General features: G+C 63.4%; 305 protein-coding genes, 1 tRNA gene and 10 pseudogenes (1 of these 316 cut by a window edge). 166 read left to right on the top strand and 150 right to left on the bottom strand.

The window, feature by feature from the left end; genetic code table 11:
- The 5 genes and pseudogenes from AB4Y34_RS07350 to AB4Y34_RS07330 all read left to right on the top strand — a co-directional run.
- Positions 1-214 (top strand): annotated as a pseudogene (locus AB4Y34_RS07350) (hypothetical protein); the annotation flags it as partial.
- Positions 215-296: 82 nt separating this feature from the next.
- A complete protein-coding gene (locus AB4Y34_RS07345; RefSeq protein ID WP_176382926.1) occupies positions 297-884 on the top strand; it encodes a helix-turn-helix domain-containing protein in 588 nt (195 codons plus the stop codon).
- The gene (locus tag AB4Y34_RS07340; protein WP_368715652.1) at positions 881-1,408 is read left to right on the top strand and encodes an N-acetyltransferase family protein; all 528 of its coding nucleotides are present in this window, start codon (positions 881-883) and stop codon (positions 1,406-1,408) included. Before AB4Y34_RS07345 ends, AB4Y34_RS07340 begins: the two co-directional genes overlap by 4 nt.
- Before the next feature lie 97 nt (positions 1,409-1,505).
- Positions 1,506-1,961 carry a MarR family winged helix-turn-helix transcriptional regulator gene (locus AB4Y34_RS07335; RefSeq protein ID WP_176382928.1) on the top strand — a complete coding sequence of 152 codons (456 nt, stop codon included), beginning with the start codon at positions 1,506-1,508 and terminating at the stop codon, positions 1,959-1,961.
- 57 nt (positions 1,962-2,018) lie between these two features.
- Positions 2,019-2,663 carry a trimeric intracellular cation channel family protein gene (locus AB4Y34_RS07330; protein ID WP_176382930.1) on the top strand — a complete coding sequence of 215 codons (645 nt, stop codon included), beginning with the start codon at positions 2,019-2,021 and terminating at the stop codon, positions 2,661-2,663.
- 10 nt (positions 2,664-2,673) lie between these two features.
- Here AB4Y34_RS07330 and AB4Y34_RS07325 read toward each other — a convergent pair whose 3' ends face one another.
- From AB4Y34_RS07325 to AB4Y34_RS07275, 11 genes are all read right to left on the bottom strand, one after another.
- Entirely contained in the window at positions 2,674-3,642 is a 969-nt protein-coding gene (locus tag AB4Y34_RS07325; protein WP_176382932.1) for a type II secretion system F family protein, read from the bottom strand.
- A 28-nt stretch (positions 3,643-3,670) separates the two neighbouring features.
- Entirely contained in the window at positions 3,671-4,648 is a 978-nt protein-coding gene (locus AB4Y34_RS07320) for a type II secretion system F family protein (protein ID WP_368715651.1), read from the bottom strand.
- Between the two features lie 52 nt (positions 4,649-4,700).
- Positions 4,701-6,062 (bottom strand): CpaF family protein, encoded by a 1,362-nt coding sequence (locus AB4Y34_RS07315; protein WP_368715650.1) that lies wholly within the window; start codon positions 6,060-6,062, stop codon positions 4,701-4,703.
- A gap of 39 nt (positions 6,063-6,101) precedes the next feature.
- Positions 6,102-7,313 carry a CpaE family protein gene (locus tag AB4Y34_RS07310; protein ID WP_368715649.1) on the bottom strand — a complete coding sequence of 404 codons (1,212 nt, stop codon included), beginning with the start codon at positions 7,311-7,313 and terminating at the stop codon, positions 6,102-6,104.
- Between the two features lie 21 nt (positions 7,314-7,334).
- Positions 7,335-7,649 carry a hypothetical protein gene (locus AB4Y34_RS07305; RefSeq protein ID WP_368715648.1) on the bottom strand — a complete coding sequence of 105 codons (315 nt, stop codon included), beginning with the start codon at positions 7,647-7,649 and terminating at the stop codon, positions 7,335-7,337.
- A 21-nt stretch (positions 7,650-7,670) separates the two neighbouring features.
- A complete protein-coding gene (locus AB4Y34_RS07300; protein ID WP_368715647.1) occupies positions 7,671-9,587 on the bottom strand; it encodes a type II and III secretion system protein family protein in 1,917 nt (638 codons plus the stop codon).
- Between the two features lie 100 nt (positions 9,588-9,687).
- Positions 9,688-10,518: a Flp pilus assembly protein CpaB gene (gene cpaB, locus AB4Y34_RS07295; RefSeq protein ID WP_368715646.1), complete on the bottom strand. Its 831-nt coding sequence runs from the start codon at positions 10,516-10,518 to the stop codon at positions 9,688-9,690.
- A 36-nt stretch (positions 10,519-10,554) separates the two neighbouring features.
- Positions 10,555-11,097, bottom strand: coding sequence for a prepilin peptidase (locus AB4Y34_RS07290; RefSeq protein ID WP_176382946.1), 543 nt, complete (start codon positions 11,095-11,097; stop codon positions 10,555-10,557).
- Between the two features lie 30 nt (positions 11,098-11,127).
- Entirely contained in the window at positions 11,128-11,298 is a 171-nt protein-coding gene (locus AB4Y34_RS07285) for a Flp family type IVb pilin (protein WP_176382948.1), read from the bottom strand.
- Between the two features lie 67 nt (positions 11,299-11,365).
- Positions 11,366-11,536 carry a Flp family type IVb pilin gene (locus AB4Y34_RS07280; RefSeq protein ID WP_013092552.1) on the bottom strand — a complete coding sequence of 57 codons (171 nt, stop codon included), beginning with the start codon at positions 11,534-11,536 and terminating at the stop codon, positions 11,366-11,368.
- Positions 11,537-11,636: 100 nt separating this feature from the next.
- Positions 11,637-11,849, bottom strand: a complete 213-nt coding sequence (locus AB4Y34_RS07275) for a hypothetical protein (protein ID WP_368715645.1) — start codon at positions 11,847-11,849, stop codon at positions 11,637-11,639.
- Between the two features lie 672 nt (positions 11,850-12,521).
- Here AB4Y34_RS07275 and AB4Y34_RS07270 point away from each other — a divergent pair.
- Genes AB4Y34_RS07270 through AB4Y34_RS07255 form a run of 4 tightly spaced genes read left to right on the top strand, consistent with a single transcriptional unit; the run spans position 12,522 to position 16,021 of the window.
- Positions 12,522-13,808, top strand: coding sequence for a glycosyltransferase family 87 protein (locus AB4Y34_RS07270; RefSeq protein WP_368715644.1), 1,287 nt, complete (start codon positions 12,522-12,524; stop codon positions 13,806-13,808).
- Positions 13,809-13,821: 13 nt separating this feature from the next.
- Positions 13,822-14,883: a glycosyltransferase family 2 protein gene (locus AB4Y34_RS07265; protein ID WP_368715643.1), complete on the top strand. Its 1,062-nt coding sequence runs from the start codon at positions 13,822-13,824 to the stop codon at positions 14,881-14,883.
- A gap of 17 nt (positions 14,884-14,900) precedes the next feature.
- Entirely contained in the window at positions 14,901-15,650 is a 750-nt protein-coding gene (locus tag AB4Y34_RS07260) for a class I SAM-dependent methyltransferase (RefSeq protein WP_368715642.1), read from the top strand.
- Positions 15,647-16,021 (top strand): GtrA family protein, encoded by a 375-nt coding sequence (locus AB4Y34_RS07255; RefSeq protein ID WP_368715641.1) that lies wholly within the window; start codon positions 15,647-15,649, stop codon positions 16,019-16,021. Before AB4Y34_RS07260 ends, AB4Y34_RS07255 begins: the two co-directional genes overlap by 4 nt.
- A gap of 22 nt (positions 16,022-16,043) precedes the next feature.
- On the opposite strand, the gene AB4Y34_RS07250 is transcribed toward AB4Y34_RS07255, so the two are convergent.
- From AB4Y34_RS07250 to AB4Y34_RS07235, 4 genes are all read right to left on the bottom strand, one after another.
- A complete protein-coding gene (locus AB4Y34_RS07250) occupies positions 16,044-17,279 on the bottom strand; it encodes a YbfB/YjiJ family MFS transporter (protein ID WP_368715640.1) in 1,236 nt (411 codons plus the stop codon).
- Positions 17,280-17,703: 424 nt separating this feature from the next.
- Complete coding sequence (locus tag AB4Y34_RS07245) at positions 17,704-18,567, bottom strand: MurR/RpiR family transcriptional regulator (protein WP_176106831.1); 864 nt, start codon at positions 18,565-18,567, stop codon at positions 17,704-17,706.
- 71 nt (positions 18,568-18,638) lie between these two features.
- Positions 18,639-19,721 (bottom strand): ABC transporter ATP-binding protein, encoded by a 1,083-nt coding sequence (locus tag AB4Y34_RS07240; protein WP_176106832.1) that lies wholly within the window; start codon positions 19,719-19,721, stop codon positions 18,639-18,641.
- Positions 19,722-19,785: 64 nt separating this feature from the next.
- A complete protein-coding gene (locus tag AB4Y34_RS07235; protein WP_176382959.1) occupies positions 19,786-20,559 on the bottom strand; it encodes an SDR family oxidoreductase in 774 nt (257 codons plus the stop codon).
- A 319-nt stretch (positions 20,560-20,878) separates the two neighbouring features.
- Between AB4Y34_RS07235 and AB4Y34_RS07230 the strand changes: the two genes are divergently transcribed.
- From AB4Y34_RS07230 to AB4Y34_RS07220, 3 genes are all read left to right on the top strand, one after another.
- Complete coding sequence (locus tag AB4Y34_RS07230) at positions 20,879-22,111, top strand: ABC transporter substrate-binding protein (protein ID WP_176382961.1); 1,233 nt, start codon at positions 20,879-20,881, stop codon at positions 22,109-22,111.
- A 171-nt stretch (positions 22,112-22,282) separates the two neighbouring features.
- The gene (locus AB4Y34_RS07225) at positions 22,283-23,173 is read left to right on the top strand and encodes a carbohydrate ABC transporter permease (protein WP_176106835.1); all 891 of its coding nucleotides are present in this window, start codon (positions 22,283-22,285) and stop codon (positions 23,171-23,173) included.
- On the top strand, positions 23,170-24,021 hold the full coding sequence (locus AB4Y34_RS07220) for a carbohydrate ABC transporter permease (protein WP_176106836.1): 852 nt from the start codon (positions 23,170-23,172) through the stop codon (positions 24,019-24,021). The genes AB4Y34_RS07225 and AB4Y34_RS07220 overlap by 4 nt, the downstream gene beginning before the upstream one ends.
- A gap of 45 nt (positions 24,022-24,066) precedes the next feature.
- Here AB4Y34_RS07220 and AB4Y34_RS07215 read toward each other — a convergent pair whose 3' ends face one another.
- On the bottom strand, positions 24,067-24,360 hold the full coding sequence (locus tag AB4Y34_RS07215; protein ID WP_176106837.1) for a DUF1330 domain-containing protein: 294 nt from the start codon (positions 24,358-24,360) through the stop codon (positions 24,067-24,069).
- 263 nt (positions 24,361-24,623) lie between these two features.
- On the opposite strand from AB4Y34_RS07215, the gene AB4Y34_RS07210 reads away from it, so the two are divergent.
- Entirely contained in the window at positions 24,624-25,775 is a 1,152-nt protein-coding gene (locus tag AB4Y34_RS07210; RefSeq protein WP_368715639.1) for a peptidyl-alpha-hydroxyglycine alpha-amidating lyase family protein, read from the top strand.
- A 66-nt stretch (positions 25,776-25,841) separates the two neighbouring features.
- On the opposite strand, the gene AB4Y34_RS07205 is transcribed toward AB4Y34_RS07210, so the two are convergent.
- The 10 genes from AB4Y34_RS07205 to AB4Y34_RS07160 all read right to left on the bottom strand — a co-directional run bounded on the left by AB4Y34_RS07205 (position 25,842) and on the right by AB4Y34_RS07160 (position 35,967).
- Positions 25,842-26,282: a hypothetical protein gene (locus AB4Y34_RS07205; RefSeq protein ID WP_368715638.1), complete on the bottom strand. Its 441-nt coding sequence runs from the start codon at positions 26,280-26,282 to the stop codon at positions 25,842-25,844.
- A 200-nt stretch (positions 26,283-26,482) separates the two neighbouring features.
- Entirely contained in the window at positions 26,483-28,189 is a 1,707-nt protein-coding gene (locus AB4Y34_RS07200; protein WP_368715637.1) for a purple acid phosphatase family protein, read from the bottom strand.
- Positions 28,149-28,394 (bottom strand): hypothetical protein, encoded by a 246-nt coding sequence (locus AB4Y34_RS07195; protein ID WP_176382969.1) that lies wholly within the window; start codon positions 28,392-28,394, stop codon positions 28,149-28,151. The genes AB4Y34_RS07200 and AB4Y34_RS07195 overlap by 41 nt, the downstream gene beginning before the upstream one ends.
- A gap of 27 nt (positions 28,395-28,421) precedes the next feature.
- Positions 28,422-28,646, bottom strand: a complete 225-nt coding sequence (locus AB4Y34_RS07190) for a hypothetical protein (protein ID WP_176121057.1) — start codon at positions 28,644-28,646, stop codon at positions 28,422-28,424.
- A gap of 115 nt (positions 28,647-28,761) precedes the next feature.
- On the bottom strand, positions 28,762-29,184 hold the full coding sequence (locus tag AB4Y34_RS07185) for a hypothetical protein (RefSeq protein ID WP_368715636.1): 423 nt from the start codon (positions 29,182-29,184) through the stop codon (positions 28,762-28,764).
- Between the two features lie 29 nt (positions 29,185-29,213).
- Positions 29,214-31,163 carry a putative bifunctional diguanylate cyclase/phosphodiesterase gene (locus AB4Y34_RS07180; protein WP_368715635.1) on the bottom strand — a complete coding sequence of 650 codons (1,950 nt, stop codon included), beginning with the start codon at positions 31,161-31,163 and terminating at the stop codon, positions 29,214-29,216.
- A 331-nt stretch (positions 31,164-31,494) separates the two neighbouring features.
- Positions 31,495-32,436 carry an ABC transporter substrate-binding protein gene (locus tag AB4Y34_RS07175; protein WP_176382976.1) on the bottom strand — a complete coding sequence of 314 codons (942 nt, stop codon included), beginning with the start codon at positions 32,434-32,436 and terminating at the stop codon, positions 31,495-31,497.
- A 119-nt stretch (positions 32,437-32,555) separates the two neighbouring features.
- Complete coding sequence (locus tag AB4Y34_RS07170) at positions 32,556-33,584, bottom strand: ABC transporter permease (protein WP_013092574.1); 1,029 nt, start codon at positions 33,582-33,584, stop codon at positions 32,556-32,558.
- A gap of 13 nt (positions 33,585-33,597) precedes the next feature.
- Positions 33,598-35,115, bottom strand: a complete 1,518-nt coding sequence (locus AB4Y34_RS07165) for a sugar ABC transporter ATP-binding protein (protein WP_368715634.1) — start codon at positions 35,113-35,115, stop codon at positions 33,598-33,600.
- Between the two features lie 90 nt (positions 35,116-35,205).
- Positions 35,206-35,967 carry a GntR family transcriptional regulator gene (locus AB4Y34_RS07160; protein ID WP_176382980.1) on the bottom strand — a complete coding sequence of 254 codons (762 nt, stop codon included), beginning with the start codon at positions 35,965-35,967 and terminating at the stop codon, positions 35,206-35,208.
- A gap of 193 nt (positions 35,968-36,160) precedes the next feature.
- On the opposite strand from AB4Y34_RS07160, the gene AB4Y34_RS07155 reads away from it, so the two are divergent.
- From AB4Y34_RS07155 to AB4Y34_RS07135, 5 genes are all read left to right on the top strand, one after another.
- Positions 36,161-37,456 (top strand): L-fuconate dehydratase, encoded by a 1,296-nt coding sequence (locus tag AB4Y34_RS07155; RefSeq protein ID WP_368715633.1) that lies wholly within the window; start codon positions 36,161-36,163, stop codon positions 37,454-37,456.
- Between the two features lie 80 nt (positions 37,457-37,536).
- Positions 37,537-38,448 (top strand): transcriptional regulator GcvA, encoded by a 912-nt coding sequence (gcvA, locus tag AB4Y34_RS07150; protein ID WP_176382985.1) that lies wholly within the window; start codon positions 37,537-37,539, stop codon positions 38,446-38,448.
- A gap of 104 nt (positions 38,449-38,552) precedes the next feature.
- Positions 38,553-39,026, top strand: coding sequence for a RidA family protein (locus AB4Y34_RS07145; RefSeq protein ID WP_176121049.1), 474 nt, complete (start codon positions 38,553-38,555; stop codon positions 39,024-39,026).
- A 27-nt stretch (positions 39,027-39,053) separates the two neighbouring features.
- The gene (locus AB4Y34_RS07140; protein ID WP_368715632.1) at positions 39,054-40,250 is read left to right on the top strand and encodes an aminotransferase class V-fold PLP-dependent enzyme; all 1,197 of its coding nucleotides are present in this window, start codon (positions 39,054-39,056) and stop codon (positions 40,248-40,250) included.
- Positions 40,251-40,323: 73 nt separating this feature from the next.
- Positions 40,324-41,343 (top strand): D-cysteine desulfhydrase family protein, encoded by a 1,020-nt coding sequence (locus AB4Y34_RS07135; protein WP_368715631.1) that lies wholly within the window; start codon positions 40,324-40,326, stop codon positions 41,341-41,343.
- A 121-nt stretch (positions 41,344-41,464) separates the two neighbouring features.
- Here AB4Y34_RS07135 and AB4Y34_RS07130 read toward each other — a convergent pair.
- Positions 41,465-41,549, bottom strand: a tRNA-Leu gene (locus AB4Y34_RS07130).
- A 534-nt stretch (positions 41,550-42,083) separates the two neighbouring features.
- Here AB4Y34_RS07130 and yfcF point away from each other — a divergent pair.
- Positions 42,084-42,716: a glutathione transferase gene (yfcF, locus tag AB4Y34_RS07125; protein WP_176378655.1), complete on the top strand. Its 633-nt coding sequence runs from the start codon at positions 42,084-42,086 to the stop codon at positions 42,714-42,716.
- A gap of 108 nt (positions 42,717-42,824) precedes the next feature.
- Here the strand turns inward: yfcF and AB4Y34_RS07120 are convergent, their stop codons facing one another.
- On the bottom strand, positions 42,825-42,983 hold the full coding sequence (locus AB4Y34_RS07120; RefSeq protein ID WP_176106876.1) for a hypothetical protein: 159 nt from the start codon (positions 42,981-42,983) through the stop codon (positions 42,825-42,827).
- 325 nt (positions 42,984-43,308) lie between these two features.
- On the opposite strand from AB4Y34_RS07120, the gene AB4Y34_RS07115 reads away from it, so the two are divergent.
- Both AB4Y34_RS07115 and AB4Y34_RS07110 read left to right on the top strand, forming a co-directional pair.
- A complete protein-coding gene (locus AB4Y34_RS07115) occupies positions 43,309-44,034 on the top strand; it encodes a cytochrome c oxidase assembly protein (RefSeq protein WP_255208713.1) in 726 nt (241 codons plus the stop codon).
- Positions 44,031-44,543: a CopD family protein gene (locus tag AB4Y34_RS07110; protein WP_368715630.1), complete on the top strand. Its 513-nt coding sequence runs from the start codon at positions 44,031-44,033 to the stop codon at positions 44,541-44,543. The genes AB4Y34_RS07115 and AB4Y34_RS07110 overlap by 4 nt, the downstream gene beginning before the upstream one ends.
- On the opposite strand, the gene AB4Y34_RS07105 is transcribed toward AB4Y34_RS07110, so the two are convergent.
- On the bottom strand, positions 44,507-45,019 hold the full coding sequence (locus AB4Y34_RS07105) for a DUF2231 domain-containing protein (RefSeq protein WP_368622869.1): 513 nt from the start codon (positions 45,017-45,019) through the stop codon (positions 44,507-44,509). The two genes, AB4Y34_RS07110 and AB4Y34_RS07105, sit on opposite strands and share 37 nt — an antisense overlap.
- 51 nt (positions 45,020-45,070) lie before the next feature.
- On the opposite strand from AB4Y34_RS07105, the gene coxB reads away from it, so the two are divergent.
- The 7 genes from coxB (at position 45,071) to AB4Y34_RS07070 (ending at position 51,741) form a co-directional block, all read left to right on the top strand.
- Positions 45,071-45,757, top strand: a complete 687-nt coding sequence (coxB, locus tag AB4Y34_RS07100; protein ID WP_368715629.1) for a cytochrome c oxidase subunit II — start codon at positions 45,071-45,073, stop codon at positions 45,755-45,757.
- Positions 45,754-48,291 (top strand): cytochrome c oxidase subunit I, encoded by a 2,538-nt coding sequence (ctaD, locus tag AB4Y34_RS07095; protein ID WP_368715628.1) that lies wholly within the window; start codon positions 45,754-45,756, stop codon positions 48,289-48,291. Before coxB ends, ctaD begins: the two co-directional genes overlap by 4 nt.
- A complete protein-coding gene (locus AB4Y34_RS07090) occupies positions 48,288-48,623 on the top strand; it encodes a hypothetical protein (RefSeq protein WP_368715627.1) in 336 nt (111 codons plus the stop codon). Before ctaD ends, AB4Y34_RS07090 begins: the two co-directional genes overlap by 4 nt.
- Before the next feature lie 192 nt (positions 48,624-48,815).
- Positions 48,816-49,586 (top strand): tetratricopeptide repeat protein, encoded by a 771-nt coding sequence (locus tag AB4Y34_RS07085; RefSeq protein WP_368715626.1) that lies wholly within the window; start codon positions 48,816-48,818, stop codon positions 49,584-49,586.
- Between the two features lie 20 nt (positions 49,587-49,606).
- Positions 49,607-50,305, top strand: coding sequence for a hypothetical protein (locus tag AB4Y34_RS07080; protein ID WP_368715625.1), 699 nt, complete (start codon positions 49,607-49,609; stop codon positions 50,303-50,305).
- 326 nt (positions 50,306-50,631) lie between these two features.
- On the top strand, positions 50,632-51,084 hold the full coding sequence (locus AB4Y34_RS07075) for a hypothetical protein (RefSeq protein WP_368715624.1): 453 nt from the start codon (positions 50,632-50,634) through the stop codon (positions 51,082-51,084).
- Positions 51,085-51,351: 267 nt separating this feature from the next.
- Complete coding sequence (locus AB4Y34_RS07070) at positions 51,352-51,741, top strand: hypothetical protein (RefSeq protein ID WP_176378662.1); 390 nt, start codon at positions 51,352-51,354, stop codon at positions 51,739-51,741.
- 63 nt (positions 51,742-51,804) lie between these two features.
- On the opposite strand, the gene AB4Y34_RS07065 is transcribed toward AB4Y34_RS07070, so the two are convergent.
- A complete protein-coding gene (locus AB4Y34_RS07065; protein WP_368715623.1) occupies positions 51,805-53,160 on the bottom strand; it encodes an MFS transporter in 1,356 nt (451 codons plus the stop codon).
- A 306-nt stretch (positions 53,161-53,466) separates the two neighbouring features.
- Here AB4Y34_RS07065 and AB4Y34_RS07060 point away from each other — a divergent pair, with 306 nt between their 5' ends.
- Positions 53,467-54,531, top strand: a complete 1,065-nt coding sequence (locus AB4Y34_RS07060; protein ID WP_368715622.1) for a poly(3-hydroxybutyrate) depolymerase — start codon at positions 53,467-53,469, stop codon at positions 54,529-54,531.
- Positions 54,532-54,558: 27 nt separating this feature from the next.
- Here the strand turns inward: AB4Y34_RS07060 and eutA are convergent, their stop codons facing one another.
- The 5 genes from eutA to ehuA form a co-directional block, all read right to left on the bottom strand.
- Positions 54,559-55,332 carry an ectoine utilization protein EutA gene (gene eutA / locus AB4Y34_RS07055; RefSeq protein WP_368715621.1) on the bottom strand — a complete coding sequence of 258 codons (774 nt, stop codon included), beginning with the start codon at positions 55,330-55,332 and terminating at the stop codon, positions 54,559-54,561.
- 3 nt (positions 55,333-55,335) lie between these two features.
- Entirely contained in the window at positions 55,336-55,995 is a 660-nt protein-coding gene (gene ehuD, locus AB4Y34_RS07050; protein WP_368715620.1) for an ectoine/hydroxyectoine ABC transporter permease subunit EhuD, read from the bottom strand.
- A gap of 4 nt (positions 55,996-55,999) precedes the next feature.
- Positions 56,000-56,659: an ectoine/hydroxyectoine ABC transporter permease subunit EhuC gene (gene ehuC, locus AB4Y34_RS07045; RefSeq protein WP_368715619.1), complete on the bottom strand. Its 660-nt coding sequence runs from the start codon at positions 56,657-56,659 to the stop codon at positions 56,000-56,002.
- 73 nt (positions 56,660-56,732) lie between these two features.
- A complete protein-coding gene (gene ehuB, locus AB4Y34_RS07040) occupies positions 56,733-57,575 on the bottom strand; it encodes an ectoine/hydroxyectoine ABC transporter substrate-binding protein EhuB (protein ID WP_368715618.1) in 843 nt (280 codons plus the stop codon).
- Positions 57,576-57,657: 82 nt separating this feature from the next.
- Complete coding sequence (ehuA, locus tag AB4Y34_RS07035; RefSeq protein ID WP_303623469.1) at positions 57,658-58,560, bottom strand: ectoine/hydroxyectoine ABC transporter ATP-binding protein EhuA; 903 nt, start codon at positions 58,558-58,560, stop codon at positions 57,658-57,660.
- 331 nt (positions 58,561-58,891) lie between these two features.
- Between ehuA and doeA the strand changes: the two genes are divergently transcribed.
- The 5 genes from doeA (at position 58,892) to AB4Y34_RS07010 (ending at position 64,078) form a co-directional block, all read left to right on the top strand.
- Positions 58,892-60,112, top strand: a complete 1,221-nt coding sequence (doeA, locus tag AB4Y34_RS07030; RefSeq protein ID WP_368715617.1) for an ectoine hydrolase DoeA — start codon at positions 58,892-58,894, stop codon at positions 60,110-60,112.
- A 65-nt stretch (positions 60,113-60,177) separates the two neighbouring features.
- The gene (locus tag AB4Y34_RS07025; protein WP_368715616.1) at positions 60,178-61,269 is read left to right on the top strand and encodes an alcohol dehydrogenase family protein; all 1,092 of its coding nucleotides are present in this window, start codon (positions 60,178-60,180) and stop codon (positions 61,267-61,269) included.
- 228 nt (positions 61,270-61,497) lie between these two features.
- Entirely contained in the window at positions 61,498-61,947 is a 450-nt protein-coding gene (locus AB4Y34_RS07020) for a hypothetical protein (protein ID WP_368715615.1), read from the top strand.
- Entirely contained in the window at positions 61,940-62,503 is a 564-nt protein-coding gene (locus tag AB4Y34_RS07015) for a paar repeat-containing protein (protein ID WP_368715614.1), read from the top strand. Before AB4Y34_RS07020 ends, AB4Y34_RS07015 begins: the two co-directional genes overlap by 8 nt.
- A 1,170-nt stretch (positions 62,504-63,673) precedes the next feature.
- A complete protein-coding gene (locus tag AB4Y34_RS07010) occupies positions 63,674-64,078 on the top strand; it encodes a hypothetical protein (protein ID WP_368715613.1) in 405 nt (134 codons plus the stop codon).
- 56 nt (positions 64,079-64,134) lie between these two features.
- Here AB4Y34_RS07010 and AB4Y34_RS07005 read toward each other — a convergent pair whose 3' ends face one another.
- The 13 genes from AB4Y34_RS07005 to AB4Y34_RS06945 all read right to left on the bottom strand — a co-directional run bounded on the left by AB4Y34_RS07005 (position 64,135) and on the right by AB4Y34_RS06945 (position 83,227).
- Positions 64,135-65,532 carry an aspartate aminotransferase family protein gene (locus tag AB4Y34_RS07005; RefSeq protein WP_176121028.1) on the bottom strand — a complete coding sequence of 466 codons (1,398 nt, stop codon included), beginning with the start codon at positions 65,530-65,532 and terminating at the stop codon, positions 64,135-64,137.
- A 44-nt stretch (positions 65,533-65,576) separates the two neighbouring features.
- Positions 65,577-67,100 (bottom strand): NAD-dependent succinate-semialdehyde dehydrogenase, encoded by a 1,524-nt coding sequence (locus AB4Y34_RS07000; protein ID WP_368715612.1) that lies wholly within the window; start codon positions 67,098-67,100, stop codon positions 65,577-65,579.
- A 168-nt stretch (positions 67,101-67,268) separates the two neighbouring features.
- Positions 67,269-67,760: an Lrp/AsnC family transcriptional regulator gene (locus AB4Y34_RS06995; RefSeq protein ID WP_013092605.1), complete on the bottom strand. Its 492-nt coding sequence runs from the start codon at positions 67,758-67,760 to the stop codon at positions 67,269-67,271.
- 7 nt (positions 67,761-67,767) lie between these two features.
- Positions 67,768-68,793: a N(2)-acetyl-L-2,4-diaminobutanoate deacetylase DoeB gene (gene doeB, locus AB4Y34_RS06990; RefSeq protein WP_368715611.1), complete on the bottom strand. Its 1,026-nt coding sequence runs from the start codon at positions 68,791-68,793 to the stop codon at positions 67,768-67,770.
- A 53-nt stretch (positions 68,794-68,846) separates the two neighbouring features.
- Positions 68,847-69,851: a cyclodeaminase gene (locus tag AB4Y34_RS06985; protein ID WP_368715610.1), complete on the bottom strand. Its 1,005-nt coding sequence runs from the start codon at positions 69,849-69,851 to the stop codon at positions 68,847-68,849.
- Positions 69,848-70,879, bottom strand: a complete 1,032-nt coding sequence (gene eutB / locus AB4Y34_RS06980; RefSeq protein WP_368715609.1) for a hydroxyectoine utilization dehydratase EutB — start codon at positions 70,877-70,879, stop codon at positions 69,848-69,850. The genes AB4Y34_RS06985 and eutB overlap by 4 nt, the downstream gene beginning before the upstream one ends.
- Before the next feature lie 182 nt (positions 70,880-71,061).
- Positions 71,062-72,459, bottom strand: coding sequence for a PLP-dependent aminotransferase family protein (locus AB4Y34_RS06975; RefSeq protein ID WP_176106902.1), 1,398 nt, complete (start codon positions 72,457-72,459; stop codon positions 71,062-71,064).
- 232 nt (positions 72,460-72,691) lie between these two features.
- Complete coding sequence (locus AB4Y34_RS06970) at positions 72,692-73,228, bottom strand: chromate transporter (RefSeq protein WP_368715608.1); 537 nt, start codon at positions 73,226-73,228, stop codon at positions 72,692-72,694.
- 44 nt (positions 73,229-73,272) lie between these two features.
- The gene (locus tag AB4Y34_RS06965) at positions 73,273-73,896 is read right to left on the bottom strand and encodes a chromate transporter (protein ID WP_176106903.1); all 624 of its coding nucleotides are present in this window, start codon (positions 73,894-73,896) and stop codon (positions 73,273-73,275) included.
- A 9-nt stretch (positions 73,897-73,905) separates the two neighbouring features.
- A complete protein-coding gene (locus AB4Y34_RS06960) occupies positions 73,906-75,507 on the bottom strand; it encodes an efflux transporter outer membrane subunit (RefSeq protein ID WP_368715607.1) in 1,602 nt (533 codons plus the stop codon).
- Positions 75,504-78,818: an efflux RND transporter permease subunit gene (locus AB4Y34_RS06955; RefSeq protein ID WP_368715606.1), complete on the bottom strand. Its 3,315-nt coding sequence runs from the start codon at positions 78,816-78,818 to the stop codon at positions 75,504-75,506. Before AB4Y34_RS06955 ends, AB4Y34_RS06960 begins: the two co-directional genes overlap by 4 nt.
- Positions 78,815-81,940 (bottom strand): efflux RND transporter permease subunit, encoded by a 3,126-nt coding sequence (locus AB4Y34_RS06950; RefSeq protein ID WP_368715605.1) that lies wholly within the window; start codon positions 81,938-81,940, stop codon positions 78,815-78,817. Before AB4Y34_RS06950 ends, AB4Y34_RS06955 begins: the two co-directional genes overlap by 4 nt.
- Before the next feature lie 15 nt (positions 81,941-81,955).
- Positions 81,956-83,227: an efflux RND transporter periplasmic adaptor subunit gene (locus tag AB4Y34_RS06945; protein ID WP_368715604.1), complete on the bottom strand. Its 1,272-nt coding sequence runs from the start codon at positions 83,225-83,227 to the stop codon at positions 81,956-81,958.
- A gap of 437 nt (positions 83,228-83,664) precedes the next feature.
- Between AB4Y34_RS06945 and AB4Y34_RS06940 the strand changes: the two genes are divergently transcribed.
- Positions 83,665-84,555 carry a 2OG-Fe(II) oxygenase gene (locus AB4Y34_RS06940; RefSeq protein ID WP_368715603.1) on the top strand — a complete coding sequence of 297 codons (891 nt, stop codon included), beginning with the start codon at positions 83,665-83,667 and terminating at the stop codon, positions 84,553-84,555.
- Between the two features lie 131 nt (positions 84,556-84,686).
- Here the strand turns inward: AB4Y34_RS06940 and AB4Y34_RS06935 are convergent, their stop codons facing one another.
- The 8 genes and pseudogenes from AB4Y34_RS06935 to AB4Y34_RS06900 form a co-directional block, all read right to left on the bottom strand.
- Complete coding sequence (locus AB4Y34_RS06935) at positions 84,687-85,694, bottom strand: response regulator (RefSeq protein WP_368715602.1); 1,008 nt, start codon at positions 85,692-85,694, stop codon at positions 84,687-84,689.
- Positions 85,694-86,818: a hybrid sensor histidine kinase/response regulator gene (locus tag AB4Y34_RS06930; RefSeq protein ID WP_176106910.1), complete on the bottom strand. Its 1,125-nt coding sequence runs from the start codon at positions 86,816-86,818 to the stop codon at positions 85,694-85,696. Before AB4Y34_RS06930 ends, AB4Y34_RS06935 begins: the two co-directional genes overlap by 1 nt.
- Positions 86,819-86,826: 8 nt before the next feature.
- Positions 86,827-88,182, bottom strand: a complete 1,356-nt coding sequence (locus AB4Y34_RS06925) for a sensor histidine kinase (RefSeq protein WP_176366342.1) — start codon at positions 88,180-88,182, stop codon at positions 86,827-86,829.
- A gap of 22 nt (positions 88,183-88,204) precedes the next feature.
- Entirely contained in the window at positions 88,205-89,596 is a 1,392-nt protein-coding gene (locus tag AB4Y34_RS06920) for a class I SAM-dependent methyltransferase (RefSeq protein ID WP_368715601.1), read from the bottom strand.
- A 616-nt stretch (positions 89,597-90,212) separates the two neighbouring features.
- On the bottom strand, positions 90,213-90,620 hold the full coding sequence (locus AB4Y34_RS06915; protein ID WP_013092622.1) for a DUF2000 domain-containing protein: 408 nt from the start codon (positions 90,618-90,620) through the stop codon (positions 90,213-90,215).
- 45 nt (positions 90,621-90,665) lie between these two features.
- On the bottom strand, positions 90,666-91,511 hold the full coding sequence (locus AB4Y34_RS06910) for an AraC family transcriptional regulator (RefSeq protein WP_176121011.1): 846 nt from the start codon (positions 91,509-91,511) through the stop codon (positions 90,666-90,668).
- A 117-nt stretch (positions 91,512-91,628) separates the two neighbouring features.
- On the bottom strand, positions 91,629-92,081 hold the full coding sequence (locus AB4Y34_RS06905) for a hypothetical protein (protein WP_368367183.1): 453 nt from the start codon (positions 92,079-92,081) through the stop codon (positions 91,629-91,631).
- A gap of 159 nt (positions 92,082-92,240) precedes the next feature.
- A pseudogene (locus AB4Y34_RS06900) lies at positions 92,241-92,836 on the bottom strand (isochorismatase family cysteine hydrolase).
- Between the two features lie 174 nt (positions 92,837-93,010).
- On the opposite strand from AB4Y34_RS06900, the gene AB4Y34_RS06895 reads away from it, so the two are divergent.
- Positions 93,011-94,006 carry an aldo/keto reductase gene (locus AB4Y34_RS06895; RefSeq protein ID WP_368589766.1) on the top strand — a complete coding sequence of 332 codons (996 nt, stop codon included), beginning with the start codon at positions 93,011-93,013 and terminating at the stop codon, positions 94,004-94,006.
- Between the two features lie 93 nt (positions 94,007-94,099).
- Positions 94,100-94,498, top strand: coding sequence for a hypothetical protein (locus AB4Y34_RS06890; RefSeq protein WP_176378691.1), 399 nt, complete (start codon positions 94,100-94,102; stop codon positions 94,496-94,498).
- A 10-nt stretch (positions 94,499-94,508) separates the two neighbouring features.
- Here the strand turns inward: AB4Y34_RS06890 and AB4Y34_RS06885 are convergent, their stop codons facing one another.
- Positions 94,509-96,125 carry a DHA2 family efflux MFS transporter permease subunit gene (locus tag AB4Y34_RS06885; protein ID WP_368715661.1) on the bottom strand — a complete coding sequence of 539 codons (1,617 nt, stop codon included), beginning with the start codon at positions 96,123-96,125 and terminating at the stop codon, positions 94,509-94,511.
- Positions 96,126-96,342: 217 nt separating this feature from the next.
- Here AB4Y34_RS06885 and AB4Y34_RS06880 point away from each other — a divergent pair, with 217 nt between their 5' ends.
- Complete coding sequence (locus tag AB4Y34_RS06880) at positions 96,343-97,584, top strand: cystathionine gamma-synthase family protein (RefSeq protein WP_176378692.1); 1,242 nt, start codon at positions 96,343-96,345, stop codon at positions 97,582-97,584.
- Positions 97,585-97,662: 78 nt separating this feature from the next.
- Here the strand turns inward: AB4Y34_RS06880 and AB4Y34_RS06875 are convergent, their stop codons facing one another.
- The gene (locus AB4Y34_RS06875) at positions 97,663-98,031 is read right to left on the bottom strand and encodes an NUDIX hydrolase (protein WP_176121004.1); all 369 of its coding nucleotides are present in this window, start codon (positions 98,029-98,031) and stop codon (positions 97,663-97,665) included.
- 239 nt (positions 98,032-98,270) lie between these two features.
- Here AB4Y34_RS06875 and AB4Y34_RS06870 point away from each other — a divergent pair, with 239 nt between their 5' ends.
- Entirely contained in the window at positions 98,271-99,182 is a 912-nt protein-coding gene (locus AB4Y34_RS06870) for a CHAD domain-containing protein (RefSeq protein ID WP_368715600.1), read from the top strand.
- A gap of 284 nt (positions 99,183-99,466) precedes the next feature.
- On the opposite strand, the gene AB4Y34_RS06865 is transcribed toward AB4Y34_RS06870, so the two are convergent.
- The gene (locus AB4Y34_RS06865; protein ID WP_255208717.1) at positions 99,467-101,071 is read right to left on the bottom strand and encodes a hypothetical protein; all 1,605 of its coding nucleotides are present in this window, start codon (positions 101,069-101,071) and stop codon (positions 99,467-99,469) included.
- A gap of 574 nt (positions 101,072-101,645) precedes the next feature.
- Here AB4Y34_RS06865 and AB4Y34_RS06860 point away from each other — a divergent pair.
- Positions 101,646-101,816 (top strand): hypothetical protein, encoded by a 171-nt coding sequence (locus AB4Y34_RS06860; RefSeq protein ID WP_176378694.1) that lies wholly within the window; start codon positions 101,646-101,648, stop codon positions 101,814-101,816.
- A gap of 147 nt (positions 101,817-101,963) precedes the next feature.
- Complete coding sequence (locus AB4Y34_RS06855) at positions 101,964-103,379, top strand: UbiA family prenyltransferase (protein WP_368715599.1); 1,416 nt, start codon at positions 101,964-101,966, stop codon at positions 103,377-103,379.
- A 120-nt stretch (positions 103,380-103,499) separates the two neighbouring features.
- Here the strand turns inward: AB4Y34_RS06855 and AB4Y34_RS06850 are convergent, their stop codons facing one another.
- A complete protein-coding gene (locus AB4Y34_RS06850; protein WP_176378696.1) occupies positions 103,500-103,916 on the bottom strand; it encodes a plastocyanin/azurin family copper-binding protein in 417 nt (138 codons plus the stop codon).
- A gap of 324 nt (positions 103,917-104,240) precedes the next feature.
- Between AB4Y34_RS06850 and AB4Y34_RS06845 the strand changes: the two genes are divergently transcribed.
- Positions 104,241-104,789 carry a carboxymuconolactone decarboxylase family protein gene (locus AB4Y34_RS06845; RefSeq protein WP_176378697.1) on the top strand — a complete coding sequence of 183 codons (549 nt, stop codon included), beginning with the start codon at positions 104,241-104,243 and terminating at the stop codon, positions 104,787-104,789.
- Positions 104,790-104,919: 130 nt separating this feature from the next.
- On the opposite strand, the gene AB4Y34_RS06840 is transcribed toward AB4Y34_RS06845, so the two are convergent.
- Genes AB4Y34_RS06840 through AB4Y34_RS06825 form a run of 4 tightly spaced genes read right to left on the bottom strand, consistent with a single transcriptional unit; the run spans position 104,920 to position 106,681 of the window.
- Positions 104,920-105,636: an O-methyltransferase gene (locus AB4Y34_RS06840; RefSeq protein WP_368715598.1), complete on the bottom strand. Its 717-nt coding sequence runs from the start codon at positions 105,634-105,636 to the stop codon at positions 104,920-104,922.
- 22 nt (positions 105,637-105,658) lie between these two features.
- The gene (locus tag AB4Y34_RS06835) at positions 105,659-105,730 is read right to left on the bottom strand and encodes a 4Fe-4S binding protein (protein WP_176378958.1); all 72 of its coding nucleotides are present in this window, start codon (positions 105,728-105,730) and stop codon (positions 105,659-105,661) included.
- Between the two features lie 48 nt (positions 105,731-105,778).
- Positions 105,779-106,087, bottom strand: coding sequence for a hypothetical protein (locus AB4Y34_RS06830; RefSeq protein WP_176378699.1), 309 nt, complete (start codon positions 106,085-106,087; stop codon positions 105,779-105,781).
- Positions 106,088-106,099: 12 nt separating this feature from the next.
- Positions 106,100-106,681 (bottom strand): RNA polymerase sigma factor, encoded by a 582-nt coding sequence (locus AB4Y34_RS06825; protein ID WP_176378700.1) that lies wholly within the window; start codon positions 106,679-106,681, stop codon positions 106,100-106,102.
- On the opposite strand from AB4Y34_RS06825, the gene AB4Y34_RS06820 reads away from it, so the two are divergent.
- On the top strand, positions 106,605-106,823 hold the full coding sequence (locus tag AB4Y34_RS06820; RefSeq protein WP_368715662.1) for a hypothetical protein: 219 nt from the start codon (positions 106,605-106,607) through the stop codon (positions 106,821-106,823). The two genes, AB4Y34_RS06825 and AB4Y34_RS06820, sit on opposite strands and share 77 nt — an antisense overlap.
- Complete coding sequence (locus tag AB4Y34_RS06815; protein ID WP_368715597.1) at positions 106,820-107,557, top strand: transporter substrate-binding domain-containing protein; 738 nt, start codon at positions 106,820-106,822, stop codon at positions 107,555-107,557. The genes AB4Y34_RS06820 and AB4Y34_RS06815 overlap by 4 nt, the downstream gene beginning before the upstream one ends.
- A 55-nt stretch (positions 107,558-107,612) precedes the next feature.
- On the opposite strand, the gene AB4Y34_RS06810 is transcribed toward AB4Y34_RS06815, so the two are convergent.
- Positions 107,613-108,824 carry a TIGR03118 family protein gene (locus AB4Y34_RS06810; protein ID WP_368715596.1) on the bottom strand — a complete coding sequence of 404 codons (1,212 nt, stop codon included), beginning with the start codon at positions 108,822-108,824 and terminating at the stop codon, positions 107,613-107,615.
- A 40-nt stretch (positions 108,825-108,864) separates the two neighbouring features.
- Between AB4Y34_RS06810 and AB4Y34_RS06805 the strand changes: the two genes are divergently transcribed.
- On the top strand, positions 108,865-109,038 hold the full coding sequence (locus tag AB4Y34_RS06805) for a hypothetical protein (RefSeq protein WP_368715595.1): 174 nt from the start codon (positions 108,865-108,867) through the stop codon (positions 109,036-109,038).
- Positions 109,039-109,157: 119 nt separating this feature from the next.
- Positions 109,158-109,490 (top strand): hypothetical protein, encoded by a 333-nt coding sequence (locus AB4Y34_RS06800; RefSeq protein WP_176106930.1) that lies wholly within the window; start codon positions 109,158-109,160, stop codon positions 109,488-109,490.
- Between the two features lie 161 nt (positions 109,491-109,651).
- Here AB4Y34_RS06800 and AB4Y34_RS06795 read toward each other — a convergent pair whose 3' ends face one another.
- Positions 109,652-110,869 (bottom strand): FAD-dependent monooxygenase, encoded by a 1,218-nt coding sequence (locus tag AB4Y34_RS06795; RefSeq protein ID WP_368715594.1) that lies wholly within the window; start codon positions 110,867-110,869, stop codon positions 109,652-109,654.
- Positions 110,870-110,993: 124 nt separating this feature from the next.
- On the opposite strand from AB4Y34_RS06795, the gene AB4Y34_RS06790 reads away from it, so the two are divergent.
- Positions 110,994-111,938: a LysR family transcriptional regulator gene (locus AB4Y34_RS06790; protein ID WP_368715660.1), complete on the top strand. Its 945-nt coding sequence runs from the start codon at positions 110,994-110,996 to the stop codon at positions 111,936-111,938.
- A 450-nt stretch (positions 111,939-112,388) separates the two neighbouring features.
- Positions 112,389-113,393, top strand: a complete 1,005-nt coding sequence (locus AB4Y34_RS06785; protein ID WP_368715659.1) for a DMT family transporter — start codon at positions 112,389-112,391, stop codon at positions 113,391-113,393.
- Positions 113,394-113,424: 31 nt separating this feature from the next.
- On the opposite strand, the gene AB4Y34_RS06780 is transcribed toward AB4Y34_RS06785, so the two are convergent.
- The 3 genes from AB4Y34_RS06780 to galU all read right to left on the bottom strand — a co-directional run bounded on the left by AB4Y34_RS06780 (position 113,425) and on the right by galU (position 116,483).
- Entirely contained in the window at positions 113,425-114,492 is a 1,068-nt protein-coding gene (locus AB4Y34_RS06780; RefSeq protein WP_176106934.1) for a rhodanese-like domain-containing protein, read from the bottom strand.
- Between the two features lie 57 nt (positions 114,493-114,549).
- Positions 114,550-115,206, bottom strand: a complete 657-nt coding sequence (locus AB4Y34_RS06775) for a peroxiredoxin (RefSeq protein WP_176106935.1) — start codon at positions 115,204-115,206, stop codon at positions 114,550-114,552.
- A 377-nt stretch (positions 115,207-115,583) separates the two neighbouring features.
- Positions 115,584-116,483: a UTP--glucose-1-phosphate uridylyltransferase GalU gene (gene galU, locus AB4Y34_RS06770; protein WP_368715593.1), complete on the bottom strand. Its 900-nt coding sequence runs from the start codon at positions 116,481-116,483 to the stop codon at positions 115,584-115,586.
- Positions 116,484-117,209: 726 nt separating this feature from the next.
- Here galU and AB4Y34_RS06765 point away from each other — a divergent pair.
- Positions 117,210-119,192, top strand: coding sequence for a phosphatase PAP2 family protein (locus tag AB4Y34_RS06765; protein ID WP_368715592.1), 1,983 nt, complete (start codon positions 117,210-117,212; stop codon positions 119,190-119,192).
- Between the two features lie 105 nt (positions 119,193-119,297).
- Here AB4Y34_RS06765 and AB4Y34_RS06760 read toward each other — a convergent pair whose 3' ends face one another.
- From AB4Y34_RS06760 to glnH, 5 genes are read right to left on the bottom strand one after another with little or no spacing between them, the layout of a single operon-like run.
- The gene (locus AB4Y34_RS06760; RefSeq protein ID WP_176378710.1) at positions 119,298-120,296 is read right to left on the bottom strand and encodes a MurR/RpiR family transcriptional regulator; all 999 of its coding nucleotides are present in this window, start codon (positions 120,294-120,296) and stop codon (positions 119,298-119,300) included.
- Positions 120,232-121,317 carry a C45 family peptidase gene (locus AB4Y34_RS06755; RefSeq protein ID WP_176378711.1) on the bottom strand — a complete coding sequence of 362 codons (1,086 nt, stop codon included), beginning with the start codon at positions 121,315-121,317 and terminating at the stop codon, positions 120,232-120,234. Before AB4Y34_RS06755 ends, AB4Y34_RS06760 begins: the two co-directional genes overlap by 65 nt.
- A gap of 10 nt (positions 121,318-121,327) precedes the next feature.
- Entirely contained in the window at positions 121,328-122,065 is a 738-nt protein-coding gene (gene glnQ / locus AB4Y34_RS06750; protein ID WP_018438275.1) for a glutamine ABC transporter ATP-binding protein GlnQ, read from the bottom strand.
- Positions 122,062-122,718: a glutamine ABC transporter permease GlnP gene (gene glnP / locus AB4Y34_RS06745; protein WP_018438276.1), complete on the bottom strand. Its 657-nt coding sequence runs from the start codon at positions 122,716-122,718 to the stop codon at positions 122,062-122,064. The genes glnQ and glnP overlap by 4 nt, the downstream gene beginning before the upstream one ends.
- 27 nt (positions 122,719-122,745) lie before the next feature.
- On the bottom strand, positions 122,746-123,492 hold the full coding sequence (glnH, locus tag AB4Y34_RS06740; protein ID WP_176120984.1) for a glutamine ABC transporter substrate-binding protein GlnH: 747 nt from the start codon (positions 123,490-123,492) through the stop codon (positions 122,746-122,748).
- Between the two features lie 442 nt (positions 123,493-123,934).
- Between glnH and AB4Y34_RS06735 the strand changes: the two genes are divergently transcribed.
- The 14 genes from AB4Y34_RS06735 (at position 123,935) to AB4Y34_RS06670 (ending at position 138,531) form a co-directional block, all read left to right on the top strand.
- Entirely contained in the window at positions 123,935-124,516 is a 582-nt protein-coding gene (locus tag AB4Y34_RS06735; protein ID WP_368715658.1) for a cytochrome b/b6 domain-containing protein, read from the top strand.
- Positions 124,517-124,519: 3 nt separating this feature from the next.
- Positions 124,520-125,314, top strand: coding sequence for a molybdopterin-dependent oxidoreductase (locus tag AB4Y34_RS06730; RefSeq protein ID WP_368715591.1), 795 nt, complete (start codon positions 124,520-124,522; stop codon positions 125,312-125,314).
- 49 nt (positions 125,315-125,363) lie between these two features.
- Entirely contained in the window at positions 125,364-125,978 is a 615-nt protein-coding gene (locus AB4Y34_RS06725) for a hypothetical protein (protein WP_176378714.1), read from the top strand.
- Between the two features lie 257 nt (positions 125,979-126,235).
- Entirely contained in the window at positions 126,236-128,620 is a 2,385-nt protein-coding gene (locus tag AB4Y34_RS06720; protein ID WP_176378715.1) for a bifunctional salicylyl-CoA 5-hydroxylase/oxidoreductase, read from the top strand.
- Positions 128,617-129,390, top strand: a complete 774-nt coding sequence (locus AB4Y34_RS06715) for an SDR family NAD(P)-dependent oxidoreductase (RefSeq protein WP_368715590.1) — start codon at positions 128,617-128,619, stop codon at positions 129,388-129,390. Before AB4Y34_RS06720 ends, AB4Y34_RS06715 begins: the two co-directional genes overlap by 4 nt.
- Positions 129,387-129,941: a MarR family transcriptional regulator gene (locus AB4Y34_RS06710; RefSeq protein WP_176378717.1), complete on the top strand. Its 555-nt coding sequence runs from the start codon at positions 129,387-129,389 to the stop codon at positions 129,939-129,941. The genes AB4Y34_RS06715 and AB4Y34_RS06710 overlap by 4 nt, the downstream gene beginning before the upstream one ends.
- 19 nt (positions 129,942-129,960) lie before the next feature.
- Positions 129,961-130,812, top strand: a complete 852-nt coding sequence (locus AB4Y34_RS06705) for an enoyl-CoA hydratase family protein (RefSeq protein ID WP_176366476.1) — start codon at positions 129,961-129,963, stop codon at positions 130,810-130,812.
- Between the two features lies 1 nt (position 130,813).
- Entirely contained in the window at positions 130,814-132,025 is a 1,212-nt protein-coding gene (locus AB4Y34_RS06700) for an acyl-CoA dehydrogenase family protein (protein WP_368715589.1), read from the top strand.
- Positions 132,022-132,462: a thioesterase family protein gene (locus AB4Y34_RS06695; protein ID WP_176120955.1), complete on the top strand. Its 441-nt coding sequence runs from the start codon at positions 132,022-132,024 to the stop codon at positions 132,460-132,462. The genes AB4Y34_RS06700 and AB4Y34_RS06695 overlap by 4 nt, the downstream gene beginning before the upstream one ends.
- Positions 132,462-132,857, top strand: coding sequence for a RidA family protein (locus AB4Y34_RS06690; protein WP_176366474.1), 396 nt, complete (start codon positions 132,462-132,464; stop codon positions 132,855-132,857). Before AB4Y34_RS06695 ends, AB4Y34_RS06690 begins: the two co-directional genes overlap by 1 nt.
- A gap of 84 nt (positions 132,858-132,941) precedes the next feature.
- A complete protein-coding gene (locus AB4Y34_RS06685; protein ID WP_368715588.1) occupies positions 132,942-134,582 on the top strand; it encodes an AMP-binding protein in 1,641 nt (546 codons plus the stop codon).
- A 33-nt stretch (positions 134,583-134,615) separates the two neighbouring features.
- On the top strand, positions 134,616-135,839 hold the full coding sequence (locus AB4Y34_RS06680; RefSeq protein ID WP_176106981.1) for a dienelactone hydrolase family protein: 1,224 nt from the start codon (positions 134,616-134,618) through the stop codon (positions 135,837-135,839).
- 319 nt (positions 135,840-136,158) lie between these two features.
- Complete coding sequence (locus AB4Y34_RS06675; protein ID WP_368715587.1) at positions 136,159-137,652, top strand: DHA2 family efflux MFS transporter permease subunit; 1,494 nt, start codon at positions 136,159-136,161, stop codon at positions 137,650-137,652.
- A 45-nt stretch (positions 137,653-137,697) separates the two neighbouring features.
- The gene (locus tag AB4Y34_RS06670; RefSeq protein ID WP_176106984.1) at positions 137,698-138,531 is read left to right on the top strand and encodes an AraC family transcriptional regulator; all 834 of its coding nucleotides are present in this window, start codon (positions 137,698-137,700) and stop codon (positions 138,529-138,531) included.
- A gap of 58 nt (positions 138,532-138,589) precedes the next feature.
- Here the strand turns inward: AB4Y34_RS06670 and AB4Y34_RS06665 are convergent, their stop codons facing one another.
- A complete protein-coding gene (locus AB4Y34_RS06665) occupies positions 138,590-139,954 on the bottom strand; it encodes an MFS transporter (RefSeq protein ID WP_368715586.1) in 1,365 nt (454 codons plus the stop codon).
- 354 nt (positions 139,955-140,308) lie between these two features.
- Positions 140,309-141,181: a GyrI-like domain-containing protein gene (locus AB4Y34_RS06660; RefSeq protein ID WP_368715585.1), complete on the bottom strand. Its 873-nt coding sequence runs from the start codon at positions 141,179-141,181 to the stop codon at positions 140,309-140,311.
- A gap of 149 nt (positions 141,182-141,330) precedes the next feature.
- On the opposite strand from AB4Y34_RS06660, the gene AB4Y34_RS06655 reads away from it, so the two are divergent.
- The 3 genes from AB4Y34_RS06655 (at position 141,331) to AB4Y34_RS06645 (ending at position 144,330) form a co-directional block, all read left to right on the top strand.
- A complete protein-coding gene (locus tag AB4Y34_RS06655) occupies positions 141,331-141,714 on the top strand; it encodes a hypothetical protein (RefSeq protein ID WP_176110499.1) in 384 nt (127 codons plus the stop codon).
- A 401-nt stretch (positions 141,715-142,115) separates the two neighbouring features.
- The gene (locus AB4Y34_RS06650; RefSeq protein WP_368715584.1) at positions 142,116-143,690 is read left to right on the top strand and encodes a PQQ-binding-like beta-propeller repeat protein; all 1,575 of its coding nucleotides are present in this window, start codon (positions 142,116-142,118) and stop codon (positions 143,688-143,690) included.
- 142 nt (positions 143,691-143,832) lie between these two features.
- The gene (locus AB4Y34_RS06645) at positions 143,833-144,330 is read left to right on the top strand and encodes a GNAT family N-acetyltransferase (protein ID WP_176121093.1); all 498 of its coding nucleotides are present in this window, start codon (positions 143,833-143,835) and stop codon (positions 144,328-144,330) included.
- A gap of 39 nt (positions 144,331-144,369) precedes the next feature.
- Here the strand turns inward: AB4Y34_RS06645 and AB4Y34_RS06640 are convergent.
- The 3 genes and pseudogenes from AB4Y34_RS06640 to AB4Y34_RS06630 all read right to left on the bottom strand — a co-directional run.
- Positions 144,370-144,580, bottom strand: a pseudogene (locus AB4Y34_RS06640) (flavin reductase); the annotation flags it as partial.
- A gap of 138 nt (positions 144,581-144,718) precedes the next feature.
- Entirely contained in the window at positions 144,719-145,054 is a 336-nt protein-coding gene (locus tag AB4Y34_RS06635) for a hypothetical protein (protein WP_368715583.1), read from the bottom strand.
- 203 nt (positions 145,055-145,257) lie between these two features.
- Complete coding sequence (locus AB4Y34_RS06630; protein WP_368715582.1) at positions 145,258-146,871, bottom strand: PLP-dependent aminotransferase family protein; 1,614 nt, start codon at positions 146,869-146,871, stop codon at positions 145,258-145,260.
- Between the two features lie 93 nt (positions 146,872-146,964).
- Between AB4Y34_RS06630 and AB4Y34_RS06625 the strand changes: the two genes are divergently transcribed.
- The 4 genes from AB4Y34_RS06625 to AB4Y34_RS06610 all read left to right on the top strand — a co-directional run bounded on the left by AB4Y34_RS06625 (position 146,965) and on the right by AB4Y34_RS06610 (position 151,652).
- The gene (locus AB4Y34_RS06625; protein WP_176378728.1) at positions 146,965-147,699 is read left to right on the top strand and encodes a GNAT family N-acetyltransferase; all 735 of its coding nucleotides are present in this window, start codon (positions 146,965-146,967) and stop codon (positions 147,697-147,699) included.
- 208 nt (positions 147,700-147,907) lie between these two features.
- Entirely contained in the window at positions 147,908-148,570 is a 663-nt protein-coding gene (locus AB4Y34_RS06620; RefSeq protein WP_368715581.1) for a VC0807 family protein, read from the top strand.
- Positions 148,571-149,059: 489 nt separating this feature from the next.
- The gene (locus AB4Y34_RS06615) at positions 149,060-151,228 is read left to right on the top strand and encodes a GNAT family N-acetyltransferase (protein ID WP_368715580.1); all 2,169 of its coding nucleotides are present in this window, start codon (positions 149,060-149,062) and stop codon (positions 151,226-151,228) included.
- A complete protein-coding gene (locus AB4Y34_RS06610) occupies positions 151,215-151,652 on the top strand; it encodes a transcriptional regulator (RefSeq protein ID WP_368715579.1) in 438 nt (145 codons plus the stop codon). The genes AB4Y34_RS06615 and AB4Y34_RS06610 overlap by 14 nt, the downstream gene beginning before the upstream one ends.
- A gap of 46 nt (positions 151,653-151,698) precedes the next feature.
- On the opposite strand, the pseudogene AB4Y34_RS06605 reads toward AB4Y34_RS06610, so the two are convergent.
- Positions 151,699-151,809 (bottom strand): annotated as a pseudogene (locus AB4Y34_RS06605) (LysR family transcriptional regulator); the annotation flags it as partial.
- Between the two features lie 312 nt (positions 151,810-152,121).
- Here AB4Y34_RS06605 and AB4Y34_RS06600 point away from each other — a divergent pair.
- From AB4Y34_RS06600 to AB4Y34_RS06575, 6 genes are all read left to right on the top strand, one after another.
- Entirely contained in the window at positions 152,122-153,639 is a 1,518-nt protein-coding gene (locus tag AB4Y34_RS06600; protein WP_368715578.1) for an efflux transporter outer membrane subunit, read from the top strand.
- 52 nt (positions 153,640-153,691) lie between these two features.
- A complete protein-coding gene (locus AB4Y34_RS06595; RefSeq protein WP_176378731.1) occupies positions 153,692-154,843 on the top strand; it encodes an efflux RND transporter periplasmic adaptor subunit in 1,152 nt (383 codons plus the stop codon).
- A gap of 16 nt (positions 154,844-154,859) precedes the next feature.
- On the top strand, positions 154,860-157,919 hold the full coding sequence (locus AB4Y34_RS06590; protein ID WP_368715577.1) for an efflux RND transporter permease subunit: 3,060 nt from the start codon (positions 154,860-154,862) through the stop codon (positions 157,917-157,919).
- A 95-nt stretch (positions 157,920-158,014) separates the two neighbouring features.
- The gene (locus AB4Y34_RS06585; protein WP_368715576.1) at positions 158,015-158,983 is read left to right on the top strand and encodes a zinc-binding alcohol dehydrogenase family protein; all 969 of its coding nucleotides are present in this window, start codon (positions 158,015-158,017) and stop codon (positions 158,981-158,983) included.
- Positions 158,984-159,132: 149 nt separating this feature from the next.
- Positions 159,133-159,720: a DUF4337 domain-containing protein gene (locus AB4Y34_RS06580; protein ID WP_176106995.1), complete on the top strand. Its 588-nt coding sequence runs from the start codon at positions 159,133-159,135 to the stop codon at positions 159,718-159,720.
- Between the two features lie 55 nt (positions 159,721-159,775).
- The gene (locus tag AB4Y34_RS06575) at positions 159,776-160,393 is read left to right on the top strand and encodes a LysE family translocator (RefSeq protein ID WP_368715575.1); all 618 of its coding nucleotides are present in this window, start codon (positions 159,776-159,778) and stop codon (positions 160,391-160,393) included.
- A gap of 25 nt (positions 160,394-160,418) precedes the next feature.
- Here the strand turns inward: AB4Y34_RS06575 and AB4Y34_RS06570 are convergent, their stop codons facing one another.
- The 5 genes from AB4Y34_RS06570 to AB4Y34_RS06550 form a co-directional block, all read right to left on the bottom strand.
- Positions 160,419-161,693 carry an RNA polymerase sigma factor gene (locus tag AB4Y34_RS06570; RefSeq protein ID WP_368715574.1) on the bottom strand — a complete coding sequence of 425 codons (1,275 nt, stop codon included), beginning with the start codon at positions 161,691-161,693 and terminating at the stop codon, positions 160,419-160,421.
- Between the two features lie 16 nt (positions 161,694-161,709).
- A complete protein-coding gene (locus AB4Y34_RS06565) occupies positions 161,710-162,123 on the bottom strand; it encodes a YciI family protein (RefSeq protein WP_176120937.1) in 414 nt (137 codons plus the stop codon).
- A 178-nt stretch (positions 162,124-162,301) separates the two neighbouring features.
- Positions 162,302-162,655, bottom strand: coding sequence for a YciI family protein (locus AB4Y34_RS06560; protein ID WP_176106999.1), 354 nt, complete (start codon positions 162,653-162,655; stop codon positions 162,302-162,304).
- Between the two features lie 316 nt (positions 162,656-162,971).
- Complete coding sequence (locus AB4Y34_RS06555; protein ID WP_368715573.1) at positions 162,972-163,445, bottom strand: hypothetical protein; 474 nt, start codon at positions 163,443-163,445, stop codon at positions 162,972-162,974.
- A gap of 697 nt (positions 163,446-164,142) precedes the next feature.
- Positions 164,143-164,415: a DUF1488 domain-containing protein gene (locus AB4Y34_RS06550; RefSeq protein WP_176107001.1), complete on the bottom strand. Its 273-nt coding sequence runs from the start codon at positions 164,413-164,415 to the stop codon at positions 164,143-164,145.
- A gap of 343 nt (positions 164,416-164,758) precedes the next feature.
- Between AB4Y34_RS06550 and AB4Y34_RS06545 the strand changes: the two genes are divergently transcribed.
- The gene (locus AB4Y34_RS06545; protein ID WP_176378736.1) at positions 164,759-165,244 is read left to right on the top strand and encodes a GNAT family N-acetyltransferase; all 486 of its coding nucleotides are present in this window, start codon (positions 164,759-164,761) and stop codon (positions 165,242-165,244) included.
- 48 nt (positions 165,245-165,292) lie between these two features.
- Positions 165,293-165,643 carry a DOPA 4,5-dioxygenase family protein gene (locus AB4Y34_RS06540; protein ID WP_176110502.1) on the top strand — a complete coding sequence of 117 codons (351 nt, stop codon included), beginning with the start codon at positions 165,293-165,295 and terminating at the stop codon, positions 165,641-165,643.
- Positions 165,644-165,669: 26 nt separating this feature from the next.
- Here the strand turns inward: AB4Y34_RS06540 and AB4Y34_RS06535 are convergent, their stop codons facing one another.
- The 5 genes from AB4Y34_RS06535 to AB4Y34_RS06515 all read right to left on the bottom strand — a co-directional run bounded on the left by AB4Y34_RS06535 (position 165,670) and on the right by AB4Y34_RS06515 (position 170,518).
- Positions 165,670-165,984, bottom strand: a complete 315-nt coding sequence (locus AB4Y34_RS06535) for a high-potential iron-sulfur protein (RefSeq protein ID WP_176378738.1) — start codon at positions 165,982-165,984, stop codon at positions 165,670-165,672.
- A 35-nt stretch (positions 165,985-166,019) separates the two neighbouring features.
- On the bottom strand, positions 166,020-166,709 hold the full coding sequence (locus AB4Y34_RS06530; protein WP_368715572.1) for a nitroreductase: 690 nt from the start codon (positions 166,707-166,709) through the stop codon (positions 166,020-166,022).
- A gap of 110 nt (positions 166,710-166,819) precedes the next feature.
- A complete protein-coding gene (locus AB4Y34_RS06525) occupies positions 166,820-167,542 on the bottom strand; it encodes a PepSY-associated TM helix domain-containing protein (RefSeq protein WP_176378740.1) in 723 nt (240 codons plus the stop codon).
- A complete protein-coding gene (locus tag AB4Y34_RS06520; protein ID WP_368715571.1) occupies positions 167,539-168,222 on the bottom strand; it encodes a Fe2+-dependent dioxygenase in 684 nt (227 codons plus the stop codon). The genes AB4Y34_RS06525 and AB4Y34_RS06520 overlap by 4 nt, the downstream gene beginning before the upstream one ends.
- Positions 168,223-168,301: 79 nt before the next feature.
- Complete coding sequence (locus AB4Y34_RS06515; protein ID WP_368715570.1) at positions 168,302-170,518, bottom strand: TonB-dependent receptor; 2,217 nt, start codon at positions 170,516-170,518, stop codon at positions 168,302-168,304.
- A gap of 479 nt (positions 170,519-170,997) precedes the next feature.
- Between AB4Y34_RS06515 and AB4Y34_RS06510 the strand changes: the two genes are divergently transcribed.
- Complete coding sequence (locus tag AB4Y34_RS06510) at positions 170,998-171,993, top strand: aldo/keto reductase (RefSeq protein ID WP_368715569.1); 996 nt, start codon at positions 170,998-171,000, stop codon at positions 171,991-171,993.
- A 47-nt stretch (positions 171,994-172,040) separates the two neighbouring features.
- Here the strand turns inward: AB4Y34_RS06510 and AB4Y34_RS06505 are convergent, their stop codons facing one another.
- Positions 172,041-172,607 carry a YbhB/YbcL family Raf kinase inhibitor-like protein gene (locus AB4Y34_RS06505; protein ID WP_368715568.1) on the bottom strand — a complete coding sequence of 189 codons (567 nt, stop codon included), beginning with the start codon at positions 172,605-172,607 and terminating at the stop codon, positions 172,041-172,043.
- A gap of 142 nt (positions 172,608-172,749) precedes the next feature.
- Here AB4Y34_RS06505 and AB4Y34_RS06500 point away from each other — a divergent pair, with 142 nt between their 5' ends.
- On the top strand, positions 172,750-173,172 hold the full coding sequence (locus AB4Y34_RS06500) for a type VI secretion system amidase immunity protein Tai4 (RefSeq protein WP_368715657.1): 423 nt from the start codon (positions 172,750-172,752) through the stop codon (positions 173,170-173,172).
- A gap of 59 nt (positions 173,173-173,231) precedes the next feature.
- Here AB4Y34_RS06500 and AB4Y34_RS06495 read toward each other — a convergent pair whose 3' ends face one another.
- The 4 genes from AB4Y34_RS06495 to AB4Y34_RS06480 form a co-directional block, all read right to left on the bottom strand.
- Complete coding sequence (locus tag AB4Y34_RS06495) at positions 173,232-174,056, bottom strand: ROK family protein (RefSeq protein WP_176378744.1); 825 nt, start codon at positions 174,054-174,056, stop codon at positions 173,232-173,234.
- Between the two features lie 63 nt (positions 174,057-174,119).
- Positions 174,120-175,739 carry a glucose-6-phosphate dehydrogenase gene (gene zwf / locus AB4Y34_RS06490; protein WP_368715567.1) on the bottom strand — a complete coding sequence of 540 codons (1,620 nt, stop codon included), beginning with the start codon at positions 175,737-175,739 and terminating at the stop codon, positions 174,120-174,122.
- Between the two features lie 110 nt (positions 175,740-175,849).
- On the bottom strand, positions 175,850-178,621 hold the full coding sequence (locus tag AB4Y34_RS06485) for a glucosidase (protein WP_368715566.1): 2,772 nt from the start codon (positions 178,619-178,621) through the stop codon (positions 175,850-175,852).
- Positions 178,622-178,673: 52 nt separating this feature from the next.
- Positions 178,674-180,644 (bottom strand): amylo-alpha-1,6-glucosidase, encoded by a 1,971-nt coding sequence (locus tag AB4Y34_RS06480; RefSeq protein ID WP_368715565.1) that lies wholly within the window; start codon positions 180,642-180,644, stop codon positions 178,674-178,676.
- A 210-nt stretch (positions 180,645-180,854) separates the two neighbouring features.
- Here AB4Y34_RS06480 and AB4Y34_RS06475 point away from each other — a divergent pair, with 210 nt between their 5' ends.
- Positions 180,855-182,996, top strand: coding sequence for a phosphocholine-specific phospholipase C (locus AB4Y34_RS06475; RefSeq protein ID WP_368715564.1), 2,142 nt, complete (start codon positions 180,855-180,857; stop codon positions 182,994-182,996).
- A gap of 70 nt (positions 182,997-183,066) precedes the next feature.
- Here AB4Y34_RS06475 and AB4Y34_RS06470 read toward each other — a convergent pair whose 3' ends face one another.
- From AB4Y34_RS06470 to AB4Y34_RS06460, 3 genes are all read right to left on the bottom strand, one after another.
- Positions 183,067-183,984, bottom strand: a complete 918-nt coding sequence (locus AB4Y34_RS06470; RefSeq protein ID WP_368715563.1) for a dihydrodipicolinate synthase family protein — start codon at positions 183,982-183,984, stop codon at positions 183,067-183,069.
- Between the two features lie 324 nt (positions 183,985-184,308).
- Positions 184,309-185,424, bottom strand: a complete 1,116-nt coding sequence (locus tag AB4Y34_RS06465; protein ID WP_368715562.1) for a succinylglutamate desuccinylase/aspartoacylase family protein — start codon at positions 185,422-185,424, stop codon at positions 184,309-184,311.
- A gap of 36 nt (positions 185,425-185,460) precedes the next feature.
- Positions 185,461-186,228, bottom strand: a complete 768-nt coding sequence (locus tag AB4Y34_RS06460; protein WP_368715561.1) for a transporter substrate-binding domain-containing protein — start codon at positions 186,226-186,228, stop codon at positions 185,461-185,463.
- Between the two features lie 114 nt (positions 186,229-186,342).
- Between AB4Y34_RS06460 and AB4Y34_RS06455 the strand changes: the two genes are divergently transcribed.
- Positions 186,343-187,263, top strand: coding sequence for a LysR substrate-binding domain-containing protein (locus AB4Y34_RS06455; protein WP_368715656.1), 921 nt, complete (start codon positions 186,343-186,345; stop codon positions 187,261-187,263).
- Positions 187,264-187,273: 10 nt separating this feature from the next.
- On the opposite strand, the gene lysA is transcribed toward AB4Y34_RS06455, so the two are convergent.
- Positions 187,274-188,530, bottom strand: a complete 1,257-nt coding sequence (gene lysA, locus AB4Y34_RS06450) for a diaminopimelate decarboxylase (protein ID WP_368715560.1) — start codon at positions 188,528-188,530, stop codon at positions 187,274-187,276.
- A gap of 119 nt (positions 188,531-188,649) precedes the next feature.
- Between lysA and AB4Y34_RS06445 the strand changes: the two genes are divergently transcribed.
- Together AB4Y34_RS06445 and AB4Y34_RS06440 are read left to right on the top strand one after the other, a co-directional pair.
- Positions 188,650-189,588, top strand: coding sequence for a LysR family transcriptional regulator (locus AB4Y34_RS06445; RefSeq protein WP_368715559.1), 939 nt, complete (start codon positions 188,650-188,652; stop codon positions 189,586-189,588).
- A 215-nt stretch (positions 189,589-189,803) separates the two neighbouring features.
- Complete coding sequence (locus tag AB4Y34_RS06440) at positions 189,804-190,658, top strand: oxidoreductase (protein WP_176107020.1); 855 nt, start codon at positions 189,804-189,806, stop codon at positions 190,656-190,658.
- Between the two features lie 33 nt (positions 190,659-190,691).
- Here AB4Y34_RS06440 and AB4Y34_RS06435 read toward each other — a convergent pair whose 3' ends face one another.
- From AB4Y34_RS06435 to AB4Y34_RS06410, 6 genes are all read right to left on the bottom strand, one after another.
- Entirely contained in the window at positions 190,692-191,126 is a 435-nt protein-coding gene (locus tag AB4Y34_RS06435) for a rubredoxin (RefSeq protein ID WP_176378754.1), read from the bottom strand.
- Positions 191,127-191,197: 71 nt separating this feature from the next.
- On the bottom strand, positions 191,198-191,323 hold the full coding sequence (locus AB4Y34_RS06430; RefSeq protein WP_255208719.1) for a hypothetical protein: 126 nt from the start codon (positions 191,321-191,323) through the stop codon (positions 191,198-191,200).
- Positions 191,324-191,548: 225 nt separating this feature from the next.
- Positions 191,549-192,739, bottom strand: coding sequence for a Rieske 2Fe-2S domain-containing protein (locus tag AB4Y34_RS06425; RefSeq protein WP_368715558.1), 1,191 nt, complete (start codon positions 192,737-192,739; stop codon positions 191,549-191,551).
- A 224-nt stretch (positions 192,740-192,963) separates the two neighbouring features.
- Positions 192,964-194,415, bottom strand: coding sequence for a glycosyltransferase (locus tag AB4Y34_RS06420; protein ID WP_368715557.1), 1,452 nt, complete (start codon positions 194,413-194,415; stop codon positions 192,964-192,966).
- Positions 194,416-194,478: 63 nt separating this feature from the next.
- Positions 194,479-195,078: a cytochrome b gene (locus AB4Y34_RS06415; RefSeq protein ID WP_176378757.1), complete on the bottom strand. Its 600-nt coding sequence runs from the start codon at positions 195,076-195,078 to the stop codon at positions 194,479-194,481.
- A gap of 120 nt (positions 195,079-195,198) precedes the next feature.
- Entirely contained in the window at positions 195,199-196,176 is a 978-nt protein-coding gene (locus AB4Y34_RS06410; RefSeq protein ID WP_176378963.1) for a LysR family transcriptional regulator, read from the bottom strand.
- 179 nt (positions 196,177-196,355) lie between these two features.
- Here AB4Y34_RS06410 and AB4Y34_RS06405 point away from each other — a divergent pair, with 179 nt between their 5' ends.
- On the top strand, positions 196,356-197,339 hold the full coding sequence (locus AB4Y34_RS06405; protein WP_368715556.1) for an aldo/keto reductase: 984 nt from the start codon (positions 196,356-196,358) through the stop codon (positions 197,337-197,339).
- Positions 197,340-197,360: 21 nt separating this feature from the next.
- On the opposite strand, the gene AB4Y34_RS06400 is transcribed toward AB4Y34_RS06405, so the two are convergent.
- Entirely contained in the window at positions 197,361-198,062 is a 702-nt protein-coding gene (locus AB4Y34_RS06400) for a TetR/AcrR family transcriptional regulator (RefSeq protein ID WP_368715555.1), read from the bottom strand.
- 74 nt (positions 198,063-198,136) lie between these two features.
- On the opposite strand from AB4Y34_RS06400, the gene AB4Y34_RS06395 reads away from it, so the two are divergent.
- Positions 198,137-198,781, top strand: a complete 645-nt coding sequence (locus AB4Y34_RS06395) for a glutathione S-transferase C-terminal domain-containing protein (RefSeq protein ID WP_368715554.1) — start codon at positions 198,137-198,139, stop codon at positions 198,779-198,781.
- A gap of 9 nt (positions 198,782-198,790) precedes the next feature.
- Here the strand turns inward: AB4Y34_RS06395 and AB4Y34_RS06390 are convergent, their stop codons facing one another.
- Complete coding sequence (locus AB4Y34_RS06390) at positions 198,791-199,207, bottom strand: hypothetical protein (protein WP_176378622.1); 417 nt, start codon at positions 199,205-199,207, stop codon at positions 198,791-198,793.
- A 147-nt stretch (positions 199,208-199,354) separates the two neighbouring features.
- Here AB4Y34_RS06390 and AB4Y34_RS06385 point away from each other — a divergent pair, with 147 nt between their 5' ends.
- Positions 199,355-200,617 (top strand): multidrug effflux MFS transporter, encoded by a 1,263-nt coding sequence (locus AB4Y34_RS06385; RefSeq protein WP_176378761.1) that lies wholly within the window; start codon positions 199,355-199,357, stop codon positions 200,615-200,617.
- 55 nt (positions 200,618-200,672) lie between these two features.
- Entirely contained in the window at positions 200,673-202,073 is a 1,401-nt protein-coding gene (locus AB4Y34_RS06380) for a DHA2 family efflux MFS transporter permease subunit (protein ID WP_176378762.1), read from the top strand.
- A gap of 32 nt (positions 202,074-202,105) precedes the next feature.
- Here AB4Y34_RS06380 and AB4Y34_RS06375 read toward each other — a convergent pair whose 3' ends face one another.
- Positions 202,106-202,825, bottom strand: a complete 720-nt coding sequence (locus AB4Y34_RS06375) for an SDR family oxidoreductase (RefSeq protein WP_176107030.1) — start codon at positions 202,823-202,825, stop codon at positions 202,106-202,108.
- A gap of 82 nt (positions 202,826-202,907) precedes the next feature.
- On the opposite strand from AB4Y34_RS06375, the gene AB4Y34_RS06370 reads away from it, so the two are divergent.
- Together AB4Y34_RS06370 and AB4Y34_RS06365 are read left to right on the top strand one after the other, a co-directional pair.
- Positions 202,908-203,858, top strand: a complete 951-nt coding sequence (locus tag AB4Y34_RS06370) for a LysR family transcriptional regulator (protein WP_368715553.1) — start codon at positions 202,908-202,910, stop codon at positions 203,856-203,858.
- Positions 203,859-203,951: 93 nt separating this feature from the next.
- Complete coding sequence (locus tag AB4Y34_RS06365) at positions 203,952-204,356, top strand: DUF3224 domain-containing protein (RefSeq protein ID WP_176107032.1); 405 nt, start codon at positions 203,952-203,954, stop codon at positions 204,354-204,356.
- Between the two features lie 105 nt (positions 204,357-204,461).
- Here the strand turns inward: AB4Y34_RS06365 and AB4Y34_RS06360 are convergent, their stop codons facing one another.
- Entirely contained in the window at positions 204,462-206,729 is a 2,268-nt protein-coding gene (locus tag AB4Y34_RS06360; protein ID WP_368715552.1) for a glycoside hydrolase family 3 C-terminal domain-containing protein, read from the bottom strand.
- A 199-nt stretch (positions 206,730-206,928) separates the two neighbouring features.
- Between AB4Y34_RS06360 and AB4Y34_RS06355 the strand changes: the two genes are divergently transcribed.
- Both AB4Y34_RS06355 and AB4Y34_RS06350 read left to right on the top strand, forming a co-directional pair.
- On the top strand, positions 206,929-207,948 hold the full coding sequence (locus AB4Y34_RS06355; protein WP_368715551.1) for a helix-turn-helix domain-containing protein: 1,020 nt from the start codon (positions 206,929-206,931) through the stop codon (positions 207,946-207,948).
- Positions 207,949-207,955: 7 nt separating this feature from the next.
- Positions 207,956-208,567: a hypothetical protein gene (locus tag AB4Y34_RS06350; protein WP_368715550.1), complete on the top strand. Its 612-nt coding sequence runs from the start codon at positions 207,956-207,958 to the stop codon at positions 208,565-208,567.
- Positions 208,568-208,578: 11 nt separating this feature from the next.
- On the opposite strand, the gene AB4Y34_RS06345 is transcribed toward AB4Y34_RS06350, so the two are convergent.
- Positions 208,579-209,502 carry a LysR family transcriptional regulator gene (locus tag AB4Y34_RS06345; protein ID WP_176120901.1) on the bottom strand — a complete coding sequence of 308 codons (924 nt, stop codon included), beginning with the start codon at positions 209,500-209,502 and terminating at the stop codon, positions 208,579-208,581.
- 369 nt (positions 209,503-209,871) lie between these two features.
- Here AB4Y34_RS06345 and AB4Y34_RS06340 point away from each other — a divergent pair, with 369 nt between their 5' ends.
- On the top strand, positions 209,872-210,207 hold the full coding sequence (locus AB4Y34_RS06340; RefSeq protein WP_176378768.1) for a DUF4148 domain-containing protein: 336 nt from the start codon (positions 209,872-209,874) through the stop codon (positions 210,205-210,207).
- Between the two features lie 97 nt (positions 210,208-210,304).
- Here the strand turns inward: AB4Y34_RS06340 and AB4Y34_RS06335 are convergent, their stop codons facing one another.
- On the bottom strand, positions 210,305-211,048 hold the full coding sequence (locus AB4Y34_RS06335; protein ID WP_176378769.1) for a hypothetical protein: 744 nt from the start codon (positions 211,046-211,048) through the stop codon (positions 210,305-210,307).
- A 451-nt stretch (positions 211,049-211,499) separates the two neighbouring features.
- Here AB4Y34_RS06335 and AB4Y34_RS06330 point away from each other — a divergent pair, with 451 nt between their 5' ends.
- Positions 211,500-212,111 carry a hypothetical protein gene (locus AB4Y34_RS06330; RefSeq protein WP_176378770.1) on the top strand — a complete coding sequence of 204 codons (612 nt, stop codon included), beginning with the start codon at positions 211,500-211,502 and terminating at the stop codon, positions 212,109-212,111.
- An 82-nt stretch (positions 212,112-212,193) separates the two neighbouring features.
- Here AB4Y34_RS06330 and AB4Y34_RS06325 read toward each other — a convergent pair whose 3' ends face one another.
- On the bottom strand, positions 212,194-213,504 hold the full coding sequence (locus AB4Y34_RS06325) for an MFS transporter (RefSeq protein WP_368715549.1): 1,311 nt from the start codon (positions 213,502-213,504) through the stop codon (positions 212,194-212,196).
- A 178-nt stretch (positions 213,505-213,682) separates the two neighbouring features.
- Positions 213,683-214,777, bottom strand: a complete 1,095-nt coding sequence (locus AB4Y34_RS06320) for a tartrate dehydrogenase (protein WP_176378772.1) — start codon at positions 214,775-214,777, stop codon at positions 213,683-213,685.
- A 124-nt stretch (positions 214,778-214,901) separates the two neighbouring features.
- Between AB4Y34_RS06320 and AB4Y34_RS06315 the strand changes: the two genes are divergently transcribed.
- From AB4Y34_RS06315 to AB4Y34_RS06210, 22 genes and pseudogenes are all read left to right on the top strand, one after another.
- Positions 214,902-215,828 carry a LysR substrate-binding domain-containing protein gene (locus tag AB4Y34_RS06315; protein WP_368715548.1) on the top strand — a complete coding sequence of 309 codons (927 nt, stop codon included), beginning with the start codon at positions 214,902-214,904 and terminating at the stop codon, positions 215,826-215,828.
- A 146-nt stretch (positions 215,829-215,974) separates the two neighbouring features.
- The gene (locus tag AB4Y34_RS06310; RefSeq protein ID WP_176378773.1) at positions 215,975-216,457 is read left to right on the top strand and encodes a DUF2778 domain-containing protein; all 483 of its coding nucleotides are present in this window, start codon (positions 215,975-215,977) and stop codon (positions 216,455-216,457) included.
- Between the two features lie 264 nt (positions 216,458-216,721).
- Positions 216,722-217,192 carry an Hcp family type VI secretion system effector gene (locus tag AB4Y34_RS06305; RefSeq protein WP_368715547.1) on the top strand — a complete coding sequence of 157 codons (471 nt, stop codon included), beginning with the start codon at positions 216,722-216,724 and terminating at the stop codon, positions 217,190-217,192.
- The gene (locus tag AB4Y34_RS06300) at positions 217,189-217,632 is read left to right on the top strand and encodes an STY0301 family protein (RefSeq protein WP_368715546.1); all 444 of its coding nucleotides are present in this window, start codon (positions 217,189-217,191) and stop codon (positions 217,630-217,632) included. Before AB4Y34_RS06305 ends, AB4Y34_RS06300 begins: the two co-directional genes overlap by 4 nt.
- Positions 217,633-218,070 (top strand): hypothetical protein, encoded by a 438-nt coding sequence (locus AB4Y34_RS06295; protein ID WP_368715545.1) that lies wholly within the window; start codon positions 217,633-217,635, stop codon positions 218,068-218,070.
- A 350-nt stretch (positions 218,071-218,420) separates the two neighbouring features.
- Positions 218,421-219,719 carry a TAXI family TRAP transporter solute-binding subunit gene (locus AB4Y34_RS06290; protein WP_368715544.1) on the top strand — a complete coding sequence of 433 codons (1,299 nt, stop codon included), beginning with the start codon at positions 218,421-218,423 and terminating at the stop codon, positions 219,717-219,719.
- A 236-nt stretch (positions 219,720-219,955) separates the two neighbouring features.
- Positions 219,956-220,159, top strand: a complete 204-nt coding sequence (locus AB4Y34_RS06285) for a DUF3562 domain-containing protein (RefSeq protein ID WP_176107043.1) — start codon at positions 219,956-219,958, stop codon at positions 220,157-220,159.
- Between the two features lie 142 nt (positions 220,160-220,301).
- Positions 220,302-220,763, top strand: coding sequence for an N-acetyltransferase family protein (locus tag AB4Y34_RS06280; protein ID WP_368715543.1), 462 nt, complete (start codon positions 220,302-220,304; stop codon positions 220,761-220,763).
- A gap of 192 nt (positions 220,764-220,955) precedes the next feature.
- Positions 220,956-221,252: a hypothetical protein gene (locus AB4Y34_RS06275; RefSeq protein WP_176378777.1), complete on the top strand. Its 297-nt coding sequence runs from the start codon at positions 220,956-220,958 to the stop codon at positions 221,250-221,252.
- Between the two features lie 101 nt (positions 221,253-221,353).
- The gene (locus AB4Y34_RS06270) at positions 221,354-223,066 is read left to right on the top strand and encodes an acid phosphatase (RefSeq protein ID WP_368715542.1); all 1,713 of its coding nucleotides are present in this window, start codon (positions 221,354-221,356) and stop codon (positions 223,064-223,066) included.
- Between the two features lie 217 nt (positions 223,067-223,283).
- Positions 223,284-223,643, top strand: coding sequence for a DUF3564 domain-containing protein (locus tag AB4Y34_RS06265; RefSeq protein ID WP_013092796.1), 360 nt, complete (start codon positions 223,284-223,286; stop codon positions 223,641-223,643).
- 320 nt (positions 223,644-223,963) lie between these two features.
- Positions 223,964-224,713, top strand: coding sequence for a DNA/RNA non-specific endonuclease (locus AB4Y34_RS06260; RefSeq protein WP_176378779.1), 750 nt, complete (start codon positions 223,964-223,966; stop codon positions 224,711-224,713).
- Positions 224,706-224,966, top strand: a complete 261-nt coding sequence (locus AB4Y34_RS06255; RefSeq protein ID WP_176107048.1) for a hypothetical protein — start codon at positions 224,706-224,708, stop codon at positions 224,964-224,966. The genes AB4Y34_RS06260 and AB4Y34_RS06255 overlap by 8 nt, the downstream gene beginning before the upstream one ends.
- A gap of 310 nt (positions 224,967-225,276) precedes the next feature.
- On the top strand, positions 225,277-226,392 hold the full coding sequence (locus tag AB4Y34_RS06250) for a SpoIIE family protein phosphatase (RefSeq protein WP_176378780.1): 1,116 nt from the start codon (positions 225,277-225,279) through the stop codon (positions 226,390-226,392).
- A gap of 12 nt (positions 226,393-226,404) precedes the next feature.
- The gene (locus tag AB4Y34_RS06245; protein WP_368715541.1) at positions 226,405-226,968 is read left to right on the top strand and encodes a SiaB family protein kinase; all 564 of its coding nucleotides are present in this window, start codon (positions 226,405-226,407) and stop codon (positions 226,966-226,968) included.
- Between the two features lie 19 nt (positions 226,969-226,987).
- A complete protein-coding gene (locus AB4Y34_RS06240; protein WP_368715540.1) occupies positions 226,988-227,383 on the top strand; it encodes a DUF1987 domain-containing protein in 396 nt (131 codons plus the stop codon).
- Position 227,384: 1 nt separating this feature from the next.
- The gene (locus tag AB4Y34_RS06235; RefSeq protein WP_176378782.1) at positions 227,385-228,110 is read left to right on the top strand and encodes a GGDEF domain-containing protein; all 726 of its coding nucleotides are present in this window, start codon (positions 227,385-227,387) and stop codon (positions 228,108-228,110) included.
- A gap of 313 nt (positions 228,111-228,423) precedes the next feature.
- Positions 228,424-229,617, top strand: a pseudogene (locus AB4Y34_RS06230) (putative bifunctional diguanylate cyclase/phosphodiesterase); the annotation flags it as partial.
- A 35-nt stretch (positions 229,618-229,652) separates the two neighbouring features.
- Positions 229,653-230,240, top strand: coding sequence for an EAL domain-containing protein (locus tag AB4Y34_RS06225; protein WP_368715539.1), 588 nt, complete (start codon positions 229,653-229,655; stop codon positions 230,238-230,240).
- Positions 230,241-230,388: 148 nt separating this feature from the next.
- Entirely contained in the window at positions 230,389-230,784 is a 396-nt protein-coding gene (locus tag AB4Y34_RS06220) for a hypothetical protein (protein WP_368715538.1), read from the top strand.
- Between the two features lie 241 nt (positions 230,785-231,025).
- Entirely contained in the window at positions 231,026-231,343 is a 318-nt protein-coding gene (locus AB4Y34_RS06215) for a hypothetical protein (protein ID WP_368715537.1), read from the top strand.
- 129 nt (positions 231,344-231,472) lie between these two features.
- A complete protein-coding gene (locus tag AB4Y34_RS06210) occupies positions 231,473-232,012 on the top strand; it encodes a DUF962 domain-containing protein (protein WP_368715536.1) in 540 nt (179 codons plus the stop codon).
- 20 nt (positions 232,013-232,032) lie between these two features.
- Here the strand turns inward: AB4Y34_RS06210 and rarD are convergent, their stop codons facing one another.
- Positions 232,033-232,923, bottom strand: coding sequence for an EamA family transporter RarD (gene rarD / locus AB4Y34_RS06205; RefSeq protein ID WP_176378787.1), 891 nt, complete (start codon positions 232,921-232,923; stop codon positions 232,033-232,035).
- A gap of 557 nt (positions 232,924-233,480) precedes the next feature.
- On the opposite strand from rarD, the gene egtD reads away from it, so the two are divergent.
- The gene (gene egtD, locus AB4Y34_RS06200) at positions 233,481-234,464 is read left to right on the top strand and encodes an L-histidine N(alpha)-methyltransferase (protein WP_368715535.1); all 984 of its coding nucleotides are present in this window, start codon (positions 233,481-233,483) and stop codon (positions 234,462-234,464) included.
- A 103-nt stretch (positions 234,465-234,567) separates the two neighbouring features.
- Here egtD and AB4Y34_RS06195 read toward each other — a convergent pair whose 3' ends face one another.
- Entirely contained in the window at positions 234,568-234,861 is a 294-nt protein-coding gene (locus AB4Y34_RS06195) for an acylphosphatase (protein WP_013092809.1), read from the bottom strand.
- Between the two features lie 144 nt (positions 234,862-235,005).
- Between AB4Y34_RS06195 and hpnA the strand changes: the two genes are divergently transcribed.
- Together hpnA and AB4Y34_RS06185 are read left to right on the top strand one after the other, a co-directional pair.
- Positions 235,006-236,016: a hopanoid-associated sugar epimerase gene (hpnA, locus tag AB4Y34_RS06190; protein ID WP_176107060.1), complete on the top strand. Its 1,011-nt coding sequence runs from the start codon at positions 235,006-235,008 to the stop codon at positions 236,014-236,016.
- Positions 236,017-236,115: 99 nt separating this feature from the next.
- Complete coding sequence (locus AB4Y34_RS06185; RefSeq protein WP_176378789.1) at positions 236,116-236,670, top strand: hypothetical protein; 555 nt, start codon at positions 236,116-236,118, stop codon at positions 236,668-236,670.
- A gap of 92 nt (positions 236,671-236,762) precedes the next feature.
- On the opposite strand, the gene AB4Y34_RS06180 is transcribed toward AB4Y34_RS06185, so the two are convergent.
- Together AB4Y34_RS06180 and hpnC are read right to left on the bottom strand one after the other, a co-directional pair.
- Positions 236,763-237,935: a glycosyltransferase gene (locus AB4Y34_RS06180; RefSeq protein ID WP_368715534.1), complete on the bottom strand. Its 1,173-nt coding sequence runs from the start codon at positions 237,933-237,935 to the stop codon at positions 236,763-236,765.
- Positions 237,935-238,801 carry a squalene synthase HpnC gene (gene hpnC / locus AB4Y34_RS06175; RefSeq protein WP_368715533.1) on the bottom strand — a complete coding sequence of 289 codons (867 nt, stop codon included), beginning with the start codon at positions 238,799-238,801 and terminating at the stop codon, positions 237,935-237,937. The genes AB4Y34_RS06180 and hpnC overlap by 1 nt, the downstream gene beginning before the upstream one ends.
- Positions 238,802-239,178: 377 nt before the next feature.
- On the opposite strand from hpnC, the gene ispH reads away from it, so the two are divergent.
- Positions 239,179-240,123 (top strand): 4-hydroxy-3-methylbut-2-enyl diphosphate reductase, encoded by a 945-nt coding sequence (gene ispH, locus AB4Y34_RS06170; protein WP_368610901.1) that lies wholly within the window; start codon positions 239,179-239,181, stop codon positions 240,121-240,123.
- Between the two features lie 10 nt (positions 240,124-240,133).
- A complete protein-coding gene (gene hpnH, locus AB4Y34_RS06165) occupies positions 240,134-241,288 on the top strand; it encodes an adenosyl-hopene transferase HpnH (RefSeq protein WP_176107065.1) in 1,155 nt (384 codons plus the stop codon).
- A 115-nt stretch (positions 241,289-241,403) separates the two neighbouring features.
- On the opposite strand, the gene AB4Y34_RS06160 is transcribed toward hpnH, so the two are convergent.
- On the bottom strand, positions 241,404-242,006 hold the full coding sequence (locus AB4Y34_RS06160; RefSeq protein ID WP_176107066.1) for a phospholipid-binding protein MlaC: 603 nt from the start codon (positions 242,004-242,006) through the stop codon (positions 241,404-241,406).
- A 211-nt stretch (positions 242,007-242,217) separates the two neighbouring features.
- Here AB4Y34_RS06160 and AB4Y34_RS06155 point away from each other — a divergent pair, with 211 nt between their 5' ends.
- Positions 242,218-244,833, top strand: a complete 2,616-nt coding sequence (locus AB4Y34_RS06155) for an MMPL family transporter (RefSeq protein WP_176378793.1) — start codon at positions 242,218-242,220, stop codon at positions 244,831-244,833.
- Between the two features lie 2 nt (positions 244,834-244,835).
- Entirely contained in the window at positions 244,836-245,855 is a 1,020-nt protein-coding gene (locus AB4Y34_RS06150) for a VacJ family lipoprotein (RefSeq protein WP_368715532.1), read from the top strand.
- A gap of 49 nt (positions 245,856-245,904) precedes the next feature.
- Here AB4Y34_RS06150 and AB4Y34_RS06145 read toward each other — a convergent pair whose 3' ends face one another.
- Both AB4Y34_RS06145 and AB4Y34_RS06140 read right to left on the bottom strand, forming a co-directional pair.
- Complete coding sequence (locus AB4Y34_RS06145; RefSeq protein WP_368715531.1) at positions 245,905-246,390, bottom strand: acyl-CoA thioesterase; 486 nt, start codon at positions 246,388-246,390, stop codon at positions 245,905-245,907.
- A gap of 267 nt (positions 246,391-246,657) precedes the next feature.
- On the bottom strand, positions 246,658-247,194 hold the full coding sequence (locus AB4Y34_RS06140; protein WP_368715530.1) for a DUF3828 domain-containing protein: 537 nt from the start codon (positions 247,192-247,194) through the stop codon (positions 246,658-246,660).
- A gap of 168 nt (positions 247,195-247,362) precedes the next feature.
- Between AB4Y34_RS06140 and AB4Y34_RS06135 the strand changes: the two are divergent.
- The 3 genes and pseudogenes from AB4Y34_RS06135 (at position 247,363) to AB4Y34_RS06125 (ending at position 248,371) form a co-directional block, all read left to right on the top strand.
- Positions 247,363-247,766: pseudogene (locus tag AB4Y34_RS06135) on the top strand (STM2901 family protein).
- Positions 247,763-248,146 carry a DUF1493 family protein gene (locus tag AB4Y34_RS06130; protein WP_368715529.1) on the top strand — a complete coding sequence of 128 codons (384 nt, stop codon included), beginning with the start codon at positions 247,763-247,765 and terminating at the stop codon, positions 248,144-248,146. The pseudogene AB4Y34_RS06135 and the gene AB4Y34_RS06130 overlap by 4 nt, the downstream one beginning before the upstream one ends.
- Before the next feature lie 51 nt (positions 248,147-248,197).
- Positions 248,198-248,371 carry a hypothetical protein gene (locus AB4Y34_RS06125; RefSeq protein ID WP_368715528.1) on the top strand — a complete coding sequence of 58 codons (174 nt, stop codon included), beginning with the start codon at positions 248,198-248,200 and terminating at the stop codon, positions 248,369-248,371.
- Between the two features lie 104 nt (positions 248,372-248,475).
- On the opposite strand, the gene AB4Y34_RS06120 is transcribed toward AB4Y34_RS06125, so the two are convergent.
- The 7 genes from AB4Y34_RS06120 to AB4Y34_RS06090 all read right to left on the bottom strand — a co-directional run bounded on the left by AB4Y34_RS06120 (position 248,476) and on the right by AB4Y34_RS06090 (position 255,602).
- Positions 248,476-249,234: a phosphorylase gene (locus AB4Y34_RS06120; RefSeq protein WP_368715527.1), complete on the bottom strand. Its 759-nt coding sequence runs from the start codon at positions 249,232-249,234 to the stop codon at positions 248,476-248,478.
- Between the two features lie 3 nt (positions 249,235-249,237).
- Positions 249,238-251,322: a squalene--hopene cyclase gene (gene shc, locus AB4Y34_RS06115; RefSeq protein WP_368715526.1), complete on the bottom strand. Its 2,085-nt coding sequence runs from the start codon at positions 251,320-251,322 to the stop codon at positions 249,238-249,240.
- The gene (gene hpnE / locus AB4Y34_RS06110; RefSeq protein WP_368715525.1) at positions 251,319-252,587 is read right to left on the bottom strand and encodes a hydroxysqualene dehydroxylase HpnE; all 1,269 of its coding nucleotides are present in this window, start codon (positions 252,585-252,587) and stop codon (positions 251,319-251,321) included. Before hpnE ends, shc begins: the two co-directional genes overlap by 4 nt.
- A gap of 4 nt (positions 252,588-252,591) precedes the next feature.
- Positions 252,592-253,440: a presqualene diphosphate synthase HpnD gene (hpnD, locus tag AB4Y34_RS06105; protein ID WP_176378802.1), complete on the bottom strand. Its 849-nt coding sequence runs from the start codon at positions 253,438-253,440 to the stop codon at positions 252,592-252,594.
- Between the two features lie 233 nt (positions 253,441-253,673).
- Positions 253,674-254,624 carry a diguanylate cyclase gene (locus AB4Y34_RS06100; RefSeq protein ID WP_176107077.1) on the bottom strand — a complete coding sequence of 317 codons (951 nt, stop codon included), beginning with the start codon at positions 254,622-254,624 and terminating at the stop codon, positions 253,674-253,676.
- Complete coding sequence (locus AB4Y34_RS06095) at positions 254,621-255,244, bottom strand: chemotaxis protein CheC (RefSeq protein ID WP_176107078.1); 624 nt, start codon at positions 255,242-255,244, stop codon at positions 254,621-254,623. Before AB4Y34_RS06095 ends, AB4Y34_RS06100 begins: the two co-directional genes overlap by 4 nt.
- Entirely contained in the window at positions 255,237-255,602 is a 366-nt protein-coding gene (locus tag AB4Y34_RS06090; protein WP_176120865.1) for a response regulator, read from the bottom strand. Before AB4Y34_RS06090 ends, AB4Y34_RS06095 begins: the two co-directional genes overlap by 8 nt.
- A 604-nt stretch (positions 255,603-256,206) precedes the next feature.
- On the opposite strand from AB4Y34_RS06090, the gene AB4Y34_RS06085 reads away from it, so the two are divergent.
- Together AB4Y34_RS06085 and AB4Y34_RS06080 are read left to right on the top strand one after the other, a co-directional pair.
- On the top strand, positions 256,207-258,501 hold the full coding sequence (locus AB4Y34_RS06085) for a response regulator (RefSeq protein WP_368715524.1): 2,295 nt from the start codon (positions 256,207-256,209) through the stop codon (positions 258,499-258,501).
- Positions 258,502-258,736: 235 nt separating this feature from the next.
- On the top strand, positions 258,737-259,909 hold the full coding sequence (locus tag AB4Y34_RS06080; RefSeq protein ID WP_368715523.1) for a hypothetical protein: 1,173 nt from the start codon (positions 258,737-258,739) through the stop codon (positions 259,907-259,909).
- 104 nt (positions 259,910-260,013) lie between these two features.
- Here the strand turns inward: AB4Y34_RS06080 and AB4Y34_RS06075 are convergent, their stop codons facing one another.
- The gene (locus tag AB4Y34_RS06075; RefSeq protein WP_176107083.1) at positions 260,014-260,571 is read right to left on the bottom strand and encodes an NADPH-dependent FMN reductase; all 558 of its coding nucleotides are present in this window, start codon (positions 260,569-260,571) and stop codon (positions 260,014-260,016) included.
- A gap of 290 nt (positions 260,572-260,861) precedes the next feature.
- Here AB4Y34_RS06075 and AB4Y34_RS06070 point away from each other — a divergent pair, with 290 nt between their 5' ends.
- Positions 260,862-261,077, top strand: coding sequence for a hypothetical protein (locus AB4Y34_RS06070; RefSeq protein ID WP_176107084.1), 216 nt, complete (start codon positions 260,862-260,864; stop codon positions 261,075-261,077).
- A gap of 81 nt (positions 261,078-261,158) precedes the next feature.
- Here the strand turns inward: AB4Y34_RS06070 and AB4Y34_RS06065 are convergent, their stop codons facing one another.
- On the bottom strand, positions 261,159-261,293 hold the full coding sequence (locus AB4Y34_RS06065) for a hypothetical protein (protein ID WP_255208721.1): 135 nt from the start codon (positions 261,291-261,293) through the stop codon (positions 261,159-261,161).
- A 452-nt stretch (positions 261,294-261,745) separates the two neighbouring features.
- On the opposite strand from AB4Y34_RS06065, the gene AB4Y34_RS06060 reads away from it, so the two are divergent.
- Both AB4Y34_RS06060 and AB4Y34_RS06055 read left to right on the top strand, forming a co-directional pair.
- Positions 261,746-262,354, top strand: a complete 609-nt coding sequence (locus tag AB4Y34_RS06060; RefSeq protein WP_368715522.1) for an RNA polymerase factor sigma-70 — start codon at positions 261,746-261,748, stop codon at positions 262,352-262,354.
- Positions 262,341-262,547, top strand: coding sequence for a zf-HC2 domain-containing protein (locus AB4Y34_RS06055; protein WP_176120862.1), 207 nt, complete (start codon positions 262,341-262,343; stop codon positions 262,545-262,547). The genes AB4Y34_RS06060 and AB4Y34_RS06055 overlap by 14 nt, the downstream gene beginning before the upstream one ends.
- 24 nt (positions 262,548-262,571) lie before the next feature.
- Here AB4Y34_RS06055 and AB4Y34_RS06050 read toward each other — a convergent pair.
- Positions 262,572-262,795 (bottom strand): annotated as a pseudogene (locus tag AB4Y34_RS06050) (DUF1272 domain-containing protein).
- 243 nt (positions 262,796-263,038) lie between these two features.
- On the opposite strand from AB4Y34_RS06050, the gene AB4Y34_RS06045 reads away from it, so the two are divergent.
- Positions 263,039-264,022, top strand: a complete 984-nt coding sequence (locus tag AB4Y34_RS06045) for a sulfonate ABC transporter substrate-binding protein (RefSeq protein WP_368715521.1) — start codon at positions 263,039-263,041, stop codon at positions 264,020-264,022.
- A 54-nt stretch (positions 264,023-264,076) separates the two neighbouring features.
- On the opposite strand, the gene arsC is transcribed toward AB4Y34_RS06045, so the two are convergent.
- Entirely contained in the window at positions 264,077-264,436 is a 360-nt protein-coding gene (arsC, locus tag AB4Y34_RS06040) for an arsenate reductase (glutaredoxin) (protein WP_176378807.1), read from the bottom strand.
- A gap of 726 nt (positions 264,437-265,162) precedes the next feature.
- Between arsC and parA the strand changes: the two genes are divergently transcribed.
- Together parA and AB4Y34_RS06030 are read left to right on the top strand one after the other, a co-directional pair.
- A complete protein-coding gene (gene parA / locus AB4Y34_RS06035; protein ID WP_013092840.1) occupies positions 265,163-265,825 on the top strand; it encodes a ParA family partition ATPase in 663 nt (220 codons plus the stop codon).
- Positions 265,826-265,849: 24 nt separating this feature from the next.
- Positions 265,850-266,905, top strand: a complete 1,056-nt coding sequence (locus tag AB4Y34_RS06030; RefSeq protein ID WP_176378808.1) for a ParB/RepB/Spo0J family partition protein — start codon at positions 265,850-265,852, stop codon at positions 266,903-266,905.
- A 59-nt stretch (positions 266,906-266,964) separates the two neighbouring features.
- Here the strand turns inward: AB4Y34_RS06030 and AB4Y34_RS06025 are convergent, their stop codons facing one another.
- Entirely contained in the window at positions 266,965-268,314 is a 1,350-nt protein-coding gene (locus AB4Y34_RS06025) for a replication initiation protein (RefSeq protein ID WP_176107091.1), read from the bottom strand.
- A 1,966-nt stretch (positions 268,315-270,280) separates the two neighbouring features.
- Here AB4Y34_RS06025 and AB4Y34_RS06020 point away from each other — a divergent pair.
- On the top strand, positions 270,281-271,510 hold the full coding sequence (locus AB4Y34_RS06020; protein WP_368715520.1) for a DNA-binding protein: 1,230 nt from the start codon (positions 270,281-270,283) through the stop codon (positions 271,508-271,510).
- 70 nt (positions 271,511-271,580) lie between these two features.
- On the opposite strand, the gene AB4Y34_RS06015 is transcribed toward AB4Y34_RS06020, so the two are convergent.
- The 3 genes from AB4Y34_RS06015 to AB4Y34_RS06005 form a co-directional block, all read right to left on the bottom strand.
- Complete coding sequence (locus AB4Y34_RS06015; RefSeq protein WP_176378810.1) at positions 271,581-272,663, bottom strand: tyrosine-type recombinase/integrase; 1,083 nt, start codon at positions 272,661-272,663, stop codon at positions 271,581-271,583.
- Between the two features lie 114 nt (positions 272,664-272,777).
- Entirely contained in the window at positions 272,778-273,176 is a 399-nt protein-coding gene (locus AB4Y34_RS06010; RefSeq protein ID WP_176378811.1) for a DUF2471 family protein, read from the bottom strand.
- 67 nt (positions 273,177-273,243) lie between these two features.
- Positions 273,244-273,891 (bottom strand): helix-turn-helix domain-containing protein, encoded by a 648-nt coding sequence (locus AB4Y34_RS06005; protein WP_368715519.1) that lies wholly within the window; start codon positions 273,889-273,891, stop codon positions 273,244-273,246.
- A 137-nt stretch (positions 273,892-274,028) separates the two neighbouring features.
- On the opposite strand from AB4Y34_RS06005, the gene AB4Y34_RS06000 reads away from it, so the two are divergent.
- Both AB4Y34_RS06000 and tdh read left to right on the top strand, forming a co-directional pair.
- The gene (locus AB4Y34_RS06000; protein WP_176366407.1) at positions 274,029-275,234 is read left to right on the top strand and encodes a glycine C-acetyltransferase; all 1,206 of its coding nucleotides are present in this window, start codon (positions 274,029-274,031) and stop codon (positions 275,232-275,234) included.
- 28 nt (positions 275,235-275,262) lie between these two features.
- A complete protein-coding gene (gene tdh, locus AB4Y34_RS05995; RefSeq protein WP_176378814.1) occupies positions 275,263-276,294 on the top strand; it encodes an L-threonine 3-dehydrogenase in 1,032 nt (343 codons plus the stop codon).
- Between the two features lie 41 nt (positions 276,295-276,335).
- On the opposite strand, the gene AB4Y34_RS05990 is transcribed toward tdh, so the two are convergent.
- The gene (locus AB4Y34_RS05990) at positions 276,336-276,986 is read right to left on the bottom strand and encodes a YceI family protein (protein ID WP_176378815.1); all 651 of its coding nucleotides are present in this window, start codon (positions 276,984-276,986) and stop codon (positions 276,336-276,338) included.
- A gap of 123 nt (positions 276,987-277,109) precedes the next feature.
- On the opposite strand from AB4Y34_RS05990, the gene AB4Y34_RS05985 reads away from it, so the two are divergent.
- The 4 genes and pseudogenes from AB4Y34_RS05985 to AB4Y34_RS05970 all read left to right on the top strand — a co-directional run.
- Entirely contained in the window at positions 277,110-277,781 is a 672-nt protein-coding gene (locus AB4Y34_RS05985) for a TetR/AcrR family transcriptional regulator (RefSeq protein WP_368715518.1), read from the top strand.
- A gap of 9 nt (positions 277,782-277,790) precedes the next feature.
- Entirely contained in the window at positions 277,791-278,270 is a 480-nt protein-coding gene (locus AB4Y34_RS05980) for a DUF1348 family protein (protein WP_368715517.1), read from the top strand.
- A gap of 249 nt (positions 278,271-278,519) precedes the next feature.
- Positions 278,520-279,035 carry a hypothetical protein gene (locus AB4Y34_RS05975; protein WP_368715516.1) on the top strand — a complete coding sequence of 172 codons (516 nt, stop codon included), beginning with the start codon at positions 278,520-278,522 and terminating at the stop codon, positions 279,033-279,035.
- 1,027 nt (positions 279,036-280,062) lie between these two features.
- Positions 280,063-280,320: pseudogene (locus AB4Y34_RS05970) on the top strand (flavin reductase); the annotation flags it as partial.
- A gap of 128 nt (positions 280,321-280,448) precedes the next feature.
- On the opposite strand, the gene AB4Y34_RS05965 reads toward AB4Y34_RS05970, so the two are convergent.
- The 5 genes and pseudogenes from AB4Y34_RS05965 to AB4Y34_RS05945 form a co-directional block, all read right to left on the bottom strand.
- Positions 280,449-282,101, bottom strand: coding sequence for an NRAMP family divalent metal transporter (locus tag AB4Y34_RS05965; RefSeq protein ID WP_368715515.1), 1,653 nt, complete (start codon positions 282,099-282,101; stop codon positions 280,449-280,451).
- Between the two features lie 46 nt (positions 282,102-282,147).
- Positions 282,148-282,288 (bottom strand): hypothetical protein, encoded by a 141-nt coding sequence (locus tag AB4Y34_RS05960; protein WP_368715514.1) that lies wholly within the window; start codon positions 282,286-282,288, stop codon positions 282,148-282,150.
- 724 nt (positions 282,289-283,012) lie between these two features.
- Complete coding sequence (locus AB4Y34_RS05955) at positions 283,013-283,402, bottom strand: BON domain-containing protein (RefSeq protein ID WP_368715513.1); 390 nt, start codon at positions 283,400-283,402, stop codon at positions 283,013-283,015.
- Between the two features lie 868 nt (positions 283,403-284,270).
- Positions 284,271-285,029 (bottom strand): SDR family oxidoreductase, encoded by a 759-nt coding sequence (locus AB4Y34_RS05950; protein WP_176378821.1) that lies wholly within the window; start codon positions 285,027-285,029, stop codon positions 284,271-284,273.
- A 53-nt stretch (positions 285,030-285,082) separates the two neighbouring features.
- Positions 285,083-285,556 (bottom strand): annotated as a pseudogene (locus AB4Y34_RS05945) (GlxA family transcriptional regulator); the annotation flags it as partial.
- A 46-nt stretch (positions 285,557-285,602) separates the two neighbouring features.
- Here AB4Y34_RS05945 and AB4Y34_RS05940 point away from each other — a divergent pair.
- The 5 genes and pseudogenes from AB4Y34_RS05940 to AB4Y34_RS05920 all read left to right on the top strand — a co-directional run.
- Positions 285,603-285,764, top strand: a pseudogene (locus tag AB4Y34_RS05940) (phosphohydrolase); the annotation flags it as partial.
- 90 nt (positions 285,765-285,854) lie between these two features.
- Positions 285,855-286,850: a LysR family transcriptional regulator gene (locus AB4Y34_RS05935; protein ID WP_368715512.1), complete on the top strand. Its 996-nt coding sequence runs from the start codon at positions 285,855-285,857 to the stop codon at positions 286,848-286,850.
- A 104-nt stretch (positions 286,851-286,954) separates the two neighbouring features.
- A complete protein-coding gene (locus AB4Y34_RS05930) occupies positions 286,955-288,148 on the top strand; it encodes a CaiB/BaiF CoA transferase family protein (RefSeq protein ID WP_368715511.1) in 1,194 nt (397 codons plus the stop codon).
- On the top strand, positions 288,145-289,110 hold the full coding sequence (locus tag AB4Y34_RS05925; protein ID WP_368715510.1) for a hydroxymethylglutaryl-CoA lyase: 966 nt from the start codon (positions 288,145-288,147) through the stop codon (positions 289,108-289,110). Before AB4Y34_RS05930 ends, AB4Y34_RS05925 begins: the two co-directional genes overlap by 4 nt.
- An 83-nt stretch (positions 289,111-289,193) precedes the next feature.
- Positions 289,194-290,525: an MFS transporter gene (locus AB4Y34_RS05920; RefSeq protein ID WP_368715509.1), complete on the top strand. Its 1,332-nt coding sequence runs from the start codon at positions 289,194-289,196 to the stop codon at positions 290,523-290,525.
- Between the two features lie 393 nt (positions 290,526-290,918).
- On the opposite strand, the gene AB4Y34_RS05915 is transcribed toward AB4Y34_RS05920, so the two are convergent.
- Complete coding sequence (locus AB4Y34_RS05915) at positions 290,919-291,650, bottom strand: GntR family transcriptional regulator (RefSeq protein ID WP_176378826.1); 732 nt, start codon at positions 291,648-291,650, stop codon at positions 290,919-290,921.
- A gap of 171 nt (positions 291,651-291,821) precedes the next feature.
- On the opposite strand from AB4Y34_RS05915, the gene AB4Y34_RS05910 reads away from it, so the two are divergent.
- The 4 genes from AB4Y34_RS05910 to AB4Y34_RS05895 all read left to right on the top strand — a co-directional run bounded on the left by AB4Y34_RS05910 (position 291,822) and on the right by AB4Y34_RS05895 (position 298,337).
- Positions 291,822-293,042 carry an alanine--glyoxylate aminotransferase family protein gene (locus AB4Y34_RS05910; protein WP_368715508.1) on the top strand — a complete coding sequence of 407 codons (1,221 nt, stop codon included), beginning with the start codon at positions 291,822-291,824 and terminating at the stop codon, positions 293,040-293,042.
- Positions 293,043-293,218: 176 nt separating this feature from the next.
- Positions 293,219-294,505: an MFS transporter gene (locus AB4Y34_RS05905; RefSeq protein ID WP_368715507.1), complete on the top strand. Its 1,287-nt coding sequence runs from the start codon at positions 293,219-293,221 to the stop codon at positions 294,503-294,505.
- A 2-nt stretch (positions 294,506-294,507) separates the two neighbouring features.
- On the top strand, positions 294,508-295,257 hold the full coding sequence (locus AB4Y34_RS05900) for a 2-keto-4-pentenoate hydratase (RefSeq protein ID WP_368715506.1): 750 nt from the start codon (positions 294,508-294,510) through the stop codon (positions 295,255-295,257).
- Between the two features lie 47 nt (positions 295,258-295,304).
- The gene (locus AB4Y34_RS05895) at positions 295,305-298,337 is read left to right on the top strand and encodes an FAD-binding and (Fe-S)-binding domain-containing protein (RefSeq protein WP_368715505.1); all 3,033 of its coding nucleotides are present in this window, start codon (positions 295,305-295,307) and stop codon (positions 298,335-298,337) included.
- A gap of 51 nt (positions 298,338-298,388) precedes the next feature.
- Here the strand turns inward: AB4Y34_RS05895 and AB4Y34_RS05890 are convergent, their stop codons facing one another.
- Entirely contained in the window at positions 298,389-299,264 is an 876-nt protein-coding gene (locus AB4Y34_RS05890) for a helix-turn-helix domain-containing protein (protein ID WP_368595595.1), read from the bottom strand.
- Between the two features lie 234 nt (positions 299,265-299,498).
- Here AB4Y34_RS05890 and AB4Y34_RS05885 point away from each other — a divergent pair, with 234 nt between their 5' ends.
- The 4 genes from AB4Y34_RS05885 to AB4Y34_RS05870 all read left to right on the top strand — a co-directional run bounded on the left by AB4Y34_RS05885 (position 299,499) and on the right by AB4Y34_RS05870 (position 303,922).
- Positions 299,499-300,401 carry a DMT family transporter gene (locus AB4Y34_RS05885; protein ID WP_176378831.1) on the top strand — a complete coding sequence of 301 codons (903 nt, stop codon included), beginning with the start codon at positions 299,499-299,501 and terminating at the stop codon, positions 300,399-300,401.
- Between the two features lie 292 nt (positions 300,402-300,693).
- Entirely contained in the window at positions 300,694-302,877 is a 2,184-nt protein-coding gene (locus AB4Y34_RS05880) for a hypothetical protein (RefSeq protein ID WP_368715504.1), read from the top strand.
- 94 nt (positions 302,878-302,971) lie between these two features.
- A complete protein-coding gene (locus AB4Y34_RS05875; RefSeq protein ID WP_368715503.1) occupies positions 302,972-303,229 on the top strand; it encodes a hypothetical protein in 258 nt (85 codons plus the stop codon).
- Positions 303,230-303,322: 93 nt separating this feature from the next.
- Positions 303,323-303,922, top strand: a complete 600-nt coding sequence (locus AB4Y34_RS05870; RefSeq protein WP_368715502.1) for a LysE family translocator — start codon at positions 303,323-303,325, stop codon at positions 303,920-303,922.
- Between the two features lie 44 nt (positions 303,923-303,966).
- On the opposite strand, the gene AB4Y34_RS05865 is transcribed toward AB4Y34_RS05870, so the two are convergent.
- The 4 genes from AB4Y34_RS05865 to AB4Y34_RS05850 all read right to left on the bottom strand — a co-directional run bounded on the left by AB4Y34_RS05865 (position 303,967) and on the right by AB4Y34_RS05850 (position 309,390).
- Positions 303,967-305,697: an FAD-dependent oxidoreductase gene (locus AB4Y34_RS05865; protein ID WP_368715501.1), complete on the bottom strand. Its 1,731-nt coding sequence runs from the start codon at positions 305,695-305,697 to the stop codon at positions 303,967-303,969.
- 118 nt (positions 305,698-305,815) lie between these two features.
- Positions 305,816-306,808, bottom strand: coding sequence for a DedA family protein/thiosulfate sulfurtransferase GlpE (locus AB4Y34_RS05860; protein ID WP_368715500.1), 993 nt, complete (start codon positions 306,806-306,808; stop codon positions 305,816-305,818).
- A 430-nt stretch (positions 306,809-307,238) separates the two neighbouring features.
- The gene (locus AB4Y34_RS05855) at positions 307,239-307,490 is read right to left on the bottom strand and encodes a hypothetical protein (protein ID WP_008921056.1); all 252 of its coding nucleotides are present in this window, start codon (positions 307,488-307,490) and stop codon (positions 307,239-307,241) included.
- A gap of 499 nt (positions 307,491-307,989) precedes the next feature.
- Positions 307,990-309,390, bottom strand: coding sequence for a GntP family permease (locus AB4Y34_RS05850; protein ID WP_368715499.1), 1,401 nt, complete (start codon positions 309,388-309,390; stop codon positions 307,990-307,992).
- A 329-nt stretch (positions 309,391-309,719) separates the two neighbouring features.
- Between AB4Y34_RS05850 and AB4Y34_RS05845 the strand changes: the two genes are divergently transcribed.
- The 7 genes from AB4Y34_RS05845 (at position 309,720) to AB4Y34_RS05815 (ending at position 318,967) form a co-directional block, all read left to right on the top strand.
- Complete coding sequence (locus tag AB4Y34_RS05845) at positions 309,720-311,186, top strand: sigma-54 interaction domain-containing protein (protein WP_368715498.1); 1,467 nt, start codon at positions 309,720-309,722, stop codon at positions 311,184-311,186.
- Positions 311,187-311,285: 99 nt separating this feature from the next.
- Positions 311,286-311,549: a hypothetical protein gene (locus tag AB4Y34_RS05840; RefSeq protein WP_368715497.1), complete on the top strand. Its 264-nt coding sequence runs from the start codon at positions 311,286-311,288 to the stop codon at positions 311,547-311,549.
- Positions 311,550-312,066: 517 nt separating this feature from the next.
- The gene (locus tag AB4Y34_RS05835; RefSeq protein ID WP_018438439.1) at positions 312,067-312,270 is read left to right on the top strand and encodes a hypothetical protein; all 204 of its coding nucleotides are present in this window, start codon (positions 312,067-312,069) and stop codon (positions 312,268-312,270) included.
- Positions 312,271-312,410: 140 nt separating this feature from the next.
- Positions 312,411-313,610 carry a serine hydrolase gene (locus AB4Y34_RS05830; RefSeq protein WP_176378837.1) on the top strand — a complete coding sequence of 400 codons (1,200 nt, stop codon included), beginning with the start codon at positions 312,411-312,413 and terminating at the stop codon, positions 313,608-313,610.
- 124 nt (positions 313,611-313,734) lie between these two features.
- Positions 313,735-314,034: an H-NS family nucleoid-associated regulatory protein gene (locus tag AB4Y34_RS05825; protein WP_176120804.1), complete on the top strand. Its 300-nt coding sequence runs from the start codon at positions 313,735-313,737 to the stop codon at positions 314,032-314,034.
- Between the two features lie 708 nt (positions 314,035-314,742).
- Positions 314,743-316,344 carry a peptide chain release factor 3 gene (locus tag AB4Y34_RS05820; RefSeq protein WP_176107139.1) on the top strand — a complete coding sequence of 534 codons (1,602 nt, stop codon included), beginning with the start codon at positions 314,743-314,745 and terminating at the stop codon, positions 316,342-316,344.
- Positions 316,345-316,516: 172 nt separating this feature from the next.
- Complete coding sequence (locus tag AB4Y34_RS05815; protein WP_368715496.1) at positions 316,517-318,967, top strand: GNAT family N-acetyltransferase; 2,451 nt, start codon at positions 316,517-316,519, stop codon at positions 318,965-318,967.
- A 42-nt stretch (positions 318,968-319,009) separates the two neighbouring features.
- On the opposite strand, the gene AB4Y34_RS05810 is transcribed toward AB4Y34_RS05815, so the two are convergent.
- Together AB4Y34_RS05810 and AB4Y34_RS05805 are read right to left on the bottom strand one after the other, a co-directional pair.
- Positions 319,010-319,555, bottom strand: coding sequence for a hypothetical protein (locus AB4Y34_RS05810; protein WP_013092899.1), 546 nt, complete (start codon positions 319,553-319,555; stop codon positions 319,010-319,012).
- Between the two features lie 128 nt (positions 319,556-319,683).
- Entirely contained in the window at positions 319,684-320,469 is a 786-nt protein-coding gene (locus AB4Y34_RS05805; protein ID WP_176366385.1) for an IclR family transcriptional regulator, read from the bottom strand.
- Positions 320,470-320,718: 249 nt separating this feature from the next.
- Here AB4Y34_RS05805 and AB4Y34_RS05800 point away from each other — a divergent pair, with 249 nt between their 5' ends.
- The 4 genes from AB4Y34_RS05800 to AB4Y34_RS05785 are packed head-to-tail and all read left to right on the top strand — an operon-like array spanning position 320,719 to position 324,275.
- Positions 320,719-321,759 (top strand): aldo/keto reductase, encoded by a 1,041-nt coding sequence (locus AB4Y34_RS05800; protein WP_176366384.1) that lies wholly within the window; start codon positions 320,719-320,721, stop codon positions 321,757-321,759.
- 7 nt (positions 321,760-321,766) lie between these two features.
- Positions 321,767-322,597 carry an amidohydrolase gene (locus AB4Y34_RS05795; RefSeq protein ID WP_176378841.1) on the top strand — a complete coding sequence of 277 codons (831 nt, stop codon included), beginning with the start codon at positions 321,767-321,769 and terminating at the stop codon, positions 322,595-322,597.
- Positions 322,598-322,630: 33 nt separating this feature from the next.
- The gene (locus AB4Y34_RS05790) at positions 322,631-323,374 is read left to right on the top strand and encodes an SDR family oxidoreductase (RefSeq protein ID WP_368715495.1); all 744 of its coding nucleotides are present in this window, start codon (positions 322,631-322,633) and stop codon (positions 323,372-323,374) included.
- Positions 323,375-323,426: 52 nt separating this feature from the next.
- The gene (locus AB4Y34_RS05785; protein WP_090808236.1) at positions 323,427-324,275 is read left to right on the top strand and encodes an ureidoglycolate lyase; all 849 of its coding nucleotides are present in this window, start codon (positions 323,427-323,429) and stop codon (positions 324,273-324,275) included.
- An 86-nt stretch (positions 324,276-324,361) separates the two neighbouring features.
- Here the strand turns inward: AB4Y34_RS05785 and AB4Y34_RS05780 are convergent, their stop codons facing one another.
- Entirely contained in the window at positions 324,362-324,796 is a 435-nt protein-coding gene (locus tag AB4Y34_RS05780) for a PaaI family thioesterase (RefSeq protein ID WP_176120798.1), read from the bottom strand.
- A gap of 284 nt (positions 324,797-325,080) precedes the next feature.
- Between AB4Y34_RS05780 and AB4Y34_RS05775 the strand changes: the two genes are divergently transcribed.
- Positions 325,081-326,324, top strand: the 5' portion of a protein-coding gene (locus AB4Y34_RS05775) for a methyl-accepting chemotaxis protein (RefSeq protein WP_368715494.1). 379 nt of this gene lie beyond the right edge of the window; the window shows 1,244 of its 1,623 coding nt (coding positions 1-1,244); the start codon lies at positions 325,081-325,083; its stop codon lies off the right edge, out of view.

The following is a 326,324-nucleotide window of genomic DNA, read 5'->3' as shown; positions in this document are numbered from 1 at the left end:
AGCGGGGCTGCATGCGTGCGCATGCCCCGCGCGGATCGCGCGGCAAACCGGTAATTCAGCGGGAAATTGCACGCGCAAGTCTCCTGAACGTAGCTTCGGTCGTCATGACGGGGCGCTTTTCAACAGCCTGCTAGATAGACCAGCGGGCAGGATGGCGTCGAATGCCGAAAGCACGCCGAACACTCCTGAAAAGCAGCAAAGCTCGTTGACTTGAAGCACGAGGCAATGGCCTGGTATTGACAACAAAAAGACCATTCTCTAGTTTACTGGATACTTGATCCCTTAAACTGGAAGACATGGACATCAACGCCCTGATCGCGCGGCGAGTCAAAGCGCTACGCGACGCTCAGAACTGGTCGCTCGACGCACTTGCCGAACGCAGCAAGGTCAGCCGCTCGAATATCTCGCTAATCGAGCGCGGGCAGAGCAGCCCCACCGCAACCGTGCTCGACAAACTGGCAACCGCGTTGAACGTGCCGCTCGCGTCGCTATTCGAGCAGGAAGGCGCACCCGCGGCAGAGCCGTCGCCAGTCAGTCGCGCGGCCGAACAGCCGGTATGGACCGACCCGAGCTCCGGTTATGTCCGGCGTCATCTGTCGCCGACCGCGCGCTCGGCGATCCAGTTAGTCGAGGTCAACTTCCCCGCGGGTCAGCGCGTCAGTTACGAAACTGGCGCACGCGACGCAGACATCCATCAACAGGTATGGATGCTCGACGGGTCGATGGAAATCACGATCGGCGACACCAGTTGGCGGCTCAAGACAGGCGACTGCCTGGCGATGCGGCTCGACAGCCCGATCGTGTTCCGTAACCCCACTCGCAAACGCGCGCGCTATCTTGTCGCGCTGAGCACTATGCCAGTCAACGATCGGAGAATCGGATGATCGATAACGTGACCATTCGGCGCGTCCGCGCGAACGAAGCGGCGGCCTGCGTCGAAGCGCTCGCCGACGTGCTGATCGACTGCGTGGAGGGCGGAGCATCGGTCAGCTTCATGCTGCCGATTTCGCGCAACACGGCGCTCGCGTTCTGGCGCAACGTCGCGGAGGGCGTCGCGCGTGGAGAACGCGCATTGTTGATCGCTGAAGACCGAGACGGAGGCATCGTCGGCACTGTGCAGTTGATCACCGCGCAACCCGAAAATCAGCCGCATCGCGCCGACGTCGCGAAGATGCTGGTGCATAGAAAAGCACGCCGCCGCGGCGTCGCGCACGCTCTGATGAACGAACTCGATCGCGTCGCGCGGGAAGAGAAAAAATCGGTTCTCGTGCTCGACACCGTAACTGGCGGCGATGCCGAGCGACTCTATCAGCGCGCCGGCTGGCAACGCGTCGGCAGCGTGCCGAACTACGCGGTGATGCCCGACGGCGCGTTCTGCGCCACCACGTTCTATTGCAAACAGCTTTGACTGCGCATGCAGTCCGTTCCGCGCAAGTATTTGAAAATTTCAACTACTTGCCTATAATGCGAGCACTGCGCATGACGGTCGACGGCGGAGCAAATTCTTGTACTCGGACTTCCTGACTTTCAGGCTCGATCTGACCAGCGCGCTGCTGATCAACCGCGCGAACATCGTCTATCGCGAGCGCTGGGATCTCGACGTGCGTGCGCTGCGCGTGCTGCGCCTCATCTGCGCGGAACCCGATATCACGCCCAAGGCCGTTTCGCAGCGCGCGCTGATCGAAAAAACGCTGCTTTCCAAAGTCCTCGCCGAACTCGAAACGCGCGGCCTGATCACACGCAACATGCATGCATCGGACCGTCGAAGCATCGCATTACGCGCCACAGATCACGGCCTCGAAGTTGCGCAGGCGTCCGAAGCGGTCGGCACCGAGCTCGAAGTCGAACTCGCGAAGGCGCTGAGCGCGAACGAACGTAAGACGCTCGAACGTCTGCTCAGCAAGCTTTCGCATAGCCTGCTCGAAAGCGGGTCCGCCAGCGAGCCGCCCGCGAGATCCTGAGCCACGATCCGCCTTTCGCCGCGCCCTCCCTGCGCTCGCCCAACACGAAACCACTCAGTGAATTCACACGCCGTCTACACCATTCTCGATCTGATCGGCACCTTCGCATTCGCGATCAGCGGCGCGGTCGCCGCGCGTCAACGACGGCTGGACCTGTTCGGCATCGTCGTGATCGCCTTCATGGTCGCGTGCGGCGGCGGCATCGTGCGCGACGTGTGCATCGGCGCGATCCCACCGGCGGGGCTGTCGAACTGGCGCTATCTGGCCACCGCGCTCGCCGCGTCCGCGGTGACGATTCTCGCGTATCCGCAGGTGCGCCGGTTGCGTCAGCCCGTGCTGTTCTTCGATGCGATCGGGCTCGGCCTGTTCGCGGTGTCGGGCGCGCAAAAAGCGCTCACGTATGGCCACAATGCCGAGCTCGCGATCCTGCTCGGCGTCGTCAGCGCGGTGGGCGGCGGTGTGATGCGCGACGTCGTGCTCTCGCGCGTGCCCGCGATTCTCGAGCGCGAGATCTATGCGTCTGCCGCGCTGTTCGGCGCGGCGGTGCAGGTCGGCTTTTCGTATGCGGGCTGGACGGACTGGTGGACGCCGTGGTTCGCGACGTTGGCTTGCATGTTGGTGCGGCTCGCGTCGCTGCGCTACGGCTGGCGGCTCCCGGTCTTCCAGGGCAGACGCGCGGCCGAGACGCGCGACAATTCATAGCGGCCTCTGGTCATGCGCCGCCCGCCATGCTCGGCAGCAGATCGCGATAGATATGAATCATCGCGGGCCCCATCAGCACGACCAGCAGCGCCGGAAAAATGCAGAACATCAGCGGAAACAGCAGCTTCAGCGCAATCTTGGCGGCCCGCTCCTCGGCGCGCATCCGGCGGCGCGTGCGCAGCGTATCGGACAGCACGCGCAACGACGCGCCGATGCTGGTGCCGAAGCGCTCGGCCTGGATCAGCATTGCACTGAACGAGTCGATGTCTTCCACACCGGTGCGCAGCGAAAAATTGCGCAGTGCCTTTTCCTTCGAGAAACCCGAGCGCATTTCGAGCAGCATCAGTTCGAGCTCGCTCGCGACCACCGCACTGCGCAGGCGGATTTCCTCGCCGACTTTCATCAGCGACGCATCGAGGCCCAGCCCCGCTTCCACACACACGGTCAGCAGGTCGAGCGCATCGGGAAAGTCCTCGACGATGCTGCGCTGGCGCGTTGCCGTGCGGCGCGACAGCACGACGTTCGGCAGGTAGTAGCCGAGCGCGGCCAGCACGACGAGCACGATCGCGCGTTCGAGCAGCGAGCTCGCGAACGACGAGCCGTACAGCGCGAGCATCGCCAGGAGCGGCAACGTCAGCGCGAGCGCGGTCTTCGCGGCCAGATAGATCGGCACGGCGTTGGCCGAGCGCCAGCCGGCGTTCATCAACTGCACGCGCAGCGCGGATTGCTCCCAGCCGTCCTTCGGCACCGACAGCTTCGAGATCGGCTGCGAGATCTCGACGAGCTTTTCGTACCACGGCGTCTGCGCGGCGGCGTCGAGCTGTTCCGGCGCCGGCACGGCATTCGCACCGCCCGCCTGCTCGATGCGGCGGCTCATGTCGCGCGGCGTGCTCAGATGCATCGCGCCGAACACGGCCGCGAAAACGATCGCGAACACGCCGGCGAGTAACAGAATCTGCGTGATGTTCAGTGTTTGCATGGTCCTTCTCCGATGACCTCGAGCCCGCTCAAACGCGAATCTTCACGATGTGCCGCATCCACAGAATCCCGAACAGCATGGCGACGCTCGCCACCGCGATCATCCTGACGCCCGCCGGGTCCCACCACAGCACGTTGAGGAACCCGGGGTTGATCGCCATCATCGCGCCGCCGACGCCGAACGGCAGCAGGCCGAGCACCCACGCGGACATCCTGCCTTCGGCGGAGAGCACGCGAACCTTGTCGAACAGCTTGAAGCGGTCGCGGATCAGCGCGGTGATGCCGTCGAGCACTTCGGCGAGATTGCCGCCGGTCTCGCGCTGGATCACGACGGCGATCACGAAGTAGCGCAGATCGCGAATCGGCACACGGGTCGCGAGATTCGTCAGCGCCTCGCTGATCGACACGCCGTAGTTGATCTCATCGAACACGATGCGGAACTCGCCGCTCATCGGCTCGGCGAACTCGGCGCCGACCATATCGATCGCGCCGGTGAACGCATGGCCCGAGCGCAATGCTCGCGAGAGCATGTCGCAAACGTCCGGCAATTGCCGTTCGAGCTGACGAATGCGCCGGTGGCGGTGCCGCTGCACGTAGACGATCGGCAGCAACGCGCATAGAGCGGCGGCGCCGGCCGTGAAGACCCACGGCACCCTGAGGCTCGCGCCCACGATCAGCACGAAAGGCGGCAGCACCGCGCAGGTGCCGAAGAATCGGCCGACCGACCAGGACAGCCCCGACTGCTGCAGAAACAGATCGAGCGCATGCACGCGCGGAATACGCAGCAGCAGTCGCGCGAGCACCGCCGACTCGGCCATCGTGCGTGTCTTCAGAATCGACAGACGCTGCCGGCTCATCGGGCCGCCGGCCGATACCGCGCGAATCCGCGAATCGACGCGGCGCGCGACCGGGCCGTGCCGGCTGTTCCAATACTCGTAGACGCCACCCGTCGCAAGCACCACGGCCGCGAACAGCAGAATGATCGACGCGTAGAAAATCGGGCTCATGCCAGTCTCCTGAAACACCGGGCAAGCGGTCTGTGCGCGTTGCCCGTGCACGTCATGTCGTTTCGAAGCGCCGCGCCGGATCGTAGATCTGCTCCGACGGCGCCACGCCGAATGCCTGCAAGCGCTCGGCGAATTTCGGCCGCACGCCGGTCGCGCAGAAATGGCCGCGCACGTTGCCCTTCGTATCGACGCCGGAGCGGCGGAACACGAAGATCTCCTGCATGTTGATCATGTCGCCCTCCATGCCGGTCAGCTCCGAAATGCTGACGATCTTGCGGCGGCCGTCGGTCAGACGCGTGGCTTGCACGACCACCGAAATCGCCGACGAAATCTGCTGGCGCATCGTGCGTGTCGGCAGCGACAGGCCGCCGAGCGTCATCATGTTTTCGAGGCGCGTCAGCGCATCGCGCGGCGTGTTCGCGTGGATCGTCGACAGCGAACCTTCGTGGCCGGTGTTCATCGCGTTCAGCATGTCGAGCGCTTCGGCGCCGCGCACCTCGCCGAGAATGATGCGGTCGGGGCGCATCCGCAGCGCGTTGCGCACCAGCGTGCGCTGCGTTATCTCGCCGCGTCCCTCGATGTTCGGCGAACGCGTCTCCAGCCGCAGCACGTGTTGCTGGCGCAGTTGCAGCTCGGCCGCATCCTCGATCGTGACGATGCGCTCGTCGCCCGGAATGAATCCCGACAGCACGTTCAGCAGAGTGGTCTTGCCGCTGCCCGTGCCGCCCGACACGAGGATGTTCACCTTCGCGCGCGCCAGCGCGTCGAGCACTTCAGCCATCGGCGGCGTCAAGCTCTGCAATTCGATCAGGTCGGCAACCTGCAACGGATTCGCGGCGAAACGGCGAATCGACAGCAACGGACCGTCGATCGCGCAGGGCCGGATGATTGCGTTCACGCGCGAGCCGTCCGGCAGGCGCGCGTCGACCATCGGGCTCGATTCGTCGATATGGCGGCCGACGCCGGAGACGATCTTCTCGATGACCTTCATCAGATGCGCGTCGTCGTAGAAGGTCACCTCGGTCGCCTCCAGCCGGCCACGGCGCTCGACGTAGGTATGACGATGCGTGTTCACCAGAATGTCGGACACGGTCGGGTCGCGCAGCAGCACTTCGAGCGGACCGAAGCCGAACATTTCGTCGTGCACGTCGCCGACGAGTTGCCGGCGTTCGAGATCGTTGGCGGGCGCCTTCTGGTCTTCGAGAATGCGGACGATCAGCGTCGCGATCTCCTGGCGGACCTGCTCGGGCGGCAACCTCGACAGCCGTTCGAGCTCGACGCGTTCGAGCACCGCCTGATGAATCTCGCGCTTCAGTTTCTGGTATGCGCCGCGCAACATGCCGGCAGCCGCCGGGTCCTCGCGTTCGCCCAGCGGCTGCACGCGTTGCGCGGAAATCTGCTCACGAAGCGACATGACGTTCCCCTGTTCTGATCGTGTGACGTACGAGCACGCTTAAAGCGTTTCGAGTTTCGGCGCCGGCGGACGCCCGAGCAGCCGCCCGAACAGCGACTCACCCTTCGCGCGCGAGCGCCCCGGTTTGGTCGCGCGTGCCGCGATGTTTTCGGCGAGCGTCTGCAGGCTGCGCGCAACCCCGCTGCCGCGCGCGGTCTTCGACACCGGCAGTCCCTGGTTCATCGCGTCGGTCACCGTTTCGGCATCCTCGGGGATCACCTGATACGCGCTCATGCCGAGCACGGATTCGAGCGCCCCGCGCGGCCGCTCGCCGTGCCGCGTATAGCGGTTCAGGATCAGCCGCATCTGCTCCCGCGCGTAGCCGAGCGAGCACAGAATCTCCTGCAGCCGGCGGCCGGCGCGCACGTGCGGCATGCTCGCCTGCAGCACGAGATGAATCTGGTCGCTGCGATCCAGCGCGAGCATCGACAGCCGGTTCAGCGTCTGACCGAGATCGAACAGCACGAAGTCGTAATGCGGTGCGGCGACACCGAGCAGCCACTCGAGACGGTCTTCCTTGACCTCGGCCGCCTTCACCGGGTCGCCCGCGCCGGCGAGGATATGGAAGCTGTCGCTCACATGCACGACGCTCGTGTCGAAGAACGCCGCATCCATGCGCTCGATCTGCGCGCAGATTTGCGGCAACGTCGACGGCGGCGTCTGGTCGGAGACCAGGAACGCGGCATCGGCGAACTGCTGGTTCAGATCGATCAGCAGCACGCGCTTTTTCTGCGGCAGACTCGCGATCGCATGTGCGACGTTCGCGGCGATGAAGCTGGTGCCCGCGCCGCCTTTGCACGACACGAACGACAGAATCCGCGTGTCGCGCGTGCCGCCTTGCAGGCTCTGCGCCTGCGCGCGCTGCAACGCGTCGCCGAACTGGCGCGAATCGAGCGGCCAATTCAGCACGTCGCGAAAGCCCGCGCGCATCGCGGCGATCAGCGTCTGCGGCGACGCGTCGGGAATCAGCAGGATGCAGGTGAGCCGCCCGTGCTCGCGATGCAGCCGCTCCACCACCGCGAGCTCCGCATCCTTCAGCGACGCGGCGTCGACGATCAGCACGTCGAACGCATCGAGCGTGTCGCCGCGCTCGCCGAGCAGCGACGGCGTGCCCATCGCGCGCGTGATCCGGTAGTCGCCGGCTTCGCCGCTCAGATGCGCGATCTGAGCGAGTCGTGCGCCGTCTTCAGAGAGAGCCAGGATGTTGATCATGATGTTCCCCCGCGTCCGCCATCACTGACTGCCGCCGCTGCTGCCGATCCCGATCACGAACGGATTGAACGTCGTGGCCGGCGTCTGGAACGACTTGTCGTACTGCTGCTGCGCGGCGACCGCGGCCTTGCCGTCGACCCCTGGTGTCGACGGCGTGTGCTCGCCCGCATGCGGATCGATGATCTGCATCTGCGTTACGGTGCGCACGGCGTCGCCGACGTGCGCGTCCCAGATCGGCGAGCTCGACATGCAGCCGCTCAACGAACCGCTCAGCGTGGCGCACATCGTCAGCAGCAACGCCGCGCGGCGCGTGATCAGAAGATGTTCGAGTTTCATGAGAGTCTCCTTCGCGGCGCGTTACGGGTTGGGCTGGGTGGCCTTGAGCGTCGGGTTGCCTGGGCTCGCGGCGTCGGCTTTGGCGAGCGCGGGTTCGGCGCTGGTTTGCGCTAGAGCTAGCGTTGCTGCCGACGCTGTCGTGGTTGCCGTCTTACCGGCCGGCGGCATCGCCGCCGACGGTGCTGGCCGGTCCGCCTGGGTGTCGCGTGGCAGCAGCGCGGCGGGTGCGGCCGAGCCTTCGGTCGGTGCCGGCGTCGGTGCCGGCGTCGGAACCGGTGCGGGCGCCGCGGGTTGCGGTTGCGGTTGCGCAGGCATCTGCGGCGCGTTCGGCTGTGCGGCGGGCCGGCGGCCTTCCATGTTGCCGGTCGCGTAGACCGTGCCGTCCGACACGCCGGTGAAGCTATCGGTCGGCAGCGGGTAGTCGCCCGGCGGCAGCGGCTTCACCAGATGCACCGTGACGATGAAGATCAGCTCAGTGCGATCCTGCTGGAACGACGTGCTGCGAAACAGCGCGCCGAGCACCGGCACTTCGCCGATGCCGGGCAGCGCCTTCAACGCGCCGGTGATGTTGTTCTGAATCAGCCCGCCGATCGCGAAGCTCTCGCCGTCGTTCATCTGCACCGTCGTCGACGCGCGCCGTGTCGTGATCAGCGGCAGGATCGACGTGTTGCTCGTGCCGCTCGCCGTTACGGTGACGCCGGTCGGCGACAGTTCCGACACTTCCGGCGCGACCTTCAGATTCACGCGGCTGCCGGCCAGCACGGTCGGCGTGAACTTGAGGCCGACGCCGAACTCTTCTTCCTGCAGCGTGATCGTCGAGCCGCCCGTGCCGTTGCTTTGCGGCACTGGAATGAAGACCCGGCCGCCGGCAAGGAACGACGCCTCCTGGCCGCTCAGCGTGACGAGGTTCGGCTCCGCGAGAATCTTGCCGAGGCTGTCGCTCTTCTGTGCGTCGACGGCGATGTTGAAGGGCCTGTTGTTCGCCTTGCTCACCGCGACACCGCTGCTGACACCGGCGAGCAGGCTGCTCACCAGCGCGCCGGTCCACGAACCGAAGCCGCCCTGGATGTTGACCGCCGCGCCCAACTGATTGAGCAGCGTCTTCGACACCTCGGCGACCTTCACTTCGAGCATCACCTGTTGCGGCGAATCGACCGTCATCATGTTGATGACTTCGGAGCCCTTGCTAACGCTCGAACTCTGCTGCGAGATCGAGCCGCCGTTACCAAAGCTCGCGGTGCTCGACTGGTCTTGCTGAGTGGGTTGCGCACCCGCGTAAGCGCCGGCGATGCTCATCGCCTGCTGCGCGGCCTGCGCGCTCGATACGCGGCCCGCGAGCACGAGGTTGCCGGCCGCGCTCGACACGCGGATGCCACGCTCGTTCGGCAGCAGTTGCGCGAGTGTGCGTTGCAGCCCATCGGCATCGACACCGACGCTCACGTCGATGATCTGACATGCGCCGCTGCGGCCCTGCACGATCATGTTCGTGGTGCCGACGCTCATGCCGACCACGTACAGCGTGCGCTGCGACACGAGCGTCGCCTGCGCGACGACCGGATTGCCGAGCGTGCGATTGCGCGCGGGCTCGACGAGCGGAACCAGGATCGACTTGCCGACCGCCACCGACACGCTCGATTCGTCGCGAATCTCGCCGGTGCAGTTCGGCCCGCTCAGCTGCGCGGGGGCGACCATCCGGCCGCTCGTCGCGCCGGTCGGCATCGGCGTGTTGCTGACCAGCATCGGCACGGCGCCCCGGCCGACTGGCAGCGGCGCGGCCTGCGCGCCCCAGCCCGGCGGCATTTGCGCGGCGGCCATCGTTTGTGCCGCGCTGTCGTGCGCAGCCGTTAGCCCGGCGCATAGCGCGGCGGCGAGCACCGTACCGCCGAGCGAGCGGCAATGCTTGCCGCCACCGGATGAGTACCGTTGTTGTGTTTTCATGTTGCTGCCCCCGTCGCTCGATAGGTGAACCGAGACGTCTCTTGATTGCCTTCTGATTCAGATCGCGGCGTCTGTCAAAAACCGGCGCGCTGCGACCGCGCTAGAAACATTCGACGCTGCCCGTCACCCCCGACAGCACGCCGACGCAATCGCGCCTTGGCGCCGGACGTGCCGCATAGTGCGTGCGCACCGGATGCACTTCGGGTGCGGCCGGCGCCGAAGCCGGCACCGGCACGTCGAGCAAGGTCAGCTTGGTCGCGCCGCCGGTGCTCGGGGTCTGCTTGTCGACCTGGTTGCGCAGCACCAGCGACAGCGTGCCGACGCTGCGTGCGAGGTCGAGCTTCTCGGCCTGCTCGGGGGTCACCTCGAGCGTCACCGCGTTGACCACTTTCGGCGCGGTGTCGTCGCGGCTCACCTGCTGCGCGACCGCGAGCACGAGGATCTTTTCGAGCACGATCTTCGAGATGCTTTGCGACGCGTCGGTCTTGTTCGCCTGCTGCGTGTTGACGATCACGTCGACGTAGTTGCCCGGCAGCGCGAAGCCGGCGACGCCGACCACGTCGTTCACCCGCACCGTGATCGCGCGATGGCCTTCGCCGATCACCGCGGACAGGCCACCCTTCGTGCCCTGCGGCGCGAGCTTCGATTCGAGCACCGGCTCGCCGGGCGCGAGACTCGTCAGCAGCACGCGCCCTTCGAGCGCCTTGCCGTCGGCGAACGCACCGGGCGGCACGCTCGAAGTCGGCCAGCTGACCATGTGAATCAGGTTCTGGTTCAGCGGCTGGCCGAGACTGATGTCCGACGACGCCACCGCAACCGACGTCACCGCGGCCGACGAGGTCTGCAGCAACCAGCGCGACGCAAAACTCACGGCCGCGAGGCCCGCCAGCACGGCGATCGTCAGCATCACTAGAGCCCGACTGTTTTTCATGGCAACACTCCCGCATCGTTCAGTGGAAACGTCCGGCTACAGCGCGGCCGCGAGCAGCATTCCGAGGGTTCCGGCCGCGATCGCAACGCCGTAGGGAATCGACCCGACCGATCCGGTCCGCGCATCGATCAGGCTCGGTCGTGTGAGCGGCGCGACGACGAGCCCGCCGATCAGTTGCCGCAGATTCGCGAGCAAGCGCGCGAATCTGCCGCGGCACAGCACGATCAGCAGCGACCAGAGTCCGCCGATCAGAAAAGTGGCGAGCGCGATCCGCCAGGTCAGCGCGGGTCCGACCCATGCGCCGATCGTCATCAGCAGCTTCACGTCGCCGGCGGCCATGCCGCGCAGCAGATAGAACGGCAAAAGCAAAGCGAGGCCGCATGCGGCGCCGCTCAGCCAGTCGAGCGCGCCGGCGAGCGGCCCGTGAATCGACATCTGCACGGCAAGCGCGACGGCGAGCCCGGGTACGATCAGGCGATTCGGAATGCGCCGCGCGGTGAGATCCGTGCTCGCTGCCACGATCGCCAGTACGATCACGCACAGCGGTACAGGATGTGGCGGCAGAAGTGGCAGCGTCATGATGACCTCGTGATGGATGATCGCGCCGCGTCAGATCGAGTCGGCGAGATTGTTGAAGATCGCGCTGAGGTTGGTGCCGAGCGTGGTCACACCGCCGATGATCAGCAGTGCGATCAGGCCGGCGAGCAGACCGTATTCGATGGCGGTCACGCCGTCTTCGTCGTGTGCGAAACGTACCGCGCGCGCAATCAGGTAATTCATGACAGCCCCCCGTATTCAGTTGGAAAGTGACGGACGAATCGTGAGGTTCGTCCGTCGGCAAGATGACTTAAACCGAGTCCGCGAGGTTGTTGAAAATCGTCTGCAGATGCTGGCCGAGCAGGGTCACGCCGCCGATAATCAACAGCGCGATCAGGCCGGCGAGCAGCCCATATTCGATGGCGGTCACGCCGTCTTCGTCACGAACGAAACGGGCCGCGGTAGCAATGATGTTCTTCATGATTCGACTCCTGTGGAGGACTAACTAATGGAACCCGTTACCAGGATTGGCGTGGGCGATGGCACTACGGGCACTGCTGGGAACTGCGGAAGACTGCGGGCTAGTCTCGCCGCCCGGTCAGCGTCGCGCGGTGTTTGATCCGCATGGGCGTAACGCTGGGCGACACGAACTGGAGGAAACGGGGGAAGTGAAGCGACAGCTGCCGGGCAAGCCGCAGCATTGCGGCCGTGTGCCGCTGACGCAGCATGGCCGCGCGGTGTGCGCGGCTCATGGGCTTGTTATCGCCGCGCAGGCGCGTGAACTTGTTGTGCATACATCCCCCGTCTTTCGTGATTTTTTCTTGGCGCCGGCTCGAGGCCAGCACCAGCTGGTCAATCGACGTTGGCTCTCTATCGCGCCATGGTGTGCTGTCTGTTCAGGTCCGCAGCATCGTGTCGTCGACTTCCGAGCACTCCCCATTGCAAGGACGGGACCAGCTTTGCGAAAACAGCGTAACGACGCGGGTTCGAGCGGACTGGCCTCCCGCCTCGCGCCCGATTCGCGTCCGGAATGTCCGAATCCGCAACGTTTTGCATGAGCCGCCGAACACTTCGCGGAACGCGTAAAGCGCCGCCGGGCAAGGCTCGGCATTTTTTGTCCAGGACTTTCCCTAGGGCGGTAAAAACGGAATATCGCTGGGAAATCGGCCTTCCCGAATGGCGCGCCGGTCCAAAGCGTCTCATCGATGAGACGGCTTGGTGCGTTGGCGCACACAACGCTGACCGTTTGGCCCGGTATTTGGCTGAATCGGCAGGGCACGACTCGCGGCCAGGAAAACGCGAGCTTGAAAGTCGCATGAATTTCCGCCAACAATGATCTGACCGGTTCAGCGCAAAGACACGGGTTTTGATTCGATGTCACGCGCAGACACATACAAAACGGAATCAATAAACAGAACGAACGGAGGGTCGACAGACCTGATCCGGATCACACGGGGGCGGGGATCATGTACGCATCACAGCTACGCATGCGCAGCGGCGACAGCGAGATTCGCGGCTGGCTCACGCACGAGCGCATCGTCTTCTACTGCAGCGGGATGTGCGTACTGTACGTGGTGATAATCGGGCTGTGGGCCTATGCGAGCCACGGCTTCACCGACCAGCGCCTCACGCGTCCCGGTGAGGACTTTTCGATTTTCTGGTCGGCCTCGTATGGACTGCTGCACGGTTCGGCGATGCAGGTCTACGACCATGCGTCGTTCGACAAGCTCCAGCGGCTGCTCTTCACGAACGTCAGCCACGACAGCGTGATGCCCTGGCTCTATCCGCCGACGTTCCTCGTGTTGATCTCGCCGCTCGCGCTCTTGCCGCGGCTCGTCATGTACTTCGTATTCGTCGGCGGCGGCATCGCGCTGCTCAGCGCGGGCACGTTGCGCGTGTCGGGCCTTGTCGACAGCTTCAGGGGATCGCGCTTCGCATGGTTCGTGGTCGCGGCCTCGCCGTGCGTGTTCGTGACAGCCCTGTTCGGTCAGAACTCGCTGCTGACCGCCGGCATCGCCGCGCTGACGCTGCATTGGCTGCGCCGGCATCCGGTACGCGCGGGACTGTGCCTCGGCCTGCTCGCGATCAAGCCGCAAATGGCCGTGCTGTTTCCGCTCGTGCTGATTGCCGCGCGCGCATGGCGCACGCTGGCGGCCGCCGCGTTCAGCGCGGCGCTGTTAGGCGTGGTCAGCGTGCTGGTCTGCGGCGTGCAATCGGTGCGGCTCTTCTTCGTCAACACCGGCATTGCGCGCGAGACGCTGCTCGAACAATGCCGCGGCTACTGGCTCGCGTCGCCGACCGTGTTCGCCGTGCTGCGCGAAGGCGGCACGCCGATCGTCGCGGCCTTTGCGGCGCAGGCCTGCGTTGCGCTGATCGCCGCGGCAGCCGCATGGCACGTGTGGCGAACCACGCGCGACACGCGGCTGCGCGCGGCGAGCCTCGTCGTCGCCACGCTGCTGACGAACCCATACGTGTGGCACTACGAACTGGCGTGGCTCGGCATCGCGACGGCCAGCCTGACCGCGCTCGGCCTCGACAAAGGCTGGCTGCCCGGCGAGCAGAGTGTGATTGCGCTTGCGTGGCTGCTGCCGGCCTATGAACTCTTCAACCGCACGGCCGAGTTGCCGCAGATCGGCCCGATCGTTCTGCTGCTGGTGCTGCTGCTCGTCATGCGCCGCGTGCGCGTAATGGACGAAGAACGCGACGAGCGCGCCGCCCTCGCCTATTCGCACGCGGCTCGAATCATTCGATAAACGGGGAAGCGTCATGCCAACTCATACAACCACGCCACTGATCTCACTCGTCGTGCCGTTCTACAACGAGCAGGACGCGGTGGAACGCTTCTTCGCGGCAGTCGTGCCGGTGCTCGAATCGATCGACGGCACGCACTTCGAGATCGTCTGCATCAACGACGGCAGCAGCGACGCGACGCTCGATCGGCTGATCGCGCAGAGCAGCCGCGACCGGCGCATTCGGGTGATCGAGCTGACGCGCAACTTCGGCAAGGAAGCGGCGCTGACCGCCGGCATCGACGAAGCATTCGGCGATGCGGTGATTCCGATCGACGCGGACCTGCAGGACCCGCCGAGCCTGATCCCGGTGATGGTCGAGCATTGGCGCGCGGGCGCCGAAGTAGTCGCGGCCAAACGCACGAACCGCCTGTGCGATACGCTCGCCAAACGCACGGCGGCCGCACTCTACTATCGCGTGCACAATGCGCTGTCCGAAGTGAAGCTGCCGGAGAATGTCGGCGACTTCCGGCTGATCGATCGCCAGGTGGTCAACGCGCTGCGCAGCCTGCCGGAGCGCCGTCGCTTCATGAAGGGCCTGTTCGCGTGGGTCGGCTACCGCACCGTGATCGTCGAATACGAACGCGAGCCGCGCAGCGCCGGTCACTCGAAATTCTCCGGCTGGCGGCTGTGGAACTTCGCGCTCGAAGGCATCACGAGCTTCAGCACGGTGCCGTTGCGCAGCTGGACTTATATCGGACTGTCCATCGCGACGCTCGCGTTCGTCTACGGCGGGTTCGTCATCGGCCGCACGCTGTGGTCGGGCAATCCGGTGCCCGGTTACGCGTCGACGATCTCGGTGATGCTGTTCATGGGCGGCATCGAGCTGATCGGCATCGGCGTGATCGGCGAATACGTCGGCCGCATTTACTACGAGTCGAAGGAACGGCCCGTTTATCTGGTGCGGCGTCGCTATCAAGCGAAGAGCAAGGTCAGCACGTTGCCGGACGTGCGCGAGGATGCGCGCGCGGCGCATGTGGGGCGTGTCGAACCGACACGCAGGCGGGCCGCGCCGCGGTTTCGCGTAGTCGGACACTGAAAGCCGAGGAGTTGACCATGTCTCCCGATGCCTACCTCGAAATGGCCGAGACCGAAGCCGGGCACTGGTGGTTTCGCGCGCGGCGCGACGTGCTGCGCACGCTGCTCGAACGGCTCGCGTTACCGCACTGCGCGCGCGTGCTCGAAGTGGGCTCCGGCACCGGCGGCAACCTCGACATGCTGGCCGGTTTCGGCACCGTCAGCGGCCTCGAGATGGACCGGACCGCTCGGGCGCTGAGCGCGCGCAAGACCGGCAAGCAGTTCGACATCCGCGCGGGCCACTGCCCCGACGACGTGCCGTTCGACGGCGAACGCTTCGACCTGATCTGCTTCTTCGACTGCCTCGAACATATCGCCGACGACGCCGGCTCGCTCGCAGGCATGCGCGATCTGCTGACACCGGGAGGCCGCATTGTCGTGACGGTGCCGGCCGGACAACATCTGTGGAGCGCGCACGATGTTTTCCTGCATCACTACCGCCGCTATAGCCGCACTTCGCTGATGCGCTGCGCGGCCGTGGCCGGCTACGAAGTCGAACGCGTCAGCTATTTCAACACGCTGCTCTATCCGGTCGCGGTGGTCGCGCGTTGGGCCGATCGGCTGCTGCATCGCCAGCATTCGAGCGGCGACGCGATTCCGCCGTGGCCGCTCAACGCGGCGTTGTACCGCATTTTCAGCGCCGAGCGCCACTGGCTCGCGCATGCGCCGCTGCCTTATGGCGTGTCGCTGCTCGCGGTCCTGCGCAAGCGCGAAGGAGCGCCGCGATGATGCTGCTCGATCGAGTCAAGCTGATGCGCTTTGGCGCGAGCGGCGTCATCGCGACCGGCCTGCATGTGTGCATTGCGCTGACGCTGATCGCGGACGCCGGCATGTCACCGCCGTGGGCCAACGCGATCGCGTTCACGTGGGCGACGGCGGCCTCGTATCTGTTGAACACGTTCTGGAGTTTTTCGGCGCTGCCCGCGTTGATGAACGCTGGGCGGTTCGTGCTCGTATCGCTGGGCGGCCTGACGTTGACCGCGCTCGTATCGCGCCTGACGCAGCTCGCGGGCGGCCCGCCCGCGCTCGGTATCGGGCTCGTCGTGTGCGTGGTGCCGCCGCTCACGTTCATCGCGCATCGGTGCTGGACCTATCGCTGAACGCGAGGCACACGTAACGCGCTCACGCCGCGCGCAACGCCCTCTGACACGCCGCGAGTACCGCGCCGCCCGCCAGCAGCAGCGCCGAATACACGAGCCCGCGCGCGAGCCCGGCGCCATCCGACACCCAGCCGATCACCACCGGCCCGACGATCTGCCCGAATGCGAACACGATCGTGAAGGCGCTGATGCCCTTCGCCCAGTGGCTCGCGGGCAGATTGTGGCGCACGAACGCGGTCGTCGATGCGACCGCCGACAGGAACGTCGCGCCGAACAGCGTGCCCGAAACGAACGCGACCCACGGCTGCGTGAACAGCGCGGGCAGCAGCGTCGCGATCGCCAGCAGCGCGTTGAGCACGGCGAGCGCCTGGCCGCCGCGCATGCGATCGAGCAGCGTCGACCAGATCCGCGCCGACACCACGGTCGCGGCGCCGAGCAGCAGATAGAAGCCGGTGACGACCGCCGCGCTCATGCCGGCGTTGCGCAACAGCGCGACGATGAACGTCATGTAGCCGATATAGCCGACGCCGAACAGTCCGTAGCCCGCGAGCGCGGCTGCGAAGTGCGGCCAACCCGGCGCGGACGTGGCGCCGGCTGCATGCGCGGCAGCCGCCGCGCTCGTATGCGCGCGCTCGATTCTGCGCGACGCGCCGATCGCGACCGCGGCGAACAGCGCGCAGGCCGCCGCGAGCGCGAACCACGCGAACTGCCAGCCGTGGGCGGCGTCAAGGATCGTCACCGGCACCAGCAACGACGACGCGACGATCCCCCAGCCGGTGCCCCCGTAATACAGACCGAGCACGAGCCCCGCGTCGCGCGGGCGCGCCGACGCGAGCCGCGCCGCGAGCACGCCGCCGCCGATGAAGATCGCCGCGCTGCTCGCGCCGGTGATTACGCGCAGTGTCAGCAGCGCATCCGTGCTGGCGGTGACGCCGCTGCCGGCCATCAACAGCGTGGTCAGCACGCAACCGCCCGCGAACAGCGCGCCCGCCGACCAGCGGCGCGCGAGGCGCGGAAACACCAGCGCGCCGAGCAGATAGCCGAGCGCGTTCGCGGTGTTCATCGCGCCGGCCTGCGCGAAGCTCCAGCCGAGGTCGAGCTTCATCGACGGCAACAGCAGCGCGTAGGCGAAGCGCCCGAGGCCGAGCGCTGTTGCGCTGCCGAGCGATAGCGCGGCGGCCAGCAGCAGTGTCGGCAGACGGCGGGCGGTGATCGTGGTCGGAGCGTGCGATGCGGTATCGGCGGAACGGGAGGACATGGGCGGACGGACCTGAACGAGAATGCTGCGAGCCGGTTCTGATTGGATGATGAGTCGGACGTGTGCCGCAGATTGCCATGATAGCCGGGAGAGACGTTTCGGCTTGACGGTTAGTTGCAGAGCAACGCGAGTTGCAGTTGTGGTCGAGCGCGAGCGCGCGCGGCTGCATCCGAACACGACGCTGCGCAAGCGCCTGCGTTGCGCGTTGCGTTGCGCGATACGTCGGTCGATCTCAATGAGCGGTTGCTGTGGTCGGATGAAGCCGCGAGCTTCTCGCTAGAACTCGCGAGGCATGGCAAGTGGCAGTTGTTCGATCTGCCGATGGGCGGCAAAGTGCGCGCGGCGGCAACGGTCGCGCAGCCGGTGAACAAGGTGTCGATGATCGGCTGGCCGAAGAGGACGGCGCGTCAGCGCTTCGAGCGCTCTACCCGCCCGCCCCTTCCGGCTCATGCGGCACGAGCCGAGCTTTCGCGTGGCGCATCTTTTCCAGCGTCTCGGGTCCCGCCTTCAACGCGACGCCGATCGCGAGCGCGTCCATGATGCACAGATGCACGAGCCGCGATACGCCCGGCGTATTCGGATCGATCGGACTCGCCACGCGCAGCAGCAGCGGAATATCGACGAGCCATGCGAGCCGTGAGCCGACGTTGGTCAGCGCGATCGTCGTCGCGCCGCGCTCCTTCGCGATCTGGATGCTTTCGTTGACTTCGACGCTGCGCCCCGAATGCGAGATCGCAAACGCGACGTCGCCCGGCTCCATCAGGCCCGCGTAAAGACGCTGCAAATGACCATCGGTGAACGCGGCCGCCGCGATGTCGATGCGCAAGAACCGCAGCGCCGCATCCTGCGCGACGAGCCCGGAACCTGAACCCACGCCGAAGAAAAACACGCGCCGGGCGCTCACGAGCGCCGCGATCGCGCTTTCGACCACCGCAGGATCGAGCGCGCCGCGCGCATGCGTGATGCCGTCGATCGCCGCTTCCCCGACCTTGTCCATCAAGGTCTGCACGTCGTCGTCGCGCGCGACCGCGGTCGACGCATACGGCAATCCGCCCGCCACGCTTTGCGCGAGCTGCATCTTGAAGTCGCGCAGACCGTGCGCACCGATCGCGCGGCAAAAACGCGTGACGGAAGGCTCGGACACGTCGGCGCGCTGCGCGAGATCGGTGATGCTCGCGCGCATCGCGAAGTCGACGTCGGCGAGCACCATGTCGGCGACCTTGCGCTCGGCGGGCCGCAGACTCGCGAGTGCGTTGCGGATATGGGGAATCAAGTTCGGTGCGGACACCCGGTGTTCCTCAGGGGCTGTTTCATATGGTTCCGCGTCGCTCGCAGCTTCTTCGGCTTCAATCGGCCTGATCAAACCAGCCTGCGTCCACTCTCCGTATCGAACAGATGAATGTGTTCGGCCGGCAGACGCAGCGCAACACGCTGACCGGGCTCGATCTTCGAGCGTTCGCGCGTGGTCACGCACCAGGCGGAGCCGCCTATTTTCCCGTACAAGTGCGTCTCGGCGCCAGTTGGCTCGATCACTTCGACGTCGAGCGCGGCATCCGGTATCTGCGCCGTGATCTCGATGTGCTCGGGCCGCACGCCGAGCGTGGCCTGCGCACCGACCACGGCCGACGCAGGCGTGCTTTCGAGCGCGACCTCGCTGCCGTCCGCGAGCTTCAATGCGAGGCCCGCACCCTGGGTGCGAGTGACGATCACGCCCTCGACGAAATTCATCGACGGCGAGCCGAGGAAGCTCGCGACGAACAGATTCGCCGGCCGGTCATAGAGTTCGAGCGGACGGCCGATCTGCTCGATCCGTCCCGCGTTCATCACGACGATGCGATCGGCCATCGTCATTGCTTCGATCTGATCGTGCGTGACGTAGATCACCGTGTTCTTCAAGCGCTGATGCAGCGCCTTGATTTCGGTGCGCATCTGCACGCGCAGCTTTGCGTCGAGATTCGACAGCGGCTCGTCGAACAGGAACAGCGACGGCTCGCGCACCACCGCGCGGCCCATCGCGACACGTTGCCGCTGACCGCCCGACAGCGCGCGCGGCAAACGGTCCAGATAGCCGCTGAGGTTCAGCATCTTCGCGGCCGCATCGATGCGCGGCTTGTATTTCTCCGACGATTCTTTGCGGATTCTCGGACCGAACGCGATGTTTTCATACACCGACAGATGCGGATACAGCGCGTAGCTCTGGAACACCATCGAGATATTGCGCTGCTGCGGCGCGAGCGTATTCGCGCGCGTGCCGCCGATCATCAGATCGCCGCCGCTGATTTCCTCGAGCCCGGCCACCATCCGCATCAGCGTGCTCTTGCCGCAGCCTGACGGACCGACCAGCACGACGAACTCGCCGTCGTCGATGTCGAGATCGATGCCGTGCACGACCTGGGTGTCGCCATAGCGTTTGAAGATGCCGCTCAGTTGCACTGCTGCCATGCTGTCCTCATCGTCTTGCTGCGTGTTGTATTGCGGGTGTCGTAATGCGCGCGCCGTGCGCGGTTCAGAACGACTCGAGCGTCAGCTCCTGCGCCATTAGCCGGTTGCCCGCCATCAAGCCGCCGTCGACCGGCAACGCGACTCCGGTGATCACGCGCGCTTGCGGCGACGCGAGAAACAGCACCGCGTCGGCGATGTCGTCGGGCGTCGCGAAGTCGCGCAACGGGTACCACTTCTTCAGCTCCTCGAACACCTGCGGATTCTTGTCGACGCGGGCCTGCCACGCCTGCGTCTTCACTGTGCCGGGACACACGATGTTCGCGCGAATGCCATAGCGGCCCAGCTCGATCGCGAGCGCCTTCGTATAGCTGATCAGGCCGGCCTTCGCGGCGCTATATGCTGGATGACCGAGCGCCGCAAAACCGTTCACGGAGCCGATCAGCACGAGCGCGCCGCGCTGCCGTTCGATCATCGACGCGCGCACCGCCTCGACCGTGTGATACGTGCCGTTCAGATTCAGATGGATATCGCGCTGCCAGCTTGCGGCGTCGGTAGTCGCGAGCGACGCGCCGAGCGCAGCGCCCGCGTTCGCGACCAGCACGTCGACCGGTCCGCGCTGCGCGACCGCCGCGGCCACCGCTTGCTGCACCGCGGCGGCGTCGCCGAGATCGACCGCGACCGGCACGATCCTGCTTGCGCCGAGTCGCGCGCTCAGCGCTTGCAGCGAGGCCGCGTCGATGTCGAGCGCGAGCACGGTGTCGCCCGCCTCGACGAAGCGCTCGCATAACACGCTGCCGATACCGCCGCATGCGCCGGTTACCAATACGACACGATCCATGTGTTCCTCGCTCGTTCGCCCGGCCGATTCGGCCGTCTTGCCGTCGCCTTCCGCCACCCGGTCCGCGCCGCGCGCCTCGCTGTAAATTTCCTACAAAAAGCGTTTGCGAGGACTGCCCGGTCATCCCGAAGAGTGGGTTTCCGTAGCATCGCGCAGTGCAGAATACCCCATGCTTTCCAGCATCTTATGCACAAAATCACCGAGGAAAAAATATCGCAGACCCTACGTGACAAGCTATTTTGCGTCATGTAGGATTTTTTCAAACAATCTACCCAAGGCGGCCGGCGACGGCAGCAAACCACCCACAGGAGAGAGAAAAATGTCGTTGCATGCCCGTGCTTCCCTCGCGCTAGGCAAAGTCGCCGTGGCGCTCGCGTTTGCAGGTATCGCCGTGTCGGCCCACGCCGAAACGGTCCGCGTGACGGTCGCGCACTACAGCGACGCGACCGCGCCGTACTTCGAGAAAATGGCCCGCAACTTCGAGAAGGCCAACCCGGGCACGACCATCAAGATCGAAGACGTGAACTGGGACACGCTGCAACAGAAGCTGCAAACGGACATCTCCGGCGGCGCCAACGCGGACCTCGCGATCGTCGGCACGCGGTGGCTGCTCGACTTCGTGAAGGACGACGTCGCCGAGCCGCTCGACGGCTATATGGACGCGAACTTCAAGGCCCGCTTCATCGGTCCGTTCCTCGCGCCCGGCCAGATCAACGGCAAGACCTACGGGCTGCCGATCGCCGCTTCCGCACGCGCGCTGTACTACAACAAGGACATGCTCGCGAAGGTCGGCTACCCCGACGGCCCGAAGACCTGGAACGACGTGATCGATGCATCGAAGAAGCTGAAGGCGCAAGGCATCGCCGGCTTCGGTCTGCAAGGCAAGGAAATCGAAACCGACGTCTACTATTACTACGCGCTGTGGACGATGGGCGGCGACGTGGTGGGCAAGGACGGCAAGGCCGCGTTCAATTCGCCGGCGGGCGTGAAGGCCGCGACGATGTACAAGCAGATGATCGACCAGGGTCTCACGCAACCGGGCGTCACCGGCTATAGCCGCGAAGACGTGCAGAACCTGTTCAAGCAGGGCCGCGTCGCGATGGTGATCTCCGCGCCGTTCCTCGCGAAGCAGATCAAGAAGGAAGCGCCGAACCTGAAGTACGGCATCGATCCGGTGCCGATGGGCACGACGCACGCCACCTACGCGGTCACCGACTCGATCGTGATGTTCAAGAACTCGAAGGCGAAGAAGACCGCGTGGAAGTTCCTCGACTATCTGTTCACGAAGGAACCGCGCGTCGAGTTCACGACGACCGAAGGCTTCCTGCCGACCACCAAGGCCGAAGCGGCGGACCCCGCGTTCAACGATCCGGACATCAAGGCATTCATCGCGTTGCTGCCCACGGCTCACTTCGCGCCGACCGTGACCGGCTGGGAAGACACCGCGAAGGCCGTGACCGATTCGATGCAAGCGATTTACCTGGCCAAGGCGCAGCCGGCTGACGCGTTGAATTCGGCGGCCACGCAGGCAAACAAGTCGCTCGGTCACTGATACACGGCTTCTGGCAGTAACGAGACGAACAGGGGACGCGCGGCGCCGTAGCTGAAGCGCCGCGCGTTGCGCACACCCCCAATATTCGAGCCTATGCAGCACGACGCACCCACCGGCCCATTCCGTCGCGCCCGCCGCCAGAAAGCGGGCGCGTCTTACGATCGAGCACGCATGAGCCGCTCCGTTTCTCCGCGCGCGCACGCGCCCTGGTTGCTGATTGCGCCTAGCCTCGTGCTGGCGCTGTTCATCATCAGCTATCCCATTTTCAACATCGTGTGGCAATCGCTGCATGAGGTGTCGCGCTTCGGCGCGATTCGCGACTTCACCGGCGCGCAGAATTTCATCAACGTATTCCAGGACCCGGTGTTTCTCGCTTCGGTACGCCGCACGATCATCTGGACCGTGTGCGTGGTGGGTGGCACGGTGCTGATCTCGGTACCTGTCGCACTGATTCTGAATCAGGACTTCCACGGCCGCGGTGTCGCGCGCACGATCGTGATGCTGCCGTGGTCCGTATCGCTGACGATGACCGCCGTCGTCTGGCGCTGGGCCTTCAACGACGACTACGGCATGGTCAACGTGACGCTGCAGCGGCTCGGCCTGATCAGCGGCCCGATTCACTGGCTCGCGACGCCCGAGTTCGCGTTCCCCGTCGAAATCGCGGTCGGCATTCTGGTGTCGATTCCGTTCACGGTGACGATTTTTCTTGGCGGCCTGTCTTCGGTGCCGAGCGATATCTACGAAGCTGCGCGGATCGACGGCGCGAGCGCGTGGCAGCAGTTCCGTCAATTGACGATGCCGCTGCTGCGCCCGTTCATCAACATGGCGATCCTGCTGAACGTGATCTACGTGTTCAACTCGTTTCCGATCATCTGGGTGATGACGCAAGGCGGCCCCGACAACAGCACGCACATCCTCGTCACCTATCTGTACGAACTCGGCTTCCGGCTTGGACGCCCCGGCGAGGCGGCCGCCGTTTCGCTGATCATGCTCGTGATGCTGTTCGCGTTCTCGATCGCTTATCTGCGTCTGCAACGCACGAAAGAAGGAGTGCCGTCATGAGTCTGAGCGCGAAGACCAAACGCTCGCTGTGGTGCTGGATCGCGCTGACGCCGCTCGTGATCGTCATACTGTTTCCGTTCGCGGTGATGTTCTTCACTTCGGTAAAGCCCGCGTCGGAGATCTTCGTCTATCCGGCGCGCTGGCTGCCGGTGCAGTGGCAGTGGCGCAATTTCGTCGACATGTGGGACGCGGCCAACTTCGGCGTCGCGCTGCGCAACAGCGCGATCATCAGTTGCCTGTCCACCGCGCTCGCACTCGCGGTGAGCCTGCCCGCCGCTTACGCGCTCGCGCGCTTTCCGTTTCGCGGACGCGGTCTGTACAGGCAGTTCCTGCTCGTCACGCAGATGCTGTCGCCGATCCTGCTGGTGGTCGGCCTGTTCCGGCTCGCGGCGATGATTCCGTGGGGCGACGGCAACCTGGTCGATTCGAGGATCGGCGTAATCGTGTCATACGCGGCGTTCAATATCGCGTTCGCGGTGTGGATGCTGTCGTCGTACTTTCAGACCGTGCCGCAGGATCTCGAGGAATCCGCGTGGCTCGAAGGCTGCAGCCGTACGCGCGCGGTGTTCAAGGTGTTTCTGCCGCTCGCGGTGCCGGCGATCGTCGTAACTGCGATCTTCACGTTCATCAATGCGTGGAACGAGTTCGCGGTGGTCTATACGTTGATCCGTTCGCCGGAAAACAAGACGCTGACCGTCCAGGTGACCGATATGGTGGCGGGCAAGTACGTGGTCGAATGGCATCTGGTGATGGCCGCGACCTTGGGCGCGACGCTGCCGGTTTCGATCGTGTTTGCGTGGTTGCAGCGTTATATGGTGAAGGGGCTCGCGCTCGGCGCGGTGAAGTAAGCGGCTGCGCGGCGAGCGCCGCGCAGTGTAGGCATGCCGCTCGCGTTAGTCGGCGCCGCGCACGATGCGCAGATCGCGCTCCACGCCATCGCCCAATGCGGCCAGCGCCTTCTTGTACTCGTCGCTTTCGTAAGCGGCGACGGCCGCCTCGTAGGTCGGGAATTCGATCACGACCGTGCGCTCCTTGAGGCCCTGCTCGCGCGCCTCGTCCGCCACGCCTCGCACGATGAACTTGCCGCCTGCCGCCGCCACCGCGGCCGGGGCGAGTTGCGCGTACGCGGCCAGTTTCTGCGGATCGTTCGTCTTGCGGTACGACGTCACCCAATAACCTTTGCTCATTCGAATCTCCTTGTGTGATGGACCAACGCGGATGAAAGCGGACCATGGCGGTCGCTGTCTTGCATGGTAGCAAAGCGGGCCGGCTCGCGATGCCCTGCCGTCACCGCACATTCCATCTGACTGTCAGCCGGTCGCGAAAGAGCATGTGACGCGCATAACGGGAAATGTCTCTTCCAGCATCGCAAAACGACTTAGCTATCAAGCGTTTTGTGCACTAGGCTTGCCTTTGCACACTTCAAGCGATGGATCAAAGGAGACAACGAATGATCGAGCGATACGAGTCGTTTTGTGCATGCTGCGGCAGTCCCGACCATCGGGCGATGAGCCGCCGGACTTTCATGAGCCTGCTTGCGGGCAGCGCCGCCGGACTCGCGATGCCGTCCGCGTTCGCCGCGGACGCACCCGACGTGCGCACGATTGCTTATGACTCGATTGCCAACCCCGTACGTTTGCCGAACGACACGTACTTCGGCGAATGCTCGGGCGTCGCGCTCAATTCGCGTGGCCATATCTTCGTGCTGTCGCGCGGCAACACCACCGGCCCCGCGTATGGCGCGGCGGCCGCGCAACTGCTCGAGTTCGCGCCCGATGGACGCTTCGTGCGTGAGATCGGCCACAACCTGTATGCGTGGTCGTTCGCGCACACAGTGAAGGTGGACCGGCATGACAACGTCTGGGTCACCGACAAGGGCTCGGACATGGTGATCAAGTTCACGCCGGAAGGACGCGTCGCGATGGTGTTCGGCCGCAAGCAGGAAGCATCGGACGAAGAGACCGCGCCGCTCAAGCATCCCAATCCGCCGCTGCCGTCCGAACCCGGACGCTTTCGCCAGGTGACCGACGTCGCGTGGGACAAGGCGGGCAACACCTATATCAGCGACGGATACATCAACTCGCGCGTCGCGAAGGTCGATCGCGACGGCAACTGGCTGAAATCATGGGGCGACCGCGGCACAGGACCGGGGCAGTTCCATACACCCCATAGCATCGCAGTCGATGCGCACGACCACGTATACGTGGCCGATCGCAGCAACCGGCGCATCCAGGTGTTCGATACCGAAGGCACGTTCCTGCGGCAGTTCACGATCGACGTACCGGTGCCGCCGGACGCGCGTCCCGCGATCGGCAACATGCCGAGCGAAGCGGAACTCGCCGCGGGCACGTTCGCGCCCGGCTCACCCTGGGCGATCTGCATTTCGCCGGGACCGAATCAGGTGCTCTATAGCGCCGACGCGTTTCCGGGCCGCATCTACAAGATGACGCTCGACGGCAAAGTGCTCGGCGTACTCGGCAAAGCGGGCAAACAGCCGAAACAGTTCGGCTGGATTCACGAGATGGCGTGTCCTTCGGAAAACGTCTTATTCGTTGCCGAGTTGCTGAACTGGCGCATTCAGAAACTGGTCTTGCATGCGTGATGGACGAGGGCCGCCGCGTTCGCCTGTGATGCGCACGCGGACCAGCCCCGTCTATGTCAAGCCATCTCAGTCGTAGTGACGATGCTTGTGATGGCGTTTGCCCGAATGGTAGTCGCGCGAGTAGTCGTCGGCGTACGAGTTCGAGCGCGAGATGTTGCCGCCGAGCGCCGAACCTGCGCCGCCGCCCAGCGCCGCGCCGACGAGGCCGCCAGCGCGGCCGCCCATCGCGTTGCCGGCCGCGGTGCCCGCGCCGCCACCGAGCGCGCCGCCAATGATCGCGCCGGTACGTTCGCGACGATTCGAGGTGACCGCGCCGCCCGCACCACCGCCCACCGCGCCACCGATCACTGCGCCGGTGCTGCCACCCACCGCGCCGCCGACTGCCGCGCCGGCCACGCCACCGAGCGCGCCGCCGAGCATGTTGTTCATATCACCGGCGAGGGCCGGCAACGACGCCGCGGCGCTCAATGCAGCCACGGCAACCATCTGGGTGATCTTCTTGGACATATCGGGTCTTTGTTTTAGTGAGACGGCGCCGAGTATAGCGGGGCTTGCGAAAGGCCTTTGTAACTGCGACAGTCCATCCCGGTAAGACGTGTAACAAAATGAATGGGGTATTGTTTTTTGCGGTAACCGCGAAAAACAAGGGCCGCTCGTGGTGAGCGGCCCCTGGCGCGAATGCCGGTTAGCGGTCTGAATCTACTCTTCTACCCGCGCCGCTTCTTCTTCAATTCGATCGTCTCGAACAGCGCATATTCCGGTGTCGGCGTCTGATCCGCGCCAGGCGCATGGTAGTAGTTCATCGTGATCGTCGTGTCGCCGCCGGGCTGTCCCGGATCGCAGTCGAACACCGCGATGCCGTAGCCGGTGCCAGTGTCGCGTTGCGCGGACCAGATCGCGACTTCGACCGCGTCGGCGCTCGCGCGCACGAACGCGCCCGCGGTCGTCGCCGGCACCGGGCGATTTGGCTTCGTGAAGATGCGCGCCTGCGGCAGGCCCGTGCCGGCATCGACGCCATACACGTCGAGCGGCGCGCTCGTGCCGCCGCCGCCGAGAATCAGGTGAATCGTGCCGTGACTCGTATCGAACGTCGATGCACCCGCCGATACCGCCGACATGATCGGCTTGGGCTGCAACGTATCGACCGGGCGCCCCGTCGCGATGTCGGTGCCCCGGTTGTGATTGCAACCGCGCACCGGATAGCTGCGCTCGTAGTCGTGATCGTGACCGCACAGCACGAGGTCCACGCCATAGCGATCGAACAGCGGCAGCCACGCTTCGCGAATGCCCTTGTCGGAACCGTTGCCGGTCTTCGACGAACTGAGCGCGTCCTGATGCATCTGCACGATGATCCAGTCCACGTCGTTATCGTGCGACGCATGCTGCAGCACTTTCTCTAGCCAGCGCGTCTGCTCGCCATTGCTATAGCCGCGCACGTACAGCGACGTGCCCGCTGGAATCGGCGGATTGCCGGTACTCGCGACCGGCGTCAACGGCGCGGGCCCGGCGACGAACGCGGCGGCATCCTGATAGACGACGTCGTCCGCATCGAGCGAAACGAACAGCACCGAGCCGACCCGGAAGCTGTACCAGCGGCCCGGAAAACGCGTGTGATTGTCCGGCAGCATGTAGCGCGACAGATACGACGCAAGCCCCTGCTCGCCGTTGTTGAATTCGAGCTCGTGATTGCCGGGACACGGCATCCACGGCCGGTTCGACGCCGAGGTCTGCGCGTTGTTGCCGAAGTCGCGCCACACCTCGGGTTGCTGCATCGGGTTCAGATTCGCATAGCAGAGGTCGCCGTTCAGCAGATGGAACAGCGGCTGGAAGCTCTCGACGGCTGCCACCGCGAAGCGGCTTTGCGGCGACGACAGCACCCAGTTCGTATTGGGCGTCGCGAGATCGCCGTAGCTCGTGAAGCGAAACGGCGCGCGGCCGCGCGGCGCGGTGCGAAAACTCGCGGCGAAGGGTTGCGATGCGTTGCTGTCGTTATCGGCCGTCACTTCGTACTGATAGGTCGTGTCGGCCTTCAGCTCGCGCACGCGCGCGTGATAGTTGAACACGACCTCGCCGTTGAGGCCGTCGGTGTAAGTGCTTTGCACCGCGTGCACCGTATGTTTCGCGTGGTCGCCGTGACGGGTGCCGCTGATGCGCACCTGCGGATTGACCGCCGGCGCGAGCGACGACCACGACACGGTAACTTCGCTCGTCGGGTCGCTGCCCCAGGTCAGGTGGATCTGCTCGGGCGTGCCGTCGGGCGTGCCGCTATTGGCGCCGCGCGCGGTCGATGCGAGCGCGCCCGCCGCCGTCGCGAGACTCGATACGCCGGCGAACTTCAGAAAGCCGCGACGCGAGACGATCGATGCGCCGTGTTCATCGGCAGGCGTTGTCTTGACGATTTTTGTGTTCGACATGTCCGGTATGGTTGTTCGGGTGGAAGAACGCCGGCGCAAAACAACGCCCCGCGGGCGAGCGCGGACGGAAAGTGACGGACGATCGTAGCCGGACGGCGATGACAGCCCGATGAAAACATCGGGAGAACAGCGGAAGGTGGGGATTGAGATCGAAACGCTCATAAAAACGAATTGCCGGTGCAGCGCGCAATTCGATCACGCGCATGCATCCGGCAATCCGCGTGAGCGCCGCTTAGGTTTGCGAACTCGTATCGTCCGCGGCTTGAGCGTTGTCGGCGTCGTCCTGCTTCTCTTCTTCTTTCTTTTCCACCAGCTCTTCGAGCTTGCCGGCGCCTTCGAATCCGGCGATAGCGGCGATGCCTTTGGTCAGCAGACCCGCTTGCGGATCGACTTTCTCCGCGGCTTCAACGGCGGCGACCGCGCCGGCGATCTTGCCCACTTCGTCCAGAAGTCCCATGTCGCACTCCCACAAAAATAAGTGAAATTGCATCGTCTCACGAACTTCGTCGCGTGTCGTCAAATGTTAAGCCGCTTGACCGTGAAGCTTTCAGAGTGAAATTTATTTGGCCGCCTCACATGCGGGCGGGCGGCTGTGGATTGTTTGCGGGATTCGTGTCGAACCTCGACACACGAACGATGCCATTCGCGTCGATCAGGTTCGACAAGCCGACTTCGAGCGCATCGGCGACGTCCTTGCTATACACCTCGTCGCCATTCACGTAGAGCGTGAACGACTGAAGGTATTTCGCTTTCTTCTCCGGGTTCTCGATGGTCTGCCGCGTCCATTGATAAAGCGGGTAGTTCTCGGCGCCCATTCTTTCCGCTTCGCTCACGTAGTCGGCGAATGCATCGAACTGGCATTTGAGCGTTGCGTGATGCGTTTGCAAAAGGGCGCGAAGTGCTGGATGCGCGGCGCACGAAGGGTCCGCGCGCAGCGAGTTGGCGAGTTCCGCCGACGCGGTGATCCGCAATTGGAATTGCAGCGGAGATGACATCACGACCTCGATCGCGTCGGTAACGGTTATCAAAAGTCCGCGGGCGCGGCCTTGTCGGCGACACGCGCGTCGAGCGCGGCTTCGCACTGCTCGATTTCTTCGCTGCTCATCGGCTTGCCCAGCAGATAACCCTGCGCATGCGTGCAACCGCAGACGCGCACGAAATTGAGCTGCTCCTGGGTTTCGATGCCCTCTGCCGTGGTCGGCATGCCGATCTCGCGCGCAAGTGCGACGATGCCGCGCACCACGGCCGCGGATTCGCGCCCATGCACGGCCTCGCGCACGAACGAGCTGTCGATCTTCAGCTTGTCGAACGAGAAGCGCACCAGCGTCGACATCGTCGAAAAGCCGGTGCCGAAGTCGTCGAGCGCCAGCCCGATGCCCAAGGCGCGCAACCGGGTGATATTGCGGCGGGTCACTTCATCGTCGTTCAGCAGTGCCGTTTCAGTGACCTCTAGATTGAGCCGCGTCGGCGGCAGCCTGGTTTTCCGAAGTATGGCCGTCACCGTCGATGCGAACGATTCCTCGCGCAACTGCACCGGCGATACGTTGACCGCGACGATCACCTTGTCGCGCCACGTCGACGCCGCCATGCACGATTGCAGCAGCACCCATTCGCCCAACAGGAGAATCAGGCCGGTGCGCTCGGCGGTCGGAATGAACGCCGACGGCGACAACTCGCCGCGCGTCGGATGAGCCCAGCGAATCAGCGCCTCGCGACCCGCTACCGCGCCGGTGTGAAGATCGATGATCGGCTGATACTCCATGCGCAAACCATCGAACGACTTCAGCGCGCCTTCGAGGTCGCTGCGCAGCAGGCTCAGGCTTTCGTCGGATACGTGCTTCTCGGCATCGAAAATCGCAAACGCGCTTTTGCCGCTGCGCTTGACGCCATACAGCGCGCGGTCGGCGCAGATCAGCAATTGCGGACCGGTATTCGCATGTTCGGGGTACAGCGCGATGCCGACGCTCGCGCCGATATGCACGAGCGCTTCGCTCAGCACGAACGGCCGCGCCAGCGTTCTGACGATGCGATCAGCCAGCACGCGCACGTCGCGAAGCTGCCCGGCGCCGTCCGCAATCGCCACGAACTCGTCGCCCGCGAGGCGGCCAACCTGGTCGCCGCTTGGCAGCACGTCGCGCAAACGCGTCGCCGCTTCCTGCAGAATCCGGTCGCCGGCGGCATGGCCGAGACTGTCGTTGATCGCCTTGAAGCCATCGAGGTCGATCAGCAGCACCGCGAACGCCCCGCCCTGCCCAGTCGAACTCTCGCCGGTGCGCTCGAGCAGCAGCTCGCTGATGCGCGCGCGATTCGGCAAACCGGTCAAGCTGTCCTGGCGCGCGAGGCGATGACTGTTTTCGCGCGCGAGCAGCAACGCGACGGTGTCGCGATTGCTGCGCAGCGCAACCGTGAAAAAGCCGGCCGCGCAAAACGGTGCCTGAAATAGCAACACGAGCTTGCCATTGCCTGGCGACATCGCCGCGCCGATACTCAGAAAGCTCAGAATAAATACGATCTGCAATAACGCAAGCCGCGGCGTGCTCGCATTACGTCCGGCCAACCCGCCGATTACACCGACCGCGCAAACGTTTCCAAGCAGAAAAAGCGTGGGACTCCCGCTGATATTGCACAGAAATGTGCCGAAGCCGAATAGCGCGCTCCACAACAGACTCGCGAAAAGAAACGCGGAAGTCGGTGTGGGCAGCCCTTTCGCGGCGCGCGTGCGGCATAGCCAGATCAACAGGAGCCGCACGATCAGCAATGCGACGACCGCAATGCCCCACGCGGCATACAGCGGAATCGGATAAAGATAATACGCAGTCGCGCAAACGCTAATTTCGCAAATCGATGCGAATATGATAGAAGCGGTTCGTGTAAACAGGTTGGCGAGCAGAATCTGCCGGTTGTCCGGACTCAGGTTCTGAGCCGAAGACACGAGCCACTTGAAAAATGGAGACCTTGGTTCGGTAAAAGCCATGACCTGCGCATTCGACGGTTGGTGGGTCCGAATCGGCATGCGAATGGACGGCTCGTGCAACGATTACATAAACATAAAATATCAGATTAATGCGGGCAATGGCGTGAAATGACTATTAGCCGCGCTTTTATAAGCACTGACCGCCGCTAATCCCCAGTGACTCGACCCGGTGCGAGCGTTTCGGAGCGCACGTTGTTGCGGCGCAGCGCCCCGCTCGGTTGGCGTCATTCCGATGTTGCGCAAAGGCAATAAAAAAGAGGAAGAGCGTGGCTCTTCCTCCTTGACGATTTCCGCGTGCCCGGCTTCCCGAGTCGCGATCGCCGGCCTTGCTTTAGTCGTACAGCACGGCTACGATCTTCGGATCGTTGATGTTGGTCTTGTCGTACCAGTAGAAACCGGTATCGATCTTCTTCGGCAGCTTCTCGCCATGCAGCGCCTTGACCGCCGAGTCGACCGTGCACTTGCCGATACCGACCGGGTTCTGCGTAATCGCGCCGGCCATCAAGCCCGACATGATGTTGTCCTTCTGCTCCTTGCCGGAGTCGAAGCCGATCAGCACGAGTTTCTTGCCCGACTCCTTGATGCCAATCGCTGCGCCATCCGCGGAACCTTCGTTCGCGCCGAAGATGCCCTTCAGGTTCGGATTCGCCTGGATCATGGCCTTGGCGATTTCCGCCGACTTCAGGTGGTCGCCGGCGCCGTATTGCACGGACACGATCTTGATGTTCGGATGCTTCGACTTGATCTGATTGACGAAACCGTCGCGACGATCGACACCGGTGCGGCTGGTCTGGTCGTGCACGATGACGCCGACTTCGCCGGAATTGCCGATGAACTCGGCCATCTTGTCGGCGGCGAGCGCGGCGGCGGCGAGGTTGTCCGTTGCGCAGGTCGTCAACGGAATATCGCTGTCGACGCCAGAGTCGAATGCGATCACCTGAATCTTGTCGTTCTGCGCGCGCTTGAGCAAGGGGATGGCCGCCTTGCTGTCGAGTGCCGCAATACCGATCGCCTGCGGTTTCTTCGCGAGCGCGGCCGACAGCATATCGATCTGCTTGTCGACCATCGCTTCGGTTTCCGGTCCCTCGAACGTGATCCTGACGTTGTTCGCTTTCGCGGACTGCTCGGCACCCGATTTGACGGCTTGCCAGAACTGATGCTGGAAGCCTTTCGAAATAAGCGGAATATACGGTTCATCCGCATACGCGAGACTGCTTCCGCCAACGAGCGCACCGACACCGACCACGATACCGATTAGTCTTCTCTTCAACATGGGGCCTCCTCCAATGGTTGGGCTATCAAGCCGCTATCGAGCTTTCGAGGGAGCCTTCACGTGCCCTCTCTCTGCTGCTCCTGCGTTCCCTGCTTATTTGCTGCTTCCTTGCTCCTACATCAACTTCCCCGGCTGCGCCGCAGAATGTCCGCATACACCGCCAGAATGATGATCAAACCCGTCACGACGATCTGCCACTCCTGCGCGACCGACATGATGCGCAGCCCGTTGGTCAGCACGCTCATGATGAAAGCGCCGATGATGGTGCCGAGGATCGTGCCCGAACCGCCGCTCAACGACGTGCCGCCGATCACGACCGCCGCGATCGCATCGAGCTCGTAGCCCTGACCGAGCGCCGGCTGCGCGGAATTGAGCCGCGACGCGATCAGGAGACCCGCGATGCCGCAGATCGCGCCGCCCACGCCGTAAATCGCGATCTTCCAGCGATCGACATTGACGCCCGAAAGCCGTACCGCTTCTTCATTGCTGCCGAGTGCGAATGTGTAGCGGCCGAGCGCAGTGCGATTGAGCGTAATGGAACTGACGATCGCGAGAAAGAACAAAATAAGTACCGCATTCGGAATCGGCACGCTCGGCAGGAAATAGCCGATCAGCGAGTCCTGGGAAATACGGTAGAAGTTCTCGGTATCGGTGAAATAGATCGGCTTGTCGGCCGACACGACGAGCGAAAGCCCTTTGAGCAGCATCATCATGCCGAGCGTCGCGATGAATGGCGGAATCTTCATTTTCGCGGTCAAGGTGCCCGATATCGTGCCGCATACCGCGCCAGTCGCCAGTGCCGCGAGTACGCCCATCCACATCGGCAGATGCCAGTAAGTGAGAAATACACCGCAAATCACGGCGGTGAACGTCATCAACGTACCAACCGACAGATCGATACCCCCAGTGATGATCACGAACGTGGCCGCGATCGCCAGCACGCCGTTCACAGCGGTCGCCTGCAAAATGCCGAGGATGTTGTCCATCTGCATGAAGGCCGGTGACGCGAAGCTGAAGAACACCAGCAGCAGAATGAGGCTCGCGAACGCGAGCATCTTTTGCACGGCGGTCGGCGCAAAAATTCGCGCTTTCAGCCCGGAAGTGCGCCGTTCGTTGTCCAGCGCCGCGGTATCCGTTTGCATTGTCATGTCATAGACCTCTTCAGGCTTGTGCCGTTTTCAGGGATTCGCGCTGCGTCGCGAGATGCATGATGCGCTCCTGCGTCGCTTCGCCGGCGGACAGCTCGCCGGTAATGCGGCCCTCGCACATCACGACGATGCGGTCGCTCATGCGCAGAACTTCGGGCAGCTCGGAGGAGATCATCACGATCGCCTTGCCTTGCGCCGCCAGCGAGCGCAGCAGCTTGTAGATTTCGCTTTTCGCGCCGACGTCGATACCGCGCGTCGGTTCGTCGAAGAACAGGACATCGCAATCGCGCTCGAGCCATTTCGCAATCACGATCTTTTGCTGATTGCCGCCCGACAGGAGCCGAACCTGCTGCGTCGCCGAAGGCGTGCGAATCGCAAGCAGCTTGATGAAGTGCTGCGCTCTTTTGCGAATCTGCCCGCTGCGCAGGAACATATTGAGCGACAGGAACTTGCCGAGATCGGACATCACGATGTTCGATTCGACATCCATTCCGGTGGCCAGACCGAAGCGCTTGCGATCTTCCGACAGATAGCCGATGCCGCGCTTGACCGCATCACTGGGCCTTTTGATCGACGCCTTCACGCCCTTCACAAAAATCTCGCCCGATTCGACCGGATCGGCACCGAACACCGCACGCGCGAGCTCCGTGCGGCCCGCGCCCATCAAGCCGGCGAAGCCGAGTATTTCGCCCTTGCGCAATTCGAAACTGACGTCGCGCACGAGCGGACCCGCGACGAGATTTTTGACTTCGAGCGCGAGTTCGCCTTTCGCCGGCGCGCTCTCCACCGGCGCGATGTCGCTGAGCGTGCGCCCGACCATCATGCCGATGATCGTCTGGACGCTGGTGCCCTCGGTCGGAACGGTGGCCACATACTCGCCGTCGCGCATCACCGTGACGCGATCGGTGATCTGCTTCAACTCGTCCATCTTGTGCGAGATATAGACGACGCCGACGCCGCGCTCTTTCAATTGACGGATGATCCGGAACAACTCGGCAATCTCGGCATCGTTGAGCGCGGAGGTGGGCTCGTCCATGATTAGCACGCGCGAATCGAAAGACAGGGCTTTCGCGATCTCGACCATCTGCTGACTCGCGACGGTCAACGTGCCGACTATCTTGCGCGGATCGAGCTTCACGTGCATGCGGGCCAAGATCTCGCGTGCCTGCGCATTCAGCTTGTCTTCGTCGAGGAACAGACCCAGACCCTTGCGCGGCTCTCGGCCGATAAAGATGTTCTGCGCGATGCTCAGATGATTCATCAGTTGCAGTTCCTGATGAATGATGCCGATGCCGACGGCTTGCGCGTCGCGCGGGCCTTGAAAGTCGACGGGTTTGCCGTCGAACAGAATTTCGCCGGAATCGCGCGTATAGACGCCGGCAAGAATCTTCATCAGCGTCGACTTGCCGGCGCCGTTCTCGCCCATCAGCGCGTGGACCTCGCCGGCCATGAGTTCGAAGCGGACGTCATGAAGTGCTCTAACGCCCGGAAAGCTCTTGCAAAGCTTGTTGACGGAAATGAGTGGGTTCATGTACTGATCTGTCGACGGTTGTCTATATCACCAACGCTTTTACGGTGGAGCTTTTTACGACTCGACAACGGCTTTCATTGCAGCTTTCATTCAAGGCGCGAACAGGTCGGGCCGCTCTTTTGCGGACCGGTGCAATTCGGCGACGACCTGGTCGAGATGATCGTGCATCGCTTTCGCGGCCGCATCGCCGTCGCCGGCGCAAAGAGCCTTGAAGATGCTCTCGTGCTCTTCCAGCGTATGCACGACCCGTTCCGGACTTGCGAGCAATTGCCGCGCGCGGTCCAGCGCATTGCGCGACACCGCGACGATTTCCTTCACGCGCGGCAGGTTGACCGCGTCGAGCAGGATTTCATGGAAAGCCAGATCGAGCGCATGAAACGCCAGACGTTCGCCACTTCCAGCCAGAGCGCGCTGCTGGTCGAGATTGCTGGCCAATGCGTCGAGCGTGGCCCGGTCGTGCATTCGCGCCACGCCGCGCACCGTCTCGACCTCAAGTGCGCTGCGGATGAATAGATGCTGGCGGATGTCGTCGAGCGCGATCGGTTTGACGCGCGTGCCGCGCTGCGGCAATACCTCGACGAGACCCGCATGCGCAAGCCTTGCCAACGCGGACGACACCGGAAAGCGCGACACCCCCATCCGTTCGCACACGGCCATCTTGTCGATCATCATGCCGGGTTCCAACGCCAACGTAACGATCGCTTCTCGCAACGCCGCCTCGACCGCGTCGGTCAAACTGCCGCGCTCGCCACCGCCAACTTTTTGCAGTGCGACATAAGGATTGCCAGCGGCATTCTCCAGTTCGGCTGACGAGTTCACGGAGGCCTTGATTTCGAGAGAACATGCTAGCATGCTAGAAAGGGAATGCCGTGTTGTCAACGCGTACAAATGCCTGGGGAATACCTAGGGATGCCTGGTATCTGGGAACCAAGGGCTTACCCGTACACGCGGCAGGAACGCGCACATGGAGAACGTGCGCATGTAGCCGATCCCGTCTGCGTCCGCAGACGACAAGCCGATAGCCATAGCCCCGGAGGGTGCGCAGATGACGACGATCACAAGGCTGTCCGTTCGGGACATCCGGTTTCCCACCTCACGTTCACTGGACGGCTCCGACGCGATGAATACCGCGCCGGATTACTCCGCCACCTACGTCACGCTCGAAACCGACACGCCGAACCTGATCGGCCACGGTCTCACGTTCACGATTGGCCGCGGCAATGAAATCTGCGTGACTGCCGTGAATGCACTCACGCCACTGATCGTCGGCAAGAAGCTCGAAGATATCGCCGCGAATATGGGTGCTTTCTGGCGCGCATTCACTTCGGATAGCCAACTACGCTGGATCGGTCCGGACAAGGGCGCGATTCATCTTGCCACCGCGGCGGTCGTCAACGCTGTGTGGGACCTGTGGGCGAAATCCGGCGGCAAGCCGGTCTGGAAGCTGCTGGTCGACATGAGTCCGGAAGAACTCGTGCGCTGCCTCGACTTTCGTTACGTGACCGATGCTATCACGCCGCACGAAGCACTCGCGATGCTGCATCGTCATGCGAAGACCAAAGGCGAGCGAGAAAAGGAAATGCTCGCGCACGGCTATCCGGCCTATACGACATCCGCAGGATGGCTCGGTTACGACGACAACAAGATTCGCCGGCTCGCGCGCGAAGGCGTCGCGCAGGGATGGACGCATTTCAAGCAGAAGGTCGGTGGCGACCTGGAAGAAGACGTGCGGCGTGCGCGCATTCTGCGCGAGGAGATCGGCGAGAACCTGAAGCTGATGATGGACGCCAACCAGGTGTGGGACGTCGATGAGGCGATCGCGAACATGCGTCGTCTCGCCGAGTTCGACCCGTGGTGGATCGAGGAGCCAACCAGTCCCGACGACATCCTCGGTCATGCGGCGATTCGCCGGCGGCTCGGTTCGATTGGCGTCGCAACCGGCGAGCATTGCCACAATCGCGTGATGTTCAAGCAACTGCTGCAGGCGCAAGCCGTCGACTTTTGCCAGATCGACAGTTGTCGGCTCGGTGGACTCAACGAAGTGATCGTCGTTCTGCTGATGGCCGCGAAGTTCGGTGTGCCGGTGTGCCCGCATGCGGGTGGCGTCGGCTTGTGCGAGTACGTGCAGCATATTTCGCTGTTCGACTATATCTGCGTGTCGGCGTCGCTCGAAAATCGCGTGCTCGAATATGTCGATCATCTGCACGAGCATTTCGTGGACCCCGTGGTGATCCGCAACGGGCACTACATGCCGCCACAACGGCCGGGCTATAGCATCGAAATGCTGGAAGGGACATTGGACAAGTACTGGTATCCGGAAGGAGCGGCGTGGCAGGAATGAAGCCGGACGGTAAGGGTTTCATTTGCGTCCCTTCAGGCGTATAACGGCAGACTTCGCTCACGCTGTTATCGCCCGATTCGATGCGCACCGCCCGCCCCTTACCGCCTCTGCTTTCGCTGCGCGCCTTCGAAGCCGCCGCGCGCCACCTGAGTTTCAGCCGCGCGGCGCAAGAACTGTTCGTCACGCAAAGCGCGGTCAGCCACCATATCCAGAAGCTCGAAGCCGATCTGGGTATCGCGCTATTCGAGCGCCAAACGCGAGCGATTGAACTCACCGGGACAGGCCGCGCGTACTATGCGAAAGTCCACGCCGCTTTCGAACTGCTGCGGCTCGGCACCAGCGAAGTGCGAGCATTCTCCACCGAACGCAAAACGCTGAACGTGGGCCTGCTGTCTTCATTCGCGAGTCGCTGGCTCGCATCGCGTCTGCATACGTTCCCGCTCGCGCATCCGGATATCGAACTGCAATTGCGGCCCGACATCGCACTCGCCGATGTGCCGGGCGGCGAAGTCGACGTGGCGATTCGCTATGGACGCGGCGGCTGGCCGGGTGTCGCTTCGCAAAGGCTCATGTCCGAGCGTCTTTCGCCGGTGTGCAGTCCGTCGCTGCTTGCGGGCAGAAAGCGTCCGCGCAAAGCACTGGACCTGCTGCGTTTCCCATTGCTGATTTCTTACTCGACGCATTCGTTCGAATGGGAAGCATGGTCGCGTCATGCCGGCCTCGATCTCGGCGACGCGCAACGCGTGCAATTGCACGACTACAACATCGTCGTCGAAGCGGCGCTGGCCGGACAGGGCATCGCAATGGGCCGCCATCGGCTGATCGCGCAGCAGCTCGCGCAAGGCTCGCTGGTACCGGCATTGCCCGACGCGGTGCTCGACGATCCCCGCATCGGCTGGTGGCTCGTCACCCGCAAGGGCAAGCTCGACGCCGCCGCGACCGCATTCCGCTCCTGGATCATACAAACGGCGCAGAAGGACCGGCTCGGCTGAACGCATTAGTTTGGCTCATGCGTCAGGCACGAAAAATCGTTGGTCGCGTGCAGCGCGAATCAATAGCATCGAAGCTTTCCCGTCACTAAAACGGTACCCTTCCGATGACCTCCTCGATTACCTCCCGCGCCGCCAGCCTCGGCCTGACGCTTGAATCCGCGTCCGCACCCGCTGCCAATTACGTACCATTCGTGCAAGAAGGCAATCTGCTTCACATTTCTGGTCAGATTTCGCGCAACAACGGACAGCCTGCATATCTCGGGCGTCTCGGCGACAATATCAGCGACGCCGAAGGCGCTCAGGCCGCGCGGCTGTCGGCGCTCGGTGTCGTCGCGCAGATCGTCGCGGCGACAGGCGACCGGCTCGAGCGCGTGGCGCGCGTCGTGCGCCTGAACGTGTTCATCGCGAGCACGCCGGCGTTCAGTGCGCAGAGCACGGTTGCCAATGGCGCGTCGGACGTGATGGTGCAAATCTTCGGCGACGCCGGCCGTCACGCGCGCAGCGCGGTTGGTGTCGCGTCGCTTCCGGCGGGAGTCGCCGTCGAAGTCGAAGCGGTTGTCGCATTGAAAAACGCCTGAATTCCACTCATACACTCGGAGCCGCCAATGTCTTCTCCGCTGTCGCCCGCAGTCATCGATGCATTACGTGCCCGCACACCCGGTGTTCTCAGTACCACGCATTTCAATCATGCGGGCGCGTCGCTGCCGTCGGCCGCCACGCTCGAAGCGATTCACGCGCATCTGTTGCGCGAAGCGTCGATGGGACCCATGGAAGCGGGCGCGGCTGCTAGCGATCAAACCGAGCGGGCCCGCACGCTCGCCGCGCGACTGCTGAACGCTCAGCCCGCCGAGATCGCGCTGACGACCGGCAACTCGCCGGGCTGGGGCGCAGCTTTCGCGGCGTTGGGTCCGTGGCGCGAGGGGCAACGCATCCTCGTTGCGCGGCACGAATGGGGCGGCAATCTCGCGACGATGCGTCTTCTGGCGCAGCGCGCGGGTGCATCGATAGAGACGATTCCTTCCGATGCGAGCGGCAGGGTCGATCCTGGCGCACTCGAAGCCATGCTCGACGACAGAGTCCGACTGATTGCACTCACGTGGCTACCGGCCAATGGCGGACTGATCAATCCGGCTGCCGCGGTTGGGCAGATAGCGCGCCGTCACGGGATTACGTATTTCATCGATGCGGCGCAGGCCATCGGACAACTGCCGATCGACGTCGTCGAACTCGGCTGCGACGTGCTGGCGGGCGTGGGCCGCAAGGCACTGCGGGGACCGCGCGGCACCGGGCTGTTATTCGTGCGGCGGGATTTTCTGCCCCGCTTGATGCCAGCCTTCGTCGACACCCATTCCGCGCCGCTCGACGCCAACGGCGAGCCGGTACTGCGCGACGATGCCGCGCGTCTCGAATCATCGGAAGCATCGATTGCACTGCATTGCGGATTGGCGAATGCATTGGACGAAGCGCTGGAAATCGGCATCGACAATATCCGCGCGCAGATCGATCGGACCGCGCAGCTATTACGCGAGCGGTTGGCCGCGATGCCGGGCGTGTCCGTACTCGACCAGGGTGTCGAACGATCCGGTCTGGTGTCGTTCAACGTCGCCGGACTCGACGCCATGTCGGTGCGACGCGCATTGGCGGCACAGGGCATCACGATCGGCTCGAATGGCGTCGGGTACACGCCGTTCGATATGACGATCAGAGGGCTGACGCAGATCGCGCGCGCATCGGTCAGCTATCTAACCACTGACGCCGAAGTTGATAAATTGCTGGCTGGAATACGGACGTTGGCGCATTAAGTACTCAGAGCGAGTTTTGCGTCAATCAAATGAATAGAAGCGTCTCTTTCAACTCTCTCGCCGGCCCACGACCATGAACTCCGCCTTATCGCACCGCCTCGATTTATCAAGGTTTCCGCGGCACGCGCTTCTCGAAGGCCCGACGCCAATTCAGCACCTTGCGCGTCTGAGCGCTCGCCTCGGCGGCGCGGACATCTACGTCAAAAGAGAAGATCTGACGGGATTGGGTGGCGGCGGCAACAAGCTGCGCAAGCTCGAATTCCTGATTGGCGAAGCGCTCGCGCGTGGCGCGGACACCATCATTACCGTCGGCGCACGCCAATCGAACCATGCGCGCCTGACGGCGGCCGCGGCGGCTCGCGTCGGACTTCAATGCGAGCTGGTGCTGACGAGAACCGTGCCCCGTTCCGATCACGACTACATGGAGAACGGCAACGTGCTGCTCGATGCTCTATTCGATGCTCGCGTGCACGATCTTCCCGGCACGGCCAACGCACTGCAATTCGCCGAGGAACGCGCGAACGAGTTGCAGACGCAGGGTCGTAACGTGTATGTGTGTCCGTTGGGCGGTTCGAGCCCGGCCGGTTGCCTCGGCTATGCGGACTGCGCCGCTGAAATCATCGCGCAATCGCAAGCGCAAAACGTGGCTTTCGATCGCATCGTGGTGCCGAACGGAAGCGGCGGCATGCATGCGGGACTGGTTGCGGGTTTGGTTGCGCTGGGCTTGGACCCGTCACGTATTGCGGCATTCACGGTGTATGGGAATGCCGGGCATGCGCGCACGATTACCCTGGATAAAGCGAATCAGACGGTTCGATTGATCGACCCAAGCCTAAGCGTGAATGATGACGCGATCTCGATCGACGAAGCGCAGCTTGGACCCGGCTACGGCATTCCAACCGATAACATGCGCGCTGCCGTTCGGCTGATGGCATCGACGGAAGGTCTGCTGCTCGATCCCGTGTATAGCGGCAAAGCATTTGCGGGTCTCGTCGAAAACGTGAGTGCCGGCAAGTATCCTGCCGGACAGAAAATTCTATTCGTGATGAGCGGCGGACTTCCCGGGCTATTTGCCTATCGGAACGAGTTCTGAGCGATGAAGCGCCACGAAAGTGAGTCGCAGAAGAAGCGGAGACAACGCGATGGTCTGGTATGGGCCGCCGTTGTCTGAAGAAAGCGCGAAGCGCTTGAAGATTCGAACCAACGATTCGAAATGGTGCCCAGGGCGGGATTTGAACCCACACGCCTTTCGGCGCTACCCCCTCAAGATAGTGCGTCTACCAATTTCGCCACCTGGGCAGAGGGGCGCCATTGTATCAGCTAAAAATTTTTTTTGAAGCCCCTCGCGTGATTTTGTTCGACGGCTGCGATACCGGTCGAAAACCGATGTGGTCTTCACGCAGTTACGCTGCCCGGCGTCCGATTCAAGCTCTGCCCGCAGCCTCGCAACAGCTAGTAAGGTTTGACGTTTGTGGGCCGCTACTCCGGCGAATGCGGCAAATGGTGGGCCGCTATGCTCGCACGCTGATGCGCTGAAAGAGCGCCCTCCACTGCCAACACGCCATGTCACCACGACGCACACATTCTTCGCGACTTCGGTATCGTCTTCTTCTCGCGTCGCTGCTGACGTCGCTATCCATGCTGCAGGGTTGCGCAACGACGGCGGAAAATGTTGCTGTAGGCTTTGGTCTCGGCGCAGTCGGCACCGTGTCGGCGTTAGGCTGCCTGCTGGCCTGCGATATGGCCAATCCGCACTGGTGAAAGGCCGCACGGCATGCAACGGGCGGTTAGTATTCCAATCTCGACATCGTTGACTAACAAAACGGAGCCCGTATGCCACAAGACCGCCTCCACCTCTACACCGACACCCAATTCGCGAGCCCCTACGCGATGTCCGTCTTCGTGACGCTGCGCGAGAAGCGCTTGCCGTTCGACCTTTCGACCATCGATCTGGCGAGCAAAGCAAATCTCGCCGCCGACTACGCGGCCCTTTCAATGACGCGGCGCGTGCCGACTCTGATACACGAAGACTTCGCGCTTTCCGAGTCCTCGGCGATCACCGAGTACCTCGACGAGACTTTCCCGGACACTCCGGTCTATCCGGAAGATCGGCGTCTGCGCGCACGAGCGCGCCAGGTGCAAGCCTGGCTGCGCAGCGATCTGCTGCCGATTCGCGAAGAGCGTTCCACCGAAGTCATTTTCTACGGATCGCGCGGCGGCCCGCTTTCGTCGCGCGCACAGGAAGCGGCTCAAAAACTCTTCGCCGCCGCCGATGCATTGCTTCCAGCCAATTCGCCAAATCTGTTCGGCGAGTGGTGCATCGCCGATATGGACCTCGCATTGATGCTCAATCGCCTCGTGCTGAATGGGGATCCCGTTCCGCACAAGCTCAAGGACTACGCCGCACAACAATGGCAGCGCGCTAGCGTGCAGCAGTGGGTCCAACTGGAGCGTCCAGCGCTATAACTCGATCGGCGTGGCTGCATGCCACGCCGAAAAACCGTCAATAGAAGTGGCAAAGACCAGCAACATATCTGAATAGAGAAACATTAAAAGATGCAGTAAAAGCGAACATTACATTCGCGTTTTATCAGACCGTCGCTGCTCCGCCATTGCCCGATTTCGCGCCCGCTCCCTTTGCTGCCTCACCCGCAGGATGCTGACAACAATCAGCACGATCGCAAGCAATGACAATTCGATGATTGCGGGAATTCGAATGGGATCATGAAACATGGCGGGCCTCCGTCACATGATTTCATCATAGTATGCGGGGAGGGCCGCGCCTGAAGTATTGCGGCGCACCATTGCAATCTTACCGCCGCCAATCCATCAGCGTTTATCCCGCTGGCAAAAAAGAGTGCGAGTGACAAATTGAAAACATTCTGTCACGCAACAACTTACACGAATCAGATAGCCGTCCCTAAACAGATTATTTGCGCTAGAGTACACAAGCGCTCAGTTGGATCGTGAGCCGTCCCGACATTTCAAAGGTGTTATCTGTCACGCTTTTGCTTGCGTGTACTAAAGAAGCACCTGGACTCGTTGAAGACATCGCGCCATGCCATATTTTCCTGTCGCCTACTGTGGTCCCGCGGCTGTCCCCGAGAGCTTGTGGTTGCGCTGGAATACCGATCCGCCATTGCTGGTCGCGCTCGCGGCGCTCGCATGGGTCGTGGCGAGCGGCCGCTCGGCGAATGCACGGGCGGGATGGGGCGCCGTCGCGCTGATGGCCCTCGTGTTCGTGTCGCCGCTTTGCGCGTTGTCGTCGGCATTGTTCTCCGCGCGCGTCACTCATCACGTCATGTTGATCGCTGCAGTAGCTCCACTGCTCGCCCTTGCGTTTCCGTTGCCGCGCCTCGCGTATCCGCCGCTTGTACTCGTGGTCGCAGCGCATGCCGTGATCATCTGGCTGTGGCATGCACCGGGGCCCTATGCGTGGGGACTGTCGAGCGTACCCGGCTACTGGCTGATGCAGATCACTTTGCTTGGCAGTGCATGGCTCATGTGGCGCAGCATCTTCTCGCCGTCGCTGCCGACCGGCCCCGCGCTGATGGCGCTGGTCGCGACGATCGGCCATATGGGTTTGCTCGGCGCGTTGATCGTGTTCGCGCCGGTACCGCTCTACGTCGCGCACTTCGCGACCACCGCCGCGTGGGGACTCACGCCGCTCGCCGACCAGCAACTCGCCGGACTGTTGATGTGGGTACTGGCGATGATCCCTTATCTCGCGGCAGGACTTTCGCTCGTCTGGTCAAGCCTGCGCGTCAGAGAGCCCGCGCTGTGACGACCCTTCTGAAGTTCGTTCATCTGGCCGCGATCGCGATCTGGTCGGGTGGTTTGCTCGTGCTGCCGTATCTGTTCTGGCAGCGTCGCGGGCTCGCGGCCGGCAGCGAGCTCGACCGGCTGCACCGCATCACGCGTCTCGTGTTCGTGGAACTGACCTCGCCCGCCGCTTTCGTCGCGATTGCGAGCGGCACCGTGCTGATTTTTCTGCAGGCCACCTTCGTCGAATGGTTCACCGCGAAAATGGTGTTCGTCGGCATCATGGCGATGCTGCACGTGCTGGCCGGCCTCGTACTGCACGATCTGTATCTGCCCGACGGCCGCTTCAGCCGTGCCTCGGCGATCGCGCTGACCATCGCTTATCTGGTTGTGATTGTCGCGATCATCTGGATCGTGCTGGCCAAGCCCCACATCGACTCGAACCTGCTGGCCCCGCATCTGTTCGAGCCCGGCGGACTTGGCCGGTGGCTGCATCACTCCTTTGGCGAAACGAGAATCCCCACGCCATGATCGAACACGAGCTTGCCCCCATGCCAGCCGGCGAAGCCCGTCATCACCGAGCTGAGCACCGACAGCACGAGCCCATGCGGCAGGATCTCATCGGGGTAGTAAAGACGCACACCCCAGTTCGCTCCCGCGAGCGCGACGAGCGTCATCGCGGCGACCGCATGCGACCAGCTCGCTTCCTTCAGGCGGATGCCGCGCACCAGCAGCAGCTCGGCGGTACCGACCACGCTCGCGGCCACGCCGCTCCAGAACGCGAAGCCGGCGGCCCACAAACCGGCGCGAACCCAGAACGGGTCGCCGGTCCACCAGTAGATCACGTCGACGCCCAACGTCGCGACGACGAACGCGATCGGGAAATGCACCATCATCACGTGAATCGGATGACCGACGAGCGCCACCGCCGAGCCCTTGTCGAGCCGCAACAGCTCGAGCATCACTTCGCTTCGCGTCTCGTTTCCAGGATTACGTTTGTTTGCCATCGTGGTGTGCCCTCGCATCGAATGCCTGGTGCTGCAAACCATCATAGCTGTTTGCGTCTGACGGTCCAAGCCGGATCGCTCGCCGCGTTGTCCGGCTGCAGCGGGCCGCTGTCGACGCTCGAGCCGTCGGGTCCGGCCGCCGCATCGATCGCCGGGCTATGGTGGGTGATGCTGGCCGGCGCCGCGATCCTGTTCGCGATGGTGCTCGTACTGTTTCTGCTGACGGTGTTCCGGCCCGGCTGGGGCTCGCATGTGTCGCCCGCGCGCTGGATCGTGCTCGGCGGTCTCCTGCTGCCCGCGGTGATCCTGATCCCGTTGATCTGCTATGCGCTGTACGCGGGCGAGTTGCTGTTGCCGTTGCGCGCGCACGCGCCCGCGCGCATCGAGGCGATCGCGCAGCAATGGCGCTGGACCTTCCGGTACCCGGAACTGGGCAACGTCGAAACCGACAGCGTGCTGCATCTGCCCGCGCGCACGCCGGTCGACATCGTCGTGACCAGCATGGACGTCGTGCACGCGTTCTGGATTCCGCGCTTCGCGGGCAAGATCGACGCCGTGCCGGGCCACCACAACCTGCTGCGCATCGAGGCCGACGAGCCCGGCCGGTACGCCGGACAATGCAACGAGTTTTGCGGCATCGGTCACGCGGGGATGCACTTCACCGTGATCGTCGATCGTCCGGAAGATTTTCCGGCTGCTGTCAAAAACGCCGCCGCCAACGGGGAGGTGAAGAAATGAGTGTGCCCGTCGAGCCGCCATCACAGGGCATCACCGCGCTGCGGCTGCATCGTCAGCTTGCCGCAATCTGGGCCACCGGGCCGGGCGTGCAGAAGCTCGCCGCGGTCAACCATACAGTTCTCGGCATGCGCATGATGATCACGTCGTTCGTGTTCTTCGCGATCGCCGGGATTCTCGGCATGCTTACGCGCGTGCAACTCGCGACACCGCATGCGGCCTTCATGGACGTCGAGACCTACAACCAGGTCTTCACGATGCATGGATCGATGATGCTGTTCCTGTTCGCGATCCCGATGGTCGAAAGCTTCGCGGTCTATCTGACGCCGAAGATTCTCGGCACGCGCGACTTCGCGTTTCCGCGCCTGACGGCTTACGGCTACTGGTGCTATCTGTTCGGCGGCACGATTCTGACCGTGGCGCTGATTCTGCGCAGCGCGCCCGACGGCGGCTGGTTCATGTACACGCCGCTCAGCTCCAACGTATACACGCCCGGGTTGAACGCCGACGTGTGGCTGCTCGGCATCACGTTCGTCGAGATTTCGGCGCTGTCGCTCGCGATGGAAATCGTCGTGTCGATCCTGAAGATGCGCGCGCCGGGCATGTCGCTCGATCGCATGCCGATCTTCGCCTGGTACATCCTCGTCACGGCGATGATGATGATCGTCGCGTTTCCGCCGCTGATCCTCGGCTCGATCCTGCTCGAGGTGGAGCGCGCGTTCAACCTGCCGTTCTTCGATCCGACGCGTGGCGGCGATCCGCTGCTATGGCAGCACCTGTTCTGGCTATTCGGCCACCCGGACGTCTACATCATCTTCCTGCCGATGGCCGGCGTGCTGTCGACGATGATTCCCGTGTTCGCGCGACGCCGCCTGATGGGGTATCGCGCGATCGTCGTCGCGATCATCGCGCTCGCGTTCCTGAGCTTCGGCATCTGGGTGCACCATATGTTCACGGTGGGCATTCCGCATCTGGCGCTCGCGTTCTTCTCGGCGGGCTCGGCGATCGTCGCGGTGCCCACCGCGATCCAGTTCTTCGCGTGGCTCGCCACGCTGTCGCACGGCCGCCCGCGCTGGGATGTGCCGATGCTGTACATCTTCGGCTTCTTCTTCGTGTTCACATGCGGCGGGCTCACAGGCGTGATGCTCGCGATCGTGCCGTTCGACTGGCAAGCGCACGACACCTACTTCGTCGTCGCGCACATGCACTACGTGGTGGCCGGCGCGCTGGCGTTTCCGATGCTCGCCGCGTTCTATTACTGGCTGCCGCTGCTGACCGGGCGCACCGCCGTGCATAAGCTTTCCGTGCCGGCATTCTGGCTCGTGTTCATCGGCTTCAACATGACGTTCTTCATGATGCACCTGACCGGCCTGCTCGGCATGCCGCGACGCGTCTTCACGTATACCGGCGACGAAGGCTGGAACGGGCTCAATCTGCTGTCGTCGGTGGGCAGCTTCGTGATGACGATCGGCTTCGCGCTCTTCGTGATCGACATCATCGTGCAATTGCGTTTCGGCCAACGCGTGCGGCGCAATCCGTGGCAAGCGACCACCCTCGAATGGGCAATGCCGATTCCGCCCGTACCGTACGCATTCGCGTCGATCCCGCACATCGACGCCGAAACCGAAAAGGTGTCCCCGGGCCAGCTGGCGACCTCGCTCGCACGCGGCGACGGCTACCTCGGTTTCACGCGCAACGGCTGGCAGGAGGCGCTAGGCGTGCATATGACTTCGGGCGAGGCCGAACAGCTGATCGTGCTGCCGAATTCGACGTATCTGCCGCTCGTCACTGCACTCGTGACGGCCGCGGCGGTGCTCGCGATGCTGTTCAAGTTCTATCTGCTGTCGGTCGCATTCGCGTTCGCGACGTTTGGTCTCTTCATCTACGCGGGCCAGAGCGCGGGGCACGCGCGCGATTACGGCGCGCTGCCGGTCGGCCGCGGCGTCAGCGTCCCGCCGCATACCGAAGTGGCCGGTGCGCCGTCATGGCTTTCGATGATCTGCGCGCTGGTCGCGGACGGCACGCTGTTCACGTCGCTGGTCTTCGGCACGTTCTATCTGTGGATCGCCGCGCCGAACTGGCCGGCCGCGGTCGCGCCGCATCCGAACCGTCTGCTCGCGCTCGTCGCGGCCGTCGCGCTCGCGGTGGCCGCAGCCGCCACGCGTGGCTCGTTGCGCGCGGCCGCCGCCGAGCGCAAACCGCACGGCACGATCGGGCTCTGCGCGATCGCGCTGATCGTCGCGCTGGTCGCCTGCGTGATGCTGATCGACGGCGTGACACCGAATCCGCGCGAGCATGCGCTCGGCGCGACCGCGGCGGCGCTGCTCACGTATATCGCGGTTCACGGGGGCGTCGGGCTGCTGTTCCTGATCAGCAACGTGCTGCGTGTCGGCGCGGGCTTCGTTTCCGCGCGACGCCTGACCGATCTGCGCCTTACGCGCTTGTGGATCGATTACACGCTGGCGACGGGCGTCATCGCGCTCGGACTCGTGCTCGCGTTGCCGAGCCTCGTCGCCATGCTGGGAGCCAGACCATGAGCGCGCGTCCGCTTTCGCCGCGTCGGTTGTGGTGGCTCGCCGTCGGCTTCACGATCTGGTGTCTCGCGTTCGTGATCCTGTATGCGCTGCATGCAATTGGCTGCGCGTTCGCGTGGCCGGCCGGCCCGCTGCGCGCGAGTCTCGCGATCATTCTGCTGCTGCATTTGATCGCAATCGGCTGGCTATGGCGCTATCGCGCCGCGACCCGCGACCCTGGGCCCGAACGTATCAGCTCGTTCGTGCATACCGTCGTCGTCTGGACCCTGATCGCGGCGCTGGTCGCGACCGTGATCACGTTCGGGCCCGCTCTGCTGCTCACCACCTGCGTCTGAACGTGCACTGAGCGCGAGGGCGGCCGCCGCACCCCGGCATGGACAAGCACCGACGCAGCCCGCTCGTGCTACTGTTTGGCGGCAAGACCTGGGACTCGTTGACGCTCGGCGAACTGAAGGTGCCGCGCATCCGCTACCATTCCGAGCGCTACGGTTTCGTCGCTTTTCCTCATGCTCGAAGGTTGAATCGATATGCCCTACTTCTTTGGAATTGGTCTTCACGTTTTCATTGCGATCTTTTTCGCCATCCACGCGATGCGCAATAACCAGGGCATCTACTGGCTGTTCATTCTGTTTGCCTTTCCGCTGCTCGGCAGCGTCGTGTACTTCTTCGCGATCTATCTGCCGGGTCTGCGCCATACGCGCGGCGCGCGAGTGGCCACGCAGGCGATCACGCAATTCGTCGATCCGAATCGCGCGCTGCGTGAAGCGCGCGCCGCTTTCGAGCGCGCGCCGACCGTACAGCATCGGATGCGGCTCGGCGAGGCCTTGCTCGCGGCCGGCAATCCGCGCGAAGCACTCGAACATTTCCAGGCCGCGGCGAATGGTCCCTTTGCGAACGATCCCGCGCTACTGCTAGGTCTTGCGCGCTCGCAGTTCGGCCTCGGCAACTACACGGCCGCCGATACGACGTTGGCAAATCTGTTCTCGGTCAATCCGCACGCGCGCAATCAGGGCGAACCGGCGCTGCTGTATGCGCGCACGCTGGCCGCGCTGAACGCGCCCGGCGCACGCGCCGCATTCGAACACTCGCTGACCTGCGCAACCGACGTCGCGGCGCGCTGCCTGTTCGCCGACTGGCTCGCCGCGCAACTGGAAGACGCGGACCGCCGCCGCGCCGGTGCCCTCTACGCGGAAATCGTGCAGGACGCCAAACATTGGCCGCGTCACGCGCGCGAACACAATCGCGAGTGGCTGCAGCGGGCGCAGGCCGCGTTGGCGGCCGGTGCGGCTCGAACCTGAGCATGCCGAGGAGAACATCGATGCGACGCGCAACCCGGTCTTTCGCTTTGGCGCTGTATGCCGCAATGGCGGCGATGGCTTTCGGTAGCGGCGGCGCCTCGACTTCCGCGCAGGCCGCTGGCACTGAGAAGCCGTTCAAATGGCCCGCCTCGTTCGTCGTGCTCGGCGATGGCTATCCGCACTCGGGCGATGTCTGCCGGCGGCTCGGCGAGTCGGCCGCGACCGCGAACTATCTGGACCATATGGCGATGCTGGTCGGTTGCCCAGGTCCGCGCGACAGCGCCGCCGTGCGTGCGATCGTCGAGCACCAGCGGCGCGCGCGCGTGGTCGGCGAAGCGGATGGCGTGACGCTGATTTCCATTTCGACGGAAGGCGCTCAGACCAGTTCGCAGAATGGTCACGCGCCCGTGAAGGAATCGCCGATCAGCGCGAGCGGCACACTGCCATGCGAGCGCGGCAACGGACAGATCAGAACGATGTGCAAGTTCGGCGTCCTGCATAACAGCGATCGATCGACAACGGTCGTGGTGTATTGGCCGGACGGCACGACGCGAGCCATTTTCTTCGCCGTCAACGGCCGTGTGATGGGCACGGCTGCGTCCGCGAACGATCAGCCGACGCCCGGCGACACTCTTACGCGCAAACATGCCGGCATCAATCTGATTTCGGTCGGCAACGAACGCTATGAAATCGAGGACACGATTCTGTCCGGTGGTTGAATTGCGTTGAAGCACATCGGCGCAAGCCATGCGCGGTCGAAGTTCTGATTCGCCGCGCGTCACTTTTCATTTCGATTCCCCTCGCTTCACGACGTCGCGCTGATTCGCCACGGCGCTCGCAATCAGGTCATCGCGGCAGCATGCCGCGTGTGTCGCACCGGCCAAAATATTAGTAATAATTTCGTAAAGCCCGCAAGTATGCGGAATGCTTCTACGGACCGCCGGCCGACGCGGCCGCGTCGGCCTGCTACGCGAACAACCTGATCAATTCGCCGCTCAGTCTCGCGACGCCGGATGCGTGGTTCCAGTCGAACGGCGGCACCGCCGTGCCCGCCACCGACATTTCCGGCGTCAATCTTGGCGCCGCGACGGTCACGAGCACGAATGGTTCGTCCGTGTCGAACATCCACGAAGTGATCCGGGTACAGGGCGGCCAGTCGTACACGTTCACCACCAACGCAACGGTATTCCCCGGCGGCTCGATCCAGACCGACGACCGGAGCGGCACCGAGTTCGGCTGGGTGCTGAACACGAACACCGGCGCGATCGTGCGCGGCACGTGGGGCGCGGGACAAGCAACGGCGCTGAGCGCGGTGAAAGCCGGCAACTGGTGGAAAGTGACGATGACGCTGACCGCACCGGCGGGATCGAACAACGCGCAGGTGTTCATCGATCCGCCGACGTCGAACAGTGCAGGCGTGCGTTCGCAGCAGGCCGCGTATTTGAGCGCGACACATTACTGCCCGAGCCTCGCGATTCTGAGCGGCACGAAGTCGTAATCACGATCAGCGCGACGCAGTTATCGACGATTCGTTGACGCGTCGCGCGATCGAAGGCACACTCGCTCACTATGCAAGCCCTCAGGACCCCCTCGCTCGCAAAGCATCATCATGCGCATACCCGCGTGGGACTCCCTGTGGGGACTCGCATACGCATACGCCGCTAGACATCATTCGCAGCGGCATGCGCGAGAAAGCCCCGCCGGCAACGACGGGGCTTTTTGTTTTCCACGACCTTATCCGCTCATCGAACGAAGGATTGCCGCCATGACGCAGGAAGCACAGACGCCAGCCGTATCGAAGACCTTTGCGACGCCCATCGATCTTTACCGCGCCCTTGCACGTGTGTGGGCCGCCGATACGTCGAGCCCGACTCACGCGTGGTTGTCGACGAATCCGGCGCAGAATCATTGCAGCGTGACGTCTCTGATCGTGCAGGACTGCTTCGGTGGCGAGATTCTGACGACGCGTACGTCCGGCGGCACGCACTTCTACAACCTGATCGACGGCAAGAGATGGGATCTGACCGTCAGCCAGTTTGCCGAGCCGATTCCATTCGACGATACGCGTTCGAGTCGTGAAGCGGCGTTCGCGGATACGTCGCGGGAGAAATATGAACTGCTGAAGTCGAGGCTCGCGGAAAGCCAGCTGAAATAAACACTCAATCGAACACGCGCGGCCGAACCGCATCGATATGCGCTCGGCCACGCCATGTCATCCTCAACCAAGCACTTCCTGCTTCCCCGGAATGCCTTGCCCGCGCAACGAACACCCGCGCGTTTCAGGCACGAAGACCAGCGCAATCGCACCAACGACGCACGCCGCCATCATGTAGTAAGCGGGCACCAGCGCATTGCCCGTATGCGCGACCAGCCATTCGTTCGCCATCGGCGCCGTGCCGCCGAAAATCGACGTCGACACGTTATACGCGATCGCCATCCCCGCGTACCGGACCTGGGTCGGGAACATCGCGGGAAACATCGCCGAGATGCTGGCCAATTGCGGCACGTACAACAGCCCGAGCACCGCAAAGCCGATGAACGCACCGGTCACGCTGAGCTTCATCAGCAGGAACATCGGAATCGCCGCGACGAACAGGCCGACCAGCGAAAACCACCACACGTTCTTGCGTCCGACGCGATCCGAGAACGTGCCCGCAAACGGCAGGAACACCATCATCGCGAGCATGCCGATCAGCGGCACGAGCAGGGACATGTTGTCGCTCATGCCAAGCTGCTTCTGCATGAAGGTCGGCATATAGGCGAGCAGCACGTAGTTGACGACATTCAAAGCAACCACGAGTCCGCCGAGCTGGATCAGCGGTCGCCAATAGTCGCTCAGCAATGCCTTCAGCGTGACGCAGCTATGCTGCTCCTTGTGCATCGTTTCTTCGAGCTCGCGAAAGACCGGCGTGTCTTCGAGCTTGGAGCGCAGATAGAAGCCGATCATGCCGAGCGGCGCCGCAATCAGAAACGGCAAACGCCATCCCCATGCATGCATCGCCGTGTTGCCGAGCGCGACCGAGCAGCCGAGCATCAGAAACGCGCCGAGCGAGAAGCCCGACAGCGTCGCGAACTCGAGGAAGCTGCCGCAAAAGCCGCGCTTCTTGTCGGGCGCGTATTCGGCCATGAAAGTCGCCGCGCCGCCATATTCGCCACCCGTCGAAAAGCCCTGGATCATTCGCAGCACGACGAGGATCGTCGGCGCCCACCAGCCAATGCTTGCGTAAGTCGGCACGAGTCCGACCAGCAGCGTTGCGACCGACATCAGGATGATCGTCAAAGCGAGCACGTGCTTGCGGCCGAGGCGATCGCCGAGCGGCCCCCAGAACAGGCCGCCTAACGGACGCACGAGAAACGAAATAGCGAACGTCGCGAGTGCGAATAACGTAGCCTGTGAAGTGCTGCCGGGGAACAACGCGGCCGAAATGTAACTGAGGCCATAGGCGTAAATACCGTAGTCGAACCACTCGGTTGCATTGCCGAGCGCCGATGCGGCGATCGCGCGTCGCAGCAAGCTGCGCGCTTGCGCCTGCGGTTGCGCGCTCTGCGCGGTCCATGAATGTGCGTAATGCATGTCTCCTCCTGGGATGTCTCTATGCGACACAGGCAACGTCGCCCGAATCCAAGATACCGGCGGCACGCTTCTGCAACGATGTTCTAGGACGATGCAGGCATCGGGGTTTTCCATGAAGCCCGCACTGGATGCGGTAATCGGTACGCGTGCGTCGGCGATACGTCGTGCGCGATCGGGAAAAACAACACGATTCGGGTGCAATGCACGCTTTAAAATTTCAAGCCGTCGTCCGTTCTACCGATAAGCGTTCGAGTGCGAGGCCAACCGGTGAAAGCAGCGCTCTGCATATGTGTCACCGCTTTGTCGATGCCATCGGCAAGGTGTTACGCCGACGCTGCCAGCTATCCGCCATTGCCGGCGCTCAACATCGATATCTCGCAGACCTCCGTCTCCGGCCTCTCGGCGGGAGGGTTCATGGCGGTGCAACTGGCGGTCGCGTACTCGTCGATCATCAAGGGCGTGGGCGTCGTTGCGGCCGGTCCGTACTATTGCTCGCGAAACAGTCTTCTGATCGCCACCACCCGGTGCTCATGCACCATCCGACCGGCGAGCGCCTGCCGGGTCTCGCCTGACAGCACCAATGTGCCACGGCTCGTCTCGATGGCCAGGACGTTTTCGGCCAGTCGCCTGATCGACGATGTCGCCAGGATCATGGGCCAACGAGTCGTCACGATATCGGGAGCGAAAGATGCGACCGTGCCTGCGCCCATCGTCGCCCAGTTGCAGGCGTTCTATGCGGCACTCGGCGTGCCGGCACAGAACATGACTCAAACCGGCATTGCCGATGCGGGCCACACGATGCCCACCATCGACTATGGCGTGGCCTGCGCAAAAAGCGAATCGCCTTTCATCGGCAAGTGCGATGTCGATGGCGCGAAGCAGATACTGGGCTGGATCTACGGACCTGCTCCGCTCGCGCCGCCTGCCGCGGCAACGCCGCCGGGACGCTTCATCCGCTTCGATCAGAGCCGTTATCTACCGGCCAGCCAGCCAGCGAGCTTTCTGCGCAGGACGGGCATGGACGCCACCGGATGGCTGTATGTACCGAGCGCATGCAATGCCGGAGCACCGTGCCGGCTGCACGTTGCGCTGCACGGCTGCCGGCAGGGGCAGGCGTATGTCCCGCTCGGCTCACCGACTGGGCTCCCCTACGGCACCACGTTCGTCCGACACGCCGGCTATACGCAGTGGGCGGACAACAACCGGATCGTCGTGCTATATCCGCAGGCGGTATCGATTCCAATAACCAACCCGAACGGATGCTGGGACTGGTGGGGATATACCGGCCGACATTTCGCCGATCAGCAAGGCGTTCAGATGCGCGCGATCCGCAACATGATCGAACGGCTCACGTCGGGCGCAAGCCACTGAGTGGCTGAAAGCCCAACGTCATTCGTATCAGCGCATCAGCAACGGCAGCGTCATCAAACGCCCCTGCTCCGGCCTCGCGTCGTTCTCGCCGCACAGCCGCAAACACATCCATGCGGTCGCGAGATTGCTGCTGACCACCGGCTTGGCCGTAGCCTCCTCGATTCGCGCGATGATCCGCGCGGCTCGCACAGCGGTGCACGAGATAAACAGCGCGTCGGAGTCCCGCGCCGTCGCTTCGCGCGCAAAGGCGACGATATCGTCGTGCGAAATCCGTGCCATCTCCCGGTCGTCGGTCAAACCGACGCAAGAGAAGCGATCGATCGCGAAGCCTTGTGCGGCAAAGTACTCCGCCATTGGCCCACTCGTTTCGGCGGTGTACGGCGTCAGCACGCTGATACGCCGCGCGCCGAGCGTGTCGAGCGCAGTGACCGCGGCAGTCGTTGGAGTGACCACTCTGGCCGATGGCTTCGCTGCATGAATTGCGCGCTCGATCTGCGCATCACCGATCATCACGGATGCCGACGTGCACGAATACATCACGACGTCGAGCGTTTCGTCGGGCAGGATCAGCGCCGCGGCCGCGGTCAGTGACGGTTGCATCGCGCGCAGATTGTCGGGCCCGACCGGGTTCGCATACGGCACGCGATTCACGTAGATGCCGATCCGCTCGCTCGCAACGAGTGCCGCGAAATCCGGCTCGGTGGTGTGATCGGTCGCGAGAATCACGAGGCCGATACGTTTTTCGAAAGCGCGTTCGATCAAATTCGGCGCGCGCTCGAACTGCCGAATAGTTATTTGCATCGTTCAATGTCCCGGAGCCGGAAAACGCTTTTCAAGGACGCGCACACAGGCCACCGCGATCAGGCTGATGATCAGGAACAGCACGCCGACCAGCGTCATCGGCTCCAGATAGCGGTAATCCGTATTCGCGATGATCTTCGCCTGATTCATCAATTCGAGGACCGTGATCGCCGACAGCAACGGCGTTTCCTTGAACATCGAGATCAGGTAATTGGCGAGCGCCGGCACCATCGGCGGCACCGCTTCGGGCAAGATTACGTGCTGCCAGGTTTGCGCGGGGCTCAGATTGCAGGCCTTCGCGGCCTCCCATTGCCCGCGCGGAATGCTTTCGATGCCGGCGCGATAAACCTCGGCCGCATATGTCGCGTAATGCACGCCGATTGCGAGCACACCGGCCGCGAGCGCCGGCATCCGGATGCCGATGTCGGGCAGCACGTAGAACACGAAATACAGCTGCACCAGCAGCGGTGTGCCGCGAATAAAGCTCGCAATCGCCGATGTGCCGCGCGACACCAAGCGATTCGGTGCGAGCCGCAAGATGGCTATCACCATGCCGACCACGGCGGCCACTACCGCGCCCAGCAAGGTAGCCAGCACGGTGATCTCCAGCCCTTGCAGCAGCAGCGGCAGAATCTCGCGCACGAAGCTCCAGTCCCATTCCATACGTCTATCTCCTGATGCGGTCGAGACCGAAACTCATCCGGCTTTCCAGCTTGCGCATACCGAGCGAGATCAGACAGGCCATGCCGAAGTACAGCGCGAGAATCGTCGCGAACGGGATCAACGTATTGCCGGTTTGCGAGCGCACCACTTGCGCCTGGAAGGTCATGTCGCCGAGCGAAATCAGCGACACGACGGCCGTGCCCTTCAGCAGCTCGATCGCGTTGTTGCCGAAGGTGGGCAGCATCAGCGGCAAGGCCTGTGGCAGGATCACGTGCCGCATGCGCTGATAGCGGGAAAGATTCAACGCAATGCAGGCGCTGCGCTGCTCGTGGCCGATCGCGGCGACCGCGCCGCGCACCACTTCGGCGCCGTACGCGCCGACGTTAAGCCCAAGCGCGAGCACGCCGGCCTGCAGCGGCGTCAGCGTGAGGCCGGCCATCGGCAATACGAAGTACGCCCAGAACAGCTGCACGAATATCGACGTGCCGCGAAAGAACTCGATATACGACGTGGCCAACGCGCGCACCACGAAGAAGCGCGACAGACGCCCGAGCCCCGCGACGAACGCCATTACGAGCGCGAGTACCGCGCCCATCAGCGTCAGTTCGACGGTTGTCCGCGCCCCCTGCAAAATCAGCTCCAAATAACCGGACCAGTGGTTCATCGACGCACCTCGCGCGCAATCTATGGGGGCCATGCGCGCGACCGTGCCGCGCGCATGGCGTGCTATCGCGGCCTCAGTTCTTCGCCGCGCACAGTTGTTCGCGGCTCGCCGACATCGCCGCCTTCGCCGAGAAGCCATAGGGCTCGACGATCTTCGCGAACTCGCCGGAATCCTTCATCTTCTTCAGCTCGACATCGAACGCATCGCGCAGCGCGGTGTCCTGCTTGCGGAACGCGACGCCGTCGCATTGCACCGGCGTGTTCTGCACCGGCGCGATCGAATCGAGGTTCGGGTCTTTCGCCTTTGAAAGCAGATCGGTGATCGAAAGAAGCGGCAACGCGAATGCGTCGATGCGGCCGTCCTGCAGCATCTTCAGACCGCTTTGCCCATCCGGCACGATGATCACGCGATCGGTCGGAATATTCGCGGCGGTCGCGAGCTTCTGCTCGGTCGTGCCGCCTTCCACACCGATCACCGCTTTCGGATCTTTCGCGATTTCCTCGTAGGTCTTGATGCTCTTCGTATTGCCTTTCTTGACCGCGAACGCTTCGACCGCGCACAGCACCGGCTGCGAATAGGCGACAGCCGCGCAACGCTGCGGCGTCATGAACAGCCCCGCCGCGATCGCGTCATGCCGCCCGGCCGCGAGGCCCGGAATCATCGCGCCATACTCGGAGACCGACGCGACGACGTCGTTGACGCCCAGCTTCTTGAACCCCGCGCGCGCGACATCGGGCGCCGCGCCCGTCACTTTGCCGTCGGCGCCGACTGCGGTGAACGGCGGTTCGTTCGCGATCGCGATGCGCGCGAAACCTTGCTGGCGCAGCTGCGTGAGCTTGTCGTCGGCGGCATATGCGAGGCTCGCGAGCGTCAGCAGAGACAACCCTCCCGCAATCAGAATCCTCTTCAGCTTCATGATCTCTGGCTCCTTTGGCGTAGTGGTATGACGTAGTAGTGGGTGATGTGCAGCATGGAAAAACAATCTGTTGCGGCTCGGCTCAGATTCGATGCCCCGCGGCGAGGATCTTGCGCAGGAAGGTCTGGGTCCGCTCATGCACGGGATGAGTGAAGATGTCCTCGGGCTTGCCTTCCTCGACGATCCTGCCGCGATCGAAGAACAGCACGCGGTCGGCGAAATCGTGCGCGAAGCCCATTTCGTGCGTGACGAGCAGCATCGTCATATCGGTTTCGCGCGCGAGCCGCTGCATCACGTTCAGGACTTCCTCGACGAGTTCGGGGTCGAGCGCGGACGTCACTTCGTCGAACAGCATGATTCGCGGCGCGAGCGCGAGCGCCCGCGCGATCGCCACGCGCTGCTTCTGGCCGCCCGACAGTTGCGCGGGACGGCTTTTCGCCTTGTCGACCATGCCGACCATGTCGAGCAGCTCTAGCGCGCGTTTCTCCGCCGACTCGCGGCTCTCGCCCTTCGTCAGCATTGGGGCGAGCGTCACGTTGTCGAGCACGCTCTTGTGCGGAAACAGATTGAAGTGCTGAAACACCATGCCGATCTTCTCGCGCATCTTCTGCAGATGCCTTTCGTTCGCGGGCACCATCTGGCCGCCGCGCGGCATATGAAACAGTTGTTCGCCGTCCACCTCGATATGGCCGCCGTCGATCGTCTCGAGCGTCATCAGGATGCGCAGGATCGTCGTCTTGCCCGATCCCGACGGACCGATCAGCGCCAGTTTCTCGCCGGGCATCACGTCGAGCGATAGTTCGTCGAGCACGGTCAGCGCGCCATATCGTTTCGTGATCCGGTCGAGTCGGATCAATGGCTTATTCGCGGGGCTTTGTTCGCGGCGCGCCTGAGTGCCTGCGGGCGTGGCCGTGCGTTCGGAGGAAAGACTTGCCGGGGCGATGCCTGAAGCGCTCAATAGATCGGTAACTCGCGCAGTGTTCATATCGATTCGATCCCGTTCGTCCTACGTGATTTGACTCAATGGAATGCGGCTGCGGCGCCGGAAATGCCAGTGATGCGGACCAGAATACGCAGCCATATTTGCAAACCGGATTGCTCTAGAACAATTCTTTTTTCCGCGCCGGCGAAGGCGGCCCAAGGGTGCACTGCAACACAACCACAGCATGCTTCGATGACGTTACCAACATTGAACTAGCACATTCGGAGGCGTTTTTTCGCGGCATTAGACTGCGGCGAGAAATACCCGTGGCGCCGCATTCACGTGCAACGCGCGCCACGTCCCGCAACGACGTCACGCTCAGAGAGAGGGGAAGATGTCAGATACGACGCAACAGAAATCGCGAATTGAGGTGCCCGTCGTGCGCCTGCCGTTCGAACGCGACGAATATGTCGCGCGTCTTGCCAAGACGCGCAAGGCCATGCAGGCGGCCGGCATCGAGCTATTGATCGTGTCGGACCCGACCAATATGGCCTGGCTCACCGGCTACGACGGCTGGTCGTTTTATGTGCATCAGTGCGTGCTGCTCGCGCTCGATGGCGAGCCGGTCTGGTTCGGCCGCGGTCAGGACGCGAATGGTGCAAAGCGCACCGTCTTCATGCAGCACGATCAGATCGTCGGCTATCCGGACCACTACGTGCAATCCACCGCGCGGCATCCGATGGACTATCTCGCGCGCGAGGTGATCGCGGCGCGCGGCTGGGCCAACGCGAAGATCGGCGTCGAAATGGACAACTACTATTTCAGCGCCGCCGCTTATCGCTCGCTCGTCGCGCATCTGCCGGACGCTAAATGGCAGGACGCGACCGGCCTCGTCAACTGGCAACGCGCGGTCAAATCGCTACGCGAGATCGAGTACATGCGCGTGGCCGCGCGCATCGTCGAGAAGATGCACGCGCATATCCTCGAACGAATCGAGCCGGGCATGCGCAAGAATGACCTCGTCGCGGAGATCTACTCGGCAGGCATTACCGGCATCGACGGTCATGGCGGCGACTATCCGGCGATCGTGCCGCTGCTGCCGACCGGCGCCGACGCGGCCGCGCCGCATCTGACCTGGGACGACACGCCGTTCGCGAAGGACGCCGGCACGTTCTTCGAAATCGCCGGCTGCTTCAAGCGCTATCACTGCCCGCAGTCGCGCACCGTGTATCTGGGCAAGCCGCCGAAGCATTTCATCGAGGGCGAGCGCGCGGTGGTCGAAGGAATCGAGGCCGGTCTTGCCGCGGCGAAACCGGGCAATACCTGCGAGGACATCGCCAATGCGTTTTTCGCGGTGCTGCATAAATACGGCATCGAGAAGAACAGCCGTTGCGGCTATCCGATCGGCGCGAGCTATCCGCCGGACTGGGGCGAGCGCACGATGAGCCTGCGTCCTGGGGACAAGACCGTCCTCGAACCCGGCATGACGTTCCACTTCATGCCGGGCCTGTGGCTCGACGACTGGGGCCTCGAAATCACCGAGAGCATCCTGATCACCAGGACCGGTGTCGAGACCTTCTGCCGCACGCCACGCAAGCTGTTCGTCAAACCGTAAGCGCACGGGCGTCGTGCCCGCATCGACTCGCGGAGCACGATGCCCGTCTCAACACGAGGGGAAACATGCTGCCGAAAACGATGAAGGCCGTCGTGCTGACCGGGCACGGCGGCCTCGACAAACTGGTCTATCGCGGCGACGTGCCGGTGCCGTCCTGTGCGGCCGGCGAAGTACTGATCGATGTGACCGCATGCGGTCTCAACAATACCGACGTGTGGGTCCGCGAGGGCGCCTACGGCACCGACGACGACCCGCAAGCGGTTTCGACGTGGCGACGCGGCCGCTCGACGCTGACGTTTCCGCGCATTCAGGGCGCGGATATCGTCGGCCGCGTGGTCGCGGTGGGTCGCGGCGTCAGCGATGCGCGGATCGGCGAGCGCGTGATCGTCGATGCGTCGATCTACAACCGCGACGACGACAGCCTTGCGGATATCGACTACATCGGCCACGGCCGCGACGGGGGGTACGCTGAATACACGGCCGTGCCCGCGGACAACGCGCATCGCGTCGACTCCACGTGTTCCGACGCCGAGCTCGCGACGTTCTGGTGCGCTTATCACACCGGCGAGCAGATGATCGAACGCGCGGCCGTCGAGCGCGGCGAAGCGGTGCTGATTACCGGTGCGTCCGGCGGCGTCGGCTCGGCCATCATTCAGCTGTGCCGCGCGCGCGGCGCAGTTCCGTATGCGGTGGTCAGCAAGGGCAAGGAAGAAGCGGTGCTCGCGCTCGGCGCGCAAGGCGTTATGCTGCGCGACAGCGACGATTTCATCGCGGACGTCGAACGGATGACGGACGGCCGGCCCGTCGATGTGGTTGCGGATCTGGTTGGCGGGGCGCTGTTCGGCAAGCTGTTGAACGTGCTGCGGCCAGAGGGGCGATACACGACCGCGGGCGCGATCGCCGGGCCGGTCGTGCAACTCGACTTGCGCACGATGTATCTGAAGCAGTTGCAGTTGAATGGATCGTCGCAGGGCACGCGCGGCGCGTTCAAACGCGTGCTCGACTATATTCAGAGCGGTACGATTCGGCCGGTTCTCGCGGCGACTTATCCGCTGTCGAAGTTTCATGAGGCGCAGACGCGGTTTATGGAAAAGCGCTTCGTGGGGAATATCGTTGTGATTCCGGATCGGCATTACGGCGACGAAGCTTCGCATTAACTCTCATTGCGATTAAACACTGGCCGATGCATTACGGCCCTTCCCAGCTCTAGCCGCACACTGTCACCCTCCGAGCCCGCCCGCCCCTCATGGCGGGCTTTCTTTTTCGCGCGTAGCAGTCGTCGTCAATGTTCTTCAAGACAGTCTTATCTCGATTTAAAGCTGTTGACGTGGTTCGTTTCGATGGGTAAGTATCCGACATCGCCTGGAAAATTCATGAGGAATCCAATGGAGAAACGGAATCAGGATGGCACTGGAAAGAAGATGCCGGACGAGGAGGTCTGTGACCTTTGTCGCATTACCTATTCGATCTACGCCAACTTCCCGCCGATGCCGTCGGCACAGGCTATGAATGCAGAAACCGGAGAGTTCTTTCCCTTTGATCGGCTGCGTTCGCTATCAACCGGTTATGACATGGCTAAAGCGCTAGGTTACGCATGGGCGTGTGATTGTCGCGGACGCACCCCGGTCACCAGGCGTATCAACTACAACGAGCAATTCCAACTTCTCGACACTCACACGGGTAAGCCTTTAGCCAGCATTGAATATGCCGTCGAACGGGCAAGCGGCGATATAGAACATGGAATGACCGACGCGAGCGGCTATACGCACCGTCTTTCCATGACCAGTTCGGCTGAAGAAATCAATATTTATTGCAACGGCGCGAAACATGCCTAAGACCGTAATCTCCCCTTCGGGCCAGCATCTCAACCATACCGCACGAAGAACGACGACGAGTACCGCCGACAGCGCCGCGAAACAGGTTCGCGTTGCGTCACGACAAAAGACGCGCCTCGAAGAGAACGAGGAATATTTCAAGGATGCCAACGTCAAGGCGTTCCTCTATATGATTGGGAAATCTGAAGGCGGCGACTATCACGCGAAGTACGGGTGGTATCCGGGAAATACGACGTGGACCTTTACCGACGAATCAACTCACCCGGGGCCGGGTAAAGATGGACACACTACCGCTGCCGGTCTGTACCAGATTAACAGAGCCGCGTGGACCGAACATGGCAAAAAGGCGATGGGTCTCGACGATTTTTCGCCGCACACTCAGGACCTTATCGCGGTTGAAGACGTTCGCGTCCACAATGTAATTGACTTGGTGATAGCCGGAGACATTAAGCATGCCATTGAGAAGCTAAAGCCTCATGAATGGGTGTCCTTTCAGGTTCATGACTTTGCGACTCTGAAGGCGTGGTTTATTGCGGGCGGCGGGACACCAAAATGAAAAATACTGCTATCGCGCTACTACTCGCGGGCCTTACGACTGGTCATGCAGTTGTTTCAGAAATCTTGTTCGAGAATCGAACTGAAGACTCAACGAGCGGATGGGATCACGTCACTCATGCGTTCGCAAGCGCATTGATGAGACATGAAGAGCGAGCGCAGGATTTAACTGGCTATGCACAAGCGGACGAGATACCGAAGGACCCAAGCACAAGGCTCGTATGGAAGACCGTCCCAATTAGCCTTAGGGGGCGGGAAATCCGATTCGTGCGGCCCACCTTGGACCCATATTTTGCACCTTTCTATGGCGCCCATCAATTCCAGCACTGGCTTGTTTCTAACGGGCGCATCCTGCATGAAGGAAATGCTGATGTTTTTCAGATCTTGCAAGTGGAGCATGGTGGAATGCGAGACATCGCAGAGACGGCTTGTACGGCGATAACGTGTTACACAACCCGGTTTCGCTTCAATCAGAGAAGCGGTCGCTACGAAGCAGCATCTTGTCGTGCAAGCACAATTTCCAGCGGTTCTGATGCGGGTCCATGTACCTATAGCCGTCAGTGACAAGGCGGCGCGAAGCCGCCGCCATCCGAGGAGGAGCGTGCCAATGCATCGTCACAACGCTGTCGGCTCTCGCCGGGCCAAATTCCTGGGTTATTAAATGAAAAGACTGCTTCCGCTCTTGTCGTGTCTCCCGCTTACTGCTTTCGCACTAAATGGTACGGGCTCAGTCGATTTCGATTCATCTATCATGCCGCTATTAAATCAGAACGCAGACTTAAGAGAACTCGTTCTCTGCAGCTTCGATATCGTCAGCGATCCAATGGGAACGCGAATTGGAGACGTTCAATCGAAAGCTTTAGGGGGTTCCCGAATCGGGCCTTATTCGATGTGGGCAAACTGGCGCGGGAATTCAGGTTCAAAACCAGTAGTTCTGACGATAAACACGCGTATAGATTTTATCGACTCGCGCGGCAGGAAGGTCAATGGAAGTTTGCTTAAGGCAGTCCGCATTGAAGAGCATATCGATAGCGTGACGATAGGACCTGCGGAACAAGGGCAACCGGAGTCCGTTCCGGGAGGACTAAAGCACGGCATAGATTTAAACGCATGCTCTTCCAGATCTTCTAGATCTTGAATCGTGAATAAAAGGATCTGTGCTCAAAGATTTATGGCTACGCTCGTCGGAGCGCTATTGATTCCGACCGCTTATGCGGATGGATCGGTCAGTTTTCACGGCGACATTGTTCCAATGCTCAAGGCGCGCGCTGAATTGGAACAGTTCATAACTGAAAACTTTTCAGTTACGGATACGGGATGGGGAAACAGGATAGGTAGCGCGACAATGCCGCATATGGGCGGTGCTCGGATGGGACCGTATAAATTTCAAGCCGTGTGGCATAGCTCCCACGGTGACGTCCCAGTTACGTTGATAATCGACACGAAGATCCGATTTCTCGACAGACACCAGCACGAAATCGTGGGCGGTGATCTGCGCGAAACACGATCGGTCAGCGAAACCTTGGATTCTATCGAAATTGAACCGCCTGACATCAATTCCGCCCGAAGTAAATAAAAGCCCCGACCACAAACCACATCCCAGCAGCCGGGGCTTTCTCACACCTCAGTTCATCAAAGCGAAGCAGCCGGCGCAAACACCTGCGACGCAACCTCATCCACCGCTTCGCGCGTCAACTTGACGATCTCGTCGACATCACTGCGCGACGTCACCAACGGTGGCGCAAAGCCAAGGATGTCGCCATGCGGCATCGCCCGCGCGATCAGTCCGCGCTGCATCGCCGCAGCCGACACACGCGGCCCGACCTTCAGCGCCGCATCGAACGGCGTGCGGAGATCCTTGTCGGCCATGAACTCCAGCGCGGCCAGCATGCCCTCGCCGCGCACTTCGCCGACGAGCGGATGCGAGTCGAACGCCGCATGCAATTGCTGGAGCAGATAAGCGCCGGTTTGCGCCGCATTCTGCGTCAGGTTCTCGCGCTCCAGAATGTCGAGGTTGGCGAGCGCCGCGGCCGCGCAAATCGGATGGCCCGAATAGGTCCAGCCATGACCCAACGCGCCCGATTCCTGCGATGCCTTATCGATCACATCCCACACGCCCTCGCTGACGATCACGCCCGACAGCGGCGCATACGCACTCGTCAAACCCTTCGCGACGGTGATCAGATCCGGCTGAATGCCGTAGTGCTGCGCACCCATCTTCGAGCCAAGCCGGCCGAAGCCGCACACCACTTCGTCGCAGATCAGCAGAATGTCGTGCTTCTTCAGTACCTGCTGGATCGCCGGCCAGTAACCGGCCGGCGGCGGTACGATGCCGCCCGTGCCCATCACCGGTTCGCCGATGAAGGCCGCGATCGTATCGGCGCCTTCGCGCGCGATCAGCTTTTCGAGTTCGTCGACGCAGTACGCGACGAACTGCGTTTCGTTCATGCCCGCCGGCGCGCGGCGATACCAGTGCGGACACACAGTGTGCTTGACGCGCTCGACCGGCAGATCGAAGAACTGATGGAAGCTCGGCAAGCCCGTGAGACTACCGGTGACGATACCCGAGCCGTGATAGCCGCGGTCGCGCGAAATGATCTTCTTCTTGTTCGGGCGGCCCTTCACGTTGTTGTAGTACCAGACGAGCTTGATCTGCGTTTCGTTCGCATCCGAACCCGACAAGCCGTAGTACACCTTCTTCATGCCCTTCGGCGACCAGTCGATGATGCGCGACGACAGCTCGATGATCGTATCGGTCGAGTGGCCGACATACGTGTGGTAGTACGCGAGCTTCTTCGCCTGCTCGTAAATCGCCTCTGCCACTTCGGTGCGGCCGTAGCCGATGTTCACGCAGTAAAGGCCGGCAAATGCATCGATAAACGATTTGCCTTGATGGTCCTCGATACGGATGCCCTTCGCGCCGGTCACGATCCGGCCCGGCAGCGCGCCGCTCGCGTGATCGTGCGCGTGCGTCGACGGATGCATGAAGTGCGCGCGATCGGCGCTCAGCAGTTGATCGAATTTAGTCATGGGTCGCTCCTTCGTGTGATGTCTTGATGAATGAATCAGTAGGTTCAGGCCGTTGCGTCCGTCGCCATCGCGTGTGCCGCGGCACGAGCGGGGGCGCTGTCGCTGACCGGCAAGCCGAGCTGGCCAAGGCAGAAATAACGTGTCTCGACGAACGGCTCGAAGCCTTCGACGCCGCCTTCGCGTCCAAGCCCCGACGACTTGATGCCGCCGAACGGAATCGGCGCGCCGGTAAACTTCGCGCCGTTGATGGACACCATCGCGAAGTCGAGTCGGCGGATCAGTTGAAACACGGTGTTCAGCTCTTTCGCGCAGACGTAGGCGGCGAGTCCGTACTCGGTGTCGTTCGCGCGTTCGACCACTTCGTCGAGCGAATCGAACGGCGTGACCGCCGAGATCGGCGCGAAGTTCTCTTCGTCATAGATGCGCATGCCGGGCGCAGCATCGGCCACCACGGTCGGCTCGAAGAACCAGCCGCCGCGCTCGTGCGCCGAGCCGCCCACCGTGATGCGCGCGCCCTTCTCGCGCGCGTCGGCGACGCGCTGCACGGTCGAGTCGAACGCGGCCTGGTGCATCAGCGGGCCCACGTCCACGTGCGGGTCGAATGCATTGCCCACTTTCAACGCCCTCACGGCATCGCTGTATTGCGCGACGAACGCTTCATACAACGGACGCGCGACGAAGATCCGGTTCGCCGCGCAGCAGTCCTGGCCCGAGGTCTGGAACTTCGCCGCCACCGCCACGCGCACGGCCTGTGCGAGGTCCGCATCTTCGGTCACGATGAAAGGCGCGTTGCCGCCCAGTTCGAGCGCGGTCTTCTTGATGCCTGCCTGCGCGGCCGTTTGCATCACCAGTGCACCGACGCGCGTCGATCCGGTGAAGCTGACCGAGCGCACGCGGCTATCCGAAACCAGCGTTTCCATCGCCATTTGCGGCTCGCCGAGCACCACGTTGAACACGCCTGCCGGAAAGCCGGCTTCTTCGGCGAGTTGCGCGAGCGCGAGTGCGGAGAACGGCGTCTCGTGCGCGGGCTTCGCGACTACCGTGCAACCTGCGGCGAGCGCGGCAGCGGCCTTGCGCGTGAGCATTGCGCACGGGAAATTCCACGGCGTGATCAGTGCGGCGACGCCGACCGGCTCGATGATCGTGCCAAGATGCGCGCCATCGATATGCGTCGGAATCGTGCGCCCATTCAGGCGTCGCACTTCATGCGCGAACCATTCGACGAAGCTCGCGCCATACGCGATTTCGCCGCGCGCTTCGGCAAGCGGCTTGCCCTGTTCGAGCGACAGGATCGCAGCGAGATCCTGCTGATGACGCAGGATCAGTTCATGCCAGCGCAATAGCAGCGCCGAGCGTTTGGCGACCGGCACCCAGCGCCACGTGTCGAACGCGCGCTGCGCGGCATCGACTGCGGCGGTGATCTGCGCCGCGTCGAGCATCGGCACATGGCCGAGTACTTCCTGATTCGCGGGATTCTGCACTGCGACGCTCGCGGCGCTCGCGCTATGGACCCAGCGTCCATCCACGTAGCACAGCGATTTGAATAGGACCGGATGACCCAGCAACATGACGACCTCCTGTGTGCGATGTCTCTGCTATCACTGTAGGTCCTCAGGCACTGCGGATTTTTTTGTTGTCGCGGTTGGAAGACTGCGTTTTTTCTGCAATTCGCCGCGTGATTGATGTTTTTTCGGGCGGGACTTTTGACCGTATTTGGACCGCGCTTATCGCGCCATTCAACCGTTCTCGCCAATCGATTGTTCCGCCCAATCAGGCAGTCCTTCGGCGCCGCTTTTCACCACCTTCGTGACGATATAGGTGAAGTACTTCTCGATGCCCAACTCGTCGGTGAGCAACGTATCGATGAAGCGCTGATAGTGGTCGATATCGCGCGACAGCACGTGCATCACATAGTCGACGCCGCCGCCCGTCGCGAGGCATTGCACGACTTCGGGCGCGGCCGCGATGCGCTCCTCGAAGCGCCGCATGTCCGGAGCGGTATGACGCGCTAGCGTCACCTCGACCACCACGCGGCTGCCTTTGAACGCGCGCACCCAATCGATATCCGCGCGATACCCGCGAATCACGCCCTCTTCTTCGAGGCGCTTCACGCGCTCCCATGCCGGCGAAATCGACAGATTGATTTCTTCGGCGAGGCGCGACTTCGTGATGCGTCCGTCGCGCGCGAGAATGCGCAGAATCGCGAGATCGTAGCGGTCGAATTTCATCGCGCGTTCAGACCGTTACCGGTATGCCACGTTCTAGCACGTCGGCGACCACCGCAACCGTATCGCCGATCCGCACGAGCCCCGGAAAATGCCGCGCCGCGAGCATGCCCGCGCGTCGCGCGCGATATTCGATCGGCGCGGCGCCGGTGCGATTCGCATCGTAAACCCGCGCGATCACCTCGCCGCTATCGACCATCTCGCCGAGGTCCTTGCACAATTCGAGCAGACCATCGTGCTCGCTCGTCGTGTAGCAGGTGCCATCGGGCATATCGAGCAGCGTGGTCGTGCGTGGTGCGCTACGGCTCGATTCGTCCTGCTCGATGATCCCCGCATGCTGCAGAAAGCCGCGCACGCCACGCTCGGTAACCGCCACGCTCTGCACCGTTGCGGTACCGCCGCCGCCAAGCTCGGTCGACACGAACACCTTGCCGGCTTCCTCGACGGCCGTGTCGTAAAGCCCGACGCTATCTAGCTCGAGCATTCGCATCGAGTACGGCGCGCCGAACGCGCGCATCGCCGCTTCGCAGCGCGCCTGCTGCGTCGCATCGGGCAGTACGTGAATCGCGGCGAACGGCACGAAGTCGAGCGTGCGGCCGCCCGCGTGCAGATCGAGCACATAGTCGGCGAGCGGCAGCAGATAGCGCTGAAAATAATCGGCGATCTTCTCGGTCACGGTGCCATCCGGCTTGCCCGGAAAGCTGCGATTCAGATTGCCGCGATCGATCGGCGACGTGCGCGTGCCCGCGCGAAACGCCGGAAAATTCATGAACGGCACGATGATCACGCGCCCGCGTACGTCACTCGCCTTCAAGGTGGCGGCGAGCTTCGACAGCGCGATCGGCCCTTCGTATTCGTCACCGTGATTCCCGCCCGTTAGCAGCGCGGTCGGTCCCTCGCCGTTGCGGATCACGGTGATGGGGATCATCTCCGCGCCCCACGCGGAGACGTCGTGAGAATGAGGCAGCTTCAGGAAACCATGCTGTTCGCCGTCGGCGTTGAAATCGACCGTCGGTTGAATCGGGGATGCCCGCATCTGTGCTACTCCTTCGTGAGCCGCTTGTGCGGCGTTTTACCGTTGATCGCGCGTCATTTCAGCGGCGCGCCGTTGCCAAATGTCGTCCCCGCCTTCGCGGCACGCGCGCGCTGCAAGGCGAGCGCGGCAATCGCGGTGTCCTGCGCGCCGGTTCCGGTCAGATCGCAGATCGTCACGTCGGTGTCGCTCGTGCGGCCCGCCGCCTGTTTGGCTATCACCTGACCCAATTCGACGATCGCCGCATCGTCACGCATCGTGCCCGCGGCAATCGCGTGATGCAGTTCGCCGAGCACCCGCGTTTGCTGCGCGCGGTCGCACACATAGCGCGCCGCCGCGAGCGCGGCCGGCGCGATTTCGTTCTTGTGTTCGGCGTCCGAGCCCATCGCGGTGATGTGCAGGCCCGGATGCAGATCGGCGGCTTCGATGAGCGGCGTGCGGCTCGGCGTCGTCGTGATCGCCACGTCCGCTTCGGCAAGCGCGTCGTGAACGCTGGCCGCGACGTCGCAGCGCACGCCGAGCGTGTTGTTCGCTTCTGCTGAGAAACGTAGCGCGCTCGCCGCGTCGCGCGCCCACACTCGTACGTGTTCGACGCGGCGCACCAGCATCAGGGCGCGCAGTTGCAGGCGCGCCTGCTCGCCCGCGCCGATCACCGCGACGTGCGGCGTGTTGGCTTTCGCGAGCCAGCGCGCCGCGACCGCGCCGGCGGCCGCCGTGCGTATCGCGGTCAGATAGCCGTTGTCGAGCAGCACCGCCTCGGTCAATCCGGTCTTCGCCGACAGCACCAGCATCAGGCCGTTCAGGCTCGGCAAACCAAGCGACGGGTTATCGAAAAAGCCCGGACTCACCTTGATTGCGAAGCTGTCGAGGCGCGGCAGCCAGGCCGTCTTCACATCGACTTCGCCGTTATGCGCGGGCAGATCGAGCCGCAGGATCGGCGGCAACGCGACCGCTTCGGTCGCGAGCGCGACAAAGGCGGCTTCGATCTGGTCGATAGCCGCGAGATCGAGCGGCACGAGATTGCGAAGCTCGGCTTCGCCAAGGAGCGTGATCGAGGTCATGATGCGGTATGTGGGTTCGGTGGCGGTTCGGCTTGCGATGTTTCGCTGCCGACGATCCGCCGATGCAGATCCATATCGATGTTCGCGCCCGTCACGACGAGCACGAGCGGCCCGCGCGCGATGCGCTCAGCGGGCAGCGCGCGATCGAGCACCGCGGCAATCCCCACCGCCGCCGCGCCTTCGACGACGAGCCGTTCCTGCCGATACGCATGCGTGATACCGCGCGCGATCGATGCCTCATCCAGCAGCACGGTTTCGTCAATCAGATCGCGCGTCAGCGCGTACGTGTAGCGGTTTTCGAGTCCGATGCCGCCGCCGAGCGAATCGGCCAGCGTATCGACTTCCTCGACCAGCACCGGCTGACCGACCGCGAGACTCGCGTGCATCGCGGCGCCGCGCGCCATCGTCACGCCGGTCAAACCGATCGCGGCACTCGTGCTTTTCGCGGCGAGCGCGATGCCGGCAAACAGCCCGCCGCCCGACAACGGCACGACGATGCTCGCGACATCGGGCAAGGCCTCGACGATTTCGAGCCCGATCGTCCCTTGTCCAGCGATCACGCGCGGATCGTCGAATGGCGGCAAGTAGGCATAACCTTCTTCGCGCACGAGTCGCAATGCTTCGTGCTCCGCCTCGTCCTGGCTTTGGCCGGTAATCCGTACGTGCGCGCCGAGTGCGCGCACCGCATCGACCTTGTTGGCGGGCACGAGGCGCGACAGACACACGGTTGCGTCGATACCGAGCGCGCGCGCCGCATGCGCGACCGCGCGGCCATGATTACCGGTCGATGCGGTCACCACGCGAGTGCAGCCCTGCTCGGCCAGTTGCGCGAGCGCATTGGTCGCGCCGCGCAGCTTGAAGCTGCCGGTCGGCTGCACGGTTTCGAGCTTCAGATAGACCGGAGTGTCGGCGTGCGCCGACAGGCTCGGTGATTCGACGAGCGGCGTACGGCAGACGCGGCCGTCGATACGGCTGCGCGCGCGGTAAATGTCGGCTAACGACAGATCGGCTGACGGTGGAACGGACATGCGCGAGGCCCTGCATCAAAGTGGTCGATTCGCTATTCGATGCGGGCACGGCTGTCGCAGATAAACGCAGTGATTCGCGGCCGCATCGTTTTCCATGCAGCCCAGTCTAGTGTTCTAAAAAACGATTTTTATTGTCCTAGTTCATTTCGGTCAGCGCCCACGCAATTCGCGCACCCGCGCGATCAGGTGAAATCGTGCACCTGCGGGTATTGCTCGAACACATCGTGCATCGTTTCGAGCGCGGCTTTGTAGGTGTCTTCGCTAACCTCGGCGCCGACGCAAACGCGCACCGCATTAGGCCGGTCCGCGTCGCGCACGAGGAATGGATCGGGCGACGTCACCGCGATGTCGCGGTTGCGCAGTTCGCGCACCAGCCGGTCGGTGCGCCAGTGGTCGGGCACCCGCAACCATGCCGACAATGCCTGCGGATGCGCGCCCAGGACATATTTACCGAGCGTCTGCTGCAATTGCGCCTGACGCCGCCCGAGCCGTTCACGCTGAATTTCGACGAGCCGCGCGGCCGTGCCGTCGACGATCCAACGCGTGGCGATCTCGGCCATCGGCGGGGTCGCCATCCAGCTGCTCACGCGCAGCACGCTCTCGGCGCGCAGCGCGAGCCGGCGCGGCGTCGTCATATAGCCGATGCGCAAACCGGCCATCACCGACTTCGTCAAGCTCGTGCAGTAGAACGACAGATCGGGAATCAGGCTCGAAATCGGCGTGGAATGTTTGGCGGGCAACGGGCCGTACACGTCGTCCTCGATCACGTAGACGCCGTAGCGTTCGGCGATTTTCGCAATCGCGCGACGCCGCGAATCGGGCATCAGCGCGACGGTCGGGTTGTTCAGCGTCGGCGTGCAGACGAGCGCGGAGATGCGCTCGCTGTCGCACATCTCCTCGAAGTGTTCGGGGTGTATGCCGTACTCGTCGATTTCGAGGCCCTTCAGCGTGAAGCCGAGCACGTTGGCCGAACCTATCACGCCGTGATCCGTCAGGCTTTCGCACAGCACGGTGTCGCCCGGTCCCACCAGCGAAGCAAGCGCGAGAAAAATGCCGTGCGCGGCGCCGTTGGTGACGAGCAGCGTATCGGCCGAAGCGGGCATGCCGAGCGACGCGAGCCACGCAATGCCCGCCTGGCGATGATGCTCGAAGCCCGCGATCGGCCGGAAAGCGCGAATCCACGGTTGATCGTCGAGCGTCGAGAGCGTCGCGCAGACCTTGCGCCACATCGCATCGTGCTCGGACGTATGAATGATGCGCGCGATCGAAAAATCGACCACCGAGCGCTCGGCCGTATCGAGCATGTAGCTCGACATCGTTTCGGTGACGCGCGCCGCGACGAAGCTGCCGCGCCCTACCTCGCAGCGGATCAGCCCTTGCCGCTCCAGTTCCTTGTATGCGTTGGTCACGGTCTGCACGCTGATCGCGAGTTCGGCGGCGACGTCGCGCTGCGGCGGCAGGCGCGCGCCCGGCGGCAGCGACGTGTTCTCGATGTCGCCGGCAATCGCCTTGACCAGCCGCTTGTATTTCGACTCCACGCCGTGCACCGCGCGCACAGCCTCGCGCCATTGCTCGATCACCGTTGCTCCTCCGTTTATCGCGACGCCGGCTCCGTTTGAAGTCGTGTCGTCTTGCCTGATCTCCAATAGTGAGGCAAAAACGGGGCGGAAAATAATTGTCCTAGAGCAATTGGGGCGAAAAAATGTGGGTGGGATGCAGGCGATGCGGTTCATCGCCTGAGCACAGTCACGGCGGGAAATCGCGTCAGATACTGAACGTCTCGACTGGCGAAGGTAGTTGTCTTCCCCCGCGCTACAGCAACCCCGCAAAATGCATCAGCACAAAAACGATCGCCCCTCCCGCGATCAGCACCAATGCATTGATACGCGTCCTCATCACGAGCACGGTCGCGATGGCCGCGGTGAGCCACGCGATCCATCCGCCTTCGAGGTCCTTGATCAGCACATAGACGGCCGCGAGAATCAGCCCGGCGGCCACGGGGCGCAGCCCAGCCTGCAACGCATTCAGCCAGCGCGCGCCTTCGTGCCGATTCCATACGTGCACGACGCCATACATCAGAAACGCTGTCGGCCCGAATAGCGCAACGGTCGCGACGAGCGCGCCGCCGACGCCGCCGACCTGGTAGCCAATCAGCGTCGCGAGCAATGAGCCGGGACCGGGCGCGAGCCGCGCGATCGCGAAGTCGCTGAGAAATTGCGCATGGGTCATCCAGTGATGCACGTCGACGACCTGGCGTTGCACTTCGGGGATGATCCCCTGCCCGCCACCGACGGTGACGATGGACAGCGGCGCGAAAACCGAAAACAGCGCGATAAGAGTTCTGAACACGGCGGAAGCTTTCGTGGGGTTTGACTTGTGGCGACACAAGCCGATCAGGGCTGGCGCGCCTCGCGCACGTACTCGTAGCCAACGCTCAACGCGCCGGCGATCAGCACGGTCCACACCAGTGACACGCGAAACACCGCGGCGGCCGCGAACGTCGCGAGCAGCACCAGATAGGGAAACACGCGGCGCGGCAAGCGGCGCGCCGCGGTGATCGCCATCGACAGCGACAGCCCGATCGCACCGGCCGCGGCGCCAGCGAGCGCGATATGCGTAAGCGGAAACGACGCGATCGCCGAAAAGAACGCGCCCAGCAGAATGATCACGACGGCGGCCGGAAAGATGATGCCGAAAAATCCCGCGACGGCGCCGCGCCAGCCGAGCAGCCGGTAACCGATCCAGATCGCCAGATTCTTCACGTTGACGCCGGGCAGCGCCTGCGACAACGCGAGGCCGTTGAGAAATTCGTCTTCGCTCATCCAGTGCCGGTCGTGCACGAACTCGCGCATGAACCAGCCGCTCAAGCCGCCGCCAAAACTCGTCAGACCGATGCGAGCGAAGATCAGAAAGAGGCCCAGCGAGGTCACATCGCGAGGCGGTGTGTGGTGTGGCGCGTCGTCTTCGGGTGCCGATACCGGGCCGCTGACGTGGTGCCCGTGGATGCCTTTGGCCAATGCTCGTCCTTAGTCGTTTTGATCGTGCCGCGCTTGCCGCGCGCCCGGCATGATAGCCGCAGATGTCCCCGCTGACGTAGCCGATGGAGCAGACGCAGCCGACGATGCAGCCGCCGCCGGATGCCGCGGATCATGCAGCTCACCGGTCGACCACCCGCCGCCCAGATCGCCAAACAACGACGCCGCGTGCAGCAAGCGCGATTCCTGCACGTTCAGCGCGGTCTGCCGCGTGGTCAGCTGCGTCGCTTGCGCGGTCGCGACCGTCGTGTAATCGACGGTGCCCGCCTGGTACTCGTTGAACGCGATCTCCGCGCCTCGGTCCGCATCGCGCACCGCCGTTTCGAGCACGGCCGCCTGCTCGGCGAGAATGCGCAGGCCGGACAGATCGTCCTCGACGTTCTGGAACGCGCCCAGCACCGTGCCGCGATAGTTGGCAACGGCCGAGTCGTAGGCCGCCTTTGCCGCATCGACGTCGGCGCTGCGCAGGCCGCCGTCGAACAGCGTCTGGGTCGCGCTGCCGCCGAGCGACCACACATAGTTCGCGACCTTCAGCAGACCGGACAGCGGCGACTGCGTGAAACCCGCCGCGGCCGACAGCGAGATGTCCGGGTAATACGCGGCCACCTCGACCCCGATCGCCGCATTCTGCGCGGCCATCTTGCGTTCGGCGGCGGCGATGTCGGGCCGCCGTTCGAGCAGCGTCGACGGCACGCCGACCGGCACCGACGGCAGCGCCGGCATCGCGGTGCTATGAGTGATCGACAGCTCCTCCGGGTTCTTGCCGACCAGCACCGCGATCGCATGCGCTTGCTGCGCGCGCGCGACGCCGAGCGCGATCAGATCGGACTTCGCGGTATTCAACTGGCTGCGCGCGGTGATCACGTCGCTCGGCGGAATGGTGCCCGCCCGATCCTGCTCGGTGACGACGTCGAGAGCATGCTGATATGCGACGACCGTTTGCTGCAGCAGGTCGATGTTCGCGTCGCTGGTGCGCAATTCGATGATCGCCGTTGCGAGCGCGACCTGCTCGGAGAGCGTCGCATTCGCGAGCGTCGCTTCGCTCGCTTGCGCGCTCGCGGCGTTTTCCTCGACGGTGCGGCGTACCTGGCCCCACAGGTCCGGCGCCCAACTCACGTTGCCTTCCAGCGAACCCGAATTGACGATGCGCGTCGACGTACCATTGACGAAGCTTCCCGCTGCACTGACCGAACCGCTGCTCGCGCGTTCGCGCGTCGCCGAGCCGGTCGCGCCGATCGTCGGGAACAGCGCCGCGTGCGCGGCGCGCACGTCGGCGAGCGCTTGCTGGTAGTTCGCGTAGTCCGCGCGCACGGTCTGGTTCGACACCGCGACGAGCGGTTCGAGTTCGTCGATCAGCGGATCGTTGAACGAGGTCCACCACGTTCCCTTCGGGCCGGTCGCGTTCGGCTCGGCCTGGGTCCAGCCCGGCAGCTCCGAGTACGTGGCGGGCACGCTGACCTGCGGCCGGTGATAGTCCGGGCCGACCATGCAGCCGGCGTTGAACAGCGCGAGCAGCGCGACGACGAGCGTCGCGACGCCCGGCAACCCGGCGCGCGGCCCCGTCATTCGTTCAGAAGAAATCTTCATCGTCATGCCTTCGTAACCGGTTGTCCCGGCGTCGCGTCGCGGTTCCAGCGCAGCCCCGCGGACCATCTGACGAGCCGTGCGCGCAGACGGTCGAGATACAGATAAATCACCGGCGTCGTATAGAGCGTGAACATCTGGCTCAGAATCAGCCCGCCCATCACCGTGATACCGAGCGGCTGGCGCAGCGAGCCGCCCTGGCCGATGCCGATCGCGAGCGGCACCGCGCCGAGCACGGCCGCGAACGTCGTCATCATGATCGGCCGCAGACGGATCAGCGCGGCCGCGTGGATCGCATCGCGCGCGGGCATCCGTTCGTGGCGCTGCAACTGGATCGCGACGTCGACCATCATGATGCCGTTCTTCTTGACGATACCGATCAGCAGGATGATGCCGATCATCGCGATCACCGAGAACGGCGTGCCGAAGATCAGCAGCGCGAGCGTCGCGCCGATGCCCGCGGACGGCAGCGTCGACAGGATCGTCAGCGGGTGGATCGAGCTTTCGTACAGCACGCCGAGCACGATGTAGACGACGCCGAGCGCCGCGACAATCAGCAGCGGCACCACGCCCAGCGACTGCGAATAGGCCGCCGCCGCGCCCGCGAACGAGCCGTGAATGCTCGCGGGCATGCCGATGTCGCGGATCGTCTCGTTGATCGCCGCGCCTGCCTGGCTCAACGACCCGCCGGCCGGCAGGTTGAACGAGATCGTCGCGGCGACGAGCCCGCTCTGGTGGTTCACCTGCGTCGACGTATGGCTGTTCCTGTACGACGTCAGCACCGAAAGCGGCACCATCGTTTCGGCAGCCGTACTATCTGCGCTGCCGGTCGAGCTGCCGCCCTTGCTATTGGCGATGCTGTTGTTGGTCGCGTTCGACTGCGCGTCCGAGTTGCGCGAGTTCGTGTTCGACGATGCGCTGGCCGTGGTCGCGCGAGTCGTCGCCGACACCGTGCCATGCGGCATCTGCGTCGCGGCCGTGCCGGTCGGATTACCCGCGGACGCGCTCAGATAGATCCGGCTCAGCGTCTCCGGATACTGCCAGTACTCGGGCGCGACCTCCATCACGACGAAGTACTGGTTCAGCGGGTTATAGATCGTCGACACGGTGCGCTGGCCGAACGCGTCGTACAGCACATTGTCGATCTGGTTCGGCGCGAAGCCAAAGCGCGCGGCGGTCGCGCGATTGATCGTCAGGTAGGTCTGCAGGCCGTTCTGCTGCAAGTCGGAGTTCACGTCGAGCAGCCGTCCGCGCTCCTTCGACAATGCGGCGACGAGTCTCGGCGTCCACGCGAACAGTGCTGCGGAATCGTCGCTCGTCAGCGTGTACTGGTACTCGGCCGCCGATTGCCGCCCGCCGATGCGCAAGTCCTGCTGCGCCTGCAGAAAGAGCCGCGCGCCCGACACTTCGTCGAGCTTCGGACGCAGGCGGTTCACGACCTGGGTGGCCGTCGCGTGCCGCTGCGACAGCGGCTTCAACTCGATGAACACGTTCGCGGTATTGAGCGCGCGTCCGCCGGTAAAGCCCGCGACCGACTGCACCGCCGGATCTCTCTGCACGATCGACTGCAACTGCGCGAGCTTCTTCTGCATCGCCGTGAACGAAATGCTCTGATCAGCGATGATCTGCCCGATCACGATGCCGGTGTCCTGCTCGGGAAAGAAGGTGGCGGGCACCAGCTTCAGCATGAACACGTTGCCGACCAGCAGCGCGAACAGCAGCAGGATCACCAGCAGCGAATGATCCAGCACGGCCGTCAGCGAGCGCGCATAGACATCCTTGAAGCGATCGAACTGCCGCTCGATCCACTGCGCCCAGCGCGCTTTCGAATGACCCGTGTTGTCGCGGCCCAGCACGTACGCGCACATCGCGGGCGTGACCGTCAGCGAGATCACCAGCGAGATCAGGATCGCGATCGACAGCGTGATCGCGAACTCATGAAACATCAGTCCGACGATGCCCGGAAACAGAATGATCGGCAGAAACACCGCAATCAGCGACAGGCTCATCGAAATCACCGTGAAGCCGACTTCGCCCGCGCCCTTCACCGCGGCCTCTTTCGGACTCAGTCCCAGCTCCATGTGCCGCACGACGTTTTCGAGCACGACGACCGCGTCGTCGACGACGAAGCCGGTGCCGATGGTCAGCGCCATCAGCGACAGGTTGTCGATGCTATAGCCGAGCAGATACATCGGCCCGAAGGTGCCGACGATCGACAGCGGCAACGCGACCGCCGGAATCAGCGTGGCGCGCGGCGACTGCAGGAAGATGAACACGACGCCGACCACCAGCAGCACCGCGATGAACAGCGTGCGCTCGGTATCGCCGACCGACGACGTGACCGACTGCGAGCGATCGATCGCGACATCCACGTGCACGCTGCTCGGCAACGTCGCTTCGATCGCCGGCAGTACGTTGCGGATCTGCTGCACGGTGCTGACCACGTTGCTGCCCGGCATCGGATAGACGATCACCAGAATCGCCGACTTGCCGTTGAAAAGCCCCGCATTGCGGATGTTTTCGTTCGAGTCGCGCACCTGGGCGACGTCGCGCAACTTCACCGGCGCGCCGTCGCGATACGCGACCACCAGGTCGCGATACGGCGCCGCGTGCGTGATCTGATCGTTCGAGGTGACCACGTAGCGCTGATCGCCGACGTCGATATGCCCCTTCGCGCTGTCGGCATTGGCCGCGCTGATCGCCGCGCGCACGTCTTCCATGCCGATGCCGTAGCTATTGAGCCTGCCCGGCTGCAACTCGACGCGCACGCTCGGCAACGCGCCGCCGCCGAGCGTGATCTGGCCGACGCCCTGCACCTGCGACAACTGCTGCTGGATCACCGAATCGGCGGAGTCGTAGAGTTGCGCTTTGGTCAGCGTGTCCGAGGTCAGCGACAGCACCACGATCGGCGCGTCGGCCGGGTTGTACTGGCGGTAGCTCGGATTGCTGCGCAGCGTGGTGGGCAGATCGGCGCGCGCGGCCTGGATCGCCGCCTCGACGTCGCGCGCTGCGCCGTTGATGTCGCGCTTCAGACCGAACTCGACGATGATCATCGACGAGCCGACGTAGCTGATCGAGGTCAGCTCCTCGACATCGGCGATCGTCGCGAGCCGCCGTTCGAGCGGCTCGGCTACCGTCGACGCCATGATGCTCGGGCTCGCGCCGGCCATGTTGGCCTGCACGACGATCACCGGAAACGCGATGTTCGGCAGCGGCGCGACCGGCATGCGGAAATAGGCGAGCGTGCCGGAGATCAGGATCGCGATCGCGAGCAGCGTCGTCGCGACCGGTCGCCGGATGAAGAGCGCCGGGATGTTCACCGCGTGCCCTCCGCGCCGCCTGCGTTGCGCTTAGCGCGCTCGGCGCGCCAGCGGTTCACGCGCGTGGCCATCCGGTCGAAGAACAGATAGATCACCGGCGTGGTAAACAGCGTCAGCACCTGGCTCAGCGTCAGACCGCCGATGATCGCGAGGCCGAGCGGGCGGCGCAGTTCCGAACCGGTGCCGGTGCCGAGCAGCATCGGCAGCGCGCCGAGCATCGCCGCGAGCGTCGTCATCAGGATCGGGCGGAAACGCAGCAGCGACGCCTCGAAGATCGCCTCGCGCGGCGCCCTGCCGTGATTGCGTTCGGCGTCGAGCGCGAAGTCGACCATCATGATCGCGTTCTTCTTGACGATGCCGATCAGCAGCACGATACCGATGATGCCGATCACGTCGAGATCCATCCCCGCGAGCATCAGCGACAGCAATGCGCCGATGCCCGCCGACGGCAGCGTCGACAGGATCGTGACCGGATGGATGAAGCTCTCGTACAGCACACCGAGCACGATATACACGGCAACGAGCGCGGCGATCAGCAGGTAGACCTCGCTCGATAGCGAATCCTCGAACGCCGCGGTCGCGCCTTGCAGCGACGACGTGATCGACGGCGGCAGGTCGATCGCCTGCTCGGCCTCGCGAATATCCTTGACCGCGGTGCTCAGCGACGCGCCCTTCGCGAGATTGAACGAGATCGTCACCGACGGGAACTGCGCAAGGTGACTGATCACGAGCGGGGCCTTCCTGATCTCGATCTTCGCGATGCCGGACAGCGGCACCTGCCCCGTGCTGCTGGTCTGGCTCGGCAGATACAGATTGCCGATCGATTGCACGGTCGGCATCGACTCCGGCTTCGCGACCAGAATCACGCGGTACTGGCTCGACTGCTCGAAGATCGTCGACACGATGCGCTGGCCGAGCGCGTCGTACAGCGCGTTGTCGATCGTCGCGGGCGTGATGCCGAAGCGCGCGGCCAGTTGCCGGTTCACTTCGACATTCACGCTGAGGCCGTCGGTGTTGAGGTCGCTCTGCACGTCGGACAGCGACGGAATCTGCTTCAGACGCGCGACGAGTTCCGGCACGTACTTCTGGAACGCCTGCTGGCTCGGTCCGCGCAACACGAAGCTGTACTGGTTCGGCGACACCGTCGTGTCGAGCGTCAGGTCCTGCTCGGGCTGCATGAAAAGCTTCACGCCCGGCACATGCGCGACTTCCTGCGCGAGCCGGCGCGCGATTTCCTGCGCGTTGTTTGAACGCTTGTCCTTGTCGCGAAGATTGATCAGGAAGCGGCCGTTGTTCAGCGTCGCGTTGGTGCCGTCGATGCCAACGTACGACGTCAGCGACACCACGTCCGGGTCCTTCAGGACCGCATCGGCGAGCGCGCTCTGCCGCTTCACCATCGCCGCGTACGACACCGAGTTGTCGGCGACGCTGATGCCCTGGATCACACCGACGTCCTGCACCGGAAACAGGCCCTTCGGAATCACCACATACAGGATGCCGGTCAACACGACGGTGGCGACCGCGACCATCAGCGTCAGCGTCTGATGGTCGAGCACCCAGCGCAGGCCACGCTCGTAGGCGGCAAGCGTCTTGTCGAACAGGCGCTCGCTGATGCGCTCGAACCGGCTCGGATGCCGCTCGGCCTGCGCGCGCAGCATCCGCGCGCACAGCATCGGCACCACCGTTAGCGACACGACCGCCGAAATCACGATCGTAACCGCGAGCGTCACCGCGAACTCGCTGAACAGGCGCCCGATCACGCCGCCCATGAACAGCAGCGGAATCAGCACCGCGATCAGCGAAATGGTCAGCGACAGAATCGTGAAGCCGATCTGCCCCGCGCCTTCGAGCGCGGCTTCGAGCGGCGACATGCCCTCTTCCAGATAGCGCACGATGTTCTCGATCATCACGATCGAGTCGTCGACCACGAAGCCGGTCGCAATGATCAACGCCATCAGCGACAGGTTGTCGATCGAATAGTTGAGCTGGTACATCACCGCCAGCGTGCCGATCAGCGAGACCGGTACCGAGATGCTCGGAATCACGGTCGCGGGCACGTTGCGCAGGAACACGAAGATCACCGCGACGACCAGCACGATCGCGAGAATCAGCTCGAACGTGGCGTCCGCGACCGACGCGCGAATCACGCCGGTACTGTCCGACACCACCGTCACTTTCATGCCGGCCGGCAGCGTCGATTCGAGCTGCGGCAGCACCTTCATGATCTGATTGACCGTCTGGATCACGTTCGCGCCGGGCTGGCGCTGCACGTTCAGCACGATCGCGGGCGAGCCGTTGTACCACGCGCCGCGCTCGACGTCCTGCGCGGCCTGGCTCACGCGCGCGACGTCGCGCATGTAGACCGGCGAGCCGTTCTGATAGGCGATCACCGTGTCCAGATAGTCTTTTGGGTCGGTGATCTGATCGTTGCCGTTGATCGTGTAGTCGAGATCGGGGCCGTCGAAATTGCCCTTCGGCTGGCTCACGTTCACGTAGCTGAGCAGCGTGCGCAGATCGTCGATATTGAGGCCGTAGGCGGCGAGCTTGTGCGGGTCGGCCTCGACGCGGATCGCGGGCACGTTGCCGCCGCTCGTCGTCACGACGCCGACCCCCGCCACCTCCGAGATCTTCGTGCCGAGGCGATTGTTCGCGACATCCTCGAGCTGCGTCAGCGACATCGACTTCGACGTGACCGCGAGCGTCAGAATGGGCTGGTCGGCGGGATTGACCTTCGCGTACGTCGGCGGCGCCGGCAGGCCCGATGGCAGATAGCTGTTCGCCGCGTTGATCGCCTGCTGCACGTTCTGCTCGGCGATGTCGAGGTTCAGCGACAGATCGAATTGCAGCGTGATCACCGACGCGCCGTCCGAGCTGTACGAGGTCATCTGCTGCAGGCCCGGAATCTCGCCGAGCTGCACTTCGAGCGGCGCCGTCACGGTGGTCGCCATCACCGTCGGGCTCGCACCCGGATAGAAGGTCTGCACCTGAATCGTCGGATAGTCGACGTTCGGCAGCGACGACACCGGCAGCACGCGCATCGCGATCAGACCGATGAGCACGAGCGCGATCATCAACAGCAGCGTCGCGACCGGGCGAAGTATGAACAGGCGGGAAATGTTCATCGGCGCGGCGGTCCGTTACGACGAAGCCGCTTCTGACGCGGCCGCCGCGGGCGATGCCGCCGCGCTCGACGCCGGCGCTGCTTCGGACGCCGCGGCGGGCGCCTTCGGGCCGGCGGCGGCCGCGCCGCTTGCCGCGGCGGCGGACTTCGGATGCGCCGGCTGGATCTTCGCGCCGTCGTTCAGACGATCCGTACCGTCCGTCACGACCTGGTTGCCGGCCGCGAGACCCGACTCGATCACCGTATTCCTGCCGTCGCTCGGACCCAGCTTGACCTTGTGCACGGACACCGTGCTGTCCGGATTGACCAGATAGACGAAGTCGCCCGGCGCGCCGGACTGCACCGCGGCGCTCGGCACGAGCACCGCGTTCTGCATCGTGTCGACGAGCAGCTTCACGTTGACGAACTCGTTCGGGAACAGCGCTTCGTCGTCGTTCGCGAAGGTCGCGCGCAACGTAACGGTGCCGGTCGCGGTCGCCATCTGGTTGCTGACCGCGTACAGCGTGCCGGTCGCGATCTCGCGCGAGTTGTCGCTCGAATACGCGGTGACCGGCAGCTTCGCGCCGGTGGACAGACGCTGCACGATCGACGCGAGCGAATCCTGCGGCACCGTGAACTGCACCGTGGTCGGCTTCACGGTCGTGATGACGACGATGCCGGTCGTCGACGACGCGGTCACGTAGTTGCCCGGATCGACGAGCCGCAAACCGACCTTGCCCGCGATCGGCGCGGTGATGCGGCAATACGCGAGGTCGAGATCGAATTGGGCGATGTTGGCTAGATCGACCTTCACCGCCGCTTCGTCCTGCTGCACGAGAAACTGCTGATCCGCGTAGGTCTGCTGCGCGATCGACTTGCGCTCGTTCAGCTGGGTATAGCGCTCGAGATCGGCGCGCGCCTGCGCGAGCAAAGCGCGGTCTTTCGCGAGCGTCGCCTGCGCCTGCTGCTTGCTGATCTGATACTGGCGCGGATCGATCTGCGCGAGGAACTGTCCTTTTTGCACCTCCTGGCCTTCGTGATAGCCGACCTCGGTCAGATAGCCGCTCAGCTGCGGCAGCACGGTCACGGTCGCGATCGGAATGACGGTGCCGAGCTCGCTCAGCGTGACCGGCATCGAACCGAGCGTCGCCTGCGCAACGGTGACGACGATCGCCGCGTTCTCGCGCGCCGGCTTCTTGCGCGTCAGCAGATGAACCACGACGAGCGCGACCAGCACGAGCAGGACAACCGCGAAGATGATGAGCCCGCGTCGCGAGCGCTTTGGCGGCGGGGACACGGTTTCGCTCATGTTGATCTCCGGGAACGGATATTGGTGTCGAGATTCGGCTGGAAGCTCGTCCTCTGACGGGACTGCGCAAAAGTGACACGGTTCGCGCGCGTTGTCATCAGTCGAAGCCCTCGGGTCCTGTTGTTATGAAGACGTAAGAAAGCGGGACGCGACTTTGGTGTGGGGCATGCGTGAATGTAGCCGGCTTGCGCAGGGCTTGAGTTACAGGGGTGCAACATGTTGGCGGGTGAAAGGGTTGGGGTGTCGATCAGGCGGCGCGCGGGCGGCGGACATCCGCATGGGTCGAGTTTTGAGCGCGGCGGGACATCGCAACATGCGGTAACAGACGACAGCCAAATGAAAACCGGGCCGTCCGTTCAGAGTCGTCACATTCGTCCGATATCATCGCGAGCCAGCGTCGCACCGCGACTGTCACGACACCCCACAAGCTCGCCCCGATGTCCATCACCGTCAATTTCCCCGCCGAAGTCCGCGACTGGATCGCCGCCAATCTTTCGCGCGGCGTCGCGCCGCAAGCGATCGTCAACGAACTGGTGAGCCGCAACAACGCGGCCGAGCTGGCCGCGGCGATGGTCGAGGCGGTCGCGTCGGCGTTCCTGTACGGCATGGCGCTGCCCGGCGACAAGCTCGAAATCGGCGGCGCGCCGCTCAGCTATCAGCCCGAGCCGCTGCGCGTGCCCGAAGGGCCGCTGATCCAGCTCGGCGAGCGCAAGGTGCGCGTGCTGTCGCGGCTGCAACGACCGGCCGCCGTGCACCTCGCCAACTTCCTGAGTGCCGACGAATGCGAGCAGCTGATCGCGCTCGCACAGCCGCGGCTGGACCGCTCGGCCGTCGTCGATCCGGTGACCGGCCGCGATGTGATCGCCGCTCATCGCAGCAGTCACGGGATGTTTTTCCGTTTGGGCGAGACGCCGCTGATCGCGCGCATCGAGGCGCGCATCGCGGAACTGACGGCGACGCCGGTCGAGAACGGCGAAGGCCTGCAAATGCTTCACTATGAGGAAGGCGCGGAGTCGACGCCGCACGTCGACTATCTCATGACGGGCAACGCAGCGAATCGTGAGTCGATCGCGCGCAGCGGCCAGCGCATGGGCACGCTGCTGATGTATCTGAAAGACGTGGAAGGCGGCGGTGAGACGGTGTTTCCGCAGCTCGGCTGGTCGGTCGTGCCGCAGCGCGGGCATGCGCTCTACTTTGAATACGGCAACCGCTACGGGATGTGCGATCCGAGCTCGCTGCACGCGAGCACGCCGCTGCGCAGCGGCGACAAGTGGGTGGCAACGAAATGGATTCGAACGCGGCGCTTCGTGCCGCGCATTCAGGCTTGAGAAGGATCGACCGAAGTCGGGACGGCTCGCGCGAGCCTTGGTCAGCTTCGCGCTGCTAGCCGTGGCGGGCTGCAGCGCGAAGGCAGGGCGAGAGAGGGCGCGTCAGACGCCGCGCCCTCGAAGCAAGCAAATCAGAACTGCTCGACCCACGTGGCGAGACGATCGGCCGCGAACTCGCTACCGCGTTGCGCCGGCCGGAAAACAACCGCATCGCCCTCGCGTGCCGGCTGCAATGCACCGTCAGTGCCGTCGAGCCACAGCAGGCTCGCCAGCCATGCCGCGTGTCCGCTCGACACCGCGTTGTTGCCCGGCTCCGCGAGAAACTCCGCGAGCGTAGCCGGCTGGTCGCACACGAGACCATCGCCTGCGCGGCGCACATTGATGCCAGCCTCGGAAAACGCCCCGGCCAGCACCGTCAGCGCGTCGCTCGCGGTCACGTTCGCGCCGCCGTGCCGGTTGCGCAGCGTGGCGAGATGCGCCGCGACCGCATGACCGAACGCGCCGCTGCGGGCACTCTCGGCCGCGATCAGGTCGGAGTAGTCCTGCAGCAGCCAGTCCGGCTCGGAGTTCGGCACTTCGGCGAGCACCGCCGCCGCAAGATACGTCTCGACCGGCTGGAAGCGCTCGGGCCCGATCAGCGTAGCCGACAGCGAACGCACCAGACCAATGCGGGTGGCGACCACCTGCTTTTGCAGCACGCCCAGCTTCTCGCGCACCAGCGTGTCGCGCTCCTTGCGCAGCTCGGCCAGTTCCAGCGCCTGCTTCAGCTCCATGCGCAGCGCCGTAATGTCCCACGGCTTCTTGATATAGCGATGGATATGACCGAGGTTGACGGCCGCGACGGTCTGATCGATTTCCGAATACGCGGTGGTCAGAATCCGCACGACATGCGGAAAGCGCTCGCTCGCATAGCGCAGCAGCTCGTTGCCGAACTCGCCCGGCATGCGCTGGTCGGAGACGAGAACGCCGACCCTGTCGCCGTGCTCGTCGAGCAGCGCCTTGCCCTCTTCCACCGAGCCGCCAGTCAGGACCGGCGCCAGGCTTCCGATGGCACGCTGGAAGTACTTTACGGCGGTAGCTTCGTCATCGACGAAGATGATCGCCGGCGCCAACTCCTCTGTGGCTTTTGCTTCGTTCATCAACAACTCCTGTGCGTTTGACCTTTGATATGGGGGAAATCCAGCACTACGGTGGTGCCTCCCCCCGACGTGGACTCGATCCTGAGTCCGCCGCCACAGGACTGCATGACACGGTTGCATAGAATCAGGCCCAAGCCGTTCCCCCCGGATTTCGCGTGCGTTGTAATTGGGTCCGTCAACAGGCGGTCTTTGATCTCGGGCGGAATTCCGGGCCCGTTGTCGCAGATGCCGATGCTCGGGTGGGGTTCCGTCGTTACGGTAAAGCGCACCGACGGCGACGGCACATCCGCGAGCGCGCGCAACGCGTTGGACAACAGCGACGACAGCACGAGCGCCACGCAATTCGGCTGCGTGAGCACCGCAAAGTCGCTTTCGACATCGACATGCACCCACGAGCGCTGCGCGGTCGTAAACGGATACGTATCGAGCAACGCCGAGATCAGCCCATGCGCGGTGCTCTCGATACGCGCCTCGTCGCCCTCCTGTTGCCGGCGCCGCCCGTTGTGTACCGAGCGCCAGAACGACGACACCACCGCCATGCAGTACTGCGCACTCTCGCGCATCGATTTCGCGGCGCCGAGAATTTCGCCTTCGGCATCGCGCTCCGCGTCGGTGCGATCTTCGATGCTGTGCGCGTTCAACGCGATCGCCGCGAGCGGCGTGTTCAGTTCGTGCGCGATGAACGCGAGGGTTTCGTCGATCGCGATCAGACGCTGATTCTGCATCGCGCGTTCGTGGTAGCGGTCAAATGCCAGTTGCAGCGTATCGCGCACCGCCGCCGGCTTCAGCGGCTTTTCGAGGATGCGGAACACCTCGCCGGTGTTGACCGTCTGCAACAGCATCTCGACGTCTGCGTAAGCAGTGACCAGAATCCGCACGATGTGCGGATACTCCAGCGCCACCTGGCGCAGCAGGTCGCCGCCGTCGCGCCCCGGCATGCGGAAGTCCGTGACCAGCACCGCGATGCGGGCACTGTCCTGCTCGAGGATAGCGATGGCCTCGTCGCTGCTCGTCGCGAGCAGGACCTCGTAATCGGCACCGACGGTGCGCGCGAAATATTTGCACGCCAACTCTTCGTCATCGACGTAGAGAAGAGTGGGCTGTGTCTGACGGATGTCATTCATGGTGTTTCTCAGGGTGCGGGCGACAGATCGAAACTGAACGCCGCCCAACTTCCCAGCTCGCTCTCGGCAAACAGCAGGCCGCCATGGCGCTCGATCACCGCATAGCTGATCGACAGTCCGAGGCCCAGGCCCTGTCCCACTTCGCGGGTGGTAAAGAACGGTTCGAACACGCGCGCGATATTCTCCGGCGCGATGCCCGGCCCATTGTCTTTCACCGTCACGTGCAGGCGCTCTTGCGTCCATCTGACGTTGACGTGGATCGCCGGCGCGGGCGTGCCCGCCTTGCGCATCGCCAGCACCGCGTTCGACAGCAGGTTGATCAGCACGCCGATGATGGCCGCCTCGTCGCCCTGCACCAGCGTATCCGCGGGCAGCTCGCGCGTCACCGTGACGCCGCGCAATTCATGCCCGACGAGCCGGATCGCCGAATCGAGCGCCTTTTCGAACAGGAACGGCGTGCCCAGCTCCGCCTCGGCGCCGGGCTTGCGATATGCGAACGTCTTCAGGTCCGACACGATGTGCTGGATGCGCTGCATGCCCTGCCGCGCATCGACCAGACATTCCTGCAGCGTCGGCTCCTTCTTCGAGATCGGTTCCTCCAGCGCAACCTCGATCGCCATCAGGCAGAAGTTCACCGGGTTGTTCACTTCATGCAGCAGGCCCGCCGCGAGCGTACCGATCGCCGCCATTTTTTCCTGCTGCAGCAGTTGGCCCTTGATGTCGAGCAACTGCCGATTGATCACTTCGAGCTCGGCGTTCTTCGCGGAGACCTCCGCGTTTTTCTCGGACACCTCGGCCTTCAGGCGAAACAGCATGAAGCGCACGCGTTCATTGAAGAACGTGTAGACCGCACTCGCGGCCGCGGCGAACAGAAGCAGCAGAACATTGACGGTCAACGTGCCGAGCGGCAAGCCGTCATGCGGAGGCAACAGGCAGGCCAGCAGATACAGAAGGCACGACAACACGCCAAACACGAGGTTTTGCCACAAGCCAAACGGCAAGGCAATGCCGGACGCGAAGATGGCCAGATTCAGCCCCATATAGTACGGCGACAGCACGCCATCGGTGCGCCAGATCATCCATGAAATCATCACCTGCGGCAGCAGCAGCCACGACAGCGTCAGCCATGGAGTAAGCCGTCGCCCCATGTCGGTGTCGAGCAAGGCGACGATACCGCCGATCATCAACGACACGAGCAGCCGCGCGAGCGCGAACGACGTCTGATACTGCGGATACTGCGCGTAATCCAGCCCCACGCCGAGCAGCACGAGCGCAATCGCGGTGCACGCGCCGCCCCGGCTGAACGTGACGCGAAAGTCGGCCAGCTCGGTTTGATAGCCGCTCTGCAGGGGACTGGTAGTCATGGACAGGGATGTCGACACGGTTTCAGAGGATCGTTGCTTCCGCGAACACATTCACCCCGGTCTCGTCGACGTAGAGCTTCTGGTCAGTGGAGTTGGGGGGAAGCAGCGAGCTCATGCCGCTCTCGTTCCGATAGATCAGGTACCACTCGAGCAGATGCTCCATCCCGTACTTCTCCGGATTCGCGGAATGGACGTTGGTGACCAGCAAGTGGCCGCCGGGTCGGGTGCGAGCGGCGAAGTAACTGAGCAAACGTGCGCAGACCTTGTCCGACAGATAGTCGAACAGACCGGCGCAGTACACCGCGTCGAATTCGCGCGCGGAGGGGTCCGTGGAAATCTTACGCTTGAGCAGGTCGTGCACCGACTGATGCACCATTTGCACCGAGACCTTATGGCCCGCGGCGTGTGCCGAGCTGTCGATCGCGTCCTTCGTAAACGCCAGCGTTTCCTCGCTGAAGTCGACCAGCTCGAACGACAGCAGCTCCGGATGCGGATATTCGCGCACGAACCGCTGGATCTCGAAAGCGGGCCCGCAACCGACGTTGAGGATGCGGAATGGCCTGCCGGCCGCGCGCGCCGCCTCGGCCTGCCGCGTCAGAAAGTCGATCAGCAGCGTGATGCGGTTGCGGTGCGCGGTCGCGACCGCCGCCTGCAGGAACGCGGTATTGACGATCTGGAAGTAAGTGGTCGGCCCCTGCTGCGGATCGCTGAGGATCTGATTGACCATCTCGTAGTCGCCGGCATAGCCGAGCGGCTTGGTGAACGTGCGGTAGACGAACGGCGCGCGCAGCAGCAACGGATGCAGCGCCGATTGCGCATAGGTGCGATGCACGGGTGCGATCTCCGCGTCGACGCGCTCGGCTTCTTCCTCGAGACGGTCGAGGTAGGACTTGATCTTGAGCATGATCGGCGTGGCGAGCTCGTAGAACAGGTCCTCGCGCAGCCGGCCGCCTTCGGTCTTCGGCAAGCTCTCGGTCAGATCGACCTGCTCCACCCAGCGCGACACTTCCGACAGGAACGCGCGCATCTCGTTCACGACGATCTGATAGTCGCGGCGGATATTGAAGCGCGCGTCCCAGTCGCTAATAAAGAGTTCTGCTTCCCGCCCGACCGACTTCGCTTCATTGGGCAGAACGCTAAGCTCGCGCCATTCGTCGATGAGTGCCAGTGAAACCACCGCGGTCAGACCGGTGTTCACCAGACTCACCACCACCGCCTTGCCGAGATAGGCATTCTTGGTGCCCATGCGCACGCTCAGCTCGCTTAAGACCTCGCTGACCTGCACGATGGAATAGGGGTTATAGACCTCCATGACCAAAGACTTTCTCTGGAGGTTAATGATCGTCCCACGCACATGCTCGCGCTGCGAGTTGCGGAAGCTGACCACCGGGTCGATTTGCGTTTGAGAGTACACGGTATTAGTACCTGAGGAATCCGGGAACGCAGCAGGGTGTTGGAGAAGTCCAGTGAATGGCTGCCGCACGCACGACACCAGCGACAAGTCGTGGACGCGTTTCAAACCACAGTTGAGCTGGAAACACCAAAGCCCTTTGCCAGAATGGCTCCAGCGGCTTGCAGTGTAACATCAACAGATTCAATTCTGAATGAGGTTCAATTTAGGTTGAAACGTATACGCAAGGTTTTCTTGCGAGCATGTCCATGCGATAGAAAGCCGTTTTTGCAAAGAATAATTTGAAACGAGTTGGCGACCGCGTCGGCGCAATCGCCGACAATTCGTTTCCCGACAAAGACTTGCAATCGCATCACCGCGACGGCGACACGATCCGCTATAGAGGGGGAGCGTTACTTGTGCCTTTCCGATCTATGCCCGTTGGATAGATCTGCGCTTTGACGCATTACCGCTTCGAGACTCGAAACGATGTGAAATGAAGCGGCAATTGATGCCTCGTGCATTCGCCGAATAAGCTTTTTTTGTTTTAACGCAATTCAGGCCCGGCGCGGCAAACGTTTCTCTTTTAAGCTTCGGCGCGAGTGCCGTCGACAATCGAGCGGCTCGCGCACTCGTCGACTCACTCGTGCAAGGCCAAACCTTTCACGGCCTTGTCGACGGCTTTCTTCGGTCCGTGCAGCGCGAGACCGACGAGGTCGAGATTGGCCGCGTCCTCGGCGCGAAACACTGCGCGGTTCGCCGCGTCATGCCCCGTCGAAAACATCGCGTGCACATACGGCACGATTCTGAGCTCGCGCGACAGCGCCTGCCGGTGCGCACCCTGCAGACCGGAGCGGTCGGCGGCGAACACCATCATCGGCTGGCCGAGCATGCGGCCGTAGCGGTGCCCGGCGGCATCCTCGTAGGGCTCGCCCAGCGCATCGGGCGCCGCGGCCGCGACGCCGGTCGCGAGAAACGCGACTACATTGAGCTTCTGCCAGACCGCGAGATCGCTGCGCACGATCAGCGCCACTTTGGTATCGAACATGACGACTCCTTCGTTGAGCCGCTCATGATCGACGATGCCGCGCGATCAGTCTGGAACGTTTGTGCACATCTGCCGGTACGCGGCTGGCGTCATCCGGTACGCGCGACGAAACCAGCGGCCGAGATGGCTCTGGTCGGCGAAGCCGACTTCGGCGGCGACCTGCGCGGGCGTGCGGCCGGCCGCGAGCAGGCGCCGCGCGGCGCGCAGGCGCAGGCGCACCAGATACGCGTGCGGCGACGTGCCGAACGCGCGCTGGAACAGACGCGTCAACCTGAACCGGTCGATGCCGGCGACTTCGGCGAGTTCGTCGAGCCCGGGATTGCCGTCCATCTGTTCGTGCAGCAGATCGCGCACCCGCGCGATCGCGGGCGACGCGGCGGGGTCGCCGGCGAGCGGCGCGTCGCGCAACTGTGCGCCGAGTCGCAGCAGCAGACGATCGAGCGTCTGGTCGCGCGCGAGCCGGCCCTCGTTGCCATGAATCGCGACGAACGCCTGGCGGATCGCATCGACGAGCGCATGGTCGTCGACGAGTGTATGGCCGAACGCCGCCTCGACGCCGGCCAGTCCCGGCAGGTCGAGCCGGCGCGCCGCGCGCTCGACCCAGGCTTGCGGCAGATACAGCATCGCGTACGTGAAGCCGCCCGCCTCGGGCGCGTGACCGTCGTGCAGCGCGCCGGGCTCGATCAGGATCGCGCGGCCCGGCACGCTCGTGTGCAACGACCGATGACACTGGAAGCGTTGCACGCCCTGCTCCGTGTAGCCGATCAGCATGTCGTCGTGATCGTGCGGATCGTAGGCGTGCCCGCTGAAATGCGCGCGCAGGCTTTCGATGCCGGTTTCGGCATCGCGGCGGGCGGTTAGCCAGTTGGCGGGATCGAGTGGAGTGGGCATGGGTTGGAGCTGACGGCCCGCGGGCGATGCGGCCAGCGGATAGTGTACGGCAGCGTGGGAATCGGGATCGGCGGGCTCGCCAGCGCCTGGCGCATGCGAAGCGAGCCGCGACCGGGTTCACGGTTTCTTCGAGCGCGGCGGCCGGGCGTTGACGAACGGGTTATAGCCGTGCGGGCTCGCCGGCCGATCCTGTTGTTGGTTCGCGCGGCGGCGCTTGCCGGTTGGTTCGTTGCCGGACAATTGCGCAAGCAGTTCTTGCGATTCCGTTTCCGTTTCCGCTTCCGTTTCCGTCTCCGCTTCCGCTTCTGTTTCGTCCGCCGGCGGTACGGCTTTTCTGCCCCGTCTCGCGGGCTTCGGTTCGGCTTGCGGGGCGACGCCCGCGATGTGTTCGATCACGGACAGGAAGGATGCCGATGCCGATCGCAGCGGCTGTCCGGGCAGCATCGTCAGCGCGACGATTTCGTGGAGTGAACGGTCATCCACTGAACGGCCCTGCACAGGGCCATGCCAGTCCACATTCGCTTGTGCGAAAGCGCCGACGACACGTTCAAGCACCGCCGGCGACAGCACCCCGCCGTCGTACAAGCGGATGACGACGCGCTCGAAAATCTGAAACGAGCTAATGTCCGTTGCTTTCGGCGCCACGGTTTGTCGCCTGGTGAGTTTGTCTTCCGGTTTCAGTCAGCAAATGGCATGCCGAGGCTAACGGGTCGAGTCGCCGGTATCGGTCTATGCGAGCAGTAGCAACGCGTCCGCCAGTGACAGCACCGTGGTGCGTGAATCGAATGCGGTAGCAAACAGATGTTCATGGACCACCTCGTCCGGGTCGTAACAGCAATCCTTGACCGTGTACAGGCGAAAGTCCGCGTCGCTCGCGTACGCGACCGAGGAGAGCACGACTCCGGTCGACGCGATGCCGACCATCATCAGCGAATCGATACCTTGCGCGGAGAGTCGCGCCTCCAGATCGGTGCCGAAGAACACGCTCGCACGATGCGCGATGACGAGCGGTTCGTTGGCCTGCTGGCCCAACTCCGGCGCGGTCCGGTCTTCGAGGAACAGGCCAAGTTTTTTAATTCCCTGCCGTTCCTGTTCAACGGGCTGACTTCCGGATAGCCCGGACTGAACCGGAGATTGGCGAAATAGACGCTGACGCCTTTGGCCCGGGCCGCGTCGCATAACCTGCGCGTGTTGGCGAGCAACGCCGGCGCGACCGATGGAAACAGTCCGAGAATATCGGTCTGGTAGTGCATCACGATAAGCGCGGTTCGCGATGGTGTGATGGCCTCGTTCGCGATGTCGTCAGAACCTGTGTTGCTTGTCATTGCGCCACCTTTATCCCGGTTCCACGTCCTGTTGTCAGAGCGGCCGTTTCGATGCCGTGGCAATCATACGCCCCCGCCCGCTTGCTACACTACGTACCAAGGTCGCCGGCACTCCCGCAAGGGTAATGAAGCACCTGCGACGTAACTTCGCAAATACAGAGGATGAACATCCAAATGACGCTTTCGACGAGAAAATTTGGTCGTACCGGCTGGAATGTGTCGGAAATCGGTTTTGGGGCATGGGCGATCGGCGGCTCGTGGGGCAGTGTTGCGGAAGATGACGCCAAGGCCGCGCTGAACGCCGCGCTCGATAACGGTGTGACGTTCATCGACACGGCCGATGTCTACGGCGACGGTCGCTCGGAACGGATCATCCGGGACGTGCTGCGGCAACGAGGCGGCGAACGTCCCATCGTCGCTACGAAGCTCGGGCGCCGACTCGACCCGCATGTGACCAGCGGCTATCTGAACAGGCGCGAGCTCGAAGCGTTCATCGACCGGAGCCGCTCGAACCTCGGCGTCGACACGCTCGACCTGGTGCAGCTGCATTGCCCGCCGACCGAGGTGTACTACCGTCCCGAAGTGTTCGACGCAATGGACGACTTCGTCGCCGCCGGCAAGATCCGCTATTACGGCGTGTCGGTCGAAAAGGTGGAAGAAGCGCTGAAGGCGATCGAATATCCGAATGTGGTTTCGGTCCAGATCATCTACAACATGTTCCGTCAGCGTCCCGCCGATCTGTTCTTCAGGCAGGCGCAAAAGAAAGACGTTGCGGTCATCGCGCGAGTGCCTCTGGCCAGCGGCATGCTCACGGGAAAGCTGTCCGCGGAATCGGTTTTCGCGTCGGACGATCATCGTGCATTCAATCGGCATGGCGAGGCGTTCGATGTCGGCGAAACGTTCTCCGGCGTGCCCTACGACATCGCGTTGAAGGCGGTCGACGAACTGCGCGGCCTCGTACCCGTGGACGCCTCGATGGCGCAACTGGCCCTGCGCTGGATCCTGATGGAGGATGCCGTCTCCGTCATCATCCCTGGCAGTAAAAACGCCGCCCAGGCGGCGTCGAACGTCTCGGCCGCGAGCCTCGCGCCGCTGTCCGACGAGCTCATGCAGCGGGTCCGGGAAATCTATCAGCACCATATCGCGCCCCACGTCCACCAGCGCTGGTAAAGGCAACGCGGTGGCGGCTTCGCCGCGGGCGCATTCGACATGCAGGGAGCACTCGGAGTAAATTGTGCTGGCACCTCGACTCTGGAGAACCTCATGACGGACATCGCACTTGCACGCAAAGATGCTTGCCTCGCAGTGGTTCATGCGGTACTGACGGACTTGAGCGACGACAGCAATCTGATCGGCGCGGCGCTACGTGTTGCGGATTACCTCGTCGATGATCTCGAAGGCAAGATCACCGAGACCGACGCGATCCTGCTCGCCGTCACCGCGCTGACCAAGATCAATCGCGCGATTCGCGAGTGGAACGACGTGGACGGCAACGCGATGGACGCGATGAGAGTCGCGGACTTCGTCATCGATGAACAAATGAACGGGTACGACAGCGCAACCATTCCGCATCACCCTACTTCGTCAGCGGAAAGAATCGAGGCACGAGCGGCCGCGGTGATCCGCCCGACGGGGTCGCCGGTACGGCCCGTTCACCACTGAGTTTCGTCTCTCACTGCGGGCGCGCTACCGCCGCCCGATTCATCGGCTGGAGGGTCGCCATCGCCAGCCCCGCTCCAGCGAACGCACACGCGGCGCAGACGAGCGCGACGGCGCGCAGCGCGTCGGTCATCGAATCGGCTTGCGCGCGCGCCACGGCTGCGTCGCGCGGCGCAGGCGAGGCGCTTGCTGCCGCTGCCGCTCCCGCTCCCGCTTGCTCGACCGGCGCCAGCAGTTGCCCGCTCTGGCGCACATCTTGCGGTACGTGCAGTTCGTCGAGGCGCGCCGATAGCGCCGCGTGATGCGACCACAGGAAGACGATGCCGAGGACCGCAATCGCCAGCAGGCCCGCCACGCGCGCAACCGCGTTGTTGATGCCGGACGCTACGCCTGTGCGGTCGCTCGGCACCGCGCCCATCACGGTCGTGGTGAGCGGCGCGACGGTGATCGTCATGCCGAGCCCAAGCACGACGAGCGCGGGGAAAAATCCAGTCAAGTAGCTGCCGCGCACGAACGGCAGCGCCAGCAGCGTGAAGCCGATTCCGGCGACGCCCGGGCCAACGGTCAGCAGCACGCGCGAACCGAAGCGGCTCGTCAGACCGCCGGTGAAGCGCGATAGCAGACCGATAATGAAAGGCACCGGCAACAGCGCCGCGCCCGCTTGGGTCGCGCTGAAGCCATGCGCGCGGATCAGCGTGAACGGCAGGAAGAAGAACGCGCCGCCAAGGCCGAAGTAAAGCAGCAGGGTGACGAGATTGGCACCGGTGAAGTCGCGCGAGCGAAACAGATCGAGCGGCACCATCGGGTTAGGGCTGCGCGCTTCAACGATCACGAATGCGGCGAGAATCAGCACGCCGGCGCCAATCGCACCGAATACGAGCGGATGCGCGAAGCCACGCGCCGATGCTTCGGTCAGGCCGAACGTCAGCGCGGCGAGTCCCGTGGCCGCGCTCAGTGCACCGGGCCAGTCGAGCTGTCGCGGCGCATCGGCGCGGTGGCTGTTGGGCACCGCCAATATCGCGAGCGCGATCGTCAGCGCCGCGAGCGGGACGTTCAGGAAGAAGATCGCGCGCCACGACCATGCATCGACGAGCCAGCCGCCCGCCACCGGCCCCACGGCCGACGTGATCGCGCCGACGCCCGCCCAGGTGCCGATCGCCCGTCCGCGCGCGGCGTCGTCGAACACCGCGCCGATGATCGCGAGACTGCTGGGCACGAGCAGCGACGCGCCGATGCCCTGAACTGCGCGCGCGGCGACCAGCGCAGACGCATTCGGTGCAAACCCGCAAGCGGCCGACGCCAGCGTGAAAAGCCCGACGCCCGCAATGAACACCGTGCGTCGGCCGAGTTTGTCGCCCATCGATCCGCCGACCAGCACGAGGGAGCCGAGAAACAGCAGATACGCATTGACGACCCACTGCATCGCCGCGACGCTCGCGCTGAGTTCGCTCTGAATGGACGGCAGCGCGACGTTGACGACGGAGCCATCGATGAACGCCATGCTCGAACCAGCGATGGTCGCGGCGAGCGCGAGCCGCTTGCGCCGGCACGGGCGGTCGATCGTGAGGGGCTGTGTGCGGATGACGAGCTCGTCGCACGGACTCGCCTGCGCGGCAATGATGCGCGCCATATTCGGCTTGGCCACGTTTCCTCCAGTGCTGGTCGATGGAGACTTAGAGCCTGTGCGTGCCGCCGAGGCTAGTCAACCCCGCAGCGCAACATCGCGGAGCGCATTTTGCCCATTCGGAGTGCCCGGCGCCGCCGGGCGGGACGCTAAGGACTTCGCCGGCGGACGGTTACAGGCGATAATCGGTCGGAAGCAATCGATCTGAAAAAGCGGAGAAGGAATGGACAAGCAAGGTTTCACCACTGGCATCGTTCACGGCGACAGAACCGCGGGCACTGAGCACGGCGCCTTGCGTCAGCCAGTTCATACGTCCGTGCAATATGGTTTCGAGCGCGTCGAGGACCTGATCGGCGTGTTCCAGGGCACGAAGAAAGGCGGCTTCAATTACGCACGGCAAGGCACCCCCACCACCGCCGCGCTCGAGCGCAAGATCACCAGCCTCGAAGAAGGCGTCGGCACGGTCTGCTTCAGCACCGGCATGGCCGGCATCACCGCGACGTTCCTCACGCTGCTGCGCGCGGGCGATCATCTCGTGTCGAGCCGTTACGTGTTCGGCAACACCAACAGTCTGTTCGGCACATTGCGGGCGCTCGGCGTCGAAGTGACGACCGTCGACGCGTGCAACCTCGACGACGTGAAGAACGCAATCCGGCCGAATACGCGCATGGTGTTCGTCGAAACCATCGCGAATCCGGGCACGCAGATTCCGGACCTGCATGGTATCGGTGACGTGTGCCGCGAGCGCGGCATCGCGTACGTGGTCGACAACACGATTACCTCGCCTGCCTTGTTCAAGCCAAAGGCGGTCGGCGCGAGCCTCGTCATCAACTCGCTGACCAAGACCATCGCGGGTCATGGCGCCGCGCTCGGTGGCGCGGTGACGGATACGGGCCTGTTCGACTGGAGCGCGTATCCGAATATCGCCGACGACTATCGGCGCTCGGCGGCGAAGGATCAGGGGCTTCTGCAGATCCGCAAGAAGGGCCTGCGAGACATGGGAGCGTCATTGTCGTCCGAGCAGGCGCACTCGATCGCGATGGGCGCGGAAACGCTCGCATTGCGCGTGAAACAAAGCAGCGACAATGCGCTCGCGCTCGCGCAGTTTCTCGAAGGGCACGAAGCGATCGGCAAAGTGTTCTATCCTGGCCTGAAAAGCCATCCGCAATACGAGATCGCTCAGACGCTGTTCAAGGGCGCGTCATGGCTGTTGTCGTTCGAGTTGCTCAACGCGGATCGCATGGTCGAAGTCGTCAACGCGCTCAAGCTGCCGGTCAAGGCGACCGGTCTCGGCGACACGCGCACGCTGATCATTCCCGTTGCGCCGACGATCTTTTTCGAAGCCGGGCCGGAAACGCGCAAGGCGATGGGGATTTCCGACGGCATGCTGCGGCTCTCGGCGGGCATCGAGGACATCGACGACCTGATTGCCGATTTTGCGCAGGCGCTGAAGTTGGCGGCGTAATTGGCGGCGTAGTTGGCGGGACTTTGAAATTGGGGCGAGACTGGTGCGCCGGTCTCGCTAGTCTCACCGCTGGCAGTGCTACTTCCTGCGCCGCTGATTCATCAGCTTCACGATATCGGTTGTCGGCCCGCTGGTCACGAGGCGAGGAATGTCATCCAGGTGAAACCAGCGACACCTGGATATTTCGTTACTCGGGCGAGCTTTGGCGCGATTCGGAATTTCGCAGGAAAATACGTGATGGTGCTTCTGCTTGCCGCGGAAGTCGAAAAGGTGCTTGGCTGACTTCCCGGAGAGTTGTGTTTCTTCCTTGAGCTCCCGAAGTGCGGCGTCAGTGCGGTGTTCGCCACGCTTGAGAATCCCGCCCGGCAAAGCCCACTTTGATGCACTACGTGCGACCAGAAGGATTCGCTTACCTCTGCGACAGATCACGGTGGCGCGTTTCTTCAAACCGAACTCCCACTTATGCCCTGGATGCTCTCAAGACGCTCACGACGCGGCGGCGTATCGGGCGTTATCAGACATAGTTGAGCATGCTAATACAGAACCGCAGAATGCGGTGATGTTTTCGAAGCGCGGACCATGAACGCGCGGCACGTTAAAGCCCGTCATCAGCGCGTCACAATCGCGGCGATCGAAACTCCTGTGGTAAGGTCTCGGCAGTATATTTTTTCCGATTCGAGGCTTCAATGGATATGGATGGCGACTGGTCCTTGCCACGGCCAAATGCGCTCTTCAAGGTCAACCGCCGGACGGCCGGTTCATCACTGTCTAAATCGAGTTCCATTGCCAGTACCTTCTCGTCGCTCGCGGCGCCGGTGGTGGCTGAAGCCGTGCAAAGGGCAAAAGAGCTATCCACGCAGAGCGACGCCGAAGGGTTTCATCAGCTTCGCGTTGCTTTCCGAAAGCTTCGGGCTTTGTACTGGGCGTACTCCCCATACCTCGGAGACGAATCGACCGCCCAAGTCACAGAAGAATTCAAGCGTCTTGCGGCCGTCGCAGGCGGAACGCGTGACTGGGACATAGCAGGCGATCTGCTGAAAGCCGCCCAGCAGTCCGGCGCCTCGATCGAACCGCTGGTGGCCGCGGCGCGCGAGAGGCGAGCGCAGGCGGTCGTGCATAGTCAGACGATGATCAAAAGCGACGATGTCGAGGCGTTCCTGAACGATGCCCTGCTTCGCGCGCAAACCACACTGCTGTCGCGCTGCGACGGTCTAGCCATTCGGGCGTTCGCCGAAAAGCGTGTCCGTTTAGCGCGACGCACACTTCAAAAGCGCAGCAAACGCGCTGCACGTAGCATGGACCCGCACGAGGAGGATCTCCACGATGTCAGAAAGGCAGGCAAAAAACTGAGGTACCTGCTGGAGTTTTTTCAACCCGTTATCAAAGGCGGACACGGTCGCACCATCAAGGAACTGACATCCGTGCAGAACAAGCTGGGGCAGTTCAACGACATTGCCGCAAGCGAGGCGCTGATTCGCAACGCGTCCTTCGATGAAGTTCCACCCGAGGTCGTGCAGGAATCGCTGCAATGGTTGGAAAAACAGAAGTCCCAACGGATGCAGGCGGCATCGCGACAAGTTCGAGCCATCTCTAGCTGAGACGGGCCGAATCAGTTCGTTGACGCTCGCTTTGCGTCATCTCCCGAATAGCTTCTTTTGCGCCACGCTGCAAATGCGTCTTTGATGTGGGATTGGCAGGTTTGGCGGCGAGTGCGCCGGAAAGCTCTTCCCGAGTTGCACAGTTTGGTCAGGCAGCGTTTGGGGCTCAAATAGATCGGTGCCACTCGACAGTGGTCTTAAGCGAGCAGACCCGCCGCAGGCCTGCAGAACAATGACGACCCATTCTGTCGCTTGAGCAATAGAGAGGATTACGCGCTAGACGCCTACTTCTTCATTACCATCATCTCGTCGAAGTTCACGGGACAACTCGAATTGGCCGGATGCCTCCCCGCCGCAACGACAACGAGACGGTCGTCGCGCAAATCCGCTTCCCAATTCATCTCCGAAGATGCTAGCAATATTGGTTCTTCACCGCACATGGTGCGCACTGCAGCCACCTGGTTTTTGTAGTGCGTTTCCTTCAGCAGGAGGTAGCCGGTAACGCTTGCCGCAGCGAGAACCGAGTTCGCGATGGCGACGGCGACTACCACATGGAATAGTTTCCGAGCGGATGAAAAGCCCGCAATGACCAGAAAAGGGACCATATAAAACATCGGGACGTAGCGGGCCCACCAAGATTGCGGATGTAGCAGGACGCTCGCTAACGTCGCGAGAAGAAATATCTTCGCAATCTCACCGCCGCCTCTCCTCCTCCAGAACAAAGAAGCGATGCACGCAATAAACATAACCCCGAAGAAGGGTCCGAATGCGCCAAAACGCGTAGCAGCCGTGTGCAGCGCGATGAACGCGTCGCGCAAGTGTGCGTATGACGGGACGAAGGTAGGCTCCGCGTTCTCGCACGGCCTGCAATCCAGCGGAAGCGAGAAATACGAGAGGAAAATCCTTTGCAAAGGATTCATCGCAAGAAAATCTGCTGACACTTTTCCACCGATGATATCGACCCTGTCGCTGCCCAGCACGGGGTAGAAAAGGTGTTTTCCAGCGACTATGTTCTCCACGTACGGCGAATAGCCGATCACTACGACAGCAACAAAAGACCAGATGGCCAGCTCTCCGATAACTCCCCGGTTATGAGTCAGAAAGCGTCTCTTTTCGCCGCCAATAAACGCCGCTGTGAAGAGAACAGCAATCGAGATGGCGGCGAAGGCCGGTCCTGTCAGCTTCGAGCCGATCAGAAGCACGAGTGCGATACCTAGTTGAACTCTGGAATAAGGCCTACGCTTGAGGGCGAAAAGCAAATGGACAGAAAAGATGACCCAGCAGAAGTAATGCGCAGCGTCGACATAAAAACTCGTCACCTGGCCGAGCACCACCGGGTTATAAACGCAGCAAGCCGAAGCAATCAGTGAAGCTCTGGCAGATATTCCCGCTGACTGGAGCACACGCATAAGAGCAACACAGGCAGGAACACTGAGCAATAGCGTAAATGACTTTCCACTATTGAATCGTGAAGCCAGAACCTTGGCCGTGTATGCAAAATATTCAAATGCCTTAGGGTAGTGTTCGGCCCAGAAGCTTCCGCCCAGTGCGTCGGTATCGGCAATGCCGTTTAGGGTGTGGTCTATCGATAGCGGTGTCGCGACGTGGTAGTTCAAGCCGTCGAAACTGAATTCCCGCAGGAATCCGAACGCAAACAACACCACCGCGATGAATAGTACCGTAACGATCGTGGTGCGCCATTCGAAACGGGAAACATAGCCATAGATGACGACGGCTACAACGATCGCGAACGCCCAGATTCCCGCCAGCACGCCGCTATTGATGTCGAAGTTGTAGAGGATTGCGGCATATAGCGACGAGCCGAATACGAAGATGAGGATCTGGTCGCACAGCTGCGTCCAGTTCACACGCTCGAGGGCGGTTTGCATCCTCATCGATTTCCGCGTGGAGTTCACGCGCTGAGTGGCGTCTTTCGTCATCGTGGAAATGCGGGCCTTCGCTGGTTGATGGAGACCCCTCGTCCGTCGACGCATGCCCGCCCTCTATCAAGGTCACCGCTCTGACCATCGAAGCATGCCCACGACAACACAACGCACGGCCGGGGTTGGGATGAACGACGTAGAGGAGGAACGATAGCGATGTCGAATACTGCCGATTATGTGCATTTGTGTGGCGTTGCACAAGCTCGCATTGCGCGAACCGCCAAGGCACTTTTCTGCTGTCGGAGCTCCGCACCAATAACGCGGCTCGATGGGTGGCGCCTCGAAAGTCGAGGCGTGCACCCTGACGTGGTGAGTGTTCAACGTTATCGGCCAAGATCACCACATTCCGAGCCCCTCTCACACCGCTTAGAGCCGGCAGGTCTATGCTCGCTGCAGGTTCTAACGTTTCGCTGCTGCGCAGCGAACAGGCGATAACCAGCGATTGGCCTCATTGTCCGCGCACGAATCTGTCGTGCTGCCCCTATCGACAGATCGATGCGGTCAGACAAGGATCGAGTGCATGACGATCACGATCTTCATGCAGGGAGCGTGCGCGCACCCTTCACTGCAGCATGGCGCGTTCCAGCCGCAGTTGCGCTTCTCAAGTAGAAAAATTCACTGGAATCAGGAGATGTTCGTGGCTGGCAGAGCCGGCGATTGCGCTCGCCAGACTCCTTTTGCAACGCCATGAAAGTTGAGAACCCGACCGAGCCGACGACGCAGAAATGGGTCGCGGCAGCGGCGCGTGCGCTCGCGGGCTGATCCAGCGGCTCAATGCGGCTTTGCATTGCTCAAACTTTGGAAGGTTTGATGACGATTCAGGTACATCGAGGTCACTATGGCTGCCATTCCACTTTGCGTTGATCTGGACGGGACACTGACGTCCAGCGATCTTCTGATCGAGTCGTTTTTCGCCCTCGTCAAGCGAAATCCGCTCTATCTGCTTTATTGTCTGGAATGGTTGCTGCATGGAAAGGGTTATCTAAAAGCGCAGATAGCCGAACGCGCCGCAATCGACGTGTCACTGCTGCCATACAACGGACGCTTGATCGACTTCCTGAAGAAAGAGAGCGCGGCCGGCCGCGACCTCTATCTCTGCACTGCGGGGAATCAACGGTTTGCCGAACAGATCGCGCGTCACCTCGGATTCTTCAAAAGGGTGATGTCGAGCAACGAGTCGATCAATCTGTCAGGCACGAACAAGGCGTCGGTTTTAACGGCGGAGTTTGGCGTGCAAGGGTTCGACTATTGCGGAAACGCGCGAGCCGATCTGCCGGTGTGGAAGCAGGCGCGCATGGCGATCGTCGTTGGAGGAACGAGCATCCAGGCGGCCGCTCGGAAGGTGAATCAAACCACGGTCATCTTCGATAACAAACGGTCTCTCTTCAGACTGGCCGTACGGGAAATGCGCGTCTATCAGTGGGTGAAAAACCTGTTGATCTTCGTGCCGCTTCTTGCGTCGCATCGCTTCACGAATGTCGACGCACTGAAGGTTGCCGGGATCGCATTTGTTTCGTTCTGCTTGTGTGCGTCTTCGGTATATATATTGAATGACATGCTCGATCTCGACGCGGACAGGCGCCATAGTCGCAAGTGCAAACGTCCGTTTGCGTCAGGCGAGTTGCCGCTAGTTAGCGGCATTGGCATGTTGTTCGTCCTGTTGCTGGCATCGGCGAGCCTGGCGGTCTTCCTGCCGCCGGCGTTTCAGCTCGTGCTGGCGTGTTACGTCGCAATGACACTCGCTTATTCCTTCCACCTGAAGCGGGTGATGCTCGTAGATGTCTTCACGCTGGCTGCGCTCTATACCACCCGCATCGTGGCCGGGGGCGCGGCGGTCGATGTCGTGCCGTCAGACTGGCTAATCATGTTCTCGGTGATGATATTCCTCAGTCTCGCATTGGTGAAGCGCTATACCGAACTCGACAAAATGCAGCGGGAGGGCAAGGACTCCACGTCTGGCCGAGGTTATCTGACGGCCGACATGAGCATCGTGCGCTCGTTTGGACCCGCTGCGGGCTATGTCGCGGTGCTCGTTCTTGCGCTTTACATGAATTCTGCTGCCGTGACGGGGTTGTATCGTCATCCCCACAGGCTTTGGATCTTCTTTGTTCTCGTGCTGTACTGGATCAGCCGCGTCTGGATGGTAGCGTTCCGAGGCCAGATGCATGACGACCCGATCGTATATGCGTTCAGGAACCGTTCTAGCCTGGTCATCATGATGCTTTGCGTAGCCGCAGTCCTTTTTGCGATTTGATCAAACGCTAGCTCTTTATTCTGCGCCCAGCCATGCATGCACAGAACCACGGTCCGCTGCGACTGTCACCTGGTGAAGGCGAACATCGTTTGCGGTGGCTCGCTTGTGAGTGAGCATGGTCTACGGCGTGACGACGAGCGCCGTGTGCATTCCCGCTGCATAGTGTCCCGCCTTGTTGCAGATTAACGCGTAATGGCCAGGCGCAAGCTTGAACGACACGCGCTTGCTCTTGCCCGGCGCGATGTCTTCCACTTCGCCGATCTTTTTCAGCCTGCGCTCCAGCACCTGTCCTTTGCTGACGGGCAGTGCATCGTCCGAGAGATCTGTCTTGAGCACCACGAGTTCGTGTTCCATGTTGTTGTCCGCAGCATTCTTGACTTCAAGCGTGATGGGACCCGCCTTGACGGTGTGCGTCCCGAGCTGGATCGAGTCCGATAGCAATGTTGCGTCAACGATTTGCTCCGCCCAGCTTGAATGCGATGTCATCCCGAGCGCGATCACACCTGCGAGGATGGTGATTCTGTAAGTGGCATACATGGCGCCCTCCTTTGAATCGACATATCGCGCGTGTCTGACGTCGAGCGATTGCCGCGGCCAATTCATCGGACAAGCAGATACCCCTGCCTGTGCCATGGCATGGGCGCTTTGTGCATTGCGCGATACGTGCAGTAAACGTGCGCGGCGGAAGGCTTATTCCGTAAGTCCGCTGAGGCGCGGCATATCGCTTTGCTCGCCGCGCCCCGTGAATAGTGTGGTTCGTTTATTACCTGCCATGTAATTGGCGGGACTCGCGCCGCTGACTAATCTGTGCATGTCGCCCGAACGTACCCAGCGATATCCCCCGAACCTCAAGGAAATACCATGGCCAACTTTCCCACCTATACGCTCGAATCCGCACCCGAACAATCGAAGCCCGCGCTGAACAGCCTCGCCGAGATCTTCGGTATGGTGCCCAATATGCCTGCCAAAATGGCGGGCTCACCGAGACTGATCACCGCCCTCGTGGGTGTGTTCAATCAGGCGCACGGCGGCAACCTCGACGAACAGCAGATGCAGGTACTGCTGCTCACGAATGCGGTGACCAACGGCTCCGCCTGGCCGGTCGCATTCCACTCATTCCTCGGGCTTAAGGAGGGCCTGAGCGAGACCGACGTGCAGGCGATCCGCGAACGCCGCTTCCCGCAGGACGTCAAGCTTGCGGCGCTGTCGCGCCTCGCACGCACGCTGATCGAAAAGCGCGGCCGCATCGACGACCACGACATCGCTGCGTTCACCGAGGCCGGCTTCGATCAGGCGCTGGTGCTTGATGTCGTCCTCGTGGTCGCCGCCTCGACGATGACGAACTACACCGCGAACGTCACCCAGCCGCCGCTCGAAGAACTCTTGCAGCCCTACGAATGGAAGGCTTGATGCAAGTTGGGGCGGCGTGAATAGCAATAGAGCCCGCTGCCGCGGAATGCCCGGTAAAGCCCTTTCCTCACGGGGAAAGGGCCTTTTCGCCTGCATGCCTGTTCGGTCAAGCACATGAACCGAATTCTGCCTAAGACACGACAACGGTAAATTCGACCCCCGATTCAAAGTTCAGCGTCGTGGTGGAAAAGCGCGAATCGCCGTCGAGGTAGCGCTTGTATGGCCGAACGGCGTCCTCGGCTGTGTACATATTGTCGGCGAGAACGATCGACCCCGGCCGCAGCAGGCGCTCGATCCGCTTGAACAGATTCAGATAGCTGTCGGCCCATACGTCGATAAACACCATGTCGAAAGTACCGTCCAACTCGGCAACGGTCTCGAACACATCGCCCTCCTGCACGTCGACATAAGCGTCTACGCCCGCCATTCCGACATGGGCCCGAAGTTGCGCGCACTTGCCGGCATCGAGTTCAGTCGCGACAACCATGCCACTGCCTAACATGCGAAGAGCCTCGGCGAAATACAGCGTGGACACCCCGCACGAACTGCCGAGTTCGAGGATTCGAGCTGGTTTGTGCGAAAGCACCATGTTGCGCAAAAACCTTCCCGTTTCCGCCGACACCGCCAACGATAAAGGCGGACCTTGCGACGATTCGAAATCTTCGCTGGATAGTCCGAGCGTTTCGAGAAACCGTCCACGGAGCCGCGGCGCGAGGGTTTCGTAATCCTCCGACAGAGTCAGAAACTCCTCGCTCGATCCCTGGAATTGCGCGCGTGCACGGGCTATCACCTCTGTCTGACTCTGTTCGTGAAGCCGTCGCAGAAGATCCGTGGTTGACGAAGCCATATGCGCTCCTTGACGTGTACCGCTATGCCGTTCTGGCGAGCTTGATCGCGCCTTCGGGGCACGCCGCCACACAAAGACCGCACGACCGGCGCAATCACGCCCGACCACTGTTTGCAGTCGACCGTCGATTCCTCGCATGTGTTCAATCTCCGTCGCGCCGGTCGCGGCCCGATCGCCATGCCGCCTGAAAATGCTCGCGCTCTTCAGGCGTCATCGCTTCCCATTTTCGCCAGTGACGCCGTCCGCGCCAGCCGCCATGTCCGCGGAATCCGCCAAACAGGATGCGGCTCAAAACCAGCAAGCCCAACGCATGCGCGAAGTCGATCGCGCGGGCGCCAACGAATAGCGCCGGCATCACCCAATTCCATAGCGTCATCACCACCAACCCGAGCACGGCTATGGCGACCACCGCGAGCAGCGCTTTACCCACGCATCTGATTCGAAACTTCATCCGTCGACTCCTCTAAATATCCAGTTCGTCGTAAATGGCCTGCAGTCGGGCGCGCAGATGCAAGACCGCGTAGCGCTTGCGCGCGAGCAGCGTGTTGAGCGCGACGCCGCTTTCCGCCACCATGTCTTTGAAGGACCGCCCCTCCAGTTCGTGCGCGATAAATACCTCACGTTGATTCGGCGGCAGTTCATCGAGCGCATCCTGCAGAGCCTTGAGCAATACAGCGCGAGCGTAGAGGGCTTCGGGACCGGCATCGTGCGCCGGTAGCGCGAGGTCGAGGCGATACTCGCCGCTGGCGTCGTCCTCGGCCTCGGACAGATCCGCCAGCGGTTGCTCCTTTTTCTTGCGAAAACGATCGATGATGCGATTGCGCGCCGCGCGAAAAAGCCACGCGCTCGCCTGTTCGATCGGAGCCGGAAGCCGGTAAGCCTGCACGAATTCGTGGAACACATCCTGCAGGATGTCCTCGGCATCGTCCGGGTCGCGTATCCGACGCCGGATAAAATTGACGAGCCTCGTGCGCTCGCGCACCACGGTCGCGGTGATGTCGCTGTCTCGGTCGGTCATCGGGTGCGAGGCGGGTGGCGGTTCCATGCGCCTGAAGACGTTTCAGCAGCGCGAATATTGTGGCGAGCGCGAAAATTTTTTCCCTGAGAAACTGCCGATTCGCGCGATGCAATGCGTAGCAGATTTGCGACCATTACGTAACGGCAAGAAGTGGGAGACCCAGCCATGAAGGTGACGATTGCGTACATCGAAGAGCCCCCGTTCGGTTGGATGGAAACAGATGGTACTGCCACCGGTGCCGACATCGCTCTGGCCGACACGGTCCTTCGGGCGATCGGTGCCACCCGGATCGAGCACCATCTGACATCGTTTAGTGAACTCCTGCCCGGCGTCGAAGCAGGCAGGTGGGATATGAACGTTCCGCTGTTCGTCACGCGTGAACGCGCCGATAGGGTCGCGTTCAGCGTCCCCGTATGGGGGATCGCAGACGGTTTTCTGGTTCGGACTGGAAACCCGAAAGCGCTCGACAGCTACGCGTCACTCGCCGAGCGCGCTGACGCGCGCGTTGGCATCATAGCCGGACAGGTTCAGCACGACTCGGCGAGAGCATCTGGCGTAAGCGAGGATCGGATTACCGTCTTCGAGCATCAGGCCGATGCTATCGAAGCGGTGCTCTCCGGCGCCATCGATGCCTATGCGAGCACGGCCTTGGGGAATCGGATAGTGGCGAACCGGATCGGAGGCTCAATGCTCGAGGCCGTCGCGCACGAACCGGGAACGAAGGGCCAGCAGCAGAAGCCGCCGCTCGGGGCATTCTCGTTCAATAGAAGTAACAGCGATCTGATCCAGGCGGTAAACCAGGCCCTTCGTTCATATCTGGGCTCACCGGATCATCGTGCTCGCATGGCGGCTTTCGGCCTGACACACAACGAGATCGATCCCGCTATCGCGGGTCGAGGATAAAGAAATCCCGCCGCTCTCGCATCAAGAGCGGCGCTTGTCCATTGCGCGCTTGGCGCTACATTCCAACGCTCATCCCTCCGCCCGCGCTTGTGCCCGTGCCCGTGCCCGTGCCCGTGCCCGTGCCCGTGGGCGCGGTCGTGCCCGAGCTCGACGTTGCCGTATTCAGATCGATTCTTCCGTAGACGCCATCTGCTTCGTCATTCGGGCCTGCCGCAAAGAAGAGCGTGCTGGAAGGCTGATTGCTGAGGTCGTTGCCGAACGCGATGCCCCATATGCCATGTTCGACGATCGGGCTGTTGTTCGGTCCACTGATCGGTCCCATCGACTGCCCGCTCGATGCGTTGAACGCATTGATCATGCCATCACCGAAATTGCCGATTATGATTGCGCCGCTCATCGAGCCGAAACTCGCGGGCGCCTGCGCAATGCCCCACGGCGCGTTCAGCAGACCGCCTGTTGCGAAGCGTTGCTTCAGATTGCCCGCGGTGTCGTACACATCGACCATGCCGAGCCCCGCGCCCGGGACATCGTCGTGTTTGGCTGCATCCTGCATTGCATAGGTGACGAACAGATTCGAGCCGATCGCCTGAATGCCGAACGGCGCGAAGCCCGCCGGCATCGCCGGGTCCGTGAAGGCGCCGGGCATCGAGACCTTCGTGAACGAGGTATCGAAGACGTCGATCTTGTTGTTATGGAAGTCCGTCGCGTAGAGGAAGTTGCCATTGTTCATGGCGGCGAGCGCAAGGCCCTTATAGACGGCACCACCGGCACCATCGTCGTACATGACGAACGCATTGGTCGGCCCGACGGCGGGCGCCCAAGCGGTGATGGTGCCGCCTTCGCCCGTGAAGATGAATGCGGCGACTCCGGACTTGCCGTTTTCCGTGACGAGGAAGCTTTGTGTTCCGTTGAACACGATGCCCGTCGGCGATGCCGACCCATTCTTGCCGTCGGGTATCGTGACGACCAGCGATTGCGGCACGCCATTACCGTCATAGAGCGTCGCGACATTGGTGCCATTGTCCGCGACCCACGCGAAACCACTGGGATTGAAGGCGACGCCCCAAGGGTTTTTCAGATTTGCGTCGGTGTGTGCGGCCGGCACCGCACCATCGGAGACGAGCGCCGTCGCTGTGAACGACGACTGAACCGGCGTGCTTGTGCTGCTCGAATTCGTGCTACCGCCGCCCCCGCCGCCGCATGACACCAGAGTCGCGACGGCCGCGCCGCATGCAACGAAGCCGAAAATAGCGAGTAGAGACTTCATGACCGCACTCCTTGTTCTGCCCAAAAGGACCTAACGCTCAATGAACGAGCACGGCATGGGGTTTATTCCGGCGGAGCGGCTGATTTCGCGGCAGATCTCGTGCGATCGCAATGGTCGAGTTCGTCCAGACAAAAGCGATTGGTACGCAACGAACATGGGGCGTGACTATTCCATGCGTGCGGCCAATAACTTGTATCGAGCCGACATTGCGTGAAATTCAACCGTCGATTCAGCACCTGAGAAAACGCGCGGCACGCTGATTGCGACATTTCCTGTAGCGCAGGCGACAACTGTCTGCGTCTATCTTCCAGTCCAATCAAGGAGGGGCGGATCATGAGCAAGGCAACCATCACACTAGTCGCGGCCGTCGCCGCACTCTCGCTGTCGGGAGGCGCTTTTGCGCAGATGGCCGGAGGTCAGAGCGGCAGCGGGTCGACCGGAAACGCAGGCAGCACCGCCAGTCCGTCGAATCAGATGAACGGCACAACATCAGGCGGCTACGGCATGCCGGGCAACACCAACTCGGACAGCGGCATGGGCGCCAAGGCGCCGAATTCGGGCCTGCCGAGCAACGACACCGGCTCGACGACCGCCACCCCCGCGCCCAAGACCAACAACACGCTGGCGACCCCGAGCGTGGTATCGCCAGCCGCTACCGGCCATTAACAGCTGGCAAAAATGACCGTCGGCTGCGAACGAGTGCGGCACAAACGCTCCGTTCGCAGCGGCGTAGGTGTAATTGCGACCGGCGCCCAGTTTGTCGAATAGCAGAGGTATGGCCGTCACACGCGGCCAACCGCCTGGCTATCGAAGCGTCACGGACAGGCTCAAAGCCACGTGCCCCCTTGCCGGTCGCTCGGCTCCTGCGCGAGCGCATCGAAGTCGTGAATCCAGTCGAGGTGATGCAGCATGCTGTCGCGCGCCCCAAGCCGCGCGTTGCGTTCCTGCGCGGCGGGGCCGTCCGGCAGATGCAGCACGTCCGCGGTGCTGATCGACGCGTACTGCACCTTGCGCGTGCGGCCCCGGCGCAGACGCTCGTAGCCCTCCTGCGCTTCCCGCCAGTTGCCTGGGCCCGCCTTGGCCAGTTGCGCGGCCAGCACCACGGCATCTTCGATCGATTGATTGGCGCCCTGGCCGTGATGCGGCACGAGCGCATGCGCGGCATCGCCGATCAGCGTCACGCGACCCTTGCTCCAGCGGCCGAGCGGCGGACGGTGAAACAGGCCCCAGCGCTGACTGATCGGCACCGCCGTGATCATCTGCACGACGGCCGGATGCCAGTCCTTGAAGATGCGCAGTTGTTCGCCTTCGGTCGACGGCATGACCCAGTCGCGCGACGGCCACGGCGACGGATGACGCTCGACCAGCAGGAAGTTCTGATCGCCGTTGTCGCCGATCGGATAGTGCAGCAGATGGCCGCCGGGCCCGACCCAGAACTGGATCGTCTCCGGATCGGGCAACAGGTCCATGCGCTCGGCCGGCACGATGCCACGAAAGCCCGAGCAACCGGAATACAGCACGTCGTCGTAGCCGAGCATCCAGCGTCGCGTGATCGAGCGTGCGCCGTCGGCGCCGATCACGAGATCGGCATCGATACGCCGACCGTTGTCGAACGCGAGGCTCACACGATCGGGATGCTGCACGAGATCGACCAGCCGATGACTGAGCTCGATGTGCTCGAGACCGACCGCCTTCGACAGCACCGCCTGCAGATCGGCGCGATGGACGCCCCAGTACGAGCCACCGAACTGCTCGCGATAGCTGGGCATGCCGCGATGATGGCCAATCACGCTGCCGCTGCGGCCGTCACGATAGATGAGCCCGGGTACTTCGGCGCACACGTCGTCGAACGCGGAGCGTAGTCCCATGCGCTCGTAAAAGCGCGTCGCGTTGGCCGACAGCGCGACGGCCGCGCCCACTTCGCGCAACTCGTCGGTCTGCTCATAGAGTTGCGCATCGATGCCATGCTCGCGTAGTGCGAGCGCCAGCGTAAGGCCGCCGATGCCGGCGCCGACGATCGCGATGCTCAGGTCCATCCGGGTCATGATTGTGTCTCCGATATGCGGGTTTATCGTGTCGGTATTTTCAGCACTAGACCGTCATTGCTCAATAAGATGAAATGAATCTCCTTCATCACTGAAGTGAATGACCTTTAGTCATGCCGAAGCCATGGAACTGAGCGATCTCGACCTCAACCTGCTGCTGCTTTTCCAGCGGCTGATGCAGGAGCGGCGCGTGGCGAGCGTCGCCGAGCAAATGAACATGAGCCAGCCGGGCGTCAGCAATGCGCTCGCGAAGCTGCGCCGCCTGCTGGGTGATCCGCTGTTCGTGCGCGCGCCGGGCGGTGTGGTGCCTACCCCGTTCGCGCTGCGTCTCGCGGAACCGGTCTCGCAGGCGCTCGCCACCTTGCACGCCGCGCTCAATCCGGTGACGGGCTTCGATCCGCTGCGCGCAATGCGAACGATGACGATCGGGATGACCGACATCGGCGAAGTCGTGTTTTTGCCGGCATTGCTGGAACGATTGTCGCGCGTCGCGCCAGGCGTCGCGATGAATACGGTCCGCAATACGAGCGTCAATCTGAGCAAGGAGATGGCAGACGGCCGCGTCGATCTGGCGATCGGACTGTTGCCGCAGTTGAAGGGCGGTTTCTATCAGCGGCGTCTGTTCGATCAGCGCTACGTCTGTCTGTTCAGACGCGGCCACCCACTCGAAGAGGCGCCGCTCACGCTTTCCGCGTGGCGCGAAGCCGAGCATCTGGTGGTGGTGTCGGCCGGCACCGGTCACGGTCAGGTGGACGAGTGGCTGAAACGGCGCGGCGTGCGGCGTCAGGTGCGACTGACGGTGCCGCACTTCATGAGCGTGGGCTACATCCTGCAACGTACCGACCTGATCGCCACGGTGCCAGAGCGTCTCGCACTGGAGTTGGCCGCGCCGTTCTCGCTCAGCCTGCGCGCGCTGCCGATGACGCTGCCCGCCGCGCCGATCCATTTGTTGTGGCACGAACGGGTCCATCACGACGAAGGCAATCGCTGGCTGCGCGAGGTCGTGATCGACCTGTTCGCGGATACGGCGACGAGTGGCAGGCGAGCGCGGGACGTGAGGACGAAATAGGGCCTTTTTCTATAAACGCGACTCGCACGCGGATCGACAATCGGCGTGCGGACTGCGTGAAGCCGCGCAAGCGGGCATCGCGCGATCGGCACAGAATGATTGGACCCACGGGTGCCTGCGCCGCAGGTGTGAAGGTGCGCACTACTCGCCAGCGTATGGTCGGAAGATCGCCCGACACAGTGATGCGCACATAGCAGCCGGCGTAACGTCCGGTCGCCCGTGGCCTTTCGCGCAATGGCGGATGAGTATTCGCGGCCCGAATTCGCGTAGACGTTCGACGCATGGCTAGACGCCAGGCAGCCGGTCCTCCCTGACATTACAATTGCATTTGCGTATAATTTCGCGAAGCCTTCATGCGGTATCACTGAAAAGCAAATAAGCGATACCGCAATAAAAAAAGCACTGCTGTGGCCTGCCCACATAGTGCACAAAGACAACATCACCCGAAAAATGTCCGTGCCTTCAGCCACAACCGGATCGCGCGATTCCGCGCGGTTTTTCACCCAACCGAAAGTGCTCGTCATCGTGGCGACGCTATGCTGCCTGCTTTGGGGCAGTTCATACCCGGCAATTAAAATTGGCTACGCGTTACTCGGAATCACACAAAACGATATTCCTTCGAAGCTGATCTTCGCGGGCTACCGGTTCGTGCTCGCGGGACTGTTGTTGTTGATTCTTGCTGCCTTTTCAAAGAAGCCTGTTTTCGAATTGAATCGACGCAATACCGGTCAGCTGATGCTATTGGGTTTCACGCAAACGGCCATTCAATATGTTTTCTTCTATATCGGTCTCGCCTATACGACCGGCGTTCGCGGTTCGATCCTGAACTCGACGACGACCTTCTTCAGCGTGCTGCTTGCGCATTTCATCTATAAGAACGATAAGGTCTCGCCACGCAAAGCGCTTGGATGCCTGCTGGGATTCGTCGGCGTGCTGGTCGTCAATTTCGGCGACGGTCTGTTTGAATTTGCATTCAGCTTGCTCGGCGAAGGCTTTATCGTGATTGCCGCATTCGTGCTATCCGCTGCATCGATTTACGGAAAGCGCATTTCGCAAAGTATGGATGTCATGGTCATGACGGGTTATCAACTCGGGTTTGGCGGCGTCGTTCTGCTTGCGGCGGGGTACGCGACCGGTGGTTCGTTGCACGCGTTCACGCTGGGATCGATGGCTTTGCTGGCCTACCTGGCGTTGCTGTCTGCAGCGGCCTTCACGTTGTGGAGTCTTCTGCTCAAATATAACCAGGTCGGCAAAGTTACCGTTTTCAATTTCCTGGTGCCCGTGTTCGGTACCGTGCTGTCCGCGATTTGCCTGAACGAGAACATCATGGAATTGAAGAATCTCGTCGCGCTGGTACTGGTATGCGGAGGAATCTGGCTGGTTACGCGCTCGGCGCAACGGAGCGCTGGCTATTCGAAGGCTGGTGTCGCCATGGGCCCTCAGGGTCGCGGCTGAGTTCGCGAGGTTCCGTAGCGCCGGCCTCCCGTCAAACGCTGTCCGACGCGACCGGCAACCCCTCCGTCCGCCACCGCAGCATCCCACCGGCAAGATTCGCCACCTTGCCGAACCCCGCCTTCGTCAACAATACGCTCGCCTGCGCCGAGCGCACGCCGGACCGGCACACCGCGACCACCGGCCGCTCGCGATCCAGTTCTTCGAGCCGCGCTGTCAATTGCGACAGCGGCACCAGCTTCGCGTCCGGCAGATGACCCAAACGATCGATAAACTCCGGCGCCTCGCGTACATCGACGATCTGAAACTTCGCGCCATGCTCGAGCAGCGCCATCGGCTCGATTTCCCACACGCCGCTAAAACGCAGCGTCAACGGTGCCCAGTCCGGTGTTTCGGTCGCAACTTCGGCGCCGCCTTCCGGCTGCCCGCAACGCATGTTCGCGGGCACCGCGACCGCCATCTGTTTCGGATGCGGCAAATTCAGGTTGTTCATGTACCCGGCAAAATCGCCGACGTCGACGTCGCCGCCCAGACGCGGATTGAAGCGCCGCTCCTCGGTCACGCTCGTCACGGTGATGCCGCGATAATCGTGCGCGGGATAGAGGAGGCAGCCGTCCGGCAGCGACAGGATCTGCTCGCGCACGGACGCGAACAACTGCTGCGGACTGCCCTGCTGGAAATCGGTGCGGCCGCAGCCGCGAATCAGCAGGCTGTCGCCGGTAAAGGCCATGCTCTGGTCGTCGAGCACGTAGGTCAGGCAGCCATTCGTATGGCCAGGCGTCGCGCGCACGGTCAGATGACGCGTGCCGAAGTCGATCCGATCGCCATGCGCGAGCGGCCGCGTCACGCCTTTCGCCCCCACGACCGCGGCAAGCCCGATCTCGCTGCCGCAACGCAAACGCATGCGCCATGCGCCGGTTACGTGATCGGCGTGCACGTGGGTATCGAGCGTAGTAAGCAGCCAGAGGCCCAGCTCGCGCAGCAGCGCCTGATCGCGCGGCACCTGCTCGTAGACGGGGTCGATCAGCACCGCCTCGCCGCTGTCGCCGAGCAGGTACGTGTAGGTCGACGAAACAGGATCGAACAGCTGACGAAAAATCATCTGTATCTCTCGAGAAGATCGGCGAGGCGGCCGCGAACGGCCGCCATGCCGCATCTGTCAGCGCGGTTGCTTGGTGGTACGCAGATACGGTTTGATGGTCTTGAAGCCAGGGAACACCTGCTGCGCCTCTTCGTTGCTGACCGCCGACGTGATGATCACGTCTTCGCCCTGCTTCCAGTTGACCGGCGTCGCGACCCTATGTTTGGCGGTCAGTTGGATCGAATCGAGCACGCGCAGGATTTCGTCGAAGTTGCGGCCGGTGCTCATCGGGTAGGTCAGCGTCAGCTTGATCTTCTTGTCGGGACCGATGATGAAAACCGAACGCACGGTCGCGTTGGTCGCTGCGGTGCGGCCCTCGCTGGTATCGCCCGCGTCGGCCGGCAGCATGTTGTACATCTTGGCGACCGCGAGGTCGGTGTCGCCGATCATCGGGTACTTGACGGCGGCGCCCTGCGTTTCCTCGATGTCCTTGGCCCATTTTTCGTGGTCTTCGACCGGATCGACCGATAGCCCGATCAGCTTCGCGTTGCGCTTGGTGAACTCCGGCTCGATCTTCGCCATGTAGCCCAGTTCAGTCGTGCAAACCGGCGTGAAGTCTTTCGGGTGAGAAAACAGGATCGCCCATTGGTCGCCGATCCAGTCGTGGAAATCAATGGTGCCCTGCGTGGTCCGCGCGGTGAAATTGGGCGCGGTGTCATTGATACGAAGTGACATATTGCCGTCCTGTGAAGTCGTGGTTAAGCGGAAGACCCGAGCGAGGCCTGTCTGCAACGGTCCAACACGAGCCCGGTTAATCTCGGGGATTGAAAATCACCAAGGCTCACAACGATAGATGAAGCTTTCGCGGCGCATACTCGCGCGGCAAGTAGCACATCGCCGCATCGCGCAGTGAGAATTCAAATATAGCGCGTAACGCGCAAGCCCATGCTGACACCCATCGAAATCTGTCCGGCTGGCCACTCCAGAATGGCTGAGAGGAACGACGTTGATCGGTAAATCATGGACATTCGATGCGCCGGCGTGTGTTCGATAGCGCACAGATTTACCGGACCCTGCTTTGATCAGACCGTGCCGTCGTCCAATGGGCGGCGCTAATGCGTGGTGCCCGGCGCGGCAGTCTCGCCGTCTACGCGCTTGCGCAACCAGGCACCGAATGCATCGTGCACCTCGTTATGCCGCAGCGCGAAGTCGACGGTCGCCTGCAGATAACCGAGTTTGGTCCCGCAGTCGTAGCGTTTGCCGATGAATTCATACGCGAGCACCTGCTCTTCCTCGAGCATCGAATCAATGGCGGGTGTCAGTTGAATCTCGCCGTGAGGGCCGGGGCGCTGAGCGCGCAAGTGGTCGAATACCGCTGGCATCAACACATAGCGGCCCGCGACGCCGAAGCACGAAGGCGCTTTTTCCGGCGCGGGCTTCTCGACGATGCTCGACACGTTGATCACGCGCTCGTCCCAATGTCGTCCGCCGACCACGCCATGCGAGCAAGCGCCGTCCGCTTCGAATTCCTCGACCCCGATCACCGACGAATCGTAATGGCTGAAGATGTGCACCATCTGCTCGAGAACGGGCGGCTGACCCTCGAGCAGATCGTCGGCGAGAACGACCGCGAACGGCTCGTCGCCGATCAGCTTTTGCGCGCACAACACCGCATGCCCGAGTCCGAGCGGCTCGGCTTGCCGAACATAGATGCAGTTGACGTTGGGTGGTTTGATGCTTTGCACGAGTTCGGCGAGGTTTTGCAGCCCGCGCGCCCGCAGCACGTGTTCGACTTCGTAGGATCTGTCGAAATGATCTTCGATCACGCGTTTACCGCGGCCCGTGATGAAGATCAGCTCGGTGATACCCGCGGCAACCGCTTCTTCGACCGCATATTGAATCAGCGGTTTGTCGATGACCGGCAGCATCTCCTTCGGACTCGCCTTCGTGGCCGGCAGAAAGCGCGTGTCGATTCCCCCGACCGGAAACACCGCCTTGTGAACTGCGAGCATGATGAACTCCTCGTCCGGCTGGTAGACGGAGCAGCACGGCTGTGGAGCATGGCAGGATGCCGCCGGCTGGGCGTCCCGCTTCGGCTGGCCAGTGCTGCGCGTCGGAGCGTGCGGTACTGATGAAGCGCTTGCAACAAACGTGGCTTCCGTCCGCTCGCAAACATCTGCTGAATGCTCGCCATGATGGCACGGTTTGCCGGCGGGTGTGGATATCCGCCGTTGCGGCGCGTCAGTCCGCAGAGCCGGGCGACTCGGGGGAACCCAGGTCGTCAAGGGACAGGCTCGGGCTAAGCGGCTTTTAAGCTTGCAGGGGGTAACTTCATAGTCACGCTGAATGCCGGGCGCCCCGTCGATCGCTGCCTGGCCGCGATCCATCTCAGCGTGCCCGTGAGCGCTCGACATTCCGCACAAACGCGTTTCGATACTCACGCACGCCTGACTCCCAGCTCACATGCGGACGTCGCACGTCCGATCCGACTTTGATATGAAAAAGCTAGCGCGCTCGATTGACTTCATTCTGTTGACCGCCGCGTCGGTGGGCCTCGTCATGTTTGTCGTCTGGCGAGTGGCGACGGTAAAGGGTTGGCTTTAGGGGTTGGCTTTCTCCCTCTCTGCGCTCAGACGTCTGCGGTGCATATCCCCCTTGCCTGAAAATAGGTCGCAACAATGCCGTAATAATTCATCCGCACAATTCGACGCCACCAACAACGACAAGAAAGTCTCGTGATGACTCATCTTCGCGTCTCTCTTCCGCTGCGCCTCACTATTCTCGCAAGCGTGGCGGCACTAGCCGCGTGCGGTGGCAGCAATGACTCTTCTACGCCGACGGCCTCGAATACTTCGACGACAACGGCGACGGCCTCGATCCCGGCTCCGCCTGCCGACCCTGGTTTTGTCGACAACGCCGCAATCCCCGACGTGCCCGCGTTCGTCGACACGATTGCGACCAACCAGCGCGGCGACGCTCGATATGCGACGCTCGCCACGAATGCGGGCGTGCGTGTCGTCTCGCGATTCCTCGATATCTGGCAACCGTTGACCGAGATCGTCGATGCGGGCGTATCCGCCCCCGCCAATGGTTCGTTTCCGGCTGTCGTGCAGTCCACGTGGACCGGACTACCCAATGACGGTACGCCGGGTGGGGCTGTCGTGAACAGCGCCGTCCATGCCGCAAATATTCAATTCGTGGTCACCGAAACGACCAACCGCACCCAGGCGCAGGCCGATGCAGCCTACTACGACGACCGGCGCGGCAAAGGCTACAGCGTGACCGACGGCATGGGCCCGCTCACCAACGCGTGGCGCACGGCGGCGCAGCAGACGACGACGATCACGTCGATCCCGGCGGATGCGACGACCGTGCTGTACAACGACGCCGGCAACAACATTGGCGTCGGCAGCAGCGGCGGCAACAGCAATTTCGGCCAGGTTGTCGACCTGCTCAGCAACATGGGCAACAACGCATCGACCGAGCCGGCCAAGCGCTTCTACAAATACGCGCGGCCATACCGCTGGAGCACGAGTGTCGTGGTAGCTCCGACTCTGGTGCCGGCCGAGAGCACCACGCCTTCGACCGATGGCGGATATATCAGCGGTCACGAGGCGGAGGCGATGCGCGATGCGATGACGATGGCCTACGTGCTGCCGGAGCGGTTCCAGGAGATGGCGAGCCGCGGCCTCGAACTTGGCGAAAACCGTATTTTTGCCGGTATGCATTCGCCGCTCGACGTCATTGCTGGTCGAATGTTTGCACTTGCGGCGACTGCTGCGAATCTCTCCGATCCCAGCAACGCCACCTTGAAGAGCGCCGCATTTAGTCAGGCGCACACAGCCCTGATGCAGTCGACCAACACCAATTCGACGAACTTCGCCGCTTTCGCCCACTCCGGCACGGCAGCGACGGACCGCTTCGCCGACTATGCGACGAACAAAGCAGACTTCACGCGCCGTATGACGTTTGGCTTTGCTCCGATCGAATCGACCGATGCGCCTCCCGTCGTGCCGAAGGGTGCGGAAGTATTGCTGGAGACGCGCTTTCCGTATCTGAGCGCAGCCCAGCGCCGCGTGGTGCTCAAGACGACCGAGCTTCCTTCCGGCTATCCGGTCATGGATGACGCGGAAGGTTGGGGCCGCCTCAACATGTTTGCGGCCGGCGACGGATATGGTGCGTTCAATGGCAGCGTCATCGTTTCGATGGATGCGTCCCAAGGCGGATTCAACGCGTCGGATTCGTGGCGCAACGACATTTCCGGCTCGGGGAAGTTGACGCTGCAGGGCAATGGAACGCTGAAGCTCGGTGGCAACAACACCTGGTCGGGCGGTTCCCAGGTAAGCGGCGGTGTGCTCGAGGCGGATTCTCCGAATGCGTTCGGCACGGGCGACGTGTATGTGGGTGCGGGCGGCGTCACCATCGCGGCGACTTCGCCCGTGTCCATCGTCGGCAAGTACACGCAGCTCGGCGGCACGACGCTCGAACTCGACATCGACGGTAAAGGCGCCGGCCAATTGCATGTTGGCAATCAACTCACCATCGCAGGCGGCACGCTGCACGTGAAGTTCGTGAACGGCTATGCGCCCAAGGTCGGCGACACCATCGATCTGATCGATGGCAATGGGGCGACCACGCAGTTCACGACGATCACGGTCGACGGCTACAAGGTGACACCCGTTTATTCGGCGACTGGGGTGTCGGTGCACATCGATTCGTAAGCCGGGCGGATGCGTGAGCTACGGACCGCGCTCGGCCCTCGTAAAGCGAGGGCCGCTCTCGGCAACTCAGCGCGCGCAGAACGGAGTTCGCAACCCTCGCCAGCATTAGTCCGTCTCGATCCCCAACGCGGTAATCAATCGTTCGCGCCGCGATAGCGCCTGCAAAGACCGCTTCCCCAGATGCGTCGCGACCAGATTGAGCAGGCCTTCGCAAAAGATCAGATACGCGCCCATGCTATTGCTGAAGAAACTGCTGTCATGCGGAATCAGAAACGCGTGCCGTGCGGGCGGCACCAGTGGAGACGCGAGCGTATCCGTGATCGCGATGACCGTCATACCCGCCTCGGCGGCTGCCTTCGCAGCTTCAGCGACGCTGCGCGTATAAGGCGAAACGCTCGTGACGACCACCACATCGCCCGGTTGCAACTGCGCGAGTCCTTCAGCCACACCGAGCCCTTGCGCATCTAGCAGTGCGACGTCGGTACGGATCATCCCGAGCCCATAGCAAAGAAAGCTGGCGAGCGCGCTGAACTGCCGCAAGCCGTGCACGCGCACGCGCGGCGCCCCCGCCAATAGCGCGGCCGCGCCGCGCAGATCGTCAGCCGATAGCCGCGCGAGAAACGTCTCCACATTGACGATCGATTCGTGCGCGAGTTGCACGACGACTTCGACTTCGGGCGACGTTCCGCTATGGACGGGCGTGTGCGCACGCTGCTTTTTCCCTGCAACAAGCCGCTCCGCCTGATTCGTATAGAAATGCCGGTGACGCTCCGCCAGCGAATCGCGAAACACGCTCTGAAAATCCGCGAACCCTGTATAGCCGAGCTTCGTGCTGAGCCGCGTCAGCGTCGACGCATTGACGTCGAGTGCCGTCGCCAGATCGGTGATGGTCCGCACGGCCACTTCCTCCGGCCGTTCGAGCAGCCACGCCAGCACGGCGTGCGCCTTACCGCCGAGCGACAGGCCTGCTTCGTCGCGACCGATGCGCACCACCAGTTCGCGCAGCGCATCGACGCTGCGCGGCGCGCCAGCGACGGCTTCAGGCGCGCCCGCCTCGTCCTTGTTCGCCGGCTTGCGGCGCTTCGTGCGTAGGTTTGTGTCCATTGATCAATCGATATCGCGGCGGCGTCCCTGGTTGTTCATAAACGTCCCATTCTATGTGAGACGCCCTGATCACGATATCAGCGGTTGCGAGCGTGTTTTCGTCGTCGGGATCGGCGGGATCGGCGCGGTAGATCGGCAGCGATGCGTCGTGCGTGTCCGCAAGGATCGCGAGCGGCTCAGGCGCATGCCCCGCTTCGCTTGCGTCCCGCAGCATCCGGTCGCCGCGCGCCTGCCGACTACGCGATGAATCGGTCACGAGCTGAGCGAGGCCGTGCATCGGCGGATGAATCGCGTGATTCGCATGCAATGACGGCTGCGTGATCTCCTGCACGGAACAACCGTGCGCGCTGTACTCGACGCTCAGCAACGGCGCGCTCGCCTGATGCGCAAGCGTCAGATGGAAGCCGCCCGCGCGGGGGTTGTCGCGCACCACGGCAACGGCCGCATCGAGATCGCGCGCATCCAGCAACGCGCGCGTGAGCACCATGCGTGGCACGCCCGCCTCGGTCTGGCGCACCCGCAGGTTGTTCACGGTGACGGCAAGACCCGCGTCCGTCACGGCGAACGTATGGCCCGGCAGCGAGCCCGGATACACGAACGCCGCGAAGCCCGGACTGCCGTCGATCCGACACGCGGCAATCGCGCAATGCCCCGCGAAGCCGGGGTCGCCGTCTTCGTTGTGACTGATGCGCTTGCCATCAACCGATGGCAATTGCACCGTCGTGCAACCGTCGGGCGACGCAGCCCACAGGTCGCCGCGACAGTTCCACAGGAACACATCGTCGAAGGGCACTTCGAGGCCATCGGCAAGCCCCTGCAATTCCGCCCAGATACGCGGAAAGCGCTGCTGCGTATGTGCGGAAAGCGCGGCGGCGAGCGGCGTGCCACGCCATTGCATGACGTCGCGCCAGGCGGCCGATTGCACCAGGTGGCGATGCACGGCCAACGCGCCGAAGCGCCCTAACGCCTCGCCCGCGTCGAACGGCGAGCCGGAGATTTCGATGAATCCAATTGCAGACATGAGTTCGAGATCATTCGACGTGTTGAAGGAAATCGCGCAGGCGCTGATTCGGCGGATTGTCGAGCAACTGCGCGGGCGGCCCGTCGACTGTGATGTGGCCGTGCTCCATGAAGATCAGACGCGTGCCGACCTTGCGCGCGAACGTCATTTCGTGCGTCACGACGACCATCGTCATGCCCTCTTCCGCCAGCGACTGCATCACCCGCAGCACTTCCTGCCGCAGTTCGGGATCGAGCGCCGAAGTCGGCTCGTCGAACAGCATCAGCTTCGGCTTGACGGCCAGCGCACGCGCAATCGCGACGCGTTGCTGCTGGCCACCCGACAACTCGCTTGCATAGTGCCCGACGCGGCCCGCCAGGCCGACTTTCGTCAGCAGCTCGTGCGCGAGCGTTTCAGCGTCGGACTTGCTCATGCCGCGCACCTGACGCGGACCGAACGCGACGTTTTCGAGCGCCGTCAGTTGCGGGAACAGGTTGAACTGCTGAAACACCATGCCCGCTTCGCGGCGAATCTCGCGCACCTTCTTCGAGCCGCCGTGCACGCTGATGCCATCGACGATCAGATCGCCGCCGTCGATATGCTCCAGCGCATTGATACAACGCAGCAGCGTCGATTTGCCCGAACCCGACGGACCGATCAGCACCACGACTTCGCCCGCGCGAATGTTCAGATCGACGCCGTCCAGCACGGTGGTCTGCCCGAAGCGCTTCGTGACCTGCTTGAACTGCACCATATCGAGCGCGCTCATAGTATCCGCATCCTCTTTTCCATCGTGCGCAGACAGAACGTCAGCACACCGATCATGCACAGATAGATTGCGGCCACGGCCGTCCAGATTTCAACGGCTCTAAAATTCGCCGCCATGATTTCCTGGCCCTGACGCGTGAGTTCACCGACGCCGATCACGATGAACAGCGACGTGTCTTTCAGGCTCACGATGAACTGGTTGCCAAGCGCAGGCGTCATGCGGCGAATCGCAACGGGCCCGACGACGAACCCGAGCACGCGCCACATCGGCATGCCCAGCGCGAGTCCCGCTTCCTTCAATCCGCGCGGCACCGACAGGAACGAGCCGCGCACGATCTCGGCGATATACGCGCCCGAATTGACGATGATCGACACGATCGCGGCCGTCAACGCATCGACGCGCACGTTAAGCAGCACGGGCAGAGCGAAGTAGATGAACATCACCTGCACGACGATCGGCGTGCCGCGCACGAACTCGACGTACGCGAACGCGATCTTCTGCATGAAGGCGTTCCCGTACGCGCGCATCAAGCCGAACAGAAAGCCGACCGCCAAGCCTCCCGCAAGGCCCGCGATGGTGATGAGCACCGTCAGCTTCGCGCCCTGCAATAGTGCCGGTAACGCATCGACGACGACTGACAGATCGAACTGCATGACTTGCCTCCCGCAGCCGTTGCGTTATCAGGACTTCGTCGGCTCGGCGCCGAACCACTTCTTGTAGATCGCCGCATAGCGACCGTCAGCCTTGATCTTCGCGAGCGCCGCATTGACCTTCGGCACGAGCGGGCTGCCCTTCGGAAAGCCGATGCCGTATTGCTGCGCCATCATCTGCGCACCGACCGCCTTCACATGGCCCTTGCCGGCCGTGTTGATGTAGTAGAGAACGTTCGGCGTGTCGTGCATCGCTGCATCGACGCGTCCTGTCTGCAACTCCAGATACGCGTTGTCGATGTTCGGGAACTGGCGCAGATCGGTGCCCGCGAAATGCGCCTTCGCGTAATCCGCCGCCGACGTCCCCGTCTTGATCGCGAGCGACTTGCCCTTCAGGTCGTCCGGGCCCTTGATCGCGCTGGTGGCCGGCACCATCAGCGTGAAGCCGCTGTCGTAGTAGCCATCGGAGAAGTCGATCACTTTCTTGCGCTCGTCCTTGATCGTGATGCCCGCGAGCGCGACGTCGACGTTATGGGTTTGCAGCGCCGGCAGGATGCCGCTGAAATCCATCGGCTGCAGCTTGTAGTCGAGCTTCAGGTCCTTCGCGATCGCTTCCCACAGGTCGATATCGAAGCCGACGTATTTGTCGCCCTGCTTGAATTCGAACGGCACGAACGCCGTGTCGCAGGCGACCAGCAAGGTCTCGGCCCGCGCGGCATGACCGAGGACGGAAACGGCGACGAGTGCAGCCGCGGCGAGCTTTGCTACGAGTTTCATGATGACCTCTTCGAGGTGGGGTTGAGGAACGACAGCAAACCGATTTGCGCTGAGTATCTTTCTGCAAATTTATTTGCGCAATAGTTTGGCGCGCAAATTTGCTTGTGAATCGGGTATACCCCGATAGGAGATGCCGGACGGAAGGCGCTGGGTGCCGAAGCGTGTCTTTGCGCCGAAGCGCTTGGGCCCGGCGCAATAGGGCATGCCGGATGCTGCGAATCCCCTGCGGCGGGACGGCTTTCGCGCGCGGTGTGTGTCGCTATTGAAAGTCGATTGCAAGGGAAAAATCTTCACGCGCGACGGAATAACGGTCGATTGATCGCGTTAGCCCTTGTGTTGCAGATGGCAGCCTGACGGTCGGAGGGCGATTCGGTGTCGACCGGCTTGCTCCCGCGCTACTGGCATGAATGCCACCGAATCTGGAGTGATCTTGAGTCACAACATGGTTCAACCCGGATGGGTACGGATTACGCACTGGATCAATGCTGTCGCGGTCGTGCTGATGGTCATGAGCGGCTGGCAGATTTACGATGCGTCGCCAATCTTTCCAGCCATTCAGTTTCCACCTTCGATCACACTTGGCGGTTGGCTCGCCGGAGCGCTGCTATGGCATTTCGCCGTGATGTGGCTGCTGGTCGCCAATTTTCTGGTCTATCTCGCGCTGAATCTGGCGTCCGGACGCTTGCGACGCAAACTGCTGCCCATCAGGCCGAAACAGCTGGCCGCCGATCTGGTCGCCGCACTGCGCGGGCGCCTGAAACACGACGACCTCGCGCACTACAACTCGGTGCAGAAGCTCGCCTATCTCGTCGTGATCGCCGACATCGTGCTGATCGTGTTGTCGGGGCTCGTCATATGGAAGTCGGTGCAGTTCCCGCTGCTGCGCACGCTGATGGGCGGATATGACAATGCGCGCGTCGTGCACTTCGTATGCATGAGCGTCCTGGTGGCGTTTTTCATCGTTCACGTCGCGATGACCGCGCTCGTGCCGCGCTCGTTACTGTTGATGATACGGGGACGATAAATCGTGACGATCCGCAAACGCACCGCGCAAAAAGGCAGTTTTCTCGCGACACATGCCGAATCGATCATCCGCGACGCACAGCGCGAACTCAAATCGCCCGCGCGCCGCCTGTTCGGCCGGCGTCTGCTGACCCTGGGCGGCATCGCGATGCTCTCCGGTTGCGATCTGACCAACGACAAGGCAGTGAACACCGCGCTGCGCCGCATCTCGCTCTTCAACGACCGCGTGCAGGCGCTGCTGTTCGATCCGAACAAGCTGGCGCCCACGTATCCGGAATCGATGATCACGCGGCCGTTTCCGTTCAACGCGTTCTATGAGATCGACGACGTACCCGAGATCGATGCCGCGACCTACCGTCTGCAGGTCACCGGCCTCGCGCACGGCAAGCGCACCTGGTCGCTCGACGAACTGCATGCGCTGCCGCAGGAAAGCCAGATCACGCGTCTTGTCTGCGTCGAAGGATGGAGCGCGATCGGCCGCTGGGGCGGCGTGCGCTTTTCCGAATTCCTGCGTCGCGCGGGTGCGGACACGACTGCAAAGTACGTGTCGCTGCATTGCGCGGACTACAACTACTGGACCAGCATCGACATGCCGACGGCGCTCCACCCGCAGACGCTGCTCACGCTGACTTACGACGGTGACGTGTTGCCGCCGAAGTATGGCTTCCCGATGAAGCTGCGCGTGCCGACCAAGCTCGGCTTCAAGAATCCCAAGCATATCGTCGCCATCGAAATCACGAACCAGTATCCGGGAGGCTATTGGGAGAACCAGGGCTACAACTGGTTCAGCGGCTCGTGAAGCAATGATGTCGTTCCCCCGTCCTTCAACCATCCAGTTGGGAGGTTCTATGACATTCCGCATCAAACTTGGCGCAGCCTTGTTGGCTTCCGCGCTCGCGAGCGCTGCTATCGCGCAGGCGCCCGCCACGACGCCCACCCGCATCCGTGGCGAAATCGTGTCGCAAAACGGTGACACGCTCAAGGTCCATCGCCGCAGCGGCGATACCGTGTCGGTCGATGTGAAGCCGGATGTGCGTGTCTCGGCTGTGAAAACGATGCAGCTATCGGATATCAAGCCGGGTACGTTCATTGGCACGGCTGCCACCACGGGCCCCGACGGCAAGCTGACGGCAACGGAAGTGGTGGTGTTCCCCGAGTCCGCGCGCGGCACGGGCGAAGGGCATTACCCGTGGGACCTGGGCCCGAAAAGCTCGATGACCAACGCGAACGTCGACTCCGTCGTGCAGAGCACTAACGGACGCGACCTGAAGCTGTCGTACAAAGGCGGCAGCAATGTGGTGACGGTGCCGCCGAACGTGCCCGTCGTCACGTTCACGCCGGCGGAGCACAGCGATCTTACGGCCGGCAAAAAGGTGTTCATTGTCGCAACGCCTGCGTCGCAGGGAAGCTACGTTGCGCAACGCGTCGTGGTCGAAAAGGACGGCGTAGTGCCGCCGATGTGACCGCTGACCTTCGCCTCGGCGAGCGCCACGCACGGCGTCATGTGTCGACACCGCGCGTGCCGACGCATCGTCACGATTGATTTGCCTGGATGGGGTGCATTCATCTCGCTGCCCGCCGACCGCGCAGCCGCACGAGCATCGTCTGCGGATTCATGCTGGCTAAATTCCTCCATGCCGGCACTCTCGAAATTTACTTGACATCTAAACTATCAAAACCTAAATTAATCTCAACGCGAAGTTCATTTTGGGGAACCAGCATGCGCATAGTTTGTATCGGGGGCGGCCCGGCCGGTTTGTACTTCGGTCTGTTGATGAAAAAACGCAACCCCGGCTATGAAGTCACGGTGATCGAGCGCAACCGCCCCTATGACACCTTCGGCTGGGGCGTCGTGTTCTCCGACCAGACGCTCGGCAATCTGCGCGCCGCCGACGCCCCGAGCGCCGAGGCGATCCTCGACGCGTTCAATCACTGGGACGACATCGAGATCCACTTCCGCGGCCGCAGCGTGCGTTCGTCGGGCCACGGCTTTTGCGGCATCGGTCGCAAACGCCTGCTGAATATCCTGCAGGCGCGCTGCGAAGAACTCGGCGTAAAGCTCGTGTTCGAAACCCAGGTCGTGGACGACAGCGCATACGACGCGGACCTGATCATCGCGAGCGACGGCCTGAACAGCGCCGTGCGCCAGAAATACGCGCACACCTATCAGCCGGACATCGACGTGCGCGACTGCCGCTTCGTGTGGCTCGGCACGAAGAAGCTGTTCGACGCGTTCACGTTCGCGTTCGAGGAAACCGAATTCGGCTGGTTCCAGGCGCACGCCTACCGCTTCGACGATCAAACCTCGACGTTCATCGTCGAAACCCCGGAACGCGTATGGCGCGCCGCCGGTCTCGACGAAATGAGCAAGGAAGACAGCATCGCGTTCTGCGAGAAGCTGTTCGCGAAGTACCTCGACGGCAATGCGCTGATGTCGAACGCAGCGCATCTGCGCGGCTCGTCGCAATGGATCCGTTTTCCGCGCGTCGTCAACAAGGAGTGGGTGCATTGGCGCCGCAACGCGAACGGCACACGAACGCCGATCGTGCTGATGGGCGACGCCGCGCATACCGCGCACTTCTCGATCGGCTCGGGCACCAAGCTCGCGCTCGAAGACGCGATCGAACTCGCGAACAGCATCAGCGCGCATACGGGTTCACATCCCGACGATCTGGCCGCAGCGTTGAAGCACTACACCGAAGTACGCAGCGTCGATGTGCTGCGCATCCAGAACGCCGCGCGCAATTCGACCGAATGGTTCGAGCACGTCGATCGCTATACGTCGTTTGAGCCGGAACAGTTCGCCTATTCGCTGCTCACGCGCTCGCAGCGCATCTCGCACGAGAACCTGCGCGAGAGAGATTCGCAATATCTGTCCGGCTTCGAAGACTGGCTCGCGAAGCGCGCGGGCGTCGAGCGCGCGGCGGACAAACATTCGATTCCGCCGATGTTCACGCCCTTCAAGGTGCGCGGCGTCACGCTGAAGAATCGCGTGATGGTGTCGCCGATGGCGCAGTACTCGGCGGTAGATGGCGTGGCAGGCGACTACCACCTGATGCATCTCGGCGCGCGCGCAATGGGCGGCGCCGCGCTCGTGATGACCGAGATGACCTGCGTGTCGCCCGAAGCGCGCATCACGCCGGGATGCCCCGGCATGTACGCGCCCGAGCATCTGGCCGCGTGGAAGCGCATCGTCGATCTGGTGCATCTGCAATCGGATGCGAAGATCGGCATCCAGCTCGGCCACTCCGGTGCGAAAGGTTCGACGCGCGTCGCGTGGGAAGGCATCGACCAGCCACTCGACGAAGGCAACTGGCCGCTCGTTTCGGCGTCGCCGCAGCAGTATCTGCGCGGCATCAGCCAGCATTCGCGGGAAGCCACGCATGAAGAGCTACGCGCAATCGAGCAGCAGTTCGTGAAGGCGACGCGCATGTCGATCGAAGCGGGTTTCGACTGGCTCGAATTGCACTGCGCGCACGGCTATTTCCTGTCGAGCTTCCTGTCGCCGCTGACGAATCACCGTACCGATGAATACGGCGGCTCGCTCGAAAACCGTCTGCGTTATCCGCTGCAGGTATTCAGCGCGATCCGTGCGGTGTGGCCGCAGGACAAGCCGATCTCGGTGCGGATTTCCGCGCACGACTGGGTCGAAGGCGGCAACACCCCCGACGACGCCGTGAAGATCGCGCAGGCGTTCAAGGCGGCCGGCGCGGACATGATCGACGTGTCGTCGGGCCAGGTCAGCAAGGAAGAAAAGCCCGTGTTCGGCCGCATGTTCCAGACGCCGTTCGCCGATCGCGTGCGCAACGAAGCCGGCATCGCGACGATCGCGGTCGGCGCGATTTCCGAAGCGGACCACGTGAACAGCATCATCGCGGCTGGCCGCGCGGACCTGTGCGCGATCGCACGTCCGCATCTCGCGAATCCGTCGTGGACGTTGAACGAAGCGGCGAAGATCGGCTATCTCGACATCGCGTGGCCGAAGCCCTACACCGCCGCGAAAATGCAGCTCGAACGCAACCTCGAACGCGAGCGCGCGCAGGCCATCGCCAACGCCGGCCTGACGGCGCAACAACGCGCGCAACGCGCCGAAGGAACCGTGTGAACACGTCAGACACCTCTCTCGCCGCCCAACACGCGGTCGTCACCGGCGGCGGCAGCGGCATCGGCGCGGCCATCGCGCAGGCGCTGCTGCGCGCCGGCGCGCGCGTCACGCTGATGGGCCGCAACGCACAACGCCTCGAAGCGCAGCGCGAACGATGCGCGGCACTCGGCGATGTCGCGTGCATCAGCATGGACGTCACGCAAGAAGAGTCGGTGGCGCGCGCATTCGGTGAGGCGGGCGCCGTCGATATCCTCGTCAACAACGCGGGGCAGGCGCAGGCCGCGCCGTTCACGCACACCGATCTCGCGCTCTGGCAGCGCATGCTCGACGTGAATCTGACCGGCGTGTTTCTGGGCACCCGCGCTGTACTGCCGGGCATGCTCGAGCGTGGCTATGGCCGTATCGTCAACGTCGCAAGCACCGCAGGGCAGATCGGCTATGCGTACGTCGCCGCGTATTGCGCCGCGAAGCACGGCGTGATCGGTCTCACGCGCTCGCTCGCGCTCGAAACCGCGACGCGCGGCATCACCGTCAACGCCGTGTGCCCCGGCTACACCGAAACCGAGCTGCTGCATGCATCGCTCCAACAGATCACGAGCAAGACCTCGCGCACCGAAGCCGAGGCGCGCGACACGCTGCTGCGCTCGAATCCGCAGCGCCGCTTCGTGAGTCCGGAGCAGGTCGCGAACGCGGTGTTGTGGCTGTGCCGCCCCGGCTCGGATGCGATCACGGGGCAATCCATTTCCATTTCGGGTGGGGAAGTAACGTGAGCAAATCAGTGCAAGCAAAAAAGTCGGCGGCGGATGCGAAACCGTCGCGCAAAGGCGTCGCCCAACCCGCGGAGAACGTCGTGGACCTCGAAATGAGCACCGGTGCGGACAGCCATATGGGCCTGCGTCTGTGGTTGCGCATGCTGACCACCACCAACCTCGTGCAGGCCGAATTGCGCAAACGTCTGCGCACCGAATTCGACACCACGTTGCCGCGTTTCGATCTGATGGCGCAACTCGAACGACATCCCGAAGGCCTGAAGATGACCGAGCTGTCGCGCCGTTTGATGGTGACGGGCGGCAACGTCACCGGCATCACCGATCAGCTCGAAAAAGAGGGGCTCGTCACGCGCGATACCGACCCGAACGACCGCCGCTCGATCAGCGTGTGCCTGACGACGGCTGGCCGCAAGGCGTTCGACAAAATGGCCGTCGCGCACGAGCAATGGGTCGTCGAAATGTTCGGCGGCCTGAGCCTCGACGAAAAGATGAAGACCCATCAGGACCTAGGCAAACTCAAGCGGCATCTGCTCGACAGCCTGAAAGGCTGACTTCGCACTGGAGGCATACATGACACGATCCACCGCCGACGCACTGTTGGCCGGCAACCGCCTGACCCTGGCGGGCTACGAGGCGAAGCACTTCGGCTGGTCGGTGACCAGCAAGGTCGCGACGATCACGCTGAACCGCCCCGAGCGCAAGAACCCGCTGACCTTCGAATCGTATGCGGAGTTGCGCGACCTGTTCCGCGACCTCGCGTACGCGACCGACGTGAAAGCCGTCGTGCTGCACGGCGCGGGCGAAAACTTCTGCTCGGGCGGCGACGTGCACGACATCATCGCGCCGCTGATCGATCTGCCGATGCCCGAGCTGTTGCTGTTCACGCGCATGACCGGCGACCTCGTCAAGGCCATGCGCCATTGCCCGCAGCCGATCATCGCGGCCGTCGACGGTGTCTGCGCGGGCGCCGGCGCAATCCTCGCGATGGCTTCCGATCTGCGCCTCGGCACTGCGCGCAGCAAGCTCGCGTTCCTGTTCACGCGGGTCGGCCTCGCCGGTTGCGACATGGGCGCATGCGCGATGCTGCCGCGCATCATCGGCCAGGGACGCGCCGCCGAACTGCTATTCACCGGCCGCTCGGCAAGCGGCGACGAAGCTCACGCATGGGGCTTTTATAACCGCCTGTGCGACCCGGCCGCGCTCATCGAAGAAGCGCACAAGCTCGCCGCCGATCTCGCGTCCGGCCCGACCTTCGCGCATGGCATGACGAAGAAGATGCTGCACCAGGAATGGAGCATGAGCATCGACGAAGCGATCGAATCCGAAGCGCAGGCGCAGGCGATCTGCATGGGCACGCGCGACTTCGAGCGCGCGTACGACGCGTTCGCGGCGAAGACACGTCCGGTGTTCGAAGGAGACTGAGTTGAGCGCCGACCATCAGAACACGCCGATCGACTTGCATAACCCGCTCGCGTGGCCGTTTTTCGAGCCGCGTCATCGCCAACTCGCGGGCGGCATCGACGCGTGGTGCCGCGAGCATCTCAAGCATCAAAATCATGGCGACACCGACGCGACCTGCCGCCTGCTGGTGCGTGAACTCGGTGAGGCCGGCTGGCTGAAATACGGCGTCGGTGGCGTCGCTTATGGCGGCCACGGCGACGCGATCGACACGCGCGCGGTGTGTCTGCTGCGCGAAACGCTCGCGCGCTATTCCGGCCTCGCCGATTTCGCACTGGCAATGCAAGGCCTCGGCTCTGGCGCGATCTCGCTCGCCGGCACGCATGAGCAGAAATCGCGCTATCTGCCGCGCGTCGCGAGCGGCACGGCGATCGCCGCGTTCGCGCTGTCGGAGCCGCAAGCGGGCTCGGACGTCGCGGCGATGGCGCTGGCCGCACGCGAAGAGGGCGACCACTACGTGCTCGACGGCGAAAAGACGTGGATATCGAACGGCGGAATCGCGGACTTCTACGTGGTGTTCGCGCGCACCGGCGAGGCACCGGGCGCGCGCGGCATCAGCGCGTTCATCGTGGATGCAGAAACGCCGGGCCTAGACATCGCCGAGCGCATCGACGTGATCGCGCCGCACCCGCTCGCGCGTCTGCGCTTCACGAACGCGCGCGTGCCGAAGAGCCAGATACTCGGCGCGCCCGGCGAAGGCTTCAAGATCGCAATGCGCACGCTCGATATTTTCCGCACGTCGGTGGCGGCCGCATCGCTCGGCTTCGCGCGTCATGCGATGGCCGAAGGTCTCGCGCGCGCGGCGTCGCGCAAGATGTTCGGCCAGACGCTCGGCGACTTCCAGTTGACGCAGGCGAAGCTCGCGCAGATGGCGCTGACGATCGACAGCAGCGCGCTGCTCGTCTATCGAGCCGCGTGGCTGCGCGACCAGGGCGAAAGCGTCACGCGCGAAGCCGCAATGGCGAAATGGCACGCGAGCGAAGGCGCGCAGCAGGTGATCGACGCAGCCGTACAGCTTTACGGCGGCATGGGGGTGCAAAGCGGCAGCGCGGTCGAGATGCTGTACCGCGAGATCCGCGCGCTGCGCATCTACGAAGGCGCGACCGAAGTGCAGCAGTTGATCGTCGGCCGCGATCTGTTGAGGGCGCATGCCGCTGCGAACGGTAACGCGCAATGAGTACATCGTTCGAGCGGCCCGTCCGCATCCGCTTCTCGCACTGCGATCCCGCGGGCATCGTGTACTTTCCGCAGTACCTCGTGATGACCAACGTGCTCGTCGAAGACTGGTTCAACGAGGGCCTGCGCATCGACTACGCGCACATGATCGCGCGGCGCCGCATCGGCCTGCCGATCGTCAAGCTCGACTGCGAGTTCTCGCGGCCGAGCCAGATGGGCGAAACGATCCTGCTCACGCTCGAGGTGCACACCATCGGCCGCAGTTCTATCGGCATCGAGATTCACGGGCATTGCAACGGCGAAACGCGCTTTCGTTCGAAACAGGTGCTCGTGTTCATGTCGTTCGACAGCGCCAAATCGATCGATATTCCCGGCGACATCGCGAGCGCGCTCGCGGCGTACGCTCCATCGCCCTCCCCCATCGAGGCTCAGCGCTGATGAAAAAAGCTCTCCTTCCCGCCGGCTGGGTCAAACCGCGCGGCTATGCGAACGGCGTCGCGGCGAGCGGCACACAGGTGTTCATCGCTGGCCAGATCGGCTGGGACGAACAGGCGCAGTTCCATTCCGATGATTTCGCGCTGCAGTCCGAGCAGGCGCTGAAGAATCTGCTCGCCGTGCTGCGCGAAGCGGGAGGCAAGCCCGAACATCTGGTGCGCCTCACCTGGTACGTGACCGACAAGCGCGAGTACCTCGCATCGCTGAAGGACATCGGCCGCGTGTTTCGCGAGCTCATCGGCGACTACGACATCGCGATGAGCGCGGTGCAGGTCGTCGCGCTGATGGAAGACCGCGCGAAGGTCGAGATCGAAGCCACCGCGGTGATTCCGCACTGAACGTCATACAGGTACCGAACGCACAGGCAAGCCCTTCACACCGAACGAAGCGCATTTTCCGGCTCAACGCCCCGGGAGACCATGATGGAACCGTCAGCACACGTCGATACTTTCGCGCGCGACAATCTTCCGCCGCAGGATCAATGGCCCGTCTTTCTGCTCGACAATCCGGACGTCGCCTATCCGCCGCGGCTGAACTGCGCGACGGAACTGCTGGAGCGGACCATCGAGGCGGGGCATCGCGACCGGCCGGCGATCTGGTCCGACGTGGATGGCAAGCCTCAAGCGACCACGTATGGCGAACTGCTCGCAATGGTCAACCGTAGCGCGCATGTGCTCGTCGATGAAATGGGCTTGCGGCCCGGCAACCGCGTGCTGCTGCGTGGACCGAACACGTTGCAGATGGCCGTCGCCACACTCGCGGCGCTGAAGGCCGGGCTCGTCGTCGTGCCGACCATGCCGCTGCTGCGCGCGAAGGAACTCAAGCAGATCATCGAGAAAGCGCAAGTCAGCGCCGCGCTTTGCGACGCGCGCCTGAGCGCGGAACTCGAGCGCTGCACGAATCCGCGCGACGAGCTCTACTGCGCGGTGCTGAAGCAGACGCGCCGCTTTCACGACGATTCCGCCGATTCGCTCGAGACGCTCGCCGCCAACAAGCCCGAGCACTTCACCGCCTGCGACACCGCCGCCGACGACGTCTGCCTGATCGCGTTCACGAGCGGCACGACCGGCGCGCCGAAAGGCTGCATGCATTTCCATCGCGACATGATCGCGATGTGCGATCTGTTCCCACGTCATGTGCTGAAGCCTTCCGCGAGCGACATCTTCTGCGGCACGCCGCCGCTCGCGTTCACGTTCGGGCTCGGCGGACTGCTGTGCTTTCCGCTGCGCGTCGGTGCGTCGACGGTGCTCGTCGAAAAGCTCACGCCGCAGACCTTGCTCGACGTGGTCGAACGTTTTCATGCGACCGTGATGTTCACCGCGCCGACGTTCTATCGGCAGATGGCGCCGCTCGTTGCGCAACATGACGTGTCGTCGCTGAAGAAGACCGTGTCGGCCGGCGAGGCGCTGCCCGATTCGACGCGGAGTCTATGGCGCGACGCGACTGGCATCGACATGATCGACGGCATCGGCGGCACCGAGCTGATTCACATCTTCGTTTCGTCGCAAGGTGGGGAGATCCGCCCGCACGCGATCGGCCGCGCGGTGCCGGGCTACGTCGTGCAAGCCGTCGATGACGACATGCGCCCGGTACCGCCCGGCACGATCGGCAAACTGGCGGTGCGCGGTCCGACCGGCTGCCGCTATCTGGCCGACGACCGACAGTTGCGCTTCGTGCGCGATGGCTGGAACCTGCCGGGCGATTCGGTCTATCTGGACGCGGACGGCTACGTGTTCTACCAGGCGCGCGCCGACGACATGATCGTGTCGGCCGGCTACAACATCTCCGGTCCCGAAGTGGAAAGCGTGCTGATGCAGCACGAGGCGGTGGCCGAATGCGGCGTGATCGGCGTGCCCGACGAAACGCGCGGGCAGATCGTGCGGGCCTTCGTCGTGGTGAACCCCGGCTACACGGCCGACGATAAACTGGTCGCGCAACTGCAGGATTTCGTTAAGAATAACGTCGCGCCGTATAAATATCCCCGCGTCATCACCTTCGTCGGCGCGCTGCCGCGCACCGAAACGGGCAAGCTCAAACGTTTCGAGTTGCGCATGATGACGTAACCCGTATTGATCATAAGACTGGAGACAGACCGCATGGCCGGCTCTTTCATCGAAGTCGTCGCCCACGATGGCGGCCGTTTCAACGCTTACGTCGCGCGCCCCGCGCAGGGCTCGGGCCCGGGGCTCGTGCTGCTGCAGGAAATCTTCGGCGTCAATGACACGATGAAGGCGACCGCCGATCGCTACGCCGAAGAAGGCTACGTGGTGCTAGTGCCCGATCTGTTCTGGCGCATCAAGCCGGGCATTTCGCTTGGCTACGGCGACGCCGATATGAAACAGGCGCTCGGCTATCTGGGGCAGTTCGATACGGATGTCGCCGTGAAGGACATCGCCGCCACGATCGCCACGTTGCGCGAACTGCCCGAGCAGGCCGGCAAGGTGGGCGTGGTCGGCTACTGCCTCGGCGGCAAGCTCGCGTTTCTGAGCGCGGCGCGCACCGAAGTCGATTGCGCGGTCAGCTATTACGGCGTGGGGCTTGACGCGCATCTCGACGAAGTATCGGCAATCAACTGCCCGATGGTGTTCCACTTCCCTGAAAACGACGCGCACTGCCCGCCCGAAACGCGCGAACGCATCGGCGCCGCACTGCGTACGCGGCCGCAGATCGAGCAATATGTGTATCCCGGCTGCGATCACGCGTTCGCCGCGCCGCAGCGCAAGCAGTACGACAAGCCCGCCGCGATGATGGCGTACTCGCGCACCCTCGCGCTGCTGCGCAAGGTGCTCGGTCCAGTCTACGATCTGAACGCGCTGTGGGAAGCGCATTGCTATCACGAGTTCGCGACACGCGACGTCGATGCGGTGATGCCGACGATGGTCGCCGAGCCCTACGTCAATCACGTGCCGACGATGACGGGCGGTGTCGGGCATGACAATCTGAAGCGCTTTTACACGCATCATTTCGTCAACTCGAATCCGCCCGACACGAAGCTGATTCCGATTTCGCGCACGATCGGCTCGGATCGCGTCGTCGATGAATTCATTTTCAGCTGCACGCATAGCTGCGAGATCGACTGGCTGCTGCCGGGCGTCGCGCCGACCGGCAAGTACTTCGAGGTGCCGATGCTCGCCGTGGTGTGCTTCCGCGGTGACAAGCTTTATAACGAGCACATCTATTGGGATCAGGCTTCGGTGCTCGTGCAGGTGGGGCTGCTCGATCCGGAGGGTTTGCCGGTGGCGGGGATTGAGAGTGCGAGGAAGTTGCTGGATGAGACTTTGCCGTCGAATGGGTTGATGGGGGGTAAGTCGAAGGTTTGAGGATGTGGTCATTCCCTCGATGAAAAATCGGGCGATCATCCGGTCATAGAATGGCGGCGGCACCTTTATAAACGACGCGTCGTCGCCGCCACGAGAAAATGAAACGCCTTCTGAACCGGGTAGTACACGTTGCCAACCATCACCGCGGGCGGCTCGAAGAAACACGGCCTCCCCTACGAGATCAAGCGTTATGGGCGCGATCCGAAGAGCCGCCGCCCAGGATTTCGTAGTTGGACGCGAAATGCGCGGGTGCTAGACTCGAAAACCCATCGTCGGTGATCGACCGAATCCGCGTAAATCCGCGTAAAGGGGCACCCGCATGACCCACTCCCTCCACGGCAAGCAACGTTGGCTCGCACTGATCGTGCTCTGCCTCGGCGTGCTGATGATCGTGCTCGACACGACCATCGTGAACGTCGCGCTGCCGTCCATCGCCACCGATCTCGGCTTTAGCGAGACCTCCCTCGTATGGGTCGTCAACGCCTACATGCTGACGTTCGGCGGCTGTCTGCTGCTCGGGGGACGGCTTGGCGATCTGTACGGACACCGCAAGCTGTTCCTGTGCGGCATTACGCTCTTCACGCTCGCTTCGCTCGCCTGCGGCCTCGCGAATTCGCAAGTGCTGCTGGTCGCCGCGCGCGGCGTGCAGGGCCTGGGTGGTGCGATCGTCTCGGCGGTCTCGTTGTCGCTGATCATGAATCTGTTCACCGAACCCGGCGAACGCGCGAAAGCGATGGGCGTGTATGGCTTCGTCTGCGCGGGCGGCGGCAGCATCGGCGTGCTGCTCGGCGGACTGCTCACCAATCTGCTGAGCTGGCACTGGATCTTTCTGGTCAACCTGCCGATCGGCATTGCGGTGTACGCGCTGTGCCTCGCGCTCTTGCCCGCCGCGCGCGGACACGCGCACGGCGAACGGCTCGACGTGGCCGGTGCGCTCAGCGTGACCGCATCGCTGATGCTGGCGGTCTATGCAATCGTCAACGGCAACGAAGCGGGCTGGACTTCTGCGCAAACGCTCGGCCTGCTGTGCGTCGCGCTCGCGCTGCTTGCGGTGTTCCTCGCAATCGAGGCGAGAGTCGAACATCCGTTGATGCCACTCGGTCTGCTGCGTTTGCGCAATGTCGCGACCGCGAACGTGGTCGGCGTGTTGTGGGCGGCCGCGATGTTCGCGTGGTTCTTTATTTCGGCGCTGTATCTGCAGCGCGTGCTCGGGTACCGGCCGTTGCAGGTGGGGCTCGCGTTTCTGCCCGCGAATCTGATCATGGGACTCTTTTCGCTGGGATTGTCGGCGCGTGTGGTGATGCGCTTCGGGCTGCGCGGGCCGCTCGCGGCGGGCCTGCTGATCGCTGCATGCGGGCTCGCGCTGTTCGCGCGGGCGCCCGTCGACGGCAGCTTCGTCCCCGACGTGTTGCCCGGCATGTTGCTGCTCGGCTTCGGCGCCGGCATCGCATTCAACCCGCTGCTGCTCGCCGCGATGAGCGATGTCGATCCCACCGATTCGGGCCTCGCGTCGGGCATCGTCAATACGTCGTTCATGATGGGCGGGGCGCTCGGGCTCGCGGTGCTGGCGAGTCTTGCCGCGGCGCGCAGCGAGGCAATGCAGGCGTCGTCGAGCGCGGCGGCCGCGCTGAACAGCGGGTATCACGTCGCGTTTCTGTTTGGGGCGGTCTTTGCGGCGGCGGCCGGCGTGTTGGGTGGGCTGTTGCTGAGGCCGGGGCAGGCGGGCGGCGCTGCGGGCGCGCAGAGTGACGTGGTGGAGTCGCCCCGGCCCTCCGCCGCGACTGCAAAACAGCAAGCGCGATCAAATGCCTGAGTTCGCCGCTGACTATGCTGGCTTCATGCTGACATGAGAGCTGACATGAACCCGGTTGGAAAAGCGCTCTGGTATATCGAAAGCCACTTCGCGGGCGAATTGACGCTCGACGACATCGCCCGCGGTGGCTGCGTATCGCGCTTTCACCTCGCCCGCGCGTTCGAAGCGGCCACCGGGATGCCGGTGATGCGCTACGTTCGCGCACGGCGTTTGAGCGAGGCCGCACGACGTCTCGCGGATGGCGCGCCCGACATCCTCGCGGTCGCCCTCGACGCCGGCTACGGCTCTCACGAAGCATTCACGCGCGCGTTTCGCGACCAGTTCGGGCTCACGCCCGATGCGCTGCGCGCGCGGGGTCATCTCGACAACCTGAGCATCGTGGAGCCGATCAAAATGGACGAAACCCTTCTGACCCATCTGGAACCGCCGCGCTTCGAAGACGGCAAGCCGCTTCTCATCGCTGGACTGAGCGAGCGCTATACGTGCGAGACCAGCAAGGCGATTCCCTCCCAATGGCAGCGCTTTGGCGCCTGGTACGGCAGGGTGCCGGGACAGGTCGGCAAGGTGGCTTATGGCGTTGGCTATAACGCCGATGAACTGGGCAACTTCGACTATATGTGCGGCGTCGAAGTCAGCGATTTTTCCGCATTGCCGCCGGAGCTGAGTCGCGTACGCATCGCGGCGCAACGCTATGCGGTGTTCAGTCATCGCGAGCACATCTCGGGCATTCGTCGCACGATGAATACGATCTGGAATCAGTGGTTGCCCGCATCAGGGCACGTGCCTGCCGATGCACCGCATTTCGAACGGTATGGCGAGCAGTTCGATCCGGTGACGGGAATGGGTGGAGTCGAAGTCTGGTTGCCGCTGAAAAGCTGATGCCTGATTCGGCGGATGGCCGCGGATGGCCGCTGCGACCGGCCATCCGCCTGATCGATCACGGAGTGGCGTGTCCCCGATCATGCAATGCATGCACGTCGTCGTATTCCCGCGAGATGTCCTTATTCGTGTAATCGCTCAATCGCATAGCGGCGGCCACGCTAATCACCGCACACACGAACACATACCACGCCACCGCAAATCCCGAATGAAAGTAAGCATAAAGCGCGGTCGCAATCAACGGTGCCGGACCGCCAGCGATGACGGAAGCCAACTGGTATCCCATCGACGCGCCGCTGTAGCGCAAGCGCCCCGTGAACGATTCTGCGATCAACGCGGCTTGGGGACCGTACATCATCGCGTGCGGCACCAGCGAAAGCACGATCGCCGCGAAGATCCATCCCGGGTGATGAGTTCCGACCATGAAGAAGTACAGGAAGCCGAATAGCCCGACTGCAGCGGCGCCGATTACGTACATGCGTCGGCGTCCGATCAGATCGGACACATGACCGAAGAACGGAATCGTGAAGAATTCCAGCACCGAAGCAGCCAGCACCGCGGTGAGCAACAGATCGCGTGTAACGCCCAGACTCATCACGCCATAGGTGAAGATAAATGCCGTGAAAATATAGAAAGGCGCCTGTTCGGCCATACGTGCAAGAGCCGATAGAAGAATGTCTTTCGGCTGCCGGCGCAATACTTCACGCATTGGTGCCTTTTCGATCCTGCGCTCAGCGAGAAGCTTCGCGAAGATCGGCGTCTCGAGGATACTCAAGCGGATATAAAGGCCGATCGCGACCAGCGCAATACTGAGGAAAAACGGCACCCGCCAGCCCCACGTGAGAAATGCGCTGCCGGAGATCTGGCTGGTGGCGAGCACCACCAGATTCGCGAGGAACAATCCCGCGGGTACGCCGAACTGCGGCCACGACGCGATGAAACCACGATGCTTGTTGGTGCGTGCCCATTCCATCGACATCAGCACCGAACCGCCCCACTCGCCTCCCACGCCCACCCCCTGAATAAAGCGCAGAGCCGTGAGCGCGATGGCCCCCCAGATGCCGATCGACGCGTAGGTCGGAACGAAGCCGACGGCGAATGTCGCGAGTCCCATCAGCAATAGCGTCACGATCAACGTTGCTTTGCGTCCGATGCGATCGCCATAGTGGCCGAAAATCGCCGCGCCCACGGGCCGCGCGATAAAGCCGACGGCGTAAATCAGAAAAGCCTGGAGTGTGCCGACGAGCGGGTCCGATTCAGGAAAAAACAGCTTCGCGAATACCAGACCAGTGACCGTGCTGTACAGGAAGAAGTCGTACCATTCGATCGTGGTACCGATCGTGCTCGCGATGACAGCGCGGCGCAACTGGCGCCGTGCCTCCTCTTCGGAGAGGGGCATAGCCCCAGATTGCGTGGCAGCCATTTGATATCTCCCCAAAATGGACGGGTGACATCCTTAGTTGACACTTGGGGTATTGGGGGGTTCCGGTGATTAGGCGAGATGCCGAAAGCGGAACCGCCTTTCGGCTTCTGTCATGGCTAAGAGCCTGGATCGATGAAAACCCGTATCTGAACCATTATTCGCAGAGATCGGGGCTTTGTTTCAAAGGTACATTCCGCTATTGCATTTTTTTCCGCATCTACAATCTGGCAATCATCGCTTCAATGCAATTGATACCGATGCGAAAATTGAATCGGAGCCCGAATGAACCAAAACTTCGGAGACCTCGCGCAGAACGGTTAGGCATCCGATATGCTCATCGCCCCGTTCCCCTAATCACACCAACGGAATGTAGATATCCGTCTGCCATTGATCGAGTGGCGTCTCGGGATAGACGCTCAGGTAGTGGAAAAACAGCGGATGATCTCGCAACTCTTCTCCACTCGAAGGCAGCCAGTCGCGATAGATCGGGTAGATCGTCTCGCCGATGTGATCGGTCGATCCCGTGTGTCGCACCACTGCGCACCGTCCGCCCGGCATGACGAGTTCGCGCACGCCATAGCGATTGGGTGCGACCGGCTCGTCGATCTCTCCGCAGATATCGAAGCGGAATTCCTCCGCTGGCACGGTGTCCGGATTGCCGTGCGGGATGCCGAAGGTCCTGCTCGACGCCACCGGCGATTGTCCGCTTTGAACACGCCAATCGATGAACTTGCGCGCACTCTCGTTGACGAGTCCAGGTGAACCACAATGCTCGAGCGCGGCAACCCGGGTTTCCGCAAAATCGACGATTTTCACTTGCATGGTCAGTCTCCTCGAAAGATAGGGAACAATAAAACTCGCACTCCAGAACTGCCATGCAGGATGCCGTCGAAACGTGCTCGGCGCCATGCCGAACGCACGCTTGAACGCGCGGCTGAAGGCTTCGGGACTGTCGAAGCCGGCGTCGAGCGCGGCATCGAGAACCGAGCACGACGCCCGCGACGCGAGGCGGTGAGCCGCGCGACGCAAGCGCATCAACTGCACGTAGCGTGCGACGGGCACGCCGACATACGCGACAAACTGTCGATGGAAATGGAACATCGAGAAGTTTGCGATACGGCTTAGCGCGTCGACCGACAGATCGCCCTCGAGGTTTGCGTCGATATAGGCGAGAACGGTCTCGAAGCGTTTAGCGTAAGCGGCGGTGGCGTCTGTGTGAGTTAGCATGGTCTGGATCGTGCGAGTTCCGATATGGTCGCCGAGGTTGGATACATCTTACCTAGCCGGACTTGCTCGATCTTCGATTGGCTCGCAGCCGACCCTGGAGAATCTGCGTAAACTTATTCCTTTGCCTCGCTTCCTGAGATTATCCGCCGATGCCCTCTTCGATCAGCAATTCGCTCCTCTGGATCTTCGACGCGTTCGAACGCGATCCGACTTATCTGCGCCGGCGGATGTTTGGCAGCGATGCCGCGTATATCGACGGCCTGTTGTGTCTGGTTGCGGCCGATCGCGATAAGCCGTGGAATGGGCTGCTCGTTTGTACATCGCAGGAACGCCATGCCGCGCTGATTACCGATCTGCCTGCATTGCGGCCTCACCCTGTACTCGGGAAGTGGCTTTATGTGCCGCAGGAGGACCCTGCGTTTGAAGACACTGTCGAGCAGTTGACGGCGCTCGTTCTGGAGCGGGACCCGCGAGTGGGGGTGGAACCAAAGCCGAAAAAGCGGCGCGGAAAGTCGGTATTGCCGGAGGCTTGAAGCGCGTCAGACTCTTGCCGGCGAACCCGGCAAGCCTCCTTTGCCTTTCAGATACCCCACTCCCTCCGCCAGACCAAATTCACGCTGTGCCCCATCCTTCGACCAACGCACATCGAATTTCGCAAGGGCGCCAAGAACTCATTTTATTCAAATAGCATAAATACTCGAAATAACTTCGCAATGGAGAAATTACTATTTGATTCGGTGTGCCTGACATGAAGCACTCTGTGCGATTCCGCACATTACGCCAATGCGCCTTGAGTAGACGTTCACTATATTTTCGATTGCTCCAACACCCCCCCGTAAAAGATTGTTTAGTTAGTTAGTCTTATTAACAGTTTTTATTCCCGCTTCGCAAAAAGCGCAAACGCAGCTTTCCAAATAAACACTGAGGAGACGACATGAGAACTGACACGTTGCATTTAACGTGTGCGCTGCTATTCGGTTTGACAACGAGCAGCATTGCATATGCGACCGATTGGACGACCTCGGGAAACGACTTGATGAACTCCCGAAATCAGGCGAATGAAGTGGCGATTGGTCCGAAGACAGCGGGCTCCCTTCACAAGCTCTGGGCAACTGATACGAGCGGAAACGTGACGGCGACCCCTGCTCTCGATGACAGCTATGCCTATTTCCCGGATTCCGCGGGCTATCTCTACAAAGTCGACAGGAAGACCGGTCAAGTTGTCTGGAAGAACCTCGTATCGTCCTACACGGACATCCCTAACGACTACGCGCGTGCAACGCCCGCTATCTCCGGAAACGTACTGATACTCGGCAATCAAAGCGGCAAACTGCCGAGTCCGCAACCGGCCCAGGTCTTTGCCGTCGACAAGAACACCGGCCTGCGGCTTTGGCACAAGCAAGTCGATCCAACCAAGTATTCAATGGTCACGCAGTCTGCCGTCATCGCGAACGGTACGGCTTTCGTAGGAACGACATCGAACGAAGAATTGATGGCCGCCTATATTCCCCCGCCTGCGTGGCAGTGGAGTTTCCGCGGCAGCGTCGTCGCGCTCGAGGTCGCGACCGGCGCAATCAAGTGGCAGACATACACGATGCCGAACGGCTATTACGGCGGCTCCGTCTGGGGAAGCACGGGCGCCGTCGACGTCGATCGCAATACGGTGTTCATGGGTTCCGGCAACAACTGGGCAGTACCTCAGGCCGTACTCGACTGTATGAACAGCGGCGGCACGCCGACATCGTGCATCGACCCGAACGACCACTTCGACTCGATCCTCGCGCTGGACATGACGACGGGCGCAGTCAAATGGTCCGCGCGCGGACTGCCGTACGACACGTGGAATGTCGGCTGCGGCCTCAACGTGCCGGGCGTCTTCACTCTTCCGCCGAACGCCAACTGCCCCAATCCGCAGGGTCCGGACTGGGACTTCGCGCAAGGGCCGATGCTCTTCGGTGGCAATGGCAATGCCGGCCGACTGGTCGGCGCGGGGCAAAAGAGCGGGATGTTCTGGGCCTTCGATGAAGAAACGGGCGCACTGCGTTGGTCCACCCAGGTCGCCCCCGGAGGACTCACAGGCGGTCTGCAGTGGGGATCGGCCAACGACGGCCAGTTTATTTACGTTGCGGCATCGAACAGCGGGATGACCGGCTCGGGCACGACGCCAGGCGTATGGCAGTTGGCGAACGGCGGCGGCACCACCACGTCGGGCGGCTGGGCATCGCTCAACGCGAATTCCGGCGCGATCAAGTGGACCACGCCGGACCCACTCGGAAGCCGCGCGGAGGCAGCGGTCAGTGTCGCGAATGGCGTGGTGTTCGGATGCAATCTCGACTACACGAAAGGCACGATGTACGCGCTCGATTCTTCCAACGGAAAAGTACTGTGGTCATTCGATAGCGGCGGCGCGTGCAATGCCGGACCGGCCGTTGCGGACGGCGTGGTGTTCTGGGGTTCTGGTTCAACGAACGGACCGGGGCCGAAAAAATTGTTCGCCTTCGGTCTGTAGGAAACGCCAAAGGCCTCGTCCTTTCACGACGGGGCCTTTGGCTCTTTGCTACGATGTGAGTCTGTTCCGAGGCCGGCGCATTTGGCGCGTGCCTACCGCCAGCCGGACCGGAATCACCACCGAACTCACCGAGCACCAGACCTTGACGATCCACATCCGCCCCGCCACCGCCTCCGACGCCCCCCTGATCCTGCGCTTCATCACCGAACTTGCGATCTACGAGAAAGCCGAGCACGAAGTCGTCGCCGGTATCAAAGACATCGAGAAAAGCCTGTTTTCCGAGGGCGTGCCCGCGAAAGCGCTGATCTGCGAAATGAACGGCGAGCCCGTCGGTTTTTGCGTGTACTTCTTTTCGTATTCGACGTGGCTCGGCAAGCAGGGGCTTTATCTGGAAGACCTGTACGTGTCGCCCGCATCGCGCGGCAGCGGCGCGGGCAAACAGATGCTGCGCCATCTCGCGCAAATCGCCTGCGAAACGGGCTGCGGCCGCTTCGAATGGAGCGTGCTCGACTGGAACGAGCCGGCCATCGGCTTCTACAAGTCGATCGGTGCGAATCCGCAAAGCGAATGGGTGCGTTACCGTCTCGCGGGCGACGCGCTCAAGGCATTCGCCGAAGGCGAAACCGCACCGAACACCTAAGCGCGATCACTGCGCGAAGGCCGCGACGGGCGCCACCTCGCCTGCCACGTAATGGCACGTGCGGAGGTCGGGATCGTCACCGAAATGCCAGCGGTTGTGCGAATACACGCGGCTATCCGCATACGCGGCGACCACAGATCATGCCGCTGGCTGTCATCCGGAATCACCTTGCATTCCATCCACGTGATGAGCCGGCCAGCATCGGCACGTCGATTTTTTGCGCGCGGAAGGTCTCGAGATCGAACGCGGAGATTGTAGCGAGGCGAGAGAAATACGGTGCGCGCAGTGCGCAGCCGCAGCGTGGAGCGATGGGCGGGCGAATCGAGCTGCCAGGCGGCAGCCCACGAGCCGCCGCCCGACCATACTTCAAGCGAACTTCAATGGCCGCTCAATGATGCGGCGCCTTGCCGTTCGGCACCACATTGTGCGGCTTGTGCTGCTCTTCGCCGAGTCCCGGGAAGAACGCGTTCCAGGCGGCGCGCACGCCCTGCGCCGCGGTGGCCTCGGCGCTGACCGAATCGGCCGCGCCGTCCGCGGCTTTCGACGGATCGGCGGATAGGCCGCGCCAATGCGTGAACACGAGCAACGGCTTTTCGGTCCATACGCCGTCGCCAAATTTCGCAAACGCCGTGTCCCCGCTCGCCAACTGCACCTCGTACCAGCCTTCGCGTACGGGCGTATGGATGGCCAGCTCAAACCACGGGGTCGGTTCGATTTCCTTCATATCGTCTCCGGTCGGATAAATCGTCATCGAAAACCACACTCAATGCATTGTTCGTGCCCATCGCCGGCGCCATACCTGCGACGCGGCGGGCCGAGCAACCACGGCACATGCGGGCAGACCCAGCCAGACCCAGCACCTCGGAGCGAAGTCGCCGCGCATACGACACGATAGCGCGACATGGTCCGGGCGGACAAACGTAAAACTTACATATCCTGGGTTGCGGGCGTACGACTTTGCAGGGTGGGCTTTTTGCGGGAGCGGGCGGGTTTTCCAGCGGGTTTTCCAGCGGGTTTTCCGGCGGATTTTGCCGCGCGCTTCGCAGCCGGTCGCGCTTCGCTCTGCATCTCACGCACCAGCTCCGCCAGCGCTTTCACCGCCGGCCCCAAGCGCTCCGCCTCCGTACTGCCATACCCGATCACGAGCCCGTTGGTCTGCTCCGACGCCCCGATCGCGAACCCCGACAGTGCGCGCGGACCGAGCCCCAACGCCTGCGCCCGCGCCGTCAGCGCGCGATCGTCGAGCGACGCGGGCAGCCGCAGCGTCAGATGCATCCCGCAATCGCCGCCAAGAATCGTCGCCGCCGGAAAATGCTCGGCCAGCGCGTCGCGCAGCGCCTGCTGGCGCTCGCGGTACAGCCGCCGCATCCGCCCGAGATGCCGCCCGAATTCGCCGCTTTCGAGGAAATGCGCGAGCGCCAGTTGCTCCAGCCGGTGCCCGCCGCGCAGCATCTCTTGCAGCGCAACAGCGGCATGCGCGGCGATCGCCCGAGGCAGCACGACGAAGCCGATGCGCAGCGCCGGAAACATCGTCTTGCTGAACGAGCCGACGTACAGCACGGGCGCCTCGTCGACGAGGCCCTGCATGCTCGCGATCGGCTCGCCGGTGTGGCGCACCTCGCCGTCGTAATCGTCCTCGATCAGCCACGCGCCGCAACGCCGCGCCTCTGCGATCAGTTCGAGCCGCCGCGCCACCGACAACACCGCGCCGGTCGGATACTGATGCGCGGGCGACGTGTAGATCAGCTTCGGCGGATGCGTGCGCCACGCGTCGGCCGGCACGGCCATGCCTTCGGCATCGACGGGAATCGGCAGCAAGCACAAATCGCCCGCGTTGAAAGCGGCCTTCGCACCGCGGTAGCCGGGGTCCTCGGTCCATGCGATATCGCCGGGATTGGTCAGTAGCCGCACGCACAGGTTCAGCGCCTCCTGCGCGCCCTCGGTGATCACGACCTGCGAGCCGTCGCAGCGCACGCCGCGCGCCATCCGCAGATGCGCGGCGATCGCGTCGCGCAACGCCGGTTCGCCGGCCGGCGGGCCGTAGCCGAGCGCGTGCGGTAAGGCGCGCTCCATCGCACGTTCGAGCGCGCGCCGCCACGCGGCCAGCGGGAAGCGGTCGAGCGCGGGCGTGCCGGGGGTCAGCGCATAGCTGTTGTCGGCGTGCTTGTGCGTCGCCGCGAACTGCTCGACGCGCGTCGCGTACACGACCTCCGGCGCGGCCGGCGCCGTCGCCCGCTCGCCGCGCGCGGCGGGGCTCGACAGCGGACTCACGCGCGTGCCCTGACGATCGGCGATGACGTAGCCGACCGCGGCGAGATGTTCGTAAGCGATCACGACGGTGTTGCGCGACACGCCCATTTCGGCGGCGAGCAGCCGCGACGACGGCAGCAACGACCCGGCCGGCAGACGGCCAGCGTGAATCGCCTGCTGCAGACGTTCGATCAGCTGCTTTTGCAGCGGCGCGGGCCGAGTGGCCCCGCTGGCGCCGCTCGCGGCGGAAACGTCGTTCGCATGGACGAGCGGTCCGATAATTTCGATCATGGTAGCTGGACCTGTCGAATAAGCGTGTCGTGGATCTTTTGAACATACCACGTTTGCCGTATCGTTCCTGCATCGACGACCAGGAGAAAGGACATGGAACCCACACGTAACGCCTACGGCCAGCCGATCGGCGCGCCCATGCCCGGCTGGCACGGCGCGCAGCCGCCGGGGCGCGAGCCGCTAAGCGGCCGCTATTGCCGGCTCGAAGCCGTCGACGTCGAGCGCCACGCGGCCGACCTGTTCGACGCGTACCGCTCGGCCACCGACGGCCGCGACTGGACCTATCTGGCGGTCGGCCCGTTCGACAGCCTCGCGGCCTATCGCGAGCACCTGACGCGGATGGCGGCATCGAAAGATCCGCTGCACTACGCGGTGATCGACCTCGCGACGGGCAAGCCGGTCGGCACGCTGTCGCTGATGCGGATCGATCCGGCCAACGGCGTGATCGAAGTCGGCCACGTCACGTACTCGCCGCGGCTCAAGCGCACGCGCATCGCAACTGAAGCCATGTACCTGCTGCTCGGCGAAGTGTTCGACAAGCTCGGTTACCGCCGTTTCGAATGGAAATGCGATTCGCTGAACGAGCCGTCGCGCAAGGCTGCGCTGCGTTACGGGTTCACGTTCGAGGGGATCTTCCGGCAGGCGATCGTCTACCGCGAGCGCAATCGCGACACGGCGTGGTTTTCGATCATCGACAGCGAATGGCCGGCGTTGCGCTCGTGTTATCAGCGGTGGCTGGACGCGGGCAATTTCGATGCGCAAGGGCAGCAGGTCGAGCGGCTTGCCGATCTGATTGCGCAGCGGCGAGCGGCGGACGAGGCCCGGTAAAACCAGGCAATCGCATCGGCGCGCCGCCGATGCCCCGCACGCGGCGCGCTTGCGTCAGCCTTTCGCTGCGCGCCGCCAACTCCGGCAACGCGCGCAACTTCGCCCTACACTGGCTCCATACGTTCGTGCGCCGCTGCCGAAGCGCGATTGTCACAGCGCACCAGCATGTGCCGCGCGTGCCTCGTTCCATGCCGTTACAGCCCAGCCGATGAAATCCCGTCTGCGCTACCTGAGCGCATTGCTCGTCAATCTCGCGCTGCCCTTGCTTGTCTACCGGCTCGCGTTTCCGCACTGGGGGCAGACGGGCGCGCTCGCCGCGTCGGCGTTGCCGCTGATCGCATGGATGACGGTGGATCTGCTGCGTTACCGGCATTTCGACGCGCTGAGCGCACTCGTGCTCGCGGGCGTGCTGCCAGCGCTCGCCACGAGCCTCGTGTTCAGCGACGCGCGTCTGCTGTTGATCGAAGATCCTATGGTGTCGGGTTTTATCGGCATCACGTTTCTCGCGTCGCTCACGCTGCGCAAGCCGACGGTGTTCTATCTGGCGCGCTCGACGATGTCGCGCGAAGACCATCGCAGCGTGGAAGTGTTCGAGCGACATTGGCGCGATCGTCCAATGCTCTCCACCTATATTCGCCTGATGACACTCGTGTGGGGGATCGGCATGATCGGCGAGAACATCGTGCGAAGCGCGATCGTGCTGCATTGGCCGAACGACCCGCGCTCGGCGCTTGCATCCACTGCGCTGCGTTATGGTGTGTACGTGTCGCTGACGCTGTGGACGATCCTGATTCGCCGGCGTATCAAGAGGGACGCGCAGCGCTATCCGGCGGATGAGGCGGCGGCGGAGAGTTCGGCGGCTGGTGCGTGAATGGTGCTTCAAGGCCGAAGCCATCAGGCAGCGCCTGCAATCAGACTCGCCGGCCTTGCGCCGCAACACGATAGCCCGGCATGCCCTAAGACACCGGCGATGCGCTCGCGATCCCCCGCGCGAATGGTCCGCGTAACACGGCAGATGCGCCACACTTCCTCGCGCGTGAAAAGCCTATTCCAGTGTCAGACTATCACGTACTCAATGATGCCAGCTGTTGCGAATAACAGATTTATATCGAAAAGGAATACGAGATACCCGCATAGGGAAAAGTATCTCAAATGCGAAAATTATTCATTTTGCATTTACCCTGCCAATTCAAGTATTAAGAGATAGCTATCAATGTTATCTTTAGCGTAGTCCTTGCTGAACCTCTATTGCCCTCTAAGGACTGTTCAATTCATTCAGACCGCGACAGTCACCCGTCCGTTGACATACGACATTGGCGAGCGTTGCTTGCGGCGCTCCAGCCAGGAGGCCAGATAGAAAATGATCGCCGAGGACCGTTTCATTCAAATTCTCCACCGCTATATCGACGTTGAGCCGTTCCTCGCAACTGTCAGTCAGGCGGCGGATAGTGACAAACATGCTCTCGGATTTCTTCCGTCGGGCATGCTCAAAGACTTCGCTGACAAGGAGCAGCTTATCGTTGCCGTCGAACGCAATAATGACGGATCTTCGTATGCGGGTCATTTGCTGTTCGAAGCCAGGCATCCTAAGGGGCGCGTGCTGCAAGTGTTCGTTGCACCGGCTTTCAGAAAGCGCCAAGTTGCGGCTTCGCTGCTGAATCACCTCAAACGATATTTGACGGAGCACGCTTTTATCTCCATCTATGCGAGAGTTGCGGAAGACCTCATCGAGGCAAACCGATTCTGGGAAAACCAGGGTTTCTATATCCAAAGGGTCACCCGCGGGGGAGAGACAAAAAACCGAACGATCTTTGTTCGCAGCCACGAACTCGATACACCGCAACTGTTCGCGTCAAGCGGCTTCAATGCCGACGATCCACTTGGTCTGAACTCAACTTACACGCCTGAGATTCCGCTTTTCCTGCTGGATCTGAACGTACTGTTCGATCTCGGCCCACGCAGGCATAGAAACGAGGAAGTTCTGGATCTCTTCAAGATGGAAAGAGCAGGCTCCTGCCGACTTGCGCTCAGCACAGAGATCACGGCAGAACTCACTCGTACGGCGAGCGTCGGCGTGACGGATCCCATGCAATGCTACGCGCGCATCTTCCCCGCCTTCCCACCCATTGAAAAAGAATGGGATGTACTCGCACCCGAGCTTGCGTCGATAGTATTTCCGGAACGGCATCAAGCCGGTACGCTCAGAAGTAATGACGTATCCGACTTACGTCATTTGGCCACGGCCATTCAGCATAGGCTTAGCGGGCTGATTACTAACGACCATTCAATACTCGGTGCCGCTGCCAAGCTCCTTGAGAAATATGGCATTCAGGTTGTATCGCCCCGCGCATTCAAAGACTTTAACGGCCGAGAATCCACGGCAGAGTTCTTCGAAACCGGCGCAAGCGCTCCCCTTGTTATCGCACCGATCACGCGCGCCGATGAGGGCGAAATCCATAAGCTTCTATCTCAACTCGGTGTTCCGAACGCCGCTGTCGTCACGGAGTGGGCGGGAGTCGACTCGAACGGGCGCGTATGCTATCGGTATGGAGTCTGGTCGGAAGACGTTTTGACTGGGTATCTGATGTGGCCCAAGGCCATGAACCAGAACGACGTTGTCGCTCACATGGCTGTCGACGAAAAGCAACCTGGCGCGAGCGACGTCGTGCGCCTCATGCTCGGTTATTTGATCGAGCAAGGCTCAGCGGCAAAGACATCGCAAATCAGGCTCGTTTTCCCGTCCGAGCAGGCGCAAATACGTGAAATCGCGTCGATGCTCGGCTTCGGTGGACTTAAAGATCAAACGTCATTAACGAAGCTTGCTTTAGGCGGCGTCATTACCGCATCGAATTGGGCGCAGCGCATGGACGATATCTTTCTCGCTAGCCGAGTGCGTATTCCCGACGTGCCGCCGATATATCGCAACGTCGACCAACAGATCCGCCTGGTGAGGCCCGACGGAAACGTTGGGCATATCTCGTTGATGGCGCTGGAGAAATTGCTTTCGCCTGCGCTCTTTTGTCTGTCCGGGCGCCCTGCGGTCGTTACGCCTGTGCGACGCGTCTTCGCTGAACACCTTCTAGCGCATTCACCACAAAAAAGCCTGCTGCCTCACGCGCGAGCCAAACTTTACAAGGAGCGGCACTACCTGAGCAACGCAAACACGCTAAAGCGATTCAAGCGTGGTAATCTCATTTTGTTTTACGAATCTGAGAGAGATCGAGGACAAGGTGCAATCGTTGCCATCGCACGCGTAAAACACGCGTACCTCAAGTCTATGGAAGCCATGGAAAATGCGGATCTGGATCCGTCAGTTTTGGACTTGGCGGGACTCGAAGCGATCGGCCGGTCAACCGTAAAAACCATAGCAGCATTTGACAATATTGTTTACTTTGACCACCCCGTCCCCCGTTCGACCCTCCTCCGACTCGGCTGCGGCAGTCCGAATGACCTTCTCACAACCCGTGCAATTGATGACACACAGCTTCAAGAAATCCTCCAGGAAGGATTTGCCGATGGAACATCCTGAACACGTGCTCATCTCGCTTGAGGAAAGACACGCGGAGAACATACTTGCGGGCACCAAGCATGTGGAACTTCGTCGCCGAGCCATGAACGTGAAGGAGGGGACCGTTGTTTGGATCTACGTCAAAGTTCCGGTGGGCCGTGTTATTGGCTATGCAAGGGTCAGTGCAGCGCATTCGCTTGCGCCTTCGACCTTATGGCGACGGTTCGCGAGTGTATGCGGAATTACGCGACGAGAATTCTTTCAATACTTCGATGGCGCAACCAAGGGGTTTGCGTTAGGTTTGCAAGACCCGCAGCGACTCACAGGCTCCATTTCGCTAACAGAGTTACGTCAAATCTCCGCCGGTTTTCAGCCACCGCAGTTTTTTGTCCGGATTGCCCCTGGCAGCCCCCTGCTTCAGGCAATCGAAGGCAAATGTGCATAGACGAAGCAGAGAATCATCTCTCATCTGCTTATCCACCTGGTCATCCTCACGCCAACTCCCGAAACCTCGACAAACAGGGATTCCGATTCGCCGGCGACCACGCGAGCACGTGCTCGATAAGCGGTACGTCGGCGAGCGGCCAGAACACCTCGCCGGCTCGATCCACGCGGGCTACGCCCCAATCGTCACTCGAACATATGGGCTTGGGTGCTGTACGCGGTGTCCGGCGTGAGGTAGGTCCGAGTGAGTCGCGAGGCGTTGATCGTTCCGCTGCAGCGCGCGGTCTGGCTGCCCCACCGCCCCTCCTACGTGATCTCGTACCCACTTTCGCCCGCCAGCGAATCCCACCCCAAGCACAGTTCACACCATGCGTGGTAAATTCCAGCGTCGGCAAGACAACTCCAAGAACGTTCGGGTGCCCTGAACATCTTCGTCCGGTCCACCCGCCACTGGCGTACAAGGTAGATCGATGATCGACGTGAGTCAGCGTATTGTCTGGCGGCGCCTCTTCGTTGCGCTGTGCAGCGGCGTCGCGCTGGCCGGCTGCATGGTCGGCCCCGACTACCACGCGCCGCCCGCGCCGGCCACGAACACTTTCACCCCCACGCCACTGCCTGACCAGACCGCGTCCGCGCCCGGCCCCGCCGGCCTGCCGCAGCGTTTCGCGCCGGCGCAGGACATTCCCGCCGCGTGGTGGACGCTGTTTCATTGCGAGCCGCTCGACGCGCTGATCCGCGAGGCCATCGCCAATAGTCCAAACATGACCGCGGCCCAGGCCGCGTTGCGCCAGGCCCGCGAAAACTACATCGCGCAGGCGGGGGGCACCTTGCTGCCGAGCGTCGACGCGCAACTTAACGCCACGCGCGAAAAGATCAACGGCATCGCGTTCGGTCAGCCCGGCCTGGTCGAAGAATTCAATCTCTACAACGCGTCGGTCAACGTCTCGTACAAGCTCGACGTGTTCGGCGGCGCGCGGCGCGAACTCGAAGCGCTGCATGCGCAGATCGACTATCAGCGCTTCCAGCTGCAGGCCGCCTATCTGACGATATCGGCCAACATCGTGACCGCGGCGGTCAAGGAAGCGTCGGTGCGCGCACAGATCGACGCGACCGAGCGGATCGCCACCGAGGAAGAGCAGCAGCTGAACGTGCTCGATCAGCAACTCTCACTCGGCGGCGTGAGCCGCGCGGCCGTGCTCGCGCAGGAAACGCTGCTCGCGCAGACCCGCGCGACGCTGCCGCCGCTCTATCAGCAACTCGACCAGGCGCGCCACCAGCTTGCGGTGCTCGCCGGCAAACTGCCGAGCGACACGGGCGTGCCCGAATTCACACTCGACATGTTCTCGCTGCCCGACACGCTGCCCGTGAGCCTGCCGTCGTCGCTGGTGCGCCAGCGCCCCGACATCCTCGCCGCCGACGCCACGCTGCATCAGGCGAACGCGCAGGTCGGCGTCGCGACCGCGGCGATGTATCCGCAGATCACGTTGTCCGCGAGCTACGGCGCCGAGGCGCTGACGCCCGCGCAAGTGCTCAGGGCGGGCAGCACGATCTGGAGCATCGGCGCGGGCTTGCTGCAACCGGTCTTTCACGGTGGCCAGCTGAGCGCGCAGAAGCGCGCGGCCGAGGCCGCCTATGAGCAGGCCGGCGCGCAATACCGTGAGACGGTGCTGCTTGCGTTCCAGAACGTCGCGGACACGCTGCGTGCGCTCGAACACGATGCGACCGGCCTCAAGGCGCAGACCGACGCGTCGCGCGCCGCGAGCGATTCGCTCGAACTGACGCGCGGGCAGTATCGCGTCGGCGGCGTGAGCTACCTCGCGCTGCTCGACGCGCAACGCCAGTATCAGCAGACAGTGGTGAGTCTCGCGCAGGCGCAGGCCGCGCGTTACGCCGACACGGCCGCGCTGGTCCAGGCGCTCGGCGGCGGCTGGTGGAATGGCGCGGCGCCCGAGTCGGCCGCCGCGCCCGCCGCCGCAACGCCACATTGACCGTGCCGACACAACCCTCAGCCCTCGCCCCAAGCCGAGCAAGGACATCACGATGGCCGAAAGAAAACCGATGACGAAGCGCATGGTGATCATGTTGATCTGCGTCGGCCTGCTGCTCGCCGGGCTGGTCGGCTTCAACCTGTTCCGCGCGCACATGTTCGCGAAGTTCATGGCGGCCAACACCACGCCGCCCGCGACGGTGTCGGCGGTGGTGGTCCACTATCAGTCGTGGCAGCCGCAGCTCGCGGCGGTCGGCAGCCTGCGCGCGGTGCGCGGCGTCGACGTGACGACCGAAGTCGCCGGCCTCGTGCGCCAGGTCGCGTTCGTGTCGGGGCAGGAAGCGAAAGCCGGGCAGATCCTCGTGCGACTCAATGACGACAGCGACGTCGCGCTGCTGCAATCGCTGCAGGCCGCAGCCGACCTCGCGCAGACGGTCTACGAGCGCGACCGCGCGCAGTACGACATCAAGGCGATCGCGAAAGCGCAGCTCGACGCCGATGCGGCGGACCTCAAGGGCAAGAAGGCGCAGGTCGCGCAGCAGCAGGCGCTCGTCGACAAGAAGACGATTCGCGCGCCGTTCGCGGGGCGCCTCGGCATCACGACGATCAATCCGGGGCAATACCTGAATCCGGGCGATACGATCGTCACACTGCAAGCCATCGATCCGATCTACGCCGACTTCTCGGTGCCGCAACAGCAGCTCGGCCAGCTCGCGATCGGCGCGACCGTCAGCGTCGATACCAACGCGTACAGCGGACGAAGCTTCACCGGCAAGATCCAGTCGATGAGCCCGAAAGTCGACAGCGCGACGCGCAACGTGCAGATCGAGGCGAGCGTCGACAATCGCGAGCGCAAGCTGCTGCCCGGCATGTACGCGAACGTGAAGATCGACTCGGGCGCCGAGGAGCGTCACCTGACGCTGCCGCAAACGGCGATCACCTACAACCCGTATGGCGCGACCGTGTTCATCGTGAAGCCCGGCACGCAGCCCAACGCGCAGGGCAAAACGCTGCCCGTCGCGCAGCAGGTGTTCGTGACGCCGGGCCCGACGCGCGGCGACCAGGTGGCGATTCTGAAGGGCGTCGACGACGGCACGCAGGTCGTGACGAGCGGCCAGCTCAAGCTGAAGAATGGCACGCCGCTGATCATCGACAATCGCGTCCAGCCGTCGGACAGTCCGAATCCGACGCCGCAGGAACAATAAGCGAGGCCGCCCGATCATGTTCACGGACATCTTCATCCGCCGGCCGGTACTCGCTTCGGTCGTGAGCCTGCTTATCCTCGTGCTCGGGCTGCGCGCGCTCGCGGTGCTGAAGGTCAGCCAGTATCCGCAGACCGAGAACGCGGTCGTCACGATCACGACGGCCTACTATGGCGCGAACCCGGACACCATCGCCGGCTTCATCACCCAGCCGCTCGAAGCGGCGATCGCGCAGGCGCAGGGCATCGACTATATGTCGTCGACGAGCATCACGGGCGTGTCGACGATCGTCGCGACGCTGCGTTTGAATTACGACGCGAACCGCGCGCTGACCGAGATCAACACACAGATCGGCTCGGTGCGCAACCAGTTGCCGCCGCAGGCGCAGCAGCCGGTGCTGACGGTGCAGACCGGGCAGACCACCGACGCGATGTACATGGGCTTCTACAGCAGCGTGCTGCCGAGCAACAACGTCACCGACTACCTGTTGCGCGTGGTCAAGCCGAAGCTCGATTCGATCCAGGGCGTGCAGACCGCCGAAGTGCTCGGCGGCCGGCAGTTCGCGATGCGCGCGTGGCTGGATTCGGCGCGGCTCGCCGCGCACGGCGTCAGCGCGAGCGACGTATTCACCGCGCTCGGCAACAACAACTATCTCGCGACGCTCGGCACGACGAAGGGGCAGATGGTCAGCGTCGACCTCGAAGCGGGCACGGACCTGCATACCGTCGACGATTTCAAGCAGCTCGTCGTCAAGCAGAAGAACGGCTCGATCGTGCGTCTCCAGGATGTCGCGAACGTCGTGCTCGGCGCCGACAGCTACGACTTCAACGTCGCGTTCAGCGGCAAGCGCTCCGTGTTCATCGGTATCAAGGTCGCGCCGGACGCGAACATTCTGGACGTGGCCAAGCGGGTGAAAACCGTGTTCCCCGATCTGCAGAGGCAGTTCCCGACCGGTATGACGGGCGACATCGTGTATGACGCGACCGACTTCGTGAACACCGCGATCAGGGAAGTGATCAAGACGCTCGTCGAAGCGCTCGTGATCGTCACGATCGTGATCTTCCTGTTTCTCGGCAGTTTCCGCGCGGTGATCGTGCCGTTGATCGCGATGCCGCTGTCGCTGATCGGCACGTTCTTCGTGATGCAGGCGCTCGGCTATTCGATCAATCTGCTGACGCTGCTCGCGCTCGTGCTCGCGATCGGGCTCGTGGTGGACGACGCGATCATCGTCGTCGAGAACGTCGATCGGCATATGAAGCACGAAGGCAAGACGCCGTTCGACGCGGCGCTGATCGCCGCGCGCGAACTCGGCGGCCCGATCGTCGCGATGACCGTCGTGCTGATCGCCGTGTACGCGCCGATCGGCTTCCAGGGCGGGCTGACGGGCGCGCTCTTCACCGAGTTCGCGTTCACGCTCGCGGGCGCGGTGACGGTATCGGGCGTGATCGCCCTCACGTTGTCGCCGATGATGTGTTCGCGCTTCTTTCGCGCGGAGCAGGAGTCCGGGCGTTTCGCGCGTTTCGTCGACCGTCAATTCGAGCGCGTGCATCGCGGCTATGGCCGGCTGTTGCACGCGACGCTCGATACCTGGCCCGTGTTCGTGATCATGGGCGCGCTGCTGCTGTGCGGCACCGTGTATCTGTTCATGACCTCCAAGTCGGAACTCGCGCCGCAGGAAGATCAGGGCGTCGTGCTGTCGCAGATCATCGGGCCGCCGAACGCGACGATCCAGCAGATGCAGACCTACGCGGACCAGGTGTTCGACGCCTCGAAATCGCTGCCCGAGTACTCGCAGATGTTCCAGCTGACGGGTTCGCCGACCATCAACCAGGGCATCGGCGGGGTGCTGTTCAAGACCTGGGATCAGCGCGGCAAAAACGCGACCGTACTGCAGGAGGAATTGCAGCAGAAGTGGAATCAGATCGCGGGCGCACGCGTCGCAGCGTTCCAGTTTCCGCCGCTGCCGGGCTCGCAGGGCTTGCCGGTGCAGTTCGTAATCAGCACGACCGAGCCGTTCCAAAACCTCAACGAGGTGTCGCAAGCGGTGCTCGAAAAAGCGCGCGAGAGCGGCATGTTCTTCTTCGTCGATACCGACCTGAAAATCGACAAGCCGGAAGCGGTGCTCGTCGTCGATCGCGACAAGGTGGCCTCGCTCGGGCTGTCGCAAAGCGACGTCGGACAGGCGCTCGGTTCGGCGCTGGGCGGCGGCTACGTCAACTATTTCTCGATCGCGGGGCGTTCGTACAAGGTGATTCCGCAGGTGCTGCAGACCGATCGGCTCAATCCGTCGCAGGTGCTCGACTACTATCTGCGCACGCCGGACGGCAGCGTGATTCCGGCCTCGACGGTCGCGCATATCAAGCACAGCGTCGTGCCTGAATCGATCAATCACTTCCAGCAGTTGAACTCGGCGACGATCTCCGGCGTGACCGTGCCGGGTGTGTCGCAAGGCCAGGTGCTCGATTTTCTGCGCAAGGCAACCGCGCAGGTCGCGCCCGCCGGCTATTCGGCCGATTACTCGGGAGCGTCGCGCCAGTTCGTGCAGGAGTCGGGCGGCTTCGTCATTACGCTGCTGCTTGCGACGATCATCGTGTTCCTCGCGCTCGCGGCGCAATTCGAGAGCTTCCGCGATCCGATCGTGATCCTGATCTCGGTACCGATGGCGCTGTTCGGCGCGCTGATCTTCATCAACATCGGCCTCACTACGCTGAACATCTACACGCAGGTCGGCCTCGTCACGCTAATGGGACTCGTCAGCAAGCACGGCATCCTGATCGTGCAGTTTGCCAACGAATTGCAGCGCGCGGGCCGCGGCAAGCGCGAAGCGGTCGAGGAAGCCGCCGGCGTGCGGCTGCGTCCGATCCTGATGACGACCGCCGCGATGGTGCTCGGCGTGGTGCCGCTCGTGATCGCGTCGGGCGCGGGCGCGGCGGGCCGCAACGCGATGGGGCTCGTGATTTTCACGGGGATGTCGATCGGCACGCTGTTCACGTTGTTCGTCGTGCCGGCGATGTACATGTTTCTGGCCGCCGATCATCAGCGGCATGCTCAGGCGCCGAAAGCCGGCGAGGCGGGTTAGGGCTTGGGTGTTCGCGTACCCGCTGCGCGTTCGTCACCTAGACTACGGAGCATTCGCTGCGCAACGCGGCGCAAAACCAACCGGAGCCACGCACGATGAAAGCGATCCAGTTCAAATCTTTCGGCAGCCCCGAAGTGCTCGAATACGTCGATCTGCCGACGCCGCAGGCCGACGCGGAGCATGCGGTCGTGCGGGTGATCGCGGCCTCGGTCAATCCGAGCGACGTGAAGAACGTGGCCGGCCGTTTCGAGCACACGGTGCTGCCGCGCATACCGGGGCGCGACTTCAGCGGCGTGGTGGTGGATGGCCCGGCCGCGTGGCGTGACGCCGAGGTGTGGGGCACCGGCGGCGACATCGGCTTCACGCGCGACGGCACGCACGCCGAGTACCTCGGCATTCCGGTCGCGGCGCTGTCACGCAAGCCCGTTGCGTTGAGCCACGTCGAGGCGGCGGCAATCGGCGTGAACTTCGTGGTCGCGTGGCTCGGCACCGTCGAATACGCAAGCTTGCAGGCCGGCGAGACCGTCGCGGTGCTTGGCGCGGGCGGCGGTGTCGGCGGCGCGGTCGCGCAGATCGCGAAGGCACGCGGCGCGCGCGTGATCGCCGTCGACCGCCGGCCGCTCGATCCGGCCACGCCCGCGGGCCGCCTGATCGACGCCTACGTGCCATTCGACGAACACGCGGCCGAACGTGTGCGCGAGCTGACCGGCGGCGCGGGCGCGGAAGTCGTCTACGACACGGTAGGCGGTGTCGCGTTCGAGACCGCGCTGAGTCTCGCGAAGCGGCGCGGCCGCGTGCTCGAAATCAGCGCGACCGGCAAGCGCCGGGTCGAGTTCGATCTGATCGATTTCTATCACAACGAGACGCAATTGCTCGGTGTCGACAGCGCGAAGCTCGGCGTCGCGCAATCGGCGCCGCTGATGACGTCGCTCGTCGAGGGCTTCGACAGCGGCAAGCTGAGCGGCCCGGCGATCGCACAGGAATTTCCGCTCGCCCGCGCGCGCGAAGCCTACGACGCGGTCGCCGCCGGCACGCGCGGGCGCGTCGTGATCCGCATGCAATAGCCGTCCTCCGACACAGCTCTCCCCAGCGCGCTGCGCCGACGCTGCATTGAAGCCGCGGCCTCAGGCCGCCCGCAACACGCTAAGATTGAGGCCGCCGGGCGCCCGCGCCGCCCGGCGAGAACGACAAAAGCATTGCCTCGGAGAATCTGATGTCTGATGAATATGAAGTGCACGGTCCGCACGACCACGCCGTCGAACACGCCGGCCACGCCGGGCATCACGACGCTGATCCGTTCGCGAGCCGGATGGCCGTGATGACCGCGATCCTCGCGACGATCGGCGCGCTGTGCGCGTACCAGAGCGGCAATGCCGAAAACCTCGCGCTGTTCTTCAAGAACGAAGCCGCGATCAAGAAGACCGAAGCGTCGAACCAGTGGAGCTACTACCAGGCGAAGGGCGAGAAGGAGAACCTCGCCGAACTCGGCGCGGCGCTGTCGGCGCCCAATACCGATGCGCACGCGAAATTCGTCGCCGACGTCGAGAAATACAAGCAGCAGAAGGAGCCGATCCGCGCGAACGCCGAAGCGATCGAAAAACAGGTCGTCGCCGCCGACACGCGCAGCGAAACGCTGCTGCACGGCCATCATCGCTGGGCTCAGGCGACGCTGCTGATTCAGGTCGCGATTGCGCTGTGCGCGATCACGCTGCTCACGCGCAAGAACTGGCTGCGCAATGTGTCGTACCTCGTCGCGGGAGCAGGCGTCCTGACCGCGGGCGCGGCGTTTTTCGGGCTATGAGCTAGGTGCATCGGTTGCCTTCTTCGAGCCGGAGCTTTTCAACAGGGAGTGTGTCGTGATCGATGGGTCCGCCGTGGTCGGCGTGTTTTCCGTGTATGTCGCGGGCGTCGTGAGTCCGGGCCCGAACTTCGTCGCGGTCGCGCATAAGGCCGCTTCGGCGACGCGCGTCGAAGCGCTCGCGATGGTCGCCGGCATCGTGCTCGTCAATCTGTTCTGGGCAAGTTGCGCGATTCTCGGCGTCGGCATCGTGTTCGCGGCGTTCCCGTGGCTCGCGCTCGTGGTCAGGATCGTGGGCGCCTGTTATCTGCTGTGGTTCGGCGGGCGGCTGATCTTCAATGCGTCGGCGGCAAGGCAGGCGGTGCTCGTCAAAGCACCGGCGGGTGGCTTCAGGCAGGCGTTCGCGCAGGGTTTCGCGACCAACATCGCGAATCCGAAGTCGATGGCGTTTTTTGCCGCGGTGTTTTCGTCGGCCGCACCCGCGCATGTGAGCACCGGCACGTTTGCCGCGATGCTCGGCATGGTGTTCGTCGTCGCGAGCAGCTGGTACGGGTTCGTCGCGCTGGCGTTGTCGCATGCGCGGATCGCGTCGGTGTATCGGCGCGGCAAGATGTGGGTCGATCGCGTGTGCGGCGGGCTGATCGTCGCGTTGGGAGTGCGGCAGTTGATTCGTTGAGGCGGCACTCGGAGGTGCCCAAAACTCAATGCGCAAGCCCGCGCGCACGCTCCAGCAACAGCTCGCGCTCGCGCGTATTGCGCGTCATCGCCGCGGCGCGCTCGAACTCCCCGCGCGCTTCGTCGATGCGTCCGAGCTTGACCAGCAGATCGCCGCGCACGCTCGGCAGCCAGTGATAATTCTCGAGCGCTGAACCAGCGGCGAGCGCATCGACGATCTCGAGTCCGGCCGCCGGCCCGAACGCCATCCCCACCGCGACCGCGCGATTCAACTCCACGACCGGCGATGGCGCGACCTGCGCCAAAGCATCGTAGAGCGCGACGATCTGCGCCCAGTCAGTGTCCTCGGCGCGGCGTGCCCGCGCATGACACGCGGCGAGCGCCGCCTGCAACGCATACGGCCCGCTTGCGCCGCCGAGTGCATGCGCGCTGTCCAACGCCGCGAGGCCGCGGCGAATCAGCAGCGGGTCCCAGCGGCTGCGATCCTGATCGAGCAACAGCACCGGCCGCCCCTGCGCATCGGTGCGCGCATGCGTGCGCGACGCCTGGATCTCCATTAGCGCAACCAGACCGTGGACCTCGCTTTCGTCGGCGACGAGTCCGCTCAACACGCGCCCGAGCCGCAACGCCTCCTCGCATAGCGCCGGGCGCATCCAGTCGTCGCCGGCAGTGGCCGAATACCCTTCGTTGAAAATCAGGTAGATCACCTGCAGCACCGACGCGAGCCGCGCCGCGCGCGCGTCCGCCTGCGGCACCTCGAACGGCACGCGCGCCGCCGACAGCGTGCGCTTCGCGCGCACGATCCGCTGCGCGATGGTCGGCTCCGGCACGAGAAACGCGCGCGCGATTTCGTCGGTGGTGAGGCCGCCGAGCAGGCGCAGCGTCAGCGCGACGCGCGCATCGGTCGACAGCACCGGATGGCACGCGGTGAAAATGAGCCGCAGCAAATCGTCGCCGATGTCGTCGGCGCGCGCGGCATCGAGCGCATCGACGAAATCGGGCACCACGTGCGCCTCGATCGCGTCGAGATCGTGGCCGAGCTCCTCGCGCTTGCGCGCATGCAGCGCTTCCTGGCGCAGGCGATCGAGCGCGCGGTTTTTCGCGGCAGTCATCAGCCAGGCTCCGGGGTTGTCGGGCACGCCCGCGTTCGGCCAATGCTCGAGCGCGGCCACCAGCGCGTCCTGCGCGAGTTCCTCGGCGAGCCCCACGTCGCGCACGATCCGCGCGACGTGAGCAATGACCTTCGCGGATTCGATCCGCCAGACAGCGTCGATCGCACGATGGATGGCCTGTATCGTCACGGCGTCAGCCTTCACCTCAGCGGTGATCTTCTTCGAGCTTGCGAAAGCGCTCGACTTCCGGCCCCGGCTCGAAGTCGTCGAGTTCGAACAGCTGCCGCACTTCGATTTCGCCATCGGCGTGCTCACCGAAAGGCGCCGGGAAACGTCGCGCCCATTCCATCGCCTCGTCGCGCGAGCGCACCTGGATCAACGTGTAGCCAGCAATCAGCTCTTTGGTCTCCGCGAACGGTCCATCTACGACGCTCCGTTTGCCGCCGCTATAGCGCACGCGCCAGCCTTTCGAGCTCGGCTGCAGGCCGGTTGCGTCGAGCAGGACGCCGGCCTTCGAGAGTTCTTCGTGGTAGGCGCCCATCGCGGCGATCAGCGACGGTTCGGGCATCTCGCCGGCTTCGCTCGCGGCCGTGGCTTTTACGATGATCATGAATCGCATGTCGTTGCTCCTTGTTGTTAGTGGTTCGTGGTGAGTGGATTCGCGTGAATCGCTTGGAGAGGCCACGCCGGCTAGCCCCTTACTCACACGACGCGCGATGCAAGGTCAGATCGACACCCGCGGCGGTCCCGGCATCCCAGGGAAAACACGAAGCGGATGACGTGAGAGCCACCCGTGGCTAGATGAAGCACGGGCCGAGCTTGCGGACCTCGACCGTGCACCACGCCGCCGCCGGACAGGTTTGCGCGATCGCCACGGCCTCTTCGCGGCTGTCGCAGTTCAGCAGAAAGAAGCCGCCGATCATCTCCTTCGCCTCGGCGAACGGCCCGTCGACGAGCTTCGACTGGCCATTGCGGACCTGCACGCGCACGGCGTCCTTCTGCGAAGTCAGCGATTCGACCGCGAGCAGCTTGCCGCGCGCTTTCAGGTTCTCGGAGAACCGCACCATCTGGTCATAGAGGTCGCGACCGGCGGCTTCGCCGCGCTCCTCGCGTTGGTCCGTGGGTTCGACGATCAGCAGCATGTAGGACATGGGGTCTCCGACAGGGCTCGGTTGTATGCGCGGGTCGGCATCGCAACGACGTCAGCGACGCCCGGCCTCGGTGCCATAGCAGGTAGGCAGGCAGATAGGTGGCAGTCAGGCGCAGCCAGTCTAGCAAGCGGGAACCTCAGCGGCAAACGCGCCCGGCGAGACTTCTACGGACACTCGTAACGAGCCACGCGGCGCGCATCAGCCGGCCGCGCGCGACACGTCGATGCCGCATTCAAGCATTCTCCGGAATCAATTTACGTCCGCGCCGAATGTGAAAAGCGCCCCTATGTGGGGCGTTTTGCATGTTGCGGGACGCTCAAACTGGCGCTTCCGCCAGCGCTCTCAGCCGCGCGGAGCGCATCAGACCTTCGATCATTTTCGCTTCCGCGCTCGCCAGCTCGCTCAGCGACGCGGCCGACAGCTGTCCGTCGAAGATCGCGAGCGCCGTGCACAGACGTGCGTAGTCGTCGTCTTCGAGCGACCAGCGGCCGGTCTTGCGCTCGCGCATGTCGAGCCGCACCATCGCCGCATGCGCGCTTTCGATGTCCGCGAGCGCGTCGGCGCCCAGTCCGGCGCGCGTCAGTTCCTGCGACACCAGCAGATGCCGGCTCAGCGTCGTGTGCAGCATGCGTGCGCCGTGGCCGCAGCGGAAGGCTTCGAGCGCGGCGTAGGCCTGCAACAGCATGGTCTGCGTGACGGGCGCGTGCGCGGTGCGGCTCTGCGTCAGGGAACGCAACAACGGGGACATGGCCGTGCGGCCGGGCTTGCGAACTCGCGATTTGCTGGACATCGATTCAACCTCCTTCTTTCGGCAGCGCGCCCGGACTTCGGCACGCGACGGCGGCAAACGCCGCGCTCGAACGTCCGACGCATTTCGCGCCCGACAGTTCACGCGCTGCGACGCGCCGGTTCTTCGAACATATCGAAGAACACACTGTCCCCATATCGGTTCTAAGCCGCCGGAAACAAGCAGCGCGTTTCGTTGCGACGAAAAAAAGCCCTGTTCCGCGAGGGAACAGGGCTGACAGGATGGAACAGTCGAGCAGGCGCGTGGAGTGCCTGCAAACCTATAACCACCTAACCTGCAAAGCTATTGCTTACGTGTACTGCAACGGCAATTTCTACCGCTCGACAGCAAGTTTCGAACTGTCGATTCAATTTACTTCCAAATACCACTGCATGTGGGCCGGTCCTCGTTATTCCTACTGCTGGCCGCTACCCCTTTTGCTTCGCGCGCGTGTTCGATGCATTGCGCGCTTTGTATTGCGTCAACTGCGAACTGCGAACTGCAGACTACTTCATCAACGGTACGGTTCAAATCCGACACGAGGGGAAGTCGCATCGATGGAGTTCGGTGATTTGTCGCTCCATGGAAAAGAGTGTAGGCGCGCACCCGCGAATGCAATTGCGCGAAGCGAGGGACTTTGGCGGCTTAATTTGGCGAATCGATGTAACAACGGGCTTTTCGGCCCGCCGCGCCACACACGTCAACCGCGTGTAGAGAAATCGTCGATCGTCAGCAAGACCTTCTCACCGGGACGCGCGAGCATTTTTCGTTCGGCGATCGCGGTAATGCGTTGGCGCCCATCCGCGAACGTCTTCAGAATGCGCGCCTCACCCGCGCCGCGTTGCAGCCAGAAGTGCTGTTCGAGCGCCTCGCGCGTGACCGCGCATTCAAGGTCTCGTCCCCGCGACGAAAGCTGGAAAATCACCGCCCGTCCATCTGCCGAGACGCTGGGTACCGCCTCGATCATCGCCATAGCACACCTCGCAACGTTGATTACGACGTTCGCCGTACGACGCGAACGTCCCCGCAAAATCATCAGCTCGCCGCATCGCAAGGCCCGTTTTGTCTGTTCGTACGGTGGTGCGGATAGTGCGGCCGCAATGGAGCCAGACGTTAGAGCAAAGCGCATGCCACCCAACGCCGATAGCGACACAGGCACTCACGGGCACCGGCAACGATGACCGCATCGCAAGGTGGGAAGACCGCAACATAGCCGCGTGGTAAAAAAGCGCAGCGGACGCGACAATCGACGACAATTCTTACTCGCGCTTCGCACGATCATCGCGTGCGCCATCGCGCGCTACCACCTAGCCGACATGACCGCCCAACTGCCCGACCAACGATCCGGGTTGACCTTGCGCCCCGCGCAACCCGACGACGAACCCTTCCTGCTCGAACTGCGCAAGGCGACGATGACCGAACACCTGGCGCGCGCCGGCGAGCCGACCGACGAAGACGCCCATCGCGCGCGCCTGCGGCATCGCTACGACGCCGCGCAGGTGATCTGCATCGACGGCGCGCCCGCGGGCCTGTTGAAGGTGCATCGCAACGACGACGAATGGTTCGTCGCGCAGTTGCAGATCGCGCCGGCGCTACAAGGCCGCGGTATCGGCGAGCAGGTGCTGCGCACGATCCTGCGCGCCGCCGCGGCCGAAGCGCTGCCGGTCAGCTTGCAGGTGCTCAAGGGCAATCCCGCCAAACGGCTGTACGATCGTCTTGGCTTCGCGATCGTCGGCGAGGATCAGACACAGTTTCACATGCGCGTTGCAGCGCGCGCGCCGGCGGAAAACGAAGCAGAATGAATGTCGGATAAAGACTGATACGGAACGAGCCTGGCAATGAACTCTGATATGAACTTTCGAGATGCTTCAGCAATACAAAGCTGGCACGCGCACATTTATTTCGACGCGGCGAGCCGCGACGCCGCGTGGGCGTTTCGCGAGCAGATCGACGCGCATTGGGGCGACAAACTGCAGATCGGGCGCTTCCATGAACGACCGGTCGGCCCGCATCCGATGTGGTCGTATCAGCTCGCGTTCGCGCACCAGCAGTTCGCCGACGTGGTCAGCTGGCTCACGCTCAATCACGGCGCGCTCGATGTCTTTCTGCATCCGAATACCGGCGACGCGCTGCGCGATCATCGCGACGCCGCCGTGTGGATCGGGCACTCGCACGAGCTGGTGTTGAAGGCACTGCTGTAGCAGCCGCGAACGATGCGGCGGCGTGCTTACATATTCGTGTACGCGCTGCACCAGCCGCGCGACGCGACCTGCTTGGCGCCGAACAGCGTGCAGCCGCCGTACGCATCCGACGCCTTGCCCTGGAACAGCGAGCAGTTCGCGCACGATTGCCCGGCCGCGAAGTTCGGGAACCTGGCCTTGTCGACCTTCGACGCATCTTCGGTATAGCCGACCTTCTGCGCCTGCGGATCGCTCTCGCTCAGCGCATTGGGAACGGTCGCGGCGAACGCGACGCGAGACAGCGCGAGAGACGAGCCGACGCCCGCGCTGACCAGCAGGAAATGGCGGCGCGATGTTTTCATTTTCGTTTGCTCTGGGTGGGGACTGAGGTCTGCGATCAATCGAGAAAACGCGTGAAGCGCTCGACCGGCTCGCGCTCGGGGCGCAGCGTATTGACCGGCGCATTGGGGTCGGCGAAGCCGAGCGACATGCCGCACAGGAACTGCTCGTTCTCGGGCAGGCCGAGATATTCGGCAATCAACCGATGAAACTGCATGAACGCGGCCTGCGGACAGGTGTCGAGGCCGCGTCCGCGCGCGGCCGTCATGATCGCCTGCAGGAACATGCCGTAGTCGAGCCAGCTGCCGCGCTCGAGGCTGCGATCGATCGTGAACAGCAGGCCGACGGGTGCGTCGAAGAAACGGAAGTTGCGCGAGTGCTGTTCGTGCATGCGCGCCTTGTCGCCCTTCTCGATGCCGAGCAGGCCATACATATCCCAGCCGATCTTGCGGCGCCGGTCGATGTACGGCGACTGCCATTGGCGCGGGTAGTACGCGTACTCCTCCTGGTACAGCTGGTCGCGCTGCGGATCGTCGTAAGCCGCGAGCAGATCGCGCGACAGACGCGCGAGCGATTCGCCCGTCAGCACGTACACCTTCCACGGCTGCGTGTTGGTGCCGGACGGCGCGTAGCTGGCGGCTTCGAGAATGGCTTCGATGTCGGCGCGCTGCACCGGTGTAGGCAGAAAGGCGCGCACCGCGCGTCGCGTGGTCAGCGCGGTGTCGACGTGGTTCGCGGGAGAGGTCATCGGCGAATGGCGGCAGAGCCAGCGAAGTAGGTCTGCGACGATTCTAGCGCGTACCGCTCCAAGCCTGCCCGCCAGCGCGCAGGCTTCGTCCAGGGCGTTGTGCTGCGCCCTTACATCGTCCCCAACGCCACCGCCGCCGCAATCGAACCAGCCACCAGCACGAGCCCCACCGTCTTCCGCCTGTTCAACTCGCTCCACAACAGCACGCCCGTCAGCGACAGCAGGATCAGACTGCCCGCGAGCGTATCGATCAGCAGCACCCAGCCGACGCTCAAGCCCACGCCCTTGTGCATGTTCGTCAGCATCGCGAGAAAGGTGTTCGCGCTGCGCTTGACCGTCACGGTGTTATTGCCCACCCAGTATTCGGCCGAAGTATTTTCTTTCGGCGACGCGAAATTCAGCTGCCAGTGCTCGGGCTGCACGACGCTGCGATCGCCCCATGCCACCGGATGCTCGGGTTCTTTCTGCACACGCCCCGGATTGCCGGCGATCTTCAGCTCCTGCTTGAGCCACTTCGCGAGTGCGCGCGGGGTTTCCGGTGCCGGTTGCGGCAGCGGCACCTGCATCACCGAGACCTGCGGCTCGCCGGTCGACACGCGCAGCGGACCGCCGCGATGGTTCAGGAAGAAGCCCGTCGTGCCGAACAGCAGACCGAGCGCCGCGCCCCACAATCCAACCCAGCCATGCACGTTGCGCAGCCACTTGATGAAAGTCGCGCGACGCGAGCGCTGCTGGCGCGCCTTCAGTTCATCGCCATCGAGCCGACGCGGTTCGTGCGCGCCATGTTGGCCGGCCGCCGGCGGTTGCATGTCGAGGGTGTCCAATTCGCTCACGTTTCACTCCAGGTACGCAGCAGATTGTGATAACAACCGACGAGGCTGCGTCGCGCAGCCTCGTCGGCATGGGTTGCATTGAGCCGTTGAATCGCGGTGTCCATGTCGAACAGCAGCGCGCGATGCGTGTCGCTGCGCACGAGACTCTGCACCCAGAAGAAGCTCGCCACGCGCGCGCCGCGCGTGACGGGCGTCACCTGATGCAGACTCGTCGCCGGATAAACGATCATGTCGCCGGCCGGCAGCTTTACCTGCTGCACGCCGTAGGTGTCTTCGATCACGAGTTCGCCGCCGTCGTATTCGTCGGGCGCGCTGAGAAACAGCGTCACCGACACGTCGGTGCGCAGCTTCACGCCGTTCGGCAGCACGCGCACCGCGCCGTCGACGTGGCTGCCGAACTGCATGCCGCCCTCGTAGCGGTTGAACAGCGGCGGATACACCTGGTTCGGCAGCACTGCGCTGATGAACAGCGGATTGCGCTCGATTGCCGCGACAATCACGTCGCCGAGTTCGCGCGCGATCGCAGAGTGCTCGGCGATCTGCTGATTGCGCTTGACCGGCGCGCCCTGATAGCCCGCGGTCGCGCGGCCATCCACCCACGCGTCGCCGGCTCGATCGAGCCGCTCGCGCACGAAGCGCAATTGTTCGGCGTCCAGTACCTTCGGAATGTGCAGCAGCATAGTGTGTCCTTCGAGTCGGCTTGCCATTTGCAAAGCGGCAAGCCGAACGGATGCGCTCAGTGCGTCGCAAAAGCGGCCATCAGAAGCGGTAATCGAACGTCGCGAGCAACGTGCGGCCGATGCCCGGCACCGAACGTCCGCCGTCCGACGGAATCAACGCGTCGTAGTAGTACTTGTTGGTCAGGTTCAGCAGGTTCAGGCGCACGTCGTACTTCTTCGCGTGATAGGCCGCGGTCGCGTCCCAACGCGTGTAGCCCGGCACCTTCACGTAGTTCATATTCGATGCATAACGCGACGACATATAGATCGGACCGCCGCCGATTTCCCAGTGCGGCGTGATCGCGTATGTGGTCCAGAACGTCAGCGTGTTGCGCGGGGTGTTGGCCGGCGTGTGACCCTGTGTGCCGTCGGCCGCTTTCAGGATCTTCGCGTCCATGTACGTGTAGCCGCCGAAAATCTGCCACTTGTCGGTGATGTGCCCGGTCACGCTCGCCTGGAAGCCGTCGACGCGAATGTCGCCGGCCAGCTCGTATTCGGTCGGCGAGACCTGGGTGCGCGCGTTGTCCTTCTCTTCGCGGAACAATGCCGAGGTCAGCGAGATGTTGCCGCCGAACAGATCCCACTTGCCGCCGACTTCATACGACTTCGTCGATTCCGGTGCGAGGTTCTGCGTGAGGTTCGTGACCGTCAGGTTTTCGAGCGACGGGTTGAACGACGTGCCGTACGACACGTAGTACGACTGCCAGTCGGTCGGCTGATAGAGGAGGCCCGTGCGCACGCTCGTGAAGTAGTTGGTCTGGCTCGCGAAAGCCGGCGCGCTGACGGTGTTGTGGATCTCGGCCGAGAAGCGATCCCAGCGCACACCGCCAATCAGCTTCCAGTGCGGCGTCAGCGTGATCGTGTCGTTCAGGTAGGCGGCGATTTCGTTCGCGCTCGAATCGGCGTAGTTGCCGACCGTCGTCGTCACGTTCGACGGCGTGCCGATGATCGGCGGATTGAGCATCGGCACGATCGGCAGGTTGTTGCGCGTATATGCCTGGTTCGTATAGCTGTCGTGGCCCACTTCGACACCGGCAATCACGTCGTGCCTGACCGGCCCGGTGTCGAATTTGTATTCGACCATCGTGTCGTTGTAGATCGCGTGATTCTGGATCACGCGGTCATGGCTCTGCAGCTTGATGAACAGGGCCGACGGCGGCAGCGTCGTGAAGTTGCCGTTGCTCAGCGCAGTGCTCGACGACAGCGGTCCGGTCAGCACCGCTTGCGGCGCGGTTTCGCGCGCGTCGGTCATCGAGTGCGAGATCTGCGTCTGGTTCGTCAGCGTCAGGTCGTCGGAGAACTTATGCTTGATCGCCCCGGTGAAGATCTGCACGTTCTGGATCGTGCGGTCGCTGGTCAAACCGTAGAACGTGTTTTTCGGCACCGGCGACGGGCGGCCGTTCAGCGCCTGGATGCCGTAGTCGGGCATGTCGTTGTTGCGCTGGATCAGCGCCGACAGCGTGATCTCGGTAGGCGTGCCGATACCGAAGCGCAGCTCCGGCGCGACGCCGAAGTCCCTGTTCTTCATTACGTCGCGCGTCGAGCCAAGGCTCTGGCCGAACGCGTTCAGGCGGATCCCCGAGGTGTCGGTGAGCTTGTGGTTCACGTCGACGGTGGAGCGGTAGCGGTCGTTGGTGCCGATCATGCCGGAGACTTCCGCCGAGTCCGTCAGGTTCGCCTTCTTGCTGACCTGATTGATCACGCCGCCCGTCGAGCCGCGGCCGAACAGCATCGACGACGGACCATATAGCACCTCTAGCGCTTCGAGGTCGAACGTGTCGCGGTAGTACTGGTTGCGGTCGCGAAAGCCGTCCAGATAGATGTCGTTCTGCGCGGTGAAGCCGCGCAGGTTGATGTTGTTGCCGATCTGGCCGCCCTCGGCCGCGCCGATGGTCACACCGGGTGCGTTGCGCAGCGCGTCCGTAAACGACGTCGCGCCCTGCGAAGCGAGCAGGTCGCGATCGATCACGGTGACGGTCTGCGGAATGTCGCGCAGCGCGGTCGGGGTCTTCGCACCGACGGTCGCGCGCTCGGCCTGGAAGTCCTGCTGAACGGTCTGAGCCTGCACGCCGATGGTCGGCAGCGTCTGCGCGGCGGCAGGTGCGTTGTTCTGTGCGTTGTTCTGTGCGTTGGTTTGTGCGTTCTGCGGCGCGCTGGAGGCGGCCGGTTGCGACGCGCTTTGCGCGAGCGCAGGCGTCGCATAAGGAACGGCAAAAGCGAGCGCCAGCGCTGTCGCCAGCGGCGTGTGATTGAGCATGGAAATCCCGTCAGAAATGCGCCTTGTCGAATTCGCATCAATGACGTCGAATTCATGACAAAACCGCAAATGGCTGGCTGCCGCTCTCCGTTGTGTGAGAGGGAGATGACGGGATGGCTGGCTGGTTTAAATGAGAATCGATATCATTTCATACGCACAAGGAGGGATCAATCGTGGCGTGCATTACTTTGTGTAATGGATTTGTTTCTGTTTTTTCTTTCCGAAAGCAATACGTAAACATAAGGGCTCTATTTACGCAGATTCGTTACTATTTGTAATTCTATTCTTCCAAAAGGCTTAACAGTGACGCACTCGAGAGCCAATTCGACCTTACACGGTTTCTTTCATTTAAATAACATTCTATCGCGGCGGTCGCGCACATCAAATCGCGATTCCGTTTATCCTTTTTACAACACCGCATACAACAATAAAGTCCCACCCTTCCGGCAAACGCTTACGTCCCCTCTGGAGTCGACTCTATGCAATATCGCCAATTCGGCCGCACCGGTCTGACCGTTTCGCGCCTGTGTCTCGGCACCATGACTTTCGGCCTGCAAACCGAAGAAGCCGCATCGCACCGCATTCTCGACACGGCCGCGGACGCCGGCGTCAATTTCATCGATACCGCGAACGTCTACCCGCTCGGCGCCGGCGAAGACCTGTCCGGACGCACCGAGGAAATCGTCGGACGCTGGCTGAAGGGCAAGCGCGAGCGCTTCATCGTCGCGACCAAGGCGGTCGGCAAGATGGGGCCCGCCGCGTGGGATCAGGGCGCGTCGCGCAAACACCTGCTCGATGCGATCGATGCGTCCTTGCAGCGCCTCGGCACCGACTACGTCGACCTGTACCAGCTCCATTCCGACGACCCGAAAACCCCGCTCGACGAGACGCTCGAAGCACTCGATACGATCGTGCGCTCGGGCAAGGCGCGCTATATCGGCGTATCGAACTTTCTTGCGTACCGGCTCGCGCGAGCTTTGGGACGCGCGGACGTGCTGCGCGTCGCGCGCTTCGTGTCGGTCCAGCCGCGCTACAACCTGCTGTTTCGCCAGATCGAGCGCGAGCTGCTGCCGCTGGCCGCCGAGGAGCAGCTAGCCGTGATGCCGTATAACCCGCTCGCGGGCGGACTGCTGACGGGCAAGCATCGGCTAGACGCGACGCCCACCGAGGGGCGCTTCACTGAAAGCGTCGGCAAGGCTGGCGCGATGTATCAACAGCGCTACTGGCACGAGCGCGAATTCGACACGATAGAAAGATTGAAGGCGATCGCCGCGCCGGCCGGCGAATCGTTGGCGAAGGTATCGCTTGCGTGGGTGCTCGCGAATCCGCTGATCACGTCGGCGATCATTGGTGCGAGTCGCGCCGAGCAGTTGAGCGATACGCTCTCGGCGGCCGAGTTCACGCTCGACGACGCAATCAAGACTCAGCTCGATGACGCGAGCGTGCAGTATCGATGGGGGGATGCGGCGCGCTAAGCGCCCTTCTGCAGATCACGCGCGGCCCGGCGTTCGGCCGCGCGACTTCATCGTCCGTAGCGCAGCACGGTGCTCGTCGCGGCGAGCACGTGATCCTTGATCGCGGCGAGGAACGCATCGCGCGTCAAGCCGGCCGGCAATGCGTCGGGCGGCAGATCGAGCGCATAGACCTGCGCGACGTAGTGATGCGGCACATCGCCGACTGGCGGACACGGGCCGTAATAGCCGGGGCCGCCGGTGCGATTCGTGCCGGCGATGCTGCCCGCCGGCGCGGCTTCGCCCTCGGCGAGTCCGGTGGTACCCGGTGCGATGCCGTACACGATCCAGTGCACGATGCCGAGGCCTTTCGCGCCGTCGGGATCGAAGATCGTCACCGCGAAACTCTTTGTGCCGGCCGGCGCGTTATGCCATTGCAATGCGGGCGACACGTTGCCGCCGCCGCAGTTGTTCGCGCTCGCCGCGTGGCTCGCGTTGAGCGTGCCGCCATCGGCCAGTCCCGGTGACGACACTGCGAAGGACGGTGCCGCGTAGGCATGTGCGCTCGCGTAAGCGAGCAGCGCACACGCGACAGCGGAGAGGAGGTGCCGCGCGAGGGCCAAGCGGATGCGACTCATGGGGAGTCTCCATTGAGAGTCTATGCATCAACTATAGCGAGAATGTTGTTTTGAGACGGAAGAGGCGGCATATTGCGCATGGAGCGAACTTCTGGAGTTTGCGGCGAAGAAGGTTTGGGTTTGCATCGTAACTGCTTCTGCCATCATCTTCGGTGTGTCTGCTTGCTATGCGAAAGCCGATCAAGTCTCGACTCCACAAGCTGGAGCACGCACTCATGCACAGAATTACAAAGACATGGTTCTAGCTACTTGTATCGCGAACGCCTACAAAAACGACAAAGATGCCGCTATAGATGCCGGAAGCAGCGTCAGTGCATTGCGAGACTGGACTTACTATGACTTGGAGAAGGCTCCAGACGCGATCAAAAACTTGGTGGACAATTATTTGGCGCGAGATTATCAAAACCCGCTGGTCGAATCGGAAACTGAAGGTGTCCGCTTCGACTTCCTGAAGTGCCTGGACCTGTATCACAGTAAGGAATTGGACGCACAGGTAAAGCGTTGGGTCATTAACCCGGAGCGCACTTACAGGCAAGACAATCCGCCGCCAGCAAAGCCGAAGTAACTATGAGCCCTGTCCAGCGTCTAAACGCTGGACACGCAAGGCAGCAACCGCCCACCCCATCACTTCGGCTTAAACCGCCCCGTCTTCTCCGTGGCCTCCGGAAACTGCCGCGTCTCGCGCACCGACAGCGGATGCCACAATTTCGCACCGCCCTCTATCCCCGCGTCGTTCGAAACGGTCGCCACGTTCGCCGGCAGCTTGAATTTGATGCGCGCCGCGTTGCCGCCGCCGATCCACAGCTTGTCGTAATTGACCAGTGACTCGAGAATGCCGATCACCTTCTCGACACGCCGGCTCCAACGCTTGTTGCCGACCTGCTCGCGCGCGCCCTCGCCGATGTATTCGTCGTACGCGACACCCTTCTTGCTGACCGGATGATGCGCGAGCTCCAGATGCGGCATCAGCTCGCCATCGCGAAACATCGCGGTGCCGGCGCCGGTGCCGAGCGTCAGCACGAATTCGAGGCCGCGGCCTTCGATTGCCGCGAAGCCCTGCATCTCTGCGTCGTTGATCATCCGCACCGGCAGATCGCCCAGGCGCCGCGCGAGCGAATCCGCGAGCGCGATGTCGTGCCATCCTTCGATGCCGAAATGCGGCGCGGTCAGAATGCGGTTATTACGCACGACACCCGGAAAGCCGATCGAGATACAAGCGGGCTGCACCTGCTCGATGAGCGGAGCGACGAGTTGCGCGAGCGCGTCAATCAGTTGATCCGGCGTGCACGGATGCGGCGTCGCAACGCGCACGCGCTCGGTTTTCATCTGCCCGTTGGCGTCGATGATCGCGGCCTTCAGGCCGGTGCCGCCGACGTCGATCGCGAGGATGTGCTCGCTGTCGCTTTTCGGCGCATTCCGTTTCACTGCGTTCTTGTTGCGTGTCGCCACGATGTCTCCCGGTTGTGGTGAAGCGGTTGTGATGCGTATCTGCGGGTTGGTTCAAAGGTGCCGCTACGACTTGCCACCGGGCGCTTTCTGCTGCAACGGCCGCCACGCGTGGCCATCGCGCGCGAGCAGCGCGTCGGCTTCGGCCGGCCCGTCGCTGCCTGCCGCATAACCGTGCACGGGCAGAGCGCCGCCGCTCTTCGGATGCAGCACGTCGTCGACCGCACACCAGGCCGTCTCGATGCCATCGGCGCGCTGGAACAACGTCGCGTCGCCTAGCATGCAGTCGTATAGCAGCGTCTCGTATCCGACGTTCGCGCGCTCGTCGAAGAAGTCGCCATAGTTGAATGACGACTGCACCGCACCGACCTGCATCACCGGTCCCGGCGCCTTCACGTTGAAATCGAAACTCGAGCCGTGCTCGGGATCGATGCGCAACGTCAGCACGTTCGGCGTCAATGCGTTGACCGGCGTGTCGCGGAACAGGCGGAACGGCACCGGCTTCAACTGCACCGAAATTTCGGTGCGGCGCACCGAGAGCCGCTTGCCGGTACGCAGATAGAATGGCACTCCGGCCCAGCGCCAGTTCTCGACGAACACGCGCGCCGCCGCGTAGGTTTCGGTCGTGCTGCCGGGCGCGACGTCGGGCTCCTCGCGATAGCCCACACCGGTGGACCCTTTTTCGTACTGGCCGAATACGACGTCGTCGGGCTTGAGCGGCTGGATCGCGTCGAACAGCTCGACCTTCTTGTCGCGGACGGCTTCGGCGTCGAACGAATTCGGCGGCTCCATAGCCACGATGCCGAGCAGCTGGAACAGATGGTTCGGCACCATGTCGCGAAACGCGCCGGTCTGCTCGTAGAATCTGCCGCGCCCTTCGACGCCGATCGTTTCCGCCGCCGTGATCTGCACGCAGTCGATGTACTCGCGCCGCCAGACCGGCTCGAACATCGCATTCGCGAAGCGCACCGCGAGAATGCTCTGCACGGTGTCCTTGCCGAGAAAATGATCGATGCGGTACACCTGCGACTCCCGCGCATACGACAGGATGTGCGCGTTCAGATCGCGCGCCGATGCGAGATCGGTGCCGAACGGCTTCTCGATCACGAGACGCCGAAAGCCGCCGTTCGCGCCGTCGCCTTCCTTCAGCAGGCCGGCTTTGCCGAGCCGCTCGGCGATCGGTTTGAAAAAACGCGCGCCGACCGCGAGGTAAAAAATCACGTTGCCGACTTCCGACTGATCGAGCTTCTGTTTCAGCTTCGCGAACGTGTCGTCGGATTCGAACTCGCCCGCCATGTATTCGAGGCGCTGCGCGACCCAGCTCCACGCGTTGTCGTCGAGCTTGCCGGCGTGGAAGGTGCTGGCTTTGTCGGCGGCGAATTTCTGCAGCGACGTATGCAGTTCGTCGCACCATTCGCGCGTTTCGCGCTCACCGTGATTGACGCCGATGATCTTCATGCTGTCATCGAGCAGGCCATCGAGCGAGAGGTTGTACAGCGCCGGCATCAACAGACGTTTGGTCAGATCGCCCCCCGCGCCGAAGATCACGAGCGTGCACGGGGGCGCGGGCTTCTTGCCGGCCGGCGACGACAGCGTGTCGTATCGGTTCGAAATGAGCTTGCAGCTCGAGGCGGGCGTTGCGTTGGGTTGATCGGAAGAGGCGGAAGAGTTCGGTGTAGTCGACATGAGATTCACCTGGAACTTGGAAAGCCGAGAGAACGAACGTGGCGATACATGAAAGACCACGCGCGCTGCCGCACAGTTCAATCGCCTTCGCGCGCGAGCGCGCGGCGTGCTTACTTCGTCGTCGCGGCCGCGAGCGACGATACCGGTTCTTTCACCGGAATCGGCGCGGGCGCCGGCGCCGGCTCCCCCGCCAGCGGCACGTTGCCCGATGCCGCCATCGCGCGCGGCTGCAACAGCAACGCGACGAGCCCGGTCCAGCCGGTCTGATGCGAAGCCCCGACGCCACGACCGTTGTCGCCATGAAAATACTCGTGGAACAGGATCAGATCCTGCGAACGCGGGTCCGCCTGCAACAGCGGATACGCACCCATCACCGGCCGCTCGCCATTCTTGTCCTTCAGGAACAGCGTGGTCGCGCGGCGCGCGAGTTCGTCGCCGATTTCGCTCAACGAGAACTTTTGGCCCGACCCAGTCGGATACTCGACGCGGAAATCATCGCCGTAGTAACGATGAAACTCGTACAGCGATTCGATCAACAGATAGTTGACCGGCATCCACACCGGCCCGCGCCAGTTCGAATTGCCGCCGAACACACGGGTATCGGATTCGGCCGGCAGATACTTCACACAGAAGCTGGTGCCGTTGTGCTCGAACACGAACGGATGGTCGCGATGGCAACGCGACAACGCGCGCACGCCGTGATCGGAAAGAAATTCGCTTTCGTCGAGCGCGCGCCGCAGCAGCGCCTTCATCCGATGTCCGCGCAGCAGCGACAGCAGCAGCGCGTTGCCCTTGCCGGGCTCGTTCCAGCGCGACACCAGCTTCGCGAGATCGGGCCGATGCTCGAGAAACCATACGAGGCGCTCGCGCAAGCCCGGCAAGCCGCCATGCAAACGCTCTTCGAGCACGTGCACGGCGAACAGCGGTATCAATCCGACGATCGAGCGAACGCGCATCGGCATGTTGCTGCCGTCGGGCAAGCGCAGCTTGTCGTAGAAGAATTCGTCCGCGCTGTCCCACAGGCCCGTGTCGCAGCCGTCGTCGCAACTGACCGCTTCCGCGATGTACAGGAAGTGCTCGAAGAACTTCACGCCGATATCGACGAACACGTGATTCGCGTAGGCGAGTTCGAGCGCGATACGCATCAGGTCGAGCGCATACGCGGCCATCCACGCGGTGCCGTCGGCCTGGTCGATGTGGCCGCCGGTCGGCAGCGGCGATGAGCGGTCGAAGATGCCGACGTTGTCGAGACCGAGAAAACCGCCCTGAAAAATATTGTGGCCGTCGGCGTCCTTGCGGTTCACCCACCACGAGAAATTCAGCAGCAGCTTGTGAAACACGAGTTCCAGAAAATCACGGTCCGCCTTGCCGGTCAGCGCGCGATCGATCTCGTACACGCGCCATGCGGCCCACGCATGGACAGGCGGGTTTGCATCGCTGAGCGCCCATTCGTAAGCCGGCAACTGACCGTTAGGGTGCTGATAGCGGTCCTTCACGAGCAGCAGCAACTGCTTCTTCGCGAACGCCGGATCGATCAGTGCGAACGCGGCCGCATGAAACGCGAGGTCCCACGACGCGTACCACGGGTACTCCCACTTGTCCGGCATCGACACGATGTCCGCATTGCACAGATGTCGCCAGTCCCTGTTGCGGCCCTGCTTGCGCGCGGCGGGCGGGCTCGGCTGCAGCGGGTCGCCGTCGAGCCAGCGTTGCACGTCGTACTGGTAGTACTGCTTCGACCACAGCATGCCGGCGAGCGCCTGACGTTGCACGAGGCGCGCATCGGGGTCGGTGATCTCGTGCTGCAATGCGCCATAGAATTCGTCGGCCTCGGCGAGGCGGCGGGCGATCAACGCGTCGGCATCGAATGGCGCTTCATCGCTCGCCGCTTGCGGGTGCCAGCGCAGATACACGACCGCGCGTCCATGCGGCCCGAGTTCCAGCGGTGCATGTGCGGCGGCCTTGGTACCCGCGTCTCGACGGATCGCGTTCGCGTCGCCGTGCACGAGGTAATCGTTGAAGCCGTCCTTGAACGGGCCCGCGCCGTCCATGCCGAACAGCCGCTTCACGTTGGTGTCGTTCTCGCAGAACAGCCACCCGAGTTGCGGTGCGTCCTTCGACCACGCGGTCACGACGATCGGCTCATGCACATGATGATGCCCGAGCAGACGCACCGCGCCGTCGTGGTCGGTGCCGGCGACGAGCTTCGGCTTGTCCTTGTTCTCCTTCCACGACCACGAGTTGCGCGCCCAGATCTGCGGCAGCACATCGAGCGACGCCGCCTCGTCCGCGCGATTTTCGATCGTCACGCGCATCACGATGTCGTCGGGCGTGTGCTTCGCGTATTCGACCTGCACGTCGAAATAGCACAGATCGTCGAACACGCCGGTATCGAGTACTTCGTACTCCGGCATGTCGCCGCCGCGGCGCGCGTTTTCGTCGATCAGGTTCTGGTACGGATAAGCCGCATGCGGGTACTTGTACAGCATGCGCATGTAGGAGTGTGTGGGCGTGCCGTCCAGATAGAAGTACAGTTCCTTCACGTCCTCGCCGTGATTGCCCTGCGCGTTGGTCAGGCCGAACAGGCGCTCCTTGATGATCGGGTCCTTGCGGTTCCACAGCGCGAGCGATACGCACCAGCTGAGCCGGTCGTCGCCGAACCCGGCGATGCCGTCTTCGCCCCAACGGTAGGCGCGGCTGCGCGCATGGTCGTGCGGAAACGAGTCCCAGGCGGTGCCGTTCGCGCTGTAATCCTCGCGCACCGTGCCCCACTGGCGCTCGCTCAGATACGGCCCCCAGCGCTGCCAGTGGCCGCATTCGGGCGAATGCAGCCGGGAACCTTCGATCGTGGCAAGCAGATTGGCAGCGCGCAGCGGTGGCATGAGAACGTCCTTGCAACAAGCCTGGCGGTAGGACCCAACATCGTAGCGCGGTTTACGCCCCGTCGCGCTCGAATCGGGCAAGCAGACTTTCGACGCGCAGCATTTCACCGAGCGACCAGGCCTGGAACGGCGTGCCGGCGGGCGCGTACGGCGCGTCGCCGTCGGCGATCTCGGACAGGTGGTCGAGGCCCGCGTGATCGAGATGCGCGTACAGCGGGGCGAGAAAACGCCTCCTCGCCTGTGTGAGATTCGTGGCGCTTGCGCCATTCACTCGCAGCCACGCTTCGACGAACGGGCCGATCAGCCACACCCACACGGTGCCCTGATGATAGGCGCCGTCGCGTTCGAGCGGCGCGCCGCCGTAGTGGCCACGATAGGCCGGATCGGAAGGCGCGAGCGAGCGCAGGCCGAGCGGCGTCAGCAATTGCGCTTCGACCTGCGCCACCACCGCGCGCGCCGCCGCGCCTTCGAGCAGCGGAAACGGCAGGCCACCGATCGCGAAGATCTGGTTCGGCCGGATCGAGCGGTCGACCGTGCCCGGCACATGATCGACGTCGACGTTATCGAACAGCGTCCGCGTGGCCGGATCGACGAAGCGCCGGTGAAATGCGAGCGCCGCGCGCTCGGCAGCCTGACGCCACTGCGGGTTCCATGCCGACGCGATTCGCAGTGCGTTGATCCATAGCGCCTGCACTTCGACCGGCTTGCCGATGCGCGGCGTGACGATCCAGTCGCCGACTTTCGCGTCCATCCACGTCAGTTGCACGCCGGGGATGCCGGCGCGCAGCAGACCGTCGTCGGGACAGCAGCCGATGTTAAAGCGCGTGCCGTTCGTGTAGCCGGTCAGGATCGTTTCGGCGGCTTGCTGCAGATGCGCGCGCGTCCGCGCGCTTGCATGGGGCGTAGCCAGATAGTCGTGAGCGGCGACGATGAACCATAGCGACGCATCGACCGAGTTGTATTCGGGCGCGTCGCCGTAGTCGGGAAAGCGGTTCGGCAGCATGCCGTCGGACAACGTGCCCGACCATTCGAGCAGGATCGCTTCGGCGTCGTCGAGACGGTTCGATGCGATCAGCAGGCCGCGCATCGCGATGAAGGTGTCGCGGCCCCAGTCGGTGAACCACGGAAAGCCTGCGAGGATCGTGCGGCCTTCGTTGCGCGTGACGACATAGGCGTCGGCCGAGCGTTGCAGGCGCGAGCCGAGTGCGGCCCGGCGTCGTTGTTCGGTGTCGGCGAGTTGGGAGGCGCGGGCGGTGGTCCGGGGATTGTCGTTGGTGCTCTGGGTGGCGGCCGTGCTCGCGGCACTCAGAATCATCACCGCTTCGCCCTCGGCGAGATCGAAGCTGAACACGCCGGGCGCCGCGAGGTCTTCGCTGCAATCGAGACCGCGCTCCTGCTCGCGCACGTAGCAGAAGTTGCGATACCAATCGGGCGCATGCGTATAGGTGCCGTTCGTCGCCGTCCGCACGACCGGCAGTCCGCCATAAGGCTGCCAGCTCGCGCACGATTGATCGGCGCTGACCTGCGCGCCGAAGTCGAAGGCCGGATTCTCGTGATGCAGCGCGTGATAATCGCGGCCTGACAACAGCGGTCTGACCTTCAGCACGGGCGCATCGCGTTCGCCGCCTTCGAGCCGCCAGCGCAATACCGTTTCGCACGTCGCTTTGCTGACGAACACGTCGGCGATCATCGCAGTATGCGTATCGAGTTGAACGCGCCAAGTCGGCCACGGCGCGGTATCGAAACCGAGCAGGTTGCCGCGCAGATCCGGATAGATCAGGTCAGGCCCATAGCGTTGCATGGTCAACGGGAAGCGCTCGCCGCCCGCCTCGACCCACGCCTCGATGCCGTTGACGAGCACCATGCGGCCGCCCGGCGCGCGCGTCGCGGCTAGCAGCAGCGCATGGTAGCGGCGCGTGCGCAACATACCGACCGTGCCCGACGCAAAGCCGCCGAAGCCGTCGGCTTCGAGCCATTCGTCTTCGAGTCGAGAGATGTCGATGGGTGGATCGATGCGAGTCATTGAATCGTGCTCATACGCGAATCGTAATGCAGCAAACATAGCGCAGATGGCAGCGCCATGAACATTGATCTTCCCAATACTTTCCATTTTCTTTCGATCAGCCGACGACTGGCCCGCAACCGATCGGCAAGAGCAAGGCGTCACCGACGGCGAAACACCCCAATGGCGCGTTCACCCGCTATTCTTCCTTTACGCAGAAGGTGATATTCGATGACATCAACTAGCCGTCGCCGTTTCCTGCAAACCGTGGCTTCATCCGCAGGCGCCGCCGCCGCGATGACCGCATTGCCCGAGTCGATCCGCAACGCGCTGGCAGTGCCCGCTTTTTCGCGCACGGGCACGATTCGCGATGTCGAGCACATCGTCGTGTTCATGCAGGAGAACCGCTCGTTCGACCACTACTTCGGTCATTTGCGCGGCGTGCGCGGCTACAACGACCGCTTTCCGATTCCGCTGCCAAGCGGTCTGCCGGTGTGGAATCAGCCGTCGCAGGAAGACCCGGCGAGGTCGGTGCTGCCGTTCCATCTGAACACCGCGACGACGAGCGCGCAGTGCGTCGGCGAACTCGATCACACGTGGTACAAGACCCAATCCGCGATCGACGGCGGCCGCCACGACCAGTGGCCCGCCAACAAGACCGACATGACGATGGGCTACCACCTGCGTAGCGACATCCCGTTCCACTACGCGCTCGCCGACGCGTTCACGATCTGCGATGCGTACTTCTGCTCGCTGCCGGGACCGACGCACCCTAACCGCGCGTATCTGATGACCGGCATGGTCGACCCGAGCGGCACGCTGGGCGGCCCGCTGCTCGACAACAACGATTGGGCGGACGGCGATCGTCCGCCGAACTATCAGTTGCTGTCATGGACCACGTATCCGGAGCGTCTGCAGGCAGCGGGCATTTCATGGCAGATCTATCAACAGGGCACGACGGGCTTCGATCCGCTGTACGGCAACTACGGCACCAACATCCTGCAAAACTTCACGAACTTCATCAACGCGCGGCCGGGTTCGCCGCTCCACGAGCGCGCGCAAACCGTGCGCACGATCGACGACCTGAAGGCCGACGTGCTCGCGAACCGGCTGCCGCAGGTCTCGTGGCTGTGCCCGCCGGCCGCGTATTCGGAGCATCCGCGCTACACGCCTGCGTACGGCGCCGAATACACGTCGCAGATTCTCGACGCGCTGACCTCGAACCCCGAGATGTGGAGCAAGACCGTGCTCTTCATCATGTACGACGAGAACGACGGTTTCTTCGATCACCTCGTGCCGCCGCAACCGCCGACGAAGTCCGCGCAGGGCAAATCGACGGTGACGACCGACGGCGAGATCCACGACGTCGTCAATCCGCTGCGCGGCGGCAGCTACAGCGCCGACGGCTGTCCGTACGGCCTCGGCCCACGCGTGCCGATGACGATCGTGTCGCCGTGGACCAAGGGCGGCTTCGTATGCTCGCAAGTGTTCGATCACACGTCGGTGATCCGCTTCATCGAAACGCGCTTCGGCGTGCATGAGCCGAACATCACGGCATGGCGTCGCGCGGTGTGCGGCGACCTGAGCAGCGCGTTCGACTTCCGCACGCCGGATTCGAAGATGCCGACGCTGCCGGATGCCAAAAACTACCTGGACAAGGCCGACAACCAGTGCAGGACGCAACCGAAGCCGACCGTGCCGACGACGCCAACGCTGGTCGAAGCGCAGGAAGCGGGCATCCGCTTCGCGCGCGCGTTGCCGTACGAACTGCATGCGAACGGCGCGGCGAATGTGGGCAAGAACACGTTCGAAATCACGATCGGCAATACCGGCGAGCAGGGCGCTCACTTCTACGTGTACGCGACGAATCGCACCGACGGTCCGTGGCGCTACACGGTCGAAGCGGGCAAGTCGCTCAGCGATACGTTCGACCTGAGCGCGACGAACGGCGTATATGCGTTCGACGTGTTCGGCCCGAACGGCTTCGTGCGCAAGTTCGCGGGCAACACGCGGGCGAGTGCACAGAACGGACACGGCAACGACAAGCCGGCTCAGCCTGAAGTGACCGCGCGATACGACGTCGCGAATGGCAACTTGTTCCTGAAGTTCACCAACAGCAGTGGTGGCATCGCGCATCTGACGGTGATCGACAACGCATACGGCGCGCGGCCGCGCACCGTGGTCGTGCCGGCCAATGCGCGTATCGAAGAAGGTTGGGTGCTTGCGTCGAGCCATCACTGGTACGACCTGTCGGTGACGAGCAGCGACGACGCACGCTTCTCGCGCCGCTTTGCCGGTCACGTCGAGAACGGCCGGCCGAGTATCAGCGATCCGGCTGCGGTTGCGCCGGTGCTGACGGCGAACTCAGGCTAGCGCTCGCAGTTGGGTTCGGCATCCAGTTCCCCCTACCAGGCGGACAGGATGCCGCGTCTTTCAGGCGTTCTTAAAGACCAACGTCCGGCAGCGGCGGACGCGTAGCGAGCGCCTTTGCGACGATTTCTTTGACTTCGGCGAGCGTATCGCCTTGCAGCGCGAGGCGCGGCGGACGCGTGACGGCGCTGCCGCGCCCGAGCAGTTCCTCGCATAGCTTGATGCATTGCACGAGGTCGGGGCGCGCGTCGAGGTGCAACAGCGGCATGAACCAGCTATACAGCGCCAACGCTTCATCGAAACGCTTTTGGGTGGCGAGGCGAAACAGCGTCTCGCCTTCCTTCGGGAACGCGTTCGACATGCCCGACACCCAGCCTTCCGCACCCACCGCGATGCTTTCGACCACCACGTCGTCGAGGCCGGCGAACAGTACGAAGCGGTCGCCCACCGCGTTGCGCAGATCGATGAAGCGCCGCGTATCGCCCGACGAATCCTTGAAGCAGACGATGTTCTCGCAGTCCTGCAGCGCGATCAGGACGTCCGGCGTCACGTCGTTCTTGTAGATCGGCGGGTTGTTGTAGATCATCACCGGCAGGTCGGTGCTGGTCGCGACCGAGCGGAAATGCGCGGCGGTTTCGTGCGGCTTCGCGGAATAGACGAGCGCCGGCATCACCATCACGCCGTCGACGCCGACACGCGCGGCTTCACGCACCGTCTGCCGTGCGAACTCGGTCGTGAACTCGGCGACGCCCGCGACGACCGGCACCTTGCCGCCGGACGCGTCACGCGCGGCCTCGATCACCTGAAGCTTTTCCGACGTGCTCAGCGAAGTGTTTTCGCCGACCGTGCCGCAGACCACCAGACCCGACACGCCGTCCTTGACGAGATTGCTGACCACGCGGTGCGTCGCGTCGATGTCGAGCGAGAAATCCGGCTTGAACTGGGTGCTGACGGCGGGAAACACCCCGCTCCATTGGATAGCCTTGCTCACTTTATCCGTCTCCTTCAAAAAGCCGGCCGCGCCGACACACGTTGAGTATGACGACGAGTATCTGCCTTTGTCCGGAAGCGGGCTTGGGCTTTTTCGCGGCTGAAAGAGATTAAATCCGCACAGTCGGCGAGACGCGGAATGGCCGCGTCGGGTCGCGCAATCCAACTTCACGGCAACGCGGCTGCGGCGCATGTGAGCGCTGTCGCGCAAGGCGTCGACGCGGTCCTCGATGCCGAGTCCGGCATAGCGGCACGCGATGCGTCGTGACTCGTGCCGCCAGCGCGTAGGCGGTGCGACGAGGAGCGCGGGCGCTCTGTCAATCGATCAGGCGCCCAGCAATACGCCCGTTCTGATCGGCCGCGTGCCGGTCACGCGACCGAGCGGCGCACCGGCCGTCACGAAACGGATCGCGCGTCGCATGTACAGCACCCCTTCGGTCTGGCTCGCGATGGTGGTCGTCTCGTCGGTCAGCGGATCGACGATATCGAACAGCGGCTGGCCGACTCGGATCGTGTCGCCGATCTTCGCGCGGTGCACGAGAATCCCGCTTACCGGCGCATAGAACTGCTCGCTGCCCGCGAGCGGCGTCGCCGGCGACAGAAGCGGCGGCAACGGCTTGGCCTCACCGCGAATCGCACCGCGCCACACCAGATAGTCGACGAGCGCGTCGGCATCCTGCTGCGCGATTTCGTACGACACGTCGCGCTGGCCGCGGCATTCGACCGTCACCGCGATCGACCCAGTCGGCACCGGCTTGCTCGCCGGCAACTGCTGCTGCAACGTCCACCACAGCAAGCTGTGCGTTTCGTCGAACGCGCCGCCGCCCGAATCCGTCGCGAGCAACGAGGCCTCGGCGCCGAGGTAGCGCGACAGCGGCTCGAACTCGGCCCACGCAGCCTCGCTCGTGTACACATGCATCGCCGCTTCGAGCGAGCAATGCAGATCGATCACGACGTCCGCGTCGCATGACAGCTTCAGCAGCGCCAGTTGCAGCGACTCGAATTCGGTCAGCGGCTTCTGTCGCGCGAGTTCGGCCGTGAGCAGTGCGCGCACGATGCGGCGGTTCGCGTTCGCGTCGGCTCCCAGCGCCTCCTTTGCATCCTCGACGAGCTTCGTGAACTGCACGAAATGCCGGTTGAAGTTCTTGCCGCTGCCGAGATCGAAGCGGCCGACGAACTGACCGAGCACGTATTGACTGAGCCCGACCGGATTCGACACCGGCACGAGCACGATTTCCACATTCAGCGCGCCGGCCTGTTCGAGGTCCAGCAATCTCCGCTTCAGCAGCACCGTGGTCAGCATCGACGGCGTTTCGTCGGCATGCAGCGACGCCTGGATGTAGATCTTCTGCCCGCTATTGGCCGGGCCGAAATGAAACGACACCAGCTCGCGGTGCGTGCCGATAGCCGGCGACAGAAGCGGAATCGATTGCCTGTTCATGAAGGGAAAGCCGTGAAGAAAAGTTGGAAACCTGGATCAATTGCCGTACGGATCGAAGTCGAAGTACTTCTTCGCAATCTGCGCATACGTGCCGTCCTGGCGCATCGACGCGATCGCCGCGTTGATCGATGCCTGCACTTCGGTTTCATCCTTGCGCAAGCCGATGCCGACGCCGCGATCGCCCATTGAAAGCGGCTCGCCGACAAACGCGAAGCCCTTGCCCGCCGGCGTACGCAGGAAGCCGTAATCGGCTTCGACGGTGCCGAGCAACGCGCCGTCGAGCCTCCCGTTGCGCAGATCGGCGAACACCTCGTCCTGGCTCTTGTAGGCGACCACGCTCGCGCCGAGCGGCGTCCAGTTCTTCAGCGCGTAGCCCTCGAACTGCGTGCCCGACTGCACGCCGATCTGCTTGCCGGCAAGTCCGCTCGCCGTAGGCGCGAGCGATGAGCCTTGCCGCGCGATCAGCCGCGACTTGAACTGGAACAGCTTCGACGAGAACAGGATCTGCTGCTCGCGCTTTTCGGTGATCGCCATCGACGACAGCACCGCGTCGATCTTGCGTGCCTGCAGCGCCGGAATCATGCCCGAAAACTCGAGTTCGACCCACTGACAATGCGCGTGGATGCGCCGGCAAATCTCGTTGCCGAGATCGACGTCGAAGCCCTTCAGACTGCCGTCGGGGGCCTTCGAGTCCATCGGCGGATAGGTCGGGTCGATGCCGAGGCGCAACGTGTTGGCGTCGGCGGCGAACGCGCCGCTGCTGAAAGCCAGCGCGGCGCAGAGAGTCATCAGCGAAGTTTTCATGGACGGCGACGGGAGCGGATCAGGACAGCGCGATCGTAAGCTGCCGCCGTGCCTCAAAGAAGTCCCGTTCGGACTATCATGATCACTTTTACTGATCACCAGTCCCTGACGCCAATGGCATTGACGATTTCGCAGTTGCGCGCGTTCACGGCGGTCGCCGAGCATGGCAGCATCCGCGCGGCGTCGCGCGCGCTCGGCATTGCGCAAAGCGGCATCACGCAGCAGTTGCAGAACCTGGAATCGATGCTCGGCGCGACGTTGTTCACGCGCACCAATCGCGGCATTGCGTTGACCGCGCTGGGCCAGCGGCTGCTCCAGCGGGCCGGCGCGATCCTCGGTGAATGCGAGCGGGCCGAGGAGGACGTGCGTCAGTTGCGCGGCGACTACGTGGGCGAGGTCACGTTCGGCATGACGACCGAGCCGCTCGTCGACGCGTTCGCGCCGGTGCTGATGGAGTTTCGTGCGCGCTTCGAGCGCGTCGCCGTGCATCTGCGCACGGGCACGTCGCGCATGATGATTTCGTGGATCCGCGAAGGCACGTTGGATTTCGCGGTCGCGCTCGTCTCGAAGCAGACCGATACCGCCGATCTGTCGGTCACGCCACTCTATCCGTCCGACCCGGTGATCGTGTGCCGGCGCGGTCATCCGAAGGCGGGTGCGAAGTCTCTCGCCGAGCTCGTCGATTGCACGTGGGTGACGACGCGCTCGCCGAATCTGACCGAGGAGCCGCACGTCAACCGCTTGAGCCATCTGTTCGCCAGCCACGGTTTGCCGCCGCCGAAGATCGTCGCGACCGTCGAGGGCTTATACGAGACGTTGCATCTGGTAGGCGCGACGGATTGCCTGTCGCTCGAATCGTCGGTCATCACGAAGCGGGGACCGTTCGCGGACATGCTGACGACGATCCCGGTGCGCGAGCGCGCATTGCAGCAAAACGTCTGTCTGCTGCAACGCGCGGCGATTCCGCTGACGCCAGCCGCGCAGGAGTTCGCGACGATGATCGCGTCGTACATGCGCACGGTGCGGGCGCGTTGAGCCTTGAACTTCAACCCGCCGTTTCTTCGAGCGCGATCAATTCTTCGATACGCTGCCTGCGCCGGATCAGCCGCGCATTGCCGCGCTCGATCAGCACTTCGGGAGCAAGCGGCCGGCTGTTGTAGTTCGAAGACATCGACGCGCCGTACGCGCCCGCATCATGAAACACGAGCAGGTCGCCCACTTGAGGCGCGGGCATCGAGCGGCTCGTCACGACACCGCCTTCCGCCTGCGTAAACACGTCGCCGGCCTCGCACAACGGCCCCGCTACGCTGAACCAGCCGACCGGTGCATCGCTCGGCGTGCCGTCGCGTCGAAGCACGCTGATCTCGTGATGACTGCCGTAGAACGACGGCCGCACGAGGTCGTTGAAGCCCGCGTCGAGCAGCGCGAATTGTCGCGACGGCCTCCGGTTCAGCGCATGCACTTCGGCGACGAGCACACCTGCCTGCGCGACCAGAAAGCGCCCCGGTTCGATTTCGAGCCGCACACGATGCCCGACGCGCGCTTCGATGCGCCGCCGCGCGTCGTCCCACAGCCGGAAATAATGCGCGGTATCGACGCTCGGCTCGCCATCGCGATACGGAACCGACAAACCACCACCCGCGGAAATCGCCTCGATATCCTGATCGAGCTGCGACACAGCATCGACCATCGCGTCGCAGACTTTCGCGAGATGCGCGTAGTCGACACCGGAGCCGATATGCATGTGCAGCCCGACGAGCTTCAGCCGATAGCGCCGCACCAATTCGAGCGCGCGTGGCAGGTCGTCGCGCCAGATGCCGTGCTTGCTGTGCTCGCCGCCGGTGTTGGTCTTGCTGCTGTGGCCGTGACCGAAGCCGGGATTGATCCGCAGCCACACGCGATGGCCTTCGCTCGCATGTCGTCCGAACCGTTCGAGCATGTCGAGCGAGCCGGCGTTGACCGTGATCCGCTCGTCGAGCACGGTGGCTAGCGTCGCGTGGTCGAGCACGTCGGCGGTAAATACCACGCCTTCGGGTGCGTCGTGCGACACAGTTTGAGCTGCAAACCCCGCCGCAAAACTGCGCGCTAGCTCGCCCAAAGAGACTGCATCGACCATCACGCCTTCGTCGCGCATCAGCTTCAGGATGTGCACGTTCGAACAGGCCTTCTGCGCGTAGCGGATCGTGTCGAAGCTGCGCAACTGCGCGATGCGCTGGCGGATCGCGTCGGCGTCGTACACCCATAGCGGCGTGCCGTGCTGGTGCGCGAGGTCCGCGAGTTGATGGGGGTTGAATCGCGTCATGGTCGGTTGCATGTCGAAGCTTTGCGAAAGCGTTAGCCGACATGATGAGCCGCGGCGATCATTCAGTAAAATACCAATCCATCGCTCACCTATTCACTTCTGATATACCCCGAACCACTATGGCGCTCACGCACCGGCACATCGAAATCTTCCGCGCGCTGATGACAGCCGGCAGCGTCACCAAGGCAGCCGAGATGCTGTTCACGTCGCAGCCCACTGTGAGCCGCGAACTGGCGCGCATGGAACAGAGCATCGGCTTCGCACTGTTCGAGCGCGCGCAGGGCCGGCTGCGTCCAACGCAATCCGCGCTGACGCTGTTCGACGAGATTCAGCGCGCGTATGTCGGGCTCGAGCGCGTCGCGTCGACGGCGGCCGTGCTGCGCGAATTCAAGGGCGGCCAGCTGTCCGTGATCGCGCTGCCGGTGTTTTCGCATTCGATCCTGCCGGGCGCCGTCAAACGCTTTCACGATGCGCAGCCGGGTGTCAGCGTATCGATCGCGACGCAGGAGTCGCCGTTTCTCGAAGAATGGCTGACCGCGCAGCGCTACGACCTCGGCCTCACCGAGCACGACGCGCCGCCGCCCGGCACGCGGCTCACGCCGCTGATCGCCGTCGATGAAGTGTGCGTGCTGCCCGACGCTCACCCGCTGCTCGCGAAACGCGTGATCGCGTTGAAAGACTTCGCCGATCAGGCGTTCATCAGCCTGTCCGCCAACGATCCGTACCGGCTGCAGATCGACGAAGCGTTCGCGCGGGCTGGCATCGCGCGCCGCCTGCTGATCGAAACGCCGACCGCGGTGTCGGTGTGCAGCTTCGTGCGGCAACGGCTCGGCATCGCGATCGTCAATCCGCTGACCGCGCTCGATTTCGCGGGCCGCAATCTGCATATCCGGCCGCTCGCGTTATCGCTGCCTTTTCGCGTCAGCGTGATCCGTCCCGAGCACCGGCCCGCGCATCCGCTCGCGGACGCGTTCGTCGGCGCGCTGCAAAGCGAAGCCGCCGCGCTGCGACTACAATTGAAACGTCACACCAGCCCCACACAGTCCTCGCAGTCATAGCAGTCACGGCGGCGCCCGTCGTCATCACCCGCGAATCCGCGCAGCAGCACGCGCGCTCGCGCGGGGCCACCGCCCGAACCGTCCGCCGCGCGAACCGGGCACGCTTCAAGCTGACATCACCCGCATACCGATTACCGACGCGCCGCGCGTTCGCGCCGCATCGGCGCGCCGTTTTCGAGTCCTCACGTCATAGACCCTCAACAGGAGTGTTCCACATGATGAATCGAGACAATCCCGTCTGGCTGATCACAGGCTGTTCCACCGGCTTCGGCCGCGAGCTCGCGAAGCTCGTGCTCGAACGCGGCTGGCGCGCGGTCGTCACCGCGCGCGATGCATCGAAAGTGAAGGACATCGCCCAGGGGCACGGCGAGCGCGCGCTGGTGCTGCCGCTCGACGTGACCAATCGCGCGCAGATCGAAACCGTGGTCGCGCAGGCGAAGCGCCATTTCGGCCGCATCGACGCGCTCGTCAACAACGCGGGCTACGGTTATCTGGCCGCGATCGAGGAAGGCGACGACAGCGAAGTCCGCGCGATGTTCGAGACCAACGTGTTCGGTCTCATCGACATCACGAAGGCCGTGCTGCCGATCATGCGCGAGCAGCGCAGCGGTTTGATCGTCAACGTGTCGTCGATCGGCGGCATTACGAGTTTCGCGGCGACCGGCTTTTATCATGCGACCAAGTATGCGGTCGAGGGGTTGTCGGAATCGCTCGCGCTGGAAGTGAAGCCGCTCGGCATCGGCGTGCTGATCGTCGAGCCGGGGCCGTTCCGCACCAACTGGGCGGGGCCGTCGATCAAGCAGTCGGCGACGCTGATCGACGACTACGCGTCGACCGCCGGCGAACGCCGCAAGCAGACCGAAGCGCGCAGCGGCAAGCAGGCCGGCGACCCGGTGCGCGCCGCGCAGGCGATCATCGATGCAGCGTTGTCGGACACGCCGCCGCTGCGTCTGCTGCTAGGCAAGGCCGCGCTCGATCTCGCGTACAAGAAGCTCGATTTCATGCGCGGCGATTTCGACACATGGCGAGCGACGACCGAGGGCGCGGACTATCCGGAACGGACGGCGTAGAGCAGGTTTATCAGGCGAGCCTCGGCGCGCCCCTTAAAACTCCACCAGCGCAAAATCGTCCTTGCCCACATCGCACAGCGGGCAGCGCCAGTCGGCCGGCACATCGGCCCAGCGCGTGCCCGGCGCGATGCCCTCTTCCGGCACGCCGGCGGCTTCGTCGTAGACCCAGCCGCAGATCACGCAGACCCATTGCTTGAACTCCTCGGCCGTGGCGGCGTTCGCGGCCGACGGCGCATCGGGCGTAGCGGGTGCGGCGGCATCCGCCGCAGTCGTGCGCGCCGTCGGATCGAGGCTCACGACGAGCGGCGCGACCGTGCCGCTACCGGTTCCCGCGAGCCGCGCCTGCAAGCTGTCGAGCAGGCGCTGCGCTTCGTCGTGGGTCAGATCGATCCAGTACGGATCGCCGGCGCCATCGTTGAGCCGCTCTGGGGAAAACTGGATTTCTACGGCTACGCCCTTTTTGTACATGGCAATCGGAATCTCGAGAAAGCCGGCGACGCGCGCCGGCGTAAGGCTGCCCGCGCGACGCGGGCGCTGCTTCAGTGCGTCTGTACCAGCAGGTTCAGCGCGTACGACGCGATCAGGCCCGCGGCGCCGATCAGGCCAAGCAGTTGCAGCAGAGTGAGGGATTTACGCGAGGCGGCGGGGGTTTGTTGCGTGGTCACGAGTGAGTCTTGAAGTTTGGAAAAAGCGCAATGGTACACGGGTGCGGACGCGACGAATGTCGATTGGCGCAAACTCGCGAGCAATAACAGTACCGTGCGACATTATCGCCGCTTGCACGCCGCGCATTGTCTACCGTGCGGAGATGGATTAATTCCCAGCGGGGGAGAAAGCCGTGGCGGGACGGGTTGCGCGGCGCCGGTGAACACACCCGCGCCGCGCTGCGTTCAGGTCTTCGCGAGCGGATTGCCGTGACGCGAATCCCAGAAGCGGATCACCGAGGTATCGCCAGTGCCCGCGCCGACCACCCGGTCCGGCGCGCCGCACTCGCGCAGCAGCGCGCGCAGGTCGTTGATGACCGGGAACACCTCGTGATTCCAGTCGGCTCCCTGCGAATCGTGGGCGCGCTGCTCCGCCTCGACGATCTCGCGATCCTCCTTGAAAATGCGCTCAGTGAACCATACCAGCAGCGGCCATGCGAGATTCATCACGCCCGGAATGCCGGGCTTGCGGATCGACAGCAGCCCGAAGGTTCGGTTGGTGCGCTGCTCGCGATCGAGCGGCACATAGACGATCCACAGGTCCATCACCAGCGTCTTGTCGTCGTTGCGGATCTGCAGGGTCTGGTATGGGTATTCGGTGCGGATCGTCATCACGTCTTTATGGTTGAAGCCACCGGTCTTGCGCCTCTCGCCGAACACCATCGCCTCGCCAATCGGCTGCTGACCCGCCATCCGCGCGAACGTATAGTCGATCTCGACCCAGCCCTCACCGCGCCGCCGCCCGAGCGAACGCGCGCGCATCTGCCCCATCTGGCGCCGATGCAGGAACTGGTGATTCATGTCCATCAGGTTCTCGTGCATGAACGAATAATGACACTTGACCGGACGGCCGAAGCGGCGCGTCTTGTACTTCGGGTCCGACACCGAGCAAAAGCCCGGCAGCGGCCGTTCCTCGGCGAGCGTGGCATCGCCGGGAAACACGAAGATCAGTCCCGCCACTTCCTGACACGGATACGAGCGCACGCCGTTCGGCAGACGCTCGCGGCCGAGGTAGGGCACATCGATGCAGGTGCCCGAGCAGTCGTAGGTCCAGCCGTGATAGCCGCAGCGAATCGATTCGCCGTCGACCACGCCCTGATGCAGGGGCACCTGCCGATGCGCACAGCGATCTTCGAGCGCGAACACCTTGCCGCTCTCGGTGCGCGCGAGCACGATCGGATCGCCGGCGAAGGTCACGCCGAGCGTCTTGCCGCGCTTCACTTCATGCGACCACGCGAGCGGGTACCAGTAATCGGGATGAATGGCGACGCGGCGCAGATCACGCACCGGCGCGTCGTGAGTGGCTTGAGCAGGCGCGGCGGCAAGCGCGGCGCCGGCGATTTCCTGTTCCTGTTCTAGCGGGGGAACTGCATGCATAGGTCAAGCCTCCGTGCACGAGCGGATAGAAGGTTGCCGCGCTGCATGGCAGTGCGGCATCTTTACCAGTCTACTTGATGCAGCCGCAGCATGGCACTGTGGCGGGACGCGCGATGCGTCGCAGCACACATTGCGCATCGGCCGCATCGGCGTGAAGGATCTACCTTTACCACACCCGCCCTACAGAAACATTGACCTGGGTTATGAGCTGTCCATCGACGTGCTCAATCGTCGTCGCGAGCGACGAGCCCGGTGCGTCGTTGCACGCCCCATGCACGGCCGCCGCGCAAAAAGTGCAGCCAGCCAAGCGCGGCGCCCAGATGACGCGCGAGCTGGAACGTGAACGGTTCGGCGACGGCCGCGAGCATCGCCATGCCGAGGCTGTTGCCGCTGCGCTCGCCGGTCCAGCGCCGGTACAAATGGATGCTCCACAGGTAAAACGCCAGATCGATCGCCGTTTTCAGACCGATCACGCTGAAGATCGACACGACGATCGCGCCATGTCCGCCGAATAGAAAACCGAGTAGCAACGCGAATGCCGTGAGGCCGTAGATCGGCTGCATCGTGTCGACCGCCTTGATCGGCAGCATCAGCATGCCGAGCGTGCCGTAGCGCGGATTGCCGGTCATGTCGCGGTTCCAGTACTGCGTCTGCAGGAAGCCCGCGAACCAGCGGCGACGCTGGCGCAGAAAGCTTGCGAGGGTGTCGGGCGCATCGGTGCGCGCATGCGCTTCGCCGACCACGCGCACGTCCCAGCCGAGCTCGTGATCGACCGAATAGCGGCGCAGCCGGTGAATCAGCTCGTAGTCCTCGACCAGACACTGCGGATCGAAGCCGCCGACCGCGACAAGCGCATCGCGGCGGAACGACGCGAATGCGCCCGAGATCAGCAGCAGGCTGTCCGCGCGCATCCACGCGAAACGTGCGATGAAGTTACGCATGTACTCGTAGGTCTGGAACCACTGGAACACGCGGCCCGACAGCGACTTGCCGCAGACCGGCACGAGAATGCCCGCCGCCGCGACCAGCGACGGTTCGCTCGCGAACGCGGCGCGCATCGCGTAGGTGGCGTCGTCGTCGAGCAGCGTGTCGGCGTCGACGGTCATCACGGTGTCGGTCGTCATCACGGTGATCGCGGCGTTCAGCGCGCGCGCCTTGCCGCCGTGCGGCACGCGCAGCCAGAACAGATTCGAATGCAGCGAACTCGGCGCGCTCAGCACGCCTTCGGCGGCGGGCGTGAGGCCGAAGCGTTGCGTGAGCAGGTCGGCTGTGGCGTCGGTGGAGCCGTCGTCGGCGATCACGATCTGCGCCGGGCCGTGCGTCTGCCTCAGCAGCGCTGCGAGCGTCACCGGCAACACGGCGGCCTCGTTATGCGACGCGACGATGACACCCATGCCCGGCAGTTCGCGCCGTTCGTAGTCGGCTTCGAGCGGCGCCGCGCGGCGCGTGAGCGGCAACGATTTCCACGTGACGAACGCGAGCAGCAACGTGTCATAGACGACATATGCAATCCCGGTTGACCACGCAAGCGCACCGCGCAGAAAGAACGCGCGCGCAAACAGCAGCGCCCACAGCACGACGACGCTGGAATGGATCAGCGTGCTCCAAAGCGTCGCGCGACGCGGCAGGATGCGTGGTGACGCGGCCGCGAGTGCCTGTTCGAGGGTCTTCTTCAAAGCGAATATTTCAGGTTGGGGCTGGTGGCGGTTGGTTGATGAAACCGTGTTCGTGCCGCGGCTTTACGGCTTCATGCGCTTCAACACCGATTTGCGATCGAGCCATTCATGCTTGAGCGCGCCGCCGATATGCATCGCCAGCAACGCATAAAGCGTATAGCCGAGCCACGTATGCAGCACGCCGAAGCGATCGTGCAATGTCTCCTTCAGCGTCGGGTCGAGGTGCATCACATAGCCGATACGCGGCCATTGGAACAGGCCGAACCACTGCATCGGATGCGTGGCCGCGCCCTTCCACGCGGAATCGTGCAGCCAGCCGGACAGCGGCAACGCAATCATCAGCAAATACAGCGCGAAGTGCGCGAGATGCGCGGCCATCTTTTCCCACGACGCAAACTCGCGCGGCAACGGCGGCGGCTTGTGCGACACGCGCCACAGAATGCGCAGCAGCGCGAGCCCGAGCACCGTGATGCCGATCGATTTGTGCGTGTCGATCACCGGACGCACCCAGTCGTCGGGCAGGGAATCAGCGGACAGAGCGAGCACGACGTTGACGATCATCAGCAACGCGATCAGCCAGTGCAATGTCATCGCGGTGCGCGTGTAACGCGGCGGGTAAGTCGCATCGGTCGAATCGGCCAGGGAGTTCGCTTGGGTGTTCATAGGGGTTCCGTTCACGAAGGCGATGAAAGGTGCGAAAGATGTTTGAAAATCGACGCTGCCGGTATCAGGCAAACGCCCAAGTTTGCCGTCTTATTCCGTAAAACGCTTAACGTGCATGTTTCAGTTTGTTTCGGGCTTTTGATTTCGCGCACCGACTCGTTTCACGGGATGACGCGGGTCCTTGGTCCGCTCATCGCTCAACTGCCGCTCGCCCCAAGCGCGCACTGCTTCGGCGAACAAACGCAGCGCGGTCGGCGGATGACGGTTGGCCGGGTAGTACAGGCACAAGCCCACGAAGGTCGGGCTCCACTCCGGCAGCAACTGCACGAGCCGGCCGCTCGCGACGTGTTCGGCCACATGGTCGAGCGGCACCCAGGCGATGCCGATGCCGGCCAGCGCCGCTTCGACCATCAGGTTCACATTGCCGAGCGTCATCGGTCCATCGACGTCGATACTCGCGCTCTTGCCGCGATGCGTGAGGTCCCAGCGATACAGCGTGCCGCTTTCAAAGCGAAAGCGAATGCAACGGTGCCGCATCAGATCGTGCGGCGCCTTGGGCGCGGGATGACGCGCGAGATACTCGGGCGACGCGGCCGCCACCAGACGCATGTCACGCCCGAAGCGGACCGCGATCATGTCGCGCGGCACGTCCTCGAGCACGCGGATGCCCGCATCGAATCCTTCGGCGACGATATCGACGAGCCTCGAATCGACCACGAACTCGACGTGAATCTCCGGATAGCGCGCGAAGAAATCGGGCAGCACATGCCGCACGAGCTGTTTCGCGGACGCCTCTGAAGCGCTGATGCGGATCGTGCCCGACGGCCGGTTGCGCGCGGCCGTGACTTCCCCGACCGCGTCGTCGAGATCCGCCAGCGCCGGACGCACGCGCCGTAGCAATTGCTCGCCAGCTTCCGTCAACGCGACCGAACGCGTAGTGCGATTGAAGAGCCGCACGTCGAGACGCGACTCCATGTTGCGCATTGCGTGACTCAACGCCGACGGCGACAGCCCGAGCACGCGCGCGGCGGCGCTGAAGCTGCGCTGCTCGGCGATCGTGATGAAGGCGGTCAGTTCGGCAAGGCCCGCGCGCGGCAGTCGGGAATTCGCCATTTGTGAATTCAATTCAATACGTCATGCAAGTATAGAGATATTGTTGAGCCGCACACAGCAACCTAAACTCGCTTCCAGTGCCACGGCTCGCGTGGCTCGTGTCGCATTCAAAGCGTCGTGGTCGCGGCAGCAGCCGGGGCCGGGCGCATCAACTGGAGCATCGTATGCAAACACGTCAACTCGGTAAAAGCGGCCTCGAAGTATCCGCGCTCGGCCTCGGCTGCATGGGCCTGAGCTTCGGCTACGGCCCTGCCACCGAAAAAGCGGCCGGCATCGAACTGATCCGCGCGGCCTTCGAGCAAGGCGTCACGTTCTTCGATACCGCCGAGGTCTATGGTCCGTTTGTGAACGAAGAGCTGGTCGGCGAAGCAGTCGCGCCGTTTCGCGATCAGGTGGTGATCGCGACCAAGTTCGGCTTTCGGGACGGCGACACCAAAAAGCCGCTCAACAGCCGGCCCGAAAACATTCGCGCTGTCGCCGAGGCTGCGTTGAAGCGCCTGAAAACCGACCGCATCGATCTGTTCTATCAGCATCGCGTCGATCCGAACGTGCCGATCGAGGACGTCGCCGGTGCGGTGAAAGATCTGATCGCCGCAGGCAAGGTCGGGCACTTCGGCCTGTCCGAAGCGGGCGTGGAGTCGATCCGCCGCGCACACGCGGTGCAGCCGGTCGCGGCGTTGCAAAGCGAGTATTCGCTGTGGTGGCGCGAGCCCGAAGCCAGCGTGCTGCCGACGCTCGAAGAACTCGGTATCGGCTTCGTGCCGTTCAGCCCGCTCGGCAAAGGCTTTCTGACCGGCGCGATCGACGAACGCACGACCTTCGACAAGAGCGATTTCCGCAATATCGCGCCGCGCTTCTCGGAAGAGAACCGCAAGGCGAATGCCGCGCTCGTCGACGTGCTCGGCCGGATTGCAGATGGCAAAGGCACGACGCGCGCGCAGATCGCGTTAGCGTGGCTGCTCGCGCAGAAGCCATGGATCGTGCCGATTCCGGGCACGACGAAGCTGCCTCGCCTCGCGGAGAACGTCGGCGCCGCCAGTGTCGTGCTGACGCCGGCGGATCTCGCCGACATCGAAGCGGCGCTCGAGCAGATCAAGGTGGTGGGCGAGCGCTATCCGGCGCAGCTTCAGCGGTTCATCAACCGCTAGGCGGTGCTCGGTCGCGGCGTTTCAGGTTTTGGACCTATGCCGTGGTTTGCCTGGCTTTTTGCCCGGCGTTTTGCTCGATGGCTTGCCTGGCTTTTTGCCCGGTGCCCCGCAGATCAGCGCGACGCCAGCCTGCGCCGTCGCACGCAGCGACTCGCGCGAGTCGCCCGCGCGCGAGCGCAGCGCGAGAGTATGCAGAATCGCCGATGCGACTTTGGCGAGCAGCGCGGGACTCGCGGCGGCATCGAGCTCGCCTTGCGCTTGCGCGCGTTCGAACCGTCGCTCGAACTCCGCATCGAACGTGGCAAGACCGTGCGCGAGCTTGTCACGTACTTGCGCATCCGCTCTCGACTCCACCGCCGCCGTGCCGATCAGAAAGCACCCGCGCGCCACCTCGCCCGGTGGAAAGTAGAGCGCGAGCGAGCCTTCGTATACGGCCAGCAACGCCTCGGCGAGTGGCCGGTCACCATGCAGCGCGGCTTGCATCGCATCGCGGCCAAACGCGATGTAGCGATCGAGCGAGTCGAGATACAGCGCGTGCTTGTCGCCGAAAGCGCCGTACAGGCTCGGCCGGTTCATGCCGGTCGCCTCGCTCAACGCGTCGAGCGACGTGCCCGAGTAGCCGCCATGCCAGAACGCGTCGCGCGCATCGTTCAGGGCCTGTTGCGAATCGTAGCTACGCGGTCGTCCGCGCGAGCGTTTTTCCGTTTTTGTACCGGTATGCATAAAATTCTCTGGCGTCATCCATTTTTGTTCACTATAGTACAAAAACACCTTCACCGACGACCGGAGACATCAGCATGGAGCTTTATTTTTCGCCGCTCGCGTGTTCGCTCGCCACGCGCATTTCGCTTTACGAGGCCGGCGCCGATGCGCGCTTTGTCGAAGTCGACACGAAATCGAAGCGGCTGCGAGATGGCTCCGATTTCTATCCGATCAATCCGCTCGGCCAGGTCCCCGTGCTTCGCACCAACGACGGTTGGCTGCTGCGCGAAAACACCGCGATCCTGCCTTATGTCGCCGATGCCTTTCCGGCGGCCGCGCTCGCGCCGCTTGCCGGCACGGCGGAACGCGCGAAGTTGCAGGAGTGGCTTGGCTTCATCAGCACGGAACTGCATAAGGGAGTATTCGTGCCGCTGCTCGATCCGGACGCGGCCGCCGACGTTCTTAGCTATACACACAAAAAGGTGGCGTTGCGATTGAATCTGCTGGAGCAGCATTTGCATGGACGCGAGTTTTTGCTGGAGCGGTTTTCCGTCGCGGATGCTTATCTGGTCACTGTGTTGAACTGGGCGCGCTACAGCGGCGTCGAGCTCGCGCAGTGGCCATCGGTGCGGCAGTACTACGAACGCACCGCGCGGAGGCCATCCGTTGCAAAAGCGATGGCGGAGGAGTACGTGCTTTATCGCGAGGAACAGGACAGACGCAAAGCCGCGGCCATGTAGTCTTGTTCACTAGCTCAACCGCAAACTCCGCAATACGTCGAGCACATACTGAGTCGGACGCTCCACCGTACCCGCGCGAAAGGCCAGGCCCAGCTGTCGCCATAACGCCGGGCGCAGCGCCGCGTGGTGGCGTCGTTCAGAATCAGCGGCTTCGCGGCGATCCATTGCGGCGTGATGCGCGTTACTGCTCGGGTTCGTCTTTACAGGCGTCGTGCTGGCCCTTGCCGTGATGGCGATGATCTGGACGGCGTCTCGCCCCCCGCTCAAAGGCAAGGACTGCTCGGACCGCATCGCAAACGGCGAACACGCGAGCTTCGTCGCGTTCTTCCAGGACCCGGCGGACCACGGAGCGTTGCTGCGGTCGATCGAAGATTGCGCGAGATGAGCGTCGTTGCGGCGAAATAACGCGCCGGTCGGCCGCGCCATCCCACACCCTCGCCAGGGAATATCCCACTTCCCGCGATACCACGGGCACAATACCCGGCGATAATGCCGGGGGCACCCGCGTCTTTTCCGTTCGATATCCGAACGCGCCGATTGCCCGCGCCGCCAGTGTTCCCTTTCGATGCACCCATGAGCCACGCTACCGCCGACCAACCCGCCTCCGCCGACTCCGCTCCGAACTCGCCGCGCTTCCTGTTGTTCCTGATCTGCCTGTTCGCATCCGCCGGACAGCTCGCCATCGACATCTACGTGCCCGCGCTGCCCGCGATGGCGCACTACTTCGGCACCTCGCCGCAAGCGATCCAGACCAGCGTCACCGGCTACATGGCCGCCTACGCGTTCGGCCAGCTGATCTTCGGTCCGATCGCCGACGCGTATGGCCGCAAGCGCGTGCTCGCGTTCGGCCTGACCGTCTACACGGTCGGCTGTCTGCTGTCGCTCGCTGCGCCGAATCTCGAGACGTTCATCCTCGCCCGTGCGTTGCAGGGCTTCGGCATCGCGAGCACGAACCTGCTCGCGAAGGCGATCATCACCGATTCGTTCGCGGGTCAGGCGTTGCTGCATGCGTTCACGTACATGTCGATCGCATGGGGGCTCGCGCCGATCGTCGCGCCGGTGATCGGTGCGCACCTGCAGACGGCGTTCGGCTGGCGCGCGTGCCTCGTGTTCCTGCTGATCTATTCGCTGGTGATGTGGGCGCTCTTGTGGCCTTATCGCGAGACCTTGCCGAAGCCCGTGCATCTCGAACCGCGCACGCTGACCGCGAACGCGCGCAAGGTGCTCGCGAGCCCCGTGTTCCAAAGCTGTTTCCTCGCGCAGGGCCTGTGCTACAGCATCCTGCTCGTGTTCAACATCGTCGGGCCGTTCATGGTGCAGACCACGCTGCACAAGCCGCCGACCTTCTTCGGCTATCTCGCGCTCGGCATCGGCATGATGTACTTCCTTGGCGGTCTGTCGAATCGGCTGCACGGTCCGCGTCTGCCGAGCGCCGAGCAGCGGTTGCGCATCGGCGCGCGGCTGATGGCGGCCGCGTCGGTTGTGATGCTGCTGCTCGCGCTGACGGTCGGCCTGCGCGTGTGGACGCTCGCGACGCCCGTGCTGGTGATGGGCTTCTGCGCCGGCGCGATGTATCCGACGCTGATGGCTAAGGGCAACTCGCTGTTCCCTCACATCGCGGGCCTGACGAGCGCGATTCTCGGCTGCGCGCTGCTGCTGGTGTCCTCTGCGATGATGGGGCTGGCCGGCTTCGTGTCGGTGCAGGTGCTCACGCCACTCGCGCTGTTCTTCGTGGTCCTCGCGTTCGTCGTGGTGATGATGGTGACGAAGCTGCTGCGCCATCTCGAGCAGGTACAGCCCGCGGCCGCGGCGACCGCGAACGGCAACGCAGCGTGAGCCGGTACATGAGCCTGACCGAGCGCCAGACCTTCATCCGTACACGCGCGGACCGATGAGCGGCATGCGCGAGCACATCTCCGCGTCCGCTTCCGAGCGGATCGATCCCACCGTCTGGAAGGTCGCGGCGGTCGTGTCGATCGGTTCGTTCATGTCGCAGATGGATTCGACGCTCGTCAACGTGTCGCTGTCGACGATCGGCCATACGCTCGATGCGTCGATCGCCACCGCGCAGTGGATCGTCAGCGGCTACCTGCTCGCGATGGCGTTGATGTTGCCGCTCAACGGCTGGCTGGTCGACCGCATCGGCGCGAAGCGGCTGTACCTGTTCTGCTTTTCGACGTTCACGATAGCGTCGATGCTGTGCGGCGCGGCGCAGACGATCGGCGAGCTGATCGGCGCGCGCATCTTCCAGGGCCTCGTTGCCGGTGTGCTCGTACCGATGGCGCAGATGATGATCGGACGAGTGGCCGGCAGGAACCTCGAGCGCGTGATGGGCTTCACCGCGCTGCCCATTCTGCTCGGTCCCATTCTCGGCCCGGTGCTGGGCGGGCTCGTCCTCGCGCACGCGAGTTGGCCGTGGCTGTTCTTCATCAATGCGCCGGTGGGCGCTGTCGGCATCGCGATGGCGGTGTTGCTGCTGCCGCGCGATGCCCCTGCGTCGCAGAAGCGGCCGTTCGATTTCACCGGCTTTGCGCTGATCTCCCCTGGGCTGGTCGCACTCGTCTATGGACTTCAGAACGCGTTGCGCGCGGTGGGCCTCGCGTGGCTGCTCGCGGGCGTCGTGTTTCTCGTCGGGTTCGCGCTGTACGCGTTGCGCAAAGGCGATGCCGCGCTGATCGACGTGCGCATGTTTGCAAGGCGTACGTTCTCGGTCGCGGCACTCGCGCAGTTCTCCGCGAACGGGATCATGTATGGACGACAGCTTGCAGTGCCGCTGTTTCTGATCGCGGGCTGCGGTTTGTCGGCCGCGCACGCGGGCGGCCTGCTCGCGGCGACCGGCGTCGGCATGATGTGCTCGTTCCCGCCGATCGGCTGGTTGACCGAGCGGCTCGGTTGCCGCGCGCTCGCGGCGGGCGGCGCATTGCTGGCGTTTCTGAGCACGCTCGTGTTTCTGTGGATGAGCATCGCTTCGTTCTCGGCCGGATGGGCCGCTGTCAGTCTGTTCGTTGCGGGCGTCGGTCAGGGGACGATCAGCGTGCCATCGATCTCGGCCGCGTATTCGTCGATCGCGAGAGAACGGCTCGCGGTCGCGAATACGGCGTTGAACATCGCGCAGAGAGTGGGCGGTCCGTTCGCCACGACGCTGCTTTCGATGGCGATCGCGTTGACGCTGCATGGTGCTTCGGATGTCCAGCCCAGCCGATTTCTGCCGATGTTCGTGCTGCTGGCCGCGCTGCATTTGCTGTGCTTCGCAGCGACGATGTGTCTGCCAGTTCGGGTTCGGAGGGCGTAGGATGCCTCAGCGCATATTCCCGCGCCCGTGCTTCACAGTAGTCGCAAGCCGCCGTCACACTCGATCACCGCCCCCGTCATGAACGTGTTCTCCAGCAGAAACTGCAGCGCGTGCGCGACATCGTCGGCCTGGCCGACGCGCCGCACCGGTAGCGTTTCGCTTTGCTGCCGAAACAGCTCGCTTTTCACGCTCGCCGGAAATCTGTCCCACCACGGCGTATCGATCACCCCCGGCGACACCGCGTTCACGCGCAGCGGCGCCAGCTCGCGCGCCAGCGTGCCGATCATGCTTTCGAGTGCGCCGTTGATCGCGCCCAGACCCGCCGTACCCGGATTCGCGATGCGCGCCGAAATCGCGGTCAGAAACGTGATGCTGCCGTCGCGACGCAGCGCGGGCAGCGCGGTCTGCGCCGCTTCGAGCTGCGGCCAGAACTTGGCCTCGAAGCCGCGCCGCAGCGCGGCCAGATCCAGCTCCGCAAACGGCCCCGCGCCTTCGCCGCCCGACAGCGTCATCACCAGATGATCGATCCGGCCGAGGCCGCCGAAAAACCGTTCGAGCGCCGCGCGATCGGTGCAATCGAGCGCGTCGCCCGTCACCTGTGCGCCGATGCCGCTCAGCGCATCGTCCAGCTTGGCGCGGTCGCGCCCCACCGCGACGACGCTCGCACCAGCCGCCGCGAGCCGCTTCACCGTCGCGAGCCCAACACCCGACGAACCACCCAGCACCACGACCTTCTGATTTTGCCAGTCCATTTCATTGCTCCTGAGAGTGAACGGAAGACCCCGTGGCAGTAGAATGCGCGGTGCACGCCCATCATTCAAATCGTTTAATGTCATGGCCAACATCATTGAAAATGATTTTCGGCGCTTCGACCTGAACCTGTTGCTGACCTTGCGCGCGCTGCTGGAAGAGCGCAGCGTCACGCGTGCCGCGCAGCGGCTGTTTCTTGGCCAACCGGCCGTCAGCGGCGCACTGAAACGCTTGCGCGAGACCTTCGGCGACGAGCTGTTCGTGCGCACGCCGCAAGGCATGACGCCGACGCCGCGCGCGCTCGAACTCGCGCGGCAGATCGAGCCATTCCTGCAATCGCTGCATCAGGCGCTCACGCAGCCGTCCGTGTTCGATCCGGCCCGCGCGCAGCGGGTGTTCCGCATCGGCCTCAGCGATTCGCTCGAACTGCTGCTGATGCCGGAGATCATGGCGCGCCTCGCCGTGGCAGCGCCCGGCGTGAAGCTGATCGCACGCTCCACCGATTCGACGCGCGCCGCCGCGATGCTCGACGATGGCGCGATCGAACTCGCAGTCGGCGTGTTCCGCGAGTGCGTGCCGTGGCAGCGACTCATGCCGCTGTTTTCATGGCGCTTCGTGAGCGTCTACAACCCGCAACTCGTCAAGACGCGTCGCAAGCATCTGTCGAGGGACGAATTTCTGCGCCACCGCCACGTGCTGACTTCGTTCAGCGCCGAGCTGCGCGGCTTCATCGATGAACGACTGGAGCTGCAGGGACTGAAGCGCGAGGTCGTGTTTTCGAGTTCGAACTTCGCGACCAGTCCGTTCATCGTGCAACGCACGGCGGCGATCGCGACCGTGCCGGAGTTCATCGGCCGCGTCTGGCGCGATACGCTCGGTCTCGCGCTCAGCCCGTTGCCATTCGAAGTGCCGGGCTACGAGGTTTCGTTGATGTGGGCCGCGGCGCACGATCAGGACCCGGCGTTGGCGTGGTTGAAGCGCGAGTTCGCGGATGCGTTCGGCACGGCTGACAGCACGGCGCGTGCGGCTAATTGACAGCGACGTGTGCTACGGTTCACCAGCATCACATTGCGTTGCGTCTCGTTTCACCGCTTCGCCATCGCCCGTTCAAGCCAGGAGGAAATCCCGATGACTCAGCACATCGCAAAAGGCACCTTCATCGTCTCCCTTCAACCGATGCCGTTCGAAAACGCGGAGGCCGAATCGAAGCTCGGCCGCATGTCGATCGACAAGCAGATCTCCGGCGATCTCGTCGCGACCACCCAAGGGCAAATGCTGAGCGCGATGACGAACGTCAAAGGCTCGGCTGGCTATGTCGCGCTCGAACAGGTGAGGGGCACGCTGGCGGGCAAGCAGGGCACGTTCGTGCTGCAGCATATCGGCGTGATGAATCGCGGTGCTGCGTCGCTGGCGGTGACGGTCGTGCCCGATTCGGGCACGGGCGAGCTGAGCGGCATTGAAGGCGAGTTCAAGATCGACATCGTCGATGGCGCGCATTCGTACGAGTTCGCTTATCGGCTGCCCGGCGGTTGACATGCCGAAACCCGAGCGGCCACGACACGAGCTAGCCGGGCAGGCAGGACACGGAGCTAGACCCCGTACCCTGCTGCCGGGCTTGCGGGTTCAACACCTCGGCGCTCAATGCCCCGCGATCGTCAGCGATGCCGTCAACGCATTCGGATCGCGCGAAGAAGCCCCCGCGATCATTTGATAGACGCCACCGTTGAGCTTCCACACGTGATTGGTCGCGTCCCAGGTCGACAGCAGCTTCGGCGCAATCGATACGCTGATCTGCTGCGACTGCCCCGCCTGCAACGCGACCTTTTGCCAGCCGACCAGGCGCTTCGGGGGTTCGCCAAGACCGCTCGGCAACGCGGCATAAACCTCGGCGATTTCCGCGCCCGCACGTGAGCCCGTATTCTTGACGTTGAAGGTCACAGTCACATTGCCACTGGCATCCACTTGCGCGTTGAGGCCCGAGTAGCTGTAGCTGGTATAGGACAGCCCATAACCGAACGGGAACAGCGGCGCGATCTGCTTGCCGTCATACCAGCGGTACCCCATGAAGAGCCCTTCGCTGTAGTTGACGGTCGTGTCGGTGGCCGAGATCGTCGGCTGCGGCAGATCCGCGTCCTGCATCGGGAAGGTGATCGGCAATTTGCCGGATGGATTCACGGTGCCGAACAGCAGATCGGCAATCGCCTCGCCGCCCTGCACGCCCGGATACCAGGCTTCGAGCACGCCATGCACGTTGCCGAGCCATGGCATCAGGACCGGGCTGCCGTTTTCGAGCACGACGATCACGCGCTTCGCTTGCGCCGCGACCGCGGTGATCAACGCGTTTTGATCGTAGCTCTGGTTATAGATGTCGGTCGCATTGCTCGGCAGGCTCAGACTTGGCAGATCCGCGCCTTCGCTTTCCCATTGCGTCGCGAACACGATCGCCACGTCTGCCTTCGCGGCCGCGGTGGCCGCCGCCGCCGCGTTCGTGCCGTCGACGAAGGTCACGCTCGCGTTCGGCGCCTTCGCCTGAATCGCGGCTAGCGGTGCCGATTTGTACCACGTCGCGCAGGTGCTCAACAGCGGCGACGGCGACACGCAGCCGGATACCGCGTTGCCCGCGGCCGCCGGCACGGCGCCCGAGCCGCCGCCCGACAGCACGCCCGCATCCGCGTGACCGCCGATCACCACGATCGACGACAACCCCGCCGCTTTCAGCGGCAGCACCGGCTGCGAATCGCCGCTCGCAACTGCGTTCTTCAACAACACCGACGATTGCTGCGCGACCTGCAACGCCAGCGCATTGCCCGCGGTTTGATCGACACTTCCGCCCGTGGTCGGCGGCGAATCGAAGACGCCATAGCGGATCATCGTGCGAAGCTTGCGCTGAACCATGTCGTTGAGTCGCGACATGGGCACGCTGCCTGCATTGACCGCGCTCGTCAGCGCGGTGTTGAAATAGGACGTCAGCGTGAAGCCTGGAATCGACGCTCCGCCGCCGAGATCGCCGGGCTCTTCTTCATCGAGGCCGGCCAGCGCCGACGCGACGGTACTGTGCGTGGCGGTCCAGTCCGATTGCACGACGCCCTTGAAGCCCCACTCGTTCTTCAGCACGGTGGTCAGCAGATACGGGTTTTCGCACGCATACACGCCGTTCACCAGGTTGTACGAACACATCACGTTGCCGGGCGTGCCCTGCGTGACGCCGAGTTCGAAGGCGAGCAGCTCGGTCTCGCGCATCGTGCGTTCGTCAACGACCGAGTTGCTCGTCATGCGGTTCGTTTCCTGATCGTTCATCGCGTAGTGCTTGATCGTCGCGATGACGTTCTGCGCCTGCGTGCCGATCGTGCGCGCGGCGCTCAGCGTGCCGGTCAGTACCGGGTCTTCGCCCATGTACTCGAAGGTGCGGCCATTGCGTGGTTCGCGCGCCAGATTGACGCCGCCGCCGAGACCTTCGCCATAACCGAGCACGCGCAGCTCCGTCGCGATACGCGCGCCGTACTCGTTCGCGAGCGCCGGGTCCCAGCTTGCCGCGAGCGCCACCGGCGCGGGCAGCGCCGTCGCATTCGACTTGACGACATTGACGCCGCCCGCCGAATCGGCCATTGCAAGGCCCGGAATGCCAAGCCGCGCGATGCCCGGAATGTAGCCTGCTCCGTTGACGCCGGCCGGATACGGACCGCCGAGTCCCGCGTTGGGGATGCCGACACCGTGCACGAGCTGGATCTTTTCGGCGGTCGTCATTTGCTGGACCAGCGCGGCGGCACGCGCATCGGCGCGTGCATCGGGATCGCTCGGCAACGGCGGGTCACTGAGGCTGCTGCCATTGCCGCAGGCGGCGAGTACCACCGCGACACCGCAGGCGATGGCGCTTGCGGCAAAAGGTATCGTCAGCTTGCTTCTCATCGTCTCGCTCCGGGTTGTCGTTGTCGGTCATGTGATTTGCATTGCATAACGTTGTCGTCCTGTTACGCTTAGCGCTCGCGGTAATGCGCCGAAAGAAATTCTAGGGATGCGCTCGAAGCGCGCTTGACCGACGGGTGCAGCACTTGACCGATGAAGAGTCAGGAAAACCCGCAGACAGGTTTCGACCGGAGGAGGCACAGTGGATTTGCGTCAGAAGTCCGTATCAGCGCGCATCTATCGAGGATTGCTCGACGCGGCGGAGCGTGAGGGTCTCGATCGCACCAAAGTGGCTCACGATATCGGCATCGCGGAGGCCGACCTCGCCGCGGCGGATGCGCGAGTCCCGGGCGACAAGCATGTCGCAATGCTCCAGCTCGCGGAACGCTGCCTGATGCGCGGCGCGCCCGAGGGCGACGTGCTCGATGGTCTGCTGTATTTCCCGGAGCTCGCGGGCGTGCTCTGCAATAGTCCGACGCTGCGCGATGCATTGCGTAATTACGTCACGTACCGCGACCTTATCGGTAATGTCGACTGGCTCATCATGCAGGAGGATGGCGACGAAGTCGCATTCGAATACGTGACGGAAGGCGAAGGGCGCAACGCCTCGAGCGCGCTCGGCAACTTCACGCTGATCGCGCGCGTGGCCAGGCTCTACGACGCGCGCCTGCGCGTGCGCGACGCGGGCATCACCGATGCGCGGCTCGGTGCGCTCGGAGCGCTGTGCGGGACGTTGGGCGTGCGCGTTCAACTCGATCAGGCGTGCAATCGGATGGTGTTGCAGTCGTCGGCGCTGGATCGCGCGTTCGAGGTCTACAACGCGCCGCTTTCGAAAATTCATATGCATGCCGCGCATGGCATCTTGCAGCGGATTCGCGAGCAGGGCCGCTTTTCTCCGACGGTCGAGCGATGTCTGCGTGACGTGCTGCGCGAGCAGGCGGATGCGATCGATCCCAAGAGCCTGCAGACGATCGTCTGCGAGCGGCTGTCGCTGACGCGCTGGACCTTGCAACGCAAGCTCGCCGCGGAGCGCAAAACCTTCACCGAGGTGCTGACGCAAACGCGCATCGACGAAGCGCGTACGCTGCTCGCGCATACGCCGATGTCGATCAGCGAGATCAGCGAGCGGGTCGGCTTTGCATCGACGACAGCGTTTACGCGGTTCTTTACGCGCGCATGTGGAGCACCGCCGGCACGATATCGAGGACAGTGCCGGGTGTGATCCTCCTATGATGCGCATCTTTCAGGACATGACCCGACTGTTCGGCGTCATGGGGGCGATCGTTTCGCTGATCGCGTTTCTGCCTTATGGATTTGCGATCTGGCGCGGCACCGTACGTCCGCATCTGTTCACGTGGCTGGTCTGGTCGGTCGTCACGGCGATTGCGGCGGTCGGGCAATTCGTCGCCGGTGCGGGCCCTTCGGCGTGGTCTACGGCGGCGATCGCGGCCACCTGCTTCTTTGTTCTCGTCGCGAGCGTCTTTCGGGGTGAACGGCGGCGGACCGCCTTCGATTGGCTTTGCCTCGTCGCTGCGTTGTCGGCTATTCCGCTCTGGATACTCACCAATGATCCGACTTGGTCGATCTGTCTTGTCACGCTGATCGAACTCGTCGGCCTCGGGCCGACGGTGCGCAAGACCATTCTTGATCCGTGGAGTGAGAGTCTTTTGTACTTTGCGCTATGCGTTCTTAAATACGCGCTCGCGATTCTTGCGCTGCCGAAATGGAGTGTGGCCGTGGCGTTTTATCCGGTCGTGAATATCGTGGCGTCCATCGGGGTCTGTTCGTTGATGGTGGTGCGCAGGCGGCAGGTGGGGGCCTATTGCGCGCGGTCGCAGTGAATCAACCCGATTCATCTTTGCGCGCCGCCCCCAAACATCGTCATGCGCTGCAAGATCCACGCGAGCAGTTCGTGCGCGGCCGCGACGAGCGGCCGCCCGGATTTCACCAGCACGCGCGCCTTCGTGCCTAAAAACAGCGCGTGGTCGATCGGCACGGTCACCAGCTCGCCAGCCTGAATCTCGCGCGAGGCCGCGAACTCTCCGATCAGCGTCGCAAAGTTTTCATCGGCGACAAACCGCTTGAGTGCCGTTAGCGAATTGGTGGTGAGCGTCGCGCGGATCTCAACGTGTTCGACGAACGCGAGCATCGTTGCGAGGTGCCCGATGCCGAAGGTGCTCGGCATCAACGCCAGCGGCCACGCGAGCAGATCGTCGATCGTGGCGGGCTTGCCGCGCCGCGCGAGAGGATGGTCGCGGCGCACCAGCAACACCACGGGCTGCGCGGAACTCGCGCGATATTCGACGCGCGGATGCGGCGGCGGATTGAACGCGAGCCCGATATGGGCGCGGCTTTCCGCAACTGCGTCGAGCACGTCGTCGACCGGCAGCACGGTGAGGCCGATATCGACCTTCGGGTATTGCACACAGAACGGCGTGATGACCTCGGCAATCAGCGCATCCACGTAACCCTCGCTGACAGCCAGATCGACGCGGCCTTGCTGCAAGCCGCGCAACGCGTGCAGCTGATCCTCGAACTTCTCCTGCTGCGCGCGATAGCCGCGCCAGAACTCCAGCAGATGCGCGGCGGCCTCGGTGGGCCGGACGCCGCGCGCCTGGCGCTCGAACAGTTGCACGCCCAGTTCGTCTTCGAGCAGCTTGATCTGCCGCGTGATCACCGAGGGCGACGTGTTGAGGCTGTCCGCGGCGCCGCGGATCGTGCCGTGCCCGAGCACCTCATGGAAATAGCGCAGCCGCTGCTGATTGATTTCGCGCATCACATCCTCGTTAGCCTTTGGCTCCGTTGCTCCGTGGGGAACGATATGTGAACTTTGTTGCTCCTGCTAGCAAGGATTGCCCTGGTCAGGATGGTCTTGAGCACGCGCTTCCTCGACCCGCCGAACTCGCGGCCAGTAACGGTGCGCGGTGAGTTCGACGAGTTTCGTATCGTTATGTATCCACCGGGCTGACCGACAAACACCGTTGCAAAAGTCGGGGTTCGCGGAAACAGGCGGAATACATGAGGCGGTTCAAATACGTCCATGCCAGTCGGCGGTGCCGCAAAGCAAAGCGGACGTCGACGCGACTGGATGCACGGGCCACGCAACCGTGGTCTGAACCAACTCAATTGCTCTCAGGTGGATACCATGAAACTCGTCAAGTCGCTGATCGTTGCCGCTGCTGTCGCTGTCCCCGTCGTTTCGTTCGCGCAGTCCAACGCGCCGGTTACGCGTGCCCAGGTTCGCGCGGAACTGGTCCAACTCGAAAAGGCGGGTTACAACCCGGCTGCGGATTACAACACCTATCCGCAGGATATCCAGGCCGCCGAGGCACGCGTGAGCGCGCTGAACGGCGCGGCGGCGTCGGCATATGGCGGGGCGGCGAACGGGTCGTCGGCGGCCGGAGCTGGCGCGGTTAAGGTCCCGGCTCTGTCGCAGCAACAGGACGTTGCCGGCCTCGCCTCGGTCTACGCGCATCATTGATGTTTGGCGAGCGCTGCCCATGTGGGCAGCGGCAATGGAAGACGGCCCGCTTCGAGCGGGCCGTTGCGCATGCACCATCAAGTCGCTTCGACGATGTTCACCCCGCCGCAAACCTCTCTACCCTTTTCACCTGCCTCGGCAAAACGATATACATCCCCCACGCCACGACAAGAATCGCGCGCAGCGCATCCGCGGCATGACCGGGCAATGAAATTCCGACATCGGCAATCGCGAGGCTTCCAGGCACCGACCAGAGATACGTCGTGAGCCCGAGCGACACCGCGCGCCAGAAGCCGAAACGTTCGGAGCCGGCGAAACCATGCGCGGCCAGGCCGCTGCGCACCATATATCCGGCGATCGGCAGACTCACCAGCAGGTAGATCGCAAGCGCGACGATCGCCGGCATCGCCGCAATCACCGTCGACCATGCCGGTGAACTCCTCGCGACGTCGGGCGTAATCACGTGCTCGGAAAATTTCATCAGCGGCGCCGCCGTGCGCGGCACCAGAAAGTGAAACGCCACCACGGCGACGACGAAAAGCAGCGTACTCGCGAGCCCCTGACGCCACGCGCACGACCACCACACATACAGACGCCGCCCGAAACTGATCGCGCGCCCGACGCTGAGCATCGCGCCTCGATCCCTCAGCGCCGCAAAGCACACCAGCACGACGAACAGCACCGCAGCGAAAACCAGCGCATGAGGACTCCAGATGAACGCGCCCACACTGTGTTGCACCGAGGCCGCAGCTGAAGCCGACGACGACGTCGAAAAGTTCTGCAGGTGGTGGGCGATATAGTCCGCGGGATCGAGCGCCCGCGACGAATCGTGCGTTGCCATCTCGTCTCCGTATGTCGCGAATCACGGTGCAAGTCATCACGTGCTTCATAGAGGGCACGCGGCGTCACCGCGATTCGCAGCGCGCGATCTGATTGTGCCTTCCTTTTGTCCGATATTCATCAGGTCGCCGCAAATAGCGTGGATTACACTGGTTTTCGCTATGCGACTTTGAAGCGTGGCCGACCCACGAAGTCACCATTGCGCGGCCTTTCGTGCATCCCTTCCGCACGTATCCGCCGACACCGGGCGAAACACGACTGCTTGGTGAAAGCCTTTCGCAATTCAACACTTTGGCCCACGCCTGGTCCTTCAAACGACAGCGACCAGGCATCGCTTCGGCCATTTCATATCGACTATTTTCGTTTGATTGATCCAGGCCCCGATCCCGGCAGCCGAAGGACTGTTGCACGCCGCGATTTCATGCGCCTGATTTGCTAACAAGGAGATGAAGATGAAGACCCAGCATATAAGCGTTTGGTCGGCGGTAGCCGTTGCAATTCTGTCGCTGAGCGGCACCGCGCAGGCCGGCGGCAGGGGTGATGGTGACGGTGATGGCGACGGTGGTGGTCGCGGGGGCCTTTGCTCCAAGGCAACGCTAAAGGGACCCTATGGGTTCATCGGTCACGGAGAGATTCTTGGATTGCTCGATTCGACGAACACGCTGCATCCGTTCACGAGCCCGTTGATTTACGATGACGTCGCCCTGGTGACGTTCGACGGCAGCGGTGGTTTCACACGCACTGACGTTGGGAACATCAACGGCGTGCCGAAAGCCGGCTCGACTACCTTCAATCCTCACCAGACCGGCACCTACACGGTGAACTCCGATTGCACCGGAACGATGTCGGTCCGCTACATTACCGGAGGACCTGTGGCGGCTGGCGTCGAGACTGACCTGAACATCGTGATCACTTCGGACGGGACGCAGATCGAATCCGTGGTCTATCGGGCGAGTGTCCCGACAGCCTCGTCGACTCCCGACTACAGCTGTCCGATGAATTGCGTGCAAGGTGTGCAGGAACACTTTGAAGGGAAGAAGGTTCTGGTCTACGGGTTCCGGTAGTCGAGTGCTAACGCATCGGATGGAGTTCACGTTCGCCGCCGGCCTTTCAGCCGGCGGCGCTCCCGTATCATCGATCTTTCGCTCAGTGACCTTGCCGCTCGCCCACCGCGACCGGCGCATGCCTGGTCTGGCGGCTCAGCATCAGCGTCACGACCGCCGACACCGCCAACGTCGCGCCGACCACATAAAGCCCCGCCGTATAACTGCCCGTCACGTTCTTGAGCCAGCCGATCGCAAACGGCCCGACGAAGCCGCCGAGGTTGCCGATCGAGTTGATCATCGCAATCCCCGCGGCCGCCCCGGCGCCCGACAGGAACATGCTCGGCATCGCCCACAGCGGCGCCTTCGCGGCGCTGATGCCGACGTTCACGACGACGAGCGCAAGCACGATCATCAACGCGGTACTCGCATTGCCGGCGAACACGAAGCCGACGCACGCAAGCGCGCACGGAATCACGACGTGCCATGTACGTTCGTCGGTACGATCCGAGTGCTTCGCCCATAGCACCATCGCGATCACCGCGAGCACGCTCGGCACACCGGCAAGCAGCCCGGTTTCGAACGTGCCGAAACCATATTGACGGATGATCAGCGGCGCCCACAAGCCGAGCGTATAAAGTCCCGCCGAGGTGCCGAAGTAGATCAGCGCGAGCGCGAGCACGCGCGGATCGCGCAACGCGCTGAGTGCGCCGGCCGTGTGGCCCGCATGCGCGTGCCGCGCGTCGGCTTCGAGCTTCAGCTTCGCGATCAGCCAGTCGCGCTCCTCGGGCTGCAGCCACTCGGCTTGCGCGGGCTTGTCAGTTAGATACTTGAGCACGCAGAAGCCGAGGATGATCGCCGGCAAGGCTTCGAGTATGTAGAGCATCTGCCAGTCGGCGAGTCCGGCGATCGGCGGCAGTTTCATGATCGCGCCGGAAATCGGCGAGCCGATCGCGGTCGAAATCGGTGCGGCAGCCATGAACCACGCCGCCGCGACCGCGCGTTGCCGGGTCGGAAACCAAAGGCTCAGATACAGGATGATGCCGGGAAAGAAGCCCGCTTCCGCGACGCCGAGAATGAAGCGCAGCGCGTAGAAGCTGTTCGGCCCGACGACGAACGCTGACGCGAGCGACACGAGCCCCCACGACACCATCACGCGAGCAATCCAGCGGCGCGCGCCGACCTTGTGCAGGATCAGGTTCGACGGTACTTCGAACAGAAAATAGCCGATAAAGAAGAGCCCGCCGCCGAGGCCGAACGCGGTCGGCGAAAGACCGATCGCCTTGTTCATCGACAACGCGGCGAAGCCCACATTCACGCGATCGAGAAAGCTCACGAAGTACAACAGCATGACGAATGGGATGATCCGCAGCATCAGCTTGCGGGACACCCGGCTTTCGAGTTCCGAAGTCATTGTCTCCTCCTCTTGCGCGCGGCAGTGGACCGGGCGCGAGCCTCGCGCCGGCCGACGTTGGGCCGAGCTAGTCGAGTCAAGGTTGGGTGCCGGCCACGTGGTGGCCGGGGCGTAGGCCGTGCGCCTGGGCGGCGCGCGGTTCCCGCTTGGTGCCGGTCAATTCAAGAGAAGCCGGCGTTCAAGCCGCGTTCTCCGCGGGCGTCGCCGCCTGCTCGATGAACGCGCATACGGCCGCCGTCACCTGCGCGGTCGTGGCCGTGCCGCCGAGGTCGCGGGTATGCAGCGACTTGTTCGCGGTGACCGCTTCGACGGCCTGCATCACACGCCTGGCCGCGGCGAATTCGCCGAGGTGTTCGAGCAGCATCACGACCGACCAGAACGTGCCGACCGGATTCGCGAGCCCCTTGCCCATGATGTCGAACGCGGAGCCGTGGATGGGCTCGAACATCGACGGATAGCGGCGCTCCGGATCGATGTTGCCGGTCGGCGCGATGCCGAGGCTGCCCGCGAGCGCGGCTGCGAGGTCGCTGAGAATATCGGCGTGCAGATTGGTGGCGACGATCGTGTCGAGCGTGGCGGGGCGATTGACCATGCGCGCGGTCGCAGCATCGACGAGTTCCTTGTCCCACGTGACGTCCGGAAACTCCCTGGAGATTTCGAGCGCGATCTCGTCCCACATCACCATCGCGTGACGCTGCGCGTTGCTCTTCGTGATCACGGTCAACAGCTTGCGCGGGCGCGACTGCGCGAGGCGGAACGCGAAGCGCATGATGCGCTCGACGCCGGCGCGCGTCATGATCGACACGTCGGTCGCGGCTTCGATCGGATGGCCCTGATGCACGCGGCCACCAACACCCGAGTATTCCCCCTCCGAGTTTTCGCGAACGATGACCCAGTTCAGGTCCGCGGGCTTGCAGTACTTCAGCGGCGCGTCGATGCCGGGCAAGATGCGTGTCGGGCGCACGTTCGCGTATTGATCGAAGCCCTGGCAGATCTTCAGACGCAGACCCCACAGCGTGACGTGGTCGGGAATGTCCTTGTCGCCCGCCGAGCCGAACAGGATCGCATCCTTGTTGCGGATCGCATCTAGCCCGTTGGCCGGCATCATCAGGCCGTGCTGGCGATAGTAGTCGCCGCCCCAATCGAAGTTCTCGAACTCGAACGTGAAGGCGCGCGTGGTCTTCGCGAGCGCTTCGAGCACCTGCGCGCCGGCCGGCACGACCTCCTTGCCGATGCCGTCGCCGGGAATGGTTGCGATGCGATAGGTCTTCATGTCTGCGTCCTGTGCTTGGTGAATGGCGTGAGTGGACTCTAGCGCGATCGCCTGGGTAAAAACCGGTGCTAAACTCAAAGCATCTTTAACTTGCATTCACAAATGCGAAGGCGTGGAAAAGACGATGCGCGAGACCGTGCAGCCAGCGGATCTGAGCTTTTTCTCGACGCTCGCGGCGAGCGGCAGTCTCAGCGCGGCCGCCCGCGAACTGGGGCTGACCGCGGCCGCCGTCAGCAAGCGCCTCACGCAGATGGAACAGCGCGCGGGCGTCGCGCTCGTGAACCGCACGACGCGCCGCATGATGCTGACGCCCGAAGGCGAGCTATACCTCGAACGCGCGCGGCGGATTCTCGACGAGATCGACGAGCTGGCCGAACTGCTCGGCTCGGCGAAGAAGACACCGAAGGGTTTGCTGCGCGTAAACGCGACGCTCGGCTTCGGGCGCAGCCATATCGGACCGGCGATTTCGCGCTTCGTCGCGCGGTATCCGCAAGTGTCGGTTCAACTACAGTTGTCGGTCACGCCCCCGCCGCTCACCGACGACAGCTTCGACGTCTGCATCCGCTTCGGCGAGCCGCCCGATACGCGCGTAGTCGCACGCCGGCTTGCGCCGAACCGGCGTCTGCTGTGCGCGGCGCCGTCATATCTCGCGGCGCACGGCACGCCGCTCACGGCGCACGATCTGACGCGCCACAACTGCATCGGCATTCGGCAGGGCGACGAAGCGTATGGCGTGTGGCGGCTGACGTCGGGACGCGGCGCCGCGCGCAAGACCGAGGCGGTGCGCATCAAGGGAACGCTGACCACCAACGACGGCGAGATCGCCGTCAAATGGGCGCTCGAAGGACACGGCATCCTGATGCGCGCGGAATGGGACATCCGGCAGTATCTGGCGGAGGGGTCGCTCGTTCAGTTGCTGCCCGATCACGACACGCCGAATGCGGACATCTTCGCGGTGTATTCGCCGCGGCATCAGATGTCGAATCGGATTCGCGCGTTTGTTGAGTTTATTGCGCGGGAGTTGGGGGGTGAGGTGGGGGTGGTTGGGTAGCGTTTTCCGAGTCGTCTGATTGAGCATGGTCGCGTCTTCGGCGAAGCTGTCGGTGTCACGAACGTTACCTCGCGTCACCTGTCTCCTCGGTCCCGGCGGCTCGCTTCATCGCACCACGGAGTGATCGCCTTTTCGATCTGGATACCATGCCCGCCGAGTGCTATTTCACGCTCAACCGCCGACTCATCTCTGTATTGACCTGCAAAGGCTTTGGCAACGTGTCTGCCTTTTCTGGCAAACCCGCCCATGTCAACAACCCCGCAGACACGGCGATCGCCGGAAGCGGTCCGCTTCCGCAAGGCCTCTACTACATCGTGGACCGACAGAGTGGCGGTCATCTGGGATGGCTGTATGACCTTGTCAAGGACGCGTGGTCAAATGTCGATCATTCGACCTGGTTCGCGCTTTATCGAAACGACGGTGCGATTGACGACTGGACATTTATCAATGGCGTGAAGCGAGGCAACTTCCGCCTGCATCCAACAGGTCGTTGGGGCGAAAGTGAAGGATGCATCACGGTCACGGACCAGTCCCAGTTCGATCGCTTACGCTCGTTCTTGCTGTCGCACCCAACCCGGACGATACCCGGTACAACACTGCAGTACTACGGCACGGTACTGGTGCAATGAAAAATGTCCTGCGGATTTTTGTGGCCCTCGTGCTGACTGTCCCAGTCTGTCTCGCATTGTCGACGATCGACCCGCTTGCACGCTGGGTTGGCAGCGAGTCCACGTCAGAAAGGCTTCGCCCCCTCTTCAAGCTCGTTGGTGCCGTTGGTATGGAGGGCGAAGAGGACGTGGTGGTTACGCTGCTGCTCGTAGTCAGTTTCCTATTTTGCTGGGGGCTCTCGTGGGGCGGGTCTGTGCTTTTAGTTAGAACGAGGAGTCGCCTTGATGCCAAATGACGTTTTCATAAAAATCGACGGGATTACGGGTGAGTCGCAGGACACGGCACATCCAAACGAAATCGAGGTAATCAACTGGACGTGGAAGATGGCACAGCGGCTTTCCATTATGTCCGGAACAGGAGGTGGCGTCGGCAGCGCCTCGGTCGACGATCTCGTGTTCTTTCACAACGTCGACCGGGCGAGTCCCAGCCTGATGTCCTATTGCCTGACCGGCACACACGTTTCGAAAGCGGTTCTTACCATGCGTAGGGCGGGTGGCAGCCCCCTCGATTTTCTCAGGCTCACGATGAGCGATGTATTCATCACCGGCGTGGAGATGACCGCGCAACGCGAACAGGTTCGCCTCTCTTTCGCAAGGATCAAGCAGGAATACATCGTTCAAAATGCCCAAGGCGGCAGCAATGGCGTGGTTACCGGGATCTTCGACATCAGGGCCAACCGGGCTGTTTCTCGATGACAGTCGTAAAGTTGGAACTAAAGACCGAGCCCGCTCTCGTACTCACCAAGGCCGGACCTGCATTGGCACACCCGATAATAACGGCAGCCGAAACCATGTTGTCGAATAAGGCGCTTTTCCTGGCAGTTTGCCTTGTGGCAACAAGCGCCGCGTGTGCGCCGCCAACCCGGGCCCGGTTCAAATGCCCAAGCGTCCTTTCTACTGGACGGCAACATCATGCTCTGGATAACGCATCCCTCTTTAATGGCCCTCCAGAGGAGGAGGCGGGCCTTGTTCCTGAGCCAGGAAAAACATCTGACCAGTGGGATTTAACGGGCGTCGACCCCTATCTGGTATGCCGCTATCACGGCACTAACAGCACTTTTGTGATTCATGCTGTTGGTGCTCGGACCTGCGAAGCCACCAGCAAACCCTTTGCTGTTCACTGCACCTCTCGTTAAATGGACTGGGATAACCGCAAAATGGCGGCGCTGCTTGTAGCTGCTGCTATTGCTGCGTGGATGCCGTTGGCATACGGCAATATTTGCCCGGAAAAAGATGCTTTTGCGGCGGACGCGATGGTGGATCACCTCGATAGCTGGGCTCCGGTAAATAGCGCATTCAGTCAGTATGGTCACTGCGACGATGGTGGGATTGCTGAAGGCTATTCTGAGGCAATCGCGCGATTGCTGATCGACCCCTGGAAAGCACTGCCGGAACTCGATGCACAAATCAAGCTCGATCCGCCACTAGAATCGTTCGTGCTGCGTCACATTAACTCAACGCTTGATATTGACGACCTTGCAAAGATCGCTACGCTCTCTACCAGATCTTGTCCAAAAGGCATGAGTTCACTGTGTAAAGCATTGGCTAATGCCGCATCGCAGGCTGAACAGTAACCGCTGCGACGGCTACGCGTGCTTGCATATGTGCTGCGCCCTGCTAATGGGATCGAAGGTGCCTCCAACACCGCAACTCCCTCTGACAAAACGAACGACGCGCCTGTTCGTACGCCGGAACGGCCCGTACGACTGGAATCTGTAGCACGAAAATCGCGATCCCCACAGTCTGTAACAGACCCGCCTCTTTTCACTGCACATCACTGGCTATCGAATAAAACTCCCCGATATCGTAAAGTTGAGGAACCAAACCCCGATCCCACTCCTTTACTCACCAAGGCCGGACCTGACCAAACCGGGTAACGATGCCGAGACCAGACCCCGCGCCGTACCGCAGCCCGAGAACCCCGATGACACGGCGGCGCCGGCGTCTTCTGATCATCGGCGCGATCGTGCTGGTCGCCGCGTTCGGCTGGATGGTCGCGCTGATTCTCGAGCCCGCGTTCCAGCGCACGATCGTCATCACTTCCGGCGCAGACGGCGGCATTTATCGCGGCTTTGCCGATCGCTACGCGCCGCTGCTCAAGCGCGAAGGCATCAAGCTCGACATCCGCAGCTCGTCGGGTTCGGTCGAAAACTACCAGCGCCTCGCTGACCCGGACAGCGCCTATCAGGTCGGCTTCATCCAGTCGGGCACGACCAGTCCGAAAGACACGGACAATCTGCAAACCATCGCCGCCGTGTCGTACGAGCCGATCTGGGTGTTCTATCGCGGCGACGCGACGATCGACCGGCTGTCGCAACTGCGCGGCAAGCGCATTTCGATAGGCGTGCCGGGCAGCGGGCTGCTCAACGTCTCCCAGGTGCTGCTCGGCTACAGCGGCGTCACGAGCCAGAACTCGACGCTGCTGGAGATGGACGCGAACGCCGCATACGAAGGGCTCGAAAGCGGTCAGATCGATGCGGCGTTCTTCATCGGCCGGCCCGACGCCGACATGCAGCACGCGCTGCTGACCAGCAACCTGAAGCTGATGAGCTTCGCGCAGGCTGATGCACTGGCGCAAAAATTCCCGTCGCTGTCGAAGATCGTATTGCCGCGGGCCTCGACGAGCGTCGCCGACGATCTGCCGCGCAGCGACGTCACGCTGCTCGCGGCGACGGCGCTGCTGGTGTCGAAGGACACGCTGCATCCGGCGCTCGTCTATCTGCTGCTCGACGCGGCGCGCACGGTGCACGGCGGCGAGGACTACTTCACGCCGCTCGGCACGTTCCCGAACCTGAACACCGAAGAATTCCCGATCTCCGACGAAAGCGTGCGCTACTTCAAATCGGGCCGGCCGTTTCTGTATCGCTACCTGCCGTTCTGGCTCGCGAGTCTGATCGAGCGACGGCTGCTGATTCTGGTGCCGTTCCTTGCGCTGCTGATCGGCCTCGCCCAGGCGCTGCCGAGCATGCTCGAAGCGCGTATGAAGAAACGCCTGTTCGTGTGGTACCGCGCGATCAAGGCGCTCGAGGACGAAGTATGGAAGAACGCCGAGCCGACTCGCGCGCAGGTCGCGCAATGGAGTGACGAGATTGAAAACATCGACGCGAACGCTAGCCAGATCCGGATTCCGTACCGCTACTTTCAGGACGTTTACGCGCTGAAGCAGGCGATCGGCGTCGTGCGCGACCGAATCGCGCACGTAGCGCAGAAGATGGAGAAGTAGAGACGCCGCTCCCTACCTCTGCACGTTTCCCGGGTATTCACCACCGCCGTACCAGTTGATTTTCCGCGCGCCCTCGCCGCAGGGTCGCTTGCCGCAGCGCAAGAAGATAATCTCTGTGAAATCGGTCGGACGATAGGCCAATTTAATTGGCATGCTCGCGAATCGCATCCTGTAATGGACTCCTGCCGTGCGCGTACCGTCCATCCAGTCTGCCGCACACTACCCGGAGAACGTCCATGTCGCAGCCCGAGCCGAATGTAGACGAAATAGTCCGCAGCATCGCCGAAGAAACCGACACGCCGACCGAAACGGTGTCCCGCATGTACGCCGATACGCTCGCCGAATTCCGGAGCGAGGCGCGCGTGTTCGACTACGTGCCGCTGTTCGCCGCGAAGAAGGTCCGCAACGAGCTTCGCCAGAAGCATCCTCGCAAGCACTGACTCGCTGCAGGCGGTGATGCATCGGCTCACCGCACTGCCGCAAGCGTCGTGGCTCCAGATTTGGCGTTCATGGTGGAGCTAACAAACACGTCGCAAATTTTCTATGCTGGCGGTTCCGCAGCTTGCCACAGGAGCCGCCCACATGTCCGCCCCGCTGCAGATTCGCGCCGTCACCCGTGACGATTTCGATGCATGGCTGCCGCTATGGGACGCATACAACGCGTTTTATGGCCGCTCGGGCGAGACCGCGTTGCCGCGCGAGATCACGCAAATCACCTGGAATCGCTTTTTCGATGGCTACGAGCCGATGCATGCGTTCGTCGCCGAACGCGCCGGGCAATTGCAGGGCATCGTGCATTTTCTGTATCACCGCCATACGACGATGGCGGGACCGATCTGCTATCTGCAGGATCTATACACGCTCGATAGCGAGCGCGGCAAGGGTGTCGGCCGTGCGCTGATCGAGGCCGTCTATGCGCGGGCAAAAGCCGACGGCGCGCAACGCGTCTACTGGCAGACGCACGAGACGAACCGCACCGCGATGCAGCTCTATGACAAGGTCGCGGACAAGTCCGGCTTCGTGGTTTATCGGAAAACGCTTTGACGCCTGATCGCGGCTCAGCGGATGCGTGCCGAGCCCGGTCGCGTCGCGCTATGCGGTTCATCCGATTCAATTCGGGACGATAGCGCGAAGCATGCGGCGATTCGGCCACGCGGTGCTATGCTTTGATCCGGTCCAGCGGCGCGGTGTGTCCCAGCCGCGCGCTCGCGCCGCCCAAGCGTAGGAGGCCACGTCATGCCCAACGCGATCCAGATTCAGGTTGCCGACTCGCATCTTTATCCGGGCTGCGCGGTGCGCATCGCCGAACTTCCCGAACCGGCCGGCGCGCCGAACTTCGCCGAGGCGCGCGTCGAGTTCGCGGATGGCTCCGGCGCGCACGCCACCTATCATCGGCGCGCGCATGACGAACTCGAATTGACCGTCGACCGTTACGCGACGCAAAAGCGTCATCCGGTCGACGCACGGCACTGGCTACTATTGGCTGTCGATGCCACGCATCACAGCTGGCGCGTGAAGCGTCGGCTGCCGTAAAGCCGCGAGGCCTGCCGGCCTCGGCGGACCCATAACCGGTGTCGCGCGCGCCGCCTCCAGCGGCGCCGAAGCGACCGTCACGTCTCCTTCGGAACTCACCGATGACCGACCACGATCCTCACCTGCCGCCGAAACTGGACAACCCCCATTCAATCGACAACACCAACGACGCCCCCGACGATCCCGAACGCCGGCGCGTCCTGACCGGTCTCGCGGCAGTCGGCCTCGGCCTCGCGCTGCCCGGCTGCAAAACGGGCGAGGCACTCGCGGGCAACGGCCCGCCGCGCAGCGCCGCCGACTTGCGGCTCGACGCTGCGCTGCACGATCAGGTGAAGAACATCGTGGTGATTTACGCGGAGAACCGCAGCTTCGCGAACCTGTACGGTAACTACCCGGGTGTCCAGCATCCTCTCGACGCGGTCACCGCCGAGCAGTACGTCCAACTCGACCGCGATGGCAAGACGCCGCTGCCGCGGCTGCCGGCGATTTGGGGCGGGCTCGTGCCGCAGGCGCAGGAAGTGGACGGCAAGCGCTACATGATTGGCGAAAAGGATCTCGATCATCTGCGCAACCGGCCGTTTCAGATCGTCGATGCGCACGGCGCGCCGCTGCCGACCGGCGTGATCACCCGCGATCTGATCCATCGCTTCTATCAGAACCAGATGCAGATCAACGCGGGGCGCAACAACCAGTTCGCCGCGTGGGGCGATTCGGGCGGCCTCGTGATGGGGCACTACCGCAATTCCGCCGACTCACTGCGTCTCTGGAATCTGGCGCAGCAGTACACGCTGTGCGACAACTTCTTCATGGCCGCTTTCGGCGGTTCGTGGCTGAATCACATCTTCCTCATCTCGGCGCAGGCGCCGTACTACCCGGACATCCACAACAGCCCGGCGAGGAAGATGGTGTCGGTCGTGGAAGGCGACGATCCGACCGGCACCCGTTTGAAGCTCGCGCCCAATTCGCCCGCGTCGGCGCTCGACGGTCCGCCAAAGTTCGTCAATGACGGCGCTTTCACCGCCGACGGCTACGCAGTCAACACGATGGCACCGCCGTATCAGCCGAGCAGCGTGCGTCCGGCCGAAGGCGGCGACCCGGCGTTTGCTGATCCGTCGGACCCGCGCGTGATGCCGCCGCAGAATTGCGCGACGATCGGCGACCGGCTGACCGCCAAGGGCATCGACTGGGCGTGGTACAGCGGCGCATGGCAATTCGCGCTCGATCATCGCGATACGGGATCGATGCCCGACTTTCAGTATCACCATCAGCCGTTTAACTACTTCGCCAATTACGCGCCGGGCACGGCCGCGCGCCGCCGCTATCTGCGCGACGGCGGGATGGGCAACGACGCGTCGACCAATCGCCTGATCGCCGACATCGACGCGGGACGTTTGCCGACCGTCACGTTCTACAAACCGCAGGGCGACCTGAACATGCACGCGGGCTATGCCGACGTCGCGTCGGGCGACCGTCACATCGCGACGCTGATCGAGCATATTCAGCGCGGGCCACAATGGCAGAACACTGTCGTGATCGTCACCGTCGACGAGAACGGCGGGTGGTGGGACCACGTCGCGCCGCCGATCGGGGATCGCTGGGGGCCGGGTTCGCGCGTTCCCGCGCTGGTGATCTCGCCGCTCGCGAAGAAGGGTTACGTCGATCACACGGTGTACGACACGAACTCAATTCTGCGTTTCATTAGTCGTGTGCATGGACTCGCTCCGCTCGATGGCGTGGTCGAGCGCGACAAGGCATTCGCCAGCAACGGACTCGCGCCGCTCGGCGATCTGACCGCTTCGCTCGATCTAGCTTGAACGCCTGTCGGCTGCGTTGATTTGCCGCGGCGCGCGATGTGCATGTGGTCGTTACAGCATGCATATCGCGTACGCCGCGCGGCGTTGAGCATGCACCATACCTCCCCCCACGGTTTGGCGAATTATTTTTCCATTTGCAAATCATGCCTTTGTCTTGCATAAAGCGCCGCGCCGCCTAGACTGGTAAAGCCCTTCGCAAATTATGAACGGAACTGCTATGCGACTGACCATCCTGATCAACGGTTCCGATCCCACCGTAAGCCATGATTACGCTGTGCTCTGGCTCGATACTGATGAACATCGGTGGTCGAGAGAAGCGCATCAAGGGATCGACTTGCCCCCCTGGGGGGAACTGCGCGACGAGAACGGCGTGACCACGCTGTGCGCACCGAGCGCCGACGCGCCGCTCTGTACGTTGCGCGGTCTGCACGTCGATCGCAAGGAACGAGTGAGCGCCGCGCAAGGCGCCGCAGCATGGACCGCGCTGCGAACCCGCAAGGCGACTAGCGGCTTCTGGCGTTTGCAGGCGGTGGATCGTCAAAAAACTCGCGCAGAAAACAGCGTGTTCGGTAATTAATCTCCGGCGCGCGCCGCCGCGCTGCCTCTTTCCGGTCGAAACTTCCGGCTCGTTCTGCGAGCACTGCTCGAGTGCGTAAATCTGTTCGTGCGCAAACGAACACAACGTACCGCGAGAACGCAGGTCTTAAGACCTTCTTAAGATTGCGTGAGTAGAGTCGGAAGTCCACGCATTCGGGTCGCTGCAAAGCGGCCCACTTTTTTGTGCGGCGCACGCCGCCTCTTCTGTTTCCCATCCCCTTTCTTTGATTCGCTTGGTGCGGTCGCTCGATGCGGGCCGCGACGCTATACTTGCGTCCCCTTTCATCGAACCACCGACACATGAAGAAGTGGCTTGCCTGTCTGTTCCTCGCCGTCGCCGCTCATGCGGGCGCGGCGCCCTCCTGCACCAGTTTCACGCCCAATGCGCAATGGCCCATCCTCACCAATCAGAAGATGGCGCCCAAAACGCGCATGCTTTGTTATAGCGATTTCGCGGTGCTGCATTCGGGTATCACGCACGGTCCGCTGTGGTCGGCCGAGCATCTGACACGCGAGCACATCGAAGAAGCGAAGGACATGGTGCGTACCAACAAGTTCTTCGAAGACTCGCGTCTGCCCGAAGGCGAAGGCGCGACCCTCGCCGACTACAAACGCAGCGGCTTCGATCGCGGCCATATGAGTCCGGCGGGCAATCGCTGGAACAATGAGGCGATGGCGCAATCGTTCTCGCTCGCGAACATCGTGCCGCAAGACCGTCAGAACAACCAACGATTGTGGGCACGCATCGAAACCGCGGTGCGTAAGATCGCACTAGCCTACGACGACACGTACGTCGTCACCGGACCGCTGTTCACGGGACAGCAATTGCAGACGATCGGACCGACGCGCGTGTTCGTGCCGACCCAGTTGTACAAGGTCGTCTATGTGCCGTCGCGTCAACTGGCATTCGCAGTCGTGGTTGATAATGTAGCGACCAACCGCTACGACATGCGCACGATTCACGAGCTCGAAGCAATGTCGGGCATCCGCTTTCCGGGCATCCCGGATAACCTGAAGAACCAGCGGCCAGGAGGACTAAAAGGTGTTTAAGCCCTATTCGAACGATGACGACGTGCTCAACATTCAGGGCGATGCGCTCACGCTCAGCAACGGCACGACGCGTGTCGTGCTGAACGGCACGCTCGAATTGACGCGCGATCAACGCGGCCTGAAGGCGGCGCTTGCGCTGAAGGAAGCGCTCGATGCAATCGTCGCGAGTCTTCAGGCGCAGAAGGATTTGCCGGCGAAGGTGCAGGACGAGCCGGATGCCAAGCCGGGTGTCGTGCAGAATCCGTTTGAATAACCGGACCCGTTGGCGTTGCATTTGCGCAACCTCGCAGCCCGCAAGTTTTACTGATGTCGGTCACGCAAACCTTTGCGTGACCACTCGTTTTCTAATCTCGCGCCAATCGAGTGGATCGCCTCCGCTCTGTCACATAAAGTACATGGAGAAACCTTAGCTTGCGAGGTTTCCTCATACATCGACTGGCGTCGCCATGCATCCAGCGTTCTCGAGATTTCGCCGTTCTTCCGCACAGGGGAATCCGCGCACAGCCGGAGACTTGTGCCACGAAGTTCCATCCGTAGACGTTGAAGACCCCAACTCCGTGGTCATGGAGATCTTCTCCGCGCGCCGCGACATGCAGAGCCTCGCTGTCATCAATGACCACCGTCCCATCGGCCTGATCAACCGCGATATCTTCATGTCGCAGATGAGCAAGCCGTTCCATCGCGAGCTTTACGACAAGAAGAGTTGCATCGCGTTCATGGACAAGGACCCGCTCATCGTCGATGCCGACGTGAGCATCGAAGCGCTGACGTTCAGGACCGTCGAGGCCGGAGAAAAAGCACTGGTCGATGGTTTCATCGTGACGCGCGACGGACTCTTCTCAGGTCTCGGCAGTGGTCTGCAACTGATCAGCGCGGTCGCGGAAATGCAGGCGGAGAAGAACCGCCAGATCATGCAGAGTATCGAGTACGCCAGCGTGATCCAGCGCGCCATGTTGCGCGCTTCCAGCGAGACGCTGTCGATGAAGCTGCGCGACGCGGCGATGGTCTGGGAACCTCGCGACGTAGTCGGCGGCGACTTCTATCATTTCGCGGCCTTTCCGACCGGCTGGTTCGGCGCTGTTGCCGATTGCACCGGACATGGCGTTCCCGGCGCGTTCATGACCTTGCTTGCTTCGGCGTCATTGTCGAAGGCGCTCGAACAGATCGGGCCGCGCGACCCCGCCGCGCTGCTGGCGGCCGTCAATCGCAACGTCAAGGCCTTGCTGGGGCAAGTGAACAGTGCCGACGAAGGAACCCAATCCAACGACGGCCTGGACACGGCACTCTTCTGGTTCGATGCGACGGAGAGCATGCTGCGTTTTGCCGGCGCGAGGATCGCGCTGCACATCCTGTCACCCGATGCCGCGGAGTTCGAGACGATCAGCGCCGACCGCATGGGCGTCGGATATGTGGACAGTCGCGCCGACTATGCGTGGAGCTTGCGCTCGATTCCGGTCACCGCGGGTAGCCTGCTGTTCATCTATACCGACGGCCTCGCCGATCAGATCGGCGGTCCGCGCAACATTTCTTTCGGCCGGCGCCGTGCGCTCGACCTGATCCTCGAAAACCGCGCCGAAACCCCAGCGACGATCTGCGAGCGCGTCCGGCTCGCGCTCGCGGAATGGCAAGGCAATCAACCGCGCCGTGACGACGTCACGCTTTTCTGTGCCCGCATTTAGTGAATTCCCAGAATGTCTCAACTACTAGAACAAGACAGCGCCTTTTTCGAACTCGCGCAGCGGCGCAATGTGCTCTTCTATCACAAGGGCTACTTCTCCCATAACATCGTCGCGTCGATGGGCGAAGTCGTGAAACTGCAACTCGAAGTCGCCGGCGTCAGCGGTCCGACCCGCCGCAAACTCTTCTCGTCTTTTATCGAGCTGGCACAGAACATCGTTCATTACTCGTCGAACGCGCTGGAGCCAGGCGGCGAAGGGACGGGCGCGATACGCGAGGGCGCGGTGTGCATCTCCAGGCACGGCGAGCATCACGTGATGTTGTGCGTCAATCCCATCGCGACCGCCGAGGTCGAGGGCCTGCGCAACAGGCTGGAGCCTCTGCGCAGCATGTCGCTCGAAGAAATCAAGCAGGCGTACAAGGTGACATTGCGCGCCGACGCGCCGAAGGACAGCAAGGGCGCCGGCCTTGGCTTCCTGACGATGGCGCGCGATGCGAGCGCGCCGCTTGAATTCGCTTTTCATCCGCGTGCCGACGAACCCGGCACCACGCTGTTTTGCCTCAGGGCCATCATCTGAGCAGGAAGGCACAAAAACAATGGAAAACCTACACATCCCCGCGACGACGACGTCGCCCGAAGTCGACTTTCGCTTCGACCAACACGCGTTGTCGATCAAGGGTGAGTCCTACCCGGAAAATGCAGCCGCTTTTTACGCGCCGATCATCGAGCAGATGCGCAAGTACCTCGCAGCGAACACCGGGGCCGAAATCACCATCGACGTCAGGTTGACGTACTTCAACAGCTCGAGCACCAAGATGCTGTTCAGCATCTTCGACGCGCTCGATCAGGCGGCGGAATCGGGAAGCCGCGTGTCGATGAACTGGTATCGCGACGAGGAAGACGAGACCATTGCCGAATTCGGTGAAGAACTGAAGGCCGATTTCCGCGCGATCGAGTTCACCGATCGTCCCATCGCGCAGCAAGGAAAATAAGGTGCGTTCGACCTCTTCCCGTGATGTGTCCTCGGGCGGCGCACCCGATCTGTTCCAGAACGAGAGCACGGCGCTGGCAAAGGCCCGCGCGATGCATTCGATCATCGATGCGGATGCCGCGGAGTATCGCGAGTCGCTGGGCGAACTGATCGAGCACTTCCAGCGCCTGATGCGCGAAACCCGGCGCCTGATCGGCCGCAGCGACCGGGCAGAACGCGAGATGCAGGTGCTGGCTCAGCAGTTGGCGTATCGCGCCTCGCACGACGCGTTGACGGGCGTACTGAACCGCAGCGCCGTGATCGAGCGGACCACCAAGGTCTTACGCACCAACAGCGCGGTGATGATCATCCTCGACATCGACGAATTCAAGCGGATCAACGACGACTACGGCCACCCCACTGGAGACGCGGTCATTTCGGGGGTCGTCGATTGTCTGCGCGGAATCGTGGGGGAACAAGGCTTCATCGGGCGAGTGGGCGGTGAGGAGTTCACGGTGCTGCTGCCCGGTCATGAACCGGCCAGTGGCGCCATTCTTGCCGAGCGCATGCGAGAAGCCATCAGTGACTCCCTGGTCGTTCCGCCGGTCGAGCGCCGCATCACGGCCAGCTTTGGCGTCAGCATCAACGCAGTCGGAACCTGTTTCGACACCGCATATGGTCTCGCCGATGCGGCTCTGTACCGCGCCAAGCGAAGCGGTCGCAACCGCGTGGAATTTGCCGATCGATAGGCGGATAAGCAGAGCCATAGCGCGCCATTACCGGGTAGATCCCCAGCGCCCTAAGGCAAGTCATGCAGCCACCTGAACATTCACTATCCGGGCGGGCCGGTTTTCGCCCGCGCCGGGTTGACGGAAAGGAAGCGCCTTGGGACAGGAAGCAACGCGCAAAGCCGGTACTGTCATAGCCGTGCTTGCCATTCTCGCTGTCATTGCGACGAGTACCTTCCTCGCAATCCGCCAGAGCAGCGAGCAGGACAGTTCGCTTCGGACGATCCAGGCTTCCGGTCGCTTGCGCCACGACCTCGACCAGGTTCAGCATGTCATGCTCGACGAGCATGCGACGCTCTACACCTCGATAGCCACGGTGCCGCTATACAACCGCGCGGCCTATAGCTTTCCGATGCTGGAACTGCTCGCGTTGACGCGCGACGCGCGCGAGAGCTGCAGCGAGAATCAGGAATGCATATCGCGGCTGTCGGACCTGGACGACATGATCGGCAGACTCAGCGAGCAGAGCTTCGGTCTTGCGCGCATGATCGCGGAGCATCCCGGCAGCGTGGCAGTGGGCGACCCCCGACTCGAGGAAATCGACGCCTATTTCTACAGCGTCCTCGAACGGGTAGTCGACGTACGACTCGCGGCCGATGCCAAGGTCGCTTCAGTCGTCAGCAAATCCTCGCTGGACGTGAAGTGGTTTACGCGCATGCTGTTGGGCTGCGCCGTCGCTTCGGCCTTGTTGCTGCTTTCGCTGATTCACTGGAACGGCCGCATTGGAGCGCATCTTCGCCGCTCGCTCAAAAGACTCGAGCATCAAGCCAGATACGATGCCCTGACCGAGCTGCCGAACCGGGTGCTGCTCGGCGAACATCTTTCGGCGTCGCTGGCGCGCGCGGCAGCGACAGGTCAGAACGTTTCCGTCCTGTTCCTCGATCTCGACCGGTTCAAGGACGTCAACGATTCGCTCGGACACCGCATCGGCGATTTGCTGCTGCAAGCCGTGGCGCGAAGGCTTCAGCGCCTGCTGCGCGCGACGGATTTCGTCGCGCGCTACGGGGGCGATGAATTCGTCATCGTCGCGGAACGAGCCGACGCGACGCAACTCACCGAAATGCTGGACTCGCTGATTCATGAGATGAGCGAGCCGTATGGCATCGGCGAGCACGAGCTTTATCTCGAAGCAAGCATCGGCGTCAGTACGTTTCCACAAGACGGCGCGAAGCCGGAATTGCTCACGCGCAATGCCGATGCCGCGCTGTACGTGGCGAAATCGCGCGGGCGAAACGGCTATCAATTCTACGAGCCGGAGTTGAGCCGGGCGGCCGCCGAGAAGTTGCGGCTCACGACGCGACTGCGGCGCGCGGCGAAAGCCAATGAGTTGTATCTGGCGTATCAGCCGCAGATCGACATGAAAACCGGATGCATCGTCGGTGCCGAGGCGCTGTTGCGGTGGCACGACGACGAACTCGGTGAGGTGTCGCCGGCCGTCTTCATCCCGCTTGCCGAAGAAACCGGTCTCATTCAGAGCATCGGCACCTGGGTATTGCGGCAGGCGTGCCTGCAGGCGAGCGCGTGGGTGCACTCGGGGCTTCCCCGGTGCGCATCTCGGTCAATGTTTCGCCACTTCAACTCGAACGGGCGGATCTCCCCGGCGTGGTGCGCTCGGCACTCGAGGACGCCAACTGGCCCGCCGAACTGCTGGAACTCGAAGTCACCGAGGGCACGCTGATGCGCAACGCGGAAGAGGCGCAACGGGCTTTTCGCGAGCTGCGCGAACTCGGTGTTTCCATCGCTATCGACGACTTCGGCACCGGTTATTCGAGCCTCAGCTATCTGAAACGCTTTAGCGTCGATCGCATCAAGATCGATCGCGCCTTCGTTTGCGAAATCGGCAGAGACAAGGAGCTCGAAGCGCTGTCGCTTGCGATCATCGCGATTGCTGAAACGCTGAGCTTCGATGTGGTCGCGGAAGGGGTCGAGCTCGAGGTCCAGCGCGAGTTTCTGGTCCGCCACGGATGCACGGTGGCCCAGGGTTTCCTGTTTAGCCCGGCGGTCTCGCCGGAGGCTTTAGCGCAATTGCTCGGCAAGACCGCGGTCGCGTCGTCATTGAGCGTGGCGACTTTCCGTGGATTCGCCTTGTGAGTCGCAAGATGTATCCGCGCTGACGCACTACTTACGTTTTGTCACCAGCGCAGCGTCAACTCCTGTATTCCGCCCTACGTTAAACCGGCAGCGCTGAAATAATTCAGCCGCGACAAACGAATCCACCGATTCAACCAGGAGTCACATCATGAAGACGCTTTTCGCCGCTGTTGCTTCCGCACTGCTCGTGTCGACCGCATTTGCTCAAACGGCCGCACCGTCCGCCGCACAACCTGCGCAACCTGCGCAACCCGCGCAAGCCACGCAGCTGCCGACTGCCGGCCAGGCGAGTCTGAAAGCAAGCACCGCGGTACAAGCCGGTGCGACGGACGACAGCGCGGCCGCAGCGAAAGCGCCCGCCGAAGCCGGCACGCAAAAGCACGTGAAAAAGACTTCCGCCCATACGAAGAAGGCCCACAAGTCCACGGGCAAACATGCCGTCGAAACGAGCGCCGCGAAGACTAAAACGGAGAGTGCGAAAGAGGCCAGCACTGCCCCGGCGAAAGCCGACGGCGCACAAGCCGACACGACCAAAACGCAATAACACGTGATCGGTTTCGGCGCTGACCGGCCATCCAGGTGCTGTTCAAATAGAAGCTGATGGAAGCCGGGCCGTGCCGTTCAGGGAGGGCGAGTCTTATGACTCGCCTTTTTTTACGCCGTGTGCCATGCCGTGTCGTATCTTTTTGTCGACAGAGCCGCGAATTTTTGCACCGTCTTTACCCGCGGGCGATTACGCTCGAATTGTTCCAATTCACCATCGCGTTACACGAACGCCGCATCACATGGCTCTCACGCAATCGCTCGACATGCTCTCTGCGCAACCTGCCAGCAAGCAGGTTCAACACAGCAACGTCATTCCGTTTCCGTCCGCGCGCTCGCTTCTACTCGTGATGCTGCCGCGCCCTCACCTGCGCGCACTGCTTCATTCGCCGCTCGGCGTCTATGTCATCAACACGGAAACCGTGCGCGGAGAAGTCCGCGTGCAACTCGACATCGCGCGCGAAGACCTCGACTTCACGTTGCACACGCTGCTCACCACGTTGCCCGCCGCGACGATCGGCGCATTGAAACGTCGCGTCGGTCACCCGAGTGCGCGTTAAACGCGCTCGACGAGGACAGTACAAACCATGGACAGCATCCGCGGGCGATCGTCGCTGGTCGCCGGCTACCCGATGGTTTGAAAATCCGCTGCGCGCGATTATGCTGACGTTGACACAGGAGCGGCACTGATGAGAACACTGACGCAGCAACTCACCCAATACGCGGCCTACCACCGCGACCGGCGCAATATCGCCACGCACTTCGTCGGCATTCCGATGATCGTGCTTGCGCTCGCGGTGTTGCTGAGCCGCCCGTCGTTCGGTGCCGGGATGTTCCCGATCACGTTGTCGCCAGCGTGGCTGTTGTTCGTGGCGGCGACCGTCTATTACCTCGCGCTCGACGTGCCGCTCGGCGTGCTGATGGCCTGCATCTCGGCGCTTTGTGTCGGATTCGGCGAGTGGATCGCCGCGCAAACGACGCTAGTGTGGCTCGCGACCGGCATTGGCCTCTTCGTGATCGGCTGGGGGTTCCAGTTCGTCGGTCACGTCGCGTACGAACATCGCAAGCCGGCCTTCGTCGACGACGTGATCGGCCTGTTGATCGGCCCGCTATTCGTGCTCGCCGAAGCGCTGTTCGGTGTCGGCTGGCGTCCCGAACTGCGCGACGCGATCGAGGCGCAGGTGGGCCCGACGCGCATCAATCCACAGCGGACCGAAGCGCATCGCTGAGCGGGCGTCGCCGTTCAGCTCTACGCAAACCGCACGAAGCGCACGCTGTGCAGCGCGGTCAGCGCAACGGCGATCCAGATCGGCACATAGGTCGCGAGTTGCGCGACGCTCAGCGTTTCGCGCAGCAGCGTGATCGATACGAACACGAGCAGCACCGGCTCGACGTAGCCGAGGATGCCGAACAACGCGACCGGCAGCAGGCGGCTCGCCTTCAGATACGAAGCGAGCGCGAGCGTGCTCAACGCGCCGAGGCCCGGCAATAGCAGAAACCACATTTCCGCGCGTCCGGCGATCGCTTGCAGCGAACCGCCGACGAGAATGAACACGATCGCCACCGGCAGCAGCAAGGCCATTTCGACGGTGAACATCGCGAGCGAATCGTGATTGATCTGACGGCGCAGCATGAAATAAGGCGGATAGCCGAGCGCAACGACGAGCGTCGGCCACGAAAACGCGCCGGTCACCCACAGCTCGTGCGCGACGCCAATCGCAGCGCAGGCGACCGCGAGCCACTGCAACGCGTCGAGCCGCTCGTGATAGTGGAAGCGCCCGACCAGCACCATCACGAGCGGCAGCAGGAAATAACCGAGCGACACTTCGAGCATGCGCCCATGCAGCGGCGCCCACAGAAACAGCCAGAGCTGCACGCCGAGCAAGCCCGCGGCCACGCTCATCGCGATGCCGAGCTTCGGCTGCTTCATCATTCGGACAACGAGCGCGCGCAGAATCGGCAGACGCTTGCGCACCGCGACGAGCAGCAGCGCGCCGGGCACGGTCCACACGATGCGCCACGCGAAGATGTCGAGGCCCGAAAGCGGTTTCAGCAGCGTCGCGTAAGCGGACAGCAATGCGAACATCGCCGACGCACCGACCGACAATGCGATCCCGCGCCTGAAGTCGTTGTGAGTCATTACGCGGTCCGGAATCGGTGTGACGCTTGGGCTTGTGGCGCGCGACCCAGGCTCGCGGCGTTCGTTGTCGTCATGAATATGATGTCTCGTGAGCAGGCAGGCATGCGGGCAAAGCGGCCGACGCTGCATTGTTGTTCTGAAGCGGCTCTGCAAAAAAGCCGGAAAACGGGCATTCTAGACGGGTTAGTCGCCGATGGGCCTGCGCTTTTTCGTCAATCGGCTGCAATTAGTCGTGCGCATTGCGCGTCAATGCACTAGAACATAATTTCATGCGCGCGGCCGACGAACCCATTTACGTTCGTCAGCGCCGTGCGCGAATCTTGCTACCAAGTTTTGCACGCTGTTGCCGCATCCCCCACGACAACGACGGCCACAGTGGCACGAAACCAGCAGCACCCACGAGCCGGGTCGGCGAATGCAACTCCGAGCGTAGTCTTGGAGGCCGCCATGAACCGACGTCCGCGCATCTCGCCCACGGCACGCGTCAACCGCGTTTCACCGCGCATGCCACCACCCGGCAGCAATCCCGCTCATCGAATGTGACTACTGGAGCCAGCATGACCCAGCCAGCCCTATCGCTCAGCAACTCGCCTTCCGAACTGCGCCGCGCCTTCGCCGCCGCCGTATACGCCGGCCTCACCCACACGCCGCAAAAAGAGCTGCCGTCGAAGTATCTGTACGACGAAGTCGGCTCCGCACTTTTTGAAGTGATTACCGTATTGCCCGAATACGGCGTCACGCGCGCCGAAGAACGGCTGCTCACGAAGCACGCGGCCGACATCGTCGAGCATTTGCCGCATGACGTGACGGTCGCCGAACTCGGCAGCGGCAGCGGCCGCAAAACGCGGCGCATTCTCGAGGCGCTGTGTAAAAAGCGCCCCACTTCTTACTGCCCGATTGAAATTTCGCGCAGTGCCTTGCAGTTGTGCCGGCGCGAACTCGGCGACATCGAGCGGATTTCGATCGTCGGCTATGAGCGTGACTATCTGGCCGGTCTCGCCGAGGTGAGCCGGCAGCGCGCGCCCGGCGACCGCTTGCTGGTGCTGTTTCTCGGCAGCACGATCGGCAACTTCGGCCGGCTCGCGGCCACGCGTTTTCTGCGCGACATCCGCAACATGCTCGCGCCCGGCGACGCGCTGCTGCTCGGCACCGATCTGATCAAACCGACCCCCATGCTGATCGCCGCGTACGACGACGCGGTCGGCGTGACCGCGTCGTTCAATCTGAACCTGCTCGCGCGCATCAACCGCGAACTCGACGGCGACTTTCCGCTCGATGAGTTCGAGCACGTCGCGCGCTTCAATCCGGATGCTCGCAGCATCGAGATGCATCTGCGCGCGAAGCGCGATCTCACCGCTCACGTGCGCGCGGCAAAGCTGACGGTGTCGCTGAAGGAAGGCGAGACGATCTGGACCGAAAGCAGCCACAAGTATCGCGCGGACGAATTGCCCGCGATCGCCGATGACGCCGGCTTCGTGTGCAGCCATCAATGGATCGAGGATGAGTGGGGATTCGCTGAGAGTTTGCTGGTGGCGCGCTAAGCGCTGACCACGCGGCAAACCACGGCCGATCAAGGCATCAACGGAAAAGCGGCGCGCCCTCCTCTGGACGGCGCGCCGCTTTTTTAACCCGCTTTGCTCGAACTCAATGCTGCTCGAAGCGCTCGTACCGCTTGTCGGTCGCGCGCTCCTCGCCGCTCACCTCGGTCACACGCGCCGCCGGCGGTCCATGACGCAGCCAGGACAGCATCCGGTCGATCTGATTGGCCGGTCCCTGCAACATCGCTTCGACCGAACCGTCGTCGAGGTTCGCGACCCATCCCTTGATGCCAAGGGCGTGCGCCTGGCGCACCGTCGCCAGGCGAAAGCCAACGCCCTGCACGGTGCCGCGCACCCGCGCGTAATACGTTTCGATCCGCTCATCCAGATCCGGGGCCATGCCGCTACCTCCTTTTAATGCCTGACAGTCTTTCAAGCCGGCATTCTAGTCGTGTCGCGGCGAGCGTGCTGGTCAACCCCCGCCCCCATCCCTCGCGCGCGACACGTACAATCCGTCGACCGTCACGCAGGAAATGGAAACACAATGACCGAACAGAATCGCGATCTCGTGCTCGTGACCGGCGCGTCCGGCTTCGTCGGCTCGTCGGTGGCGCGCATCGCGCAGAGCAAGGGCTTTCGCGTGCGCGTGCTGGTGCGCGCGACGAGTCCGCGCAAGAACGTCGAATCGCTCGATGCGGAAATCGTCGTCGGCGACATGCGCGACGAAGCATCGATGCGCAACGCGCTGCGCGGCGTGCGCTATCTGCTGCACGTGGCCGCCGATTATCGGCTGTGGGCGCCGGACCCCGGCGAGATCGAGCGCGCGAACCTCGAAGGCACCGAGGCGACGATGCGCGCGGCGTTGAAGGAAGGCGTGGAACGCATCGTGTACACGAGCAGCGTTGCGACGCTGAAGGTGACGAGCTCCGGCCAGTCCGCCGACGAAACCTCGCCGCTTCGCGCCGACCAGGCGATCGGCGTCTACAAGCGCAGCAAGGTGCTCGCCGAGCGCGCGGTCGAGCGCATGATCGCCGAGGACGGCCTGCCCGCGGTAATCGTCAATCCGTCGACGCCGATCGGCCCGCGCGACGTGAAGCCGACGCCGACCGGCCGCATCATCCTGGAGGCGGCGCTCGGCAAGATTCCCGCATTCGTCGATACCGGGCTGAACCTCGTGCACGTCGACGATGTCGCCGCCGGCCATTTCCTCGCGCTCGAACGCGGCAAGATCGGCGAGCGCTATATTCTCGGCGGCGAAAATCTGCCGCTGCAGCAGATGCTCGCCGACATCGCGGCGTTGACGGGCCGCAAGGCACCGACACTGAGCCTGCCGCGCTGGCCTTTGTATCCGCTCGCGATGGGCGCGGAAGCGGTCGCCAAGTTCACGAAGCGCGAACCGTTCGTAACCGTCGACGGACTGAAGATGTCGAAGAACAAGATGTATTTCACGTCGGCGAAGGCGGAACGCGAGCTGGGGTATCGCGCGCGGCCTTATCGCGAGGGTCTCGGCGATGCGCTCGAATGGTTCCGGCAGGCGGGCTATCTGAAGCGTTAAGCGACAGCGGTAAGCAATTTGTTACAAGTCCCGCGCCGGCGACGGGTCCAAGCCCGCGTGCAGCGGGTAAAATCGCGGGTCCTACCTGAGAAACCTCGCATGAATCTTCACGAACAGCTCGGCGCGCTGGAAATGGGCGTCGATCAGCTCATTCAGGCTGTCGTGGCCACGCAGGCCGAGAACACTCCCGAGACAAACGCTGACGCGGCGGCCTCGCCCGCGGCGGCGGAGCATGCCGCGCACGACACAGCGGCGCAAGCGGCTGCGGAACAGTCCGCGAGCCCCGCAGCAAACGCCGCAGCAATCGATAAGCCGGCCGCCCCGCAATTACAGCCGACGCTCGAAATCAACCGCCCGGCGCGTGACGAAATCACGATGACGATCGGCAACCAGACCGTCGCGCTGCGCCCCGAGCAGATCAGCCGGCTGATCGAGGAACTGTCGAACGCGCGCGCGTCGATGACGCCGGAGCAGCCGCAGGGCATCCCGCCGGGCTGGCAATTCGTGTCGACAAAGAATCCGATGATGGCCGTGCAGAAGCAGTCGAGCGGCGACCGTTTGCTCGTGATGCGCCACACCGGCCACGGCTGGGTGCCGTTCACGTTCTCGCCGGACGTCGTGATCCAGATGTACATGATGCTGACGAACGCGTGACGAGAAGCGCGTGACGTAAAAAAAGCGGCCTGGGGCCGCTTTTTTTACGTCTGCATTCTGCCGGGAGCAGCATTGGCCTGCGCCAAACGAATTCACCGCTCCTGCATCGGCGCCTGCACGCGCGCCTTCCACTGTCCACCCTTGCCACGCCAGTAACGCACCGCCGATGCGAACGTTGCGCCGACATAGAACAACGCCACGAGCGGCAGAAACGGCGCCCACAGCGGCGAGCGCCGGTAGTAGACCAGCATCGGCGCATACGCGCAGCACATCGCCGCCCACGCGATCCAGGCCGGCCAGCCGAGCGGCCCGAGAATCAACGCCGCGACCGGCGGCAACAGATAGATGATCGCCATTCCCACCAGCGTGCCCGCGAGCAGCAGCGGCGAGTAGCGCAACTGCGTGAACGCGGTGCGGGCGATCATGTTCCAGATGTCGCGCCAGCTATCGTACGGACGCAGCGACACGCTCTTCGCCGCCACGTCGAGGCGGATCGGATGACGCCCGGTGCCGCGATGTTTGATGCGCGCGGCGAGACTGCAATCGTCGATCAGTTCGCCACGGATCGACTCGATGCCGCCCGCCTCCTCGAGCGCCGCACGGCGCACCAGCATGCAGCCGCCCGCCGCGGCCGCCGTACGGTTGCGCGGATTGTTGACCCACGCGAACGGATACAGCTTCGCGAAGAAGAACACGAAGGCCGGAATCAGCGCTTTTTCCCAGAACGAATCGCAGCGCAGCCTGACCATCAGCGAGACGAGGTCGCGCTTTTCGGCATTCGCGCGCGCGACGAGCTGCGTCAACGCCTCGGCGGGGTGGCCGATGTCGGCATCGGTCAGCAACAGGAACTCGGCCGGCAGATCGAGCGTGCGCGCCGCCTCGATGCCCTGTGACTGCGCCCACACCTTGCCGGACCAGCCCGGCGGCAACGGCTTAGCGCTCAGCACGGTGAGGCGCTCCGGACATTGCAGCTGCAGCGCGGCGGCACGCGCGGCGTCGGCGGTGCCGTCGGTGCTGTGATCGTCGACGACGATCACGTGGAACGCGCCCGGATAGTCCTGCTTGAGCAGTGACGTCACCGCCTCGGCGATCACGTCGACCTCATTGCGCGCCGGTACGACGGCCGCGACGGCCGGCCATGCTTCGCGCGCCGCGATGGTCAGCGGCGCGGCGGGGCGCGCGCGCCAGAAGCCGCCGCGCGCGAACAGCAGCACGCACCAGATCAGCAGGGAAACACACGAAAGAATGAACAGGACCGCCGCCATTAAGCATTACCCTCGATTGAGCGCGCCGCCATGCCGACGCGCCTGGATAGTTGCATTGTCAGGGTGCGTGCCGCCACCACGCACCAGTCGAACAGATTGAGCACCGGGCGCTTGCGGAACACATCGTAGCCCGCGCGCTCGATGCGCTCGAGATACCGCAGTCCGGCATGCACCGCGCCGCTCAGCTCGATGCCGAGCCGCCCCGGCATGCGCAGCGCGAGCGGCGCGCCGCTGATCAGCGTGGCACGCACGAACGCGATTTCGTGGGCCATCAGCGCGCGCCACGCGTCATCGACGACCCCCTCGGCAATCTGCGCCTCGGTCACGCCGAAGCGCCGCAGATCGGCTTGCGGCAGGTACATGTGCTGTCGTTGCCAGTCGGCGGCTACGTCGAGCCAGAAGCTGATCAGCTGCGACGCCGTGCAGATCGCGTCGGCGTCGGCGAGATTGTCCGGCGTCGCCGCGCCGACCAGATGCAGCAGCAGATGCCCGACCGGGTGCGCCGAACGACGGCAATAGTCGACGAGCGCGGCGCGATCCACATAGCGATTCGTATCGATGTCCTGTGCGCAGCCGTCGAGCAGATCGTAGAACGGTTCGAGCGGCAGCTCGTATTGCGCGATTACGCCAGCGAGCTTGCCGAACAGCAGCGCATGCACGGGCGCGGCGCGCCGTTGCGCGATCGCGTCGAGCCCGGCGCGGAAATCGGCCAGACGGGCGTGCCGCTCGGCGGCGTTCCACTGACCTTCGGCAGAGATATCAGCCGCGGTGCGCACGACCTGATAGATAATACCGACAGGCGCGCGTAGCGCCTTCGGCAGCAACACGCTCGCGATCGGAAAGTTTTCGTGTTGATCGACGTCCATCCAGCGAGCCTCGAAACCATTCTGTAATACAGCGCGATGTCCGCGCAGCAAGGATCGGTAGTTTAAGGGTTCCGCCGTGACGGTGCAGTGTGCGGTCGTGGCCGGGCGCATTACGGGGCGATCTGGCGCTGGCTCCTTACATCGTTGTAACGCTCCGTAGCCCCGCTCCTCCGCAAGTCCCAGCGGATGCGGCAAGCGCCCAACACGCGGGCCGCACCGGAAAGCAAAGCGGCCCCGATAGCGTTAGAATGCGCGTTTGGTTTTGCTGTACCGGCCGGTCGCCGGGGCTCAAGACGTCAACTAATCATGATGAGCGCGGCGATAAAGTCAGCTTCACGACTTCTTCGAAACCCGCGTTAGTCGGAGTTCGCCAACTTATGCGAGTCATCCTTGCCCAGCCGCGCGGCTTTTGTGCGGGCGTTGTCCGCGCAATCGAAATCGTCGATCGTGCGTTACAGCAACACGGCGCTCCCGTGTATGTCCGCCACGAGATTGTCCATAACCGTCATGTGGTCGACAATCTGCGGCAGAAGGGCGCGCGTTTCGTCGAGGAGCTCGATGAAGTGCCGCAAGGTGCCGTCGCGATATTCAGCGCGCATGGGGTTGCGCAAACCGTCGAACGTGATGCCGAAGCGCGCGGCCTCGACGTGCTCGACGCCACCTGCCCGCTCGTGACCAAGGTGCATGTGCAGGGTCGCCAGTACGTGGCCGCCGGCCGCACGCTGATCCTGATCGGCCACGCCGGTCATCCCGAAGTGGAAGGCACGATCGGCCAGATCCCCGGCACGGTGCTGCTGGTGCAGAGCGAGGCAGAAGTCGCGAAACTCGAGTTGCCGGTCGATACGCCGCTCGCCTACGTGACGCAAACCACGCTGTCGGTCGACGACACGCGCGGCATCATCGACGCGCTGCTGCGCCGCTTTACCGACATCGTCGGTCCTGACACGCGCGACATCTGTTATGCAACGCAGAACCGCCAGGCGGCGGTGCGCGAACTGAGCAAGGAGGTCGATGTGCTGCTTGTCGTCGGCGCAACCAACAGCTCGAACTCGAACCGGCTGCGCGAAATCGGCAGTGAGAGCGGCGTGGCGAGCTACCTCGTCGCCGACGGCTCCGAAGTGAAGCCGGAATGGTTCGCCAACGTGCACACGGTCGGCATCACGGCCGGCGCGTCGGCACCCGAAGAAATGGTCGAAAACGTAATCGATGCGCTGCGCGCATTGGGACCCGTCGATGTCACGACGATGGCGGGCCGTGAAGAAAAAGTCGAATTCAAGTTGCCATCGAAGCTGATGCAACCTCTCGCTGCACGCGAAGTTTAAGGAGGACGCCTTGTCTATTCCGCTGCTACAGAAAGTCCGCGTCGGCGCATACATCATGCGCCAGCATCTCTCCGGCAACAAACGCTATCCGCTCGCCCTGATGCTGGAGCCGCTGTTTCGCTGCAATCTCGCCTGCAATGGCTGCGGCAAGATCGACTATCCGGATCCGATCCTGAACCAGCGTCTGTCGCTCGAAGAATGCCTTCAGGCAGTCGACGAATGCGGCGCGCCGGTCGTCTCGATCGCCGGTGGCGAGCCGCTGCTGCACAAGGAAATGCCGCAGATCGTCAAGGGCATCATGGCGCGCAAGAAGTTCGTGTACCTGTGCACGAACGCGCTGCTGATGGAAAAGAAGATGGACGACTACGAGCCGAATCCGTACTTCGTGTGGTCCGTTCACCTTGACGGCGACAAGGAAGCGCACGATCACTCGGTGTCGCAGGAAGGGGTGTACGAGAAGGCCGTCGCCGCGATCCGCGAAGCGAAGCGCCGCGGCTTCCGCGTGAACATCAACTGCACGCTGTTCAACGACGCAGAGCCGGAGCGTGTGGCGAAGTTCTTCGACACGCTGGGCCCGATGGGCGTCGACGGCATCACGGTGTCGCCGGGTTATGCGTATGAGCGCGCGCCCGATCAGCAGCATTTCCTGAATCGCGACAAGACCAAGCAGCTGTTCCGCGAGATCTTCAAGCGCGGCAACAACGGCAAGAACTGGTCGTTCAGTCAGTCGGCGATGTTCCTCGATTTCCTCGCGGGCAACCAGACCTACGAATGCACGCCGTGGGGCAACCCGGCGCGTACCGTGTTCGGCTGGCAAAAGCCGTGCTATCTGGTCGGCGAAGGCTACGTGAAGACCTTCAAGGAACTGATGGAAACCACGGACTGGGACAAGTACGGCACCGGCAACTACGAGAAGTGCGCCGACTGTATGGTCCACTGCGGCTTCGAAGCGACGGCCGTGATGGACACGGTCGCGCATCCGCTGAAGGCGCTGAAGGTCAGCATGCGCGGTCCGAAGACCACGGGCGCGTTCGCGCAGGACATCCCGCTGGATAAGCAGCGTCCCGCCGAGTACGTGTTCTCGCGTCACGTCGAGATCAAGCTCGAAGAAATCACGCGCGCCGGCAAGGGCAAGAAGGTGGAGACCGCGACGGCCACGCACTGACGCGTTGCACAGGAGGCGCCCGGGCGCCTCCTATCAAGCATGAAAAAAGCGCAGTGGCCAATCAAGGCCACCGCGCTTTTCTTTTACCGGTTGACGCTTCTGCCGACCGACCCGCTTATGCGCCGCGCGCATTATGCTCGGTCAGGAATTTGATCAGCCCGTCGATGCCGCCTTTGGCGATCTGATCGGCGAACTGCGTCTGATACACCTGGATCAGCCACGCGCCCATCATGTTGATGTCGTAGATCTTCCAGCCCGACGGCCCCTTGGTGAGCCGGTAGTCGATTGCATCGTCGCCGCCGGTGCTGATCACGTGTGATTGCACGACGATGTCGGTCGCGCCGGCGGGCGCGCTGACCGGCGCAAACTGGAACTTCACTTCCTGGTCGCGCAATTGCGATAGCGACGCGGCGTAGGTACGCGTCAGCAGCAGCGTAAACTGCTCGTACAGTTGCTTCTGCTGTTCCGGCGTCGCGGTCGCCCACGGCTTGCCGACCGCGATACGCGTGGTGCGCTGGAAGTCGGTGGCGGGCAGGAAGTGCGTCTGGACGACCTGGGTGATCTTCGCCATGTCGCCGCCGCGCGCCTGCGGGTCAGCCTTCATTGCAGTCACCGTGCCCTGGACTGCACTTTTTACCACCGCGTCGGGTGCGCTCTGCGCAAACGCCGCCGTGGATACCACGGCCGCAGCCACAAAAGCAGTCAGATGTCGTTTCATACGCTTGTCATGACTCGAAAGAAGTAGCGCCGGCGGGCCGCAGCCCCCGCGGCTAAAGAGGGTAGACCAGTATAGCGGGGATTACGTTCCCATCCTGGCGAAGCTGTCGGGAGTCGTACTTGCTACCGAAGTCGGGCTTGCTTGCCCGGGCTCTGTATACTTATGCACCTTCGTCAAAAACAACACCCGTGATAAGGCCACGTCCGCCTACATGCTGAAGCCATACATCGTCCGTCTCGTCGCGTACTCGGTGCGTCATCCGCTCAGGATCATCGCGCTGTCGATCGTGCTCGCTGTCCTGAGCGGCATATACGTCGCGCATAACTTCAGGATCAACACGGACATCAGCCGTCTCGTCGAGACCAACAAGCAATGGGCGGCAGCCCAGAATGCGATCGACGCAGCCTTCCCCGACCGCGGCAACACCATGCTGGTGGTGGTCGAGGCTCGCGCGCCCGAATTCGCCGACGCCGCCGCCAACGCGCTGACCGCCGCGCTCAGAGCCGATCCTAAAGAGTTCACGTCGGTCTCGCAGCCTTCCGGGGGCCCGTTCTTCGAACACAACGGCCTGCTGTTTCCGTCGACCGACGAGGTGATGTCCACCACCTCGCAACTCGTGCAGTCGCGCCCGCTCGTCAACCAGCTTGCGCATGATCCGAGCCTGACCGGTCTCGCCGGCACGCTGACCACGAGCTTGCTGCTGCCGCTGCAACTCGGCCAGGTCAAACTCTCCGACATGAGCCGGCTGCTTGCGCAAAGCGCGAACACGCTCGATCGCGTGCTGGCCGGCCAGCCCGCCGCGTTCTCATGGCGCGCGCTCGTCGATAAGAGCGCCGCCACCGATCCGGCGCGTTCGTTCGTGGTCGTGCAGCCGGTCGTCAACTACGACGCGCTGGAGCCGGGCGCAAGCGCATCGAGAGCAATTCGCGCGACCGCGGTGTCGCTGCATCTGCAGGAGCGCTACGGCGCGACGATCCGCCTGACCGGCGAACAGCCGCTCGCCGACGAGGAGTTCGCGTCGGTGCAGGACGGCGCCGTGCTGAACGGCATCGGCACTTTCATCGTCGTGCTGATCATTCTGTGGCTCGCGCTGCGCTCGGGCCGCATGATCGCGGCCGTGTTCATCACGCTGTTCGTCGGCCTCGCGATCACGGCCGCGCTCGGCCTGTTGATGGTCGGCGCGCTGAACATGATTTCGGTCGCGTTCATGGTGTTGTTCGTCGGGCTCGGCGTCGATTTCGGCGTGCAGTTCGGCGTCAAGTATCGCGAGGAGCGCAACCGCGACGACCGGCTATCGGCCGCGCTGATGCACACCGCGCACAGCATCGGCGTGCCGCTCACGCTCGCGGCCGTGGCAGTCGCGCTGAGCTTCTTCTCGTTCCTGCCGACCGCGTATCGCGGCGTGTCGGAGCTTGGGCAGATTGCGGGCGTCGGCATGTTTGTCGCGTACTTCACCAACATGACGCTGCTGCCGGCGCTGCTGAAGCTCTTCAATCCGCCGGGTGAAGTCGCCTCGCCGGGTTTCAAGCAGCTCGAACCCGTCGACGACTTCCTCGATCGCAATCGCAAGCCCGTGCTGATCGGCACGCTGCTCGTCGTGATCGGCGCGACGCCACTGCTCGCGCACCTGCGTTTCGACTTCAATCCGCTGCATCTGAAGGACCCGCATACGGAGTCGATGGCGACGTTGCTGTCTTTGAAGGATTCGCCCGAAGCCGCGGTCAACAACGTGCAAGCGCTGGCGCCGTCGCTTGCCGACGCCGATGCGATGGCCGAGCGACTGCGCAAGCTGCCGGAAGTGGGCCGCGTCAACACGCTGAGCACGTTCGTGCCGGCCGAGCAGCAGCAGAAGATGATGCTGATTGCGAGCGCAGCGCAGCAGCTGCTGCCGGCGCTGCAACAGCAGCCCGCGCCGCAGGCCACCGACGCGGTGCGCGTTGCCGCCTTGAAGCGCGCGGCGAATCAGTTGTCGCTTGCCGCCGAGGACCATCCGGGAGCGGGCGCGGCGGAGGCGCAGCATCTCTCGGCGACCTTGCAAAAGCTCGCGGCCGCCGACGCCGCCACGCGCGAGCGCGCCGAAGTCGCAATGTCCGACACGCTGCGCATCGCGTTGAAGCAGCTGGAGAACCTTCTGCAGCCGACCGAAATCACTCAGGAGACGCTGCCGCCAGGCATCACCGCGATGTGGATCGGCAAGGGCGGCCACGCGCTCGTCGATATCGCGCCGAAGGTGCCGCCCGGCGTCGATCCGAACGACGACCAGATGCTCGCCCGCTTCGCGCGCGCGGTGAAGCAGGCCGAGCCGGGCGCGATCGGCGGACCGATCTCGATCATCCATTCGGCCAACACGATCATCAAGGCGTTCCTGCAGGCGGCCGTCTATGCGCTGCTGTCGATCGCGGTGCTGCTGTGGATCGCGCTGCGCCGGATCGGCGACGTGCTGCGCACGCTGGTGCCGCTGCTGGTCTCCGCGTTGGTCACGCTCGAGTTGTGCGTGGTGTTCGGCATGCCGCTGAACTTCGCGAACATCATCGCGCTGCCGCTGATGCTCGGCGTCGGTGTCGCGTTCAAGATCTACTTCGTGATGGCGTGGCGCCACGGCCAGACCGGGCTGTTGCAGTCGAGCCTCACGCATGCGGTGCTGTTCAGCGCTGCCACAACGGCCACCGCGTTTGGTAGCCTGTGGCTGTCGCACCATCCGGGCACGTCCAGCATGGGGAGGCTGCTCGCGCTTTCGTTGTTCTGCACGCTGATCGGCGCGGTGGTTTTCCAGCCGGTGCTGATGGGCAAGCCGCGTCAACGTCGCGGGAAGCAAAAAGGAATATAAGCATGAAGCTGCGTAACACCGCGCTGGCGCTCACCGCCGCGGGTCTCATTTCGGGCTGCGCGACCGCCCCGGACCGCAAGCCGGGCGATCCGTTCGAGCCAGTGAACCGGGCGATCTTCACTTTCAACGACGGAGTCGATCGCTATATCGCCGTGCCGGTCGCGAAGGGCTATCAGAAGGTGACGCCGCAGCCGCTGCGCACCGCCGTCAGCAATTTCTTCTCGAACCTCGGCGATCTCACCAACGCAGCGAACGCGCTGCTGCAACTGAAGATCACCGACGCGACCGAAGACATCATGCGGTTCGCGTTCAACTCGGTGTTTGGTATCGGCGGCCTGCTCGACTGGGCGACGCCGGCCGGCCTGCCCAAGCATCATCAGGACTTCGGTCTGACGCTCGGGCACTGGGGCATTCCGTCAGGTCCGTATCTGGTGCTGCCGCTGTTCGGGCCAAGCACGGTGCGCGACAGCATGGGGCTCGTCGTCGATGTGAAGTTCAATCCGCTGAACTATGTCGAACCGGCGACCCGCAATCCGCTGTACGTGCTGCAGTTCGTCAGCACGCGGTCGGATCTGCTCGGCGCGACCAGCCTTCTGGAGCAGGCTGCGCTCGACAAATACTCGTTCGTGCGTGATGCCTATGTGCAGCAGCGCCTTGCGCGTCTGCGCGGCACGAGCAATAACCCCGCGCCGCTGCCGGAATACGACGATCACGGCGATACCGGTCCGGCTGCTGCCCCCGCGGCAGGCGCGCCGGCGGGCGGCGTGCCGAATTACTCCGATCCGGGCGATGTGGGCGAAACGCCGAATGGGGCTTCGGGAGCGGGTGGCGCGGCCAAGGGCGCGCCCGGCGCGCTGCCGAATTACAACGATCCGGGTGAGTCCGCACCGGCGCCCAATGGGGCTTCTGGCGGCGCGACCAAAGCGCCTGACGGGAATCTGCCGAACTACGCCGCTCCGGGGGACAGTGGCGCGGGTGCAATGCCGGCTGCGCCTGCTGTGCCGGCGTCGTCCCCGCAATAGCGCAGTCAACCATCGCCCGACGAAACCCGCGGGCTTTACCACAGCCCGCTCAGTGCAGGCTCTCGATCTCGCTGCGCGCCGCGACCCGATCTTCCTCGGGCGCAGCGACTGGTGCCGGTTGCGGCACCGGCTTCGAGTTCGCGCGATAGTGAGCGAACTGCTCGTCCGCGTAACGGATACGCGTGCGGCCGTGCGGCGCCGGGTCACCGTTTTCATCGAGATTGACGAACACCATTTTCTCGACCGTCAGAATGCTCTTGCGCGTGATCTTGTTGCGCACTTCGCAGCGCAGCGTGATCGACGTGCGGCCGAAATGCGTCGCGGTCATGCCCAGTTCGATGATGTCGCCCTGGCGCGCCGAGCTGACGAAGTTGATCTCTGACATGAACTTGGTCACGACCCGCTGGTTGTCCAGTTGAGAGATCGCGTAGATCGCGGCTTCTTCGTCGATCCAGCGCAGCAGGCTGCCGCCGAACAACGTCCCGTTGGGATTCAGGTCTTCGGGCTTACCCCATTTTCTTGTGTGGAAATTCATTTGGTACTCCGTGTTCGAGGCTCCCGGGGCGGGCAGCTCATGCGCCGGAACCCAAGGTTAACACTAGCATTGTACCAAAGGTAAGGGTTTTCCCTGGTATTTCAACGATTGCATAACTAATCGTGCTGATAGTCTTGGATTCGTCCGAGCGGCAGTCGACCACCGTTCCGGTACCAGCGGCTGCGCAACCGCTTAACGGACTCGCGCTGGCGGGACAGACTGAAAAGCCCGCTCGACAGCGGGCGTGTAGGTTGAGAGGGTATTCCCCTAATCCATCGGATCATACTGGTGGAATCCTTGGTAGCCGGTTGTGTCCTCTACCTTGGTTATCCGCCAGTGTCCGTTTTCCTTTGCGACGAATACGACCAGATTCTGTTTTTCCCCTAACCCGAAGGTCAACGGAATTACCACCGTTCCGCCGAGCGCGATAGCGGGATGCAAAGTCATCGTTTTGAGCCATATTTGCGGATCGATGTCTTGTACTCGCGTGAAATAGTCCGCACCGCCCGGCAAGCGCTTATGGCGATAGTCGTCCCGCAGATTATCGACGGTTGGTTTCGCCACATAGTTGTAAATGTGGCTATCGGTCAACTGATAAACGCTGCCCTCCTGCTGTAAATACCAGGTGTAAAAGGCCTTCACGGCGATTTCTGGTGTGTCCGGAGTGGCTGCGATGGCTACACCCGGCTCGAGTGTCAACGCAACAGCCAGTGAGGCAAAAACGCGCAAAATAAATTTAATCATCGTCGTCGTGCCGGAATATTTTGTACGCAGGTTTGATGGTTCGATAGGCCTGACCTTCAAACATCGCCTGATATGTATCGTGACGCGCTGATCATGTCGATTAGTAAAGTTTAATTTGACCATAATTTACAATTAAACCACCATTTCAATAATCGAAGAGACTATCCCAAAATAAAAAACGAGCATTCATCGGCTAGAATTTTCTCGTTTTATAAACGGGAGAACGCAGTGAGCGATAACCGGTATTCATTCGGCATACACAAAAATATTCGGGCCGTAGATTTGTTCACGTACGTAGCGCTGGACGAAACGGCTAAACAATTCGGGATAAGCGACCTGACAGCCGATATACCGGTGTCGGGCAAGTTGGCGGGCGCGACTGTGGGAACGTCTGTTGCATCCCTCGCCGCTCGCAAGTTCTCCCGTTCAGGGTCGCGGTGCGCTTGCCGATGATTACATCGGTCGGGCTGAAAGGAGTTCGGATTGCTTTCACGCGGAATCTTGGTGCATTCGTCGGCCGTATGGTCCCAGTAATTGGGGAGTTTTTTCTGGCTGCGGATGCGATACAGATTATGCGTCGCACCGTGACGACCTATAACCGTCTGGTGCTACCGGAGGACAGGCTGCCGTGACTGACACGGATATCTGGGAACGCCTTGAGGCTTTCACTCGCGAAGAACTAGGAAGGCCAATCTATGGTGGCCCACTGAAGTTGACCCCATCTACCAGGCTTGAACAGGACTTGGGGGTAACCGGACTTGATGGTGTCGAGTTCATCGACAGGTGGGCTCTCACGTTCAACGTGCAGGCTGACGGCTTTCCATACAGGCGCTACTTCGGCCCGGAAGGGCAAAAGCTCTTTTCAACATTGATCGGTCTTTTCTCAACGCGGCATCGGAAACCGGACCTCGTGCCGCTGACCCTAGGCATGCTGGCAGAAGCCGCGCGACTCGGAAGATGGGACACCCAAGCCATTGAATCTGCGATCGCCATCCGAAGCGCTGGCAAATAGGCCGGCGCGCCGACACTACGCCTGTCAGGCGCTCCACCGAACTGAACTGTTATGAATTGGATCGTCGACAAAGCGGCACTTCTGCTCGCCGCTATCGCCTGTGCGGCGCTCGCATGGGCTCTGATTCACCACAGCGGCCAGTGGTTTGCGGTGCTGCTGTTCATACTGGCAATTGCGGGGCTTTTCGCGGACAACCAGCGGCTGCGCAACCTCCTAAGAGACTGAGGCGAAGACCCGAGTCGCCGCTCCAGGGGCGGCTCACGCACACGCTAGCGACTTGCTGCCTGCCCCGGACGCGATCGGGATGACTAACCACCCTCCCCCGTCGCTCAATCAGCGACACCCGTGAACCGCAGCACGCCGCCCTTCCCCAACGCCTCCCGCGTCTCGACCAGCGTAGTCCGCGCGGCGCGCGCATCGCCGGCGAGTCGCAGCAGCGCACCCAGTTGCGATGGCTGCCTCAGCAATTCGCGCAAAATCGGCCCGAGCGCGGTGGTGCCGTCGTCGCGCAAACCCGCCGTCGCGGCCGGCGGCAGCGTGCGCCAGGCCGGATCGACGACCGCTCGACACACGGCGAACGGCAGACCGCGAGCGGCAGCGGTCGCCCCCGCGATGTGCGATTCCATGTCCACCGCTAGCGCGCCCGTCGATTCGTGCAGCGCGCGTTTGTCTTCCGCGGTGATCAGCGGCGCGGCGACCGCCGCCGTCGCGCCACGGCGCACACGTCCCGCGAGCCATTCGGCCGTCCCGACGTCAGTTACCGCGGCGGCAATCCGCTCCGACCACTGCCGATCCGTGTCGATGCGTCCAAACGGTCCATGCACCGCATCCGCGACGATCAGCGTCCCCGGTTCCAGATCCGGCGCGAGTCCGCCCGCCGTGCCGAAACTGACGATCCCCGCCGCGCCGCGAGCGACCGCCGCGCTTAGCGTGCGCTCGAGCAGATCCGCCCGTGCCGCGTACACGACCTCGACGCGCTCGCTGCCGTCGCCGCGTGCGATGCGCGCCTCGAACGCCATGCCCGTCACGACGATCACCGGCAAACGGCTATCGCCCGTCCCGACGGACGGCGTCATCGACACGGACATCCGTCACATCCCGACCGTGACGCGCGTGAGCCCATTGCGCTTCAGATGACGGAAGCGCGCGAGCGCCCACAACGGGAAGAACTTGCGATAGCCGTGGTAGCGCAGATAAAACACGCGCGGAAAGCCCGTCGCGGTAAAGCGCGTTTCGTCCCACAGCCCATGCTCGCGCTGCTCACGCTGCAGATAGTCGATCCCGCGCGCCACCGCGTCGTGATCGACCTCGCCCGCCGCCATCAGTCCGAGCAGCGCCCAGGCGGTCTGCGACGCGGTGCTCGGCGCGCGCTCGTAGCCGCGATAGTCGAGCTTGTAGCTCTCGCCGCCCTCGCCCCAACCGCCGTCCTCGTTCTGGATCGACACGAGCCATTGCACCGCGCGCCGCATGCGCGGGTCGTCGTGCGCCATGCCGGCCGCGTTCAGCGAGCACAGCGCGGTCCATGTGCCGTAGATGTAGTTCAGACCCCAGCGGCCATACCAGCTGCCGTCCGACTCCTGTTCCTGCAGCATGTAGTCGAACGCGCGCTGCGCCGGCTCGCTGTTTTGCGGCAACTCACCGATCTGCGCGAACATCGACAGACAACGGCCCGACACGTCCGCGGTCGGCGGATCGAGCAGCGCGGCGTGGTCCGAGAACGGGATGTTGTTCAGGTAGTACTGCGTGTTTTCCGGCTCGAATGCGCCCCAACCGCCTTCGCTGCTTTGCATGCCGACTACCCATTCGCGCGCGCGGGCAATCGCTTCACGATCGACATCGGACTTCGTGAGCGCAGCCGAACGATGCATCGCCATCACGACCACCGCGGTATCGTCGACGTCCGGGTAATGCGCGTTGTTGTATTGGAACGCCCAGCCGCCCGGCCGCACGTTCGGGCGGCGCGAAATCCAGTCGCCGCGCACGTCGAGAATCTGCAGCGGACGCAGCCACGCGAGCCCGCGTTCGGCCGCCTGTTCGGCACGTGCCTCGCCGGTTTCAAGCAAAGCGTGCGCGGCGAGCGACGTATCCCACACCGGCGACAAACACGGCTGGCAATACGCTTCGTCGTCCTTGATGACGAGCAGCTTGTCGAGCGACTTGCGAGCGATCGCGCGGTTCGGATGATCGGCCGGATAGCCGAGCACGTCGTACATCATCACCGAGTTGGCCATCGCGGGGAAGATCGCGCCGAGGCCGTCCTCGCCGTTCAGCCGTTCGTCGACGAACGCGACAGCCGCGCGGATCGCGCGTTCGCGGATCGCCTTCGGCAACAGGCCATCGACCGCGCGCAGCACTGTATCGACACAGCGGAAAAAGCCGAACCAGCCCGCGTGCTGATGCGGTGCGCGCTCACTCATGCCGGTGTTCACGGGCGCGCCGCGGAACAGCTCGTCGATGCGCACCTTGCGCGGGTTGCGCGCGAGCGGCCGCTTCGCGTTGAGCACGAGCAGCGGCACGATCACCGTGCGCGCCCAGTACGACACCTTCGACAGGTGGAACGGGAACCACATCGGCAGCAGCATGATCTCGACCGGCATCATCGGCACCGCGCGCCACGACACCACGCCGAAGAGGGCGAGCAGAATTCGCGTGAACACGTTCACGTGTTCCGCGCCGCCGTGCGCGAGGATCGCGTCGCGCGCGCGCACCATGTGCTCGGCGTCGACCGGGTCGCCGATCATCTTCAGCGCGAAGTACGCCTTCACGCTCGCGCTGATGTCGAGTGCGCCATCGGTGAAGAGCGGCCAGCCGCCATTCGGCAACTGGATGCGCCGCAGATAGCGCGCGATCTTCTGTTCGAGTTCGAGGTTCGGCGTCTCGCCGAGGTAGTGCACCAGCAGCACGTATTCGGCCGGAATCGTCGCGTCGGCTTCGAGTTCGTAGATCCAATGGCCGTCCGGCTGCTGCGCGGCCAGGATCGCATCGGTCGCGCGCGTGATCGACGCGTCGAGCGGGCTCGCGCCGGCAGTTTGCATGGCCGACTGCGTTGCGGTTGCCAATGCGTCCGCCCTGGCGGGCGCGTTGGCAACCACGGCAGCTTCGGCCAGGTTCGGCGCCGCATCGGCGACTTCGGGCAGCACCGCGTCGAGCGGCTGGGTTTGAGATAAGTCGTTCATCGGCGTTCCATCTGTTGATTCAGCAGCGTATCCGCGGCCTTCTGGCCGGAGCGGATGGCACCTTCGAGCATCGCGGGCAGTCCGGTGGACGTCCAGTCGCCTGCGAGCAGCAAATTGTTCCAGCGAGTGCGCGTGCCCGGTCGCAGCGTCTCCTGCTCGGGCAGCGCGGCAAACATCGCGCGCGGTTCTATCACGACCTGCCAGCGCGGTAGCGGCGCGAGCGGCAGGTTCACCGCCGCTGCGACCTCGGCCCAGACGGTCGCCGCGAGCGCGTCGTGCGACATGTCGAAGAGCCGCTCGTCACCGTTGAGCGTCACCGACAGGCGGTCGTCGAACGCAAACAGCCATTCGGCCGTTCCGTTCAGCAGTGCGGTGATCTGCGGCAGACCGAACGGCGGCTCGACCGCGAAATGCACGTTCAGCGCAGCCGCGAAACGCGTCGGCGCACGCAGCCCCGGCACCAGCGCCGCGGCGGCTTCAGGCGGCAGCGCGAGAATCACCGCCTCGTTCGCGCCGAGCGTGATGCTCTCATCGGCGAAATGCAGCGCCTGCACACGCGCCGGGTCGGCCGCGAGCGCGATGTCGCGCAGACGCGAACCGAGCCGGATCGTCGCGCCGCCGTGCTGCAGGAGCCGCAGCGCCGGATCGACGAATGCACTGCCAAGACCATTACGCGCAACGAGCGGCCGGCAAGCGAGCCCGCCCGCGAGCAGCGTTTCGCGCACGAGCGCGCCGGTCAGCTCCGCCGACGCGTCGCGCGGCTCCAGATTCAGCAGCACATGTAGCAGCGGCCGCAGCGGCCGGTCCCATAGCGGACCGTCACAGCGCATCGTCTGCGCGACGCTGCGGCCCGGCTTCGCGAACAGCAGCGGCACGAGCGACAGGTAATCGGTCGGTACCGTGTTCGGCACGCGCGCATGCGCATCGAAAATCCACCACGGCAAACGCCCCGGCGACAGACGCACGCTCCAGCGCGAACGCGTGGCCAGATCGACGAACGGATACTCGGGCTGCGCGGGGCCGACCAGTTCGTCGGCGGCGCCGATCGCACGCACGTAGTTCAGCGTCGCGGCATTGGCCGACAGCACGATGTGATTGCCGCTGTCGAGCGTCGCACCGAGACTCGCGTCGTAGTACGAACGGCAGCGGCCGCCCGCGTAATCCTGCGCTTCGTGCAGCACGACCCGCGCGCCGCGCCGCTGCAACTGCACAGCGGCGGCGAGCCCGGCCACGCCCGCGCCGACCACGTGGACGAGCTTCGGCATCAGCTCAGAAAAGCGCGTAACGCGCGACGATCCACAGCAGGCGCAGCTTCGGCTTGCTGACCTTCGTGCGCGGAACGTCGAAGCCGCGCTCCAGCGTACGCTCGAGCAGCACGCGATAGACGCCCGACATGATGCGCGGCGCACGCACTTGAGCGCGCGGCTCGCGATCCATGATCGCATCGGATTCGGCGAAGTGCTGCTTCGCGCGCTCGGCGAGCGTCGCGCAAACGAGCGGCAGCGTCGGGTCGTCGGCGATCTGCCGCGGGTTCGTGGCCGCGATGCCTTCGCGCGCGAGCAGCTCGCGCGGCAGATAGCAGCGGTTGATGTCGGCGTCTTCGTCGATATCGCGCAGGATGTTGGTGAGCTGCAGCGCGCGGCCCAGATGGTGCGCGAGTAGCCGGCCCGGCTCCTCACGCATCCCGAATATCCTCACCGACAGACGGCCGGCCGCGCTCGCGACGCGGTCGCAATACAGGTCGAGCGTGGCGTCGTCGGGCGCGCAGATGTCGGCGGCGGCGTCCATCGCCATGCCGTCGATCATCGCGTGAAAATCCTCGCGTTGCAGATGAAACGTGTGAATGTGCCGCGTCAGCGCGCGCAGCGACGCGCGCGGCTGGCCGGCGTAGCACGCGTCGATGTCCGCGCGCCATTGCTCGAGCCCGGCCGCACGCTCGGCTCGCGGCAGGCTGCTGTCGGCGATGTCGTCGACGGCGCGGCAGAACGCGTAGACCTGATACATCGCATCGCGCTGGGCCGCCGGCAAGATGCGCATCGCGAGATAAAACGAGCTGCCGGACGTGGCGGCAGCCGCGTCGATTTCAGTATCGTCCACGACGAGATTGGAAACAGCCAAGACGATCTCCGCTGGAGGCGCCCGCTGAAAGGCGTTCAAAGAGGTTTTTATGCCGACCCGCAAGGCAGTGTGCCCGCGCGCGCGGACACGCGCGAAACATCCGGCTGGGCGGCCGGAAACGGCGAAAAGTATAGCAATCTTTGCCGGTGACCGCAGATTTGGCGGCCAATGAGGGACGCGAGGAAAGGCCGCCGGGCGCGGCGAGCTGGAACCGCGCCGCCCTCGCTAGCGAATCAGGCCCCCGCGAGCCGGAACGCGACCGCGCAGTTGCGGCCCTGGCGCTTTGCTCTGTAGAGCGCCGCGTCGGCCTCGTTGATCAGCACGTCGTACGCGGGTACGCCCTCGCGCGCCGACGCGCCGCCGAGGCTCGCGGTGACCGGCACGCTGGTGCCGATCAGCTCGACCGGCGTTTCCTCGATCACGCGACGGATCTTCTCCGCCACCAGCATCGCGTCGTCGAGCGGCGTGCACGGCAGCAGCAGCGCGAACTCCTCGCCGCCGAAGCGCCCGAACGTATCCTGCGCGCGCACCACACCCGCGACACGCTGCGCCATCACGCGCAGCACCGTATCGCCGACGCCGTGACCGAACTGGTCGTTGATCCGCTTGAAGTGATCGAGATCGAACAGCAGCATCGACATGTCGCCACCGTAGCGCTGCCAGCGCGTGAACTCGTCGCGCAGCCGCGCTTCGAAAAAGCGCCGGTTCGCGATGCCGGTCAGCCCGTCGCGATTCGCATACTCCTGCAGCTTCGCAACCGCCTCCTCGCGCTCGCGCTGCACGATGCTCACATGCGTCACGTCGGAGATCGTCACGCACACGGCCACCACTTCGCGGCCGCGCATCAGCGGCATGAACGTGCAGTCCTGCTGCATGAAATCGACCCCGCCGGTGATCGGCCGGTCGTGATCGAACTTGAACAGATAGGGGCGCTGCTCCCACGAGCTGAACGCGAAGCTGCCGAGCTGGAATACGCTTTCGATCTTGCGCGACAGCCACACGCGCGGCAGCTCCGGAAAGTTCTGGTAGATCGAGCGGCCGACCACCTGCTCCGCCGACAGGCCGCTATGGTCCTGCATGAAGCGATTCCACATCAGCACGTTCAGTTCGCGATCGAGCACGAAGATGCCAAAACCGACCCGCTCGACCACGAGGTCGCTCAACGATTCCACTGGGACATTCATAGACTGGACAGCAGCGCATCGAGCGCTTCGTTCATGTGACGGATTGAGTCTTCGGCCATCAGCATCACCAGATGCGCGCGAAAACTCTGATGTTCGAGCGCGAAGTTCACTTCGACGAGCAGCGCCACCTGCCATTGCAGCACGCCGGGCTGGAACACTTCGTCGAGCGTCAGCGTGTCGCCGAGCACGCCCGGCGCGGAAAACACCGGCGTGCGGCCGAGCTGGTCGAGTATCGACGACACGCACGCGCCCGACAGCAGGTTCGCGACGTCGAGCATCAGTTCGCGCTCGCCGATCGCCTCGTAGCTCGAACGCGCGTACGGGTCGCTGACCAGCGAACAGAGCTGCGCGATGCTGTCGCTGCGACAGATCACCAGCACCTCGCCCTTGATGTCCGAGCGAAAGCCCTGACGCACCGCGCTGACCGTGTCGTCGATGTGGGTCATCTCGCGCAGCGTGCGCGCCGCATCGCTCACCGCGACCATCTTCACGCGCGGCACCGACAGTTCGATAAACGAATCGAGCAGTCCCGCGAGCCGCGTCGCAGCCCGGCCCATCGCAAGGTTGGCGATTTCCTGTAGCGCGTCGCGCTGGTCTTCGGTGAAGGCGGGCTCAGACATACAAGCCGTACTCCTTGAGGATGGGCAGGACCGCCTCCGGCGTCACCGGCTTGGCGATGAACGCGATCGCGCCGAGCTCGCGCACGCGCTCCTGGGCGAGCGGCTGCACGTCGGCGGAAACGACGATCACGAAGGTATTGAGGTCCTCGTGCTGCAACGCCTCGAGGACCTGGTAGCCGGTCATGTCCGGCATCGTCAGATCGAGGAACATCACCGAGGCCTTGCCGTCGCGATAGAGCGCGAGCGCCTCGCGCCCGTTCGTTGCGTAGGACACGTCGACAGCCCAGTCGGGCGGCAGTGCCTTCGTGAGCAACTTGCGGGCGAGCAGCGAATCGTCGGCGATCACAATGGGCAGCATGGCAACGGCGGGTCGGGCGGTTTTTTAGGCGGGCGGATAAAGGAATCGGCTCGTTCGTCTGCGCGCTTTCCGCGCCTGGTCGTTTGCGTCTTGTTCGTCCCGACAGCGGAGGACAGCACGCCTTCACGTGATGCCGACCGATGCGCGACCCGGTACAGTGGCGCCTGTCGAATTGCAATTGCCTATGGCGAGAGGGGTGCTAATGCAGCAGGACGCGTTTTGGCGGACCTCGACGATCCGGCGCACAGAGGTGGCAACGGCCTTTTATCGTGGCGAGGATTGTCGAAGCAAAGCCGCGCAAAAGCAACTCGCCGAAATCGCCGACGGTAACGATCTGTTTCCAGACTAGGCTAATTTGAGAAATAGTTTTATCGTCAGGACCGGCAATCTTTTAACTTTATCCTTTTGTGTACGTTTGCGCTTCCCGATTCGTCGCTGTTTTAAAGCCGCTCTTAAAGAACGGCCGGTACGGTGGACGCGCGTCCCCGACGCTTTGCGGCGAGTTTTTCCGCGCTCCGTCTATGCTTGTTCTGAAGGCGGCATGGTGCCGGCAATGGCCCGATACGGGGCTGCCACATTCGAACGACTTTTCGCGTCAACGACAATGACATCAGACCAGGTCGACTCCGTGCGAGCGGGCCGCCTTTCGGGTCGTCCTCCCCGCGAGCAGGACGACGCGTCGTTTCCCGCCGTGCCGGAACAGAACTTCCAGGTACGTCGCATCACACTGATCGCGCTGCTGGTCGCGGCGATCGTGCTGCCGTTCGTCTACGTCGCGGCGATGGCATTCAGCGATCTGCGCTCGCGCGAGGCCGATGCGACCGAGCTGGCGCTGCGTACGGTGCGGGTCGCCGAAGAACACGCATTGAAGGTGTTCGACATGAACGAGACGCTGAACTCGCGCATCGTCGATCTGACCGAGGGCCTCGACGACGACGGCATCCGCGCGCGCGAACACACGATTCACGACAAGTTGCGCACGATGGGCGGCGGCTATCCGCAGGTGGCTTCGGTGTCGATCTACGGCGAACAGGGCGCGCTGCTGGCGAGCAGCCGCCTGTATCCGGCGCCGGAAATTTCGGTCGGCCAGCGCGACGATTTCGTCGGCATCCGCGGCGGCAGCGTGATCGAACGCGTGTCGAAAGTGATGACGGGGCACGTCAGCGGCGAGCAGGTGTTCAACATGGGCGTCGCGCGCCAGCAACTCAACGGTTCGTTCGCGGGAACGGTGTCGATCGCGCTGCGGCCCAGCTATTTCGATGCGTTCTATCGCGAGTTGCTCGGCAACAGCGACGACACGCCGATCATCATGAGCCTCGTGCGCACCGACGGCGCGGTCCTCGCGCATTACCCGCGCGGCCCCCGCGAGCCGACCGCGCTCGCACCGGATTCGCCGTTCGCCGAAGCGGTTTCGCACGGGCAGCGCTCCGGCGTCGTGCGGATGCACTCGAGCTTCGCCGACGGCAACCTGATCGTCGCATTCCGGCACGTCGGCTCGTATCCGGTCTACGTGCTGTGCGGCTATCGCACGTCGGCGATCTGGGCCGCCTGGTACAGACACCTGAGCGTGCTGATCTTGTCGATGTTCACGCCGTCGATCGCCCTGTGGTGCGTGATCTGGCTGTCGCTGCGCCGCCTCGGCGCCGAAGAGGAAGCGTGGCAGCGCTGGCAGGCCGAGGCATCGATGCGCCGCTCGATCGAATCCGCGTACCGCCAGTCGCGCAAGATGGAAGCGCTCGGCACGCTGGTCGGCAGCGTCGCGCACGACTTCAACAACCTGCTGATGATCCTGTCGGCCAACGTGCAGATCGTGCGACGGCGCGGCGTCGGCGGACTGGAGCGCGAACTGTCGGCGATGGAGCGCGCGTTGAAGAGCGGCCAGTCGCTGACGCGGCAGCTGCTCGGCGTCGCGCGCAAGCAGCCGCTGCGCACCGAGACGCTGTCGCTCCAACGCTGGCTGCCGTCGTGCCGCGAGCTGCTGCGGGCATCGCTCGGCGCGAAGGTGTCGCTCGTGATCGATAGCGGCGTCGACACCTGGCCGGTGCGTGTGGATGTTGCCGAGCTCGAGCTCGCGCTGATCAACGTCGCCGTCAATGCGCGCGACGCGATGGCCAACGGCGGGCGCTTCACCGCGCGCGCGAGCAACGTCGTGTTCCGCCACGAGGACGGCTTTCCGCTGACCGGCGAGTTCGTGCAGCTGTCGCTCGAGGACACCGGCGCCGGCATGGCGCCCGACGTGCTCGCGCACGCGTTCGAGCCGCTTTACACGACCAAGTCCAAAGGCATGGGCACAGGGCTCGGGTTGCCGCAGGTCTTTGCATTCTGCGAGGGCTCGGGCGGGCTCGCGGCAATCGACAGTGCGATCGGCGCGGGGACCGCGGTGCGGCTCTATCTGCCGCGCGCGTCGACCGAGCCGCAGACGACTGGACCCGCCGAAGCGCTCGCGCCCGCAAGCGACGCGCCGCACGGTCTGCGCGTGCTGCTCGTCGAGGACAACGAAGAAGTCGCCGCCGGCACCGAGGCGCTGTTGCAGATGATGGGCCACCAGGTGAGCTGCGTGTTCAACGCCGACACGGCGCTGCGCGTGCTCGACGACGCCCGCGCGAAGCGCGCGGACACCGGCGAGCCGCTGCCGTTCGATCTGGTGCTGTCGGACATTCACATGCCGGGCAAGATGAACGGCATCGATCTGGCAGAAGCGGTGCTCGGATTCGACCCGCCGCTGCCGGTCATTCTCGTCACCGGCTACGCGGAAGAGCTCGACCGCGCGCGCCACGTGAACGTGCGCGTGCTGTCCAAACCATTCGATATCGGACTGCTCGAACAGCTGCTCGAAACGATCCAGCACAACACCGTGCAGACGAGCGCCGATACCGCCACGGATCCGGCCGACACCTGACGTCCGCGTCGTCCCGGCGTCATTTACCAGACCTTGTAAAAAGCGCGGCGCTCGCACGCCGCGCCTTTTTCGTCGCGAGCCCGCGTGATGCGTAGCGCGGGGGCATCGCGGGCGCGCACGGGACGCAGCGCCGCCGCGCGTCGGTGCGGGGGCATGATCGTTGCATGCCCGAAGACGGCAAGGGGACGGCGCCTCGGGCGCCGCCCGTTCCAGCAGAACATGTCGGGAGACAACCATGCAACATCTCGTGATTGGTTTATTCGACACTTACGTGCAGGCCGAAACCGCCCGCGACACGCTCGTGCAAACCGGTTTTGCGCGCGAGAAGATCGAGTTGCAGGCGAACGCCGAACCATCGGTTGGCTCGGCCACCGGCGAAGTCGCCAACGCGGGCGTACTCGCGAATATCGAGCGCTTTCTCGCCAGCCTGTTCTCGACCGGGCCGCGTCCGTCGGACACCGCCCGTTATGCCGAGGCGATGCGGCGTGGGGCGGTGCTCGTGTGCGTTCATGCCGCGAGCCAGTCGCATGCGGAACTGGCGCGCAACACGCTCGTGCGGCTCGGCGCGACCGATATCGGCGACCGCCTGCCCGAAGCGGACACCCCGGTCGCCTCCAACCGCGACCACTCGGTGCTCGATGAGCTGGGCATCGGCGCGGTGATGCCGGGTACGCCGCGTACCTCGAGCGTGACGACCGAGGCGGGCGCGACGCCGCGCATGCGGGACACCACGGCAACACCGGGGGCGGGTGCGAGTTCGAGCAGCGGCGCAACGGGTGCGGCGGGCGTCAGCGAATCGACCGGAATCGCCGGCGCGACGGGCGCCACTTCGGCAACAGGGACGACCGCGCCCGACACCATGCCTCCTCCTGCGACTCCGCGCCCCGATCCGCTGACCGCCATGCCGCCGGCGGACATCGGCGCGGCCGCCGAGCCGTTCGCGCCGCCGCCGATCAGCGATCGGCCGATGAGCGATCCGGTCGACGAACCCATCGCCGATCCTCTCACCGGTGATGTGGGACGCAGCGCCATCGCCGCCGGCTCCGTGCCAGGTTCGGGCGCGGTGATGCAGCCCCAGCCGTCCGACATCGTCCCGGAAGGCGGACAGCCGGGCACCGGTCCCGGCGCGCAGATGCCGAACGAATATCTGGAGTACGAAGAAGACTTCCGCACGCACTATGACGAGCAGTACGCAGCCGCGAACGCGCGCTACGAAGACTACGTGCCGGCCTATCGCTACGGCGCGGAGATCGGTCGCGACGCGCGCTTTCGCGATCGTCCGTGGGAAGAGATCGAGCCCGAAGCTCGCCGCCATTGGGAAACCACGTCGCCGGAGAGCACGTGGGAGCGCTTCAAGCTCGCGGTGCGTCATGGGTGGGAGCGGGTGACCGGGCATCACCACGTGTAGGTGATGCAGCGGGCGAAACGGGCGCGGCCGCCTCGCGCGGCGCGCGCCGTGTCCTCGTTGCTTCGGCGGACGGTCACGGCGCGGTCGGCGCTGCTAAGTCTCGATTACGCCACCGCCCCATGCCGCTTGATCCATGTGACGTAGCGGTCCATGAACGATTGCAGGAACTTGCGCGTGCCGTCGTTGACGATTTCGCCTTTTTCGTTGATCACCGACGGATCGTGCTTGATGAATACTTCGGGCTGCCCCATCGTCGCGACGTCGAGATAGGCGAGCACGTTGCGCAGATGCTGTTGCGCGAGCGCCGTACCGGTGGCGCCAACCGAGGTGCCGATCACCGCGCCGGGCTTGTTGCCCCACGAATTCGTGCCCCACGGCCGCGAGCCCCAGTCGAGCGCGTTTTTCAGCACGCCCGGCATCGAGCGGTTGTATTCGGGCGTCACGAACAGCAGACCGTCCGCGGCTTGCACGCGCTCCTTGAGCTTCTTGCCGGCTTCCGGATAGTCGGCGTCGTAGTCCTGCGAGTACAGCGGCAGGGAGCCGATATCGATGTATTCGAAGGTGAAATCGGCTGGAGCGAGAGAAATCACCGCCTGAGCCAATTGGCGATTGAACGAATCCCGCCGCAGGCTGCCGACGACCACTGCAATGTGATAGGCCATGTTCGCTTCCTCAGTTAGTGCGCTCGACGCGCAAAGAGTAGGACTGTTCATGATAGGCAAAAGCCGCGTGAAACGCCTGGGCACTGGCGGATTTGGCTAGGCGATAGCGGATCGGGAAGGGTTCTTGCGGCATCTTTCGGTGGATAACCTCGCCGCTCGAAAAGTTATCCACAGAATCGCTGAATAACCTTGTGGATAAGTTGAACTTTTACCTTGTCAATCAAGCATGCCTTCGGGCCAGGGCGATCTGAGGCAAACGGACAACCATCGACCTTCTGGAGGACCGGATCATGAGTCTCGACTACGCAGGAAAATCCCACGACGAAGCGGTTGCCGCGCGCAAGAAAGCGCGGCAGCGCGCGCAGGAGCCGGCGGGCGGCAAGATGGCCGTCGACGGCGTCGAAGCCGACGCCACGCATAGCTGCGGTGAGCTGTCGGAGCAAGGCAAACAGGTGTGGCGGACGGGCGCCGGACTCGATGGGGGAGGCAAGGCACCGAGCCGCTAGGGCTGAGCGCTGAATGCAAAAAGGGCGCCGTTGCAGGCGCCCTTTTCTTTTGCTTGCTTGCTGCGTATGTGGACGTGCCGATCAGTTGCCGAAAAATACGTTGCAGTACGACTTCGGGCCGTTGCAGGCCGAAGTCGGAGCGTCGGCGTGTGCGATGCCCGAAGCAGCTGCGAACAGTGCGGCCGAAGCGATCAGGGCGGAGAAAATGCGTTTCATGGTCCGGTCCTCGTTTTGCGTATGGTTGCGCGATCTGATGCGATCGATGGCGTGAAGAATAGCGAGCGAGTCCGCGTCCACAAACAGCGAAGATGAAAAGATATTTTTTTATAAATTGAAATAATCGTTATTGGCCGAGCGCACGGAAACTGTGGTTGACCGCGACGCATTGATGTAGCGATGCGGCGATTCAAAAGCCTTCTCGCGGGCAGGCCGAAATTTCATTTCTTGCAACAATTAATTTCCGGTGTCATAAGTCGCCGCGCCGCGCGACCAATCTCCTCGGGCCATCGATTGCCAAGGGATATATGTTCAATACCGATTCGTTAGGGCAGGAACGTGGGGGAGAATGGCGCACACATCCGCAAATCGCGCGAGGACGACCATCCGCTCATGAATCACGACGTTTCAGCGCAACAGGCGCAGCCGACAGTACAGCGACGGAGCACGCCGTGACGCAGCCAGGCGGCCCGTCGCTCGACGATCCCATCTATCTCGCGCAATTGCGGCGCGACCTCATCCGCTTCGCCCGTCTGCAATTGCGCGATGCCGCGGCCGCCGAGGACGCCGTGCAGGAAGCGCTGACCGCCGCGTGGACTCAGGCAGCGCGTTTTGCCGCGCAGTCGGAGCACAAGACCTGGGTATTCGGCATCTTGCGTCACAAGCTCGTCGACACGCTGCGTGCGCGCCAGCGCACGGTCAATCTGTCGTCGCTCGAAGCCGAACTCGACGGCGAGGCGTTACTCGATCGCGAGCTTTTCAAGGACAACGGCCACTGGTCGCGCGAGACCAAACCGCGTCCATGGCCGACACCCGAAACCGCACTGCGCCAGCAGCAGTTCTGGACGCTGTTCGAAATGTGCCTCGAGCATTTGCCCGAGCACATCGGACGCGTGTTCATGATGCGGGAGTTTCTCGACCTCGACATCGCGGCGATCTGTGCCGAACTGCAGATCAACGCGAATCATTGCAGCGTGCTGATCTATCGCGCGCGGCTGCGGCTGCGCACGTGCCTGAGCGAAAAGGGCCTATCCAGCGAGGACGCGAATGGGGAAGTGTAAGGACATCACGCGGCTGCTATCGGACGCGCTCGACCGCTCGCTGTCGACTGGCGAATGGCTCGCGATCCGCCTGCATCTGCCGACCTGCAGCGGGTGCCGGAACTATCGCAAACAGATCCGCCTGCTGCGGGTCGCCGCGCATGTGGCGAGCGGAGTCGCGAGCGCCGATGGAGCGGTGAGCGGCGACGAGTGATTTGCCGCTTTGCCACTTCGCGGTTCAGCGCTCACCGGGCGGCGCGTCGCAATCGCGTTCGAAAAAGCGGGCATGCGACGCTTCATCGATTCCGACGGTATGCGCATCGGCACGCGCGGGATGTTTCGCGAGTTGCGCGCGAGTGCGAATCGGGCGATGCGCGAAATTACCGCCGCAATCGGACACACGTCGCGCAGCCTTGTCAGCGGGCAGACTTCACAGAACCTGCATTCGCAGGTGCAAATCATCGCGTCGGGGGCGTTCGGCGGAAGTGACTTGCCGCGCGAGTCGCTGGCCGACGCCGCTGTAATGCCGGTCGATTGTAGGGGGAGGGGGTGGGTCGGGCCTTCGGAGTTACGAAATGCTTCGCTAGTGCCGAATGATTTGCTTATGTGAATTTATCGGTTCGTCCAGGCGGGCGGACGAATTATCGTCGGAGCCAATCGAACCAGCCTTGGTATCCGTTAAATTCTCTTTCGACGAGTATTCTCATGTCCCGTGATCCGCTGCTGACGCGCCGTACGTTTCTCGCCGGCGTAGGCGCTACGCTGGCCGCCGCCGCGTTGCCGGTCTTCTCCACCACCGCATTTGCCGCCGATGAACATGCAAAAGAACTTCGCATTGGATATCAGAAAGCCGCGAGCACCCTGGTATTGCTGAAGGCGCACGGCACGCTCGAAAAGCGCCTTGCGCCACTCGGCATCACGGTCAAATGGACCGAGTTTCCGGCTGGGCCGCAACTGCTGGAAGGGCTGAACGTCGGCGCGATCGACTTCGGCTATGTGGGCGAAGCGCCGCCCGTGTTCGCGCAAGCCGCGGGCGCCAATTTCGTTTATACCGCGTATGAAATTCCGACCCCGCACGCCGAAGGCATCCTCGTGCATCCGGACGCGCCGATCAGAAGCTTGGCCGATCTGAAGGGAAAGAAGATTGCGCTGAACAAGGGCTCGGATGTTCACTGGTTTCTCGTCGCCGCGTTGCAAAAAAACGGCGTGAAGTTCAGCGAGATCCAACCCGTGTATTTGCCGCCTGCCGATGCACGCGCGGCCTTCGAGCGCGGTGCGGTCGATGCGTGGGCTATCTGGGATCCGTTTCTCGAAGCCGCCAAAAGGCAGACGAACGCGCGACTGCTTGCCGATGCGGAAGGTATCGTCAGTCACCACCAGTTCTTTCTGAGCGCGCGACCCTTCGCGCAACATAACGGCGACGTTCTTGCGATCGTGATCGATGAAGTCGGCAAGGAAGGGGAGTGGGTGCGCGGCCACTACAGCGAGGCCGCCGCACAACTCGCGCCGATTCAAGGGCTCGACGCTAGCGTGATCGAATCAGGCTTGCGCCATTACGCGCATATCTATAAGCCCGTCGACGCGAACGTGCTTGCGGAACAACAACGCATTGCGGACACGTTCACCGAACTGCGCCTGATCCCGACGAAGATCGTGACCAAGGATGCCACGCTGTCGGGCAAAGCCTAGCGCAGCGGTTCGAGGTCGCATTGCGCACATCGGTTGACTTCGACGGTCGCGCGATCAGTCGAAAAGCGCGGCGACATTTTCGGGCGGGCGGCCGATGACGCCACGCCCGTTTCTCACGACGATCGGTCGTTGCAAAAGAATCGGATGCTTCGCCAATGCTTCATAGAGCTGGGCGTCCGTCAGCAACGGGTCGGCGAGATTGAATTCTTTATATTCGGCCTCGGTGTCGCGGATCATTTCGCGGACCGGACAGCCAAGTTGAGCATTGAGATTCTTGAGCTCCGCGACGGTCAGCGGCTTCTTCAGATATTCGACGATTTCCGTCGGTTCGTTTGCGGGGTTGTAGGTGTTCGCGACGAGTTCGCAGGCAGCGCGCGATTTGGAGCAGCGCGGGTTGTGGTAGATGGTGATCATGGCTGGGTTGAGGGCTTGCGCCGTTGAAGGTTGCTGGGACGGTTAGAAGGGTTCGGGAATTTTAGCGGGTGACTTGATGGCGTGGCGCGGGATGACTGCCCGGCATGCGCGTTGTTTGAAAGATCGATAGGGTGGGTCGGTTTATGCGCATAAACCGATGCTGCCTTCCGAGGTGAGCCGGTATCGTTTAATGCTCGCAGCGTCAGTTCTCATCGAGCCTGCGATTCGCTTGCGCGGGCGCAATACCCTCTACAACCTATACTCACTCGCTGATGAAGCGCCGCCCCCGCGTTTGCCGCTTGCTGCCGCGACGGCGAAGGAGCCGCCTCGGACGACTCGATGGCGAATGCTCCACCGGGTCAATTGCCGCGCGAACTTTATGCGCATAAAGTCTGGCCTGCCTTGGGTCGCTCAGATGTGGGCACTCCTTTTCTCCGCGAGATCAGCTCGCGAATCGCGACTAGTTGCCGACGACTGGGTACGCAGCACGCGAGCACTCATTCCTGTCGTCCCGTCCCCTCCGGGAGATAGCGACCAGCAACGCTTAAGCCTCAGTCCATCCCTGCCCTGACACCCCACAAGATCCCGGGGCACACTGCTGATGCCTCTTTATGCGCATAAACCCTTTGCCGAATGGCCTATTTCCGAATTTCCCTTACTCAAATGATTTGAAATAGCAATTCAACCAGGTAAAATCCATTTGCGTCTAAAAAGAGGGGGTGAAATTTGGCGGCAGAAATCATCGCGGTAACACAGCAGAAGGGCGGGGTCGGGAAGAGCACCATCGCGATGCATCTCGGCGCTGCATTTCACGAGAAAGGCAAACGCGTTCTCGTCGTCGACGCGGATGGCCAAAACACTCTGATCCACTGGGCCAGCGCTGCCTCCGACGGCGACATTGGTATTCCATTCGCCGTCGTCAACCTGTCCGAAGCAGGCAGCCAGATCCATCGCGAGATCAAGAAGTTCGTGGCGGACTACGACATCATCGTCGTCGACTGCCCGCCCTCCATCACCGAAAAAGTCTCCGGCGTCGTCCTGCTTGCAGCGAGCGTCGCGGTGATCCCAACTTCGTCGTCCCCCGCCGATTACTGGTCGAGTATCGGCCTCGTCAAGCTCGTTCAGCAGGCGCAGGTCATGAACGAAGACCTGCGTGCCGTGTTCCTGCTCAACAAAACAGAAGAGAAACGGATGCTGACGCGCGAGCTGAAGCGCGCGCTTGAAGAACTCGGCTTCCCTCTCCTCAAGACCCAGATTCCCACGCGCGAAGCCTACAAGCAGGCAATGGCGTTGGGGCAAACGGTGCTTCAGATGAACGACCGCGGCGCGAAGCTCGCCGCGCTCGAAGTACGGGCGTGCGCCAACGAGATCGCCGCCTTGCTCCCGTGAATTTATGCGCATAAAGGACCCTGAATGAAACCGTCCCAATTCGCCAAAGGCTTTCAAGCACGTCCTGACACGACTAGCAGTGAAAAGCGCACCGCACTCGACCGTCTGAATGCGATCGACGGGCTGGTTAAAAATGACGCGAAAAACTCCGCGATCGCCGGGCGTCCGATTCCGGCCGTCGTGCCGTCGCGTCTACAGGACGCCGAGATCCCTGATCCGGACAACGAATCGGCGGCCTACCGCGCGTGGCGGCTCGAGCACGGCTATCGTCCCGGCCAGATCATCGAACTGGCGCTCAAGACCATCAAGCCAAGCCCGTTCAATCCACGGTACTTCTATGTGAAGTCGTCGATTGCGGAGCTTGCCGTCAATCTGGCGAAGCAGGGGCAACAGCAGGCGATTCACGTCATTCCCGACTACGACAACCCAGGCACCTACTTCGTCAGTGACGGCGGCCGACGCGTGCGCGCGCTGAAAGAAGCGAACAAGGAGTCGGTGAAAGCGATCGTCATCGATCTGCCAATCGGCATCCAAAGCTACAAGCTCGGCTACGACCTCAACGTGCAGCGCGACTCGCAGACCGTTTTCGACAACGCGATCGTGTGGCGACGCTTTCTCGACGAGCGGCATTTCCAGAGCCAGAAGGAACTGGCCGAACATCTCGGGCTCGACGAATCGACGGTCGCAGTCGCGCTGTCCATCGCCAAGCTGCCGGAAACCGTGATGCAGGAAATGGTCGCGCGCCCTGACCGCTTCGGCTCGAACATGGCATACCAGGTCGGCCGCTATCACACGGCTCGCGGCGCGGACGCGACGTTGCGACTGATCAACCGGATCCTTTCCGACGATCTGAGCACACGCCAGGTCGCCGACATCGTCAAAGGGCGAGCGACCGCGCAGGAAAGCGCCAAACCGGCGGGCCGGCAGCGCTATGCGCAACGTCTGGAAATCAAGCTTGGTGGTGTGTCGGTCGGCGATCTGAAATCATATGGGGACGACCGACTCGAGTTGCGCCTGAAAGGCCTCACGCGTGAAAAGCGTGACGACATCCTGCGGCAGATTGAAAAGATGCTGAAGTAAGACATCAGGGGCGGTGCGCGTGCACCGCCCCTTGTCTTTCAAAGGCCGTTATCGACCCATCAGGCCGCGCGCGACTGGTTAAGGGTGAAGGCGAGCAGATCGCCGTCGGTGGGTTCGCCCCAGGTCCTGCGCGCGAGCCAGTCGAAGAACGCCGTTTCCACGATCTTCGAATCGAGCCCGCGACGCCGCCAGTCGTCGCGCATGTGCGTGCCGAGCCCCGGCAATTCTTCTTCCTCGAACGATTGCCGTGCGATATCGCGCTCCGACTCCCCCTGTTCGTTGTACAACTCGTAGGCCTGCTTGCGACGGTAAGCCGAGTATTCGCCGAGCAGACGCGCCTTCAGATCGTCGGCCGGCGATGCCATGGCCTTGCTGGTGCCGCCACCTGCCGGCAGCGCCTCGACCGGCGGCGCATAGCCCTTCTTCAACGCATCCTTGAACAGCGCCGGCGCGCTACGCACCGGCGGCAGCGACGTGCTGCGCATCCGCTGCTCGGTCATCTGCAACGCGGCGCGGATCCGGTTCTCTTCGCTGTCCGCGTAAAGCGTCTGCGCTTCCTTCAGCGGAATGCCGATCTTCACCATCCGGTCGACCAGCGTGCTGTCGAACACGTTCGGATGTTCGTCGAGCGCGAGCATCGGCTGCTTGCGCTCGGTCACGCGGAACTGTATTTCGGCGACGCGCCGACCCTCGCGATGCTCGATCAGTTCGACGAAAATGTTCGTGACCGCGTTGACCTCGGCGATGGCCGGGCGCAGGTAGTCGCGCTTGAAATACTTGTACTCGCGCTTCGCCTCGTCGCCGGCTTCGGTATCGGGCGTGCCCGACAGAATCGGCCGCCACCATTCCCAGGTCTCGCGCATCGTCAGATGGCTCGGGTTGGTCAGGTAGCGCACGCAGATCTCGTAGAGCGCGAGGCCCGCGCTGCTGCGCAGCTGGCTTTGGAACTGCAGACTCAGCCGTGCATACTGAACCGGATCGAGCAGCTTCTTCTTGATCTTCGGCGCAAACGAAAACTCGACCCAGACGCGACGCGTGGTCGGATCTTCGAGAATTTCCGCGTCCGCGATCAGCGTCGAAATTCCCCATTTGCGGCCGGGCTTCTGACTCGAGGTGCCGGTGCTCCACTCGACCTGCACCGACACCATGCGCCGCAGGTGCTCCTTGACGAGCGCGGTGTCATTGGAATCGAACGCGGAATTGGCGACGATGTCGGACAGCAGCGCCCGATAGGTATCGCCCGATTCATCCGCTTGCTGGGCCACCGCGAGCAGAACGTTAAAGAGCTTGCGCGTGAGCAACGTGATCTTGCCGCTCTTGGGCTGGATCGCAATTGCCTCGACGGCTTTGCGCAGCTCAGCCGAGCTCGGGCTGACAACATCGGTCTTTTTCGCGCGCTTCGTGGCCATGCGTCGAGGTGAGGGAGGGGATTTCGCGAGAGCATACCGGCTGTGGTGATACGCGTCTATAGCGCCCATCTCACCATTGCCGGTGAAGCGAGTTTACGAAGCGCACCTCACCTCGAGCAAGTCCCGAAAACCCTCACCTCGCCCGCGGGCCACGAGGATCGGGCTCTCCTTGCCGGTCGCGGCGTTTGCGAATCCGGCCCGTTTCGCTGCGTACCGGAACGGGGAGCACCTGATCCCGAATCTTCTCACCTCAAAAATTTTCGCGGATTTTTCGGGACGTCGTGTAAACGTACGGTGTCTGGAGCCGGTGGGACTTCGTCGTGCGGGCCTCGCGACGGTTTCGTCGATTCTCGCGTGCTGCCGGGCTACGCAAACTCCGCATCAATAAATGGAATTCACGCACGGTAGTGGACCCGCGGCGCGACGCGGGCGAGCAACGTTCGACTGCGCGGCGCCTCTCCTGACGACTCGACCGTCACCCCCGAGAAACCTGCTCCCGTTAACCATCGTTTGCGACTTCGAGCTTCGACCGAACTGCCATAGCAGGGGAGACGAGCCGTAGGCAAATCCTCACCACTCCGGTGCTCCCGAAAACTCTCACCGCAGCACCGCCGAACGGGACAACACGACACGCGTTTGTGTCACGCCAGTACCGCATTTCCCAAATGTGATCTCCTGAAAAGCCTCACCTTTGAGGCTGCTGGAGGTCCAAACGTCCCTGTCCTGAGAACTCCTGAAAACCCTCACCTTTGCCGTCGGAAAGGAAAAATTTCCATAACTTCAATAGCTTGCGCCCATTCCACCCAATGTTCGAACCGGGGGTGTCCCCGTAAAATCTCACCTTAAGCCGGCTTTTTCGCACCGCAGCACTTTTCATCGCCTTCCATGAAGCTCCCGAAAAGCCTCACCTTTGCGATCAGCGACCAGGTATTCCTACTCCCGCCAATTGCCATCAGCCGGGCATCTCCGGCCCGCAGCCTCCATTTCGATCCCGAATTTCCTCACCTTAACGCTCAGAACCAACGCCAGAGTGTCCCGAAATGCCTCACCTTTGGCGAAATCGCCGGCTAACCCAGCTCGCGGATCCGCTTCACCAGCCGGCGCCCCGAATCCCCTCACCTTTCCAATCGCGAGCGATTCCAGCCAGGCGCTCTTTTGGGTCGTCGACGCGTGACAATTCATCTTCGCTCCCGTAAAACCTCACCTCAGCGGTCTGGATGCGCAAAAAGAAAGCAAAATTGGCCGCGGCGTCCCGAAAAATCTCACCTTCGTTTCATGTTCTCTCCCGCCAGCGCTCACCAAAGGGGTTAACCACCCTAAAAAAGCCCCGAAAAAACCGCGCTCGCGAGCGTCCCGAAAACCCTCACCTTGGTGCCCCCCAAACCGAATGGGTACCTTTGAGAGCTGTCGGGCGCTTCGCGGTCATGAAGTCCCGCAAAACCTCACCTTTGCCCGAACCCCACGTCTACGGCGTTTCCTGAACCCGCTCACGTTCCATCCCGGACCCGCTCACCGAGTTCCCCGAACCTCATCACTCGAGTTTCCCGCAGACCCTCACCAAGTCTCCCGCAAAGCTTCACCTTGCCGGGCTGGAAGCCCCGCCAGACAAGGGCTTGCCGAGGCGTTAACGTTTTTAACAAGGGTTCAAAGGTGTTTACTTTTATTACTCTCAAGCCTTGAACCCGCGAGTCCCGTGAAACACGGGTCTTGCAACCCCAGCCACCGGTGACCAATCGTGAAACAGTGCGCGAACCCCGGAGAATCTAACAAAGCGCTTCTAATACAATGGCTTATTGGCTATTCTTCGTTTTGTTTCACGATAAAAAGCGGCATGGACGTGTTTGCTATCGCGATTTGCTTGCAAAACTCCGCCTGTATGCGGCAATCCGTTCGCCACTGATAAATCGGTAGCAAACACTACGTAAATTGTTATGATCCATCCAATTCGAGCCACATCGAGGTAAACATGAATCTGGATCAGGAGCGGCAAGCCATTCGCAATGAGCTTGAATCGATGCGTGCGCAGGGCGTGCGCCGCCAAGATCTGTCACTGCATGCATGCAAACGGCTCTTTTTCGATCTCGGCATCCGGCCATCGATGGCGGCCGTGCGCGATCTCACGCAAACCGGCAGCGCGAGCGACATCCCGAAAGACATCGATCATTTCTGGGAGCGCATCCGCAACGTTTCGCGGGTCAAAGTTGGAGCAGGCGCGATACCGAAGGCACTTGAAGATCGCGCCGGCGAACTGCTGGGCGCGCTATTCGAAGAAGCGGTCGTGCAAGCCAAAGCGTCGCTCGATGCCGAACGCGAAGAGATCCGCGCGCAGATCAGCGCCGCCGAACTTCGCGTACGCGACGCCGAAATTCGCCGGGATGCGGCAGACGACTCTATCAGGCGCAGTGAAGCGCGCGCCGAAGCCGCGTGGGAGCGGGTTCGCGCGCTCGAGGCTCAGTTATCGAGCGCGACTACGCACGGCAGCGTTCACCTCGAAGGTATGGAGGCAACCACGCGCAGGCTCGACCAGGAAAACGAGGCGCTGCGGCAACGGCTCGAAAACGAACAAGCCACCAATGCGGCGTTGCGCGACCGGATCGACGCATTGCACGTCGAATTGCGGCAAAGCACCGAGCACTATGCGCAGCAGATCAAGGATGCGGTCGCCGAAGCGGAGCGGCGGGTCAAGCCGATGCTGGTCGAACTCGATTCACTGCGCAGCATGGCCGCGACGTATCAGTCCGGCGTGCGTGACGCGAGCCGCAAGGAATTCGAGTTCATTCAGCAGATTGCCGCCGCCAAGGCGCGCGGCGACCGGCTCGACGCGCAGTTGCGCGAGCAGTCGGACGAAGTCGATGCGCTGACCAAAGAAGTCGCCGCCCTGCGTGGCCAGCAAGGCATCGATCCGGCCATCGCCGTGCTGCTTTGCTCGCTGGTCACCGAGGGGCGGCTCACGAGCAAAGAGTTGAGCATGATCGGCACCGCGGCCGACGGCCACGTGACGCTGCCCGCGCGATGCCCGAAATGCGAGGAAGGTGAGCCTGAGCTGTCGCAGGTCGATCACCGTTTCGAATTGTTGTGCCCGGAATGCGAGCACTCGTCCGGTCTCGGCGAATCGCGGCTCGCGGCGGTGAACCAGTTTCTGTCGAACGATGCGTCCACCGCGCCGTCGTCCCGCTCCGTGCATACGATCCGCTAACCAGAAACGGCCAATCCAACGGAAAAAACGTCAAAGGTGAGGAAATTCGGGAGCGGAAAGGTGAGGTTTTTCAGGGCTCGCCGGCTCCCGTTTGCCTCGTCAAACGCCCGTCACGCCGGGGCTCGGCCAACGGCACCGCCGCCGGATCGGGCTCCTCTGTCGCGGGCGAATCCTGCTGATCCATCCAAGTTTGCCACGCGCGATACAGCCGGTTCGCGGACACCCCCTGCACGAAGCCGAGCCATTGACCGACCTGTTCGGCCTCGACTCCGCTTTCGAAAAGTTCTGCCGCAAACGTGTTGCGCAAGGTCTGCGGACTCGCGCGCGATTGGCGCGATGCGGCAATTCCCGCTGCGTCGACGAGTGCATCCACCGCGCGCAGCATCGTGGCCTTGTGCATCGGCCTGCCGGAAGGCGACGCGGGAAACACGAGGTTGCCGGCCAATTCCGTCAGCCGACGTTCGGCAAGCCAGGCGTCGAGAATCGCCGTTGCGAACGGCGCGAGCCGTGTGCGTCGTGTCAGCATCGGATTCGTCGACTCGATCGTGACCCACGGCGAGCCCTCTCTCACGCAACTAACCGTAAGCGCTCCCGCTTCGCCTGTCTTGAGTCCCCCACCCAGAAACACGGCGATCAGCGCGCGATCGCGTCGCTCTCTCCAGCGCTGCGCGGTCGACAATGCCGGCAACGGCGCGAACAATCGCGCGATCAACGCTGTGCGTTCCGCATGCGTGAGAAACCCGGTCGGCTCGTTGTCGCGAGCATTGCGCCACGCGGCTTGCCCATCCTGAGCAATGAAACGCGCCGGGTTGGTCGACGCCGATTCGATCTCGCGCACGTGATCGAGCACCCGCTCGATAAGCCGTAAATAGCGGACCCGTTGCGTTTTGCGAATCTCGAGGCCGGCGACGAATTCCGCGATCGCGGGCGTGTCGACCGTCGCGAGGCTTTGTTGCCGCGCGCCGAGCCAATCGAGAAACTGCCCCCACTGCGCCTGATAGACCAACGCCGACGAGCGACGGAAATGCTGCTTCGCGAGCCACGCATCGAACGCGACCTGCGGGTCGCGACGCCAGTCTTCGCGTTGCTGATCGAACAGATCGGTAGAGGGCGCGGGACGGGGAACGGGGTCGGACAGATGGGGAGGTGACATGGGCATCCTTCTGTTAGTTGCTCCGTTCGGTCCGCGTATTGTAGGCGCTCACCGCAGCACGGCCGACTTCGAGGAACGGATGACAATCCGAGCCATCCCGACATGGCGCCGCCATCAGCCGCCCCACGCCCGGGCGCGCTTCAAAGGCGCACCGACCGGTCGCGGCAGCGCCGCGCGGCGCGCGGCTTCCTCGTACGCATTGACGGCAAACGCAAAAACGGCGGGCAATGCATTGGACGTGCCGAAATCCACGCCGTCATCGGTTTCGGGATAAGGCAGATCGGACGGGCGCTGGAACAGCCCGAGCATCAGCGCGTCGTGCCGGCTGGCAAAACCGAGATCGGCCAGCGCCTCGGCTTCGATGGCATGGAGCAGACGCCACGTGAGCGGCACCTGCTTGACGATGTAGCGCGCGGCGATGCTGCGCACGATATGTTCGAGATCGCGCGCGGCGGTCTGGTAGCGCAGCGCGGCGAGCGTTTGATCGGTAGGGTCGGTTTTCAGGTTGTTCATTCTCGGCTCCAATCGACACCTGATACTGTACAAACATACAGTATCAGGCGCAACCTGGCCGAACGGCCTAGCCGTGAATCACCACTAGCAGCGCCTTCGCCTCGCTCTTGCCGACGTTGCGAATCGCGTGGGGTTCATCCGCGACGTAGCGCGCAGTGTCCGCGACCTTGAGCCGCTTCGTCGCGCCGGCCGCCTCGATTTCGGTCGAACCGTGCAGCACGGTCAAATGCTCGCGCGTGCCAGGCTCGTGCGCGTTGGACACCAGCGCCCCGCCAGGCTGCAGCGTCAGCTCGTACCACTCGAACTTGCCGGCCAGCTCGATGGGTCCCCACACACGCAACTGGTATTTCGCATCATGACCGCTTAGCGTAGGAATATCGTGCGGTCCCGAAACGGCGATCGCCTCGGGCGACTTCGGCGGCGCAAACAACGAATCGAGGCTCACGCCGAGCGCGTTGGTCAGCCGCCAGGCAACCGCGATCGTCGGATTGGCCTTGTCGCGCTCGATTTCCGACAGCATCGATTTCGACACGCCGGCCGCTCGCGACAGATCGTCGAGCGTCATGCGCCGCTCGGCGCGCAGCCGCTGAATCTGCTCGCCGACGCGCGGCGGCGCCGCAATCGCCGCATTCGGCGGCAATGCCGCGCTAGCGGAGGTGGGCGCCGCAGTGGCCGCGGCGCGGCGTGTACCCGAACTTGCCATTTCCTGACCCATCGTTTAGAGTTGTTCGATATATCGGATTTTAGTTCGGAAAAACGAAAAAATCCGATAAAGCTGACAACCGACTATAACAGGCCGCCCTTCCCGCGCCCAAGCGAACGCGGGCGCCGTCACCCTCAGGAGTCCCGTTCATGCGTGACCAATACCTTGCCCATCTGCGCGGCACCCTCGACCAGATCCGCGCCGACGGCTTCTACAAGAGCGAGCGCGTGATCGCGAGCCCGCAGTCGGCCGACGTGCGTCTCGCCGACGGCAGCGATGTGCTGAACTTCTGCGCGAACAACTATCTTGGTCTCGCCGACGACCCCCGGCTGATCGAAGCCGCCAAGCAGGGCCTCGATAACGACGGCTTCGGCATGGCGTCGGTGCGCTTCATCTGCGGCACGCAAACCGTGCACAAGCAACTCGAGGCGGCGCTCGCCGCGTTCCTGCAAACCGACGACTGCATTCTCTATTCGAGCTGCTTCGACGCGAACGGCGGCCTGTTCGAAACGCTGCTCGACGAAAACGACGCGATCATCAGCGACGAGCTGAATCACGCGAGCATCATCGACGGCGTGCGGCTATCGAAGGCAAAGCGCTTTCGCTACAGGAACAACGACCTCGCCGATCTCGAAGCGCGTCTGCAGGAGGCCGATGCGGCGGGCGCGCGCTTCAAGCTGATCGCGACTGACGGCGTGTTCTCGATGGACGGCATCATCGCTAACCTCGCCGGCATCTGCGACCTGGCCGACCGGTACGGCGCGCTGGTGATGGTCGACGATTCGCACGCGGTCGGCTTCATCGGCGAACACGGCCGCGGCACGCCCGAGCATTGCGGGGTACTGGCGCGCATCGACATCATTACCGGCACGCTCGGCAAGGCGCTCGGCGGCGCATCGGGCGGCTATGTCGCGGCGCGCAAGGAGATCGTCGAGTTGCTGCGGCAGCGCTCGCGCCCGTACCTGTTTTCGAACACGCTGACGCCGAGCATCGCCGCGGCGTCGCTCAAGGTACTCGAATTGCTCGCCAGTGATGAAGGCGCGCAACTGCGCGCACGGGTGCGCGAGAACGGCGCGCATTTCCGCCGCGCGATGAGCGCGCTCGGCTTCACGCTCGTGCCGGGCGAACATCCGATCATTCCGGTGATGCTCGGCGACGCGCAACTCGCCGGAAAAATGGCCGATGCGCTGCTCAAGCAAGGCGTCTACGTGATCGGTTTTTCGTTTCCGGTGGTGCCGCGTGGCCGCGCGCGCATCCGCACGCAGATGAGCGCCGCGCATACGCCGGAGCAGATCGATCGCGCCGTCGACGCGTTCGCGCGCGTCGGCCGCGAGCTTGGCGTGATCCAGGCATAGTCGCCGCGTGATTGGAACGGAGAAGCAGATGAAAGCATTGGCAAAACTCGAACGGGGGCCGGGCCTCACGCTGACCGACGTGAAGAAGCCCGAAGTCGGCCATAACGACGTGATGATCCGCATTACGCGCACCGCGATTTGCGGCACCGACATTCATATCTGGAAGTGGGACGACTGGGCGCAAAAGACGATTCCTGTGCCGATGCACGTCGGCCATGAATACGTCGGCGAAATCGTCGAGATGGGGCAGGAAGTGCGCGGCTTTGCGATCGGCGATCGCGTGTCGGGCGAAGGACACATCACCTGCGGTTTCTGCCGCAACTGTCGGGCGGGCCGCCGTCATTTGTGCCGTAACACGATCGGCGTCGGTGTGAATCGCGAGGGCGCGTTCGCCGAATACCTGGTGATTCCGGCCTTCAACGCGTTCAAGATTCCGCCCGAGATCTCCGACGATCTGGCCGCGATCTTCGATCCGTTCGGCAACGCGACGCATACGGCGCTGTCGTTCAACCTCGTCGGCGAGGACGTGCTGATTACCGGCGCGGGGCCGATCGGCATCATGGCGGTCGCGATCGCGAAGCATGTCGGCGCGCGCAACGTCGTGATCACCGACGTCAACGACTATCGCCTCGACCTCGCGCGCAAGATGGGCGCGACGCGCGCGGTGAATGTGTCGCGCGAATCGTTGCGCGACGTGATGCACGATCTGCACATGGCCGAGGGCTTCGACGTCGGCCTCGAAATGTCGGGCGTGCCGAGCGCGTTTACGGACATGCTCGAAGCGATGAACCACGGCGGCAAGATTGCGCTGCTCGGCATTCCGCCCGCGCAAACCGCGATCGACTGGACCCAGGTGATCTTCAAAGGCCTCGAAATCAAGGGCATTTATGGGCGCGAGATGTTCGAGACCTGGTACAAGATGGTCGCGATGCTGCAAAGCGGCCTCGATCTGTCGCCGATCCTCACGCACCATTTCAAGGTCGACGACTATCAGGAAGCCTTCGCGACGATGCTTTCCGGCGAAAGCGGCAAGGTGATTCTCGACTGGACCGCTGCCTGAGTCGGCATCTCACTGCCTGAACGCCAACGCCCGCAGCGCGCTCACGCGCCTGCGGGCGTTTTCACGAATTCGGCCTGGATGCGCACGTGTATATCGTCGCCGACGGCCGGATACCAGGTCGTCAGACCGAACTTCGCGCGGCTGAAATGACCGTCGGCGGAAAAGCCGAGCGTGTCTTTCTTCGTCAGCGGATCGGGCGCGAAGCCGTTGAACGTGACGTCGAGCGTGACCGGCTGCGTGACGCCGCGGATCGTCAGGTCGCCGCTCAGCGTGCCGCGCGCTTCGCCGGTGCGCTCGAAACGCGTGCTCGCGAAGCGGATCTGCGGATACCGCGCGACGTCGAGCATGCTGTCGCTTTTCACCATCTTGTCGAGCAGCGGCACGTTCGTGTCGATGCTCGCGGCGTCGATCGCGACCGACGCCGTACTGCGGTCGAGGCCGCCGTCGTTCCAGTCGAGTTCTCCCTGCTTGCGATTGAAACGCATCGTAAAGCGCGTGTATTTGAAGTGATCGATATCGAACGTGATGCTCGTATGGTCCTGATCGATGTCGTAGCGTCCGGGCGGCACGCGCGCCTCGTTCTGACTGACCGAATGCGTGAGCACCTGGATCGGCGTGCAGGCCATCGCGCCCAGCAGCGTTGCGCCGAGCAGCGCGCGTAGCCATGCGGTGCGAACGGAGGATGGTTTCATCGAAGCGATTCCGGTTGAGCGGTGGTCAAGCGATCTCCATCAAGATAGCAGCAAGCGTACCCATCGCGCGGAAGCTCGAAGAAAAACTTGACGAGAGAGAATGATCGTTCTACCTTTTTGTCGATGACACACGATACGAATCCGACTGCCCAAAACGACGCGACCCAGCCCGGCACCGCGCGCGAACGCCTGCTCGATGCCGCGGAGGCGCTCATTTACGCCGGCGGCATCCACGCAACCGGCGTCGATGCGATCGTGCGGCAGTCCGGCACCGCGCGCAAAAGCTTCTACACGCATTTCGAATCGAAAGGCGCGCTGATCGCGGCCGCGCTCGAACGGCGCGACGAGCGCTGGATGAACTGGTTTATCGCCAGCACGCAACGGTACGGTAAGAATGCGCGCAAACGCCTGCTCGGCATGTTCGACGTGCTGCGCGAGTGGTTCGCATCGGCTGATTTTCATGGCTGCGCGTTTCTGAACGCGGCCGGCGAAATCGAATCGGCCGACGATCCGATCCGCGTCGTCGCGCGCAAACACAAGGCACGTCTGCTCGATTTCGTGAGCGCCGAATGCGACGCGTTCGCGGCGCAAGCGCACATCGATGCGCGTCGCGCGGCGCCGCTCGCGCGGCAATGGCTCGTGCTGCTCGACGGCGCGATCGCGGTGGCGCTCGTCAGCGGCGAAGCCGCTGCGGCGCTCGACGCGCAGACGGTCGGCAAGACCTTGCTCGACGCGGCAGCGAAACCCGCTGCCATCAAACGGCCGCCATCCCGGCGCACCGCACGACCTGACTGAGGAACCATCATGGCCGATACGATCGAAACCCGTCCGCCGCTGCCGCCGTTCACGCGCGACACCGCGATCCAGAAAGTGCGCGCCGCGGAAGACGCGTGGAACACGCGCGAACCCGAGCGCGTGTCGCTCGCGTACACGACGGATAGCATGTGGCGCAACCGCGCCGATTTCGTGCATGGCCGCGCGGAGATCGTCGGATTTCTGCGCCGCAAGTGGGCGAAGGAGCTCGACTATCGGCTGATCAAGGAGCTGTGGTCGTTCACCGACAACCGCATCGCGGTGCGCTTCGCGTACGAATGGCACGACGATTCGTACAACTGGTTCCGCTCGTACGGCAACGAGAACTGGGAGTTCAACGAGCACGGTCTGATGGCGCGTCGTCACGCAAGCATCAATGACCTGCCGATCCGCGAAGCCGACCGCTTGTATCGCTGGCCGCTCGGCCGGCGGCCCGACGATCACCCCGGCCTGTCCGATCTCGGTCTGTAGACGTTCCCACCACGTTCATCGCCGACGGCGCGCCCGCTGCGCGCCGCGAACTTCTTCACCGCGTGTTCATCAGGACGCCATCGGTTCTCCTTTATCCTGGCGGTTCCGGCTGCGGGGCACGTCGCATGCCCGGCCGGGCCGAGCGAGTCCTCAACATCGAGCGCGCGGCTTCAGGTACAGTGCGCGTCGGGCGGCACGCGGATCGCCAGAACACGATGACACCGGCGCTCGACCGGTGACGGAGAGGAAATGCACTTCAGGCAGATGAACAAGAAAATCCGGCGCGCCGCGGTGGCGCTTTTCGCAAGCTTCGCGGCGGTCTCCACGGCACACGCGAACTGGTGTGACGGCGGTGTATGGGTCGACGCGATGCTCGGCTCGTATCACATCAATCCCGATCCCGATACGCACTTCGAGCAATTCAACCCCGGGCTTGGCGTCGAATGCTGGCTGAACAACCAGTGGGCGCTGACGGCCGGCGGCTTTCGCAACTCGCTGCGTCGGCCGTCCTACTATGGCGGCGCCGTGTGGGCGCCCGAGTTCGCGCATTGGGGCATCGTGCGGATCGCGGCGATCGGCGGGATCATCTCCGGCTATAACTACGGCAACTGGGGTCTCGGCAGCAATCATACGATCGGCCCGGTGGTCGCGCCGATCGTGATGCTCGAATACAAGCGCGTCGGCGCGAACTTCATCGTCATTCCGCCGATCCCTTCGGATAATCTGCCCTTTACGATTGGTTTTCAGGTGAAGGTGAAGTTCTGACGGAGTTGTGCGTTGTCAAAAGAGTTGCGACTTTTGGCAAATCACCTAAATCGGACAACAAAGTTGCGACCTTCCGTCTCATACTACGAAAATCTGCTCGCTCTGTCTTACGGGGCGCTGCGCGGTTGGAGCGCTGGCACCCAATCGCACACATCGATATCGATTCTCGCTGAAGTGACGGCGGCGAAGAAGAGCGTGTTGCTACCGGCAATCCTCAGGGTCGAGCGTGGGAAGACGGAAAAAGAACTCACGAATGACACAGCAATAAATGCAAGGCATCTCACATGGTTGGATGATGCCTGACTTCCCGGTGTACAGCCACGAGGCGGCCGAGCGCAGCTTCCCTGCATGATTTCACGCAGTTCGGAAAGGTCGGTCTGGGAATGGCCAGCCGCTGTCACCACGGACAGGTCGCATCTTTTTTGTACTGCGATAGGAGTCGGAAGCAACGAGGGCGATGGCCCTAAGGTGAGGTTTTTCGGGAGCAAAAGGCTCCCGCCTCACCCCGATCGAGCAATTGCCGCGAGCATGAAGCCTCGAATGCGGAGTTGACTCCTTAAATTCCTCACCTTTGCGAATCCGTGTCGTTCTCCTGACTCCTGGAAATCCTCACCACCCCTGGAAGATCTCACCTTAGCAGGCTCGCTTCGACTTTTAGCCCTGCATTCCAGCGCACTTTTCTCGCACTGAACACCGACACGCTCCGCGCTGGCTGCTCCGAAACGCCGTTATTCACCACAATGCTGAAGCCAGCGAAGCACGTTTCGCGCGCGCTTTGACGCGTCTCCTCTCCATCGCCATTCCGACGCACACGGCGCTAGCCGTCGCACATCCCGCCAGCCGCTCCCGTAAATCCTCACCGTAGCGCCACCTCCTGGAACTCCTCACCGTTCGCGAGTCGCCCGATGCGGCCGTGGCCCATGCACGCCGATCATATCGACCATTTTTGGCCCGAATATGCCCGCGTTTATCGCCGCTCATATCGCGCAGCCATGTCGTCCGGATGTGATTCCGGGCACGCCGGGCAAATTTTGCGGGCATGACCGGTCTTTCGATGGAGGATCGCTCCAGGCTGCCCGTATGGGATCAGGGCGAAAACGATGTGCCGGTGCTGCGCGGCGCGCTAGCGAGCTTGCAGGGGAAGATCGTCGAAGCGAAGAAAGTCGGCTCGCACTCGGTCATGTTCGTGGAGACCACGCAGATTCGCGTGCGCGCCGATGGCGACAGTCTGATTTACTTCGACCGGAATTTTCACCGGGTGCCGCGCGCGTGGAAGGGGCAATGAGTTCAATGAGTTGTTCGAAGCGCTGCCGGCCGGCTCGGGCTCCGGCAGCGCTTGCGTTGTCGTTCCGGACGTGGCTCCCGTAAAACCTCACCATTGCCCGGACCTCCTGGAACTCCTCACCTTTCGCACTACTTCAGCAGCGCCATTTGCACGACCTTGACGATCACGAGCGCGATCGCGAGCAGCAGATAGCCGCGCAGCACGCCCATCCATACGCGTTTGGCGAGCGTCAGGCGCGGCGGCGGTAGTTCGTCGAGCGGCGGCATGCGCCATGTGTTGCGCGCTTCTTTCGTACAGACCGGAGCCGGCTCGGCTGCTGCGGCGGATTCGCCGCGCAGTTTGCGAAGCCCAATGCTCGCCGCATACCCGACGACCGCGAGCAACGTGCCGCCCGCCAGTACTTCGATGATCGTTTCCGCCGCGATGTCCGGATAGATCACCGACGCGGTCAGGATGATCGACAGCATCACGAGCACCCAGATCACTGAGCCGGTAAACAGATTGAGCTTCTTCGAGTTGGCCCACGGACCGAGCACCGCGCGGTCGTTGCACAGCAACAGCAGGAACACGGTCGCGCTCGGCAGCAGCACGCCGGCGAGCGTTTGCACCGCTTCGGTCAGCAGACCGAGCGGGCTGCCCGGAATCAGCACCAATACCGCGGCGGCTGCGACGATCGCGAAGTACACGACGTAGAAGCCCTTCGCGTCCGACACGCTTCGGTGCAACGAATGGCGGATCTTGAACACGTCGCCGATCGCATAGGCGGTCGATAGCGACACGGCCGCCGCGCCGATCACGCAGGCGTCGAACAGCGCGATCGCGAACAGCACCGCCGAGGTCCGTCCCGCGTATCTCTCCAGACCGGCGATCACACCGCCCGCGTCCGTGAAGTTGCCGAAGCCGGGCCGGCCGTCGAACAGCGCCGCGCTGAACGAGATCATCGCGACTGCGCCGATCAGCACGAACACGATGCCGATCCACAGGTCGGCTTTTTCGTAGTTCATGAAGCGCGGCGTGATGCGCTTGTCGACCACATAGCTCTGCTGGAAGAACAGTTGCCAAGGAGCGACCGTCGTACCGACGATGCCGATCACGAGCAGCATCACGTCGGACAGCTTCGAATGCGCGGGCCAGTTCGGAACGAAGAAGTCGCGCGCGATCTGGCCGACCGGCGGATGAATCGATACGAGCACCGGCACGAGCAGCAGGCTCAACACGCACAGCGCGACCGCGAAACGCTCGAAGCGGCGGAAGTCGCCGGTGCTGACGGCGGCCATCGTCAGCGCCGCGGCGATGCACACACCCGCGATCTTCGAGACGCCGAAGAAGTCGAGCACGAACGTGATGCCGATGAATTCCGTCACGATGGTCAGCGCGTTCAGCAGGAACAGATCGACGACGCTGAACGCGCCCCAGAACTTGCCGAAGCGCTCGAAAATAAGCCGCGCGTGGCCCACGCCCGTGACCGCGCCGAGCCGCAACACCATCTCCTGATTGACGAACAGCACCGGCACCAGCAACAGCATGGTCCACAGCAACGTGGTGCCGTAGTTCTGGCCGGCCTGCGTGTAGGTGCCGAATGCGCCCGCGTCGTTGTCGCCGACCATCACGATCAGACCGGGGCCGAGGATCGCGAGCAGCGTGCGCATGCGCGCCCACCAGCTGGTGCGCGGTGCGATGTCATGGTGAGCGATCGTGCCGAGCGCGCCCTTGATATCGCCTACGTGTGCCGAATCGAGCACGGCGCTGCGCGCGGAGGAAATGTTCGTCGGAGTAGACATGTCGTTCTCTCCTGGTTGTAGTTGTCGGAGGTCGGGTCGCGAAACGCTATGCCACGCGCGACATCACGCGACGGCAGAAGGCGATGAACGGACGCGATTCGCGCGGGCGGAGCACGAGCAGAGCGTCGTAAAACGCGCGCGATTCCTGTACGCGCGGGAACTTCGAAAGAAGGAGGCCGAATTGCATTGGGTATCTCCGTGCGCCGGTTTCGACGCGCTGGTGGAAAGCCAGCAGACACGGAGGCCGCGTATGTCCGGGCGCGGCGGTGGAGGTCTACTCGCTTTCCTCAGTTAATAGAACAGGGAAGCGGCATAAGGGATAACTGTCACTGCCAGGCATGGCGGCTCCTTGTTGGCGTGTAGCGTGTATGAGCGATTGATACGTTCGCTACGCACGTTCGCTAAGCACGTTGCTACACACGTGTTTATCCACGCGTTCGCGCGCATTGCGTTGAACTGACTGCGTTGACTGACAACGCGCGCGCAAACGCGACCGCAAGCACGAGGCTCGCGATGCGACGCCGTATCAGCGCAGGGACGCGTTTGAACGCGGCGTTCCTGTCATGCGGAGACGACGTTACGTTAGGTGCACGGGAAAAGACTGTGGCGCGCACCGTCTGCCTGCTGGCAAGACGGCGGCTGATGAAGAGAGCGCGGACGTCCTGCCGGTCAGGCAGCGAAACTGTTCGAAAGTCGGCTACTGCAGGTGTCCAAGGCGCGAGCCCCATTGGTGATGATTCTTGAATTCTAGGGTTCGGTTTCCGCCGAGGTCAACCTGTTTCTCAAGCAGAGCGGAGAAAATGTGCGGCGCGCAACGCCGCGCACTGTGAACGACGTGCGGATCGACGCCGATAGAGGGGGAAGGTCGAACAGGCGGCATCGATCCATCCGGCCGACGCCGCCACACAGGCTTACTGATTGGCGCGCCGTCGCACCGTCAGCCGGTTATGCACGCTTCTGACGCCGCGAACCGATCGCGCCGCATTGCCGGCTCGCTCGATTTGCGATTGCCGCGGAACCGTGCCGCTCAGCGTGACGATGGCGTGGCGCGATTCGACACGGATGTTCGCAGAATTGAGGTTCGTGGTGCGCGTGAAAGCGCGGCGGACGTCGCGGACGATCGCGCTGTCGGACCGGTCAGCGTGCCGGTTCGAAGCCACTGGGGCCGGCTGGCTTTGCATCGACGCATCGTTCGGCATCTCGCGCGTCTGTGCGTTCGCATAGGTCGCGCAAGTCGCGCAAGTCGCGATGGCCATCGCGACCATTGCGCCGAGGATTCTTCTCGCGCCGTTTGTTTTCATTCTTCCTCCTTTGCCGGTTTGCCAGGAACTGCCGTTCGAGCCGCGTGTTGCCAGCGTGGAAGAGGCGACGCAACGCACTGCCGCCTCGCGACGAGTAATCGACCGCCGGCTCCGATTATATTCTGCGGCGCAGGCGTCGATATCGATAGGTGAGAAGATTCGGGAGCAGCCGAGGTGAGAATATGCGCACCTGTACGCGCACTTCAAAACTAAAGGTGAGGGTATTCGGGAGTCGCCTCGACGGTGCGATAAGTTGCGAATGGCTTCTTGGGAAGCATGGTTTCGGTCAGAAGCGCAATGCGGTGAGGCCGTCTCCAGGAAGCCGGCGAGGGCTCACGTCGGTTACTGGTTGTGCCTGATCGAATGATCGTGGCGGGTGCGGCACGCGAAAGGTGAGAACTTTCGGGAGTGGCGCGGCGGCGGCTCTTTTGCAACTAACCGGCCGTGCCAGAAGCGAAATAAGCCGTGCGGCAAGCGGCGTGCGGCAGTGCACGCATTTTGCCTATCAGCCATAGGTGAGGAGATTCGGGACTCAAAACGCGTCTCATGCAGTCGCCAATCATTGCATCCATCGCGTTGGCCGCTCGGCGGCTGTGTAACGTAAGTCGTTGAATGTCCAGGCGATCTGCCGCTTACGCGGCCCGCATCGGGGACGCGAACCGACTGCGTTCGATCAATGGTGAGGATTTTCGGGAGCAGTGTGTAAGAGCCACGCCGCGCGCGCTGAAATGCCCCGCGAGCCCTCATTTCACCGCAAAGGTGAGGCTTTTCGGGAGCGCTGACGACGCTACCAGACGCCGATTCACCGCCACTCCGTGCCAAAGGTGAGGCTTTTCGGGAGCGGCGGCACTCGCCCGCGATCACCCGTTCAGGCCGGTTTCGCGATCTCGCGAATGTCCGCGACCGGCGTCTGCCCGAAAGCATCGCTAAGCGCGTAGTCGATCAATCGCTCCGCGGATTGCTCGGGCGTCGACAGTTGGCCGTTGCGCTTCAGGTCTTCAAAGCGCTGGCGCATCGGGAATTGCTCTTCGCCGCTACCGCGAATTTGCGCCTGCATGTCCGTATCGATCACACCCGGCGCGAGACTGCAGATGCGCAGCGCGCAAGTCGCATCGAGCGCGACGGCGCGCGCGTGATGATCGAGCGCGGCCTTGGTCGCGCAGTAGATGCTCCAGCCCGGATAAGCGTTGCGCGCCGCGCCGCTCGAAATGTGCACGATGCGCCGGTCGGTTGCGTCGACGGCCGCGGCGGCGAGCGCGCTCGCGAGCATCAGCGGCGTCGCGACGTTCAGGCTCACCGCGTCCGCGACGTTCGCCGCGTCCTGACCTTCGATGGGCCCGATCGGTTCCACCGTGCCCGCATTGTTGATCAGCAGCACCGTCTGCGCGCCGCGCACGAAGTTGCTCAGCGCGTCAGTGGCGATCCATTGCGCGACGCGTGCGGGCTCGGCGAGGGGCAGCTCGATCTCTTCGAGCTGCGCGGCAAAGCGCGCCTTTAGCGCCGCATTGCGCGAGCGCGACAGACCCAGCACCATGACGTTGCGCGCGAGCAGTTGTTCGGCGAGCGCCGCGCCCAGGCCGCGCGTATGGCCGGTGACGATCGCGCGGATCGGAGAAGATGAGGTCATGTCGTTCCTTGTGATCGTTGTCTTGCAGAATCGTCGATTTTCTCACGCTGTATTCAGGCCGACCGAAAGCGCTCGCGATACTGCATCGGCGTCACCCCAAGCCGCTTCGCAAACACGATGCGCATGCGGTCGGCGGTGCCGAAGCCGCAATCGTAGGCGATCGTCTTCAGCGCCGCGGCGCTGCTTTCGAGCAGCTTGCGCGCGGCATCCACGCGCGGGTGTTCGACGAATTCATGCGGCGTCACGCCGGTTTCCTGCACGAACACGCGCGCGAAGTTACGCGCGCTCATGCCGACGACTTCGGCGAGCTGCTTGACGGTGAAGCTGTCATGGAGACGCGCCATCACGTGCACCTGCACTTTGGCGGCGGGCGAGGTGTCGTCGGCGGGAGCGGTCAGATACGGGCTGAATTGCGACTGGCCGCCTTGCCGCTGCGCGAACACGACGAGCCGTTTGGCGACCGCGAGCGCGATATGCGGACCGTGATCCTCGGCCACCAGCGCGAGCGACAGATCGATGCCGGCCGTCTGCTCGAAGGTCGAGTCCGCCATCAGCGTCATGCCGTTCGACGCGCACTTCAAGGAAGGCATCATCGATGCGTTCGCGCACGGCACGATCCACAAGCCGCACACGACGTTCGGCAACGTGAAGGCCGACGTGCTCGCGCTGAAGGACCCGCATTATCATCGCGAGAACTTCTGCACGATGATTCTGGGCTCGGCGTGGAAGTCGTGAGCGACCGATTGGCCAACTGAGCGGGCGCGGCCCCACGATTTGCGCAACTCGCGTCAAAATGGGCGCATCGCACTTCTGCGCCGCCGGCCCATGGTCATCAAAAACCTTCTCCGCAAGCTCGATCTCACCACGCTGCAGCTCTTCCTCGCCGTGTTCGAAGAGGGCACGCTCACGCGTGCCGCCGAGCGCGAGGCGATCGCGGTGTCCGCCGCCAGCAAGCGGCTGGTCGAACTCGAACAGGCGGTCGGCGCATCGCTATTTCAGCGCAACGCGCGCGGCATGACGCTGACGCCGGCGGGCGAAACACTTCTGCATCACGCGCGCCGGGTGCTGCGCGACATCGAGAGCATCGGCATCGAACTGGCCGGCCATGCTAGCGGCGTGCTCGGCTATGTGCGGATGATGGCGAACCTGTCGGCGATCGTCGAATTTCTGCCCGAAGATCTGCGCGCGTTCCAGTCGCTGCACGAACGCGTGAAGGTCGATCTCGAGGAGCGGCCGAGCGGCGGCGTCGTCAAGGCCATCGACGAAAGCCTCGCCGATCTCGGCATCTGTTCCGGCGACGCCGACACGCGCGAGCTGCACGTCGAGCACTACCGGCGCGATTCGCTCGTGATCGTGATGCGCGATGATCATCCGCTCGCGGCACGCACGAGCATCGCGTTCACCGAAACGCTCGATGGCGATCACGTCGGCCTGCATTCGGCGAGCTCGATCAACGCGCGCACGCACCTCGCGGCGCGCCAGGCCGGCAAGCCGCTGCGGTTGCGCATCCACGTGCCGGGCTTCGATGCGGTTTGCCGGATGGTGCAGGCGGGCATGGGCGTCGGCGTGCTGCCGCAAAAGGTGTATCAGCTGATGGGCTGCCCGCTCGGTCTCGTCGGCATGCCGCTCGACGACGACTGGGCCGAGCGCAGCCTCGTGCTCGTCGTGCGCGACGTCGATGCGTTGTCGCCGGTGAGTCGGCTGCTGTTCGATCATCTGCGCACGGTCGAAGCGCGCGAAACGGCAGCGGACGCTCAACCCGAACCCGAACCCGCACCCATCACCACCGAACCACCGCGCCGGTCCCGCAGCCGCCGCTGAGCGTTCGCCGTTCGCGAACGGTCGTTGGCGAATTGCGGTTGGACGCCGCCACCACGCCGCTTCTAAGCTGTCTCCCAATACGAAACGAGTTCGGAGCCAGCAACATGGGTGGACCACTGCAGGGTATTCGTGTCGTCGAGATCGGCACGCTCATTGCCGCGCCGTTCGCCGCGCGACTGATGGCCGAATTCGGCGCCGACGTGATCAAGATCGAAGCGCCCGCAACTGGCGATCCCCTTCGCAAATGGCGCAAGCTGCATGAAGGCACGTCGCTGTGGTGGTATCTGCAGTCGCGCAACAAGAAGTCCGTCTGCGTGAATCTGAAATCGGCCGATGGCGTCGAGGTCGTCAAGCGCCTCGCCGCCGATGCCGACGTCATCATCGAAAATCTGCGTCCCGGTGCGCTCGAAAAGCTCGGCCTCGGCTGGGACGTGCTGCACGCGCTGAACCCGAAACTGACGATGGTGCGCATTTCCGGCTACGGTCAGTCCGGCCCGTATCGTGACCGTCCGGGCTTCGGTGCGATCGGCGAGGCGATGGGCGGCATCCGTTACACGACCGGTGAAGTCGACGGCGCACCGGCGCGCGTCGGCGTGAGTCTCGGCGATTCGCTCGCGTCGCTGCACGGCGTGATCGGCGCGCTGATGTCGCTGCTGCGCGTGAAGACCGGCCAGGGCGAAGGGCAGGTGGTCGATGTGTCGCTCGTCGAGAGCGTGTTCAATCTGATGGAAAGCCTCGTGCCCGAATACGACCTGCTCGGCCATGTGCGCGAGCGCAGCGGCGGCGCGCTGCCGGGCATCGCGCCTTCGAACACCTATCGCACCGAGGACGACGGCTATGTCGTGATCGCCGGCAACAGCGATCCGATCTTCAAGCGCCTGATGCATTTGATCGGCCGCCCCGATCTCGCCGACGATCCCGCGCTCGCGCACAACGACGGCCGCGTGAAGCAGGTCGCGCTGCTCGATCAGGCGATCGCCGAGTGGACCTCGCATCACGCGACCGAAGACGTGCTGGCCGCGCTCGAACGCGCCGAAGTGCCGGCGGGCCGCATCTATTCGGTGGCCGACATCGTCGCCGATCCGCACTACCAGGCGCGCGACATGTTGCTGCAGGCGCAATTGCCGGGCGGCGCGTCGGTGAAGATGCCGGGCATCGTGCCGAAGCTGTTGGACACGCCGGGCGAAGTGCGCTGGCAAGGGCCGACGCTCGGCGAGCACACCGGCAGCGTGCTCAGCGAACTTGGATTCGCGAGCGAAGACATCGAGCGTCTCCGTCGCGAGGGAGCGGTGCAATGAATTCTTCGATCTTTTCCACGCGCGAGGCCGCGTCATTCGACCAGCTGATCGTGCAGGAAGTCGCCCCGCGCGATGGCCTGCAGATCGAACCCACCTGGGTTGAAACCGCCGACAAGATCGCGCTGATCAACGGGCTATCCACCTGCGGATTCACGCGCATCGAAGCGGGCTCGTTGGTGTCGCCGAATGCGATTCCGGCGTTGCGCGACGGCGAGGCGGTGTTCCAGCGGATCGAGCGGCAACCCGGCGTGATCTATGTCGCGCTGGTGCCGAACCTGAAAGGCGCCGAGCGCGCGTTGTCCGCGCGCGCCGACGAACTGAACCTCGTCATGTCCGCGAGTCAGACGCATAACCGCGCGAACATGCGCATGAGCTGCGAGTCGTCGCTCGCGGCGTTCGACGACATCGTGCGTCGAGCGCTGGCCGCGGGCGTGCGGCTCAATGCGACCGTGGCGACCGCGTTCGGCTGTCCGTTCGAAGGGCGCATCGACGAAGACCGGGTGATCGGCATCGTCGACGCATATCGCGAGATGGGCATCGAGGGCATCACGCTCGCCGATACGACCGGCATGGCGAATCCGCGCCAGGTCGCGCGGCTCGTCGCGCGCGTGCTCGAAACGCTGCCGGCCACGGCGCTCACGCTGCACTTTCATAACACGCGCGGCCTCGGTATCGCCAACGTGCTCGCCGCGTATGAAACCGGCGCGCGCCGCTTCGATGCGGCGCTCGGCGGCCTCGGCGGCTGCCCGTTCGCGCCGGGTGCGTCGGGCAACATCTGCACCGAAGACCTCGTGAACCTGTGCGACGAAATGGGCATCCCGACCGGGATCGAACTGCCGAAGCTGCTCGCGCTGTCGCGCGGCTTGCCTGCATTGCTCGGCCACGACGTGCCGGGGCAAGTCGCCAAAGCAGGCCGCAATTGCGATTTGCATCCGGTGCCCGACTACGTTCGGCAGATCTGAACCGAACCCCGAACCCCGACAAACAACCCCTCAACCGATCAAACGACCGGACGGCACCGCCGAATTCGGCATTGGAGACAAGCATGAGCGACCTGGGCGTAGTGGCGGGCAGTACCCGCGAACATGGCGCGGACGATCTCGCGGCAATCGTCCGCAAAGTTGCGTGGAGGCTGATGCCGCTCATCATGATCTGCTATCTGTTCGCGTTCTTCGACCGCATCAATATCAGCTTCGCAAAGTTCCAGCTGCAAAGCGATCTGGGCTTGTCCGATACCGCGTACGGTCTTGGCGCGAGTCTGTTCGTGATCGGCTACGTGCTGTTCGAGGTGCCGAGCAACCTTTTCCTGTACAAGGTGGGCGCGCGACGCTGGATCGCGCGGATCATGATTTCGTGGGGACTCGCGACCGCGGCGATGGTGTTCGTCAACAACGAATGGCAGTTCTACGGGCTGCGCTTCGTGATCGGCGCGACGGAAGCGGGCTTCGCGCCCGGCGTACTGTACTACCTGACGCTGTGGTTTCCGACCGAATATCGCGGCCGCATCACGTCGATGCTGTTTCTCGCATCGGCGTTTTCGGGGCTGGTCGGTGCGCCGCTCGCTGGGCTCGTGATCGGCCATATGGACGGCGTGCTCGGCATGCCGGGCTGGCACTGGCTGTTCCTGCTCGGCGGCTTGCCGTGTGTGGTGCTCGGTTTGCTGGTGCTGAAGCTGCTGAAGGATCGCATCGACGATGCAGGCTGGCTGTCCTCGGCGGAGAAGAGCTTGCTCGCCGGGCAGATCGCGCAGCAAAGCCGCCCGGCGCCGACCGGCCATTCGCTGCTGGGCGCGCTGAAAACACCGGGCTTCCTGACCCTCGGGCTCGTGTACTTCCTGATTCAGATCGCGTCGTACGGTCTGAATTTCTGGGCACCGCATCTGATTCACGTGGCGGGCACGAAGAATCCCACTGTAGTCGGCCTGCTGACGGCGGTGCCTTATGTGTGCGGCGCGATCTGCATGGTGGTGGTCGGGCGCCTGTCGGACGCGAGCGGCGAGCGGCGCAAGTTCGTGTTCGGGCTGCTGTTGATGTCGGCGCTCGGCTTCTTCGCCGCGGGCTACTTCGACAAGCAGACCGCCTTGCTGGTGGTCGCGCTTGCGGTGATGGGCGCGGGCGTGGTCGCATCGATTCCGGCATTCTGGGCGCTGCCGCCCAAGCTGCTGACGGGCGCGGGCGCCGCGGGCGGTATCGCGTTGATCAACACGCTCGGGCAACTTGGCGGGATCGTGAGCCCGGTGATGGTGGGCCGTGTGAAGGATCTGACCGGCAGCACGACGCCGGCGCTATATGTGATCGGCACGATGAGCGTGGTATGCGCGCTGATCGTGCTGTATGGGCTGCCGGAGTCGCTGCGCAGCCGTGAAACGACGCAGTGAAATCGATGTGGACGGCGCGGTCGTTCGCTTGCATCAGGCGACGTGCCGCGCCGCTGCCCGCTCCCGCATCCGCGAGCGATAGGCCTGCCGCATCAATCACTTGGCAGGCCTGTGCGCAGGTTGTCCACAAGCTTGTTCCCAAATTATGTGGACAACTGGTCGTCGAGGTTGGTCCGACTGATACGGCATCCTTGCCAAGCCCGCGCTCCGCTATCACGGACTCCGTAGCGACGCTCGCTGCCTACGCGTGCACCGCACGCGGATAGTTCTCACGCTTCAAGCACTTAAGCTCGCTGTGCGAAGGTTGTCCACAGGCTTGCCAACAATTTAGGTGGACAAGTTTTGTTTGCCGATGGGGTGACGAGGAGCGGGACTCGGCATCGGTTGTCCGCATCACGCCTTCGACACGGAGGCCGAAGCGACCACTTCCTCCTGCACCGGCACCTGCAAAACCGCATCCCGCTTATCGAGCAGATGCTGACGCAAAATCGCGCTGAGCTTCTTGCCGTCGCGAGCCTCGAGCGCCTTCAGCATTTCATCGTGATCGTGAATCGCGCGGTCCCACTTCGGCGTCTGATAGTTCGAGCGAAAGCGCAGCGCCTGCAGCCGCCGGTTGACCGACACATACGTCTGCCGCAGCGCTGAATTCCTCGCCGCTTCGTTGATCTTGTCGTGAATCGCCTGGTTGCGGCTGTAGTAGCCCGGCAGATCGTTCTGCGCGCGGCACGCGAGCATCGCGTAATGCAGAGCCTTGATTTCGGCGAGTTCGGCCGCCGTGATGCGTTCGGCTGCGAGTTCGCCCGAAAACGCTTCGAGGCCGCTCATCAATTCGAAGGTTTCGCGCACTTCCGCCTCCGACATTTTCGACACCGACGCGCCCCGATTCGGCGAAATCTCGATCAAACCCTCGGCGGCCAGCACCTTCAGCGCCTCGCGCAGGGGTGTGCGCGAAATGCCGAGCGTTTCGCACAACTCGCGCTCGTTCAGTTTCTTGCCGGGCTCCAGCACCCCCTCGACGATAAAGCGGCGGATGTGCTCCACCACCGTGTCATGCAGGCGCTGACGCTCGACCTTCGGCATCAGCGGGGCAGCGGTCACACCCGCGTCAAAACCCGAATTTTGCATACAAAAACCCTAAGCGTTACATGATGGGGGATTTTATCGGAACCATATCGATTAGTTAATCAAGCCCAGACGCGGGTAAACACGGACCTCAACGAGCATATTTCGTCTTGGGAGCGTCACCGTTCTTCTGATACAGTTTTTTGAATGCAAAATTCAAATTGGAGGAGCCCGATGCTGAAGCTAGATTTTCATCCCGCTGGCCGTCACTTCCTGCAGATTCCGGGGCCGAGTCCGGTGCCCGATCGTATCCTCCGCGCGATGAGCTACCCGACCATCGACCACCGCGGCCCCGAGTTCGGCGAACTGGGTCTCAAGGTGCTCGACGGCATCAAGAAGATCTTCAAGACGCAGCAGCCGGTCGTCATCTATCCGGCGTCCGGCACGGGCGCATGGGAAGCCGCGTTGTCGAATACGCTGAGCCCCGGCGATCACGTGCTGATGTTCGAGACCGGCCACTTCGCGACGCTATGGAAAAAGATGGCCGAGAAGCTCGGCCTGAAGCCCGAGTTCCTGGGTCTGCCAGGCATCGAAGGCTGGCGGCGCGGCGTGCAGCCGCAGATGATCGAAGAGCGCCTGCGCGCCGACCCGCAGCATGCGATCAAGGCGGTCTGCGTCGTGCACAACGAAACCTCGACCGGCGTCACGTCCAACATCGCCGCCGTGCGTCGCGCGATCGACGCCGCGGGTCATCCGGCGCTGCTGCTCGTCGATACGATCTCCGGTCTCGCGTGTGCCGATTACCGCCACGACGAATGGGGCGTCGACGTGACGGTGTCGGGCTCGCAAAAGGGCTTGATGCTGCCGCCGGGCATCAGCTTCAACGCGATCTCGCCGAAGGCGATGGCCGCCAGCCAGCACGCGAAGCTGCCGCGCAGCTTCTGGGACTGGTCGGAAATCGTCGAAATGAACAAGACCGGCTACTGGCCGTACACGCCGAACACGAACCTGCTGTACGGCCTGCACGAAGCGATCGAGATGATTCTCGGCGAAGGGCTCGACAACGTGTTCGCGCGTCACGAGCGGCTCGCCGAAGCGACTCGCCGCGCGGTGCGTGCGTGGGGGCTCGAAATCCAGTGCGCCGATCCCGCCGTCTATAGCCCGGTGCTCACGGGCGTGATGATGCCCGACGGCGTCGATGCCGACGCGGTGCGCAAGCTGATCTACGAGCGCTTCGACATGTCGCTCGGCACGGGCCTCGGCAAGATGAAAGGCCGCATGTTCCGCATCGGTCATCTCGGCGATTGCAACGACTTGACGCTGCTCGCGACCTTGGCCGGCTGCGAAATGGGTCTGCGGCTTGCTGGCGTGCCGATCAAGCAAAGCGGCATGCCGGCCGCGATGGAGTGGCTGAGCCTGGCACCGAAGACGTCGGGGTTGAAGGCCGCGGCATAAGCGCCAGCAGCAGGAAACAAACCGCAACACCAGGGAGCGCATTTCTCATCGAGCCGCGCGCAGAACGCGGCCATCACAACATGCAATGCGTCCATAACGGCTGTCGCGGCCGACGGGCGACGAGGCAGCGCGCCACTTCAGGCGCGCCGTCGACACATGCCACGGAGAGAGAGACGATGAAAAGGTTTCGTTTGACCAGTGCGACCAGTATCGTTCTAGTGATGCTGTGCATCATGTACTTCATCACGTACCTCGATCGCGTGAACGTCAGCACCGCGGCCGCGGGTTTCGGCAAGGAATTCAATCTCACGCATACGCAGGTCGGCCTCGTGTTCTCGGCTTTCGCGTATCCGTATCTGCTGTTTCAGGTAATCGGCGGCTGGATCAGCGATCGTTTCGGCGCACGACGCACGCTGCTGTTTTGCGGTGCGATCTGGGGTCTCGCGACGGTGTTCACGGGCCTCGCGGGCGGTCTCGCTTCGTTGCTCGCCGCGCGGCTCGTGCTCGGTTTCGGCGAAGGCGCGACGTTCCCGGCCGCAACGTCGGCAATGTCGCGCTGGGTCGCGAAAGAAAAACGCGGCTTCGCGCAGGGCATCACGCACGCGGCGTCGCGAGTCGGCAATGCGGTCGCGCCGGCGCTCATCGTGCTCGTGATGACCACCTGGGGCTGGCGCGAATCGTTCTATATCTGCGGCGCGCTGAGCCTGGTGTGGGTCGCCCTGTGGGCGATCACGTTCACCGAGCATCCGAAAGATCATCCGCGCATCACGCCCGAGGAACTCGCGGTGCTGCCCGCGGTGAAGCCGAAAGTCGCAGGCCTGCCGTGGGGCAAGCTGTTTCGCCGCATGACGCCGGTCACGATCGTCTACTTCTGCTACGGCTGGACGCTGTGGCTGTTCCTGAGCTGGATTCCGCTGTACTTCCTGCATAACCATCATCTGCAGTTGCAGAAGTCGGCGATCTTCGCGTCAGTCGTGTTCTTCGCCGGCGTGATCGGCGATACGCTCGGCGGCCTCGTCACCGATGCGATTTTCAAGCGTACCGGCAGCCTCAAACGCGCGCGCAGCTGGATGGTGTCCGTGTGCATGCTGTTCTGCCTGCTGTCGCTGATTCCGTTGATGTTCACGCATGACCTGACGCTGTCGATCGCCTGTCTCGCGTCGGGCTTCTTTTTCGCCGAGATGACGATTGGCCCGATGTGGGCGATCCCGATGGATATCGCGCCGGAATTCTCCGGCACCGCGAGCGGCATGATGAACACGGGCTCGGCGCTCGCCGCGATCATCTCGCCGGTGATGGGCGGCTTCCTGATCGACCACTTCGGCAACTGGGATCTGCCGTTCGTCGGCAGCATGTTGCTGATGGGCATCGGCGTCGTGCTTGCGTTCCGCATGCAGCCGGAGAGCCGCTTCGAACTCAGCGCGTCGGAGAAGGCGCAGGTTTCCACCCGGCTAGGCGCGTAAACATGACTTCGTCACTGAGTCAGCTTCTTGCCGATGCGCGTCGCAGTCGCACGGTGCTCGATGCGTTGCCGCCCGAGCAGATTCCAGCCGATGCCGACGCGGCCTACGCAATCCAGCATGAAATCCTGAGCGCGTGCGGCGCGCGAATCGGCGGCTGGAAGATCGGCGCGAAATCGGCGAGCGGACCGATTCAAGGCGCGCCATTGCCCGACACCGATCTGCACGCCGATGGCGCGTGTCTGTCGCGCGAAGGTTTCGCGCCGCTCGGGCTCGAACTCGAGGTCGCGTTCCGTTTCGGCAGGCGCTTCGAGCCGTCCGCGACGCCGTACGGCGAAGACGAAGTGCTGGCGGGCATCGGCTCGATCGGCGCGACCATCGAGATAGTCGCGAGCCGCTATGCGGAGTGGCCCGCCATCGACAAACTTGCGCAGCTCGCGGATCTGCAGAATCACGGCGCGCTGATCGTCGGTGAATTCGCGCGGTATCGGGAGGACTTTCCGTACGTCGCGCCGTCGCTGCGTTTCGAGTTCAACGGACGCAATGTCGTCGCAACGACGCCCGCGAATCCGGCCGGCGATCCGCGGCGGCTGTTGACGTGGCTCGTCAATCACGCGAGTGCGCGCGAAATCGCGGTGACCCCGGAGATGGTGATCACCGCCGGTTCGTACACCGGCATGTTCTTTCCGCGTGAGGCAGGCAACGTGAGCGGGCATGTAGAAGGACTCGCGCCGGTGCATCTGACGCTGTATTAGGTAATTCGAGCCGCGCGGCTCACGCGCGCTCCTCATAGGCCGATGAAATGACGAATCCCACTGCGGGCTTGCTCGTCAAGCCGATCCATCTGGTCCCCTCCGCCGCGCGCGCCACGAGTCCGCTCGCTCAGCATCTGCGCAAAGCGCTGCGCGGCGACGTGCTGTTCGATCTCGCGAGCCGCGGCCGCTACGCGACCGATGCGTCGATCTATCAGATCACGCCGGTCGGCGTCGTGGTGCCGCGCGATCAGGACGACCTGCGCGTCGCGCTCGAAATTGCGCGCAGCGAGAAAGTACCGCTGCTCGCGCGCGGCGCGGGCACGAGCCAGTGCGGGCAGACGGTCGGCGAAGCGCTGGTGGTCGATACGAGCAAGTGGCTCAACAACATCGTCGCGTTCGATGCCGACGCGCGCACCGTGACGGTCGAGCCCGGCGTCGTGCTCGATCATCTGAACGCGTGGCTGAAGCCGCATGGACTGTGGTTCCCGGTCGATGTATCGACTTCCGCGCAGTGCACGATCGGCGGCATGGCGGGCAACAACTCGTGCGGCTCGCGCTCGATCGAATACGGCAACATGGTGCACAACGTCGACGCGATCGACGCGATCCTCGCCGACGGCAGCGAAGCGCGCTTCGCGTCGCTGCGCGAGACGCCGCAAGGCGAGCGCTTGCAGCAGATCGTCGCGGGCGTCACGCGGATCGCGCAGCGCGAGCGTGATGAAATCGTCGCGCGCGTGCCGAAGGTGCTGCGCCGCGTGGCGGGCTACAACATCGATCTGTTCGACTGCCAGAACCCGCGCGCCTATACCGATGACGGCAGTGCGAACCTCGCCCATCTGCTGGTCGGCTCGGAGGGCACGCTCGCGTTCAGCCGGCAGATCACGCTGAAGCTCGCGCCGCTGCCCGCGCACAAGGCGCTTGGCGTGGTCAACTTTCCGACCTTCCGGCAATCGATGGCGCTCACGCAGCACATCGTCAAGCTGAAGCCGGTCGCGGTCGAACTGGTCGATCGCACGATGATCGATCTCGCGTTGAGCAATCCCGCGTTTCGTCCGGTGATCGAGAAGGCGCTGGTCGGTGAGCCGCAGGCGATTCTGCTCGTCGAGTTCGCGGGCGAGGATCGCGACGCGCAGCTAGCGTCGCTGAAGCAGCTCACCGAGTTGATGGGCGAGCTGGGCCTGCCCGATTCGGTCGTCGAGATGCCGGACGCGAATGCGCAGAAAGCGCTGTGGGAAGTGCGCAAGGCAGGTCTCAACATCATGATGAGCATGAAGGGCGACGGCAAGCCGGTGTCCTTCATCGAAGACTGCGCGGTGCCGCTCGACCATCTGGCCGACTACACGAGCCGCCTGACCGACGTGTTTCATCGCCACGGCACCGAAGGCACCTGGTACGCGCATGCGAGCGTCGGCACGCTGCACGTGCGGCCGATTCTCGACATGCGCCGCGACGGCGCGACGAAGATGCGCGCGATTGCCGAGGAAGCGGCCGCGCTCGTGCGCGAGTACAAGGGCGCGTATTCCGGCGAGCATGGCGACGGTCTGTGCCGCGGCGAATGGGTCGCGTGGCAATACGGGCCACGGCTTAACGAGGCGTTCGGCGAGATCAAGACGCTGTTCGATCCAGACAATCGCTTCAATCCCGACAAGATCGTGCGTCCGCCGAAGATGGACGACGCGCGCAATTTCCGCTTTGCGCCGGGCTATCGCGAACAGCGCATCGAAACGGTACTCGACTGGTCGACGTGGAACGTGAAGCGCGATCCGCTGACGGGAGAAGAAAGTGCGCCGGGCAGCGGCGACGACCTGAGCGGCGGCCTCGCGAAAGCGGTCGAGATGTGCAACAACAACGGCCACTGTCGCAAGTTCGACGCGGGCACGATGTGCCCGAGTTATCGCGTGACGAAGGACGAGCAGCATCTGACGCGCGGGCGGGCCAATACGTTGCGGCTCGCGATTTCGGGCCAGCTCGGCGAAAACGGACTCGCGAGCGATGACGTGAAGGAAACGCTCGACCTGTGCGTATCGTGCAAGGGCTGCAAGCGCGATTGCCCGACCGGCGTCGATATGGCGAAGTTCAAGATCGAGGCGCGCGCGGCGCGGGTGAAGACGCATGGCGTGCGGCTGCGCGACAGGCTCGTCGCGTTCATGCCGCGCTATGCGGGCGCGGCGAGCCGCATGCCGGGACTGCTGGCGCTCGCGGACAACGTGCCGGTGCTGTCGGCGTGGTTCAAGCGCTCGGTCGGGTTCGCTGCCGAGCGGAATCTGCCGCGGTTCAAGAAGGCGTTTCTGGCCGATGCGGTGTCCGCGAAGGCTGCGCGCAGCGCTACGCAGCCGTCCGCACTGAAAGAAGTTTTGCTGTTCGTCGATACCTTCAACAATCACCTCGAGCCCGACAACGCGCGTGCCGCACGACAGGTGCTCGAAGCGGCGGGCTACACGGTCCACTTCAATGCGCGCCCGGGCGAGCGTCCCGTGTGTTGCGGCCGCACGTTTCTCGCGGCGGGTCTCGTCGATGAAGCGAAACGGGAGGCGCGGCGCATGCTCGAACTCTTCAGGCCGTTCGTCGAACGCGGCGTGCCGGTGGTAGGGCTGGAGCCATCGTGTCTGCTGTCGTTGCGCGACGAATTCCTGCAGTACGGTTTCGGCGACGAAGCGCAGCGCCTCGCGCAGCACGCGTTTCTATTCGAGGAATTCCTCGTGCGCGAAGAAAAGGCCGGACGTTTGCAGCTCAAATTGAAACCGCTGCCGATGCGGCAGGCGCTCGTGCACGGCCACTGCCATCAGAAGGCGTTCGATGCATTCACGCCGGTGCAGACCGTGCTGAAGTGGATTCCCGAATTGAAGGTATCGACGGTCGAATCGTCGTGCTGCGGTATGGCCGGCAGCTTCGGCTATGAAGCGGAGCACTACGCGACCTCGCAGGCGATGGCGGAGTTGTCGCTGCTGCCCGCGGTGCGCAAGCTCGACGCCGCCACGGTGATGGTCGCCGATGGCACCAGCTGCCGGCATCAGATTCACGATGGCGCGGGCGTCGACGCGATCCACGTCGCGCGCGTGCTGACGATGGCGCTGCAATGACGCGGAGCTAACCGGAAAGCGAAACTCGAACGCGAGACTCAAACGTGAGACTCAAACGCCGATAGCCTGCCGGAACCCGCTCGGCGTCACCCCGACAGCCTCGCGAAACCGGTGGCTAAAGTGACTCGCGTTCGCATAGCCGCATTGCTCGGCGATCTGCGCAAGCGGCAACGTCGTCGTGCGCAGCAGCGTGCGCGCGCGATCGAGCCGTTGCCGCGCGATCCAGGCGGCCGGCGGCAACCCGAACGACTCGCGAAACATCCGCGCGAGATGAAACTCCGACAGCGCCGCGACACCCGACAACTCACCGAGCGTCAACGGCTGCGCGAGACGACTGTCGATATAGTCGCGCAGGCGGCGCCGCGTCGCGGCCGACAGCCCGCCCTTCAGCGCCACGTTCGCGCGCCGCACGCCTTGTCCGCGCAACAGCAGGCTCAGCACTTCGTGCGCGGTCTCGTTGGTGCGCAGCAGGCCGTCGGGATTTTCCCACTCCTCGTCGACGAGCGCCTGGCACAGACTCGCAATGCGCGGGTCTTCGAAATAGGTCCGATCGGCGAGCGTCATTTCGCGCGGCTCGCGGTCGAGCTCCTGTACCGCGCGTCGCGTGAAGTGCTCGGGCAGGAAGTACAGGTGCATGAAGTGCATATGGCCGCGCACCCACCAGCGCGATTCGTGATCGCCGGGCAGTGCGCACAGCCGCGACGGCGCGCCGTAGTGGCCCGGCATTTTCTGGCGCTCGGTGCGATAGCCGCCGTCCAGATAGCACGACAGCGTGTGGTGGCCGGGCCGCTCGTAGATGGTCTCGGCTTCCTTCGTGTCGCGGGTCCATAGCGCGATCGCGAGTCCGTCGCCGAGCCACGCGAAGCGGTCCAGATGCGCATTCGCACTGGCGAGCGTGTGACAGACCGACTGCAGGCCAAAAGGCATGCTGGCGGCGGCTATCACGGGGGCGGACGGGCTGGCGGTCACGGCGGCGAGCGGAGGTTTTCCGGTGATGCGTAGGGTTGAGCGGCCAGTATACGGCGCGGCCGGTCTGGCCGCTCATTGCCACGAAAAAGTGCGCAAGTTTGGACAATTGCGGGCGGCGGCGCGGTTGCATAGTCGAACTATCGTCAATGCTGCGCGTTATGGCAGCCTGTCATTGCAGTCCGAGGCCCGGCCATGAATCTCTTGCTTTATGCCGTCACCGTGCTGATCTGGGGCACCACGTGGATCGCGATCAAATGGCAACTCGGCGCGGTGCCGCCGCCGGTATCGATTGCATGGCGTTTCTGGATCGCGGCGCTGCTGCTGTTCGCGCTGCTGCGCATCATGCGCCGGCCGATCTGGCCGCCGCCCGGCGCCTGGCGCTACCTCGCCGCGCAGGGCCTCGCGCTGTTCTGCCTGAATTTCCTGTGCTTCTACTACGCCGAACAGATCGTGCCGAGCGGGCTCGTCGCGGTGGTGTTTTCGACCGCGCCGCTGCTGAACTCGATCAACGGACGGCTGTTCATGGGCAGGCCGCTGCAGCCGAGCGCGATTGCGGGCGCATTGCTCGGGCTCGTCGGCATCGTCTGTCTGTTCATGCAGCAGATGGCCGGGCATCTCGGCGATCACACCGCGTGGCTCGGACTCGGCGTCGCGTTTCTCGGCACGCTGTGCTTCTCGGCCGGCAACCTTCTGTCGAGCCGCATGCAGTCGATGGGCCTGCATCCGTTCGCGACGAATAGCTGGGCGATGCTGATCGGCGCGGCTGTCCTGACGCTCGGTAGTCTGTTCGCCGGCTATTCGTTCGCGGTTGAACCGTCGGCGCGCTATCTTGGCGCGCTCGCGTATCTCGCGGTGTTCGGCTCGGTGATCGGCTTTACGGCGTACCTGATGCTGGTCGGCCGCATGGGCCCGGAACGCGCCGCCTACTGCACAGTGCTGTTTCCCATCGTCGCGCTCGCGGCGTCCACGCTGTTCGAGGGTTACCGTTGGTCAGTGCTCGCGGTGGTCGGTCTGCTGCTCGTGCTGGCCGGCAATCTGGTCGCGTTCGATCTGACGCGACGGATTTTCGTGCGTCGCCGGGCGGCGCGATCCTGATGTGCATCGCGCTCAAGGTGAGGCTTTACAGGAGCAGAAAAAGCGCCTGAATCTCCGGCCGGTGAGCTTTTACGGGAACCGGTTTTTACCGGATTCGTGAAGTAAAGATTTGGTTGGAAACGTAAATCGATGCAAATGGAATGGAACTGGATGTGGCGGCGTTCAATTATCATTTTTTTATCAATACGTTTGCTAGTTTTATGTGAGAGGATAAAACGCCAACTCTGGTACAGGCGAAGCACGCCGGTCTGCCTTACCGTGCGTGCTTCGCGCCTAGCAAGGATCGACCGCCGTGAAGCTTTTGCCCCGTCTTGGCCTGGCCGTGGTTCTAATCCATAGCCTGATTTCCCCGCATGTCTCCGCCCAATCCCAATTGAATTACACGACTTCATGGATCGGTAATAGTTTCGGATTTGGCGACGGCAAATGGATGCAGCAGGATATTCAGGCCATTAGCGTCGATGCCAATGGCACCGTTTATACGAATGCGCCGTGGGACGAGAGCGGCAGCGAAATCGCCGCCTATCGTGCGGGCGACAAGCTCGCGGTCGCCGGTTCGACGCACGGCTGGGGCGCGGCCGGCGGCGACGCGGTGGCGGTGAATCACGCGTACCTGTACGCGGCGATGTCGATCGGCAACGAAAGCAATGCGCTGGTCGGCGCCGACTATCCGCCGGCGAATCAGACCTGGTACGGCATCACGCGACGCACGCTCGCGAATCTCGCGGCCGGCGCGCCGTTTTCCGGCGGCATCGGCAATAGCGCGAACGCGACGAAGAACAGTTTCGTCGCGATACAAACGGTGAAGACCGGCATCGACGCGGGCATTCGCGGCCTCGCCGCGACCGACAGCGAGCTCTATGTGGCCGACACCTACGGCAACCGGATCGTCGTGTACGACGCGCAATCCATGCAGCCGCTGCGTTCGTGGAGCGTCGCATCGCCCGCGCGCATCGCGATCGACACCGACTCGACGCTGTGGATCATCAGCGGCTTCGGCACGGGCAGCCTGAGCATCCTGCACTACCGCGCCGACGGCACCGCGCTCGCCGGTCCCTTGGCGCTGCCCGCCGGAACCGTGCCGACCGACCTCACGGTCACGCCATCCGGCCAGCTGCTGGTCGCCGACAACAGCGTTTCGCAGCAGATTCTCGTGTTCAACAAAGGCGCGGGCGACCAGATGCAGGGCGGCACGTCGATCGGCACGCGCAATGGCATCTTCCATCCGGTGCGCGGCGTGCCCGGTGACACGCGTTTCAACGGCATCACCGGCATCGGCGTCGATGCGGCCGGCAATCTGTACGTCGCGCAAAACGGCGAAGGACCGCGCGCGCTGGGCTCGGCATCGGTCGGGCAAGGCGCGGTGCTGGAGAGTTACGTGTACGGCACGCGCGTGCTCAACTGGCGGCTCTACGGCCTGACCTTCGTCGATAGCGGCGCGTTCGATCCGGCCACACCCGCTTCGATCTACACGGGCTCGAAGCGCTTCACGCTCGATTACCGGCAGCCGGTCGGCCACGAATGGTCATATGCGGCGTTCACGCTCGATCGCTTCGATTACCCCGACGACCCCGCGTTTCACCAGCCGCGCGGCGTGCGCGGCGAACCGATGGTGCGCAGATTCAAAGGCCAGCGTTTTCTCTATACGCTCGATCCGGGCGCGCACTACCTGAACGTCTATCGCTTCGATGCCGCGCATGGTGAGATCGCGATTCCGTCGGGGATGCTCGCGCAGAATCCGCTGCCGGGCAGTTGGCCCGCCGCGCAACCAACTTACGGCGAATGGTTGTGGCGCGATAGCAATGGCAATGGCACCGTCGACGCGAGCGAGATCAGCGGCAATCCGTCGACCGGCAGCACGGTCGGCAACGGCTTCTGGTGGGTCGACGATCCCGGCAACGTGTGGCTCGCCACGCCATTGAGCGGCGTGCGCGAGATGCCGCTGCAAGGTCTCGACGCCGCCGGCAATCCGATCTACACGTACGCGAGTGCGAAGCTGTTCGCGATGCCCGCGCCGTTCACACGGCTCGCGCGGCTCGTCTATGTCGCAGCGACCGACACGATGTATCTGTCCGGTTTCACGAGCGCGACTCCGTGGGATCCGACGCACTGGAAGGAAGCGGGACCGATGCTTGCGCGCTACGACAACTGGAGCAGCGGCACGCCGACCCTGACTTACACGGTCTCGCTGCCGTGGAACACGCAAAGCGATCCGCAGACCACCACGGTCGGCGTCGCGGTGGCGGGCAACTATATCTTCGTCGCCGAGCTGTACACCGATCGCATCGACGTCTACGACGCGCGCAACGGCACGGCGGTCGGTTACATGACGCCGGGCGCGAGCGTCGGCGGCACGAGCGGCTGGGTCGACGTGTATCTCGGCATCAGCGCGGTGCAGCGCGATAACGGCGAGTACGTGGTGCTGGTCGAAGACGACGCGCGCGCGAAGCTGCTGATGTATCGCTGGACGCCTTGACGTGGATCGCCGTCGCGCCGAACACGAATAGACGGCGGCGCACGATCGGTATATAACAACTTTACCGATGCTCTTAAAGGAGTGGTGTTCGATCATGACGCAAGACGTTCCTCCCAAGCCGCCCTCCGACGATCGTCCGGAGATCGAGCAGCTCGACGCGGCGCTCAGTCACGTCGATCAGCAGATGTCGTCAGGTGGCATTGCGTCGGGCGCAGCGAAAGGCATTGTGTACAGTCTGATCGAAACGCTCGGCGCGCTGGTCGGTGATCCCGATCTGCCGGAGCACGTGCGTTCGGGGTATGAAGGACTGCTGGAGGCCGCGCGCGAGCTGCGCGCGAAGCTGGAGCGCTGAGCGGACCGCTGGACCGGCGGGTCCGCTTCGGCGCAGCCATCGAGCTGTCTGTGCTACAAAGGCGCACTGTGTAACTCACCGTGCGCTTTTTTTATGCTCTCTGCGACCGAGATCACGTTGCTGGCCACCGGCATCATCGTGGTACTGGTGACGCCCGGCCCCACCAACACGCTACTGGCGGCAGCCGGTTTGCGCGCCGGTTTGCGCCGCGCGCTGCCGCTGATCGCCGCCGAACTGGCGGGCTATCTGGTGTCGATCTCCGCGTGGGGACGCTTCTTCGCGCACGCGGCGCAAGCGTGGCCGTGGCTGCCGTCGCTGCTGCGCGTGGCCGCGAGCGTGTATATCGCGTGGCTTGCGCTCGATATGTGGCGCGCGGCGGTGGCACTGCCCGGCTCGACGCAACGCGCTGGCAGCGTGCGCGCGCTGTTCGTCGCGACTTTGCTCAATCCGAAAGGGCTGCTGTTCGGCGGCACGATCTTTCCGGGCGCCGCGTTCATGCATTTGCCCGCTTATCTGCTCACGATGGCGATGTTCGCGTGCCTCGCCGCGCCGATCGCACTCGCGTGGATCGCGTTCGGCGCAGCGCTCGGCAGAGGCCGACTGGGCTGGCTCGAACCGGCGAGGATGCAGCGCGGCGCGTCGATCGTGCTCGGCGTGTTTTCGGTGTCGCTCGCGTGGGCCGCGTTGCACTGAAGACGGATGCGGTAGAGACGATGCGCTAAAGACCGCACCGAGACTCACGCACCGAGCGCCACCTCTTCCCCGCTCATCTGCGCCAGCAACTGGTGAATCTGCGCGACTACGGCTGCGCCTTCGCCGACCGCCGCGGCCACGCGTTTCGTCGACCCGGCGCGCGCATCGCCGATCGCATAGACCCCTTCGACCGTAGTCCCGAGATCGCACGCGGTGGCCGAGCCGTCCGCGCTGATGCCGGTCAGCACGAAGCCTTTCGCGTCGAGCTGCACGCCGCAGGTGCGCAGCCATTCGGTGTTCGGGTCCGCGCCGGTGAAGAGAAACAGATGCCGCGTGTCGAAGTGATCGACGCCGTCGGGCAGCGGCCGCTTCAGCGCGACCGACACGAGGCCGTCCTCATCGCCCTCGAGCCGGCCCACTTCCGAATTCGGATGCACGTACACGTTCGGCAGCGAGCGGATGCGGTCGATCAGATAACGCGACATCGTTGCCTCGAAACCGCTGCGGCGGATCAGCACGTGAACCTTGGCCGCGTGTGTCGCCAGATAGACGATCGCCTGGCCGGCCGAATTGCCGCCGCCCACCAGCACGACCTCCTGGCGCTTGCACAGCTTCGCCTCGACCGGCGACGCCCAGTAGTAGACGCCGCGTCCGTCGAAGCGCTCGAGCCCGTCGAGCGCAGGGCGCCGGTACACGGCGCCGCTCGCGATCACGATCGCCCGCGCGCTGATGTGACCGCCGCATTTCGTTTCGAGCCGATAAGGCGACTGCCCGCAATGCAGCGCCTGCACGCTGACCGGAATTGCAACGTGCGCGCCGAACTTCTGCGCCTGCACGAACGCGCGGCCGGCAAGCGCCTGGCCCGAGATGCCGGTCGGAAAGCCGAGGTAGTTTTCGATGCGCGAGCTCGCGCCCGCCTGGCCGCCCGGTGCGCGGCTGTCGAGCACGATCACCGACAGCCCTTCGGAGGCCGCGTACACCGCGGCGGCGAGTCCGGCCGGTCCCGCGCCGACGATTGCGACGTCGTATACGTACGTGTCGTCGAGATCGGGCAGCAGACCTAAGCGAGTGGCAAGCTCCGGCATGCTCGGATGACGCAGCACCGTGCCGTCCGGGCAGATCACGAGCGGCAGGTCCTCGCGCTGCGCGGCGAACTGCTCGATCAGCCGCAGCGCGTCTTCGTCGCGTTCGTCGATCACCGAATGCGGATGGCCGTTGCGCGACAGGAAGCCTTGCAGCATCACGAGCCGCGGGTCATTGCTGTTGCCGACGAGGATCGGCCCGCCCGCGCCCTTTTCGATCAGCGACACGCGCCGCAGAATCAGCGCGCGCATGATGCGCTCGCCGAGTTCCGCTTCGGCGACGATCAGCGCGCGCAGCCGGTCGGGGGGAATCAGCAGCGCTTCGACGGCGCTGGTCGCGAGGCCGTTCACCAGCGAGGGCTTGCCCGACAGTTGCCCGACCTCGGCCAGGAAATGCCCGGCGCCGCGCTCGCTGATCACGTGCTCGCGGCCGATACCGTCACGCTGATAGACCTTCACGCTCCCTTTGAGCAGCACGAACATGCCGGGGCCGGTGTGGCCGGTCTCGAACAGCAACTCGCCGGACTTCCAGCGACCGATCTCGCCGAAGCGGCGCAGCCGGTCGATCTCGGCGCAAGTGAGCTCCGGAAACATCTGATGCAAACGCGTCGACAGCGAAGAAAACGGCGCGTCGGCGACGACTCCCTGCTGTCCTTCCACTTCTTGAGTCGAAACGTCCTGAGTCGAAAGCATTGAACCGCTCCTTCGATGTTCATAGCACGATTGAACGCAAGGCAACGCAATGCGCGCTCACACGCCGGAACGAGCCGTGCCGCGCGCGTCAGGCGGACGATGCCGCCGCTGATTTCTACTAGACGGCTTTGGGCGCGATATCGTCGACGGTGACTTCCGGCGGCGGCATTTCGGGCAGCGAGTCGACCGGCTTGCCCGAGTCGCGCCAGGCTTCCATGCCGCCGCGCAGCGGCAGCACGTCGGAAAAACCGGCTTCGGTGAGTTGCTTGGCCATCCATGCCGCGGAAATCTCGTTCGGGCAGGAGCAGTAGATCACGAGCTTCTGATCGCGTGGATAGCTGGCGACGATGCCGCCGAGTTGCCGTTCGTCGGCGAATTGCGCGCCTGGAATCACGAACGGATCGAGCTTGCGCTTCTCCTGCGAACGGATGTCGAACACGACCGGTGCCTGATTAGCCTTGTACAGCTTCGCGAGTTCGTCGACCTCGATGCGCGCGGACGCGAGCTTCGCGATCAACTGGCGGCGGCGGATCCACCGGTACGCCGCGTACAGCACCAGCAACGCGACGACGACCAGCGCCGCCGTGCGCCCGAGCCGCCCGGCGATCGCGAACAGCATGTCGATCTGCCGCGCGAACAGCGCGCCGATGATCAGCCCGGTGCCGGACCACAGCGCGGCGCCGACGCCGTCGTAGGTGAGGAAGGTGCGGTAGCGCGTGCCCATCGCGCCGGCCATCGGGATCGATACGATCGACAGTCCCGGCACGAACTTCGCGACCGCGAGCACGCGCACGCCCCAGCGGCCGAAGAAGCGCTCGGTCTTTTTCACACAGGTGTCACGCGACAGCGACAGCCGGCAGATCGTCTTCAGCGTATTGCCGCCGTAGATGCGGCCCGCGACGTACCACGCGCTGTCACCGATCAGCGTCGCGAAGATCGACAGCACGAGGACCGGCAGCAACTGCGTGCCGACCGAGCCGGGGTGCATCGCGGCCATCGCGCCGAACAGCACGAGCGACGGCATGGCTGGCACCGGCAGCCCGAGCGCGGCGGCTAGCACGTTCGCGAAGACGAGCGCCGGTCCATATTGCGCGACGAGGTCATGTAGCATCGGTTTAATATCCGCGGCCCTTGCGGGCGCAGCGCGGTAAGGAACGCAAAGGGGAATGCAAGGATTATGGACGTATTTTCAAGACGTGCAACCGACCTGGAAATCGGCCCGTCTTGTGGCTGCAGTCAGGTCTGCATATAAGGCCACATGCCCGCTACACAAGCGTGGCAACCGCGTATGACAAGTGGTAGAAGGCCGGTTAAGCAGGCTCGACGAGACGCGTGAAAGCGATTGCAAAAACCCGTAGGAAAGCGGTGATTGGCGGTTCGAGCGCCACAAGCGGAAGCACGGCGACGCACGCGGGCGCGCCCAATGCAAACAATTCCGCGCTGCCGCGCTGCCGCGCTGCCGCGCTGCCGCGTCGAAGCGCGACGCCACCGGCGCGGGGAGGCTGACGAGTCACGCGACGGTAATACGCCGCGCGCCTGCTTCACTGACGATGGTTGTGCTGCTCGCCCGGCAACTCGGCGCCATGCGCGCGGATCGCGGCGATCAGCTCCGCGGGCGTGATTTCGTAGCGCACTTCACGATGTATGCCCGGCTTGCGCTCATCGACCTCGATCAGCAGGATGCCTTTGCCGTCTTCAGTCGATTCGAGGCGCAGCGAGCGAAGTTCGCGCGCCGTTGCGTCGTCGTATTCGGTGAGCAGGGCCATTGACCCGGAGGACCCGGTAATGCGCATCGAAGTTGTCCTTGTTGCGTTGGTGATGGAGCCATTGTACGGGGCGGATGGCGTGCCGTCTGCCGCGTCGTCGTGCCGTGTTGCGTCTGCCTCTGTCTCGATCTCGCCCGGGTCTAGTGCATTCGCGGTTGCGGAGCGAGCAACCAGTTTAACGCGACTCCTCGTTGCGACGGCAGCATTTTTCATGCCCCTCGGCGGCGCGGCTTGCGTTCGGGTTTTGTCATCCGGGTGACGCGGGCGCGGGCTAGGCGGCGTCCGGCGGCACTCTCGCTGGGGTTGGCGTCGCTCCCGGATTTCCTCACCTTTCGCGCACGCATCGCGCACTGAAAAAAATAGCCCGTCCGGATAGGACGGGCCGTTAAACGCCGTTGTTACTCGGGTCAGCCTGCCCTTGCAACATTGGGCGCTGACGGCTCCATCCTCGTGCTTCGTCGGCGGTCTGTCGAGGTGGGACTAATGCGGATCTATCAGATCAAAGTGCTGCTTTCCGGTTCGACGTTCACACGAGGCCGGTCGTGTAATACACCAGGATCACGAAGAACACCGCGAGCGTCTTGATCACCGTGACCGCGAAGATGTCGCGATACGACTGCCGGTGTGTGAGACCCGTCACCGCGAGCAGCGTAATCACCGCGCCGTTGTGCGGCAGCGTATCCATGCCGCCGCTCGCCATCGCGACCACCCGATGCAGTACTTCGAGCGGAATGTTCGCGGCCTGCGCGCCCTTGATGAACGTATCGGACATCGCGGCGAGCGCAATGCTCATACCGCCCGATGCCGAACCCGTGATACCCGCCAGTGTGCTGACCGACACCGCGGCATTGACGAGCGGATTCGGAATGCTTTTCAGCGCATTGCTGACGACGAGAAAGCCCGGCAGCGCCGCGATCACACCGCCGAAGCCATATTCCGACGCGGTATTGAGCGACGCCAGCAGCGCTCCCCCCACCGCTGCCTTGGTGCCGACCGCAAAGCGGTGGCTGACGCGGCCGAACGCCGTCAGGATGACCATGATGATGCCGAGCAGCAGCGCGCCCAGCACGGCCCAAATCCCCACCAGAGCCTTGACGTTCGTTTCGACCGGTGCATGCAGGCCCGGCAGGATCTCCGGCGTGACCGTGAAGGATGGGCCGTACCAGGTCGGAATCCAGCGCGTCAGCAAGAAGTTCGCGACGCCGACCACGATGAGCGGCGCGATCGCCAGCAGCGGATGCGGCAGTTCTTTCGATTCGACGCGCTCCGGCTCGTTGACGAGTTCGGTGCCGTAACCCTCGCCGGTCGCCATCGCGCCGCGGCGGCGCCATTCCAGATACGTCAGACCGACCACGATGATGAACAGCGAGCCGAGCACGCCGAGCGTCGGCGCGGCCCACGAGGTGGTCTTGAAGAACGTCGTCGGGATGATGTTCTGGATCTGCGGCGTGCCGGGCAGCGAGTCCATCGTGAACGAGAATGCGCCGAGCGCGATCGCGCCGGGCATCAGCCGTTTCGGAATGTTGCTCTGGCGATACAGCTCGGCCGCGAACGGATAGACCGCGAACACGACGACGAACAGCGACACGCCGCCATAGGTGAGCAACGCGCACACGGCGACGATCACCGCGTTCGCGCGCGAGCGACCGATATAGCGGATCGCGGCCGCGACGATCGACTCGGAGAAGCCCGACAGCTCGATCACCTTGCCGAACACGGCGCCGAGTAGGAACACGGGGAAGTACAGCTTCACGAAGCCGACCATCTTGTCCATGAAAATACTCGTGAAGACCGGCGCGACGGCGGCAGGCTCGGTGAGCAGGACGGCGGCGAGCGCCGCGATCGGCGCGAACAGGATTACGCTGTAGCCGCGATACGCGGCCAACATCAGAAACGCCAGCGCGGCGATAACGATGAGAAAGGTCATTGAGTCTCCATAGCCTGGTTGTTCTACCTTTTTGCCGTCCTGATCAAGCGACGGCGCGGCGCGGTCGACACGCAGATTCCATGCCATGCCCGGCGTTTGTCCGCTGAAGCGCTGCGGCGCCTGGCGCGGGCGTGCAGCGGCTGCCCGAGGCATCGTTGGCGGATTGTACCCGGGGTGTCTCCGAAACGGGACCTCAATCCGGCCAAGACCACCTCAAACCAGGGTAAGTCACGAGGCATAAGGGCTGTCGCCTGTCTCTGTTTGGAGATAAATTTGTCTAGAAATTGAGATTGATTGCAAACAAAACGACAAGCGGAGACAACGACAGCATGATGACCGACTGGACGGGCCTGCCCGCCACCTATGACGACGTGCTGCGTCGGGCGATGGAATCGCTGTTTCGCACGTTCGAAAACTTCAGTGAAGGCACCTTCATCGTAGACGGGCAAGCGCGCGTTGTCTGGATCAATAAACGGTATGCGGCGCGCTTCGGCTTTTCGGACCCGCAACAGGCGATCGGCCGCGATTGCGAAGCGGTGATCCCGAACAGTCTGATGCGCGAAGTCGTCAACACCGGCAAGCCGATCCTGCTCGACATCATGGAGACCGATCGCGAGCCGCTCGTCGTCACGCGTCTGCCGCTGAAGGACGATGCCGGCGCGACGATCGGCGCGGTCGGCTTCGCGCTGTTCGACGAGCTGAAAGCGCTGTCGCCGCTGTTTTCGCAGTACTCGCGGCTGCAGCAGGAGCTGATCGCGACGCGCCAGTCGCTCGCGCAGGCGCGCCGCGCGCGCTATACATTCGGCAGCTTCGTCGGCACGAGCGCGGCGTCGCTCGAAGTGAAACGTCAGGCGCGGCGCGCGGCGCAACTCGAAGCGCCGGTGCTGCTGCTCGGCGAAACCGGCACCGGCAAGGAACTGCTGGCGCACGCGATTCACGGCGGCTCGGCGCGCGCGCATAAGCCGCTCGTCAGCGTCAACGTCGCGGCGATTCCCGACACGCTGCTCGAAGTCGAATTCTTCGGCGCCGCGCCCGGCGCGTACACCGGTGCGGATCGCAAGGGGCGGGTCGGCAAGTTCGAGCTCGCCAACGGCGGCACGCTGTTTCTCGATGAAATCGGCGACATGCCGCTGCCGTTGCAGGGCAAGCTGCTGCGCGTGCTGCAGGACAAGGAGTTCGAGCCGCTCGGCTCGAACCGCGTCGTGCGTGCGGATGTGCGGATCATCGCGGCGACCTCGGCCGATCTACCCGCGCTCGTCGCGGCCGGACGTTTTCGCGCGGATCTGTACTACCGGCTCAACGTGCTGACGATCCTCGCGCCCGCGCTGCGTGAGCGTCCATCCGACATCGAGGCGCTCGCGTACGCGATGCTCGAGGATCTGGCCGCGCAGGCGGGCGGCGGCAGCCACTTCGAATTACACGACGACGCATTGCGTCTGCTGTGCGCGTACGACTGGCCCGGCAACGTGCGCGAGCTGCGCAACACGTTGGAGCGCGCCGTGATGCTGTCCGACAGCGAACGCATCGATGCGCGCGTGCTTGCGCCGTTCGTCGGCTCGGGGCAGGGTGGCGCGACGGCGTCGACGCGGACCCCGTCTGTCGCGGCGGCCAGCGTGGACGTTGCTGCCACCGCGGAACCCACTTCGTGGAGCGATGCGATGGCCGCCTTCGAAAAGCGCTTTCTGTGCGACGCATTGCGCGCGAACGGCGGCCGCGTGATCGACACTGCGAAACAGATCGGCATGGGCCGCGCGACGCTGTACAAGAAGATCGCCGCGCACGGCATCGACGTTTGACGCTCCGCGCCCGCCCGGCCGCGCGGCGCGAACTGACGCAGCACGAGGGCAGCGTGGCACAATCGCGAGATCGAAAAACAAGACGTGACCGGGGTCTCCATGAAACGCCTTTCCTTCTTCCCGCGCCGCTCGAGCATCATGCTGGCCGTCGGCGCGATCGTCGCGCTTGGCGGGTGTAGCAGCAGCGCGCCGCTGTTCCTGCCGGACGGCCGCTTAACCACGCTCGTGCAATGCCCGGTCGGTTCCGACTCGTGCTCGCAACAGGCGGCCGCCAGTTGCAATGGCGCGTTCGACGTCGTGCGGCGGTCGAGCCAGGGCGGCACGCTGAGCCTGATCTACGCGTGCCGCGCGACCGCGAAGTAAGCACCTTTTGCCGCGCCGGTGCAACGCCGGCGCGCGCGGCAGTTCCATTCGCAGGCGGCATTGGTTTTTTCGCTTGTTCCGGGTGATTCCCTGCCAAGTCCCGATACGCTTGCGGTTACCACATGGCTGTCATAAATTCATGTGCCTAATGTGGGTCCGATCCGCGACTGGCATGCGAATTGGGTTAAGTACGCCGCCCGCGGCTTTTTTACAACGTTGAGTCGCCGTACACCGATTATCCTTTGCGCCCCGACAACGATTTATCTTTACCTTCGGGGTGTCCAACGAAGTTCAGTGCGGCAGGCAACGGAACGTGAAATTTGACAGCAGTATTCTTTTTATACAGTCGGGAATTTAACCCCGACGAGAAGAAACTGCCGATTTTTTTCGGCGCAGAAAACGAAGAGGAAGGTTTTCCCGTTACTGGCGGGAATTAATTCGGATCGCGTGGGCCAACGCGACTTATGCTTTCGATTTTTTTGCTTCAACACTAATTCAATAGAATCCGGGGAAAGCAATGAATCATCAGCAACTCGAAAAAGATATCGAGCATCTCGAACAGATAATTTCCCATATTTCCGCAGAAGACCGTATTCCGTTGTCTTATTGGCGAAACCGCCTCCAGCACGTTTCCGGCGCGGTTATCGTGCCGGCGCAGGCAACCCGTGTCAAACGCCTCGATGCCGCGCTTTGCGCATTGGAAAAACGGCAGAAAGCCTGAGTGTCGTCACTAAGTCCGCCAATCGGAATCGGCAATCAGGAAAGCCGTCGTATGCGCTTTCAGCGGACCGGTTATATCTTTCGGTGGATCGCCAAAGTGACATGGGCGCGCACGCTTTCTTTTACCGACACAGGACGAACATGCAGATAGGAGGGCTTGCCGCGACCCGGCTCGCGAGGGTGACCACCACGATGCAGGGTTACGTGGAGCGCGGCGAAGTCGCGGGGGTGGTGGCGCTCGTATGGCGGCGCGGCGAACTCGGCTACTTCGAACCGATAGGCCTACGCGACGAAGCCGCGCAATTGCCGATGGAGCGCGACACGCTGTTTCGCATCGCTTCGATGACGAAGCCGGTGACGAGTGCCGCGATCATGATGCTGATCGAGGAAGACCGCCTCGCGCTCGATGCGCCCGTTTCGCGGTGGCTGCCCGAGCTTGCGGCGCCGCGCGTGCTGCGTGATCCGAGCGGCCCGCTCGACCAGACCGATCCGATTCGCGCGCCGATTACGGTGCTCGACCTGCTCACGCATCGCGCGGGCTTCGCGTATCACTTCACGGCGACGGGCCCGCTCTCCGAAGCCTACTCAGCGGCTTTCAACGGCTTCGAGGCGAGCGGCGGCAACAGCGCGTGGCTCGCGCGCATCGCCGCACTGCCGCTGATGTTCCAGCCCGGCTCGCGCTGGCACTACGGCGTGGCGACCGACGTGCTCGGCGTGCTGATCGAACGCGTGAGCGGCATGCCGCTCGGCGAGTTTTTCCGCACGCGCATTTTCGAGCCGCTCGGCATGCGCGACACCGCGTTCTGGGTGCCCGACGCGCAGCTTGCTCGCCTCGCCACCGCGTACAACATCGATCCGGAAACGCGGCGTCGCGTGGTCGAGGATCATGCGGCGGCGAGCCGCTGGGCCAATCCGCGGCGCTTTCAGAGCGGCGGCGGCGGGCTGGTCTCGACCGCTGAGGACTATCTGCAATTCGCGCAACTGCTGCTCGGGCGCGGCCGCGTCGGCGGCACGCGGCTGCTGTCGCATCGCTCGATCGACCTGATGCGCAGCAATTTCCTGAGCCGCGACCAGCGCCGCCTGCCTGCGTTCGGTCACGTGATCTGGGCGGGGCAGGGCTTCGGCCTTGGACTATCGATCGTCGACGATCCGGCGCAGCAATTGCCGCTCGGCTATCGCTCGCTCGGCTCGTTCGGTTGGCCCGGCGCGTACGGCACGAGCTGGTTCGCCGATCCGGTCGAGAACATGATCGGCCTGATGCTGATCCAGCGCCGCTCGATCGACCCGTTCCCGATGGCCATCGACTTCGAACGCCGCGTCTACGATGCGATCGACGATTGAGCGCGGCCTTCGCGCCTGCGCTCGGCCGCGTGATTCACTATCCTGTGATTTATTCGTCTGATAGTGTCCGCTAACCATTCATCGCGATTCATCGCAGTGCGTCCAACCGAGGGGGAGCACCGGCATGGCCTCTTACAAACAGTTGACTGCGCAACTCGAAAAACTTCACAAGGAAGTCGCAGCCGCGCGCGACAAGGAAGTCGCGCAAGCTATCGCCGATATCAAGCAGAAGATTGCCGAATACGATCTGACCGCCGAAGAACTCGGCTTCACGAGCGCCGCGCCGAAGCCGCGCCGCAAGTCGTCGGCGACGGCAGTCGCCAAGTACCGCAATCCGAAGACCGGCGAAACCTGGAGCGGCCGTGGACGCTCGCCGGCCTGGCTCGTCGGGAAAAATCGCGAGCGGTTTCTGATCGAAGGTTGAAGTTCGCCGTGGATGCCGATGCGTCCGTGTTCTCTGAAGTGATGCGTCGTTTGACTCGTTCCGCACCGTTGCGAAGGTCCCGAAAACGCTCACCTTTGCGTGACGCCTGAACGTGTCCAGCGAGATCCACCGATGCGTTCGAAGCTCGCGGGATGCTTCGGTGAGCCAGGCTTTGTCGCGCGACGCACCGCCGCGGGTGCGAATCACCATCGTGTCGCGCCGCTCCGCACAGCTCGCCGCAAACCCGCGCCGGCCTTTGCCGGCGGGCGTTTCCAGGCGTCGAGCCGGAGCCTCTTCGTAGCGTTGCGACGCTTTACCGCGGTTTTCCCGCACATCGCGGTTGTGGTGCGTGCGCCGCGGCAGGTGCGCGCGTGCGCTTCGCGATCCTCACCTTTGGCCGCGAATCATATTCGCCGCCGCAAGTCCCGAAAACACTCACCTTTGCCCGCGGCATGCGCGGCGCGGGACGCTTGCGCGGTCGCCCCGTCCGGTGCCGCGGCGCTTTCCCCCGGCCGTCGCGCCAGACGTGTATCATTCGCACCTTGCGCCGTTTTTGCACCAGCGATTCCCGCATTGTCGAACCAGTGCCGGCCGATTCCGGCCCGCGCCCGACTCCCGCAGCTCGACGCCGCCGCGCCACGCGCGGCATACCGGCCGCCCGAAGCCGCCGGGAACCGCCCGAACCCCTTTCCGTGACCGCCAGACCCGATGTCAGTCTCCGAACTCAAACGCCGCCGCACGTTCGCGGTCATTTCCCACCCGGACGCGGGTAAAACCACGCTCACCGAAAAGCTGCTGCTGTTTTCGGGCGCGATCCAGATCGCCGGTACGGTGAAGGGCCGCAAGAGCAACCGCTACGCGACGTCCGACTGGATGGAGATCGAAAAGCAACGCGGCATTTCGGTCGCGAGCTCGGTGATGCAGTTCGAGTACGGCGATTGCGTGATCAACCTGCTCGACACGCCGGGCCACGAGGACTTTTCCGAAGATACCTACCGCGTGCTGACCGCGGTCGACGCCGCCGTGATGGTGATCGACGGCGCGAACGGCGTCGAAGCGCAGACACTGAAGCTGCTTGAAGTCTGCCGCAGCCGCAAGACGCCGATCGTCACGTTCATCAACAAGCTCGACCGCGAAGTGCGCGAGCCGCTCGAACTGCTCGACGAAATCGAGCAGCACCTCGGCGTGGCGGCAGTGCCGTTCACATGGCCGATCGGCATGGGCAAGGATTTTCAGGGCGTCTACGACGTCCAGCGCGATCAGGTGCGGGTGTTCCGCGCCGGTCAGGATACGGCCGGCGGCGCGGTCGAAACGCTGCAGGCACTGAGCGACGAGGAAGGCGAGCGCCGTTTCGGCCACGCGTGGGTGCGTGCGAAGGAAGAGATCGATCTGATCAGCGGCGCGACGCCCGAATTCGACCGTGAGCAGTTTCTGGCCGGGCAGCAGTCGCCGGTGCTGTTCGGCTCGGCGATCAACAACTTCGGCGTGAAGGAAATTCTCGACGCGCTGGTCGACCTCGCGCCGCCGCCGTCGATGCGTATGACCGTGCAGCGTCCGGTGCAGCCGGAAGAGTCGAAGTTCACCGGCGTCGTGTTCAAGGTGCAGGCGAACATGGACCTCGCGCACCGCGACCGCGTCGCGTTCATCCGCGTGTGTTCGGGACGTTTCGAGCGCGGCATGGCGGTGAAGGTCACGCGCTCGAACAAGACGTTCCGCGCGAACAACGTGGTCACGTTCCTGTCGCAGCGTCGCGAGACGGTGAGCGAGGCGTATCCGGGCGACATCATCGGTATTCCGAATCACGGCACGCTCAGTCTCGGCGATACGCTGACCGAAGGCGAGCAGCTGCAGTTCGTCGGCCTGCCGTTCTTCGCGCCGGAAATTTTCCAGACCGTCGAAGTGGTCGATCCGATGCGCGCGAAGCAGCTCGGCGAAGCGCTGAAGCAGCTCGGCGAGGAAGGCGCGATCCAGGTGTTCCGTCCCGAAGCGGGCGGTCTGATGATTCTCGGCGCGGTCGGGCAACTGCAGTTCGAAGTGGTGTCGCACCGTCTGTCGACGGAATACAAGGTTGACGTGCGGATGGCGCCGGCGCGCTACCGGCTGTCGCGCTGGGTGACCTGCGACGATCCGGCCGAGCTGCGCCGCTTCACCGACTCGTACTCGGCGCGCATCGCGCTCGATGCGTCCGATGCGCCGACCTACCTGGCCTCGCACGTATCGGAGATCGAAGTCGCGCAGAAGGCGTGGCCGAAGATCGTGTTCAACGAGTTGCGCGAACACTCGGGGGCGCCGTTCAGGAAGGCGATGTAAAGCGGCGAGTCCGCTGGTTTCGAAGCTAAAAAGCCGCGTCGATCGACGCGGCTTTTTTCTTTTCGGTCGCCACGACGTCCCGGCGGCAGCGCGCGACTTCGCCTATGCTGACGGAACCACCCGCCCCGCCGCGAAGCCGGCTCCAATTCCTGTCCAACCGCATGGAGCGACCGTGACCGTTCGCAATCTCGACGCCCTGTTTCGCCCGAAATCCGTCGCCGTGATCGGCGCGTCCGAACGGCCGGGCAGCATCGGCGCGATGGTCTGGGCGCGCGTGCTCGAAGGCGGCTTCGACGGCCCGCTGTGGCCGGTCAATCCGAAGCACGCGAAGCTCGGCGTCCACCCGGTGATTTCCGATGTCGGAGATCTGCCGCAGGCGCCCACCGTCGCGGTGATCTGCACGCCGCCCGCGACATGGCCCTCGTTGATCCACAAGCTCGGCGGTATGGGCACGCGCGCCGTGATCATCGTCGGCGAAGTGCGCAGCGATGAAGACCGGCTCGAACTGCGGCACGCGCTGTCGGCGGCGCGGCCGCATCTGTTGCGCATCGTCGGGCCGGGTAGTCTCGGCGTGGTGTCGCCGGCAATCGGCGCACATCTGGGCGCGCCGTCCTGCACGGTCAAGGCGGGGGGCGTGGCCTGGGTGTCGCAGTCGAATGCGCTGACCAACGCGGTGCTCGGCTGGGCGCGCGCGCGCGGGCTCGGTTTTTCGCACGCGGTGGCGCTCGGAGCGGAGGCCGACGTCGATGCCGGCGACGTGCTCGATTACCTCGCGAGCGACCCCGGCACCCGCGCGATCCTGGTCGAACTCGACAGCGTGCGGGCGGCGCGCAAGTTCATGTCGGCCGCGCGCGCGGCGGCGCGCAACAAGCCGGTGCTCGCGCTGCGCTCCGGCCGCGACGATCCCGCCGACGGTCTCTATACAGCGGCGTTCCGGCGCGCGGGCCTCGTGCGCGTCGACGCGCTCGACGATCTGCTCGACGAAATCGAAACGCTCGGCGTCGGCCGCGTGGCGGCGGGCGCCACCGCGACGCTGATTACCAGCGACCGGGGTCTCGCGACGCTCGCGCGCGACGCATTCAGCGCCGCCGGCGGCCTGCTCGCGCCGTGGCCGGCCGCGGCGTCGGATGCGCTGCGCGAAGCGCTGCCGCTCGCGGTGGGCGGCAATCCGCTGCTGCTCGGCGACGGCGCCCGTCCTGAGCACTTCGGCACCGCGCTGAAGCTGCTCGGCGAGTATCGCGAGACCGGCACCGCCGTCGTGGTGCATGCATCGACGCATGGCGCGCCCGTCGACGACGTCGCGCGGGCGCTGATCGAGCATCAGCGCTTTGCGTATCGCGGGCTGCTCGCATGCTTCTTCGGCGGTGTCGATGCGGCGAGGCGCGACGCGCTGCATGCGCAGGGCATCCCGGTGCACACGACGCCGCAGCGGCTCGCGCGCGCGTTCGCCCGTCTGGTCGATTACCGGCTGGGTCGCGAATTGCTGATGCAAACGCCGGAAGGCCTGCCCGCGCAGATTCCCGAGTCGATCGACGCCGCCCAGGCGCAGGCTCGCGAAGCGTTGGCGGGGGGCGAAAGCGAGCTCGCCGGGGACGCGGCGGCGCGGTTTCTGGCGCGATTCGGGTTGCAGGTGGAGGGTGCGGAAGAAGGGGGCGCCACTGCGCCGGGCCCCGCTGCGCCGTGCGCCGATGCCGACAGCGCGACAAAACCCATCGTCGACGTCGCCGTCGAACTGCACGACGACGACAACTTCGGCCCCGTGTTCCGCTTCGCCGCGCCGCCGATCGACGGCGTTTCCAGCGGGTTGCACGTGTACGGCCTGCCGCCGCTCAATCCGATGCTCGCGCGCGATATCGTCACCCGTTCGCAATACGCGAGGCTGGTCGCGCCGGAGCCGACGCTCGCCGCGTTGACGGCATTGTCGCAAGCGGTTTGCGACGTGCGCGAGATCGTCGGCCTGTCGTTGAAGCTGAGGGTCTACCGGGACCACGTGACGGTGGTCGATCCGGTGTTGCGGGTCGGCGGCAAGCGCAGCCGTCTCGCGATCGTGCCGTATCCGCGCCGCTTCGAGGAAACGATCGACTGGCAGGGTATGCGTATAACGGTACGGCCGATTCGCCCGGAAGACGAAAACGCGCATCGCGAGTTCGTGAACGCGATGACGCCGGAAGATTTGCGGCTGCGTTTTTTCGGTGCGGTCGGCGCGTTCGACCACTCGCAACTCGCGCGCATGACGCAGATCGATTACGACCGGGAAATGGCGCTGATCGCGACGGTCGAGAACGAAGACGGCGTCGCGCAGACGCTCGGCGTGGTGCGCGCGGTGGCCGATCCCGACAACGAGACAGCGGAATTCGCGGTGACCGTGCGCTCGGACCAGAAGGGGCGCCGCCTCGGCCAGTTGCTGATGCAGCGGATCATTGCGTACGCGCGGGCGCGCGATACGCACTGGCTGATCGGTGAGGCGCTGCGCGAGAACACCGCCATGATCGCGCTGGCGAAGGCCAGCGGTTTCACGATCACGCGGACCGAAGATCCCGGCGTGGTCGGCTTCCGGATGGCGCTCGACGAAACGGCGGGGGCGGACCCGAAGTCCGCCGCGCAGAATCAGCCGGGGGTTTGAGCGGCTTACGTCGCGAGCCGCTCAACGCACGGCTTCATCACCTCACGCCGCCAGCTTCTGCGCTGCCTCATCGACTTGCGCGCGCGTGACCGACAGCTCATCGAGCCATGCCTGTGCATACACCGCGCCGGTTTCGCGCTCGAGCCGCGCGATCGTCGCGGCGCAGCGGTTCGCGTCCTTCAGCGTCGAAATGAACGATTTCACCGACTCGCCGCCCTTGAACGCGTCGAACAGCGGCACGCGAATTTCATCGGGCAGCGGGCGGGTGGTCCATTGGTACGGCTTGCCGTTGAACGTCAGCGACGGCGGCAGCACGCGCTCCTTGCGCGCGGCCGGAATCAGGCCGTAGGTGCGCGCCGCTTCGCCGATCTGCTCGGGCGAAAACAGCTCGTCGGGCGTGATGTCGAATTGCTGGATGAAGGTCTCGATGCTTTGCATCGCGGCAGCGCGGTCGTCGCGGCGCTTCTGCGCGTGAGCGACGATGTCGCGCAGTTCGTCGGCTTCTGCCGCGGTGATCGTGAAGCTCGACTGCTTCTGCTGGAGTTCGGAAAAACGCTGGAATTCGGAATCGGTCAGAAGTTTGGCCATTGCTCAATCGATGCGCGCGCATGAGCCCGTCATGCGGCGGTATTTTGGAAGGGCCGCCATTCTAAACCAAGGGCGCGTGCGTGCAGCCGCACGAACGTCGTCGCGCAACTTGCCGCGCACCTTGTCAATCACGCGGCCTGCTCGCGGAACATCGACAGCGCCTGCACCGTGTCGCGCAGCAGCGTGGTGGCCGCTTCGAGCGTCGGCGCGACGTATTCGTCGATCCGCCGCAGATACGGACAGGTGAGCACCGCGATCGCTTGTCCCGACGGCGCGAGGATTGGGAACGTCACGTCGGTGACGCCGAAGGTCTGCTGGCTGTCCTTCTGCCAGAAGCCGGCCGCGCGAATGCGTTCGCAGGCCTCCTCCAGCGCGTCGCGATCGAGCGTCACTTCGCCCTTCACCTTGGTGTGCTCGGCAAGCATCTGCTGACGCTGCTCGACGCTCTGGAACGCGAGCATCACGCGCCCCGAGCCGGTGTCGATCAGTCCGACCCGCGAGCCGAGCCGCACCGACATGCCCCACGTGCCCGGCCCGTCGACCTGTGCGATCACCAGCAGGTTGCCGCGGTCGTAGACGACGAGGTGGCACGACTGCTCGGCCGCGTCGGCGAAGCGCTGCATCAGTGGCAGTGCTTCGGCGATCAGCCGGTTCATCGGCGGATGACGGTGCGCGAGCGCGAACAGCTTCAGGCTCAGCGAGTAGCGGTCGCCGGCCGCCGAGCGCACCACGTATTGACGCGCGACGAGGCGTTCGAGCATCCGGTACATCTCGCTCGCATTGCGGCCCAGCTGCCGCGTGATTTCGGCGCGCGTGAGTCCTTCCTTCTGCTCGGACAGCAGCTCGAGAATGTCGAGGCCTTTGTCCAGTGCGGGGGCGCGGTAGCGGTCGTCGTCTTTGTCTTCGGCGTCCATCGTGAGGGTCAGGATCTCGTCTGGAAGTCTTATTATCTGGCGCGCGCGCAGCGTTTCGCGAACTGAATGTCTGCTGTCCAGGGAAAACCCCGGGCGTCCCGTCGTGCAGTTTTCTTGACTTGGAAAAATTCGAATATGAATAATACGTTCATTGGTGAATGAATGCACGCGTGAGCGAGGCGCGCCTTTTCTGGCTGCGCATTGGGCCCGTCGCATGGTAAAAACACCACAAAATAGGGAGACACGCTCATGTCGGCATCGATCGGATCCAGGATCGGGCAACGGCGCCGGATCGGCCGCGGCTCGTTGCAGGTGAGCGGACTAGGGCTCGGCACGGCGCCGCTCGGCGGCCTGTATCGCGACCTGTCCGACGAGGAGGCCCATGCGACCATCGCCGCCGCCTGGGACGCGGGCGTGCGCTACTTCGACACCGCGCCGCACTATGGCAACACCAAGGCCGAGCATCGGCTCGGCGCCGCGTTGCGCCACTATCCGCGCGGCGAATATGTGCTGTCGACCAAGGTCGGCCGCCGCTTCGTGCCGCGCACGTCGCCATTCGACGACCGCGAGGGCTGGCAGAATCCGCTGCCGTTCGAAGCGATCTACGACTACACGCACGACGGCATTTTGCGTTCGTTCGAGGACAGCCAGCAGCGCCTCGGCATCATCGATATCGACATCCTGCTCGTGCATGACATCGGCCGCGTCACGCACGGCGACCAGCATCCGCACTACTGGCGGCAACTGACCGAAGGCGGCGGTTTCCGCGCGCTGGAGCGCCTGCGTTCGACCGGCGCGATCAAGGCGGTCGGCCTCGGTGTCAACGAAGGCGCGGTGATTCTCGACGCGATGGCCGAGTGCGATATCGATTGCGCGTTGCTCGCGGGGCGTTATACGCTGCTCGAGCAGACCACCCTCGACGACCTGCTGCCCGCCTGCGAGGCGCGCGGCGTCAGCATTCTGCTCGGCGGCGCGTTCAATTCGGGCATTCTGGCGCGCGGCGTCGAAGGCGATCTGAAGTTCAACTACGGCGCCGCGCCGCCCGAGGTGATCGAGCGCGTCGCGCGTCTGGAGGCGGTATGCCGCGCGCACGATGTGCCGCTCGCCGCCGCCGCATTGCAGTTTCCGTATGCGCATCCGGCGGTCGCCACCGTGCTGACCGGCGCGCGCAGTGCCGACGAATTGCGCGAGAACGTCGCGTCGTTCGAGCAACCGATCCCCGCGGCCTTGTGGTCTGCATTGCGCGCCGCGGGCCTGCTCGACCCCCGCGCGCCCGCGCCCGAGGACTGAACCGACCATGCCGATCGACGCTCACCAGCATTACTGGGACCCCGCGCGGGGCGACTACGAGTGGCTGACGCCGGAGCTGAAAATTCTCTACCGGCCGTTCGGGCCTGATGATCTGAAGCCGTTGCGCGAACAGGCCGGCATCGAGCGGACCGTGGTCGTGCAGGCCGCGCCGACGCTCGACGAAACCCGCTACCTGCTCGACATCGCGCGGCACGAGCCGTCGATCGCGGGCGTGGTCGGTTGGGTGCCGCTGCTGTTGCCGAACGCGCCCGATCTGATCGAGGCGCTCGCGCGCGAGCCGAAGTTCAAGGGCGTGCGGCCGATGCTGCAGGACCTGCCCGACGACGGCTGGATCGCCAATCCCGACCTCACGCCGGCGATCGACGCGCTGATCGCGCACGACCTCGCGTTCGATGCGCTGATCTACGCGCGTCACGTGCAGTACGTCGAGATTTTCGCGCAGCGTTTTCCGGCGTTGCGCATGGTGGTCGATCATGGCGCGAAGCCGCCGATCCGCTTCGGCCAGGCGGGCTACGATGTGTGGCGCGATGCGATTACCCGGCTCGCCGCATTCCCTCAGGTGCACTGCAAGCTGTCGGGGCTCGCGACCGAGGCGTCGCCCGGCTGGACCGAAGACACGCTGCGGCCTTACGTCGAACACCTGCTGAACACGTTCGGCCCCGCGCGGCTGATGTGGGGCAGCGACTGGCCCGTGCTCGAACTGAACGGCGACTATCTGCTCTGGCATTCGGTGGCGACCACGCTGCTCGCGTCGTTGAGCGACGCCGAGCGCGACGCCGTGTTCGGCGAGAACGCCGCCGCGTTTTACCGGCTTTGATTTCGTTAGCAGCCCATTCGACTGGAGTCGTAGATGACGCAAAGACTGGCCGGCAAAACGGCCGTGATCACCGCGGCGGGACAAGGTATCGGTCTCGCCACCGCCGAACTGTTCGCGCGCGAAGGGGCGCGCGTGATCGCCACCGATATCCGCATCGACGGACTCGCCGGCAAGCCGATCGAGGCGCGCAAGCTCGACGTGCTCGACGGCGCGGCGATCGAGGCGCTCGCCGCGGAAGTCGGCATGATCGACGTGCTGTTCAACTGCGCGGGCTACGTGCATGCGGGCAATATCCTCGAATGCAGCGAGGAGGACTGGGATTTCGCGTTCGACCTCAACGCGAAGGCGATGTACCGTATGATTCGCGCGTTCTTGCCGGGCATGTTGGAACGGGGCGGCGGCTCGATCATCAACATGTCGTCGGCGGCGTCGAGCGTGAAGGGGGTGCCGAACCGCTTTGCTTACGGCGCGTCGAAGGCCGCGGTGGTCGGGTTGACCAAGTCCGTGGCCGCGGATTTCGTCACGCGTGGTGTACGCTGTAACGCGATTTGCCCGGGCACGGTGTCTTCGCCGTCGCTCGAACAGCGGATCGCCGCGCAGGCTCAGGCGCAGGGCGCGTCCGTCGATGCGGTGCAGGCCGCGTTCGTCGCGCGTCAGCCGATGGGCCGCATCGGCAAGCCGGAGGAAATCGCCGCGCTCGCGCTGTATCTCGCGTCCGACGAGTCGTCGTTCACGACGGGCCAGCTCCATGTGATCGACGGCGGATGGTCGAACTGATTCTGATTGATTGACGAACCGAACACTACTGAATGGAAAGGAAAGTGCAACGATGAAACTGCTTCGTTATGGGCCGAAGGGCCAGGAAAAGCCGGGCCTGCTGGACGCGCAAGGCAAGATTCGCGATCTGTCGAAGGTGGTGGGCGATATCGACGGCGCTGTGCTCGGCGATGAAAGCCTCGCGAAACTGCGCGCACTCGATCCGGCAACGCTGCCGGTCGTCGAAGGCAATCCGCGCGTGGGCCCGTGCGTCGGCAAGATCGGCAAGTTCATCTGCATCGGCCTGAACTACGCGGATCACGCGGCGGAATCGAACCTGCCGGTGCCGGCCGAACCGGTCATCTTCAACAAGTGGACGAGCGCGATCAGCGGCCCGAACGACGACATCGAAATCCCGCGCGGCTCGAAGAAGACCGACTGGGAAGTGGAACTCGGCGTCGTGATCGGCAAGGCGGCGAAGTACGTCGACGAAGCGAACGCGCTCGAGCACGTGGCCGGCTACTGCGTCATCAACGACGTGTCGGAGCGCGAATGGCAGATCGAGCGCGGCGGCACGTGGGACAAGGGCAAGGGCTTCGACACGTTCGGCCCGATCGGCCCGTGGGTCGTCACGCGCGATGAAGTCGCCGATCCGCAGAACCTGAGCCTGTGGCTCGAAGTGGACGGCCATCGCTATCAGAACGGCAGCACGAAGACGATGATCTTCAGTGTCGCGAAGCTGGTGTCGTATGTGTCGCAGTGCATGAGCCTGCAGCCGGGCGACGTGATCTCGACCGGCACGCCGCCGGGCGTCGGCATGGGCGTGAAGCCGAACCCGGTATTCCTGAAGCCGGGGCAGACGGTGCGTCTGGGTATCGAAGGGCTGGGCGAGCAGACGCAGAAGACTTACGCGGCTGAGTAACGCGCTTTCTCTTCCTGTCTCGTCGCTGTGAAATGCAAGGCCGTTCCTGTTACGCGCAGGAGCGGCCTTTTTCATGCCGCGCGGCTTTAACTCCCCGCCTCCTGCTCTCCATTCTCGCCAATCCGATTCACGGTCCCCTGCGCAACCGCCACCAGCTTCTCGCGATTCCCTTCCATTACGAACACGCTGCACTGGCAGGTCGCCTGATGCCGGCCCGCATAGACGACGCTGGCGCGCGCGATCAGCGTGCCCTTCACTGCCGGGCGCAGATAGTTGATCTTGTATTCACCGGTCACGACTCTCGGACCCAGCGACAGCGCGCCCGCGAACGTCAACGCATTGTCGGCGAGATAGCTGATGACGCCGCCATGCACGAAACCATGCTGCTGCCGCAGTTCATCGCGAATCGGCAGACACAGGGTGAGCTCTTCGCTGCTGGCGTGCATCAACTCCGCGCCTAGCAGCATGCTGAACGGCTGGGCGTGCAGTGCGCCGCGCGCCCGGTCGAGTAGGTCGGTCATCGTGGTTCCTTCGTGCAGGGTCGGGGTGGTGCATCGGTGCAGCAGTACATCCGCACGGCGAGCGCCACGCGGTCCCTACCCACTCTAGGAAGTGCCGCTGCACTGCGCAAGGTGATTCCTCGCGATGAACGGAGCATTGTTGCGCAAAACGACCACAATCGCGACGATCGCCGATGAAACCTGCACGTAGGGCGCTTTTTGCGGGATTTGGCCTCAAGCCATTAATCGGGCTGCCGTTAACCCTGGTGTAGCCTCCGTCATCCTTTGTTCCCCAGGTGTCCCCGATGTTCAGCAAGATCAAGGTCGCATCCGGCCTGCTATGTGTTCTGGCCGCGTTCTGCGTCTTCCAGCTCGTCACGGTAGGGTTGGGCTTCTGGTCGCTGACCCGCACGCACGACGACGTCGGCGATCTGGCGAGCATCGCGTTGAAGCAGGTCGACGCGGTCAACCAGACGACGCAGCGCCTGATGGACGCGCGCATCAACCTGTCGCGCGCCGGCACGCGCATGGTGCGCGGCGGCGCCGAGCCGACGGACATCGTGCAGCACGCTCGCGAACAGCTCGCCGCCGCCGATCAGTCTTTCGCGGGCTTCATGAGCGCCCAGAAGACCAGCGACGAAGACAGCGCGCGCGCCACCGCACTCGCCGAACGCTACAAGACGCTGCACGGCGCGCTCGCGGAGCTCGTGCAGTATCTCGACTCCAACAACATTCAGGCCTTCCTCGATCAACCCACGCAATCGTTTCAGGACGCCTATCTGGCGGAAGTGCACAATTTCGAGCAATTCGGCGACGCCGCGAGCCGCGCGTCGCTAGCTTCGATCGATGCGCGCGTGGCGGCGTTTCGCATCGTCAGCGTGGTGATTCTGCTCGTGCTGGTCGCCGGCACGCTCGCCGTCTACACGGCGCTGCGCCGCGGCGTCGTGGCACCGCTCGAAGAGGCGGGCCGCCACTTCGAGCGCATCGCGCAAGGCCGTCTCGATCAACCGATCGCCGCGCGCGGCAGCAACGAAATCGGCCGCCTGTTCTCCGGCCTCGCGACGATGCAGGCGAGCGTCGCACGCACCGTCAGGAGCGTGCGCGAATCGGCCGACTCGATTCATCTCGGCGCCAACGAAATCGCGACCGGCAACGCCGATCTGTCCGCACGCACCGAAAACCAGGCGGCATCGCTCGAGGAAACGGCGTCGAGCATGGAAGAACTGACGGCGACCGTGCGCCAGAACGCCGATCACGCGCGCGAAGCCAACGCGCTCGCCGAGACCGCGCTCGACGCAACGTCGCGCGGCAGCGAAGTCGTCAACCAGGTGGTCGACAAGATGCGCGGCATCGCGCAGAGCTCGGACAAAATCGCCGAGATCATTTCGGTGATCGACGGTATCGCGTTCCAGACCAACATCCTCGCGCTCAATGCCGCCGTCGAGGCGGCGCGTGCCGGCGAGCAGGGCCGCGGCTTCGCGGTCGTGGCCGGCGAAGTGCGCGGCCTCGCCCAACGCAGCGCGCAATCGGCGAAGGAAATCAAGACGCT

The sequence above is a fragment of the Paraburkholderia sp. BR10954 genome, assembly GCF_040965775.1.
GTDB classification, from domain to species: Bacteria; Pseudomonadota; Gammaproteobacteria; order Burkholderiales; family Burkholderiaceae; genus Paraburkholderia; species Paraburkholderia youngii.
The sequence above is the reverse complement of the archived record's forward strand: the minus strand, read 5'-3'. Positions and strand labels throughout refer to the sequence as shown.

Bases quoted from the DNA above. Each gene is read 5' to 3' on its own strand.
- AB4Y34_RS07345 (WP_176382926.1), top strand. From the start codon at position 297: ATGGACATCAACGCCCTGATCGCGCGGCGAGTCAAAGCGCTACGCGAC.
- AB4Y34_RS07340 (WP_368715652.1), top strand. From the start codon at position 881: ATGATCGATAACGTGACCATTCGGCGCGTCCGCGCGAACGAAGCGGCG.
- AB4Y34_RS07325 (WP_176382932.1), bottom strand. From the start codon at position 3,642: ATGCAAACACTGAACATCACGCAGATTCTGTTACTCGCCGGCGTGTTC.
- AB4Y34_RS07320 (WP_368715651.1), bottom strand. From the start codon at position 4,648: ATGAGCCCGATTTTCTACGCGTCGATCATTCTGCTGTTCGCGGCCGTG.
- AB4Y34_RS07315 (WP_368715650.1), bottom strand. From the start codon at position 6,062: ATGTCGCTTCGTGAGCAGATTTCCGCGCAACGCGTGCAGCCGCTGGGC.
- AB4Y34_RS07310 (WP_368715649.1), bottom strand. From the start codon at position 7,313: ATGATCAACATCCTGGCTCTCTCTGAAGACGGCGCACGACTCGCTCAG.
- AB4Y34_RS07305 (WP_368715648.1), bottom strand. From the start codon at position 7,649: ATGAAACTCGAACATCTTCTGATCACGCGCCGCGCGGCGTTGCTGCTG.
- AB4Y34_RS07300 (WP_368715647.1), bottom strand. From the start codon at position 9,587: ATGAAAACACAACAACGGTACTCATCCGGTGGCGGCAAGCATTGCCGC.
- cpaB (WP_368715646.1), bottom strand. From the start codon at position 10,518: ATGAAAAACAGTCGGGCTCTAGTGATGCTGACGATCGCCGTGCTGGCG.
- AB4Y34_RS07290 (WP_176382946.1), bottom strand. From the start codon at position 11,097: ATGACGCTGCCACTTCTGCCGCCACATCCTGTACCGCTGTGCGTGATC.
- AB4Y34_RS07285 (WP_176382948.1), bottom strand. From the start codon at position 11,298: ATGAATTACCTGATTGCGCGCGCGGTACGTTTCGCACACGACGAAGAC.
- AB4Y34_RS07280 (WP_013092552.1), bottom strand. From the start codon at position 11,536: ATGAAGAACATCATTGCTACCGCGGCCCGTTTCGTTCGTGACGAAGAC.
- AB4Y34_RS07275 (WP_368715645.1), bottom strand. From the start codon at position 11,849: ATGCACAACAAGTTCACGCGCCTGCGCGGCGATAACAAGCCCATGAGC.
- AB4Y34_RS07270 (WP_368715644.1), top strand. From the start codon at position 12,522: ATGTACGCATCACAGCTACGCATGCGCAGCGGCGACAGCGAGATTCGC.
- AB4Y34_RS07265 (WP_368715643.1), top strand. From the start codon at position 13,822: ATGCCAACTCATACAACCACGCCACTGATCTCACTCGTCGTGCCGTTC.
- AB4Y34_RS07260 (WP_368715642.1), top strand. From the start codon at position 14,901: ATGTCTCCCGATGCCTACCTCGAAATGGCCGAGACCGAAGCCGGGCAC.
- AB4Y34_RS07255 (WP_368715641.1), top strand. From the start codon at position 15,647: ATGATGCTGCTCGATCGAGTCAAGCTGATGCGCTTTGGCGCGAGCGGC.
- AB4Y34_RS07250 (WP_368715640.1), bottom strand. From the start codon at position 17,279: ATGTCCTCCCGTTCCGCCGATACCGCATCGCACGCTCCGACCACGATC.
- AB4Y34_RS07240 (WP_176106832.1), bottom strand. From the start codon at position 19,721: ATGGCAGCAGTGCAACTGAGCGGCATCTTCAAACGCTATGGCGACACC.
- AB4Y34_RS07235 (WP_176382959.1), bottom strand. From the start codon at position 20,559: ATGGATCGTGTCGTATTGGTAACCGGCGCATGCGGCGGTATCGGCAGC.
- AB4Y34_RS07230 (WP_176382961.1), top strand. From the start codon at position 20,879: ATGTCGTTGCATGCCCGTGCTTCCCTCGCGCTAGGCAAAGTCGCCGTG.
- AB4Y34_RS07225 (WP_176106835.1), top strand. From the start codon at position 22,283: ATGAGCCGCTCCGTTTCTCCGCGCGCGCACGCGCCCTGGTTGCTGATT.
- AB4Y34_RS07220 (WP_176106836.1), top strand. From the start codon at position 23,170: ATGAGTCTGAGCGCGAAGACCAAACGCTCGCTGTGGTGCTGGATCGCG.
- AB4Y34_RS07215 (WP_176106837.1), bottom strand. From the start codon at position 24,360: ATGAGCAAAGGTTATTGGGTGACGTCGTACCGCAAGACGAACGATCCG.
- AB4Y34_RS07210 (WP_368715639.1), top strand. From the start codon at position 24,624: ATGATCGAGCGATACGAGTCGTTTTGTGCATGCTGCGGCAGTCCCGAC.
- AB4Y34_RS07205 (WP_368715638.1), bottom strand. From the start codon at position 26,282: ATGTCCAAGAAGATCACCCAGATGGTTGCCGTGGCTGCATTGAGCGCC.
- AB4Y34_RS07200 (WP_368715637.1), bottom strand. From the start codon at position 28,189: ATGTCGAACACAAAAATCGTCAAGACAACGCCTGCCGATGAACACGGC.
- AB4Y34_RS07195 (WP_176382969.1), bottom strand. From the start codon at position 28,394: ATGCGCGTGATCGAATTGCGCGCTGCACCGGCAATTCGTTTTTATGAG.
- AB4Y34_RS07190 (WP_176121057.1), bottom strand. From the start codon at position 28,646: ATGGGACTTCTGGACGAAGTGGGCAAGATCGCCGGCGCGGTCGCCGCC.
- AB4Y34_RS07185 (WP_368715636.1), bottom strand. From the start codon at position 29,184: ATGTCATCTCCGCTGCAATTCCAATTGCGGATCACCGCGTCGGCGGAA.
- AB4Y34_RS07180 (WP_368715635.1), bottom strand. From the start codon at position 31,163: ATGGCTTTTACCGAACCAAGGTCTCCATTTTTCAAGTGGCTCGTGTCT.
- AB4Y34_RS07175 (WP_176382976.1), bottom strand. From the start codon at position 32,436: ATGTTGAAGAGAAGACTAATCGGTATCGTGGTCGGTGTCGGTGCGCTC.
- AB4Y34_RS07170 (WP_013092574.1), bottom strand. From the start codon at position 33,584: ATGACAATGCAAACGGATACCGCGGCGCTGGACAACGAACGGCGCACT.
- AB4Y34_RS07165 (WP_368715634.1), bottom strand. From the start codon at position 35,115: ATGAACCCACTCATTTCCGTCAACAAGCTTTGCAAGAGCTTTCCGGGC.
- AB4Y34_RS07160 (WP_176382980.1), bottom strand. From the start codon at position 35,967: ATGCTAGCATGTTCTCTCGAAATCAAGGCCTCCGTGAACTCGTCAGCC.
- AB4Y34_RS07155 (WP_368715633.1), top strand. From the start codon at position 36,161: ATGACGACGATCACAAGGCTGTCCGTTCGGGACATCCGGTTTCCCACC.
- gcvA (WP_176382985.1), top strand. From the start codon at position 37,537: ATGCGCACCGCCCGCCCCTTACCGCCTCTGCTTTCGCTGCGCGCCTTC.
- AB4Y34_RS07145 (WP_176121049.1), top strand. From the start codon at position 38,553: ATGACCTCCTCGATTACCTCCCGCGCCGCCAGCCTCGGCCTGACGCTT.
- AB4Y34_RS07140 (WP_368715632.1), top strand. From the start codon at position 39,054: ATGTCTTCTCCGCTGTCGCCCGCAGTCATCGATGCATTACGTGCCCGC.
- AB4Y34_RS07135 (WP_368715631.1), top strand. From the start codon at position 40,324: ATGAACTCCGCCTTATCGCACCGCCTCGATTTATCAAGGTTTCCGCGG.
- yfcF (WP_176378655.1), top strand. From the start codon at position 42,084: ATGCCACAAGACCGCCTCCACCTCTACACCGACACCCAATTCGCGAGC.
- AB4Y34_RS07120 (WP_176106876.1), bottom strand. From the start codon at position 42,983: ATGTTTCATGATCCCATTCGAATTCCCGCAATCATCGAATTGTCATTG.
- AB4Y34_RS07115 (WP_255208713.1), top strand. From the start codon at position 43,309: ATGCCATATTTTCCTGTCGCCTACTGTGGTCCCGCGGCTGTCCCCGAG.
- AB4Y34_RS07105 (WP_368622869.1), bottom strand. From the start codon at position 45,019: ATGGCAAACAAACGTAATCCTGGAAACGAGACGCGAAGCGAAGTGATG.
- ctaD (WP_368715628.1), top strand. From the start codon at position 45,754: ATGAGTGTGCCCGTCGAGCCGCCATCACAGGGCATCACCGCGCTGCGG.
- AB4Y34_RS07090 (WP_368715627.1), top strand. From the start codon at position 48,288: ATGAGCGCGCGTCCGCTTTCGCCGCGTCGGTTGTGGTGGCTCGCCGTC.
- AB4Y34_RS07085 (WP_368715626.1), top strand. From the start codon at position 48,816: ATGCCCTACTTCTTTGGAATTGGTCTTCACGTTTTCATTGCGATCTTT.
- AB4Y34_RS07080 (WP_368715625.1), top strand. From the start codon at position 49,607: ATGCGACGCGCAACCCGGTCTTTCGCTTTGGCGCTGTATGCCGCAATG.
- AB4Y34_RS07070 (WP_176378662.1), top strand. From the start codon at position 51,352: ATGACGCAGGAAGCACAGACGCCAGCCGTATCGAAGACCTTTGCGACG.
- AB4Y34_RS07065 (WP_368715623.1), bottom strand. From the start codon at position 53,160: ATGCATTACGCACATTCATGGACCGCGCAGAGCGCGCAACCGCAGGCG.
- AB4Y34_RS07060 (WP_368715622.1), top strand. From the start codon at position 53,467: ATGCCATCGGCAAGGTGTTACGCCGACGCTGCCAGCTATCCGCCATTG.
- eutA (WP_368715621.1), bottom strand. From the start codon at position 55,332: ATGCAAATAACTATTCGGCAGTTCGAGCGCGCGCCGAATTTGATCGAA.
- ehuD (WP_368715620.1), bottom strand. From the start codon at position 55,995: ATGGAATGGGACTGGAGCTTCGTGCGCGAGATTCTGCCGCTGCTGCTG.
- ehuC (WP_368715619.1), bottom strand. From the start codon at position 56,659: ATGAACCACTGGTCCGGTTATTTGGAGCTGATTTTGCAGGGGGCGCGG.
- ehuB (WP_368715618.1), bottom strand. From the start codon at position 57,575: ATGAAGCTGAAGAGGATTCTGATTGCGGGAGGGTTGTCTCTGCTGACG.
- ehuA (WP_303623469.1), bottom strand. From the start codon at position 58,560: ATGAACACTGCGCGAGTTACCGATCTATTGAGCGCTTCAGGCATCGCC.
- doeA (WP_368715617.1), top strand. From the start codon at position 58,892: ATGTCAGATACGACGCAACAGAAATCGCGAATTGAGGTGCCCGTCGTG.
- AB4Y34_RS07025 (WP_368715616.1), top strand. From the start codon at position 60,178: ATGCTGCCGAAAACGATGAAGGCCGTCGTGCTGACCGGGCACGGCGGC.
- AB4Y34_RS07020 (WP_368715615.1), top strand. From the start codon at position 61,498: ATGGAGAAACGGAATCAGGATGGCACTGGAAAGAAGATGCCGGACGAG.
- AB4Y34_RS07015 (WP_368715614.1), top strand. From the start codon at position 61,940: ATGCCTAAGACCGTAATCTCCCCTTCGGGCCAGCATCTCAACCATACC.
- AB4Y34_RS07010 (WP_368715613.1), top strand. From the start codon at position 63,674: ATGGCTACGCTCGTCGGAGCGCTATTGATTCCGACCGCTTATGCGGAT.
- AB4Y34_RS07005 (WP_176121028.1), bottom strand. From the start codon at position 65,532: ATGACTAAATTCGATCAACTGCTGAGCGCCGATCGCGCGCACTTCATG.
- AB4Y34_RS07000 (WP_368715612.1), bottom strand. From the start codon at position 67,100: ATGTTGCTGGGTCATCCGGTCCTATTCAAATCGCTGTGCTACGTGGAT.
- AB4Y34_RS06995 (WP_013092605.1), bottom strand. From the start codon at position 67,760: ATGAAATTCGACCGCTACGATCTCGCGATTCTGCGCATTCTCGCGCGC.
- doeB (WP_368715611.1), bottom strand. From the start codon at position 68,793: ATGCGGGCATCCCCGATTCAACCGACGGTCGATTTCAACGCCGACGGC.
- AB4Y34_RS06985 (WP_368715610.1), bottom strand. From the start codon at position 69,851: ATGACCTCGATCACGCTCCTTGGCGAAGCCGAGCTTCGCAATCTCGTG.
- eutB (WP_368715609.1), bottom strand. From the start codon at position 70,879: ATGTCCGTTCCACCGTCAGCCGATCTGTCGTTAGCCGACATTTACCGC.
- AB4Y34_RS06960 (WP_368715607.1), bottom strand. From the start codon at position 75,507: ATGACGATGAAGATTTCTTCTGAACGAATGACGGGGCCGCGCGCCGGG.
- AB4Y34_RS06950 (WP_368715605.1), bottom strand. From the start codon at position 81,940: ATGAACATTTCCCGCCTGTTCATACTTCGCCCGGTCGCGACGCTGCTG.
- AB4Y34_RS06945 (WP_368715604.1), bottom strand. From the start codon at position 83,227: ATGAGCGAAACCGTGTCCCCGCCGCCAAAGCGCTCGCGACGCGGGCTC.
- AB4Y34_RS06940 (WP_368715603.1), top strand. From the start codon at position 83,665: ATGTCCATCACCGTCAATTTCCCCGCCGAAGTCCGCGACTGGATCGCC.
- AB4Y34_RS06935 (WP_368715602.1), bottom strand. From the start codon at position 85,694: ATGAACGAAGCAAAAGCCACAGAGGAGTTGGCGCCGGCGATCATCTTC.
- AB4Y34_RS06930 (WP_176106910.1), bottom strand. From the start codon at position 86,818: ATGAATGACATCCGTCAGACACAGCCCACTCTTCTCTACGTCGATGAC.
- AB4Y34_RS06925 (WP_176366342.1), bottom strand. From the start codon at position 88,182: ATGACTACCAGTCCCCTGCAGAGCGGCTATCAAACCGAGCTGGCCGAC.
- AB4Y34_RS06915 (WP_013092622.1), bottom strand. From the start codon at position 90,620: ATGTTCGATACCAAAGTGGCGCTGATCGTGCGCAGCGATCTCGCGGTC.
- AB4Y34_RS06910 (WP_176121011.1), bottom strand. From the start codon at position 91,511: ATGCCCACTCCACTCGATCCCGCCAACTGGCTAACCGCCCGCCGCGAT.
- AB4Y34_RS06895 (WP_368589766.1), top strand. From the start codon at position 93,011: ATGACGCTTTCGACGAGAAAATTTGGTCGTACCGGCTGGAATGTGTCG.
- AB4Y34_RS06890 (WP_176378691.1), top strand. From the start codon at position 94,100: ATGACGGACATCGCACTTGCACGCAAAGATGCTTGCCTCGCAGTGGTT.
- AB4Y34_RS06885 (WP_368715661.1), bottom strand. From the start codon at position 96,125: ATGGCGCGCATCATTGCCGCGCAGGCGAGTCCGTGCGACGAGCTCGTC.
- AB4Y34_RS06880 (WP_176378692.1), top strand. From the start codon at position 96,343: ATGGACAAGCAAGGTTTCACCACTGGCATCGTTCACGGCGACAGAACC.
- AB4Y34_RS06870 (WP_368715600.1), top strand. From the start codon at position 98,271: ATGGATATGGATGGCGACTGGTCCTTGCCACGGCCAAATGCGCTCTTC.
- AB4Y34_RS06865 (WP_255208717.1), bottom strand. From the start codon at position 101,071: ATGCAAACCGCCCTCGAGCGTGTGAACTGGACGCAGCTGTGCGACCAG.
- AB4Y34_RS06860 (WP_176378694.1), top strand. From the start codon at position 101,646: ATGACGATCACGATCTTCATGCAGGGAGCGTGCGCGCACCCTTCACTG.
- AB4Y34_RS06855 (WP_368715599.1), top strand. From the start codon at position 101,964: ATGGCTGCCATTCCACTTTGCGTTGATCTGGACGGGACACTGACGTCC.
- AB4Y34_RS06850 (WP_176378696.1), bottom strand. From the start codon at position 103,916: ATGTATGCCACTTACAGAATCACCATCCTCGCAGGTGTGATCGCGCTC.
- AB4Y34_RS06845 (WP_176378697.1), top strand. From the start codon at position 104,241: ATGGCCAACTTTCCCACCTATACGCTCGAATCCGCACCCGAACAATCG.
- AB4Y34_RS06840 (WP_368715598.1), bottom strand. From the start codon at position 105,636: ATGGCTTCGTCAACCACGGATCTTCTGCGACGGCTTCACGAACAGAGT.
- AB4Y34_RS06830 (WP_176378699.1), bottom strand. From the start codon at position 106,087: ATGAAGTTTCGAATCAGATGCGTGGGTAAAGCGCTGCTCGCGGTGGTC.
- AB4Y34_RS06825 (WP_176378700.1), bottom strand. From the start codon at position 106,681: ATGGAACCGCCACCCGCCTCGCACCCGATGACCGACCGAGACAGCGAC.
- AB4Y34_RS06815 (WP_368715597.1), top strand. From the start codon at position 106,820: ATGAAGGTGACGATTGCGTACATCGAAGAGCCCCCGTTCGGTTGGATG.
- AB4Y34_RS06810 (WP_368715596.1), bottom strand. From the start codon at position 108,824: ATGAAGTCTCTACTCGCTATTTTCGGCTTCGTTGCATGCGGCGCGGCC.
- AB4Y34_RS06805 (WP_368715595.1), top strand. From the start codon at position 108,865: ATGAACGAGCACGGCATGGGGTTTATTCCGGCGGAGCGGCTGATTTCG.
- AB4Y34_RS06800 (WP_176106930.1), top strand. From the start codon at position 109,158: ATGAGCAAGGCAACCATCACACTAGTCGCGGCCGTCGCCGCACTCTCG.
- AB4Y34_RS06795 (WP_368715594.1), bottom strand. From the start codon at position 110,869: ATGACCCGGATGGACCTGAGCATCGCGATCGTCGGCGCCGGCATCGGC.
- AB4Y34_RS06790 (WP_368715660.1), top strand. From the start codon at position 110,994: ATGGAACTGAGCGATCTCGACCTCAACCTGCTGCTGCTTTTCCAGCGG.
- AB4Y34_RS06785 (WP_368715659.1), top strand. From the start codon at position 112,389: ATGTCCGTGCCTTCAGCCACAACCGGATCGCGCGATTCCGCGCGGTTT.
- AB4Y34_RS06780 (WP_176106934.1), bottom strand. From the start codon at position 114,492: ATGATTTTTCGTCAGCTGTTCGATCCTGTTTCGTCGACCTACACGTAC.
- AB4Y34_RS06775 (WP_176106935.1), bottom strand. From the start codon at position 115,206: ATGTCACTTCGTATCAATGACACCGCGCCCAATTTCACCGCGCGGACC.
- galU (WP_368715593.1), bottom strand. From the start codon at position 116,483: ATGCTCGCAGTTCACAAGGCGGTGTTTCCGGTCGGGGGAATCGACACG.
- AB4Y34_RS06765 (WP_368715592.1), top strand. From the start codon at position 117,210: ATGACTCATCTTCGCGTCTCTCTTCCGCTGCGCCTCACTATTCTCGCA.
- AB4Y34_RS06760 (WP_176378710.1), bottom strand. From the start codon at position 120,296: ATGGACACAAACCTACGCACGAAGCGCCGCAAGCCGGCGAACAAGGAC.
- AB4Y34_RS06755 (WP_176378711.1), bottom strand. From the start codon at position 121,317: ATGTCTGCAATTGGATTCATCGAAATCTCCGGCTCGCCGTTCGACGCG.
- glnQ (WP_018438275.1), bottom strand. From the start codon at position 122,065: ATGAGCGCGCTCGATATGGTGCAGTTCAAGCAGGTCACGAAGCGCTTC.
- glnP (WP_018438276.1), bottom strand. From the start codon at position 122,718: ATGCAGTTCGATCTGTCAGTCGTCGTCGATGCGTTACCGGCACTATTG.
- glnH (WP_176120984.1), bottom strand. From the start codon at position 123,492: ATGAAACTCGTAGCAAAGCTCGCCGCGGCTGCACTCGTCGCCGTTTCC.
- AB4Y34_RS06735 (WP_368715658.1), top strand. From the start codon at position 123,935: ATGGTTCAACCCGGATGGGTACGGATTACGCACTGGATCAATGCTGTC.
- AB4Y34_RS06725 (WP_176378714.1), top strand. From the start codon at position 125,364: ATGACATTCCGCATCAAACTTGGCGCAGCCTTGTTGGCTTCCGCGCTC.
- AB4Y34_RS06720 (WP_176378715.1), top strand. From the start codon at position 126,236: ATGCGCATAGTTTGTATCGGGGGCGGCCCGGCCGGTTTGTACTTCGGT.
- AB4Y34_RS06705 (WP_176366476.1), top strand. From the start codon at position 129,961: ATGACACGATCCACCGCCGACGCACTGTTGGCCGGCAACCGCCTGACC.
- AB4Y34_RS06695 (WP_176120955.1), top strand. From the start codon at position 132,022: ATGAGTACATCGTTCGAGCGGCCCGTCCGCATCCGCTTCTCGCACTGC.
- AB4Y34_RS06690 (WP_176366474.1), top strand. From the start codon at position 132,462: ATGAAAAAAGCTCTCCTTCCCGCCGGCTGGGTCAAACCGCGCGGCTAT.
- AB4Y34_RS06685 (WP_368715588.1), top strand. From the start codon at position 132,942: ATGGAACCGTCAGCACACGTCGATACTTTCGCGCGCGACAATCTTCCG.
- AB4Y34_RS06680 (WP_176106981.1), top strand. From the start codon at position 134,616: ATGGCCGGCTCTTTCATCGAAGTCGTCGCCCACGATGGCGGCCGTTTC.
- AB4Y34_RS06675 (WP_368715587.1), top strand. From the start codon at position 136,159: ATGACCCACTCCCTCCACGGCAAGCAACGTTGGCTCGCACTGATCGTG.
- AB4Y34_RS06670 (WP_176106984.1), top strand. From the start codon at position 137,698: ATGAACCCGGTTGGAAAAGCGCTCTGGTATATCGAAAGCCACTTCGCG.
- AB4Y34_RS06665 (WP_368715586.1), bottom strand. From the start codon at position 139,954: ATGGCTGCCACGCAATCTGGGGCTATGCCCCTCTCCGAAGAGGAGGCA.
- AB4Y34_RS06660 (WP_368715585.1), bottom strand. From the start codon at position 141,181: ATGCTAACTCACACAGACGCCACCGCCGCTTACGCTAAACGCTTCGAG.
- AB4Y34_RS06655 (WP_176110499.1), top strand. From the start codon at position 141,331: ATGCCCTCTTCGATCAGCAATTCGCTCCTCTGGATCTTCGACGCGTTC.
- AB4Y34_RS06650 (WP_368715584.1), top strand. From the start codon at position 142,116: ATGAGAACTGACACGTTGCATTTAACGTGTGCGCTGCTATTCGGTTTG.
- AB4Y34_RS06635 (WP_368715583.1), bottom strand. From the start codon at position 145,054: ATGAAGGAAATCGAACCGACCCCGTGGTTTGAGCTGGCCATCCATACG.
- AB4Y34_RS06630 (WP_368715582.1), bottom strand. From the start codon at position 146,871: ATGATCGAAATTATCGGACCGCTCGTCCATGCGAACGACGTTTCCGCC.
- AB4Y34_RS06625 (WP_176378728.1), top strand. From the start codon at position 146,965: ATGGAACCCACACGTAACGCCTACGGCCAGCCGATCGGCGCGCCCATG.
- AB4Y34_RS06620 (WP_368715581.1), top strand. From the start codon at position 147,908: ATGAAATCCCGTCTGCGCTACCTGAGCGCATTGCTCGTCAATCTCGCG.
- AB4Y34_RS06615 (WP_368715580.1), top strand. From the start codon at position 149,060: ATGATCGCCGAGGACCGTTTCATTCAAATTCTCCACCGCTATATCGAC.
- AB4Y34_RS06610 (WP_368715579.1), top strand. From the start codon at position 151,215: ATGGAACATCCTGAACACGTGCTCATCTCGCTTGAGGAAAGACACGCG.
- AB4Y34_RS06600 (WP_368715578.1), top strand. From the start codon at position 152,122: ATGATCGACGTGAGTCAGCGTATTGTCTGGCGGCGCCTCTTCGTTGCG.
- AB4Y34_RS06595 (WP_176378731.1), top strand. From the start codon at position 153,692: ATGGCCGAAAGAAAACCGATGACGAAGCGCATGGTGATCATGTTGATC.
- AB4Y34_RS06590 (WP_368715577.1), top strand. From the start codon at position 154,860: ATGTTCACGGACATCTTCATCCGCCGGCCGGTACTCGCTTCGGTCGTG.
- AB4Y34_RS06585 (WP_368715576.1), top strand. From the start codon at position 158,015: ATGAAAGCGATCCAGTTCAAATCTTTCGGCAGCCCCGAAGTGCTCGAA.
- AB4Y34_RS06580 (WP_176106995.1), top strand. From the start codon at position 159,133: ATGTCTGATGAATATGAAGTGCACGGTCCGCACGACCACGCCGTCGAA.
- AB4Y34_RS06565 (WP_176120937.1), bottom strand. From the start codon at position 162,123: ATGCGATTCATGATCATCGTAAAAGCCACGGCCGCGAGCGAAGCCGGC.
- AB4Y34_RS06560 (WP_176106999.1), bottom strand. From the start codon at position 162,655: ATGTCCTACATGCTGCTGATCGTCGAACCCACGGACCAACGCGAGGAG.
- AB4Y34_RS06555 (WP_368715573.1), bottom strand. From the start codon at position 163,445: ATGTCCAGCAAATCGCGAGTTCGCAAGCCCGGCCGCACGGCCATGTCC.
- AB4Y34_RS06550 (WP_176107001.1), bottom strand. From the start codon at position 164,415: ATGGCGATGATCGAGGCGGTACCCAGCGTCTCGGCAGATGGACGGGCG.
- AB4Y34_RS06545 (WP_176378736.1), top strand. From the start codon at position 164,759: ATGACCGCCCAACTGCCCGACCAACGATCCGGGTTGACCTTGCGCCCC.
- AB4Y34_RS06540 (WP_176110502.1), top strand. From the start codon at position 165,293: ATGAACTTTCGAGATGCTTCAGCAATACAAAGCTGGCACGCGCACATT.
- AB4Y34_RS06535 (WP_176378738.1), bottom strand. From the start codon at position 165,984: ATGAAAACATCGCGCCGCCATTTCCTGCTGGTCAGCGCGGGCGTCGGC.
- AB4Y34_RS06530 (WP_368715572.1), bottom strand. From the start codon at position 166,709: ATGACCTCTCCCGCGAACCACGTCGACACCGCGCTGACCACGCGACGC.
- AB4Y34_RS06520 (WP_368715571.1), bottom strand. From the start codon at position 168,222: ATGCTGCTGCACATTCCGAAGGTACTGGACGCCGAACAATTGCGCTTC.
- AB4Y34_RS06515 (WP_368715570.1), bottom strand. From the start codon at position 170,518: ATGCTCAATCACACGCCGCTGGCGACAGCGCTGGCGCTCGCTTTTGCC.
- AB4Y34_RS06510 (WP_368715569.1), top strand. From the start codon at position 170,998: ATGCAATATCGCCAATTCGGCCGCACCGGTCTGACCGTTTCGCGCCTG.
- AB4Y34_RS06505 (WP_368715568.1), bottom strand. From the start codon at position 172,607: ATGAGTCGCATCCGCTTGGCCCTCGCGCGGCACCTCCTCTCCGCTGTC.
- zwf (WP_368715567.1), bottom strand. From the start codon at position 175,739: ATGTCGACTACACCGAACTCTTCCGCCTCTTCCGATCAACCCAACGCA.
- AB4Y34_RS06485 (WP_368715566.1), bottom strand. From the start codon at position 178,621: ATGCCACCGCTGCGCGCTGCCAATCTGCTTGCCACGATCGAAGGTTCC.
- AB4Y34_RS06480 (WP_368715565.1), bottom strand. From the start codon at position 180,644: ATGACTCGCATCGATCCACCCATCGACATCTCTCGACTCGAAGACGAA.
- AB4Y34_RS06475 (WP_368715564.1), top strand. From the start codon at position 180,855: ATGACATCAACTAGCCGTCGCCGTTTCCTGCAAACCGTGGCTTCATCC.
- AB4Y34_RS06465 (WP_368715562.1), bottom strand. From the start codon at position 185,424: ATGAACAGGCAATCGATTCCGCTTCTGTCGCCGGCTATCGGCACGCAC.
- AB4Y34_RS06460 (WP_368715561.1), bottom strand. From the start codon at position 186,228: ATGAAAACTTCGCTGATGACTCTCTGCGCCGCGCTGGCTTTCAGCAGC.
- AB4Y34_RS06455 (WP_368715656.1), top strand. From the start codon at position 186,343: ATGGCATTGACGATTTCGCAGTTGCGCGCGTTCACGGCGGTCGCCGAG.
- lysA (WP_368715560.1), bottom strand. From the start codon at position 188,530: ATGACGCGATTCAACCCCCATCAACTCGCGGACCTCGCGCACCAGCAC.
- AB4Y34_RS06445 (WP_368715559.1), top strand. From the start codon at position 188,650: ATGGCGCTCACGCACCGGCACATCGAAATCTTCCGCGCGCTGATGACA.
- AB4Y34_RS06440 (WP_176107020.1), top strand. From the start codon at position 189,804: ATGATGAATCGAGACAATCCCGTCTGGCTGATCACAGGCTGTTCCACC.
- AB4Y34_RS06435 (WP_176378754.1), bottom strand. From the start codon at position 191,126: ATGTACAAAAAGGGCGTAGCCGTAGAAATCCAGTTTTCCCCAGAGCGG.
- AB4Y34_RS06425 (WP_368715558.1), bottom strand. From the start codon at position 192,739: ATGCATGCAGTTCCCCCGCTAGAACAGGAACAGGAAATCGCCGGCGCC.
- AB4Y34_RS06415 (WP_176378757.1), bottom strand. From the start codon at position 195,078: ATGAACACCCAAGCGAACTCCCTGGCCGATTCGACCGATGCGACTTAC.
- AB4Y34_RS06405 (WP_368715556.1), top strand. From the start codon at position 196,356: ATGCAAACACGTCAACTCGGTAAAAGCGGCCTCGAAGTATCCGCGCTC.
- AB4Y34_RS06400 (WP_368715555.1), bottom strand. From the start codon at position 198,062: ATGCATACCGGTACAAAAACGGAAAAACGCTCGCGCGGACGACCGCGT.
- AB4Y34_RS06395 (WP_368715554.1), top strand. From the start codon at position 198,137: ATGGAGCTTTATTTTTCGCCGCTCGCGTGTTCGCTCGCCACGCGCATT.
- AB4Y34_RS06390 (WP_176378622.1), bottom strand. From the start codon at position 199,207: ATGGCGCGGCCGACCGGCGCGTTATTTCGCCGCAACGACGCTCATCTC.
- AB4Y34_RS06385 (WP_176378761.1), top strand. From the start codon at position 199,355: ATGAGCCACGCTACCGCCGACCAACCCGCCTCCGCCGACTCCGCTCCG.
- AB4Y34_RS06380 (WP_176378762.1), top strand. From the start codon at position 200,673: ATGAGCGGCATGCGCGAGCACATCTCCGCGTCCGCTTCCGAGCGGATC.
- AB4Y34_RS06375 (WP_176107030.1), bottom strand. From the start codon at position 202,825: ATGGACTGGCAAAATCAGAAGGTCGTGGTGCTGGGTGGTTCGTCGGGT.
- AB4Y34_RS06370 (WP_368715553.1), top strand. From the start codon at position 202,908: ATGGCCAACATCATTGAAAATGATTTTCGGCGCTTCGACCTGAACCTG.
- AB4Y34_RS06365 (WP_176107032.1), top strand. From the start codon at position 203,952: ATGACTCAGCACATCGCAAAAGGCACCTTCATCGTCTCCCTTCAACCG.
- AB4Y34_RS06360 (WP_368715552.1), bottom strand. From the start codon at position 206,729: ATGAGAAGCAAGCTGACGATACCTTTTGCCGCAAGCGCCATCGCCTGC.
- AB4Y34_RS06350 (WP_368715550.1), top strand. From the start codon at position 207,956: ATGATGCGCATCTTTCAGGACATGACCCGACTGTTCGGCGTCATGGGG.
- AB4Y34_RS06345 (WP_176120901.1), bottom strand. From the start codon at position 209,502: ATGCGCGAAATCAATCAGCAGCGGCTGCGCTATTTCCATGAGGTGCTC.
- AB4Y34_RS06340 (WP_176378768.1), top strand. From the start codon at position 209,872: ATGAAACTCGTCAAGTCGCTGATCGTTGCCGCTGCTGTCGCTGTCCCC.
- AB4Y34_RS06335 (WP_176378769.1), bottom strand. From the start codon at position 211,048: ATGGCAACGCACGATTCGTCGCGGGCGCTCGATCCCGCGGACTATATC.
- AB4Y34_RS06330 (WP_176378770.1), top strand. From the start codon at position 211,500: ATGAAGACCCAGCATATAAGCGTTTGGTCGGCGGTAGCCGTTGCAATT.
- AB4Y34_RS06325 (WP_368715549.1), bottom strand. From the start codon at position 213,504: ATGACTTCGGAACTCGAAAGCCGGGTGTCCCGCAAGCTGATGCTGCGG.
- AB4Y34_RS06320 (WP_176378772.1), bottom strand. From the start codon at position 214,777: ATGAAGACCTATCGCATCGCAACCATTCCCGGCGACGGCATCGGCAAG.
- AB4Y34_RS06315 (WP_368715548.1), top strand. From the start codon at position 214,902: ATGCGCGAGACCGTGCAGCCAGCGGATCTGAGCTTTTTCTCGACGCTC.
- AB4Y34_RS06310 (WP_176378773.1), top strand. From the start codon at position 215,975: ATGCCCGCCGAGTGCTATTTCACGCTCAACCGCCGACTCATCTCTGTA.
- AB4Y34_RS06305 (WP_368715547.1), top strand. From the start codon at position 216,722: ATGCCAAATGACGTTTTCATAAAAATCGACGGGATTACGGGTGAGTCG.
- AB4Y34_RS06300 (WP_368715546.1), top strand. From the start codon at position 217,189: ATGACAGTCGTAAAGTTGGAACTAAAGACCGAGCCCGCTCTCGTACTC.
- AB4Y34_RS06295 (WP_368715545.1), top strand. From the start codon at position 217,633: ATGGACTGGGATAACCGCAAAATGGCGGCGCTGCTTGTAGCTGCTGCT.
- AB4Y34_RS06290 (WP_368715544.1), top strand. From the start codon at position 218,421: ATGACACGGCGGCGCCGGCGTCTTCTGATCATCGGCGCGATCGTGCTG.
- AB4Y34_RS06285 (WP_176107043.1), top strand. From the start codon at position 219,956: ATGTCGCAGCCCGAGCCGAATGTAGACGAAATAGTCCGCAGCATCGCC.
- AB4Y34_RS06280 (WP_368715543.1), top strand. From the start codon at position 220,302: ATGTCCGCCCCGCTGCAGATTCGCGCCGTCACCCGTGACGATTTCGAT.
- AB4Y34_RS06275 (WP_176378777.1), top strand. From the start codon at position 220,956: ATGCCCAACGCGATCCAGATTCAGGTTGCCGACTCGCATCTTTATCCG.
- AB4Y34_RS06270 (WP_368715542.1), top strand. From the start codon at position 221,354: ATGACCGACCACGATCCTCACCTGCCGCCGAAACTGGACAACCCCCAT.
- AB4Y34_RS06265 (WP_013092796.1), top strand. From the start codon at position 223,284: ATGCGACTGACCATCCTGATCAACGGTTCCGATCCCACCGTAAGCCAT.
- AB4Y34_RS06260 (WP_176378779.1), top strand. From the start codon at position 223,964: ATGAAGAAGTGGCTTGCCTGTCTGTTCCTCGCCGTCGCCGCTCATGCG.
- AB4Y34_RS06250 (WP_176378780.1), top strand. From the start codon at position 225,277: ATGGAGATCTTCTCCGCGCGCCGCGACATGCAGAGCCTCGCTGTCATC.
- AB4Y34_RS06245 (WP_368715541.1), top strand. From the start codon at position 226,405: ATGTCTCAACTACTAGAACAAGACAGCGCCTTTTTCGAACTCGCGCAG.
- AB4Y34_RS06240 (WP_368715540.1), top strand. From the start codon at position 226,988: ATGGAAAACCTACACATCCCCGCGACGACGACGTCGCCCGAAGTCGAC.
- AB4Y34_RS06220 (WP_368715538.1), top strand. From the start codon at position 230,389: ATGAAGACGCTTTTCGCCGCTGTTGCTTCCGCACTGCTCGTGTCGACC.
- AB4Y34_RS06215 (WP_368715537.1), top strand. From the start codon at position 231,026: ATGGCTCTCACGCAATCGCTCGACATGCTCTCTGCGCAACCTGCCAGC.
- AB4Y34_RS06210 (WP_368715536.1), top strand. From the start codon at position 231,473: ATGAGAACACTGACGCAGCAACTCACCCAATACGCGGCCTACCACCGC.
- rarD (WP_176378787.1), bottom strand. From the start codon at position 232,923: ATGACTCACAACGACTTCAGGCGCGGGATCGCATTGTCGGTCGGTGCG.
- egtD (WP_368715535.1), top strand. From the start codon at position 233,481: ATGACCCAGCCAGCCCTATCGCTCAGCAACTCGCCTTCCGAACTGCGC.
- AB4Y34_RS06195 (WP_013092809.1), bottom strand. From the start codon at position 234,861: ATGGCCCCGGATCTGGATGAGCGGATCGAAACGTATTACGCGCGGGTG.
- hpnA (WP_176107060.1), top strand. From the start codon at position 235,006: ATGACCGAACAGAATCGCGATCTCGTGCTCGTGACCGGCGCGTCCGGC.
- AB4Y34_RS06185 (WP_176378789.1), top strand. From the start codon at position 236,116: ATGAATCTTCACGAACAGCTCGGCGCGCTGGAAATGGGCGTCGATCAG.
- AB4Y34_RS06180 (WP_368715534.1), bottom strand. From the start codon at position 237,935: ATGGCGGCGGTCCTGTTCATTCTTTCGTGTGTTTCCCTGCTGATCTGG.
- hpnC (WP_368715533.1), bottom strand. From the start codon at position 238,801: ATGGACGTCGATCAACACGAAAACTTTCCGATCGCGAGCGTGTTGCTG.
- ispH (WP_368610901.1), top strand. From the start codon at position 239,179: ATGCGAGTCATCCTTGCCCAGCCGCGCGGCTTTTGTGCGGGCGTTGTC.
- AB4Y34_RS06160 (WP_176107066.1), bottom strand. From the start codon at position 242,006: ATGAAACGACATCTGACTGCTTTTGTGGCTGCGGCCGTGGTATCCACG.
- AB4Y34_RS06155 (WP_176378793.1), top strand. From the start codon at position 242,218: ATGCTGAAGCCATACATCGTCCGTCTCGTCGCGTACTCGGTGCGTCAT.
- AB4Y34_RS06150 (WP_368715532.1), top strand. From the start codon at position 244,836: ATGAAGCTGCGTAACACCGCGCTGGCGCTCACCGCCGCGGGTCTCATT.
- AB4Y34_RS06145 (WP_368715531.1), bottom strand. From the start codon at position 246,390: ATGAATTTCCACACAAGAAAATGGGGTAAGCCCGAAGACCTGAATCCC.
- AB4Y34_RS06125 (WP_368715528.1), top strand. From the start codon at position 248,198: ATGAATTGGATCGTCGACAAAGCGGCACTTCTGCTCGCCGCTATCGCC.
- AB4Y34_RS06120 (WP_368715527.1), bottom strand. From the start codon at position 249,234: ATGTCCGTGTCGATGACGCCGTCCGTCGGGACGGGCGATAGCCGTTTG.
- shc (WP_368715526.1), bottom strand. From the start codon at position 251,322: ATGAACGACTTATCTCAAACCCAGCCGCTCGACGCGGTGCTGCCCGAA.
- hpnE (WP_368715525.1), bottom strand. From the start codon at position 252,587: ATGCCGAAGCTCGTCCACGTGGTCGGCGCGGGCGTGGCCGGGCTCGCC.
- AB4Y34_RS06100 (WP_176107077.1), bottom strand. From the start codon at position 254,624: ATGAATGTCCCAGTGGAATCGTTGAGCGACCTCGTGGTCGAGCGGGTC.
- AB4Y34_RS06095 (WP_176107078.1), bottom strand. From the start codon at position 255,244: ATGTCTGAGCCCGCCTTCACCGAAGACCAGCGCGACGCGCTACAGGAA.
- AB4Y34_RS06090 (WP_176120865.1), bottom strand. From the start codon at position 255,602: ATGCTGCCCATTGTGATCGCCGACGATTCGCTGCTCGCCCGCAAGTTG.
- AB4Y34_RS06085 (WP_368715524.1), top strand. From the start codon at position 256,207: ATGACATCAGACCAGGTCGACTCCGTGCGAGCGGGCCGCCTTTCGGGT.
- AB4Y34_RS06080 (WP_368715523.1), top strand. From the start codon at position 258,737: ATGCAACATCTCGTGATTGGTTTATTCGACACTTACGTGCAGGCCGAA.
- AB4Y34_RS06075 (WP_176107083.1), bottom strand. From the start codon at position 260,571: ATGGCCTATCACATTGCAGTGGTCGTCGGCAGCCTGCGGCGGGATTCG.
- AB4Y34_RS06070 (WP_176107084.1), top strand. From the start codon at position 260,862: ATGAGTCTCGACTACGCAGGAAAATCCCACGACGAAGCGGTTGCCGCG.
- AB4Y34_RS06065 (WP_255208721.1), bottom strand. From the start codon at position 261,293: ATGAAACGCATTTTCTCCGCCCTGATCGCTTCGGCCGCACTGTTCGCA.
- AB4Y34_RS06055 (WP_176120862.1), top strand. From the start codon at position 262,341: ATGGGGAAGTGTAAGGACATCACGCGGCTGCTATCGGACGCGCTCGAC.
- AB4Y34_RS06045 (WP_368715521.1), top strand. From the start codon at position 263,039: ATGTCCCGTGATCCGCTGCTGACGCGCCGTACGTTTCTCGCCGGCGTA.
- arsC (WP_176378807.1), bottom strand. From the start codon at position 264,436: ATGATCACCATCTACCACAACCCGCGCTGCTCCAAATCGCGCGCTGCC.
- AB4Y34_RS06030 (WP_176378808.1), top strand. From the start codon at position 265,850: ATGAAACCGTCCCAATTCGCCAAAGGCTTTCAAGCACGTCCTGACACG.
- AB4Y34_RS06025 (WP_176107091.1), bottom strand. From the start codon at position 268,314: ATGGCCACGAAGCGCGCGAAAAAGACCGATGTTGTCAGCCCGAGCTCG.
- AB4Y34_RS06020 (WP_368715520.1), top strand. From the start codon at position 270,281: ATGAATCTGGATCAGGAGCGGCAAGCCATTCGCAATGAGCTTGAATCG.
- AB4Y34_RS06015 (WP_176378810.1), bottom strand. From the start codon at position 272,663: ATGTCACCTCCCCATCTGTCCGACCCCGTTCCCCGTCCCGCGCCCTCT.
- AB4Y34_RS06010 (WP_176378811.1), bottom strand. From the start codon at position 273,176: ATGAACAACCTGAAAACCGACCCTACCGATCAAACGCTCGCCGCGCTG.
- AB4Y34_RS06005 (WP_368715519.1), bottom strand. From the start codon at position 273,891: ATGGGTCAGGAAATGGCAAGTTCGGGTACACGCCGCGCCGCGGCCACT.
- AB4Y34_RS06000 (WP_176366407.1), top strand. From the start codon at position 274,029: ATGCGTGACCAATACCTTGCCCATCTGCGCGGCACCCTCGACCAGATC.
- tdh (WP_176378814.1), top strand. From the start codon at position 275,263: ATGAAAGCATTGGCAAAACTCGAACGGGGGCCGGGCCTCACGCTGACC.
- AB4Y34_RS05990 (WP_176378815.1), bottom strand. From the start codon at position 276,986: ATGAAACCATCCTCCGTTCGCACCGCATGGCTACGCGCGCTGCTCGGC.
- AB4Y34_RS05985 (WP_368715518.1), top strand. From the start codon at position 277,110: ATGACACACGATACGAATCCGACTGCCCAAAACGACGCGACCCAGCCC.
- AB4Y34_RS05980 (WP_368715517.1), top strand. From the start codon at position 277,791: ATGGCCGATACGATCGAAACCCGTCCGCCGCTGCCGCCGTTCACGCGC.
- AB4Y34_RS05975 (WP_368715516.1), top strand. From the start codon at position 278,520: ATGCACTTCAGGCAGATGAACAAGAAAATCCGGCGCGCCGCGGTGGCG.
- AB4Y34_RS05965 (WP_368715515.1), bottom strand. From the start codon at position 282,101: ATGTCTACTCCGACGAACATTTCCTCCGCGCGCAGCGCCGTGCTCGAT.
- AB4Y34_RS05960 (WP_368715514.1), bottom strand. From the start codon at position 282,288: ATGCAATTCGGCCTCCTTCTTTCGAAGTTCCCGCGCGTACAGGAATCG.
- AB4Y34_RS05955 (WP_368715513.1), bottom strand. From the start codon at position 283,402: ATGAAAACAAACGGCGCGAGAAGAATCCTCGGCGCAATGGTCGCGATG.
- AB4Y34_RS05950 (WP_176378821.1), bottom strand. From the start codon at position 285,029: ATGACCTCATCTTCTCCGATCCGCGCGATCGTCACCGGCCATACGCGC.
- AB4Y34_RS05935 (WP_368715512.1), top strand. From the start codon at position 285,855: ATGGTCATCAAAAACCTTCTCCGCAAGCTCGATCTCACCACGCTGCAG.
- AB4Y34_RS05930 (WP_368715511.1), top strand. From the start codon at position 286,955: ATGGGTGGACCACTGCAGGGTATTCGTGTCGTCGAGATCGGCACGCTC.
- AB4Y34_RS05925 (WP_368715510.1), top strand. From the start codon at position 288,145: ATGAATTCTTCGATCTTTTCCACGCGCGAGGCCGCGTCATTCGACCAG.
- AB4Y34_RS05920 (WP_368715509.1), top strand. From the start codon at position 289,194: ATGAGCGACCTGGGCGTAGTGGCGGGCAGTACCCGCGAACATGGCGCG.
- AB4Y34_RS05915 (WP_176378826.1), bottom strand. From the start codon at position 291,650: ATGCAAAATTCGGGTTTTGACGCGGGTGTGACCGCTGCCCCGCTGATG.
- AB4Y34_RS05910 (WP_368715508.1), top strand. From the start codon at position 291,822: ATGCTGAAGCTAGATTTTCATCCCGCTGGCCGTCACTTCCTGCAGATT.
- AB4Y34_RS05905 (WP_368715507.1), top strand. From the start codon at position 293,219: ATGAAAAGGTTTCGTTTGACCAGTGCGACCAGTATCGTTCTAGTGATG.
- AB4Y34_RS05900 (WP_368715506.1), top strand. From the start codon at position 294,508: ATGACTTCGTCACTGAGTCAGCTTCTTGCCGATGCGCGTCGCAGTCGC.
- AB4Y34_RS05895 (WP_368715505.1), top strand. From the start codon at position 295,305: ATGACGAATCCCACTGCGGGCTTGCTCGTCAAGCCGATCCATCTGGTC.
- AB4Y34_RS05890 (WP_368595595.1), bottom strand. From the start codon at position 299,264: ATGCCTTTTGGCCTGCAGTCGGTCTGTCACACGCTCGCCAGTGCGAAT.
- AB4Y34_RS05885 (WP_176378831.1), top strand. From the start codon at position 299,499: ATGAATCTCTTGCTTTATGCCGTCACCGTGCTGATCTGGGGCACCACG.
- AB4Y34_RS05875 (WP_368715503.1), top strand. From the start codon at position 302,972: ATGACGCAAGACGTTCCTCCCAAGCCGCCCTCCGACGATCGTCCGGAG.
- AB4Y34_RS05870 (WP_368715502.1), top strand. From the start codon at position 303,323: ATGCTCTCTGCGACCGAGATCACGTTGCTGGCCACCGGCATCATCGTG.
- AB4Y34_RS05865 (WP_368715501.1), bottom strand. From the start codon at position 305,697: ATGCTTTCGACTCAGGACGTTTCGACTCAAGAAGTGGAAGGACAGCAG.
- AB4Y34_RS05860 (WP_368715500.1), bottom strand. From the start codon at position 306,808: ATGCTACATGACCTCGTCGCGCAATATGGACCGGCGCTCGTCTTCGCG.
- AB4Y34_RS05855 (WP_008921056.1), bottom strand. From the start codon at position 307,490: ATGCGCATTACCGGGTCCTCCGGGTCAATGGCCCTGCTCACCGAATAC.
- AB4Y34_RS05850 (WP_368715499.1), bottom strand. From the start codon at position 309,390: ATGACCTTTCTCATCGTTATCGCCGCGCTGGCGTTTCTGATGTTGGCC.
- AB4Y34_RS05845 (WP_368715498.1), top strand. From the start codon at position 309,720: ATGATGACCGACTGGACGGGCCTGCCCGCCACCTATGACGACGTGCTG.
- AB4Y34_RS05840 (WP_368715497.1), top strand. From the start codon at position 311,286: ATGAAACGCCTTTCCTTCTTCCCGCGCCGCTCGAGCATCATGCTGGCC.
- AB4Y34_RS05835 (WP_018438439.1), top strand. From the start codon at position 312,067: ATGAATCATCAGCAACTCGAAAAAGATATCGAGCATCTCGAACAGATA.
- AB4Y34_RS05830 (WP_176378837.1), top strand. From the start codon at position 312,411: ATGCAGATAGGAGGGCTTGCCGCGACCCGGCTCGCGAGGGTGACCACC.
- AB4Y34_RS05825 (WP_176120804.1), top strand. From the start codon at position 313,735: ATGGCCTCTTACAAACAGTTGACTGCGCAACTCGAAAAACTTCACAAG.
- AB4Y34_RS05820 (WP_176107139.1), top strand. From the start codon at position 314,743: ATGTCAGTCTCCGAACTCAAACGCCGCCGCACGTTCGCGGTCATTTCC.
- AB4Y34_RS05810 (WP_013092899.1), bottom strand. From the start codon at position 319,555: ATGGCCAAACTTCTGACCGATTCCGAATTCCAGCGTTTTTCCGAACTC.
- AB4Y34_RS05805 (WP_176366385.1), bottom strand. From the start codon at position 320,469: ATGGACGCCGAAGACAAAGACGACGACCGCTACCGCGCCCCCGCACTG.
- AB4Y34_RS05800 (WP_176366384.1), top strand. From the start codon at position 320,719: ATGTCGGCATCGATCGGATCCAGGATCGGGCAACGGCGCCGGATCGGC.
- AB4Y34_RS05795 (WP_176378841.1), top strand. From the start codon at position 321,767: ATGCCGATCGACGCTCACCAGCATTACTGGGACCCCGCGCGGGGCGAC.
- AB4Y34_RS05790 (WP_368715495.1), top strand. From the start codon at position 322,631: ATGACGCAAAGACTGGCCGGCAAAACGGCCGTGATCACCGCGGCGGGA.
- AB4Y34_RS05785 (WP_090808236.1), top strand. From the start codon at position 323,427: ATGAAACTGCTTCGTTATGGGCCGAAGGGCCAGGAAAAGCCGGGCCTG.
- AB4Y34_RS05780 (WP_176120798.1), bottom strand. From the start codon at position 324,796: ATGACCGACCTACTCGACCGGGCGCGCGGCGCACTGCACGCCCAGCCG.